Annotated in this window: 425 protein-coding genes, 9 tRNA genes and 4 pseudogenes (2 of these 438 cut by a window edge); 265 read left to right on the top strand and 173 right to left on the bottom strand. The window is 64.9% G+C overall.

Features of this window, described 5'->3' with window-relative positions:
• Positions 1 to 168, top strand: the 3' end of a protein-coding gene (gene gcvA, locus XH92_RS22115) for a transcriptional regulator GcvA (protein WP_210345469.1). The gene continues 735 nt to the left of window position 1, outside the view; the window shows 168 of its 903 coding nt (coding positions 736-903); the start codon falls outside the window, past its left edge; its stop codon occupies positions 166 to 168.
• Positions 169 to 186: 18 nt separating this feature from the next.
• Here the strand turns inward: gcvA and XH92_RS22120 are convergent, their stop codons facing one another.
• A complete protein-coding gene (locus XH92_RS22120) occupies positions 187 to 975 on the bottom strand; it encodes a helix-turn-helix domain-containing protein (RefSeq protein WP_194454005.1) in 789 nt (262 codons plus the stop codon).
• 96 nt (positions 976 to 1071) lie between these two features.
• Between XH92_RS22120 and XH92_RS22125 the strand changes: the two genes are divergently transcribed.
• Together XH92_RS22125 and XH92_RS22130 are read left to right on the top strand one after the other, a co-directional pair.
• Positions 1072 to 1980, top strand: a complete 909-nt coding sequence (locus tag XH92_RS22125) for a DMT family transporter (RefSeq protein WP_194454006.1) — start codon at positions 1072 to 1074, stop codon at positions 1978 to 1980.
• A 111-nt stretch (positions 1981 to 2091) separates the two neighbouring features.
• Positions 2092 to 2307, top strand: a complete 216-nt coding sequence (locus XH92_RS22130; RefSeq protein ID WP_246787571.1) for a hypothetical protein — start codon at positions 2092 to 2094, stop codon at positions 2305 to 2307.
• Between the two features lie 458 nt (positions 2308 to 2765).
• Here XH92_RS22130 and XH92_RS22135 read toward each other — a convergent pair whose 3' ends face one another.
• Complete coding sequence (locus XH92_RS22135; RefSeq protein ID WP_194454007.1) at positions 2766 to 3047, bottom strand: hypothetical protein; 282 nt, start codon at positions 3045 to 3047, stop codon at positions 2766 to 2768.
• A gap of 156 nt (positions 3048 to 3203) precedes the next feature.
• Positions 3204 to 3881, bottom strand: a complete 678-nt coding sequence (locus XH92_RS22140; protein WP_194454008.1) for a hypothetical protein — start codon at positions 3879 to 3881, stop codon at positions 3204 to 3206.
• Between the two features lie 391 nt (positions 3882 to 4272).
• Between XH92_RS22140 and XH92_RS22145 the strand changes: the two genes are divergently transcribed.
• A complete protein-coding gene (locus XH92_RS22145) occupies positions 4273 to 4710 on the top strand; it encodes a hypothetical protein (RefSeq protein ID WP_194454009.1) in 438 nt (145 codons plus the stop codon).
• Positions 4711 to 4757: 47 nt separating this feature from the next.
• Here XH92_RS22145 and XH92_RS22150 read toward each other — a convergent pair.
• Positions 4758 to 4850 (bottom strand) — tRNA-Ser (locus XH92_RS22150).
• Between the two features lie 216 nt (positions 4851 to 5066).
• Positions 5067 to 7526 carry a transglycosylase SLT domain-containing protein gene (locus tag XH92_RS22155; protein WP_371818089.1) on the bottom strand — a complete coding sequence of 820 codons (2460 nt, stop codon included), beginning with the start codon at positions 7524 to 7526 and terminating at the stop codon, positions 5067 to 5069.
• 309 nt (positions 7527 to 7835) lie between these two features.
• Here XH92_RS22155 and dapA point away from each other — a divergent pair, with 309 nt between their 5' ends.
• The 4 genes from dapA (at position 7836) to XH92_RS22175 (ending at position 10396) form a co-directional block, all read left to right on the top strand.
• Positions 7836 to 8726, top strand: a complete 891-nt coding sequence (dapA, locus tag XH92_RS22160) for a 4-hydroxy-tetrahydrodipicolinate synthase (protein ID WP_194454010.1) — start codon at positions 7836 to 7838, stop codon at positions 8724 to 8726.
• Between the two features lie 59 nt (positions 8727 to 8785).
• Positions 8786 to 9202 carry a large conductance mechanosensitive channel protein MscL gene (mscL, locus tag XH92_RS22165; RefSeq protein ID WP_194461381.1) on the top strand — a complete coding sequence of 139 codons (417 nt, stop codon included), beginning with the start codon at positions 8786 to 8788 and terminating at the stop codon, positions 9200 to 9202.
• 1 nt (position 9203) lies between these two features.
• Positions 9204 to 9677: an SsrA-binding protein SmpB gene (gene smpB, locus XH92_RS22170; protein ID WP_194454011.1), complete on the top strand. Its 474-nt coding sequence runs from the start codon at positions 9204 to 9206 to the stop codon at positions 9675 to 9677.
• 122 nt (positions 9678 to 9799) lie between these two features.
• Positions 9800 to 10396: a peroxiredoxin gene (locus XH92_RS22175; protein ID WP_194454012.1), complete on the top strand. Its 597-nt coding sequence runs from the start codon at positions 9800 to 9802 to the stop codon at positions 10394 to 10396.
• A gap of 55 nt (positions 10397 to 10451) precedes the next feature.
• Here the strand turns inward: XH92_RS22175 and XH92_RS22180 are convergent, their stop codons facing one another.
• Both XH92_RS22180 and XH92_RS22185 read right to left on the bottom strand, forming a co-directional pair.
• Entirely contained in the window at positions 10452 to 11111 is a 660-nt protein-coding gene (locus XH92_RS22180; RefSeq protein WP_194454013.1) for a uracil-DNA glycosylase, read from the bottom strand.
• Positions 11092 to 11724 (bottom strand): NYN domain-containing protein, encoded by a 633-nt coding sequence (locus XH92_RS22185; RefSeq protein WP_016844002.1) that lies wholly within the window; start codon positions 11722 to 11724, stop codon positions 11092 to 11094. The genes XH92_RS22180 and XH92_RS22185 overlap by 20 nt, the downstream gene beginning before the upstream one ends.
• A gap of 360 nt (positions 11725 to 12084) precedes the next feature.
• Here XH92_RS22185 and rpoZ point away from each other — a divergent pair, with 360 nt between their 5' ends.
• The 12 genes from rpoZ (at position 12085) to XH92_RS22245 (ending at position 24810) form a co-directional block, all read left to right on the top strand.
• Complete coding sequence (gene rpoZ, locus XH92_RS22190) at positions 12085 to 12477, top strand: DNA-directed RNA polymerase subunit omega (RefSeq protein ID WP_016844003.1); 393 nt, start codon at positions 12085 to 12087, stop codon at positions 12475 to 12477.
• 218 nt (positions 12478 to 12695) lie between these two features.
• Positions 12696 to 14987, top strand: a complete 2292-nt coding sequence (locus XH92_RS22195; RefSeq protein ID WP_194454014.1) for a bifunctional (p)ppGpp synthetase/guanosine-3',5'-bis(diphosphate) 3'-pyrophosphohydrolase — start codon at positions 12696 to 12698, stop codon at positions 14985 to 14987.
• A 123-nt stretch (positions 14988 to 15110) separates the two neighbouring features.
• Entirely contained in the window at positions 15111 to 15884 is a 774-nt protein-coding gene (locus tag XH92_RS22200; RefSeq protein WP_194454015.1) for a pyridoxine 5'-phosphate synthase, read from the top strand.
• Positions 15881 to 16297 (top strand): holo-ACP synthase, encoded by a 417-nt coding sequence (gene acpS, locus XH92_RS22205; protein WP_194454016.1) that lies wholly within the window; start codon positions 15881 to 15883, stop codon positions 16295 to 16297. The genes XH92_RS22200 and acpS overlap by 4 nt, the downstream gene beginning before the upstream one ends.
• A gap of 282 nt (positions 16298 to 16579) precedes the next feature.
• Positions 16580 to 17341 (top strand): signal peptidase I, encoded by a 762-nt coding sequence (gene lepB, locus XH92_RS22210; RefSeq protein WP_194454017.1) that lies wholly within the window; start codon positions 16580 to 16582, stop codon positions 17339 to 17341.
• Positions 17338 to 18159, top strand: coding sequence for a ribonuclease III (gene rnc, locus XH92_RS22215; RefSeq protein ID WP_194454018.1), 822 nt, complete (start codon positions 17338 to 17340; stop codon positions 18157 to 18159). Before lepB ends, rnc begins: the two co-directional genes overlap by 4 nt.
• Complete coding sequence (gene era, locus XH92_RS22220) at positions 18152 to 19075, top strand: GTPase Era (protein WP_194454019.1); 924 nt, start codon at positions 18152 to 18154, stop codon at positions 19073 to 19075. Before rnc ends, era begins: the two co-directional genes overlap by 8 nt.
• A gap of 14 nt (positions 19076 to 19089) precedes the next feature.
• Positions 19090 to 19470, top strand: a complete 381-nt coding sequence (locus XH92_RS22225; protein ID WP_194454020.1) for a hypothetical protein — start codon at positions 19090 to 19092, stop codon at positions 19468 to 19470.
• A gap of 211 nt (positions 19471 to 19681) precedes the next feature.
• Positions 19682 to 20431, top strand: coding sequence for a DNA repair protein RecO (recO, locus tag XH92_RS22230; protein WP_194454021.1), 750 nt, complete (start codon positions 19682 to 19684; stop codon positions 20429 to 20431).
• A 72-nt stretch (positions 20432 to 20503) separates the two neighbouring features.
• Positions 20504 to 22759, top strand: coding sequence for a DNA topoisomerase IV subunit A (gene parC / locus XH92_RS22235; protein ID WP_194454022.1), 2256 nt, complete (start codon positions 20504 to 20506; stop codon positions 22757 to 22759).
• A 115-nt stretch (positions 22760 to 22874) separates the two neighbouring features.
• A complete protein-coding gene (locus tag XH92_RS22240) occupies positions 22875 to 23855 on the top strand; it encodes a cation diffusion facilitator family transporter (protein ID WP_194454023.1) in 981 nt (326 codons plus the stop codon).
• Between the two features lie 151 nt (positions 23856 to 24006).
• Positions 24007 to 24810, top strand: a complete 804-nt coding sequence (locus XH92_RS22245) for an N-acyl homoserine lactonase family protein (protein WP_194461382.1) — start codon at positions 24007 to 24009, stop codon at positions 24808 to 24810.
• A 40-nt stretch (positions 24811 to 24850) separates the two neighbouring features.
• On the opposite strand, the gene XH92_RS22250 is transcribed toward XH92_RS22245, so the two are convergent.
• Positions 24851 to 25042: a hypothetical protein gene (locus tag XH92_RS22250; protein WP_194454024.1), complete on the bottom strand. Its 192-nt coding sequence runs from the start codon at positions 25040 to 25042 to the stop codon at positions 24851 to 24853.
• 175 nt (positions 25043 to 25217) lie between these two features.
• Between XH92_RS22250 and XH92_RS22255 the strand changes: the two genes are divergently transcribed.
• Positions 25218 to 26471: an adenylate/guanylate cyclase domain-containing protein gene (locus tag XH92_RS22255; RefSeq protein ID WP_194454025.1), complete on the top strand. Its 1254-nt coding sequence runs from the start codon at positions 25218 to 25220 to the stop codon at positions 26469 to 26471.
• A gap of 145 nt (positions 26472 to 26616) precedes the next feature.
• Here XH92_RS22255 and XH92_RS22260 read toward each other — a convergent pair whose 3' ends face one another.
• The 4 genes from XH92_RS22260 to XH92_RS22275 all read right to left on the bottom strand — a co-directional run bounded on the left by XH92_RS22260 (position 26617) and on the right by XH92_RS22275 (position 31541).
• A complete protein-coding gene (locus XH92_RS22260) occupies positions 26617 to 27858 on the bottom strand; it encodes an MFS transporter (protein ID WP_194454026.1) in 1242 nt (413 codons plus the stop codon).
• 138 nt (positions 27859 to 27996) lie between these two features.
• Positions 27997 to 29748, bottom strand: coding sequence for a flotillin family protein (locus XH92_RS22265; protein ID WP_194454027.1), 1752 nt, complete (start codon positions 29746 to 29748; stop codon positions 27997 to 27999).
• Positions 29749 to 29751: 3 nt separating this feature from the next.
• Entirely contained in the window at positions 29752 to 30414 is a 663-nt protein-coding gene (locus tag XH92_RS22270; RefSeq protein WP_194454028.1) for an OB-fold-containig protein, read from the bottom strand.
• Positions 30411 to 31541, bottom strand: coding sequence for a PspA/IM30 family protein (locus XH92_RS22275; protein WP_194454029.1), 1131 nt, complete (start codon positions 31539 to 31541; stop codon positions 30411 to 30413). Before XH92_RS22275 ends, XH92_RS22270 begins: the two co-directional genes overlap by 4 nt.
• 121 nt (positions 31542 to 31662) lie before the next feature.
• On the opposite strand from XH92_RS22275, the gene XH92_RS22280 reads away from it, so the two are divergent.
• Positions 31663 to 33036, top strand: a complete 1374-nt coding sequence (locus XH92_RS22280; RefSeq protein WP_194454030.1) for an Nramp family divalent metal transporter — start codon at positions 31663 to 31665, stop codon at positions 33034 to 33036.
• A 20-nt stretch (positions 33037 to 33056) separates the two neighbouring features.
• On the opposite strand, the gene XH92_RS22285 is transcribed toward XH92_RS22280, so the two are convergent.
• Both XH92_RS22285 and XH92_RS22290 read right to left on the bottom strand, forming a co-directional pair.
• Positions 33057 to 33833, bottom strand: coding sequence for an arginyltransferase (locus XH92_RS22285; RefSeq protein WP_050422600.1), 777 nt, complete (start codon positions 33831 to 33833; stop codon positions 33057 to 33059).
• Positions 33834 to 33919: 86 nt separating this feature from the next.
• Positions 33920 to 34477 carry an RDD family protein gene (locus XH92_RS22290; protein ID WP_194454031.1) on the bottom strand — a complete coding sequence of 186 codons (558 nt, stop codon included), beginning with the start codon at positions 34475 to 34477 and terminating at the stop codon, positions 33920 to 33922.
• Between the two features lie 158 nt (positions 34478 to 34635).
• Here XH92_RS22290 and XH92_RS22295 point away from each other — a divergent pair, with 158 nt between their 5' ends.
• Complete coding sequence (locus XH92_RS22295; RefSeq protein WP_194454032.1) at positions 34636 to 35295, top strand: DUF6151 family protein; 660 nt, start codon at positions 34636 to 34638, stop codon at positions 35293 to 35295.
• On the opposite strand, the gene hemB is transcribed toward XH92_RS22295, so the two are convergent.
• Complete coding sequence (gene hemB, locus XH92_RS22300; protein ID WP_194454033.1) at positions 35279 to 36343, bottom strand: porphobilinogen synthase; 1065 nt, start codon at positions 36341 to 36343, stop codon at positions 35279 to 35281. The two genes, XH92_RS22295 and hemB, sit on opposite strands and share 17 nt — an antisense overlap.
• Positions 36344 to 36556: 213 nt before the next feature.
• Here hemB and XH92_RS22305 point away from each other — a divergent pair, with 213 nt between their 5' ends.
• From XH92_RS22305 to XH92_RS22320, 4 genes are all read left to right on the top strand, one after another.
• Positions 36557 to 37018 (top strand): DUF6163 family protein, encoded by a 462-nt coding sequence (locus XH92_RS22305; protein WP_194454034.1) that lies wholly within the window; start codon positions 36557 to 36559, stop codon positions 37016 to 37018.
• Between the two features lie 665 nt (positions 37019 to 37683).
• A complete protein-coding gene (gene ldtR / locus XH92_RS22310; protein WP_018271925.1) occupies positions 37684 to 38202 on the top strand; it encodes a transcriptional regulator LdtR in 519 nt (172 codons plus the stop codon).
• Between the two features lie 197 nt (positions 38203 to 38399).
• Positions 38400 to 38630 carry a hypothetical protein gene (locus XH92_RS22315; RefSeq protein ID WP_194454035.1) on the top strand — a complete coding sequence of 77 codons (231 nt, stop codon included), beginning with the start codon at positions 38400 to 38402 and terminating at the stop codon, positions 38628 to 38630.
• Positions 38631 to 38650: 20 nt separating this feature from the next.
• Entirely contained in the window at positions 38651 to 38872 is a 222-nt protein-coding gene (locus XH92_RS22320) for a hypothetical protein (protein WP_050422593.1), read from the top strand.
• A 505-nt stretch (positions 38873 to 39377) separates the two neighbouring features.
• On the opposite strand, the gene XH92_RS43940 is transcribed toward XH92_RS22320, so the two are convergent.
• From XH92_RS43940 to XH92_RS22355, 7 genes are all read right to left on the bottom strand, one after another.
• Entirely contained in the window at positions 39378 to 39668 is a 291-nt protein-coding gene (locus XH92_RS43940) for a transposase (protein WP_194454036.1), read from the bottom strand.
• A gap of 146 nt (positions 39669 to 39814) precedes the next feature.
• A complete protein-coding gene (locus tag XH92_RS22330) occupies positions 39815 to 40261 on the bottom strand; it encodes a hypothetical protein (protein WP_194454037.1) in 447 nt (148 codons plus the stop codon).
• Positions 40227 to 40457, bottom strand: a complete 231-nt coding sequence (locus XH92_RS22335) for a hypothetical protein (protein WP_194454038.1) — start codon at positions 40455 to 40457, stop codon at positions 40227 to 40229. The genes XH92_RS22330 and XH92_RS22335 overlap by 35 nt, the downstream gene beginning before the upstream one ends.
• A gap of 55 nt (positions 40458 to 40512) precedes the next feature.
• A complete protein-coding gene (locus XH92_RS22340; RefSeq protein WP_194454039.1) occupies positions 40513 to 40713 on the bottom strand; it encodes a hypothetical protein in 201 nt (66 codons plus the stop codon).
• Between the two features lie 393 nt (positions 40714 to 41106).
• Entirely contained in the window at positions 41107 to 41499 is a 393-nt protein-coding gene (locus tag XH92_RS22345; RefSeq protein WP_194454040.1) for a PRC-barrel domain-containing protein, read from the bottom strand.
• Positions 41500 to 41606: 107 nt separating this feature from the next.
• Positions 41607 to 41840 carry a hypothetical protein gene (locus XH92_RS22350; RefSeq protein ID WP_194454041.1) on the bottom strand — a complete coding sequence of 78 codons (234 nt, stop codon included), beginning with the start codon at positions 41838 to 41840 and terminating at the stop codon, positions 41607 to 41609.
• A gap of 181 nt (positions 41841 to 42021) precedes the next feature.
• Entirely contained in the window at positions 42022 to 42264 is a 243-nt protein-coding gene (locus tag XH92_RS22355; protein ID WP_371817799.1) for a hypothetical protein, read from the bottom strand.
• 566 nt (positions 42265 to 42830) lie between these two features.
• Here XH92_RS22355 and XH92_RS22360 point away from each other — a divergent pair.
• Positions 42831 to 43025, top strand: a pseudogene (locus XH92_RS22360) (tripartite tricarboxylate transporter permease); the annotation flags it as partial.
• A gap of 13 nt (positions 43026 to 43038) precedes the next feature.
• Here the strand turns inward: XH92_RS22360 and copD are convergent.
• The 4 genes from copD to XH92_RS22380 are packed head-to-tail and all read right to left on the bottom strand — an operon-like array spanning position 43039 to position 45815.
• A complete protein-coding gene (copD, locus tag XH92_RS22365; RefSeq protein ID WP_246787573.1) occupies positions 43039 to 43986 on the bottom strand; it encodes a copper homeostasis membrane protein CopD in 948 nt (315 codons plus the stop codon).
• A 39-nt stretch (positions 43987 to 44025) separates the two neighbouring features.
• A complete protein-coding gene (locus tag XH92_RS22370; protein WP_194454043.1) occupies positions 44026 to 44376 on the bottom strand; it encodes a copper resistance CopC family protein in 351 nt (116 codons plus the stop codon).
• A gap of 2 nt (positions 44377 to 44378) precedes the next feature.
• Complete coding sequence (locus tag XH92_RS22375; protein WP_194454044.1) at positions 44379 to 45383, bottom strand: hypothetical protein; 1005 nt, start codon at positions 45381 to 45383, stop codon at positions 44379 to 44381.
• A gap of 57 nt (positions 45384 to 45440) precedes the next feature.
• Positions 45441 to 45815 carry a DUF2946 family protein gene (locus tag XH92_RS22380; protein WP_194454045.1) on the bottom strand — a complete coding sequence of 125 codons (375 nt, stop codon included), beginning with the start codon at positions 45813 to 45815 and terminating at the stop codon, positions 45441 to 45443.
• A gap of 324 nt (positions 45816 to 46139) precedes the next feature.
• Between XH92_RS22380 and XH92_RS22385 the strand changes: the two genes are divergently transcribed.
• The 3 genes from XH92_RS22385 (at position 46140) to XH92_RS22395 (ending at position 49199) form a co-directional block, all read left to right on the top strand.
• Positions 46140 to 46421: a hypothetical protein gene (locus XH92_RS22385; RefSeq protein WP_194454046.1), complete on the top strand. Its 282-nt coding sequence runs from the start codon at positions 46140 to 46142 to the stop codon at positions 46419 to 46421.
• 128 nt (positions 46422 to 46549) lie between these two features.
• Positions 46550 to 46933, top strand: a complete 384-nt coding sequence (locus XH92_RS22390; protein WP_194454047.1) for a DUF2946 domain-containing protein — start codon at positions 46550 to 46552, stop codon at positions 46931 to 46933.
• A 52-nt stretch (positions 46934 to 46985) separates the two neighbouring features.
• Complete coding sequence (locus tag XH92_RS22395) at positions 46986 to 49199, top strand: TonB-dependent receptor (RefSeq protein WP_194454048.1); 2214 nt, start codon at positions 46986 to 46988, stop codon at positions 49197 to 49199.
• 232 nt (positions 49200 to 49431) lie between these two features.
• Here XH92_RS22395 and XH92_RS22400 read toward each other — a convergent pair whose 3' ends face one another.
• Complete coding sequence (locus XH92_RS22400; RefSeq protein ID WP_194454049.1) at positions 49432 to 51711, bottom strand: TonB-dependent siderophore receptor; 2280 nt, start codon at positions 51709 to 51711, stop codon at positions 49432 to 49434.
• Positions 51712 to 52076: 365 nt separating this feature from the next.
• On the opposite strand from XH92_RS22400, the gene XH92_RS22405 reads away from it, so the two are divergent.
• The 10 genes from XH92_RS22405 to XH92_RS22450 all read left to right on the top strand — a co-directional run bounded on the left by XH92_RS22405 (position 52077) and on the right by XH92_RS22450 (position 61165).
• Positions 52077 to 52337 carry a hypothetical protein gene (locus XH92_RS22405; protein ID WP_194454050.1) on the top strand — a complete coding sequence of 87 codons (261 nt, stop codon included), beginning with the start codon at positions 52077 to 52079 and terminating at the stop codon, positions 52335 to 52337.
• Positions 52338 to 52649: 312 nt separating this feature from the next.
• On the top strand, positions 52650 to 53951 hold the full coding sequence (gene glyA / locus XH92_RS22410; protein WP_194454051.1) for a serine hydroxymethyltransferase: 1302 nt from the start codon (positions 52650 to 52652) through the stop codon (positions 53949 to 53951).
• 23 nt (positions 53952 to 53974) lie between these two features.
• The gene (nrdR, locus tag XH92_RS22415) at positions 53975 to 54457 is read left to right on the top strand and encodes a transcriptional regulator NrdR (RefSeq protein WP_016844999.1); all 483 of its coding nucleotides are present in this window, start codon (positions 53975 to 53977) and stop codon (positions 54455 to 54457) included.
• Positions 54454 to 55626, top strand: coding sequence for a bifunctional diaminohydroxyphosphoribosylaminopyrimidine deaminase/5-amino-6-(5-phosphoribosylamino)uracil reductase RibD (gene ribD, locus XH92_RS22420; RefSeq protein ID WP_194454052.1), 1173 nt, complete (start codon positions 54454 to 54456; stop codon positions 55624 to 55626). The genes nrdR and ribD overlap by 4 nt, the downstream gene beginning before the upstream one ends.
• The gene (locus XH92_RS22425; protein WP_194454053.1) at positions 55626 to 56234 is read left to right on the top strand and encodes a riboflavin synthase; all 609 of its coding nucleotides are present in this window, start codon (positions 55626 to 55628) and stop codon (positions 56232 to 56234) included. Before ribD ends, XH92_RS22425 begins: the two co-directional genes overlap by 1 nt.
• Before the next feature lie 214 nt (positions 56235 to 56448).
• Complete coding sequence (ribH, locus tag XH92_RS22430; RefSeq protein ID WP_194454054.1) at positions 56449 to 56940, top strand: 6,7-dimethyl-8-ribityllumazine synthase; 492 nt, start codon at positions 56449 to 56451, stop codon at positions 56938 to 56940.
• A gap of 2 nt (positions 56941 to 56942) precedes the next feature.
• Entirely contained in the window at positions 56943 to 57437 is a 495-nt protein-coding gene (gene nusB, locus XH92_RS22435; protein ID WP_194454055.1) for a transcription antitermination factor NusB, read from the top strand.
• A gap of 138 nt (positions 57438 to 57575) precedes the next feature.
• Positions 57576 to 58577: a thiamine-phosphate kinase gene (gene thiL / locus XH92_RS22440; RefSeq protein ID WP_194454056.1), complete on the top strand. Its 1002-nt coding sequence runs from the start codon at positions 57576 to 57578 to the stop codon at positions 58575 to 58577.
• A 223-nt stretch (positions 58578 to 58800) separates the two neighbouring features.
• Positions 58801 to 60921, top strand: a complete 2121-nt coding sequence (locus XH92_RS22445; RefSeq protein ID WP_194454057.1) for a sodium-translocating pyrophosphatase — start codon at positions 58801 to 58803, stop codon at positions 60919 to 60921.
• 88 nt (positions 60922 to 61009) lie between these two features.
• Positions 61010 to 61165: a hypothetical protein gene (locus XH92_RS22450; RefSeq protein WP_194454058.1), complete on the top strand. Its 156-nt coding sequence runs from the start codon at positions 61010 to 61012 to the stop codon at positions 61163 to 61165.
• A gap of 21 nt (positions 61166 to 61186) precedes the next feature.
• Here the strand turns inward: XH92_RS22450 and XH92_RS22455 are convergent, their stop codons facing one another.
• Entirely contained in the window at positions 61187 to 62194 is a 1008-nt protein-coding gene (locus XH92_RS22455; RefSeq protein WP_194454059.1) for a tripartite tricarboxylate transporter substrate binding protein, read from the bottom strand.
• Between the two features lie 93 nt (positions 62195 to 62287).
• Positions 62288 to 62767, bottom strand: coding sequence for an outer membrane protein assembly factor BamE (locus XH92_RS22460; RefSeq protein ID WP_246787574.1), 480 nt, complete (start codon positions 62765 to 62767; stop codon positions 62288 to 62290).
• Positions 62768 to 62904: 137 nt separating this feature from the next.
• On the opposite strand from XH92_RS22460, the gene XH92_RS22465 reads away from it, so the two are divergent.
• The 7 genes from XH92_RS22465 to XH92_RS22495 all read left to right on the top strand — a co-directional run bounded on the left by XH92_RS22465 (position 62905) and on the right by XH92_RS22495 (position 67774).
• Positions 62905 to 63456 carry a ubiquinol-cytochrome C chaperone family protein gene (locus tag XH92_RS22465; RefSeq protein ID WP_194454061.1) on the top strand — a complete coding sequence of 184 codons (552 nt, stop codon included), beginning with the start codon at positions 62905 to 62907 and terminating at the stop codon, positions 63454 to 63456.
• Positions 63453 to 64046, top strand: coding sequence for a DUF177 domain-containing protein (locus tag XH92_RS22470; protein WP_194454062.1), 594 nt, complete (start codon positions 63453 to 63455; stop codon positions 64044 to 64046). The genes XH92_RS22465 and XH92_RS22470 overlap by 4 nt, the downstream gene beginning before the upstream one ends.
• A gap of 331 nt (positions 64047 to 64377) precedes the next feature.
• Entirely contained in the window at positions 64378 to 65439 is a 1062-nt protein-coding gene (gene plsX / locus XH92_RS22475; protein WP_194454063.1) for a phosphate acyltransferase PlsX, read from the top strand.
• Positions 65436 to 66413 carry a beta-ketoacyl-ACP synthase III gene (locus tag XH92_RS22480; RefSeq protein WP_194454064.1) on the top strand — a complete coding sequence of 326 codons (978 nt, stop codon included), beginning with the start codon at positions 65436 to 65438 and terminating at the stop codon, positions 66411 to 66413. Before plsX ends, XH92_RS22480 begins: the two co-directional genes overlap by 4 nt.
• A gap of 130 nt (positions 66414 to 66543) precedes the next feature.
• Entirely contained in the window at positions 66544 to 66879 is a 336-nt protein-coding gene (locus tag XH92_RS22485; RefSeq protein ID WP_035631661.1) for an integration host factor subunit alpha, read from the top strand.
• Positions 66880 to 67000: 121 nt separating this feature from the next.
• A complete protein-coding gene (locus XH92_RS22490; RefSeq protein ID WP_194454065.1) occupies positions 67001 to 67597 on the top strand; it encodes a MerR family transcriptional regulator in 597 nt (198 codons plus the stop codon).
• 99 nt (positions 67598 to 67696) lie between these two features.
• Positions 67697 to 67774, top strand: a tRNA-Pro gene (locus tag XH92_RS22495).
• A gap of 63 nt (positions 67775 to 67837) precedes the next feature.
• On the opposite strand, the gene XH92_RS22500 is transcribed toward XH92_RS22495, so the two are convergent.
• Positions 67838 to 68350, bottom strand: a complete 513-nt coding sequence (locus XH92_RS22500) for a MarR family winged helix-turn-helix transcriptional regulator (protein ID WP_194454066.1) — start codon at positions 68348 to 68350, stop codon at positions 67838 to 67840.
• A 454-nt stretch (positions 68351 to 68804) separates the two neighbouring features.
• Here XH92_RS22500 and XH92_RS22505 point away from each other — a divergent pair, with 454 nt between their 5' ends.
• The 4 genes from XH92_RS22505 (at position 68805) to XH92_RS22520 (ending at position 72427) form a co-directional block, all read left to right on the top strand.
• Positions 68805 to 70340 (top strand): porin, encoded by a 1536-nt coding sequence (locus tag XH92_RS22505; protein WP_194454067.1) that lies wholly within the window; start codon positions 68805 to 68807, stop codon positions 70338 to 70340.
• 439 nt (positions 70341 to 70779) lie between these two features.
• Positions 70780 to 70959 (top strand): hypothetical protein, encoded by a 180-nt coding sequence (locus XH92_RS22510; protein WP_246788575.1) that lies wholly within the window; start codon positions 70780 to 70782, stop codon positions 70957 to 70959.
• Between the two features lie 24 nt (positions 70960 to 70983).
• Positions 70984 to 71277, top strand: coding sequence for a hypothetical protein (locus tag XH92_RS22515; RefSeq protein ID WP_194454068.1), 294 nt, complete (start codon positions 70984 to 70986; stop codon positions 71275 to 71277).
• Positions 71278 to 71464: 187 nt separating this feature from the next.
• Positions 71465 to 72427, top strand: coding sequence for an SDR family oxidoreductase (locus XH92_RS22520; protein WP_194454069.1), 963 nt, complete (start codon positions 71465 to 71467; stop codon positions 72425 to 72427).
• 80 nt (positions 72428 to 72507) lie between these two features.
• Here XH92_RS22520 and XH92_RS22525 read toward each other — a convergent pair whose 3' ends face one another.
• From XH92_RS22525 to XH92_RS22540, 4 genes are all read right to left on the bottom strand, one after another.
• Positions 72508 to 72975 carry a GcrA family cell cycle regulator gene (locus tag XH92_RS22525; RefSeq protein ID WP_194454070.1) on the bottom strand — a complete coding sequence of 156 codons (468 nt, stop codon included), beginning with the start codon at positions 72973 to 72975 and terminating at the stop codon, positions 72508 to 72510.
• Between the two features lie 51 nt (positions 72976 to 73026).
• Positions 73027 to 73227 (bottom strand): hypothetical protein, encoded by a 201-nt coding sequence (locus XH92_RS22530; RefSeq protein ID WP_016844973.1) that lies wholly within the window; start codon positions 73225 to 73227, stop codon positions 73027 to 73029.
• A gap of 173 nt (positions 73228 to 73400) precedes the next feature.
• Positions 73401 to 75227 carry an AMP-binding protein gene (locus XH92_RS22535; RefSeq protein ID WP_194454071.1) on the bottom strand — a complete coding sequence of 609 codons (1827 nt, stop codon included), beginning with the start codon at positions 75225 to 75227 and terminating at the stop codon, positions 73401 to 73403.
• Positions 75228 to 75313: 86 nt separating this feature from the next.
• The gene (locus XH92_RS22540; protein WP_194454072.1) at positions 75314 to 76255 is read right to left on the bottom strand and encodes an acetamidase/formamidase family protein; all 942 of its coding nucleotides are present in this window, start codon (positions 76253 to 76255) and stop codon (positions 75314 to 75316) included.
• A 66-nt stretch (positions 76256 to 76321) separates the two neighbouring features.
• On the opposite strand from XH92_RS22540, the gene XH92_RS22545 reads away from it, so the two are divergent.
• The 3 genes from XH92_RS22545 to XH92_RS22555 all read left to right on the top strand — a co-directional run bounded on the left by XH92_RS22545 (position 76322) and on the right by XH92_RS22555 (position 79240).
• The gene (locus XH92_RS22545; RefSeq protein ID WP_194454073.1) at positions 76322 to 77116 is read left to right on the top strand and encodes a YdcF family protein; all 795 of its coding nucleotides are present in this window, start codon (positions 76322 to 76324) and stop codon (positions 77114 to 77116) included.
• An 86-nt stretch (positions 77117 to 77202) separates the two neighbouring features.
• Positions 77203 to 77985 (top strand): DUF169 domain-containing protein, encoded by a 783-nt coding sequence (locus tag XH92_RS22550; RefSeq protein ID WP_194454074.1) that lies wholly within the window; start codon positions 77203 to 77205, stop codon positions 77983 to 77985.
• A 79-nt stretch (positions 77986 to 78064) separates the two neighbouring features.
• The gene (locus XH92_RS22555; RefSeq protein WP_194454075.1) at positions 78065 to 79240 is read left to right on the top strand and encodes a trans-acting enoyl reductase family protein; all 1176 of its coding nucleotides are present in this window, start codon (positions 78065 to 78067) and stop codon (positions 79238 to 79240) included.
• A gap of 131 nt (positions 79241 to 79371) precedes the next feature.
• On the opposite strand, the gene XH92_RS22560 is transcribed toward XH92_RS22555, so the two are convergent.
• Positions 79372 to 80571, bottom strand: coding sequence for an NAD(P)/FAD-dependent oxidoreductase (locus tag XH92_RS22560; RefSeq protein ID WP_194454076.1), 1200 nt, complete (start codon positions 80569 to 80571; stop codon positions 79372 to 79374).
• 144 nt (positions 80572 to 80715) lie between these two features.
• On the opposite strand from XH92_RS22560, the gene XH92_RS22565 reads away from it, so the two are divergent.
• Entirely contained in the window at positions 80716 to 81189 is a 474-nt protein-coding gene (locus XH92_RS22565; RefSeq protein ID WP_246788576.1) for a MarR family transcriptional regulator, read from the top strand.
• Here XH92_RS22565 and XH92_RS22570 read toward each other — a convergent pair.
• The 4 genes from XH92_RS22570 to XH92_RS22585 form a co-directional block, all read right to left on the bottom strand.
• A complete protein-coding gene (locus XH92_RS22570; RefSeq protein WP_194454077.1) occupies positions 81161 to 82423 on the bottom strand; it encodes an O-antigen ligase in 1263 nt (420 codons plus the stop codon). The two genes, XH92_RS22565 and XH92_RS22570, sit on opposite strands and share 29 nt — an antisense overlap.
• A gap of 145 nt (positions 82424 to 82568) precedes the next feature.
• Positions 82569 to 84110 carry an undecaprenyl-phosphate glucose phosphotransferase gene (locus XH92_RS22575; protein WP_194454078.1) on the bottom strand — a complete coding sequence of 514 codons (1542 nt, stop codon included), beginning with the start codon at positions 84108 to 84110 and terminating at the stop codon, positions 82569 to 82571.
• A 115-nt stretch (positions 84111 to 84225) separates the two neighbouring features.
• On the bottom strand, positions 84226 to 85365 hold the full coding sequence (locus XH92_RS22580) for a glycosyltransferase family 4 protein (RefSeq protein WP_194454079.1): 1140 nt from the start codon (positions 85363 to 85365) through the stop codon (positions 84226 to 84228).
• 3 nt (positions 85366 to 85368) lie between these two features.
• Complete coding sequence (locus XH92_RS22585) at positions 85369 to 86001, bottom strand: polysaccharide biosynthesis/export family protein (RefSeq protein WP_194454080.1); 633 nt, start codon at positions 85999 to 86001, stop codon at positions 85369 to 85371.
• A gap of 175 nt (positions 86002 to 86176) precedes the next feature.
• Here XH92_RS22585 and XH92_RS22590 point away from each other — a divergent pair, with 175 nt between their 5' ends.
• A complete protein-coding gene (locus XH92_RS22590) occupies positions 86177 to 88507 on the top strand; it encodes an exopolysaccharide transport family protein (protein ID WP_194454081.1) in 2331 nt (776 codons plus the stop codon).
• Positions 88508 to 88603: 96 nt separating this feature from the next.
• On the opposite strand, the gene XH92_RS22595 is transcribed toward XH92_RS22590, so the two are convergent.
• Positions 88604 to 89941: an MFS transporter gene (locus tag XH92_RS22595; protein WP_194454082.1), complete on the bottom strand. Its 1338-nt coding sequence runs from the start codon at positions 89939 to 89941 to the stop codon at positions 88604 to 88606.
• A 296-nt stretch (positions 89942 to 90237) separates the two neighbouring features.
• Between XH92_RS22595 and XH92_RS22600 the strand changes: the two genes are divergently transcribed.
• Entirely contained in the window at positions 90238 to 91176 is a 939-nt protein-coding gene (locus tag XH92_RS22600) for a LysR family transcriptional regulator (RefSeq protein ID WP_194454083.1), read from the top strand.
• A gap of 6 nt (positions 91177 to 91182) precedes the next feature.
• Here the strand turns inward: XH92_RS22600 and XH92_RS22605 are convergent, their stop codons facing one another.
• Complete coding sequence (locus XH92_RS22605; protein WP_194454084.1) at positions 91183 to 92376, bottom strand: GNAT family N-acetyltransferase; 1194 nt, start codon at positions 92374 to 92376, stop codon at positions 91183 to 91185.
• A gap of 189 nt (positions 92377 to 92565) precedes the next feature.
• Between XH92_RS22605 and XH92_RS22610 the strand changes: the two genes are divergently transcribed.
• Complete coding sequence (locus XH92_RS22610) at positions 92566 to 93594, top strand: polysaccharide deacetylase family protein (RefSeq protein ID WP_194454085.1); 1029 nt, start codon at positions 92566 to 92568, stop codon at positions 93592 to 93594.
• A 75-nt stretch (positions 93595 to 93669) separates the two neighbouring features.
• Here the strand turns inward: XH92_RS22610 and XH92_RS22615 are convergent, their stop codons facing one another.
• Positions 93670 to 93879 carry a DUF2842 domain-containing protein gene (locus XH92_RS22615; protein WP_076857838.1) on the bottom strand — a complete coding sequence of 70 codons (210 nt, stop codon included), beginning with the start codon at positions 93877 to 93879 and terminating at the stop codon, positions 93670 to 93672.
• Positions 93880 to 93982: 103 nt separating this feature from the next.
• On the opposite strand from XH92_RS22615, the gene XH92_RS22620 reads away from it, so the two are divergent.
• Positions 93983 to 95068, top strand: coding sequence for a COX15/CtaA family protein (locus tag XH92_RS22620; RefSeq protein WP_194454086.1), 1086 nt, complete (start codon positions 93983 to 93985; stop codon positions 95066 to 95068).
• A gap of 9 nt (positions 95069 to 95077) precedes the next feature.
• Here the strand turns inward: XH92_RS22620 and nadC are convergent, their stop codons facing one another.
• The 8 genes from nadC to XH92_RS22660 all read right to left on the bottom strand — a co-directional run bounded on the left by nadC (position 95078) and on the right by XH92_RS22660 (position 103025).
• On the bottom strand, positions 95078 to 95929 hold the full coding sequence (gene nadC / locus XH92_RS22625) for a carboxylating nicotinate-nucleotide diphosphorylase (RefSeq protein WP_194454087.1): 852 nt from the start codon (positions 95927 to 95929) through the stop codon (positions 95078 to 95080).
• Positions 95926 to 97476 carry an L-aspartate oxidase gene (locus XH92_RS22630; protein ID WP_194454088.1) on the bottom strand — a complete coding sequence of 517 codons (1551 nt, stop codon included), beginning with the start codon at positions 97474 to 97476 and terminating at the stop codon, positions 95926 to 95928. Before XH92_RS22630 ends, nadC begins: the two co-directional genes overlap by 4 nt.
• On the bottom strand, positions 97473 to 98459 hold the full coding sequence (gene nadA / locus XH92_RS22635; RefSeq protein WP_194454089.1) for a quinolinate synthase NadA: 987 nt from the start codon (positions 98457 to 98459) through the stop codon (positions 97473 to 97475). Before nadA ends, XH92_RS22630 begins: the two co-directional genes overlap by 4 nt.
• Before the next feature lie 54 nt (positions 98460 to 98513).
• Positions 98514 to 99473: a hypothetical protein gene (locus XH92_RS22640; protein WP_194454090.1), complete on the bottom strand. Its 960-nt coding sequence runs from the start codon at positions 99471 to 99473 to the stop codon at positions 98514 to 98516.
• Positions 99474 to 99487: 14 nt separating this feature from the next.
• Entirely contained in the window at positions 99488 to 99892 is a 405-nt protein-coding gene (locus XH92_RS22645) for a hypothetical protein (RefSeq protein ID WP_194454091.1), read from the bottom strand.
• A 151-nt stretch (positions 99893 to 100043) separates the two neighbouring features.
• A complete protein-coding gene (locus XH92_RS22650) occupies positions 100044 to 101324 on the bottom strand; it encodes an O-acetylhomoserine aminocarboxypropyltransferase (RefSeq protein WP_194454092.1) in 1281 nt (426 codons plus the stop codon).
• Between the two features lie 147 nt (positions 101325 to 101471).
• Positions 101472 to 102056, bottom strand: coding sequence for a CoA-binding protein (locus XH92_RS22655; RefSeq protein ID WP_194454093.1), 585 nt, complete (start codon positions 102054 to 102056; stop codon positions 101472 to 101474).
• A 141-nt stretch (positions 102057 to 102197) separates the two neighbouring features.
• Complete coding sequence (locus tag XH92_RS22660) at positions 102198 to 103025, bottom strand: enoyl-CoA hydratase (protein ID WP_194454094.1); 828 nt, start codon at positions 103023 to 103025, stop codon at positions 102198 to 102200.
• A gap of 70 nt (positions 103026 to 103095) precedes the next feature.
• Between XH92_RS22660 and XH92_RS22665 the strand changes: the two genes are divergently transcribed.
• The 6 genes from XH92_RS22665 (at position 103096) to XH92_RS22690 (ending at position 106776) form a co-directional block, all read left to right on the top strand.
• Entirely contained in the window at positions 103096 to 103524 is a 429-nt protein-coding gene (locus XH92_RS22665) for a PaaI family thioesterase (protein ID WP_097673498.1), read from the top strand.
• A gap of 153 nt (positions 103525 to 103677) precedes the next feature.
• Positions 103678 to 104142, top strand: a complete 465-nt coding sequence (gene rplM, locus XH92_RS22670; RefSeq protein ID WP_021079117.1) for a 50S ribosomal protein L13 — start codon at positions 103678 to 103680, stop codon at positions 104140 to 104142.
• Positions 104142 to 104618, top strand: a complete 477-nt coding sequence (gene rpsI / locus XH92_RS22675) for a 30S ribosomal protein S9 (protein WP_194454095.1) — start codon at positions 104142 to 104144, stop codon at positions 104616 to 104618. The genes rplM and rpsI overlap by 1 nt, the downstream gene beginning before the upstream one ends.
• 249 nt (positions 104619 to 104867) lie before the next feature.
• Positions 104868 to 106085: a GGDEF domain-containing protein gene (locus tag XH92_RS22680; protein ID WP_194454096.1), complete on the top strand. Its 1218-nt coding sequence runs from the start codon at positions 104868 to 104870 to the stop codon at positions 106083 to 106085.
• 44 nt (positions 106086 to 106129) lie between these two features.
• Positions 106130 to 106366 carry a hypothetical protein gene (locus XH92_RS22685; RefSeq protein ID WP_194461384.1) on the top strand — a complete coding sequence of 79 codons (237 nt, stop codon included), beginning with the start codon at positions 106130 to 106132 and terminating at the stop codon, positions 106364 to 106366.
• Positions 106367 to 106479: 113 nt separating this feature from the next.
• Positions 106480 to 106776, top strand: coding sequence for an antibiotic biosynthesis monooxygenase (locus tag XH92_RS22690; protein WP_076857811.1), 297 nt, complete (start codon positions 106480 to 106482; stop codon positions 106774 to 106776).
• Between the two features lie 7 nt (positions 106777 to 106783).
• Here the strand turns inward: XH92_RS22690 and XH92_RS22695 are convergent, their stop codons facing one another.
• Positions 106784 to 107929 carry an AI-2E family transporter gene (locus XH92_RS22695; protein WP_194454097.1) on the bottom strand — a complete coding sequence of 382 codons (1146 nt, stop codon included), beginning with the start codon at positions 107927 to 107929 and terminating at the stop codon, positions 106784 to 106786.
• A gap of 269 nt (positions 107930 to 108198) precedes the next feature.
• On the opposite strand from XH92_RS22695, the gene XH92_RS22700 reads away from it, so the two are divergent.
• Positions 108199 to 108969 (top strand): gamma-glutamyl-gamma-aminobutyrate hydrolase family protein, encoded by a 771-nt coding sequence (locus XH92_RS22700; protein WP_194454098.1) that lies wholly within the window; start codon positions 108199 to 108201, stop codon positions 108967 to 108969.
• A gap of 299 nt (positions 108970 to 109268) precedes the next feature.
• Here XH92_RS22700 and XH92_RS22705 read toward each other — a convergent pair whose 3' ends face one another.
• Positions 109269 to 109535 (bottom strand): hypothetical protein, encoded by a 267-nt coding sequence (locus tag XH92_RS22705; protein WP_194454099.1) that lies wholly within the window; start codon positions 109533 to 109535, stop codon positions 109269 to 109271.
• 431 nt (positions 109536 to 109966) lie between these two features.
• Between XH92_RS22705 and XH92_RS22710 the strand changes: the two genes are divergently transcribed.
• The 3 genes from XH92_RS22710 (at position 109967) to XH92_RS22720 (ending at position 114591) form a co-directional block, all read left to right on the top strand.
• Positions 109967 to 112240: a PAS domain-containing sensor histidine kinase gene (locus XH92_RS22710; RefSeq protein WP_194454100.1), complete on the top strand. Its 2274-nt coding sequence runs from the start codon at positions 109967 to 109969 to the stop codon at positions 112238 to 112240.
• 134 nt (positions 112241 to 112374) lie between these two features.
• The gene (locus XH92_RS22715) at positions 112375 to 113433 is read left to right on the top strand and encodes a dipeptidase (protein ID WP_246787576.1); all 1059 of its coding nucleotides are present in this window, start codon (positions 112375 to 112377) and stop codon (positions 113431 to 113433) included.
• A 90-nt stretch (positions 113434 to 113523) separates the two neighbouring features.
• Positions 113524 to 114591 (top strand): ABC transporter substrate-binding protein, encoded by a 1068-nt coding sequence (locus XH92_RS22720; protein ID WP_194454101.1) that lies wholly within the window; start codon positions 113524 to 113526, stop codon positions 114589 to 114591.
• A gap of 56 nt (positions 114592 to 114647) precedes the next feature.
• Here the strand turns inward: XH92_RS22720 and XH92_RS22725 are convergent.
• Positions 114648 to 115876 (bottom strand): annotated as a pseudogene (locus XH92_RS22725) (ABC transporter substrate-binding protein).
• Positions 115877 to 116059: 183 nt separating this feature from the next.
• On the bottom strand, positions 116060 to 117037 hold the full coding sequence (locus XH92_RS22730) for a GlxA family transcriptional regulator (protein ID WP_194454102.1): 978 nt from the start codon (positions 117035 to 117037) through the stop codon (positions 116060 to 116062).
• A 152-nt stretch (positions 117038 to 117189) separates the two neighbouring features.
• On the opposite strand from XH92_RS22730, the gene XH92_RS22735 reads away from it, so the two are divergent.
• Positions 117190 to 117453 carry a tautomerase family protein gene (locus XH92_RS22735; protein WP_194454103.1) on the top strand — a complete coding sequence of 88 codons (264 nt, stop codon included), beginning with the start codon at positions 117190 to 117192 and terminating at the stop codon, positions 117451 to 117453.
• Between the two features lie 180 nt (positions 117454 to 117633).
• On the opposite strand, the gene XH92_RS22740 is transcribed toward XH92_RS22735, so the two are convergent.
• From XH92_RS22740 to XH92_RS22750, 3 genes are all read right to left on the bottom strand, one after another.
• Positions 117634 to 118083: a GNAT family N-acetyltransferase gene (locus XH92_RS22740; RefSeq protein WP_194454104.1), complete on the bottom strand. Its 450-nt coding sequence runs from the start codon at positions 118081 to 118083 to the stop codon at positions 117634 to 117636.
• A gap of 160 nt (positions 118084 to 118243) precedes the next feature.
• Positions 118244 to 119653: a type I glutamate--ammonia ligase gene (gene glnA, locus XH92_RS22745; RefSeq protein WP_194454105.1), complete on the bottom strand. Its 1410-nt coding sequence runs from the start codon at positions 119651 to 119653 to the stop codon at positions 118244 to 118246.
• A 151-nt stretch (positions 119654 to 119804) separates the two neighbouring features.
• Entirely contained in the window at positions 119805 to 120143 is a 339-nt protein-coding gene (locus XH92_RS22750; RefSeq protein ID WP_011441447.1) for a P-II family nitrogen regulator, read from the bottom strand.
• 354 nt (positions 120144 to 120497) lie between these two features.
• Here XH92_RS22750 and XH92_RS22755 point away from each other — a divergent pair, with 354 nt between their 5' ends.
• The 4 genes from XH92_RS22755 (at position 120498) to XH92_RS22770 (ending at position 123677) form a co-directional block, all read left to right on the top strand.
• Positions 120498 to 121997, top strand: coding sequence for an NAD(P)H-hydrate dehydratase (locus XH92_RS22755; protein WP_194454106.1), 1500 nt, complete (start codon positions 120498 to 120500; stop codon positions 121995 to 121997).
• Positions 121972 to 122436, top strand: coding sequence for a GNAT family N-acetyltransferase (locus XH92_RS22760; protein ID WP_194454107.1), 465 nt, complete (start codon positions 121972 to 121974; stop codon positions 122434 to 122436). Before XH92_RS22755 ends, XH92_RS22760 begins: the two co-directional genes overlap by 26 nt.
• A 345-nt stretch (positions 122437 to 122781) precedes the next feature.
• Positions 122782 to 123381, top strand: coding sequence for a Crp/Fnr family transcriptional regulator (locus tag XH92_RS22765; RefSeq protein WP_246787577.1), 600 nt, complete (start codon positions 122782 to 122784; stop codon positions 123379 to 123381).
• Entirely contained in the window at positions 123378 to 123677 is a 300-nt protein-coding gene (locus XH92_RS22770) for a DUF1330 domain-containing protein (protein ID WP_194454109.1), read from the top strand. The genes XH92_RS22765 and XH92_RS22770 overlap by 4 nt, the downstream gene beginning before the upstream one ends.
• 43 nt (positions 123678 to 123720) lie before the next feature.
• Here the strand turns inward: XH92_RS22770 and XH92_RS22775 are convergent, their stop codons facing one another.
• On the bottom strand, positions 123721 to 124548 hold the full coding sequence (locus XH92_RS22775) for an oxidoreductase (protein ID WP_194454110.1): 828 nt from the start codon (positions 124546 to 124548) through the stop codon (positions 123721 to 123723).
• 101 nt (positions 124549 to 124649) lie between these two features.
• On the opposite strand from XH92_RS22775, the gene XH92_RS22780 reads away from it, so the two are divergent.
• Positions 124650 to 125615 (top strand): LysR family transcriptional regulator, encoded by a 966-nt coding sequence (locus XH92_RS22780; protein ID WP_194454111.1) that lies wholly within the window; start codon positions 124650 to 124652, stop codon positions 125613 to 125615.
• Positions 125616 to 126071: 456 nt separating this feature from the next.
• Complete coding sequence (locus XH92_RS22785) at positions 126072 to 126854, top strand: tetratricopeptide repeat protein (protein WP_194461386.1); 783 nt, start codon at positions 126072 to 126074, stop codon at positions 126852 to 126854.
• 27 nt (positions 126855 to 126881) lie between these two features.
• On the opposite strand, the gene XH92_RS22790 is transcribed toward XH92_RS22785, so the two are convergent.
• From XH92_RS22790 to XH92_RS22800, 3 genes are all read right to left on the bottom strand, one after another.
• The gene (locus tag XH92_RS22790) at positions 126882 to 127592 is read right to left on the bottom strand and encodes a hypothetical protein (RefSeq protein WP_194454112.1); all 711 of its coding nucleotides are present in this window, start codon (positions 127590 to 127592) and stop codon (positions 126882 to 126884) included.
• Positions 127593 to 127764: 172 nt separating this feature from the next.
• Complete coding sequence (locus tag XH92_RS22795; RefSeq protein WP_194454113.1) at positions 127765 to 128850, bottom strand: enolase C-terminal domain-like protein; 1086 nt, start codon at positions 128848 to 128850, stop codon at positions 127765 to 127767.
• A gap of 32 nt (positions 128851 to 128882) precedes the next feature.
• Positions 128883 to 129959: a multicopper oxidase domain-containing protein gene (locus XH92_RS22800; RefSeq protein ID WP_371817801.1), complete on the bottom strand. Its 1077-nt coding sequence runs from the start codon at positions 129957 to 129959 to the stop codon at positions 128883 to 128885.
• A 420-nt stretch (positions 129960 to 130379) separates the two neighbouring features.
• Here XH92_RS22800 and XH92_RS22805 point away from each other — a divergent pair.
• From XH92_RS22805 to lon, 5 genes are all read left to right on the top strand, one after another.
• Positions 130380 to 130464, top strand: a tRNA-Leu gene (locus tag XH92_RS22805).
• Positions 130465 to 130628: 164 nt separating this feature from the next.
• Positions 130629 to 131990 (top strand): trigger factor, encoded by a 1362-nt coding sequence (gene tig, locus XH92_RS22810; RefSeq protein ID WP_194454114.1) that lies wholly within the window; start codon positions 130629 to 130631, stop codon positions 131988 to 131990.
• A 254-nt stretch (positions 131991 to 132244) separates the two neighbouring features.
• Positions 132245 to 132880: an ATP-dependent Clp protease proteolytic subunit gene (locus XH92_RS22815; RefSeq protein ID WP_076857756.1), complete on the top strand. Its 636-nt coding sequence runs from the start codon at positions 132245 to 132247 to the stop codon at positions 132878 to 132880.
• A gap of 440 nt (positions 132881 to 133320) precedes the next feature.
• On the top strand, positions 133321 to 134595 hold the full coding sequence (gene clpX, locus XH92_RS22820; RefSeq protein ID WP_018271869.1) for an ATP-dependent Clp protease ATP-binding subunit ClpX: 1275 nt from the start codon (positions 133321 to 133323) through the stop codon (positions 134593 to 134595).
• A 321-nt stretch (positions 134596 to 134916) separates the two neighbouring features.
• Positions 134917 to 137346 carry an endopeptidase La gene (gene lon / locus XH92_RS22825; protein WP_194454115.1) on the top strand — a complete coding sequence of 810 codons (2430 nt, stop codon included), beginning with the start codon at positions 134917 to 134919 and terminating at the stop codon, positions 137344 to 137346.
• 78 nt (positions 137347 to 137424) lie between these two features.
• Here lon and XH92_RS22830 read toward each other — a convergent pair whose 3' ends face one another.
• Positions 137425 to 138636, bottom strand: a complete 1212-nt coding sequence (locus tag XH92_RS22830; protein WP_194454116.1) for an MFS transporter — start codon at positions 138634 to 138636, stop codon at positions 137425 to 137427.
• A 1-nt stretch (position 138637) separates the two neighbouring features.
• The gene (locus XH92_RS22835; protein WP_194454117.1) at positions 138638 to 139306 is read right to left on the bottom strand and encodes a GntR family transcriptional regulator; all 669 of its coding nucleotides are present in this window, start codon (positions 139304 to 139306) and stop codon (positions 138638 to 138640) included.
• A 180-nt stretch (positions 139307 to 139486) separates the two neighbouring features.
• Here XH92_RS22835 and XH92_RS22840 point away from each other — a divergent pair, with 180 nt between their 5' ends.
• Positions 139487 to 139897 carry a GFA family protein gene (locus tag XH92_RS22840; protein WP_194454118.1) on the top strand — a complete coding sequence of 137 codons (411 nt, stop codon included), beginning with the start codon at positions 139487 to 139489 and terminating at the stop codon, positions 139895 to 139897.
• Between the two features lie 72 nt (positions 139898 to 139969).
• Positions 139970 to 140046 (top strand) — tRNA-Val (locus XH92_RS22845).
• A gap of 184 nt (positions 140047 to 140230) precedes the next feature.
• On the opposite strand, the gene XH92_RS22850 is transcribed toward XH92_RS22845, so the two are convergent.
• Entirely contained in the window at positions 140231 to 140479 is a 249-nt protein-coding gene (locus tag XH92_RS22850; RefSeq protein ID WP_246787578.1) for a PRC-barrel domain containing protein, read from the bottom strand.
• 248 nt (positions 140480 to 140727) lie between these two features.
• On the opposite strand from XH92_RS22850, the gene XH92_RS22855 reads away from it, so the two are divergent.
• From XH92_RS22855 to XH92_RS22865, 3 genes are all read left to right on the top strand, one after another.
• Complete coding sequence (locus XH92_RS22855) at positions 140728 to 141024, top strand: hypothetical protein (protein ID WP_194454119.1); 297 nt, start codon at positions 140728 to 140730, stop codon at positions 141022 to 141024.
• 22 nt (positions 141025 to 141046) lie between these two features.
• Positions 141047 to 141352, top strand: a complete 306-nt coding sequence (locus XH92_RS22860; protein ID WP_194454120.1) for a YciI family protein — start codon at positions 141047 to 141049, stop codon at positions 141350 to 141352.
• A 116-nt stretch (positions 141353 to 141468) separates the two neighbouring features.
• Positions 141469 to 142320 carry a class I SAM-dependent methyltransferase gene (locus XH92_RS22865; RefSeq protein WP_194454121.1) on the top strand — a complete coding sequence of 284 codons (852 nt, stop codon included), beginning with the start codon at positions 141469 to 141471 and terminating at the stop codon, positions 142318 to 142320.
• Here XH92_RS22865 and pepT read toward each other — a convergent pair whose 3' ends face one another.
• Complete coding sequence (gene pepT, locus XH92_RS22870; RefSeq protein WP_194454122.1) at positions 142321 to 143577, bottom strand: peptidase T; 1257 nt, start codon at positions 143575 to 143577, stop codon at positions 142321 to 142323.
• A 159-nt stretch (positions 143578 to 143736) separates the two neighbouring features.
• Positions 143737 to 144036 (bottom strand): HU family DNA-binding protein, encoded by a 300-nt coding sequence (locus XH92_RS22875; protein WP_016847738.1) that lies wholly within the window; start codon positions 144034 to 144036, stop codon positions 143737 to 143739.
• 331 nt (positions 144037 to 144367) lie between these two features.
• Here XH92_RS22875 and XH92_RS22880 point away from each other — a divergent pair.
• Positions 144368 to 144444: transfer RNA gene (locus tag XH92_RS22880), tRNA-Asp, on the top strand.
• Positions 144445 to 144587: 143 nt separating this feature from the next.
• Here the strand turns inward: XH92_RS22880 and XH92_RS22885 are convergent.
• A complete protein-coding gene (locus XH92_RS22885; RefSeq protein ID WP_194454123.1) occupies positions 144588 to 144773 on the bottom strand; it encodes a hypothetical protein in 186 nt (61 codons plus the stop codon).
• A 447-nt stretch (positions 144774 to 145220) separates the two neighbouring features.
• Here XH92_RS22885 and XH92_RS22890 point away from each other — a divergent pair, with 447 nt between their 5' ends.
• Positions 145221 to 146111 (top strand): class I SAM-dependent methyltransferase, encoded by an 891-nt coding sequence (locus tag XH92_RS22890; protein WP_194454124.1) that lies wholly within the window; start codon positions 145221 to 145223, stop codon positions 146109 to 146111.
• Here the strand turns inward: XH92_RS22890 and XH92_RS22895 are convergent.
• The 4 genes from XH92_RS22895 to XH92_RS22910 all read right to left on the bottom strand — a co-directional run bounded on the left by XH92_RS22895 (position 146108) and on the right by XH92_RS22910 (position 148514).
• Entirely contained in the window at positions 146108 to 147406 is a 1299-nt protein-coding gene (locus XH92_RS22895; protein WP_194454125.1) for a hypothetical protein, read from the bottom strand. The genes XH92_RS22890 and XH92_RS22895 overlap by 4 nt on opposite strands.
• 165 nt (positions 147407 to 147571) lie before the next feature.
• Positions 147572 to 147739 carry a hypothetical protein gene (locus XH92_RS22900; RefSeq protein WP_223967230.1) on the bottom strand — a complete coding sequence of 56 codons (168 nt, stop codon included), beginning with the start codon at positions 147737 to 147739 and terminating at the stop codon, positions 147572 to 147574.
• A 37-nt stretch (positions 147740 to 147776) separates the two neighbouring features.
• A complete protein-coding gene (locus XH92_RS22905; RefSeq protein ID WP_194454127.1) occupies positions 147777 to 147977 on the bottom strand; it encodes a hypothetical protein in 201 nt (66 codons plus the stop codon).
• 333 nt (positions 147978 to 148310) lie between these two features.
• Entirely contained in the window at positions 148311 to 148514 is a 204-nt protein-coding gene (locus tag XH92_RS22910) for a hypothetical protein (RefSeq protein WP_173642773.1), read from the bottom strand.
• A gap of 199 nt (positions 148515 to 148713) precedes the next feature.
• Here XH92_RS22910 and XH92_RS22915 point away from each other — a divergent pair, with 199 nt between their 5' ends.
• The 3 genes from XH92_RS22915 (at position 148714) to XH92_RS22925 (ending at position 155274) form a co-directional block, all read left to right on the top strand.
• A complete protein-coding gene (locus XH92_RS22915; protein WP_246788577.1) occupies positions 148714 to 149727 on the top strand; it encodes a TRAP transporter substrate-binding protein in 1014 nt (337 codons plus the stop codon).
• Between the two features lie 203 nt (positions 149728 to 149930).
• The gene (locus tag XH92_RS22920; RefSeq protein WP_305824624.1) at positions 149931 to 154316 is read left to right on the top strand and encodes an autotransporter domain-containing protein; all 4386 of its coding nucleotides are present in this window, start codon (positions 149931 to 149933) and stop codon (positions 154314 to 154316) included.
• Between the two features lie 139 nt (positions 154317 to 154455).
• Positions 154456 to 155274, top strand: coding sequence for an alpha/beta fold hydrolase (locus XH92_RS22925; protein WP_194454128.1), 819 nt, complete (start codon positions 154456 to 154458; stop codon positions 155272 to 155274).
• Here the strand turns inward: XH92_RS22925 and XH92_RS22930 are convergent.
• A complete protein-coding gene (locus XH92_RS22930; RefSeq protein ID WP_194454129.1) occupies positions 155271 to 156563 on the bottom strand; it encodes an MFS transporter in 1293 nt (430 codons plus the stop codon). The two genes, XH92_RS22925 and XH92_RS22930, sit on opposite strands and share 4 nt — an antisense overlap.
• Before the next feature lie 53 nt (positions 156564 to 156616).
• Positions 156617 to 157807: an aromatic ring-hydroxylating dioxygenase subunit alpha gene (locus XH92_RS22935; protein ID WP_194454130.1), complete on the bottom strand. Its 1191-nt coding sequence runs from the start codon at positions 157805 to 157807 to the stop codon at positions 156617 to 156619.
• Between the two features lie 131 nt (positions 157808 to 157938).
• Here XH92_RS22935 and XH92_RS22940 point away from each other — a divergent pair, with 131 nt between their 5' ends.
• The 20 genes from XH92_RS22940 (at position 157939) to XH92_RS23035 (ending at position 176691) form a co-directional block, all read left to right on the top strand.
• Complete coding sequence (locus tag XH92_RS22940) at positions 157939 to 158454, top strand: MarR family winged helix-turn-helix transcriptional regulator (RefSeq protein WP_194454131.1); 516 nt, start codon at positions 157939 to 157941, stop codon at positions 158452 to 158454.
• 214 nt (positions 158455 to 158668) lie between these two features.
• A complete protein-coding gene (locus XH92_RS22945; protein WP_018271860.1) occupies positions 158669 to 159034 on the top strand; it encodes an NADH-quinone oxidoreductase subunit A in 366 nt (121 codons plus the stop codon).
• Positions 159025 to 159615 carry an NADH-quinone oxidoreductase subunit B family protein gene (locus tag XH92_RS22950; protein ID WP_139483903.1) on the top strand — a complete coding sequence of 197 codons (591 nt, stop codon included), beginning with the start codon at positions 159025 to 159027 and terminating at the stop codon, positions 159613 to 159615. The genes XH92_RS22945 and XH92_RS22950 overlap by 10 nt, the downstream gene beginning before the upstream one ends.
• Positions 159616 to 159625: 10 nt before the next feature.
• Positions 159626 to 160243: an NADH-quinone oxidoreductase subunit C gene (locus XH92_RS22955; protein ID WP_194454132.1), complete on the top strand. Its 618-nt coding sequence runs from the start codon at positions 159626 to 159628 to the stop codon at positions 160241 to 160243.
• A complete protein-coding gene (locus XH92_RS22960) occupies positions 160240 to 161436 on the top strand; it encodes an NADH-quinone oxidoreductase subunit D (RefSeq protein WP_194454133.1) in 1197 nt (398 codons plus the stop codon). The genes XH92_RS22955 and XH92_RS22960 overlap by 4 nt, the downstream gene beginning before the upstream one ends.
• 41 nt (positions 161437 to 161477) lie before the next feature.
• Positions 161478 to 162089, top strand: coding sequence for an NADH-quinone oxidoreductase subunit NuoE (nuoE, locus tag XH92_RS22965; RefSeq protein WP_016847752.1), 612 nt, complete (start codon positions 161478 to 161480; stop codon positions 162087 to 162089).
• A complete protein-coding gene (locus XH92_RS22970; protein ID WP_194454134.1) occupies positions 162089 to 162313 on the top strand; it encodes a hypothetical protein in 225 nt (74 codons plus the stop codon). Before nuoE ends, XH92_RS22970 begins: the two co-directional genes overlap by 1 nt.
• A 19-nt stretch (positions 162314 to 162332) precedes the next feature.
• Positions 162333 to 163658: an NADH-quinone oxidoreductase subunit NuoF gene (nuoF, locus tag XH92_RS22975; RefSeq protein WP_194454135.1), complete on the top strand. Its 1326-nt coding sequence runs from the start codon at positions 162333 to 162335 to the stop codon at positions 163656 to 163658.
• 9 nt (positions 163659 to 163667) lie between these two features.
• Positions 163668 to 165743 (top strand): NADH-quinone oxidoreductase subunit NuoG, encoded by a 2076-nt coding sequence (gene nuoG, locus XH92_RS22980; protein ID WP_194454136.1) that lies wholly within the window; start codon positions 163668 to 163670, stop codon positions 165741 to 165743.
• A 10-nt stretch (positions 165744 to 165753) separates the two neighbouring features.
• Entirely contained in the window at positions 165754 to 166824 is a 1071-nt protein-coding gene (gene nuoH, locus XH92_RS22985) for an NADH-quinone oxidoreductase subunit NuoH (protein ID WP_194454137.1), read from the top strand.
• Positions 166825 to 166831: 7 nt separating this feature from the next.
• Positions 166832 to 167326 carry an NADH-quinone oxidoreductase subunit NuoI gene (gene nuoI, locus XH92_RS22990; protein WP_018271854.1) on the top strand — a complete coding sequence of 165 codons (495 nt, stop codon included), beginning with the start codon at positions 166832 to 166834 and terminating at the stop codon, positions 167324 to 167326.
• Between the two features lie 9 nt (positions 167327 to 167335).
• Positions 167336 to 167974, top strand: coding sequence for an NADH-quinone oxidoreductase subunit J (locus XH92_RS22995; protein ID WP_021079176.1), 639 nt, complete (start codon positions 167336 to 167338; stop codon positions 167972 to 167974).
• On the top strand, positions 167971 to 168279 hold the full coding sequence (gene nuoK, locus XH92_RS23000) for an NADH-quinone oxidoreductase subunit NuoK (protein ID WP_016841823.1): 309 nt from the start codon (positions 167971 to 167973) through the stop codon (positions 168277 to 168279). The genes XH92_RS22995 and nuoK overlap by 4 nt, the downstream gene beginning before the upstream one ends.
• Before the next feature lie 65 nt (positions 168280 to 168344).
• A complete protein-coding gene (gene nuoL, locus XH92_RS23005) occupies positions 168345 to 170432 on the top strand; it encodes an NADH-quinone oxidoreductase subunit L (RefSeq protein WP_194454138.1) in 2088 nt (695 codons plus the stop codon).
• Positions 170433 to 171947: an NADH-quinone oxidoreductase subunit M gene (locus XH92_RS23010; RefSeq protein ID WP_194454139.1), complete on the top strand. Its 1515-nt coding sequence runs from the start codon at positions 170433 to 170435 to the stop codon at positions 171945 to 171947. It begins immediately after the preceding gene.
• A gap of 10 nt (positions 171948 to 171957) precedes the next feature.
• Positions 171958 to 173394 (top strand): NADH-quinone oxidoreductase subunit NuoN, encoded by a 1437-nt coding sequence (gene nuoN / locus XH92_RS23015; protein ID WP_194454140.1) that lies wholly within the window; start codon positions 171958 to 171960, stop codon positions 173392 to 173394.
• Between the two features lie 59 nt (positions 173395 to 173453).
• Positions 173454 to 174260 carry a biotin--[acetyl-CoA-carboxylase] ligase gene (locus XH92_RS23020; RefSeq protein WP_194454141.1) on the top strand — a complete coding sequence of 269 codons (807 nt, stop codon included), beginning with the start codon at positions 173454 to 173456 and terminating at the stop codon, positions 174258 to 174260.
• Positions 174260 to 175930: a ribonuclease J gene (locus XH92_RS23025; protein ID WP_194454142.1), complete on the top strand. Its 1671-nt coding sequence runs from the start codon at positions 174260 to 174262 to the stop codon at positions 175928 to 175930. The genes XH92_RS23020 and XH92_RS23025 overlap by 1 nt, the downstream gene beginning before the upstream one ends.
• 73 nt (positions 175931 to 176003) lie before the next feature.
• Positions 176004 to 176408, top strand: a complete 405-nt coding sequence (gene mce, locus XH92_RS23030) for a methylmalonyl-CoA epimerase (RefSeq protein ID WP_016841811.1) — start codon at positions 176004 to 176006, stop codon at positions 176406 to 176408.
• A 7-nt stretch (positions 176409 to 176415) separates the two neighbouring features.
• The gene (locus XH92_RS23035) at positions 176416 to 176691 is read left to right on the top strand and encodes a DUF1467 family protein (RefSeq protein WP_194454143.1); all 276 of its coding nucleotides are present in this window, start codon (positions 176416 to 176418) and stop codon (positions 176689 to 176691) included.
• A gap of 25 nt (positions 176692 to 176716) precedes the next feature.
• Here XH92_RS23035 and XH92_RS23040 read toward each other — a convergent pair whose 3' ends face one another.
• Entirely contained in the window at positions 176717 to 178009 is a 1293-nt protein-coding gene (locus XH92_RS23040) for a hypothetical protein (protein ID WP_194454144.1), read from the bottom strand.
• Positions 178010 to 178230: 221 nt separating this feature from the next.
• Between XH92_RS23040 and mtnK the strand changes: the two genes are divergently transcribed.
• Positions 178231 to 179535 (top strand): S-methyl-5-thioribose kinase, encoded by a 1305-nt coding sequence (mtnK, locus tag XH92_RS23045; RefSeq protein WP_194454145.1) that lies wholly within the window; start codon positions 178231 to 178233, stop codon positions 179533 to 179535.
• A 41-nt stretch (positions 179536 to 179576) separates the two neighbouring features.
• Entirely contained in the window at positions 179577 to 179711 is a 135-nt protein-coding gene (locus XH92_RS43655) for a hypothetical protein (protein WP_256437436.1), read from the top strand.
• 389 nt (positions 179712 to 180100) lie between these two features.
• Here the strand turns inward: XH92_RS43655 and XH92_RS23050 are convergent, their stop codons facing one another.
• The 4 genes from XH92_RS23050 to XH92_RS23065 form a co-directional block, all read right to left on the bottom strand.
• Complete coding sequence (locus XH92_RS23050; protein ID WP_194454146.1) at positions 180101 to 181135, bottom strand: ABC transporter permease; 1035 nt, start codon at positions 181133 to 181135, stop codon at positions 180101 to 180103.
• Positions 181136 to 181147: 12 nt separating this feature from the next.
• The gene (locus XH92_RS23055) at positions 181148 to 182650 is read right to left on the bottom strand and encodes a sugar ABC transporter ATP-binding protein (RefSeq protein WP_194454147.1); all 1503 of its coding nucleotides are present in this window, start codon (positions 182648 to 182650) and stop codon (positions 181148 to 181150) included.
• A gap of 9 nt (positions 182651 to 182659) precedes the next feature.
• Positions 182660 to 183697 (bottom strand): sugar ABC transporter substrate-binding protein, encoded by a 1038-nt coding sequence (locus XH92_RS23060; protein WP_194454148.1) that lies wholly within the window; start codon positions 183695 to 183697, stop codon positions 182660 to 182662.
• 89 nt (positions 183698 to 183786) lie between these two features.
• The gene (locus XH92_RS23065; RefSeq protein ID WP_194454149.1) at positions 183787 to 184212 is read right to left on the bottom strand and encodes a globin; all 426 of its coding nucleotides are present in this window, start codon (positions 184210 to 184212) and stop codon (positions 183787 to 183789) included.
• A gap of 458 nt (positions 184213 to 184670) precedes the next feature.
• Here XH92_RS23065 and XH92_RS23070 point away from each other — a divergent pair, with 458 nt between their 5' ends.
• The 8 genes from XH92_RS23070 to XH92_RS23105 all read left to right on the top strand — a co-directional run bounded on the left by XH92_RS23070 (position 184671) and on the right by XH92_RS23105 (position 192331).
• On the top strand, positions 184671 to 185042 hold the full coding sequence (locus XH92_RS23070) for a DUF2946 domain-containing protein (RefSeq protein WP_194454150.1): 372 nt from the start codon (positions 184671 to 184673) through the stop codon (positions 185040 to 185042).
• An 83-nt stretch (positions 185043 to 185125) separates the two neighbouring features.
• The gene (locus tag XH92_RS23075) at positions 185126 to 186154 is read left to right on the top strand and encodes a TonB-dependent receptor plug domain-containing protein (RefSeq protein WP_194454151.1); all 1029 of its coding nucleotides are present in this window, start codon (positions 185126 to 185128) and stop codon (positions 186152 to 186154) included.
• On the top strand, positions 186151 to 186672 hold the full coding sequence (locus XH92_RS23080; protein ID WP_194454152.1) for a copper chaperone PCu(A)C: 522 nt from the start codon (positions 186151 to 186153) through the stop codon (positions 186670 to 186672). The genes XH92_RS23075 and XH92_RS23080 overlap by 4 nt, the downstream gene beginning before the upstream one ends.
• Before the next feature lie 7 nt (positions 186673 to 186679).
• Entirely contained in the window at positions 186680 to 187207 is a 528-nt protein-coding gene (locus tag XH92_RS23085; RefSeq protein ID WP_194454153.1) for a YcnI family protein, read from the top strand.
• A 27-nt stretch (positions 187208 to 187234) separates the two neighbouring features.
• On the top strand, positions 187235 to 188788 hold the full coding sequence (locus XH92_RS23090) for a CopD family protein (RefSeq protein ID WP_246787580.1): 1554 nt from the start codon (positions 187235 to 187237) through the stop codon (positions 188786 to 188788).
• Positions 188789 to 188952: 164 nt separating this feature from the next.
• Entirely contained in the window at positions 188953 to 190272 is a 1320-nt protein-coding gene (proS, locus tag XH92_RS23095) for a proline--tRNA ligase (protein ID WP_194454155.1), read from the top strand.
• A 71-nt stretch (positions 190273 to 190343) separates the two neighbouring features.
• On the top strand, positions 190344 to 191624 hold the full coding sequence (locus tag XH92_RS23100; protein ID WP_194454156.1) for a lipoprotein-releasing ABC transporter permease subunit: 1281 nt from the start codon (positions 190344 to 190346) through the stop codon (positions 191622 to 191624).
• Positions 191625 to 191632: 8 nt separating this feature from the next.
• A complete protein-coding gene (locus XH92_RS23105; RefSeq protein ID WP_194454157.1) occupies positions 191633 to 192331 on the top strand; it encodes an ABC transporter ATP-binding protein in 699 nt (232 codons plus the stop codon).
• Positions 192332 to 192433: 102 nt separating this feature from the next.
• Here the strand turns inward: XH92_RS23105 and XH92_RS23110 are convergent, their stop codons facing one another.
• Together XH92_RS23110 and XH92_RS23115 are read right to left on the bottom strand one after the other, a co-directional pair.
• Positions 192434 to 192715: a DUF3551 domain-containing protein gene (locus XH92_RS23110; RefSeq protein ID WP_194454158.1), complete on the bottom strand. Its 282-nt coding sequence runs from the start codon at positions 192713 to 192715 to the stop codon at positions 192434 to 192436.
• Between the two features lie 107 nt (positions 192716 to 192822).
• A complete protein-coding gene (locus XH92_RS23115) occupies positions 192823 to 193119 on the bottom strand; it encodes a DUF3551 domain-containing protein (RefSeq protein ID WP_246787581.1) in 297 nt (98 codons plus the stop codon).
• 294 nt (positions 193120 to 193413) lie between these two features.
• Between XH92_RS23115 and XH92_RS23120 the strand changes: the two genes are divergently transcribed.
• Both XH92_RS23120 and XH92_RS23125 read left to right on the top strand, forming a co-directional pair.
• A complete protein-coding gene (locus XH92_RS23120; protein WP_194454160.1) occupies positions 193414 to 194148 on the top strand; it encodes an outer membrane protein in 735 nt (244 codons plus the stop codon).
• A gap of 179 nt (positions 194149 to 194327) precedes the next feature.
• Positions 194328 to 194537: a GDCCVxC domain-containing (seleno)protein gene (locus XH92_RS23125; RefSeq protein ID WP_194461391.1), complete on the top strand. Its 210-nt coding sequence runs from the start codon at positions 194328 to 194330 to the stop codon at positions 194535 to 194537.
• 15 nt (positions 194538 to 194552) lie between these two features.
• Here XH92_RS23125 and XH92_RS23130 read toward each other — a convergent pair whose 3' ends face one another.
• A complete protein-coding gene (locus XH92_RS23130; protein ID WP_194454161.1) occupies positions 194553 to 194723 on the bottom strand; it encodes a hypothetical protein in 171 nt (56 codons plus the stop codon).
• A 618-nt stretch (positions 194724 to 195341) separates the two neighbouring features.
• On the opposite strand from XH92_RS23130, the gene dnaE reads away from it, so the two are divergent.
• From dnaE to fabZ, 13 genes are all read left to right on the top strand, one after another.
• Positions 195342 to 198866, top strand: a complete 3525-nt coding sequence (gene dnaE, locus XH92_RS23135) for a DNA polymerase III subunit alpha (protein ID WP_194454162.1) — start codon at positions 195342 to 195344, stop codon at positions 198864 to 198866.
• Between the two features lie 110 nt (positions 198867 to 198976).
• Positions 198977 to 199504, top strand: a complete 528-nt coding sequence (locus XH92_RS23140; protein ID WP_194454163.1) for a DUF2846 domain-containing protein — start codon at positions 198977 to 198979, stop codon at positions 199502 to 199504.
• Between the two features lie 237 nt (positions 199505 to 199741).
• The gene (locus XH92_RS23145; RefSeq protein ID WP_194454164.1) at positions 199742 to 200734 is read left to right on the top strand and encodes a 30S ribosomal protein S2; all 993 of its coding nucleotides are present in this window, start codon (positions 199742 to 199744) and stop codon (positions 200732 to 200734) included.
• Between the two features lie 127 nt (positions 200735 to 200861).
• Positions 200862 to 201785: a translation elongation factor Ts gene (gene tsf, locus XH92_RS23150; RefSeq protein WP_194454165.1), complete on the top strand. Its 924-nt coding sequence runs from the start codon at positions 200862 to 200864 to the stop codon at positions 201783 to 201785.
• Between the two features lie 69 nt (positions 201786 to 201854).
• On the top strand, positions 201855 to 202571 hold the full coding sequence (gene pyrH, locus XH92_RS23155) for a UMP kinase (protein ID WP_194454166.1): 717 nt from the start codon (positions 201855 to 201857) through the stop codon (positions 202569 to 202571).
• Between the two features lie 73 nt (positions 202572 to 202644).
• Positions 202645 to 203208 (top strand): ribosome recycling factor, encoded by a 564-nt coding sequence (gene frr, locus XH92_RS23160; RefSeq protein ID WP_194454167.1) that lies wholly within the window; start codon positions 202645 to 202647, stop codon positions 203206 to 203208.
• 20 nt (positions 203209 to 203228) lie between these two features.
• Positions 203229 to 203987 carry an isoprenyl transferase gene (locus XH92_RS23165; protein WP_194454168.1) on the top strand — a complete coding sequence of 253 codons (759 nt, stop codon included), beginning with the start codon at positions 203229 to 203231 and terminating at the stop codon, positions 203985 to 203987.
• The gene (locus XH92_RS23170; protein WP_194454169.1) at positions 203984 to 204856 is read left to right on the top strand and encodes a phosphatidate cytidylyltransferase; all 873 of its coding nucleotides are present in this window, start codon (positions 203984 to 203986) and stop codon (positions 204854 to 204856) included. Before XH92_RS23165 ends, XH92_RS23170 begins: the two co-directional genes overlap by 4 nt.
• A gap of 4 nt (positions 204857 to 204860) precedes the next feature.
• Positions 204861 to 206087, top strand: coding sequence for a 1-deoxy-D-xylulose-5-phosphate reductoisomerase (gene dxr / locus XH92_RS23175; RefSeq protein WP_194454170.1), 1227 nt, complete (start codon positions 204861 to 204863; stop codon positions 206085 to 206087).
• 44 nt (positions 206088 to 206131) lie between these two features.
• Positions 206132 to 207283 carry an RIP metalloprotease RseP gene (rseP, locus tag XH92_RS23180; protein WP_194454171.1) on the top strand — a complete coding sequence of 384 codons (1152 nt, stop codon included), beginning with the start codon at positions 206132 to 206134 and terminating at the stop codon, positions 207281 to 207283.
• 176 nt (positions 207284 to 207459) lie between these two features.
• Complete coding sequence (gene bamA / locus XH92_RS23185) at positions 207460 to 210003, top strand: outer membrane protein assembly factor BamA (RefSeq protein WP_194454172.1); 2544 nt, start codon at positions 207460 to 207462, stop codon at positions 210001 to 210003.
• Positions 210004 to 210035: 32 nt separating this feature from the next.
• On the top strand, positions 210036 to 211097 hold the full coding sequence (gene lpxD / locus XH92_RS23190) for a UDP-3-O-(3-hydroxymyristoyl)glucosamine N-acyltransferase (protein ID WP_194454173.1): 1062 nt from the start codon (positions 210036 to 210038) through the stop codon (positions 211095 to 211097).
• On the top strand, positions 211097 to 211555 hold the full coding sequence (gene fabZ, locus XH92_RS23195; RefSeq protein ID WP_194454174.1) for a 3-hydroxyacyl-ACP dehydratase FabZ: 459 nt from the start codon (positions 211097 to 211099) through the stop codon (positions 211553 to 211555). Before lpxD ends, fabZ begins: the two co-directional genes overlap by 1 nt.
• Before the next feature lie 9 nt (positions 211556 to 211564).
• Here fabZ and XH92_RS23200 read toward each other — a convergent pair whose 3' ends face one another.
• Positions 211565 to 211888, bottom strand: a complete 324-nt coding sequence (locus XH92_RS23200) for a KTSC domain-containing protein (protein WP_194454175.1) — start codon at positions 211886 to 211888, stop codon at positions 211565 to 211567.
• 138 nt (positions 211889 to 212026) lie between these two features.
• Here XH92_RS23200 and lpxA point away from each other — a divergent pair, with 138 nt between their 5' ends.
• The 5 genes from lpxA to XH92_RS23225 all read left to right on the top strand — a co-directional run bounded on the left by lpxA (position 212027) and on the right by XH92_RS23225 (position 215984).
• Positions 212027 to 212821: an acyl-ACP--UDP-N-acetylglucosamine O-acyltransferase gene (gene lpxA, locus XH92_RS23205; RefSeq protein ID WP_194454176.1), complete on the top strand. Its 795-nt coding sequence runs from the start codon at positions 212027 to 212029 to the stop codon at positions 212819 to 212821.
• Positions 212822 to 212840: 19 nt separating this feature from the next.
• Positions 212841 to 213698: an LpxI family protein gene (locus tag XH92_RS23210; RefSeq protein ID WP_194454177.1), complete on the top strand. Its 858-nt coding sequence runs from the start codon at positions 212841 to 212843 to the stop codon at positions 213696 to 213698.
• Entirely contained in the window at positions 213698 to 214885 is a 1188-nt protein-coding gene (gene lpxB, locus XH92_RS23215) for a lipid-A-disaccharide synthase (RefSeq protein WP_194454178.1), read from the top strand. Before XH92_RS23210 ends, lpxB begins: the two co-directional genes overlap by 1 nt.
• Before the next feature lie 105 nt (positions 214886 to 214990).
• Complete coding sequence (locus XH92_RS23220; RefSeq protein WP_194454179.1) at positions 214991 to 215644, top strand: SRPBCC family protein; 654 nt, start codon at positions 214991 to 214993, stop codon at positions 215642 to 215644.
• Positions 215645 to 215648: 4 nt separating this feature from the next.
• The gene (locus XH92_RS23225; protein WP_194454180.1) at positions 215649 to 215984 is read left to right on the top strand and encodes a helix-turn-helix transcriptional regulator; all 336 of its coding nucleotides are present in this window, start codon (positions 215649 to 215651) and stop codon (positions 215982 to 215984) included.
• Between the two features lie 38 nt (positions 215985 to 216022).
• On the opposite strand, the gene gltA is transcribed toward XH92_RS23225, so the two are convergent.
• Positions 216023 to 217324: a citrate synthase gene (gene gltA, locus XH92_RS23230; RefSeq protein ID WP_194454181.1), complete on the bottom strand. Its 1302-nt coding sequence runs from the start codon at positions 217322 to 217324 to the stop codon at positions 216023 to 216025.
• 160 nt (positions 217325 to 217484) lie between these two features.
• A complete protein-coding gene (gene gltX, locus XH92_RS23235; RefSeq protein WP_194454182.1) occupies positions 217485 to 218906 on the bottom strand; it encodes a glutamate--tRNA ligase in 1422 nt (473 codons plus the stop codon).
• 180 nt (positions 218907 to 219086) lie between these two features.
• Between gltX and XH92_RS23240 the strand changes: the two genes are divergently transcribed.
• The 3 genes from XH92_RS23240 (at position 219087) to XH92_RS23250 (ending at position 221872) form a co-directional block, all read left to right on the top strand.
• Positions 219087 to 220766 carry a glutamine--tRNA ligase/YqeY domain fusion protein gene (locus XH92_RS23240; RefSeq protein WP_194454183.1) on the top strand — a complete coding sequence of 560 codons (1680 nt, stop codon included), beginning with the start codon at positions 219087 to 219089 and terminating at the stop codon, positions 220764 to 220766.
• 34 nt (positions 220767 to 220800) lie between these two features.
• Complete coding sequence (locus XH92_RS23245) at positions 220801 to 221187, top strand: nuclear transport factor 2 family protein (protein WP_194454184.1); 387 nt, start codon at positions 220801 to 220803, stop codon at positions 221185 to 221187.
• 322 nt (positions 221188 to 221509) lie between these two features.
• Positions 221510 to 221872, top strand: coding sequence for an SPW repeat protein (locus XH92_RS23250; protein ID WP_194454185.1), 363 nt, complete (start codon positions 221510 to 221512; stop codon positions 221870 to 221872).
• Positions 221873 to 222209: 337 nt separating this feature from the next.
• Here the strand turns inward: XH92_RS23250 and XH92_RS23255 are convergent, their stop codons facing one another.
• Entirely contained in the window at positions 222210 to 223538 is a 1329-nt protein-coding gene (locus tag XH92_RS23255; protein ID WP_194454186.1) for an MFS transporter, read from the bottom strand.
• 431 nt (positions 223539 to 223969) lie between these two features.
• Between XH92_RS23255 and XH92_RS23260 the strand changes: the two genes are divergently transcribed.
• Positions 223970 to 226255, top strand: coding sequence for a ComEC/Rec2 family competence protein (locus XH92_RS23260; protein WP_194454187.1), 2286 nt, complete (start codon positions 223970 to 223972; stop codon positions 226253 to 226255).
• Here the strand turns inward: XH92_RS23260 and XH92_RS23265 are convergent.
• From XH92_RS23265 to XH92_RS23295, 7 genes are all read right to left on the bottom strand, one after another.
• Positions 226252 to 226479 carry a hypothetical protein gene (locus tag XH92_RS23265; RefSeq protein ID WP_097676285.1) on the bottom strand — a complete coding sequence of 76 codons (228 nt, stop codon included), beginning with the start codon at positions 226477 to 226479 and terminating at the stop codon, positions 226252 to 226254. The genes XH92_RS23260 and XH92_RS23265 overlap by 4 nt on opposite strands.
• A gap of 177 nt (positions 226480 to 226656) precedes the next feature.
• A complete protein-coding gene (locus XH92_RS23270; protein WP_074130078.1) occupies positions 226657 to 227085 on the bottom strand; it encodes a hypothetical protein in 429 nt (142 codons plus the stop codon).
• A 256-nt stretch (positions 227086 to 227341) separates the two neighbouring features.
• Complete coding sequence (lexA, locus tag XH92_RS23275) at positions 227342 to 228046, bottom strand: transcriptional repressor LexA (protein WP_194454188.1); 705 nt, start codon at positions 228044 to 228046, stop codon at positions 227342 to 227344.
• Positions 228047 to 228289: 243 nt separating this feature from the next.
• Positions 228290 to 229501 (bottom strand): gephyrin-like molybdotransferase Glp, encoded by a 1212-nt coding sequence (gene glp / locus XH92_RS23280; protein WP_194454189.1) that lies wholly within the window; start codon positions 229499 to 229501, stop codon positions 228290 to 228292.
• Positions 229502 to 229520: 19 nt separating this feature from the next.
• On the bottom strand, positions 229521 to 230153 hold the full coding sequence (locus XH92_RS23285; protein ID WP_194454190.1) for an HAD family phosphatase: 633 nt from the start codon (positions 230151 to 230153) through the stop codon (positions 229521 to 229523).
• Between the two features lie 800 nt (positions 230154 to 230953).
• Positions 230954 to 231616, bottom strand: coding sequence for a response regulator transcription factor (locus XH92_RS23290; protein WP_194454191.1), 663 nt, complete (start codon positions 231614 to 231616; stop codon positions 230954 to 230956).
• Complete coding sequence (locus XH92_RS23295; RefSeq protein ID WP_194454192.1) at positions 231613 to 233022, bottom strand: sensor histidine kinase; 1410 nt, start codon at positions 233020 to 233022, stop codon at positions 231613 to 231615. The genes XH92_RS23290 and XH92_RS23295 overlap by 4 nt, the downstream gene beginning before the upstream one ends.
• 227 nt (positions 233023 to 233249) lie before the next feature.
• On the opposite strand from XH92_RS23295, the gene XH92_RS23300 reads away from it, so the two are divergent.
• The 5 genes and pseudogenes from XH92_RS23300 (at position 233250) to XH92_RS23320 (ending at position 237586) form a co-directional block, all read left to right on the top strand.
• On the top strand, positions 233250 to 234185 hold the full coding sequence (locus XH92_RS23300) for a DUF3280 domain-containing protein (RefSeq protein WP_194454193.1): 936 nt from the start codon (positions 233250 to 233252) through the stop codon (positions 234183 to 234185).
• 149 nt (positions 234186 to 234334) lie between these two features.
• The gene (locus XH92_RS23305) at positions 234335 to 235246 is read left to right on the top strand and encodes an amino acid ABC transporter substrate-binding protein (RefSeq protein ID WP_194454194.1); all 912 of its coding nucleotides are present in this window, start codon (positions 234335 to 234337) and stop codon (positions 235244 to 235246) included.
• A 162-nt stretch (positions 235247 to 235408) separates the two neighbouring features.
• On the top strand, positions 235409 to 236422 hold the full coding sequence (locus XH92_RS23310) for an ABC transporter substrate-binding protein (RefSeq protein WP_194454195.1): 1014 nt from the start codon (positions 235409 to 235411) through the stop codon (positions 236420 to 236422).
• A gap of 123 nt (positions 236423 to 236545) precedes the next feature.
• Positions 236546 to 237111: pseudogene (locus tag XH92_RS23315) on the top strand (TIGR00730 family Rossman fold protein).
• A gap of 325 nt (positions 237112 to 237436) precedes the next feature.
• On the top strand, positions 237437 to 237586 hold the full coding sequence (locus XH92_RS23320) for a hypothetical protein (protein ID WP_194454196.1): 150 nt from the start codon (positions 237437 to 237439) through the stop codon (positions 237584 to 237586).
• A gap of 83 nt (positions 237587 to 237669) precedes the next feature.
• On the opposite strand, the gene XH92_RS43945 is transcribed toward XH92_RS23320, so the two are convergent.
• Both XH92_RS43945 and XH92_RS23330 read right to left on the bottom strand, forming a co-directional pair.
• On the bottom strand, positions 237670 to 238077 hold the full coding sequence (locus XH92_RS43945) for a hypothetical protein (protein WP_194454197.1): 408 nt from the start codon (positions 238075 to 238077) through the stop codon (positions 237670 to 237672).
• Positions 238078 to 238218: 141 nt separating this feature from the next.
• Complete coding sequence (locus XH92_RS23330) at positions 238219 to 239316, bottom strand: rhomboid family intramembrane serine protease (protein ID WP_194454198.1); 1098 nt, start codon at positions 239314 to 239316, stop codon at positions 238219 to 238221.
• A gap of 168 nt (positions 239317 to 239484) precedes the next feature.
• Between XH92_RS23330 and XH92_RS23335 the strand changes: the two genes are divergently transcribed.
• Positions 239485 to 240666, top strand: a complete 1182-nt coding sequence (locus tag XH92_RS23335; RefSeq protein WP_246787582.1) for an NADH:flavin oxidoreductase/NADH oxidase — start codon at positions 239485 to 239487, stop codon at positions 240664 to 240666.
• A gap of 190 nt (positions 240667 to 240856) precedes the next feature.
• On the top strand, positions 240857 to 242206 hold the full coding sequence (locus XH92_RS23340) for a S41 family peptidase (protein WP_194454200.1): 1350 nt from the start codon (positions 240857 to 240859) through the stop codon (positions 242204 to 242206).
• 228 nt (positions 242207 to 242434) lie between these two features.
• Here XH92_RS23340 and XH92_RS23345 read toward each other — a convergent pair whose 3' ends face one another.
• The 5 genes from XH92_RS23345 to XH92_RS23365 form a co-directional block, all read right to left on the bottom strand.
• Positions 242435 to 245167, bottom strand: a complete 2733-nt coding sequence (locus XH92_RS23345; RefSeq protein ID WP_194454201.1) for an EAL domain-containing protein — start codon at positions 245165 to 245167, stop codon at positions 242435 to 242437.
• 160 nt (positions 245168 to 245327) lie between these two features.
• The gene (moaC, locus tag XH92_RS23350) at positions 245328 to 245867 is read right to left on the bottom strand and encodes a cyclic pyranopterin monophosphate synthase MoaC (RefSeq protein WP_194454202.1); all 540 of its coding nucleotides are present in this window, start codon (positions 245865 to 245867) and stop codon (positions 245328 to 245330) included.
• Between the two features lie 4 nt (positions 245868 to 245871).
• On the bottom strand, positions 245872 to 246693 hold the full coding sequence (trpC, locus tag XH92_RS23355; RefSeq protein WP_194454203.1) for an indole-3-glycerol phosphate synthase TrpC: 822 nt from the start codon (positions 246691 to 246693) through the stop codon (positions 245872 to 245874).
• 15 nt (positions 246694 to 246708) lie between these two features.
• Positions 246709 to 247722, bottom strand: a complete 1014-nt coding sequence (gene trpD / locus XH92_RS23360; RefSeq protein WP_194454204.1) for an anthranilate phosphoribosyltransferase — start codon at positions 247720 to 247722, stop codon at positions 246709 to 246711.
• A 69-nt stretch (positions 247723 to 247791) separates the two neighbouring features.
• Positions 247792 to 249693 carry a peptidylprolyl isomerase gene (locus XH92_RS23365; protein WP_194454205.1) on the bottom strand — a complete coding sequence of 634 codons (1902 nt, stop codon included), beginning with the start codon at positions 249691 to 249693 and terminating at the stop codon, positions 247792 to 247794.
• Positions 249694 to 249933: 240 nt separating this feature from the next.
• Here XH92_RS23365 and tpiA point away from each other — a divergent pair, with 240 nt between their 5' ends.
• Positions 249934 to 250686, top strand: coding sequence for a triose-phosphate isomerase (gene tpiA / locus XH92_RS23370; RefSeq protein ID WP_194454206.1), 753 nt, complete (start codon positions 249934 to 249936; stop codon positions 250684 to 250686).
• A 141-nt stretch (positions 250687 to 250827) separates the two neighbouring features.
• Here tpiA and XH92_RS23375 read toward each other — a convergent pair whose 3' ends face one another.
• Entirely contained in the window at positions 250828 to 251364 is a 537-nt protein-coding gene (locus XH92_RS23375; protein WP_194454207.1) for a GNAT family N-acetyltransferase, read from the bottom strand.
• A gap of 3 nt (positions 251365 to 251367) precedes the next feature.
• Positions 251368 to 251934, bottom strand: coding sequence for an XRE family transcriptional regulator (locus XH92_RS23380; protein WP_194454208.1), 567 nt, complete (start codon positions 251932 to 251934; stop codon positions 251368 to 251370).
• A 204-nt stretch (positions 251935 to 252138) separates the two neighbouring features.
• On the opposite strand from XH92_RS23380, the gene secG reads away from it, so the two are divergent.
• Both secG and XH92_RS23390 read left to right on the top strand, forming a co-directional pair.
• Positions 252139 to 252528, top strand: a complete 390-nt coding sequence (gene secG, locus XH92_RS23385; RefSeq protein ID WP_194454209.1) for a preprotein translocase subunit SecG — start codon at positions 252139 to 252141, stop codon at positions 252526 to 252528.
• Between the two features lie 167 nt (positions 252529 to 252695).
• A complete protein-coding gene (locus tag XH92_RS23390) occupies positions 252696 to 254327 on the top strand; it encodes a CTP synthase (RefSeq protein ID WP_092114569.1) in 1632 nt (543 codons plus the stop codon).
• Positions 254328 to 254336: 9 nt separating this feature from the next.
• Here the strand turns inward: XH92_RS23390 and XH92_RS23395 are convergent, their stop codons facing one another.
• The 4 genes from XH92_RS23395 to XH92_RS23410 all read right to left on the bottom strand — a co-directional run bounded on the left by XH92_RS23395 (position 254337) and on the right by XH92_RS23410 (position 260047).
• Positions 254337 to 255005: a class I SAM-dependent methyltransferase gene (locus XH92_RS23395; RefSeq protein ID WP_194454210.1), complete on the bottom strand. Its 669-nt coding sequence runs from the start codon at positions 255003 to 255005 to the stop codon at positions 254337 to 254339.
• Between the two features lie 103 nt (positions 255006 to 255108).
• Positions 255109 to 256488, bottom strand: coding sequence for a HAMP domain-containing sensor histidine kinase (locus XH92_RS23400; RefSeq protein WP_194454211.1), 1380 nt, complete (start codon positions 256486 to 256488; stop codon positions 255109 to 255111).
• Positions 256485 to 257159 carry a response regulator transcription factor gene (locus XH92_RS23405; protein WP_194454212.1) on the bottom strand — a complete coding sequence of 225 codons (675 nt, stop codon included), beginning with the start codon at positions 257157 to 257159 and terminating at the stop codon, positions 256485 to 256487. Before XH92_RS23405 ends, XH92_RS23400 begins: the two co-directional genes overlap by 4 nt.
• Before the next feature lie 128 nt (positions 257160 to 257287).
• Positions 257288 to 260047, bottom strand: a complete 2760-nt coding sequence (locus tag XH92_RS23410; protein ID WP_246787583.1) for a DUF3857 domain-containing protein — start codon at positions 260045 to 260047, stop codon at positions 257288 to 257290.
• Between the two features lie 343 nt (positions 260048 to 260390).
• Here XH92_RS23410 and XH92_RS23415 point away from each other — a divergent pair, with 343 nt between their 5' ends.
• Positions 260391 to 260717, top strand: coding sequence for an NIPSNAP family protein (locus XH92_RS23415; protein WP_194454214.1), 327 nt, complete (start codon positions 260391 to 260393; stop codon positions 260715 to 260717).
• 58 nt (positions 260718 to 260775) lie between these two features.
• Here XH92_RS23415 and XH92_RS23420 read toward each other — a convergent pair whose 3' ends face one another.
• Together XH92_RS23420 and XH92_RS23425 are read right to left on the bottom strand one after the other, a co-directional pair.
• Entirely contained in the window at positions 260776 to 261111 is a 336-nt protein-coding gene (locus tag XH92_RS23420) for a PAAR domain-containing protein (RefSeq protein WP_194454215.1), read from the bottom strand.
• Between the two features lie 45 nt (positions 261112 to 261156).
• Positions 261157 to 261366, bottom strand: a complete 210-nt coding sequence (locus XH92_RS23425) for a hypothetical protein (protein ID WP_194461701.1) — start codon at positions 261364 to 261366, stop codon at positions 261157 to 261159.
• On the opposite strand from XH92_RS23425, the gene kdsA reads away from it, so the two are divergent.
• The 3 genes and pseudogenes from kdsA to XH92_RS23440 all read left to right on the top strand — a co-directional run bounded on the left by kdsA (position 261278) and on the right by XH92_RS23440 (position 264926).
• Positions 261278 to 262135, top strand: coding sequence for a 3-deoxy-8-phosphooctulonate synthase (gene kdsA / locus XH92_RS23430; protein WP_194454216.1), 858 nt, complete (start codon positions 261278 to 261280; stop codon positions 262133 to 262135). The two genes, XH92_RS23425 and kdsA, sit on opposite strands and share 89 nt — an antisense overlap.
• 15 nt (positions 262136 to 262150) lie before the next feature.
• Positions 262151 to 263354: pseudogene (locus XH92_RS23435) on the top strand (MFS transporter).
• Between the two features lie 267 nt (positions 263355 to 263621).
• Positions 263622 to 264926, top strand: coding sequence for an adenylate/guanylate cyclase domain-containing protein (locus tag XH92_RS23440; RefSeq protein WP_194454217.1), 1305 nt, complete (start codon positions 263622 to 263624; stop codon positions 264924 to 264926).
• Between the two features lie 32 nt (positions 264927 to 264958).
• Here the strand turns inward: XH92_RS23440 and queF are convergent, their stop codons facing one another.
• Complete coding sequence (gene queF, locus XH92_RS23445) at positions 264959 to 265435, bottom strand: preQ(1) synthase (RefSeq protein ID WP_194454218.1); 477 nt, start codon at positions 265433 to 265435, stop codon at positions 264959 to 264961.
• Between the two features lie 122 nt (positions 265436 to 265557).
• On the opposite strand from queF, the gene eno reads away from it, so the two are divergent.
• Together eno and XH92_RS23455 are read left to right on the top strand one after the other, a co-directional pair.
• Complete coding sequence (gene eno / locus XH92_RS23450; RefSeq protein WP_194454219.1) at positions 265558 to 266841, top strand: phosphopyruvate hydratase; 1284 nt, start codon at positions 265558 to 265560, stop codon at positions 266839 to 266841.
• 50 nt (positions 266842 to 266891) lie between these two features.
• On the top strand, positions 266892 to 268031 hold the full coding sequence (locus XH92_RS23455; protein ID WP_194454220.1) for a zinc-binding dehydrogenase: 1140 nt from the start codon (positions 266892 to 266894) through the stop codon (positions 268029 to 268031).
• Between the two features lie 10 nt (positions 268032 to 268041).
• Here XH92_RS23455 and XH92_RS23460 read toward each other — a convergent pair whose 3' ends face one another.
• Positions 268042 to 269154, bottom strand: coding sequence for a D-alanine--D-alanine ligase family protein (locus XH92_RS23460; RefSeq protein ID WP_194454221.1), 1113 nt, complete (start codon positions 269152 to 269154; stop codon positions 268042 to 268044).
• Positions 269155 to 269436: 282 nt separating this feature from the next.
• Between XH92_RS23460 and XH92_RS23465 the strand changes: the two genes are divergently transcribed.
• From XH92_RS23465 to XH92_RS23520, 12 genes are all read left to right on the top strand, one after another.
• Positions 269437 to 269988, top strand: coding sequence for an NADPH-dependent FMN reductase (locus XH92_RS23465; RefSeq protein WP_194454222.1), 552 nt, complete (start codon positions 269437 to 269439; stop codon positions 269986 to 269988).
• Between the two features lie 102 nt (positions 269989 to 270090).
• The gene (locus XH92_RS23470) at positions 270091 to 270408 is read left to right on the top strand and encodes a septum formation initiator family protein (protein WP_194454223.1); all 318 of its coding nucleotides are present in this window, start codon (positions 270091 to 270093) and stop codon (positions 270406 to 270408) included.
• 207 nt (positions 270409 to 270615) lie between these two features.
• Positions 270616 to 271635 carry a pyruvate dehydrogenase (acetyl-transferring) E1 component subunit alpha gene (pdhA, locus tag XH92_RS23475; RefSeq protein ID WP_194454224.1) on the top strand — a complete coding sequence of 340 codons (1020 nt, stop codon included), beginning with the start codon at positions 270616 to 270618 and terminating at the stop codon, positions 271633 to 271635.
• A 45-nt stretch (positions 271636 to 271680) separates the two neighbouring features.
• On the top strand, positions 271681 to 273075 hold the full coding sequence (locus XH92_RS23480) for a pyruvate dehydrogenase complex E1 component subunit beta (protein ID WP_194454225.1): 1395 nt from the start codon (positions 271681 to 271683) through the stop codon (positions 273073 to 273075).
• A gap of 5 nt (positions 273076 to 273080) precedes the next feature.
• On the top strand, positions 273081 to 273386 hold the full coding sequence (locus tag XH92_RS23485) for a DUF5076 domain-containing protein (RefSeq protein WP_024583574.1): 306 nt from the start codon (positions 273081 to 273083) through the stop codon (positions 273384 to 273386).
• Positions 273387 to 273388: 2 nt separating this feature from the next.
• Complete coding sequence (locus XH92_RS23490) at positions 273389 to 274759, top strand: pyruvate dehydrogenase complex dihydrolipoamide acetyltransferase (RefSeq protein WP_194454226.1); 1371 nt, start codon at positions 273389 to 273391, stop codon at positions 274757 to 274759.
• Between the two features lie 12 nt (positions 274760 to 274771).
• Positions 274772 to 274948 (top strand): hypothetical protein, encoded by a 177-nt coding sequence (locus XH92_RS23495; protein ID WP_194454227.1) that lies wholly within the window; start codon positions 274772 to 274774, stop codon positions 274946 to 274948.
• Positions 274949 to 275191 (top strand): hypothetical protein, encoded by a 243-nt coding sequence (locus XH92_RS23500; protein WP_194454228.1) that lies wholly within the window; start codon positions 274949 to 274951, stop codon positions 275189 to 275191.
• A gap of 17 nt (positions 275192 to 275208) precedes the next feature.
• The gene (lpdA, locus tag XH92_RS23505; RefSeq protein ID WP_194454229.1) at positions 275209 to 276630 is read left to right on the top strand and encodes a dihydrolipoyl dehydrogenase; all 1422 of its coding nucleotides are present in this window, start codon (positions 275209 to 275211) and stop codon (positions 276628 to 276630) included.
• 164 nt (positions 276631 to 276794) lie between these two features.
• Positions 276795 to 278036: a threonine synthase gene (locus XH92_RS23510; RefSeq protein ID WP_194454230.1), complete on the top strand. Its 1242-nt coding sequence runs from the start codon at positions 276795 to 276797 to the stop codon at positions 278034 to 278036.
• 158 nt (positions 278037 to 278194) lie between these two features.
• On the top strand, positions 278195 to 279133 hold the full coding sequence (locus XH92_RS23515; protein ID WP_371818090.1) for a tripartite tricarboxylate transporter substrate binding protein BugD: 939 nt from the start codon (positions 278195 to 278197) through the stop codon (positions 279131 to 279133).
• Between the two features lie 36 nt (positions 279134 to 279169).
• Entirely contained in the window at positions 279170 to 279565 is a 396-nt protein-coding gene (locus XH92_RS23520; RefSeq protein ID WP_194454232.1) for a hypothetical protein, read from the top strand.
• Between the two features lie 162 nt (positions 279566 to 279727).
• Here the strand turns inward: XH92_RS23520 and XH92_RS23525 are convergent, their stop codons facing one another.
• Positions 279728 to 281947 carry a lytic transglycosylase domain-containing protein gene (locus XH92_RS23525; protein ID WP_194454233.1) on the bottom strand — a complete coding sequence of 740 codons (2220 nt, stop codon included), beginning with the start codon at positions 281945 to 281947 and terminating at the stop codon, positions 279728 to 279730.
• A 265-nt stretch (positions 281948 to 282212) separates the two neighbouring features.
• Here XH92_RS23525 and XH92_RS23530 point away from each other — a divergent pair, with 265 nt between their 5' ends.
• Positions 282213 to 283061, top strand: a complete 849-nt coding sequence (locus XH92_RS23530; RefSeq protein ID WP_194454234.1) for an SMP-30/gluconolactonase/LRE family protein — start codon at positions 282213 to 282215, stop codon at positions 283059 to 283061.
• Between the two features lie 97 nt (positions 283062 to 283158).
• Here XH92_RS23530 and XH92_RS23535 read toward each other — a convergent pair whose 3' ends face one another.
• The gene (locus tag XH92_RS23535) at positions 283159 to 283386 is read right to left on the bottom strand and encodes a hypothetical protein (protein WP_194461702.1); all 228 of its coding nucleotides are present in this window, start codon (positions 283384 to 283386) and stop codon (positions 283159 to 283161) included.
• Between the two features lie 62 nt (positions 283387 to 283448).
• Here XH92_RS23535 and XH92_RS23540 point away from each other — a divergent pair, with 62 nt between their 5' ends.
• Entirely contained in the window at positions 283449 to 283586 is a 138-nt protein-coding gene (locus tag XH92_RS23540) for a hypothetical protein (protein ID WP_155258394.1), read from the top strand.
• Between the two features lie 37 nt (positions 283587 to 283623).
• On the opposite strand, the gene XH92_RS23545 is transcribed toward XH92_RS23540, so the two are convergent.
• The 3 genes from XH92_RS23545 to dctP are packed head-to-tail and all read right to left on the bottom strand — an operon-like array spanning position 283624 to position 286552.
• A complete protein-coding gene (locus XH92_RS23545; RefSeq protein WP_194454235.1) occupies positions 283624 to 284982 on the bottom strand; it encodes a TRAP transporter large permease in 1359 nt (452 codons plus the stop codon).
• Complete coding sequence (locus XH92_RS23550) at positions 284979 to 285533, bottom strand: TRAP transporter small permease (protein WP_194454236.1); 555 nt, start codon at positions 285531 to 285533, stop codon at positions 284979 to 284981. Before XH92_RS23550 ends, XH92_RS23545 begins: the two co-directional genes overlap by 4 nt.
• Positions 285530 to 286552, bottom strand: coding sequence for a TRAP transporter substrate-binding protein DctP (dctP, locus tag XH92_RS23555; protein WP_194454237.1), 1023 nt, complete (start codon positions 286550 to 286552; stop codon positions 285530 to 285532). The genes XH92_RS23550 and dctP overlap by 4 nt, the downstream gene beginning before the upstream one ends.
• A gap of 333 nt (positions 286553 to 286885) precedes the next feature.
• Here dctP and XH92_RS23560 point away from each other — a divergent pair, with 333 nt between their 5' ends.
• The gene (locus XH92_RS23560; RefSeq protein ID WP_016842498.1) at positions 286886 to 287119 is read left to right on the top strand and encodes a pentapeptide MXKDX repeat protein; all 234 of its coding nucleotides are present in this window, start codon (positions 286886 to 286888) and stop codon (positions 287117 to 287119) included.
• A 56-nt stretch (positions 287120 to 287175) separates the two neighbouring features.
• Here the strand turns inward: XH92_RS23560 and XH92_RS23565 are convergent, their stop codons facing one another.
• A complete protein-coding gene (locus tag XH92_RS23565) occupies positions 287176 to 287532 on the bottom strand; it encodes a DUF6481 family protein (RefSeq protein ID WP_194461392.1) in 357 nt (118 codons plus the stop codon).
• Between the two features lie 208 nt (positions 287533 to 287740).
• Positions 287741 to 287977, bottom strand: a complete 237-nt coding sequence (locus tag XH92_RS23570) for a hypothetical protein (protein WP_194454238.1) — start codon at positions 287975 to 287977, stop codon at positions 287741 to 287743.
• Between the two features lie 187 nt (positions 287978 to 288164).
• Here XH92_RS23570 and XH92_RS23575 point away from each other — a divergent pair, with 187 nt between their 5' ends.
• Together XH92_RS23575 and XH92_RS23580 are read left to right on the top strand one after the other, a co-directional pair.
• Positions 288165 to 288341 (top strand): hypothetical protein, encoded by a 177-nt coding sequence (locus XH92_RS23575; protein WP_194454239.1) that lies wholly within the window; start codon positions 288165 to 288167, stop codon positions 288339 to 288341.
• A 140-nt stretch (positions 288342 to 288481) separates the two neighbouring features.
• Positions 288482 to 288769: a hypothetical protein gene (locus XH92_RS23580; RefSeq protein ID WP_194454240.1), complete on the top strand. Its 288-nt coding sequence runs from the start codon at positions 288482 to 288484 to the stop codon at positions 288767 to 288769.
• Positions 288770 to 288861: 92 nt separating this feature from the next.
• Here XH92_RS23580 and XH92_RS23585 read toward each other — a convergent pair whose 3' ends face one another.
• Together XH92_RS23585 and XH92_RS23590 are read right to left on the bottom strand one after the other, a co-directional pair.
• Positions 288862 to 289038 (bottom strand): hypothetical protein, encoded by a 177-nt coding sequence (locus tag XH92_RS23585; protein WP_171947593.1) that lies wholly within the window; start codon positions 289036 to 289038, stop codon positions 288862 to 288864.
• A gap of 338 nt (positions 289039 to 289376) precedes the next feature.
• Complete coding sequence (locus XH92_RS23590) at positions 289377 to 289550, bottom strand: hypothetical protein (RefSeq protein ID WP_194454241.1); 174 nt, start codon at positions 289548 to 289550, stop codon at positions 289377 to 289379.
• Positions 289551 to 289620: 70 nt separating this feature from the next.
• On the opposite strand from XH92_RS23590, the gene XH92_RS23595 reads away from it, so the two are divergent.
• Together XH92_RS23595 and XH92_RS23600 are read left to right on the top strand one after the other, a co-directional pair.
• A complete protein-coding gene (locus XH92_RS23595) occupies positions 289621 to 290535 on the top strand; it encodes a 2-dehydro-3-deoxygalactonokinase (protein WP_194454242.1) in 915 nt (304 codons plus the stop codon).
• Positions 290536 to 290546: 11 nt separating this feature from the next.
• On the top strand, positions 290547 to 291182 hold the full coding sequence (locus tag XH92_RS23600) for a 2-dehydro-3-deoxy-6-phosphogalactonate aldolase (protein WP_194454243.1): 636 nt from the start codon (positions 290547 to 290549) through the stop codon (positions 291180 to 291182).
• Positions 291183 to 291209: 27 nt separating this feature from the next.
• Here XH92_RS23600 and XH92_RS23605 read toward each other — a convergent pair whose 3' ends face one another.
• Positions 291210 to 291515: a hypothetical protein gene (locus tag XH92_RS23605; protein WP_194454244.1), complete on the bottom strand. Its 306-nt coding sequence runs from the start codon at positions 291513 to 291515 to the stop codon at positions 291210 to 291212.
• A 248-nt stretch (positions 291516 to 291763) separates the two neighbouring features.
• Between XH92_RS23605 and XH92_RS23610 the strand changes: the two genes are divergently transcribed.
• From XH92_RS23610 to XH92_RS23620, 3 genes are all read left to right on the top strand, one after another.
• Positions 291764 to 292177, top strand: coding sequence for an SRPBCC family protein (locus tag XH92_RS23610; protein WP_194454245.1), 414 nt, complete (start codon positions 291764 to 291766; stop codon positions 292175 to 292177).
• 19 nt (positions 292178 to 292196) lie between these two features.
• Entirely contained in the window at positions 292197 to 292577 is a 381-nt protein-coding gene (locus XH92_RS23615) for a cupin domain-containing protein (RefSeq protein ID WP_210345470.1), read from the top strand.
• A 73-nt stretch (positions 292578 to 292650) separates the two neighbouring features.
• A complete protein-coding gene (locus XH92_RS23620) occupies positions 292651 to 292812 on the top strand; it encodes a YdeI/OmpD-associated family protein (RefSeq protein ID WP_246787584.1) in 162 nt (53 codons plus the stop codon).
• Positions 292813 to 294410: 1598 nt separating this feature from the next.
• Here the strand turns inward: XH92_RS23620 and XH92_RS23625 are convergent.
• Both XH92_RS23625 and XH92_RS43660 read right to left on the bottom strand, forming a co-directional pair.
• Positions 294411 to 294878 (bottom strand): DUF992 domain-containing protein, encoded by a 468-nt coding sequence (locus tag XH92_RS23625; protein ID WP_194454246.1) that lies wholly within the window; start codon positions 294876 to 294878, stop codon positions 294411 to 294413.
• A gap of 278 nt (positions 294879 to 295156) precedes the next feature.
• Positions 295157 to 295291 carry a hypothetical protein gene (locus XH92_RS43660; RefSeq protein WP_256437477.1) on the bottom strand — a complete coding sequence of 45 codons (135 nt, stop codon included), beginning with the start codon at positions 295289 to 295291 and terminating at the stop codon, positions 295157 to 295159.
• Between the two features lie 405 nt (positions 295292 to 295696).
• Between XH92_RS43660 and XH92_RS23630 the strand changes: the two genes are divergently transcribed.
• Positions 295697 to 295876 carry a hypothetical protein gene (locus XH92_RS23630; protein ID WP_194454247.1) on the top strand — a complete coding sequence of 60 codons (180 nt, stop codon included), beginning with the start codon at positions 295697 to 295699 and terminating at the stop codon, positions 295874 to 295876.
• Positions 295877 to 296675: 799 nt separating this feature from the next.
• Here XH92_RS23630 and XH92_RS23635 read toward each other — a convergent pair.
• Positions 296676 to 296978, bottom strand: coding sequence for a hypothetical protein (locus XH92_RS23635; RefSeq protein WP_194454248.1), 303 nt, complete (start codon positions 296976 to 296978; stop codon positions 296676 to 296678).
• A 524-nt stretch (positions 296979 to 297502) separates the two neighbouring features.
• Positions 297503 to 297579 (bottom strand) — tRNA-Arg (locus XH92_RS23640).
• Positions 297580 to 297867: 288 nt separating this feature from the next.
• Here XH92_RS23640 and XH92_RS23645 point away from each other — a divergent pair.
• The 7 genes from XH92_RS23645 (at position 297868) to XH92_RS23675 (ending at position 311058) form a co-directional block, all read left to right on the top strand.
• The gene (locus XH92_RS23645) at positions 297868 to 303078 is read left to right on the top strand and encodes an alpha-2-macroglobulin (protein WP_194454249.1); all 5211 of its coding nucleotides are present in this window, start codon (positions 297868 to 297870) and stop codon (positions 303076 to 303078) included.
• Positions 303075 to 305189 (top strand): penicillin-binding protein 1C, encoded by a 2115-nt coding sequence (gene pbpC, locus XH92_RS23650; RefSeq protein ID WP_194454250.1) that lies wholly within the window; start codon positions 303075 to 303077, stop codon positions 305187 to 305189. Before XH92_RS23645 ends, pbpC begins: the two co-directional genes overlap by 4 nt.
• 163 nt (positions 305190 to 305352) lie before the next feature.
• A complete protein-coding gene (locus XH92_RS23655) occupies positions 305353 to 307017 on the top strand; it encodes a glycosyltransferase family 39 protein (protein WP_194454251.1) in 1665 nt (554 codons plus the stop codon).
• Position 307018: 1 nt separating this feature from the next.
• Positions 307019 to 307864: a phosphatase PAP2 family protein gene (locus tag XH92_RS23660; protein WP_194454252.1), complete on the top strand. Its 846-nt coding sequence runs from the start codon at positions 307019 to 307021 to the stop codon at positions 307862 to 307864.
• Positions 307865 to 307933: 69 nt separating this feature from the next.
• A complete protein-coding gene (locus tag XH92_RS23665; protein ID WP_194454253.1) occupies positions 307934 to 308713 on the top strand; it encodes a glycosyltransferase family 2 protein in 780 nt (259 codons plus the stop codon).
• Complete coding sequence (locus XH92_RS23670) at positions 308713 to 309051, top strand: lipid-A-disaccharide synthase N-terminal domain-containing protein (RefSeq protein WP_194454254.1); 339 nt, start codon at positions 308713 to 308715, stop codon at positions 309049 to 309051. Before XH92_RS23665 ends, XH92_RS23670 begins: the two co-directional genes overlap by 1 nt.
• Before the next feature lie 201 nt (positions 309052 to 309252).
• Positions 309253 to 311058, top strand: a complete 1806-nt coding sequence (locus tag XH92_RS23675) for a M23 family metallopeptidase (protein WP_194454255.1) — start codon at positions 309253 to 309255, stop codon at positions 311056 to 311058.
• 19 nt (positions 311059 to 311077) lie between these two features.
• On the opposite strand, the gene XH92_RS23680 is transcribed toward XH92_RS23675, so the two are convergent.
• Positions 311078 to 312760: a Na/Pi cotransporter family protein gene (locus XH92_RS23680; protein WP_194454256.1), complete on the bottom strand. Its 1683-nt coding sequence runs from the start codon at positions 312758 to 312760 to the stop codon at positions 311078 to 311080.
• 332 nt (positions 312761 to 313092) lie between these two features.
• Here XH92_RS23680 and XH92_RS23685 point away from each other — a divergent pair, with 332 nt between their 5' ends.
• Together XH92_RS23685 and XH92_RS23690 are read left to right on the top strand one after the other, a co-directional pair.
• Positions 313093 to 313338, top strand: coding sequence for a PilZ domain-containing protein (locus XH92_RS23685; protein ID WP_021079298.1), 246 nt, complete (start codon positions 313093 to 313095; stop codon positions 313336 to 313338).
• A 138-nt stretch (positions 313339 to 313476) separates the two neighbouring features.
• Entirely contained in the window at positions 313477 to 314301 is an 825-nt protein-coding gene (locus tag XH92_RS23690) for a tetratricopeptide repeat protein (RefSeq protein ID WP_246787586.1), read from the top strand.
• 15 nt (positions 314302 to 314316) lie between these two features.
• Here XH92_RS23690 and XH92_RS23695 read toward each other — a convergent pair whose 3' ends face one another.
• From XH92_RS23695 to metC, 5 genes are all read right to left on the bottom strand, one after another.
• Positions 314317 to 315585 (bottom strand): AAA family ATPase, encoded by a 1269-nt coding sequence (locus XH92_RS23695; protein WP_194454258.1) that lies wholly within the window; start codon positions 315583 to 315585, stop codon positions 314317 to 314319.
• A complete protein-coding gene (locus XH92_RS23700) occupies positions 315582 to 316325 on the bottom strand; it encodes a CpaD family pilus assembly protein (RefSeq protein ID WP_194454259.1) in 744 nt (247 codons plus the stop codon). The genes XH92_RS23695 and XH92_RS23700 overlap by 4 nt, the downstream gene beginning before the upstream one ends.
• Before the next feature lie 24 nt (positions 316326 to 316349).
• The gene (locus XH92_RS23705; protein WP_194454260.1) at positions 316350 to 317816 is read right to left on the bottom strand and encodes a type II and III secretion system protein family protein; all 1467 of its coding nucleotides are present in this window, start codon (positions 317814 to 317816) and stop codon (positions 316350 to 316352) included.
• A 13-nt stretch (positions 317817 to 317829) separates the two neighbouring features.
• Positions 317830 to 318633, bottom strand: coding sequence for a Flp pilus assembly protein CpaB (cpaB, locus tag XH92_RS23710; protein ID WP_194454261.1), 804 nt, complete (start codon positions 318631 to 318633; stop codon positions 317830 to 317832).
• Positions 318634 to 318921: 288 nt separating this feature from the next.
• Positions 318922 to 320118 (bottom strand): cystathionine beta-lyase, encoded by a 1197-nt coding sequence (metC, locus tag XH92_RS23715; RefSeq protein WP_194454262.1) that lies wholly within the window; start codon positions 320116 to 320118, stop codon positions 318922 to 318924.
• Positions 320119 to 320447: 329 nt separating this feature from the next.
• Between metC and XH92_RS23720 the strand changes: the two genes are divergently transcribed.
• The 4 genes from XH92_RS23720 to XH92_RS23735 are packed head-to-tail and all read left to right on the top strand — an operon-like array spanning position 320448 to position 324963.
• The gene (locus XH92_RS23720) at positions 320448 to 321464 is read left to right on the top strand and encodes an amino acid ABC transporter substrate-binding protein (RefSeq protein WP_194454263.1); all 1017 of its coding nucleotides are present in this window, start codon (positions 320448 to 320450) and stop codon (positions 321462 to 321464) included.
• A gap of 24 nt (positions 321465 to 321488) precedes the next feature.
• Complete coding sequence (locus XH92_RS23725; protein WP_194454264.1) at positions 321489 to 322694, top strand: amino acid ABC transporter permease; 1206 nt, start codon at positions 321489 to 321491, stop codon at positions 322692 to 322694.
• Positions 322691 to 324211, top strand: a complete 1521-nt coding sequence (locus XH92_RS23730) for an amino acid ABC transporter permease (protein ID WP_194454265.1) — start codon at positions 322691 to 322693, stop codon at positions 324209 to 324211. The genes XH92_RS23725 and XH92_RS23730 overlap by 4 nt, the downstream gene beginning before the upstream one ends.
• Before the next feature lie 11 nt (positions 324212 to 324222).
• A complete protein-coding gene (locus XH92_RS23735) occupies positions 324223 to 324963 on the top strand; it encodes an amino acid ABC transporter ATP-binding protein (protein WP_050419681.1) in 741 nt (246 codons plus the stop codon).
• 139 nt (positions 324964 to 325102) lie between these two features.
• On the opposite strand, the gene XH92_RS23740 is transcribed toward XH92_RS23735, so the two are convergent.
• A complete protein-coding gene (locus XH92_RS23740; protein WP_194454266.1) occupies positions 325103 to 326137 on the bottom strand; it encodes a cysteine synthase A in 1035 nt (344 codons plus the stop codon).
• 613 nt (positions 326138 to 326750) lie between these two features.
• Here XH92_RS23740 and XH92_RS23745 point away from each other — a divergent pair.
• The 6 genes from XH92_RS23745 (at position 326751) to XH92_RS23770 (ending at position 336951) form a co-directional block, all read left to right on the top strand.
• On the top strand, positions 326751 to 328217 hold the full coding sequence (locus XH92_RS23745; protein WP_371818091.1) for an efflux transporter outer membrane subunit: 1467 nt from the start codon (positions 326751 to 326753) through the stop codon (positions 328215 to 328217).
• A complete protein-coding gene (locus XH92_RS23750) occupies positions 328207 to 329664 on the top strand; it encodes an efflux RND transporter periplasmic adaptor subunit (protein ID WP_194454268.1) in 1458 nt (485 codons plus the stop codon). Before XH92_RS23745 ends, XH92_RS23750 begins: the two co-directional genes overlap by 11 nt.
• Before the next feature lie 48 nt (positions 329665 to 329712).
• Positions 329713 to 332841: an efflux RND transporter permease subunit gene (locus tag XH92_RS23755; RefSeq protein WP_194454269.1), complete on the top strand. Its 3129-nt coding sequence runs from the start codon at positions 329713 to 329715 to the stop codon at positions 332839 to 332841.
• A complete protein-coding gene (locus XH92_RS23760) occupies positions 332838 to 335993 on the top strand; it encodes an efflux RND transporter permease subunit (RefSeq protein ID WP_246787587.1) in 3156 nt (1051 codons plus the stop codon). Before XH92_RS23755 ends, XH92_RS23760 begins: the two co-directional genes overlap by 4 nt.
• A 38-nt stretch (positions 335994 to 336031) precedes the next feature.
• Complete coding sequence (locus XH92_RS23765; protein WP_194454270.1) at positions 336032 to 336745, top strand: tRNA-uridine aminocarboxypropyltransferase; 714 nt, start codon at positions 336032 to 336034, stop codon at positions 336743 to 336745.
• Between the two features lie 132 nt (positions 336746 to 336877).
• Positions 336878 to 336951 (top strand) — tRNA-Cys (locus tag XH92_RS23770).
• 43 nt (positions 336952 to 336994) lie between these two features.
• On the opposite strand, the gene XH92_RS23775 is transcribed toward XH92_RS23770, so the two are convergent.
• Positions 336995 to 337177: a hypothetical protein gene (locus tag XH92_RS23775; RefSeq protein ID WP_194454271.1), complete on the bottom strand. Its 183-nt coding sequence runs from the start codon at positions 337175 to 337177 to the stop codon at positions 336995 to 336997.
• Between the two features lie 744 nt (positions 337178 to 337921).
• Here XH92_RS23775 and XH92_RS23780 point away from each other — a divergent pair.
• The 6 genes from XH92_RS23780 to XH92_RS23805 all read left to right on the top strand — a co-directional run bounded on the left by XH92_RS23780 (position 337922) and on the right by XH92_RS23805 (position 344891).
• A tRNA-Asn gene (locus tag XH92_RS23780) sits at positions 337922 to 337996 on the top strand.
• 135 nt (positions 337997 to 338131) lie between these two features.
• Positions 338132 to 338311, top strand: coding sequence for a hypothetical protein (locus XH92_RS23785; RefSeq protein WP_194454272.1), 180 nt, complete (start codon positions 338132 to 338134; stop codon positions 338309 to 338311).
• A gap of 123 nt (positions 338312 to 338434) precedes the next feature.
• Positions 338435 to 339100, top strand: coding sequence for a protein-L-isoaspartate O-methyltransferase (locus tag XH92_RS23790; RefSeq protein ID WP_194454273.1), 666 nt, complete (start codon positions 338435 to 338437; stop codon positions 339098 to 339100).
• Positions 339101 to 339314: 214 nt separating this feature from the next.
• A complete protein-coding gene (locus XH92_RS23795; protein ID WP_194454274.1) occupies positions 339315 to 340697 on the top strand; it encodes a TolC family outer membrane protein in 1383 nt (460 codons plus the stop codon).
• Between the two features lie 335 nt (positions 340698 to 341032).
• A complete protein-coding gene (locus XH92_RS23800) occupies positions 341033 to 341773 on the top strand; it encodes a PopZ family protein (RefSeq protein ID WP_194454275.1) in 741 nt (246 codons plus the stop codon).
• 250 nt (positions 341774 to 342023) lie between these two features.
• Entirely contained in the window at positions 342024 to 344891 is a 2868-nt protein-coding gene (locus XH92_RS23805; protein ID WP_194454276.1) for a valine--tRNA ligase, read from the top strand.
• An 18-nt stretch (positions 344892 to 344909) separates the two neighbouring features.
• Here the strand turns inward: XH92_RS23805 and XH92_RS23810 are convergent, their stop codons facing one another.
• Complete coding sequence (locus XH92_RS23810; RefSeq protein WP_194454277.1) at positions 344910 to 345515, bottom strand: DNA-3-methyladenine glycosylase; 606 nt, start codon at positions 345513 to 345515, stop codon at positions 344910 to 344912.
• Between the two features lie 132 nt (positions 345516 to 345647).
• On the opposite strand from XH92_RS23810, the gene lipA reads away from it, so the two are divergent.
• The 3 genes from lipA to XH92_RS23825 all read left to right on the top strand — a co-directional run bounded on the left by lipA (position 345648) and on the right by XH92_RS23825 (position 347684).
• Positions 345648 to 346607 carry a lipoyl synthase gene (lipA, locus tag XH92_RS23815; protein ID WP_194454278.1) on the top strand — a complete coding sequence of 320 codons (960 nt, stop codon included), beginning with the start codon at positions 345648 to 345650 and terminating at the stop codon, positions 346605 to 346607.
• A 79-nt stretch (positions 346608 to 346686) separates the two neighbouring features.
• A complete protein-coding gene (locus XH92_RS23820) occupies positions 346687 to 347226 on the top strand; it encodes a DNA topology modulation protein (RefSeq protein WP_194454279.1) in 540 nt (179 codons plus the stop codon).
• Positions 347226 to 347684, top strand: a complete 459-nt coding sequence (locus tag XH92_RS23825; RefSeq protein WP_194454280.1) for a type II toxin-antitoxin system RatA family toxin — start codon at positions 347226 to 347228, stop codon at positions 347682 to 347684. The genes XH92_RS23820 and XH92_RS23825 overlap by 1 nt, the downstream gene beginning before the upstream one ends.
• A 139-nt stretch (positions 347685 to 347823) precedes the next feature.
• On the opposite strand, the gene XH92_RS23830 is transcribed toward XH92_RS23825, so the two are convergent.
• The 3 genes from XH92_RS23830 to XH92_RS23840 form a co-directional block, all read right to left on the bottom strand.
• Positions 347824 to 348213 (bottom strand): BA14K family protein, encoded by a 390-nt coding sequence (locus XH92_RS23830; protein WP_194454281.1) that lies wholly within the window; start codon positions 348211 to 348213, stop codon positions 347824 to 347826.
• A 171-nt stretch (positions 348214 to 348384) separates the two neighbouring features.
• A complete protein-coding gene (locus XH92_RS23835; RefSeq protein WP_194454282.1) occupies positions 348385 to 348984 on the bottom strand; it encodes a CinA family protein in 600 nt (199 codons plus the stop codon).
• 1 nt (position 348985) lies between these two features.
• Positions 348986 to 350182, bottom strand: a complete 1197-nt coding sequence (locus XH92_RS23840; RefSeq protein WP_194454283.1) for a bifunctional 2-C-methyl-D-erythritol 4-phosphate cytidylyltransferase/2-C-methyl-D-erythritol 2,4-cyclodiphosphate synthase — start codon at positions 350180 to 350182, stop codon at positions 348986 to 348988.
• Positions 350183 to 350468: 286 nt separating this feature from the next.
• Here XH92_RS23840 and dusB point away from each other — a divergent pair, with 286 nt between their 5' ends.
• The 10 genes from dusB to XH92_RS23890 all read left to right on the top strand — a co-directional run bounded on the left by dusB (position 350469) and on the right by XH92_RS23890 (position 363557).
• Complete coding sequence (gene dusB / locus XH92_RS23845; RefSeq protein WP_194454284.1) at positions 350469 to 351470, top strand: tRNA dihydrouridine synthase DusB; 1002 nt, start codon at positions 350469 to 350471, stop codon at positions 351468 to 351470.
• On the top strand, positions 351467 to 352642 hold the full coding sequence (locus tag XH92_RS23850; RefSeq protein WP_163151507.1) for a nitrogen regulation protein NR(II): 1176 nt from the start codon (positions 351467 to 351469) through the stop codon (positions 352640 to 352642). Before dusB ends, XH92_RS23850 begins: the two co-directional genes overlap by 4 nt.
• Positions 352643 to 352651: 9 nt before the next feature.
• Positions 352652 to 354094, top strand: coding sequence for a nitrogen regulation protein NR(I) (gene ntrC, locus XH92_RS23855; RefSeq protein ID WP_029084144.1), 1443 nt, complete (start codon positions 352652 to 352654; stop codon positions 354092 to 354094).
• A 184-nt stretch (positions 354095 to 354278) separates the two neighbouring features.
• Positions 354279 to 356726: a PAS domain-containing sensor histidine kinase gene (locus tag XH92_RS23860; protein WP_194454285.1), complete on the top strand. Its 2448-nt coding sequence runs from the start codon at positions 354279 to 354281 to the stop codon at positions 356724 to 356726.
• 17 nt (positions 356727 to 356743) lie between these two features.
• Positions 356744 to 358114, top strand: a complete 1371-nt coding sequence (locus XH92_RS23865; RefSeq protein ID WP_194454286.1) for a sigma-54 dependent transcriptional regulator — start codon at positions 356744 to 356746, stop codon at positions 358112 to 358114.
• 368 nt (positions 358115 to 358482) lie between these two features.
• The gene (gene hfq, locus XH92_RS23870; protein WP_006020546.1) at positions 358483 to 358731 is read left to right on the top strand and encodes an RNA chaperone Hfq; all 249 of its coding nucleotides are present in this window, start codon (positions 358483 to 358485) and stop codon (positions 358729 to 358731) included.
• An 11-nt stretch (positions 358732 to 358742) separates the two neighbouring features.
• The gene (gene hflX / locus XH92_RS23875) at positions 358743 to 360137 is read left to right on the top strand and encodes a GTPase HflX (protein WP_194454287.1); all 1395 of its coding nucleotides are present in this window, start codon (positions 358743 to 358745) and stop codon (positions 360135 to 360137) included.
• Between the two features lie 44 nt (positions 360138 to 360181).
• Positions 360182 to 361357: an FAD-dependent oxidoreductase gene (locus XH92_RS23880; protein ID WP_194454288.1), complete on the top strand. Its 1176-nt coding sequence runs from the start codon at positions 360182 to 360184 to the stop codon at positions 361355 to 361357.
• Positions 361358 to 361515: 158 nt separating this feature from the next.
• Entirely contained in the window at positions 361516 to 362886 is a 1371-nt protein-coding gene (mgtE, locus tag XH92_RS23885) for a magnesium transporter (protein ID WP_194454289.1), read from the top strand.
• A 161-nt stretch (positions 362887 to 363047) separates the two neighbouring features.
• Positions 363048 to 363557: a lipocalin-like domain-containing protein gene (locus XH92_RS23890; protein WP_194454290.1), complete on the top strand. Its 510-nt coding sequence runs from the start codon at positions 363048 to 363050 to the stop codon at positions 363555 to 363557.
• A gap of 55 nt (positions 363558 to 363612) precedes the next feature.
• Here the strand turns inward: XH92_RS23890 and mazG are convergent, their stop codons facing one another.
• Positions 363613 to 364434 carry a nucleoside triphosphate pyrophosphohydrolase gene (gene mazG / locus XH92_RS23895; RefSeq protein WP_194454291.1) on the bottom strand — a complete coding sequence of 274 codons (822 nt, stop codon included), beginning with the start codon at positions 364432 to 364434 and terminating at the stop codon, positions 363613 to 363615.
• 128 nt (positions 364435 to 364562) lie between these two features.
• Here mazG and queC point away from each other — a divergent pair, with 128 nt between their 5' ends.
• Positions 364563 to 365282 carry a 7-cyano-7-deazaguanine synthase QueC gene (gene queC / locus XH92_RS23900; protein ID WP_194454292.1) on the top strand — a complete coding sequence of 240 codons (720 nt, stop codon included), beginning with the start codon at positions 364563 to 364565 and terminating at the stop codon, positions 365280 to 365282.
• Positions 365283 to 365621: 339 nt separating this feature from the next.
• Here queC and XH92_RS23905 read toward each other — a convergent pair whose 3' ends face one another.
• The 4 genes from XH92_RS23905 to XH92_RS23920 all read right to left on the bottom strand — a co-directional run bounded on the left by XH92_RS23905 (position 365622) and on the right by XH92_RS23920 (position 368783).
• Positions 365622 to 365999, bottom strand: a complete 378-nt coding sequence (locus XH92_RS23905; protein ID WP_021079349.1) for a nitrile hydratase accessory protein — start codon at positions 365997 to 365999, stop codon at positions 365622 to 365624.
• Positions 365999 to 366658, bottom strand: a complete 660-nt coding sequence (gene nthB, locus XH92_RS23910) for a nitrile hydratase subunit beta (protein ID WP_194454293.1) — start codon at positions 366656 to 366658, stop codon at positions 365999 to 366001. Before nthB ends, XH92_RS23905 begins: the two co-directional genes overlap by 1 nt.
• Positions 366655 to 367284 (bottom strand): nitrile hydratase subunit alpha, encoded by a 630-nt coding sequence (nthA, locus tag XH92_RS23915; protein ID WP_194454294.1) that lies wholly within the window; start codon positions 367282 to 367284, stop codon positions 366655 to 366657. Before nthA ends, nthB begins: the two co-directional genes overlap by 4 nt.
• A 251-nt stretch (positions 367285 to 367535) precedes the next feature.
• Positions 367536 to 368783 carry a DUF763 domain-containing protein gene (locus XH92_RS23920; protein ID WP_194454295.1) on the bottom strand — a complete coding sequence of 416 codons (1248 nt, stop codon included), beginning with the start codon at positions 368781 to 368783 and terminating at the stop codon, positions 367536 to 367538.
• Positions 368784 to 369016: 233 nt separating this feature from the next.
• Between XH92_RS23920 and XH92_RS23925 the strand changes: the two genes are divergently transcribed.
• Complete coding sequence (locus XH92_RS23925) at positions 369017 to 369724, top strand: L,D-transpeptidase (protein ID WP_194461394.1); 708 nt, start codon at positions 369017 to 369019, stop codon at positions 369722 to 369724.
• An 87-nt stretch (positions 369725 to 369811) separates the two neighbouring features.
• On the opposite strand, the gene XH92_RS23930 is transcribed toward XH92_RS23925, so the two are convergent.
• Entirely contained in the window at positions 369812 to 370300 is a 489-nt protein-coding gene (locus XH92_RS23930; protein WP_050404515.1) for a ferritin-like domain-containing protein, read from the bottom strand.
• A gap of 174 nt (positions 370301 to 370474) precedes the next feature.
• Here XH92_RS23930 and XH92_RS23935 point away from each other — a divergent pair, with 174 nt between their 5' ends.
• The 6 genes from XH92_RS23935 to XH92_RS23960 all read left to right on the top strand — a co-directional run bounded on the left by XH92_RS23935 (position 370475) and on the right by XH92_RS23960 (position 376634).
• Entirely contained in the window at positions 370475 to 370678 is a 204-nt protein-coding gene (locus XH92_RS23935) for a CsbD family protein (protein WP_016845939.1), read from the top strand.
• A gap of 104 nt (positions 370679 to 370782) precedes the next feature.
• Complete coding sequence (locus XH92_RS23940) at positions 370783 to 371391, top strand: cysteine hydrolase (protein ID WP_194454296.1); 609 nt, start codon at positions 370783 to 370785, stop codon at positions 371389 to 371391.
• An 11-nt stretch (positions 371392 to 371402) separates the two neighbouring features.
• The gene (locus XH92_RS23945; RefSeq protein WP_194454297.1) at positions 371403 to 371558 is read left to right on the top strand and encodes a hypothetical protein; all 156 of its coding nucleotides are present in this window, start codon (positions 371403 to 371405) and stop codon (positions 371556 to 371558) included.
• Positions 371559 to 372030: 472 nt separating this feature from the next.
• The gene (locus XH92_RS23950) at positions 372031 to 373050 is read left to right on the top strand and encodes a TRAP transporter substrate-binding protein (RefSeq protein ID WP_194454298.1); all 1020 of its coding nucleotides are present in this window, start codon (positions 372031 to 372033) and stop codon (positions 373048 to 373050) included.
• 22 nt (positions 373051 to 373072) lie between these two features.
• Positions 373073 to 374959 (top strand): TRAP transporter large permease subunit, encoded by a 1887-nt coding sequence (locus XH92_RS23955; protein WP_194454299.1) that lies wholly within the window; start codon positions 373073 to 373075, stop codon positions 374957 to 374959.
• Between the two features lie 25 nt (positions 374960 to 374984).
• Positions 374985 to 376634 (top strand): acyl-CoA synthetase, encoded by a 1650-nt coding sequence (locus XH92_RS23960; protein WP_194454300.1) that lies wholly within the window; start codon positions 374985 to 374987, stop codon positions 376632 to 376634.
• A 4-nt stretch (positions 376635 to 376638) separates the two neighbouring features.
• On the opposite strand, the gene XH92_RS23965 is transcribed toward XH92_RS23960, so the two are convergent.
• The 6 genes from XH92_RS23965 to XH92_RS23990 all read right to left on the bottom strand — a co-directional run bounded on the left by XH92_RS23965 (position 376639) and on the right by XH92_RS23990 (position 383275).
• Positions 376639 to 377445 carry an MBL fold metallo-hydrolase gene (locus tag XH92_RS23965; protein WP_194454301.1) on the bottom strand — a complete coding sequence of 269 codons (807 nt, stop codon included), beginning with the start codon at positions 377443 to 377445 and terminating at the stop codon, positions 376639 to 376641.
• Positions 377442 to 378233: a TatD family hydrolase gene (locus XH92_RS23970; protein WP_194461395.1), complete on the bottom strand. Its 792-nt coding sequence runs from the start codon at positions 378231 to 378233 to the stop codon at positions 377442 to 377444. Before XH92_RS23970 ends, XH92_RS23965 begins: the two co-directional genes overlap by 4 nt.
• Positions 378234 to 378250: 17 nt before the next feature.
• The gene (metG, locus tag XH92_RS23975; protein ID WP_194454302.1) at positions 378251 to 380218 is read right to left on the bottom strand and encodes a methionine--tRNA ligase; all 1968 of its coding nucleotides are present in this window, start codon (positions 380216 to 380218) and stop codon (positions 378251 to 378253) included.
• A gap of 72 nt (positions 380219 to 380290) precedes the next feature.
• Positions 380291 to 381331, bottom strand: coding sequence for a DNA polymerase III subunit delta' (locus tag XH92_RS23980; protein WP_194454303.1), 1041 nt, complete (start codon positions 381329 to 381331; stop codon positions 380291 to 380293).
• On the bottom strand, positions 381328 to 382014 hold the full coding sequence (gene tmk / locus XH92_RS23985) for a dTMP kinase (RefSeq protein WP_194454304.1): 687 nt from the start codon (positions 382012 to 382014) through the stop codon (positions 381328 to 381330). The genes XH92_RS23980 and tmk overlap by 4 nt, the downstream gene beginning before the upstream one ends.
• A gap of 1 nt (position 382015) precedes the next feature.
• On the bottom strand, positions 382016 to 383275 hold the full coding sequence (locus XH92_RS23990; protein ID WP_246787588.1) for a D-alanyl-D-alanine carboxypeptidase family protein: 1260 nt from the start codon (positions 383273 to 383275) through the stop codon (positions 382016 to 382018).
• A 174-nt stretch (positions 383276 to 383449) separates the two neighbouring features.
• On the opposite strand from XH92_RS23990, the gene XH92_RS23995 reads away from it, so the two are divergent.
• Positions 383450 to 384385, top strand: coding sequence for an alpha/beta fold hydrolase (locus XH92_RS23995; RefSeq protein WP_194454305.1), 936 nt, complete (start codon positions 383450 to 383452; stop codon positions 384383 to 384385).
• Positions 384386 to 384418: 33 nt separating this feature from the next.
• On the opposite strand, the gene XH92_RS24000 is transcribed toward XH92_RS23995, so the two are convergent.
• On the bottom strand, positions 384419 to 385327 hold the full coding sequence (locus XH92_RS24000) for a septal ring lytic transglycosylase RlpA family protein (protein WP_246787589.1): 909 nt from the start codon (positions 385325 to 385327) through the stop codon (positions 384419 to 384421).
• 889 nt (positions 385328 to 386216) lie between these two features.
• On the opposite strand from XH92_RS24000, the gene XH92_RS24005 reads away from it, so the two are divergent.
• On the top strand, positions 386217 to 386660 hold the full coding sequence (locus XH92_RS24005; protein ID WP_194454307.1) for an NUDIX domain-containing protein: 444 nt from the start codon (positions 386217 to 386219) through the stop codon (positions 386658 to 386660).
• On the opposite strand, the gene XH92_RS24010 is transcribed toward XH92_RS24005, so the two are convergent.
• The gene (locus XH92_RS24010) at positions 386644 to 387123 is read right to left on the bottom strand and encodes a low molecular weight phosphatase family protein (protein WP_210345471.1); all 480 of its coding nucleotides are present in this window, start codon (positions 387121 to 387123) and stop codon (positions 386644 to 386646) included. The two genes, XH92_RS24005 and XH92_RS24010, sit on opposite strands and share 17 nt — an antisense overlap.
• 184 nt (positions 387124 to 387307) lie before the next feature.
• On the opposite strand from XH92_RS24010, the gene XH92_RS24015 reads away from it, so the two are divergent.
• Positions 387308 to 387397: transfer RNA gene (locus tag XH92_RS24015), tRNA-Ser, on the top strand.
• 162 nt (positions 387398 to 387559) lie between these two features.
• On the top strand, positions 387560 to 388588 hold the full coding sequence (locus XH92_RS24020) for an acyltransferase (protein WP_194454308.1): 1029 nt from the start codon (positions 387560 to 387562) through the stop codon (positions 388586 to 388588).
• 50 nt (positions 388589 to 388638) lie between these two features.
• Here the strand turns inward: XH92_RS24020 and XH92_RS24025 are convergent, their stop codons facing one another.
• Positions 388639 to 389559, bottom strand: coding sequence for an alpha/beta fold hydrolase (locus XH92_RS24025; RefSeq protein WP_194454309.1), 921 nt, complete (start codon positions 389557 to 389559; stop codon positions 388639 to 388641).
• A gap of 149 nt (positions 389560 to 389708) precedes the next feature.
• Between XH92_RS24025 and XH92_RS24030 the strand changes: the two genes are divergently transcribed.
• On the top strand, positions 389709 to 390152 hold the full coding sequence (locus XH92_RS24030) for a helix-turn-helix domain-containing protein (protein WP_194454310.1): 444 nt from the start codon (positions 389709 to 389711) through the stop codon (positions 390150 to 390152).
• Positions 390153 to 390359: 207 nt separating this feature from the next.
• Here XH92_RS24030 and XH92_RS24035 read toward each other — a convergent pair whose 3' ends face one another.
• The gene (locus tag XH92_RS24035) at positions 390360 to 390686 is read right to left on the bottom strand and encodes an aminoglycoside phosphotransferase family protein (RefSeq protein ID WP_246787590.1); all 327 of its coding nucleotides are present in this window, start codon (positions 390684 to 390686) and stop codon (positions 390360 to 390362) included.
• Positions 390687 to 390886: 200 nt separating this feature from the next.
• Here XH92_RS24035 and XH92_RS24040 point away from each other — a divergent pair, with 200 nt between their 5' ends.
• Positions 390887 to 391144, top strand: a complete 258-nt coding sequence (locus XH92_RS24040; RefSeq protein WP_194454311.1) for a hypothetical protein — start codon at positions 390887 to 390889, stop codon at positions 391142 to 391144.
• A gap of 22 nt (positions 391145 to 391166) precedes the next feature.
• On the opposite strand, the gene XH92_RS24045 is transcribed toward XH92_RS24040, so the two are convergent.
• The 5 genes from XH92_RS24045 to XH92_RS24065 form a co-directional block, all read right to left on the bottom strand.
• The gene (locus XH92_RS24045; RefSeq protein WP_194454312.1) at positions 391167 to 392510 is read right to left on the bottom strand and encodes a sorbosone dehydrogenase family protein; all 1344 of its coding nucleotides are present in this window, start codon (positions 392508 to 392510) and stop codon (positions 391167 to 391169) included.
• 92 nt (positions 392511 to 392602) lie between these two features.
• On the bottom strand, positions 392603 to 394216 hold the full coding sequence (locus XH92_RS24050) for a DHA2 family efflux MFS transporter permease subunit (RefSeq protein WP_194454313.1): 1614 nt from the start codon (positions 394214 to 394216) through the stop codon (positions 392603 to 392605).
• Positions 394213 to 395373 carry an HlyD family secretion protein gene (locus tag XH92_RS24055; protein ID WP_194454314.1) on the bottom strand — a complete coding sequence of 387 codons (1161 nt, stop codon included), beginning with the start codon at positions 395371 to 395373 and terminating at the stop codon, positions 394213 to 394215. The genes XH92_RS24050 and XH92_RS24055 overlap by 4 nt, the downstream gene beginning before the upstream one ends.
• 79 nt (positions 395374 to 395452) lie before the next feature.
• The gene (locus tag XH92_RS24060; protein ID WP_194461398.1) at positions 395453 to 396946 is read right to left on the bottom strand and encodes a sensor histidine kinase; all 1494 of its coding nucleotides are present in this window, start codon (positions 396944 to 396946) and stop codon (positions 395453 to 395455) included.
• A gap of 16 nt (positions 396947 to 396962) precedes the next feature.
• Positions 396963 to 403253 carry a HAMP domain-containing protein gene (locus XH92_RS24065; RefSeq protein WP_371817804.1) on the bottom strand — a complete coding sequence of 2097 codons (6291 nt, stop codon included), beginning with the start codon at positions 403251 to 403253 and terminating at the stop codon, positions 396963 to 396965.
• Between the two features lie 282 nt (positions 403254 to 403535).
• On the opposite strand from XH92_RS24065, the gene XH92_RS24070 reads away from it, so the two are divergent.
• Positions 403536 to 405488 carry a PAS domain-containing sensor histidine kinase gene (locus XH92_RS24070; RefSeq protein WP_194454315.1) on the top strand — a complete coding sequence of 651 codons (1953 nt, stop codon included), beginning with the start codon at positions 403536 to 403538 and terminating at the stop codon, positions 405486 to 405488.
• 361 nt (positions 405489 to 405849) lie between these two features.
• Here the strand turns inward: XH92_RS24070 and XH92_RS24075 are convergent, their stop codons facing one another.
• A complete protein-coding gene (locus XH92_RS24075; protein ID WP_194454316.1) occupies positions 405850 to 406170 on the bottom strand; it encodes a hypothetical protein in 321 nt (106 codons plus the stop codon).
• A 61-nt stretch (positions 406171 to 406231) separates the two neighbouring features.
• On the opposite strand from XH92_RS24075, the gene XH92_RS24080 reads away from it, so the two are divergent.
• Together XH92_RS24080 and XH92_RS24085 are read left to right on the top strand one after the other, a co-directional pair.
• Positions 406232 to 406432 carry a DUF3072 domain-containing protein gene (locus tag XH92_RS24080; protein WP_246787591.1) on the top strand — a complete coding sequence of 67 codons (201 nt, stop codon included), beginning with the start codon at positions 406232 to 406234 and terminating at the stop codon, positions 406430 to 406432.
• Between the two features lie 101 nt (positions 406433 to 406533).
• Positions 406534 to 406788 carry a hypothetical protein gene (locus XH92_RS24085; protein ID WP_194454317.1) on the top strand — a complete coding sequence of 85 codons (255 nt, stop codon included), beginning with the start codon at positions 406534 to 406536 and terminating at the stop codon, positions 406786 to 406788.
• Between the two features lie 161 nt (positions 406789 to 406949).
• On the opposite strand, the gene XH92_RS24090 is transcribed toward XH92_RS24085, so the two are convergent.
• Positions 406950 to 407207, bottom strand: coding sequence for a hypothetical protein (locus XH92_RS24090; protein WP_194454318.1), 258 nt, complete (start codon positions 407205 to 407207; stop codon positions 406950 to 406952).
• Positions 407208 to 407319: 112 nt separating this feature from the next.
• Here XH92_RS24090 and XH92_RS24095 point away from each other — a divergent pair, with 112 nt between their 5' ends.
• The gene (locus XH92_RS24095) at positions 407320 to 409389 is read left to right on the top strand and encodes an ATP-dependent helicase (protein ID WP_194454319.1); all 2070 of its coding nucleotides are present in this window, start codon (positions 407320 to 407322) and stop codon (positions 409387 to 409389) included.
• A gap of 145 nt (positions 409390 to 409534) precedes the next feature.
• Here XH92_RS24095 and XH92_RS24100 read toward each other — a convergent pair whose 3' ends face one another.
• On the bottom strand, positions 409535 to 410266 hold the full coding sequence (locus tag XH92_RS24100) for an adenylate/guanylate cyclase domain-containing protein (protein WP_194454320.1): 732 nt from the start codon (positions 410264 to 410266) through the stop codon (positions 409535 to 409537).
• An 82-nt stretch (positions 410267 to 410348) separates the two neighbouring features.
• Positions 410349 to 410600 carry a PilZ domain-containing protein gene (locus XH92_RS24105; RefSeq protein ID WP_194454321.1) on the bottom strand — a complete coding sequence of 84 codons (252 nt, stop codon included), beginning with the start codon at positions 410598 to 410600 and terminating at the stop codon, positions 410349 to 410351.
• 265 nt (positions 410601 to 410865) lie between these two features.
• Between XH92_RS24105 and XH92_RS24110 the strand changes: the two genes are divergently transcribed.
• The 3 genes from XH92_RS24110 to XH92_RS24120 are packed head-to-tail and all read left to right on the top strand — an operon-like array spanning position 410866 to position 413897.
• Positions 410866 to 412287, top strand: a complete 1422-nt coding sequence (locus XH92_RS24110) for an MFS transporter (protein ID WP_194454322.1) — start codon at positions 410866 to 410868, stop codon at positions 412285 to 412287.
• Complete coding sequence (locus tag XH92_RS24115) at positions 412284 to 413471, top strand: acyl-CoA dehydrogenase family protein (protein ID WP_194454323.1); 1188 nt, start codon at positions 412284 to 412286, stop codon at positions 413469 to 413471. The genes XH92_RS24110 and XH92_RS24115 overlap by 4 nt, the downstream gene beginning before the upstream one ends.
• 24 nt (positions 413472 to 413495) lie before the next feature.
• Positions 413496 to 413897, top strand: a complete 402-nt coding sequence (locus tag XH92_RS24120; protein WP_194454324.1) for a VOC family protein — start codon at positions 413496 to 413498, stop codon at positions 413895 to 413897.
• Positions 413898 to 414156: 259 nt separating this feature from the next.
• On the opposite strand, the gene XH92_RS24125 is transcribed toward XH92_RS24120, so the two are convergent.
• The gene (locus XH92_RS24125) at positions 414157 to 414909 is read right to left on the bottom strand and encodes a Spy/CpxP family protein refolding chaperone (RefSeq protein ID WP_371817805.1); all 753 of its coding nucleotides are present in this window, start codon (positions 414907 to 414909) and stop codon (positions 414157 to 414159) included.
• Between the two features lie 452 nt (positions 414910 to 415361).
• Between XH92_RS24125 and XH92_RS24130 the strand changes: the two genes are divergently transcribed.
• From XH92_RS24130 to XH92_RS24170, 9 genes are all read left to right on the top strand, one after another.
• A complete protein-coding gene (locus XH92_RS24130) occupies positions 415362 to 416702 on the top strand; it encodes an ABC transporter substrate-binding protein (protein ID WP_194454325.1) in 1341 nt (446 codons plus the stop codon).
• Between the two features lie 117 nt (positions 416703 to 416819).
• A complete protein-coding gene (locus tag XH92_RS24135; RefSeq protein WP_194454326.1) occupies positions 416820 to 417758 on the top strand; it encodes a carbohydrate ABC transporter permease in 939 nt (312 codons plus the stop codon).
• The gene (locus XH92_RS24140) at positions 417758 to 418669 is read left to right on the top strand and encodes a carbohydrate ABC transporter permease (RefSeq protein WP_194454327.1); all 912 of its coding nucleotides are present in this window, start codon (positions 417758 to 417760) and stop codon (positions 418667 to 418669) included. Before XH92_RS24135 ends, XH92_RS24140 begins: the two co-directional genes overlap by 1 nt.
• Positions 418670 to 418700: 31 nt before the next feature.
• Positions 418701 to 419801: an ABC transporter ATP-binding protein gene (locus XH92_RS24145; RefSeq protein ID WP_194454328.1), complete on the top strand. Its 1101-nt coding sequence runs from the start codon at positions 418701 to 418703 to the stop codon at positions 419799 to 419801.
• 29 nt (positions 419802 to 419830) lie between these two features.
• Complete coding sequence (locus tag XH92_RS24150) at positions 419831 to 420820, top strand: hydroxyacid dehydrogenase (protein ID WP_194454329.1); 990 nt, start codon at positions 419831 to 419833, stop codon at positions 420818 to 420820.
• Positions 420821 to 420889: 69 nt separating this feature from the next.
• Complete coding sequence (locus tag XH92_RS24155; RefSeq protein ID WP_194454330.1) at positions 420890 to 422314, top strand: amidase; 1425 nt, start codon at positions 420890 to 420892, stop codon at positions 422312 to 422314.
• Between the two features lie 80 nt (positions 422315 to 422394).
• Positions 422395 to 423057 carry a hypothetical protein gene (locus tag XH92_RS24160; protein ID WP_246787592.1) on the top strand — a complete coding sequence of 221 codons (663 nt, stop codon included), beginning with the start codon at positions 422395 to 422397 and terminating at the stop codon, positions 423055 to 423057.
• Positions 423058 to 423108: 51 nt separating this feature from the next.
• A complete protein-coding gene (locus XH92_RS24165) occupies positions 423109 to 423882 on the top strand; it encodes a transporter substrate-binding domain-containing protein (RefSeq protein WP_194454331.1) in 774 nt (257 codons plus the stop codon).
• Between the two features lie 185 nt (positions 423883 to 424067).
• A complete protein-coding gene (locus XH92_RS24170; RefSeq protein ID WP_194454332.1) occupies positions 424068 to 424877 on the top strand; it encodes a DUF2147 domain-containing protein in 810 nt (269 codons plus the stop codon).
• A 160-nt stretch (positions 424878 to 425037) separates the two neighbouring features.
• On the opposite strand, the gene XH92_RS24175 is transcribed toward XH92_RS24170, so the two are convergent.
• Both XH92_RS24175 and XH92_RS24180 read right to left on the bottom strand, forming a co-directional pair.
• Positions 425038 to 425442, bottom strand: a complete 405-nt coding sequence (locus XH92_RS24175) for a cupin domain-containing protein (protein ID WP_194454333.1) — start codon at positions 425440 to 425442, stop codon at positions 425038 to 425040.
• Positions 425443 to 425465: 23 nt separating this feature from the next.
• Entirely contained in the window at positions 425466 to 426164 is a 699-nt protein-coding gene (locus XH92_RS24180; protein WP_018271626.1) for a ribonuclease activity regulator RraA, read from the bottom strand.
• Positions 426165 to 426377: 213 nt separating this feature from the next.
• On the opposite strand from XH92_RS24180, the gene pxpB reads away from it, so the two are divergent.
• The 4 genes from pxpB (at position 426378) to XH92_RS24200 (ending at position 429520) form a co-directional block, all read left to right on the top strand.
• A complete protein-coding gene (gene pxpB, locus XH92_RS24185) occupies positions 426378 to 427109 on the top strand; it encodes a 5-oxoprolinase subunit PxpB (RefSeq protein WP_194454334.1) in 732 nt (243 codons plus the stop codon).
• Complete coding sequence (locus XH92_RS24190; protein ID WP_194454335.1) at positions 427106 to 428143, top strand: biotin-dependent carboxyltransferase family protein; 1038 nt, start codon at positions 427106 to 427108, stop codon at positions 428141 to 428143. Before pxpB ends, XH92_RS24190 begins: the two co-directional genes overlap by 4 nt.
• Positions 428144 to 428174: 31 nt before the next feature.
• Positions 428175 to 428948, top strand: coding sequence for a LamB/YcsF family protein (locus XH92_RS24195; RefSeq protein ID WP_092114433.1), 774 nt, complete (start codon positions 428175 to 428177; stop codon positions 428946 to 428948).
• 149 nt (positions 428949 to 429097) lie between these two features.
• Positions 429098 to 429520 (top strand): hypothetical protein, encoded by a 423-nt coding sequence (locus tag XH92_RS24200; protein ID WP_194454336.1) that lies wholly within the window; start codon positions 429098 to 429100, stop codon positions 429518 to 429520.
• A gap of 74 nt (positions 429521 to 429594) precedes the next feature.
• Here XH92_RS24200 and XH92_RS24205 read toward each other — a convergent pair whose 3' ends face one another.
• From XH92_RS24205 to XH92_RS24215, 3 genes are all read right to left on the bottom strand, one after another.
• Positions 429595 to 429747 (bottom strand): hypothetical protein, encoded by a 153-nt coding sequence (locus XH92_RS24205; RefSeq protein WP_194454337.1) that lies wholly within the window; start codon positions 429745 to 429747, stop codon positions 429595 to 429597.
• A gap of 265 nt (positions 429748 to 430012) precedes the next feature.
• Positions 430013 to 431170, bottom strand: coding sequence for a CmpA/NrtA family ABC transporter substrate-binding protein (locus XH92_RS24210; RefSeq protein WP_194454338.1), 1158 nt, complete (start codon positions 431168 to 431170; stop codon positions 430013 to 430015).
• The gene (locus XH92_RS24215; RefSeq protein WP_028332037.1) at positions 431167 to 431757 is read right to left on the bottom strand and encodes an ANTAR domain-containing response regulator; all 591 of its coding nucleotides are present in this window, start codon (positions 431755 to 431757) and stop codon (positions 431167 to 431169) included. The genes XH92_RS24210 and XH92_RS24215 overlap by 4 nt, the downstream gene beginning before the upstream one ends.
• A gap of 120 nt (positions 431758 to 431877) precedes the next feature.
• Here XH92_RS24215 and rimO point away from each other — a divergent pair, with 120 nt between their 5' ends.
• The 3 genes from rimO (at position 431878) to XH92_RS24230 (ending at position 436037) form a co-directional block, all read left to right on the top strand.
• On the top strand, positions 431878 to 433203 hold the full coding sequence (gene rimO, locus XH92_RS24220; protein ID WP_194454339.1) for a 30S ribosomal protein S12 methylthiotransferase RimO: 1326 nt from the start codon (positions 431878 to 431880) through the stop codon (positions 433201 to 433203).
• A gap of 112 nt (positions 433204 to 433315) precedes the next feature.
• Complete coding sequence (locus XH92_RS24225; protein WP_246787593.1) at positions 433316 to 434590, top strand: tetratricopeptide repeat protein; 1275 nt, start codon at positions 433316 to 433318, stop codon at positions 434588 to 434590.
• 250 nt (positions 434591 to 434840) lie between these two features.
• On the top strand, positions 434841 to 436037 hold the full coding sequence (locus XH92_RS24230) for an acetylornithine transaminase (protein WP_194454341.1): 1197 nt from the start codon (positions 434841 to 434843) through the stop codon (positions 436035 to 436037).
• 99 nt (positions 436038 to 436136) lie between these two features.
• Here the strand turns inward: XH92_RS24230 and XH92_RS24235 are convergent, their stop codons facing one another.
• From XH92_RS24235 to pcsA, 3 genes are all read right to left on the bottom strand, one after another.
• On the bottom strand, positions 436137 to 437111 hold the full coding sequence (locus XH92_RS24235; RefSeq protein WP_194454342.1) for a quinone oxidoreductase: 975 nt from the start codon (positions 437109 to 437111) through the stop codon (positions 436137 to 436139).
• 93 nt (positions 437112 to 437204) lie between these two features.
• Positions 437205 to 437924 (bottom strand): TerC family protein, encoded by a 720-nt coding sequence (locus XH92_RS24240; RefSeq protein WP_194454343.1) that lies wholly within the window; start codon positions 437922 to 437924, stop codon positions 437205 to 437207.
• Complete coding sequence (pcsA, locus tag XH92_RS24245; RefSeq protein WP_194454344.1) at positions 437921 to 438649, bottom strand: phosphatidylcholine synthase; 729 nt, start codon at positions 438647 to 438649, stop codon at positions 437921 to 437923. Before pcsA ends, XH92_RS24240 begins: the two co-directional genes overlap by 4 nt.
• A 133-nt stretch (positions 438650 to 438782) precedes the next feature.
• Here pcsA and XH92_RS24250 point away from each other — a divergent pair, with 133 nt between their 5' ends.
• Complete coding sequence (locus tag XH92_RS24250) at positions 438783 to 439967, top strand: UbiH/UbiF family hydroxylase (protein ID WP_194454345.1); 1185 nt, start codon at positions 438783 to 438785, stop codon at positions 439965 to 439967.
• A gap of 74 nt (positions 439968 to 440041) precedes the next feature.
• On the opposite strand, the gene XH92_RS24255 is transcribed toward XH92_RS24250, so the two are convergent.
• Complete coding sequence (locus tag XH92_RS24255; protein WP_194454346.1) at positions 440042 to 440995, bottom strand: AEC family transporter; 954 nt, start codon at positions 440993 to 440995, stop codon at positions 440042 to 440044.
• A 121-nt stretch (positions 440996 to 441116) separates the two neighbouring features.
• Between XH92_RS24255 and hspQ the strand changes: the two genes are divergently transcribed.
• On the top strand, positions 441117 to 441449 hold the full coding sequence (hspQ, locus tag XH92_RS24260; protein WP_024584048.1) for a heat shock protein HspQ: 333 nt from the start codon (positions 441117 to 441119) through the stop codon (positions 441447 to 441449).
• 28 nt (positions 441450 to 441477) lie between these two features.
• On the opposite strand, the gene XH92_RS24265 is transcribed toward hspQ, so the two are convergent.
• Both XH92_RS24265 and XH92_RS24270 read right to left on the bottom strand, forming a co-directional pair.
• The gene (locus tag XH92_RS24265) at positions 441478 to 442752 is read right to left on the bottom strand and encodes an MFS transporter (protein ID WP_210345472.1); all 1275 of its coding nucleotides are present in this window, start codon (positions 442750 to 442752) and stop codon (positions 441478 to 441480) included.
• Between the two features lie 411 nt (positions 442753 to 443163).
• A complete protein-coding gene (locus tag XH92_RS24270) occupies positions 443164 to 444000 on the bottom strand; it encodes an invasion associated locus B family protein (protein ID WP_194454347.1) in 837 nt (278 codons plus the stop codon).
• Between the two features lie 384 nt (positions 444001 to 444384).
• Here XH92_RS24270 and XH92_RS24275 point away from each other — a divergent pair, with 384 nt between their 5' ends.
• The 3 genes from XH92_RS24275 to XH92_RS24285 all read left to right on the top strand — a co-directional run bounded on the left by XH92_RS24275 (position 444385) and on the right by XH92_RS24285 (position 448994).
• Complete coding sequence (locus XH92_RS24275) at positions 444385 to 446121, top strand: extracellular solute-binding protein (RefSeq protein WP_194461403.1); 1737 nt, start codon at positions 444385 to 444387, stop codon at positions 446119 to 446121.
• 27 nt (positions 446122 to 446148) lie between these two features.
• Positions 446149 to 447660 (top strand): AMP-binding protein, encoded by a 1512-nt coding sequence (locus XH92_RS24280; RefSeq protein WP_194454348.1) that lies wholly within the window; start codon positions 446149 to 446151, stop codon positions 447658 to 447660.
• A gap of 107 nt (positions 447661 to 447767) precedes the next feature.
• Positions 447768 to 448994 carry a GGDEF domain-containing protein gene (locus XH92_RS24285; protein ID WP_194454349.1) on the top strand — a complete coding sequence of 409 codons (1227 nt, stop codon included), beginning with the start codon at positions 447768 to 447770 and terminating at the stop codon, positions 448992 to 448994.
• Between the two features lie 101 nt (positions 448995 to 449095).
• On the opposite strand, the gene XH92_RS24290 is transcribed toward XH92_RS24285, so the two are convergent.
• Positions 449096 to 451853, bottom strand: the 3' end of a protein-coding gene (locus XH92_RS24290; protein ID WP_194454350.1) for an AIDA repeat-containing protein. 3497 nt of this gene lie beyond the right edge of the window; 2758 of the gene's 6255 nt are visible here — the last part of the coding sequence; its start codon lies off the right edge, out of view — the gene reads right to left on this strand; its stop codon occupies positions 449096 to 449098.

A 451853-nucleotide genomic window follows, 5' to 3' on the forward strand; every position in this document is an offset into this window, starting at 1 on the left:
AATGAGATCGACAGCGGCGAGCTGATCCAGCTGCTCGAGACCGCGCACCTGGAGGAGTTCGCCTACTATCTCGTCTGCCCCGACAACCGGCAGGGGCTTCCGAAGATCGCGGCGTTCAGGGAATGGATATTGGGGCCCGTGGCGCAATCGGCGCTTGCGGACCGCTAGCTATTTCGCCGCCACGCTCTACCGATAGAACGCGTTCGGCGGCACGCCGAAATGCTTGCGGAACATCGCGGTGAAGGCGCTCTGGCTGGCATAGCCGGCATCGAGCGCGACATCGACCACCCGCGCGCCGCGCGCGAGGCGTTCGAGCGCGAACAGCAGACGTGCCTGCTGCCGCCATTCGCCGAACGTCATGCCGGTCTCCCTGGCGAACAGGCGGTGGATCGTCTTCGAGGTCAGCTTCAGGCGGCGCGCCCACTGCTCGGCGGTCGAGGCGTCATCCGGGCGGCTCACCAGTGCCGCGCAGACACGCGCGAGCCTTTCGTCGCGCGGCATCGGCAGATGCAGCGGCAGCACGTCGATTTCGCGCAGCTGGTCGAGCAGCACCCGCATCAGGCGCTCGTCGGAGGTCGCGGGCGCATAATCCAGCGGCACACCCATTGCGGCAACGAACAATTCGCGCAGCAGCGGCGAGACCGCGAACACGCAGCTGGTCTGCGGCAGGTTGGGGGCGGCACTGGCGTCGACGAACACGGTACGGATCTTGACCGCGCCGCACATCCGGACCTCGTGCGCGAGGTCGGCGACCAGCCACACCGCGCGATTGGGCGGCACCACCCAGGTGCCTTTGGCGCAGCGCACGATCATCACGCCTTCGATCGCATAGAGCAGCTGGCCGCGCGGATGCGCATGCAGGCCGGTCGACGCGCCGCTCGGATAGTCGATCTCCATCGCCGCCATCGGCCGAGCCGTGGCGTGGTAATCGAGGTGCCGTGTGATCAGCTCGTCCAACACGCCTTCATCTCGCATGTCCCAATCTCGCTAGGTGGGGTCATTCTAGCGTGAGACGGACTCCGGCGCGACAGGTAGTTGCTGGTGTGTCCTTCACCAACGCGCTGCCAGGTCATGCTCAGCAAGAATGCTGCACTTCTCTATCCCTTCGTTGCCATCGTGCTGTGGGCCGGCAACGTCATCGTCTCGCGCCTCTCGGCCCACACGATCGGTCCGCAGGCGATCACCTTCTATCGCCTGCTGGTCGCGGTACTCCTGATGTCGCCGTTCGTGGCGCGCGCCGCCTGGCGCAATCGCCGCGCGATCTGGCCGCATCTCGGGCCGCTCGCGATCCTCGGCTTCCTGGCGATGTGCCTGTTCCAGAGCCTGTCGTATCTCGCGGCCGAGACTACCACCGCGACCAACATGGCCGTGTTCACCGCGCTGACGCCGCTATTGACGGTCGCGCTCAGCGCCGCGCTGCTCGGCGAGCAGCCGGCGCTGGGCATGGTCTGCGGCGCGCCGCTGTCGTTCGCGGGCCTCGTCTATCTCGTCAGCGGCGGGGATCTGTCGTCGCTGCTGCAGAACGGCGTCCATGCGGGCGACGCCTTGATGCTGCTGGCCGCGATCGTCTACGCGCTGTACGGCGTCCTGCTGAAGCGCTGGAATTTGCCGGTCAGCGGGTGGCAATCGACCTACATGCAGGCGCTGTGCGCGCTGGCTGTGATGTTTCCCGCATTCCTCGCGACGCCGGTGCCGTTGCGGCAGGTCAACGCCGAGACCTGGCCGCTGATCGTCTATGCCGGCGCGCTGGCATCGGTGGTGCTGCCGTTCCTGTGGATCCGCGGTGTGGCGCTGCTCGGCCCGAACCGCTGCGCGATCTTCATGAACCTGCTGCCGGTGCTGACGGCGGCGGCCGCGATCGTGATGCTGGGCGAGCCGGTCAGGTCCTTCCACGTCATCGGCGGCGGCCTCGCGCTGCTCGGCGTCGCCTGCGCACAGGCGTTTCCGCGGCCGCTGAAGACCGCGTGCGATGTGCGGTGACTCGCAAGTCGCAGCTTGGCGATCTCGCGGTTTTGATCACACGTGAGAGGCCGGGCCAGAATAGAACGCCGCGGTCGGCGGTCACTTGCTCAGTGAAACGGAGTGATCGTGATGCGCATTGCCTTGGTCTTGACGTTGCCTCTTGTGATCCTGTGGAGCGCGGTTGCCGACGCGGCAACAACGCATCACCGGCGCGTGCGACAACACCTCATCATCCGTCCGAGCGAAGAGGTGGTCGTACCCAGCGGGTACAGATATCCCGGCTTCGGGCCGATCCCGCCAAGCGAGAACCGAAATCTCGATCCATCCACCCGCGGCAGCGGCTGACGCCGGTCAGCGCCGCGGCTTCATCACGCCAGCGCCAGTGTTTCGCTGCGAGGCGTGACCATCCCGGCGCCGCTGCCGCGCGCCTGAGTGACCCGCCTCACATCGCTCCCGGAGCCATTCTGGGAGTGTGTCGGCCAAGGCGATGCAATGGTGCGTCGGCCCAATTGCAGAGGAGGGTAAATCATGCGTTCAGTTTCTCTGAGCTTCGCCGTTGCAACCGCGATTGCTCTGTTCTCGTTAGGTCAGCCGGCCTCTGCCGCTCCCATCGGGGCAGTCGTGAAGGCGTGCGACCGAACCGCGGGATGCAATTACAACCTGAACAAGGCCGGAGACCTGTCGGGCTGCTCGTCGAAGGTCTGTTTCTACTGCCCGAACGACGGCAAGCGGCAGTGCTTCCCAGTGCAGTGAGCAGCCTGGGGCCTGCTTGCGGCGGGCCCCTTCGCTTGTCGGGGATCGAACTACGCTGCGCCGGTGACCAGCCTGTGCTGGGATCTCTCGGTGACACGCATTTCGAGCGTGGCGATGGTTCCCTTGAGGTTGTCGTGCCGCTCGTGGAGCGACCTTGCCAAGATCGGATACCTTGGGTTCGACCGGTCATAAATTCCGGCCCGCTGCTCTTCGGTCGCGATGTCGGCTTCGATCTGCTGGCAGGCGAGGACGAGATCCGACAACATCTTCCTGATCGTTGGCTCTCGTCCGACGCTCGCGCGAGCTGTCTCAAAACGATGATGCATGTTCATGTGCGTGCTCCGAATGTCTGAGTTCGGCACACCGAGAACAGCCGGCGCCGAACTATTCACGGATACATCGCAAGTTGCTTGCCAGTCGCAGGTCCGTAGGAATACGGCCGCCGCGGTCTTACGCGCGATATGCCGCGGTCTGACGGGTCTTGCAGGCTATTCCCGGCGCCAGGCCGGAATGCAGGCGCTGAGCGTGACGCGCTTGTAGTCCCGAGCCGTCGTCTCATCTCCGGCTTCCGCGGCAAACTTGACGGCTGCCTCCATGTCCTGAGAGGCAGACGCGTTGTCGCAGAACAGGCTGCGAATTTCAGCCCGGTATCGATATGCCCTGTAGTTCATCGGGTTGTACTGAAGCGCCAGATTGTAGTTGTCTTGCTCCTCAGCGGCGCATTGGCGTGCCTCGTCCGACTGACTGTTGAAGTTGTTGAGGCGATTGAGCGCCTGAAGTGTCCCGAGTTCCATGTAACGCAGAGACATCGCGCCGAAACTTGCAGGAAGCGGTTCGGCCGAAGAAGTTTGCTTCCCTGCGGTGTTCGCGCGTTCAATTTCGATCTTCTTGTATTTGATGGCGTTGCCGTAGTCCCGCAAACTTTGGAACGTGCTCGATATTTCGCTGTTGATCGGCGCGATGTAGGCAGTCGAGAGCCGTCGATCGCTCAGCAGGTTGAGGCATGCCCGTATCTTTGCCTGCGCAGGCGAGACGTCGCGGCATTCCTTGTCAACCACGCGCTGCTCGTCCCGCGAATGCACCGTTGGCGGCGTCTGAGCAGCAGGCAGGACAGCAGCCAGTGCGAGGTAGATCGCTAATCTGAGACCGCGACTGAGGCCATTCATCTTGTTTCTTTGCCTTCAGCCCGAACTCGACCAGCCGGCGGATACTTCGTGCGGGCTCCATGATGATTTGATGCCAAATAATCAAGCCGAGGGGAAGCTGCGACATCCACCTCGGCCCTGACCCTCATCAGTCTTCGCGGCGACACCAGCCGCTGCGATCACCTCAGGCCCTCAAGGCTCGTTCATCGATCATGCAGCCGCTGGCAAGCTCATCGATGAGCTCAAAAGTGAGGCCGTTCGTGACTGGGAAAGACCGAACGGCCTCAGCCGGCCCGCAGGACCAAAATGGAAGAACAGGGCCGGCTGTCTAGCTACGGTGTCGCCGGATCAATGGTTTCGCCAGCCGATCGACGTCGCCACCATCCGAAGCCTATGAGCGCGCAGGCTCGGTTTGACGACAGGTCGTCAAGACAAACGCTGCCTTGCTGCATTGCCACTCGCTGCCAAGCGCGGCGCTCGAGACCGGCCGTGGGGCGGCAACGATCGCGAGCACGACAACTATGCAGGCCAGCGAAGCTACGATGACAAGCCTGCCTGCTTTGGATGCGAAGCGGTGCCGGAACCGGGGACCCAGATCGGCGGTTCGGCGAAGCTGGGCGTTACGCAGAACCTGGTCGATATCCTTGAATTGAATGCCGCTGTCCTGCTGCATGGCTTTTCCCCAAAAGATTCACGTGATGAAAACAAGAGGAATGCTGGGCGCGGTTTGTTTCGCGCTCACTTCAACGCGGCGGGAATGATGTTTCGTTCACGCGGAGGTGACTACCGGTTTAGGCCAGGGGACTTCGACGGCTCGCGAACCATGGAATCGAGCTGGGGCGGCGCCTGATTGGCAGACGCTGCCCGGTCGTACTGCTCAAGATAGAAAAGGTTGGCTGGCGGAGAGGGAGGGATTCGAACCCTCGATACAGCTTGAGACCGTATGACGCTTTAGCAAAGCGTTGCCTTCAGCCACTCGGCCACCTCTCCGGCGCGAGCCTTATGTATCGATTTTGGTGGCTCGGTCAATTTGGAAGGGCATGTTTCCGCTCGATTATTCGCAATGCCCTCATTGTGATGGGGGCGATCGGATTGGCTCGACTTTGTCGCACGAATGGATCGCGCAAGAACGAACGCGGAACTTGCCACGCAAAGCATTGAAGCGATTTAGAAAAGTGCGCTGGAAATCAGCCGTGGCCGAGGCGGTTATTCCACGCTGGCGCCGCGGCGCAGGTCGGCGTCGATCTGCAATCTGGTGCCGCCGCCGAAGCGGGCGCGGTAGACCTGCAGATTCTCCATGATGCGCTGGACATAATTTCGCGTCTCCGAGAACGGAATCAGCTCGACCCAGTCGACCGCGTCGACCTTGGGATCGCGCGGGTCGCCGTAGCGCTCGATCCACTTCTTCACGCTGCCGCGGCCGGCATTGTAGGCGGCGAAGGTCAGGATGTAGGAGCCGCGATAGTCCTCGAGCAGGCCGCCGAGCTCGGCGGCGCCCAGCATCGCGTTGTAGACCGGGTCGGTCTTCATCCGGTTGAGGTCGAAGCCGATGCCGGCGCGCTTGCAGACATAGCGTCCGGCGTCCGGCGTCACCTGCATCAGGCCGTAGGCCTGGGCCGGCGACACCACGGCGGGATTGAACGCGCTCTCCTGGCGCGCGATCGCGTAGACGACGCTCTGCTCGACCTCCGGCCCGACCTGGCGGAACGATGGGATGCCGTTCACCGGGTAGGCGTAGTGGTCGAACGGCAGTCCGCGATTGAGCGCGGCCTTGCCCATCAGCAGCATGCCGCGGGCATCGCCATGGCGCGCGGTGAGCTCGCCGAGGCCGGCCAGCGCTTCCGGATCGCCATTGTCGCCCATGTCGCCGAAGATCGGGATCGCGAGCTCGCGTGCGTCGATCTCGTAGAGCAGGGCGACCGCGCGGACGATCTCCAGCCGGTCGGCGCCGCGGCCGCGCGGCGCGCTGTTCAATTCGATCTGCGGAAGGCCGAGCTTGGCGCGCGCGAGCTGGCCGTAATAGCTGGTCGACTGCTCGGCCGCGCGTGCGTAGGCGGCACGCGCCTCCTGGCCACGGCCGGCGGCTTCCGCAGCGCGGCCCTGCCAATAGCCGGCACGCGCCAGCGCGGTCGGGTTGGCGCTGCCGACGCCGATCCGGGCGAAATGCTGGGCGGCGAGGGAGGGGTCGTTGAGAAATCGCAGCGCGATCCAGCCCGAGGTGAATTCCTGCTCGGTCTTGTAGATGTCGCGGGCGGGCAGTGCCGCGTCGCGCGCGATCAGATAGGCGGTGCGAAACTCCTCGACGTCGATCATCTTGCGCGCCAGCAGGCGGCGCTCGACCCACCACTCGTCGACGTTGTAGAGGCGCGCGGGGTCCTTCGGCGCGCTCAGCATCAGCCGGGCAGCTTCGGCGAATTTCTCCTCGCGGCGGAGCAGCTGGATTTTTGCGAACAGGTAACCGGTGTCGCCGGAGAGCTCGCTCGGCACCGCCTCGAGCTGCGCGCGCAGGTTTGAGCCCTTGCGGTTGGCGGCGATGCGCGCCTTGGCGAGCGCCAGATAGCCGGAGCCGAGCCGCTTGGCCTCGCGAATTCCGGCAGCCTCGTTGTCGGTGCCGTAGAGCATCGTGTCCATGCGCGCCCTGTGGTCGGCGGCGGTCAGGAACGAGCCGAACATTTCGAGCGCGGTGGTTTCGGTGTCCTCGCTCATGCCGTCATTGCGCCAGGCCTCGCGCACCAGGCGCTCGGCATTGCCGCGATCGCCGCGCCCGAGCATCACCTTGGCGAGCGCGAGCCGGCCCTTGGCCGAGACCGGCGATTCATTCTGGAACCAGGCCCAGACCGCGGAGTCGTCGCGACGATCGTCCCACAGCGAAGCCTCGATGCGGCGGCGCAGGAAGGTCTGCGAGGGCCAGCTCGGATTGGCGTCGAGGAAAGCGCGGTAGCGCTCGACCGAGGCGCCATTGTCCTCGCTGCGCAGGATCAGCCATTCGGCAAGCTTGCGCGCGACCGGATCGGAGATCGAGGCCTCGGCCTCGGTGGCATCAGAGGGCCTGCGCTTGCGCAGCAGCTCGACGACGCTTGCGAGCGCTTCCTTGTCCGATTGCGACGTCGACGATGTCGCGGCCACGGCCGCAGGCAGCACCGGCTTGCGCGCGATCGGCGCGGCATGCTGGCGGGTCGCCGGAACCAGCGTGGGGGCGGCGGCACGGACGGGCGCCGGCTTGTTCGGCAGACTTCCTGTCGCAGCCGGAGCGGCGGGCTTGGACGCAGTGGCGGGCTTCGACGCGGTGCTCTTGGATTCGGTGGCCTTCGGAGCGGCTTCCTTGTGAGCCCCGGTCTTGGCAGGAGCGGCCTTGGCTGCGTCTGGCTTGGCCGCGCTGGACTTGGAGGCGGTTGGCTTGTGGGCTTCGGTCTTCGCGGCGTCGGTCTTGGTACTGGTGGGCTTGGCCGTCGTCGACTTGGAAGCCGCGGCCTTCGGGGCTGCAGACTTGGTCGTAGCAGTTTTAGGAGCGGCGCCTTTGGAGGCTGTGTCTTGGGCAGCCGGCTTGGCGGCCGGTGCATCCTCGGCGGCCCATGCCTTGGCCGTGATGGCGGCCAAGCCGACGACGAGCGCCAGGCTCGTCGCCAGCGCCGTCGATCGCAATGTGCCTGCGCGAGCGGAACGGATCACAGAAGTCCTCTGCGGCCCCGAATCACCTGGTCGTGTGGGCCATGGGTTCTTATTTGATTGAAAACGTAGACAAAATACTAAGAAGCCTGCCGGTGCGGCTGTTTGCGCCAGCACAACGGCAAAATCGCGGCTGGAACCGCTTGGGAATAGGTTCGGTCCGGCCCTTTCGCCTGTCAGCCAGACCCGATATGAATTGCCTTTCATGGCGTTTCGCATCAACCGGGTGCCGGTTGCACGGACGTGAAGCACGACAACAACAAGGGTCCGTCGACCTAGCCTTTAGCCTGAAGCGTTTGGAGGAAGTCCATGGCAGCCAAGACAAAATTCCGGGGATCATTCACTGCCTTGGTGACGCCCTTCAAAAACGGCGCAGTGGATGAGGCGGCGTTCCGCAGCCTCGTGAACTGGCAGATCTCCGAGGGCACGCACGGCCTGGTGCCGGTCGGCACCACGGGCGAGAGCCCGACGCTGAGCCATGACGAGCACAAGCGGGTGGTCGAGTGGTGCATCGAGGAGGCCAAGGGCCGGGTCCCGGTGATCGCTGGCGCCGGCTCGAATTCGACCAAGGAGGCGATCGAGCTCGCCGAGCACGCGGAAAAGGCCGGGGCCAATGCGGTGCTGGTCGTGACGCCGTACTACAACAAGCCGACCCAGGAAGGCATGTACCAGCACTTCAAGGCGATCAACGATGCGATCGGCATTCCGATCATCATCTACAACATCCCGCCGCGCTCGGTGATCGACATGTCGGTCGACACCATGAAGCGGCTGTTCGAGCTGAAGAACATCGCGGGGGTCAAGGACGCCACCGCTAGCATGGTGCGGGTGTCGCAGCAGCGCGCCGCGATGGGCGAGGATTTCAACCAGCTCTCCGGCGAGGACGCCACCATCATCGGCTACATGGCGCATGGCGGCCATGGCTGCATCTCGGTGACCTCGAACGTCGCGCCGCGGCTGTGCTCGGAATTCCAAACCGCCTGGCAGAAGGGCGACGTCACCACCGCGCTGAAGATACACGACAAGCTGATGCCCCTGCACACCAACCTGTTCATCGAGAGCAACCCGGCGCCGGTGAAGTATGCGATGTCGCTGCTCGGCAAGCTCGACGAGAAGCTGCGCCTGCCGATGGTGCCGGTCTCTGAATCGACCCGCCAGGCCGTCCGCAGCGCCATGGTGCATGCCGGCCTGATCAACTGAGCCGAAGCGGTACCGCCGTGAACAATGCCGTGCGCAATGTGGAAGAGAAGGGGATGGGCATGCTGAAGGAATTCCGCGAATTTGCCATGAAGGGCAATGTCGTCGACCTCGCCGTCGGCGTCATCATCGGTGCAGCCTTCGGCGCGATCGTCACCTCGCTGGTCGGCGATATCATCATGCCGATCATCGGCGCGATCACGGGTGGCCTCGATTTCTCCAACTATTTCACTGGACTTTCCAAGGCAGTCACTGCGACCAACCTCGCCGACGCCAAGAAGCAGGGCGCGGTGCTGGCCTGGGGCAACTTCCTGACGCTGACGCTGAACTTCCTGATCATCGCCTTCGTGCTGTTCATGGTCATTCGTGCCATGAACCAGTTCAAGCGCAAGGATGAGGCCAAGTCCGCCGAGCCGCCGAAGCCGTCCGACGAGGTCGTGCTGCTGACGGAAATCCGCGACCTCCTCAAGAAGAGCTAACGTGGCCGAGAAGAACGAACGCCCGATCAAGGTTGTCGCCGAAAACCGAAAGGCCCGCTTCAACTACGCCATCGAGGACACGATCGAAGCCGGCATTTCCCTGACCGGCACCGAGGTGAAATCAATCCGCAGCGGCAAGAGCACGATCGCGGAATCCTATGCGGATTCCAAGAACGGGGAGATTTGGCTGATCAACGCCAATATCCCGGAATATCTGCAAGCCAACCGCTTCAACCACGAGCCGAAGCGGCCGCGGAAACTGTTGCTGCATCGCAAGCAGATCAACAAGCTGCTCGGCGCGGTCGACCGCGAGGGCATGACGCTCATTCCGCTAAAACTGTACTTCAACGAGCGCGGGCGTGCCAAACTGCTGCTCGCCATTGCCAAGGGCAAGAAGCTGCACGACAAGCGCGAATCCGAGAAGAAGCGCGACTGGAGCCGCGAGAAGGGCCGCCTGATGCGGGCGCGGGGATAGGGCGGTTCATTGCCGTCATTGCGAGCGCAGCGAAGCAATCCATCTTGCCGCGATGAAAGATGAAAGATGGATCGCTTCGTCGCAGTCGCTCCTCGCGATGACGCTGGATGGAGATAGGTGCCATGAGCCAGAGCAGCCTGACCGATGTCGACTGGAGCAAGATCCCGGCGCCCACGGATGATGGCGGCGCGGCACATCTGGCCGGCATGACGATTCCGCCGGTCATGCTGCGCGCCACCGACGACACCTCGGTGGTACTGTCGGCGCTCGAGGGCCGTACCGTGGTGTTCGCCTATCCGCGGACCGGCGAGCCCGGCAAGATCGGGCTGGTCGACGATTGGGACAAGATCCCGGGGGCCCGCGGCTGTACCCCGCAGACCTGCGCTTTCCGCGACCTGTTCGCCGACCTGAAGGCGGCCGGTGCCGCGCAGGTGTTCGGGCTGTCGACGCAGAGCAATGCGTACCAGACCGAGATGGCGTCGCGCCTGCATCTGCCGTTTCCGGTGCTGTCCGACGAAGCGCTGGAACTGACGCGCACGCTGAGATTGCCGACGATGTCGGTCGCGGGCCTGACCCTGATCAAGCGGCTCGCACTCGTGATCGACGATGCGCGCATCACGCACGTGTTCTATCCGGTGTTCCCGCCCGACCGGAACGCCGGCGACGTGCTGGAATGGCTGCAGGCCAATCCGCGGAAGGATGAGAGCGGTTCCAAGTAGAGCGCTTCTCAGCAATGTGGATACCGGTGCGCGAAGTGGATACCGGGAGACGGCCCTAGCCGAGTTCCTTCCGCACGCTCGCGAACACCTTGCGGAACATGTCGGTCGTCAGCACGCCCGTGTTCGTGTTGTAGCGCGAGCAATGGTAGCTGTCGTAGAGCTTGAATGCGCCCACGTTATGCACGGTACCGTGCACAAAGGGTGCGGCAGCCAGGCGAACATCCAGCGCCTTCAACGTTGACTCGTGTGCGATTCGCCCGAGCAGCACGATCGCGCGCAGCTTCGGCATCGTGGCGATGGTGGCGCGGAGGAATTGCCGGCAGGTGTTGATCTCGGCCGGCAGCGGCTTGTTCTGCGGCGGCACGCAGCGCACCGCGTTGCTGATCCGGGCGTCGACCAGCTTCAGGCCATCGTCCGGCCGCGCCTGATAGACGCCGCTGGCGAAACCATATTCGAGCAAGGTCGCGTAGAGCAGATCGCCGGCGTAGTCGCCGGTGAACGGACGGCCGGTGCGGTTGGCGCCCTGCATGCCCGGCGCGAGCCCGACGATCAACAGCCGCGCATTCGGATCACCGAACGATTCCACCGGCGAGTTGAACCAATCCGGGTGGAGCGAGCGCGCCTGTGCGCGAAAGTCGGCCAGCCTGACGCAGAGCTGACAGTTGCCGTCGGGGCGCGTAGCTGCGGCGACGAGATTACTCGTCGAAATCGTCATCGGCTCCCCGGGGGGCCATCGTGGTCGCGCGCTGCAGGAATTGCGGGGAGTGGTGACGCGGTTCGCGCGGGGCCGGACGTTCGGACGGATCGCGGCCAAGCTTGGATTGCAGCTCGACGAGGTCGGTGAAGACGTCGGCCTGGCGGCGCAGCTCGTCGGCGATCATCGGCGGCTGGCTGGCAATAGTGGAGATGACGGTGACGCGGACACCGCGCCGCTGCACGGCCTCGACCAGCGAGCGGAAGTCACCGTCGCCGGAGAACAGGATCATCTGGTCGATGTGCTCGGCGAGTTCCATGGCATCGACCGCGAGCTCGATGTCCATGTTGCCCTTCACCTTGCGGCGGCCGCTGGCGTCGATGAATTCCTTGGTCGCCTTGGTGACGACGGTGTAGCCGTTGTAGTCGAGCCAGTCGATCAGCGGACGGATCGACGAGTACTCCTGATCCTCGATGATCGCCGTATAGTAGAAGGCACGAAGCAGCGTGCCGCGACTCTGGAATTCCTTCAGAAGGCGCTTGTAGTCGATGTCGAAGCCCAGGGTCTTTGCGGTGGCGTAAAGATTGGCTCCATCGATGAAGAGCGCGATCTTGTTGGAAACAGGTGACGACATCAAAGTGTTCTCGCGTGGTTGTTAGTGTTCTTAGCGCGGCGGTGATCAACCGCGCGCAATTTCCGGCGTTGCTGCCTAAAGTTCAGTGAATCTTTCCCCACCACAGTCACCACCGCAATTATGGTGAGGCGAGGGCAAAAAGCCTAGACCTTTGACATTGCAATGAAGAGATTTACTTGTCTGGGACAGCAACCTAGCCATGTCGTCAGACGCTCCGGCCCTTCTGGCCCCGGCAGACCGGGTTATCAGAGCCTGTTGGGAAGGCAAATCACAAATTTTGCCTTGCGAAACCGAGGCTAGCCCTATAACTAACCCTCATAACCTACATGTTCGGTCCCTTTTACCACGGAGCGCCTCGAGATGGCTCGCGTCACCGTCGAAGATTGCATTGATAAGGTCGACAATCGCTTCGACCTCGTCCTGTTGGCTGCGCATCGTGCCCGAATGATCTCGTCGGGATCGCAACTCACGGTTGATCGCGACAACGACAAGAACCCGGTGGTCTCGCTGCGGGAGATCGCCGATTCGACGATCTCGCCGGAGGATCTGAAAGAGGAACTCGTGCACTCCTTGCAGAAGTTCGTCGAGGTCGACGAGCCCGAGCCGGACACTGTGCCGCTGATCGGTTCCGCCGGTGCCAGCGTCGACGCCGACGACACCGAGGTCGCGGTCGAGCGGATGACCGAGGAAGAGCTGCTGAAGGGCCTCGAGGGCCTCGCGCCCCCGGAAGAGCAGCCCGAGGAAGACGAGTAAGCCCGTCGTTCCGCACTGCGTTGCGAATAGATTTGCCAAAGGCCCGGACATTGCTCCGGGCCTTTGCTTTTGTTGACAATTTTGCTGTTACGGTGCGTCCTATGCGGGCGCGGGAAATTGAATGGTTCCAGGGCCCGCGCGGGGTGCAGCTTCGTTCGAAAGCGCACTAGATTGAGGAAGAAGGGACGTTTCGGTCCCGCGCGAGAGGCAACGAGTTCATGGCGTATCGACGCCGCAGTTCCATCCAGATGCAGGCTGCAACCGAAACGGTCGCGGTGGCGCCGGCGTCGTCCGCGGCGGAGAGGCCGGCCAGGCCGCGGACCCGAATGATGCGACAATATGACCTTGTCGAGCGCGTCCGTTCGTACAACCCCGACACCAACGAAGACCTGCTCAACCGCGCGTACGTCTACGCCATGAAGGCGCACGGCACGCAGACCCGTGCCTCCGGCGACCCCTATTTCTCGCATCCGCTCGAGGTCGCCGCGATCCTCACCAACCTCAAGCTCGACGACGCCACGATCGTGGCGGCGCTGCTGCACGACACGATCGAGGACACCGAGGCGACGCGGGCCGAGATCGACAATGTGTTCGGCCATGAGATCGGCGCGCTGGTCGAGGGCCTGACCAAGCTGAAGCGGCTGGAACTGGTCTCGCGCGAGGCCAAGCAGGCCGAGAATTTGCGCAAGCTGCTGCTGGCGATCGCCGACGATGTTCGCGTGCTGCTGATCAAGCTCGCCGACCGGCTGCACAACATGCGCACGCTGGAGTTCGTGCCGCCGGCTTCGCGCCGGCGCATCGCCGAGGAGACGCTGGATATCTATGCGCCGCTGGCTGGCCGCATGGGCATGCACGAGATGCGCGAGGAGCTCGAGGACCTGTCGTTCTTCGTGCTCGATCCCGAGGCCTATGCGGTGGTCAAGCAGCGGCTCGACTCGCTGGCCGAGCGCAACCGCAACCTGATCGGCGAGATTGAAACCCAGCTCTCCAAGAATTTGCAGAAGAACGGCATCACCGCGCGGGTGTTCGGCCGCCGCAAGCAGCCGTTTTCGATCTGGACCAAGATGGAGCGCAAGTCTGTCGGCTTCGAGCAGCTGTCCGATATCTACGGCTTCCGTATCATCCTCGACGATGTCGGCGCCTGCTACCGCGCGCTCGGCATCGTCCACACCACCTGGCCGGTGGTGCCGGGCCGCTTCAAGGACTACATCTCGACCCCGAAGCAGAACGACTACCGCTCGATCCACACCACGGTGATCGGGCCCGGCAAGCAGCGCGTCGAGCTGCAGATCCGCACCGAGGACATGAACCAGATCGCCGAGTTCGGCATCGCCGCGCATGCCTTCTACAAGGAGGGGGCGGGCTCGCCGCATGAGCGGCTGAAGCACGAGTCCAACGCCTTCGCCTGGCTGCGCCACACCATCGGCATCCTCTCGGAGAGCTCCAATCCCGAGGAATTCCTCGAGCACACCAAGCTCGAGCTGTTCCACGACCAGGTGTTCTGCTTCACGCCGAAGGGCAAGCTGATCGCGCTGCCGCGCAACGCCAACGTGATCGATTTCGCCTATGCCGTGCATACCGGGGTCGGCAACAGCGCGGTCGGCTGCAAGATCAACGGCAAGTTCGCGCCGCTGTCCTCCGAGTTGCAGAACGGCGACGAGGTCGAGGTGCTGACCTCGAAGGCGCAGTCGGCGCCGCCTTCGGCCTGGGAAGCGCTCGCCCGCACCGGCAAGGCGCGCGCCGCGATCCGGCGCGCTACCCGCGATGCGGTGCGCGACCAGTATGCCGGCCTCGGCCGCCGCATCGTCGACCGCCTGTTCGCCCGCGCCAAGATCGAATATGCCGACGACAAGCTGAAGGGCGCATTGCCGCGGCTTGCGCGCACCTCGATCGAGGAGGTGATGGCCTCGGTCGGGCGCGGCGAGATCAAGGCGTCCGACGTCGCCCGCGCGATGTATCCCGACTACAAGGAAGAGCGGCTGGTGCGCTACGGCGCCAAGAAGGGGCTCGCCGCCAAGCTGAAGACGCAGACCCCGCCGCATCCGGCGCGCGCCACCTCGGTGATCCCGGTGCGTGGCATCAACTCCGATTTGCCGGTGAAGTTCGCGCCGAACGGCGGCGCGGTGCCGGGCGACCGCATCGTCGGCATCGTCACGCCGGGCGAGGGGATCACGATCTATCCGATCCAGTCGCCGGCGCTGAAGGATTTCGAGGAGGAGCCCGAGCGCTGGCTCGACGTGCGCTGGGACATCGACGAGACCATGCCGCAGCGCTTCCCCGCGCGCATCCTGGTTCACAATGTCAACGAGCCGGGCAGCCTCGCCCAGATCGCGACTGTGATCGCCGAGCACGACGGCAATATCGACAACATCCACATGTCGCGCCAGTCGCCCGATTTCACGGAGCTGACCATCGATCTCGAGGTCTATGACCTCAAGCATCTCCTCGCTATCATCGCGCAGTTGCGCGCCAAGGCCGTGGTCGCAAGGGTCGAGCGCGTCAATGGGTAAAGCTGGATGCGCAGACCATAGGCGAGCGGAAGCGACGCCGTCCTTCGAACGGCGAGCGGCAACGATGTCGTCCTTCGAACTGCTATGCCCACGCACGACAGGCTAGAACTGCAGGTTAGAGAAATGTCAAAGGCTGCTCCGCTCCGTCTCGGTATCAATGTCGATCACGTCGCGACCCTGCGCAATGCGCGGAGCGGGGCGAGGCCAGATCCGGTGCGGCTGGCGCTTGCCGCGATCGCGGCCGGCGCCGACGGCATCACCGCGCATTTGCGCGAGGATCGCCGTCATATCCGCGACGAGGACATGGCGCGGCTCAAGGCCGAGATCTCCAAGCCGCTGAATTTCGAGATGGCGGCGACCGACGACATGCTGCGGATTTCGCTCGCCACCAAGCCGCACGCGGTCTGCCTGGTGCCGGAACGGCGCCAGGAGCTCACCACCGAAGGCGGCCTCGATGTGGTCGGCCAGCACAATGCGCTGGCGCCCTTCATCGCACGGCTTGGCGACGCCGGCATCCGGGTCTCGCTGTTCATCGCCGCCGATCCGAGGCAGATCGAGATGGCCGCGCAGCTGAAGGCACCGGTGATCGAGATCCACACCGGCGGCTGGTGCGACGCCGTGGTCGACGGTCACAAGGACAAGGCGGAGGCCGAGTGGAAGCGCATCGTCGCCGGCGCCAGGCTCGCGCAGGCGGCCGGGCTCGAGGTCCATGCCGGCCATGGGCTCGACTATGAGGCCGCGGAGACGATCTCCGCGCTGCCCGAAATCCGCGAGCTCAACATCGGCTATTTCATGATGGGCGAGGCGCTGTTCGTCGGCATCGCCGAGACGGTGCGCGAGATGCGTGCGGCAATGGACCGCGGCCGTGCCAGGGCGCAAGGTGGCGTCAGCGCATGATCATCGGCATCGGCTCCGACCTGATCGACATCACCCGGATCGCGAAGGTGATCGAGCGGCACGGCGAGCGCTTCCTCGATCGCATCTTCACCGATGCCGAGCGCGCCAAGGCGATGCGCCGGGCCAACAGCGAGAAGATGGTGGTCGCAACCTACGCCAAACGCTTCGCCGCCAAGGAGGCCTGCTCCAAGGCGCTCGGCACCGGTATCCGGCGCGGGGTGTGGTGGAAGGACATGGGAGTGGTGAACCTGCCGGGAGGGCGGCCGTCGATGCAGCTGACCGGCGGCGCACTGGCCCGGCTCCAGGAGCTGACGCCCGAGGGCATGCAGGCGCAGATCGACCTTTCGATCACGGATGATTGGCCGCTGGCGCAGGCCTTCGTCATAATTTCGGCGGTTGCTCCCGCCAGATGAGCGGGCGGGGCCGGAATCTGCCGGAAAACTTCAGCAAACTAAAAAATCATTGACATTTCAATGAATTGCGAAGTTTTGAGGCGGCGATTGATTGCGCCCCTGCGAACAACCGTCTAAAACGCCGCAGGGTATCGAGCGAGACGCGGATTCCAGGTTCCGGCCGGAATTTGCCCTCAAGATCAGAATCAAGGCCATTTTCCTCACGCGGGGGTCGAACGCTTCGCGTGGAGAGAACGTTCTGCCACCGCGTGGGCGCCAGGGCCTGCGGGAATTGGGAAAGCAATGAGCGCGACCACCGGGACCAAATCTGAGAGCGGCTTGGGCGAGACCATCCGCGTCGTCATTCATGCCCTTCTTATCGCGCTCGTCATCCGCACCTTCCTGTTCCAGCCGTTCAACATCCCCTCGGGGTCGATGAAGGCGACGCTGCTGGTTGGCGACTATTTGTTCGTCTCGAAATATTCGTATGGCTACAGCCACTATTCGATCCCGTTCTCGCCGAACATTTTCTCGGGGCGCATCTTCGGCTCGGAGCCCAGCCGCGGTGATATCGTGGTGTTCCGGCTGCCGCGGGACGACTCCACCGACTACATCAAGCGCGTTATCGGCTTGCCGGGCGACCGCATCGAGGTGAAGGGCGGGCTGCTCTACATCAACGACGAGCCGATCAAGCGCGAGCGGCTGAGCGATTTCGTCGGCGAGGATCCCTGCGGCTCGGCGGATGCCACCGCCAAGGTCAAGCGCTGGAAGGAAACGCTGCCGAACGGCGTCAGCTACGAGTCGCTCGACTGCACCGACAACAGCTACATGGACAACACTATCGTCTACACCGTTCCGCCTGGGCATTTCTTCATGATGGGCGACAACCGCGACAACTCCACCGACAGCCGCTTCCTGTCGCAGGTCGGCTACGTGCCGTTCGAGAATATCATCGGGCGGGCCCAGATGATCTTCTTCTCGATCGCCGAGGGTGAGCAGGCCTGGATGATCTGGCGCTGGCCGTTCGCCGTGCGGTGGAACCGCCTATTCTCCATCGTGCGATGAACGACGATACCGCAGCCATCAACGATCAAGCGCCCGCCGGCGAGCCGAGCCAGACGCCAGCCGCCGAGAGCGCGGCCGCGCCGAAGAAGCGGCGCAGCAAGGCCGCCAAGGCGGCCGAGGAGAAGGCCGCGATCGCCGGTACCGAGGCGCGTATCGGTTACACGTTCTCAGATGCCGCGCTGCTGACCACCGCATTCACCCACGTGTCCGCGCTGAAGCCCGCCACCCGCAACCGCGCCGACAGCTATCAGCGGCTGGAATTCCTCGGCGACCACGTGCTCGGGCTGATCGTGTCCGACATGCTGTTCCGGGCGTTCCCGAAGGCCGACGAGGGCGAGTTGTCGAAGCGGCTCGCCGATCTCGTGCGCAAGGAGAGCTGCGCCGATGTCGCCAAGTCGCTCGGGCTGCTCGAGGACATCAAGCTCGGCATGGTGAAGGCGGTCGAAGGCGCACGGCTGCGCAAGTCCGTGCTCGGCGACATCTGCGAGGCGGTGATCGGGGCGATCTTCCTCGACGGCGGCTACGAGGCCGCGCGCCAGTTCGTCGAGCGCAACTGGACCGAGCGGATGCACAAGTTGCGCCGGCCGCTGCGCGATCCCAAGACCGTGTTGCAGGAATGGGCGCAGGGCAAGGGACTGCCGACGCCGGTCTATCGCGAGGTCGAACGCACCGGCCCGCACCACGATCCACAATTCCGCGTTGCCGTTGACCTGCCGGGCCTGGCCTCAGCCGAGGGCCTTGGCGGCAACAAGCGCGCGGCAGAGAAAGCAGCGGCATCCGCGATGATCGAGCGTGAAGGCGTCGGCACCAATGACTGACGAAGCCAAAGGGCAGGGGGACGCGACGCGCTGTGGCTTCGTCGCGCTGATCGGCGCGCCCAATGTCGGCAAGTCGACGCTGGTCAATGCGCTGGTGGGCTCCAAGGTCACCATCGTGTCGCGCAAGGTGCAGACCACGCGGGCGCTGATCCGCGGCATCGTGATCGAGGGCAACGCCCAGATCATCCTGGTCGACACGCCCGGCATCTTCGCGCCGCGGCGCCGGCTCGACCGTGCCATGGTGTCGACCGCCTGGAGCGGCGCCCACGACGCCGATCTTGTCTGCGTGCTGCTCGATGCGAAGTCGGGCATCGACGAGGAGGCCAATGCGATCCTGGCCAAGCTCGAAACCGTCGCGCATCCGAAGATCCTGGTGCTGAACAAGGTCGACCTCGTGCAGCGCGAGAAGCTGCTGGCGCTGGCGCAGGCCGCCAACGAGCGGATGCGCTTCGAGCACACCTTCATGATTTCGGCGCTGTCCGGCGACGGCGTTGCCGACCTGCGCCAAGCGCTGGCCAAGCTGGTGCCCGCCGGCCCGTTCCTCTATCCCGAGGACCAGATGTCGGATGCGCCGATGCGGCATCTGGCGGCCGAGATCACCCGCGAGAAGATCTACAGCCATCTGCATCAGGAATTGCCGTACCAGTCGACGGTCGAGACCGACAGCTGGACCGACCGCAAGGACAAGTCGATCCGCATCGAGCAGACGATCTTTGTCGAGCGCGAGAGCCAGCGCAAGATCGTGCTCGGCAAGGGCGGCGCCACCATCAAGTCGATCGGCGCGCAGGCACGGGCCGAGATCGCCGAGATCATGGGCGTGCCGGTGCACCTGTTCCTGTTCGTCAAGGTGCGCGAGAACTGGGGCGACGATCCCGACCGCTACAAGGAAATGGGACTGGATTTCCCCAAGGAATAAGAGCCGGCGTCGCAATGAACGTGCCCAGAAATGTGCTGTGGTTTGAGGTGCTGCTCTATCTGTCGCTGACGCTCGACGCGCTGTCGGTGGCGTTCCAGGACCGCACGCCGACCTTCGAGAAGACCGAGCAGATGATCACGGGCGAGACCCTGACGGCCGGCTGCATGATCCTGCTGCTGGTGTATTTCGTCCGGCTCGCCGCGCAGCACCGCAAGAACTGGCCGCGCTGGGCGCTGGCCGCGATGCTGGTGCTGTCGGTGATATCGCTGGTGCAGGTGATCGGCGACAAGGGTCTGGAGCTCGACAGCGCCATCGAGGTGGTGTCCTGCATCCTGACCACGGCCGGGCTGTATTATTCCTTCACTGGCGACGCGCAGGGCTGGTTCAACGCGTGAGGGGCGGCGCGCAGGGGCGCGGTGCCAAAATATCGAAAACAACCCCATGCAAAGTAGCCGGTGGCGGCGGGCGCTCGGCCAGGCAACTTGACACGTCGGGCAACTCAGCGTCATCATTCCAATATTCCGAAATTGTGCAAGCGCCACCGCCCGTCGGAATGACGGCGTATGATGACTGCGCGGTGCGCTGGAATCCTGTAGTCTCTCTTTCATGGAATGGACCGACGAAGGCATCGTGCTGGGCGTGCGGCGGCATGGCGAATCCTCCGCCATCGTCGAGCTCCTGACGCGCGAGCATGGCCGCCATCTCGGCCTCGTGCGCGGCGGTGCCAGCTCGCGGATGCGGCCGCTGCTGCAGCCCGGCAACAGCGTCACCGCGGTGTGGCGGGCGCGGCTCGACGAGCATCTCGGCATGTACGCGCTGGAAGGCACACGGCTGCGCGCGGCGACACTGCTCGCCTCGTCGCACGCCGTCTATGGCGTCACGCATCTGGCGGCGCTGGCCCGGCTGCTGCCGGAGCGCGATCCGCATCAAGACATCTACGAGATGCTGCAGGGGACGCTCGACGATTTCGACGATGCCGGCGTGGCCGCCGTGCACCTGATCCGGTTCGAGCTGGCGATGCTGACCGAGCTCGGCTTCGGGCTGGACCTGGACAATTGCGCGGCAAGCGGGGAGACCACCGACCTGATCTACGTGTCGCCGAAATCCGGCGGCGCCGTCTCCCGCGCCGCCGGGGAGCCGTGGCGCGACCGGCTGTTGCCGTTGCCGGCATTCCTGCGCGAAGGCGAGGGCGGTGCCAACAGCTGGTCGGAGCAGGACCTGCGCGACGGTTTCCAGATCACCGGTCTGTTCCTGCTGCGCCACGTGCTGGAGCCCCGCGGTCAGGGCCATTCCGATGCCCGCGACGGATTTATCAACGCCGTAACGAGGCCGCGGAGCCGAACGGCGGTTCCGTAAGGCCGATTCGGGCCCTAAATTCCCGGTGATTCGCGGCTTGCCCGATTCAGCGCCAAGGTTTAACGCCTCCCCATGGGAAAACGACAGGTACCGCCGGAAAAGCCGGCCGAAATTCACGAGGTGCCGCTGCGTGATGCGCTCGAGGAGCGCTATCTCGCCTATGCGCTCTCGACCATCATGCATCGCGCGCTGCCGGACGCCCGCGACGGGCTGAAGCCGGTGCACCGCCGCATCCTCTACGGCATGGACCTGCTCGGGCTCGACCCGCGCGCGGCCTTCAAGAAATCGGCCAAGATCGTCGGCGACGTGATGGGCTCGTTCCATCCGCACGGCGACCAGGCGATCTATGACGCCATGGTGCGCCTGGCGCAGGACTTCTCCTCGCGCTACCCGCTGGTCGACGGCCAGGGCAATTTCGGCAATATCGACGGCGATAATCCGGCCGCCTACCGCTACACCGAAGCGCGCATGACCGAGGTCGCGCGGCTCCTGCTCGACGGCATCGACGAGGACGGGGTCGAGTTCCGCCTCAACTACGACGGCCAGTCGAAAGAGCCGGTGGTGCTGCCCGGCGGCTTTCCGAACCTGCTCGCCAACGGTGCGCAGGGCATCGCGGTCGGCATGGCGACCTCGATCCCGCCGCACAACGCCGCCGAGCTTTGCGACGCTGCGCTGCATCTGATCGAGAAGCCCGACGCCAAGTCGAAGGCGCTGTTGAAGTGGGTCAAGGGGCCGGACTTCCCGACCGGCGGCATCGTCGTCGATTCCAAGGAAGCGATCATCGAGGCCTATACCACGGGGCGCGGCTCGTTCCGCACCCGCTCGCGCTGGACCCAGGAAGAGGGCGCGCGCGGCACCTGGGTGGTCGTCGTGACCGAGATCCCGTGGCTGGTGCAGAAGTCGCGGATCGTCGAGAAGATCGCCGAGCTCATCAACGAGAAGAAGCTGCCGCTGGTTGCCGACGTCCGCGACGAGTCGGCCGAGGACGTTCGCCTCGTGATCGAGCCGAAGTCCCGCACGGTCGATCCGGCGCTGATGATGGAATCGCTGTTCCGGCTCACCGAGCTGGAAAGCAAGATATCGCTGAACCTGAACGTCTTGATCAAGGGCCGCATCCCGAAGGTGGTCGGCCTTGCCGAGTGCCTGCGCGAATGGCTCGACCATCTGCGCGACGTGCTGGTCCGCCGGTCCAACTTCCGCAAGACCCAGATCGAGCACCGCCTGGAAGTGCTGGGCGGCCACCTCGTCGCCTATCTGAACCTCGACAAGGTGATCAAGATCATCCGAACCGAGGACGAGCCGAAGCCCGTCCTGATCAAGACCTTCAATCTCACCGAGATCCAGGCCGAAGCCATCCTCAACATGCGGCTGCGCAATTTGCGCCGCCTGGAGGAGATGGAGATCCGCACCGAGGATAAGGAGCTTCGCAAGGAGCTGAAGGGCATCGAGGGGCTGCTCAGATCCGAGACCGAGCAATGGGCCAAGGTCGGCGATCAGGTCCGCAAGGTCCGCGATATCTTCGGGCCCAAGACGCCGCTCGGCAAGCGCCGCACCACGTTCGCCGATGCGCCCGAGCACGACCTTGCGGCGATCGAGGAAGCGCTGGTCGAGCGCGAGCCATGCACCGTCGTGATCTCCGAGAAGGGCTGGGTGCGAACGCTGAAGGGCCATGTCGAGGATCTCTCGGGGCTCGCCTTCAAGACCGACGACAAGCTCGAGCACTCGTTCTTTGCCGAGACGACCTCGAAGCTGCTGCTGTTCGCGACCAACGGCAAGTTCTACTCGCTTGATGTCGCAAAACTGCCGGGCGGACGCGGCCATGGCGAGCCGATCCGCATGTTCATCGACCTCGAGCAGGACGCCGCGATCATCTCGCTGTTCGTCAACAAGGGCGAGCGCAAGTTCCTGATCGCGAGCAGCGAGGGCCAGGGCTTCGTCGTCAAGGAAGAGGACTGCGTCGGCAACACCCGCAAGGGCAAGCAGGTGCTCAATGTCGAGATGCCGAACGAGGCGCGTGCGATCACGACCGTGAACGGCGACACCGTCGCGGTGATCGGCACCAACCACAAGATGGTGCTGTTCGGTCTCGACCAGGTGCCGGAGATGGCGCGCGGCCGTGGCGTGCGGCTGCAGAAATACACCAGCTCGGAGCTGTCAGACGTTGCGGTGTTCGACTCCAAGACCGGCCTGACCTGGAAGGACTCCGCCGGTCGCGAGCACAGCATGACCATGAAGGAACTGGCCGACTGGCGCGGCAACCGCGCCGACGCCGGCCGGCTCGCCCATGGCCTGCCGAAGTCGAACAAGTTCAATCGCGGCGTGGAGTAGTTGCGCAGGGCGGGTTAGGCGCAAGCCGTAACCCGCCGTTCAACAGCCGCGGTGTGATAGTATCCACATTTCACCGCGCTATAACCGTCGCCGACGATATCGGGCGACGGTTGCCATGGCGCACAATCACGACCACAGCGGTCATTCTCACGGAACGTCCCAGATTGGACATTCCCACGCCGGCCACTCTCATGCCGGGCACTCGCACGCCGGGCACAGCCACGCGCCAGCGAGCTTCGGCACCGCCTTTGCGGTCGGCGCGTCACTGAACACCGCCTTCGTCATCGCCGAGCTGATCTTCGGCTACTCCGCCAACTCGCTGGCCCTGGTCTCCGACGCTGTTCACAATCTCTCCGACGTCATCGCGCTGCTCTTGGCCTGGGGCGGGGCGTGGCTCGCCGGCAGGCGCCCGACCGATACCCACACCTATGGCTACCGCCGCGCTTCGATCCTGGCGGCGCTGTTCAATGCCGGGCTGCTGCTGATCGCGGTCGGCGGCATCGCGGTCGAGGCGATCAACCGCTTCCGTGAGCCGGCCGAGGTCGCAAGCTGGACCGTGGTCTGGGTCGCCGCGCTCGGCATCCTGATCAATGGCGGCACCGCGCTGCTGTTCATGCGGGGCCGCGACAGCGACCTCAACGTCCGCGGCGCCTACCTGCACATGGCGGCGGATGCCGGCGTCTCGCTCGGCGTCGTGATCGCCGCGCTGTTGATCATGGCGACCGGCTGGCAGTGGCTCGATCCGGCGATCAGCCTCGCCATCGCGGTGGTCGTGCTGCTCAGCGGCTGGGAGCTTGCCCGCGACAGCGTCAACCTCGCGCTCGACGCGGTGCCGAAGGGCATCGATCTCAAACGGGTGAGGGACTATCTCGCCGCGCTCGAGGGCGTCACCGAGGTGCACGATTTGCACATCTGGGCGATGAGCACGAGCGAGACCGCGCTGACCGCGCATCTGGTGCGGCCCGGCGGGCATGACGACATCTTCCTGCATCGCGTCTGCGCCGAGCTGTCGGAGCGCTTCAGCATCCACCACGCAACGCTGCAGGTCGAGATCAGCAGCGAGACCTGCCGGCTGGCGCCGGCGGAAATGGTCTAGCCGGCGGCGATCTACTCGCGTTCAATTGATCGATGGACTCCGGGCCATGTCTTCCACGGCCGCCACTGAGGCGGCACATTGCGGCCGCGCGCGTTGAAGAAAGCGGGCTCGATCAACGGAGGGCAATGTGAAGAAGGCAATCGGTCTTGCGATGTTGCTCTGGGTCGCGGGCGCAGTGCCGCACGCAGATGCCCAGCCAGCGAAAACTGGCGTCGAGCGGCTCTACATCCTCAACTGCGGCGAAGGTGTTGCCGGCGACATTTCGCGCTGGTCGCCGGGCGTGAACGAAGGCAAGTCGATGGACTTCGTCGACAATTGCTACCTGATCAAGCACGCGCAGGGCTGGTTCCTGTGGGACACCGGCATTCCCGACGCGGTCGCGGCGATGCCTAACGGCCTTGCGCCAGCCGATCCCAAGGCCATCACCTGGCGACGGCCGAAGACGCTGGCCGCGCAGCTCGACCAGCTCGGGGTCAAGCCGTCGGACATCAAGGCGATCGCGGTCTCGCATACCCATCCCGATCACGTCGGCAACGTCGAGATGTTCCCTGTCGCGATGCTGTATGTGCAGAAAGCGGAGTATGAATGGCCCGGCGCCAACAACGCGCCGCGCTTCAAGCCGGAGCATCCGGTGACGAAGCTCGAGGGCGACCGCGACGTGTTCGGCGACGGCAGCGTCACCATCCTGTCGACACCGGGCCATACCCCTGGCCACCAATCGCTGCTGGTGAAGCTACCGAAGACCGGCGCGGTCCTGCTGACCGGCGATGCCGTTCACTTCAGGGACAATTGGGATAATCGACGCGTGCCGACCTTGAACGCCAGCAAGGAGCAGACGCTGGCCTCGATGCAGAAGATCGCCGACACGCTGACCAAGGAGAAGGCGCAGCTCTGGATCAACCACGACAAGGCCCAGCGCGACGGGCTGAAAATGTCGCCGGAGTTCTATGACTGAGCCGCGTTGGCGCCGCGCACCTTCGACCGGCTTGGCCTGATCAGCTGTGTGGGGCGGACGGCGCCGTCACCGGCGGGGCGGGCACGTGCTTCGGCTTCATCGTGCCGGCGTAGAACGACAGTGTGAACATCAGGGCGAGGGCGGCCAGGTAGACCCCATAGGACTGCGGCGGGGTGATCGCCCATTGCACGAGGCGTCGGATCGGGGTCGGCTGGCCGGGGTCGCTGTCCATGCGCCCTTTTGCGCGAAGGCCGGGGCAAAGGAAAGCGGAATCGCCGGCATTCGGTGGCTTCGTTCCGCCCGAAAATGGCGCGGCGGGCGGCCTTGCAATGTTGGACTGGCGTCCGCATCTGTCACGCGACGACCAGCCCTTCCTCCCGCACCAATTGCCCGGCATAATCCAGCGTATGGAACTGACGCCCCGTTTGCGCCTCATGAATTGGTTGGTCCGCCAGGGTCTCACGGGCCTGCCGGAAAACGATCTGCTGCGCGGCTTCTGCGAGCGCTGCCGGGCCGCCGGCATGCCGCTGTCGCGGGCGATCGTCTTCATCGACACCCTGCATCCGATCTTCGAGGGGCGCGGCTTCCGCTGGAACGACGGCGAAAGCAACGAGGCCGATATCTTCGAATACGGCTCGACCAGCAGCGGCGAGGCCAGCCAGAACTGGCGGCGGTCGGCGTTCCATCACATGCTCGAAAACGGCCATGACGAGATGGTGATCAATCTCGCCGAGACGCACGATTTCTCGATGATCGGCGACCTTGCCGAGAAGGGCCACAAGCACTTCGTGGCCTTCGTGCATCGCTTCGGCGAGGCCGGCACGATCGGCGAGATGGATTGCTTCTATTCCTACTATACCACCCGCCGTTCGGACGGGTTCGACGAGAACCATATGGAGGCGCTGCGCGACCTCGTGCCGGTGCTCGGGCTCGCGATCAAATCGGCCGCCCAGGTCGAGATCGCCCGCACGCTCGGACGGGTCTATCTCGGCCGCGATACGGCGGAGCAGGTGCTGCGCGGACGCATGCAGCGCGGCATCACCGAGAAGATCAAGGCCGTGTTGTGGTACTCCGACGTGCGCGGCTCGACCGCGATCAGCGAGCGCATCGGCCCGGACGAGATCATTCCGTTCCTCAACGACTACGCGCAGGCCTCGATCGACGCGATCCATGATGCCGGCGGCGAAGTCTTGAAGCTGATCGGCGACGGCGTGCTGGCGATGTTCACCAGCGAGAACATGGCAAGCGCCAAGCGCGCGGCGCTGCGCGCCGAACACAGATTCCGGCACAACATCCGCGTGCTGAACGATCGGCGCGAGAATGAGAACCGGCCGACCACCACGGCCTATGTCGGGCTCCATGTCGGCCAGGTCTTCTACGGCAATATCGGCAGCGAGGACCGGCTGGATTTCACCGTGGTCGGGCCCGCCGTCAACGAGGTCAGCCGGATCGCCTCGATGTGCGCCTCAGTCGACCGGGAGCTGCTGACCTCGACCGATTTCCGCACCGGCCTTGACGCCGCCGGCCGCAACTATCTGGTTTCCACCGGCCGCTTCGTCTTGCGCGGCATCGGCCATGCGCAGGATCTTTATACGCTGGATCCGGCCGTCACGGCCGACGAGGTCATCGGCGGCAAGTACGAGCGGTACCTGGCAAGCTGAGGTCTTTCCACCGTCATTGCGAGGAGCTCGCGACAAAATTGCAAAGCAATTTTGCGCTGAAGCGACGAAGCAATCCATCGTCCCGCATATGCGGACAGATGGATTGCTTCGCTCCGCTCGCAATGACGGCTGAGAGGACTCGGGATCAGCAGCGCGCGGGCTCGCCGACCATGTCGGGCTGACGCCTGAGCGACACCGCGGGCGACATCAGGATCACCAGCGCCTGCGCCGCAAAGATTGCGGCCGCGAGGTAGAGGCAGGCTTCGGCGCCGTAGAGGCCACCGACGACGGCGCCGAGTGCGGATCCGAGCGGGCGGGCGCCGTAGCTCATGATGTTGATCGCGGAGACGCGGCCGAGCAGCGAGGGCGGCGTCACCGACTGCCTGAGCGTAGTTGTCGAGATCACCCACAGGATCGGGCCGACGCCGAGGAGGAAGAAGCCGAGCCCGGCGAGCAGCGGCGTCGCAATCCAGGTGGTCAGCGCCATCACGATCGCGGCGACGAGGCCGGTGACCGGGCCGAGCCCGATCACGGTGCCGAATGCCAGCCGCTTCATGACGCGGGTTGCGAACAGCGCGCCGACCACCATGCCGACGCCGTACATCGCAAGCGTCGTGCCGACACCGGTTGCGCTGAGCCCGACATGGCGCACCGCATAGGGCACGAACACGGCGAGCAGCAGGAAGGACGCGGTGTTGAAGATGAACTGGGTGATGAACACCGGCCGCAGCAAGGCGTGATGCATGACGAAGGCCGCGCCTTCCTTGATGTCCTGCATCGGATGACGCCGCGGGGCAGGCTGGCGCGCCGGCTCATAGAGGCCGGCGAGCAGCACGACCGCGATCGCCGACAGCGCGGCGGCAAAGCCGAATGCGGGCGCGGCACCGACCCAGCCGACCAGCACGCCGCCAAGCGCGGGTCCGCTGGCGAAAGCGACGGTGCGCGCAAGTTCGATACGGGCATTCGCGGCCGGCAATTGCTGCGACGTCACCAGCGACGGGACCAGCGCAGGAGCTGCGACGCTGTAGGCGACCGTGCCGCAGACCGCGATGAAGCCGAGCAAGGCCAGCAGCGGCAGTGTCATCAGGCCGAACCCCAGCAACAGCAGAATCGCGGCCAATGCCGCCGCGCGCAGCGCCTCGGAGCCCGCCATCACCCAGCGCCGCGACACACGGTCGGCCAAGAGGCCGGCGGGAATCGCAAACAGGATGAAAGGCAGCGTCAGTGCGGTCTGCAACAGGCCGGTCTGGCCTTCGCCGACGCCGAGCACCAGCACCGCGACGATGGGCGCGGCCGCAAGCGCGATCTGCTCGGCCGATTGTGCGGCGAGGTTGGACCAGGCCAGGCGATTGAAGGTGCTTGGCAAGCGAGGCGTATCGGCGGACATGGCAGAATCCCTGGAAAATTCGACTGCCTTTAGTGTGTGTTTGGAAGACGTCCGATCCCACCCGTTTCCCGACAACACAAAAACAAAGGCCCGCCGGGAGAGGCGGGCCTTGTCGCTGATATCAGAAGCGCAGTCACGTCATTGCGGCGTGGGCGCGAGCTGGCCGGTGATGGTACCGACTAATGTGGCGGGCCGACTGTCCTCGCTGGTTGCAGGCGCCTCGGCCTTGCGCTGCGCCAGCGCGCTGGTCAGGCTGGTGAGCGCGTCGGATCCGGCCGGGAAGCCCGCCTCCGAGAGGATCTTGTCGATCATCGGCTTGAATGCCGAGACCGACAGCAATTGCGCGGCGAGGCCGTCGCCGAGCCCAAGACCGCCATTGCCCCCGCCATTGCCGTTGGCGTGGCCGTTGGCGCCGCCGCGGCCAAGCATGCTGCCGGTGTCGAAGATCCGGATGTCGGAGATCTTCTCGATCGGCTTCACTGCCTCGGCGAGCGCGCTCGGGATCACGTTGATCCGGGCGAGGTTGAGATCGTAGTCGATCATCTCGGCGCTCAGCTTGTTGCGCGCCTCCGCCTTCATCGTCGCGACTTCCGCTTCGGCCTGGCCGAGCGCCTTGACGCCGGCGGCGCGGGTGGTGGCGGCTGCCGCGTCGGCCTTGGCGAGTACGTTGGTGGCTTCCGCCTTGTTGGCGGCGGCCTGACGTTCCGCCTCGGCCATGACCGTGATCGGCATCGCGTCGGTTTCGGCTGCCTTGCGCGCCGCGATCACGTTGATGATCTTGTCACGCTCTGCGATCTCGGTGGCGCGGGCGGTGGTGACCTTTTCTTCCGCCGCGATCGCGACGGCACGCGCGGTCTCGGCGATGGTCTGGGCCTCCGACTGCTCCTTGCTCTTGGCCGCGACGGCGATCGCGCTTTCCTGCGCGACGATCTGAAGGTCGCGCTCCATCTCGGTATTGCGCCGCTTGACCGCGAGATCGGCCTCGATCTTGCGGGTGTCGCGGGCCTGGTTGGCCTCGGTCTGCTTGTTGGCGACCGCGAGCTCCTGCTGGATGCGGTATTCGGCCTCGTTCTGCAACGCGGTCTGCTCGACCTGCGCGGTCTGCGCGCGCATCGCGGCGGTCTTGTTGGCGATGTCGCGCTGCTGGGCGAGCTCGGCCTCGCGCTTGGTGCTTTCGATCGTCAGCGTGGTCTGCCGCGCCACCAGGTCCTGCTGGGCGATATTGACCTCGGTGGTGCGGACGATCTGGTTGCGCTCCTGCTCACGCTCCTTGGTGATCTTGGTCAGCGTCGTCAGACCGTGCGCGTCGAAGAAGTTGCTCGGGTTGAAATGCTTGATGTCGCTCTGGTCGAGCTTGGTCAGCGACACCGATTCGAGCTCGAGGCCGTTGTTCTGGATGTCGGCGCCGACCGCGTCCTGCACCGCCTTGACGAAGGTCGCACGCTGCTCCTGCAATTCCTCGAGGTTCATGGTGGCAGCGACCGAGCGCAGGCCGTCGACGAACTTGGCCTCGACCAGCTCGCGCAGCTCGGCGGCGTCGTTGGTGCGGTTGCCGAGCGTCTGTGCGGCGAGTGCGATCGACGAACTATCGGGTTTGACGCGCAGATAGAACTCGGCGCCAATGTCGACGCGCATACGATCCTTAGTGATCAGCGAGTCCGGGCCGCCGCGCGCGACCTCGAGCCGCAGTGTCTTCAGGTTCACCGCGGCGGTGGAGTGGAAGATCGGCAGCACCAGCGAGCCGCCGTCGAGCACCACCTTCTGGCCGCCGAGGCCGGTGCGGACATAGGCCTCATCGCGCGTCGAGCGCTTGTAGAGCTTTGCGAAGAGCAGACCGATGACGAGAATGGCAATGACGCCAATGACGACGGGTATAGCAAGTTCCCACATGTGTTATGCCCTGTTGGAAGATTGTCGTTGTTCGACGAGGTCGGAAGGAGCGGCGATCGCGATGAAGCCTTTGGCGTCGCGATCGACGAGCAGCACGCTGGCGCCGACCGGCAATGCCTCGGACTCGGCGCTGGCACGCGCCGGCACGGTGTGCCAGTTGCCGAAGACATCCTTGAGACGGACCCTGCCGGGCAGGCCCTGATCGAGCGGGCCGACCGACACCGTTGCGACCTTGCCGACGAAGTCGCTGTCGTTGACCGCATAGCTCTCGTCGCGCGGAATGATGCGGGCGATGCCGCGGCTCGCATTTCTGATCACGGGGATGCTGCCGGCGGCGGCAACCACCGCGGCAAGCGAGACCGGGATGGCGGTGCCTGCGGCATGCGCCAGTCCCTGAAGCAGGAAGCCTCCGATCGAGAATATGCCAAGTATCAGGATGATCAGGATCAGGAGGGGAAGCCGCCCGGCGTTGATCCAGAGAAACAGGCCACTGAGAGCATTGTGGCTCTCGGCCTCGACCGCGAAATCCTTGCCGATGAGTTCGCTGATCGAAAGTCCGATCATGGTGGACAGCAATTCGATCCCGCCAAGTGTCACCATGATCGCAGCCGCGACCGCAAAGGGCCGCACGTCCGGGGCGAGCAGGATGTCGCCAACTGCACTCATTTTTCTGACTTGATCCTTTCAAGCCGCGCCGCGATTTCCTTTTCGCGGTGCAGGCGATCGAGTTCGTCAAGCTCCTTGTCGCCGAGCACGCTTGCAGCGGGAACACCGGTAACCCGGGCGATCGCCGCCATGGCGCGTTCAGCACTCAATGTATTGGTCGTCGATGGGGCCCGGCTGGTTTCGTCGTTGGCCTCGCGGATCAGACTTTGTTCGAGATCGGCTAGCCGCGTCTCCGCCTCGCGGCGCGCGCCGAGCATGGCCTGCAGCGCCTTGGTCTGCTCGTCGATCTCAAGCTCGATGAAATCCATCGCGCGTTCCAGCGCGATCACCTGCGACTCCAGGTCGATTTGCCGTGCGACGCCGGCGCGCGCGAGATCCTCGCGATTTTCCGCAAGTGCGAGACGGATCTTCTCGTTCAGACCAGCCGTCTCGGTATCCAGTTCTTCGCGCCGCCTCTTCAAGCGGAATTCCTCGGCGCGCGACTTGCCGAGCGCATAGCGCGCCTCGTCGGCGCCGGCGTCGATCTCGCGGATCGCCTGTTTGACCAGCGCGACCTTGTTGTTGCTCTCGACGTTGTCGATGGTCTGGCTCGCGATGGCGGCAAGAAGCCGGCCCATGCGCGCAAGGATGCCTTCGTGAAGCATGGTCTTCTCCTCCGGTTGTGCTGATTTCGATTTGACGGCGATGTGGATTTCGTAGCCGCGTCCATCCGAGATCAAATGCGCCGGGAAGGGGCTTTCCCAGCCCGAGACATATCCCGGCACGTCGAACGGCACCAAGACGCGTCCGCTGACAGTGCTAATGGTCAGTGAAGTTGGGCCCTTGATCGCGAACAACTTGTCGTCGAGCGGTATCCGGCGGACGGCGGCGCCGGCGATGTAGTTGGCGCGGTCGCGCAGGCCGAGCGTCACCAGCCGCGCGGGCAGGCCGGTCTCCTTGCGGATCCTCTCATAGGCCTGGGCGTGCAGCGAGACGAGGTTGGCGCCGACGGGAGCGACCTCGGCGAGGATCTCCATCATCCGGACATAGGCCGCAAAGGTCGCCTCGATCGCCGCGATGCCCGATAGGTCGGGGGCGAGGGCGTAGCGCAGCGTTGCGGTTGGCGTCTCGACGGGCAGCTTGATCATGCTTCTAACGTAAAGCACTTCTTCAGTGCTTTACAAGATCGGCGGCTGGTATCATTTTCGTGAGGCCAGATGCAGTTGCAAATGAGTTGCAATAACGAGTCAGATCAGCCATCCTTGAGAGATGGATGCTCGGACCCCTGAAATGTCTCCCGTTTCCGTTGCCGACACCGTGCCGGGAGGCTGGCGCGATGACGCCGGGCATGCGCGCAGCCTTCCCGAGGTCAATGCGACCGTTCGCGTGCCGAGCACGGGCGTCTGGTGGCGGCGGCTGCTGGCCTTCGCCGGGCCCGGCTACCTGGTCTCGGTCGGCTATATGGACCCCGGCAACTGGGCGACCGATCTCGCGGGCGGGTCGAAGTTCGGCTATACGCTGCTGTCCGTCATCCTGCTTTCCAACCTGATGGCGATCCTGCTGCAGGCGCTCGCAGCACGGCTCGGCATCGCGACCGACCGCGACCTGGCGCAGGCTTGCCGCGCGACCTATTCGCGACCGGTCAACTTGCTGCTGTGGCTCGCCTGCGAGGCCGCGATCATCGCCTGCGACCTCGCCGAGGTGATCGGCACCGCGATCGCGCTGAAGCTCTTGTTCGGCATTCCCCTGATCGGCGGCGCGCTGCTCGCGGCGCTCGACGCGTTCCTGCTGCTGCTCCTGATGAACCGCGGCTTCCGCTTCCTCGAAGCCTTCGTGATCGCACTGCTGATCGTCATCGCGGTCTGCTTCGTGGTCCAGATCGCCGCCGCTGCGCCGCCGATTGCCGGCGTGATCGGCGGCTTCATGCCGTCGCGCGAGATCGTCACCAATCCCGAAATGCTCTACATTGCGATCGGCATCATCGGCGCCACCGTGATGCCGCATAATCTCTATCTGCACTCATCGATCGTGCAGACCCGCGCCTATCCGCGCACCGAGGCGGGCCGGCGCGACGCGATCAAATGGGCGACCACCGACTCCACCATCGCGCTGATGCTGGCGCTGTTCGTCAATGCCGCGATCCTGGTGCTGGCGGCCGCGACCTTCCACAAGAGCGGCCATTCCGACGTCGCCGAGATCGATCAGGCCTTCGAACTGCTGTCGCCGCTGCTCGGCCTCGGCATCGCCTCGACGCTGTTTGCCGTGGCGCTGCTGGCGTCTGGCCTCAACTCGACGGTGACGGCGACGCTGGCCGGCCAGATCGTGATGCAGGGCTTTCTCGACCTCAAGCTGCCCGACTGGCTGCAGCGGCTGGTGACCCGCGGCATCGCGATCATCCCCGTCATCGTGGTCGCCGCGCTCTATGGCGAGAGCGGCACCGCGCAGCTCTTGGTGTTCAGCCAGGTCGTGCTGTCGATGCAGCTGCCGTTCGCGGTGATCCCGCTGGTGCGCTTCGTGTCCGACAAGCGCAAGATGGGCGCATTCGCGATCTCGCGTCCGGTTGCGGTGGCGGCGTGGATCGTCGCCGGCCTGATCGTGATCCTGAACGTGAAGCTGCTGATCGATACGCTGTTCGGCAGCTAGAGCGTCCGATTGGAAGCGCGCTAGTCCTGCGGCTCGGCCAATCCCTCGCCCGATGCGTCGACGCGCAGCCAGCCCGACGGCGCGAGCCGCTGCTGCGGCAGGAAGCGGCCCTTGTAGTCCATCTTCTTGGAGCCCTCGATCCAGTAGCCGAGATAGACGTACGGCAGGCCCTGCCGGCGGGCACGGGCGATATGATCGAGGATCATGAAGGTGCCGAGCGAGCGGGCCTCAAGCCCCGGCTCGAAGAAGGAATAGACCATCGATAGCCCGTCGCTGAGCACGTCGGTCAGCGCCACCGCCATCAGCTCGTCGCCGCGGCCGGTGATGGCGCTGTCGGCATTGCGCTTGCGGTACTCGATGATCCGGGTCTCGACATGGCTGTCCTCGACCATCATCGCGTAGTCCAGCACGGTCATGTCGGCCATGCCCCCGTTGCGGTGGCGGCGGTCGAGATAGGCGCGGAAGACCGAATATTGCTCCGAGGTCGGGACCGCCGTGCGCTGCTCGCCGATGATGTCGGCGTTGCGGGCCAGCACCTTGCGGAAGTTGCGGGAGGGGCGGAATTCGTTGGCGATCACCCGGACCGAGACGCAGGCCCGGCACTGGTCGCAGGCCGGGCGGTAGGCGATCGACTGGCTGCGGCGGAAGCCGCCATGGGTCAGCAAGTCGTTGAGATCGCCCGCTTTGTCGCCGACCAGGTGCGTGAAAACCTTGCGCTCATGCCGGCCCGGCAGATAGGGGCAGGGTGAGGGCGCCGTCAGATAGAACTGGGGAGTATCACGCGAGTGCTGGGTCACGTCTGATCGTCGGGCTCCACATACAATACAGGCAGCCGAGTTAGCATCGCCCCCCGGAGGCTAACGGTCAATTGGTTTAGGTGGGCCTAATAAGTGGCCCGCGCGGCTGGGGATACCTGGGTCCGGACCGAACTGTTGATAATGACGGTTCCGAGGATGATGTCGTGCAGCAGCCGGCGGCGGCCGTTGAGGAGCCCGATCACGAGCACCAGCGGCGATACGAACGAGACCGTCACCCAGAACAGCACCGCGTGGGTGGCGCCGAGCACGAAATAGCCGCGGGCACCGTACCAGGTGCGCAGTTCCAGATCCATCATGCGCATGCCGATGGTCGCCGAGTGCTGGCCGCCGATCGAGGCGCCGTAATAGACGATGGCCCAGACGATCGAGGCCGGTGCAAGCAGGGCGAACAGGTGCCAACCCAGGAAGAAGGTGACCAATCCGAACAGGAAGATGAAGATCGCTGCGACGATCACCGGCACCGACAGCACGAAGAGGTCGATAAGGAACGCAAAGACGCGCCGCGTCAGCACGCCGCGGAACAGGTCCGGCTGCATCAACGGATCGAACGCATGCGGGGGAACGCCGCCGTCGTTGCGCCAGGCCTCGTTGCGCCAGGTGCCGCCGTCATTGCCGTAGGACATGACCAACCTCCGATGAAAGTCCCGCGCAGGACATGGGAACAGGAGGTTCGCCTGCCAAGGCCGCGCGAACATTAACTAGCCGAAATATTCCGGCGATTCGGCGGCCATCGGCGGTCGCGGAACGTGTATGTTACGTCCGGCAAAGCCGAGAGGAACCCATGAGCACTCGAATCGGGCTGCGCTGCAGGTGCGGAGAGGTCTTCGGTGTCGTCTCGAACCCGTCACCCAAATCGGCCAATCGTGTGACCTGTTACTGCGATGATTGCCAAGCGTTTCTCCATCAACTCGGCCGCGCCGATCTGCTCGATGCACACGGCGGCACCGATATCGTCCAGATCGCGCCGTCGTCGCTCAGCTTCTTGCAGGGGCAAGACAAGATCGCGGGTGTCCGGCTAACGCCCAAGGGGCTGTTCCGCTGGTACGCGACATGCTGCAACACCCCGGTCGGCAACACGCTGACGCCACAGGTCCCGTTCGTCGGAATTGTCGCGTCGGCGTTCGACGGCGGCGCGGACCGTGCCGATGAAGCATTCGGCAAACCGGTCGGCGCGATCCTCGGGAAATATGCGGTTGGCGAGGCGCCGAAGGGCTCGACCGGATTGCACCTGTCGCTGATCGCGCGCGCCATCGGCAAGGTGCTGGGCTGGCGCCTGCGCGGAAAGGCGTGGCCGCATCCGTTCTTCAGGCGCGAGACCGGCGAGCCGATCTATCCGCTGACCGTGCTGACGCAACAGCAACGCGACGCACTGCGTCCGCTGTGTGGCCCGCATCCGACGGCGCCGACCGCGGGCCAGACGGAGCTCAGCTCTCCGCCTTGATTTTCTCGGCGGCCTTCGGCGCGAAATAGGTCAGGATGCCGTCGGCGCCGGCGCGCTTGAAGCCGACCAGGCTCTCCATCATCGCCCGTTCGCCGTCGATCCAGCCATTGGCGGCGGCACCCGCGATCATCGCGTACTCGCCGGACACCTGATAGACGAAGGTCGGCATCGCGAAATGGTCCTTCACGCGGCGGACGATGTCGAGATACGGCATGCCCGGCTTCACCATCACCATGTCGGCGCCTTCGGCGATATCGAGCTCGACCTCGCGCAGCGCCTCGTCGGAATTGGCGCTGTCCATCTGATAGGTGCGCTTGTCGCCGGTCAGCGTCTTGGCCGAGCCGATCGCGTCGCGGAACGGGCCGTAGAACGCGGAGGCGTATTTCGCCGCGTAGGACATGATCTGCACGTCGCCGAAGCCGTTGTCGTCGAGCGCCTCTCGGATCGCGCCGATGCGGCCGTCCATCATGTCCGACGGCGCGATCACGTCGCAGCCGGCCTCGGCCTGGGTCAGCGCCTGCTTGACCAGCACCGCGACGGTCTCGTCGTTGAGGATCTTGCCACCCTCGATCAGCCCGTCGTGGCCGTGGCTGGTGAAGGGATCGAGCGCGACGTCGCAGAGCACGCCGATGTCGGGAAACTCCTTCTTGATCGCGCGCACCGCCTGGCAGACCAGATTGTCGGGATTGAGCGCCTCCGAGCCTTGCTCGTCGCGCAGCGCCGGCTCGGTGAAGGGAAACAGCGCGATGCAGGGGATGTTCAGTTTTGCGGCACGCTCGGCGTCGCGGACGATCTGGTCGACGGTGAGCCGGTCCACGCCAGGCATCGAGGCCACCGGCGTGCGGGTGTTGTGGCCATCGACCACGAACATCGGCCAGATCAGGTCGTCTGATGTCAGCACGTTCTCCCGCACCAGGCGGCGGGCCCATTCCGACTTGCGGTTGCGGCGCATCCGGATCGCAAGGTCGAGCGAGGGGGAGGCGAGGGCATCCGTCTGGCGCCGCGGCGTATCGCGCAGTTCGATCGGGCGCCCGAATTTGATCGCCATGTTGTCTTCTCCTCGAGGGACGGCAGTTCTGGACCTGATAAAGTCTGGACCTGATATAAGACCGGTTCTAGCACCTGTCAGGGGCGCCGTCATTGCGCCAACCGTTGCGCCTTGGGCGCCCTTGATTTGCCGCAACGGCAATTGATTTTGGGCCCCCGGCGGGCCAAGACTGCGCCATGAACCCCATTTTGCAGCCGCCATGCGGCGATTCGGATGTCTGACACCTCTGCACGCGATCAGGCGCGGGACAACGCCATCTCGGTGAGCGCGATCTCGTCCGACCGGATCGAGCCGGACGACAATGCGTGGACGCGGCGCCTCGTCATCTTCCTGCGCATCATGGCCGTCGTCTCGGTCGCCAAGGGCCTTTATCACTGGGCTCAGGTGACGGGCTTTGTCGGCGGCGAGGAGGAGGCCTTCGAGAACCAGTCGATGGCCTGGCAGACCGCGACGATCTATTTCGCCGTCATCGAGCTCGTCGCGGCCGTCGGGCTCTGGCTCGCGACGCCGTGGGGCGCCGTGGTCTGGCTGACCACCGTGGTGTCGATGGCCGTCATCGAGCTGATGTTTCCGGGCATCTATGGCGGCAGCCTCACCGTGGTCGCGCTCGAGGCCGTGATGCTCGCGGCCTATCTCGCGCTGGCCTGGATGTCGGCGCGCGAACGCCCGCCATAGGCCCGCTTGCCCGTTATGGCTCGAGCACTGTTGCCTGGCCGCGACAGCGCGGCGAAGAGCTGGCGGTGACGGCCAATATTTGGCGGTCGTGCGCTCAACGAGAAGACAGCATCGCTGGTTCTGCTAGGTGGATGCCACAGATCGCATCCCCTCTTAAGGCGTTCCCATCGCGGCCGCGCCTTTGCGGGACCTGCCGTCGGGACCCATTTCACCGGATCTCGGCGCGTGTGCCGGCCGGCTTTGCGCGGGCCGACGGCGGAACCGATCTGGCCGCGGCGACGAATGAGGGCTGCCTGCGCGCAACGCGCGCATCCCGCCGCGATGCACTCCAATAAAATTTTCGAAGAATTTTCCGGTAACCGATCGGTCACCGTAAAGGGTTCCCTCATACCCGTTACGTCACCGTTTCGAATTCAGACGATGCTGTTTCCGAATGTGACAGGGGAGGCAGACGAAGCGTGAACAAGGCTCTGCCACCGTCAATGAAAAGTTGCGAAAAGCCCTTGATCCATGGGCTTAATCCACGATTCACTGTCTTAAATTCATGATCTCTTTATTCTCTTATTTAAGCGGATATTCAAACGGCCCCCTTACGTTGGACCTATCAGGCGGGACACAAGTTTCGTCGAATAAAGTCGATAAAAACGACAAACAGGGGAAGTGTCATGATGAAAGCCGTTGCGACAACGGCGGCGGACGCCGCCGATCGCGCTACCGGTCAAGCTCCGGTGCAGCCGCTCTATCTCGAAGCCCTGACTTTGGTGGAGCGGCTGCATCGCCGGCTCCTCGATGTCATCAAGGACGAATTCGATCGTCGTGGCCGCGCCGACATCAACTCGGTGCAGGCGCTGCTCCTGTACAATATCGGTGACAAAGAGCTGACCGCCGGCGAGCTGCGCACCCGCGGCTACTATCTCGGCTCCAACGTCTCCTACAATCTGAAGAAGCTCGTCGAGCTCGGCTTCCTCGATCATCAGCGCTCGCGCGTCGACCGCCGCTCGGTCCGCATCCGCCTGACCCCGCAGGGCCAGGAAGTCCGCAAGATCGTCGACGCGCTCTATCAGAAGCACGTCAAGACGGTCGAGCAGGTCGGCGGCATCTCGAACGAGGAGTTCGCGAGCCTCAACAAGTCGCTGCACCGCCTCGAGCGGTTCTGGACCGACCAGATCCTGTATCGCCTTTGAGCCTTCCCGCTTTCGCCTGATGGCCAAGCCGGCCGAGCAAAAGACCGGCAGCCTTCCTCCAGTCCAGCCTTGCAGTCAACGCATCGGTCATGCCCGGCCGATGCGTTTTTCATGCTGCACCTGCGAAAATAAATGGGTCCCGGCCAGGAACCATGGCGTTCCCGGCGCTTTATCCCGTCTCCCAACGGAGACAGGACATGCTGGTGGAACGCGGGATTGAGGTGCTGAATGTCGAGGTCGTCGGTGACGCCTACGCGATCGCCTCGAATTACCTGCGTAAATCCGGCGCCATTCCCGACACTTTCGCCACCAATGAACGGCTGCTCGGCATCATCGTGAAGCTGTTCCAGCGCGGTGAGATGAATCGGCTCCGCCTCGCCAACAAGGCGATCGCGCAATTCGAGGCCGAGACGCTGGTGGTCGCCTGAGCGTCAACCCGGAGACATCAATGGAAGCCGCGATCGATCGGATCATGCAGACGTATGATCTGCTGCTCAACCGCACGTCCGCAGCAAGCGACGAAGCGCGGGCGAAGGTGACAGAGTATGTGCAGACGCTGTTCGACGCGGGCGAGCGTGATACGCATCGGTTGACCGTGTGCGGGCTGACCTATCTGCGCCAGCTCGATGGCAGCACCGACCATGTGAAAGCCGGGTACACCGGGCTGTAGCGGGCGGCCTGGATTCGCAGTCTGATTCAACTGTCAAACAGCTTGTTCAGTGTCATCACCCCGCGCATGCGGCGGCGCGCATGACATCGCGGCGCAAGCGTCGGCCGCGTGGGAGGCCGCCGTCTGCCGGGACGACGACTGATCAGTCAAGCGAAGTGCCGAAGTTCGAGCGGTATGAACGCCGCCAACTCGGTTCCGACGCCGGAACACCGTACTGATCCGGATTTCACAGCAAGCCAGGACGTTCATAATACAAATCGTACCGGCACTACCTTTATTTGCAGAGCATTTTAAAACGTCTGAGTTTTTACAGGTCTATTCCAACCGGCAGAAAAGGGCCGCCCACGGGACGGTCCTTTTCGATTCGATTGCTCACCGCAGCAGAAGCCACGCCACGCTGGCGATCAGGGCCACAAGCGACACCGCCGCAGCACAGACAAAGGCAACCTCCACGCCGTCGATATGGTGGTGGTTCGCCTGCATCGTCACTCCCCTCGATGGGCCGCTATCGACGCGCAGCTGCGACGAGTGCCAGCCCGGCAATCCGGTTCACCTGCTTCCCGTTCGGGACCCGACGCTTGTCCTCACGCCATAAGGGCTCCTGCGCATGTCGGAGGAGATGCGCGCCGGCGCCGTCGTGGTGAATTCCTGTCTCGGCACGTCGCAGGCGGGAAAGGTGCTCCGCAGCCATGTCAGTGCACGCGCCATCGAGGCTGTGTGCCTTCTGATGTTTGATTCCCTTGATCTCGAAACGCTCATGCTGGTTATCCCATGATGCCGCCTGGTCGGCATGCACTGCCGTCCCTTCGCGATGCGAGCGCGAATGAATGAAGCGGCCTAGCTTTCCGAACTGAAAATTGCCGGAACGGAATTCTCTCCGCGCTCCCGGACTGTGACGATAACTCTGTGCTTGTCGTTCTGGTTCCTGGCCGGGCGACGAGGTCAGAACTGAAATGGCGCAACCGACACGGTCAACTTTCCGTCAGCGGCTTTTTGCACGGTGAATTCCACCTCTTTCGAAGCCTTGACGTCGCCGACGGCAACCGAAATTCCGCCGCTGCATTGCAGCGTCCGCTTGTCCTTGCTCGTCGACGTCGTGACGATCTTCTCACCGAGAAGGTACTGTGGCTTCGAGTTTTCCGGATCGGGCTTCGCCGTCGACTCCTTGGCGGCGTAGTTGACCAGCGGATTGCGGTGGTCATCGGCGATGGTCTGGAGCACGGCCTTTCGGGTCTCGATTGAATCGCACTCGAGCTGATTGCCGCAACCGCTCAGCGCGACCAGAACCGGAAAACTCAGAACCGACAACAATCGTGATGGTATGCGAACATCTGACATCGGGAAGCCGGGCGCCTCATTGTTTGGGTCCATGGAGGATGAAGGCGGCATGAAATTGCAGTCCGTCGTCGGTGCGGACTTCAATCGCAACGTCATGGTTGCCGCCGGAATGGCCGGCGTCTCTGGCGATGCCGGCCAGCGTGTTCGCGGCTTCGATCTTGGCGGCTCTCAGATCAGTGAGATCCAGTCCCTCTTCATCGGGGTAGAGATCGCCGTCGTTCCTGATGTCAAAGAAATAGCGGGGCATTGCCATTGCTCCTCGAGCAACGGTGAAGGAAACGGCCGTCCGATGGATTTCGTTCCTATTCGGGTGGCATCAGCCCCGGCGACGACAGCCACCCGTCCATGTGAGCGGCCGTGTCGGCCTGCCGGGCTTTCTGCAAGAGCCGTTCTTTCTCGATTCCGATCGGAAGAGCCCTTGCATTCTCGCGTAGGCTTTTGGCCTCTGCCAAAAGGCGTTCGACGAGCGAGCGCTTTTGCCTGAAACGACGACGCTCGAACATGCGCTGTCCTTTCCTGCTGGAGAAGGCGGGAGCGCAGTTGGCGTTCTCATCACCGATAGATACCGAGGGCCGCGCGGTGATGCCGGGTTAACTTTTGAACGAGGGCAGGCGTTCCGTTGGAACGAACTGGAACCGCAGGAGTCGACTTTCAGCTCCCGGCCTTAGCCCCCAAGCCCTCCGGGAGTAGCGACCCCCGGTGCCGTGAAACCTCCGGTGCCGGGGGTCGTTGGTTGGCGGATGCCTGAGAGCTGTGCGCGCCGTGCTGGCCCGGTACATGGGAAATGAAGATGGCGCGAGATCGCGGGGCGCTCCCGCGCGGCCCAATGATCCGTGACTGAATGGTCCGTCACTGGGTCCCGTCTCCTCGTCCGCGAGCAAACGGGACCGTCAGCGCTACTTGTTCTCCGGTTTCCAGGTGGTGCTGGCTCGATCGTACTTGAAGCCTGGCGCAGCCTTCAGGCTGTCCTTGGTCTCATCGAGTGTGAGCCACCACTTGTCGTCCTTCTTTTGCGATTTAACGGCCGTGTACGGCACGATCACGTTCTTCTCGCCGGCGCCGAGAAAGCCGCCGACGCCGACGACGAGGCCGGTCACCTTGCCCGCCTTGTCGACGAGCACATCGTCGATCGTCCCGATCTTGGATTCCTTCGGATCATAGACATTCTGCTTGTAGTAGTTGGTGATGGTCCAGCTGTCCGTTGGGGCAGCCGGCATGGTGGTGGTCGCCGCGTGCGCGGCAGTCGCCAACGCCGCGGCCGTGATGCAGCCGATAGCAAAACTCTTCATATGAAAACTCCTTGTCGGTGAAGATGACCGATCGCATGGAGGTCATCGCCACCGATGACGATCGCCCGCTCGGTCCATGGAAACATGATTGGCTCGTTGAGCGCGGCTTACTCGGAGCTGCAGACCTTGACACTCTTCATGCCGGTCTCGGCTTCGGAGCGTGTCGTGTAGACGGTGCCTGACGGACTGACGACGGTGGTCGTCGTGTCGACCGGCTTCTTGTCGACGATCGTGCATTTCTTCGTCTTCACATCTTGCACGACGTAGAATTCGTCCGCTGCAAAGGCGGGCGTAACAAAGGCGGCAAGCAATGCTGCCGCGACAATCGCTCTCACGTTCATGGTTGTCTCCTCCAGTTGCCGTGTGACACGGCGGAGGTGAAACGGAAAAAAATCGTGAAGGTTCCTAGAGCTGAACCGGCCGCTAATGCTCGGCGTCGTCTGACGATCGTCAGGCAGCGGCCGCATTGGCTTCACGGTTGTGCGTTGTTCGGTCGGAGCTGCCTGAAACACCGCTTCGGTCTCAGTTGGAGCCTCTATCGCAATGTCGTTCTTGTCGGCAGTTTAGTGTGGCGCTGTCGGGCCGGGTGAGGAGAGCCATTCGCTCATCTGCGAGGCCGTGTCGGCCTGTCGCGCTTTTTTTCAGAGCGGCTTCGCGGACCGGTCCAGGCGGAAGCAGATCGGCCTGCGCACGCAGCCGCATCGCCTCGTCAGCGAGGCGCTCTTCCAGTGATTGCGTTTGCTTGAAACGACGCCGCGTCTTCATGGCGCTGCTCCTTGCTGATGTTGGGCGGGAGCGCCAGCCGGGCGATCTCATCACCGATGGGCGCCACGGGCAGTGCGGTGACGCACGGCAACGAAGCGAATGGGATTTGGTCGCTGTTGCCTAACTTAGGTTAATTCGGACACACGCCGGCAGGAACGAACCGTAATCCGGCGCGTCTGCTCTCAGCTTCCGGTCTTCGCCCCCAAGCCCACCGGGAGTAGCGATCCCCGGCGCCGCGAAACCTCCAGCGCCGGGGTCGCTGGTTGACGAGCGGGGCAGCCAAAACTGGAAGATTAGGCTGGCTTCTCGCGGACTTTGGGCGCATCATCAATCATCGCCGACCGGTCCTTGGCGTTTATCGGCGACAGAGAGACCAATCGCGCTCCCGCCCGGAGACAAAGGGAGTGCAGCATGATCGAACAGCCTCACCTTGATTCATATTCATTTCCGGCGCGCGTTTGCCTCGCCATTGCGATCTTTAGCGCAGCGCTATTGGTCGCAGCGGTGCTGACCAACGCTCTCATCGATTAAAGGCGCTCACGATTGCCGTCGCGGGCGTTCGTTTCGCGCCCGTCGTCATCGGATTGATCCTCGGGCCGATCGCGGAAAGCCAGCTGCGCCGGGCGCTCGCGATCAGTCTCGGCGATCCCATGGTGCTGCTGCAAAGCCCGATGTCGGCTACGCTGCTCGGCGTCGCGCTGATCGCGCTGCTGGCTCCGTTCGTGCTCAAGGGGCTGGGACGGTTCAAGGCGAATGAGGACCAGGTAAGTTGCTTCAACGTTGCCTCGTCAGCAAGAGGTCGGAAGCGTCTTGCAGGTGAATGGCGGGATGCAGGGTTCCGAGCAGGCCAACAATGACGATGATGCCCAGTCCGAGTGTTGTCTCGATCGCACTGTTACGGATCAGGTGACGAAGGGCGACAGACGATTGTTCGCCTCCGGTGGCGGCGAACTGCGGCGTCAAGCGAAAGCGGTTGATCGCCGCGAAGACGAGCATCGCGGCGAAGATCGCAATCTTGAGCATCAGTAGGCGCCCATATTCCGTGGCGACGAGCCCATGCAGCGAGCCGACTAGAAAGGTGGCGTTGACAACGCCACTGAGCAGGATGGTTGCCACGCTGACAATGCCGAGCGTCGAAAACCGTTCGGTGGCATTGCGGACCAGCGACATGCTCTCACGGACCTTGCGAGTGGCCAGGAAGGTGATCAGCGACACCAGGCCACCGATCCAGGCTGCCGCAGCAACGGTGTGCAACGCGTCCGCTGCGAGGTGCAGATAGCCGGTCGGACCAACGGTTGAGGCGGCGTGGCCGGTCCAGGCAAGGCTGCCGGCAAGCCCGATCGCGGCAGCGAGCCCCAGCCACTGTGCGGCCACTGCGCGGTCTGCGATGAGGCAGGCCGCCAGGCAGATCGCAAGGCCTGCGCGGATGATCGTCATCTCACCAAACTGGGTTTCGTTGACGACGGTTGACAGGATGTCCGCGGTCAAGGCGTCGACGAGCGGCATTCCGCTCATCGACGCTGTCTGCAGCAGAAGCCAAATCGCGCCCGAGATCACCGCGAGCGCAAGGCTGGCCCAGATATGCCGCCGCGTCCGGCTCCGAAACGCAATCGTCGCCGCGGCGTGGTCGTGCAAGACCGGCATGGCGATCAGGCGGCCAAAAATAACGCTTCCGACCACTATCGCTGTTGCCGCGAAGTGCACGGCGCGCGTCGCGATCAACGGCGCTCCTGCTGCGGACCAGTCCATTGCGACCGAGCCCTACTGGCCGACCTGGAAGGTGAAGTTTCCCTCGGTCGTGTGGGTGTCGACGGAAAGCACGTGCCAATTGACGTGATAGGTCCCGGCACCGCCACCCTTCAGGGAGACCGACATCTGGTTGCCGTTCACCCGCGCCTTTCCGGAATCGAGCCGCTGCCCGGACGGACCGGTGACTGTTACTGAGCTGAATGCGGCTTCCAGCTTCTGGGTGAAGGTGAGCGTCACCTCGCGCGGCGGGCTCGCCACCTGGTTGCCGACGCGTGGCTCGGCATGATCGAGAAAGGCGTGGGCGCGTGCCTCATCGGCTGCAAGCGACAGCAAAAGCGCGATGATCAGGGATGAGCGTCGCATGATCAATTCCTCGCAAACGGGCTGGCGGGCTGGACCGGGCCGCCGAAGATCGGCCTGCCGATGCCCCGGGGATCGATATCGTCGAGATAGAGATGGAGTTGCCCAATCACGCCGACACGAGTGCCGCTCTGCCGATTGATCGGGATCAGCGCTTCGACGCCGAGCTGATAGGTGTTTCCGACCCACAGAACGCCCGGGTTGATGGTCCCGGTCGTCATCGTGCCGGACGTCAGCGTGTTCGCGACCGGGGTCTGCAGCGTCGCCTCCACGAGCGGGATCATGCGATTGACGCAATCCGGCAGGCCGAGATCGACGACCGCGGATTTCAGATAGGGCATGCTGTACTGGATCGAGGCGCCCCAATTCAGCACCTTGGGATGAAACTCGGTATCGGCGGTCAAGTCACCGGTATCGGGATCGACCCCGAAGGTCGTGGTGGATGACCTTCCGGGGATGGCGTAGCCAACCTGTCCAGTGACCGCGACGGGCCGCAGCCACGACAGGGTGTCGGGCAGATCGCCGAAGCCTTTGCCGAAGTAGAGGGTCGGCGTGTAGGTGTTGAACGGGTCGGCTCCGACGCTGTCGGCGCCGGTGCCGCCCCACTCGACGTTCAACCCGATCGACATCACGAACTCATGCTCGGGGTCCTTCAAGACGCGATACTTGAAGGTCGTCTCGACATTCTGGAAGCCATGGGCGCCGGTTCCGGTCGGTCCTCCAGGCGGATGGAGAAAGCTATACGTTGAGCCGATCGAGATCGCGAAGGCTTCGGTGATCCGCTTGGAAAACTCGCCGGAGAAGTCGCGCTGCCGAAACGACGGATCGTCGCCGGTGTGGAAGCTGGATACCGTCGGCAGCGAGAGTTCGTCATTCACGCCGGGATCATCGATGCCGAGCGTGGCCGGAAAGAAGCGGTTGCCGACGATTTCGTGGGCGGTACTGACAGAAAATGGAATGAGCGCGACGGCGAGGCCAGGTAAGGCTGCGCGCGCATGACGGATGAACATGGGAATCTCCGCAGGCGTTGATCTGTAAAAGTCTCAGCGGCCGGTGGCCGCACGGCTTTACGACAGAAACGGCGGAGCGCGCGCCTGAGCCTCGGAAGCGGCTCGCGGACCGAACAGACGCGGTGCAAAATCCTGCCAGGCGACCTCGCTCGTCACGCGATCGATCGCGATCGCGGCTGCTATCTTCGGGGCAGCGATCGGCGCGCCGGTCTGCAGCACGCTGCAGGCGGCGCAGCAGCCTTCGTGCGCGCGGTGGCCGGTCTTGTCGTCCTGGTCGGTCGCTTGTGCCGCGCCGCCGTGGCACATGACCGCGCCGGCAAGCGGATCCGAGGCCGCAAGGCTCGCCGCCCAGCAGGCGCCGACAGGTGCAAAGATCTGCACCAGCAGGGCAACCAGAACTAGCGGTAGAAATCTCTTCAGCCGTCGGCGCATCGGTTCACCTGCGGCAATCTACCGCAAGGGGAGGCCCCCGTCGAGCCAAGTGACCATGGAGGGAGGAGGGTCGACGATTTAATGGAGGGTGTTGTGCGTCGGCAACGGCGCGCATACGCGCTGTGGCGGGGCCGCATTCATTGCGGTCCATGCGCTTATCCTCAATGTCGCGCTGTCGCCGTAGTTCTGCTCCGCGATGCCTGCCTTGCCGAGGCCGGTCGCGCCAACATTTGCGTGATCCGGAAATATCCGAATCCCGATCCAGGTCTTCCCTTCAGCAACGCACACCTCGTTTACACGAGGCTCAATCAAGGCGGCTGAACGATGAAGATCATCTATCTTCTAGCGGCGCTGATGCTGGCGCCGTCTCTCGCGACCCAGGCCAATGCGCATGCGCGAACCGGCAAGGGCAGCGATCGCACGCATGTCGGCGCAGGACCGGCACTTGGCGGCGGACCGCAAGGCTACCGGATCGTCGGTCGTCAGATCGCCGCTCCGCCGTGGAGTGCCGCCTGCATGAACGACGTCGGCCCACGGCAATGCGACGAGCCGATGTGGGTCTATGGCAGCCCCGACTATGTCGCGCAGTTCAGGAGTGCATTCTGACCTCGGTCCGCGGCTAGGACAATTCGTCATATGGCTCGTCTGCAACACTGCCGCGCGATCGGTTGAATCTGCGGCCGCCGCGTTTTGACTCGCATCTACGCTGTGATACGCGTGAGGCGGGGTATGAGATGAGGCGGTTCGTTCTCAGGCAGCGTGTGGGTAGGGTGGCGGCATTTGCCGCAGCCTATGCGCTTGTCCTCAATCTCATCCTGTCGAGCCTCCTCGTCGCCAGCATATCGCCTGCGGCCGCGGCAGCCGGCCAGATCCTCTGCATCAACAGCACCGATGCCGGTGCGGCACACGATGATGCGGGCAAGAGCGGGCGGGGCGGTCCGGTCCACTGCCCGCTCTGCATCGGTCACCACGTCACCGGCGCGCTGCCGCCGCCGGCGTTCGCGCTCGGCGCACGGCTGCCGGTCGCGATCACGACGATCCGTTCGTTCGAGGCGCGGTTCGTCGCACGTTTCCGATCCTACGATCATCAATCCCGCGGACCTCCGGCTCTGACCTGACCGCCGGCGCTTCGGCGCCCTTCGTTCGTCAGTTCAAATCCGGAGTCCTGTCATGTCATCCGCATCAGCGCGGCTGCGAGCCTGTGCGCTCGCCGGCGCCGCCGCAGCATTCATCTCGCCAGCAAGCGCTCAATTCACATCGCAATCGACACTGCCGTCCGTCACGGTCGACGCGCCCCAGCCGCGGCGGGACGCATCGGTCCGTCCGCAGCGGCGCGCCGCGCGCAGCGCCCCGGCGCGTGCCGCCCGCGTTCCTGCCGCGCCCGTGCAAGCGGCGACGGGTGACGGCGGCGGCGCCCGTGCCGCGCTCGCCGTGCTGTCGGCGCAGCAGGCGCTCAAGGAAATCAACAACACCCCGGGCGGCGTCGCGCTGGTGCCGGCCGCGGCCTACCGCAACTCGACCGTGGCGAGCACGATCAAGGACATCCTCGATTATGTCCCCGGCGTGTTCGCGCAGCCGAAATGGGGCGACGATACGCGGCTGTCGATCCGCGGCTCCGGTCTGTCGCGCAATTTCCATCTACGCGGCATCCAGCTCTATATGGACGGCATTCCGATCAACACCTCGGACGGCTACGGCGATTTCCAGGAGGTCGACCCGACCGCCTACAAATATGTCGAGGTCTACAAGGGCGGCAACGCGCTGCAGTTCGGCGCCAATTCACTCGGCGGCGCGATCAATTTCGTCACCCCGACCGGACGCGATCCGAACCCGAATGGCGCATCGTTCGACTTCGGTGCCTTCAACACACGGCGGTTGCAGGTCAATGCCGGCGGCGCGAACGGGCCGTGGGACGGCTTCGTCACGGCGGCGACGCAAGCTTCCGACGGGTTCCGCGATCACAGCTTCGGCTCGAGCAACAAGCTCAGCGCCAATGTCGGCTACCAGATCTCGCCCGATGTCGAGACCAGATTTTACCTGAATGCCAACGAGGTGCGCCAGCGCATCCCGGGCAGCGTCGACCGGACCACGGCGCTGACGTCGCCGACCACGGCCGCCGCAGTCAATGTCGCCAATGACTGGCAGCGCAACATCGACACGGTGCGGATCGCCAACAAGACGACGATTCGGCTGGATGACACCCAGCTCGAATTCGGCGCGTTCGGCGTCGACCGGCATCTGATGCACCCGATCTTCCAGTGGCTCGACTATCGCTACAAGGATTATGGCGGCTTCGCGAAGCTGACCGACGACCGCATCATCGGCGGTTTCCGCAACCGCTTCGTCGCCGGCGTCAATATCCTCAACGGCACGATCGATGCCCAGCAATTCGTCAATATCGGCGGCTTCAAGGGTGCGCAGACATCGTCGTTGCGGCAGACGCCGGAGAACTATTCGGCGTTTGCGGAGAATTCGTTCTACTTCCTGCCCAACGTCGCCTTCGTCGCCGGCACGCAATATCTGTTCGCGGTGCGCGACCAGCACGTCAACTTCTCGACCAATGGCGACCTCAACGGCCGCAGCAGCTTCAGCCTGTGGAGCCCCAAGACCGGGCTGCTGTGGCAGGTCGATCCGAGCTGGCAGGTGTACGGCAATGTCTCGCGCAGCGCCGAGGTGCCGAGCTTCGGCGAGAGCGTCAGCCCGAACTTCCTCAATCCGACGCTGCCGAACATCCCGTTCTTTTCGATCAAGCCGCAGACTGCGACGACCTACGAGATCGGCACCCGCATGAAGCGGCCGGACTATGCCTGGGAAGTCACGCTGTATCGTTCCGAGATCGACAACGAGCTGCTGTGCCTCTACAGCGCGTTCGGCAATTGCAACGTCACCAACGCCAACAAGACAGTCCACCAGGGGATCGAGGCCGGGGCGGGCGCCGCGATCCTTCGCGACCTCTTCGTGGGTGGGCCGACGCCGGACAAGCTCTGGCTCAATATCGCCTACACGCTGAACGATTTCCGCTTCGACAACGATCCGGTGTTCGGCAATAACCAGCTGCCGGGGGCGCCGCGCCACTTCGTGCGCGCCGAGTTGCTCTACAAGCATCCGACCGGGCTTTATTTCGGCCCGAATCTCGAATGGGTGCCGCAGGCCTATTTCGTCGACAGCGCCAATACGCTGATGACGTCGGCCTATGCGATCTGGGGCCTCAAGGCCGGGTTCGACAATGGCGGTCCGCTGTCCGGCTACATCGAGGCGCGCAACATCGCCAACAAGGCCTATATCGCGAGCGCCAGCATCATCGACCGCGCCAATGCGGCATCGCCGCTGTTCGAACCCGGTACGGGCAGGGCGATCTATGCGGGGCTGCGCTATCGATGGTGAGCGGGATGCGAACCGGCCGTCGCCTGAAACCCTGTCATGCACTCGGCATGTAAAAGGCCCGCTCCGGGGCTCGCAATTCGGAGCGGGCCAGTCTGGGCGCGGCAAGTGATGCCGCGGCGAGAACCTAGCGCGACATGCTGACACCACCCTGACGGCGGTCAAAAAAGAGAGGTGGCTCTACGCCGCCGCTCTCTTGATGATCGTTTTGTGAACGGAATGTCTCGCGGCATGCTCACCATTTGTAGGCAAGGCTTGCCGTGATGCGCCGCCGATCGCCGTAGTAACACGAACTGATCGTCGCGCAGCTCGCGACGTAGATCTTGTCTGTGACGTTGACCACGTTGAGCGCCGCGCGCCAGTTGTTGTCCCATTCGTAGTGCAAGGCGAGGTCGCCGAGCACGACGCCCGGGACGCGCGCGGTGTTCGCGGTGTCGGCAAAGGACGAGCCGACATAGCGCACGCCGCCGCCGAAGCCGAAGCCGTTCAGCGGGCCCTCGCGGAAGGTGTAGTCGGTCCAGACCGAGGCGAGCTCGCGCGGCGCGTTGGTCGGCACGGTGCCGATCAGCGCGGGATTGAGGTCCTTGCTGACGAACAGCTCGTAATTGGTGTAGCTCGCCACCAGCTTGAAATCCCGCGTGATGTTCGCCACCGCCTCGAGCTCGACGCCGCGCGAGGTGACCTCGCCGTTCTGGGTCTGGAACAGCGTGTTGTTCGGATCCGTGGTCAGCGCGTTCTTGCGCTTGAGATCGAAATACGCGACGCCGAACCGCGCGTTGAGCCCGGCCGGCTCGTACTTGACGCCGACCTCGGTCTGCTCGGAGGTCTCCGGCAGTAGCAGCTGGCCGGCGGCATTGGTGCCGATCACCGGATTGTAGCCGGTCATGTAGGAGACGTAGGGCGCGACGCCAAAGTCGAAATTGTAGATCGCGCCGACGCGGCCGGAGAACTTGCTGTCGTCGCGGCCCTGGGAAGCACCGATCCGGTTGTTGTTGGTAAGATCGACCCAGTCCTGGCGTCCTGACAGCACGACCGTCAGGCGGTCGAGTTTGACCTGGTCCTGCAGATAGAGCCCGGCCATGCCCTGGGTGAGATAGGCGTTCTGATACAGCGGGCCGTTATACGGCAGGTTGTTGCCGTAGACCGGATTGAGCACGTTGAGATTCGTGCCCATGCCAAAGCCCTGACGGTCGTCGATGCCGTAATATTTAAGATCGACGCCGACCAGTGCCGTGTGCTGCAGCGCGCCGGTTGCGAAGCGGTACTCGAGCTGATTGTCGAGGTTCAGCTGGATGGCAATGCCGCGGGTGTAGAAATTGCCTCGGGTGATATCGGCGGCCGCCGGCGTCGTCGCGTAGCCGAGCCCGTAGAGGCCGGCGTAATAGACGTCGGCATGCGCCATGCGTGCGTTCTGGCGGAAGTCGACGTTGTCGGTCACGCTCTTCTGGAACTGGTAGCCGACCATCTCCTGGTCGCGGCGGAACTGATCGACGCCGGGATCGCCGGCGAACAGGCTGGTCGGAATCCGGCCGAACGGCGCGTTGGTGACGGTGCCGACATAGGGCAGGAAGTTCAGCGCCCTCGTGTTGCTGTGCGAGGCCATGCCGAACACCGTGAGGCTGGTGTCGGCATCGGGCCGCCAGGTCACCGACGGAGCGAAGAAAAAATTGTTGTCGTAGACATAGTCGGTCTGGGTGCCGCCGCCCTGCGCCTGGCCGACCAGGCGATATTGCACCTGGCCGCCGGCCGGCTGCGCCGTCGCGCCGCCGATGTCGAACTGGGTGTAGGCGTTGCCGAAATTGTTGACGCCGGTCTCGATGTAGCGAATGGGCTCCGCGGACGGCAGCTTGCTCACCGCATTGACGAGGCCGCCCGGCGCCGAGCCGCCATAAAGGATGCCGGACGGACCGCGCAGCACCTCGACGCGCTCGAGATTGAAGGGCTGCAGCTTCCAGCTTGCATAGGAGGTGTAGAACAGCTGCAGGCCGTCGAGGAACAGCGACTCGTTCTGCGCGGGGAAGCCGCGGATCATGAACCAGTCGTTGCGGAAATCGGCGCCATAGGTGCCGCCGATGACGCCCGGCGTGTAGCGCAGCACCTCGTCGAACTTGCTGACGATCTTCTGGTCGCGGATCTGCTCGGCGCTGATCACCGTCACCGATTGCGGCGTCTGGATGATCGGCGTGCTGGTCTTGGTGCCGCTCGCGCTCTGCCGCGCCAGATAGCCGGTGACCGGGCCGTTGGCGCGCTCGTGTCCGCCGGCGGCGTCCGCGGCCTGCTGTGCAGACTGCGGCTGCGCGCCCACCGGGGCGACGGTTGCGCGGCGCGAGGCGCTGCGTGCGCGTGTTGTCCGCTGCGACGGTTGCTGCGATCGCGCCACTTGCCGCTGCTGCGGCGCATCGACCGTCACGGAGGGCAATTGCGTCTGCGCGAACGCCTCGTCCGCGCCAGCAACCGAAAGCACCACCAGAGCCGAAGCAGCAAACCGCTGCGGCCGAATCCATCCGTCCGTCATTCAACGCCCCCGAAAGAGAAGATTTCTTCGGCGTCGTTATCACGATGATTTCGGGGAAGAGCGTGCACGCAGTTAGAAGCTATCGAAGCTGTGCGCTAAGCGCGCGGGTGTGACTGAGAGACAACGGAGTACGACGCGCAGTTGCACGCATCACGTGAGAGCTTTGAATCGATCCAGTGTCGAACGATTCAAAATTCGAACGACTCAAAATCATCTCGTGACTCGATGCATCGCGATCGCGCGTGATGATCGAGAGAGGCGCAAGGGGCGCAAATCTGTCTTGGGTCAGCGATCGCGTTAGGCATTGCTAAATAGGGCTGCTAGTGTCCGGATCATTGCGAGAGCGTCCTCCTTCAGGTTTGGCGATGACTTACAGATCGAACGATGAATTCTTCGCGGAGTTGAAGGGCCTCATCGACGCCTGGTGCGAGCGACGGTTGCTCTCGCCTTTGTCGCGCATCCTTGGTCCATTTCTCAGCTTCAACGGCATGACGGATGGATGGGGGGAGGTGTCGGCTGCCCTCAAGAGCACCCGGGCTCACGACCGAAATGAGTTAACCTCATCTGAACAAGCGAAGGTCGACGACCTTATTCAGGCGGCCACCGCCGTGATTCATCGAAAGTAGACAGCCCATAGTGGAGGGAGCCGGTTGCCGTGAAAGCGCCAGTCGTGGGCCCTCGCGGGCGGGCATTGCCGCTTCGCCGGCTGCGGCAGCCGTGGCCCGCGGAGAGCGCCCGGAACCATACCCGGGCGGGTCGACCCCCGCCGGCTGGCAATCCCCGCCATCCCCACCATATCTGGCATAATTGACCGCCGGGGACCGCAACCGCTTGGCCATTCTGGGGTGATGTGATAACCCTCTGAAACCAGCTTCGACCGCCACTCGTGACCGTCCGCATCCTGCCTAAGGGCTTGCGGCGGTGGAGATATTTCGCCGATGACCTCATCCTCCAAGACCGCTTCCGCGCCCGATTCCTTCTTCACGGCTGGTCTCGCCGAGGCCGATCCCGAGATCGCCGCCGCGATCAAGGGCGAACTCGGCCGGCAACGCCATGAGATCGAGCTGATCGCCTCCGAGAACATCGTGAGCCGCGCCGTGCTGGAGGCGCAGGGCTCGGTGATGACCAACAAATACGCGGAAGGTTATCCGGGCGCGCGCTACTACGGTGGTTGCGAATGGGTCGACGTCGCCGAGAACCTGGCGATCGAGCGCGCCAAGAAGCTGTTCGGCGCCGGCTTTGCCAACGTCCAGCCGAACTCCGGCAGCCAGATGAACCAGGCGGTGTTTCTGGCGCTGCTCCAGCCCGGCGACACCTTCATGGGTCTCGACCTTGCGGCCGGCGGCCATCTCACCCACGGCTCGCCGGTCAACATGTCCGGCAAGTGGTTCAAGGCCGCGCACTACACCGTGCGTCGCGAGGACCAGATCATCGACATGGATGAAGTCCAGAAGCAGGCCGAGCAGGTCAAGCCGAAGCTGATCATCGCCGGCGGCTCGGCCTATTCGCGCGCCTGGGACTTCAAGCGCTTCCGCGAGATCGCCGACTCGGTCGGCGCGTATCTCTTGGTCGACATGGCGCATTTCGCGGGCCTCGTTGCCGGCGGCGTGCATGCCTCGCCGGTGCCGCACGCCCACGTCACCACCACGACGACGCACAAGTCGCTGCGCGGTCCGCGCGGCGGCCTGATCCTCACCAATGACGAGACGCTGGCCAAGAAGCTCAACTCGGCGATCTTCCCCGGTTTGCAGGGCGGCCCGCTGATGCACGTCATCGCCGCCAAGGCGGTGGCGTTCGCCGAAGCGTTGCGCCCGGACTTCAAGGTCTACGCCAAGAACGTGGTCGAGAACGCCAAGGCGCTGGCCGAGACGCTGCGCAGCCACGGCCTCGACATCGTCTCCGGCGGCACCGACAACCATCTGATGCTGGTCGACCTCAGGCCGAAGGGCCTGAAGGGCAACATCTCCGAGAAGGCGCTGGTGCGTGCTGCGATCACCTGCAACAAGAACGGCATTCCGTTCGATCCCGAGAAGCCGTTCGTCACTTCGGGCCTGCGGCTCGGTACGCCGGCGGCGACCACCCGCGGCTTCGGCGTCGCCGAGTTCAAGCAGGTCGGCGGCATGATCGCGGAAGTCTTGAACGCGCTGGCACAGTCGCCGGACGGCAAGGCGCCGCTGGTCGAGGCCGCGATCAAGGAGCGCGTCAAGGCGCTCACCGATCGCTTCCCGATCTACCAGTAAAAAGGTCCTAGAGGTCCCGTCGGATGCGTTGTCCGAGCTGCAATTCTCTCGATACGCAGGTCAAGGATTCGCGTCCGACCGAAGACTCCGCCGTCATCCGCAGGCGGCGCGTCTGCATGGCCTGCAATTTCCGCTTCACGACCTTCGAGCGGGTGCAGCTGCGCGAGCTCACCGTGATCAAGCGCAACGGCCGCCGCGTGCCGTTCGACCGTGACAAGCTGGTGCGCTCGCTGCAGATCTCGTTGCGCAAGCGCCCGGTGGAATCCGAGCGGGTCGAGAAGATGGTGTCGACCATCGTCCGCGAGCTCGAAAGCGGCGGCGAGGCGGAGGTCTCCTCGGAGGCGATCGGCGAGATCGTGATGGAGCATCTGCGCCAGCTCGACGACGTCGCCTATGTCCGCTTCGCCTCGGTCTATCGCAATTTCCGCGAGGCCAAGGACTTTGAGGCCGTGCTCGACGAATTGACCGGCGAAGAGGACCCGCGGCTCGCGACGCTACGCAAATGATCTTCCGCATTCTGGAAGAGCAGCTCGGGCAGAAGGCCAAAGAGGCCAAGGAAGCAGCCAGGGAAGCGGCAAAGGCCGCCGATCTGCGCTTCATGCAGCTCGCGCTCGCGCTCGGCCGCCGCGGCCTCGGGCGTACCTGGCCCAATCCGGCGGTCGGCGCCGTCATCGTCAAGGATGGCGTGATTGTCGGCCGCGGCTGGACCCAGCCCGGCGGCCGCCCGCATGCCGAAGTCGAAGCGCTGAGGCGGGCAGGTGGTGCCGCGCGCGGCGCCACGCTCTACGTCACGCTCGAACCCTGCTCACATTTCGGCCGCTCGCCGCCTTGCGCGGATGCCGTCGTCGCGGCCGGGCTTGCCCGCGTGGTTTCGGCGATCGAGGATCCCAATCCGGACGTCGGCGGCAAGGGGCACGCCAAGCTGCGTGCCGCCGGGATCGCGGTTGACGTCGGGCTGTGTGCGGCGGAAGCCGCGCGCGACCATGCCGGACATTTTCGCCGTATCACGGACAAGCGCCCGCATGTCATCCTCAAGCTCGCGGTGTCCGCCGACGACAAGATCGCAGCCGGTGGCCATAAGCCCGTTGCAATCACTGGCGAAGCCGCGCGGACCCGCGTGCATCTGTTGCGCGCGCAGAGCGATGCAATCCTGGTCGGCATCGGCACGGTGAAGGCCGACGATCCCATGCTGACCTGCCGGCTGCCTGGCATGGCTGATCGTTCGCCGGTGCGGATCGTGCTCGATCGCGCGCTGCGGATCTCGGGCGACAGTCGCCTGGTGCATTCGGCGCGCGAGACGCCGCTCTGGGTCATGACATCGGACCTTGCCGAGGCGCCGGCTGCGATGAAGCTCGGTGCCGCCGGGGCAGAGGTGATCCGCGTTGCCGCCAGCGCGCAGCCGGGGCTCGATCTGCCGGCCGTGTTGCATGCGCTGGCGGAGAGGGGCGTCACGCGGCTGATGGTCGAGGGCGGCGCGCGCGTGGCAAATTCTTTCGTGGCGGCCGGCCTTGTCGATGAAATCTGGCTGTTGCGCGGACCCGAACCGATCGGCGCCGATGGCGTTCCCGCGCTGGACGCAATGCGGCTGGACGCAATCACGCAGTCGCCCGTCTTCCGCCTTCGTGCTAGCGAAACCCTCGATAACGACAGTCTCACCATCTACGAGCGTGCGTAATGTTTACCGGAATTGTCACCGATATCGGCGAGATCACCAGCCTGAAGCCAGTGGCGCAGGGGCAGCTGCACCGGATGCGGATCGCCTGCGACTACGACCAGGCCACGATCGCCGACGGCGCTTCGATCGCCTGCAACGGCGTCTGCCTCACGGTGGTCGGCTCCGGCACGGCTGACGGCAAGACCTGGTTCGACGTCGATGCCGCGGCCGAGACGCTCGGCATGACCACCGCCAAGCACTGGGCGCAGGGTGGCCGGCTCAACCTCGAGCGCGCGCTCAAGATCGGCGACGAGCTCGGCGGTCACATCGTGGCCGGCCATGCCGACGGGATCGCGACCATCGTCAGGCGCGACGACCTGCCCGACATGGCGCGCTTCGAGCTCAAAACCAGCCGCGAGCTGGCGCGTTTCATCGCGGCGAAGGGGTCGATCACGCTGGACGGCGTGTCGCTGACCGTGAATACGGTCGATGACGTCACGTTTTCGGTGCTGATCATCCCGCACACGCTTAGCGTCACGACCCTGAGCGGCTGGAAGGCCGGCAGCGTGGTCAATATCGAGGTCGATCTGATGGCCCGCTACGCCGCGCGGCTGTCGGAGATGAAATAGCCTCGGCCCCGGCATTGCGGCCGGGCTAGACCTCCTTATCTGCCTATTCACCGCCGGTGGCTTGGGGCCGGATGGCCTATGCATTGCGGGCGAAGCCGACCTGAAAAATCAGGCTGATCGTGGTGACATCCGGGCCAGTATTGCCCTTGGCTTTACCGCCTGCTGCGCCTAAAACGCAGCACAACTTCTCCCCAAGTTCCGATTGGTTATTGCAATGGCTGACGCGCGGCGCGCACCCCTGAAGGACCAGACCGACATCACAGGCGCTCGCGTTCTGATCGTCGAGGCCCGGTTTTATGACGACATCCAGGATGCGCTGCTGGAAGGCGCGCTCGCCGAGCTGAAGACGGCCGGCGCCAGCCACGATGTGATCACGGTGCCGGGCGCGCTGGAGATTCCGGCCGCGATCGCGATCGCGATCGATGCCGCTGAAGCGAACGGCAAGCCCTATGATGCGGCGATCGCGCTCGGCTGCGTGGTGCGCGGCGACACCATTCATTTCGAGATCGTCTCGCAGGAGTCTTCGCGCGGCCTCATGGATCTGGCCGTGAGCCGGAAATTCCCGCTCGGCAACGGCATCCTCACCGTCAACACCGAGGCGCAGGCCTGGGCGCGGGCGCGCGCCAGCGAGCTGAACAAGGGCGGCGACGCCGCGCGCGCGGCGATCGCGATGCTGCGGATCAAACGCCGTCTGGCAAAGGCCTGACCATGGCTGACAGCAAGAAGCCCGCGAAAGCCCCCGACAGGAAGGCCAACCGGCGCGGCGCGGCGCGTCTCGCTGCCGTGCAGGCGCTGTACCAGATGGACATTGGCGGCGCAGGCATCAACGACATCTTCGCCGAATTCGAGAGCCACTGGCTCGGCAACGAGGTCGAGGGCGAGAAGTACCTGCCGGCGGAAGCCGCGTTCTTCCGCGATGTCGTCTCCGGCGTGGTGCGCGACCAGGCCAAGCTCGATCCCTTGATCGACGAGGCACTGTCGAAGGGCTGGCCGCTGAAGCGGATCGACGCGATCCTGCGCGCGGTGCTGCGGGCAGGATCCTACGAGCTCGAGCATCGCAGGGATGTACCGGGCCGCGTGGTGGTTTCCGAATATGTCGACGTCGCACATGCCTTTGTCGAGAAGGACGAGACCGGTATGGTCAACGCGGTGCTCGACCAGATCGCACGCCAGTTCCGCGGCGACGAGTTTGTGCGGAGTTGAACCACACATCCCGCCGTCATCACCCGCGCATGCGGGTGATCCAGTACGCCGCGGCGGTTATTGGCAACAACAGCTGCTGCGGCGTACTGGATCGCCCGGTCAAGCCGGGCGATGACAGCTGAGGGGAAGGCGCGCGACATGACAGAGCGTCACGGCAATCCCTCCGGCGAAGACTCTCTGATCGCGCGTTATTTCAAGCCGCTTGCGACCGACCCCGGCGCGTTCGGGCTCGACGACGACGCTGCCGCGCTGAGGGCGGCCGGCGAGGACATCGTGGTCACCACGGATGCCATCGTCGAGGGCGTGCACTTCCTCCCCGACGATCCGCCCGGCACGCTGGCGCGCAAGGCGCTGCGGGTGAACCTGTCCGACATCGCTGCCAAGGGGGCGGTTCCGGCCGGCTTCGTGCTGACGCTGGCGCTGCGCCACGCCGAGGAGACATGGCTCAAGCCGTTTGCCGCGGCGCTCGGTGAGGACGCCAGTCATTACGGCTGCCCGTTGCTTGGCGGCGACACGGTCTCGACGCCGGGGCCGCTGATGATCTCGATCACCGCGTTCGGGCGACTGCCTCAGGGCAAGATGGTGCACCGCGCGGGAGCACAGGCCGGCGACCGCGTGTTCGTGACCGGTACGATCGGGGATGCCGCGCTCGGCCTCGATGTGCTCCGGGGCGGTCCAGTCGCGGCGGCGCTGGCGGGCGATGCCGCCGGTCGGGATTTTCTTGCCGCTCGCTACCGTGTTCCGCAACCGCGCAACGCACTTGCCAACGCCGTCCGCAGCTACGCGAGCGCGGCGATGGACGTGTCCGATGGTCTCGCCGGCGATCTGGCCAAGCTTTGTGCAGCAAGCGGTGTGACGGCCGTGATCAACGCGCCGAGCATCCCGTTGTCTCCCGTTGCCACGGGGCTGATCGCGCGCAAGGCGATCGGTATCGAAACCCTGATCGCCGGCGGCGATGACTATGAGCTCTTGTGCGCGGTCCCGGGCGATCGCGCGGACGCCTTTCTGCGAGAGGCACGGCAGGCCAAGGTCGCCGTGACCGCCATCGGCGGCCTCATTGCAGGTTCGTCACCGCCGAGCTTCCTCGACGGGCAGGGCAGGGAACTGGCACTGAAGCGGTTGTCCTACAGCCATTTCTAGAATTCCCCCGCCTGATGGCGCCGATTTTCCTTCTAAATAGCTGCCGATATCGGCGTTTTCGGCCGTAGGTGGCGTTGCACAGCGGTAACGATTTTGGCAAGGTCGCGCCCGATTTGGGGCAATCCGTTTTTGGGGAGGGTTGTCCTCGCAAAATAAGCGCCTGCCGCCCCCTAGCGGCACAAGAAGGCGCGGGGGTTACATCAAGGATCTGAGGCAACATTCAATGACAGCTCTATGGTTGATTGTGCTCTGCGGGGCGCTTTCCATCGTCTACGCGATCTGGGCGACCCAGTCGGTCCTGAACGCGGATGCGGGCAATGCCCGCATGCAGGAAATCGCGGCCGCGGTGCGCGAGGGCGCACAGGCCTATCTGCGGCGGCAGTACACGACGATCGGCATGGTTGGTATCGTGATCTTCGTGGTGCTGGCCTACTTCCTGGGCCTGCCGGTGGCGATCGGCTTTGCGATCGGCGCGATTCTGTCGGGGGCGGCCGGCTTCATCGGCATGAACGTCTCTGTCCGCGCCAACGTCCGCACCGCGCAGGCAGCGACCACCTCGCTTGCCGGCGGCCTCGAGCTCGCCTTCAAGGCGGGCGCGATCACCGGCATGCTGGTCGCCGGTCTCGCGCTGCTCGGCGTCACCATCTACTTCATGATCCTGGTCAAGTTCATGGGTCTGGAAGCGGGTAGCCGCACCGTGGTCGACGCTATGGTGGCGCTCGGCTTCGGCGCCTCGCTGATCTCGATCTTCGCCCGTCTCGGCGGCGGCATCTTCACCAAGGGTGCTGATGTCGGCGGCGACCTCGTCGGCAAGGTCGAGGCCGGTATCCCGGAGGACGATCCGCGCAACCCGGCCACCATCGCCGACAACGTCGGCGACAATGTCGGCGACTGCGCAGGCATGGCGGCGGACCTGTTCGAGACCTATGCGGTGACCGCGGTCGCCACCATGGTGCTCGCCGCGATCTTCTTCGCCAAGACCCCGATCCTGGTGAACATGATGACGCTGCCGCTCGCGATCGGCGGCATCTGCATCATCACCTCGATCATCGGCACCTTCTTCGTCAAGCTCGGTGCCAGCCAGTCGATCATGGGCGCCCTCTACAAGGGCCTGATCGCCACCGGCGTGCTGTCGCTGGTCGGCGTCGCGCTGGTCATCAACTGGCTGATCGGCTTCGGCAAGCTCGACGGCGTCGACTACACCGGCATGTCGCTGTTCTGGTGCGGCGTGGTTGGTCTGGTCGTCACCGGCCTGATCATCTGGATCACCGAGTACTACACCGGCACCGACTATCGCCCGGTGAAGTCGATCGCCTCCGCCTCGGTCACCGGTCACGGCACCAACGTGATCCAGGGCCTCGCGGTCTCGATGGAGGCGACCGCGCTGCCCGCGCTCGTGATCATCGCCGGCATCCTGGTCACCTACAGCCTGGCCGGCCTGTTCGGCATCGCGATCGCGACCGCCACCATGCTGGCGCTGGCCGGCATGATCGTGGCGCTCGACGCGTTCGGCCCGGTCACCGACAACGCGGGCGGCATCGCCGAGATGGCGGGCTTGCCCAAGGAGGTGCGCAAGTCCACCGACGCGCTCGACGCGGTCGGCAACACCACCAAGGCGGTGACCAAGGGCTACGCGATCGGCTCTGCCGGTCTCGGCGCGCTGGTGCTGTTTGCGGCCTATAATCAGGACCTCAAATTCTTCATCAGCGACTCTGGTGCCCACGCCTATTTCAAGGGCGTCAACCCGGACTTCTCCCTGAACAACCCATACGTCGTGGTTGGCCTGCTGTTCGGCGGCCTGCTGCCGTATCTGTTCGGCGCGATGGGCATGACTGCCGTCGGTCGCGCAGCAGGTGCGATCGTCGAGGAGGTGCGCCGTCAGTTCCGCGAGAAGCCCGGCATCATGCAGGGTACCGACAAGCCGGACTACGGCAAAGCGGTCGACCTGCTGACCCGGGCCGCGATCAAGGAGATGATCATCCCCTCGCTGCTTCCGGTGCTGTCGCCGATCGTCGTCTACTTTCTGATCTATGCGATCGCGGGCGGTGGCGCGGCCGGCAAGTCGGCCGCGTTCTCCGCGGTCGGCGCCATGCTGCTCGGCGTCATCGTCACCGGCCTGTTCGTCGCGATCTCGATGACCTCGGGCGGCGGCGCGTGGGACAACGCCAAGAAGTACATCGAGGACGGCCACTACGGCGGCAAGGGCTCTGACGCCCACAAGTCCGCGGTGACCGGCGACACTGTCGGCGATCCCTACAAGGATACGGCGGGCCCGGCGGTCAACCCGATGATCAAGATCACCAACATCGTGGCGCTGCTGCTGCTGGCGATTTTGGCGCACTGAACGGCGGACACAACTGAAACGAAGCCCCGCGGTGAAAGCCGCGGGGTTTTATTTTTGAACCAGACGCGAACAATACGGAGATCAATCGATGTCGCTCTCATCCGCCCGGAACTACGCGCTCCGCGCCTCGAAGTCGCAGGATCAGAAGGAGGCGATCGAGCTGCTGTCGCAGGCGATCATGGAACTGGCGATGTCGATCGAGGCAACCGACGCCAAGCTCAAGAAGATCAACAAGTCTTCGTAGTGCTCATCGCGATGGAGGCCGTTACTTGACCTCCATCTGCAATCCTTCCTTCTCGATGATCGCCGCGAACTTCTTCGTCTCGGCGTCGACGAAATCGGAGAACTGCTGCGGCGTGCCGTAGTCGGCGCGCGCGCCCATGCCGGCGATGTTCTTCTTGACGTCGGCGCGTTCCAGCATCGCCTTGATCTGGCGGTTCAGCTCGTCGACGACGGGCGCCGGCGCGGTCTTCGGCAGGAACACGCCGAACCAGGACGCAACGTCGAACTTGGCGAGCTCCGGCGCACCTTCGCGCATCACCGGCAGATTGGGCGCGGACTCGCTGCGTTCGGTGGTGGTGACGCAGAGCCCGTTCAGCTTGCCGTCCAGCACCTGCGGCAGCGACGGATAGAGATTGTCGAACAGGATCTGGATGTCGCCGGCGAGCCCGGCCTGCAGCGCGGGGCCCGCGCCGCGGAACGGCACATGCGTCATCTTCAGCCCAGTGAGTTGCAGGAACCAGGCGCCGGTGAGGTGAGGGCTCTGCCCGGTGCCGGACGAGCCGTAGGTGAGCTTGTCGGGGTTCTTCTTCAGATAGGCGATCAGTTCGGGGATCGACTTGATGCCGGTCGACGGATGCGCCGAGACGATGTTCGGGATCCTGATCATGTTGGAGACCGCCTGCAACTGGTCGGCCTTGTAGGTCAGGTTGCGGAAGATGCTGAAGGCGATCGCGTTCGGGCCGGGATTGCCGATCAGGATGGTGTGGCCGTCGCCCTTGCTGCGGGCGACCTCCGATGTGCCGATGGTGCCGCCGGCGCCGGAGCGATTCTCCACCACGACCGATTGGCCCCAGAGCGGCTGCAGATGCGCCGCGAGCAACCGGCCCATCACGTCGGTCGAGCCGCCGGCCGCGGCGGGCACGATGATCCGAACTGTTTCGGTCGGCCGCCAGTCGCCGGCGCCGAGGCTGGCACGCGGCAGGATCGACGCGGCCGCCAACGCGGCCGTGCCCGACAATACCGTACGACGGGAAAATCTGTTCGCTCTCACGCGCTTACCCCCTGCTCAGGCTTCTTGTTTGGAGCAAGCGTAGGGGACCGCTTGCCCGTGAGACAAGCGACAAACTGGCGCAGTGCTTAAGCTCTAGTTGAAGCTCAGCAGCTTGAAGAGCGGTGTCAGGTAGGACATTTCCTGGCCCGACGTCGGCGTGGAGCGGCTGACGAAGTCGAAGATCTTGCCGTCCTTCAGGCCGTAATTGGCGAGCCGGCGCACCTGGCGGTTCTTGTCGAAATAGACCGCGATGACGCGCTGGTCGACTACGCGCTGGTTCATGAACGCGACCGGCCGCGAGGTCCGCTGCGAGATGTAATAGAACACCTCGCCGTCCAGCGTTGCGACCGTCGAGGGCGTGCCGAGCACGATCAGCACCTGATCCTGGCTCGCGCCGATCGGAATCTGCTCGAGCGCGCCGTCGGGCAGGATGTAGCCCTTCTGGAATTGCTCGCCGGCGCAGCCGCCGAGCGCGGCCGCGCAGAACAGGCCAACGACCGCGAGGGCGCGGAAGCGCGTGAAGAACCCGCGCGCGGGAGCCGCGCGAGACTGTCTGGGAAGAGTGTGGTTCATCGGCGGAACTGATCCGTCCCCTTGCATCGGCCGGAGCATTGACGTACCGGGCAGCTCAATGGATTGCAATCATGCCGAGCTCCAATGGATGAGCCCTCAACAGGCGTCCTTTGGGGGACCGGCAGCCGGAACCCGCTATGCTTTGGCCGTTCAATCACTTCAGAAGACCCCGGGTGCCCGCGCGCAGCACCATTGAGACCATCTATGGCATGATCGTGACGCAGGCGCGAGAACCGTTATTTTACCGTGACTTGGGCGTTCCGGACACGGTTAACGGCCGTTTTGACCTGCTTCTGATGCATCTGTGGCTGGTGCTGCGGCGGTTGAAATCCGTCGAGGGCGGGGTGGAGCTGTCGCAGGCCCTGTTCGATCATTTCTGCATCGATATGGACGACAATCTCCGGGAAATGGGCGTCGGCGACCTCACGGTGCCGAAGCGCATGCAGGCGTTCGGCGAGGCCTTCTACGGCCGCACCGCGGCCTATGATCTGGCGCTCACCGATAGCGAGGAGGCCTTGGCCCAGTCGTTCTGCAAGAACATCCTCAATGGTCAGAACATCGACAAGGCCCGCGAACTTGCCGCCTATGCCCGCGAGGCGATCGCCGAGCTGGCGCGTACCGACCTCGCGGCGCTGATGAAGGGGGCGTGGCGCTTCCCGGCGCCGCAGGCAGCGAGGACGACGGCATGAGCGGCAGCACCACTGGGCGAACAGATGCAACGCGCGACCGCGATCCCTGGCGGGTTCTGGTCAATGTGGCGCAGATTCCCGAGACCGGCCTGCATCGCGAGATCACAGCCGACGAGGCGACCCGCAAGGCGATGGCCGCGGTCGCGGAATTGCGCGAAGTCATCTCCGCGCATGCCGCGTTCGACCTGCAGCCCAAGAGCGACGGCAGCTACCACGTCACCGGCCGGGTTCAGGCCCGCATCGGTCAGACCTGCGTGGTGACGCTCGATCCGATCGAGAACGGGATCGACGAGCCGATCGACGTGGTGTTCGCACCGCCCGAGCAGATTCCGGAGATGGCCGACCTCGTCGACGACGCCGAGGAAAGCGACGAGGAGACCCCGGACCCGCCGGAGCCGATCACTGGCGGCTTCATCGATATCGGCCGGCTTGCCACCGATGCGCTGTTTCTCGGCATAGACCCATATCCGCGCAAGGCGGATGCGGTCTTTGAACAAGAGGTCGAAGCGCCTGATCCGGAAAATCATCCCTTTGCGGCGCTGAAAGCGCTGAAGGACAACGGCGACGGCAAGAAGCCCAAGGGCGGCTAAGGGCGGCTAAGGGCAGTTGAGCGCAGCCAGCCCCAACATTTGAGGGGATGGCTTGCCTGCAGGTCCGCGCGAGGGGTGTTCGCCGCTACTTCAAATGACCGTCGCAATGCATTGAAATACAATGTATTTCTGATATATCTGAGACTGTTGCGTGACGGTTCGGCGACCCCATCCTTTGTGGTCAAGAGGTTGTGTCGGACCGCGGACACGCTATTGTCGCGGCCCGGCCGGGACCCGAGTTGGTGTTTCGCCGGACGCCGTTGACGGCGGTGACTTCAAGCTCGCGGTCTTCGTCTGAAGGGCTGCGGGAGAGCAGGCTTCCGGGACGTTCATGCCTCATAAGGTTCGAATAGCGCTTGACGCCATGGGGGGCGACGTCGGCGCTTCCGTCGTCATTCCCGGCGCCGCAATCTCGTTGAGCCGTCATCCCGACAGCGAATTCCTGCTGGTCGGGGACCAGGCCCAGATCGAGCCGGAGCTCGCGAAACATCCTGCGCTGAAGGCGGTATCGAAGGTGATCCATACCGACGTCGCCGTGAAAAATGACGAGAAGCCGAGCCAGGCGCTGCGGCGGACCCGCCGGGCGTCCTCGATGTGGCTGGCGATCGACGCGGTGAAGCATGGCGAGGCCGATGTCGCGGTCTCCGCCGGCAATACCGGTGCGCTGATGGCGATGGGCGGGCTCAATCTGCGGACGCTGCCCGGCGTCGACCGCCCGGCGCTCGCCGCGGTGTGGCCGACGCTGCGCGGCGATTCGGTCGTGCTCGATCTCGGAGCCTCGATCGGCGGCGATGCCCGCCATCTGGCGACGCTGGCGGTGATGGGCAGCGCGATGGCGAGCGTGCTGTTCAATCTGGAACGGCCGACCGTCGGCCTGCTTAACATCGGGTCCGAGGAGATCAAGGGCCACGGCGAAATCCGCGAGGCGGCCGAGATGCTGCGTGCGATGAACTCGAGCCAGTTCGACTATATCGGCTTCGTCGAGGGCGATGCGATCGGCAAGGGGCTCGCCGACGTCATCGTGTCGGAAGGGTTCAGCGGCAATATCGCGCTCAAGGCCGCCGAGGGAACCGCGCGCCAGATGTTCACGCTGCTGCGCGAGGCGATGTCGTCGAGCTGGCTGGCGCGGATCGGCTACCTGTTTGCCCGCGGTGCGTTCCAGAAGCTGCGCGACAAGCTCGATCCGAACAAGTCGAATGGCGGGCTGCTGCTCGGCCTGAACGGCGTGGTGGTCAAGAGCCATGGCGGCATCAACGCGGAAGGCTTTGCCTATGCGGTGGATGTTGGCTATGAGATGGCCCACTACGATCTCCTCACCAAGATCAATCAGATGCTCAACCGCGACGGCGGCGCCCTGGTAAAGGCGCAGACCGCGCAGGAGGCTGTCTCGTGACTGCGATACGTTCGGTAGTGCTCGGCTGCGGCTCATATTTGCCGGAGCGGGTTTTGACCAATGCCGAACTGGCTCAGCGAATCGATACGTCGGACGACTGGATCGTGCAGCGGACCGGCATCAGCGAGCGCCACATCGCCGCCGATGACGAGTTCACCTCGCATCTGGCCATCAACGCCGCGCGTGCCGCGCTTGCCGATGCCAAGATCGACGCCCAGTCGATCGACCTGATCGTGCTGGCGACCTCGACGCCCGACAATACCTTTCCGGCGACGGCGGTCGCAGTCCAGCACGCGCTCGGCATCAATCACGGCGTCGCGTTCGATCTGCAGGCGGTGTGCTCCGGTTTCGTTTTTGCCCTGGCCACGGCCGACAATTTCCTGCGCGCCGGCCACCACAAGCGGGCGCTGGTGATCGGGGCCGAGACCTTTTCGCGCATCCTCGACTGGAACGACCGCGGCACCTGCGTGCTGTTCGGTGATGGCGCCGGCGCGGTGGTGCTGGAAGCGCAGCAGCATTCCGGCACGACGGACGATCCCGGCGTGCTGACGACGCATCTGCGCTCGGATGGACGGCACAAGTCGAAGCTGTTCGTCGATGGCGGTCCGGGCTCGACCAAGACGGTTGGCTACCTCCGGATGGAGGGCCGCGAGGTGTTCAAGCACGCGGTCGGCATGATTACCGACGTGATCGTCGATGCCTTCAACGCCACCGGCTTTACTGCCGACGACATCACCTGGTTCATTCCGCATCAGGCCAACAAGCGAATCATCGATGCGTCGGCCCATAAGCTCCATATTGCGCCGCAGAAGGTGGTCTTGACGGTCGACAAGCACGGCAACACCTCGGCGGCCTCGATTCCGCTCGCGCTGTCGGTCGCCGTGAAGGATGGACGCGTCAAGAAGGGCGATCTGGTGCTGTTCGAGGCGATGGGCGGCGGCTTCACCTGGGGTTCGGCGCTCGTGCGCTGGTAGCGCATCGTCAAAGAGTATCGGCAGGTTGCTGGCATCTTTCCGGCGGCCGGATGCTGGTCGCTGTTGACCATTGCGCGCTAAGCTTTTAATTTCAGTCAAGAAATTGTTCGCCGAGAGTGCGGGGCAGGCGATGACCACGGGAACCGGAAAAACAGTGACGCGCGTCGATTTGTGCGAGGCGGTCTACCAAAAGGTAGGTCTGTCGCGCACGGAATCGTCGGCGTTTGTCGAGTTGGTGCTGAAGGAGATCACCGATTGCCTGGAAAAGGGCGAGACGGTGAAGCTGTCCTCGTTCGGCTCCTTCATGGTGCGCAAGAAGGGCCAGCGTATCGGCCGCAATCCGAAGACCGGCACCGAGGTGCCGATCTCGCCGCGGCGTGTGATGGTGTTCAAGCCGTCGGCGATCCTGAAGCAGCGGATCAATGGCCACGTCGTCACCAATGGCGACGGCAGCAAGGCCGACTAGAGCGTTTTCAAGCGAAGTGGATACCCGGTTCGCGTGAAGAAAGCGCGCCAAAGCTAGAGCTCCCGTTCCGATTCAATCGGAGCGGAAAGGCTCTAGGCATTGAAGCCAGAGGAGCGGGCATTTGGACAAGGCGCCGGATGCGTTCCGTACCATCAGCGAAGTCGCAGACGAGCTCGATATTCCCCAGCATGTGCTGAGGTTCTGGGAAACGCGCTTCGCGCAGATCAAGCCGATGAAGCGCAGCGGCGGACGCCGCTATTACCGCCCCGACGACGTCGACCTGCTCAAGGGCATCCGCCGGCTGCTCTACGGCGAGGGCTACACCATCCGCGGCGTGCAGCGGATCCTGAAGGAGCACGGCATCAAGTCGGTGCAGGGCATCGCCGACCAGACCGCCGCCGTTTCGTTCGGCGCGGTCGAGGAGGCGGTCGGCAACAGCATGGCCGAACCCGACGACCTCGAGAGCAATGACGGCCTCGATTTCGACGGCGAGGAGGGCGATGGCGACGAGCAGGGCATCGACTACCGATTCGTCGATCCCGACGAGGACCCGATCCTGTCGACCTACAAGAAGGCGCACGCCCACCCGGGAAAAGCGTCCGCCGCGCCGCCGGTGCGCGCGTCCGTTCCGCCAGCGGATCGGGAGCGGCTCGAACGCGCGCTGCAGGAGCTGGTCGCCTGCCGGCAGCTGATCGACGCGGCGATGAAGGACGGCTGAGCCAAGGAAGCTGGCATGGGAACCGAGCCCCCGGATTGCTCCGTTTAAGGGCCCGCGCCGCCTTGCGCGAACGCCGGATCGCAGCTAATGGAACGGCATCGGAGCGTGGCGCAGCCCGGTTAGCGCACTAGTCTGGGAGACTAGGGGTCGGAGGTTCAAATCCTCTCGCTCCGACCATTTTTCAAAGCATGCGATTCTTGAAGGCAATCGGGCCCGGTCTGGGACCCGATGCGGCCGTCGTCAGGTCTCGAAATCCATCGCGGCAATCAGACACGCCTTTTCCAGACGGTTATTGAGCATCGCGAGCTTGGCGGTGAACTCGGCCAGTTCAGGCTCGCTGAATTCCTCGAACACGGTCTTCTTGAACGCCTTGTGCTGGTCGGCGAGGCCAGCCAGATGCTTGCGGGTCTTGTCGGTCAGCGACAGCCGCACCACACGCGCATCGGCCGGGGAGGGCGCGCGGCGCAGCAGCTCCTTCTGTTCGAGCAGCTTGGACTGCGTGGTCACGAACGACGGATCGACGTGCAGCAGCTTCGACACCACGTTGATCGGCACGCCGTCATCCTTGTCGAGATCCGAGATCGCGATCAGGATCATCCATTGCGGACCGCTGACGCCAAGCGCCTTGCCCCAGAGCTGGCGGACCCGTTCGAGATGCGAATTGATGGACGAGATCTCGAGCGTAAAGCGCTTGATAATGTCGAGATGCTCGATGGCGCGCTGGCGCGCCTGATCCTTCCTGGTCACTGACACAGCTTCCCCTTCCCTAGGTGCCGACTCAGCTTTGTGCTGATTTATTTCTTGTTTTCCCGCGCCGGCGGGACGTTTTTTCTAGTAAGTCGCTCAGGAAGGCAAGTGAACGTAAAGCAATTATGATGCGTGTGTGACGATTGGGCTATTTGGGGTGCGACAAATTTGCCCATACAGGTAAGTGGCTTAAGGCGAGCGTTGCTGGCGGGACACAGTGTGGCCGCATTCGCATTCCTGACTTTATAAACTATTTTGATCGGCGAACTTGCCAATGCATATTGAACCCGGCGGTAGGGGAATCTCGATCGTCCCGTTGCGGTGATCGTTCAAGTCCGTCGCACACCACAGATTGATCTGAGGGTGCGAGGTTTGGGGAAAACGGTCTTGGACAATGCGGGAGGATCACGGGGCGCTCGCGACCCGGACTCTACGCATATGAGCAACTTGGAGGTTTGATATGAAATTGGCGAAGAGCCTTATTCTGGGCTCGGCCGCCGCGCTGGTCGCGGTCGGCGGGGCACAGGCGGCCGATCTTCCCGTTAAGGCCAAAGCGGTCGAATACGTGAAGGTTTGCTCCCTCTATGGTCCGGGCTTCTATTACATCCCCGGCACCGACACATGCATCAAGCTGGGCGGCTACGTTCGTGCTGACGTTGTCGTCAACGGCAACAGCGTCTACGGCCCGAACACCAACGGTGCCAGCGGCGCCAACAACCGTTTCACCAACGGCTACACCTGGCGTTCGCGTGAAGACTTCAACATCGACACCCGCACCGCGACCGAGTACGGCGTGGTCCGCACCTACTTCGATGCGGTGTTCACCTGGACCTCGGACACCTACACCGGCCAGGGCAACGGCTCGTCCGTCTACTCGGCGATCGGTTCGTCTGCTGCGCCGAACAACGCTGGTTCAGGCAACGTGGCGGCCGGCACGGTCGGCGTCTACTACGCCTTCATCCAGTTCGCCGGTTTCACCATGGGTAAGGCGGTTTCGCAGTTCGCTGCTCCCTGGAACGGCTATCCGGGCAACAACTACGACGCTCTCGTCGGCGGCGTGAACACCACCAACGGCATCAACCAGTTCACCTACACCGCGCAGTTCGGCAACGGCGTGTCGCTGGCTCTGTCGGCGCAGGACCAGGTTGCCTACATGCAGGCTGGCGTGAACAACCTCGCCGTCGGCGGCGCTTACGGCTCCAGCGACTACGCCGGCACGATCGCGCCGGACTTCGTCGCTTCGCTCAAGGTCGATCAGGCTTGGGGTATCTTCCAGGCGTCGGTCGCGGCGCATGACAACCACGCTGCCTACTACGGTGGCACCGAGTTGACCGGTCATCCCGACGACAAGTGGGGTTGGGCTGGTGCACTGGCCCTGTCGATCAAGAACATCCCGACCGGACCCGGCGACACCATCAACATCCAGGGCGTCTACACCGACGGTGCGACCCGTTACAACATCCAGGAACTGGCCAGCGGCCTCAGCTCGATCGCCATCTACGGCGGCTCGAACCTGCCCGGCGTCTATCAGAGCGTTGGCTTCGGCACGGCACCCGACACGGTGTTCGGTCTGAACGGTCAGCAGCAGACCATCAAGACCTGGGGCTTCCGCGGCGCGTACACCCACAACTGGGATCCCTACTGGAACACCAGCTTGTACGGTGCCTTCGCTGCGGTCATGTACAACGACACGGCTAAGTCGCTCATCTGCGGCGTTGGCGGCGTCGGTGGCACGTTCCGTACCGCCTTCGGTGGCGGCGCCGGCGTGACCAGCTGCAACCCCGACTACAACATCGGTCAGATCGGCGTGATCACCCGTTGGACCCCGGTCAAGAACCTGACCTTCTCGGCCGACGTGACCTACGTCCATCTCGATCAGAAGTATGCCGGCACGATCACCACTTCGTCGGCTGGTATCGGCAAGCCGACCGCGACCTACGAGCTGAAGGATCAGGACACTGTCCAGATGCTCTTCCGCGCTCAGCGCAACTGGTAATACCGGTTGATCTGATCACGATCCTACAGAACCCCGGCAGGCAACTGCCGGGGTTTTCTTTTGAGCTGAAATCGGCAGCGGAAGGCTGGCTGCGTCATTTCTGTCCACGCGAACAACGAAGACGAGCCATGCGATTCATCGGCCGCAAACTTATTTACTTAGCTGATCTACTAAACTATATACGGCGTGGCCAACACATTGAATGTGGCTCTTAGCGCCATGCTAAGCCTCCCAAACGTCCGGCAATGCCCTGCCGGAGGTTTTTGATTCAAGGCTCAAGCCAGCGGGAGATCGTGACGGCCGCGGCCATCACGAGTTGCTTTCCGCAAGGCAAGCTCACGCCGTCTTGTCGATTCGACGCCGTCAAGATTTGACGGAATCGATCCGCAGTGCATTCTCGTCATTCATGGGACGCTTCAAGAACAGCCGCCTGGCTCGGATGAGCAGCGGCCATTACTGCCTGATCCGGGATCTCGGGCTGGTGAAGGGCGGCAAGGGATTGCGGCACCATGAGGTTGTCATCGACTTTTCCTGGCGCGGCCTGCTCAAGTTTGTCTTGAGCGTTGCCAGCGGCGTTCTGCGGCGGCGCGCGCCCGTGCGGATCGAGACAGCCGAGTAGTTCGAAGTAGTCCCACGCTCAGCAGTGGCGCTCACGAAGTTCGCAGAAGGATGTTGGCGTTTGCCCCGACATCATCTCGGCAATGCGCGAAGGCGCTGCGACGATGCCGCGTGGTGCCAAGCTGCTTTCGCGCTTGTCGGATCTGAACAGCATGAGCCGTCGGCGCAGGCGCCGTCGCGCGGGTTCGGTGGTGTGACCTCGGCGGCAGCGGAAATGCTGGCCGCGATCGTCATCAGTGCGGTCGCGACCAATCTGTTCAGGATCCGTACGGTGATCGTCTCCGCTCGTCGATACCGGATTGTTCGCAACGCGGAATGATTTCGTTACGCCGATGGCCGCAATCCGCTGCTAGCGGCGCACTTGCGTGTAATAGGCGCGTGCCGTTGCTGCGCGACAATTCGCTGATGTAGAGTGCCGCGGCCAAGCGGCCGGGAGTGCGATCCGCGTTGCGGCCGAAACCAAGAAAAAGCAGGGCAAGAAGAAGCAAGGAAGGAACGGATCTCACATGAAGGATTTTGCCGGAAAGATTGCCGTCATCACGGGTGGCGGCACGGGCATGGGGCGTGAGCTGGCGCGGCAGCTCGTGGCTGAAGGATGCAATGTCGCGATGTGCGACGTCTCGGCCGAAGCGATGGCCGAGACCAAGCGGCTCTGCGAGGTCGAGAAGCTGCCGCAGGGACTGCGCATCACCACCCACGTCGCCGACGTCTCGATCGAGGATCATTACAAGCGTTTTCGCGATGAGCTGATCGAGCAGCAGGCGACCGACAAGATCCATCTGCTGTTCAACAACGCCGGCATCGGCGGTGGCGGCAGCCTGTTCACCAACACGCGCGAGCAGTGGGAACGCACTTTCAACATCTGCTGGGGCGGCGTCTATCTCGGCGTCCGCACCTTCCTGCCGCTGCTGGTGAAGGCCGACGAGGCGCACATCGTCAACACCTCGAGCGTCAACGGCTTCTGGGCCTCGGTCGGCCTGGGCGTATCGCACACGGCTTACAGCGCAGCGAAGTTCGCGGTGAAGGGGTTCACCGAGGCGATGATCAACGATCTCCGGCTCAACGCACCGCATGTGAAATGCTCGGTGGTGATGCCCGGCCACATCGGCACCTCGATCGTATCGAACTCGCGCAAGGTGCAGAATGGCGCCGACCAGCTCAATCCCGACGAGCTCAAGCAGGTCCGGCAACGTCTGCAAGGGCAGGGCATCGACGTCGCCAAGATGTCGGATGCCGACATCCAGCAGCTCGCGCTCGACCGTGCCCGTATCTTCCACGACGAGGCACCGACCACGGCGGCCGCCGCCGCCAAGATCATCCTCGATGGCGTGAAGGCCGACCGCTGGCGCATCCTGGTGGGCGACGATGCGCATCTGCTCGACGAGCGCGTGCGCAAGACGCCGGAGCAGGCCTATACGCCGGAGTTTTATCAGGACCTCGTCGCGGCGACCGGCTGGAAGGTCGGGTGATTACAGAAGACCCATCCCCGCGCAAAGGCAAAGCCTTTGCGCGGGGATGACGGGATAAGCGCTTCCGTCTTGCGATCGAACTACCCGCGCATTGCGCGCTGGCGCGATCCCGCCTGATAGGCGAGGCGGTAATGCCCGGAGCAATAGGGCATGCCGCCGAGCGGCGTGTTGCCGCAGAAGCAGAAATCATCGGCGCCCGGCGTGTTGATCGGCCAGCGGCAGCGCTGCTCGCTCAGCTCGAACAGCGAGCAGTTGTTGGCGCTGACGATCGGCGCATCGTCGGTGGGCTGCTCATAGACGGCGTGAAGCAACCGGAGCTGCTGCTTCGCGGTTGCCCGTTGCGCGGCGTGCGCCACGGATTTCTTGCGCCGGGCCCGGCGTTCGTCCGGTGTCGTGCGTGTCAGGTTCAGCCGCGACAGCTTGCCGATCACCGCGTTGCGGCTGACGCCGATATTCACGGCGATGTCGCGGCAGGAGAGGCCGGCTTCAAAGTAGATCTTGAGTTGGTCGACGCGCTCCGGCGTCCAGGTCGGTTCGATGGTGATCATCTGACGGTCCCACGTTCTGTGTTGAACCGCCGCGCCGACGCGCGCGTGTGTTCAGGGCGTGCGGCCGTTGTCGCGGATTGCAAGCAACCCGTCCTTGATGGCGAGCCGAATGCCTTCCTCGATCAATGTCCGTGCGACGCCCGGGACGCTCGTGCCGTGGGTGCCCTGTCTCACCAGCTTCTCGAGGTAACCAATGGTCGAGAGCGCCAGCGTGACCGGGACGCGGTCGGTTTCGGCCTTTTCCGTAGCCATGAGGAAACGCTTAACCCTGAACGCCTGTACTGAAAAGTATCTATTTAGAGTCTATTTAGGAATGTGGCTGTTCGTCAAGCCATGAGCTGCGAAACCGGACGCACACGCCCGCTTGCGCCGGAAGCTGGTTCCGGCGCGGCGCTGCCGTCAGATTGGCTAGACAAATGAGCGTGTTAGGATCGTAACTCGACCTTGACTGGGAACGTCTTCAGAAGCCGCGCAGCGGTTTCGGCCTTGCCGGCCGGCGCGCTCACACTCAGGTACAGCCCGCGGGACGGGTCGGTCATCGCCTCGACACTGACCTCGCCGGACAGGCCTTCTCTTGCCAGCAGCTCGCGCGCGGCCTCGCCAGCGGCGATCTCACGCAGCTTCGGCTTGAAGATCTTGCCGACCGGCGTGACCGGCATCTCCGGAATCACCGACACAACGCGCGGCCGCGCCGGTGGCTCGAGGATGTTCTCCTGGACAAAGGCGGCGAGCGCGTTCGGATCGATATTGGCGCCGGGCTGCGCCGAGACGAACAGCATCGGCACTTCGCCGGCATAGCTGTCGGGACGCCCGACGGCCGCGGCCAGCGCCACGCCCGGAAACGCCAAGGCGGCATCCTCGATCGCGCGCGGGTCGATGTTGTGGCCGCCGCGGATGATGACGTCCTTGGCGCGGCCCAGGATGTAGACGAAGCCGTCGGCGTCGATCCGGCAGATGTCGCCGGTGCGCAGCCAGCCGTCGCGGAACGCCTCTTCGGTCTGCTTCTTGTCGACGTAACCGGCGAACACCTGCGGGCCCCTGGTCAGGAGCTCACCGACCGGCGAAGGCCACGGCCCGGTGTGGAGCTTGCCGCCGTCAAGGATCGCGAGCTCGACCAGCGGATTGCGGGTGCCGACGCTCTCGGCGCGCGGCTTGACGCCGTGCACGTCGTGGGTGATGGCGCCGGCGAGCTCGGTCATGCCGTACAGCTGCTGGATGCAGAGGCCGCCCCAGGTCGCAAGATAACGCCGTTCGATCTCCGGCGGGCAGATCGAGGCGCCGGTAGCGGTGACGCGCAGGGTCGAGATGTCGCTGTCCGCGACCGGGATGTCGGCCAGTGCCCCGAGCGTGGTCGGCACGTTGCCGGAGATGTTGACCCGGTATTTCTCGACGATCTTCCAGAAATGCGTGATCAGCGACGGATCGCGTGCGCCTGCCGGGCCGGGGATGAAAATCGTCGTGCCGGCGGCCAGGCAATTGGCCGTGGTGCAGAACAGGCCGCCGACATGGAATAGCGGCAGCGTGATCATCGCACGCTCGCCGCGATGGAAATCGAGCGCCATGCGCGAGGACACGGTGGAGGCGACCATCGCGCGGTTGGTCAGCCGCGCCACCTTGGGATGACCTGTGGTGCCGCCGGTCGGCAGCATCACGGCGACGCGGTCGGCCTCGCCCATGTCCGTCGACTTGCCGTAATCGTCGCGCCAGGCCGGATCTGGCCGCAGCACCTCGCCATCGAACGCAATGCTGCCGTCGAGCGGCACGATCACGATCTGCCGCAGCGACGGCACCTCGCGCTGCAACCCTTCGACCCGCTCATAGAGCCCGCCCGGCATGCCCGGCGGCGGCGTCAGCAACAGCTTTGCCTTGATGGCGTTGAGCTGGGCGACAATCGCCTCGCGCGTGAACAGCAGATTGAGCGGCTCGGCGACGCCGCAGGCGGCGGCGCCGAAGATCGCGACCACGGTTGCGGGGCACGCCGGCAGCAGGACAGCGACCGCATCGTCCTTGCCGATGCCGTGGTTACGGAAATAGTTTTCGGCGGCCTTGATGCAGCCCATCAGATGATCGTTCGAGATCACGACCGGGTTGGGATCGAGCGGCGAGCGCAGATAGATCGCGGCTTCGGCGTCGGGCGCGCCCTGCGGGCCGCGGGCAATGAGATCGAGGATGCGCGGGCAGGCGGCGAGCGTTTCCTGCATCTCCTTGTCGCGCGCAGCCTCGTCGGCCGGCGAAAGCCTGTCCTTCAGCATGTCCGTCCCCGTCCATTTTGTTCGTTGGGAGGGGGATTGTATCGAGCCGCGCTTGCGGAACACAAGTGCGGCCTATCGACCGGCCGTCAGCCGTGAACCACCGATTTGGCGATCATGCAGTGAATGCCCTTGGAGCCGTTGACCGTCTGCGTCACGCGCAGGTCGGCGGCCAGGCTGCACAGCGTATAGGCGTCCTCGCGCGACAGATTGCGCTTCTCGCCAAGCAGCACGATCATGTCGCGCAGCGCCCGCACCACGCATTGGTCGAGATCGGGATCCATCGCCATGGTCATGTAATGGTCCGCGGTCTCGGCGCGCGGATAGGCGAGTTTGAGATCCTTGCGCAGGGTCAGGCGGAAGCGGCCGGTGAGCGCGGTCTCGATCGCTGTGACGCAAACTTCGCCGTCGCCCTGCACGCCATGGCCGTCGCCGCAGGAGAACAGCGCGCCCGGCACGAACACCGGCAGATACAATTTGGCTCCGGCGCCGAGCTCCTTGTTGTCGAGATTGCCGCCCATCGCGCGCGGGATCAGCGAGGAGATGCGGCCCCAGGCCGGCGGCGGCGAGACGCCCATCACGCCGAAGAACGGCTTCAGCGGCAGGTCGAGCCCCCATGGCATGCGGCCGACCATGCGCGTGCGATCGAGCGGGATGTTGAGGACGCGGGTCTCGTGGAAATCGTCGGGCAGGGTGCCCGACAGCGGCTTGATCAGATTCCAGCCCCAGTCCTGGCGCAGCTGGACGTCGAGGATGTCGACCTCGAGCACGTCACCGGGTTCGGCGCCGTCAACCGCCACCGGGCCGGTCAGGATGTGCCCGGGCAGCAACGGCGCGCACCTGGAGTGGATCTGGTCGAGTTCTGGCGGGACATGGAATTTGCCGCGGTCGGGCACCGTTTCGGGGCCGCCATTCACTGTCTCGATCGTGACCTCGTCGCCGCTTGCGATCGTGAGGACCGGCTTCAGCTTTGCTTCGAAGAAGCCCCAATGGCAGGTTTCGGGACTGGACCTCAGATGATGATGGGTCATGTGACTTCTTTTTATTGCATTGCCGGCAGCGTATGACGCTGTAGCAGAACTTCGCAGAGGCTTCCCTTGTTTTTTGTACTCTCCAAGACGCTCGGCATCATGCTGCTGCCGGTCAATTTCCTGATCGGTATCGGCGTGATCGGCGCCGTCCTGCTGCTGACGCGGTTTGCGCGCCTCGGCCGCAGGTTGATGGTGGCTTCGCTGCTGCTGCTCGCGATCTGCGGCTTCTCGCCGCTCGGCAATGTCCTGCTCGCCACGCTGGAGCAGCGTTTTCCGCCGTGGGATGCCTCGCGCGGCGCGCCCGACGGCATCATCGTGCTCGGCGGCTCGATCGATGCCGACCTGTCGGTTGCGCACGGCACGCCGGTGGTGCGCAGCGCGGCCGATCGCGTCATCGCGGCGGCGGCGCTGGCGCGCAGATATCCGAACGCGCGCCTCGTGTTCACCGGCGGCAGCGCGAACCTGATCTCGAACGACGCGCGCGAAGCCGACTACGCCGCCGAGATGCTCGAGAGCCTCGGCATTGCCAGATCGCGATTGATCATCGAGCGCCGCTCGCGCAACACGGTGGAGAACGCCGAGTTCTCCAAGGTGCTGGTCGATCCCAAGCCGGGCGAGCGCTGGCTGCTCGTGACCTCGGCCTATCACATGCCGCGCTCGGTCGGGCTGTTCCGCAAGGCGGGATTCGATGTCGAGGCCTATCCGGTCGATTGGCGCGTCGGCGATGTCTTCAGTCCTGCGACACTTGCGATCGAGGGCCTGTCGCGCACCGATCTCGGTGCACGGGAGTGGATCGGGCTTCTGGCCTATCATCTGGCCGGCAGAACCGATGATTTGCTGCCGGGACCGGCCGCGCGCTGAGCCGCAGACACTTGTCGCCTCCGACGGCCAATTCTAACATCAACGCAACAGGCGGCGCCAAGCCGCCGATCACGGGAGTATTCGCCATGCAACAGCAGACACCGCCGGAACAGTTCGACCTCGCCGCAATCGTGGCCGACCTGAACAGCCTGCTGCGGCTGAAGACCACGGTGATCGGCATCAAGATGTTCGCGCGCGTCGAGGAGATGGAGGCGATCCCGAAGATCCGCCGTCCGTCGGCGGTTCACACCACGGACCAGATCGTCAGCATGGCCTCGCGGCTCGGCTGGACCGTCGGCATCACCGGCGACGATCTGGTCGGCGCGCAGTGCCGCGCGGTGATCGGGCTCGCGCCGCAGGACGAGAAGTGGCTTGCCGGCGAGAATTATGTCGGTGTCTGGCACGGCACGGCCGAAGACGCACGCAAGCGCCAGGAGGCGCTCGACGTGGTGCCTTATGGCCAGTATCAGGCGATGGCGGTGAGCCCGCTGACCAGCGGACGCCTCAATCCGCCCGACATCTGCCTCGTCTATGCGACGCCTGGACAGATGATCATCCTGATCAACGGGCTGCAATACACCGGCTACAAGAAGTTCGAGTGGGGCGTGGTCGGCGAAACCGCCTGCGCGGACTCGTGGGGGCGGGCGCTGAAGACCGGCGAGCCGAGCCTGTCGCTGCCGTGCTTCGCCGAGCGCCGCTACGGCGGCGTGCCCGACGAGGAGATGCTGATGGCGCTGCCGCCGGCCTATCTGGTGAAGGCGATCGCGGGGATGAAGCAACTCGCCAAGAACGGCCTGCGCTACCCGATCGCACCTTATGGCATCCAGGCCGACGTCCGCGCCGGCATGGGGGTGTCCTACAAGAAATAGCGGCAGGAAATACCGCATTGCGTCGCCGCGCCCGCGATGACAAAAGGGCGCCCAATTCGCTGCTCAGGGAGCCTGATCCATGTCCTCCTCGAAACTCGACATCGTCGTCTACGGCGCGACCGGCTTCACCGGCCAACTCGTCGCCGAATATCTCGCCGCGCATTATCGCGACGGCAGCCTGACATGGGCGATGGCCGGGCGCAGCAAGGACAAGCTCGCCGCGGTTCGCGATGCGATCGGCGCGCCCGCCGACACGCCGCTGATCGTGGCCGATGCCGGCGATGCCGCATCGCTGAAGGCGATGCTGGCGCAGACCAAGTCGGTGATTTCGACGGTCGGTCCGTATCAGCTCTACGGCGATGAGCTGATCGCCGCCTGCGTCGAAAGCGGCACCGACTATTTCGATCTGTGCGGCGAGCCGGTCTGGATGCGGCAGATGATCGACAAGCACGAGGCCGCCGCAAAGGCCAGCGGCGCGCGGATCGTGTTCTCCTGCGGCTTCGATTCGGTGCCGTTCGAGCTCGGCGCATTCTTTGTGCAGGAGGAAGCCAAGCGGGTGTTCGGCGCGCCGGCGCAGCGCGTCAAGGGCCGCGTGCGCGACATGCGCGGCACGCTGTCGGGTGGCACGGCTGCGAGCGCCAAGGCAACATTCGACGCGGTCGCCAAGGACCTCAGCCTGGTTGCGATCCTCAACAACCCGTTTGCATTGACGCCGGGCTTCGAGGGCCCGAAGCAGCCGCGCGGCAGCAAGCCGGCCTATGAAGAGGATCTGCACTCCTGGGCCGCACCGTTCATGATGGCGCTGATCAACACGCGCAACGTCCACCGCTCCAACATGCTGATGGGCTTTCCCTATGGACGAGACTTCGTCTACGACGAGATGGTCCTGACCGGTCCCGGCGAGAAGGGCGAGGCCAACGCCAAGAAGGTGATGGCGCTGAATGCCGAGAAGACTGGTCCGAGCGCGCCGAAGCCGGGCGAGGGGCCGTCAAAGGAAGAGCGCGAGAACGGCCGCTACGATCTGCTTTATCTCGCGGTCGCGCCCGACGGCCGCATGGTCCGCGCTGGCATCAAGGGCGACCGCGATCCCGGCTACGGCTCGACCTCGAAGATGATCTCGGAATGCGCGATCTGCCTGCTGCGCGACACGCCCGACGTCGCCGCCGGCTTCTGGACGCCGGGGGCTGCGATGCAAGGCAAACTGATCAAGCGCCTCGTCGATCACGCCGGGCTGACGTTTGAGGTCGAGAAGTAACCTTACGCCGTCCCTATCGGTGTGATCGCCCGGCTCGACCGGGCGATCTAATATTCCGCGGCCTCTCGGTTGAAGCACGAACATCTCTGGAATACTGGATGCCCCGCTTTCGCGGGGCATGACGGTAACGGCTACGCCGCCGCCCGCGGATTATACGCGTACATGAAGTCCATGCCCTTGGATGACACCGGCAGCAGCAGCTTCAGCATGTGATCGCGCAGCCAGGCGCCGGTCGGGCTGAACTCGCGCTTGCTGTTGCCGTTGCGGCGGGCGATCGCCACGATCTTCTCGGCGCGTGGGCGCCGCTCGTGCTCGAAGGCCTGGAACGTCATGCCAAGCTCCTGGCCGTCGCGCATCAGCATGCCGAGCCGCAGCGCGTCCTCCAGCGCGAGCGACGCGCCCTGACCGGCATGCGGACTGGTGGCATGCGCGGCGTCGCCGATCAGGAGCGTGCGTTTGCGCGACCAGGTCGGCAGCGTCGCGACGTCGAGCGTGTCGGTCACCACGATGTTCTCGGCGGCCTCGATGATCTCGGGGATCGGCGCGTGCCAGCCGGCGTGGAATTCGCGCAGATGCTGCCTGATCGCGTCCTGGCTCTGCAGCCGGAAGGCCGCGGCGGTCATGCCGTGCGATGGCTGCGTGCTCCACCACATCGCACCGGTGTCCGGATCAGGGCTGCACAGGCCGTAGCCGAAGAAGCCGCTCTGTCCAAACGTCGTCTCCACCTTCTGACCGATCGGCAGACGCTCGAACATGGCCCGCGGCACGAAGCCGCCGAAGCCGATCAGCCCGGTGTCGAACGGCGTCGGGCCATCCGGGATCACGTGCCGCCGCACCGCAGAATGCACGCCGTCGGCGCCGATCACGAAATCGCCCTCGGCGGTGGTGCCGTCGTTGAAATAGGCGATCACGGGCTGGTCGCCGCGATCCTCGATCTTCACCAGCTTCTTCTCGAAGAACACCGAGACGTTGGAGCCCCAGGCCTTGTCGATCAGCGTCTCGTTCAACGTCGCGCGGCACATGTTCACGGCAGGCTGGCCGAAGCGCTGCTGCATGTTCTGGTTGAGCGAACCGAGCTTCTTGCCGCCCTGCGAATAGAAATCGAACGACTCCGCGATCGAGCCGCTGCGGATCAGTTCGTCGGCGAGGCCAAGCTCCGCGAGCACATGCATGCCGTTCGGTGCGATCTGCAAGCCCCCGCCGATCCCGGTGGAGTAGGGCCAGGCTTCATAGAGCTCGGCCTCGATGCCGGCGCGGGTCAGGAACATCGCGGTCACGGGGCCTGCGATGCCGGCGCCGATGATCAGAGCTTTACGGGGACGTTTGGTCATGCCTTGCTCCATACATCCGTGTGGGGTACGAAAGGTCAGTTGCTAATTATCTTAGAAGATAAGATATTAGGCGAATAAGATACAGGAGCCGATTTGTCAAGCACGACGTCGCGTGAAGCGCTGATGCAGGAACTCGAGGAGGCGATGCGCCGGTCATCCGCGCAGGGCGTGATGTACGGCCAAGCCGTTGCAAACATGGCCGGAATTTCCAATTCCGACATGGAATGCATGGACATCCTGCATCTTGAAGGGCGCGTGACCGCTGGGCGTCTCGCCGAAGTCACCGGGCTAACTACCGGCGCGATCACCGGCGTGCTCGATCGTCTGGAGAAGGCGGGTTACGTGCGCCGCGAGCGGGACGAGAGCGACCGCCGCAAGGTCTTCATCTCGGTGGTGGAGGAGAAAGCGGCGGAGATCGGCAAGTTCTACGTGCCGATGCAGGAGGCGATGCTCAAGCTCTGGAGCAGCTACAGCGATGATGAGTTGCGCCTGCTCTTGCGCTTCGCCAATGACGGCTACAAGGGCGTGCTGGACGCGACCGAAGCATTGAAGGCGGTGATCGACACGCCGCCGGAGCAGCGCGCCAAGCTCAAGATGCCGCCGAAGTCTGGTCGATGATCTCCGTCGCGCGATAGCGCTCGGCCGCAGCGTACATCCCCCACATCGTGCCCAGCATCATCCAGAAATGCCGCCAATGGTCGGTATCGATGATGAAGCTCTCGCCGACGATGCCGAGGAACGCCGAGAAGATCGCGAGATAGTCGCGTTGCCACGGCACCCGCTTGTACACGTAACGGAAGCCGATGATCGCGCTGACGAACACCAGCGCCGGATAGCAGATTCCCGAAATCCAGCCGCCCGACATGAAGGCGTTGAGATAGGAGTTGTGGGTATCCTCGGGGAAGTAGGTGTGGAACTGCAGCGGCCCGATGCCGAACGGCAGCTCGAGCGCCATCTGGGCGCCGAGGATGTGGCGGCCGAACCGGCCGAAGCGGCCTTCGTCATAGCTCTGGTCGAAGCTCGCGCGCTGCTTGAACATGTCGGCGACCGAGCCGATCGACAGCAGCACTGCGATGAGCGCAACGGCCAGGATCGCGGCGATTACGGTCATCACGATGATGCGCGAGCGCTGTACCTGCGAGCGGCTGGTGAACACCATCAGCGCCAGCATGAAGGCCGCAGTGACGATCAGGCCACCCCAGGCGGCGCGGGAGAACGACAGCAGGATCGCGAGCGAGATGATGCCGAAGGCGATCGCGTTGCGGAACGCCTTGCCAAAACGGTCGGAGACCACGCTTTGCAGCGTGAACAGCGCCGGCAGGATCAGGAACGCGCCGAGCACGTTGGGATCCTTGAAGGTGCCGCGAGCGCGGTCATAAAGCGTCAGCAGGTCGTAGCCGCCGGGCACCAGATGAAAGTAGCCGGCGATGCCCGCGAGCGAGGCGATCATCGCGCCGACGATCAGGCCGCGACGCAGCATGTCGAGCCGCGCTTCGGTATCCTCCGACATCACCATCGCGAACAAGATGACGGTGACGGCCATGTACCAGGAGGTGAGGACCCAGTTCACCACCTCCGGCTTGTCGAGGAACGGCACCGCGCCGATGCTGTAGCCGACATTGAGCACGATCAACGCGAACAGCAGCGGCATGAACACGAGCTGCATGCGCAGGCCCGTGGCGAAGAACAGCACGCAGGCGGTCAGCGTGACGAGTTCATACGGGCTCGGCTCGATGAACACGATGGCGATCGACGCACCGGCCAGCCACACCAGCGCCCGCTGCAGCGCCAGCACGCCTGACGGCACGCTGGTCGGCGAATGGGACGTCCCGGCTGTCGCCGCATAGGCCATCGGATACTCACGCAACTCGATACAAGATACTCAATACATCGCTTCGTCATTGCGAGGAGCGAAGCGACGCGGCAATCCACCTATCCCCGAGCTGCGATATGGATTGCTTCGCTGCGCTCGCAATGACGGCAGTAAGGTTCAATTCTCAGTACGCGTTCTCGCTCTTGGTCAGCAGCGAGAACGGGGTTTTGAGCAGGATGTAGAGGTCAAACAGCACCGACCAGTTCTCGATGTAGTAGAGATCGTATTCGACGCGCTTCTGGATCTTCTCGTCGGTGTCGACCTCGCCGCGCCAGCCGTTGATCTGCGCCCAGCCGGTGATGCCGGGCTTGACGCGGTGGCGGGCGAAGTAGCCGTCGACGGCCTCGTCGAACAGACGGTTTTCCAGCTTGCTCTGCACCGCGTGTGGACGCGGGCCGACCAGCGAGAGATTGCCCTTCAGCACGACGTTGAACAGCTGCGGCAATTCGTCGAGCGAAGACTTGCGGATGAAACGGCCGACGCGGGTGACGCGCGGATCGTTCTTGGTCACGACCTTGGAGGCGGTCGGATCGGCCTGGTGATGGTAGAGCGAGCGGAACTTGTAGACGTCGATCCGCTCGTTGTTGAAGCCGAAGCGCTTCTGGCGGAACAGCACCGGGCCGGAGCTGTCGAGCTTGACCGCGAGCGCGACCAGTCCGAGCACCGGCAGCGCTGCAAGCAAGGCTAGGCCGCCGACCACGCGGTCGAACAGCCATTTCAGCACCAGATCCCAATCAGTGATCGGCGCCTCGAACACGTCCAGCGTCGGCACCTTGCCGAGATAGGAGTAGGAGCGGGGGCGGAAGCGCAGCTTGTTGGTATGGGCCGACAGGCGGATGTCGACCGGCAGCACCCACAGCTTCTTCAGCATCTCCAGGATGCGGGTCTCCGCCGAGATAGGCAGCGCGAACAGCACGAGGTCGACCCGGGTGCGGCGCGCGAACTCGACGATGTCGTCGACCTTGCCGAGCTTCGGCGAGCCGGCGCAGGTGTCCATGGCGCGGGCGTCATTGCGGTCGTCGAACACGCCGAGCACGTGGATATCCGTGTCATCGTCGGCGTTCAGCGTTTCGATCAGCTTCTCGCCGTTCTGGTCGGCGCCGACGATGATGGTGCGGCGGTCGAGCCGGCCGTCATGCGCCCAGGCCCGTACCATCGAGCGCAGCGCCAGCCGTTCAGCGATCAGCACCGCAAGGCCGACGCAGAAGAACGACGACAGCCAGACCCGCGAGACCTCGCCGCCGAGCTTGACCAGGAAGGAGACGCCGATGAACAGCAGGAACACGAAGGCCCATGACGAGATCATCCGCGTCATCTGGCGGAGCTGGCCGCGGAAGATCTGCACCTGGTAGATGTCGGCGGCCTGGAAGCAGACCACGGCCGCGGCCGACATGCCGAGGATCGAGGCGATGTATCCCCAATGGATGCCGCCGGCGATCGGCCTGACATAGGCAAGATAGAGCCCGACGCCGACCAGGCTGAGCAGCACGAAATCGGCGAGGCGGACCACGCCGGCGATCACGACCGGCGAATAGGCGCCGCGAACTTTTTGATTGGTTACGGCGAGCGCGGCCGGCGACAAGCGGCGGCGGCGTTCGACCTGCGGCCGAGCGGCCGTCGCAGACGCAGCGGCATCCAGCATCGAGCGTGCGTTAAACGGTTCCACGAGTCCACGTCCATTCCTGCGCATGCAGATGGGTGTCCGCGCGCAGCACCGAAATTCCCCCGCTCGTGACTTAAGGGAACAAATCGGAAGAAACGGTTACGTGTGCAAGAGGTGGTTAACGTTTGGCAAATGCATCACGGTAGCCGGCCAGCACGCCTTCGACCATCGCGCTCTGCGAGAAATGTTCGGAAATCCGTTCGCGGAGTTTCGTGGCGCGCGCAGCGGTCGCGGCGGGATCGTCGAGCGCGGCCTTGATGGCGTCGGCCATCGCGCCGGCATTGCTGGGTGCGAACAGGGCGTCGGTGTGGGTATCGAAGATTTCCGGGATGCCGCCGACATTTGCGGCAATCATCGGAATTCCCGCAGCGCCGGCCTCGATCACCACGTAAGGCATCGAATCGCCGCGCGAGGGAACCACCAGAACGCTGCCCTTCGAGAAGCCGAAGCGCGCCTTGACGTGGCCGATGAAGCGGACGGCGTCGCCGAGCGACAGCCGCTTCACCTGTTCCTTGAGCCGCTCGAACTCCTCGCCGTCGCCGCCCAGCGTCAGCGTCACCGACTTGCCGTCGGCGCGCAATTTCGCCACCGCGTCGATCAGGAGGTCCGCGCCCTTGATGCGCCGGAATTCGCCGACATAGGCCACGTCCGAGGCGTCGTCGGCCTTGGCGACCGGTTCGAATTCCTCTGACGTGACGCCGTTGAAGACGCAGCGGACGAGGCCGCTGGGCTTGCCCACGGTGCGCTGATAGGTGTCGCGGGCAAACGCGCTCTCGAACAGGAACAGGTCGGTGCTGTTCATCAGCGTGCGCTCGAGCTGGCTGTAGAAGCGGCCCTTCCAGGTATCGAGCGGATAGTGCAGCGAGCCGCCATGCGGCGTGTAGACCCGGATCACCTTGCTGGACCGTCGCCGCAGCCGGACATAGGCGCCGGCCTTGGCGCCATGGCCATGCACGACATCGGGCTTCAGCTTCCGGATCAGGCCGGCGATATGCGCCCAGACCATGAGGTCGGCGAAGCGCGGCTCGCGGCGGATCGCCACCCGGTGGACACCGAGCTTGAGGCGCGGCTCGATCTCGGCGAGCACCGCATCGGCCCGCGTGCCGCCGGTCAGGCTATCGGCGACAATACCGACATGGTGGCCGCGGTCGATCTGGCCGTTGGCGACATCGAGGATGTGGCGGATGATGCCGCCCACCGGAGCACGGACGACATGCAGGATACGGAGCGGTGGTTCCTGATTTTGATCCTGTGCCATCGATCAGAACCAACGCTCGCCGACGAACACGGTGTCACCGGGCCCGATCGGCGTGCCCAGCGGAACGACGAAGCGGCCGGCGCCCGATGCATCGGTATGGGTGAGCGTGACTTCGTCGCGCCTGGCGCGCGGCGAGAAACCACCGGCGATCGCCACCGCGCTCTCGATCGTCATGTTGGGCACATACGGATATTGGCCGGGGGCCTGGACTTCGCCGAGGATGAAGAACGGCCGGTAGGACTCGATCTCGACCGCCACCGACGGCTCGCGGATGAAGCCGTTGCGCAGCCTTCCGGTGATCTCGGCGGCAAGCCCGGCAGGCGTCCGGCCGCGTGCCGGCACCGAGCCGATCAGCGGCATGGTGATCGCGCCGGCGGCATCGATCGCATAGGAATTGGTCAGCCCTTCCTGGCCGTAGACCACGACGCGGAGCTTGTCGCCGGGGCCGAGATTGTAGCCCTCGCGAACGGGCGCGGGCTCGGCATAAGCCACGGCCGTCGGCGCGGCAATTGATGGCTGCCCATATGCCATCGAATCGAAGCCCGGGTCGCCGGCAACCGGCGACGTCCGGCCCATGCAGCCCGACAGCGCGAGCGCAGCAATCAGACAAACGAGGGGAGCGCGCAGATCGCGCATGTGAGGAATCCCACGGACAATATCGGCGTCGATTAACGGCACCCATGGTTAACAAAGGATGACGGTGCGGTGGTGGTCGCCGCATCGGCAACCGCGCCGATTAACCCAGCGGCAACCTTAATGGACTGTAATCGCCGCCATTGAGGTGGAATCGCGGCGTCCGCGGGAGTTCGTTATGCGTTTTGCATTCTGGCGTAGAGGCAAGGAAAAGGCCGTCGTGCAACGGGCGCTGCCGAAGTCTGCGCCCGTTGCCGACGAAGCCGTTGCGAAGCCGGCTTCGCCAAAGCCCGCTCCGGACAAGCCGGCGCGTCCAGTGGAGGCGACCGATCTCGATCTGCATGTGCTCGGCCGTGCGCTGGCGCGCAAGCGCGGCTGGATCATCGTGCCGACCGTGCTGGTATTTGCCTTGTCGCTTGCCGCCGTCAACGTCGTGACGCCGCGCTACAAGTCCGAAGCGCGCATCCTGATCGATAACCGCGAGAACGCCTTCCTGCGGCCGAACGGCGAGCGCGACCTGGAGCGCACCTCGCTCGACGCCGAGGCCGTGACGAGCCAGGTGCAACTGTTGCTGTCGCGCGATCTCGCCCGCGACATCATCAAGAAGAACAAGCTCGCCGAGCGCCCCGAGTTCGATCCGGTGCTGCGGGGCTTCTCGCCGCTGAAGTCGCTGCTGGCGTTGTTCGGCATCGGCCGTGACCCGTTCAGCCTGACACCGGAAGAGCGGGTGCTTGATTCCTACTACGAGCGCTTCCAGGCCTATGCGGTCGACAAGTCGCGCGTCATGGTGATCGAATTCCAGTCGGAGGATCCCGAGCTTGCGGCGCGCGTCGCCAACTCGATCGCCGACGGCTATCTGGTGCTGCAGCAGGGGGCGCGGCAGGACCAGGCCAAGTCCGCCAGCACCTGGCTGCTGGGTGAGATCGACAAGCTGCGCACCAAGGTTGCGGACGCGGATTCGCGGGTCGAGGAATTCCGCTCCAAGTCGAGCCTGTTCGTCGGCACCAACAACATCCCACTGTCGAACCAGCAGATGGGCGAACTGAACACGCAGCTCAACAATGCCCGAGCGCTGAAAGCGGATGCCGAGACCAAGGCGCGGCTGATCCGCGAGATGCTTCAGGGCGGCAAGCCGATCGAGGCTTCGGAAGTGCTCAATTCCGAGCTGATCCGCCGGCTTGCCGAACAGCGCGGCACGCTGCGCGCACAGCTCGCCGAGCAATCGTCGACGCTGCTCGACAACCATCCGCGCATCAAGGAATTGAAGGCGCAGATCGCCGACCTCGACCGCCAATTGCGCGAGGAGGCCGGCAAGATTTCGCGCTCGCTCGACAACGACGCACGCGTCGCCGATGGTCGCGTCCAGGCGCTGCAGGCGAGCCTCGATCAGTCGAAGAGGCAGGCCTCTTCGAGCAACAGCCAGGACGTGCAGCTGCGCGGGCTGGAGCGCGAAGCCAAGGCGCAGCGCGATCTGCTGGAAGCCTATCTCGCCAAGTATCGCGAGGCGACGGCACGCGAGAACATCGAAGCAGCACCGACCGACGGCCGGATCATCTCGCGCGCCACGGTCTCGAACACGCCGGCCTATCCGAAGAAGCTGCCGATCGTGCTGATCGCGACCCTGGCGACGCTGTTGCTGTCGTCAGGCATCATCATCACCGGCGAGCTGCTGCGCATCTCCGCGCCCGGCGCGGTTGGTCGTGCCTTCGCGCCGGCGGCTGCCGTGATCCGGCGCCGCGAGCCGGTCATGGATGCTTCGGCCACCGAGCCGGAGCCGAGGCTGTCGCCTGAACCCGAGTTCACGTCGCCGCTCGCACCGACCCTGTCGCCGGAGCCTGCACCGTCGCCCGAACCCGCTGTCGCCTATGAGCCGGTCATCGAGCCGCCGGCTGCGCCCGCCCAGACGGTCGACGAGATCGATGTGCTGGCCGAGCGTCTCGTCGCGGCCGGTCCGGCCGCCCACAAGGTCACGGTGCTCGGCCCGGCCCCTGGCGAGAGCGTCACGCTGACCGCGCTGACACTGGCCCGTCTGATGGCGCGCCAGGCCAAGGTCGTGGTGGTCGATCTCGTCGCGTCTTCACCGGTGCTGACGGCGGCGACCGTCGATCCCGCTGCGCCGGGCCTTGCCGAACTGATGCAGGGCGAGGCGACGTTCGCGCAGATCATCACCAAGGATCGGCAGTCGCGGGTTCAAATCGTCAGCGCGGGGCGTCCGGGCTTCGATCGTTCGCATCTGCAATCGCCGCGGCTCGGGCTTGCGATCGATGCGCTGCTCCGGGTCTACGACCACGTGCTGCTCGACGCCGGCTCGGCCGTCGACCTGCCGGCCGAGCTGCTGACCGCAAAGGCGCAGGCCGTCGTGGTGCCCGATGCTGGAATGGCGCAGGATGCCCGCCGATCGATGGTCGATCAGCTCAGGGCGGTCGGCTTCTCCGAGGTGACGATGCTGAGCAAGCCCTGCGCGCCGTCAGAGGCGGTCGTGACGGGACCGCGCGTCGTGGCGGCCTGAACCTCGTCTCAGGAGTGCGATGAATTCATCGCGCTCCGCCCTCTATTTTCGCATGATCTTTTCGGAAAACCGCTTCGCACTTTTCCGGATCATACGCTAGTGCGCCAGCACCGGCTCGCGTGCGGCTTGCTCCAGCACCGGATCGATCCGCAGCCTGATCGTGACAAGGGCGCCGATCAAGCCGACGACCGCGAGCAGCAGCAGGCCTGCGGTGAATCCACCGGTCAGGTCCTTCAGATAGCCCATCGCGAACGGGCCGGCGAAGCCCGACAGATTGCCGAGCGAGTTGATCGCGGCAATGCCGGCCGCGGCCGAGGCGCCGTTCAGGATGCTGGCCGGCATCGGCCAGAACATCGGCGGCACAGCCGACACGCCGATCTGTGCGAGGCAGAGCAGGCCGACGATCAGTACGGGACTTGAGACCAGCCCGGCGAGGCCGATGCCGACGGCGGCCAGCGTCAAGGCTCCGGCGACATGATAGCGCCGCTCGCCGGTCTTGTCGGAATGACGGCCGAGCAGCACCATGCCGACCGCGCCGAACACGAAGGGCAGCGCGGCGATGAAGCCGGTCTGGGTGTCGGTAACGCCAAACGCCTTGATGATCGTGGGCAGGAAGAATGCGACGCCGTAGCTTGCGGCATTGAGACAGAAATACACCAGCGCGCAGGCGAGCACCCGCGAGTCGGTGAGCGATTGCATGACCGAGATGTGCTCCACGGCTTCCTTCTTCTGCCGCTCGATCTCAAGCGTGTTTTGCACCCATTTGATCTCGTCCGGCTGCAGCCAGCTCGCCTGACGCGGGAAGTCCGGCAGCATCGCCAGCACGGCGAAACCGACCAGGACCGACGGCAGTGCTTCGCAGATGAACAGCCACTGCCACCCGGTCAGGCCGGCTCCGGACAGGTTGAGCAGCAGGCCGGAGATCGGCGCCCCGATGATGCTGGAAATCGGGATCGCGAGCATGAACAGGCTGATGACGCGGGCCCGATAGATCGTCGGGAACCAGAGCGTCAGATAGAAGATGATGCCGGGGAAGAAGCCGGCCTCGCAGGCGCCGAGCAGCAGGCGAAGGAAGTAGAAGATCCATTCGTTCGAGAGGCCGCTCGCCGCCGACATCTGCGGGATGAAGGCGAATGCCGCCGAGACGATGCCCCAGCTGATCATGATGCGGGCAATCCAGCGCCGTGCGCCGAACCGTTCCAGAAGGATGTTGGAGGGCACTTCGAAGAAGAAGTAGCCGACGAAGAACAGGCCCGCGCCGAGCCCGTAGGCGGCTTCGCTGAGGCCGAGCGCCGTGTTCATGTGCAGCTTGGCGAAGCCGACATTTACGCGATCGAGATAGGCCACGAAGTAACACAGGATGAGGAACGGGATCAGCCGTCGCATCATCTTTCCGATCGCGCGCTTCTCGACATCGTCGCTCATCGTTCCCATCCCTTCCGGCTTTTCGATTCTGTATACGGATGACCGCGCTGTCGGGGTCGCATCCGGTACACCCGCAGCGGTCCATCGGCTTGTTCTTGCAAGTCTCCTTGCAATCGTTGCATTCATTGTTGTGTAATCGACGGCCGCAAGACTAATGGCATTTGGGAATGGAGCCACGGCGAAACTGTCATGATGCACCGCGGTATAAACGCGGGAACCCTGGAGCGTTTTCCAGCGAAGTGGACGCCGATTGGCGGCAGGAAAGCGCGTCAAACTAGAGTCAAGAGCCAGGATGGTGGCGGGCCGTGATCAATAATCTGAAATTGCGCCAGTTGCGCCTGCTGGTCGCGCTTGACAGCGAGCGCAAGCTGCAGTTGGCCGCCGAGCGCCTTAACATCACCCAGTCGGCGGCATCCAAGATGCTGGCCGAGATCGAGGCGGTGGCGCGGGTTCCGCTGTTCGAGCGGACGGCGCGCGGCGTCGAGCCGACGGACTATGGCTCGATCCTGATCCGGGGCGGCCGGAGCGTGCTGGCCGACCTTGACCGGGTCACCAATGAATTCGCCGGATACCGGTCCGGCGAACTCGGCACCGTATCGGTTGGAACGGTTGCCAAGCCCAGCATCGACCTGGTCGTCGATGTCATGCAGTATCTCGGCGAGAAGCTGCACCGGGTGAACATTTCGCTCGATGTCAGCACCAGCCCGCCGCTGGTTGCGCGGCTGCTCGCGCTCGAGCTCGATTTCGTCGTTGCGCGCATCCCCGCCGGCGTCGATCCCGGGCAGTTCGACTATCACGAGATCGGCGCCGAGCAGGCCGGCCTGCTGGTTCGCGCCGAGCATCCGCTGGCCGCGCTCGACAGCGTCAACCTGGAAGACACGGTCAATCTGCAATGGATCTCCCAGCCGCGGGAATCCTTCATGCGCCAGGCGCTCGAGCGGCTGTTCTACAGTCGCGGCATTGCGCCGCCCCAGCGCATGATCAACACCGAATCGTTCTCGGCGTCGATCGGAATTGCCGCGGGGATCGATGCGATCGTGCCGGTGCCGCTGCTGATCTTCGATCTGCTCGATCCGCAGCGCTTCAAGATGCTGCGCATCCGCGACCAGCTGATGCTGGAGAGCTACGGGCTGATCAAGCTGCGCAGACGCGCGCTGTCGCCGGCCGCGACGCTGGTGTTCGATGCGATGATGCGGCTTGGCGTCGCGAGCGGACGGCAGGGGTCCGAGGGCTCTTCTGCCTAAGGTCTCTCAGCGGAACATGCTGCGCAGGTTCTGCGCGATTTCGAACAGCGCCGGATTGTGCTTCACCGCGCGCTTGGCGCGGCTGATGGCCGACAGCGCGCTCGCCGCCGGCTTGCCGCGCAGGCTGAGCGGAATGAAGCTGTCGACGATCGCTTCGTCGTCCTTGCAGAACAGCCGCTTGTACTCGTCCGAGCCGATGCCGAGGTCGAAGGCGCGGTAGTTCAGGCCGGCATGGCGATCGATGATGTCGCGCATCAGGATCAGGCCGGGGCTGAATTTGGAATTGGCCGACATCGTGTAGGTGTTGAACATCATCGAGAAGCGATGTCCGTCGGAGACGCCGGCGAAGATCGCGATCACTTCCTCGTCGCACTCCAGCGCGTGGATGTCGATTGCATAGCCCTGGCCGTCGGCGCGCGGCGCAAGACAGGCGCTGCGAATGAACTGCTCGACGCCGGGCTCGGCGAACACATCAGGCAATTTCTGCTCGGCCATGCGCTGCGGCTTGACGCGGAAGAACCAATCCAGGAGGCGGCAGACGTCGGCGCTGTTGCTCGCGACGTGATAGCGGTAGCCGGGCAGCGGTTGCAGCTTGCGCTCCTTGCCCTTGAGGCGGCGGCGGAACGAATTGCTGATCAGCGCCGCCGGCGCGGCGCCTGGCTCGATCGCCAGCAGCGGGCAGTCATTCACCGAAGCCTGGTGCGGCAGCAGCGCCAGCGGATTGGGCAGGTCCTGCCAGCGCAGCGGCTGCTGGCAGAGCACCAGCGCATCGACGCGGGAGCGCTCGGCAATCGATCCGGTCAGGGCCGTGATGTCGGCCTCGGTCGCATTGGCGGCGAAATCCTTGTCGCACAGCGCCATGTTGAAGGTCGCATGCTTGCCGCCCATGAAGCTCGCGCAGCTCGCGCCCAGGCGGGACTCGACGGCGAGCGGCAGCAGCAACAGCGGACGGCGTTCGCTGTCATGGGCAACGACGATGAAGGGCCGCAGACCTTCGCGCTCGCCGACCTGGCGCTGCCAGTTGGCGAGGAAGTCGAAGCGCTGATAAGGCGTGTAGCTGTGCTGCGGTGTCTCGAGACTGCGCCAGGTCGCCTCGGCGGCTGCGAGATCATGAAAGATGTCGACGCCGGCAACGCGGATTGCGTTCGGCCATGTTCGCGTGCCGGCCGTCTGGCCTTCAACTGCCGCCGCCATGATCATCTCGGAACCTAAATTTTTTAAGGTATTAATTTACAGGTCTCGGCTACGGCCGACCTTCGCAGGGAAATGTCAACAAAGAGTAATAAGAATACGCCGACGCGGGCTTGGCGGTTGGTGGGAACTGCAAGCAGAGGCGGGGACGGGCGGGAGATTTTGGCGCCGGACAACGGGATTTTGCGGCGGGCCCGGATGGAGCTCGCCTATATCAGCGGCGCCTTCAGGTTGCGGGAACGCGAGGCCGGGGGCGCCGGGGTGATCCTGCGCTTCGCGCGTGTCCGCCCGGCCCAGCGGGCGCGGTTTCAGCCGCTGAGGTCGCAGGAGATCACGCCTGGCTTCCTCGATCGCACCATTCGCGCGCTGAAGCGTTGGAAGTACGACATCGTCGGAATCGACGAGGCCTGCCGCCGCGCGGTGACGATGCCGGAGCGCCGCCGCTTTGTCTGCCTGAGCTTCGACGGAGCCACCAAGGACTTCATCACGCATGGCTATCCCGTGCTCGCCAGGCACGGCGTTCCCTTCACTCTCTATCTGCCGACGGCCTTTCCGGATGGCGTAGGCGTCGCGTGGTGGCTGGTGCTCGAGGACATCATCGCGCGCGAAAACCGCATCAGCATGATGATCGATGGCAGGGAGCGGCACTTCGTGGTCTCAAGCCGGTCGGACAAATACGAGCTGTTCGATTTCCTGTCGGGCTGGCTGCGCAAGCTGTCGCCGCCCGATCTATCCTACGCGGTGAACGATCTCGGCCGGCGCTATTCGGTCGATGCTGTGCAATTGTCGCGCGGTGCCTCGCTCGATTGGCAGGATCTGGCGAAGCTGGCGGCCGATCCGAACGTGACGTTCGGCAGCGCAACCGTGAACTATCCAGCGCTGTCGAGCCTGAAGGATGCGGCCGCGCAGCGCGAGATGGCGATGGGACAGGCGGTGGCCGAAAGTGCGCTGCGGCGGCAGGTCAGGCATTTCGCGTATCCCTTCGGGGACCGCGACGCTTTCGCCCGTCCGCATGTCGTGATGGCGGAAGAGGCCGGCTTCGCCAGCGCGGTGTCGACCATATCGGGGATCGTCGAGGCGCAGGGGCGCACCAATCTCCACGCGCTGCCGCGCATCGCATGGGATGGCCGCGTACGCTCGCTGCGGATGATGCGCGTGCTGTTGTCAGGCGTGATGTTCGCGCCGGTTCGGCCGACGCGGAGCGCGCGTGACCAGGGCGGAACCTAAGTTGAGCATGATCTCCGCGCAAACGCTCCGCGTTTGTCGCGAGGGAAACCGCTTCGCACTTTTCCGGATCATGCCTTAGGCGCGATCGGGCCGCGACATCCAGGACACGATCGGCATCGCCGGCAGCACCCAGCCAAGGCCGGCGACGACGTAGAAGATCGCCTGCAGCAGCCCTGAATTGGCGAGCCACGGGGTCTGGGCGACCGTCATGCCAAGCAGCGACCACACCACGACCAGGATCAGCAGGAAGATGGTTCCGAGCAGTTTGCGGGTGCGTATGGCCATGGCGGATATGTGCAACTCGTGATCAAGAGCGTTTTCAGCGGCGCTTGCGCCGCGGGCGGGCCGGACTATAAGGGGCCGGAAAATCCAATCAAGTCAGGGCGAAATGGCCGGTATTTCCGCAAATCCATCGCAGCTCCGCGCCGTCAGGGTCTGGCTGATCGCGGTCGCCGCCCTGATCGCGCTGATGGTCCTGGTCGGCGGCGCCACGCGGCTCACCGAGTCCGGCCTGTCGATCGTCGAATGGAAGCCGGTGACCGGCGCGCTGCCGCCTTTGACCGAGGTGCAGTGGACCAAGGCCTTCGAGGGCTACAAGGCCATCCCGCAATATCGCGAGCTCAACGCCGGGATGACGCTCGAGCAGTTCAAGACGATCTTCTGGTGGGAGTGGAGCCACCGGCTGCTCGGGCGGGTGATCGGCGCCGCCTATCTGCTGCCGTTTCTCTACTTCCTATGGCGTGGCGCGGTGAGTGGCGAACTCGGTCGGCGGCTGTGGCTGATCTTCGGCCTCGGCGCGCTGCAGGGTGGCGTCGGCTGGTGGATGGTGGCGTCTGGCCTCTCGGAGCGCGTCGAGGTGTCGCAGTATCGTTTGGCGACACATCTGGTGCTGGCGCTTCTGATCTTCGCGGCGATCGTCTGGACGCTGCGGCGGTTGACGGACCGCCCAAGCGTGATCGCGCCGCTCCGGCTGAAGATCACGAGCGCGGTGCTGCTCGTGCTCACCTTTGTGCAGCTCTATTTCGGCGCGCTGGTCGCGGGCCTGCGCGCGGGCAGGGTCTACAACACTTGGCCCGACATTGACGGCGGTTTCATTCCATCGGCCGACCGGCTGTGGTTCGAGACGCCGTGGTGGCGCAACCTGTTCGACAACACGCTGACGGTGCAGTTCGAGCATCGCATGACCGCCTACCTGCTGTTCGCGCTGGCGTTGGCACATGCGATCGATGCCGTGCGCTCGCGCGCCGGAGGTGCCGTCATCGCGGGCGCCTGGTGGCTGGTTGCCGCGATCACGCTGCAGGCGACGCTCGGCATCCTGACACTGCTGCATCAGGTGCCGATCGATCTGGCGCTGACGCACCAGGCGGTCGCGATCGTCGTGCTGACGCTCGCGGTCCTGCAGGCCGAGCGCTTCGCGGCACGCCGGACCGAGCGCGACCAGCCGACCCTCGTTCCGGTCGGCCAGTCCCTCTGATTTGATCCATCAGGACAGATAGTCGAGCCCGATATCGAGTGCGGCCGAGCTGTGGGTCACCCAGCCGACCGAGATCAGGTCGACGCCGGTCGCGGCAATTACTGCTGCGGTCGCAGCCGTAATGCGGCCGGAGGCCTCGGTGAGCGCCTTGCCGCGCGCCATGCCCACCGCCTGGCTGAGCTGCTCGGTCGTCATGTTGTCGAGCAGCACCACGTCGACACCGAGCGCCAGCGCCTCCTCGAGCTGCGACAGCGTGTCGACCTCGACCTCGATCTTGACGAGATGACCGGCATTGGCCTTGGCACGCTCGATTGCGGTACGGATGCCGCCGGCGAGCGCGATGTGGTTGTCCTTGATCAGCACGGCATCGTCGAGGCCGAAACGGTGATTGCCGCCGCCGCCGGCGCGCACCGCGTATTTCTCCAGCGCACGCAGTCCGGGCGTGGTCTTGCGGGTGCAGACGATCTGCGCGCGTGTGCCGGCGACGGCCTTGACCAGCGTGGCGGTTGCGGTCGCGACGCCGCTCAGATGGCAGAGGAAGTTGAGCGCGGTGCGCTCGGCCGTGAGCAGGCTGCGGGCCGGGCCGTCGATGATCGCGATGACCTGGTCGGGTTCGACAAAGCTGCCGTCGGGCCGCTCGGCGCGCAGCTCGATGGCCGGCGACACCGTCTGGAAGGCTGACCGCGCGACGTCGAGACCGGCGATTACGCCGGGCTGTCGCGCCCGCATCACCAGGCGGGCTTGCTGGCTGGCCGGTACGATGGCGTCCGCCGTGATATCGCCGGCGCGGCCGAGGTCCTCGCGCAAGGCGGTTTGCACGATCGGCTCATACAGCAGCGGCAACAGGGGATAGAGGGTCATGAGCGGGCACTCCTGGCTGGTAGCTCGGATTCAAAGATGTCGCCCGCGGCGGCGAGCGCCTCGGCGCGGGTGAGGGAGGACGGGGATGCCGACAAGGCGGTGTGCGGGAAGTCGGTGCGGAAATGGCCGCCACGGCTTTCCTCGCGCCTGATCGCGGCGACCGCGATCATCAAGCCGACCAACGCCGCATCAGATGCCGCGCTGGGACTGCGCGCGAGCGGATACAGGCTCCGGATCGCACGTGCGATGCTGTCGCGGTCGCGCAGCACGCCGAGCCCCTGGGTGAGGATCGGTCGCACGGCGGAGGGATCGGAGGCTGGCGGCATCGTGTGGTCGCCCAGCATCGCGCGCGGACCTGCGCTCACGCCTTCGATGCTCTCGGCGACCCAGCCCGCGCAGACGATCGCTTCCATCAGCGAGTTGCTGGCGAGCCGGTTGGCGCCGTGCAGTCCGGTGCGCGCGGCTTCGCCGCAAGCCCACAGGCCCTGCACCGTGCTGCGTCCATAGCCGTCAACCGCGATGCCGCCCATGTGGTAGTGGACCGCCGGCCGGATCGGGATCGGATCCGAGGCCGGATCGATGCCCGCCATCTTGCAGAATGCGCTGATCACGGGATAGCGCTGCGCAAACTCCGCGCCTGGATGCCGGCGCGCATCGAGGAAAGTGCGGTGTCCCGCGGCGCGGTGGCGCCAGACCGCGCGCGCGACGATGTCGCGTGGCGCGAGCTCGGCGCCGGGTTGATCGGCCATGAAGCGCTGGCCGGTCTCGTCGATCAGGATCGCGCCGTCGCCGCGGATCGCCTCGGTGAGCAGCGGCATCGGCCGTGACGGCCCATCGAAGGCGGTCGGATGAAACTGGACGAATTCGATGTCCGACAGTTTTGCGCCGGCATGGGCCGCGAGCGCGAGCCCCTGGCCGAAACATCCGCCCGGATTGGTGCTGTCTGAAAACAGCCCGCCGATGCCCCCGGTCGCGATCACGACACGGTTGGTCGCGATCGTCAGCGGTCCGCGATCATTGGCTGCAAGCACGCCCCTGACCGCATTATCCTCGACCAGCAGCCGCCGCGCCTCGACGCCTTCCAGCAGCGTGATCGACGGCGTCTTACGGACCGCTGCGATCAGCGCGCGCATGATCTCGCGGCCGGTGCCATCACCGGTGGCGTGCACAATGCGGTTGCGGCCGTGCGCGGCCTCGAGCCCGAGACGCCAGCTGCCGTCGGCGCGGCGATCGAAGGCGACGCCGAGCTCGGCCAGATGCTCCACGGCGGCCGGTGCGGCGTGAACGATCCGGCTCGCGGCCGCCGCGTCGCAAAGGCCGACGCCCGCCGCGAGCGTATCGGCGAGATGCAGGGCAGGGGTGTCATCTGCGCCGACCGGCGCGGCGAGGCCGCCCTGTGCCCACATGCTGGAGGCTTCGGCGCCGAGCGGCGATTTCGACAGCAGCACGACCGGCTCGGGCGCGAGTTGCAGGGCGGTCATCAGTCCCGCCGCGCCACCGCCGATAATGACCGGGCGGCCGTTCAGATCGGAGATATCGGTACTCATATTGCCAGCATCCTTTCGACGCTCTTGCGCGCGCGGTCGGCGATCTCTGGATCGATCGTGACCTCGTGCTGGTTGGTCTCCAGGGCGTGGCGGATGTTCTTCAGCGTGATCCGCTTCATGTGCGGACAGAGATTGCAGGGGCGGACGAAGTCGACGTCGGGATTGCGGGCCGCGATGTTGTCGCTCATCGAGCACTCCGTCAGCAGCACGACGCGCGGCGGACGCTTGGTCTCGACGAACGACTGCATCGCGGCCGTCGACCCTGCAAAGTCCGCTTCGGCGACCACCTCGGGCGGGCATTCCGGATGGGCCAGGACGGTGACATCGGGATAGTTTTCGCGCAGCTGGCGCACGTCGTCGGCGGTGAACAGCTCGTGCACCTCGCAATGGCCCTTCCAGGCAATGATCTTCTTGCTGGTCTGCTTGGCGATGTTCTGCGCCAGGTATTCATCCGGCAGCATGATGACGCGCTCTGCATCGAGCGATTCCACCACCTTGAGGGCATTGCCCGACGTGCAGCAGATGTCGGACTCCGCCTTCACCGCGGTCGATGTGTTGACATAGGCAACCACCGGCGCGTCCGGATAGCGCGCGCGCATCAGCCGCACGTCCTGAGCCGTGATCGAATCCGCCAGCGAGCAGCCGGCCTTCAAATCGGGGATCAGCACGGTCTTGGCCGGATTGAGCAGCTTCGCCGTCTCGGCCATGAAGTGCACGCCGGCGAGGACGATGACATCGGCGTCGACCTTGGTCGCTTCGCGCGCGAGCAGGAGGCTGTCGCCGACGATATCGGCGACGCCGTGGAATATCTCCGGCGTCTGGTAGTTGTGCGCCAGCACCACCGCATTGCGGCGGCGCTTCAGCGCGAGGATCGCATCGACGTCCTCGGCGAAAGTGGCCCATTCGAACGGCGGGATGACGCGCTTGACGCGCTCATAGAGCGGCGCGGTGCGGGTGAGCAGATCGGTATCGAGTGCAACCATTTATACTCTCCTTGAGCATAAGATGGCTTATACTTATCCTGAGCATAAGGTGTGTCAAGTGCGCGAGAGCGGGAGCTTGGTGCCGGCGACGGCCCGTTCGGCCAATACGGCATGGCGGAAGCGGAACAGCTTGGCCGGCCGTCCGACGGTATCGGCGGCCATTGCGCCAGTTTCTTCAACGAGTTCCTGCTGCTCGATGAGCCGGCGGAAGTTCTGCTTGTGGACCAGCCGGCCTGCGAGCGCCTCAACACTGCGTTGCAGTTGCAGCAGGGTGAACTCGGCCGGCATCAGCTCGAATACCACCGGGCGGTATTTGATCTTGGCGCGCAGCCGCGCGATGCCGGTCGCGAGAATGCGGCGATGATCGGCCGTCATCGGTTTGCCCGGCACGACCGGCGCCTCGCGGCCGCGCGCGTGGCCCGCTTCCGGGATCAGCGACGCCTCCCAGAGCAGCTCATAGCGCTGCAGCACCAGTTCTTCATTCCAGTCGCGATCATCGAGACCAAACGTGATGGTACAGCGCTGCCAGCGCTCGCGCTGCAGCGTCGGTGACGGCGCCGTCTTCGCCCAAGCTTTCAGCTTCGGCGCGATGGTCTTGGCGAGGCAGGCCGGCGCGCCGGCGCGGTGGTCCTCCCAAGGGAAGTAGTCGTACCAGCCGGACCAATGCGCCTCGAAGCCTTCACCGACCCGGTCCTCGCGGGTCAGGCCGAGATAGCTGATCGAGACGCTGTGCGGCGACTTGGCGTCGCCGGAGCGGCCACGGTCGGCAAAGGTGTAGAGCTGCTCGACATAGCCGAGCGGATGGCCGGTCTGCGCCTCGACCCAGGCCCGCAGCGCGGTCTGTAGCGAGCGGTGGGTGAACTCGAACGGGCCGCTCGGCAGCGCCGAGCCGCCAGCGATGGTCATGATCTTCGGCGTGCCGTCGGTGACGGCGACAAGCACCGCGACGAGGTCGGCGGTGACCGCGTTCCCCGAAGCCGGTGCGCTGGTTTTCTTCTGCGGCGATCTGGCCACCCGATCGTTCCGCGCTAGCAGTAGCCGTAGACGCCACAGGCGTAGGGCAGGCGGTCCCAATAGGTCACATAGGCGCCGCCGTAATAGGGGCCGAAATAGTTGTACGAATGCCAGTTGCCGTAGTAGCCGGGCAGCGACGACGATCCCGGCAGCAGCGGTTCACCCACCACGTACGGGATGTACGGCTCGGTGTTCAGCGGGATCACCGCGGGCTCGACGACCACGAGCTGGCGTCCGCGCCGCACATAGGTCGGCTGCGTGATAGTGGTGCGATAGGCGTAGTGCCGGCGCGGCAGGCCCGCCGGCAGCTGGCGCGCGGCCTTGACGGTTGGGCTTTTGGCGACGACAGGACCGTCGGCGGCGTCAGCAGGCGCAATCGCAAACAGCGCGATCGCGAGCGGCAATATCCAGCGCAGCATCCATGGTCTCCCGAATCATCCGGAGCCTATCACTGCCACTTTATGCCGGATTGAGCGTTAACGAGAGACCCGTCGATATTAAGCGTTAACGAGACCCGTCGGGGAAGATTGCCGGAGCGATGCGGCGCACCGCTCCGGCAAATCTGCGGGATCAGGCGCGCAGGGCCTGGTCGAGGTCCGCGATCAGGTCTTCCTTGTCCTCGATGCCGATCGACAGCCGGACCACCTCGGGCGCCGCGCCGGACTTCACCTTGGCGGCGTCGTCGAGTTGGCTGTGGGTGGTGGAGGCCGGGTGGATCACCAGCGAGCGGGTGTCGCCGACATTGGCGAGATGCGAGAACAGCCTCAGGTTCGACACCAGGTTGACGCCGGCGTCGTAGCCGCCCTTGAGGCTGAAGGTGAACACCGCGCCGGCGCCCTTCGGCGCATATTTGCGTTGCAGGGCGTTGTATTTGTCGCCGGGCAGGCCGGCATAGTTCACCGCAGACACGGCGGGGTGGGTGGAGAGGAATTCCGCCACCGCCTTGGCGTTGTCGCAGTGCTTCTGCATGCGCAGCGGCAGCGTCTCGATGCCGGTCAGGATCATGAAGGCGTTGAACGGCGACAGCGCGGGGCCGAGGTCACGCAGGCCGAGCACGCGGCAGGCGATCGCGAAGGCGAAGTTGCCGAAGGTCTCCTGGATCCGGATGCCGTGATATTCCGGGCGTGGTTCGCTCAGCATCGGATATTTGTTGTCCTTCGACCAGTCGAAGGTGCCGGCGTCAACGATGATGCCGCCGAGCGAGTTGCCGTGGCCGCCGAGGAACTTGGTCAGGGAGTGCACGACGATGTCGGCGCCGTGGTCGATCGGCTTGATCAGGTACGGCGAGGCCAGCGTGTTGTCGACGATCAGCGGCACGCCGGCCTTGCGCGCGACGGCCGCGATTGCCTCGATATCGGTGATGCTGCCGGCGGGGTTGGCGATCGACTCGATGAAGATCGCCTTGGTGTGCGGCGTCACCGCGCGCTCGAAGCTTTCGATCTCGTCGGGATCGGCCCAGGCCACGTTCCAGCCGAACGCCTTGAAGGCGTGGGTGAACTGGTTGATCGAGCCGCCATAGAGTTTTCGCGCGGCGATGATTTCGTCGCCGGGCCGGAGCAGTTGCTGCAACACCACCAGTTGCGCGGCGTGGCCGGAGGCGACCGCAAGCGCCGCGGTGCCGCCCTCGAGCGCTGCGACGCGTTCCTCGAGCACGGCATTGGTCGGGTTGCCGATGCGGGTATAGATGTTGCCGAAGGCCTGCAGGCCGAACAGCGAAGCCGCATGGTCGGCGTCGTTGAAGACGAATGACGTGGTCTGGTAGATCGGCGTCGCCCGCGCGCCGGTGGTGGGATCAGGCTGTGCGCCGGCGTGCACGGCGAGGGTGGAAAACCCCGGAAGGCGATCGGTCATTCTTTGTGTCCTGTGGTGGCCTGGTCGAAACGCGCGGCATGCTGATGGCGGCGGCGCCCGCCGTCAAGCGAGTTGGGCACGCCGCCGGTTTTGGGAGGGGCATTCCGGGCTATACCGAACGATCGGAGCGAATATTCCGCCGCGATGTCAGGTCGTCTCGGTCTTGTTCTTTGCCGCGCGGTCGGATGCCGCAGTCTGGCCGCCGCCAAAGCTGGTGCGGTTGAGCGACAGCCGCATGCCCTGGGTCGGGATCGGCGCGCGTTTGGAACTGAGCGTGCGCGAGTTGACACCCATCCAGGAGATCTCCGACGACAGCCGGCCATACTCGATCTTCGGACAGCGGTTCATCACCACCTTGAGTCCCGCGGCTTCCGCCTTCTCGGCGGCGGCATCGTCGCGTGCGCCAAGCTGCATCCAGATCACCTTCGGCAGCGGCGATAATTTCAGCGCCTCCTCGACGACCGGCATGATGTGGCTCGAATTGCGGAAGATGTCGATCATATCGATCGGGCGGTCGATGTCCGCGAGCGATGCCACGAACGGTTTGCCCATCAGCGTCTTGCCGACATGGCCCGGGTTGACCGGGATCATGTCGTAGCCGCGCTGCGCCAGATATTTGAACGCGAAATAGCTCGGCCGCACGTTGACTGGCGAGGCGCCGACCATCGCGATCGATTTGACGTTGTTCAGAATGCTGCGGATGTAGTTGTCGTCGTAGGCGTCGTGATTCATCACTCGTCTTTTTCGATTGCGTCATTGCGAGGAGCGAAGCGACGAAGCAATCCAGACTTTCTTGCGGTCCGATGGATTGCTTCGCGGAGCTTGTCATCGGGCCGGCCAGAGGCCGGACCCGTTGGCTCGCAGTGACGAAGGTTATCTATCCTGCCACTTCGGATCGCGCTTCTCGATGAAGGCGCCGATGCCTTCCTCGGCGTCGCGCGCCATCATGTTCTCGGTCATCACCTCGGCCGCGAAGCGATAGGCGTCGGCGAGGCTCATCTCGGCCTGGCGATAGAACGCCTCCTTGCCGAGCTTGACGGTGTAGGCCGATTTCAGTGCGACCTTTTGCGCCAGCGCGATCGCGGCATCGCGTTCGGTGCCGGCTGATACCACGCGGTTGACGAGGCCGATGCCCTGCGCCGTTGCCGCGGAAACCGGTTCGCCGGTCAGCAGCATCTCCATCGCCTGCTTGCGCGGCACGTTGCGCGACAGCGCCACCATCGGCGTCGAGCAGAACAGCCCGATGTCGACGCCCGGCGTCGCAAACGCCGCGGCCTCTGAGGCGACTGCGAGGTCGCAGCTTGCGACGAGCTGGCAGCCTGCCGCGGTCGCGATGCTCTGGACCGATGCTACCACCGGCTTTGGCAGATGCACGATCGCCTGCATCATCGCGCTGCAGGCGTTCATGATCTGCGCGAAATAGGCGCGGCCGCGGTCGGCGTCGGTGCGGCGCGCGGTGAGCTCCTTGAGGTCATGGCCGGCGCAGAAGGCCGGGCCGTTGGCGGCGAGCACGACGGCACGGATGCTCTTGTCAGCGCCGATATCGTTCAGCGCTGCGTGCAACTCGCCGATCAGGCCCTCGGAGAGGCTGTTGCGCGCCGCGGGGCGATTGAGCGTCAGTAGCGCGATACTGCCGACGGTCTCGCGCAGCAGGATCGGCTGGTGTTGCGGCGCTTCCGCGCGGGCGGCTTGGGCGGACATGGCGAAATTCCACGTTGGTCTCTATGACAACTTAATGTAACAGGCAGGCTGAAGCGAGGGCAGGGACCGCATGGCGATTGCGAAAATGAGCGTGGCTGATCTGGAGGAGTTCCTGCGTAAGGAGTTTCCGCAGGCATTCACCCATGACGACATCAGGATCGAAAGCGCCGACGGCGAAACGGCCCTGCTGCGCCAGCGCTTCAGCGAGCGCATGCTGCGGCCGGGCGGCACGGTTTCCGGACCGACCCTGATGGGGCTGGCGGATTTCGCGATGTATGTGGTGCTGCTGTCGGCGATCGGGCCGATCGGCCTTGCCGTCACCACGAACCTCAACATCAACTTCCTTCGCAAGGGCCAGCCGGGCCAGGACGTGCTCGCGGTGGCCAAGCTGCTCAAGCTCGGCAAGCGGCTTGCGGTCGGCGAGGTCAACCTGCTGTCCGGCACCTCTCCGGACCCGATCGCCCATGTGACGGCGACCTATTCCATTCCAAATCAATAGCCTTTCTTACGGTATTATTGCACCATATTTACAAGCTATTGTTTTTGCTGATGTAAATCGTGTGTGTCGACATTGACGCGCGCCCGCGGCTTCTCTAGAAACCCACGCAGTTCGGCGCATACGGCGCCGATTTCTTTTTCACGGATTTCACACATGAGCACGTTCTCGGCCAAGCCCGCCGAAGTGACGAAGAAGTGGGTCGTGATCGACGCCAAGGGTCTGGTCGTCGGTCGCCTCGCCACGCTCGTCGCGATGCGCCTGCGCGGCAAACACCTGCCCACCTACACCCCGCATGTCGATTGCGGCGACAACGTCATCATCGTCAACGCCGCGCATGTGGTGCTGACCGGCCGCAAGCGCGACCAGAAGACCTATTACAAGCACACCGGCTTCATCGGTGGCATCAAGGAGCGCACCGCGAAGCAGATCCTCGAGGGTCGCTTCCCCGAGCGCGTCGTCGAGAAGGCGATCGAGCGCATGATCCCGCGCGGTCCGCTCGGCCGCATGCAGATGGGCAATCTGCGCGTCTATCCGGGTGCCGAGCATCCGCATGAGGCCCAGAGCCCCGAGAAGGTCGATATCGCTTCCCTGAATCGCAAGAACACGAGGGCCGCATAATGTCCGATACGTTGCAGTCCCTCGACCAGCTTTCGCAGGTCAAGCCGGCCGCTCCCGACGCGCCGAAGTACGTCAAGAAGGTCGACAAGTACAATCGCGCCTACGCCACCGGCAAGCGCAAGGACGCGGTCGCCCGCGTCTGGGTCAAGCCCGGCTCGGGCAAGATCTCGGTCAACACCCGCGAGTTCGAAGTCTACTTCGCCCGCCCGGTGCTGCGCATGATGATCCAGCAGCCGCTGGTCGCTGCCGCCCGCAACGGCCAGTACGACGTGATCTGCACCGTCGCCGGCGGCGGCCTGTCCGGCCAGGCTGGTGCGGTTCGTCATGGCATCTCGAAGGCGCTGACCAACTTCGAGCCCGAGCTCCGCAGCGTCCTCAAGAAGGGCGGCTTCCTGACCCGCGACTCGCGTTCGGTCGAGCGCAAGAAGTACGGCAAGGCCAAGGCCCGCAAGTCCTTCCAGTTCTCGAAGCGCTAATTCGAGTTGTAAAATTCGCGGCAATTGCCGCGTGCATCGAGTTGCAAAGGGCGCCGCGAGGCGCCCTTTTTGCTTGCGCCCAACCGCGCCCGCTTCGACGCGAATTAGCGCAGTTTTTCAAGAAAACTTGCGTGTGCGTGCAAACGAAATTGGAACTCGGGCCTTCTAGCGTGCGATCTCGCACTGGCGCTGCATCACCGTATTAATTGCGCCTGCGAACGTTGCATCACACCGGGCTGGGGTGACTTTATGTCGTTCGATCCATCGACGCTTTATCTGTTCGCCACCATGGTCGCGGGCATGCTCGGCGCCATGCTCTGGTTGTTCGGCAGGCAGGAGAACATTGCCGCGCTGAAATGGTGGGGCACCGCCTATCTGCTCGGCGCGGCCTCGGTCGCACTCTGGACGGTCGGCAGTTCGACGCTCGATCCAATGGTTCTGCTGGGCCTTAATGCGATCGGCTTCGGCGCCTGCGGCATGGTCTGGAATGCCGCGCGCATCTTCCACGGCCGCAAGGCCAACCTGCCGGGCCTCGTGCTCGGCCCGATCGCGTGGATCGGCGCGGTGACGACGGTCGCGGACCCGGCGATGCGCCTGACCGTCGGCGCCGGGATCGTTGCGATCTATGCCGCGCTGACCGCCTCCGAGCTCTGGAGCGAGCGCCGGCGTGCGATGCAGAGGCGCTGGATCGCGATCGTGATTCCGGTCGCGCATGGCTGCGTCCTGATGCTGCCGATCCTGGTCGGCGACGTGCTGCGGTTGAACGGCCAGAATTTCGTTAGCAATTTCTGGGTCACGCTGTTCTCGATCGAGCTCGTGCTGTACGCGATCGGCACCGTGTTCGTGATCTTCATGATGGTGTCGGACCGCGCGGTGGCTGTGCACAAGACGGCTGCGTCGATCGATCCGTTGAGCGGCATGCTCAACCGCCGCGGATTCACCGAAGCCTGCACGCGGGTGATCGAGCGGGAAGCCGTTGCCGGCCGGCCGGTCACCGTGATGATCTTCGACATCGATCACTTCAAGTCGATCAACGACCGCTTCGGCCATCCCGCCGGTGACGAGATCCTGAAGCTGTTCTCCGCCGTGGTGGTCAACAGTCTCAGGATCAGTGATCTGTCGGGCCGGATCGGCGGCGAGGAATTCGCGGCACTGTTGCCGTGCTCGCTGGAGGAGGGCGTGCTGGTCGCCGAGCGCGTCCGCGAGGCGTTCGAGAACAGCAACATCAGCTGTGAGGAAGGCGCGGTCGACACCACGGTCAGCATCGGCGTGGCCGGCGGCCCCGCCGGGACCGAGCTCGAGGTGCTGCTGGCTTCGGCCGACACTGCGCTCTACCAGGCCAAGCGCGGCGGCCGCAACCGTGTCGAGGCGGCGGAGGAACTGCCGCTCTCGCTCGAGAATTGGCGGCGCAAGACTGCGGGCCTGCCGGCATCGGCGCGGCAAAAGCCGGCGCCAGCGCGCGCATGAGTGCGGTAACGACTGGTTAACCATTCGATCCCATGCTTTCGGGCATGGAGTCGATCCGCACCCGCAATCCGCAGTCAGCCCTGATGTCGCTCGAAGCCGACGCCGTTTCGGCGCGCGGCGGCTTCGCCTGCATGTTCTCGGACTCCGATGAATACGAGACCGCGCTGATCGCCGAACGCCGCGCGCAGGGGCGATATGAAGCGCCGAGACGCCGCTGGCCGGTCGCGATGCTGCTCGGCGTGCTGCTCATGGTTGTCGGCACGGTCCTGCTGTTCAAGTGAACGGCGGCGAGTTCGGCATACGGGGCGCCCGTGGGGGCGCCTTTTGCTTTTGTGCCGGCTGGGCTAGAGACCGGGCCTTTCCCGGGGAAAACCGATAAAGGGAGGCCAAGCCCATGATCACGGAAATCGCACAGATCGACGTCAAGCCCGGTAGCGAGAAGGACTTCGAGGCTGCGGTGGCCAAGGCGCGCCCGCTGTTCCTGCGCGCCAAGGGCGGCAAGGGGTTTGAACTGCACCGCTCGATCGAGAAGCCGTCGCGCTACCGGCTCGTGGCCAAGTGGGAGACGCTGGAGAACCACACGGTCGATTTCCGCGGTTCAGAGGATTTCACCGCCTGGCGCGCGCTGGTTGGTCCTTACTTCGCGGCGGCGCCCGAGGTCGAGCACACCGAGACCGTGCTGACGACCTGAGCAGGATTTACGTTGCTGGCACAGGCGCTTGATCCTCCGCCTTGAAGTGATCGATCATCACCTTGGCGATCGCCATCAGCGGCAGCGCCAGCGCCAGTCCCCAGATGCCGAACACGACGCCGAGCAGGATCTGGAACGCGAACAGCGTGGCCGGCGGGATGTCGAGTGCCTGGCGCTGAATGATCGGGGTCAGTACGTAGCTTTCCAGCGCGTGCACGCCGAGGAACAGGACGAAGGCCGACAGCGCCGCGATCCACCCGCTCGCCAGACTCGCCAGCACCACGATCAGCCCGCCGAGGATCGCGCCGACCGTCGGGATGAAGGCGAGCAGGCCGGCCTGGATGCCGAGGATGAACGAACTCGGAATGCCGATGATGGCGAGCCCGATCCAGGTGACGAGGAACACCGCGGTCATGGTGATGATCTGCGCGATCAGCCAGCGTTCCAGCGTCTCGCCGATGCGGTCGACGATGACGGTCGCCTGGGCGCGGTATTTGGCCGGCGCGATGAACAGCAGTCCGGCGCGGTAGATGCTCGGCTGGGCCGCGAAGGCGAGCCCGAGGAACAGCACGATGAAGAAATTGCCGACGACGCTGACGGTGCCGAGCAGCACCTTCAGCGTCTGACTGATGATCGCGCCGCCGCTGGAGGCCAGCGCGCCGGCGCCGGGGATGCCATGCGACTGCGACGACGCTGTGGGCGTCGTTGTCGTCGTCGTCACGGCGGTGCCTTCGCCCTTCGCCTCGCCGGCGGCATTGGTGAAATCGAGATAGCTGGTGTCGACGCCGTGCTGCTCGAGGAACTCCTTGACGCTGCCGAGCTGCGATTTGATCGTGTTGCTCAGCACCGTGGCCTGCTGCGCGATCGTGGTGCCGCCGAGGAACACGATGCCGGACAATAATCCCGCCATCGCCAGGCAGACGACCGCAAGCCGCAACGCATGCGGCAGCCCGGTCAGCCGGCCGAGCAGGGTGGTCATGGCATTGAGGGCGACCCCGAGCAGCATGCCGGCGAACACCAGGAACAGGGTCGCGGCGAACTGCCAGGCGAAGGTCAACAGGGCTGCGAACAGCACAACACCGATGCCGCCGACGGCGATCGCCCATGCCATGTCGTTACGGGCCTGCAGGCGATTGTCAGCCGGGTCTGTCACGGGTGATTCCCCCCTTCGCGACGGTGTCCGGAGCAGTCATTGGCGAAAATCCTGCCGGGATCAAGCCGCCGGGCCGTGCCGGTTTGCCGCTGACGTGCGGTGGTGGTCCGGGCGCGACCGGCCGATCTGGCCCCCGGGGGCCAGCGAATCTGTGCAGGACTGCAAGCCCTCCTGTGCAGATATAGACAGTTGATCCGGCGGGAACTCGAAGGCATGATCGTCTCCGCAACGTCGCAAACTTAGAAGATTCATTGCGCGAGACTTCGATAATGAGACGGCCCGTGGTCGGCGTGATCGGAAACGCCCATCGCATCGAAAATCGTTTCACAGTCCAGATGGTCGGGGAGCGCAACCTGCGTGCGGTTGCCGAGGTATCGGGTGCGGTACCCTTGATGTTCGCGGGCAGCCCGGAAATCACCGAGGTCGGCGCCTTGCTAGACGTGGTTGACGGCGTGGTGCTGACCGGAGCCCGCGCCAACGTTCATCCGACGCGCTTCAACACCGAACCTTGCGCCGCTCACGAGCCCTACGACATCCACCGCGACGACGTCGCGCTGGCGCTGTCGGAGGCCTGCGTCGCGCGTGGCGTGCCGATCTTCGGTATCTGCCGCGGTCTACAGGAGATGAACGTCGCGTTCGGCGGCTCGCTGCATCCGGAGATCCGCGAGATTCCGGGCCGCATGAATCACCGGATGCCGCGGCTCGAGAATGGCGAGATCCATCCTGATCCGACCGTTGTGTTCGCCGACCGGCACGACGTAGCGCTGATACCGGGCGGCGCCTTCGCCAAGATCCTCGGCCGCGAGACCATTCGGGTCAATTCGCTGCACGGTCAGGGCATCCTCAAGCCCGGCGAACGCGTCGTGATCGAGGGCATCGCCGAAGACGGCACCATCGAGGCGATCCGCATCGCCGATGCTCCCGGCTTTGCGCTCGGCGTGCAATGGCACGCCGAATACGATCCGCAGCGCAACCCGATCAACCGCGCGCTGTTCGAGGCCTTCGGCGACGCGCTGCGCGAGCGGCGGCGGGCGGCGTAGGGACTGCAGGGACTGGCTGCGTGTCTCAAATTCCGCCGTCGTCCCGGCGCAGGCCGTAACCCATACCCCGCAGCGGCTGTGGTGGACGGACTCGTCGTTCCAGCGGTGCATAACGATTGGCAAATGTGGTTATGGGTCCCGGCCTGCGCCCGGACGACACTGAGTTTGTTGTGCTACTTGTGGGTCAGACTTCCGCATTCTCGCGACATGTCTTGTTCGAGTTTAGCGAGAACCGAAGTACCTTAAGGTGGCTTGACGGGCTTACTGGGTTGGCCGTTGGGTTGTCCCGTCGCGACCGTTCATCGAGCGGGATGCGTCTCAATAGTAGATTTGGCCCTTGCGATCGCCTCTTGAGTGCTCGGATAGGTTTGCGTCCTGATCAACGGCCCTCCGGCAAGAGGCACGATCTCAACCAAATAGCCGCCGCCTCGCTGCTCGACGATGGTTAGCTGATGACCCTGATACTCGATCCGATCGGCTGACATCTGCACCCGGCCTTGCGTTTCTCGGTCCAGCACCTGGTGGACCACCCGCCGCCTGCCTGTCTTCCAATGACGATCGGGCATCTCCGTTCCTAACGGACGTAGTCGTCTGTTGGCGTGCGTGTTCAGCGGGAACCGGGCTCGTCCCCCCGCACCGGGAAAATCAGGACACCGGTTCTGACTGACATCGCCAGCGCGAGACACGCCCGCCAGATGAAACCCGCTGCTGGTCTAGGGCACCGGCGGGAAGCGCGCGTCGGCGGTCGCACGAAGATACCACGACCGGGACCGGTCGCTTGGGTTCGGCGTGTGTCGGTCATCAGTCTCCGTACTTATACGGATACGAAAGTGGCGGATTGCAGGGCCGGACTCGGCTAAGCAAGAAGGTGCAAGCCACCCGATATTGCCCCGGCGCCGACGACCCTTTCCGATATTGTTTTCCTTTTCCATTTTCCGGTGCAACTGCTCACGATGAGTTGGTCGGGATGAATTTGTCGGGCCGACTGGCGGCCGGGATGATGCTTCCCGTCGTCACACTTCTGCTCGCGCTGGGCTTCATCCATGGCGTCACCTGGCCGGGCATTCTGCTCGCTTGTGGCGTGGTTTCGGTGGTGTTGATGACGGCTGAGATGATTGCGAGGTCGCTGTCCAGAACGCCTGCCCAGTTGGTGCGGGCGGCGGAGGCGCTGTCGCGCGGCGAGCCGGTCTCGATACGCCCGGGCGGCGACGACGAGGCCACCCAGCTCGCAGCGACACTCGCCGAGCTGTCGGCGCAGTTGGGCAGCCGGCAGCACTTGCTCGAGAAGACCGTCGAGAGCATCCGCGATCCGGTGGTGGTCGCCGACGAGCACGCCATGATCGTGATCGTCAACGCCGCGGCGCGGCGGCTGTACCGTGTCGAACCCGGTTTTGACACCCTGACCGGTGTTCGCACCTTCCAGAACTACTATGCCGACGGCACGACGGTGATGCCGATCGCGGAGACGCCGATGGCGCGTGCGCTGCGCGGCGAGGACATCGACGATTGCGAGCTGATCGTCAAACCGCTGCGGCCGGAACCGGCTGTCTGTCTCGTCGCCAATGCCAGGCCACTGCGCGACGATGCTGGTAATCTGCGCGGCGCGGTCATCGTGCTGCGCGATGTCACCGCGGAGCGTCAGGCGCATCAGGCGCTGGTGGAGAGCGAGCAGATGGCACAGGCCATCGTCAAGACCGCGCTCGATGCCTTCGTGCAGACCGACCAGGACGGCATCATTCTCGACTGGAGCCCGCAGTCCGAGGCGCTGACCGGCTGGACGCGCTCCGAGGCGGTCGGCCAGCGCGTGGTCGAATTGGTGTTCCCGGAAGAGCTGCGGGTTGCGCACCGGCAGCGCATCACCCGCTTCCTGCAGGAGACCGCGACCGGCGGCATGGGCATGCGCTATGAAACCGCGTCCGTGCACCGCGACGGCCACCGATTCTATGTGGAAGTGTCACTCAATGCGCTGCGCCGCGGCGACGGCTGGATCATCAACTCCTTTGTCAGGGACGTCACCCAGCGGCGGCTCGCCGAAGAGCAGTTGATCCAGGCCCAGAAGACGGAATCGCTCGGGCGGTTGACCGGCGGCATCGCTCATGACTTCAACAACATGCTGACGGTGATCACCGGCACGATCGAGATCCTCGCCGACGGGGTGAAGGACAATCCGCAGCTCGCCGCAATCGCCAAGCTGATCAGCGATGCCGCCGATCGCGGCGCTCAGCTCACCTCGAGCCTGCTGGCATTCGCGCGCAAGCAGCCGTTGCAGCCCGCCGAGACCGACGTCAACGACCTGATCGGCGAAGTGGTCCGGCTGCTGTCGCAGACGCTGGGCTCGCAGACCGAGATCAGGACTGAGCTCGGCCGCGACGCCTGGCTCGCCTTTGTCGACCGCAGCCAGCTTGGCGCTGCGCTGGTCAATCTCGCCATCAACGCGCGCGATGCGATGCCCGAGGGCGGCACGCTGACCTTTGCGACCCGCAACATGCAGCTCGGGATTCCCGATGCCGTGGCGCACGGCGTCGAGCGCGCCGGCGACCATCTCGTGATCGAGGTGACCGATACCGGTACCGGCATTTCGCCGTCGCATCTGGAGAAGATCTTCGATCCGTTCTTCTCCACCAAGGGGGTCGGGCAGGGCACCGGGCTCGGGCTCAGCATGGTGTTCGGCTTCGTCAAACAGAGCGGCGGTGGGATCGAGGTCAAAAGCGAGCAGGGCCGCGGCACGATCTTCAGGATCTATCTGCCCAAGGCGGACGGCACCGCGCAGCGCGCGGTCGAGGAGGAAGAGCTGCCGGTCAGGGGCGGCAACGAAATCATCCTGTGCGTCGAGGACGACCCCACGATCCGCGACTACGTCACAGGCCAGCTCGAAAGCCTCGGCTACAAGGTGCTGGTCGCGGCAAACGCCGATGCCGCGCTCGCGATCGTTGGCCGCGGCACCGCGTTCGATCTGCTGTTCACCGACATCGTGATGCCCGGCAGCATGAACGGCCGGCAACTGGCCGAGACGCTGATGGCCGGGCGCCCGGCGCTGCGGGTGCTGTTCACCTCGGGCTACAGCGATGGCGCGCTGCCGACGCAACAAGGACGCAGCGGCCACGGCATTCCGCTGCTGACCAAGCCCTATCGGCGCAGCGAGCTGGCGCGGATGCTGCGGCGCTGCCTCGATCTGCAGGTCGACTTCCAGGGCGACCCGGTTCCGCAGCCTTACTCCGTGCAACCCGATCTCGAACGCTTCCTGCGCGAGAACCCGCCTGAGAAGACATAGCGCGCCCGAGATGTGGTCCATAGGATGGGTAGAGCGAAGCGAAACCCATCATCTCTCCTGCGACCCGCTATTTGATGGGTATCGGTTCGCTCCACCCATTCTACTTGATGCATGTCGGGCGAGAGGAATGCGCAGTGCAGGACCACAGCAGGATTGCGATCTTCGACGGTCATAACGACGCGGCTCAGCACCTGGCCGAGTACCGGGAAGACGGGCGGGATTTTCTGGTGCGCTCCGAGGAGGGCCACCTCGATCTGCCGCGAGCCCGGGAAGGCGGCATGGTTGGCGGCCTGTTCGCGATGTACGCCAAGGCCGAACATCCGCGGCAGGGCGATTTCACCCGAACCGCTGGCGGCTACGAGGTGCGCCTCGCGGAGCCGCTCGATCCGGTCTACGCGCGCCGTACGATCGATGCTCAATTGAGCGGACTGGAGGCCATGGTGGCCCGCGGCGGCGGAGAAGTCCGCTGGGCGACGACCGTGGATGAGATCGAGGGAGCGCGCGAAGACTCCGCATTCTCAATTGTGCTGCACCTCGAGGGCGCCGAGGCGATCGACGCCGATCTGGACGGGCTGGCGAGGCTCTACGCGCGCGGCCTGCGCTCGCTCGGCCTGGTCTGGAGCCGGCCGAACATTTTCGGCCACGGCGTGCCGTTCGCCTATCCGCTCTCCCCGGATACCGGCCCCGGTCTGACCGACGCGGGGAAGGCACTGGTGAAGGCCTGCAACGAGCTCGGAATCATGCTTGATGCAGCCCATCTCAACGAGCGCGGGTTCTGGGATCTCGTGGCGGTCAGCACCGCGCCGATCGTGGCCACCCACGCCTGTGCGCATGCGGTCTGCCCCGCGACCCGCAACCTCACCGACAAGCAACTCGACGCCATCAGAGCGACTGGTGGCGTGGTCGGCTTCAATTTCAGTGTGTCAGAGGTGCGCGCGGACGGGCACCGTGATCCCGACATTCTGATCGAGGCGGTTGCCGACCACCTCAGCTACCTGGTCGAGCGGATGGGCGACGATCACGTGGCGCTGGGGTCCGACTTCGACGGCGCGCTCATGCCGCGTCCACTCCGGGACGCAAGCCATCTGCCGAACCTGATCCAGGCGTTGCGTGCGCACGGCTATGACGACGCCACCTTGCGCAAGATCGCGTTCGACAACTGGATGCGTGTGTTCCGTCAAAGCTGGCGGTGAAAACTGCTGCACACCGTCGATCGATCGTGATCTATTGTCGGCGCACAACAACGGCGCGGCCGGTCAACGGCCCGATTGAGGGAGCAAGGAATGCAGGACCGCAAATGGTCGAGACGCGACTGGCTCAAGGTGACGGCGGCAACCGCCGCCGGCATGGTGTTTGCCGAGCCCATAAGGGCGGCGGCGCCGCCAGCCGAAGCCCTGACGCCGGAGCTGATCGCGGCGGCGAAGAAGGAAGGCAAGATCTCGTTCTACAGCGCGCTGGAATTGAACACGGCCGAGCGCCTCGCGCGCGACTTCGAGCAGAAATACCCCGGCATCAGCGTCCGCGTCGAACGCTCCGGCGCCGAACGCATCTTCCAGCGCATCTCGCAGGAGCAGGGCAGCGGTATCCATGCCGTCGACGTCGCCAACTCGACCGATCCTGCGCATTACCTCGACTGGAAGAAGAACGACTGGCTCGCGGCCTATCTGCCGGAAGAGGTGGCCCGGCATTTTCCGGCCGATCAGATCGATCCCGATGGCACGTCGGCGACATCCTGCGCCTGGTTCGAGGTCATCGGCTACAACACCGAGCAGGTGAAGCGCGAGGAGGCGCCGAAGAGTTACGCCGACCTGCTCGATCCGAAATGGCGCGGCAAGATCGTCAAGGGGCATCCGAGCTATTCCGGCGCGATCATGACCGCGACTTTCGTGCTGGCGCGCGATCTCGGCTGGCCGTATCTGGAGAAGCTTTCGCAGCAGCGGGTGATGCAGGTGCAGTCCGCGGCCGATCCGCCGAAGAAGATCCTGCTCGGCGAGCGCGCGGTCATGGCCGACGGCAACGACTACAACCTGGTGCTGGCCAAGGATCAGGGCAAGCCGGTCGAGGTGGTCTATCCGACCGAGGGCGCGCCGCTGATCATCGTGCCGAGCGGCATCTTCAAGAGCGCGCCGAATCCGAACGCGGCGCGGCTGTTCCAGAGCTATTTCTTCAGCGCCGAAACCCAGCAGATGCTGGCCGACGAATTCGCGCACCGCTCGTTCCATGCCAAGGTCAAGGAAAAGGCCGGCCACGTGCCGCTCGACAAATTGAAAATGCTCAAGGCCGATCCGGCCCAGGTGCAGGCGCAGAGCGAGGAGATCAAGGCGAGGTACGCGAAGCTGTTCCGCGTTTGACGTCAGGAGCCGCATCATTGTTCCGGCGGATGCCGGGACAATGATGCGGATTTCGACTAGCCGCCGATTTCTGCACTGAGCATGGGCCCGAACAGCTCCCATCGTTGGCCCGTCAGCCGTCGGAGCTGCATCTGCTTGATCGGCGCGAAATCGATCGGACTGGTGTTCATTGTGATGCCGGGCAGCAGGTTGGAGGTCCTGAAATCCTTCAGGTTGGCGGCCTGCTTCATCACGTTCGCGCGCGTGAGATCGTCGCCGCACTGCTTCAGCACGTGAACCAGCGTCTGAGCCGCATTGTACCCTGTCATAATCAGGCCGTCGGCCCGATTGCCCTCGGGGAAATATCTGGAGAGATATTCGTCGAACGCCTTCATGCCGGGATCGTCCTTCCATTGCGGATCGAGCGGATCCATCAGGTAGGCCACCGAAATGATACCTTGTGCGTTCTCGAAGCCGGCAGGCTGGATCACGGCGCCGAGCGAGGAGCCGACCGAGTTGAGGATGTGCAACGGCCTCCAGCCGATCTCGGCCGCCTTCTTGATGGCCTGGGCTGCGAATTTCGGTGTGGCAATGTTGACGAAGACGTCGGCGTTCATCGATTTCATCTTGACGATGTGCGTGTCGATTGTCGGCTCGGCCACCTCATACGCATCCTCGATAACGATCATCGATGCCGCCTTGTCGCCAAGGCCGTCCTTCAGGCCCTTGAGATAGTCCTTTCCGTAATCGTCGTTCTGGTAGAGGACGGCGATCCTGCCGCCCGGCTTTTCTTTGAGAATATGCTTGGCGTAGATGCGTCCCTCGCTCTGGTAGCTGGGTTGCCAGCCCATGGTCCACGGAAAGTTCTGTGGATCGTTCCACTTGGTCGCACCGGTCTGGATGAACAGCTGCGGTACCTTCTTCGTGTTCATGTATTTCTGAATCGTCCATTGGAGGCGGTGCCGAGAGCGGCGAAGATCAGCAAGACCTCGTCGCCCTCGACCAGCTTGCGCGCCTGCTCAACCGTCTTCGGCGGACTGTAGCCGTCATCATAGGAGATGAAGGTGATCTTTCGTCCATTGATGCCGCCCTCGGCGTTGATCTTGCGGAAATAGGCCGCCTGGGCCCGTCCGCTGGTGCCATAGGCGGATGCCGGTCCGCTATAGGGCATGATGTTGCCGATCTTGATTTCCGTATCGGTCGCGCCGGTGTCGTATTTCTTCTGGGCCAATGCGCTGCCTGCACCGGCAGCAAGGATGATGATGGCGGTCGAAAGCGCCGCCATTCGTCGTGCGACGAAAGACATCTCGTTTCTCCCCATACGAAATTGAATATGTCTCTTTAATCGAGGCTGCTTTCGGGTCCTTGCCGCGAGTGAACACCCGGTCCCGAACATTGTCGATTCCGAACATCGCAGTTTGCGTGCGGCGTCGCGCCGCTTCGCGCGGTTTGTCAGGGTTGCTGACCGTAGTCTTCCGGGAAACCGCGCCTACGCCACGCGCATCGCGCGCTGTGCACGGTAGGCCTGGGGCGACAGCAGCGTCAGCTTGCGAAAGGCCTTGCGGAAGCTGCTCTCATCCTCATAGCCGGTGGCGCGGGCGATCGTCTTGATCGGTTGCGCCGTCGTCTCCAGCAGCGTGCGGGCGTGCTCGACGCGGCGCCGCATGATGAAGGCCTGCGGCGGCTCGTGGGTCAATTCACGGAAGCGGCGGTTCAGCGTGCGCTCGCTGAGGCCCAGCGCCTGCGCAAGGCCGCGCACCGTGATCGGCGCCTTGCCGGTGCGGCGCACCAGCATGTCCGCCTTCATCAGCAGCGGGTCTTGTCCGAGCATGTAGCCGAGCGGCATGAAGATCGCCTGTGTGCGCTGCGCGGTGTCGATCACCGCATAGTCGGCACAGACCTTTGCGACCTCAGGGCCTTCGACGAGCTCGATCAGCCGCAGCAGCAGATCGACCCAGGACATCGGGCCGGCAGCGCAGACCAAGCGGTCGGCCTGCGTGAGGACGGCATCGCTCGCGAGGTCGATCCTGGGATGGCGGCGGCGGAGCTCGCTCTGCAGCCACCAGGTAATGGTGGCGCGGCGGCCGTCGAGCAGGCCGGCATTGGCGAGCAGCAGCACACCGCTGCAGAAGGCGCCAATCAGGCGTCCACCGGCATATTGCTGGCGCAGCCAGGCGCCGGCGCGGTCATATTGCGGTTGCAGGCGTTCGGCGGTCAGATGGTCAACCAGGCTGCCCGGCACGATGATCGCGTCAAAGGCTGTCCGCTTGCTGACGGCGCCGTCGACCGCGAGCAGCTTGCCGCCGCCGGCGCGCACCGCCTTGCCGTCGAGCGAGAGCGTTTGCCAGCTGAAGCGCGCCTTGCCGCCGCGCAGCTGCATCACATGGTTGCCGAGCGTGAGGATGTCGGCGATGCCGGCGACTGCCGATTGCATGCAGCCTTCCAGCGCGAGGATCGCAAGCTTCATGGGACCTCCGGAACCTACCGTCATCATACCCGATTAGGGTCGTCGAGCCGTGGCAGATATTGCCCGATCTCTGTCCGATCGGCCACTGCCTCGTCGCGGTATGACGGTGCATCTTCGTAGTGTTGTCACAACCTCAGCAATGGAGAGAGACCATGCCTTACGTCACCATTTCCACCGTCCGGGGCATCTTCGATGTCGCGCAGAAACAGGAGCTGCTGCAGCGGGTCACCGATCTCATGGTCGAGGTCGAGGGGCAGGGAAACCCCGACTTCCGCCGCAACGTCTGGGTCAAGATCGAGGAGGGCGAGCCGGCGAGCTGGTCGCTCGGCGGCATGATCCCGACGCCGGACATGATCGCGGGCAATTTCGGAGCGCTGGATGCCAGCGGAAGGCGGGTCGCGAAGGCGAAGGCGTAAGCGAAGAACGAGCGCCTCAGCGCATCGTCATTGCGAGCGAAGCAATCCATTTCTCCGTATGCGCGGTTGCGTGGATTGCTTCGTCGCTTCGCTCCTCGCAATGACGGAGATGCGGCACCAAAGGCAAAAGGCGCTTCGGTGGAGGCGCCCTTTGCTCGCATGATCTGTTGGCGACGATAGCTATGGCCGGCGTACTTCGAAGTAGGTCTTGCCGCCACGCTGAAATCCCGCTTCCTCGTAGAAGCGCAGCGTGCTCTCCCGCTTCGAACCCGCCGCCAGCGAGACCTTGTAGCAGTCGGCCTGCCAGGCAATGTCGAGCGCGTGAGTGAGAACCCGCCGGCCGAGTCCCAGCCGGCGGTAGTCAGCGTGAGTGACCACATTCTCGATCACGCCATATGATCTGCCGCCTCGCGACAGGTTGGGCACGATCGCAAGCGTGCACGAGGAGACAAGGCGCGCTGCTGCTTGCGCCACGATCACAGTCATGAAGCTGGATGCAAGCAATGTCGACCAGACGCGCTCAGCGGCGGCCGTCTCCAGCTCGGGATCATGCGGATGAAGGTGTCGGTAGAGCTCCAACAGCTCGGGCAGTTCATGTTCTGCCGCAGCTCGGACGATGGCTTCGGTCATGGGTTGATACTGCGGATCATGGCCTTGCAATCCATCGCGCCGGTGCAAGCGTTGAGATGATGGGTTTCGCTTCGCCCTACCCATCCTACGCACCGTTCACCCAAAAACAAAAGGCGCTTCCGGTGGAAGCGCCTTTCGCATTCGTGAGGTGCCGCAAGGCTTACAGCGAATAGTACATCTCGAACTCGACCGGGTGCGGGGTCATTTCGAAACGGGCGACCTCGGTCATCTTCAGCTCGATATAGGCGTCGATGAAGTCGTCGTCGAACACGCCGCCGTTCTTGAGGAACGCGCGGTCCTTGTCGAGGCTCTCGAGCGCCTCGCGCAGCGAGCCGCACACGGTCGGGATCTGCTTCAGCTCTTCCTTCGGCAGGTCGTAGAGGTCCTTGTCCATCGCCGGCCCCGGATCGATCTTGTTCTTGATGCCGTCGAGGCCGGCCATCAGCATCGCGGCGAAGCCGAGATAGGGATTGGCCATCGGATCGGGGAAGCGCACCTCGACGCGCTTGGCCTTCGGGTTCGCCGTATACGGGATACGGCAGGAGGCCGAGCGGTTGCGCGCGGAGTAGGCGAGCAGCACCGGAGCCTCATAGCCCGGGACCAGACGCTTGTAGGAGTTGGTCGACGGGTTGGTGAAGGCGTTGATCGCCTTGGCGTGCTTGATGATGCCGCCGATGTAGTGCAGGCAGGTCTCCGACAGGTCGGCATACTTGTTGCCGGCGAACACCGGCTTGCCGTCCTTCCAGATCGACTGGTGCACGTGCATGCCCGAGCCGTTGTCGCCATAGACCGGCTTCGGCATGAAGGTGGCGGTCTTGCCGTAGATGTGGGCGACCTGATGGATGCAGTATTTGTAGACCTGCATCTGGTCGGCCATCAGCGTCAGCGTGTCGAACTTCATGCCGAGCTCGTGCTGGGCAGAGGCGACTTCGTGGTGGTGCTTCTCGACCTTGACGCCCATCTTGGCCATCGCGCCGAGCATCTCGGAGCGCATGTCCTGCACCGAGTCCTGCGGCGGCACCGGGAAGTAGCCGGCCTTGGTGCGGATACGGTGGCCGAGATTGCCGCCCTCATATTCGGTGGCGGAGTTGATCGGCAGCTCGGAGGAGTCGAGGCGGAAGCCGGTGTTGTAGGGGTCCGCCGAATAGCGCACGTCGTCGAACACGAAGAACTCGGCCTCGGGGCCGACGAACACGGTGTCGCCGACGCCCTGCGATTTGACCATGGCCTCGGCCTTCTTGGCGATGCCACGGGGGTCGCGGTTGTAGGGCTCGCCGGTGGTCGGCTCGAGCACGTCGCAAACGATGACCATGGTGGTCTCGGCGAAGAACGGATCGATCGTCGCGGTGAGCGGGTCGGGCATCAGGCACATGTCGGACTCATTGATCGCCTTCCAGCCGGCGATTGAGGAGCCGTCGAACATCTGGCCTTCGGCAAAGGTGTCCTCTTCGATCATGCCGACGTCGAAGGTCACGTGCTGCCATTTGCCGCGCGGATCGGTGAAGCGCAGGTCGACGTATTTGACGTCGTTGTCCTTGATCGATTTCAGGACGTCTTTGGCGGTCTTCATGAATACCCCTTATGGATGTGCGGGTCGGTTTCCGGCGGAGAGCGACGTTATTCCCGCTTTTGGCGAGTTCGTGTGACTGCTGAAACGAAATCAGGCTGCCGAAGCAGCCTTTTTTCTCTTTTGCCGTCAGAAAATCCGGATAGCACCGCCCTTAAATAGCGTCCAGCCCGGATTCGCCGGTCCGGATGCGGATGGCTTCCTCGATGTTGGAGACGAAGATCTTGCCGTCGCCGATCCGTCCGGTCTGGGCCGCGCGGCGGATTGCATCGATCGCCTTCTCGACCAGGTCGTCGCCGATCACGATCTCGATCTTCACCTTGGGCAGGAAGTCGACGATGTATTCCGCACCGCGATACAGTTCGGCGTGGCCCTTCTGGCGGCCAAATCCCTTGGCCTCGGTCACGGTGATGCCTTGCAGTCCGACTTCCTGGAGCGCTTCCTTCACCTCGTCGAGCTTGAAGGGCTTGATGATGGCTTCAATCTTCTTCACTGAGCGCCTCCCGGGCATTGCAGATTGCAGGGTCGAGTTCGATGCGCGTGGGGCGCAGTCTGGTTGGTCTTAAGGCTTCCGGCCGGTGGCCGGAAACACGCGCAATGGTCGCATGGAGCGGCCTTGCGCGCGGCTTCCTCAAAAGCAGGGTCTATGCCAAGTTGTTAAGGTCCCCGATTTCGGAATGTTATCAGCCTTTTAACAGGCAATCGGCTGATATCGAACCACATGGGCTATGATATCCAAGCCTAACAAATAGGCAAATAGATCAATCCGTATGCATTCGGCCAGTAGAAACTCCGCGAACGTCACAGGAATTGCCTCTCGAAAAGGCGAAGCGATTGAGGATTCGGCATGGACGTTCTGACCACCACCGAGATGGAGCGCGCCGACCGGCTGACCATCGCAGCCGGGACGCCGGGCTTTGCGCTGATGATGAGCGCCGGCCAGGCCGTCGCTGAAGCCGCGATGGAGCTGGTCGAGGAGGGGCCGATCGTCGTGGTCGCCGGCCGCGGCAACAATGGCGGCGACGGCTTTGTCGCCGCCGCCGAACTCGCCGCGCGCGGTCGCGAGGTATCGGTGATCCTGCTCTGCGAGCGCGACAGCCTGCAGGGCGACGCCGCGCTGGCGGCGAAGGGCTGGAAATATCCGGTGCTGCCGTTCAACCCGCAGGCGCTCGGCAAGCCGGCGCTGATCATCGACGCGCTGTTCGGTGCCGGGCTCAATCGCCCGGTGAAGGGCGACCCGCTTGAGATGATCGCGGCCATCAACGCCAACGGTACGCCGGTGCTGGCGGTCGACCTGCCGAGCGGCATCAACGGCACATCAGGCGCGGTGATGGGCGCGGCCGTGCAGGCGATCGAGACCGTCACCTTCTTCCGCAAGAAGCCGGCGCATCTGCTGCTGCCGGGGCGGATGTATTGCGGCCGGGTGCGCGTCGCCGATATCGGCATCGCGGCGCAGGTGCTCGACGAGATCAAGCCGCTGACCGCGGAGAATGTGCCGCAGGCCTGGCGCTGGTCGTTTCCGGTGCCGCGGATCGACGGCCACAAATACGCAAGGGGCCACGCCGTCGTGGTTTCGGGCGATCTCGCCTCGACCGGGGCGGCGCGGCTTGCCGCGCGCGCGGCGCTGCGCGCTGGCGCCGGCCTCGTGACGCTGGCCTCGCCGCGCGATGCGCTCGCCGTCAACGCGGCGGCGTTGACCGCGGTGATGGTGCGCGCGGTCGACAACCCGATCCAGTTCGCCGAACTGCTCGACGACAAGCGTCTCAATGCCTGTGTGATTGGTCCCGGTGCCGGCGTCAGCGCGCGCACCCGCGACTTCGTTCACACCGCACTGTCGGCGCAGCGGCATCTGGTGCTCGACGCCGACGCGCTGACCAGCTTTGCAGGTTCGCCGGACCGGCTATTCGAAGCAATCAAGTCCTCCGACGGCCAGCAGGTGGTGCTGACTCCGCATGAGGGCGAGTTCCCGCGGCTGTTCAGCGATATCTCCAATAAGCATCCCGGCCGCTCCAAGCTCGAGCGCGTCCGCGCGGCGGCCGAGCGTTCCGGCGCGGTGGTGCTGTTGAAGGGCGCCGATACGGTGATCGCTTCTCCGGACGGCCGCGCCACCATCGCTGCCAACGCGCCGCCGTGGCTCGCGACCGCCGGTGCTGGCGACGTGCTGTCAGGCATCATCGCGGGCTTCCTGGCGCAGGGCGTCGCGGCATTTGAGGCTGCCAGTATCGGCGTGTGGATGCACGGCGAGGGCGCCAGCGAGGCGGGACCCGGCCTGATTGCCGAGGATCTCACGGAAGTGCTGCCGGCCGTGTTCCGCCGGCTCTATGACGAGTTCGGGATTGAATATTAAGCCGCTCACGCTTTCCGACATGGACGCCGCCGCGCGCGTGCATCGTGCGGCGTTCGACGATGCGCTGCCCTGGCTCGCCGGCCTGCATACGCCTGACGAAGACCGCTGGTTCTACCGCGAGCGGATGTTTGCGGCCTGCACGCTGTGGGGCGCGTTCGACGGCGAGGCGATGAGCGGCTTGATCGCATTCCATGACGACTGGATCGAGCAGCTCTACGTGCTGCCGGCCGCGCAGGGCCGCGGCATCGGCGGTGCGCTGCTCGAGATCGCAAGGCAAGACGCAGACCGGCTGCAACTCTGGACCTTCCAGCGCAACGCGCAAGCGCGCCGCTTCTACGAAACGCGGAGCTTCGTGCTGGTCGAGGAGACCGACGGCAGTCGCAACGAGGAGAGGGAGCCCGACCTCCGTTATCGCTGGACCCGACGGCCCGCCGGCTGACCGCATTCGGCGAATGTCGACTTGTCGACATTCAAATCCGCTTGTCGCGGGCTATACCGGAGCATCCCCTGCGAGAGGAGCACGCATGTCCCGCCAGCCATCGACCCTTGGAAAGGCGGGCCTCGATTGCCTGGGCGTCTCCGCGGCAGGGGGGCATCGTCAGTGAGCCGTGCAGCGAGCATGAAGCCGCCGGCCGCGTCGGCGGAGGACGGCCTGTCGCCGAAGTGGAGCCTCGCGCTTGCGGGGCTGTCAGCGGCACAGCGCAAGGACATCCGCAGCCGTATGCGGACCATGACCCTTCCGCCACGCTCCATCCTGTTCCGGCAAGGCGCGCCGAGCGATACCATGGTCGTCCTCGAGGACGGCCGCGTCAGTCTGTTGCAATCCCAGCCCAGCGGCGAGCAATTTACCTTCGGTGTATTCGTTGGAGGCACGATCCTCGGCCTCGCCGCGCTGGTGCTCGACCGGCCGCGGATACTCACCGCGGAGGCCATCGACCAGGTCGTGGTCTCGGTGATGCCGCGCCGGGACTTCATCGCCTGCACGCGCAACGTGCCCGGTTTTCTCGACAACATCACGCGGCTGTTGGCGCTGCTCTCGGTCGAGAGCATCGAGCGCACCGGTCCGCAGGCTTTGGATGACGCCTGGGTACGTCTCGGCAGCATCCTGACCTCGCTCGCCGGCAACGACAGCCGCAAGTCATGCCCGACGATTGCGGGGCTTACCCAGGAAGATCTGGCCAGCATGGTCGGAGTCAGCCGCTCCTGGATCGGTGCCGCCCTCGCCGAGTTCGAGCGGATGTCGCTGATCTCCAAGCGGCGCAGCAGGATCACGATCGAACAGCCTACGCGTCTGGCCGGTTTCATAGCATCGGCGCGCCGGCGCCGTCCGGACGGTATCGACTGCGCCAATCCACGCCATTTCAGAGATAAGGACCGGGAATGACCGTCTATGTGATCGCACTGGTGAAGTTCACGCAGGAGGAATACTACCGCCGCTACCAGTCCCGGTTTGCCGGTGTCTTCAAGGCGTTCAACGGCCGCCTGCTGGCGGCCGATGAGAGGCCAAAGGTCCTCGACGGCGAGTGGACGCGCGACAAGGTCGTGATCATGGAATTTCCTGACGAGGCGGAGGCGACCCGCTTTCTCGACTCGCCGGCCTATCAAGACATATCCAGGGATCGGATCGCCGGTGCGACCGTGCTGTCACTGCTGGTGAAGGGGCTGCCGTCGCCGCCGTGAGCAAGCACGCGTAGCCGCACCGGTACCGTGGCGGCGATGAGACTCAGGCAACGTCGGTGGAAAGCGAGACGCTCTTCCACGCATCGAACTCGGCCTGCAGCAGTTTCATCTTTTCCTCGACCAGCCGCACGGCATCGCTGCCGAGCAGCAGATGCGCCGGTGGATCGGCCGACAGTGCGAGCTTCAGCATGGTCTGTGCAGCCTTTTGGGGATCGCCAACCTGGCGGCCACTCATTTCCATGCGGCGTTTGCGGATCGGGTCGATGAGAGCGTCATAGTCCGCGATCGACCGTTCCGCCCGGACCATCGATCGTCCGGCCCAATCGGTGCGGAAACTGCCCGGCTCGACCGCAGTGACCTTGATGCCGAGGTCCTTGACTTCCTTGCCAAGGGTTTCGGATATCCCTTCCAGCGCGAACTTGCTGCCGTGGTAGCAGCCGAGACCGGGCATCGTGATGATCCCGCCCATCGACGTGATGTTGAGGATGTGCCCGGCGCGCCGCTTGCGCATGAAGGGCAGCACCGCCTGGATCATCGCCACCGCGCCGAAGACGTTGACCTCGAACTGGCGCCGCAGATCGTCGATCGATGATTCCTCCAGAATGCCCTCGTGGCCGTAGCCGGCATTGTTCACGAGAATGTCGACTGCGCCGATCCTGCGCTCGACGTCGGCGACGGCTGGCGCGATGGCTTCGGTGTTGGTGACGTCGAGGATCACGCCGTGCGCACCGTTGCCGAGCGCTTCGAATTTCTGCTTGTCGTTCTCATTGCGCACGGTGCCGGCGACGGTATGGCCGTCGCTCAATGCCGCCTCGGCCAGCGCGCGGCCGAAGCCCGACGAAACGCCCGTGATCAGGAAAGTCTTTGGCATAGGAGATGTCCTTTGGATCCAGATTGCGGGCTCGATATAGGTGACTTGATTAGTGCAATAATCGGCATAAAGTGGCATGACCTGATGCAGATAATCGTACAATGCAGCATGCTGGCCTTTTCGAGCTGAACGCGGTCGTCGCGATTGCGACGCATCGCAGTTTTCGCGCGGCGGCGACCGAACTCGGTATTTCGCCCTCGGCGCTCAGTCATGCCATCGCCGCGCTGGAAAAGCGGCTTGGCGTGCGTCTGATCAATCGGACGACGCGCAGCGTCGCGCTGTCGGAAGCGGGCGAGCGTTTCCTCGCCAGGGTCAGTCCCGCGCTGCGCGAGATTGCCGGCGCGATGGAGGATGTGAACGAGTTTCGCGACACGCCCGCAGGAACGCTGCGCATCAATCTGAAGGAGCGCGCGGCGCACCAGATCCTTCGCCCCGTCGTCGCAAGGTTTCTGCGGCGCTATCCCGACATGAATGTCGAACTGACCCTGGAGGGACGTCCCATCGATATCGTCGCGGAAGGTTTCGATGCCGGCATCCGGCTGGCCGAAGCCGTGCCGCAGGACATGGTCGTGATTCCCTGCGGCCCGGACACGCGCTTCATCGTCGTCGGCGCGCCGGATTATTTCGCGCGCGCTTCGGTGCCGCGGTCGCCGCTTGATCTGCTCGCCCATGAATGCATTCGCAGGCGGATGCCGAGCGGCAAGCTCTATCGCTGGGAGTTCGAAAAGCGCGGCGGCGAGCAGATGGTGGTCGATGTCCCGGGCAGGCTGACCCTCGACAGTGACAGCCTGATGGTCGAAGCCGCGCTCGAAGGCCTCGGACTGGCGTTCGTCAGCGATTTCTGGGTAACCGGGCATCTCGCCGCCGGAAGCCTGCGCGCCGTGCTGGACGACTGGACGCCGCCATTCCCCGGCTTGCGTCTCTACTATCCGAGACACCGGCACATGACGGCCGGGCTTCGTGCGTTCGTCGATATGGTGCGCGAGGAGACGAAGTTGGCCGCCAGGGGCCGGGATGTCCGGTCACCCCCGGCCAAGCAATCGGACGGTCATCGCAAGCGTGCTTGAGCTACAGATGCCGCGCTTCGGCCATGCCGGTCGCCGACAGGATGAGCAGCACAACGCAGAAGATGAAGATTGAGATTCGAGATAAAGGGTTCTTCCTCGCAAAGGATCTGCCTTGACGCGTCTTCACAAGGCTGCGCGATACTGGAACAGTTCCCGGCGAGCGGCACGTTACGTTTTATTGCCAAGATTGTTGCGCGAGACAAAAGCGTGGTTGAGGCCAACCGGCATCGACCGGATGGAAACAAGATGAAACACGATGCCCGCCTCACGTCGAAGCGGGCATCTTGCCGGCGCTCCGCGCTTGCTCAGTCTTGCCGTTTTTTCACGAGACTGTTGATGGACGCACGGAGCGACGCGGGTTAGGCCCAACGACATTCTCTCGCACGTACCCTCCAGAAGCTTCCCGTGAGTGGCAGGCAAAACAATTTCCTCGCTCAGGCGCTGCAACAGGGCGCAATGGCGCTCCGAACGCAGCAGTTCGCTCAGGCCCAGCAGATTGCGGCCAACATCCTGAAATCCAACCGCACGGACAAGAACGCAGCGCTTCTGCTCGCGCATGCCTTGAGGGGGCAGAACCGCGGAGGCGAGGCGATCGCATCGCTCGAGAGGATTGCACGCCGCGGCGCTGACGGAGAGATCGAGACCTTGCTTGGCGCATTGCTGTGCGGTGCAGGACGCGCCACGGACGGGATCGCGCAGCTCCGGCGCACGGCGGCACGCCGCCCGCCCCATTTCCCTTCCTTTCAGGAGCTGGCCGGGCAGCTTGCCAAGGCCGGTCAATACGACGAGGCAATCAGCACGATCGAGGCCGGCCTCGCGCTGGCCCCTGACAGCGTCGATCTGCAACTCGATCTCGGACGCCTGTTGCATGACACCGGTGACTTCGCGCGGGCTGCGCGTGCCCTGACAGCCGCGCGCGATGCTGCACCGGCACGTTCCGACGTTCTCAACCAGCTCGGGCGGGTCCTGATCCTTCATGGCGACTACGCCGCGGCCGCGGACGCTTTCCGCCGCGTGCTCGCGCAGTACCCCGAGGATCGTTCGACCCGCGCCTATCTCGCCACGTCGCTGTTCGAGCAGGGTGAGCGCGACGCTGCCGAAGCGGCGTTGCGCTCCGTCATCCGCGGTCAGCCGCAGCTGTTGGGACGCGCGGCGTTCGTCATGGCTGCGGGATCGCATGGCCGCTTCTTCTTCGCGCAAAGCGACGCTGCGAGATTCCTCGGCGGGCAAGCGGGCTGAGCGGATCGGGCGAAATCTCGTCGCGCCTCAGGTCCTGAAGTTTCTCCGGTACAGGCTGGCTTCTCGCTTGAGCTCGTTCCGGAACGCGCCAACGCGCTTGGCTTCATCCGCGGTGAACGAGGATGCCTGCGCGGTCCAGTCGCCGCGCTTGACCGGAATGCATTGCGCTATGGGAGTGCCCTTGGGGAGGACGCCTTTGAAATTCCTGTCGTGCCAGTACGCCGGGAAGTGCACCCAATTGTCGGCATAGCGGTCCGAATTGACCAGGCCGCTGAGCGTCGTGAACGGCAGGTCGAAGCGATTGACGGGATGCGTGAAGTAGACCGCGTAGCCTTCGGGCGCTTCGACGGTCCACAGATTGTGGAATTTGAGAAAGAAGCGGCCCGCTTCGAACAGCGGCGTGCCGGAGACCTGACCCGGGTCGTGGAATCCGATCGGCGAGCGCGGAAATTCGGGGGTGCCTCCCGGCGGCAGGTCGTGGTCCCAGGTGATTTCGCCGTCCGCGACCGTGAGATCGCAGACCAGCGGCAGCAGGAACCCGCAAGTCATCGCGTCCACGAATGGCGGACAGCGCTTGATGGTGCTCTCGTCGTGCAGGTTGATCGAAGAGAAGGCGGTCGCCGGCATGGCCTTGAGCCAGTCGGGAACGCCTTGTGCCGCCGGGACGGGGCGCGGGATCAGTCCTTCGAGCTGTTCGGGACAGCGAAATTTGAGCGTCAGCTTGTTGTTGTTCGTCATTGGGCGCTCCAGTGCGCCCAACCGGCCTACATGATGATGTCGCGAATTCTCGCTCACGATCGATTGATGGCAGCCCCAGCCATGCGTCAGACAAACGGCAATCCGCTGTCGCCCCGCATCAGAAGCAGGGGCAGACACAATCCGAAGCAGACGGGAAACGCTGCGCTGGGCGCTAGCCCGCGAGATACTTCGCCACCGCCGCCTCGTTCCATTCGATGCCGAGCCCGGGACCGCGAGCGGTCACCGCGCCATCGATGATCTCGGCGGGCCTTGCGAGGATCGCGCTAGCGAAGTCGAGGAACTCGAGCCAGTGCGCCGTCGGTGTCACCGCGAGCAGATGCGCGCTGACTTCCGCGAACAGATGGCTCGACATCGGGATCGACGCTGCATCGGCCTGTCCCGCGACCTGCATCCAGCCGGTCACGCCGCCGACCTTCATCACGTCGGGCATGATGAAGTCGGACGCGCCGGCCGCGATCGCCTCGGCAAAGCCGCGCGGAAACCACCAGTTCTCGCCGGCCTGGATCGGGGTCGGCGAGGTCTCCCGGACCTTGGCATGGCCGGACAAGCTCTCCTGCGGCACCGGCTCCTCGATCCAGTGCAGGTCATAGGGCGCAAGCCGAGCGATGCGGCGGATGGCCTCCGCCGGATCGAGCGACTGGTTGAAGTCGAACATCAGCGCGATGTCGGGGCCGAGCAGGGCGCGGACGCTTTTCACGACGCGCTCGTCATTGGCGGCGTCGCCATCGCCGCCCTTGATCTTGATGCCCTTGAAGCCTTGGTCGAGCGAGCGGCGCAGCGCACGCTCGTCGGCAACGGGATCGACCGCGCCGTAGCTGTCATAGGCCCTGATCGGCCTCACGGAGCCGCCGAGCAGCTCGGCCAGCGGCCGGCCGGCGAGTTGGCCCAGCACATCCCAATAGGCCATATCGAGGCCCGACACGGCCATCCCGACCAGACCATGTGCGCCGAGCAGCCGGAACTTGGCGTCCATCGCCTTCATCAGATCGAACGGGGCGACTGGCCTGCCGATCAGCTCGCGGCCGATCTCCTCGATCAGATAGACGAGAGGGTTAAGTGTGAGCTTGCTGTAAGCGAAGATGTAGGTGCGGCCGGTAACACCCTGATCGGTCTCGACATCGATGAGCACCAGCGGGCCGGAATCGATCAAGCCAAACGCTGTCTTCACAGGACGCTTGAGCGGCACCACGACGCTTCGTGCCTTCACTCCGCGAATCGCTGCAACTGTCTGGCTCATTGGCGTTTCCTTCAGGCGGTTTCCACTTCTTGTTATTGGACACTGTACCACCGCAGCAGCCGCGGCGCGGCCCAGTCGGTTGCGACCTGCTCGATCAAATAGCGGCCAGGATATTCGGCGAGGAAGGCGATGCGCTGGGTCTGGCCCGGTTCGACCGCGAGCGTGTCGAGCCAGAACGGCTTCCAGCCGTCGTCGAGCCGGTCGAGCAGACGGAAGTGATGGCCGTGCAGATGAAAGACACTGGCGATCGCGCCGCTGTTGTTCAGGGCCAGCACGACCGCGCGGCCTGTTTTGGCCTGAAATGCCGGAGCCGCTGTCGGCTTGAACTCCGCCGGACGGAGCCACTCGGTCGGTGTGCCGAGCGCCAGATCGAATCGCGCAGCGCCCTTGAGATCGAGCTGCGCGGGCATGTCATTGCCCGGCAGCGGCGGGGCCGGCGGGAACGGCGCGGCTCGGACCGGCGGTTCGTTCGAGATGGCGAGCTTGCCGACCGGGCGGGCCTGCTTGCCGTCATGCAGCAGGATCGGGAAGCTCGTTCCGGCTGGCCCGACCGCGTCGACAAAGACATCCGTGCGGCTGCCTGGAGCGAGCACCAGCGCACCGTTGCGAGCCGGGAAAGGTTCGGCCGGCTGGCCGTCGATCGCCATCACCCGGACATCGAGGTTCTCTAGCTTGACCGCCAGCACACTGCGTTGGCTGCCATTGATGAAGCGGAGTCTGAGGCGGGTATTGGCCAGTGCCGAGATGTCGTATGAGGTTTTGCCGTTAACCGTATGAATTGACGTCGAATCTTTCGGATCTCTCCCGGGCGGGATCGCGGTTCCATCCAGCTCCAGGCGCCACTCTTCGATCAGCAGGGTCTCGTCGCGATCGACGGCGACCGGCGAGGCGCCGGTTACGATCAACGGGCGCGGCCGTACAGGCGCGGCGCCATCGCCGATCAGCGGCTCGCACAGGAAGGTGCCGGCATGTCGAAGTGGGAGCTGAAAGGTATCCTTTGCCCCCGTGGCGACCGGCGCCCGGGAGGCCAGCGGCTCCGCGGCCGCGATGCCATCGAGCCCGCGGCAATCGAGCGCGGCGGCAACCGGCAGCTCGTTGCCGAACGTCACGTCGAGGACTTCGCCGCGCTTGAAGCGGAGGTCGCCGCTGCCGAGCGACCAGACCTGGGTCCCCGGTCCGCCAGCACCTGATCCGCCGGGACCCGTTCCGTCGGGACGAAGCGAGATGCGGTCGATCTTGGCCTGGAGCGCGACTGCCGTCCGGCCCTGCGCCGAGCCGGTTGCCGGCCAAACGGGGCAAAGCGCCGCGGCGCCGAGGCCGGCGATCAGGTCGCGTCGGGTGAGGGAAAATTCGGAGCTTGTTACAGGACTTGCCATTCGGCCGATGCGGACCATTTTCCAGGGTAGCTGTCCAGTCGCGATCGGTCGCAGGCCGGGCTCTCTAGCGGCCATTTTTTTGCTGCGAACCGGTGGGCGCATGTTATAAGCCCGGCCGCCCGCGGCATCGCGGCCGGACTGGATGCTTTTCGCGCGGGCGTGGCGGAACTGGTAGACGCGCTGGATTTAGGTTCCAGTGACGAAAGTTGTGGGGGTTCGAGTCCCTCCGCCCGCACCAAGCGCTTACAGCGTTTGCATGACGAATTCTTGGAGAACCTTGGGCCCGCAGGGGACGAGGGTTCGCCGAACCCACAGACGTTAGGCCGCAAGGCTCACCGTCGAACCGATTGAACACTGCCACGGCCGCTCGGGCCGCGGCAAAAGCGGAAGAAGATTGATACCATGCAGGTCACCGAGACCCTCAACGAGGGACTGAAGCACGAATTCAAGATCAGCGTTCCGGCATCCGATCTCGATGCCAAGGCGGACGCCAAGCTGGTCGACCTCAAGGACAAGGTCCGTCTCAACGGCTTCCGTCCCGGCAAGGTGCCGGTGGCGCACCTGAAGAAGATCTACGGCCGCTCTGTGATGGCCGAGACCATCGACCAGACCATCAGCGACACCAACCGGCAAATTTTCGAAGATCGCGGCTTCCGCCTCGCCGGTGAGCCGAAGATCACGATGCCGACTGAGAAGGACCAGGTCGACGAATTGCTGTCGGGCAAGACCGACCTGACCTACACCGTCGCGATCGAGGTCGTGCCGCCGATCCAGCTCGCCGATTTCAAGTCGTTCTCGGTCGAGAAGCCGGTGGTCGAAGTCTCCGACACCGACGTCGACGATGCCATCAAGCGCATCGCCGAAGGGAGCCGCCCGTACAACGCCAAGACTGAAGGCACGGCGGAGAAGGGTGACCGCGTCACCATCAGCTTCAAGGGCACCATCAACGGTGAGGCCTTCGAGGGCGGCACCGGTGAGGGTATCCAGGTCGTGATCGGCGCCGGCCAGTTCATTCCGGGGTTCGAGGAGCAGCTGATCGGCATCGGCACCGGCGAGACCCGCACGCTCAAGGTCTCGTTCCCGAAGAACTACCTGAACGACAAGCTCGCCGGCCAGCCGGCTGAGTTCGAGACCACCGCGACGCTGATCGAGGCGCCCGGCGAGGCCACGATCGATGACGAGTTCGCCAAGACGCTCGGCCTCGAGTCCCTCGACAAGTTGAAGGAAGCCGCGCGCGAGCGCCTGACCGCCGAATTCGCCGGCGCGACCCGTCAGAAGGTCAAGCGCGCGCTGCTCGACCGGCTCGACGAGAGCCACAAATTCGAGGCGCCGCCGTCGCTTGTGGCCGAAGAGTTCAACCTGATGTGGAACTCGATCAAGGCCGAGATGGACTCGACCGGCAAGACCTTCGCCGACGAGAACACCACCGAGGAAGCTGCCAAGGAAGAGTACCAGAAGATCGCCGACCGCCGCGTCCGCCTCGGCCTCGTGCTGTCGGAGATCGGCGAGAAGAACAAGATCACCGTGACCGACGACGAGGTCTCGCGCGCCGTGATCGAGCGTGCGCGCCAGATGCCGGGCCGCGAGAAGGAAGTCTGGGACTACTACCGCAGCAACGCTCAGGCGCTGGCCCAGCTTCGTGCCCCGATCTACGAGGACAAGGTCGTCGACTTCGTCCTCGAGCTCGCCAACGTGACCGAGAAGAAGGTCACCAAGGATGAGCTGTTCAAGGATGAAGACGACGCTGAGAAAACTGCCGCTTAATTCCGGCACCTCGCGTTAATGATGAACCGCGAAAGCACGCCTCGCGACGGGTCCCGTCGCTAGGCGGGCCGACGCGAATCGGCTTGAAGTTCTGCGACCTGCCCAGGTGGCTAGTGCGGCGAGTGCCGGTCTTGTCGGCCGGAAATTGGCCCTTATCTGGGTTAAGCCTTGAGCCAAGAGCCTTAAGTCACGTAGCCTTAAGGGACGTTGGCTTAAGCCAAGTTCTGCATCACCCCTAACCCTTGGGTTCTTTCATGCGCGATCCCGTTGAAACCTACATGAACCTTGTGCCGATGGTCGTCGAACAGACCAATCGCGGCGAACGCGCCTACGACATCTTCTCGCGCCTGCTGAAAGAGCGCATCATCTTCGTCACCGGTCCGGTGGAGGACGGCATGTCGACGCTGATCGTCGCGCAGCTGCTGTTCCTCGAGGCCGAGAATCCGAAGAAGGAAATCTCGATGTACATCAACTCGCCGGGCGGCGTGGTGACGTCGGGCCTTGCGATCTACGACACCATGCAGTTCATCCGTCCGCCGGTCTCGACGCTGTGCACGGGGCAGGCGGCCTCGATGGGCTCGCTGCTGCTGGCGGCTGGCGAGAAGGACATGCGCTTCACGCTGCCGAACTCCCGCATCATGGTTCACCAGCCGTCCGGCGGTTTCCAGGGCCAGGCCACCGACATCATGCTGCACGCGCAGGAGATCCTGAATCTCAAGAAGCGCCTCAACGAGATCTACGTGAAGCACACCGGCCAGACCTACAAGGCGATCGAGGACGCGCTTGAGCGTGACAAGTTCCTCACCGCCGAGGACGCCAAGGCGTTCGGCCTCGTCGACAAGGTCATCGACAAGCGGCCCGAGGATCCGGCCTCTGCGAAGGCGGCCTGATCTGGGCGGCATCTCGGGGCGTCCTGTGATCTCCACATTGACGCCTCACATAACCGGCAAAAGCGGGGCGGCGGGGTACTCCGCAAGCGCCTGAGCATGGGCGAAAGGTTCCTCTTTCGTGCTCACTGCCCGGCGTGGTAATCCCGCAACGTTCCGTGGATTTCGACGCGTATTCCACGTGCGATCGTTGAAAATCACGGTATTGTCACGGTCTTGAGCCGGCCTCCCGATTAGCGAATTCTTGATAGTCGGGTGCCAGCATGGTTGGCTGTAATGCATCGGCTATGATCGCGGAGATTCGAATAAACCGTGATCCATACGGTCAGTATTGCGTAGGGTCTTTTTTGGTACGGAATTTGCTCTATCTACCCAATACTCCGGTTTTGTGCCGGATTGGGTCGATCTGGCAAACGAGATCGAACGGCGGACGGAGATAATGAATGAGTAAGGTCGGCACGAGCGACGCCAAGAACACGCTATACTGCTCGTTCTGCGGCAAGAGCCAGCATGAAGTTCGCAAGCTGATTGCCGGACCGACTGTCTTCATTTGCGACGAGTGTGTCGAACTGTGCATGGACATCATTCGCGAGGAGAACAAGTCCTCGCTGGTGAAGTCGCGCGACGGCATTCCGACGCCGAAGGAAATCTGCAAGGTCCTGGACGACTACGTGATCGGCCAGAGCCATGCCAAGAAGGTGCTGTCGGTCGCCGTCCACAATCACTACAAGCGGCTTAACCATCAGACCAAGCACAACGACGTCGAGCTCGCGAAGTCGAACATCCTGCTGATCGGTCCGACCGGCTCGGGCAAGACGCTGCTCGCGCAGACGCTGGCCCGCATCCTCGACGTGCCGTTTACCATGGCTGACGCGACGACGCTGACCGAAGCCGGCTATGTCGGTGAGGACGTCGAGAACATCATCCTCAAGCTGCTGCAGGCCGCCGACTACAACGTCGAGCGCGCGCAGCGCGGCATCGTCTATATCGACGAAATCGACAAGATCAGCCGCAAGTCGGACAATCCCTCGATCACCCGCGATGTGTCGGGCGAGGGCGTCCAGCAGGCGCTGCTGAAGATCATGGAAGGCACGGTGGCGTCGGTTCCGCCGCAGGGCGGCCGCAAGCATCCGCAGCAGGAGTTCCTGCAGGTGGATACCACCAACATCCTGTTCATCTGCGGCGGTGCGTTCTCGGGCCTCGAGAAGATCATATCCGCGCGCGGCCGTTCGACCTCGATCGGCTTCGCGGCGCAGGTGCTTGCGCCGGAGGACCGCCGTACCGGCGAGATCTTCCGTCACGTCGAGCCGGAGGATCTGCTGAAGTACGGCCTGATCCCGGAATTCGTCGGCCGTCTGCCCGTCGTGGCGACGCTGGAGGACCTCGACGAGACCTCGCTGAAGAAGATCCTGACCGATCCGAAGAACGCGCTAGTGAAGCAGTACCAGCGGCTGTTCGAGATGGAGAATATCGAACTGACCTTCGCCGACGAGGCGCTCGGCGCGGTCGCCCGCAAGGCGATCGAGCGCAAGACCGGTGCGCGCGGCCTGCGGTCGATCTTGGAGAGCATCCTGCTCGAGACCATGTTCGACCTCCCGGGCCTCGAAGGCGTTGAGGAAGTTGTGATCTCGCGTGAGGTGGTCGAGGGCACGGCGCGTCCGCTCTACATCTACGCGGATCGTTCCGACCGCGCCGTCGAGAGCAGCGCGAGCGCCTGAGAGCGCAACTTTCTGTCGTCGCAAATGACGCGGCTGCCGGGCGATCCGGCGGCCGTTGCGGCGCAGCAGCAGCGCCGCTGCGGCATTGCAGTAAATGCCTGTTTAGCCTGAATTTCCGGGCACTTCTCAGACTTGACACCCCCCGGCCTGATAGCCACCTAATGCTATCGGCGAGGGATCTCATGCGCTGAGATTCGTCGCTTTTCGATGCGGAATAAGCGGCTGCTAACGGCAATCTTTTTCCGGATCACCAAGGCACCTTGTGGCGGTTGCGCAAGCAGGCGGGCTGCGTGCAAGGGGGCAAAACAAAAGGATAAGGCCATGACGACCTCAAAACCCCGGCCAACGATCGTCCACGGCGAAAGCCATTCCTATCCGGTGCTGCCGCTCCGCGACATCGTCGTCTTCCCACACATGATCGTGCCTCTCTTCGTCGGCCGCGAGAAATCGATCCGCGCGCTCGAAGAGGTGATGAAGAACGACGCGCTGATCATGCTCGCGACGCAGAAGAACGCGTCCGATGATGATCCGGCTCCCGATTCAATTTACGAGACCGGTACGCTCGCCAGCGTGCTGCAGCTCCTGAAGCTGCCCGACGGCACCGTGAAGGTGCTGGTCGAGGGCCTCGAGCGCGCGCGAGTCGAGAAGTATTCCGACCGCAGCGAATATTACGAGGCGACTGCGGTTGCGCTCGCCGACACTGACGCCAACTCGGTCGAAGCCGAAGCCTTGGCGCGTTCGGTCGTGTCCGACTTCGAAAGCTATGTGAAGCTGAACAAGAAGATCTCCGCCGAGGTCGTCGGCGTGGTTCAGGCGATCACCGATTTCGCCAAGCTCGGCGACACCGTTGCTTCGCATCTCGCGGTCAAGATTGCCGATCGGCAAGCGATCCTGGAGACGTTGTCCGTCACCCAGCGCCTGGAGAAGGTGCTCGGCCTGATGGAGAGCGAGATCTCGGTGCTGCAGGTCGAGAAGCGCATCCGCTCGCGCGTCAAGCGCCAGATGGAGAAGACCCAGCGCGAGTATTACCTGAACGAGCAGATGAAGGCGATCCAGAAGGAGCTCGGCGACGACGAAGGTCGCGACGAGCTGGCCGATCTGGAGGAGAAGATCTCCAAGACCAAGCTCTCCAAGGAAGCGCGCGAGAAGGCCCAGCACGAGCTGAAGAAGCTGCGTCAGATGTCGCCGATGTCCGCGGAAGCGACCGTCGTGCGCAACTATCTGGATTGGCTGCTGTCGATCCCGTGGGGCAAGAAGTCCAAGGTCAAGAAGGACCTCGAGGCCGCACAAGCGGTGCTGGACTCCGATCACTACGGGCTCGAGAAGGTCAAGGACCGTATCGTCGAGTATCTCGCGGTGCAGTCGCGCGCCAACAAGCTGACCGGACCGATCCTGTGCCTCGTCGGGCCTCCCGGCGTCGGCAAGACCTCGCTCGGCAAGTCGATCGCGAAGGCGACCGGCCGCGAGTTCGTGCGCGTGTCGCTCGGCGGCGTGCGTGACGAGGCCGAGATCCGCGGCCACCGCCGCACCTATATCGGCTCGATGCCCGGCAAGATCATCCAGTCGATGCGGAAGGCGAAGACCTCGAACCCGCTGTTCCTGCTGGACGAGATCGACAAGATGGGCGCCGATTTCCGCGGCGATCCGTCGTCGGCGCTGCTTGAGGTCCTCGACCCCGAGCAGAACTCGACCTTCAACGACCACTACCTGGAGGTCGATTACGACCTGTCCAACGTGATGTTCATCACGACCGCGAATACGCTGAATATTCCGGGCCCGCTGATGGACCGCATGGAGATCATCCGGATCGCCGGCTACACCGAGAACGAGAAGGTCGAGATCGCGCGCAAGCATCTGATCCCGAGCGCGCTCTCCAAGCACGGCCTGGACTCCAAGGAATGGTCGATCGACGACGCGGCCTTGCTTCTGATGATCCGCCGCTACACCCGCGAAGCGGGCGTGCGCAACCTGGAGCGTGAGCTCTCCACACTCGCCCGCAAGGCGGTGAAGGAGCTGATGATCTCCAAGAAGAAGTCGGTGAAGGTCACCGAGGCGAATATCGAAGAGTTCCTCGGCGTTCCGAAGTATCGCTTCGGCGAGATCGACGATGAGGATCAGGTCGGTATCGTCACGGGTCTGGCCTGGACCGATGTCGGCGGCGAGCTGCTCACCATCGAAGGCGTCATGATGCCCGGCAAGGGCAAGATGACCGTCACGGGCAATCTGCGCGACGTGATGAAGGAGTCGATCTCGGCGGCGGCGTCTTACGTCCGCTCGCGCGCGATCACCTACGGCATCGAACCGCCGATGTTCGACAGACGCGATATCCACGTTCACGTGCCGGAGGGCGCAACCCCGAAGGACGGTCCGTCCGCCGGTGTTGCGATGGCCACCGCGATCATCTCGGTCATGACCGGCATTCCGGTCCGCCACGATGTCGCGATGACCGGCGAGATCACGCTGCGTGGTCGCGTGCTGCCGATCGGCGGTCTGAAGGAGAAGCTGCTGGCTGCCGCGCGCGGTGGCATCAAGACGGTGCTGATCCCCGAGGACAACGCCAAGGATCTCACGGAGATTTCCGATGCGATCAAGGGCGGCATGGAGATCATTCCGGTCTCTCGGCTGGATGAGGTCGTCGCCAAGGCGCTGACCCGCGTGCCCGCGCCGATAGTCTGGGAAGAGGAGACCAGCAAGGTCGACGTCAAGCCCGATGCTTCGGATGAAGCGTCCGGCGGCCTGACGGCGCACTGAGCGAGCTCCAATCGAAATACTGAAACGGCGCCTTCGGGCGCCGTTTTTGTTTGGTCATCGCGGGAGCCGCGAAGGCGGCTACTCTTTCTTCTCGACGAAGAAGTTGCCGATTGCGCCGAGTGCCATCAACACGCTGGTACCGAGGAACACCGCGCCCATGCCGATATGGCCGCCGATGAAGCCGCCGGCGAGCGGGCCGATCACCTGGCCGGCATATTGCGCGGAGATCGAATAGCCCAGCATGCTGCCGGTGACCGTATCAGGCACGTTGTGCCGGATCACGCTTGCGATGCAGGGCAACAGGCCGCCGAGCGCGAGCCCCATCAGGAAGCGCAGCAGGATCAGCTGCCAGCCGCTGACCACGAAGGCCTGCGGGATCAGCAGTAGCGCCGAGGCGGCGAGGCAGATGGTGATGATCCGCCAATGGCCGACGCGATCGGCGAGCTTGCCGAGATGCGACGACGACAGCAGGCTGCCGAAGGCTGCCGCCGACATCACGAGACCGGCGACGAACGTCACCTGCGGCGCCTCGACCAGTTGCGCGACATAGACCGTGATGATCGGCTCGATCGACATGTTGGCGATCATCAACAGCAGACCGGTCCCCCACATCGCGATCACAGGTCGCTTGTCCGGAACGAGCGACCAGCCGCCGCGCGACTTGTTGCCCTTCGCCGTCTTCGGTCGCGCCTCCTCGCGGATCAGGAAGGTGGTGCTGAGGAAGGTGATGAAGATGACGCCGCCGATCAGGAAGAAGGTCGAGCGGATCCCGATCAGGCCCGGCAGCACGCCGCCGATCAAGGGACCGACCAAGCTGCCGGCCATGATGCCGGCCGACAGCACCCCGATCGCCCAGCCGGACCGCGCCTTCGGCGTCTGCGCCGCGACCAGCACCGTCGAACCCGAGGCGTAGCCGCCGAGCAGGCCGGTCAGCAGCCGCAAGCCGACCAGCTCATAGACGTTGTGCGCCATGCCGATCAGCGACATGGCGACCGCCATGCCGAGGCTGGCGCGGATCAGCATCAGCTTGCGGCCATAGCGATCCGCGAGCCGTCCCCACACGGGCGCCGTCAGCGCCGCGCTGAAGAAGGTGGCGCCGTAGGCGACGCCCGACCATTGCACGATGGCGGCATGGTCGGCCACGCCGAGTTGCTCGACATAGAGCGGCAGGAACGGCAGCAGCAGCGTCATTCCCACGATGGTGGTGAAGGAGCCGAACACGCAGACGATGAGGTTGCGCTTCCACGGCCCGGCGTCGAGGACCGCTTCGCGATCGATTTCCATGTTCATGTCAGCGCAGCCCGATCACGGCGAAGCCACGCGCCCGCAGGCCGCGGCGATCCGCGTTGAGCGAACGCAGCAGGCGATCTCGGGTGTCGGTAATGTGATCGGCGGCCTCGCGCGCGGCGGCATCCGGATCGTTGGCCTTGATGAAGCCGAGAATGCGCCGGTGCTCGCGCCAGGCCTGCTCCCGCGAGGGTTCGGTCCACACTTCGAGCCAGCGCGCCCGCGACAGCCGGGTCATCGCGCCGGCGATCGCCTTGACGATGAAGGGATTGCCGGAGAGGCGTGCGATCTCGACATGGAAATCGGTGCCGACCCGGTGCCATTCCTCGCGCGGCGCGCCGGACTGACAGGCATCCAGCATCTCTTCGATAGCGGCGATGTCGGCCGCGCTTGCCCGCGCGCAGGCGAGGCGGACGGCGGTCGTCTCCAGAGGGATCCTGAACTCCGCCAGCGCCGCCAGCTCACCGAGGTCGATCGGTGCGACAATCCAATTGCGGCCGTCGCGACGGACCAGCTCTTCGCCTTCGAGCCGCACCAGCGCGGCGCGGATCGGCGTGCGCGATCCCTCGAACTGGCCCTCGAGCCAGCGCTCCGTCAGCCGTTCGCCCGGGCCAAGGTCGAGAGACAGGATCATCTGCCGGAGCTGGTCGTGGATCTGAAGCATCTGCGACATGGCGTTGTCCTTGGGGTTATCTCGAGGAGTACGTATCCCAAATTGGTATCCCAAACAATCCAGATTTGGGATACCAGCCTTGCCTCGGCGGCACCGGACCGCATCGGAGACGCCTTGCGGACGGCATCCCTGGGGCCGACCTTTTGGCGACTGCACAACGTTGGATTTGGGAGAATGCAGATGCGGATCGATGGGCAATGCCATTGCGGGGTCGTGACCTACCAGGCCGAGATCGATCCCGAACGGGTGTCGATCTGCCATTGCACGGACTGCCAGGCGCTGACCGGCTCGCCCTATCGCGTCACGGTGATCTGCGCCGCCGAGCAGGTTCGGCTGACCGGAGCTGTGCCGAAAGTCTACGGCAAGCGGGGCGATAACGGCCGGATCCGCTTCCAGCATTTTTGCGGCGATTGCGGTTCCCCGCTGTTCACGAGCGGCGAGGACGGCGGTCCCGATGATTGGGGCATCCGCTGGGGCAGCATTCGCCAGCGCGGCGAATTGTCCCCGCGGCGCCAGGTCTGGTGCCGGTCCGCCGCGCCATGGATCAACGATCTCGAGGGATTGCCGGCGCGGCCGAAGGACTGGAGCTGACGGATTGAGGCGTTGCGACCTTGGCGGCCTTGCGCCTCGGGGGCAGGCGAGGCTAAAGAGGCGCGCAGGTAAGGGCGGCTAGCTCAGCTGGTTAGAGCATCTCGTTTACACCGAGAGGGTCGGGAGTTCGAATCTCTCGCCGCCTACCAGGCTTCGCTCCTCACGGGCTACGGCTCGGCAAGCCAGCCTTCGCGGATCAACCCAACCGCTTGTTCGGTCCGCAGGGCGAAGGCTGTCGCGCCGAAGCTCGAAGAGCGTAGGCGGACCGGCTCATCACCGATTGCTACTGTCCGTCGGCGCTTGCCCGATGAGGTGGGATCACCGGATCCAGCCCTATGGCTGAAGCATCCTGATGGTCGAGATTGGCCACTTCCCGATGTGCCCTTTGATCGAGATGCGCAGCCCATGCGACTCGTCCAGCGACACGGCTTCGACGGTCCCTGCGGTCCCGTCGGTGAGGACCGCAGCCCGTCCGACAAGTTCGGCCTCCACTTGCACATGCTCGCGCAGGATCACGGTGGCACGGTGTTTCACGAGCTGCAAAGCGGCCGCTGGTTGGTGGGCCCGACGTAGTGAGGCCATGGCTCGGCTCTCCGTGAACGCGCGGAAAGGGCGCGATCCCGGCCGTGGGGTAGTCTGTGGGGTGGCCGGGACCGCGCTTGCTCCGCGCTGGTCTGCCAAATGTCATTCGGTCGCCGACGATGCGAAAGGTGCCGAAAGTCACGCGCGCGTCGCGGGCCGGGCTCGGTTCCTGTTGGCGCAATGTCACTCGGGTTTGGCGCCGACGCTGCTGCAATGCTATTCTCTCCGCCTAACCGGGAACTTGATACATGCGCAAACTCGCCGCGATTTTTCTTCTCACCATGATTGCCGGACCGGCATGGGCGCAGCAGGACCACGTTCAGCGCTATCGCGAAGAGATCGAGAAGTCGCCGTCGGATGTGGCCAACGAGGCGCGGCAGCAGCGCGCCTACCAGCGTGCGCTCAGCGGCGTGCCGGACCAGAAGCCGGCCGACCCGTGGGGCATTGCGCGCAGCAATGACGGGCAGGCTGCTCCGAAGGCGAATGCCGCCAAGACAACCCCTGGGCCAAAGCCGACCAAGCCCACCAGCGCGGCCGCCAAGTAATCCGAGAGCGCGGACCAGGTCGATGAAGTATTACGTCTGCAAGCTGACCGGACCGCGCCCGACCTTTCCGCAGGACATGACGCCGCAGGAAGCCGCCATCATGCAGGCGCACGTCGCCTATTGCGGCGAATTGCTGCAAGCCGGCAAGGCGCTGATCTTTGGGCCGGTGGCCGATCCCGCCGGCGTCTGGGGACTGGGCGTGCTGCAACTGGCTGACGATGCCGATCCGCAGGAGATCGTCGCCAACGATCCCGTCACCAGGGCCAATGCCGGATTCACCTATCAGGTCACGCCAATGCTGCGCGCCGCGACGCGCGAGACTTGCTAAAGCATGATCCGGAAAAGTGCGAAGCGGTTTTCCCTCGCGACAAACGCGAACGCGCTTGCGCGGAGATCATGCTCAAACATGAAACCACGCACGCTTCTCAACGAGGTTTGAATCTCATGGACGCAGGTCACCCGCAAAACGCCGATCAAATTGCCTATTGGAACGGGCCGGGGGGCCAGCGCTGGGCCGCCCGGCAGGCCGCGCAGGACATCGTGCTCAAGCCGGTGCTCGACCTCTTGATCGATCGCGCCGCGCCGAAGGCCGGTGAGCGTATCGTCGATGTCGGCTGCGGCAGCGGCGCATCGAGCTTCGCGCTGGCGGCAAAGGTCGCGCCTGATGGTCATGTGCTTGGGGTCGACGTCTCGGAGCCGATGCTGACGCGGGCGCGTCAGAGCACGCCGCAGGGATTGCCGGTCGAGTTCGCGCTTGCGGATGCCACCGTCCATCCGTTCGCCGGCGAGAGCTTTGATCTGTTGGCTTCGCGCTTCGGCGTGATGTTCTTTGCCGATCCGGTGGCGTCGTTCACCAATTTGCACAAGGCGATGAAGCCGACGGGCCGGCTCGCTTTCGCGTGCTGGCAGGAGCCGCGAGAAAACCCGTTCTTCATGGCGCCGTTGCAGGCCGTCTACAAGCACGTGCCGAAGCTGCCGCAACTCGGCCCTGAGGATCCCGGTCCATTCTCGTTTGCCTCCGAAGCCCGGGTGAAGCGGATCCTGAGCGAACCCGGCTTCTCCGGCATCGCCATGGAGCCGTGCAAGATTGAGCTCGATGTCGCGATCGGGCGCGGAATTGAAACCGCGGTCCAGAGCGCACTCGAGATCGGGCCGGCCAGCCGTGCGCTGGAGGGGCATCCGGATGAGGTTCGCTCGGCCGCCGTCGCGTCGATCCGCGAGGCGCTGGCGCCGTTCGCCAAGGGCGATAGCGTGCCGCTGCCGGGCGCGATCTGGATCGTGACGGCGCGGGCCTGATCAGGCTTTCTCTTCCCAGATCATCGCCAGGTGGACGATGGTTTGCACGGCCTTCTCCATGTCCTGGCGGCTCACCCATTCGAGCCGCGAATGGAAGGCGTGCTCGCCGGCGAAGATGTTGGGGCAGGGCAGCCCCATGAACGAAAGCCGCGAGCCATCGGTGCCGCCGCGGATCGAGGTCTTCACCGGCGTCAGCCCGGCGCGCTCGATCGCCTCGATCGCATAGGCGACGATCTGCGGGTGGCGATCGATCACATCTTTCATGTTGCGGTATTGCTGCTTGACCTCCAAGCGGTAGGTCGAGCGCGGATATTCCTTCAAGACGTCCTGCGCGATCTGCTCGAGCAGCGCTTCCTTCTGCTTCAGTCCGGCTTCAGTGAAATCGCGCACGATGAAGTCGATCCGCGCGTTCTCCAGCGCGCCCGAGATCGCGACCGGATGCAGAAAGCCTTCCTTGCCCTCGGTGGTCTCGGGCGAGCAGGTGTCCTTCGGCAGCCGATCGACGATGGCGGCAGCGATCTTGATCGCGTGTTCCATTTTGCCCTTGGCGAAGCCCGGATGGGTCGCGACGCCTTCGACGATGACGCTGGCGCCGTCGGCGGAGAAGGTCTCGTCCTCGATATGGCCTGCGGTCTCGCCGTCCATGGTGTAGCCGAAGTCGGCCCCGAGCTTCTTGATGTCGACCTTGTCGACACCGCGGCCGATCTCCTCGTCCGGCGTGAACAGGATCTTGATGGTGCCGTGCTTGACCTGCGGATTGGTCACTAGGAAATGCGCGGCATCCATGATCTCGGCGAGGCCGGCCTTGTTGTCGGCGCCGAGCAGGGTGGTGCCGTCGGTCGTGATGATGTCATTGCCGATCTGGTCGGCCAGCGCTTCATGCTCGGCAGCGCGGATCACCTGCGATGCGTCGGCCGGCAGCACGATGTCGCCGCCGCGATAATTCTTTACGATTTGCGGCTTGACGTTCTTGCCGGTGCAGTCGGGCGAGGTGTCCATGTGCGAGCAGAAGCAGATCACCGGCACCGTCTTGTTGGTGTTGGCCGGGATCGTCGCATAGACGTATCCGTGTGGATCAAGATGCGCATCGGAGACGCCCATCGCCTGCAGCTCGGCGACCAGCAGGCGGCCGAGGTTCTTCTGCTTCTCAGTGGAGGGCGTGGTCGGTGAATCCGGATCGGACTGGGTGTCGATCACGACGTAGCGCAGGAAGCGCTCGGTGACGGTGTGCTTGAAGTCGAGAGCCGGTGCCAGCATGAAGACCGCGCAGGGATGGAGAACGGGAATAAAGCGCTTGGGCGAGGTTGGTTCGCGCAAGCAAAAGGCAGCAAGACAACTCTATAACAGAAAAGCGCCACTCCGGGGCCGCGTCGCGAGCCGGAATGGCGCTTGGTTGTTAACCTCGAGAGTGAAGCTTTAGACGGCTTCCTTGAGCTCCTTGGCGGCGCGGAAGGCGACCTTCTTGCTCGCCTTGATGTGGATCTGCTCGCCGGTTGCCGGGTTGCGGCCCATGCGGGCGGCGCGCTTGCGGACCTGGAGGATGCCGAGGCCGACGATGCGGATCCGCTCGCCCTTCTTGAGGTGCTTGGTGATCCGGGTAACCATGTCGGTCAGGATCGCCTCGGCCTGCTTCTTGGACAGCTCCTGCTCTTCGGCGATGGCCGCCGCCAGGTGCTTCAGCGTGATCGTCGCCGGGGTCGCTGCTTTCTTCGCCATGTGTGGCCCTCCTCGTTGCTGAATGGCTGGATTGCTGCTTCGACGCGAATGGCGCACCGTTCGCGTCGGGAAAATTCGTCCGGATAAGTCCTGAAACCGCCGGTTCTGGGAACGGGCAGCGCCGGGCCCGGCCACAGGAAACCCAGACGTATCAGGCCTTATTTGATTCGGGGCTTTACTGACTACGCCGTTTCCCCTGAAAACAGCCGGCAATTCGCGTCCACAGCGCAAATGTGGCTGCATGGTGCAGGGATCCGCAACGTGCTTGACTATCGGGATGCGGGCCTTTATGCCCTCGGTCCTGCGCGGATCAATCCGATGATCGGCATCCGCGGGAGTAGCTCAGTTGGTTAGAGCGCCGCCCTGTCACGGCGGAGGCCGCGGGTTCGAGTCCCGTCTCTCGCGCCAGTCTTATCAAGCACTTAGCCGCCAAGTTCCAGATTTGAGACGCGTCGTGCGGAGTGCCGTGGTGACACTCTGAACGCGCTTGGCTTAGGCTTCCGGCAGGCATTGTGGGACGCAAAAGCAGCTGCGCTCCGGCGCGCGATCTATCAGACGATCTCGATCGCTGGTTCGCTCCCGACGATCGCATGATCATCACTCACGCGCGCAATCCGACATTCCGCGACACCAGACACGATCAGCCAGGTTTCCGGCTTCTCGCCTTCTCCAATCACGACCGTTGCGTCCTGATCCGGGAATGTCTGGAGCACCTGGATTAGCTCGCGGACTTTCATCGACATGCATCCTGGAGGTCGACCGGTTGGTTCGCCTCTCACGCGATCACCACATCGGCTGATGCGGTAGTGACTATCGCCACCCGGACTTGCGAGAAATCGAAGTACGGCAGGTCTCGGTTCAAACACGCAGCGTAACGCGCGAGCCTGACGTCAACCTTACTCTCATGGCGGCCGAAGTCGCGGGAAGGTCGCCCACCGGCGTGATGCATCCGAACGGAACGGACCCAGGTCCTGCGGTTGTCGTCCGTCGACTTCACACGTGGCGGCGAGATCGCGAATGCTTGGCGCAGCGACGACGTTGGCGGTTCCATCGCCATGCGGAACTCACGCGCTTTCCGTGTGTCTTAAAGTTGCCGGAGAAACCAGAGACACTCTCAACGGAGTTCAAATGACGCTGATGCGGGCGAGGGGCTGATGCAGCGAGCATAACACGGAGGCGTGCTGATGAATTGGAGTTCGTGGCTGACCGAGTACTACAACGACGAACTGGAGAGAGCGGACGCCGCCTGCCGAAGGGGAGAGTCCGTCTACGACGCACTGAAATGGATCGACGATCCGTATCTGTGGAATGTGCTGCTCTGGAAGGAGTATGATGGCTTCAAGGCCATCAAGGCCGCCATTCCCGATCCGCCGGACGCCGGTACCCAGAAGAACTGGAGCGGTCGTTCCGGGATGGAGCTCGGCGCCGCCGTCATCGAAACCTATCGCCTGTTGCACGACAAGCTCAGGCGTCACCTGGACAAGCCATTCGATCAATGCGCGGTGCTGGACTATGGCTGCGGCTGGGGCAGCGTGCTCCGATACTTCATGAAGGATGTGCCACTCCGCAATCTGCATGGATGCGATCCGCACAAGGGCATCATCCAGGTCGCGCAACGCTCCAACCCGCACGCCGATATCGTGCTGTCGGACAGCCTGCCGAGGCGTCTGCCGTTCAACCAGAAATTCGATGTCGCTTATGCGCTCTCGATCTGGACGCACCTGTCGCCTGTCGCAAGCGACACATGTCTGGCCGCGGTTCACGATTCCCTGGCGGATCGTGGTCTCTTTCTTCTGACCATTCGACCGCCGGCATACGCCTCCTATGAGCCGATTTCCAAATTACCCGGCTGGGATCAGCAAGAGATCACGGAGACCTTGGCGCGGAAGGGGTTCTATTTCTATCCGCAAAGCTATCCGGTCGATGGCGAAATGACCTACGGCGAGACGATCATCACCAAGCAGTACATCGAGAGGCACTGGACCGACCGGTTTGATCTCGTCGACGTCGGTATGAACGGGACCTCGCCGTATCAGAGCATTGTCGTGCTCCGAAAGAAGGCGAGGCTGCATTAGGCCGTGACACCGATGGCATTGGAGCGTTGCGCTGACTGTTGCTGATGCGAAGCTTCCGCCTGCCGTTCGGGCGTCAGCCACCACAGCAGAAACAGCAGCGCGACCCCGTTCGAGACCAGGCTTGTCGTGAGCGGCACGTTCATGATCGCCTGAACCGCGATCCCCGACGACACCGCGATGAAGCGCGGCGACAAGTGCCGCGAGACCATCGATCCCACCGAGAGGATCAGGCCGCACACCAGTGCCGAAACCGGCGCAAGCGCAAGCCCGACCGACGCGATGCCTTCGGTCGCGAGGAAGGAGGCGTTGAAATTGCCGTCCCGATAGATCGCCCCGAGCGCCGGGCCGAGCTCGTCATAGGGGCAGGCGGTCACCTGCCGCAGGATCGAGATTTGGCAGAAGCGGGTCAGCTCGCGGTGCGCAAAGAAGTCGGCGTATTGATCGAGCGCGAGCGAGGGGATGGCGAGGAAGCGCAGATTGATGGCGCTGAACACGACATAATCCTTGTCTGCGCCGAGCACGGCGAACGCCGCCAAGCCGATGATCATCGGAATGAGAAATGCGAGCACCGTGGCCAGCCGCGGGTTGAACCGGCCGAACAGCCAGAACAGAAACGGCAGCCAGATCGGCAACAGCAGGACGGTCTTGTTGTTGACCACCGGATAGAAGCAGAGCGCGAACAGCAGCACGCAAGCGGCCTGCATCCATTGACTGCGCGATGCGAAATGCGTGAACAGATAAGGCAGGACCGCGCCGATCATGATCCCGGTGAGATAATTCAACAGCGCCGGCCGCGTGACGGCGTTGCGGACCGCGCTATAGGGACTGCCAAGATTGGCGCCGTACGAGATGTCGGCGACCAGCACCGCGAAGGATGACGCCAACAGCAGCAGCGCAATGCGCTTGATCGCCGCTTCCGACAGGCCCGGCCGCCAAACCGGCATGGTCTGGAACATCAGGGGGACGATCGCGGCGGCCAGCGCGGCGATCATCGCCCAGCGCGCGATGGCATGCGGATAATCGAAGCCGCTGAAGAAGCTGAGCCAGACGAAGCCGAATACGGCCGACAGCAGCGAGAAGCTCACCAAATAACCGAAGCTGAAACGGCCCGCGACAAACGCCGGGAGGAAGACGGCCATAACCGCGGTGCCGAGGATGGCTTCGGACGTGACGCCGGAGCGCCAGACGTGCATCGCCGGGAACGCGTGCCCGCAGGCGATCAACGATGCAATGCTGAGGACGAAGAACCCAGCGATCGTGACCCCGATAGTCAGGTCGTCGCGCGTCAATTGCATCGGCCGGTCCGAATCCAAAGCTGTGCGACAGCTAGCAAGTCGGCCGCGGGCGAATCAAGTCAAGCAAGGTTAGGCGCGGTCTCGGTCTGTATTGTTATGTTTCCATCGGGCGATCTGTCACCGCGGCGCCGCATTGAATTCACAAACGGCAACCCGCTGCCTTGATCAGGCAAAGAATGCGGCGACCGCGTTCAGGTCGGATTGTCCGGGGGCGTCGCCGCGCAGGTTCGCGTCGATGATGCGGCGGCAGGCGTCAACCGTGTGGGTATCGCCCAGTTCGTTGGCGGCCTCGAGGATCGACCAGACCGTGTCCAGGGGAATGTCGCTCTGCATGATCGCGTTCCGGTCTGACAGCATCGGCGGCGCCGGGTTAGAATTCGAACAGGTCGCGGCCGCGCCGCGCCAGGGTGTGCAGGTCCGCCATCGTACCCCGCACGGCGTTGCAGCGGCGGCATTCGATGATGGTGTCGCCGGACGCTTGCGCCGCATCGGCGACCTTGATCGCCAGGCTGCCGCAATCCGTGCAGATGATCTTGAAGCCGGTCGAAATTACTTGCTGCTGCAAATTCATTGTGGGCCTGCGCCTCTGTTGACGCCACCTTACGGAACAATTTTTAAGACTGGGATCGCGGAGCGGATTGCAATCGAACGACCGCGTTAGGAGGCGGTTAAGGTCTTTGCCGCGGCTGCGCGGTCAGGAAGGTGCAGCGTCGATCTGCTGAACTGGGCCGCGGCGGTGGCTCGCTGGTTCGCGAGCAGCGCGTCGGCGCAGCACGATCCGGAGGTCGGCCGCGTTCTCGCGCTCGGGCAAAGGCCGCGCCGTCCTGAGCGGAGCCCGAGACGATCAGGCCAACAAAAAAGCCGCCCGAAGGCGGCCGTTCTGTCTGCCGAGGCCTGAAACTTTTCAACGGACCGTCGAGGTGCCGGAGGAGGTGATCGCGACAGGCTTGCCGGCCTTGATGACCTGGTTGGTCTGGGCAGTCTGGGTGAATTCCGCGTTGTTCCGAGCCGAGATACCGAAAGCCGCAATCCCGATCGCCGCAACGAGGGCAACCACCACAATCTTCAGGTGGGTCGCGCGATCGGCCGAATGGATCGAGTGGTTCATGGTCGCCTCCGGGCGTCTATGCGCCGTCTATGGCAGTTACTGGTAAGCCCCATCTGTTTCCGGATCGTTTCGTGAGTTCCCGGAAATGGTTTCGTGCCACGGGCGGATTGGCTTCGCCGTGCCTTGCGTCACAGAGGCAGAGGGCTGAAACTGGCCGCGGGCGCGGAGCGCGCCTGGGAGAAAAACAATAATGAAAACAATGAATATGACCCGCCGGCAGGTGCTGGGAACCGGCTCCGTGGCGCTTGCCGTCACGATGTTTGGTAAGCCGTCTCTTGCCGCTGCCGAGTTCGATTACAAGCTCGGTGTCAACACTCCGGAAACCCATCCTCTAACAATCCGTCTGGCCGAGGCGGCGAAGGCGATCAGCGCGCAGTCGTCCGGCCGGCTCAACATCACGGTGTTCGCCAACAGCCAGCTCGGCGGCGATCCGGAAATGCTGTCCCAGGTTCGGGCCGGCGGTATCGAGCTTTTGGCCGCACCCAGCATGACGTTGTCGACGCTGGTGCCATTGTCGGGGCTGCCCAGCATTGGTTTTGCGTTCCAGTCCTACGACCATGTCTGGGTGGCGATGGACGGCGGCGTCGGCGATATCGTCCGCGATGCGATCGCCAGGACCGGCGTCGTGCCGCTGAAGAAGGTCTGGGACAACGGCTTCCGCCAAATCACCTCATCGTCGAGCCGGCAGCTCAACAGCGTCGACGATCTCAAGGGTTTCAAGATCCGCGTGCCGGTGACCGCACTACTGACCTCGCTGTTCTCAGGACTTGGCGCGCTGCCGTCGAGCATTTCCTACAGCGAGCTCTATTCGGCGCTGCAGACCCATATCGTCGAGGGACAGGAGAATCCGCTGGCCCAGGTCTCGACCGGAAAGCTGTACGAGGTGCAGAAATACTGCGCGCTGTCGAACCATTGCTGGAGCGGCTACTGGATCCTCGGCAACCGCCGCGCGATGGCCGGCCTGCCGCCCGATCTCGTCGAGCTCATCAATACCGCGTTCGACGCTGCCGCGGTCAAGGAGCGTGCCGATCTGGTCGAGATGGATCGCTCGTTGCAGGCCGAGCTGACCGGGAAAGGCATGACCTTCAACAAGCCCGATCCTGTGCAGTTCAGGGCCGCGCTGGTGAAGGCCGGCTTCTACACGCAATGGCAGAAGACCTATGGCGCGGACGCCTGGGCGGCGCTGGAGAAATACACCGGCAAGCTGACGTAACGGCGCGCAGATCGCGAGCAGCAGTCGCTTTGTGGCAAAGAAGGCACATCGCCGCACTTTCGGTTCCAGTTTGGCTTTTTGTCATGCGGCAGGATGTCTCAGCGGATACAACCTCACGCTGAGACTTTCAGTGGCCGCGCAGTGCGTGCCCGAGTTGGAATGCCATGCGCGTGCACGTGGTGGAACGCTTTCGATCGCCCCGCTTGAGGCGGGTTGCCGTAACGCTTGCCCTGCTCATCGCGTCCGGGACCGGCGCACACGCCCAGACGGTGCTGAACGTCGGCGATGGAGCGAGCCTCGTCACTGCGCTGACGACGATCGATAGCAATCCCGGCACCAACTACACGCTCAACATCACGAACAACATCACGCTCACCGCCGGAACAACGCTGCCGGTCATCAATTTGAACGGCACCGTAACCATCAACGGCGGCAACTTCACGCTCGATGGCGGCGGCGTGCAGCGCGGATTCTTCGTCTACGCCGGCACCGTCGCGATCAACAATCTCACCATCCAGAACGCCGTCGCCAAGGGCGGCAATGGCGGAAACGGGTTCGACGGCGGCGGCGGCGGCGGCATGGGCGCCGGCGGCGCGTTGTTCGTCGCCAGCGGTGCCAATGTGACCGTCAGCAATGTTTCGCTCGCGAGCAATCAGGCCAATGGCGGAAGCGGCGGCAATTACGGCTCGACTGCCGGTGGTGGCGGTGGCGGCGGGCTCGGTGGCAATGGCGGAAACGGTGGCAACGTAGGTGGCGGTGGCGGTGGCGGGATTGGCCTCGGCGCCAACGGCGGGGCCGGCCAGACTGGCGCGACGGGTGGCAACGGTGCTGCCGGCATCGTTATCGGCGCCGCCGGCGGTGGCGCTGGCGCCGCCGACGCGGGAGGTGGTGGCTCACCAGGCATAGGGGGCGCCAATGGAGGCGGCGGGGGCGGCGGGGCCGTGGGATCTGGTCTCCCCGGTGCCGGCGGCGGCGGCGGGGTTGGCGGCGGCGCTGCTACGGCTACCGGGGGCTTGAGCGCCGGCGGCGGTACTGGCGGCTTCGGTGGTGGCGGTGGCGGTAGCTTCAACAGCGCGGGCGGAAGTGGCGGTTTTGGCGGCGGCGGCGGCAGCGTGCGCTGCTACGCCAGTCCGGGAACGGGCGGCTTCGGTGGCGGCGGTGGCGGCGCCAGCGGCAATGACGGTAACTCTTGTGGGAACACTGGCGGCTTCGGCGCCGGCAACGGCGGCAACGATTCCCAAGGCGGTGGGGGCGGCGGCCTCGGCGCGGGCGGCGCGGTGTTTGTCCAAGGTGGCGGAACGCTCAATGTTTCCGGTGCCTTTACCGTCAACGGCAACAGCGTCACCGGCGGAGCAGGTGGTGTCGGTGCCGGCAATGGCTCAGCTCTCGGCACGGGGATGTTCCTGCAGGGCAATGGCACGCTGACCTTCAGTCCTGCGGCCGGTCAGAACCAAACCGTCTCCGATGTCATCTCCGACCAGACCGGCAGCGGCGGCACAGGCGTCAATGCCGGCAGCTGGAGCCTCGCCAAGACCGGGCTCGGCACGCTGACGCTTACCGCCGCAAACACCTATTCGGGCGGCACGACCGTGAGCGGCGGTCTGATCAACTTCAATGCGGCGAACAATTTCGGCTCGGGCAACGTCACGCTCAACGGCGGCGGGCTGCAATGGGCGAGCGGCAACACGGCCGACATCTCGGGTCGGCTGAACGCGATCGGCTCCGCCGGCGCGACGCTCGACTATAACGGCAATGCCGTGACGCTCGCGACGGCATTGACCGGCTCAGGCGGCGTGACCGTCGCGAACTCCGGCAGCGGCGGTGCACTGACCTTCACGGCGGCGGAAAGCTATTACGGCGCGACGACCGTCAACTCCGGTGCAAAGCTGGCGCTGTCGGCTTTCGGCAGCATCTCGAATTCGAGCGTCGTCTCCGTCAACGGCACATTCGATATTTCGGGATCATCGTCCTTCCTCAACCGGATCACGACGCTCGCGGGCGGTGGATCGGTTGCGCTCGGCAACAACGCATTGGTGATTACCGCCGGTTCGACCGAATTTTCCGGCGCGATCAACGGCCCGGGCGGCACGGCCGGCCTCGAGATCGCGGGCGGAACGCAGACCCTGTCCGGTGTCAACGGCTACGTTGGCGCCACCCAGATCGATGCCGGCGCGACGCTGGCGCTCAAGGGGAACGGCTCTATCGCCAATTCGCTCGTGGTCACATTCTTCGCTCCGGGCGCGGGAGGCGGCACATTCGACATTTCGCAGACCAACAGCGGTGCCAGCGTCGCCGGCCTGTTTGATCTAAGCGGCCACAGCGCCGTGTCCCTCGGCGGCAAGACGCTGACCATCACCGGCGGTGTGGGTGTCTACACCGGCGTCATCCAGGATGGCGGCATTGGTGGCGGCACCGGCGGCAATGTGACGATCGCCTCTGGCGGTCTGGCGAGATTCGGCGGCGCCAACACCTATACCGGGCTGACCACGATTAACGCTGGCGGCCAACTAGACCTGATGGGCGGCGGTAGCATTGCGTCTTCGAAGACCATCATCAACAACGGCACCTTCGATATATCGAGCGCGGGTGGCGGCGTCTCGATCAACGGCCTTTCCGGGACCAGCACCGGCGTCGTGAACCTCGGCGCCAACACGCTGACCTTCACCAATGCCAACGGCACGTTCGCCGGCGCCATCCGGGACGGCGGTGCAGGCGGCGGCGTGGCGATCGCCGGCGGTAAGGAAGTCCTGACCGGCATCAACGGCTACACCGGCGCGACCACGGTCAATGGCGGCACATTGGAGGTCGACGGCTCGATCGCCAGTTCATCGAAAGTGACGGTCAATTCCGGTGGCACCTTGAGCGGCACCGGCGTCGTCGGTCCTGCGCCTGTCGTCCTTGTGAGCGATGGCGGCGTCACGCTCACGTTGCTGCTAAGCAATGGCGTCGGCGGGGTGATCACCTCTGGCGGCACGGTTGTCGTGACCAACAAGTTCGCAGCCCCCTCAAGCGGCATCGCTGATCCGGCGCCTACAACCATCATGAGCGGCGGCACGCTCGCGCCGGGCAGTGCGGCAAACCCGACCGGCACGCTCACTGTCAATGGCAATCTCGCCTTCCAGTCCGGCGCGATCTATCTGGTGCAGGTGACACCGACCGCTGCGTCGTCGACCAATGTCGGCGGGACTGCGACACTCGGCGGCGCCACGGTCAATGCAACGTTTGCCAACGGCAGCTACATCTCGAAGCAATATACGATCCTCAGCGCCGGCAGCGTCAGCGGGACCTTCGGCTCCCTGGTCAATACTAACCTGCCGACGAATTTCACCGACACGCTGAGCTACGACGCCACCCACGCCTATCTCAATCTGACGCTGGGCTTTGCGCCGCCTCCCAACTTCGGCGGCGGCCTTTCCATCAACCAGCAGAACGTCGCGAACACGCTGGTCAACTACTTCAACACGACCGGTGGCATTCCGACGGTGTTCGGCACGCTCTCGCCGGCGGGGTTGACGCAGGCTTCTGGTGAGCTTGCGACCGGCTCGCAGCAGACGACGTTCGATGCGATGAACCTGTTCATGGGGCTGCTGACCGATCCCTTCATGAACCGTACCGGCGCGACAGGTTCGATGCCGGGAGCATCCGGCTATGCGGAGGAGGGCGAAGTGACCGCCTATGCCGCAACCCGAAAGACCGATGTGTTCGCGATGTTCACCAAGGCGCCGCCGGTGCCGTTCGTGCCGCGCTGGAACGTGTGGGCCGCGGGCTTCGGCGGTTCGCAATCGACCAGCGGCAACGCCGTTGTCGGGTCGAACGACACCACCAGCAGCGTCTATGGCACGGCGGTCGGCGCCGACTATCTGTTTTCGCCGGAAACCATCGCGGGCTTTGCGATTGCGGGCGGCGGCACCAGCTTCTCCGTCGCGGGCGGTGGCAGCGGCCGCTCCGACCTGTTCCAGGCCGGCGTCTATGTCCGCCACACCGAAGGTCCGGCCTACGTCTCGGCCGCACTCGCCTATGGCTGGCAGGACATCACGACCAATCGCACCGTGACAGCGGCAGGCATCGACCAGCTCCGCGCCGAGTTCAATGCCAACGCCTATTCGGGGCGGCTCGAGGGCGGCTATCGTTTCGTCGCGCCTTGGATCGGCGGCGTCGGCATCACGCCTTACGCCGCAGGCCAGTTCACGACTTTCGAACTGCCTGGTTACGCCGAGCGGGTGATCTCGGGCCTGTCAACGTTTGCGCTGACCTATGCCGGCAAGAGCGTGACCGATACTCGCAGCGAGCTAGGCCTTCGCACCGACAAGTCCTTCGCGGTGCAGGACGGCATCCTGACGCTGCGCACGCGCTTGGCTTGGGCGCACGACTATGACCCCAGCCGCTCGGCCGCCGCGACCTTCCAGGCGCTGCCCGGCGCGAGCTTTGTCGTCAACGGCGCCGCACAGGCCAGCGACTCCGCGCTGACCACGGCCTCGCTCGAGATGAATTGGCGGAATGGTTGGTCGGCTTCGGCGACCTTCGAGGGCGAGTTCTCCAACGTCACCTCGAGCTACGCCGGCAAGGGCGTGGTGCGCTATCAGTGGTGAGACGCGAGCCTTGTCCGCTTCGGCGAGCCTGACATCACGCGCATGATTACCTGACGCGTAATCGCGCGTGCGATTTCCCTTTGCAATGGTTGGTGTATCGGCGGCGATGTTGCCGATCGATCTGCAAAGGGAATCTATCATGGCCAGCCACCCGCTCTATGCGATCGCCGGCGACGGCACAAAACTGTTCGTGCAGGATTGGGGCTCGGGCAAGCCGGTGCTGCTGCTTGCTGCCTGGACGTTCAATTCCAGCGTCTGGGGCAGCCAGATCGTGGCGTTGAATGCCAAGGGTTTTCGCTGCATCGCGCCCGACCGGCGCGGCCACGGCCGGTCCGACCTGCCGATGACGGGATACGATCTCGACGTGCTGACCGATGATGTCGCCGCCGTGATCGAGCAGCGTGATCTCCGCGACGTCACGATCGTCGCGCACTCGATGGGATCGATCGAGGCGGTGAACTATCTGGCCCGTCACGGCGCGGAGCGCATCGCGCGGCTGGTCCTGGTGGCGCCGACCACGCCGTTCATCGTGCAGACCGAGGACAATCCCGACGCGGTGCCGAGGGCGATGGTCGAGGCGCAGAATGCCGCTATCGCGCAGGACTTCCCAAAATGGATGAGCGAGAACGAGGCGCCGTTCTTCATGCCCGACACATCAGAGGCCACGCGGGCCTGGATCAGGGAGATGATGCTGAGCGTACCGCTGCCGGTGGCGCTGGCCTGCCGCAGGACCATCTCGTCTGCCGATCTGCGCGCCGCGGCCAAGAGTATCGATCGCCCGACCCTGGTCGTGCACGGCGACAAGGATGCCAGCGCGCCGGTCGAATTGACCGGCGCGAGGACTGCGGCGCTGATCGAGGGAAGCAAGTTCGCCGTCTATGAAGGTGCGCCGCACGCGTTGCCGCTGACGCACGGCGCACGCTTGATGTCGGACCTGCTGGCGTTCATGGGCGGTTAGCTCGCCCGCACGATATCGGCGCGGATCCAGCGCGCCGCCCAGACGAACAGCACGGCGCCGAGCGTCGTCGTCACCGCCGCCGACAACAGCGAGTAGCGGACCGCGTCGACGCCGTAGGTGCCTTTCAGCGCGTCGTTGATTATGCCGACGGCGAGGGGACCAATGCCCTGGCCGAAGCAGGTCGCGGTCAGCAGCACGATCGCCGAGGCCAGCGCCCGCATGCTGGTCTTTGCCACCGTCTGGGCGATTGCGAAGATCGGGCCGAGATGGAATCCGACCATGAACGAGGTCAGCGCCAGCGTCGCGACCATCAGCGTGAAGCTTGGCGTCAGCATGCACAATGCGAAGACGGGACCGGCGAGGCCGGACATGATCGCCGGCGCCCACAGCTTCCAGCGGTCGTCGCGGCGGCTAATCTGCGCCACCACGAGGCCGCCGATCAGCGTGCCCGCCATGCCGGCGAGCCCCTTGAAGGTGCCGGCATAGGTGCCAATCTCAGCGCTGGTCAGATGATGGATGCGCGCCAGGAAGGGCGGGATCCACACTGCGGTGGCGTAGTTGGTGTAGGTCGTAAGGCAAAAGCCGATCAGCACGATGACGAAACTCGGCTGCGATACCAGGAAGCCCAGCGTCGGCCCGATCGGCTCCGCCTTGAAGGTCTCGGCCATCGCACCGCGCTTCGGCTCGGAGATCGTCAGCCACAGCACCGCGGCGAGCGCGATGCCGGGCAGGCCCGCGGTGAAGAAGGCCATCCGCCAGCCATAGTGCTGGTTGACATAACCGCCGATGAAATAGCCGACGAAGACGCCGAGATAGGTGCCGATCGCATAGATCCCGAGCGCGCGCGGACGCTCGTTCTTATCGAACAGATCGGCGATCATCGATTGCGAGGCCGGCGTGCCCGCGGATTCCCCGATGCCGACGCCGACCCTCGCCAGTGTCAGCGTCCCAACGCTTGATGCCATGCCGCAGAGATAGGTCATCGCGCTCCAGAACGCGAAGGCGAATGCTACGATGTTGCGGCGGTTGAGGCGATCGGCCATCCGCGCAATGGGAATGCCGAGCAGCGAGTAGAACAGCACGAAGCCGAACCCCGCGAGCAGTCCCATCGTGGTGTCGCTGAGCGTGAACTCCTTCTTGATGGGCTCGATCAGCACGTTGAAGATGGTGCGGTCGAGGAAGTTGAGGGCGTAGATGATGGTGAGCAAGGCGAGCACGTAGTAGCGGCGGGCGGCAGGCCTCGTGCTGGCTTGCGCTGGCGCGGCCGCCTGCGGTGCGACATCCAGCATGACTTACTCCCCCTCGACGATCTCTGATCTTTTCTTATTTGCCTGGGCAGGCCTTACGCTTCGCGGATGTAATTTCCCGCCTCGAATTCGACTGGCCTCGTGTTGGCGTCGAACGACACGCCGATCGGGTCGCGGCCGGCGGCCATGGCCTCGAGCTGGTCAGAGAGCATCCGGCGGATCATCAGGATGCCGCGGTCGCTCTGGCCAAAGTGCTCTTCCGAATGGATGGTCACCGGCCCTTGGCCGACCTGAGCCTCATAGTCGCCGGGGAATTGCTGGTGCTCGGCCTCGGTCATGTCCCACCAGAACTTGCCGTTGAACTTCGAGCGCATCCGTCCGATATCGCCCGCGTTCTTGACCCGGCCGGCGACATAGATGCGGAACGAGGTGTCGTCGATCGGCAAGGTCCAGCCGATCGATTCGACGCGGGCGAATTGCGCGACCCGCGGATTGGGCACGACGCGGAGCGTGGGCAGGGCGGCCTCGGTGACGCGATAGAACACACGGCCGTCGTCCTGCCTGCGGATCGAGCGCACCGCGACGCCGCGCGGCGACATCTCGAACTTCACCTCGGGCATCGAGGCCATCATGGTGGTGAATTGCGGCCCCGAGAACGAGCCGTGCAGCACCGGCACGTGATAGGGGTCGGCGACGTTCTCGAAATGCTGTAGCCAGTTGCAGGGGATCACGGCAGGGCCGCCGCCGCCGATCGAGGAATCGTCGGCCTCGACGAATTCGCCGTCGTCCATATTCTCAAGGCACTCGTAGCGCGGCAGCACCGGCTGCTTATCGGCCGGGCCCATATAGGCGAAGATCAGGCCGTAGCGCTCCTGCACCGGATACCAGGGCTGGCGCACCTTGTCCTTGAACAGGCCGCCTTCGGGCTCGCAGGGTTGTTCGAGGCAGCGGCCCTCAGTGTCGAACTTCCAGCCGTGATAGCAGCAGCGGATGCCGTCCTCCTCGACCTTGCCATAATAAAGCGTCGTGCCGCGATGGCAGCAGCGCGCATGCAGCAGGCCCACGCGGCCATGCCGGCCGCGGAACAGGATCAGGTCTTCGCCGAGCGCGCGGACTTTTCTGGGGATATCGGCGGCGTCGCAGGCGAGGCCGATCGGGTGCCAGTAGCGCCGCAGCAGCTCGCCCATCGGCGTGCCGCGGACCACCGAGGTGAGCTCGGTCCGGGTGGTCGACGGCTTCATCGCATAGGCCGTGCCGAGGTCGCGGTCCCGCTGGATGATCGTCACGCTGGTCTCCTCCCGCCGCCGGACGTCCTGCCGGCGGTCGCTGTCGTTGACCAAGTCAACGATATATCGATGACAATGTCAACGGTCTCGTCTAGCTTGGCAGCGACAGGCTTTGTTGGCAGAGGTTGGCAATGACCGAGAAGCTCAGGAACGAGAAGGCGTTGCCGCCGAAGGCGGTGGTCGACGCCGAGCTGGCGCCGATCACCGCGATGATGTCGTCGCGGCTGATGGTGCTGGCGAACCTGCTCAGACGGGGGGCGCTGCTGCGCTACAAGCGCCTGACCGGCCTGTCTTCCGTCGAGTTCGGGCTGGTTGCCTCGCTCGGCCGGCGGCCGCCGATGAGCGTGGTGCGGCTTGCCGAGGCCGTCGGCATGGACAAGGGGCAGATCAGCCGGGCGCTCGCCGAACTCGTCGCGCGCAAGCTGGTCGCCAAGGCCGCCAACCCGCGTGACAACCGGGAAACACTTGTCTCCCTCACCAAGGCCGGGCTCGTCGCCCATGACGCCATCGTGGCCGGTGCGCAGGAGCGAAACCAGCGCCTGCTGGAACAGCTGGGTCCACAGGATCTTGAGCTGCTGCTTGGACATATTGACCGGCTCACGCTGACCGCGGCCGAGATGCTCGCTGCCGAACGGGAGCTGGGCTGATATGGCCAGAGCGCAGGGCACCGGATGGCCGCCGCAGCGTTGCCCGCTCAGGCACGCGCATCCGCTCGATGAGGCCATCAGTCCGCGGGATGGGCGGTAAAAGCGTCAAAATAGCTTGTCTTGCGCCCCCTGTTGCGCTGCGCTAAAGCCTCAAGAACAATTCCAATCAACGAATCTGCGGCACGTCCGAAACCGCAGCAAGAAGGCCCCGCCGATGACCGGCATCCTGCAGAATTATCTCCCACTTGTGGTCTTTATCGGAGTTGCGAGCCTGATCGGTCTCGCGCTCCTGATCGCGCCGTTCCTGGTCGCGTTCCAGTCGCCGGACCCGGAAAAGCTGTCCGCCTATGAATGCGGATTCAACGCTTTTGACGACGCCCGCATGAAGTTCGACGTCCGCTTCTATCTGGTGGCGATCCTCTTCATCATCTTCGATCTCGAAGTGGCGTTCCTGTTCCCCTGGGCCGTGGCGTTCGGAAAGCTCGGTGCAACCGGGTTCTGGTCGATGATGGTGTTCCTGGCCGTGCTCACGGTCGGGTTCGCGTATGAATGGAAGAAAGGCGCGCTCGAATGGGATTGAGCCCCACCGCCGCAACCTCGCAGCCGGCGATAGCGCAGGCCCCGAAGGGAATTCTCGATCCATCGACCGGCAAGCCGGTCGGGGCCAATGATCCGTTTTTCCTCGAGGTCAATCACGAGCTGTCCGACAAGGGCTTCTTCGTCGCGGCCGCCGATGATCTCATCACCTGGGCGCGCACCGGCTCGTTGATGTGGATGACCTTCGGTCTCGCGTGCTGCGCGGTCGAGATGATGCAGGTCTCGATGCCGCGCTACGACGTCGAGCGCTTCGGCTTTGCGCCGCGCGCCTCGCCGCGGCAGTCCGACGTGATGATCGTCGCGGGTACCCTGACCAACAAGATGGCGCCGGCGCTGCGCAAGGTCTACGACCAGATGCCGGAGCCGCGCTACGTCATCTCGATGGGCTCCTGCGCCAATGGTGGCGGCTACTACCACTACTCGTACTCGGTGGTGCGCGGTTGCGACCGCATCGTGCCGATCGACATCTACGTGCCGGGCTGCCCGCCCACGGCGGAGGCACTGCTCTACGGCGTGCTGCTGCTGCAGAAGAAGATCCGCCGTATCGGCACCATCGAACGCTAAGGTTTCAGGTATGGACGACGGCAAGCTCGACGCCCTTGGGCAGACGATCGTGAGCGCGCTTCCGGGCGCCGCCACGGCGCACTCGGTCGCGTTCAATCAACTCACTATCGACGTCGAGATTGGCAGAATCGTGGACGTCGCGACTTTTCTGCGTGACGATCCGAACTGCCGCTTCGTCAACGTCACCGACGTGACCGCGGTCGACTATCCGAGCCGCGAGAAGCGCTTCGACGTCGTCTATCATCTGCTGTCGCCGACGCTGAACACGCGCATCCGGCTCCGCGGCCAGGCCGACGAGACCACGCAGGTGCCGTCGATCATCGGCGTCTTCCCGGGCGCCGACTGGTTCGAGCGCGAGACCTACGATCTCTATGGCGTGATCTTCACCGGGCATCCGGACATGCGCCGCCTGCTGACGGATTACGGCTTCGACGGCCATCCGCTGCGCAAGGATTTCCCGCTCACCGGCTTCGTCGAGGTTCGCTATGACGACCAGGAGAAGCGGGTGCTGTACGAGCCGGTCCGGCTCAACCAGGAATTCCGCAAGTTCGATTTCCTTTCGCCCTGGGAAGGCGCGGACTATCCGCTTCCCGGTGACGAGAAGGCCAAGGCGGAGCCGAAGCCATGAACGAGCAGCCGCAAAATCTTCGTAACTTCACCATCAATTTCGGCCCGCAGCATCCGGCGGCGCACGGCGTGCTTCGCCTCGTGCTGGAGCTCGACGGCGAAGTCGTCGAGCGTGTCGATCCGCATATCGGCCTGCTTCACCGCGGCACCGAGAAGCTGATCGAGCACAAGACCTATCTGCAGGCGATTCCGTATTTCGATCGCCTCGACTACGTCGCGCCGATGAACCAGGAGCATGCGTTCTGCCTCGCGGCGGAGAAGCTGCTCGGCATCACGGTGCCGCGCCGCGGCCAGCTGATCCGCGTGCTCTATTGCGAGATCGGCCGCATCCTGTCGCATCTGCTCAACGTCACCACGCAGGCGATGGACGTCGGCGCGCTGACCCCGCCGTTGTGGGGTTTTGAAGAGCGCGAAAAGCTGATGGTGTTCTACGAGCGCGCTTCGGGCTCGCGCATGCACGCGGCGTTCTTCCGCGTCGGCGGCGTGCACCAGGACCTGCCGCCGAAGCTGATCGACGATATCGATGCGTGGTGCGATCCGTTCCTCAAGGTGGTCGACGACCTCGATCGGCTGCTGACCGGCAACCGCATCTTCAAGCAGCGCAACGTCGACATCGGCGTGGTGCCGCTGAAGGAGGCCTGGGAGTGGGGCTTCTCCGGCGTGATGGTGCGCGGCTCGGGCGCGGCATGGGACCTGCGCAAGTCGCAGCCCTATGAGTGCTACGCCGAGATGGATTTCGACATTCCGATCGGCAAGAACGGCGACTGCTTCGACCGCTACCTGATCCGCATGGAAGAGATGCGCCAGTCGGTGCGCATCATGAAGCAGTGCGTCCAGAAGCTGAAGGCGCCCGACGGGCAGGGCCCGGTCGTGGTCGAGGACAACAAGATCGCGCCGCCGCGCCGCGGCGAGATGAAGCGCTCGATGGAAGCGCTGATACATCACTTCAAGCTCTACACCGAAGGTGTGCACGTGCCGGCCGGCGAGATTTACGCCGCGGTCGAGGCCCCGAAGGGCGAGTTCGGCGTCTATCTCGTCGCCGACGGCACCAACAAGCCTTACAAGTGCAAGATCCGCGCGCCGGGCTTCGCCCATCTGCAGGCGATGGATCACATCTGCAAGGGCCATCTGCTGGCCGACGTTTCCGCCATCCTTGGCTCGCTGGACATCGTGTTCGGCGAGGTCGACCGGTGACGATGTCCGCATCCGAACCGCGCGCAATGAGAGTTTGATCGATGTCCGTCCGCCGCCTTGCCCCGAAGGAATTGCAGCCCGCGAGCTTCACGTTCACGGACGAGAATCTCGCCTGGGCCAAGAAGCAGATCGAGAAATATCCGCCGGGCCGTCAGGCCTCGGCTGCGATCGCGATTCTGTGGCGCGTGCAGGAGCAGCATGACGGCTGGGTTTCGGAAGCGGCGATCCGTGCCGTCGCCGACCTGCTCGAGATGCCGCATATCCGCATGCTGGAGATCGCGACCTTCTACACCATGTTCCAGCTCTCGCCAGTCGGCAAGAAGGCGCATGTCCAGGTCTGCGGCACCACGCCGTGCCGGCTGCGCGGCGCCGCCGATCTGATCGAGGTCTGCCAGCATCGCATCCATCACGATCCCTTCCAGCTGTCGAAGGACGGCAACTTCTCCTGGGAAGAGGTCGAGTGCCTGGGGGCCTGCGTGAACGCGCCGATGGTGCTGATCTGGAAGGACACCTATGAGGACCTGACCAAGGAAAGCTTCGGCAAGGTGCTCGATGGCTTCGCCGCCGGCAATCCGCCGAAGCCGGGTCCGCAGATCGACCGTCAGTTCTCGGCGCCCGCAGGCGGCCCGACGACACTGAAGGAAACCACCTGATGCGAGGCTTTCAGGTGCAGGCAATCGGGCAGGAAAATAAGGCGGGAAGGGGCGCTGCGATGAAGGCCTGGCGCACGATCGCGCTGCACACCGCTGTCGCGGCCGGCTTCATGTTCCTGCTGCAACGTTATGGCCTGAGCGCCACGCTGGAATCCAGCCTGTTGTGGGCCATCGTGTTCGGCGGCTGCGCTGCCGGGCTCGCATATTCGCAAGCCAATCGGTGATGTTCGGAAAGTTTTGAGCATGCTCGACGACAAGGACCGCATCTTCAAGAACCTCTACGGCCTCCATGATTGGGGCCTCGAGGGCGCGCGCCGCAGAGGCGCCTGGGATGGCACCAAGGGGATCATCGACAAGGGCCGCGACTGGATCATCAACGAGATGAAGGCCTCGGGCCTGCGCGGCCGCGGCGGCGCAGGTTTCCCGACCGGCATGAAGTGGTCCTTCATGCCCAAGGAATCCAAGGACGGCCGTCCGAGCTACCTCGTCGTCAACGCGGACGAGTCCGAGCCCGGCACCTGCAAGGACCGCGAGATCATGCGGCACGATCCGCATCTGCTGGTCGAGGGCTGCCTGCTCGCGAGCTTCGCGATGGGCGCGCATGCCTGCTACGTCTACATCCGCGGCGAGTTCATTCGTGAGCGCGAGCGGCTGCAGGCGGCGATCGATCAGGCCTATGACGCCAAACTGGTCGGCAAGGACAACATCAACGGCTGGCCGTTCGACATCTATGTCGCGCATGGCGCCGGCGCCTATATCTGCGGCGAGGAGACCGCGCTGCTCGAGAGCCTCGAGGGCAAGAAGGGCCAGCCGCGGCTGAAGCCGCCGTTCCCGGCCAATGTCGGCCTCTATGGCTGCCCGACCACCGTCAACAACGTCGAGTCGATTGCGGTTGCGCCCGACATCCTGCGCCGCGGCGCCGCCTGGTTCGCCGGCATCGGCCGCCCGAACAATGTCGGCACCAAGCTGTTCTGCATCTCCGGTCATGTCGAGCGGCCCTGCAATGTCGAAGAGGCGATGGGGATTCCGTTCCGCGAGTTGATCGAGAAGCATTGCGGCGGCATCCGCGGCGGCTGGGACAATCTGAAGGCCGTCATCCCCGGCGGCTCGTCGGTGCGCATGGTGCCGGCCGAGCAGATCATCGACACGCCGATGGATTTCGACAGCCTGAGCAAGCTGCGCTCGGGCCTCGGCACCGCAGCCGTGATCGTGATGGACAAGTCGACCGACCTGATCCGGGCGATCGCGCGTATCTCCTACTTCTACAAGCATGAGAGCTGCGGCCAGTGCACGCCGTGCCGCGAGGGCACCGGCTGGATGTGGCGTGTGCTGACCCGCATGGCCGAGGGCCGCGCCCACAAGCGCGAGATCGACATGCTGCTGGAGGTCACCAAGCAGGTCGAGGGTCATACCATCTGCGCGCTCGGCGATGCCGCGGCGTGGCCGATCCAGGGTCTGATTGCGCACTTCCGTCACGAGATCGAAGAGCGCATCGATCAGTATTCGCACAAGGCCGATCTCGACGATCAGGGCGTTCGTGATCCCGTCCATATGGTCGCGGCGGAGTAGAGAAGAGACATGAGCAAGATCATCGTCGATGGCAAAGAGATCGATGTGCCGCCGGAGTACACGCTTCTGCAGGCGTGCGAGGCGGCCGGCGCCGAGATTCCGCGATTCTGCTATCACGAGCGGCTGTCGATCGCCGGCAATTGCCGGATGTGCCTGGTCGAGGTGAAGGGCGGCCCGAAGCCGGTCGCGAGCTGCGCCTGGGCCGTGCGCGACTGCCGTCCAGGCCCGAAGGGCGAGCCGCCGGAGATCTCGACCCGTTCGCCGATGGTCAAGAAGGCGCGCGAAGGCGTGATGGAATTCCTGCTGATCAACCATCCGCTGGACTGCCCGATCTGCGACCAGGGCGGCGAGTGCGACCTGCAGGACCAGGCGATGGGCTACGGCGTCGACACCAGCCGTTTCGCCGAGAACAAGCGCGCGGTCGAGGACAAGTATCTCGGCGCGCTGGTCAAGACCTCGATGAACCGCTGCATCCAGTGCACGCGCTGCGTCCGCTTCTCCGCCGAAGTCTGCGGTGCGCCGGAAATGGGCGCGACCGGCCGCGGCGAAGACATGGAGATCACGACCTATCTGGAGCAGGCGCTGAGCTCGGAGCTGCAGGGTAATCTCGTCGACATCTGCCCGGTCGGCGCGCTGACCTCGAAGCCCTATGCCTTCGCGGCGCGCCCCTGGGAGCTCGGCAAGACCCAGTCGGTCGACGTCATGGACGGCGTCGGCTCGGCGATCCGGGTCGACACCCGCGGCCGCGAGGTGATGCGCATCCTGCCGCGCATCAACGAGGCTGTTAACGAGGAGTGGATCTCCGACAAGACCCGGCACGTCGTCGACGGCCTGCGCACGCAGCGCCTCGACCGGCCCTATGTGCGCGAGAACGGTCAGCTCAGGCCGGCGACCTGGCAGGAAGCCTTTGCCGCCATCGCCGCCAAGGCCGGCCGCACCGACGGCAAGCGGATCGGCGCGATCGCCGGCGATCTCGCCGCGGTCGACGAAATGTATGCGCTGAAGGAGCTGCTCGCGAAGTTCGGGTCGGTCAACCTGGCAGTGCAGGGCGGCGACGCGTTCGACGCCAAGGCGGGCCGCGGCTCCTACATCTTCAATCCGACCATTGCCGGCATCGACCAGGCCGACGCGATCCTGATCATCGGCTCGCATCCGCGCAAGGAAGCTGCCGTGCTGAACGCGCGGATCCGCAAGCGCTGGCGCACCGGCGGCCTCAAGGTCGGCATGATCGGCGCCAAGGCCGATTTCACCTATGAGCACGAGTACCTCGGCGCGGGCACTGACACGCTGGCCGATCTTGCGGCCGGCAAGCACTCCTTTGCCGATGTGCTGAAGAACGCCAAGAACCCGATCATCCTGGTCGGCGCCGGCGCCTACACCAGGCATGACGGCGCGGCGGTGCTGGCACAGGCGGCCAAGCTCGCCGTCGACGTCGGTGCGCTGAAGGACGGCTGGAACGGCTTTGCCGTGCTGCAAGACACCGCCTCGCGCGCCGGCGCGCTCGATATCGGCTTCTCGCCGGCGGCCGGCGGCCTGACCACGGCGCAGATGACGACCTTCGGCACGCTCGACGTGCTGTTCCTGCTCGGCGCCGACGAGATCAAGGTGCCGGATGGTACCTTCGTCGTCTATATCGGCACCCATGGCGACAAGGGCGCGCATCGCGCCGACGTGATCCTGCCGGGCGCGGCCTATACTGAGAAGTCCGGCATCTACGTCAACACCGAGGGCCGGGCCCAGATCGCCAACCGTGCGGCATTCCCGCCCGGTGAAGCCCGCGAGGACTGGGCGATCATCCGCGCGCTGTCCGACGTGCTCGGCAAGAAGCTGCCGTTCGACTCGCTGCAGGCGCTGCGCCAGGCGATGTTCAAGACCTATCCGCACCTGATGCGGCTCGACCAGATCGAGGCCGGCAAGGCCGATGACGTCAAGGCGCTGGCCGGCAAGGGCGGCAGCGTCGACAAGGCGGCATTCAAGCCGACCGTCGAGGATTTCTATCTGACCAACCCGATCGCGCGGGCCTCTGCCGTGATGGCGGAATGCTCGCGCCTGGCGTCGGGCCGAATGCTGACGGCAGCGGAGTGAGCGTGACCTGATGGCTGAATCCTTCGCAAGCTCGTTCTGGACCGGCTTCCTCTGGCCGCTGATCATCATGGTCGCGGAGAGCCTGTTGCTGCTCGTCGTGCTGCTGATCGCGATCGCCTACATCCTGCTCGCCGACCGCAAGATATGGGCGGCGGTGCAGATCCGCCGCGGCCCCAACGTGGTCGGCCCGTTCGGCTTGCTGCAATCCTTCGCCGACCTGCTGAAGTTCGTGCTGAAGGAGCCGGTGATTCCGTCCGGCTCCAACAAGGGCGTGTTCCTGCTGGCGCCCTTGGTCTCGTGCATCCTGGCGCTGGCCGCCTGGGCCGTGATCCCGTTTGATATCGGCTGGGTGATCTCCGACATCAATGTCGGCATTCTCTACATCTTCGCGATCTCATCGCTGTCGATCTACGGCATCATCATGGCCGGCTGGTCGTCGAACTCGAAGTACCCGTTCCTGGCCGCGCTGCGCTCGGCGGCGCAGATGGTGTCCTACGAAGTCTCGATCGGCTTCGTGATCATCACCGTGCTGCTCTGCGTCGGCTCGCTGAACCTGTCGGCGGTGGTCGAGGCCCAGAACACCCGCGGGCTCGCGCACCTGATCGGCCTGCCGCAGCTCACCATCCTGAACTGGTATGTGTGGCCGCTGTTCCCGATGTTCGTGGTGTTCTACGTCTCGGCGCTGGCGGAAACCAACCGTCCGCCGTTCGACCTGGTCGAAGCTGAATCCGAACTGGTCGCCGGCTTCATGACCGAATACGGCTCGACCCCGTATCTGCTGTTCATGCTCGGCGAGTACGTCGCGATCACCACGATGTGCGCGCTGGCGTCGATCCTGTTCCTGGGCGGCTGGCTGCCGCCGGTCAATTTGCCGCCGTTCACCTGGATTCCGGGCATCGTCTGGTTCGCCCTCAAGGTGTTCTTCATGTTCTTCATGTTCGCGATGGCGAAGGCGATCGTGCCGCGCTACCGCTACGATCAACTGATGCGGCTCGGCTGGAAGGTGTTCCTGCCGCTGTCGCTGGCGATGGTGGTGATCGTGGCCGGGGTGCTGCAGTTCGCCGGCATCGCGCCGAAGTGAGGCCGTCATGAGTGTCAATGTCAACGCAACAGCCCGCTCGCTTCTGCTCTCGGAATTCGTCTCGGCGTTCTTCCTGGCGATGCGCTATTTCTTCCAGCCGAAGCCGACGCTGAATTATCCGTTCGAGAAGGGCCCGATCTCGCCGCGCTTCCGCGGCGAGCACGCGCTGCGCCGCTATCCGAACGGCGAGGAGCGCTGCATCGCCTGCAAGCTGTGCGAGGCGATCTGCCCGGCGCAGGCGATCACGATCGAGGCCGGCCCGCGCCGCAACGACGGCACCCGCCGCACGGTGCGTTACGACATCGACATGGTGAAGTGCATTTATTGCGGGCTGTGCCAGGAGGCATGCCCGGTCGACGCCATCGTCGAGGGACCGAATTTCGAATTCGCGACCGAGACCCGCGAGGAACTCTATTATGACAAGGCCAAGCTGCTCGCCAACGGCGACCGCTGGGAGCGCGAGATTGCGAAGTCGATCGCGCTCGACGCGCCGTACCGGTGAGGTGAGGGCATGATCCTTCCGGCGCTGTTCTTCTATCTGTTCGCCGCGGTCTGCGTGGCCTCGGCGGTCATGGTGATTGTCTCGCGCAATCCCGTGCACTCCGTGCTGTTCCTGATTCTGGCCTTCGTCAACGCGGCCGGGCTGTTCATCCTGATGGGTGCCGAGTTCCTCGGGATGATGCTGATCGTGGTCTATGTCGGCGCCGTCGCGGTGCTGTTCCTGTTCGTGATCATGATGCTCGACGTCGACTTCGTCGAACTGCGCGAGGGCTTCATCCAGTACCTGCCGATCGGTATCGTGATCGGCGGCATCTTCCTGTTCGAGCTGCTGCTGGTGGTCGGCGCCTGGGTGATCAACCCGCAGGTCACCAAGACGATCACGGCGGCGATCCCGACCAATGTCAGCAACACCGAGGCGCTCGGCCTCGTGCTCTACACGAAGTACATCCATTACTTCCAGCTCGCCGGCATGGTGCTGCTGGTCGCGATGATCGGCGCCATCGTGCTGACGCTGCGCCACAAGGCAAACGTCAAGCGGCAGAACATCAACGTGCAGAACGCGCGCACGCCGGAAATGGCGATGGCGATGCGCAAGGTGGCGTCGGGGCAGGGCCTGCAGGATGCCGATGCGGCGGAGTGGGTGAAATGACCATCGGGCTAGGGCACTATCTGGCAGTCGCTGCGATCCTGTTCACCCTCGGGATCCTCGGCATCTTCCTCAACCGCAAGAATATCATCGTCATCCTGATGTCGATCGAGCTGATCCTGCTCTCGGTCAACATCAACCTTGTGGCGTTCTCGACCTTCCTCGGCGACATCGTCGGCCAGGTGTTCGCGCTGCTGGTGTTGACGGTGGCGGCAGCCGAGGCCGCGATCGGCCTCGCCGTGCTGGTGGTGTATTTCCGCAACCGCGGTTCGATCGCGGTTGAAGACGTCAATCTGATGAAGGGCTAGGCGCGCATGATCCGGAAAAGTGGGTGCCGGTTTTCCGGCAAGATCATGCGCAGTGAGAGAGTCCAATGATACAGGCAATCGTATTCCTGCCTCTGCTGGGCGCGATCCTCGCAGGCATCATCTCGCTGGTCGGCGCGCATGCGCGCTGTCCGAGCGGTGACACCGTCGATCACCACGACGACGCGCATGGCGACGCCCATGCTTCTGACGCTCATGCCTCGGCAGCCCACGACGATCACGGCCACGATGACCATGGCCATGACGACCACCATGTCTCCGAGCCGCCGGCGGCCGGATCGCGGCTGGCCGAACTGATCACCACGGGTCTCCTGTTCGTTTCGGCGGCGCTGTCCTGGTTCGCGCTGGTCGATGTCGGCTTCATGCACCATGACGCGCGCGTCGTGCTGCTGCCCTGGATCACCTCGGGCGACCTGCAGGTGGCCTGGACGCTGCGGGTCGACACCCTGACCGCCGTGATGCTGGTCGTGGTCAACACCGTGTCCGCGCTCGTCCACCTCTATTCCATCGGCTACATGGACGAGGACCCGAACCGACCGCGCTTCTTCGGTTATCTCTCGCTGTTCACCTTCGCGATGCTGATGCTGGTGACCTCGGACAACCTCGTGCAGCTGTTCTTCGGCTGGGAGGGCGTCGGTCTCGCGAGCTACCTCCTGATCGGGTTCTGGTACCAGAAGCCGTCGGCCAACGCCGCGGCGATCAAAGCCTTCGTGGTCAACCGCGTCGGCGACTTCGGCTTCGCGCTCGGCATCTTCGCGATCTTCGCGCTGGTCGGCTCGACCGACTTCGAGACCATCTTCCATGCCGCGCCCGGGCTGACCGGCAAGACCATCGATTTCTTCGGCTGGCACCCTGACGCGCTGACCCTGACCTGCCTGTTCCTGTTCATGGGCGCGATGGGCAAGTCGGCCCAGTTCCTGCTGCACACCTGGCTGCCGGACGCGATGGAAGGCCCGACCCCGGTGTCGGCGCTGATCCACGCCGCGACCATGGTCACCGCCGGCGTCTTCATGGTGGCGCGGCTGTCGCCGCTGTTCGAGCTGTCACCGACCGCGCAGGCGGTGGTGATGTTCTTCGGCGCGACCACGGCGTTCTTCGCCGCCACGATCGGCCTGGTGCAGAACGACATCAAGCGCATCGTCGCGTATTCGACCTGTTCGCAGCTCGGCTACATGTTCGTGGCGATGGGAGCAGGGGCCTATTCGGTCGGCATGTTCCACCTGTTCACGCACGCCTTCTTCAAGGCGCTGCTGTTCCTAGGCTCCGGCTCGGTGATCTACGCGATGCACCACGAGCAGGACATCCGCAACATGGGTGGCCTGTGGCGCAAGATCCCGTACACCTTCGCGGTGATGTGCATCGGCACGCTGGCGCTGACCGGCTTCCCGCTGTTCGCCGGCTACTTCTCCAAGGATGCGATCATCGAATCCGCCTATGCCGCGCATAATCCGTTCGCGACCTACGCCTACCTGCTGACGATCGTGGCCGCCGGCCTGACCTCGTTCTACTCCTGGCGTCTGATCTTCAAGACGTTCTTCGGCGAGCCGCACGACCAGAAGCACTACGAGGCCGCGCATGAGAGCCCGGTCTGGATGCTGGTGCCGATCGGCGTGCTTGCAGCCGGCTCGATCCTGGCCGGCCTGCCGTTCAAGGAAGTGTTCGCCAGTCCGCATGGCGTCGAGGAGTTCTTCCGCGAGTCCGTCAAGATGAACCCGCACATCCTCGAGGACATGGAGCACATGCCGAGCTGGCTCGCGCCGCTGCCCACCGTGATGATGGCGCTCGGCCTCTTCGTATCGTACCTGTTCTACATCCGCAGGCCGTACCTGCCGGTCGAGCTCGCGAACCAGCAGCCGATGCTGTACCAGTTCCTGCTCAACAAATGGTACTTCGACGAGCTGTACGACTGGATCTTCGTGCGCCCGGCGAAGTGGCTCGGCTACACGCTGTGGAAGAAGGGCGATGGCTTCGTCATCGACGGCTTCGGTCCGGACGGCGTCTCCGCCCGCGTGCTCGACGTCACCCGCAACGTCGTGAAATTGCAGACCGGCTACCTCTATCACTACGCGTTCGCGATGCTGATCGGGGCGGCCGGATTGATCACCTGGTTCATGTTCGGCTTGGGAGGCCAGTAAATGACAACCTGGCCCATCCTTTCCGTCACGACCTTCCTGCCGGCGGTCGGCGCGATCCTAGTCTACCTCCTGGCGCGAGGCGGCGACGAGACCGCGAGCCGCACGGCGCGCTGGATCGCGCTGTGGACCACGCTGATCACCTTTGCGGTGTCGCTGATCCTGGTCGCGCGCTTCGACCCTGCACAGACCGACTTCCAGTTCGTCGAGAAGACGTCCTGGCTCACCACCGGCATCACCTACCACATGGGCGTCGACGGCATCTCGCTGCCGCTGCTCATCCTGACCACCGCGATCATGCCGCTCTGCATCGTCGCGAGCTGGAGATCGGTGACGCAGCGCGTCGGCGAATACATGATGGCGTTTCTGATCCTGGAAACGCTGATGATCGGCACCTTCTCGGCGCTCGACCTCGTGCTGTTCTACCTGTTCTTCGAGGGCGGCCTGATCCCGATGTTCCTGATCATCGGCGTCTGGGGCGGCCCGCGCCGGGTCTACGCGTCGTTCAAGTTCTTCCTCTACACGTTCCTCGGCTCGGTGCTGATGCTGCTCGCCATCATGGCGCTGTACTGGAACGCCGGCACCACCGACATCCCGACCCTGATGCACACCGCGGTGCCGCGCTCGATGCAGACCTGGGCGTGGCTGGCCTTCTTCGCCTCGTTCGCGGTGAAGATGCCGATGTGGCCGGTGCACACCTGGTTGCCTGACGCCCACGTCGAGGCGCCGACGGCGGGCTCGGTGATCCTGGCCGCGATCCTCTTGAAGATGGGTGGCTACGGCTTCCTGCGCTTCTCGCTGCCGATGTTCCCGCTGGCCTCGCACGACTTCGCGCCGTTCGTGTTCACGCTGTCCGTCATCGCCATCATCTACACCTCGCTGGTAGCGATGATGCAGGAGGACATGAAGAAGCTGATCGCATACTCCTCGGTCGCGCATATGGGCTTCGTCACCATGGGCATCTTCGCGGTGACCACGCAGGGCGTCGCCGGCGGCATGTTCCAGATGGTCTCGCACGGCATCGTCTCCGGCGCACTGTTCCTCTGCGTCGGCATCGTCTACGACCGCATGCATACCCGCGAGATCGCGGCCTATGGCGGCCTCGTCAACCGGATGCCGCTCTATGCGATGACCTTCATGGTCTTCACCATGGCCAATGTCGGTCTGCCCGGTACCTCGGGCTTCGTCGGCGAGTTCATGACCTTGCTCGGCACCTTCAAGATCTCGCTCCCGACGGCGTTCTTCGCCACCACGGGCGTGATCCTGTCGGCCTGCTACGCGCTCTGGCTTTACCGCAAGGTGGTGTTCGGCGCGTTGGTCAAGCCGTCGCTGATGTCGATCAAGGATCTGACCTTCCGCGAATGCGTGACGCTGTTCCCGCTGATCGCGCTGACCATCCTGTTCGGCGTCTATCCGAAGCCGGTGCTCGACATGTCGGCGGCCTCGGTGCAGCAGCTCGTCAACAATTACCAAACCGCCGTGACTGCCGTGAAGGCAGCCGCGCTGACCGTCCAGTAAGGCCCTCGTCATGAGCTTTTCCAGTGCAGGTTATCAGTTGCAGCCGGTGCTGCCGGAGCTGGTGCTCGCGGTCGGCGCCATGGTGCTGTTGATGATCGGAGCCTATCGCGGGCAAGGGACCACACGGCTGATCACCGCGCTCGCGGTACTGCTGCTGGTCGTGACCGGCGTGCTGGAGCTCTGGCTGCCGGCCGGCAAGCTCGTCACCTTCGGCGGCAGCTTCATCGTCGACGACTTCGCCCGCTTCCTGAAGGTCCTCGCCTTGATCGCCTCGGCGGCGACGCTGATCCTGTCGACCGAGTACCTGTCGCAGCCGTCGAGCCGCAACTTCGAGTTCTCGATCCTGGTGCTGCTGTCGACGCTCGGCATGATGGTGCTGATCTCGGCCGGCGATCTGATCTCGCTCTATCTCGGCCTCGAGCTGATGAGCCTTGCGCTCTACGTCGTCGCCGCGAGCCAGCGCGACAATGCCAAGTCGAGCGAAGCCGGCCTGAAGTACTTCGTGCTCGGCGCGCTGTCGTCGGGCATGCTGCTCTACGGCGCCTCGCTGATCTACGGCTTTACCGGCACCGTCAGCTTCGCCGGCATTGCGGCGGCGGCCACCACCGGTAGTATCGGCATCGTGTTCGGCCTGGTCTTCCTGCTCGCCGGCCTCTGCTTCAAAGTCTCGGCGGTGCCGTTCCACATGTGGACACCCGACGTCTACGAGGGCGCACCGACGCCGGTGACGGCGTTCTTCGCCTCAGCTCCGAAGGTCGCGGCGCTCGCCGTGTTCACCCGCGCGACGCTGACCGCGTTCCCGGGCATCGTCACCCAGTGGCAGCAGATCCTGGTGTTCGTGGCGATCGCTTCGATGGCGCTCGGCTCGTTCGCCGCGATCGGCCAGACCAACATCAAGCGCCTGATGGCCTATTCCTCGATTGGCCACATGGGCTTCGCGCTGGTCGGACTCGCCTCCGGCACCGTCGAGGGCGCGCAGGGCGTCCTGATCTACATCGCGATCTATGTCGCGATGACGCTTGGTTCCTTCAGCATCATCCTGGCCATGAAACGCAACGGTGTGGCGCTGGAGCAGATCAGCGATTTCGCCGGCCTTTCCCGCACCAACCCGCTGATCGCCTTCATCTTCGCGATGCTGCTGTTCTCGCTCGCCGGCGTGCCGCCGCTCGCCGGCTTCTTCGGCAAGTGGTACGTGTTCGTCGCCGCGATCAAGGCCAACCTGTTCACGCTCGCGGTGATCGGCGTGCTGACCAGCGTGGTGGGCGCGTTCTACTATCTGTCGATCGTCAAGGTGATGTATTTCGACCAGCCGCTCGGCAAGCTCGACCCGGTCCGCGTCGAGCTGCGCACCGTGCTGGCGGTCGCCGGCATCATCAACATCTTCTACTTCGCCTATCCGGGCCCGCTCGTCAGCGTGGCAACGGCGGCGGCGAAGTCGTTGTTCTAGCGCATGGTTCCGAAAACACGACGCTGGCTTTCGGAACCAATCATGCGCATAAGTTCGACATGACATTCACGCTCGGACCCCGGGCCATCGCGGCGGGCTACAGGCTCGCCGCTTTCGATCAGATCGGCTCGACCAATGCCGAGGCGATGCTGCGCGCCCGCGACGGCGAGCAGGGGCCGATGTGGTTCGTGACGCCGGAGCAGACCGCGGGCCGCGGCCGGCGGCAGCGGGTCTGGGTCGCGCCGCGCGGCAACCTCGCCAGCAGCATCCTCGAAGTGACGGACGTTCAGCCGGCAGTGGCGGCAACGCTCGGCTTTGCCGCCGGGCTGTCGCTCGAGGCCGCGCTGCAGACGGTCGCCGTCGAGGCGGCGCTGCGGCTCGGGCCGGACAGTCCGAAATTCACCCTGAAATGGCCGAACGACGTGCTCGCCAATGGCAAGAAGCTCTCGGGCATCCTGCTGGAGGCCGAGGCGGTCGGGAGCCGCCTGGCGGTCGTCGTCGGCATCGGCACCAACGTCATCGCCGCGCCCGAGGGGACGCCGACGCCGGCAGTATCGCTCGCCGGGCTCGGCATCCAGATCAGCGCGGAAGAGCTGTTCGCCGCATTGTCGGACGCCTGGGTTGAGTTTCGCGGCATCTGGGATGACGGCCGCGGCTTCCCAGAGATCCGCAGGCTGTGGCTGGAGCGTGCCGCCGGGCTCGGCGACAAGGTCGCGGTCCAGACCGGCACCGCGACCCTCGAAGGCACCTTCGATACCATCGACGACACCGGCTGCCTGATTGTCCGTACCGCTGATGGAGAGCGGATGCCCGTGACGGCCGGTGAGGTCTATTTCGGTACCGCAGCCTCAGTGAGGGCGAACTGATGGCGCGACCTGACGAGCTCACCTTTGCACCGCTCGGCGGCGTCGGCGAGATCGGCATGAATTTGTCGATCTATGGCCTCGGCAACCGCCACCAGCGCTCCTTCCTCGCGGTCGATCTCGGCGTCTCCTTTGGCGACGAGGAGCATCTGCCGGGCATCGACCTGATCATGCCGGACGTCCGCTTCCTCGAGAAGGAACGCAACAATCTGATGGGCCTCGTGCTGACGCACGCCCATGAGGACCATTTCGGCGCCATCATCGATCTCTGGCCGAAGCTCGGCTGCAAGATCTACGCGACCCAGTTCAGCGCTGCGCTGTTCGAGGCCAAATGCGCTGCAGAGCGCAATCCGCCGAAGATCCCGGTCACGGTGATCCCGTCGGGCGGGCGGGTCGATATCGGCCCGTTCAATGTCGAGTTCATCCCGGTCGCGCATTCGATTCCGGAATCGCACGCGCTGGCGATCAAGACCGATGTCGGCACCGTGCTGCACACCGGCGACTGGAAGATCGATCCGACCCCGATCATCGGCCAGCCGACCGACGAGCGGCGGCTGCGCGAGCTCGGAGACGAAGGCGTGCTGGCGCTGGTCGGGGACTCCACCAATGCGGTGCGCGACGGGCGTTCTCCCTCGGAGACCGAGGTCGCCGCTACCATCAAGAAGCTGGTCAAGGCGGCCAAGGGCCGGGTCGCGGTCACGACCTTCGCCTCCAACGTCGCCCGCGTGAGGGCGGTGGCGGACGCCGCTAACGCCGCCGATCGCGAGGTGGTCGTGGTCGGCCGCGCCATGGAGCGGGTGGTGCAGGTCGCGCGCGAATGCGGCTATCTCGACGGCTCGCACAAGTTCCGTAGCACCGACTATTACGGCCATTTCCCGCCCGACAAGGTGCTCGCGCTGTGCACCGGCAGCCAGGGCGAACCCCGCGCCGCGCTGGCGCGGATCGCCAACAACGATCACCCGCAGGTGACCCTCAACAGGGGCGACACCGTGATCTTCTCCTCCCGCACCATTCCCGGCAACGAGAAGGCGGTCGGCGGCATCATCAACGGGCTGGTGACGCAGGGCGTCGAAATCATCACCGATCGCGAGCATCTGGTGCACGTCTCCGGCCATCCGCGCCGCGACGAGCTGCGCGACATGATCTCCTGGGTGCGGCCGCAGCTCCTGATCCCCGTGCATGGCGAGGCGTTGCACCTCGCCGAGCACGCCAAGCTGGCGCGTGCCGCGGGTGTCCCAAAAGTCCTGACCTGCCGCAACGGCGACCTCGTCAAGCTCGGTCCCGGCGAGCCCGGCGTCGTCGGCGAAGTGCCGTCGGGCCGGCTCTACAAGGACGGAACCATCCTGGAGGACTCCAAGTCGCGCGCCGTGGTGGAGCGGCGCCGGATGGGTTTTGCCGGCTGCGCCTTCGTCGCGATCGCCATGACCGCGCAGGGCGAGATGGTCGACGATCCGGAGGTTGATCTGGTCGGCATGCCGGAGAACAATGCGGCGGGCGAACTGCTCGACGACATCGTGTTCGATGTGGTGGTCTCGACCATCGAGGGCCTGCCGAAGCCGCGGCGGCGCGATCCGGATGCGCTGGGTGAATCGGTGCGGCGGGCGGTGCGTGCGGCGCTGAATGAGCAATGGGGCAAGAAGCCGATCTGCGTCGTGCACGTTCTGACGGTCTGACGCGAAGCATGATCCGGAAAAGCGCCGAAGCGGTTTTCCGAAAAGATCATGCTCAATTAAAAGGGAGAGACACATGCTGGGCCGGCTCAATCACGTCGCCATCGCGGTCAAGGACGCCAAGCAGGCCGCGAAGATCTACGGCACCGCCTTCAACGCCGAGATTTCAGACGCGGTGCCGCTGCCGGAGCATGGCGTCATCACCGTGTTCGTGACGCTGCCGAACACCAAGATCGAGTTCATCGAGCCGCTCGGCGAAGCCTCGCCGATCGCAAAATTCGTCGAGCGCAATGCCGACGGCGGCATCCACCATGTCTGCTACGACGTGCCCGACATCATCGCGGCCCGCGACCGCATGATCGCCGAGGGCGCGCGGGTGCTCGGCGACGGCCAGCCGAAGATTGGCGCGCACGGCAAGCCGGTGCTGTTCTTCCACCCGAAAGATTTTTCGGGCGCGTTGGTCGAGATCGAACAGGCCTGAGGCCAGTATGGCGTATCAGATCTCCACCGGGCTTGCGATCTACTTCGTCCTTTGGTGGCTCGTACTGTTCCTGACGCTGCCGTTCGGCATACGCAGCCAGCACGAGGACGGCGTTGGCGCGCCCGGCACCGACCCCGGCGCGCCGATCCTGGCGCGGATGGGCCGCAAGCTGCTGTTGACCACGCTTATCTCGGCCGTGATCTTCGCGATCGCGATGTGGGCCTATTATTCCGGCTATCTCTCGATCGAGCGGCTGTCGAAGCTGATGGGGATGCCGTTCTAGAGCATCGGGCTCGTGAGCGGCATGCTTAGGTTTGCTCCGGCCGAAACCACAGGGGTGACGGGCCGGCGATCGCCTCGACCTCGGGCACGAAGCTGTGATCGAGCGCGGCGACGAGCGTTGCCAGATTGTTGACGATCTGCGTCCACCGCTCGGCGTTGCCGATCGGAAACTGGCTCGGCAACTCGACCCCTCTGACTTCGCCGCGGACTGCGTGGCGCGAGGCATGGAGCGGCACCGTCGCCTTGAAGCCGTGCCCGTTCACCATGCCGATCACCTGCATGAAGGCCGCAACCGAGCTGCTCCAGCTGCCGACATCGACCTGGAGCCTGACGGTGAGATTGCCCGGTGTGCGCCGCTGCAGCCTGAACGATCCGCTCTCGCCGCGGCAATCGTAGCCGAGCGGCGCAAAGGCGCGAACGAGGTCAGGCTTCTTGGGGCCGGTGCCCGGGCTTTCGCCGGTAGGCGTCGCTGCGACGTTCTCGACCTGATGCGGCAGATCGTGCGGAAGGCTGTCGAGCAGCGCGGTCATCCTGGCCCGATGGGCGCGCACCACCGTGCGGATGGCCTCGTCCATCTCCGGAGCCAAGCCGCCCGACGGCGCGGCAGCCGCTGCCGGGGCCGCGGGCGCTGTGACCATCGGGACCTGCACGGTCTTTCGAACCTTGCCGCAGGCCGAGAGCAGGGCTGCGATATCGGCCGGAGGTGCCGGCAATTTCTTCGCCTGCGGATCGGCCTCGACAATCCGCAGCGCCGCGAGCGACCGCTGCCGCCCGTTCACCCACCACTTGTCGTGCACGCTGATGCCGGGCGAGGTCGGATGGCCGGCGCCGATGTCGACGCCGGCGCGCATCAGGCCCCTGAGAGTCTGAAGGTCGGGCTGGGCGGGCAGCTGCGGACCGTCCGAAAAGCCGGGCACCGAGAAATGCAGATCGATGGCGTGGCATGGAAATGACTTCGGGACGCCCTGGGCGATCTCCTTCAGGATCGCGAAGTCGATCGCCTCGACGGTGCCGCTCTCGGTCACGTTCGACATCACCCGCGCTTCCGCCCTGCCGGGGCCAGCCGAGCCGGTCGTCCGCACGAAGCGCTCCAGCTCCGGCCAGCGCTTCATCACCCTGGCGATGCTGGAAATGCGCTTCGTCCCTGCGATCGCCTGCACGGCGGCGATCTCCGTGGTGAGCGGGGGATCGGACAGCCTGAGGCGTACCGTCGGTTCGCCCAGGCCGGCAGCAAGGAAGCCTGCGTGCACCTGCTCGACCATGTCGACGAGCGCGTCCTTGCGGCTGGCGGCAAATATCGAGAACACGGCGACGAACATCGGAACGTCCTCCACTCGAAAATCTATCGTCTGAAATAACGCCGGCGGAATAAGCTCTGATCGATCCGTGGCTTCGGGGACTTCGTCGGGGGCATTGCGGCGCGTCCCGTCGCCTGCGATTGTGGGCGTCGAACCGGACCGTGAGCAGCTGCTGCAACGTGCCCGGAATAGCACAACGCGCGGCCAATGGCTCCGTTTGAGTCTTGGGGGAGGCGACCACGATGAACCTGCAGGCACAGCCGGGCTCCGCCCAGAGCACCTATCGAATCCTGCGCGAAGCCGATCTGCGGGACTATCTCGCGAGCCTTCCGGCCGTCGTCACGCAACTCGGCGGCGCGCCTGCGGACTGGTCGATCAGCGAGGTCGGCGACGGTAATCTCAACCTCGTCTTCATCGTCAAGGGCAGTCGCGGCGGCATCGCGGTCAAGCAGGCGCTGCCATATGTGCGGCTGGTCGGCGAGAGCTGGCCGCTGCCGCTGTCGCGGGCGCACTATGAACATCTGGCGCTGGTACATCAGGCAAGGCTGGCACCGAGGCTGGTGCCGGCGGTGCTGCACCATGATGCGCCGCTCGCGCTCACCGCGATGGAGCTACTCGAGCCGCACATCATCATGCGCAAGGGCCTGATCGGCGCCACGAGGTATCCGCGCTTTGTCGAGGATATCTCGACCTTCCTGGCGCGGACGCTGTTCTTCACGTCCGATCTTGCGCTCTCGGCCGCGGAGAAGAAGCAGGGGATCGCCGATTTCGCCGGCAACCACGCGCTGTGCAAGATCACCGAGGACCTGATCTTCACCGATCCCTATCGCATCGCCGAGCAGAACCGCTGGACCGAGCCGCATCTCGACGCGACGGCCGCCGCCTTCCGCGAAGACCTCGACCTGCATGTCGCGATTAGCAGGCTCAAGCTGAAATTCATGGCGAGCCCGGAAGCGCTGCTGCACGGCGATCTGCACACCGGCTCGATCATGGTCACCGACAGCGAGACTAAGGTGATCGATCCCGAATTCGCGTTCTACGGTCCGATGGGCTTCGACATAGGCGCCGTGATCGGCAATCTGCTGATGGCCTATCTGGCCTCAGCCGGCCATGAGCGCACGCCCGGCGAGCGGGCTTCGTTCGAGGCGTGGCTCTTGGAAACGATCGAGGGCGTCTGGGGCGAGTTCTCGCGCAAGTTTCTCGCGCTGTGGCGCAGCGAGGCGAAGGGCGACGGCTATCCGGTGTCGTTGTTCGCTGGCGAGGCGGGTGCCGCGCGGCTGGAGGCGGAACGGCAGGCTTACATGGCGCGGTTGTTCCAGGACACCGTCGGCTTCGCCGCGGCCAAGACCATCCGGCGTATCCTCGGCCTCGCGCACAACATCGATTTCGAATGGATCGCCGACGAGAAGCAGCGCGCGATCTGCGAGGCGCGCAGCCTCAAGCTCGCGCGCAACATGATGCTGGAGGCGGCGTCCTACACGACGATGGGCGCAGTCACCTACGCCGCCCGCGAATTGCGTCACTGGCAGCCGGATTTTGCCAGGTGATCGTGGAGGATTAACTTTCGGCCGGACGCACGAAGCAGAGAATGCCGGCCTCGGGCGTGAAACAGACCACGGCGCGGTTCGTCGGGTTGTCGGTTCTGTTGATGATCCTGTTCGGCGGGACCCGCAGCCAGAAGGGCGCCGACAATTTCCAGCGACCATCGATCAATACCTCGTAGCCGTCCCGGTCCTGTCGGAACTCTACCGTTCTGCAATCCGCAATCGAGCAGCACGACGCACCGGTGCCTGGTTGCTTCAGGCTCTCGAACCATGGTGCGAGCGCTGGATTTGGGCTATCGGGCGGCGCTGCTACCGCGGCCTGGCTCAGAGCAAGTCCGATGGCAACGGCGATCGTCCAGCCAATCCTCCCAGCTACCTCGCGATATGCCGTCGATGCTGACAAAAGGGTAACCCTCCGCTGTCGGCCGGAGATTAGCGCCCACTCGGCTGTTCGGAAAGTTTGACGCAATTGGCGCAGCGCAGGTGTGGAAGTGTGACACCGGAACCGCGCAACGCATTCGATGTCGTTCCTGCTTTCGCAGGAACGACAAATGGAGAGGGCTCCCCGCTAATCTGCCGCCTGCTCGCGCAGCCGCTGTGCGTAGACGTTAATGATCAAGGCCGCGAGCAGGATCAGGCCGCGGATCAGGATCTTCAGGAAGCTGTCGATATTGACGTGGTCGAGGCCGTTGTTGAGCACGCCGAGCACGAACAGGCCGACGATGGTATTGCCGATGCCGCCGCGGCCGCCGAACAGGCTGGTACCGCCGACCACCACGGCCGCGATCGAATCCAGGAGGTAAGTATCGAACTCGTTCTGCTGCGCGCTGCCGAAATGCGCGACGCCGAGCATGCCGCCGATCCCCGAGCACACCGCCGAGATCACCATCACGCTGCCGAGAATGAGCTTGACGTTGAGGCCGGCAAATTCCGCGGCCTCGCGGTTGCCGCCGACCATGTAGACGTAGCGGCCGAACCGCGTGTAGGTCAGCACCAGGTGGCCGCCGAGCAGCATCACCGCGGCGACGATCACGATCCAGGGGATGCCGCCGATCGAGCCCGAGCCGAGCGTCGTGATCAGGTCCGGCACCTTGTAGGCGATCTGGCCGCGCACCAGGAGCGCGGAGACGCCGGCCGCGATCTGCATCATGGCCAGCGTCATGATGAAGGAGGGGATGCCGATCAGGGTCAGCCCCAGCGCGTTGACGAGGCCGAGCAGCGCGCACAGCGCCAGCGCCAGCGGGATCGCGGCAAAACCCGGCATCGGGACGTTGGCGATGTTGACGTAGGATTCCTGCAAAGTGAAATACGCCACCGCGATGCCGGTGACGTTGGCGGTGCTGGCGATCGACAGGTCGATCTCGGCGCACAGGATCACGAAGGTGAGGCCGACCGCGATGATGCCGGTGACCGATACCTGGGTCAGGATGTTGCCGACATTGTCGATGGTCGCAAACGACGGGCTGGCGATCGCGAAGAAGGCGCTGAGGAAGATCAGCGTCAGGAACGGCGCGATGTTGCGCATCTGCGAGCGCAGGAAGGGCGCCAGCCCGCGCGGCCGCTTGTGATCCGCTGGCGCTGTCGCGCTGTCACTGCTTGCCATGATGACTCTCCATTACGCGGCTTCGAGCAGCCGATCCTTGCTGACCGCTTCGCCCGCGAATTCGCGCACCACCGCGCCGCGCTTCAGCACCAGGATCCGGTCGGCTAGCGACAGCACCGTCTCCGGCTCGGTCGACAGCACGATGATCGCCAGTCCCTTGGCGCGGAGGTCGCGCACGATGTTGATCACGTCGTTCTTGGCGCCGACATCCATGCCGCGGGTCGGCTCGCACAGTACCAGGAGGCGCGGCGGGTAGGTCAGCCATTTCGCCAGCGCCACCTTCTGCTGATTGCCGCCGGAGAGCATGCCGAGATCGAGGCCCACCACCGGCGGCCTGATCTGCAACTGCTCGACCTGGCGCTGCGCAATGGCACGCTCGCGCACCGGCTTGAGCAGCAGCGCCGAGATCCGCTCGAGGATGCTGATCGAGATGTTCTTGTAGACCGGCTCCTGGTGGAACAGCATGGCACGGCGGCTCTCAGGCACAAGCGCGATGCCGGCGCGCCGGGCGGCCGCCGTGCTGCGGAAGGTCTTCGCGGAGCCATCGACAATAAGCGTGCCGCCGTCCGGCCTGAGCTTGCCGAACAGGATGCGCGACAGCTCCAATTGGCCGCAGCCCATGAAGCCATAGATGCCGAGCACCTCGCCGGAGCGGGCCTCGAACGAGACGTCCTGCAGGGTGCGGCCGAGCGACAGTTGGTTCACCTTCAGGACGGTCGAGCCGCCGCTCGATTGCGGGAGCATGAGGTCATCCGTGTAGCTGTGCTCAAGCGCCTCACCGCCGCGGCCGATCATGGCCTCGATCAGCGCGCCCTTGGTGGTATCAGCGGATGCGGTCTCGGCGATCTTCCGCCCGTTGCGGAACACGGTGACGACGTCGGAAACCCGCAGGATGTCCTCGATGAAATGCGAGATGAAGACGATGCTGGTGCCTTCGTCACGGAGCTTGTGCAGCGTCGCGAACAGACGCTCGACCTCGGGCGGGGAGAGGGCAGAGGTCGGCTCGTCGAGGATGATGATGCGCGCGCCGGAGAACAGCACGCGGGCGATCTCGATCAGTTGCTGCAGGCCGATCGGCAGGTCGCCGAGCCGCGTCATCGGATCGACGTCGATGCCGAAGCGGGCGAGCTGCTCGCCGGCCTCGCGCGCCATCCGCCGCCAATGCACGAAGCCGAGGCGGTTGGTCGGCTGGTTGCCGAGGAAGACGTTCTCGGCGACGGTCAGATCCGGCGCGACGCTGAGCTCCTGATGCACCATGCCGATGCCGGCGGCGTGCGCGTCGCGGGTGGAGCGGAAGCGGGTTTCCTTGCCGTCGAGCATGAAGCGGCCGGAGAACTCCGGATGCACGCCGGCGATGATTTTCATCAGCGTGCTTTTTCCGGCGCCGTTCTCGCCGACGAGACCATGGATCTCGCCGGCGTTCAGCGAAAAGTCGACCCCACGAAGGGCTTCGACACCGCCGAAGGCCTTCGTGATCTGGTTCAACTCGAGGATCGGGGAGCGTCCCTGCGACATGAGGACCGCTCAGATCAGGAAGTGATCCTCCATCCATTGCATGCCGGCGGCGTTGGCCTTGGTCACGACGGGACCATCGGTCACGACGTTCTTCGGAATGCCCTGGCCACTCTTCTCGCCGCCGACCACGGCGGCGACGCCCGCCACGATCGCACCGCCATGGATGCGGCAGGACGGATTGCGGACGGTGGCGAACATGCGGCCTTCGCTGACCGCCTGGATCGCCGGCGGCATGGCGTCGACACCGCCGATCAGGATGTTGGTGCGGTTGCGCGCCTTCATGATGTTGTAGGCGGCGAGCGCCATGTCGTCATTGTGGAAGAACGCGGCGTCGATCTGCGAATATTTCGTCAGATAGGTTTCCCAGAGCCGGGCGGTCTTGGAGACGTCCCAGTCGGCGGGCTGGGTATCCAGCACCTCGATGTTCGGGAACTGCTTCACGACGGAGTTGAAGCCCTTGGCGCGGCCTTGCGCGCCGGTGTGGCCGAGCGCGCCCTGGGTCATGATGACCTTGCCCTTGCCACCGATCGCGTTGCACAGCGCCTGCGTCACCGAGGCGCCCATGAACTCGTTGTCGGGTGCCAGGAACGAATGGACGTTGATCTGGTCGAGCGGTGCAATCAGCGTGTCCATGTCGATCACGGGGGTGCCGGCGTCGATCATCTTCTGCACCGGCTGGGTCAACGTGCCGATCCCGAATGCCTGGATCGCGACGAAGTCCCATTTCTGCGAGGCCATGTTATCGATCGCGGCGCGCTGCTTGACGGCATCGAGCTGGCCGTCGAACCAGGTGACCTCGACGTTGAACAGCTTGCCCCAGAACTCGGCGGCCTGCTTTCCCTGCGCACACCATGTCGCTTGCAGGCCGGCGTTGGAGAATGCGGCCTTCAGCGGCTTTTCCGAACGTCCCATTTCGGCTGCGAGCGCGGACGTCGTCACGCCCATTCCGCCGAACAGGCCGGCCGCAGCGCCACCTGCCGCCGCCATCTGTAGAAGGTCGCGCCGCGTCGTCGACGCCTTGTCCATCCCCTTGTCGGTCTCTGGCATTGCTTGCTCCCTCTTCATTTTTTCTCTCCGTCGGCGTCAGTTGCACGCGCCGCGGATAAAGCGAGTGTGTCACAATCGGGACGGTGGCGCTACGCCCTGTCGTCCACGAGATGTTTCTGTTGCAGCACGATTGCCTCGATGTCGCGAAGCAGCTTGTGCCACGCAGCATCGATCTCCGTGGACCATTGCTCGCCGAGAATGTCGCGCAAACAGTCCGCGATCACCGCGAAGAACGCCACGAACAGTTCGCGCGGCGTGCCATAGGCGTCGTGGGAGAACACTTCGGATTCGATCAGGCGAAAATGTCCACGACGCTCGCCTGCGAAATCGAGGATGGCCTCGATGGTCAGTGCCAGCATCGAGCCTTTCACCGGCTCGCTGCCTTCGGTGCGAAACATCGCCTGCGCTTCGGGACGTTCGCGAAACAGGCGCTGGTACACGCGTGGTGCCAGATCATCGCAAGCCGCTGCTGCGAGTTCGAAACTACGTTCGATTGGATTCGATGATGAGGTCATTGCACGATGCGATCATCACACAAAAAAAGAGCAGGGCTCCAAGCCCTGCTCCAAAAATTGTGTCGACCCTATTTGCCCCAAAAATTCGATTTGATCTTGATTGATGGGGTGACGCTGCTTGTGCGCGTCGGGCTCCTCCCGAGACTTGGACCACCAGGACACACCTCGCGGCTGGCCTGAGCCCGAATTGGTAGACTATCTTTCCAGCCTTGTCATCATTTTCGGCAACGATTGTTCAAATTTCGAGCAATTTGCGAAATGATTGGGATGGCGCCACCGGCGGTTGCGAAAGTGAGCTGAAAACACGTGACGGGTTAAGGGGATACGAAGGGCTGGTGGTGTGGCTATGACGCAAGTGTCACGCCCGGCTATTTCCGTCAGCCGGAAGAAAGGAGCGAGGCCGATGATCTCGACTTCCAACGCCTGTGGTGGTTAGTTCCGATCCGGATGGTTTTGCGATGCGTCGGCGGCTGAAGAATTTTCTGCCCATAGTCCTGGTTGCCCTGCTGGTGCAGATTTTTGCACCGATCGGGGCCTGCTGGGTGGCGAGCCTTGCCGCGTCCGACCCACGCGCGGCCGCCACCATCTGCCACGGCAATGCCGGCTCCGGCTCCGGGAAGGGTGACCAGACCGGGCATGATGCCCATGACGGTTGTTGCTCCGCATGCAGCGTGCTGCAAACCGGTGCGCCCGTTGATAACCCGGAGATCGCGGCTCACGCCGTCGAGCGACCTTCAACGCGCATCGCCTGGCTCGATTTCGCCTCCGAACTTGGTTGTTCGCCGGCTGGCCTGTCGGCACAAGCGCGCGCACCGCCGCTGTTTTCCTGACGAGATTGCCGCTGCTGGTGCGTTTGCGCGCCGGCGAGTGCTCATGAGCAAGCCGGCCGGAGCGCCGGTGTCGGGATTCACCCATGTTCCGGTTTCATGCCACCCGTGGCGTGAGCATTGCAGCCATCCAGGCCGCGTTACTGGCGTCGGCCGACATGGCGTACGCGCAGAGTGGCGGCCAGGCGGTGCTGCCACCCGTCACCGTCGAGGTGCCGCAGCCGGCGAGGCCGGCCGCGCCCAAGCCGGTCAATCGTGCTGCCGTCGCTGTCCGGCGGCGGGCCGTGCCGTCGGCCGCGGCGAACCGGCCGGTCGTGGTCGTCACCACGCCGGGGGAGGGCGCCAACGCATCGCTCGGGACGCCGCCGGCCGTGGCCCGGTTCCAGCTGCCGGAGAAGGCCTTCAGCATCACCGCCCGGCAGGTCGACGAGACCGTCAACCTCAAAGACCCCGAGGACGCGGTCAAATACATGCCGAGCCTGTTCGTGCGGAAGCGCAACGACGGAGACACTCAGGCCGTGCTGGCGACCCGCAGCTGGGGCGTCAATTCGAGCGCGCGCTCACTGATCTACTACGACGATCTGCTGGTGTCGGCGCTGATCGGCAACAACAACACCAGCGCCTCGCCGAAGTGGAACCTGATCTCGCCGGAGGCGATCGGCCGGATCGATTACCTGAACGGCCCGTTCGCCGCGGCGTACCCCGGCAACTCGATCGGCGGCGTGCTGCTGATCTCCTCGAAGATGCCCGACAAGCCGTTTGCCGTGGCCAATGAGACGGTCTCGGTGATGCCGTGGAGCCAGTACGGCACCAAGGACACCTATGCGACCAGCCAGACCAGCGCGGCCGCCGGCAAGCGCGATGGCAAGCTGTATTCGACCCTCAACAACGTGGATGTGATCTCCCACGTCTATGGCGCGTTCGACAATTTCTTCGTCGTCGACATGAAGATCCACTACAACGCGACGGCAAATTTCGCGTTCGACTTCGGCATCTCTTCAACGTGCAATGTTTCCTATTCCACCCCTTCCCGGGCAGAACCTTTGTTCTGGCCGGGAAATACACCTTCTGAGCCTGCCGCCTGCCGGCAACAACACAAAGGAGCTTCAACATGAGAAAAACACTGGCTGGGCTTGCTGCAATCGTCACGCTCGCGCTGATCGCGCCCGCCGCGGCCGAAGACATCAAGGCCGGCGACCTCGTGATCACGCAAGCGTGGACGCGCGCGACGCCGAACGGTGCCAAGATCGGCGGCGGCTATCTGACGATCGAGAACAAGGGGACGACGCCCGACCGGTTGGTGTCAGGCTCCGCCGACGTCGCCGGCAAGGTCGAGGTCCACGAGATGTCGATGGACAACGGCGTGATGAAGATGCGCGCGCTCGATAAAGGTCTGACCATCGATCCGGGCAAGACCGTGAAGCTCGCGCCCGGCGGCTATCATTTGATGATGTTCGACCTGAAGAACCCGCTGAAGCAGGGCGACAAGGTGCCGGTCACGCTCGAGTTCGAGAAGGCCGGCAAGGTCGCGGTCTCGCTGGATGTGCAGGCCGTCGGCGCGCAAGCCCCCGGCAGCGGTGATCACTCCGGCCATGGCGACCATTCCGGTCACATGGACATGAAGAAGATGTGAGGAAGCCATGCGATCGAACACGCTCCTCATTGCCGCAGCGGCGCTGCTTGCGGCGTCGCCCGCGGTCGCCCATGTCACGCTCGAAGGAAAGCAGGCGCCGGTCGGTTCGTACTACAAGGCGGTCTTCGCCGTGCCGCATGGCTGCGCGGGATCGGCGACGATCAAGATCCGCGTGCAGATTCCGGAAGGTGTGATCGGGGTCAAGCCGATGCCGAAGCCCGGCTGGTCTCTCGATACGGTCACCGGCAAATACGCCACCCAATACGACTTTCACGGCGCCAAGCTGTCCGAGGGCGTGAAGGAAGTCGCCTGGAGCGGTGGCAAGCTCTCCGACCAGAACTACGACGAGTTCGTGATGCAGACATTCCTGACCGATACGCTGAAGCCGAACACCACGTTGTATTTTCCCGTCGTCCAGGAATGCGAACAGGGCGTCAGCCGCTGGATCGACGTTCCGGCCGAGGGGCAGGGCGGCGGGCACGACCGCGGCAGCAAGACGCCGGCGCCCGGCGTCAAGCTGCTGCCGAAGTCGTAAGCCGTGCGGCCGGTCGCAAGTCATGTTGTGGCGAGTCTCGTGGCGCTGCTGCTGGCGCTGTGTCTTGCGACCTCGGCCCATGCGCATGCCGTCCTGATTGCCGCTGAGCCTGCCGATGGCAGCGTGGTCACGGAGGCACCGAAGACGGTGGTGCTCCGCTTCAACGAAGCGGTGGCGCCGACCGCGGTCAGCCTGCTTGACGCTGCGGGCAAGCCGCGCGACGTCGCGATCCGCGCCGTCGATCAATCGGTGATGGTGACCCTGCCTGCGGACCTGCCCCAGGGCACGCAGGTGGTCAGCTATCGTGTGGTGTCGCAGGACGGCCATCCGGTTGCGGGTTCGCTGCTGTTCTCGATTGGCGTCGTCACGGGCTCGGCGGCGCCGTCCGGCGAGGGGCTGCTGCACACGCTGATCTGGCTGGCGCGGCTCGGGCTCTATCTCGGGCTGTTTGCCGGCGTCGGAGGCGTGTTCTTTGCTGCGTGGATCGGGCAGGGCCCGGCCGGCGAGCGGCTGATCATGTGGTCGCTCAAGATCGGCCTCATCGGCGCGATCGCCTCGCTTGGCCTGCAGGGCGTCGACCTGCTGAACTTGCCGATCACCGGCGTCCTGACATGGGCGGCGTGGGCAAGTGCCGCCGGCACCAGCCTGTTTCCTGCGCTGCTGCTGGCGATTGTTGCAATGCTGATCGCGGCGATTGCCTGGCGCAGTCCGTCATTCAGCGCGGCGTTCATACGCACCGCGATCGCCATGATCTGCGTCGGGCTGTCGTTCGCGGTGAGCGGCCATGCCGCCACGGCCTCTCCGCAATGGCTGACGCGGAGCGCGCTGTTCATCCACGGCGCTGGTCTGGCGTTCTGGATGGGCGCGCTCGCGCCGCTGGCCGTGCTCGCCTGGCAACGCAAGGATTCGCTGCTGCGGGTGCTCCGGCGCTTTTCGATGCTCGCGGTGCCGGTCGTCGCGCTGATCGCTCTGTCGGGCCTCGCACTTGCCGTTGTTCAGCTCGAAAGCTTTGGCGCGCTGATCGACACCGGCTATGGCAACATCCTCCTCGCGAAACTCGTGCTGGTGTCGCTGTTGCTCACATTCGCTGCGCTGAACCGCTTGGTGTTCACGCCGGCCATCGCGCGCGAATTTCACCGCACGCGGCCGCTGCAGCGCTCGATCGCGCTCGAGTTCGTGCTCATGATCGCCATCCTCGGTCTCGTCGCGCTATGGCGCTTCACGCCGCCGCCGCGCGTGCTGGCAATGTCTGACGATGTCCCGCTCGCGGTCCACATCCACACCGATGCCGCGATGTTCCAGGTGCTGATCGCGCCGGGCAAGGTCGGGCAGAACGATTTCGTGCTGCAGCTGATGAACGGCGATGCCAGCCCGTTCGCGGCCAAGGAGGCGACGCTGACGCTGAGCCTGCCGGATCGCGGCATCGAGCCGCTGGAACGCAGTGCCGCGCTGGGTCCCGACGGCTATTGGCACGTGAAGAAGGTGCCATTGCCGATCCCGGGCCGCTGGCACATGCAGATCGATGCCCTGGTGACCGATTTCAAGAAAGTGACGCTGGAAGACGATTTCGAGGTCAGGTAAACGCACGATCAGCGCGCCGGGCAGGTTGTCAGGACGCAATTCGTTCAAATGGCCGAAAATCGCCTGATTTGAAGGGTTTTTGTCATCTGGCGGCCTTGTGTTTTCACAGCCGATCCGGTTTCACTGCAGCTCTTCCCACGCTTTCCTGATTCCCGAGTAACGCCATGCGATTGTCGCGGTTTTTCCTGCCCATCCTGAAAGAAAACCCGAAAGAGGCGGAGATCGTCTCGCATCGGCTGATGCTGCGCGCGGGCATGATGCGGCAGGAGGCGGCCGGCATCTATGCTTGGCTGCCGCTCGGCTTCCGGGTGCTGAAGAAGATCGAGCAGATCGTTCGCGAGGAGCAGGATCGCGCGGGTGCGCTCGAGCTCTTGATGCCGACGCTGCAGCTTGCCGATCTCTGGCGCGAAAGCGGCCGCTACGACGCCTATGGCCCGGAGATGCTGCGCATCCTCGATCGTCACAAGCGCGAGCTCCTGTACGGGCCGACCAACGAGGAAATGATCACCGAGATCTTCCGCTCCTACATCAAGTCCTACAAGAACCTGCCGCTGAACCTCTACCACATCCAGTGGAAGTTCCGTGACGAGCAGCGTCCGCGTTTCGGCGTGATGCGCGGCCGCGAATTCCTGATGAAGGATGCCTATTCGTTCGACCTCGACGAGGCCGGCGCGCGGCGCTCTTACAACAAGATGTTTGTGGCCTATTTGCGCACCTTTGCGCGGATGGGCCTGAAGGCGATCCCGATGCGGGCCGAGACCGGCCCGATCGGCGGCGACCTCAGCCACGAATTCATCGTGCTCGCCGACACCGGCGAGTCCGGCGTCTTCATCAATCGTGATGTGCTGGACCTGCCGGTGCCGGGCGAGGACGTCGATTATGACGGTGACTTGACGCCGATCATCAAACAGTGGACCTCGGTCTATGCTGCGACCGAGGACGTGCATGAGGCTGCGCGCTTCGAGCAGGAAGTGCCCGAAGCGAAGCGGCTGAACACCCGCGGCATCGAGGTCGGCCAGATCTTCTATTTCGGCACCAAATATTCCGACACCATGAAGGCGATGGTGGCGGGTCCCGATGGCGTCGACGTGCCGATCCATGGCGGCTCCTACGGTGTCGGCGTATCGCGTCTGGTCGGCGCGATCATCGAGGCCTGTCATGATGACGCGGGCATCAAGTGGCCCGAGGCGGTCGCGCCGTTCCGTGCCGCGATCCTCAACCTCAAGCAGGGCGATGCCGCGGTCGACGGCGCCTGCGAGCAGCTTTATCGCGAGCTCTCGGCGAAGGGCGTCGACGTGCTTTACGACGACACCGATCAGCGCGCCGGCGCCAAGTTCGCGGCGGCCGATCTGATCGGAATCCCCTGGCAGATTCTGGTCGGACCGAAGGGGCTTGCGGAAGGCAAGGTCGAGGTGAAGCGCCGCAGCGACGGTTCGCGCGAGAACATGAGCCCCGCCGACGTGGTCGCGAAGCTCGCGGGTTAAAGTTTATTCACGCCGTGCGATCGGCGGGGTAATCCGGCCACATTTGGCCCGAATCATGGGATTATCGAGAGATGGATGAGACCATGAACGAGCCAGTCCGTACCCCGCCTTTTGCGCCATTCGAATGGCTGCTGTCCGGACGCTATCTGCGCGCGCGCCGCAAGGAAGGATTCATCTCGGTCATCGCCGGTTTCTCGTTCCTCGGCATCATGCTTGGCGTTGCCACGCTGATCGTGGTGATGGCCGTCATGAACGGTTTCCGCAAGGAATTGCTCGACAAGATCCTCGGCCTCAATGGACATATTCTCGTGCAGCCGCTGGAATCGCCGCTGACCGACTGGAAGGATGTCGCCGATCGCATCAGCCAGGTGCAGGGCATTCGTCTCGCCGCGCCTGTCGTGGACGGGCAGGGGCTGGGATCATCGCCGTTCAACGCCGCCGGCGTCTTCATCCGCGGTATTCGCGCCGACGACCTCAACAACCTCACCTCGATCGCCAAGAACATCAAGCAGGGCACGCTCGAGGGCTTCGATGAGGGGCAGGGCGTTGCGATCGGCCGCCGCCTCGCCGACCAGCTTTCGCTGCATGCCGGCGACATGATCACGCTGGTCTCGCCGAAGGGGGCGGTGACGCCGATGGGCACCACGCCGCGCATCAAGCCCTACAAGATCACCGCGGTGTTCGAGATCGGCATGTCGGAGTACGATTCGACCTTCGTGTTCATGCCGCTGACCGAGGCGCAGGCGTATTTCAACCGCAACAACGACGTGTCCTCGATCGAGGTGTTCACCACCAATCCGGACAAGATCGAAACCTTTCGCAAGCTGGTGACGGAGGCGGCCGGCCGGCCGGTCTTCCTGGTCGACTGGCGGCAGCGCAATTCGACCTTTTTCAACGCGCTTCAGGTCGAACGCAACGTGATGTTCCTGATCCTGACCATGATCGTGCTGGTCGCGGCGCTCAACATCGTCTCCGGACTGATCATGCTGGTGAAGGACAAGGGCCAGGACATCGCGATCCTGCGTACCATGGGCGCCTCGCAGGGCTCGATCATGCGGATATTCCTGATCACCGGTGCATCGATCGGCGTGGTCGGGACCTTGGTCGGTCTGCTGGTCGGCCTGCTGATCTGCTTCAACATCGAGACCATCAGGCAATTCCTGTCGTGGCTCACCAACACGGAATTGTTCGATCCCACGCTCTATTTCCTGTCGAAGCTGCCTGCTGAAATCGATTTCGGCGAGACGCTCGCTGTCGTGATCATGGCGCTGACATTGTCCTTCCTCGCGACGCTCTACCCGTCGTGGCGCGCGGCGCGCCTCGATCCGGTCGAAGCGCTCCGGTACGAATAGGAGCGCACATGGCTGAGGGGGCGGAAGACGTACCGGTCGTCTATCTTCATGATATCAAGCGGGAATACAGGCAGGGTGAGGCGACGCTGACGGTCCTGAACGGCGCCAAGCTCGCGCTGTGGCCCGGTCAATCGGTGGCGCTGGTGGCACCGTCCGGATCCGGCAAGTCGACGCTGTTGCACATCGCGGGCCTGCTGGAGAGCCCCGACGACGGCGAGGTCTATGTGGCGGGCACGCCGACCTCGCAGATGTCGGACGTTGACCGCACCCAGATTCGTCGCTCCGATATCGGCTTCGTCTATCAATCCCACCGGCTGCTGCCGGAGTTCTCGGCACTCGAGAACGTCATGCTGCCGCAGATGATTCGGGGTCTCAAGCGATCCGAGACCGTGAAACGGGCGACCGAGATCCTGGCCTATCTCGGGCTTGGTGATCGCATCACCCATCGTCCCGCCGAGCTCTCGGGCGGCGAACAGCAGCGGGTGGCGATCGCGCGCGCAGTCGCCAACGCACCGCGGGTGCTGTTTGCGGACGAGCCGACCGGGAATCTGGATCCGGGAACGGCCGATCATGTTTTCAACGCGCTGATGCAGCTCGTGAAGGCGACCCGGGTCGCGATGCTGATCGCAACCCACAACATGGACCTCGCCGCGCGGATGGATCGCCGGGTGTCGTTGTCGAACGGGCAGGTCGTCGAGCTCGAATAGCGGGCGAAACGGGTCGTGGTTCACGTGAAGAACGCGCGCTAAGCGAAAGAATCTGGTGGCTTTTCCGCCCTGCTTCAATCGGAGCTGAAAGGGCTTGTACCCTCAATAGAGCGGGCGAGACCGTCTGCCAGGCTGGCTCGGCCGACGGTCGGTCGGCGGCCCGGCATAATAGGGATTGTTGATGCACATCGCCGCCAAGCCGGACGCCGAGGCGCGGCACTGCTCCAGTGACGTGTAGCCGCAGTCGGTATCCTCACCACCCCATCGGTAGTTGGTCTTGCAGACCGGCGAGGTCGAATAGTACTTCTGGGCGTTTGCTGGCGCAGTCGCGATGGTACTGAGCGCCAAGATCGCCGGAACCAGTGCCAGAATCAGGTTGCGCATCAGAAGCTCCAGTCGGTCTGGCGCCGGCAACGCTCGCGCAGAACGTGCCGCCGAATAGGCGCCTGCGTGGGGAAGTGATCAACTCACGTTTCCGCGCCGGGCGGGCGTCAGTGAATGAACAGATCGAAGAAATTGCCCTCGCGGCGGTCCCGCGGGGGGATATGCAGATACGAGCGCGGGTCGTTGTCGCCGGCATAATAGGGGTTGGCGATGCAGTTCTGGCCGATGCCCGAGGCGGTGGCCAGGCACGCCTCGTAGGACGGATATGAGCAGTTGCTGAGACCGGGATAGCGGTCGCCCTGGATGCAGAACGGGTAGCGTACGCCGACGGCATGCGACGGCGCCGTACCAAGCGCAGCGAGCGCGACTACAGACGCCGCGGCAGCAAGAATCATCGTCCGCATGTGCATTCCTTATCGCTGCGAGGATTCGATCTCGGTGACGATCCAAATCGGACAAGCCGGTTCCGGTCAACACGATCTTACACGCAGTTGCGCGGGCAGTTCCGAATTGTGAAAATTGTGCGGCGGCTATGTGGCAAAAGTTCCAGGAAGCGCTTGTAACGCAGTATTAACTTCAAATTTGAGCGAAGTCGTTTGGGCCTGCCTGTTGCAGCGAAGTTACAGCAATTCCGATGAGGGCTGCTATGACGGTGTCTCGCGGCCTTGGGGGCCTGTAGAAAAAGTTGGAACGGGAAAATGAAAAAGATTTTGCTTGTCACCGCCAGCATGCTCGCGCTCAGCGCGACCGCTGCCTCTGCGGCTGACCTCGCGGCTCGCCCTTACACCAAGGCTCCGCCGCCCATGGTTGCCGCTGTGTATGATTGGACCGGCTTCTACATCGGTATCAACGGTGGTTGGGGCCAGAGCCACGACAACCGTTCGGTCGACGGTATCGGCCAGGCTGGCAGCTACGATGCCAACGGCGGCACCGTCGGCGGCCAGATCGGCTACCGCTGGCAGACCGGCGGCTGGGTCTGGGGTCTGGAAGCTCAGGGCAACTGGGCTGACTTCACCGGCAGCACCGGCAACCTGCTCGTCCCGGGCGGCACCGTTCGCTCGAAGACCGATGCCTTCGGCCTGTTCACCGGTCAGATCGGCTACGCCTGGAACAACGTCCTGCTGTACGCCAAGGGCGGTGCTGCGGTCACCGATCGCAACTACCAGTTCCTGGCACCCGGCGGCGCGCTGGCGTCCCAGACCGGCTTCGACACCCGTTGGAGCCCGACGGTCGGCGTTGGCCTCGAATTCGCCTTCGCTCAGGGCTGGTCGCTCGGCGTCGAATACAACCACATCTTCGAAGACACCCACGGTGCGACCTTCGTCACCCCCGCCGGTGTTGCGGTGGCTGGCTTCCACACCGGTGGCGACACCGACATGGTCCTCGGCCGTCTGAACTACAAGTTCGGTGGCCCGATCATCGCGCGTTACTGATCGCTCGCTTGATCCAAGCAGCATCGAAAACCCCGGGCTTCGGCCCGGGGTTTTTTGTTGGTCTGGCCGATTTCATCGTAGGCGGTGAAGGCGGCCGCGGGCTTTCTGTGGCTCACCGGGTTAGCAGTTCGGTCGGGCAGGGGTTTCCCGGCGACGAGCAATGGCGCATGATCGGCGGCATGACGGAACCACGGCTGATCTCCGAACTGACGTGCCCAAGCTGCGGCCATGTGTCTGCCGAGACGATGCCGACCGACGCCTGCCAGTTCTTCTATGATTGCAAGGGATGCGGCATCCGGCTGAAGCCGAAAGCAGGAGATTGCTGCGTCTATTGCTCGTATGGAACCGTGCCATGCCCGCCGATGCAGGTCGGGAATTGTTGCCGGTGACGAGCCACGCGCGCTCTAATCGAAATCAGCGAAGTCGAGCCCGGCGTTGGTCTTGGATGCATCGTTGATGCAGTCCGAATATGCGCGCCACCTTTCGACGGAGCCGTAGCCCTTGGCCTGTTGAGCCGCCTTCGCCTTGCATTCGGCCTTGATGTGCCTGACGACAGCCTGCTGTCGCTTGGACATCTTTTCTGCGCTGGCGGGCGTCAGGGGCGCCTCGCTTGAATGGATCAGAGGGAAATCGCAGGGCTGGCTGCTGAAGAAATGGTCTCCGGCCGGAACAACGCCCGGCAGCCGCTAGGCCGCCGGGCGGTAACTGTCTCGTCCATGTTGCCCACGTATCTAAACATTTCCAGCTGACATCAGCCTTACGGCTGATCCGATCGGCCGCGCAGTTAACCAAGCTCGTTGTTTCGGGGCTCGGGGTTCAAACTGACTCACCAGCGCTGCTTGACTCATAGAACAAAAAAGGAACAATGTTCTGCATACGTTCCAGTTCAGGGAGAGCGGCCATGTTGAAGATTTTCGTGCAGGAAGCTGCAGCGCTGGCATCGATCACGCTGTTCGTCGGGATGATCGCGGTTTGGGCCCAGCTGATCACCCAGTTCTGAGAATCTGCCCATGGGGCGCAGGGGCATCGGTTGCTGCTGGGGATAAGCAGGAGGAGCTGCCGCCGCGCCGCCTTCGGCGTGGACTTGGTAGGGCCGAGGCCCCACGATGGGAGTGCGAGTCGGGTCCGATGCTTTCGAGCTGCGGCCTTGGCACTCGCTCCATCCCTGACTTCGAAAGACCCCGTAAGCAGCCATGCCGAATGCCGGATTCGTTCATCTTCACGTTCATTCCGCCTATTCGCTGCTGAAGGGCTCGATCAAGATCGCCAAGCTCGGCGAGCTCGCCAAGGCCGACCGCCAGCCGGCGCTGGCGCTCACCGATACCGATAACATGTTCGGGGCGCTGGAATTCTCCGACAAGATGGCGGGCTACGGCATCCAGCCGATCGTCGGCTGCGAGCTGGCGGTGGATTTCGGCGACGTCGACCCCAATACGCGGAGCATTCTTGCGACGACGGGGCCGGCGCGAATCGTGCTGCTGGCGGCGCGCGACCGCGGCTACCAGAACCTGATGCGGCTGAACTCGCGGGCGTTCCTGGAGACACCGGTCAACCAGACCCCGCACATCAAGCTCGACTGGCTAACCGATAATGCTGAGGACCTGATCGCGCTGACCGGGGGTCCCGACGGGCCGATCGCGCTGGCGCTGCGCGCCGAGCAGGCCGCGCTGGCGGCGACCCGCTGCGACCGGTTGGCGAGCCTGTTCGGCGATCGTCTCTACATCGAATTGCAACGGCACGGCATCGACAAGGAGCGCCGCACCGAAGGCGGCCTGATCGATCTCGCCTATAGCAAGGGCCTGCCGCTGGTTGCGACCAACGAGCCGTATTTCGCCAGCAGCGACGACTACGAATCGCATGATGCGCTGCTGTGCATCGCCGGCGGCCATTTGATCGCCGAGACCAACCGCGAACAACTGACCCCGGATCACCGCTTCAAGACCCGCGCGGAAATGGCGGTGCTGTTCGCCGACATTCCGGAGGCGCTGGCATCGACGGTCGAGATCGCCGAGCGTTGCTCGTTCCGCCCGAAGACTCGCAAGCCGATCCTGCCGTTCTTCACGGTTGGTGGCGCCGCCAGTGCCGATGCCGCCGCGGACGAAGCCGCCGAGCTGAAGCGCCAGGCCGAGGAGGGGCTCGCCAATCGCCTGCGGGTGCACGGTCTGTCGCCGGGCATGACCGAGGAGGATTACGCCAAGCGGCTCGCCTTCGAGCTCGACGTCATCACCCGCATGAAATATGCGGGCTACTTCCTGATCGTCTCGGACTTCATCAAATGGGCCAAGGCGCAGGGCATTCCGGTCGGACCGGGCCGCGGCTCGGGCGCCGGCTCGCTGGTCGCCTGGGTGCTCACCATCACCGACCTCGATCCGATGCGCTTCGCGCTGCTGTTCGAACGCTTCCTCAATCCGGAACGCGTCTCGATGCCGGACTTCGACATCGACTTCTGCCAGGACCGCCGCGGCGAGGTGATCCAGTATGTGCAGGAGCGCTACGGCCGCGACCAGGTCGCGCAGATCATCACTTTCGGTACGCTGCAGGCGCGCGGCGTGCTGCGTGACGTCGGGCGCGTGCTGCAGATGCCGTACGGCCAGGTCGACAAGCTGACCAAGCTGGTGCCGCAGAATCCTGCGGCGCCCGTGACGCTGGCGCAGGCGATCGAGGGTGAGCCCAAGCTGCAGGCGTTCCGCGACGAGGATCCTGTGGTCGCGCGTGCGTTCGACATCGCGCAGCGCCTCGAGGGGTTGACGCGCCACGCCTCGACCCACGCGGCAGGCATCGTGATCGGTGACCGGCCGCTGAGCGAGCTGGTGCCGATGTACCGCGATCCGAAATCCGACATGCCGGTCACCCAGTTCAACATGAAATGGGTCGAGCCCGCCGGCCTCGTGAAGTTCGACTTCCTCGGATTGAAGACGCTGACGGTGCTCGACGTCGCGGTGAAGCTGCTCAAGCAGCGCGACGTCCATGTCGACCTCGCGACGCTGCCGATCGATGATGCGCCGAGCTACCAGATGCTGGCGAGGGGCGACGTCGTCGGCGTGTTCCAGGTGGAAAGCCAGGGCATGCGGCGCGCGCTGATCGACATGCGGCCGGACCGCTTCGAGGACATCATCGCGCTGGTAGCGCTGTATCGACCGGGCCCGATGGCCAACATCCCGACCTATTGCGCGCGCAAGCACGGCGACGAGGAGTCGGAATATCTGCATCCGATCCTGGAGCCGATCCTGAAGGAGACGTTCGGCGTCATCATCTACCAGGAACAGGTGATGCAGATCGCGCAGCAGATGGCGGGTTACTCGCTCGGCCAGGCCGACCTGCTGCGCCGCGCGATGGGCAAGAAGATCCGCGCCGAGATGGACAAGCAGCGCGACATCTTCGTCGCCGGCGCGATGAAGAACGGCGTGTCGAAGGGGCAGGCGGAAACGATCTTCGAGCTGCTCGCCAAGTTCGCCGACTACGGCTTCAACAAGAGCCACGCGGCGGCCTATGCGCTGGTGTCGTACCACACCGCCTATATGAAGGCGCACTACCCGGTCGAGTTCCTCGCGGCGTCGATGACGCTCGAACTCAACAACACCGACAAGCTCTCTGAATTCCGCTCCGAGGCGCAGCGGCTCGGCATCAAGGTCGAGGCGCCCAACATCAATCGCTCCGGGCCGACCTTCGAGGTCAGCGGCAACACGATCTACTACGCGCTCGCCGCGCTGAAGGGTGTCGGCATCCAGGCGGTGGAGCAGATCATCGAGGAGCGCAACAAGAAGGGCGCCTTCACCTCGCTGGCCGATTTCGCCGCAAGGGTGAGCCCGCGCGCGGTCAACAAGCGGATCATCGAGAGCCTGGCTGCGGCCGGCGCCTTCGACACGCTGGACCCGAACCGGGCCCGCGTCTTCGCTGGCGCCGACGCGATCCTCGCCGCATGTCAGCGCAGCCACGAGGCGGCGACCTCGGGCCAGAACGACATGTTCGGCAGTGCGCCGGATGCGCCCAGCATCACGCTGCCGCAGGTCGAACCATGGCTGCCCGCGGACCGGCTGCGGCGCGAATATGATGCGATCGGCTTCTTCCTGTCGGGGCATCCGCTCGACGACTACGCGACCGCGCTGAAGCGGCTGCGCGTGCAATCCTGGGCGGAATTCTCGCGCGCGGTGAAGACCGGCGCCACGGCGGGCAAGGTCGCGGCAACCGTGGTGTCGCGCATGGAGAGGCGCACCAAGACCGGCAACAAGATGGGCATCATGGGCCTGTCGGATCCGACCGGCCATTTCGAGGCGGTCTTGTTCTCCGAGGGCCTCGCGCAATACCGCGACGTGCTGGAGCCCGGGGCGGCGGTGCTGTTGCAGCTCGGCGCCGAGCTGCAGGGCGAGGACGTGCGGGCGAGGGTGCTGCACGCCGAGCCGCTGGATCACGCTGCGGCCAAGACGCAGAAGGGCCTGCGGATCTTCGTGCGCGACACCAAGCCGCTAGAGTCGATTGCGCGCCGGCTCAACATGCCGGAAGCCGCGCCGGCGCCGGGCGCGCCCGCAAAGGCGCCGGTCGTGAAGCAAGCCGCCGCGCCGCCGCCCGCGGCCGGCGCCGATGGCGACGTCTCGCTGGTGATGATGCTGGACCTCGAGACCGAGGTCGAGATGAAGCTGCCCGGCCGCTACAAGGTCTCGCCGCAGATTGCCGGCGCGATCAAGGCGGTCGCGGGCGTGGTCGACGTGCAGACGCTGTAAACGACGATCGCGCCGACGCAGCGGAAAGCGGGTGGCTTCGGCTTAAGCACTATTGCAACCACACCGTGCTTCTTTCTATGGTCACCCCTGCTGGGAATTTCGGGGGCGGGATGTTTGGACGTTACGCGGCCTTGCTGGCCGGTGTGTTGATGGTGTCGGGTTGCGTGAGCGATGGTGTCGGCACCGACTATGCGGCGATCTCACAGAAGGTCGGGCCGCCGAAGCCGGGACAGTCCCGCATCGTCGTGTTGCAGGAGAAACGCAAGGGTCTGAGCATGGCGATTTGCGCCTGCGACATGAAGCTCGACGGCGAGCCCATCGGCAAGGTTTCGTTCGGGACCTACGCGTTCGCCGATCGCCCCGCCGGCCGGCATCAACTGGTCGCGAGCGAGGTGATGTTTCCCGGCGACACCACCCACAACTTCGCAACCGAGCCGGGCCGCACTTATTTCTTTCTGGTGAGATCGAGCGAGCGGCATGATTCCGTCACGGGGGTGACGATGGTGGGAGGTTTGGTCGGTGCAGTCGTCGCCTCGGCCGCAACCGCGAACGCCGGCAATCCCGGACCTGCCGATCTCGTTGCCCTGGACGAGCCGACCGCCCGCGCCACGCTCGCGGACCTGCAATTGGTGCAGTAGGGCGCCCTGCCGGGCCAGATCGGGCCAATCCGGGCCGAAACGAGCTGGTTTTGGGGGACGAAGGCCCGGAAGCGCCGGCAAAACCGGCCGTATTTCCTTGCTTCTGGCGTAAATCGCGCTATATAGCGCGCCATCTCACACGGAAACATGGCTCTCAAAGGCCGTCCGGTGGCAACCGGGCCATTCAGGCGCGTTTGCTCACACGTTTCCGGAGGAACCAACCGGAGAATTAGATCTATGTCGCTGCCCGAATTCAACATGCGTCAGCTTTTGGAAGCTGGCGTTCACTTTGGCCACCAGGCCCACCGCTGGAACCCGAAGATGCAGGATTACATCTTCGGCGCCCGCAACAACATCCACATCATCGACCTCGCGCAGACCGTGCCGATGCTGCACCGTGCCCTGCAGGCGGTCAGCGATACCGTCGCCAAGGGCGGCCGCATCCTGTTCGTCGGCACCAAGCGCTCGGCCCAGGACGGTGTTGCCGATGCGGCCAAGCGTTCGGCCCAGTATTTCGTCAACTCGCGCTGGCTCGGCGGCACGCTGACCAACTGGAAGACGATCTCGGCCTCGATCAAGCGCCTGCGCCATCTCGACGACGTGCTGTCGTCGGGCGAAGCCAGCTCCTACACCAAGAAGGAGCGGCTGACGCTGCAGCGCGAGCGCGACAAGCTCGACCGTTCGCTCGGCGGCATCAAGGACATGGGCGGTCTTCCCGACATGATCTTCGTGATCGACACCAACAAGGAAGACATCGCGATCCAGGAAGCCCAGCGGCTCAACATCCCGGTCGCCGCGATCGTCGACACCAATTCGGACCCCAAGGGCATCACCTATGTGGTGCCGGGCAATGACGACGCCGGTCGCGCGATCTCGCTGTATTGCGATCTCGTGGCGCGCGCCGCCATCGACGGCATCTCGCGTGCTCAGGGCGATTCCGGGATCGACATCGGTGCGTCGGCTGCGCCCGTGCAGGAAGACCTCCCGGCGGCTGCGCCGTCCGGCTTCCAGGGCCTCGCTGGTCCGCGCGGCACCGCCGACAACCTCAAGAAGCTCACCGGCGTGTCCGGTGCGATCGAGAAGAAGCTCAACGACCTCGGCATCTTCCACTACTGGCAGCTCGCCGAGCTCGACCACGACACCGCGCACAAGATCGGCGAAGAAGTCGGTCTGCCGAGCCGTGCCGACGCCTGGGTCGCCCAGGCCAAGACGCTCGCCGAAGCGGAATAAAAGTTACGCGGCGTGGCCGGGCCTCGCCCGGCCGCCGCTTCTATTCCACGAACAACGATTTCCCTGTCGCTGACAGCGGCGCCATCGGGCGCCGCGGTTTCTGTACAGGCAAGAAGGACATTGAACGATGGCAACGATCACAGCAGCGATGGTCAAGGATCTCCGCGAATCGACCGGCGCGGGCATGATGGATTGCAAGGCGGCGCTGACCGAGAACAACGGCGACATGCAGGCCGCGCAGGATTGGCTGCGCAAGAAGGGTCTGTCGAAGGCCGCCAAGAAGGCCGGCCGCGTGGCGGCCGAGGGCCTGATCGGCGCGCTGACCTCCGGCACCAAGGGCGTGCTGGTCGAGGTCAATTCCGAGACCGACTTCGTTGCGCGCAACGAGCAGTTCCAGGGCCTGGTCAAGATGATCGCGCAGGTCGCGCTGCATAACGGCGCCAACGTCGAGACGATCAAGGCGGCCAAGGTCGGCGACGTCACCGTCGAGACCGCAATTTCCGACGCCATCGCGACCATCGGCGAGAACATGACGCTGCGCCGCGCCGCTTCGCTCGAGGTGAGCAAGGGCGTGGTGTCGAGCTACGTCCACAACGCCGTCGTCGAGGGCGCCGGCAAGATCGGCGTGATCGTGGCGCTGGAGTCCGCCGGCAAGACCGACGAGCTCGCGGTGCTCGGCCGCCAGCTCGCCATGCACGTCGCGGCGGCAAAGCCCCTGGCGCTCGATCCGGCCGGGCTCGACCCGGAAACCGTCAAGCGCGAGAAGGACGTGCTGGCCGACAAGTACCGCCAGCAGGGCAAGCCGGAGAACGTCATCGAGAAGATCGTCGATTCCGGCCTGAAGACCTATTACAAGGAAGTCTGCCTGCTCGATCAGGCCTTTATCCACGACAGCGGCAAGTCGGTTGCCCAGGCGGTGAAGGAAGCTGAGGGTAAGGTCGGCGGGCCGATCAAAATCGCTGGCTTTGTGAACTATGCTCTCGGTGAGGGAATCGAGAAGCAGGAAAGCGACTTCGCCGCCGAAGTCGCGGCCGCCAGCGGCAAGAAGTAACCGCTGACACCAGGCGTCCGGCGTACGCGCCGGAGGCCTGCCTGCGCGGGATAAGAAAGCGATCGCATCATGGCCGAGCCGATCTATCGTCGCGTGGTGATCAAGCTGTCCGGCGAATATCTGGCCGGCTCCCACGGGTTCGGTATCGATCAACCGACGGTGGATCGCATCGCCGACGACCTGATCGCGGCCCGCAAGCTCGGCATCGAGGTCGCCGTCGTGATCGGCGGCGGCAACATCGTCCGCGGCGTCGAGGTGTCCTCGCGCGGCGTGTCCCGGCCGACCGGCGACACCATGGGCATGCTTGCCACCATGATGAACTGCCTCGCGCTCGAAGCGGCGATCGAGCGCAAGGGAAGCCCGGCGCGGACCCTGTCGGCCTTCGTGATGCCGGAGATTTCCGAGCTGTTCACCCGTAGTGCGGCGCACAAATATCTTGCCGAGGGACGCATCGTCCTGCTCGGCGGCGGAACCGGCAACCCGTTCTTCACCACCGACACCACCGCCGTGCTGCGCGCGGCGGAGATCGGTGCGCAGGCGGTGCTGAAAGCCACCAATGTCGACGGCGTCTACAGCGCCGATCCGAAGAAGGACCCCAAGGCCAAGCGCTTCGACCGCCTGACGCATTCGCAGGCCATCGAGGGCGGCTACAAGGTCATGGACGCGACCGCTTTCGCACTTGCCCGCGAGACGTCGCTGCCTATCATCGTGTTCTCGATCGCGGAGCCCGGTTCGATCGGTGCGATTCTGCGCGGGTCCGGACACGGCACGGTCGTCGCCGGCTGATTGCCGCGCCTGCGGGTCCAGACCTTGGACCCGAGGGCGTCGACAGCCGGTTTCTAGTGAAGGGAGAAGCGTCATGGCCGCAGCTGGTTTTGACATCAACGACGTGAAGCGCCGCATGCAGGGCGCCACACAATCGCTCAAGCACGAGCTCGGCGGTCTGCGTACCGGCCGTGCCGCGGCCTCCATGCTGGAGCCGCTCCAGGTCGAGGCTTACGGCTCGCATATGCCGCTCAACCAGGTTGCGACCATCAGCGTGCCCGAGCCGCGCCTGCTGTCAGTGCAGGTCTGGGACAAGACGATGGTGAAGGCCGTGGAGAAGGCGATCGTCGACTCCAACCTCGGCCTTTCGCCGGCAACCGAAGGTCAGGTGCTGCGCTTGCGGATTCCCGAACTCAACGAGGAGCGCCGCAAGGAGCTCGTCAAGGTCGCGCACAAATACGCCGAAGCGGCCAAGGTCGCGGTACGCCACGTGCGCCGCGACGGCCTCGACGTGATCAAGAAGCTCGAGAAGAATCACGAGATCTCCGAGGACGATCAGGAGCGCCTGTCGAACGAGGTGCAGAAGGCGACGGACGGCGTGATCGCCGAAGTCGACCAGCTGCTTGCCGCCAAGGAAAAGGAAATCCTGACGGTCTGAAGGCCCACGGGAACGAGCCGATGTCGAATGCCGCCGCCCCAGCAACTGACGGACCGGATCGCTCCGGCAGTCCGTTGCATGTGGCTGTTATCATGGACGGCAACGGGCGCTGGGCCGCTTCGCGCGGCCTGCCGCGCGTCGAGGGCCATCGCCGCGGCGTCGAGGCGCTGCGCCGCGTGGTGCGTGCGGCCCATGAACTCGGCATCGTCTACCTCACGATCTTTTCGTTCAGCTCGGAAAACTGGTCGCGGCCGGCCAGCGAGATCGGCGATCTGTTCGGCCTGCTGCGCCGCTTCATTCGTAACGATCTGGCGACGCTGCACCGCGACGGCGTGCGGGTGCGCGTGATCGGCGAGCGCGCCGGGCTCGACCCCGATATCTGCGCGCTGCTCAACGAGGCCGAGGAGCTGACGAGGAACAACGTCAAGCTCAACCTCGTTGTTGCCTTCAACTACGGTTCGCGGGCGGAGATCGCTGCCGCCGCGCGGCGCCTTGCGCGCGAGGTCGCCGACGGCAAACGCGACGCCAGCTCCATCGATGCCGACACGCTCGGGCAATATCTCGATGCGCCCGACATTCCGGACCCGGATCTGATCATCCGCACCAGCGGCGAACAGCGGCTGTCGAACTTCCTGATGTGGCAGGCCGCCTATAGCGAGCTGGTGTTCGTGCCGATTCACTGGCCGGATTTCGACAAGGCGGCGCTCGAGGGCGCGATTGCGGAATACGGCAAGCGTGAGCGCCGGTTCGGCGGCCTCGCCGCGAAAACCGGCTCGTGAGCGAGGGCGAAGCCGCACCGGCGGCAGCAAGCGAGCAGTCGCCGACGGCAGCAGGCGAGCAGGGGTCGCGCAACCTCGCGATGCGCGTGGTTGCGGCGCTGGTGCTGGCGCCGGTCGCGATCGCTCTGGCTTATCTCGGCGGCATCGCCTGGTCGCTGCTGGTGACGCTGGCGGCTATTGGATTGTTCGCGGAATGGCTGATGGTCACCGGACTCGGACGCGAGTTCCGCGTCATGGTGCCCGGTATCGTCGCGCTGTTGCTCGCCGGATTTGGCCTGATGGCGGGCCGCATCGATGCGGCGCTGGTGGTTCTCGGCGTCGGTGCGGTTGTTGTGGCGCTGACCTCGGGCGTGCGGCGCAACTGGGCAATCGCAGGACTGCTCTATGCCGCAGCCGCGGAGATCGCGTCGGTGCTGCTGCGGCTCGATCCGGCGAAGGGCTTTGCCGCGCTGATGTTCGTGTTGCTGGTCGTGTGGGTCACCGATATCGGCGGCTATTTCGCGGGCCGCAGCATCGGCGGACCAAAGCTTTGGGTGCGGATCAGCCCGAAGAAGACATGGGCCGGCGCGGCCGGCGGTTTCGTTGCGAGCCTGCTCGTCGCGGCCTGCTTTGCCGCCTTCGAGATCGGCACGGCCGGGCCGCTGCTCATGCTCGGAGCCGTGTTGTCGGTGGTCTCGCAACTCGGCGATCTCTTCGAATCCGCGGTGAAGCGGCGGTTCGGGGTGAAGGATTCGAGCCACATAATTCCCGGCCATGGCGGCCTCTTGGATCGCCTGGACGGCTTCGTCGCGGCCGTCATTGTGGCGGCGATTTTCGGCTTTCTCCGTGGTGGCGCCGATGGCGTCGGACGCGGTCTTATGGTTTGGTGATGAGATGAGCGCAGTTCCGTTGCGTAACAACAAGGCCGTGGCGGCATCGGCCGCGCGGACCGTGACCGTCCTCGGTGCCACCGGCTCGATCGGCGACAGCACGATGGATCTGCTGCGTGGCGCGCGCGACCGCTACCAGGTCGAGGCGCTCACCGCGAACAGCAATGTCGAGGGCCTGGCCAATCTCGCCAAGGAGTTCGGTGCGCGGTTTGCCGCCATCGCCGATCCGGCGAAGCTTTCCGAATTGAAGGACGCGCTGGCTGGAACCAGGGTCGAGTGCGGGGCCGGGGAGAGCGCCATCATCGAGGCGGCCGCGCGGCCGGCCGATTGGGTGATGGCGGCGGTCAGCGGCGCCGCCGGATTGAAGCCGGCGCTTGCCGCGGTCGATCGCGGTGCAACCGTCGCGCTCGCCAACAAGGAATGTTTGGTCTGTGCCGGCGATATCTTCATGGAGCGGGCCAAGAAGGCCGGCGCCTGCATTCTGCCAGCGGACTCCGAGCACAATGCGCTGTTCCAGGCGCTGGCCTCCGGCAACCGCGAGGAACTGACGCGGGTCATTATCACTGCATCCGGCGGGCCGTTCCGTACCTGGGCTCCCGCCGACATCGAGCAGGCGACGCTGGAACAGGCGCTGAAGCATCCCAACTGGAGCATGGGGCAGAAAATCACAATCGATTCCGCCTCGATGATGAACAAGGGCCTTGAGGTGATCGAGGCGTCCTATCTGTTCGCCCTGGCGCCCGACGAGATCGACGTGCTGGTGCACCCGCAGTCGATCATCCACGGCATGGTCGAGTTCTCCGACCGCTCGGTGGTCGCCCAGCTCGGCACGCCCGACATGCGGATCCCGATCGCGCATTGCCTCGGCTGGCCCGACCGCGTCGTCGGCCCGTCCGCCAAGCTCGATCTCGCCAAGATCGGACAGCTCACCTTCGAGGCGCCGGACTTCCAGCGTTTCCCGGGATTGCGGCTGGCTTACGAGGCGTTGCGGCGCGGGCATGGCGCGACGACGGTCTACAACGCCGCGAACGAGATCGCGGTCGCCGCGTTTATCGCCGGCAAGATCAAGTTCGGTGCGATCGCCCGGCTGGTCGAGGCGACGATGAACGATTGGATCAGGTCCGGGAATCAGCCACCACTGCACTCGGCGGATGATGCGATTTCCGTTGACCATATCGCGCGAAATAAAGCTGCCGCCCTATTGCCTCAAATTGCCTTAAAGGCAACCTAGAGGGTTGGGGACGGAGCCTATGGCTCTTGTCGAGGGGAATTCGGATGCCCGAGTATTTTCTTCATAGTATCAATGCGTTGAGCCATGGGCTCCTCGGCTACATCGTTCCCTTTCTCTTCGTCCTGACCATCGTCGTTTTCTTTCACGAGCTTGGCCATTTCCTGGTCGCGCGCTGGGCCGGCGTGAAGGTGTTGACGTTCTCGCTCGGGTTCGGGCCGGAGCTTGCCGGCTTCAACGACCGGCATGGCACGCGCTGGAAGATCTCCGCGATTCCGCTCGGCGGTTACGTCAAGTTCTTCGGCGACGACAGCGAGGCATCGACGCCGTCGACGGAGACGCTCGCCGCCATGACGGCGGAGGAGCGCGAAGGCAGCTTCCATCACAAGACGGTTGGCAAGCGCACCGCGATCGTCGCGGCCGGTCCGGTGGCGAACTTCATCCTCGGCGCCCTGATTTTCGCGGGCATGGCGCTCTATTACGGCAAACCCAGCACGATCGCCCGGGTTGACGGCCTGGTCGCCGAAAGCGTCGCGGCGAATGCCGGCTTCAAGATCGGTGATGTCGTCGTTGATATCGACGGCAGCGCGATCCAGAGCTTTGCCGACATGCAGCGGATCGTAGCTTCGAATGCTGGTTCAGAACTTGGCTTCAAAGTGAAGCGGGATGGCGCGATTGTTGCGCTGAAGGCGACGCCTGCGCTGAAGGAGGTCAAAGACCCCTTCGGCAATGCCCACCGAATCGGCGTGCTCGGAATCGAGCACAAGGCTCAGGTCGGCGAAGCATCCAGCGCTCCGGTCGGCGTGCTGGAAGCCATGAAGATCGGCGTCGAGCAGGTCTGGTACATTATCTCCAGCACATTCAAGTTCCTCGGGTCGCTGTTCGTCGGGACCGGCAATCCGGCGGAGGTGAGCGGGGTCATTGGAATCGCGAAGCTTTCGGGCCAGGCCGCGAGCGCCGGGTTCCAGTTCGTTATCAATCTTTGCGCCATCCTCTCGGTTTCGATCGGGCTGTTGAACCTGTTTCCGATCCCGCTTTTGGATGGCGGACACCTCTTGTTCTACAGCGCGGAAGCGCTCCGTGGACGCCCGCTGTCGGAGCGGACGCAGGAGATGGGTTTCCGAATCGGGCTGGGTTTGGTTCTGATGCTGATGGTGTTTGCGACGTATAACGACATCCTCAGAATCGCCGGGTCTTGAAACCGGGCTTTTCTGTGGCGTTGCCGATGGGCAACGTCTTGGTATGAAAATGGAAATGTTCGGCTGTAGTAAGTTTGCCCCCTTGGCAAATTTGGCTACAAGCTGAGCGGCAGGTTGGGAATCTGTCGGGTCGTTGGGGAACGGTCCGGCATTGCTAAGATAAGGGCGCGTTGCGCATGATGTTTGGAATGCGAGTGAGGGGGGGGCTGTTCGCCGCCTTGGTCATGTTCGCCGCGCCGGTGGCGGCCACTTTGGCGGCCGTTGCGGTCTCTGCGCCTGCGCAAGCGCAGACCGTTGATTCGATTACGGTGGAGGGGAACCGCCGCGTCGAGCTCGAAACCATCCGCTCCTATTTCCATCCCGGACCGGGCGGTCGGCTGGGCCAGGCCCAGATCGATGACGGCCTGAAGGCGCTGATCGAGACCGGCCTGTTCCAGGACGTCCATATCGATCAGCGGGGCGGGCGCCTCGTCGTGGTCGTGGTCGAGAACCCGGTGATTGGCCGCGTTGCCTTCGAAGGCAACAAGAAGGTCAAGGACGAGCAGCTCACCGCCGAAGTCCAGTCCAAGCCGCGCGGCACCTTCTCGCGTCCGATGGTGCAGTCGGATGCCCTGCGCATCGCCGAAATCTACCGCCGCTCCGGCCGTTACGATGTGCGGGTCAATCCGCAGATCATCGAGCAGCCGAACAACCGCGTCGACCTGATCTTCGAGGTCAATGAAGGCGTGAAGACCGGTGTGCGGTCGATCGAGTTCGTCGGCAACAATGCCTATTCGGCGTCCCGTCTGCGCGACGTCATCAAGACCCGCGAATCGAATCTCCTGAGCTTCCTCGGCGGCAACGACGTCTACGACCCCGACCGGGTCGAGGCCGACCGTGACCTGCTGCGCCGTTTCTACCTCAAGAACGGATATGCCGACGTTCAGGTCGTCGCCGCGCTGACCGAATACGATCCCGACAAGAAGGGCTTCATGGTCACCTTCAAGATCGAAGAGGGCCAGCAGTACCGCGTCGCCGCCGTCAACTATACCTCGTCGATCGCAACGCTCGATCCGAACGCGCTGCGCTCGTTCTCGCGCGTCAACGTCGGCTCGCTCTACAACGCCGAGGCGCTGGAGAAGTCGGTCGAGGAGATGCAGATCGAGGCGTCGCGCCGGGGCTATGCGTTCGCGGTGGTCCGTCCGCGCGGCGATCGCAATTTCGACAATCACACGGTGTCGATCACCTTCGCGATCGATGAAGGTCCGCGCACCTATATCGAGCGCATCAACATCCGCGGCAACAGCCGCACCCGCGACTACGTGATCCGCCGCGAATTTGATATCTCGGAAGGCGATGCCTACAACCGTGCGCTGGTCGACCGTGCCGAGCGCCGGCTGAAGAACCTCGACTTCTTCAAGACGGTGAAGATCACCACCGAGCCCGGGTCCTCCAGCGATCGCGTCATTCTGATCGTCGATCTCGAGGAGAAGTCGACCGGCGACTTCTCGGTGTCGGGTGGCTATTCGACCACCGACGGCGCGCTGGCTGAAGTCAGCGTCTCCGAGCGCAACCTGCTCGGCCGGGGCCTGTTCGCGAAGGCGTCGGTGACCTACGGCCAGTATGCCCGCGGCTATTCGCTGTCGTTCGTCGAGCCCTATCTGCTCGACTACCGCGTCGCGCTCGGCCTCGATTTCTACCAGCGCCAGCAACTGTCCAACAGTTACATCGCCTACGGCACCAAGACGCTCGGCTTCAGCCCGCGCCTCGGCTTCAGCCTGCGGGAAGACCTGTCGCTGCAGCTGCGCTACTCGATCTATCAGCAGGAAATCACGCTGCCGTCGACGCTCAACAACTGTAACAACAATCCCTTCCTGGCTGACGGTGTAACGCCCAATCCTGCGTTCAATCCGAGCCCGGCCTATGCGAATCTGAACGGCATCAGCCTGGTGTCGACCAACGGTCTGGGTTGCTTCTATGACGGTGAAGCCTCGCTGCCGGTTCGCAAGGAACTGGCGGGCGGAAAGACCCTGACCTCGGCGCTGGGCTACACGCTCAACTACAACACGCTCGACAATAACAAGAACCCGACCGACGGTCTGATCATCGACTTCAAGCAGGACTTTGCCGGCGTCGGTGGTGACGTCAGCTACATCAAGTCTGCGATCGATGCGAAGTACTACACCCCGCTGGTCTCCGACATCGTCGGCGTGATCCACGCTCAGGGCGGCATCCTGAACAAGCTGGGCAGCCAGGACCTGCGCATGCTGGACCACTTCCAGATGGGCCCGAACCTGGTTCGCGGCTTCGCGCCGAACGGCATCGGTCCGCGTGACATCAATCCCTACGGCACCCAGGACGCCATCGGCGGCACCAAGTATTGGGGCGTGTCGGCGGAGCTGCAGATGCCGTTCTGGTTCCTGCCGAAGGAAGTCGGACTCAAGGGCGCCGTCTATGCCGACGCCGGCGGCCTGTACGACTACCAGGGCCCGACCTCGTGGGCGGCGACGGGCGAAGTCAACCAGCCTGGCTGTATCAAGCCGACGAACAATCCGCCGTCTCCGGGTACCTGCCTTGGCCTGAGCTTTGACGACAGCAAGGTTGTCCGTACCTCGGTCGGTGTTGGCCTGATCTGGCAGTCGCCGTTTGGTCCGCTGCGCTTCGATTATGCCGTACCGCTGACCAAGGGTGCGTATGACCGCGTGCAAGAATTCCGGTTTGGCGGCGGTACGACTTTCTAAGTCAGCTGCTCGACCGGACTGCGACGGATGGAATGGCGCAGCCGATCTTCTTCAAAAGTCCTCCTTCGTCATCGCTGGCTGAAATCGCCGCGCTGACGAAGGCGCAACTGGTCGACCCCGAAAGGGGGGCGCTTCAGATCAGGGGGCTGGCCTCGCTCGACGAGGCCGGTCCGATGCATCTCGCCTTTTTCGACAATCTCAAATACGCCGACCAGCTTGCCGCGACCAAGGCCGGCGCCTGCCTGGTCAGCCCGCGCTTCGAGGCGCAGGTGCCGAAGGGCACCGCCGTGCTGCGGGCCGCGAAGCCGTTCCAGGTGTTCGTCGAGCTCGCCCGCGAATGGCACGCCGATGCGCTGCGGCCGCAATCCTGGTTCGATACCGAGGGCATCGCCCCGTCCGCCATCATCGATCCGACCGCGCGCCTCGAGGACGGCGTCATCGTCGATCCGCTGGTGGTGATCGGCCCGCGGGTCGAGATCGGCTCGGGCACCATTATCGGCGCCGGCGCGGTGATCGGCGCCGACGTCAAGATCGGCCGCGACTGCAATGTCGGCGCCAAGACCACCATCCAGTTCGCGCTGATCGGCAACAACGTGCTGATCCACCCGGGCTGCAATATTGGCCAGGACGGCTACGGCTTCATCTTCTTCGGGCCGAAGGGCCACGTGAAAGTGCCGCAGACCGGCCGGGTGGTGATCCAGAACAATGTCGAGGTCGGTGCCGCCTCCACCATCGACCGCGGTTCCCTGCGCGACACCGTGATTGGCGAGGGCACCAAAATCGACAACCAGGTCCAGATCGGCCACAATGTGACCATCGGCCGGCACTGCCTGCTGGCAGCCCAGATCGGGCTCGCCGGCAGTCTGACGATCGGCGACAACGTCGCGCTCGGTGCCAAGGTGGGCATCAACAACCACCTCAAGATCGGCGACGGCGCCCAGGTGACGGCGATGAGCGCGGTCAAGGACGACATTCCGGCCAATGGTCGCTGGGGCGGGCATTTCGCCAAGCCGACCAAGCAGTGGTTCAGGGAAATTATCGCGGTGGAGCGCCTGGTGCGCGAGAACGAAGCCAAAGGCAAGGAACAGGAGTGATGGAGGAGTCACCGGTCAAATTCGAGCTCGTGGATATCAACGATATCCTGAAGACGCTCCCGCATCGTTTTCCGATGTTGCTGATCGACCGCGTGATCAAGATCCGCACCGACTACAGCGGTATCGGCATCAAGAACGTCACCTTCAACGAGCCGCCGTTCCAGGGGCATTTCCCGGATCGCCCGGTCTACCCCGGCGTCATGATGATCGAGGCGATGGCGCAGACCGCCGGCGTGATCGGCATCAAGTCGGTGGAGGGCACCGAGAAGCCGCGCGCGGTGTATTTCCTCACCATCGACAAGTGCAAGTTCAGGAAGCCGGTGATGCCCGGCGACACCATCGAGTACCACATGCGCTCGCTTGGCCGCCGCAAGACGATGTGGTGGTTTCACGGCGACGCCAAGGTCAACGGCCAGGTCGTTGCCGAGGCCGACGTCGGCGCGATGCTGACGGACTAATGATTCAAGTCACGACGTCCTGCAGGCATACCGGCCGTCCGCGCCGGCGATCCGCAGCACGCGATTGAGAAAGACGCCCATCGATGGCGCGATCATCAGCGCGTCGTAGGTCTCCGTGGGCACGCCGCAATAATGCTGGTAGCTGCCCCTGACCGCGACCAGCAGCGTGCGCTCGCTTGCGCTATAGCAGACCCGCTGCACGACCGTGCTGCGGTTGATGTCGCGGCAGTCGAAGGTCGAGAGATCGACGCTCGTGCTGTTGCCGAGATCGATGGTCTCCGGGCCGACCGGCGCGGAGAACAGGCTGAGGATCAGCGCGGCGGCCCGGACCATGGATCAGGTTGCGACCTTCTCGTTTGCAACAGGCGGTCATGATACGTCACTGGACAGGGCGGGCAAAGTCGCGCTAACGACCGCCCAAATCGACTGATAGCACCTTGGCGCCATTAACGAATTCCGGACCGTAACGACATGAGCATGATCGACCCCACTGCGCGGATTGCGGATGGCGCTGTGATCGGGGCCGGCACCGAGATCGGTCCGTACTGCATCATCGGCCCCAACGTTGTGCTCGGCGAGAACTGCAAGCTGATCGCGCATGTCACGATCAGCGGGCACACCAAGATCGGCGCCGGCTGCGTCATCTCGCCGTTTGCCGCGCTCGGCGGGCCGCCGCAGGATCTCAGCTATCGCGGCGAGCCGACCCGTCTCGAAGTCGGCGAAGCCTGCACGATCCGCGAGGGCGTGACGATGAACGTCGGCACCGTCAAGGGCGGCGGGCTCACCCGCGTCGGCGATCGCGGCTTCTTCATGAACAACAGCCATGTCGGCCATGACTGCATGGTCGGCAATGGCGTGATCTTCGCGACCTCGGCGACGCTCGGCGGCCACTGCGAGATCGGCGACTTCGTCTATATCGGCGGCCTGTCGGCGGTGCACCAGTTCACCCGTGTCGGCTCGCAGGTGATGATCGGCGGCGTCTGCGGCGTGCGCGGCGACATCATCCCGTTCGGCCTCGCCAACGGTCAGTACGCGGTGCTCGAAGGGCTCAACATCATCGGCATGCGACGGCGCCAGTTCACCAAGGCGCGGCTGGCTGTGGTGCGCGCGTTCTATCAAAAGCTGTTCCACGGCCCCGGCATCTTCGCCGAGCGGCTGGCTTCGGTGCAGACGCTGGCGGGTGAGGATCCGGCGATCGCGGAAATCCTCGCCTTCATCGAGGGCGGCAAGCTGCGGCCGCTCTGTCTTCCCGCCGACGCCAATTGAGCAGGGGATGGCCGCCAGGATGACGTCAGCGGCTTCCTCGCTTTCTTCCCCGGTCGGCGTGATCGCCGGCGGCGGCGCCATGCCGTTCGCGGTTGCCGATCAGCTCACCGCGCGCGGCATCACGCCGGTGCTGTTCGCGCTGCGCGGCGCCTGCGATCCCGCACGCGCGCAGCGGTTTCGTCATCGCTGGATCTCGGTCGGCCAGCTCGGGCGGGCGACCCGGCTGTTCCGCGACGAAGGCTGCCGGGACCTGATCTTCATCGGCACCCTGGTGCGCCCCGCGCTGTCGGAAATCCGGCTCGACTGGGGCACGCTGCGCCTGCTCGGCCATGTGGTGCGCGCTTTCCGCGGCGGCGACGATCATCTGCTGTCGAGCGTCGGCCGCATCCTCGAGCAGCAGGGATTCCGCATGGTCGGGATCAAGGATGTCGCGCCCGATCTGCTGATGCCCGAGGGCGCCGTGACGCGCACGGTGCCGGACAGCGCTGCACTCGCCGACATCGCACGCGGACGCGGCGTGCTCGACGCGCTCGGCCCGTTCGACATCGGCCAGGCGGCGGTGGTGATCGACGGCCACGTGGTCGCGGTCGAGGACATCGAAGGCACCGATGGGCTGCTGGCGCGGGTGGCGCGGCTGCGCGCCGAGGGCCGGATCCGCGCCAAGGCCGGCCGCGGCGTGCTGGTGAAGGCGCCGAAGAGCAAGCAGGATCTGCGCTTCGATCTGCCGACCATCGGTCCACGCACTGTCGAGGGCGCGGCAGCGGCGGGCATCGCCGGGATCGCCGTGATCGCCGGCAACACACTTGCCGCGGAGCCGCAGGCTCTGATCGAGGCCGCCGACGCCAAGGGGCTGTTCGTCATCGGATTGGCGGGCTGATGCAGGTGGATCGTCCCACGAGCGGCCGCAAGATATTCCTCATCGCGACCGAGGAGTCCGGTGACCGCCTCGGCGCGGCGCTGATGAAGGTGCTGCGCCAGCGCCTCGGCGATGCCGTGCAATTTGCCGGCGTCGGCGGCCGGCAGATGACGGGCGAGGGCATCGATCCCCTGTTTCCGATCGAGGAGCTCTCGATCATGGGCTTTGCCGCCGTCGTGAAGCAATTGCCCAAGATATTGCAATTGATCCGCCGCACGGCCGACGCCGTGCTCGACGCCGCGCCCGACATGCTCGTCATCATCGACAGCCCCGACTTCACCCATCGCGTCGCCCGACGTGTCCGCGCGCGCAACCCGCACATTCCGATCGTCGACTACGTGTCGCCATCGGTCTGGGCGTGGCGGCCGGGCCGGGCGCGCGCGATGCGGCGCTACGTCGATCACGTGCTCGCGCTGCTGCCGTTCGAGCCGGAGGAATATCGCAAGCTGCAGGGGCCACCCTGCAGCTATGTCGGCCATCCCCTGACCGAGCAGCTCACTTCGCTGCGGCCGCACGAGGAGGAGCAGAGGCGGCGCGATGCGCAGCCGCCGGTCCTACTCGTTCTGCCCGGAAGTCGGCGCAGCGAGATCAGGCATCATCTGGGGCTGTTCGGCACGGCGCTCGGCCAGCTCAGCAAGCAGACGCCATTCGACCTCGTGCTTCCCACCATGCCGCATCTCGAGGCCATGGTGCGCGAAGGCGTGGCCTCGTGGCCCGTGGTGCCGCGGCTCGCCGTCGGCGAAGCCGAGAAGCGCGCGGCATTTCGGGTGGCCCGCGCGGCGCTGGCAAAGTCGGGCACGGTGACGCTGGAGCTCGCGCTGTCAGGGATTCCGATGGTGACGGCCTATCGCGTCGGCGCCGCAGAGGCATTCATCCTGCGCCGTGCGATCCGGGTGTCGTCGGTGATCCTCGCCAATCTCGTGATCGGCAGCGATATTATCCCTGAGTTTCTGCAGGAGAACTGCACGCCGGACAAGCTCGCGCACGCGCTAAGCGATGTCCTCGCGGATTCACCCGACCGTCTGCGCCAGCTCGTGGCGTTCGCGACGATGGACGGTAAGATGTCGACCGGCGACCAGCCGCCGAGCGTCCGCGCCGCCGACATTGTGCTCGCGGAGATGGACCGGCGTTCGAGCCAGGTCAATTGATCATCGTGCTGTCGCAGCGACATGCGGCCGCAACGGTTCCGCTTGCCCTGGAGATTTAGTCTGTACTAATATTAGTAATAACTAATATTGATGCGGAGAGCCCTCATGAAGATCGATCCCGTCGCCTACGCCGGCGCTGTTGTCCGCGAAGTCGCCGTCCGGGAACGCGATGGTAAGCCGGCGCGGGCGGTGATCGCGACGCGCAGCTACGACACCGACATCGCCGATCTCTGGGACGCGCTGACCAATCCAGAGCGCATTCCGCGCTGGTTCCTGCCGATCGCCGGCGATCTCAGGCTTGGCGGCCGCTACCAGTTCAAGGGGCAGGCGGGCGGGGAAATCACGACGTGTGAGCCGCCGCGCCGGCTCGCCGTGACCTGGGAGGCAATGGGTTCCGTCAGCTGGGTCACCGTGACCCTGGCAGACGATGGCGCCGGCGGCACGCGGCTCGAGCTGGAGCATCTTTCGCTGATCGAGGGCGACTTCTGGGATCGCTACGGACCTGGCGCGGTCGGCGTCGGCTGGGACCTCGCTCTTATCGGGATCGCGCTTTACGTCGCCGCGGGCCCCGGTGGGCAGTTCGACCGGGCGGCGGCCGAGGCGTGGCCCGGCTCCAAGGACGGCAGGGACTTCATCCGCCGCAGCAGCGCGGACTGGTGCCGGGCCTCGATCACGGCGGGAACCGACGAGGCGGCGGCACGCCGTGCTGGGGCCAATACGACGGCGTTCTATTGCGGCGAGCCTGAGCCGGGAGGCTAGTGCGATGCACGCCTTCGACATCCTCGGCGATCCCGTCCGCCGGCGCATCCTGGAACTGCTCGCGACCGGCGAGCACAGTTCGGGCGATGTCGTCGCGGTCGTGCAGCGCGAGTTCGGCATCACCCAATCGGCGGTCTCGCAGCAGCTGCGGATCCTGCGGGACGCCGGCTTCGCGTCGGTGCGCGCCGATGGCACGCGGCGCATCTATGCCGTGGAGCCGCAGCGGCTCCGCGAGGTCGATGACTGGCTCGACCGGTTCAGGGCGTTCTGGCTGCCGCGTCTCGATGCGCTCGCGACCGAGGTCGCGCGCGGCAAACGAAAACGGCGCCATCAGGAATGATGGCGCCGTCTCGGCTCGGATTCTCTTAGAGAAGAAGCTTACTTGCGCTTGTCGATCGCCACATAGTCGCGGCGCGCGACGCCGGTGTAGAGCTGGCGCGGACGGCCGATCTTCTGCTGCGGATCCTCGATCATCTCGCTCCACTGGCTGATCCAGCCGACGGTGCGGGCGACCGCGAACAGCACGGTGAACATCGAGACCGGGAAGCCCATCGCCTTCAGCGTGATGCCCGAATAGAAGTCGACGTTCGGGTAGAGCTTGCGATCGATGAAGTAGGGATCGCTGAGCGCGATCTTCTCCAGCTCCATCGCGACCTTGAGCATCGGATCGTCGCCGTGGCCGGTCTCCTTCAGCACCGCGTGACACATCTTCTGCATGATCTTGGCGCGCGGATCGTAGTTCTTGTAGACCCGGTGGCCGAAGCCCATCAGGCGAACTTCGCTGTTCTTGTCCTTCACCTTGGCGATGAAGTCCGGGATGTTTTCGACCTTGCCGATGCCGTAGAGCATGTTGAGCGCGGCCTCGTTGGCGCCGCCATGCGCCGGGCCCCACAGGCAGGCGATGCCGGCCGCGATGCAGGCGAACGGATTGGCGCCCGAGGAGCCGGCGATGCGGACCGTCGAGGTCGAGGCGTTCTGCTCGTGGTCGGCGTGCAGGATAAAGATCTTGTCGAGCGCGTCGGCGAGCACCGGATTGATCTTGTACTCCTCGCAGGGCACCGCGAAGCACATGTTGAGGAAGTTCTCGGCGAACGAGAGCGAGTTCTTCGGATAGATGAACGGCTGGCCGATCGTGTACTTGTAGGCCATCGCCGCCAGCGTCGGCACCTTAGCGATCATCCGCATCGAGGCGATCATGCGCTGCCGCGGATCGTTGATGTCGGTGGAGTCATGGTAGAACGCGGCAAGCGCGCCGACGGCGGCAACCATGATCGCCATCGGATGGGCGTCGCGGCGGAAGCCCTGGAAGAAGCGCGCCATCTGCTCGTGCACCATCGTGTGATGGATCACGCGATGGTCGAAGTCCTTCTTCTGCGCCGGGGTCGGAAGCTCCCCGTAGAGCAGCAGGTAGCAGGTCTCGAGGAAATCGCCGTTCTCGGCGAGCTGCTCGATCGGGTAGCCGCGGTATTCGAGAACGCCGGCGTCGCCGTCGATATAGGTGATCTTCGACTGGCAGCTGCCGGTCGAGGTGAAGCCGGGGTCGTAGGTGAACACCCCGGCCTGGCCGTAGAGCTTGCCGATGTCGATGACATCAGGCCCAACCGTGCCGCTCAGGATCGGGAAATCGTAGTTCTTGTTGCCGATGGTGAGTGTGGCTGTCTTGCTGGATTTTGCGTCCATCGTGATATCCCCGATGAATTCGTTGCGAAAACCGACCTTGCCCAGTCGCTAATTTGCGGCCCATGGCGGGGCGGAACGGCTTATTGAGAAGGCGTCCGGGGATGGGTAGCTCATTGCAATGTGCGCTGCAAGATGGACCCTGGAGGGGGTCCATGCAGGATCACGCCGCCTGATCGGCGAGACGGGCGAGACACTCCTGGCGTCCCAGCACGGCCAGCACGTCGAATATGCCCGGCGACGTTGTCCGTCCGGTCAGCGCCACCCGCAGCGGCTGGGCGATGGCGCCGAGTTTCAGATTGTTCTGCTCGGCGAAATTCCGCATGGCGGTCTCGGTGGTTTCCGCCGTCCAGTCGTTCACGGCTTCCAGCGCGGTGCGCAGCCGGCCGATCAGCGCGCGCGTTTCCGGCGTAAGGAGCGCCGCCGCTTTCGGATCGAGCTCGAGCGGCCGATCGGCGAAAATGAAGTAGGCGCCCGCGATCAGCTCGATCAGCGTCTTGGCGCGCTCCTTCAGGCTCGGCATCGCCCGCAGTAACTGCGCGCGGGTGACGTCATTGAGCTTGGCCTTCAGCGCAGCGCCTTCAGGAACATAATCCAGCACGCTCTCGAACTGGGTCACGAGGGATTGATCATCGCTCTGCCGGATATAGTGACCGTTGAGGTTCTCCAGCTTGGCGAAATCGAACCGCGCCGCCGAACGGCCGATGCCCGGGAGGTCGAACGCGTCGATCATCTCTCGGGTCGAGAAGATCTCCTGGTCGCCGTGGCTCCAGCCGAGCCGGACGAGGTAGTTGCGCAAGGCGGCCGGCAGGTAGCCGAGCGCGCGGTAGGCATCGACGCCGAGCGCGCCGTGGCGCTTCGACAGTTTCGAGCCGTCGGGACCATGGATCAGCGGAATGTGGGACATGCTCGGCAGCTCCCATTCCAGCGCGTCGTAGATCTGCTTCTGGCGCGCGGCGTTGATCAGGTGGTCGTCGCCGCGGATGACGTGGGTGACGCCCATATCGTGGTCGTCGACCACGACCGCGAGCATGTAGGTCGGGGTGCCGTCGCCGCGCAGCAGGACGAGGTCGTCGAGGTTCTCGTTCTGCCAGACCACGCGGCCCTGGACCTGGTCCTCGATCACGGTCTCGCCGGTCTGCGGCGCCTTGAGGCGGATGGTCGGCTTGACGTCCGAAGGGGCGGTGGCCGGATCGCGGTCACGCCACATGCCGTCATAGAGGCGGGTGCGGCCCTCGGCGCGCGCCTTCTCGCGCATCGCGGCCAGCTCCTCCGGCGTGGCGTAGCAGTAATAGGCGCGGCCGGCGGCGAGCAGGCCCTCGGCGACCTCGCGATGCCGGGCGGCGCGGCTGAACTGGTAGATCACGTCGCCGTCCCAATCGAGCTCGAGCCATTTCAGGCCGTCCAGGATGGCGTCGATCGCCTCCTTGGTCGAGCGTTCGCGGTCGGTGTCCTCGATCCGGAGCAGCATCTTGCCGCCGAGCTTCCTGGCATAGAGCCAGTTGAACAGCGCGGTGCGGGCACCCCCGATGTGGAGGAAGCCGGTCGGCGAGGGGGCGAAGCGGGTAACGACGGAATTGGTCATGATCGAGTGCGACGTATGCTGGAATGGGCGGTGGTGTATATCAGGAACCGGACATAACTAAAGCCCCGGCTGACCTTTTGCAGGCCAAACCAGGCTCTGAAACCGGACTCTGAAACCAGGCTTGGCCGGGCGGCGCGAATTTGGCAGAAGGTTAAGCTTAATCCTTCAGGGAACCCTTTGATGACGACTGACACGACGGCAGAGGCAGGGCGCGACTTCATCCGCGACATCGTCCAGGCCGATCTCTCCTCCCACAAGCACAACCGGATCGTGACCCGCTTTCCGCCGGAGCCGAACGGCTACCTGCATATCGGCCACGCCAAGTCGATCGCCCTGAATTTCGGCATCGCGCAGGAATTCGGCGGCCAGTGCAATCTGCGCTTCGACGACACCAATCCGACCAAGGAGGAGCAGGAGTACATCGACTCGATCCAGGCCGACGTGCATTGGCTCGGCTACGATTGGGGCAAAAACCTCTTCTATGCGTCGGACTATTTCGAGCGCCTGTACGATTGGGCCGAGGGCCTGATCAAGGCCGGCTACGCCTATGTCGACGACCAGTCGCAGGAGGAGATCCGCACTTCCCGTGGCACGTTGACTGAGCCCGGCAAGAACTCGCCGTTCCGCGACCGCTCGGTCGACGAGAACCTCGATCTGTTCCGCCGCATGAAGGCCGGGGAATTTCCGAACGGCGCGCGGGTGCTGCGCGCCAAAATCGACATGTCCGCCGGCAACATCAACCTGCGCGACCCCGTGCTGTACCGCATCCTGCACGCCCACCATCCGCGCACCGGCGACAAATGGTCGATCTATCCGAGCTACGACTACGCGCATGGCCAGTCGGATGCCATTGAAGGCATCACCCATTCGATCTGCACGTTGGAGTTCGAGGATCATCGTCCGCTCTATGAGTGGCTGCTCGACAAGCTGCCGGTGCCGTCGAAGCCGCACCAGTACGAGATGGCGCGCCTCAATCTGACCTACACGCTGCTGTCTAAGCGCGTGCTGACCCAGCTCGTCCGCGACGGCCATGTCGCAGGCTGGGACGATCCGCGGATGCCGACGGTCGCGGGCCTCAAGCGCCGCGGCGTGCCGCCGGCCGCGGTGCGCGAGTTCATCAAGCGCATCGGCGTTGCCAAGGCCAACAGCGTGGTCGATGTCGGCATGCTCGAGTTCTGCATCCGCGAGGAGCTGAACCGCACGGCGCTGCGCCGCATGGCGGTGCTGCGACCGCTCAAGGTCGTGATCGAGAACTATCCGGAAGGCCAGGTCGAGGAGATCGAGGCGATCAACCATCCCGACAATCCGGAAGCCGGCACCCGCAGGATCGCCTTCGGCCGCGAGCTCTATATCGAGCGCGACGACTTCATGGAGAACCCGCCGAAGAAGTTCTTCCGCCTCTCGCCCGGCAATGAGGTGCGGCTGCGCTATGCCTACTTCATCAAGTGCACCGGTGTGGTGAAGAATGACGCCGGCGAGGTCGTCGAGCTGCGCGCGACCTACGATCCCTTGACCAAGGGCGGCAACGCCCCTGACGGCCGCAAGGTGAAGGCGACGATGCACTGGCTACCGGCGACGCAGTCGAAGCCGGCGGAAATCCGCATCTACAATCAGCTGTTCGCCAATCCGAGCCCGAACGCCGCCGATTTCGCCGCCGATCTGAACCCACAGTCGCTGGAAGTGCTCAGTGATGCGCGGGTCGAGCCTGCGATCGCCGAGAGCAACTCGCTGGACGCGATGCAGTTCGAGCGGCAGGGCTATTTCGTGCGCGATGCGGATTCGACGCCGGACAGGCTGGTGTTCAACCGCACCATCGGTCTGCGCGACACCTTCGCCAAGGAAGTCGGCGGCAAGGGCTAGCGCAATCCGCGCGGACAAAAGACGGAGGCGATCGATGCCTGACGAAGCCGACGAGATCGTCTCCGCCATCATCGCACGATGGTCCGCAGGTTTCGGCGAGCTCAATGCCGATGCGCTTGCCGCGCTTTATTCGCAGCACGCGTTCTTCTTCGGCTCGAACCCGACGCTGTATCGCGGCCGCGATGGCGTCAAAGCCTACTTTGACGGCCTGCCGCGCTGGCAGGGGCCGCGCGTTCGGTTCAGCGATGTCAGGGCCGCGCGGGTGAATGCCGATCTCGTCAACATGGCTGCTATCGCGTCGTTCTTCCTCGACGGCGAGGCGCCGTCGCTCGCCGTCAAGATCACCTGGGTGATTACGCGCGAGGACGGTGACTGGAAGATCGCCTGCCATCATGTCTCATCGCAGACGCCGTTGATCTAGGCTTAGCCCTGGAGCTGACACAAAAAGTCGAGGGCCGGCGGGCCCTCGTAGTCAGGGAGAGTGCATGGGCAGTGCTCGGGGCCGAGCGTCATGCGCCTCGCGGCTGCCGCTCATCCACGCGCTCTTGCACCCAACTTGGAAGCTATCCGGATCTCGCTGCATCGCGAGGAGGGACCAAGGTCGTAGGCCGTGGAGAGCGGCTTCCGGGCGGACGGACGGCAGCACGGTCGTCGGCTTGCGGATCATCAGCGGCAATCGCAGGTCGGACCGATGCATTTTTGTCCCCGCCACACCATGTCTTCGAAAGAAGGAGGTGAGGATCATGCGGATTCAACACTGGCAGGATGCTGCCAGCCTGTTGGTGGGCGTCTGGCTGGTCGCGTCGCCGTTTGCACTGGGCTTCTCCGGGGCAGCTCTCTGGATCTCCATCGCGCTCGGATTGGGCGTCGTGCTGTTTGCCGTGGAGGCATTCATCATTCCGTCCTATCTGGAGGAATGGGGTGAGATGCTGATGGGGGTGGCTCTGGTGTTGGCACCCTGGACGTTTGGCTACCAACAGGGATCGGCCACGACGAGCAGCGCTCTCGCCGGCATCGTGGTGATCGTGCTCGCTTGCTGGGAGCTGACGGTGGATCGTGATTTCGCCACTTGGTGGCACGATCGCTGGCATCACCGAGCTGGCTGAGAGGAAGCCGACTGAAACGTTGGTCTGACCGCCGACCACCGGCGGCGGGAGAGCTTGCAATTGCGCGAAGCTGCGTCCCCTCCAGGCCGCGTTGATGGAACACGCACGCAGCCTTTGCAGAGAAATCACGCCGGCGACCGCGAGCGGGACGATAGAGAAGCGTCGTCCCGCACTTGCGGGAAAGCGGCTATCGCCGTCGCTGCAGGGGTAGAGCGCTTTCGAGCGAAGTGGAAACCGGTTCGCGTAAAGAAAACGCGTCAAAACGAGATTCTAGAGCCCCGTTCCGATTCCATCGGAACGGAAACGGCTCTAGTCGCCCCTCGGCCACGTCACTCCGTCACGATGCAACTCTTGCCTCGATCTGCTCCCAAATTCTGGTCTTGCGTGTCTCCGGCATGACAAGGAGGGCGATCACGAAGCACACCGCGGGGACGACAATCGGGTAGATTAGCGCGTAGCCGATGCTGCCGGTCGCTGCGAAGCCGGCTGATGTGATGAACGGCACCAATCCGCCGCCCCAACCATTGCCGATATGATACGGCACCGAGACCGAGGTGTACCTGATCCTGGCCGGGAAGAATTCCGCCAGGAACGCTCCGACCGGCCCGTACACCATCCCGACGTAGCAGACGAGGATGAAGATGATGAAGACGGCGACCGGATAGTTGATGTGTCCCGGCTGCGTGACCGTGCCGAGCCACAGATACAGGGGATAGTAGGTGATCGCGGCAAGCAGCATCCCGCCGAGGATCACGGATTTGCGGCCGATCTGATCCGACAGCCAGCCAAAGAAGATCAGGCTCGGCGTTGCGATCAGCAGTGCGGTTCCCACGATGTAGGCCGAGGTCACCGGATCGACCTTGGAGACCTGTTGCAGGAAGTATAGTGCCCAGAATTGACCGCTGTACCAGACCACGCCCTGTCCGATCAGGACGACGATGGCGATCAGGATGTACTTGATGTTGGGGCTGAGGAAAGCTTCGCGCCAGGGATTCCTGGTCATTTGTCCGCGGGCCTTGATCTCCTGGAAAATCGGCGTCTCCTGGAGCTGGAGCCGGATGTAGATGGCGATGGCCACCAACAGGAACGAGACCAGGAACGGAACGCGCCACGCCCATTCGTCGAAGGCCTGATTGCCGGCCCAGGTCCGGGTCAGGACGATCACGGCCAGCGACACCACGATCCCGAGCGTCGGCGAGGTTTGTAGCCAGCCTGTGTAGTAGCCCCGGCTGTCGTCCGGAACATGCTCGGCGACATAGGTGATGGCGCCGCCATATTCGCCGCCCAGGCATAGACCCTGGATCATCCGCAGGCCGAACAGGACGAATGCGGCCGTCACGCCGATCGACTGATAAGTTGGGATCAGTCCGATCGCGCCGGTTCCGAGGCCCATTCCGCTCAGCGTAATGAGGAACGTATATTTGCGGCCGACCCGATCGCCCATCCATCCGAACAGGAAGGCCCCCAATGGACGGATCAGGAATCCCGCAGTGAACAGCGCGATCGTGCTCAGCAGGGCCGCGATGGGGTGGGACTGTTCAAAGAACTTGACCGACAGAACTGCGGCCAGGCTGCCAAAGATATAGAAGTCATACCACTCAATGATGTTTCCCACTGACGCAGCGACAATCACGCGACGAAAATCGCTCGGTACTTGAATTGCCATGTGCGGCTCCTCTCAAATGCAAACGCTACGCCTCGCGTTTTTCAGCGATCGATCCGCTCGCGGCGTGCGCGTGGTGCGCGGCGTTGCAGGCGAGATTTGCGAGTTCGTCCGCAACGCCTGGTCTCAGGGGGAGTTGTGGGCCACCTGAGAAGAGCTCCAGCGGCTGTCAGGTGCCGCGAGCCGTCACTGCCTCGTCCCGTCTGTCCGGGGGTGGAGGCATCGGGTTAGTCTAGTCCCAATGGGATCGGTACCTAATGAGACTTTCGGCTTGATCGGTTTGACGCAGGCTACATCTGGGCCTGGCGCGGGGAGCCGCGACAAAGGTCGGTCCTGGTATCCCGGCCTTGCCCGGCGGTATTCTGCATCCGTTCTGCTAGCAGTGAGGTCACAACTTCCGGTAGCTTCGCAGCCCGGCAGGGATCGCGAGCGGAATGGCGGAGCAGGGCACAACGCCGGGCGGCAGACGCGGCTACGCGGGGACGTGGCCGCCGCGCGCGGCTATGCCAGCCGGCGGCTATGTTCCGGCGCGCGCCAGCATCTGGCGGCCTCTCGTCGAGACGCTGCGGCAATGGGCGCGTGCGGAGGCGGGCGCCGGGCGGCTGTTGCCCTGGGTGCCGGTGGCGTTCGGGACGGGCATTGCGTTCTATTTTGGGGCCGAGCACGAGCCGGTGCTGTCGGTCGCCGCCAGCGTCGCCGTCGCGCTCTGCCTGCTGGCGCTGCTGCTGCAGCGGCGCAGCGTGTTTCCCGCCATCGTGATGCTGGCTGCGGTCGCTGCGGGCTTTGCGACGGCGACCTGGAAGACCGCGCGGATCGCCCATGGCGTGCTGGCGCGGCCGCTATTTTCCGTGGCGCTGACCGGCTTTGTCGAGACGCGCGACATCAGGGAGAAAACCGACCGCTTCGTACTGCGCGTCGTGTCGATGGAAAGCCAGCGCGAGGTACCAAAACTCGAGCGCGTCAGGCTCTCAGTGAAGAAGGGCACCGCGCCCGATGTCGGCAGCTTCGTCGAATTGAAGGCGCGGCTGATGCCGCCGCTCGGGCCGCAGCGTCCGGGCTCCTATGATTTCGGCCGCGACCTCTATTTCCAGGGCATCGGCGCCTCCGGCTTCGTGATGGGCGCGGTCAGGACAAAGGAGCCGCCTGCGACCGGCGGCCTTGCGCTGCGTTATGCCGCCTTCATGCAGTGGCTGCGCGACGCCATCGACGCGCGCATCCGCACCACGCTGGACGGCGATCAGCGCGCGATCGCGACGGCGCTGCTCACCGGGCGGCGCGATGCGATCACGACGCCGGTCAACGACGCGATGTTCATCTCGGGGCTCGGCCATGTGCTGTCGATCTCCGGCTACCACATGGCCGTGGTCGCCGGCGTCGTGTTCTTCACGATCCGCGCGCTGCTTGCGCTGTTTCCGGCGCTGACGGCCGGACACCCGATCAAGAAATGGGCGGCGGCGGCCGCGCTGGTCGCGGCGGCGTTCTATCTGCTGCTGTCGGGGGCGGAGGTTGCGACCCAGCGATCGTTCTTCATGACGGCCGTGGTGCTGATCGCCGTGATCGTCGATCGCCGCGCGATCACCTTCCGCACGCTGGCGGTGGCGGCGCTGATCGTGCTCGCGATCGCGCCGGAATCGCTGGTGCATCCGAGCTTCCAAATGTCGTTTGCCGCGACGCTCGGGCTGGTGGCACTGGTGCAGATCGGGCTGCCGAACCTGCTGGCGTCGCCCGACCATTCCGCCACCGCGCGGGTCGCTCTGTGGGGCGGGCGCGAGCTCACCATGCTGATGCTGGCCTCGCTGGTGGCTGGGCTCGCGACCACGCCCTACGCCGCGTTCCATTTCCATCGCGTGACGCCCTACGGGCTGCTGGCCAACCTCGCAGCGATGCCGGTGGTCTCGGCGGTCGTGATGCCGGCCGGCCTGCTCGGGCTGCTTGCGATGCCGTTCGGCTTCGACGGCGTGTTCTGGGCGATCATGGGGTTTGGCATCGACTGGATGATCCTGGTGACGCAATGGGTCGCCGCGCTCCCCGGCGCGGTCGGCCGGATGGCGGCGTTTGGGGCCGGGCCGATGATCATGGCCAGCGCCGGCCTGATCCTGCTCGGGCTGTTGCGCACGCCGCTGCGTTGGTCGGGGGCGGTGCTGCTGGTGGCGGCTTCGGTCTGGGCGGTGCGGGTGCCACAGCCGGACGTGCTGGTCTCCGCCGACGGCCGCAATGTCGCGGTGCGGGGCGGCGACGGCCGGCTGCATCTGATGCACAGCGCCAAGGACGCCTTCCTCATCAAGGAGTGGCTGGCGGCGGACGCCGATGCGAGGACCGCTATGGACGCCTCGCTCGCCGAGGGTGTTTCCTGCGATCCGGGCGGCTGCGTGACGCAGGGGCCCGGCGGCGCCTTCGTCGCGCTGGTGAGCCGGCCCGAGGCGCTGGCTGATGATTGCGAGCGCGCGGCGCTGATCGTGACGGCGCGGCCGGCGCCGAAGGATTGCGCGGCCTCGGTGATCGACGCCGAGCGGTTGCGGCGCCACGGCGCGCTGGTGCTCCGGCGTATCAGGGACGGCTACGCCGTCGATGCGGTCAAGCCCGGCGGGATCGACCGGCCGTGGTCGCCGGCGGTGCCCGGTGATGGCGAGAGCGAGACCACGCTGCGCGCGCCGGCTGCCGCGCCACGGCCCGCCGTGGATGCGACGCCGGCCGAGACCGATCTGCAGGGCGAGGATTAGCCGTTGTCGGGTGAGGGTCCGGTCGGCAGCTCGAACAGGCCGAGATGGAACTCGTCGGAGTCGGGGCCGGCATCGGGCTTCTTGACGAGGGTGAAGGAAGCCTCCGGGAATTGCTCCCAGACCTTCAGGTCATCAGCCGTCACGGTCAGCCAGCCGAACCGGAACATGTAGCGGCCCGGCTCCGTGACGCGTCCAGCCTTTTGCCATGTGACCTTGTCGACCACTGAGCAGGTTTCCGTTGAGCAGGTTTCCGTGAGTGCACGTCCTCCGTGCCCAATGATGCGCCAAGCCGGCCGCCGACGCAAATCTCCTGCCGCGCCCCGGAACCCGGCGTCCGGGGTCGCTCGAAATCGCTCAAGGTCACCCGCCGCCGGATCGCTCATTCCGCGGCGACGATGCGCTCAACCCAAAAACAGCGACGCAAATGCGGAGGGCCGCCGCTCCACAACCTTCGGCTTCTGCTCGACCGGCGGATGCAGTGCCGGCAGTTGCAGCACGCTGACGCGTTGTCCCTCGACCAATTGGGTCACCAGCACATGGCTGCCGTCGGGGAATTCGACCGCGTCGTGATGGCGATCGGGAACGTCGGGCTCGACTTCGTTGAACACGCCGACGCGGAAGTTCATCGTCTTGGTCCAGATCCAGCGGCTGTCGTAGCGAACGTTCTCGGCGAAAGCGAGCTCGGTGCCCGGCAGCATGCAGACCGCGACCGTGGGATCATTCTCCGAAGCAAAGCCGCGGGTCGACGTGCCGCGGAAAGTCGTGGTGATCAGCGTCTCTCCAACAATGGCGGGGCGCGACGCCACGGCGTGCAGACTATAGTCACACATCGGATGGCTCCTCTGTTCGAGGGTAGCGACCCGTGCCTCTCCTTGAGGCATAGGGCCTCTACCAGAGTGGACGATAACGAACGAGTGTCTCCTCGTTTCTGGGCGATTGTACGACTGCTCGACGAACGCCCCGATCACAAACACGCGACGCTGCGTGGGAGGTATCGGAGCGCATCGGGCAGGCGGCACGTTACGCCATCTATCAAGGAACGATTCCGATGTGTTGCTCGTTCCTCGCCGCCGCAAGTATTTGAAATCAGTATTTGCGATAGAGGCCGATCAGCTTGCCCTGGATGCGGACCCGGTTCGGCGGCAGGATGCGCACCTCATAGGCGGTGTTGGCCGGCTCCAGCGCGATCGATGCACCGCGGCGGCGAAAGCGCTTCAGGGTGGCTTCCTCCTCGTCGATCAGCGCCACCACGATGTCGCCGGTGTTGGCGACGTCGTTGCGCTGGATCAGCGCCATGTCGCCGTCGAGGATGCCGGCATCGACCATCGAGTCGCCGCGCACTTCCAGCGCATAATGCTCGCCGGCGCCGAGCATGTCGGGTGGTACGCTGATGGTGTGGCTGCGGGTCTGCAGCGCCTCGATCGGCGTACCGGCGGCGATCCGGCCCATCACGGGGACCGCGACCGGACGGTTGCCGTCGTCCTCGGCAATCGGCGGCGTGCTGGTGCGCTTGCCGAGGGTGCCTTCGATGACGCTCGGCGTGAAGCCGCGGCGGCCGTTGCTGCCGCCGGCCGACAGCTCGGGCAGCTTGATGACTTCGATAGCGCGGGCGCGGTTGGGCAGGCGGCGGATGAAGCCGCGCTCTTCCAGCGCAGTGATCAGGCGGTGGATACCGGACTTCGAGCGCAGGTCGAGCGCATCCTTCATCTCGTCGAAGGAGGGCGGCACGCCGGCCTCTTTCAGACGTTCGTTGATGAAACGCAGAAGTTCGTACTGTTTGCGCGTGAGCATCTCGAGTATTCCCCCGGTTGATAGCGTCGTTCGATTCCGAGACTCTTCAGGTGGGACCCGCAGGCGGGGCTGACCTCAGGAGCGCGGTGCTCGTTGCAAGCGCTCCCTGGTGGTCTCCCGTTTGTAGACACCAGTACTCGAAACAAATCATGAACGGACACTATATGTTCGATATGTGTTCCGCAACCACTTAATTTCAGGTGAACGCGTTCTGCAACGCGCAATCGGCGAGCCGCGAAAGTCTCATTCGGGCAGCGTCAGGATCTCGCATTCGCTGCCTTGAACAGCGGCCGGCGCAAACGGCGGACGCACGAGAAGTGCCCGTGCCGCAGCGAGATTCCCGAGCAGCGACGAGTCCTGCTGCATCACAGGCGTTGCGATCAGCGTGCCGTCCTCGCGCGTCTCGAGACGCGCGCGCAGATAGTCCTCGCGCTGGTCGTTGGCAGCGAGGTCGCGGCCGAGCAGGGCGCTCGCGCGGCGATGATGAATCATTTTTCGGCCGCTCAGCGCCCGAATCAACGGCACCAGAAACAGGAAGGCGCAGACATAGGACGACACCGGATTGCCGGGCAGGCCGATCACCCGCAGCGCCCCTAACCGGCCATGCATCATCGGCTTGCCGGGCCGCATCGCGATCCGCCAGAACGCCATATCGACGCCTTCGGCCTCCAGCGACTGCTTGACCAGGTCGTGGTCGCCGACCGAGGCGCCGCCGGTCGTGATCAGGATGTCGGCGCCGGTTTCCCGCGCCCGGCGGATGCCTGCGGTGGTGGCGTCCACCGTGTCGGCGGCAATCCCGAGATCGACGGTCTCGGCGCCCTCGGCGCGGGCCAGCGCCCGCAGCGCGTAGCCGTTGGAATAGACGATCTGGCCGGGGCCGGGCTGCGAGCCCGGCATCACCAGCTCGTCGCCGGTCGCCAGCACCGCGACCTTCGGGCGGCGGCGCACCGCGAGCTCCGCATAGTTCATGGCGGCCGCAAGCGACAGCGCGCGGTCGGAGAGGCGGCTGCCGGCGGCGAGCAGCACGTCGCCCTCACGGAAGTCGACACCGGCCGGGCGGATGTGCCGTCCGGCGGCAGCTAGCTCGGTGATCGTGATGTGGTCGCCCTCGACGGCGGTGTCTTCCTGGATGATGACGGCGTCGGCCCCGTCAGGGATCACGCCGCCGGTGAAGATCCGCACCGCTTCGCCGGCGCCGACCGTGCGCTCGAATGGCCGTCCGGCCGCGACTTCGCCGATCACCCGGAGGCGGGCCTTCAGGTCAGCCGCGTCGGTCGCGCGCACGGCATAGCCGTCCATCGCCGACATCGGCTGCGGCGGCTGGGTGCGGCGCGCGGCGAGGTCGCGCGCCAGGGTGCGATGGTAGGCGGCATCGAGCGCGACCATCTCCTCCGGCAGCGGTTCGGCGCCGGCGAGGACGGCGGACAGGGCATCGGCAACCGGCATCAGGGCCACGCTCGGAGCTCCTCAATTCCTAATGTTCAATACCAAGTGCAGTCAGAGCCCTCGCCACGTCATCCGTCGATGTCACGTGGATGGCATGAAGGCCGCGCGCCCGCGCGCCTTCGATGTTGGCGGCCAGGTCGTCGAAGAACAGCATCCGCGACGCCGGCACGCCGATGGCTTTTACCACATGATCGTAGGCCTCGGCGTCGGGTTTGCGAAAGCCGATCGTCGAGGACAGGAAGACGGTGCGGAAATGGCTGAGCAGCTCGGCATGGAGCACCGAGAAATGCGCGACGTGGGCCGGATTGGTGTTGGAGAAGGCATCGAGCGGCATCCGCTCCGAGGCCGCCGCGAGCAGGCGCGCAATCCCCGGCATCTCGCCGGTGAAGATCGCATTCCAGCCTTCCAGGAACTGCGCGTCGGTGATCTCGATGCCGAGCGTCCGGCGCAGGTTTGCGAAGAACGCCGCGTCGTCGATCCGGCCGATCTCGTGATGCTTGAAGCTGTCGTCGACCACAAAGCGCGTGGCGAGGTCGGCCGGCGCGCAGCCGGCTTGCTGCGCCCAGTGCGCCATCGCCTTCTCGAAGTTGATGTCGAGCACGACGCGGCCGATATCGAACAGCAGCACGTCGACGGAATCGGGAGAGAGTTGCGAGGTCATTGCGTGGAACCGTGTACGAAAATTGCAGGCGGCCGGCAATGTCCTCGATTTGTGCGGCAGGCATGCGACGGAGCGAGATGCTGTCGTCCCGGCGAGAGCAGGGACCCATGACCTCAGGAGTGTATTGTCAAAGAGGGCTGTGGCCCCAGCGTCGCACAACAATCGGCATTTGTGATTGTGGGTCCCAGCCTGCGCCGGAACGACACGCAATGCGTTGCACCGGTTGGGACCTTACGGGCTTTTGGTGCGCAGCGACTTGCCGGCTGCCGGGCGCACCTCTCACATCCTGGAAAGCGCCAGGCCGAGGTAGGCGATCAGCGCGCCGGTGCTGAGGATGATGACGACAAGCGCCTGCTCCGAACGTGCTTGCAGGGTTTTTCGGGTCACGGCGATGACGCTCCATCCTTCAACATCATGCTGTCCAACTCACGTCGGTTGGCATCCGTTCCGGTTCCTGCCCGGGAACTTTCGTCAGTGTGTCTGCGCCGCGGTCGTGTCTCGTTGCAGGCCAGAAACGATCAACGCCGCCCGCATTGAAATACGACGGACGGAGTTGGTTCTAGCCCCAGGAGGAATGGCAAAATCCTGACGTGATGGATACGGGCGAGAGAGCAATGAGGTTCAGTCTTCGGCTCCGTACGATTCCGGTACTCCCAACGAGCAAGGGAAAGTGTCGGGGCAAGGTCTAGGATTGCGTGACCAAGTTGCTCTGGCCTCAGCGTGTACCCCCTCGCTGGGGCCTTTCTTTGAGCGCCTGCGATGAGTGCGGCTGGCAATGCGAGCCGGCTCCCGCCGCGGGCCTACCGTTCGCCGAGATCGATCTGCGTCAGGATGCCCTGCCGCAGCGCGAGGCGGACCAGCTCGATATCCGTGCCGACGCCAAGCTTGTCCTTGATCAGGGAATGCAGGTTCGCGACCGTCTTGGGGCTGAGGTGCAGCGCCTCGGCGATCTCGTCGGTGGTCTTCTCCGCGAGCAGCATGCGCAGCACCTCGAATTCCCGCGCGGTCAGCAGATCCGCTGCCGCGGTCTCGCCGGCGAGGCGGCTGAGCGCGAGCTCGTGGTCGATGTCCGGACTGATCGCGATCCTGCCCGCCAGCGCATCCATCACCGCGTGCACCAGCGTCTCCGGCGGGCTGGTCTTGGTGACATAGCCGCTGGCGCCGGCGCGGATCGCCTGCACGGCAAAGGCCGCGTTCTGGTGCATGGTGAACACCAGGATCCTTGCCCGCTTGTCCCACTGCCTGAGGCGCCGGATCGCCTCGATGCCGCCGATGCCGGGCATCGACAGATCCATGATGACGAGGTCGGGTCCGGTCTCCTTGTAGAGGCGGTAGGCCTCGACCCCGTCGGAGGCCTCGGCGACGACCGAGAGGCCGGGCTGCTTCTGCAGCATCGCCCGGTAGCCCTCCCGAACGACGGCGTGATCGTCGACCAGCATGATGGTTCGCGCCGTCGTGCTCATGCCGCGCGTTCCACGGGGGCGGTGTCCGGACCGGTGACGACGGGAACGGTGACGCGGAGCGACGAGCCATTGGGCTGACCGGCCGCGAAGCTCAGCCGCCCGCCCAGCGCCGCGACCCGCTCGCGCATGCCGAGCAGGCCCATGCCGGACTTGAACTGGGGGTCACTCGGCCCGCCATCATCGTCGATCGCGAGCACGATCTCGCTATCGCCGCCGTCCGAAGTCGCCTCGCGCATCTGCAGCCGCAGCAACACGCGCGTGGCGCCGGCGTGCTTGGCTGCGTTGGTGAGCGCCTCCTGCACGATGCGGTAGAGGTTAGCGCCGGCAGAGGCGGGGATGCGTTCGAACGATCCCGACATGGCGATCTCGAACCGCGGCTGTCCGCGGCTACGGCCGTTCCAGCCGGCGATCAGGCCCTCCAGGCTGGCCGCCAGTCCAAGTTCGTCGACATCGGGCGGGCGCAACCTGAACAGGGCGCCGCGCAACGTCTCCATCATGTCGGTCGCGGTCCGCGCGATGCCGTCGCATTCGGCGAGCAGCGGCGGGCAATCCTGCGCCGCGGTCAGGCGCGCCGATGCGGCGAGCGCGCGGATCGCCGCCAGCGACTGCCCGAACTCGTCGTGCAGCTCGCGCGCAAGATGCCGCCGTTCCTCGTCCTGCACCACGATCAGTTTCTGCGTCAGCGCATTGCGGTCGGAGAGCGCGGCAGCGAGGCGCTCGGCGAGCTGGTTGAAGACGTCGCCGATCGCCGACAATTCCGCGAGGTCGAACGGCGGCAGGCGCGCGGCGAGGTCGCCGGCGGCGATCCGCTCGAGCCCGTCGCGGATCAGCCGCGTCGGACGCAGCGCGCGCGACAGCGCCGCATAGACCAGCGCGCAGAGCAGCGGCAGCGCGATCATGAGCACCGCCATCAGGCGGCCGGCATCGTGCCAGGCTTGCGCGGTCAGCACGGCCGGATCGACCCAGACCACGGCTTCGCCGATCGCCTGACCGCGCGACAGCACCGGGCGCACGGCCTCGCGGCCGGGATCGAACAGGCGGCGATAGAGCGCTGCGAAGGCCTGCGGCGGCGCAGCCGTATCGGTCTGCGTGCCGCCGCAGAAGCGCTGGCTGATCTCGCCGCTGTTGCTGCGAAAGGCGAGGCACAGGCCCGGCGCCATGACCGAGCCGGCAACGCTGTCGAGATCGGGGAATTCGGAGCGCGGATTGTTCAGCCATTGGATCTTGCTCTGCTGCAACTCCAGCGTCCTGGCGGCGACATCGGCAACGGCAGCGATCCTGGCGCGCACCGAGCGGTCGGCATCGATCAGGAAGTAGCCGGAGATGGCTGCAAAGCAGAGCAGCGCCACCGCCGCGACGCGCAACGTCAGCCGCAGCTTCAGATCGCTTCCGGACCAGTTCCACATCGGCGTATCCTCAGAGGTCGCAGACGAGCCTCGGCGCCCAGTTCGCGGGCAAGGCCGTCACGCCCATTAAACGGCAGAACACAAGCGTCGAGAAGCGTCGCCTTGAGTGCGGACCACGGTCGTGAGATTTTCCCGGCTCCGGCCGGGAGGCGCTCCGCTGCGGCGCGGATGCCGGCCAGCCTAGGCTGCGATCGAACCGACCGCGCCAGCAGCCAAAGGTCCAGATCATGCGCCAGTCCCGCCTCGTTTTGCACGCCCTCGCGTTGATCGGCCTTCTGGCCGGACCTTGTCCGCTGCGCGCTGAAACCGGCGCCGCGGCGGCATCCCCGCTGGGCGTCAGCATCGATGATTTCAGCTATGTCGACACCTCGGGCGAGGTGATCGACCAGACCGCCGCGCATCAGAAGCGGCTCGATGCGTTCATGGCTGCGCTGCGTGCCGATGTCGCCGCGGAGCCGCGCTATCGCCTGGTCGCGCCCACGGCGCCCGCAGGTGAGGCCCGGATCAAGGTGGTCGGCGGCGTGCAGAAGATGAGCACGCTGATCCAGTGGGCCAAGGTCGCGGTCATCGATGCCGAAGCGAGCCGTGTGCTGTACGAAAAGCTCTATACGTTCCGCGGCGACAATGACGAAGCATGGGACCACGCGCGGATGTTCGTGTCGCGCGAGGTGCGCGCCGTGCTCGCCGCCGCGCTGCCGGCGGCACAGACCGCCGCCGTGGCGCCGATCGGGCTCGCGGTGTTCGAATTCGAGCTCGAGGACAATTCCGCGGCACCGTCGTCCGGCCTTGCCGGCTCGGACGCCGCCACTCTGGCCGACGTTACAAGGGGCGTCCGCGACCGGCTTGCGCAGTCGGGCCGCTACCGCCTGGTCGACACCGGTGGCGCAACCGCCGGGCCCGTCAAGGCGCGGGCGCTGCGCGACTGCGACGGCTGCGAGGCGGCGATCGCACAAAAGCTCGGCGCCGACCAATCGCTGATCGGCGTGATCAGGCGGGTCAGCCGGACCGAATACACGGTCGGCTTCCAGGTGCGCGACGCCCGCAGCGGCGCGGTCGTCTCACGCGGCGACAGCGGCTTGCGGATGGGCGCCGATTATTCCTGGACCCGCGGCGCGGTCCACCTCGTCGGAGACCGCCTGCTCGAGGGCGGGACGCAACATTAGCGATCCGGGTGCGGAGGCCGCGTGGTTGCGGTCACAAGCTCGGCAAGCGGACCATAGCAAACCGCGATAGCTGATAGACCCATCGTCTTCTATCGCCGGGCCTGTGTGTGGGCTATCACCGCCATCCGATCACCGCACAGGAGCCGCCGATGCGTTTGCCCGCCGTCCTTTTCGCTCTCGCGCTCGCCGCAAGCCCCGTGGCAGCCGAGGAGCCGTCGGGCACGCTGCAGAAGATCAAGGAGACGAAGAAGGTCACGCTGGGCTTTCAGGAGGCCTCCGTTCCCTTCAGCTATCTCGATGACAATCAGCGCCCGATCGGCTTCGCGCTCGATATCTGCCTCAGGATCGTCGATGCCGTGAAGAAGGAGCTCGGCATGCCCGACATTGCCGTCGACTATCTCCCGGTGACCTCGTCGAACCGCATCCCGCTGATGGTCAACGGCACGATCGACCTGCACTGCTCGGCGACCACCAACAGCGCCGAGCGCCAGAAGCAGGTGACCTTCACCAACTCGCACTTCCTGAGCGCGACGCGCTTCGCCGCCAAGAAATCATCCGGCATCAACACCATCGACGACCTCAAGGGCAAATCGGTGACCGCCGTTGCCGGCTCGGTGAACCTCACGCAACTCATCAAGGTCAACACCGAACGCAAGCTCGGCATCAACGTCCTGCCGGCCAAGGACCAGGCCGAGGCGTTCCTGATGCTGGAGACCGATCGCGCCCAGGCCTACGCGCTCGACGACGTCCAGCTTGCCGTGGCGATCGCGCGGTCCAAGCAACCTGCGCTCTACATGATCAGCGAGGAGGCCTTCTCGAAGGCCGAGCCGTTCGGAATCATGCTGCGCCGGGAGGACGCGCCGTTCAAGGCGCTCGCCGATCGTGCCACGGCCGAGCTCTACAAGAGCCCGGAGATCGAGGTCATGTACAGGAAGTGGCTGGAGCAGCCGACCCCGCCGAACGGCATCAACTACAACGTGGCGATGTCGCCCGCGCTGCGCAACGCGTTCGCCCATCCGAGCTCGAGCTTCGATCCTGATGTGTACGAGGTTGCGAAGTAACGCGGCTGTCGTCGTCCGATATGGATTTCCGTGCCGAACGGCCAATCCTTGGAACGGCTTTTCGCGCGCGCGGCGAAAAACGAAATAGCGTCTCATATACATCGGCGATTTTTCTCCTAAGCTTGCGGCAGTTTGTGACTGCTGATCAGGAGCCTAACGCCGGTGACTACGCCCCCTCTCTCTCGACGTTCCGCGCTCGGCGTTCTCGCCGGAAGTCTGGTTGCTGGCAATGCGCGCGCGCAAACCGGGGCGGGCGCAGGTCCCGACCTCGGCGGCGTCACCTTGCGGGTGGCGTACTACAAGGGCGGCTGGCGTCCGCTGCTGCAGGCGGCCGGCGAGGACAAGACGCCCTACCGGATCGAATGGAAGGAGCTCAACAACGGCGTGCTCCACATCGAGGCGCTGAACGGCGACGCGCTCGATGTCGGCTCGGGCAGCGAGATTCCGGCGATGTTCGCCGCGCGCCAGAACGCCAAGGTGCGCTTCATCGCCGTTACCCATGAGGATCTCAACATCCAGGTCACGGTGGCGGCGAAGGACGCGCCGATCCATTCGATCGCTGACCTCAAGGGCAAGCGCGTCGGCTATGTGCGCGCGACCACGGCGCATTACTTCCTTGCCAAGCAACTCGAGGAGGCAGGCCTTGCGTTCAGCGATATCGAGGCGATCAATCTGACGCCGTCGGACGGCTACTCGGCGTTCGCCTCCGGCAAGCTCGATGCCTGGGCGATCTACGGCTACAACGGGCAGCTCGCTATCGCGAAGCAGGGCGCGCGGCTGCTCAAGACCGGCGTCGGCTATCTCTCGGGTAATTTCCCGATCTACGCCAATCCGAAGGCGGTCGACGATCCGCTGCGCCACGCGGCCGTCAGCGATTTCCTGCTGCGGATCCAGCGCGCCTATGCGTTCGCCAACAAGAACTTTCCGCTCTATGCGGCGGCGCAGGTGGCCGAAACCCATCTGCCGCTGCAGGACATTCTCGACCAGTTCGCGCGTCGCAGCGACGACTTCTCGCTCGCCGGCGTCAGCCCCGACGTGCCGGAGACCCACCAGAAGGTCGCCGACACCTTCCTCAAGCTCGGTGTGCTCGACGCGCGCGCCGAGGTCGGAAAATTCTGGGATACGAGCTTCAACGACGCGATCGCCGCGGGCGCTGCGAGGCTTGCGCGGAGTTGACGGCGGCCGGCGGGTTACGCTTCGCGAACCCGCTCCCCGTGCTGTATGGTCGTCCTCGCTGACGGCGAGGCGCAGCCCCCTGCGCGCGAAGCGCGTCAGCCGAGCGCCAGGGGAGCCTTGTCCATGCCACGGTCGATCGCCAGCGTCGCGGTTTTTTGCGGCTCGAATTTCGGCGACTCCGACGCCTATGCCGACGGTGCGCGGCGGCTCGGCCGCGCGTTGGCGGAAGCCGGCATCACCATGGTGTATGGCGGCACGACCAAGGGGCTGATGGGCGTCGTCGCCGATGCCCTGATCGAGGCGGGCCGCACGGCCCATGGCGTGATCACCGAAGCGCTGCGCCTGAAGGGCCACACGCACCCCGATCTTCACCGCAGCGAGATCGTCGCCACCTTGCGCAAACGCAAGGAGCGGATGGCCGAACTTGCGGATGCCTTCATCGCGATGCCGGGCGGCAAGAGATGATGGAAGTCTGGACCATGAACCAGCTCGCGGAGATCGACAAGCCGGTCGGTCTGCTGAACGTCGCGGATTTCTACCGGCCGTTCCTGGCCTTCATCGACCACATGGTGACCTGCAAATTCGTGCCGCCCGCGCACCGGCATTCGATCTGCGTCGATCCCGATCCTGCCGCGCTGATCGGCCAATTGCGCAACTTTGTCCGCAGCGACGTGCCAAAATGGCTGTGAGCGCGATCGCTCATTGTGCGTGCCATGTGAAGGATTTACGGCCCCAGCGTGACGGCTGGGGCCGCAGGAGGTGTTGTGCCTCTGGGGCAATGATCAGAGCACAGCCACCGAACGGCACACAGATGAGAAAGTTCCAACGTGGCCGGCTGTGCCGTGCTGCTATGCAGACCGGAAAGCTTGCAGGCTGCTACAGGGCCGTACCATGATGCTGGTGACCGGATCGAATGCGAGTCTCGGCCCGGGCACGAGCCCCCAAAGGGGGCCGGCCCACTTTTATTTGTAGCTGATTGTCTTGCCTTATGCTGATTGCCGTTCGGAGCTGAAATTGAATCACGACACGCTGGCCAAGCTCACCGTCACCATCATCGTCCTGGCCGCGCTGCTGGTGTGGCGTGTCGCCGACCAGAAGAAAGCGATCGCGTGCGGGACAAGCTGCCCGACCGACCTGTCGGCGAACCGCAAGCCTGCTGAGTAGGATCGGAACGGCTCGGCAGCGCAATTCAAGAGAGGCCGATCAGGCTGGTCGGTCGACGTCTCTCCCATTCAGCACGCAAGGCATTAGCGCTTCGCGGGTTCGCCGCTCTTGTTGCCAGGCAATCCCTTGATGTTGGAAGGGTCCTGTTGCCGGACGTGCTGGTTCTGCGAGCTTGAGCCCACCGTGCTTTCTCCTTTGGCGGGCGGCCCGCTCTTGTTGCCCGGAGCTCCGCTGATTCCGGTCCCGGAATTCTGGGCGCTCGGAGACGTCGCGGCATCCGTGGAACCGGTGCTTGCATCGGGGCGTCCCGGAGGCGTCGCGGCGGCGCCGGGGCGGTCCTGATCTCCGACATAGCCGGATTCGCCGGAGTTCCGTGTCTTGGCGCCCTTATCGGCCTCATTTTGCAGGTTCTGGGCGGCCGCGTGTTGAACCAGCACTGGCCCGACGGCCATGACACCGGCGATGAGCAGTGCGAGTGTACGGGTCCTCATGAGTGTCCTCCTCAAGATAGTCTCAGGACACACAACACGCGCGGCGACCAGCATTTCCTAGCCGCATCGAAAAAACGTTGCGACGGAACTGATGTGGCTGGCGAGGGGTACCTTCGTCTGCGATACCCGGCTGCTTGCGGCTCACAGCCCGTGACGGCGGTTGCGCTCGGCACGCAGCGAGCTGCCGACGAAGCCGACGTCCTCGATCCCACGGTAGATTTCCTTCGAGCAAAGCAGCAGCGTCACCGCGACGGCGCCGACCGCGACCAGTGTGGTCACCAGCAGGGGATTGTCGCAGAACGCATTGAGCAGGTTCTCGAGCGGGCCAGGCCCGCCTGGTCGGCGTGCGACACAGACCGAGGTCGTTGCCAGCGTCCAGCCGCCGAGTGTCACGCAGGCCGCGTTGACGCTGGCGAGTGCGATGATGACGACGGCGAGGCCCTTCCTGATCGACAGCGCGAGATCGACCAGCTTGATCACGGCGCAACATGCGACGACAAATCCCGTGGCCAGGATCCATCCCGGCATGCCTGCCGCCGGAGGCTGCACCCGAAGGCCCCACAAGCCGAGCGCGGCCACGCCAGTGAGCAGCGCGAGATTGAGCTTCACGGCCTCCGGAAACCGGCAGCGAAGCACGTAGGCGTTGAACTTCTCGATGAGGTCGAGCAGCGCGCAGCCGATCAGGCCCGCTGCGAAGCCGCCGAGATGCACGCCCCAGTCGATCCGCGAATTGCTGATCGCGAGCGCGATGTTCAGCCCGATGTTGATGGCGAAGAAGTCGAAGCGGACATCGAGCTTGCCGAGGATCCACAGGCAGAGCAAAGCGCCGAGAATGCCCGAGGTGGCGCCGGAAGCGCCGACCGTCAGGTAGGGCGTCGTGTGGGTCGCATTGCCGACGATGGCGCCGAACACCATCGCGCAAAGATAGATGATAACGAAGTAGGTCGGCCCGACCCGCCGCTCGAGATGCCCGCCCCACAGCACGAGACACAGCATGTTGGTGGCGAGATGAATGAAGTTGACGTGCAGGAAGCCGTAGGCGAACAGCCGCCAGTATTCGTGCCGTGCCAGTGCGGCCGTGTACATGGCGCCATCGCGGAACAGCAGCTCGGCCGGCGCCGATGCGCCGCCGGCCTGGATGAAGCAGAACCCCGAGGCCAGAACGGTCACCGTCATCAGCGCGTAGACCGCTGCGTGCGGGGTTTCGAAGAAGCCGGGGCTTGTGCGGTAAGCGGCCATGATGACAGCCAAACGAGGTGGGTTCCACAGCGTAGCGAAGCAGTCTGAAAATTGCTACTTCCGCGTGCTTCGCCGTGCCTCTATCGGCCATCGCGTGGTGCGTATATCGTCGCTGCCAAATCGAAGATCGGCCCGGCGTGCCGGGTCGTGACGTTATGTGGGGATGCGATGTCCGACATGCTGCTGTTTTCGCCGCTGACCATCCGCGGCGTCACGTTGAGGAACCGCATCGTGGTGCCGCCGATGCATCAATATTCGGCCGAGAAGGGCTTTCCGACCGACTGGCATCTGATGAATGCCGGCAAGTTCGCCGCCGGCGGCGCCGGTCTCGTGATCGTCGAATCGACCAAGGTCGAGCGGCGCGGTTGCGGAACGGTCGGCGATCTCGGCATCTGGGACGACAAGTTCGTCGCGCCGCTCGGCCGGCTCGTCAGCTTCATCAAGCAGCAGAACGCGACAGCCGGCATCCAGCTCGGCCATTCCGGCCGCAAGGCGCGCGCGAGCCGCCCGTGGGAGGGCGACCGGCCGCTCGAACGCAGCGCCGAGATCGAGGATTGGGATGCCTGGACGCCGGTGGCGCCGAGCGCGATCGCCCATAGCGAGCGCTGGCCGGTGCCGCGCGCGCTGGAGGCCCATGAGGTGAAGGACCTCGTCGCAGCCTGGGGGCAGGCGGCGCGGCGCGCGCACGACGCCGGATTCGATGTGCTGGAGCTGCACGGCGCCCATGGCTATCTCGTGCACGAATTCCTCTCCGCGCGCTCGAACCAGCGCAGCGACGAATATGGCGGCTCGGAAGCCAACCGGATGCGCTTCCTGATCGAGGTGACCGAGGCGGTGCGCGCCCACTGGCCGGATCACAAGCCGCTGTTCGTGCGGCTGTCAGTCGAGGACAATGCCGGCTGGGGTCCGGAACAGAGCGCGCGGCTAGCGGCGATCCTGAAGGCGAAGGGCGTCGACGTGATCGACTGCTCGTCGGGGGGAATCAGCGAGATGGCGCCGATCCTGGGCAAGGAGATCAAATACAACTATCAGGTGCCGCTGGCGGAATATGTCCGCCGCAATGCCGATATCATGACCATGGCGGTCGGCTTGATCATCCACGGTGACCAGGCCGAGCAAATCCTGCGTGACAAACAAGCAGATTTGATCGCGGTCGGCCGGGAAATCCTCAATAACCCCAATTGGCCGATGGATGCCGCGCTAAAACTCGGGGTTGAAGGGCCATTTCGCAATGTTCCTCCGCAGTTTGGCTATTGGTTGGGCACCCGGGCCAAGCGCGGATTCGGGACCCGGCCGTCGACCTGGCAGAACGGGTTGCAGGAGGATGGCCAGCGGCCGACCGGGATCTGACTTGAGGCTGACCTGGCGCTGATTAAATGCTGGTTTTGGGCTGACCAGGGCATCCTGACGGGACCGTAATGGTCCGGTGACAGGGCGGCCTTGATCCGACCAAAAAGCCGTTGTGTGGTGCCCCGCGTCGGGGTGAGGCGGGGCATATGTTGCGAAACGTTGCCGGCCGCTAGCGAAGGGATCACGGATAATGCGCAAACATGTTGGCTTCTTCCTCGGGACGGTTGCGGGTGCGTGTCTCACCCTGCTCGTGGCCTCGCCGCAGGGGGCGCATCTGTTCGCCGTCGCCAATGCCGCCGCGCATTCCGACAACACCTATTCGCAGCTCAATCTGTTCGGCGAGGTGTTCGAGAAAATCAAGACCGACTACGTCGAGAAGCCCGAGGACTCCAAGCTCGTCGAGGGTGCGATCAACGGCATGATCTCCTCGCTCGATCCGCACTCCCGCTACATGAACGAGAAGGGCTGGGCGGAGATGCAGGAGACCACGCATGGCGAGTTCGGCGGGCTCGGCATCGAGGTCACGATGGAGGACGGTTTCGTCAAGGTGGTAGCGCCGATCGACGACACGCCGGCCTCGCGCGCCGGCATCATGTCGGGCGACGTGATCACCTCGATCGACGACGAGCAGATCCAGGGCCTGACGCTCGACCAGGCCGTCAACAAGATGAAGGGCGCGCCCAACAGCTCGATCCGGCTGAAGATCATCCGCAAGGACGCCGACAAGCCGATCGAGATCTCGATCGTCAGAGAAATCATCCGCGTCCGCCCGGTGAAGTATCACGTCGAAGGCGGCGACATCGGCTATATCAGGATCACCTCGTTCAACGAGCAGACCACCGAGGGCCTGCGCAAGGCGATCGCGGAGGTCCAGAAGCAGGTCCCGCAGGACAAGCTCGCCGGCTATGTCGTCGACCTCCGCAACAATCCCGGTGGCCTGCTCGACCAGGCGGTCTCGGTGACCTCGACCTTGATGCAGCGCGGCGAGGTGGTCTCGACCCGCGGCCGCAATCCGGAAGAGACCCAGCGCTTCACCGCCCATGGCGGCGACATGACCAAGGGCAAGCCGCTCGTGGTGCTGATCAATGGCGGCTCGGCCTCGGCCTCCGAGATCGTCGCCGGCGCGCTGCACGACCACAAGCGCGCGACCCTGATCGGCACCCGCTCGTTCGGCAAGGGCTCGGTGCAAACAATCATTCCGCTCGGCGCCGGCAACGGCGCGCTGGCGCTGACCACGGCGCGCTATTTCACCCCATCGGGCCATTCGATCCAGGCGCTCGGCATCAAGCCCGACATCGAGGTGCTGCAGGACGTGCCTGACGAGTTCAAGACCCGTTCCGAGATCAAGGGCGAGGCCTCGATGCGCGGCCATCTCTCCGCCGAGGGCGCCGAGCAGACCGGCTCGCAATCCTACGTGCCGCCGGACGAGAAGAACGACAAGGCGCTGGCCGCGGCGTTCAACCAGCTGCGCGGCGTCACCGTGAACGCCGACGCCAAGAACGCGGACAAGGCCGCGCAGAAGCGGCCGGTGCCGAACTAGAACCTGATCCATGTAGCCTGGATGAAGCCATCGGGCGCGTTCGCGCGACCCGTTGGTTCCATCCGGGCGACGCAGCCGCCAAAATATCGAAAACAACCCCATGCAAAGTAGCCGGCGGCGGCTGGCGCTCGACCTGGCGATTTGACATGTCGGGCCTTTTCAGGGTATATTTCTAATATTCCGAAATCGTGAGGACGCCCCCCTCGAACTCCCGGCGTCCGAGAAGCCTTACGCCGCCCCGGCGACAGGCTTGCGCCGGCGCGCGGTGCCCGGGCCCGCGGCGGGGCCACGGCGATGTCCGGCCAGGAGCTCGCGGATCTGCGTGGCCGGCTTCGGCGGGCTGAACAGATAGCCCTGCATTTCCGAGCAGCCGAGCTCGCGCAGCAATTGCTGCTGCTGCGCGGTCTCGACGCCTTCCGCGGTCGTGGTCATGCTGCGCTCGGCGGCGATGTTGACGACGGCCTCGACGATGCCGGCCGAGCCTTCCGGGTCGGCGATGTCGGTGACGAAGCAGCGGTCGATCTTGATCTTGTCGAACGGGAAGCGCTTCAGATAGCTCAGCGACGAATAGCCGGTGCCGAAATCGTCGAGCGCGATCCTGATGCCGATGGCGCGGAGCTGGTGCAGCGCGGCCAGCGCCGTCTCGTCGTCGCGGATCAGCACCGCCTCGGTGATCTCGAGCTCCAGCCGGCCCGCCGACAGGCCCGATGCCGCCAGCGCCGCGATCACCTTGAGCGCCAGCGTGCCGGTCCGGAACTGGACCGGCGAGACGTTGACCGCGAGCCTGATGTGATCGGGCCAGTTCACGGCTTCCTTGCATGCCGTCATCAGCACCCATTCGCCAAGCTGGTTGATCAGGCCGGTCTCCTCGGCGATCGGCACGAACTCGGCCGGCGAGATCATGCCGCGCACCGGGTGGCGCCAGCGCACCAGCGCCTCGCAGCCGGTGATCTCGTTGCTGCGCAGGTCGACGCAGGGCTGGTAGTACACTTCGAGCCCGCTGCCCGCGGCGATGGTCTGCCGCAGCTCCATCTCGAGCTCGCGGCGGGCGCGGGCATCGGCGTCCATCGCCGGCTCGAAGAAGCGCGAGACGCGCCGGCCGGCCGACTTCGCCGCATACATCGCAAGGTCGGCGTTCTTCATGATCTGGTCGAGATCGGTACCGTCCTTCGGCGCCAGCGCGATTCCGATGCTGGCATCGGTCGTGACCTGGTGGCCGAGGCATTGATAGGGCGAGCGGATCACCTCATAGATGCGGGCGACGAGGTCGGTGACCTCGACCTCGCTCTTCACGCCGGTCTGCACGATCGCGAATTCGTCGCCGCCGAGCCGCGCGACGAAATCGCCGTCGCCGATCACGCCGCTTAGCGTCCGCGCAACCGACTTGAGCAGTTCATCGCCGACCATGTGGCCGAGCGAGTCATTGACGCCCTTGAACTCGTCGATGTCGATATAGAGCACCGCGAGCTGGCTGTCTGATGTGACATGCGGCAGCTCGCGCTTGATCTCCTCGTGGAACAGTGCGCGGTTCGGCAGGTCGGTGAGGGCATCGTAGTGGGCAAGATGCGTGATGCGTTCCTCGGCGCGGCGGCGCTCGGTGACGTCCTCGTGGGTCGCAAGCCAGCCGCCATCGGCCAGCGGCTCGTTGACGACCTGGATCGAGCGCCCGTCGGGCGTCGCGATCACCATGGTGTTGCGGATCCCGACGTCGCGCAGCACGAGGTTGACGTAGCGCTCGACGTCGCCCTGGAACGAGCCGGTCAGGTGGCGATGCACGATGACGTCGCGGAAGCTGCAACCCGGCTGGATGACGTCGGCGGACAATCCGTACATCTCGATATAGCGCTTGTTGCAGATCACCAGCCGCTGCGCGGCATCGAACAGCAGCAGCCCCTGCGTCATGTTATTGACGGCGGTGTCGAGCCTGAGCTTCTCCAATGTCAGGCGCTGCTGCTGTGTACGGTGCTGCTGCAACAGCTTGCGCACCACCAGCGTCAGCAGGATCGCGATCGCGAGCACGGATGCCGCGGTGATCGCGATCAGGATGCCGATCTGCTCGCGCCAGTTGGCGAGCGCCGCCTCCGTGGTGGTCGTGGCCACGACGACGATCGGGAATTTGGTCAACGCCCGGGACGACACCAGGCGATCCTTGCCGTCCACCGGGCTGGTCATCCGCGAGGTGCTCTCGGGCAGCTCGAACACCTGCTGCTGGTTGGCCGGGCCGGTGCGGAAGTTCTTCCCGATCAGCTCCTCGACATGGGGATAGCGCGCCAGCAGCGTGCCGTCGCGATGGTGCATCGAGATCGCAGCACCTTCGCCGAGCGCAACGGTCGAGAAGAATTTCTCGAAAGTCGCCGGCTCAATGCCGCGCCCGACCACGCCCAGGAACTCGCCATGCGGGCCCATAACCTTGCGGACGATCGCGGTGGTCCAGTTTCCGCTGACGCGGCTGACCACCGGCGCGACCATCATGTCGGGCGAGTAGGGGCTGGACCTGAAGATATTGAAGTAGTCGCGGTCGGCGATCGAGGCCTGCGGCAGCGGCCAGGCGCCCGAGCTGTTGATCAGGAGACCGTCGGCGTCGAACACGTTGAGGCTGCCGACATTGGACAGCGCGTCCATCTTGGACTTGAGCATCGCATGGATGTCGACGGAGGACATCCGGCGCTTGTAGTTCTCCGGCGTCGCGATCCCGTTGTCGCGCATGAACGCGATCAGGTCACGCTGGACGACTTCGAGGTCGTCGAGCTGCTGGTCGAAATGCCGCGCCAGCAGCAGCACGGTGTTCTCGAGCTCGCGCTCGCTGTTGTGCAGGGCGCGCTCGCGGAAATTCTCCGCCATCAGGGTGGCGCCGATCGCGATCGCGGCCATCAACACGGCGCCGCCAAGGATCAGCCAGCGGATCGGACCGCTGCCGATCACCGAGGCGACGTTGAACGAGGCACTGCCGTTTTGATTCATCTGACGCTATCGCTTCCAGGCGTTTCGCCCGGAAGTAGCTTTCGCGCACCTCCGGCCCGCGAAAGTCGTATCCAAACGAAATGGAGCGCCGGTTAGCGAGATTGGTTAACGAATGGTTGCGGATTTGCGCGAAAGGCGCCCCGCTGAGCATCAGTCGCGATCACTCGCCGGTGCGATAGTGTCCCGACTTGCCGCCGATCTTCTCGACGAGATGAATGCCCTCGATCCGCACGCCGCGCTCGACCGCCTTGATCATGTCGTAGATCGTCAGGCAGGCGACCGAGACCGCGGTCAGCGCCTCCATCTCAACGCCGGTCGGGCCCGTTACCTTGACGCTGGCGCGGACGATGCAGCCGGGCAGCTTGCGGTCGGTTGCGATATCGATCGTGACCTTGGTCAGCGCCAGCGGATGGCAGAGCGGGATCAGTTCCGAGGTTCGCTTGGCCGCCATGATGCCTGCGATCCGCGCGGTCGCCAGCACGTCGCCCTTCTTGGCCTGGCCGGTTTCGATCAGCGCCAGCGTTGCCTTGCTCATCAGGACGCGGCCTTCGGCGACCGCGGTCCGTTCGGTCGCCGGCTTGGCCGAGACGTCGACCATGCGCGCGTCGCCCTTGGCGTCGATATGGGTGAGGGTGGTGCCCGAGCCCGACGGCTCGGCTTTGGTGATAGCCTTGCTCTTGGCTTTGGTCTTCCGCGCCATCGGGTCAGCGCGTGCCGGTGGCGCGCGGCGCGGCCTGCCGCGTCAGTAAGGCGCGGGTGGCCGCGGTAACGTCCTGCTGGCGCATCAGGCTCTCGCCGACCAGGAAGGTCGACATCCCGACGCGCTCGAGCCGGGCGAGATCCTCGGGCGTGAAGATGCCGCTCTCGCCGACCATCAGGCGGTCGCGCGGGATCAGCGGCGCCAGCGCCTCGCTGGTCGCGAGCGTGGTCTCGAAGGTGCGCAGATTGCGGTTGTTGACGCCGATCATCGGCGAGCGAAGCTTCAAGGCACGATCGAGCTCGGCGCGGTCGTGGATCTCGACCAGCACGTCCATGCCGTGGCCGAGCGCTGCGTCCTCGATCTCGCTTGCCGCCGTATCGTCGAGCGCGGCCATGATGATCAGGATGCAGTCGGCACCATGGGCGCGTGCCTCCGCCACCTGGTAGGTGTCGAACATGAAATCCTTGCGCAGCACGGGTAGGTTGGTCGCCGCGCGGGCCGCGACCATGAAGTCGAGATGGCCCTGGAACGAGGGCGCGTCGGTCAGCACCGACAGGCACGCCGCGCCGCCGGCCTCATAAGCCTTCGCGAGATCAGGCGGATCGAAGTCGGCGCGGATCAGCCCCTTCGAGGGCGAGGCCTTCTTCACTTCCGCGATCAGCGCGTAGTCGCCGCGTGCATGCTTGTCCTTCAGCGCACGGACGAAGCCGCGCGGGGCCGAGGCCGATTTCGCCTGCGCCTCGACCTCGGCGAGCGGACGCGCGCGCTTCGCGGCGGCGATCTCCTCGCGCTTGTAGGCCTCGATCTTGGTCAGGATGTCGGACATCGCTTAACGCCTTGCTTAACCATTCGAAACCGCGACCAGATGCTTCAGTCGCGCAGCGGCAGCACCGCTGTCGAGCGATTGCACTCCGATCGCTACGCCCTCTTTGAGGTCCTTGGCGCGGCCGGCCACGATCAGCGCGGCGGCCGCGTTGAGCAGGGCGACGTCGCGATAGGCGCTCGGCTTGCCCTGGAGCACGCTCGACAGCGCGATCGCATTGGCATCGGCGTCGCCGCCCTTCAGCGCTTCGCCGCCGACGCGGCCGAGGCCGGCATCTTCCGGCGTCACTTCCGACGTCCTGATCTCGCCGTTCTCGAGCGTTGCAACGAAGGTCGGGCCGGTGAGGGTGATCTCGTCGAGGCCATCGGAGCCGTGCACGACCCAGACCTTGTCCGAGCCGAGGTTCTTCAGCACCTGGGCCAGCGGCTGCACCCATTGCCGCGAGAACACGCCGACCATCTGCCGCTTGACGCCGGCCGGGTTCGATAGCGGCCCGAGCAGATTGAAGATGGTACGGGTGGCGAGTTCGACCCGGGTCGGGCCGACATTCTTCATCGCCGGGTGATGCGCGGGCGCGAACATGAAGCCGATGCCGGCTTCCTTGACGCAGCGGCCGACCTGCGAAGGCGTCAGGTCGAGCTTGACCCCGAGCGAGGCCAGCACGTCGGCGGCGCCCGAACGCGACGACAGCGCGCGATTGCCATGCTTGGCGACCGGCACGCCGGCGCCGGCCACGATGAAGGCCGCGCAGGTCGAGACGTTGACCGAACCGGAGCCGTCGCCGCCGGTGCCGACGATGTCGACGGCCTCCGCAGGTGCGGTGACCGGCAGCATCTTGCTGCGCATCGCGCTCACCGCGCCGGTGATCTCCTCGACGGTCTCGCCGCGCACCCGCAGCGCCATCAACAGCCCGCCCATCTGCGAGGGGGTGGCCTCGCCGGACATCATGCTGTCGAAGGCGGACGCCGCCTCTTCACGCGTCAGCGTGGCGCCGGTGGCGACTTTTCCGATGATCGATTTCAGGTCGTCCATTCGCTGGCTCAGGGTCTGTTGTTGGAGCTTGATCCCGCACGGCGCGTCGCCGCGCCGTCCCGATCATGCTCAATTATTTGCGCCTGTCACCTGTGCGAAGGCTGCCTGGTTGACGCTCACGCCGATGTCGGTCTCGATCTTCGCGACATATTGCGCGACCTGCTCGTCGCTGAGCGAGCGCCGCAGCGCCTCGGTGAGCTGCTTGACCTCGTTGGAGGCGAAGTCGACCGGAGGCACCGTCACGTCGGTGACGCGGAACACCACCCACTGGCTGCCGCCGGCCGCCGAGGTCTGCCCGTCGCCGTCCTTGGCGGTGCGGAATGCGGCCGCGATCACGCCGGCCGGTACGTTGGGCAACGTGGCCTCGCGGCGGAAGTTCGCGGCGGTCTCGACCTTGACGCCGGCCGCCGTGGCTTCGTCGGCGAGCTTGGCGCCGCTGTCGAGCTTCTGGACGATCTCGGTCGCCTTGGCGCGCAGCTTGGCGGAAATCTGGTCCTCGCGCCACTTGGCCTCGACCTGGTCGCGGACCTCGTCGAGGGTGCGCTCGCGCGACGGCGTGATGCCTGTTACGTCGTACCAGACATAGCCGTTGTTGAACTGGATCGGATCGTTGTCGACGCCGACGTCGCTGTTGAAGGCCTGCGACACCACGTCGAGGCCGCGCGGGATGTTCGACGCGACCTGGCCGTTCGGCAGACGCCCCGAGCGATCGATGGCGTCGATGGTGACGGCGGTCAGCTTCAGCTTCTGCGCCGCGTCGAGGACGCTGGAGCCGCCGCCGCGCTCGTCTTCCATCTTGTCGCGGAGCTCGGCGACCTTGGCGCGGGCGCGCTCGGTCGCGATCTCGCTCTTCACCTGCTGCGCAAGGCTCTCATAGCTCGGGGTCGTGCCGGGCTCGATCTTGCCGACCTTGACCAGCGCGACGCCGAAGCGGCCCTGCACCGGCTGGCTGACTTCACCTGCGGGCAGGGAGAAGGCGGCGTCGCCGACGGCCGGATCGAGGATCGCAGACTTCGCGACCAGGCCGAGATTGACGTCGGCGGGATTGAGCTTGCGCTCCTTGGCGATGTCGTCGAACGAGGTGCCCGAGGTGATGCGGGCGCGGGCCGCCTGCGCCTCTCCGGCGTCCGGAAACACGATCTGCGAGACCTCGCGCTTCTCCGGCTTGCTGAGCCGGTCCTTGCGCTCCTCGAAGATCTTTCTGGCATCGTCGTCGGACACGGTCTCCCACTTGCCGATTTCTTCCGGCGTGATCGCGACGAAGGCGATCTTGCGGTACTCGGGCGCCCGGAACTGGACCTTGTGATCCTCGAAATAGGCGGCGAGCGCCTCGGGCGAGGGCGGATCGATGGTGCCCGCCTGCGCGGCGCCGAGCGTGACGAAGTCGATCGAGCGCTGCTCGTTCTGGAAACGGGTCAGCGCCTCGACGATTGCCTTGGTCGGCTCGATCCCGGACGAGATGGTGCCGGCGATCTGCCGCCGCAGGCCGACGCGGCGCTGCTCGGCGATGTAGCGGCCCTCGGTGTAGCCGAAGTTGCGGATCACGGACTGGAAGCGCTGCGGATCGAACTGGCCGTTGAGGCCCTTGAAGTTCGGATCGTTGTAGATGGTGCGCAGCACCTCGGCATCGGACTGGTTGAGGCCCATGCGGCGCGCTTCCTCGTCCAGCGCGGCCTCAGCCAGCGTCTGCTGCAGCACCTGGCGGTCAATCCCGAAGGCGCGCGCCTGCTCCGGGGTCAGCGGACGGCCGAACTGGCGGCCGAGCTGCTGCAGGCGGTCGGTATAGATCTGGCGGAACTGCTCGGCCGAAATCTCGGTCCCGCCCACCTTGGCGAAGGTCGACTGGCCAAATCCCCTGAAAATGTCGGCAATGCCCCAAATTCCGAAACTGACGATCAAAACGCCCATCACGACGGCCATAATCGTCTTGCCGAGCCAGTTTGATGAGGCTTTCCGCATTCCTCGAAGCATGGGTCCAACTTGTTTTGCAGGTGGGGAACCGGTTCGTGCCCAAGAGGGAGCAAAGGTCGAGACCTTTTGTCCAGCAACAGGGCGTCACCGAATTGAAAACGCTTATAAAGTGGCTCGTGTCCCCCGGCAACCTCGGGCGCGCGGGCGGAAGCGTCGCACGGTGGACGCGAAGGCGTGCTCTGGAAGTCGCCGCCCGGCTCTGGTAGCGCAAGACGACGCTTGAATGATGGGAAATCCGACATGACCGACGCCATCCGGCCGCTGATCGCCGGCAACTGGAAAATGAACGGCCTGAAATCCTCTTTTGCCGAGTTCGACGCGATGCTGGCCGGCGCCGGCGACGTCGCCGGAAAGGCCGATCTCCTGGTCTGTCCGCCGGCGACATTGGTCGGGGCCTTTGCCGACAAGGCGCGCGGCTCGAAGGTCGCCGTCGGCGCCCAGGATTGCCATCCGAAGGCCTCGGGTGCCCACACCGGCGACCTCTCGGCCGAAATGTTCAAAGACCTCGGCGCGGTCGCCATCATCGTCGGCCATTCCGAACGGCGCGCCGACCATGGCGAGACCGACGCCCTGATTCGGCAGAAGGCGGAGGCCGTCTGGCGCGCCGGCCTGACCGCGATCGTCTGCATCGGCGAGACGCGTGAGCAGCGCGACGCCGGCAAGACGCTCGATGTCTGCGGCACCCAGCTTGCGGGCTCGCTGCCCGATGGCGCGACCGCGGCCAACCTGGTGGTGGCCTATGAGCCGGTCTGGGCGATCGGCACCGGCCTGACCCCGACCGCCGGGGATGTCGAGGAAGTTCACAGGTTTATCCGAGGTCAGCTCACCGATCGCTTCAAGGGCGAGGGAAACCGGATCAGGATCCTCTATGGCGGCTCGGTGAAGCCGTCGAACGCGGCCGAGCTGATGGCCGTCGCCAACGTCAACGGCGCGCTGGTCGGTGGCGCCAGCCTGAAGGCCGCGGACTTTTTGGCGATCGCCGCGGGCTGCTAGGCGGGGCGCCGAGCTCTCACACCGTCACCCTGAGGAGCGCGCAACGCGCGCGTCTCGAAGGGTCGACGGCCCGGCCAGTGGCCGATTCATCCTTCGAGGCTCGCTCCGCTCGCACCTCAGGATGACGGGGGTGCTGCTGCTTCACGCGGTCGTCGCCGTCGCCCCAATCCGCTTCCAATAGATCATCGTCCCGGTGAGGCCGCCATGCGGCTTCAGCGCGTAGTCCGGAATGATGCCGCTGAGCTGAAAGCCTTGCTTTTCGTAGAGCGGTGCGGCGCCGTCGTCGACGGCGGTGTCGAGCACCAGCAGGGTGCGTCCGTGCTCGACGGCGAGCTGCTCGGCGGCGCGCAGCAATGCGGTGGCGACGCCGCGATGGCGGTGAGCGAGACGCGTCATCATCTTGGCGATCTCGGCGCGGTGCGGCTGGTTCGGCGGCAGCTTCAGCAGCAGCGTCACGGTGGCGATCAGGTCAGTGCCGTCGAACGCGCCGAGAACGATTCGCTCGCCGCATGCGGCGGCAGCAAGCGAGTCCTGCCAGAATGCGTCGGCTTCCTCAGGCGACAGCGGATGCATGAAGCTGACGGAGCCGCCGCTGGCGACGGTCTCGATCAGGAGCTCGCCGAGCGCACCGCGGATCTCGGGTCCATCGGTGAGCGGCTTAATGGCAAAATGCGACATGCATCAGCTCCGGGCCAGGGCGACCACGTAGCTGCACCCGGCATTGGTTTCATTGGCGAAGGTCGTTTCCGCCGGCGGGCCGAAGCCGAGGCAATCGCCGCCCGCGAGCACGTGGCGCGCACCGCCTTCGGTGATGACGAGGCTGCCGCTCAAGACCCAGACCAGCTGGCGGATATGCGCGTAGGACGAAGCGGGCAGGGTCACGGATTGCTTCGGCGGCAGCTCGACCCGCACCAGCTCAACCGGATGATCGGGACGGCTGAACACCTGGCGGCGCAGATAGCCGGTTTCGGGATCGCGCCAGACCGGCTGTGTGGTGGCGCGCGACAGCCGCTCGCCCTGGCCCTCGGCGCGCAGCATCAACCCGGCCAGCGTCAGATCGAAGGCCGAGGCGAGCCGTACCAGCACCACCGCGGTCGGGCTGACCTCGGCGCGCTCGATCTTGCTGATGGTTGCCTTCGAGACGCCGGAGCGTTCGGCAAGCTCGGCCAGCGACCAGCCCCGGCCGTCGCGCTCCAGCCTGATTCGCCGTGCCAGGCGTTGGCTCAGATCGTCTACTAAAATATCCATATGTCTATTATAGTGGAATTTTCCGATTCCGATCAAGGCTCGGGCTGGTGCAATCGGCGCCGCTTGTGATGTCGGCCATTGCGACTATCTCGGGGGTGACAATGCCCGGTCCAATCGTGTAACAGGGCGCGACTTCACGAAAACCCGTAAAGCCGATAGCGCCGTTTGTCTGGCCGCTTGGCGGCTTGTGACGGAAGGCTTGCGATGCAGACTGTCGTTATCATTGTTCATCTCATGATCGTCGCCGTCATGATCGGCGCCGTGCTGTTGCAGAAATCAGAAGGTGGTGGCCTTGGCATGGGCGGCGGCGCCGGCTTCATGTCGAGCCGCGGCACCGCGAATCTGCTGACCCGGACCACCGCGATCCTCGCGGTCGGCTTCTTCCTGACCAGCCTGTTCCTTTCCTGGTACGCGGGCTACGACCGCAAGCCGAGCTCGATCATCGGCACCGGGGCACCGGCGCAGACCCAGCCGGCCGGCGGCGCGCCGCTGACGCCTCCGACCTCCGGCGGCATCCTCGATTCGCTGAAGAAGACCGACGAGCAGCAAGGGCAGCAGGCCCCGAGCGGCCCGCAGGCACCACGGTCGCAATAAAGCAGGGTGGCCATGCAGGATGCACCGCTGGCATCCTGCATCCAAAACCCCCATTAATGCTCTGAAATCGCTCTCAGTTTAACGAAACCCACAGCCCGGTGATTTGTTTGCCGGGAACGGCCGATTCGTTTTGCGAATCGCAGGAAGCGGATTAAAGGTAAAGTCCCATGGCGCGGTACATATTCATCACCGGCGGCGTGGTCTCCTCGCTCGGCAAGGGTCTGGCTTCGGCGGCGCTCGGCGCTTTGCTGCAGGCCAGAGGCTACAAAGTCCGCCTTCGCAAGCTCGATCCCTATCTCAACCTCGATCCCGGAACGATGTCGCCGTATCAGCACGGCGAAGTGTTCGTGACCGACGACGGCGCCGAGACCGATCTCGATCTCGGCCATTACGAGCGTTTCACCGGTCGTCCGGCCACCAAGGCCGACAACATCACGACCGGGCGAATCTATCAGGACATCATCACCAAGGAACGTCGCGGCGATTATCTCGGCGCCACCATCCAGGTGGTCCCGCACGTCACCAACGCGATCAAGGAATTCGTACTGTCGGGCAACGATGACTACGATTTCGTGCTGGTCGAGATCGGCGGCACCGTCGGCGACATCGAGGGCCTGCCGTTCTTCGAGGCGATCCGCCAGCTCAAGAACGAGCTGCCGCGCGATCACGCCGTCTACATTCACCTGACGCTTTTGCCGTACATTCCAAGTGCCGGCGAACTCAAGACAAAGCCGACGCAGCATTCGGTGAAGGAGCTGCGCTCGATCGGCATCCAGCCGGACATCCTGCTGTGCCGCACCGACCGCGAGATCCCGAAGGAGGAGCGGCGCAAGCTCGGCCTGTTCTGTAACGTGCGCGAGAGCGCCGTGATCGAGGCGCGCGACGTCGACAACATCTACGCCGTGCCCGAGGCCTATCACGCCGCCGGCCTCGATGACGAGGTGCTGGCCGCGTTCGGCATCACCGCGAAGATTCCGCCGGCGCTGCAGAGCTGGAACGTGATCAACGAGCGCGTCCGCAATCCGGAAGGCGCGGTGACGATCGCGATCGTCGGCAAGTACACCGGCATGAAGGACGCCTACAAATCGCTGATCGAGGCGCTCTCGCACGGCGGCATCGCCAACAAGGTCAAGGTCAATCTCGACTGGATCGAGAGCGAGGTGTTCGAGAACGAGGACCCGGCGCCGTTCCTCGAGCATGTCAACGGCATCCTGGTGCCCGGCGGCTTCGGCCAGCGCGGCGCCGAGGGCAAGATCCGCGCGGCGCAGTTCGCGCGCGAGCGCGACGTGCCGTATTTCGGCATCTGCTTCGGCATGCAGATGGCCGTGATCGAGGCGGCGCGCAACCTGGTCGGCATCGAGGAGGCCAACTCGACCGAGTTCGGCCCGACCAAGGAGCCGCTGGTCGGCCTGATGACGGAATGGCTGCGCGGCAACGAGCTCGAGAAGCGCTCGCAGAGCGGCGATCTCGGCGGCACGATGCGGCTCGGGGCCTATCCCGCGGCGCTGAACCGCGGCAGCCGCGTCTCGCAGGTTTATGGCGGCGCGACCGAGATCTCCGAGCGGCACCGCCATCGCTACGAGGTCAACACCGCCTACAAGGATCGCCTCGAGCAGCACGGCCTGCGCTTCTCCGGCATGTCGCCTGACGGCGTGCTGCCCGAGATCGTCGAATACGAGGACCATCCCTGGTTCATCGGCGTCCAGTTCCACCCCGAGCTGAAGTCGCGGCCCTTTGAACCGCATCCTCTCTTTGCGTCCTTCATTGAGGCCGCGGCGAAGCAGAGCCGGCTGATGTAAGCTGCGCCGTCACACGGCGGCGCAGTCCTCGCGAGCTTTACGTTCTTCTTTCTTGACTGGCGAGACGCCTGCATCGGCCGCGGGCGTGACGTCGCGCGTGATCAGTTTGTACTGCGGGCGCCGCGTCAGCCGGTAGACCGCGGCGGGCGGCACGTTGAGGATGGCGCGATCGACCAGCGTGGCGCGCAGGCCGAGCCGGTCGAGGATCGGCCGCGGCACCGGGCAGCGCATCCCATAAGTGAATTGATAGAACGCGCCGCCGGGACGCATGTAGCTGAAGGCGCCGCTGACGATCGAGATCACCTTGCGCGGCGACATGTTGAGCAGCGGCAGTCCGCTGACGACGGCGCCGACCGGCGCGCCCTCATACAGCCGTTCGGAGGCCAGCCGCGCCGCGTCCATCCACAGCACGCGCGTACCGGGAAAGCGCAGCTGCAACAGCCGCATGAAATCCGAGCCGTATTCGATCAGCGTGAGATCCTGCTGGCGCACGCCGCGCTTCAGCAGCTGATAGGTGAAGGCGCCCGTGCCCGGGCCGAGCTCCAGCACCGGACCGGTATTGGCGCTGATGTCGCGTGTGATCAGTTCGGCGAGCGCTGTGCCCGACGGCGCGATGGCGCCGACGCGGCCGGGGGCTGCCATCCACGCCGTGAAGAAAGACAGGAGATCATGTGCCATTGGAATTCCCAGCAAGGTGTCGTCGCGCCTCGACTCGATTGCGCGGCGCGATCTCTTCTTTGCGGGAGCTGCATTGCGACAACATTGCGCGATGTTGCGCGCATCATGGTACGAACGGTGCCGGCGGTAACGTGAGACGGAAGCACGCGCCGCCTTTCGGTCCGTCAAGCACGGAGACGTGACCGCCGTGCAGCCTTGCGATCTCGCGCACCATGTTGAGTCCGAGGCCGGCGCCGCGGTCGAGTGGCGCGAGCCGATAGAACGGATCGAAGATCCGCGCGCGCTCATGCTTCGGAATCCCGTCGCCTTCGTCGGTGACGTCGATGGTGGCGGCATGGCCGACATGGATCGTGATGGTGCCGCGGCGGCCGCCATGCTGGATGGCGTTCTGCACAAGATTGGTCAGCGCGCGCTCCAGCGCGGCGCGGTCGCCCAGCGTCTCGACCCGATCGGTCGCGGTATCGAGCGACAGTTCGTAGCCGGCCGCGATCGCGAGCGGGGCGAGATCGGCGGCGACATTGCGCGCGACCGCGACGAGATCGACGCGGCCGAACGGATTGCGGCACTGGTCGAAGCGCTGGATGTCGAGCAACTGCTCGGCGAGCGTTGCAAGCCGCGCCGAATCCTCGAGCAGCCGGGTTTTCTCCGGCCCCGGTGGCAGCGACTCCAGCCGCGTGTTGAGGATCGCGATCGGCGTGCGCAACTCGTGCGCCGCGTCAGCGACGAAGCGCTGATGGCGCGAATAGCCGTCGTCGAGCCGCTTCAGCGCATCGTTGACGGCGCTCACCAGCGGCGCGACTTCGAGCGGCAGATGGTCGGCCGACAGCCGGCTGCCGCGCTGGCGGAAATCGATCCGGCGCGCCTCGTCGGCCGCGGAATCGATGCCCGCAAACGCGCGCCGCACCACCATCGGCGTCGCCACGAAGGTCGCCGCCGCCATCAGCATGAGGCCGGGCAGGGCGACCGCGAGAAATGCCAGCGAGGTGGCGAACACCGTCTTGGCGCGCGACATCGGCCCTTGCGTCGCCGTCATCACCTGCACCGGGCCTGCATCGGTGCTGACGCGCTTCATGCGCGCCGGCGGTTTGCGCGGATCGTCCTCGAACATCTGCCAGCCGAGCCGCGCCTGGCTGATCTGGTCGAGCGCGTCGCCGATCCTGGCAAACTCGCCCGGCACCGCGCCTTCCGACAGCGAGTGGCCCTCCCGGTCGCGCACCACGAACCACAGGTCGCGCGTGGTCTCGCGCAGCTCCTTCAGATCCGCCGTCGGGCGCAGCATCAGGCCGCCCTGCGCATCGCGTGCGAGTGCACCCTGCAGGATGTCGATGACATGGTCCTCGTCGCGCGGGACGAGCAGGATGCCGGAGGCGCATAGCCCTGCGATCAGCAGGACGACCAGCATGGCCAGCAGCGCAGCCTGCAACGTCACCAGCCACCAGCTCAATTTCGAGCGCAGGCAGTAGTGATCGGCGGTTTCGCTCATGACACCTGCTTCAGCAGGTAGCCCACGCCCCGGATGCTGTGAATCTCGACGCCGGCGCCGGAGTCGGTCAGCTTGCGCCGCAGCCTGGAGACGTGAGCGTCGAGCGCGTTGGACTGGATCTCGTCCTCGAAATTGTAGACGGCTTCCTCCAGCGTCGCGCGCAGCACGGTGCGGCCCATGCGGCGCAGCAGCGTCTCCAGCACCAGCAGTTCGCGCCGCGGCAGGTCGAGCGGGCGGCCATTGACGCTGGCCTCGCGATGGCTGCAATCGAACGCCATGCGGCCCGCCTTGATGATGTCGAGCTGCAAGCCCGCCGGACGGCGCAGCACGGCGCGCAGCCGCGCCAGGAGCTCCTCGACCGCGAACGGCTTGGCCAGATAATCGTCGGCGCCGCTGTCGAGGCCGGTGATGCGGTCGGCGAGGTCGCCGCGCGCAGTCAGCACGATGATCGGAACGCCGTCGGCCTTGGCGCGCAGCTTCGGGATCAGCGCGAGGCCGTCGCCGTCGGGAAGCTGGCGGTCGAGCAGGACGGCGCCGTGCACGTCGGCGGAAATCGCTTCCTCGGCCTCGGCAAGGGTCGGCACATGGTCGACGACCATGTCGTAGCCCTTCAGCGCCTGTGACAGCGCCGCCGCCATCTCGGCCTCGTCTTCGACCAGCAGTATCCGCATGCCGCAAAATCCGGTTTCAAGCTGCAGGTTCTAGGGGCAGCAACATTGCAGCAACATTGCGGGTGCCGGACTCACGGCTAGCAGTATCGGGGTATGGTGCGGCTTGGAGACGCTGCGCGGCCCTTAAATCAGTGGGCGACCGCGCCCGGCTTGGCCGAGGTCGTCGCGCCCAGCTTCTTCAGACGGTCGAGCTCGAATGCGGCGCAGTCGTTCTCGACATAGTCGATCACGCCGATATCGCGCGTCTTCTGGAAATACGCCTGCGCCTGCTTGGTATCGCCGAGCGCGAGGTTGCGCAGGCCGATATAGAAATAGGCCTCGGCCAGTGCCATCTGGCGCTCGTCGCCGGCCTTTTTCTCGAGCGATTTGAGCATGTCGTCCGGCGACATCAGGCCCGCCAGCATGGCGAGGCCGGCACGCGGCCAGTCACCTTGTGCTTCGGCCCCGGCGCGCTTGACCATATCGGCAGGGACCGGCTTGCCGAGGCGACCGTAGGTCGCAATCAACCACATGTCGCTGTAGAGCCGGGCTTCGCGGTCGCCGAGCTCGCTCGCCTTGGCGAAATCCTCGATGGCCTCCTGCATCCGCCCGGCATAGACCCGCGAGACGCCGCGCCAGCGGAAAGCGATGCCGTCGGCGCCGCCGCCCAGCGCGATCGCGTTGGAGTAGTCGGTCACGCTCTTGTCGAACTGCCCGGACCGGAAATAGACGCTGGCGCGGCACGTCAGGATGTTCGGGGCGGTCGGCGCAAGGCGCACGGCGGTGTTGGTGTCCTGCAAGGCCTCGTCAACGCGGTCGAGGTCGGCCCTGGCATGGCCGCGCAGGCAATAGCTGTTGGCCAGATCGCTGCCGGTGAGCTTGCCGCCATCGATGCTCTCGGTCGTCTTCTTGATGACCTCCTCGTGCTGATCGTGCAGACGGTGCGCGATATCCGCCTTGGTGGCGTTGTTGTTGAGCATCGCCTTGTTGACCGCAAAGGCGCCGCCGATCGCCTTGTTTAGCGAACGCAGGTCCTCGGCATAGCCGGGGTAATCCGCCGGCTCGACCGACGGCTGCAGGGTCTTCAGCTCGACGGTCTTCCTGGCATTGCTGCCGCGAAAATATTCGGTGACAGTGGCGTTGAAATACTTGTTGGAGATGGTGTGCTCGCGCGGGTCGATGCTGGCGCTGACCTGCTCGGGAAAGCTCATCTCGAAACTGTATTTGCCGTGGAACGGGAAGCCTGGAATCCGCAGCGGCGTAGTGCGGTTCGCCGACTGCGAGGCGATCAGGACGTTCTGCATGTTGTCCAGCGCGTAACTGACGACCCAGTTCGCTTCCACCTCCGTCGCGAGCTTCGGGACCCGGTAATGCGCCGAGATCGAGAGCTCGTTCTTCACGGTGTCGTTCTGCACCACCGGCTCGCCGACCAGCGTCGCGCCTGGATAGCGGCGTTCCAGGGCATCCCTGACGAACCTGGAGGTCTGCTCGCGCGATGCCCGTTCAAGCACGACACGGAGTTGCTCGGCGCCCAGCCCACGCCAGACGCGCCGGACATCGAGCTGGCCCTCTTCGCCGAACTTGGCCAGCGTTGCGCGCTCGGTGATTTCGTTGCCGACGACATCGCCGGTGTCGGCGGGAACGCGCGAGATGGCATCGGTCTCGCGTGCCGCGACGAGGACCTGGACCCCGCTATGCGCCTGGCCCGCCCGGTCGAGCTCGCCATGCTGTCCGAGCCGCGTCGGGTCGAGGAAGTAGGGCTTGCCGTCGACCATGGCCTCGACGATGGCATGATCGAAGAACTGCGGGCTGGGCAGGATTTTCTCCAGTCCGCCATGGCGTCCGATCTGCAGCAGCACGGGCCGGCTCTTGATGCCGAGCTCGTGCAGCATGGTGACCAGCAACAGCGACTTGTCCTTGCAGTCGCCGTAGCGGCGCCGCAGCACCTCGTCGGGTTGGGTTGGCCGGTGCGAGCTTTCGCCGAGCGCCACCGAGAAATACCGGATCTGGGATTGCACGAACTCGAGCGCGGCCATGGCGCGGGCCGGCTCGGACGGCAACGCCTTGATCCGCTTCACGACGTCCTGAAACTCGCCGTCCTTTGGCGCGGTCGCCTCGAACAGGTTGCTTGCCCAGCCGGCGACATCGCTCCAGCTCGCAAACTCGGTGAATTGCACGAAGCGGAGCCCGAAGAAATCGGGCGGAGCCATCGTCTCTCCGGGAAATCCGGGCAATGGCTGCTGGTCGAAGCTGACGCGCCGAAATCCGTTGCGCGCGGACTCGGCCGGAAGGAGCGGCGGCAGCGGCCGGTCGCCGACCACGCGCCAGGCGATCGATCGGTCAGTTGGATAATTCAGAACGACCCGCCGCCGTAGGGTCGGTGCGTTCTGGTCCCACGGCGCCGCGCCGAAGGCCTTGCCGCCGAACACCGGATTCTGACCTGAGCTCGTATAGGCGATCTCGAGCGTATCGCCGACGCGCAGATCGTCGATCAGGATCGAGGCGGTCACCCGGCCGCTGTAGACGTTGCGCTCGAGATCCTGTTCGCGCTGGAGGAAGCGGATGTTGGACGTCTGCGTCCGATCGAATTGTTCCTGTCCTCGATAGATGCGGATCGTGTGAAGCTGGACGTGCTCATATTCAGGGGCGAATGCGATCGAAAGGCGTCCGGCCGCCGTCAGCGCCGCGGCATCGTTGATTTGCATCGCGCGCCGGAAGTAGAGCTCGGGAGTCTTTCCAAGCCGGTACTGACTGTCGGCGAGACGGATGACCACCGGCAATGACGCGGTCTTGGGGACCTCGGGGATCGGCAATTGCTCGACCCAGTCCGGCACCGGATCGCCCAGGGTAAACGCATCCTTGCCGAGCTGGACTTCCTTGAGCCCGTTATCGGTCACCTGTTGGGCCACGGCGCCATGACATCCCAAAAGACATCCGAGTGCAGCCACCAGCAACAAGCCAGCGCGCAACCATCTCATGAGATACATTCGCCACCTCGTTCACTTAGGAGTTGTATAGAGGATGGCGGCCGGGCCGGCAATTATTGCAAGCGGCCAAGTTTGTCGGCGAGGTGAAGCTGGTGTGAAGGTGTGCGGCGCCTGCGGATGGGCCATGCCGGCGGCGAGGGGCTGAACCACGTCAATTTGACTTGGCGCTTTCGATTTGGCGATTTCGATTTGGCGATTTTGACTTCACGCGGGTTTGTTGTCAGAACTTGCGCCCTTTCGCGAACAATATCTGGGAGTATCGCCGATGATCTACGAGACCCGCGTCTATCGTTGCCTGCCGGGCCGCCTGCCGGCGCTGCTCAAGCGCTTCGAGACCATCACGCTGAAGCTCTGGGACAAGCATGGCATCAAGCAGGCCGGCTTCTTCACGACGCTGGTCGGCGAATCCAACCAGGACTTGACCTATCTGCTGGCCTGGGAATCGCTCGCCGAGCGCGAGAAGAAGTGGACCGCGTTCACGACCGATCCGGAATGGATCAGCGCGCGCGCCAAGTCCGAGGAGGACGGCCAGATCGTTCTCACCATCGAAAACCAGCTTCTGGTGCCGACCGCGTTCTCGTCGGTGAAGTGACGCGGGTGCCGCTCAGGGGCGTGACGACGAGGCCTCGTCGCGCCCGACCACCGGACAGTTATTGCGGGCAGCCCGAGGTCTGATCGCCTTGGGTCACCATCGGCTTGCCGTTGATGAAGACGCCGTGGCTGCCCGAGGTGGTCTTGCCGCCGCAATGCGTGCGATCGCCCATCACCACCGCTGGCTTGCCGTTGATCAGGACATTGGGCACGCCTTCGACCAGCGCGCCACCATTGCTGGTGGTGTCGCCGCTGCGCGCCGCCGGCTTGCCATTGACGGTGACGCCCGCGGCGCCGCCGGTGACGACCCCGGGCTGGCTGCTGGCCTGGCCATGGGCAAGACCCGACATCGCCGTCAAGGCGGCGACGGTTCCGATCAGCAGCGAGATGCGCATGTCGTCCTCATTGGGAATCTGTTCCGCGCAAGTGTATAGGGGCGGTTAGGGCAGGATTGTGATAGCACGGCGCACCCACGGCGTCAGCGCAACCCCCTCATCGTGCGGCATGGCTTGATCCATCCCGCGCGGGATTGCATGGTCGCCCGCAAAAGGATGCAGCATTTTGACCAACCAGGTTTCCGCGCCAGCCGCCGCGCCGATCGTTGCCGTCGGATCGGCCAAATTCGGCAACGCCTTGCCGATCTCGATCATCGCCGGTCCCTGCCAGCTCGAGAGCCGCGCGCATGCGCTTGAAGTGGCCTCCGCACTGAAGGAGATCGCGGCCAGGCTCAAGATCGGCCTAGTGTACAAGACCTCGTTCGACAAGGCGAACCGCACCAGCGCGTCGGCCGCGCGCGGCATCGGGCTGAAGCAGGCGCTGCCGATCTTCGCCGAGATCCGGTCGTCGCTCGGGCTGCCGGTGCTGACCGACGTGCATGAACCCGACCAGTGCACTGAAGCGGCGCAGGCGGTCGACGTGCTGCAGATCCCTGCCTTCCTGTGCCGGCAGACCGATCTCTTGCTGGCCGCGGCCGCGACCGGCAAGGCCGTCAACGTCAAGAAGGGCCAGTTCCTGGCACCGTGGGACATGACCAACGTGGTCAGCAAGATCACCGGCGCCGGCAACGCCAATGTGCTGGTCACCGAGCGCGGTGCCTCGTTCGGCTACAACACGCTGGTGTCGGACATGCGCGCGCTGCCGATCCTGTCGCGCACGACAGGCGCGCCCGTGATCTTCGACGCCACCCATTCGGTGCAGCAGCCGGGCGGCAAGGGCACCTCCTCGGGCGGCGAGCGTGAATTCGTGTCGGTGCTGGCGCGCGCCGCGGTCGCAGTCGGCGTCGCCGGCGTGTTCATCGAGACCCATCCCGATCCGGATCACGCGCCCTCCGACGGTCCCAACATGGTGCCGCTCCGCGATTTCGAATCCCTCGTCAAGCGGCTGATGCAGTTCGACACGCTGGCCAAGACGGCAGCCTGACCGGCGGATAATGACATGACCGCAAGCAGCGGCATGCCGCCGGCCCTCAACGTCATCACGCTGGCGACCTTCGCGGCGAGCCTGTCGGTGCGGGCGCTCGATCCGGTGCTGCCGCATGTCGCCGATGATTTCGGTGTCAGCATCGCCACCGCGGCGAGCTTTGCCGCGGTGTTCGCCTTCACCTTTGCCGCGGTGCAGCCGGCGATCGGCGCCGCCGCCGACCTGTTCGGCAAGGCGCGGCTGATGACGATCTGCCTCGGACTGCTCGGCGTCGCCAACATCCTCGGCGCGCTCTCGACCTCGTTTCCGATGCTGTTCGTGACCCGCATCCTTGCCGGCATCGGCTCGGGCGGGGTGTTTCCGGTGGCGCTGTCGCTGACCAGCGATCTCGTCGGTCCCGACAAGCGGCAGCTCGCGATCGGGCGAACGCTGGCGGGCTCGATGACCGGCAATCTGCTCGGCGCCACGGCGTCCGGGCTGATCGGCGATCTGCTCGGCTGGCGCGGCGTGCTCGCGGTGCTCGGCGGCCTCGTGATCCTCGTCGCGCTTGCGGTTGCGGCCGGCTTCCGCCGATCTGAACCGTCCGCCGCGCACCAGCCTGAAGGCGCTGCGCCACGGCTATCGCACCATCTTCACCAATCCGAATGCGCGGATCTGCTACTCGGCGGTCTTCGTCGAAGGCTGCTGCGTGCTGGGGCTGTTTCCGTTCGTCGCCTCGTTCCTGTTCGAGCTCGGCGAGACCTCGCTGTCGATCGCCGGGATCGTGATCGCGGGCTTTGCGATCGGCGGATTGCTCTACACGCTGACGGTCGGTCGCCTGCTGCCGTGGATCGGGGTGAGGGGCATGATGATCGTCGGCGCGACACTGGTCGCTATCCAGCTGGTCGGCGTCGCCTTCGGGCCGCACTGGAAGTGGCAGATGGCGGGCCTTCTGGTGATGGGCCTCGGCTTCTACATGATCCACGGCTGCCTGCAGGTGTTCGCCAGCGAGCTGTCGGTCGAGGCCCGCGCCACCGCGCTGTCGCTGCACTCGTTCTTCTTCTTCATGGGCCAGACCGTCGGCCCGATCGCCTATGGCTTCGGCCTGCAACACGCCGGCAAGACCGGGACGCTGGTCTCGGCCGCCGCCGTGATGGTCGTACTCGGATTTATCTGCGCGAGATTCCTCAAGCAGACGCGGCCGGCGGATGCCGCCGCCCGGCCGGATGTCGAGGCGTAGCGATCCTTTTAGGTACTCATAAATCGTCGGCTTCTGGAGCAAAACAGAAGATCGCGAGCCTGCCATTATCGTCGGCCTTTGACCCGACGGGTGACCTGACCCCAGACTTGTTGCGCTGGGCAGCTTGCGTCATAGTCAAAGGCTATTGAACGTTGTTGGCTAGAACATTAGCCGGAATATGGTTCGATTGACGTTCGCCGCTGGGGCGGATTTTGGAAGATTTTGGAGAAGCGACCTAATTAGCTTTCATTGATTTTGCGAGGGAATATGGCGAGTTTTGTCGCTGGTCGTTTTGCCCAAGCAGCCGTATGGCTCGATTTGCGGTTCGATGATGCTGCGTTTGAGCTCGAATATCAGCGTGACCGTCAGGCGCGAACCGCTCGTTTCACCGCAAATGCAATAGCTTTCAGTGCACTGCTCTGGGGCGCATTCGGGGTCTGGGATTCGGCTACGAATACCAACTCGGTTGAACTGACTCGCTTCCGATTCATGGTAGCCATCCCAATCCTGCTAGGCTTTTTTGCTCTAACATTCACGCCTGCCTTTCGCCGCTGGCCAAACCTTTGCCTGCTTTTGTTCGTCACCGCGGCAAGCTTGCTTGCGATCAAACAGCTTCTCGAGTACGGCGAGGGAAATCCCTATTATTTGTCCTCAGGTTCGAGTGCACTCAATTTCGCGTTGATTCTTGTCTTTTGCATTGGATTATTTCCGATAAGTGTCGGTTGGTCTTGTGCCGTTGGTGCGATAATCATTCTGGTCTACGGAGCAGGTGTGTCCGTATTCACGAAAATCGAGTTCGCCGAAGTTTCCTCTTACCTTTTCAACCTGACCCTTATCTTTCTGATCCTCATCTTTACGAGTTATGGGCGCGAGCGCTTTTCGCGCGAGGAGTTTGCCCGGCAGATTCTTCAGGAAAAGGAGCGCAATAAGCTCTCGAGTTTCTTATCCTCTTACATTCCCCTCAATTTGGTAGCTGATCACGCCGATAGGAGTGCTGAGGCGTTCGGCGAAGTTACACTCCTCTTCTCGGATCTAGTTGGCTTCACGACTCTAACGGAGCATCTTGCCCCCAAGCACGTGCTCGAAATTCTGGACATGATTTTTACGGAATTCGACGAAGCTGCCGATAAATATGGAGTCGAAAAGGTCAAGACAATCGGTGACGCCTACATGGCAATTGCCGGGAAATCGGCCAGCTCAGTTAACCACGCGAAGGCGATGGTCGAATTCGCCTTGCATACTATTGATATCGTGAGACGCGTGGCAGAGAAGACCGGCTATCCGTTGCAGATCCGAGTTGGGATCCATACGGGATCGACGATCGGTGGCGTTATCGGGCGCCATAAGATGACCTACGACTACTGGGGACGTACTGTAAATCTAGCGAGTCGGCTTGAGTCGCTTAGCGAGCCGAATCGCGTCCACATATCTGAAGCTACGTATTGGCGGGTGAGAGATTTCTTTAAGTTCGAGGAGCGTCAGGCGGTTGAGGTTCGAGGCTTTGGATTGATGCGCAGCTTCTTCGTTTCTCCAAGTGATGCATCTGGGAAAGGCGACGTTCGGTCCGGCTAGTTCAATGTGAGCGTGGGTGGCTAACGCCCGCTCTAGCCCCTTCCGCGATACGTCGCGACGCCCTGATCGGGAACCCAGAGGCCCTTTGGCAGCCGGCCAGTCTGGAAGAACACGTCGATCGGAATGCCGCCGCGCGGGTACCAGTAGCCACCGATACGCAGCCATTTCGGCTTGATCTCGTCTGAGATTCGCCGGCCGATCATGACTGTGCAATCCTCATGGAAGGCGCCGTGGTTGCGGAAGCTCGCGGCGAACAGTTTCAGCGACTTGGATTCCAGGAGCCAGCGGCCCGGCACATAGTCGATCACCAGATGGGCGAAGTCCGGTTGGCCCGTTACCGGGCAGATCGAGGTGAACTCCGGGACCGTGAAGCGTACCAGATAATCGGTACCAGCTTGCGGATTGGGCACGCGGTCGAGCTGCGCCTTTTCCGGCGCGTCGGGCCACTCCACCGCACGGCCGAGTTGCAGGCCGGGGGAGGTCGTTGATTTGCTGGATTTCTTCGCCATGAGGGGTCTCCGTGGCGCTCTCTTAGCCAATGCCGAGGGGCCCGTCACCCGGCCTTTTCCCCCTCGATGCATTGCGCTAGAAGCACCGCCATCCGACCCCCTCACTGCCATAAGAGGCTCTCATGACTGACATCGTCGACATCATCGGCCGCGAAATCCTGGACAGCCGCGGCAACCCCACCGTCGAGGTCGATGTGGTGCTGGAGGATGGGTCAATCGGTCGCGCGGCGGTGCCGTCGGGCGCCTCCACCGGCGCCCATGAGGCGGTGGAACTGCGCGACGGCGACAAGTCGCGCTATCTCGGCAAGGGCGTCCAGAAGGCGGTTGCCGCCATCAACGGCGAGATCTTCGAGGCGCTCAGCGACCAGGCGGTCGAGGAACAGGTCGCGATCGACCAGATCATGGTCGATCTCGACGGCACGCCGAACAAGAGCCGGCTCGGCGCCAACGCCATCCTCGGCGTCTCGCTGGCCTGTGCCAAGGCCGCCGCCGAATCCTTCGACATGCCGCTGTATCGTTATGTCGGCGGCACCTCGGCGCGGACGCTGCCGGTGCCGATGATGAACATCATCAATGGCGGCGTGCATGCCGACAACCCGATCGACTTCCAGGAATTCATGATCCTGCCGGTCGGCGCCACGTCGTTCGCCGAGGCGCTGCGTTGCGGTTCGGAAATCTTCCACACGCTGCGCGGCGAGTTGAAGAAGGCCGGCCACAACACCAATGTCGGCGACGAGGGCGGCTTTGCGCCGAACCTGCCGTCGGCCGACGCCGCGCTCGAGTTCGTCATGAACGCGATCGGCAAGGCCGGCTACAAGGCGGGCGACGACGTCGTGCTCGGCCTCGACTGCGCCTCCACCGAATTCTTCAAGGAAGGCGCCTACGTCTATGGCGGCGAGAACAAGACCCGTTCGCGCTCGGAGCAGGTGAAGTATCTCGCCGATCTCGTCGGCCGCTATCCGATCGTCACCATCGAGGACGGCATGTCGGAAGACGACATGGACGGCTGGAAGGAGCTGACGGATGCGATCGGCAACAAGTGCCAGCTGGTCGGCGACGATCTGTTCGTCACCAACGTCACGCGGCTTGCCGACGGCATCAAGAACGGCCGCGGCAATTCGATCCTGGTCAAGGTCAACCAGATCGGCACGCTGACCGAAACGCTCGCGGCGATCGAGATGGCGTACAAGGCCGGCTACACGGCCGTGATGTCGCATCGCTCCGGCGAGACCGAGGATTCCACGATCGCCGACCTCGCGGTCGCCACCAATTGCGGGCAGATCAAGACCGGCTCGCTGGCGCGCTCCGACCGCACCGCCAAGTACAACCAGCTGCTGCGCATCGAGCAGCAGCTCGGCACGCAAGCGAAATATGCGGGCAGGGCGGCCTTGAAGGCGCTGGGCTAGCGCCCCAACTGATCGGAACTCAACGTATGTAACAAAAAAGGGAGGTCGGGATGAGTGACGGCAAGAGCGGTCTGCAGTTGCGTTCGCTGCTCAAGAAGGACGGCGAACTGGAGATATCGCTGGTCAATGTCCCGACCCCCGAGCCCGGTCCCGACGAGGTCGTGGTCCGGGTCGAGGCGACCCCGATCAACCCGTCCGACCTCGGGCTCCTGATCGGCCCGGCCAACATGGCGGCGGCCAAGGTCTCCGGCAGCAAGGAATTGCCCGTGGTGACCGCACGCGTGCCGGAAGCGGCCTTGCCGGGCCTCGCCGCGCGGCTCGACGAGTCGATGCCGGTCGGCAACGAAGGCGCCGGCGTCGTGATCCGGACCGGATCGTCGGACGCGGCGAAAGCGCTGATGGGCCGCACCGTCGCGATGATCGGCGGCGCGATGTATGCACAATACCGCACGCTGCGGGTCGGCGAGTGCCTGCCGCTGCCCGACGGCATCACGCCGGCGGAAGGCGCATCCTGCTTCGTCAATCCGCTGACCTCGCTCGGCATGACGGAGACGATGCGGCGCGAGGGACACAAGGCGCTGGTGCACACCGCGGCGGCGTCGAACCTCGGCCAGATGCTGAACAAGATCTGCCTCAAGGACGGCATCGGCCTCGTCAACATCGTGCGCAACAAGGAGCAGGCCGACATCCTGCACAAGATCGGCGCCAAGCATGTCGTCGATTCCAGCGCGCCCGATTTCATGGACAAGCTCACCAATGCGCTGGTCGAGACCGGCGCCACCATCGCCTTCGATGCGATCGGCGGCGGCAAGCTCGCCGGCCAGATTCTGGTCGCGATGGAGATCGCGATCAACAAGTCCGCCAAGGTGTACAGCCGCTACGGCTCGAACACGCACAAGCAGGTCTATGTCTATGGCAGCCTCGACACCCGCGAGATCGAGCTGCCACGCGGCTTCGGCATGGCCTGGGGCATCGGCGGCTGGCTGCTGTTCCCGTTCCTGATGAAGATCGGTCCGGAGGCCGGCAACAAGCTGCGCCAGCGCGTGGTGGCCGAGCTGAAGACGACCTTCGCCAGCCACTACACCAAGGTGGTCTCGCTGCAGGAGGCGCTGCAGCTCGACAACATCGCCGTCTACAACAAGCGCGCGACTGGCGAGAAATTCCTGATCAACCCGAACAAGGGCGCGTAACGCGCCCTCGTTACTCGCGCTCGAATGCCAGCTTCCTGGAGCGCTTGTGACGCTCCAGGGCGTGGCCGATCAGGACATCCATCAGCTCGGATTGCGGCAGGCCGCTGGCCTCCCAAAGCCGCGGATACATGCTGATGTTGGTGAAGCCGGGCAGGGTGTTCGCCTCGTTCACGAACGCCTGCTCGCCGTGCAGGAAGAAGTCGATCCGCGCCATGCCCTCGCAGCCGAGCACGCCGAACGTCTTGATCGCGAGCTCCCTGATGGTGTCGGCGACGGCAGGCGGGACGTCGGCGGGCACCTGAAGCAGCGCGCCGTCCGCATCGAGATACTTCGCGTCGTACGAGTAGAAGCCGTGCTTGTCGGAGGGAACGATCTCGCCGAGCTGGGAGGCGCGGACGCGGCCTACGGCATCCTCGAGCACGGAGCATTCGACCTCCCGGATCGGCGCGACGCAGCGCTCGATCAGGATCTTGCTGTCGAAGCGGAACGCCAGTCTGCAGCCGGCCTCGAACTCCGCGGCGGTGCGCGCCTTCGAGACGCCGACCGATGATCCCATGTTGGCGGGCTTGACGAAGACCTCCTGCGAGCCGAGTGCGCTCACCGCATCGTCATAGCCGATGGGAGCCGCGGCCGACATCGCGACAAACGGGACGATCGGTAATCCCGCCTCGCGCATGAGGCGCTTGGCGATGTCCTTGTCCATTCCGGCCGCCGAGCCCATCACGCGCGACCCGACATAGGCGACATCGGACAATTCCAGCGCACCCTGTACAGTGCCATCCTCGCCGTTCGGGCCATGCAGGACCGGGAAGACGACGTCGAACGCCGGCAATTCCGCCGGCCCCGCCGCTCCCTGCAGCACCACGACGCGGCCCTGTCCGCCCGGCAGCAGAGCGAGCTGCGGCGCCTGGTCCGGAATGGTCAGCGCGCCGCTCCCGGTGCCGGCGCCGTTTCCCGCATCGGTGACCATCCAGCGGCCATCGCGGGTGATGCCGATCGCGGTGGCGTCATAGCGATCCGGATCGAGCGAGCGAAGCACATTGGCGGCCGACGCCCGCGAGACGTCGTGCTCGGCCGATCGCCCGCCAAACAGGATCGCGACCCGGATCTTGCGCTCTGCCATAGGCTGCTCTTCGGTTGGCCCGGTGCTGCGTTGAATGCGACAGTATGTTTCGAGGAACGTGTCGACAATTTGCCGCCGGTTGCGCCGCCCGCAGCTTTCGGGCGGAATCGCGTTCTCTGGCGGCGAACGGACGGCACTTGAGCGGCGCAGTTTATGGCCGTTGGTACAAAATTCGCGAACGCTGCGTTTCCGGAATTGGACGATCCATGCACTTGCATCTTTCTCGGTGTGCCGGTAGGTGAAGTGCAGCAGTCAAACGCGCAACCCGAGGGGAATTCTGCAATGGCCTATAACATCGTCACCATCGTCGGCAGCATCCGCAAGCAGAGCTTTTCGCTCAAGATCGCCAATGCGCTGGCCAAGCTCGCGCCGGCCTCTCTGAAGCTCGATGTGACGACCCTTGAGGGCATTTCCTTCTTCAACCAGGATCTGGAGGCCGCGCCTCCGGCGGACTGGCTGGCGTTCCGCGAGAAGCTGCAGAAGTCGAACGGCGTGCTGTTCGTGACCCCCGAATACAACCGTTCGATCCCGGGTGTGCTGAAGAACGCGATCGACGTCGCCTCGCGGCCTTACGGCAAGAGCTCGTTCATCGGCAAGCCGGTCGGCATCATCTCCAACTCGCCGGGCCCGCTCGGCGGCGTCAGCGCGGCGAAGCACCTGCAGAACATCCTGCCGGGCATTTCCGGCCCGATCCTCGGTCAGCCGGAAACCTATCTCAACGGCATCGGCGACGCCTTCAACGACAACGGCGAACTGACCAAGGAGTCGCTCAAGACGGTGTTGCAGCAGTACCTCGACGCCTTCGCGGCTTTCGTCGCGAAGCAGAACGGCTGACAACATGATCCGGAAGAGTGCGCAGCGGTTTTCCGAACAAGATCACGATCAAATAAGAGCGTTTTAGCTTTCCATTAACCCCATGGCCGCATCTTCGCGGCCATGGTTTCCCGCACGCGCCTCAAATCGATTCTGACCGGGCTCGCCCTCTACACGCTGGCGGCGCTGATGGTCGGCTATTTCGGCGTCAACGCCTATACCGGCAAATACGGTCTGAACGCGCGGCAGGAACTCGACCAGGAAATCATCGCGCTGACCTCGGAGCTGGCGCGGCTGAAGAAGGAGCGGGCCGAGGGCGAGCAGCGGGTGTCGCTGCTGCGGTCGGATCGGGTCGATCCCGACATGCTGGACGAGCGTGCGCGCTTCCAGCTCGACTACGTCAACCCGCGCGATCTCGTTCGGATCAACAAGGCGAACTGACGTCGGCAGTTATTTTAGGACAGCTGCATGTCCGAAAATAACTGGTGCCTGTTCTTCAAATTTCAAAATTGATTGATCCGTATCACAAAAATGTCGCGCCGCGTTGCAGTGCGGCATAGCAAAATTCCATCGGGCGAACGCAATCCTTCCAAGGCGATTTGAGTTGGGTTAGAGAGGGTTCTCCGACTTCTCTCACCCGGAATTGCCATGGCCACACCCAAGAAAACCGCCGCAAAGGAATCAGGGCAGGAGAAGGCTGGCTCTCCACCCGAATTCTCCAGGGAGCAGGAGCTCAAGGCGCTGCGCGACATGCTCCTGATCCGGCGCTTCGAGGAGAAGGCCGGTCAGCTCTACGGCATGGGTGCGATCGGCGGCTTCTGCCATCTCTATATCGGCCAGGAAGCTGTCGTGGTCGGCATGCAGATGGCGTTGAAGCCGGGCGACGAGGTCATAACGGGCTACCGCGACCACGGCCACATGCTGGCGTGCGACATGGAAGCCAGGGGTGTGATGGCGGAGTTGACCGGACGTCGCGGCGGCTATTCCCGCGGCAAGGGCGGCTCCATGCACATGTTCAGCAAGGAGAAGCATTTCTACGGCGGTCACGGAATCGTGGGCGCGCAGGTGTCGCTCGGCACCGGCCTTGCGTTCGCCAACCGCTATCGCGGCAATGATAACGTCAGCGTGACCTATTTCGGCGACGGCGCGGCCAACCAGGGCCAGGTCTACGAAAGCTTCAACATGGCGGAGTTGTGGAAGCTGCCGGTGATCTACGTGATCGAGAACAATCGCTATGCGATGGGCACCGCGGTGTCGCGCGCCTCGGCGCAGCAGGACTTCTCCAAGCGCGGCGACTCCTTCAACATTCCCGGCAAGCAGGTCGACGGCATGGACGTGCGCGCGGTCAAGGCCGCGGCCGATGAGGCCACCGCATGGTGCCGGGGCGGCAACGGTCCGATCATCCTGGAGATGCAGACCTACCGTTACCGCGGCCATTCGATGTCCGATCCGGCGAAGTACCGCACGCGCGAGGAGGTCGAGAAGGTTCGTCACGACCAGGACCCGATCGAGCAGGTGCGCAACCGCTTGCTGGCATCAGGCGTGAGCGAGCAGGACTTGAAGGCGATCGACGCCGAGGTGCGCGAGATCGTCAACGAAGCCGCCGATTTCGCGCAGCACGATCCGGAGCCGGATCCGTCCGAGCTCTACACCGACATCTACCGCTGACCCCACCCGCGCAGAAGAATCTCAAGACCGATTTCGGGAGCTGATATGCCCATTCAAGTGCTGATGCCTGCGCTGTCGCCCACCATGGAGAAGGGCAACCTCGCCAAATGGCTGAAAAAGGAAGGCGAGACCATCAAGTCCGGTGACGTCATCGCCGAGATCGAGACCGACAAGGCGACGATGGAGGTCGAGGCGACCGACGAGGGCACGCTCGGCAAGATCCTGATTCCGGAAGGCACCGCCGACGTCGCGGTGAACACGCCGATTGCCACCATCCTGGCCGACGGCGAAAGCGCCGCCGACCTCGCCAAGGCGCCTGCCGCTCCCGCGCCGCAGCCGAAGGCCGCGGAGGCTCCCGCTGCGGAAGCCAAAGCGGAAGCGCCGCAGCCCGCGGCGAAGGCGCCGGCCGCGCCGGTCAGCGAAGCGTTGCCCGACCCGGAAATTCCGGCGGGCACCGAAATGGTCACCCAGACCATTCGCGAGGCGTTGCGCGATGCGATGGCCGAGGAGATGCGGCGCGACGGCGACGTCTTCATCATGGGCGAGGAGGTTGCCGAGTATCAGGGCGCCTACAAGGTGACGCAGGGCCTGTTGCAGGAGTTCGGCGCCCGGCGCGTGATCGACACGCCGATCACCGAGCACGGTTTTGCGGGCGTCGGCGTCGGCGCGGCGATGGCGGGGTTGAAGCCGATCGTCGAGTTCATGACCTGGAATTTCGCGATGCAGGCGATCGACCAGATCATCAACTCCGCGGCCAAGACGCTGTACATGTCCGGCGGCCAGATGGGATGCTCGATCGTGTTCCGCGGCCCGAACGGCGCTGCCGCGCGCGTCGCCGCCCAGCACAGCCAGGACTACGCGGCGTGGTACTCGCAGATCCCCGGCCTCAAGGTGATCGCGCCGTACTCGGCCGCCGACTACAAGGGCCTGCTCAAGTCTGCGATCCGCGATCCCAATCCGGTGGTCTTCCTCGAGAACGAGATGCTGTACGGCCACACCGGCGAGGTGCCGAAGCTGCCCGATTTCGTGATCCCGATCGGCAAGGCGCGGATTGCCCGCGCCGGCAAGGACGTCACTATCGTCTCCTGGGCGATGGGCATGTCCTATGCGCTGAAGGCCGCCGATGAACTCGCCAAGGAAGGCATCGAGGCGGAGGTGATCGATCTGCGCACCATCCGTCCGATGGACACCGAGACGATCATCAATTCGGTGAAGAAGACCGGCCGCGCGGTCACGGTGGAGGAGGGCTGGCAGCAGAGCGGCGTCGGCTCCGAGGTCGCCGCGCGCATCATGGAGCACGGCTTCGACTATCTCGATGCGCCGGTCGCGCGCGTGTCGGGCAAGGACGTGCCGATGCCCTATGCCGCGAACCTGGAAAAGCTCGCTCTGCCCTCCGTCGCCGAGGTGGTCGCGGCCGCCAAGGCCGTGTCTTACCGGTAACGCCGATGGCCGGTCCCAAGGAGCAGCCGCTGCCGCCTGACGTGATGGGCCGCGACGACGCCATCGAGGTGCTGCGTGCCTTCGTCGTCGACGGCGGCCTGTCGATCGCGTTCCAGCGCGCCTTCGAGGAGCCGGACATGTGGGGGCTGATGCTCGTCGACATCGCCCGCCACGCTGCGCGCGCCTATTCGCGCGAGAGCGAATACACCGAAGACGAGGCGCTCGCGCGCATCGTCGAGATGTTCGAAGCCGAAATCGCCCGGCCGACCGACATGGGCCAAACCAAACCGCGGTCGCAACAAGGTCACTGACAATGCCGATCAATATTCTCATGCCCGCGCTGTCGCCGACGATGGAAAAGGGCAATCTCGCCAAGTGGCTCAAGAAAGAGGGCGACAAGGTCAAATCCGGCGACGTGATCGCGGAGATCGAAACCGACAAGGCGACGATGGAAGTCGAGGCGGTCGATGAAGGCACGATCGCCAAGATCCTGGTGCCCGAAGGCACCCAGGACGTGCCGGTCAACGACGTCATCGCGGTCATGGCCGGCGACGGCGAGGATGTGAAGGCGGCAGCGAGCGCCGGAGCCGGCGCTGCGCCGGCCGCCAAGCCCGCCGAGGCCCCGAAGCCCGCCCCCCAGGCCGCGCCTGCCGCGGCGCCAGCACCGGCCGCTGCTCCCGCAGCGCAGCCGGCCGCAGCAGCGCCCGCCGCCGCGCCGCAGGCTGCTGCACCGGCCGCACAGGCCAATGGCCACGCCCGCGTGTTCTCCTCGCCGCTGGCGCGCCGGCTGGCAAAGGAAGCCGGCATCGATCTCGCCCGCATCACCGGCACCGGTCCGCATGGCCGGGTCATCGCGCGCGACGTCGACGACGCCAAGTCCGGCAAGGGCCTGAAGGCGCCTGCTGCCGCGCCCGCCGCCGCGGGTCCCAGCGTCGCGCCGTCGATGTCCGACAAGCAGATCCTGGCGCTGTTCGAGCCGGGCTCCTACGAGGTCGTGCCGCATGACGGCATGCGCCGCACCATCGCGCAGCGTCTCACCGCCTCGGTGCAGAACGTCCCGCATTTCTACCTCACGATCGACTGCGATATCGGCAAGCTGCTCGCCGCGCGCGAGGAGATCAACGCGGCTGCGCCGAAGGACAAGGAGAAGAAGCCGCTCTACAAGATCTCGGTCAACGACTTCGTCATCAAGGCGATGGCGGTCGCGCTGCAGAAGATCCCGAACTGCAACGTCAGCTGGACCGAAGGCGGCATGCTCAAGCACAAGCATTCCGACGTCGGCGTCGCGGTGGCGATGCCGGGCGGACTGATCACGCCGATCATCCGCAAGGCCGAGACCAAGACGCTGTCGACCATCTCCAACGAGATGAAGGATTTTGCCGCCCGCGCCCGCGCCCGCAAGCTGAAGCCGGAAGAATACCAGGGTGGCACCACGGCGGTCTCCAACCTCGGCATGTACGGCATCAATCACTTCACCGCCGTGATCAACCCGCCGCATGCCTCGATCCTCGCGGTCGGCACCTCGGAAGAGCGTCCGGTGGTGCGTGGCGGCAAGATCGAGATCGCGCACATGATGAGCGTGACCCTGTCGTGTGATCATCGGGCGATCGACGGTGCGCTCGGTGCCGAGCTGATCGGCGCCTTCAAGCAGCTGATCGAAAACCCCGTGATGATGATGGTGTGACGGGCATCCGCCATGTACGCGATCTACGGTCCGTACGTCCTGCTCGTCGCCCTCGTCGTCGCGTTGCTGGTCGCGGTCAACCGCGACCTGATTTCAACGATCCAGTTCAGGATCATGATGATCGGCGCCGCCGTGCTGGCGCTGGCCTGGTCCATCTTCCTCGGTGCGGTATGGCAGGAGTACCGATAGATGGCCGGCACGGTTCGCACGCGCTGGCCCTGGATTTCGTTGCTGATATCGGCCGCTCTGGTGTGCAATCCGGTCGGGTTCGATTTTCTGCATTCCGCGTTCTTCGCCGGCGAACAGCTGGCGCGGAATATCGCCCAGCCGATCGTGCTGACGGCCCTGGCCATCATGGCCCTGGTGATCGGGCTCGAATGGCTGGTCAGGTCCTTGATCGCAAGAAGCCGCGCCCGCGGCGTCACACGTTGAGTTGAACGGGAGCCGCTATGGCCGACACATCCTTTGACGTCATCATCATCGGCTCCGGCCCCGGCGGCTACGTGACCGCGATCCGCGCCGCGCAGCTCGGCTTCAAGACCGCGATCGTCGAGAAATCCTACCTCGGCGGCATCTGCCTGAACTGGGGTTGCATCCCGACCAAGGCGCTGCTGCGTTCCGCCGAGATCTACCACTACATGCAGCACGCCAAGGATTACGGGCTGTCGGCCGACAACGTCTCGTTCGATCCGAAGGCGGTGGTGCAGCGCTCGCGCGGGGTCTCGAAGCGGCTCAACGATGGCGTCGGCTTCCTGATGAAGAAGAACAAGGTCACGGTGATCTGGGGCGATGCCACGATCGACGCGCCCGGCAAGATCACGGTGAAGAAGTCGGCGGTCGAGGCGCCGAAGGGCGCGAGCGGCGAGGGCACCTACCAGGCCAAGCACATCATCGTCGCGACCGGCGCGCGGCCGCGCGTGCTGCCCGGGCTCGAGCCCGACAAGAAGCTGATCTGGACCTATTTCGAGGCGATGGTGCCGGAGCGGATGCCGAAATCGCTGCTGGTGGTCGGCTCGGGCGCGATCGGCATCGAGTTCGCCTCGTTCTTCCACACCATGGGCTCGGACGTCACCGTGGTCGAGGTGCTGCCGCAGATCTTGCCGGTCGAGGACGCCGAGATCGCCGGCCTTGCGCGCAAGCGGTTCGAGAAGATGGGCATCAAGATCATGTCCTCGACCAAGGTGACAAAACTCGAAAAGAAGGCCGACAGCGTGGTCGCGACCATCGACGACGGCAAGGGCCAGCCGCAGGCGAAGGAGTTCGAGCGGGTGATCTCGGCGGTCGGCGTGGTCGGCAACATCGAGAATCTCGGGCTGGAGAAGCTCGGGGTCAAGACCGACCGCGGCTGCATCGTGATCGACGGTCTCGGCAAGACCAATGTCCCCGGCATCTACGCGATCGGCGACGTCGCGGGCCCGCCGATGCTCGCGCACAAGGCCGAGCATGAGGGCGTGATTTGCATCGAGGCGATCAAGGGCCTGCATCCGCACCCGATGGACAAGCTGATGATCCCGGGCTGCACCTATTGCAACCCGCAGGTCGCCTCCGTCGGCCTCACCGAAGCCAAGGCCAAGGAAGGCGGCCGCGAGATCCGCGTCGGCCGCTTCCCGTTCGTCGGCAACGGCAAGGCGATCGCGCTCGGCGAAGACCAGGGCCTCGTCAAGGTGGTGTTCGACAAGAAGACCGGGCAACTGCTCGGCGCCCACATGATCGGCGCCGAGGTCACCGAGCTGATCCAGGGCTATGTCGTGGCGATGAATCTGGAGACCACGGAAGAGGAACTGATGCACACCGTGTTCCCGCATCCGACCTTGTCGGAGATGATGAAGGAAGCGGTGCTCGACGCCTACGGGCGCGTGCTGAATATCTAGTCTCAGCTCCGTCATCCTGAGGAGCGCGGAGCGCGTCTCGAAGGATGCACGGCCCGGATCGTGCAGCGGGGCTCGTCGCCCTTCGAGGCGGCCGCTTCGCAGCCTCCTCAGGGCGACGGGTTAGACAGCGAAGAATTCACAAAGAACAAGAAAGATCAGAGCCAGTGAAAGACAACGACAACCTCACCATCGAACGTCCGACCTTCGTCACCCATCTCGAATGCGCGATGGAGGGCGATCATTATGCGGCCGACCAGGTGCACAACCTGTCGAAGGCCGGCAAGCCGCTCCTGGTGCGCTACGATCTCGCCGGGGTGAAGAAGGCGCTGACCAAGGCCGCACTGGCCGAGCGCCCCGCCGATTTGTGGCGCTACCGCGAGCTGCTGCCGGTACGCAAATGCAAGGACATCGTCAGCCTCGGCGAAGTCACGACGCCGCTGATCCGGCTGCCGAAGCTTTCCACAAGGCTCGGTGGCGGCGAGATCATCGTCAAGGATGAGGGGCGGCTGCCGACCGGCTCGTTCAAGGCGCGCGGCCTCGTGATGGCGGTGTCGATGGGCAAGGCGCTCGGCATCAAGCACATGGCGATGCCGACCAACGGCAATGCCGGCGCGGCGCTGGCGGCCTACGCGACCTCCTGCGGGATCAAGACCACGATCTTCTGTCCCGCGGATACGCCGGAGGTGAATGTCAGCGAGATCGAACTACAGGGCGCGACCGTCTATCGCGTCAACGGCTACATCGACGACTGCGGCAAGATCGTCGGCGAGGGCAAGGCCAAGGTCGGCTGGTTCGATACCTCGACTCTCAAGGAGCCGTACCGGATCGAGGGCAAGAAGACGATGGGCCTCGAGCTTGCCGAGCAGCTCGGCTGGGACGTGCCCGACGTGATCTTCTATCCGACCGGCGGCGGCACCGGCCTGATCGGCATGTGGAAGGCGTTCGACGAGCTCGAGAAGATCGGCTTCATCGGTTCCAAGCGCCCGCGGATGGTCGCGGTGCAGGCCTCCGGCTGCGCGCCGATGGTGCGCGCCTATGAGGCCGGCACCGAGCATGCGGCGCGCTGGGAGGACGCTCACACCATCGCCTCGGGCATCCGCGTGCCGCAGGCGATCGGCGACTTCCTCATCCTGCGCGCGGTGCGCGAGAGCAAGGGATTTGCGATCGCGGTCGAAGACGACAAGATCACCGCCGCGCTCAACGAGGTCGCGCGCGAGGAGGGACTGTTGCTGTGTCCCGAGGGCGCTGCGACCTATGCCGCCTACAAACAGAGCCTTGCCGACGGCCGCGTCACCAAGACCGACCGCGTGATGCTGTTCAACTGCGCCAGCGGGCTGAAATATCCGCTGCCGCCGGTGACCCGCACGCTCGACCGGCACAAGCCGATCGACTTCTCGCAGTTCTGACGCTTCTACTGCGTCGTCATTGCGAGCGTAGCGAAGCAATCCATCGGACCGCCTGCGCTGAAGCATGGATTGCTTCGTCGCTTCGCTCCTCGCAATGACGGCCAGAAATCTTTGGAGAGGTGGGAATGATACGTAGTGCAATTGTGACTGTGTTGGCGATGCTGGCACTTACAGGTATTGCGCCTGCGGAAACCTGGCCCGCGCACCCGATCACCATCGTCGTCCCGTTCGCCGCCGGCGGGCCGTCGGATGCGATGGCGCGCATCCTCGCCGAGCGCATGAAGCAGTCGCTCGGCGAGGTGGTTCTGATCGAGAACGTGACCGGCGCGGGCGGCTCGATCGGCGTCGGCCGCGCGGTGCGCGCGGCGCCCGACGGCTACACCGTCTCGTTCGGCCATCTCGGCACCCATGTCGCGAACGGCGCGATCTACAAGCTCGGCTACGACCTCGTCGATGACCTCGAGCCGGTGGTGCTGCTGCCGAGCAATCCGATGATCATCGTCAGCAAGAACGCCGTGCCGGCGAAGTCGCTGAAGGAGCTGCTGGACTGGCTGAAGTCGCGGCCGGCGCCGCCGACCGCGGGCACCGCCGGTGCCGGCAGCGGCAGCCACATCGCCGGGCTCTATTTCGAGAAAGTCTCCGGCATCAAGCTGCAATACGTGCCCTATCGCGGCACCGGGCCGGCGCTGAACGACCTCGTCGCCGGCCAGATCGACATCATCGTCGACCAGACCTCGAACTCGATCAACCAGGTCCGCGCCGGTACCATCCGCGCCTATGCGGTCACCGATTCCAAGCGGGTCGCGAACGCGCCTGAGGTCCCGACGGTCGACGAGGCCGGCCTGCCGGGCTTCCACATGACGCTGTGGTCGGGACTCTGGGTGCCGAAGGGCACGCCGAAGGAGATCGTGGACAGGCTCAACGTCGCGGCGATCCAGGCGATGAACGATCCCGCCGTGAAGAAGCAGCTTGAAAATCTCGGCTTGCAGATGCCGCCAAAGGACCAGCTCAAGCCGGAAGCACTCGGTGCGTGGCAGAAGGCGGAGATCGCAAAATGGTGGCCGGTGATCAAGGCCGCCAATGTGAAGGTGGATTGAGGTAAGGTCCTCGTTCTCGCCCGGCGAGGGAGGCCTATGAAGAATCTTGCTCTCGCGTGGCTGGTGCCCAGCGCCGCCTTCGCAGTCGTCTTTGTCGGCTGGATGGTGCCTTGGACCACGACACCCGGCGTGCATACTTTGTACTGGAGCGACGATCTTCGCCTGTTCCTGATCGTGCTGGCGGCTGCTCTGACGTTCCAGCTGATCTACGGCGGGCTGGTTTATTTCATTCTCACCCGGCTTGGGCTCTGGAGCATCTGGACTGTCGGGTTCGCGTATCTGTTACCGGTCTTTGTCGCCGACCGCTTCGGAATCGACCCTTCCGGGGAGGCTCACGCGATGATGGCCTGGATCGCATTCGCATGCCTCGTCGCCGGCGTGTTTTGGTTTTTCGCGCGTGCAGAGGTGCGGCGCGACGCCAATTCGCCTTAGGTCAGCACGTCGAAGGAAGACATCGCCGCTTATCGCAACAGCAAGGCCGCGTTCGTCGAAGCGACGACAGCCCGGGCGCTGGCCGGCCTGGAAGACGGCGTGAGGCCAATGATCCCGCGGTCGCGCGCATTCGCGCGACCGGGCCTGCAATGACGCCGGCGTTTACTGCGCCGGCGCAGCATTGCTCTCCTGTGTCACGACGCGCTCGCCGCTCCCGGCTATCGCCGTGCCGGCATCCTCGAAGCGCGCCTGATAGACCGCGAAGTTCTCCATCACGCGCTGGACGTAGTTACGCGTCTCCGAGATCGGAATCCGCTCGACCCAGTCGACCGGATCGACCTTGGGATCGCGCGGGTCGCCATAGGCCTTGATCCAGTCGCGGACGCGGCCGCGGCCGGCGTTGTAACCGGCAAACGTCATGATGTGGCAGTTGCGGTATTCGGACAGCAGCGCACTCAGTTCGGCGGCGCCCATCTGGGTGTTGTAGACCGGATCGGACACCATCCTGCTCCAGTCATAGCTGACGCCGAAGCGCTTGGCGGTGTCGCGTCCGGCTTCGGGCGTCACCTGCATCAGGCCGACGGCGTTGGCCGCCGACTTGTCGCGCTGGTCGAACGCGCTTTCGGTGCGCGCGATCGAATAGGTCATGCTGCGCCCGATATCGGGGGCGATCGGGGTATGCTTGGGAATACCGATGACCGGGAAGGCGTAATGGTCGAAGGCAAAGCCGCGCGCGAGCGCGATCTTGCCGATCTGCAGCATGGCGCGGGCATCGCCATGGCGGCCGGTGAGCTCGCCGAGCGCCTCGAGCATCCCGACGTCGGTGCTTTCCTCGGCGAGGTCGGCGGCGAAATAGAGCACGATGTCGGGCTCGCCGATCGCATAGAGCATGTCGGCGGCACGCACGCGCTCGTCGGCCGCCATGCTGCCGGCGCTGGCCGCCGGCGTGGGCGCGCGCAGCTCGATCCCGTCGCGGCCGAGCTTGGCGAGCGCGAGCTGCCCGTAATAGGCGGTCGGGTAGCGCGCCGCGGCCTGGTAGTCGGCCCGCATCGCCGCGGAATTACCGAGCGCCTCGGCGGCGCGGCCACGCCAATAGGCGGCGCGCGCCAGCACGGTCGGGTTGGTCTGGCCCTCGTCGATGTGGGCGAAATGCGCCGCAGCGGTCCCGGCATCGTCGAGATAGCGCAGCGCGATCCAGCCGCGCATGAAGTGCATATCGGAGCGATAGTAGGGATTGTCCGGCGCCGCCGCGGCGCGGATTACGTCATAGGCTGCCTGGTATTCCCCCTGGTCGAGCAGCTTGCGGGAGAGGATGCGACGCTCGCGCCACCACTGGTCGGTGTCCTGCTGCGCCATCGTCTCGGGCGCCGCCGCAATCGTCACGCGCGCCGCATCGTCGATCCTGTTCTTCGCGAGCAGCCACTGGATGCGGCAGAGCGTGTAGCCGAGGTCGCTGCGGGCATCCGACGGCACGTCGTTGAGCGTATCCTCTGCCTTGCTGGATTGGCCGCGCACCGCGCCGCAAGCCTTCACGATGGCGAGCTCGTCGCTGCCGAGATGCTGTGCCGCGCGCCTGGCGCCGGCGAGGTCCTTGGCGCCGATCCGCTTGTCCATGCGCGCGCGATGGTCGTCGCGCGTGAGCAGGTCCTTGAATGCATCGTAGGCGTCGCTCTCGGTACGGTCCAGCAATTCTTCCGAGCGCCATGCTTCGCGTACCAGCCGCGTGGCGCCGTCGCGATCGCCTTCGGCGAGCAGCGTGCGGGCGAGGGCGAACTTGCCCTTGGCGCTGATCGGCTGATCGAGCGTGAAGCCGTGCACCGTGGCGGGATCGCTACGCTCCTGCCACATCCGCGCTTCAGCCCGCTTGCGCAGCAGCGTGACGCTCGGCCAGTCCGGGTTGGCCGTGACGAATGCCGCATAGCGGCTGAACGGCGCATTCGACTCGGAGTGGCGCAGCAGATACCACTCGACGAGCTTGCGCCCGACCGGGTCGGTGATCTTTGCCTGGATATCGGTCGCGTCGTTGGTCTTGCCCCGGCGCGCGGCGGCGATCGCGTCCCTGACCGTGGCGAGGTCGCCCGACAATTGCGGCCCGGCGGGTTTCTCCGGCTCGGGCGCCTTCGCGGCCTCAGTGGATTTGGACGGAACGGATTTGGCTTTCGCGGATCTGTGTTTGTCGGCGCCGTGCCTGGCATGCCGGCGCTTGCCGGAGGCGCCGTCGCGTGCAGCCTTTGTACCAGCTCTGGCACCATGCGCCTTCTTGTCGCCGTGGCCACTCTTGGCCTGATGCTGGTGATGCGGCTTGGCGGTCGCCTGGACCGGAAGCAGCGCGAGCGCGGCGGCGGTGGCGAAACACGCCAGCGGACGTAGGCACCGGTTCATTCCCTGGTCCCCCCTGAGAAACCACGAGGCACAAACAGAACGCGTCATACGGCGGCACAACCGCCGCAGGCTATCACTACCCTCGATTCTCGAGTGTTAATGCTGCCGCAACTCAACAGGGAAAACGCGGCAAAATATGGCATGTGGCGTGTGGAACCCGGGGGAACCGGGGTTTTGCGGGCATTTTGTGGGGGGCATAGCCTCCAATTTGACCGGCCCCGGCGGCGATATATCCTCGCTGCAACGTGCGGCGGGGGACGCTCTCATGTCGGATCAACTCAAGACCATCCTGGATGGCGGCCGCTATTTCGAGGGCCCGCGCTGGCACCGCGGGCGGCTCTGGTTCGTCGACTGCATGGCGAGGACGCTGCTCAGCATCAGCCCGTCAGGCGAACGTCAGGAGCATGCTGTCGTGACCGACGACACGCCGTGCGGTCTCGGCGTCCTGCCTGATGGCGACATCATCGTGCTGACGATGTTCAGGAAGCGGCTGCTGCGGTTTTCCGGCGGCGCGCTGTCGCTGTATGCCGATCTCTCAGCGGTCGCGACCGGCACGATCGATGACATGATCGTCGACGGGCAGGGGCGGGCCTATGTCGGCGATCTCGGTTTCAATCTGCCGCCGCCGGAAGGCCGCGGCGCCGTCGGCCGCATCATCCTCGTGATGCCCGATGGCAGCGCCCGCGTCGTCGCCGACGGCTTGCGCTTCCCCAACGGCATTGCCGTCTCCTCCGACCATCGCCGGCTCGTGGTCGCGGAAATGGATGGCGCGGGTCTTGCCGATTACGACATCGCGCCGGACGGCGGCCTGAGCCTTCGCGGGCGGTTCGGTCGCGTCAATGATCCCGACGGCATCTGCCTCGACGGCGATGGCGCGGTCTGGCTCGCATCCTTCACCGAAGACGCGTTCGTCCGGATCGGTCGCGATGGTGTGGAGTGTGCGCGCATCGCGGTCCCCGGCCGCCGCGCACTCGCCTGTGCACTCGGCGGCGCGGACCGCAGGACGCTGTTCTGCCTGAGCGCGGAGACGTCCTACGAGGAGCTGCGGAAGGGCAAATCGGTGTCGCGGATCGACGTGATCGAGGTCGATACGCCGGGTGACGGCTATCCCTAGAGCGTTTTCGAGCGAAGTGGATACGGTTCGCGTGAAGAAAACGCGTCAAAACAAAAATCCAGAGCCCGGTTCCGATTCAATCGGAGCGGGATAGGCTCTAACCGGAGCGGGACTGCTTCTTCTTTTTCTTCTCTTTCTTCTTCAGGATCTCGGCCTGGCTCCTGAAGGCGTGGGCGAGGGAGCGCATCTGGTTGGCGACAAATGCGTCGGCCGTCGTCGATGCGACCCGCTCCGCGGTCTGCGCCTGCTTGCGAATTGCCTTGGCCATTTTCATGAAAGAGCCAATCGCGCTGCGCCGTTCTGGTTCCCGCGGCAGCGACCGCATCTTTGGAGGCCTTGAGTTTTGTTCTTGTTTCGTTCATAGTCGCGCTCCCGGAGAATGCCGCCATGGACGCCGAGCGAGACCGCGAAATCATCAGGCTCTGGAACGAACTCCGCCGGCTGCAGCGCGAGGGACGTCCGACGGCGTTGCTGGTCCGCCGGATCGAGAAGGCGCTGGCGGAACGAGAGCAGGAGGCCGCCTGAGGCTCCGTTTGACGTGTTTGCTTCAGGCGAACCGGCTCTAGCGCCCGCCGTCCGGGCCCATCACCAGGTTCGGCAGCGAGGTCGAGATCTCCGGGAAGAAGCACAGCATCAGCACGGCGAACATCATCAGCAGCACGAAGGGCAGCGTGCCCCAGATCACCTCGCTCAAGGGGATGTCGGGCGCGACGTTGCGGATGACGAAGATGTTGAGGCCGACCGGCGGGTGGATCAGGCCCATCTCCATCACGATGGTCATCACGACGCCGAACCAGATGATGTCGAACTCGGCCGCGCGCAGCGGCGGCAGGATGATCGGCGCGGTCATCAGGATGATCGAGACCGGCGGCAGGAAGAAGCCGAGCACGATCACCATCACGAGGATCGCGAACAGCAGCTCCCAGCGCGGCAGGTGCATCGCGACGATCGCTTCAGCTGCCGACTGCGAGATGTGCAGATAGCTCATCACGTAGGAATAGAGCAGCGACATGCCGATGATCAGCATCAGCATGGTCGACTCGCGGATGGTCGATTTCAGGATCGGCGACAGGTCGCTCGGCTTCCACACGCTATAGATCACGGCGATCAGCCCGAGCGCCAAAAGGCCGCCGAGGCCGGCGGTTTCCGACGGCGTGGCGTAGCCACCATAGAGCGCGATCATCACGCCGGTCAAGAGCAGCACGAACGGGATCACGCGCGGCAACGCGCTGAAGCGCTCGGCCATGGTGAATTCGTCGCGCTGCAGGATCGCGGCATCCTTGCCGGTCGCATCATAGGCGGCCTTGGCCATCGCGTATTCCTTGCGGAAGCGGAACACGGCGTAGAGGCCGAACAACGACACCAGCAGCAGTCCGGGACCGATGCCGGCGAGGAACAGCCGGCCGAGCGACTTCTCGGCCGCGACGGCGAACAGGATCATCGTGATCGAGGGCGGCAGCAGGATGCCGAGCGTGCCGCCGGCGGCGATGATTCCGGCGGCAAAGCCGCCGGAATAGCCGCGCTTGCGCATCTCGGGGATGCCGGCCGAGCCGATCGCCGAGCAGGTCGCGGGCGAGGAGCCGGCCATCGCCGCGAACAGCGCGCAGGCGAACACGTTGGCGACGCCGAGGCCGCCGGGCACGCGGTGCAGCCAGGCATGCAGCGCCGAGTAGAGATCCTGGCCGGCGCGCGATTTGCCGATCGCCGCGCCCTTCAGGATGAACAGCGGGATCGACAGCAGCGTGATCGAGGCCATCTCCTCGTAGACGTTCTGGGTCACCGTATCGAGCGAGGCCGCCGGCATGTAGATCGCCATGAACACGACCGCCACGGCGCCGAGCGCGAATGCGATCGGCATGCCGGAGAACATCGCAAACAGGGTGGCAAGCCCGTAGGAGATGCCAATACCAAACACGGTCATCGGCGCGCGCCACCGGTCAACGGAATCAGGATCTGCAAAAGCAGCTGGACGCAGAGCAGCGTCATGCCCAGCGCCATCAGCCCATAAGGGATGGCAAGCGGCGGCGACCACATCGAGTTGGACACCTGGCCATCGACATAGGCCTCGTGCGCCAGGGTCCAGGACTTCCAGGCGAAGAAGGTGCAGAACGCGAAGCTCGCGACGTCGACCAGCCACAGCCTGATGCTGTTGGCGCGGGCCGAGAGCAGGCCGACGAACGCCTCGATGCTGACATGGCCGCGCTGGCTCTGGACATAGGCCGAGGTCATGAAGGTGGCGCCGACCAGCAGGAACACGGCCGCCTCGTCCTGCCAGTAATTCGGGCTGTGGAACAGGGCGCGGCCGAGCACGCTGTAGCTCAGGATCACGCAGGCCGCGATCAAGGCGAGCGCGGCGAACACCACGATGACGTTGTTACAGACGGACAGCGCGCGCCCGAGCAGCGCCACGGGTGTGTTGCCCGTGGCCATGCTTGGGGTTTCGGCTTGATCCGCGACCGGACCATGCATCATGCGGCGACGTCGCTTGCGAGCTTCAGCAGGTTGGCGGCGGTTGCGGTCTTGGCACCGTAGTCCTTCCACGCGGTGTCGCGCGCGATATCGCGCCACTTGCCGACAATGGCGGCGTCGAGCGCGCTGACCTTGGCGCCGGCCTTCTCATAGACCTTGGCGACTTCGGCATCGTCGTCCTGCGCACCCTTGCGGCCGAACGCCTCGAGCTCGGCGCCGACGGCGAGGATGATGTCCTGCTGGTTCTTCGGCAGCTTGTCGAAGATCGCCTTCGACATCATCAGCGGCTCCAGCATGAACCAGTAGGACGCGCCGGCGCCCGAAGTGAGCGACTTCGCGACTTCCTCGAGGCGGAACGAGATCAGGCTGGTGGAAGAGGTGATGCCGGCATCGCAGGCGCCGGTCTGCATCGCGGCGTAGATCTCGTTGGAGGGCACCGACAGCACGGCGGCGCCGGCGGTCTGCAACACCATGTCCATCTCGCGCGAGCCGCCGCGCACCTTGAGGCCCTTGGCATCTTCGGGCGCCACGATCGCCTTGGAGCGGCTGGCGACGCCGCCGGCCTGCCAGACCCAGGAGATCAGCAGAATGCCCTTGTCGGCGAGGAAGTCGCTCAGCGCCTTGCCGACGGGCTCCTTCTTCCAGCGCAGACCCTGGTCGTAGGTCGTCACCAGGCCCGGCATCAGGCCGATATTGGTCTCCGGCAATTCGCCGCCGGCATAGGGCATCGGATAGAGGCTGAGGTCGAGCGCGCCCTTGCGCATCGCCGAGAACTGCGCGTTGGTCTTGATCAGCGAGGAGTTCGGATAGACCTCGGCGGTGAGGTCGCCGCCCGAGCGCTTGGCGACCTCGGCTGCGAACATCCGGCACAGCCGGTCGCGGAAGTCGCCCTTGTCGATGGTGCCGCCTGGAAACTGGTGCGAGACCTTCAGCGTGGTCGCGGCATGCGCGGTCCCGACACCCATCCGCAGGACGGCTGGTGCGGCGAGGGCGGAAGCGAGGACGTGGCGGCGTGTGAGCATGGTTGTTCCCCTGGAGAGCTTCTTGAGTGGCTGTTAGGCCGGCGCGGAGCTTCAGCTTAGCCGGTCTTCGCGTGAATATTCTCTAGTCTGATAGTTCGAGGCGCCCTGATAGTGCTGGCCGACAGGCGGTCGCAAGTCTCGTCGTTCAAGTCTTGCCGTTGCTGCGGCGCACACACTTCGCCGACACTCGCTCCTCGCGCGATGTGCGAGGGGCGTCCGCGCCGGCATGCTTCAAGAATTTGTTATTGGAGGTAACAACCGGCGGCGCAAGTGCGTCGAGGAGAGAGCGGCAAGTCGTCGCGCTCACATTTGACCACACAAGGGATCATCGTCATGACCACCAAGACCCGCCTCGGCCTTTCCGCCGCGCTGCTCTCGTTCAGCCTCGCGCTGGCGCCCGCCGCCTTCGCTCAGGACAAGATGGGCAAGGACGACGCGATGAAGAAGGAGGACACGATGTCCAAGGATGCCATGAAGAAGGATGGTGGCATGATGAAGAAGGACGACGCCATGAAGAAGGACGGCGGCGCGATGATGAAGAAAGACGACGGCATGAAGAAGAACTGACCGCCGCCACGGCTCATCCTGCGCAGGCCCGCCGTCGTGGCGGGCCTGGTTAGGCCTCAGCGTTTCTTCTTGCCGCGCTCCTTGCGCGCCGCGTAGCGCGCGTCGCGCTTGGCCTTCTGCTCGGCCTCAAGCGCGGCCAGTCTCGCCGCTTCTTCTTCCTGCTCGCGCACGATGCGGGCCGCTTCGGCTGCGGCGGCTTCTTCCTCACGCCGCTTCTGCTCGGCCTTCTCGATTTCACGGGCTTCCTTGGCCTTGGCGCGGCGCTCGGCGATCGCCGCGCGCTCTTCGGCACGTGCCTTTACACTGGGATCGTCAGCTCCCGGCTGGGCGCGAAACTTGTTGAGGAGGTTTTGCCGCGCCTGCAGGGCCGCCTTTTGGCGGTCGGCAAAACCCGGTTCCTTGAAGCCACTCATAGAGGAAGCCTTGCTGCTTTCTGTTCGGGTGATGGATGGGGTTGGGTTCGGCGCTTCAATAAGTGAACGGCGCGGAAATTGCCAGTGGCGAACGGTGGGTTGTGGAGCAAGGGAGATATGAGCGCACAGCAAACGGCGGACGGCAGTGATCGCGCCCGCCTGGCCGCCGGCCTGGTGAGTGGTTGGTCACCGGACCTGTGGATAAGGTCTAGCCGCGCTGGGATTGCTCGCGCCGGCCGTTGCCCGAGATCTTTGTGCCGAGCACCTTGGCGACGGTCTCGGCGGTCATCGCGCTCCGGTCCGAGGCGCGCTGGGCTTCAAGCCTGTCGCGCGCCTTTTCGGTGATCAGGAGGCTGATCAGGCGCAGCCGGCTGGTCTCGTCGACAGCCTCCGAGAGCAGCTGCCTGTAACGCTGATAATCGTAGGTCGCTTCTTGTTCACTCATCGGCACGCCCCGCACACGCGCTGCTCGTCAGCGCGCAGTTTTTCGCGAGTCGCGGGAGCCCGCAATGGATTTGCAGGACCGATCGCCGCCGGCGCGCATTTCATTGTGCGACTGTTGCAGAATTGATCGCACGCAACCGTGCAAACGGTCATGATGCGGGCGACGGCAAGAGGGAACCGAAGCGACCATGAGCGAATCCGAAGACGGAGGCAGCCGCCGAGGGGCGCTGATCGGACTGCTGGTCGCGGTGGTCATGCTCGCGGTCGGGCTCTGGCTTGCGCATGACCTGACGGCGGCGAGCAAGATGCAGGACTGCCTGATGTCGGGCCGGACCAACTGTAATGTGATCGAGCCGGCACGCTGACCCAGCCTTGCGGCAGTGCAATATCGCTCCCACATCGAGCCCAAAGACTCGGGCTGAACTGTTTGGTCCCGGTTGTGATTCCGGTCACACGCGGACGGACGGGCTGCCTCGACTCCCAGAAATCGGCGGGAACCAAGGCCATGATGTCCAAGCTGTGGTCCGGAACGGGCGCGGCACTGGCTGCCGCAGGCGCGGCGGGTGCCGTTTTGGTAGCGTATCTGTCCCTGACGCTGGCGTCGCCAGAACCGGTGTCGAGCGCGGCGCTCGGGCCGGAGTGGCAATGCAGCAGGGTGGCTTTCGTGCTGACCACCTGCATGCGGGCGGGCGAGGACGAGCGCGAGGCCAAAGTTGAGCGCGAGGTCAAGACCGAGGGCGAGGTCAAGACAATCCCGGTGCGGGCGAAGGACGATTGTCCGCCGGAACCCTAGTTTCCGGTTTCCGAGGTCACGTCTTCACGCGGACCGGCACCCACTTCGCGCGAAAGCGCTACTAGCCGGCCGGGCTGCGGCCGCATTTCAGACTATTTCTTGGTGGCGCCACGGGGCTTGATGGAGAGGCCAAGGCGCATCGCCATCTTCTTGATTCGCTCCGGCGAACGGCCGGTCGCCTTCACGACCTCCTCCAGCGACTTGGAGGAGCGCGCCAATTCCATCAGTCGTCGGTCCTCCTTGAACGACCACCGCGGCTTTCGGGCCATCTTGTTGGTATCCTTGTGCATTGCTGGCAACAAAGCCGCCAGGCGGGGTCGCCTGGCGGCCTTGCCGGTGTGGGCCCGGACCTTGGGGAAATGTCCGGTGGATAAGCAATACTGCTTCCGGATAAGGTCGCAATTGAAACCGGAATTTAACCTAACCCATCAAGGTTACTTGCAAGGTTAGTTGGATCGAGCGTGGCAGGAGGCCTTATGTGCAAGGTCGCCATTTTGAGTGCCGCAGCATTTTTACTGTCCGGTTGCTGGTCCGACCCGGAGGTCACGGGATCAACCAACAGCTGCGCGGCCAATCTTTACAGTCAGTACAATCCCAAGGTCATGGATCAGTGCGTCAACGCCTGCATCAAGTGTGACCACGGCAACGTCACGACCTGCACGACCTCCTGCACGCTGAAGGGCGCGCGGTAACCGATCCGCGTATTCACCGATGCGAACAGGGCATGGCGACGGCAAGCACGCGCGATTGCGCGTTGATGGCTTGCCTTGCGCGGCGTCATGATCGCCGCTATCGCCTCTGGTCAGCGGCGCCACTGGCAGCCGGAAACCAGGAGTGTGGAACAGAGCGCGATGAGCGGGCCTTCCTATGTCGCGGTCGATTGGGGCACCAGCAGCTTCCGGCTCTGGCTGATGCGCGCTGGCGGCCAGGTATTCGGCGAACGCCGCAGCGACGAAGGCATGACGGTGGCGGCCGGCACCGGCTTTGCGTCCGTGCTGCAATCGCATCTCGACGCGCTGGGCGTGGCGGCCGATCTGCCGGTCGTGATCTGCGGCATGGCCGGCGCGCGGCAGGGCTGGGTCGAGGCCGGCTATGTCGACACGCCGGCGCATCTCTCCGAGATCCTCAAGGGCGCCGTCGTGGTCAACGGACAGCCGCGCGATATTCGTATCCTGCCCGGGATTGCGCAGCGCGATGCTGCGGCCCCCGATGTGATGCGTGGCGAGGAAACCCAGTTGCTCGGCGCGCTCGGCCTGGATGCGCCGGGTGACGCCCTCGTTTGCATGCCGGGAACCCATTCCAAATGGGTGCGCCTGCGCGGCGGGACGGTCGAGCGCTTTGCGACCTTCATGACCGGCGAGTTGTTCAGCGTGGTCGCGCGCGACACCATCCTGTCGCATGCCGTCGCCGGTGCGGAAGCGGCAGTCGATGCCGATGCGTTCCGCTCGGCCGTCGCCGAGGCGTTCGCAGCGCCGGCGCTATCAGCCAACCTGCTGTTTCGGGTGCGATCCCGGCAGTTGCTGTTCGGCGGCAGCGCGCAAGCGGGGCGTGAGGCGATCTCGGGCACATTGATCGGTGCCGAGCTGGCGGCCGGCCTTGCGGAGCGGGAGCGAGCAACGCCGGTGACGCTGATTGCATCGGGCCGCCTGCAGCTTCTCTATCAGATCGCGCTTGAAAGCCTTTCGATTCCGCTCAACGTCATGGATGCGGAGGAGGCGGTTCGCCGTGGCCTCGCGGGCGCCGCGGCGGCGATCTGGAACGACTGAGGGATCAACCCATGAGCATTCCGTTTCCTCCGATGAAGCGTCCGCTGGTCGCGATCCTGCGCGGCGTCAAGCCGGACGAGGCCCTGGGCATCGTGAGCGCGCTGCTCGAGGCTGAGATGACCGCGATCGAGATTCCGCTGAACTCGCCCGATCCGTTCCGCTCGATCGAGATCGCGGCGGAGCGGGCGCCGGCCGATGTCCTGATCGGCGCCGGCACGGTGCTGACTGCAGGAGACGTCGACCGTCTCCATGATGTCGGCGGACGCCTCATGGTGTCGCCGAACGTCGACGTCGACGTGCTGGCGCGCGCCCGGCACCACGCGATGGTCACGATGCCCGGCGTGTTCTCGCCGACCGAAGCGCTGCTCGCCGCACGCGCGGGCGCCTCGAGCCTGAAATTTTTCCCGGCGAGCGTGCTCGGCGCTTCCGGCATCTCGGCGATCCGCGCCGTGCTGCCGCCGGATGTGATGCTCGCCGCCGTTGGTGGCGTCTCGGACCAGAATTTCGCGGAGTATGTGAAGGTGGGCATTCGCGCCTTCGGTCTCGGCAGCAGTCTCTACAAGCCGGGCATGACGGCCACGGATGTCGCGGCCAGGGCGAAAGTCACGATCGCGGCATATGACAGGGCCGTGCAGGGCGCGAGCTAGAGGCGGTTTGTAATCCCTGTCGGCGGGCTAATCGTCGCGCTTGCCGCCGTCGATCACCCTGAACAGCGGCGCGGCCTCGCGAGGATTTTCGAGCAGCTCGTCGACCATGGCGATCGCGGCCGCGACGTATTTCCCGGTCGCGGCGTCCAGCGGCCGTTCGGCTTCGTCTGCGAGCGCGAGCTTGGCGCCTTCGAGCAGCTTGCGGGTACGGATGGCGGACTCGTCACCTGCGGTGAGGGCAGCACGGGCGATCGATCGCAACACGAACAGCTCGCCCTCCAGCCGCAGCAGGCGGTCGTTCAGCTTGCTCAGCACAGTATTCAGGTTCCGCATGTCGTGCTCTCCGGGCTTGGCCCGTCTTCCATACACGGTCATTCCTGACGAAATTCTTGTGCCGGCCGCACTCCATTTGGTTCGTTGAACGGCGTCGCCGGCCTCCTCATGGTTGCGGCGGGCCGTCGCAGGCACGGCCACCCGGCGGAGCGATTTGTGGATCACGGCGAATAGCCCTAGTAGACTGACGGCAGGGCTGGGCGCCATGCGCCCAGCCGCTTCAATCAAGGAACGACGAAGGAACGCATATGAGGATTGCCGTCGAAACGATCGTTGCCGCGCCGATCGCGGATGTCTGGCGCGCCTACACCACGCCGGACGACATCAAGCGGTGGAATGCGGCTTCCGACGATTGGCACACCACCGCTGCGACCGTGGACCTGCGCGCCGGTGGTGCATTCTCGTCGCGGATGGAAGCCAAGGACGGCAGCATGGGGTTCGATTTCGCCGGCACCTACACCAAGGTCGAGGCGCCGCGCCTGCTCGAATATGCGTTCGGCGACCGCACCGCGCAGGTTGCGTTCACGCCTGAAGCCGGCGGCATCAAGGTGCAGGTCAGCTTCGACGGCGAGGATACTCATTCGGTCGAGCAGCAGCGCGGCGGCTGGCAGGCGATCCTGGATAATTTCAAGCGCTACGTCGAGGCAAGGCCGCGGTCCTGATCCAGCCACTGGAGGCGATGTGATCGATGCAGCAAGGGTCTGGCAGCTTGGTGCTGCCAGCGAGATCGAGGGACGGACCACCGGATCGGAGACCTCGGTGATCGTCGTCGACATGCCGCCGGGGCCGGGACCGGCCTTGCACCGCCATCCCTATGCCGAAACTTTCATCGTGCTCGAGGGGCGCGTCCGATTCACGATCGAGGGCAGGGACGTCGAGGCTGGCGCCGGCTCGGTCGTGGTGGCGCCGGCGCATGCGGCCCACACCTTCAGCAATCCCGGGCCGGGTCGCCTCCTGCAGGTCGACATCCACGCCTCCGATCGCTTCGTCACCGAATGGCTGGTACCGGAGGCGGAGCGCCCGCAGGGCCAGGTCGCAGCTCCGCGCGAGACGAAGGCGTGATGCTGAAACGACCGCGCGCAACAATGCCGGCGGGTATCCGTCGTGAGCTCGATGCGATCGGCCTGATGGCGGCGTGGAACGCCCGGCGTATCAACGCAACGACTATCTGCATTGGATCGGCCGCAGCATACGGGATGCAACAAGACGCAAGCGGATCGACCAGATGCTGGAAGAATTGAAAGCCGGCGGGGTCTATATGGGAATGGCGCACCGGCCGAATAAACAGGCGAGGTGATCGTTGTCTCGGCGCGGTCGCGGTGGCCGTCGGGAGCAGATGCGATGCGTTGTGTCTTGGCACTGGGTCTGTTGGTCATGCTGTGCGCGTCGGCGAGCGCTGCACCGCGCCGTCACTCCCACACACGCCAACCCGCAACTGTTCGTGCGCCTGCGGATGTGACGCCGTCGGTGCGCTTCGCCGTTCCAGGCTGGAGCGACGAATCGACGCGCCAATGGCTCGACCGCGCGTCGGAGAATGTCGGCCGAGGCGGATAGTGCGGTAGCCCCTGGCGCCAAACTCAATCGGTGCCGTCGTCTTCGCTTCCCCGATATCTCGATGCCGAGCGCCCGCCGTATTGCCGAGGAGCGGCTGCAGCCCTTCTCGGGCTCGCGCCTTCACTCTCGCGCAGTTCCTTCCGTGCGCGCCGCGCAGTTCGCATCGCGCGCTTGATGTTTGAATCGTGCGAGTCCTCGTCGAAGAAAAGGACGGTCTCGCAGCTTGGACACTGCCGCGAGTAACCGTTCTGCAGCCGCTTGGCGCGATCGCGAAAGACGTTCTTGCAGCGTGTGCAGCGGATCTGGACGGAATCTTCCATGATGGTCCTGAAAATCGACGAACGGCGCGAACGCTCACAATCCCCGTGAGCAAGCAGTTCCGGATTAAGAAATCGCGAAGTGCGCGCTTTGCAATTACGGCAACTTGCAACCTCGCGAACGGGGCGCGTCCGCCAGCGCAGGCGTCATCGGAACTTTGTTCACGCACGGAGAACTACGGAAGCGTTTCGTGCGCTGAATGATAAAAAACAAGACGCGATCTCGGAGCGGAGCGTGAGCATCAAAAAGAAAAGGCCTCAGCGCGTGGGCCACGCCGAGGCCAAGTTGACACTTTGGTCGTGAGGCACCGTCACCGGTGCCTCGGTTGTTAGCCTACCTTCGTTTCTCTCCAGCCAAATGGCCCATATGGGCCATGAACGTTGGCACAAGACGTGCAAGCTTGGAGCTGTCAGGATTTTGCATCACCTTCCTGGGGCTAGGAGCAGCGCCGTCCGCGTATATTTCAAGCGGGCGGCGTTGTGCATTTTGTGCCAACGCTGATCGCTACCGTCGCCCGGTGCCGTTACCAATTGCTGCTCTCGACGTCATCGAACGGCGTGCTCTATCTGCGACTCCTGGGCCGCGGCACGACGAACCTCATTGCATCGCGTACAAGGCCGGCGCGTTGACGGTGCTGGTCGCGCCATTGCTCCATCTCGTGGAGCGCCCAGACGAGACAAGCGCCGAGGCAGCTACACAACAGCATCAGCGCGAATGCTGGTCCGGCGCTGTCCATGACGTCAGGGAACGAGAACGCCAGGCATCGGCTTCGTCGGCAACGGAACAAACGTGTTCGGCTGGCCGCGCAGCATTGCCAGAACAGCAAACACCGCTACGGTGACTGCCAAAAGTTTCGTCATGAAATTCGTCAGCAAAAATGATCGCAAGAATTCCCGTAGCGTAGCACCCGAATTGCGATGCGACTGTGAACCCTCTCACATCGACGAAGTGCGCGTGAATTCAGACGGCCCGCCGGATGTTGATCATGCCGCAATTCTCGGCAATCTGACGCTTGATTGTGCTTCAGGGATCCATCGGCCGGATTTCGAGGCTCTCGACTTTGACCGGTGCAGTCGAGGGATCATCCTGTTTCAGTGGATGCAGCGTGATCGAAGTATTCGTGCCGCCGGTGAGGACATTGTCGCCGGCGCCGCCGGCATGGCCGTAGCTGCCGACGAATTCGTCGCGCGAGAGCCAGGGCACGGGCGCCATCACCTTCCAGGTCAGTGCGACTTCCTGCTCGCCGATGAAAACGCCGAGGTTGGGAATGGCTGCGACGTAGCGAGTATCCGGCGCGCTGTCGGCGTGCAGTACGCAATCGAGGTTGGTCACAGGGCCGAGGATGAAACCGGTATCCGGGCCGCCAAGACACGCGAGCGTTCCCGCTTGCACCTGTTGTGCTTCGGCGGTTGCGATGGGCGTGGCGACAACAGCCGCGCCAGACACCGCAAGCACGACCCAATGACCGGTTATACGCATGGCGCTGTACAACGCGGATGAAGGCGCGATCGGTCCACGATCCCGCGCGGGCCTGCGCTTGTGGTTAAGGGATTGTTGGAAAGATTCTTGGAATTGAGGGCGCCAACTCTTGGGCAGCGACGTCTGGCGGTGTCCGGATCAGTGACAGTTTGGCTGTCTCGAAACTACGCCGCCGGGCTCGAAATGGGTTGTCCCGGCGGCGCCCTGTTCCAATCTGGGCCCGCAATCCCAGTGATGTTCTGTCTGCAAGACCGGCGCCAAGGTTCGAGCACCCCGTATTCATACGGGCACTACCGTCTTGCGACCGTCTGGTGCTGGCTGTTGACCTTCTTGTGCCCCGGCGCGGGTCCGATGGTCGCCCAAACCATCGCCGCGATCACCACCGCCGTCAGTATGACGCCGGTCAGGGGCTGATCGCTGTCCATGCTCCGCGCCCGTTCAGATATGATGCTCGAGCTTCCGCATCTCCTGCAGACGGGCCAGGCAAAAATCCCGATACAATTCGTTGATGAAATCCCACATGACCGAATCCCCTTTGGTCCAATGCTGGGACGCTACCCGCGCTCTGTTTCCGGCCGGCTTCGCGGCGCGCGGAAAATGGTTTCATTGCAGGGAGCGGCTTGGCGATCCCGGCAGGACATCTCGCAGCGAACAAAATCAATCCTAGCGCTCGGTCATGTTGCTAGCCATGACGCGATAGACCCACCAGTCGTGACCTGGGTCAAATGCGATCTGATGCGGAAGCGCTGGATTGAGGTGTGTTGGAAACGCTTCCTCAACCCGTGGATGTTGTAAATTTCTCAACCACATCCAAGGAGCGGAACGTCCAGATGGGAGCCTCGATTGGCGACACCGCCTCCACAATCCTGTCGATCACGCTCTTTGTTCTGGGGTTCGTCGCAACGGTCCTGTGGCCCGGCGACGACGTTGAGGCCCCGTATATCTTCAAGCTGGTCGGCATCGGGCTGATCGTGTTCTTCTTGATCGCGATCACCTTCAGGCTCATCTGAACAAAACCCCTGGCGTGCGGCTCCGGCGGGCTCGCTGGGTGCTGCCGCGACACGGCCGGGATCGCGCCGCGCGATGGGCGGCCCGCGCTGCAAGGTGACGGCATGTCCAAAAGCAAACGGCCCGCCGAGTGACGGGCCGTTGATCGGTCGGGCACGTCCTAGAACGACGGCCGAGGATCGCCGCCGCTGCAAACTTCTACCTGTCCAACATTCTTGTGCGACTCGATTCGACAGCCCGGTTTGACCGGCCTGCACCCTCCCGCCGTGCATAACATTTGCCCTGCCGCCTGAGGTTTTGGCTTTGCTTTTGCGCTCTGAGCATGCGCGGCCCCTTCAACCAAGCTGCCAAACGCCGCCGAAAATCCGATCACTCCAACAAGCAACAAAGTGCGCATAATGCCTCCCTTGAATATTGATTGGACCAAGGGTTCCATTGTTAGCACGGCCGGTCCGTGCGGCACCAGAATCTGCCACCGATTCAAGCGGTGGCGGGAAGCTGAGGAGGTCTGGGACAGGCCGGGCGATCAGAGGCTTGGTCGACGGGACGAAAGGCAAGGTGACGAATGGCACTGTCGGGGCAGGGGATTACGTCGCCAATATCGACGACCGTTGAGTCCTCCTGCTGGAGACCGATCAGATGCTTGACGCCGCTATAATGCTGAGCGCAACGGCCTCGGTGCTACTTGTTGCGATCGTGATCTACCGGGACAAAGATGCCGTGAAACGTCACGTCGGCGATCACGAATAGTGAGGCCGCGCAATCGGCGCGGCCCTTCGTCGAGATCGAGCAGGCGAGGGATCAGGCGGCGATCATGCGCGAGATCGCGGTGGCCGTGTAGCGCTTGCCATCTTTCGCGACGTGACCTGCCGCCTCCAGCTCGGCCGCGATGTCTCGCAGCGAGCGGTCGCCGTGCCGGCGCGTACGGCAGAGGGCAGGCGGGCCAAGGTCGAAGTCCTGTTGGCTTGCGCCATGCCCGCCGACTGGCGAGATCACGATGACGCGGACCGGGATGTAAAGATGGCACGCGATCTTGTGTTCGAGTTTGTCGGACGAGAGCAGGGACTGCGACGCCGGGACCAGTTCAGCGTCTGATCGTCCCAAGAAAAGACGCCGCCGGTCTCACAAATACACGCCCGGCGGCGTTTTCTTCCTGAACTGGGACGCTGAAATCCCCAGCCTCAAACGTACTGCACCGTCTGTGCCATGGGGCTTCATGACCGGCGACGCCGAAGGCCTTTGAGGGTCTGAGGGAGATCGGCGACGATCCGGGTGAGCAGCCACGCAAGGCCGGCGCCGATCATTGCCGCAAGGTAGCCGTTCGGCGTCCAATGGTAGGCAATGTTCGAGGCGATCACCGCGAAGATCACGAGCGTAGAGCCAGCCCTGCCACGACCAGCACTACCGCCAGCACGAGCACTATTCCGATGATGGTGAGCGCAATCATATGCTCGCCCCCATGAACAGACTGCGAATCTCCGTGTTGCACTCGTGTTGCGCGGACCCGTTTGTAATGGCTGGTAAGGTATTGAAATTTCTGTCAGCCGCTCGCAACGGCGCGCAACACGGATTGGCTTCAAGAACGAAGCCACAACGCGTCCAAGGTTTTGATTTGCGAGGGGAAAAGCTGGCGATCCCGGCAGGATTCGAACCTGCAACCCGCGGAGTAGAAATCCGCTACTCTATCCAGTTGAGCTACGGGACCGTGGCCGCCTTGTAGCACCCGCAATATGAAAAATCCGCCTTTCCGCCAAGTCCGTCCGAACCGATTTTTGTGGTCGGACGACAAAGGCGAGCAGGGGTCCCGTCCTGCGTTGGCCTGACCAGCCCGCCGAGCCGGCATTATGCTGCCGTCGGGGCTGGTCGAAGGAATGTCGGCAATGCGATCTGCGACGTTTTCGTCCGTTCATGTCAGCGCCTTCACTCCGTCACCTTTCGCGCATTTTTTAGCCCCAACGCGGCGATCGACCGCGGGGCGTTCAGGAGCTCCATCATGATCGGATTGGTTCGTGCGGCCGCAATTTGCGCCACGCTGGCGCTCGGTCTGGTGAGCGCCCAGGCTGCCGACAAGGCCTTCAGGCGCGACGATCTCGCCGATTCCGCGATCAAGCTGGAGGCGCAGATCAAAAGCGAGGCGGGCGCCGTCAACAAGTCGGCGGCGACCTTGCGCACCGATGCGGACGCGGCATTCAAGCGCAATGATTTCCGCGGCGGGCTCACGATCCTCGGCCAGATCGCGGCAACCGCGCCCGAGGACGGCGCCAACTGGCTGCGGCTTGCCAAGACCGTGTTCCAGATCCGCTCGGCAAGCTCCAGCGAGCAGACCTTCCTGATGGAGCGCGCCTCCACCGCCGCCTACATCGCCTATCAGCGCGCCGGCAATGCCGGCGAGGAGGCCGACGCGCTGGCCGTGCTCGGCAGGGCGTTCGCCGAGCGCAAGCTGTGGCGGCCGGCGCTGGATTCGCTGCGGCTGTCGCTCGACCTGCGCGAGGTCGCCGATGTGCGGGGCCAGTACGAGAAGATGCGCGACGAGCACGGCTTCCGGCTGCTCGATTATACCGTCGATTCCGACGCGGCCTCGCCGCGCGCCTGTTTCCAGTTCTCCGAGGAGCTCGCCAAGCGCGTCGACTTCGCGCCGTATCTCGCACTGGCCGGCACCGACAAGCCGGCTTTGTCGGCGGAAGGCCAGCAGCTCTGCGTCGACGGGCTGAAGCACGGCGAGCGCTACAACATCAATTTGCGTGCCGGCCTGCCTTCGACCGTCAAGGAGACCCTGCCGAAATCGGCCGAGTTCAACATCTATGTCCGTGACCGCAAGCCGTTCGTGCGGTTCACCGGGCGCGCCTATGTGCTGCCGCGGACCGGGCAACGCGGTATCCCGGTGGTCAGCGTCAACACGCCGGCGGTCACGGTCGACGTGTTCCGGATCGGCGATCGCAATCTGATCAACACCGTGATCGATTCTGACTTCCAGAGCACGTTGAGCCGCTACCAGCTCTCCGATCTCGGCGGCCAGCGCGGCGTCAAGGTGTGGTCCGGCGAGCTCACCACCGCCACCACGCTGAACCAGGACGTCGTGACGGCATTTCCGGTCGACCAGGCGCTCGGCGATCTGCAACCGGGCGTCTACGTCATGACCGCCGCGGCCAAGGGGCCGGGCAGCGGCGACGATGATGGCACGCTGGCGACGCAATGGTTCATCGTGTCCGACATGGGCCTGTCGGCGTTCTCCGGTAACGACGGTATCCACGTCTTCGTCAACTCGCTGGCCTCGACCGAAGCGGTCGCCAATGCCGAAGTGAAGCTGGTCGCGCGCAACAACGAGATCCTGGCTACCCGCAAGACCGATGCGGCGGGCCATGTGCTGTTTGAGCAGGGGCTGGCGCGCGGCGAGGGCGGGCTGTCGCCGGCGCTGCTGACGGTGACGGGCGAGAAGGCCGACTATGCCTTTCTGAGCCTGAAGACCAATGCCTTCGACCTCACCGACCGTGGCGTCGCGGGCCGTACGATCCCGGCCGGCGCGGACGCCTTCGTCTATGCCGAGCGCGGCGTCTACCGCTCCAACGAGACCGTCTATCTGACGGCGTTGTTGCGTGACGGACAGGGCAACGCCCTGACCGGAACGCCGCTGACCATGGTGATCGAGCGGCCCGACGGCGTCGAATTCCGCCGCACCGTGCTGCCCGACCAGGGCGCCGGCGGCCGGACGCTGGCGGTGGCGCTGAACTCCGCGGTGCCGACCGGCACCTGGCGGGCGCGAGTCTTCACCGATCCAAAGGGCTCGTCGGTCGGCGAGACCACCTTCATGGTCGAGGATTACATCCCCGAACGAATCGAATTCGACCTGACTAGCAAGGAGAAGGTGATCAAAGCTGAAGTTCCAGTGGAACTTCAGGTCTCCGGCCACTTCCTCTATGGCGCGCCGGCCTCGGGCCTGCAGCTCGAAGGCGACATGCTGGTCGCCCCCGCTGCGAACGGCCGGCCCGGCTATGCCGGCTACCAGTTCGGCGTCGACGACGAGCAGACCGCGAGCAACGAGCGCACCCCGATCGAGGACCTGCCGGAGGCCGATGCCAACGGCGCGGCGACCTTCCCGGTGAAGCTCGACAAGGTCCCGGCCTCGACCCGGCCGCAGGAGGCGCAGATCTTCATCCGTATGGCGGAGAGCGGCGGCCGCTCGGTCGAGCGCAAGATCGTGCTGCCGGTGGCTCCGGCCGCCTCGCTGATCGGCATCAAGCCGCTGTTCGGCGACAAGAGCGTGGCCGAGGGCGATAAGGCCGAGTTCGACGTCGTGTTCGTCGCACCCGACGGCAAGCAGCTGCCGCGGAGCGCGCTGCGCTACGAGCTGTTGAAGCTGGAGTCGCGTTACCAATGGTACCGGCAGAATTCGTCCTGGCAGTATGAGCCGGTCAAATCGACCCGCCGCGTTGCCGACGGCGACGTCAACCTCGCCGCCGACAAGCCGATGCGGTTGAGCCTCCAGCCGCAACCCGGCCGCTACCGGCTCGACGTGAAATCGACCGACGCCGACGGCCCGGTGACCTCGGTGCAGTTCGATGTCGGCTGGTATTCCGACGGCAGCGCCGACACACCCGATCTGTTGGAAACCTCGATCGACAAGCCGGAATATTCCTCGGGTGACACCATGACGGTGTCGGTCAATGCGCGCACCGCGGGCAAGCTCACGGTCTATGTGCTCGGCGACCGCCTGCTGACGACCCAAAGCGTCGACGTCAAGGAGGGCACCCAGCAGGTCAAGCTCCCGGTCGGCAAGGACTGGGGCACCGGCGCCTATGTCATGACGACGCTGCGCCGCCCGCTCGATGCCGCCGCCGGGCGTATGCCGGGCCGCGCGATCGGGCTGAAATGGTTCGGCATCGACAAGAAGACCCGCACGCTCGCCGTCGAGCTGTCGCCGCCCGCATTGGTGCGGCCCGGCACCACGCTGAAGATTCCGGTCAAACTCGGCGGGCTCAATCCCGGCGAGGACGCCAAGGTGGTGCTGGCCGCGGTCGATGTCGGCATTCTCAATCTGACCAACTACAAGCCGCCGGCGCCGGACGACTACTATCTCGGCCAGCGCCGTCTGACCGCCGAGATCCGCGACCTCTACGGCCAACTGATCGACGGCATGCAGGGCACGCGTGGCCAGATCCGCAGCGGCGGCGATGCCGCCGGTGCCGAGCTGCAGGGCTCGCCGCCGACACAGAAGCCGCTGGCGCTTTATTCCGGCATCGTCACGGTCGGTCCCGACGGCACGGCGGAAGTCAGCTTCGACATCCCCGAATTCGCCGGCACCGCGCGGGTGATGGCGGTGGCGTGGAGCGCCACCAAGCTCGGCCGCGCCAATGTTGACGTGACGGTGCGCGATCCCGTGGTGGTGACCGCCACCTTGCCGCGCTTCCTGCTGACCGGTGACAAGGGCACCATCAGCATGGATATCGACAATGTCGAAGGCGCCGCTGGCGACTACAAAGTCAGCGTCAAGGCGAGCGGCCCGATCAAGGCCTCGGGCAATCCGACGACAACGGTGAAGCTCGCCGCCAAGCAACGCAGTTCGCTGTCGCTCGGCCTCGAGGCCGGCGGCGCAGGTCGCGCCGAGTTCGACGTCGACATATCAGGGCCGAACGGGCTGACGCTGGCGCGGCACTATGCGCTCGACGTCAAGCCGGCCACGCAAGTGCTGGCGCGCCGCTCGATCCGCACGCTGGCGAAGGGCGAGAGCCTGACGCTGACCTCGGACATGTTCTCCGATCTGGTGCCGGGTACCGGCAGCGTCTCGGTCTCCGCGAGCCTGTCGACCGCGCTCGATGCGGCGAGCATCCTGAAGGCGCTCGATCGCTATCCCTATGGCTGCTCCGAGCAGATCACGAGCCGCGCGCTGCCGCTGCTCTACGTCAACGATCTCGCCGCCGGCGCCCATCTGGCGATGGACACCGCGGTCGACCAGCGCATCCGTGACGCGATCGAGCGTTTGCTGGCGCGACAAGGCTCCAACGGTTCGTTCGGGCTGTGGTCGGCGGGCGGCGATGACGCCTGGCTTGACGCCTACGTCACCGATTTCCTGACCCGCGCCCGCGAAAAGGGCTTTGCGGTGCCGGACGTGCTGTTCAAGAACGCGCTCGACCGCGTCAGGAACTCGGTGGTCAATGCCAACGAGCCCGAGAAGGACGGCGGCCGCGATCTGGCCTACGGCCTCTATGTGCTCGCGCGCAACGGCGCAGCTCCGATCGGCGATCTGCGCTATCTCGCCGACACCAAGTTGAACAATCTGGCGACGCCGATCTCCAAGGCGCAGCTTGCCGCCGCGCTGGCGCTGGTCGGCGACAAGGCGAGGGCGGAGCGGGTCTACGGTGCCGCGCTCGATGCGCTGAACCCGAAACCGGTGATCGAGTTCGGCCGGGTCGATTACGGCTCGGCGCTGCGCGATGCGGCGGCGCTGGTCTCGCTTGCCGGCGAGGGCAACGCACCGCGCACCACGCTGACGCAAGCCGTGCTCCGCGTCGAAGCGGCGCGGGGCCTTTCGTCCTACACCTCGACGCAGGAGAATGCGTGGATGGTGCTGGCGGCGCGCGCGCTCGCCAAGGAGACGCTGGCGCTCGACATCAACGGCCAGCCGGTCAAGACCGCGGTCTATCGCAGCTACAAGGCCGAGGAGATGACGGGCCAGCCGCTCAAGATCACCAACACCGGCGATGCACCGGTGCAGGCGGTGATCTCGGTGTCGGGCTCGCCGGTGACCCCGGAGCCCGCGGCCTCCAACGGCTTCAAGATCGAGCGCAGCTATTTCACGCTCGACGGCAAGCCGGCCGACGTCACCAAGGCGAAACAGAACGACCGCTTCGCGGTTGTCCTGAAGGTGACGGAAGCCAAGCCGGAGTTCGGTCACATCATGGTCGCCGACTATCTGCCGGCCGGGCTTGAGATCGACAATCCGAACCTGGTGTCGTCAGGTGATTCCGGCACGCTCGATTGGATCGAGGATGGCGTCGAACCGAAGAACACCGAGTTCCGCGACGACCGCTTCACCGCGGCGATCGACCGCGGCGCCAACGACAAGTCGGTGTTCACGGTCGCCTATGTCGTGCGCGCGGTGTCGCCGGGCAAATACGTGCTGCCGCAGGCCTATGTAGAGGACATGTACAACCCCTCGCGCTACGGCCGCAGCGGCACCGGTGCTGTCGAGGTGAAGCCGGCGAAATGAGTGGAATGTTGAGGACAGCACCGTTACGCGGGTCGCGCTGGCGACGGATCAGGCCAATCCTGGCGATCTGTGCCGTCGCGACGCTGGTTGCAGCCGGCGCCTTCGCCGCCTGGGTCGTGTCGCTCGGGCCGCTGCCGCTCGCCGGGGCGCAGCAGGTCTCGACCACGGTGGTCGACCGCAACGGCAAGCTGTTGCGCGCCTATGCGATGGCGGATGGACGCTGGCGGCTTCCGGTTGACGCCAGGGCATCGGTCGATCCCACCTATCTGAAGCTGTTGTTCGCCTATGAGGACAAGCGCTTCTACGAGCATCACGGTATCGATCCGCTGGCGCTGTCGCGCGCGGGCTTCCAGCTGCTCACAAGCGGCCATATCGTCTCGGGCGGCTCGACGATCACGATGCAGCTGGCGCGGCTGATCGAGCCGCGGCACCAGCGCTCGGTCTACGCCAAGCTGCGCCAGATGGTGCGCGCGGTCGAATTGGAGCGGCAGCTCTCGAAGGACCAGATCCTCGATCTCTATCTCGCGCTGGCGCCGTTCGGCGGCAATCTCGAGGGCGTCCGCGCCGCCTCGATCGCCTATTTCGGCAAGGAGCCGAAGCGGCTCTCGCTCGCCGAGGCTGCACTGCTGGTGGCGTTGCCGCAATCGCCGGAGCGGCGGCGGCTCGATCGTTATCCGGAAGCCGCCCATGCCGCGCGTGACCGCGTGCTCGACCGCATGGTCGAGGACGGCGTGGTGTCGAAGGACGATGCCGCGCAGGCAAGGGCTGCGGCGGTGCCGAAGCTGCGCAAGCAGATCCCGATCCTGGCGCCGCATTCCTCCGATCAGGCGATCGCGACGGTGAAGGATACCCCCGTCATCAAGCTGACGCTGGACGCGACGCTGCAACGGAACCTGGAGGCGCTGGCGCGCGATCGCGCCATCGCGCAGGGGCCTGACGTCTCGGTTGCGATCGTCGTGGTCGACAATGAGACCGGCGACGTGCTCGCGCGCGTTGGCTCCGCGGATTATTTCGACGAGCGGCGGGCCGGGCAGGTCGACATGACCCGCGCGGTGCGCTCGCCGGGCTCGACCTTGAAGCCATTCATCTATGGCCTCGCCTTCGAGGACGGCTTTGTCCATCCCGACAGTCTGATCGAGGATCGGCCGATCCGGTTCGGTACCTATGCGCCGGAAAATTTCGACATGACGTTCCAGGGCACGGTGCCGATCCGCAAGGCGCTGCAATTGTCGCTGAACGTGCCGGCGATCGCGCTGCTCGACCGGGTCGGCGCCAGCCGGCTGTCGTCGCGGCTGAAGCAGGCCGGCACCAATCTCGTGCTGCCGAAGGACGAGGCACCGGGACTTGCGATGGGGCTCGGCGGCGTCGGCGTCACGCTGCAGGATCTCGCCCAGCTCTATTCGGGCCTGGCGCGGCTCGGTGCGACCAAGCCGCTGCGTGAGATCATGCAGGACAATGACAGCCGCGACACGATGCGGCTGATGGATCAGGCGGCGGCCTGGCAGGTCGGCAATGTCCTGCTCGGCACGCCGCCGCCGGAGAACGGCGTGCACAACCGGATCGCGTTCAAGACCGGCACCAGCTACGGCTATCGCGATGCCTGGTCGGTCGGCTTCGACGGTCGCATCACCATCGGCGTCTGGGTCGGCCGTCCGGACGGCGCGCCGGTGCCGGGCCTGGTCGGCCGCACGGCGGCGGCGCCGATCCTGTTCGATGCCTTTGCGCGCACCGGGAAAATCCCGGCGGCGTTGCCGAAGCCGCCGCGGGGCGTGCTGGTCGCCTCCAATGCGAAACTGCCGCCGCCGCTGCGCCGGTTCCGGCCGCTCGGTGAACTGGTCCGCAGCGGCAACGACCAGGCGCCACACATCCAGTTTCCGCTGAACGGCTCACGCATCGACGTCGATCAGTCCGAGGGCGGCCGTCTGGCGGCGATGCCGGTCAAGGTCGCCGGCGGCGTGTTGCCGCTGACGGTACTCGTGAACGGTGTTTCAGCCGGGGACATCGACAGCCGGCGCCAGCGCCTGATCGACCCGCCCGGGCCGGGCTTCGCGCGGCTCACCGTGATCGACGCCACGGGGGCAGCGGATACCGTTGTGATCCGCGTGCAATGATCGCGCGGGAAAGCGGAGCGGCAGGGTTGGAAAGCGGAACAGCACGGTTGTTTGCGCTGCGGTTTCATCGTATGCGAAACCCATGGTGGATGGCCTCCAACCCCGGCGCTTTGGAGCAGGGCAACAGTCTGTAAAACCTGCGCATTCGAGCCGCAGGCTGTTCATGGCGTTCGAGTTCGCAACGGCCAGCCAATGGCGTTCGATCCTGTTCCTGACGCTGGCTTGTCTTGTCCTGTTCCTGCCGGGCTTCTTCACCATCCCGCCGGTTGACCGCGACGAGGTGCGCTTCGCCCAGGCGACCAAGCAGATGGTCGAGAGCGGCGATTTCGTCGACATCCGCTTCCAGGACGACGTCCGCTACAAGAAACCGGTCGGCATCTACTGGATGCAGGCGGCGGCGCTGAAGACGATCTCCGCGCTCGGGGTGCCGCGCGCCCAGGTCCGCATCTGGGTCTACCGCCTGCCGTCCCTGATCGGCGCCATCGGCGCCGTTTTGCTGACCTATTGGACGGCGCTTGCCTTCGTGACGCGACAGGGGGCGGCGCTGGCCGCCTTGATGATGGCAAGCTGCGTGCTGCTTGGGGTCGAGGCACGGCTCGCCAAGACCGACGCCATGCTGCTGCTGACGGTCACCGCGGCGATGGGCGCGATGGCGCGCGTGTACCTGTCCTGGCAGCGCGGCGAGGATCCGGCGCATCCATCATGGGCCCCGCCTGCGATCTTCTGGACGGCGCTGGCGGTCGGCATCCTGCTCAAGGGTCCGCTGATCCTGATGTTCGTCGGCCTTGCCATGGCCGGGCTTGCGATACTCGATCGATCGGCGGCCTGGTTCTGGCGCATGCGCCCGGTCTGGGGCCTGATGTGGACCCTGGTGCTGGTGCTACCGTGGTTCGTGCTGATCTTCCTGCGCGCCGGCGAAACCTTCTTTGCCGACTCGGTCGGCGGCGACATGCTGAGCAAGCTTGGTGCGCAGGAATCCCACGGCGCGCCGCCCGGAATCTATCTGCTGCTGTTCTGGGTCACGTTCTGGCCTAGTGCACCGCTCGCAGGCCTGGCGGCACCGGCGGTCTGGCGCGCGCGACGCGAGCCCGGCGCCCAGTTCCTGCTGGCCTGGCTGATCCCGTCCTGGATCGTGTTTGAGGCGGTGCTGACCAAGCTGCCGCACTACGTGCTGCCGCTCTATCCGGCGATCGCGATCCTGACCGTCGGCGCGCTGGAGCGGCGCGTGCTGTCGCGCTCCCCCTGGCTGCTGCGCGGCGCCGCGTGGTGGTTCGCGATCCCCGCGTTCGGTGCGGTGCTGGTGATCGTCGGCGCCATCAAGGCGATCCATCAGCCGGTGTTTCCGGCCTGGCCGCTGTTCGCCGGCGCAATGATATTCGGCCTGATCGCGTGGTGGATGTTCGAGGACAGCCGTGCCGAGCGCTCGCTGCTCAATGCGGTGATCGCCGCGGCGCTGATGGCGGGCGCGACCTATGGCGTGGTGCTGCCGCGGCTCACCACCGTGTTTCCGAGCCAGGAGGTCGCGCGCGCGCTGCGCAACGTGACCTGTGTCGGCCCGAAAGCGGCGGCCGCCGGCTTCCACGAGCCGAGCCTGGTATTCATGACCGATACGTCGACGCTGCTCACCGACGGATCGGGTGCCGCGGATTTCCTCGGGCAGGGCTCCTGCCGTTTCGCACTGGTCGAGCAGCGCTCGGAGCGCGCCTTCGTGCAGCGCGCCGAGGCGATTGGCCTGCGCTACAACGCGCCGGTGCGCGTCGAGGGCTACAACATCTCGCAGGGCAAGGCGGTCTCGATCGCGATCTTCCGTTCCGAGGGGACGGAGTGACATGCCGGCGCCGCCTGTCCCCGCGGAATCCGCCAACTATTTCGGACGATTGCTGACGCTGGTCTGGCTGTCGTTTGCCCAGCTCGCGCGGTCGCCGTCGCATTCGCGCCGGGCCGAGGCGGCGCGCCGCTCCGCGCGCCACGTACTCCTGCTCGTCGTCGTCGTTGGCGCCGTGATCATCACGCTGATGTATGCGGTCGATGTCGCCGAGATCAGCCTGATGCCGCCACGCGGCACGCCTGGTCTCTGGTGGGTGAAGATCCTCACCGATTTCGGCAAGGACGAGTATGTGCTGTGCGCGCTTGGCCTGCTGCTGATTGCGGTCGCGTTGGCGGCACCTGCGCTGCGCAGCGTGCCGCGCGCGACCTTGCTCGGCTTTGGGACGAGGCTGCAGTACCTGTTCCTGTCGGTCGCGCTGTCGGTGGCGGTGGGCGAACTGATCAAGTGGATCGTCGGCCGCGGGCGGCCGTTCGTCGGCGGCAAGGCCAATGCGTTCAACTTCCAGCACTTCGCCGGCACCGAGGCCTATTCGAGCTTTCCGTCGGGACATTCGATCACCGCGTTTGCATTGGCTTTCGCCGTAGCGGCGGTGTGGCCACGCGCACGGGGCGCGATGCTGGTCTATGCGCTGATCATCGTCGCGACGCGGCTTGTGCTGCTCGCCCATCATCCGAGCGACGTGGTGGCCGGCGCGCTGGTCGGCGTGATCGGCGCAATGGCCGTGCGCTACTGGTTCGCCGCCCGCCGCCTTGGTTTCGCCATTGATCGCGACGGCACGGTCGTGGCCCTTCCCGGCCCCTCGGAAGGACGTCTCAAAAGGGTTGCGGGGAGCGCTTTCGCCCCATAAAAGCGGTCGCCCGGCGGCCGGATCGGGCGGGTTCCAGCCGCGAACCCCACATCAACCACGAGTGCCGAATTGCCTGTTTCCGACCAGACGCCGGTCGCCGTTTCCATCGTCGTGCCCGTGCGCAACGAGGCGGATAATATCGCGCCGCTGATCGCCGAGATCGCGGCCGCGCTCGACGGACGCTGGGCCTACGAGATCGTCTACGTCAATGACGGCTCGACGGACTCAACCGGCGAACGGCTGAGCGCGATCATGGCGCATCGGCCCAACCTCCGGCAGCTCCGCCACGCGGTCTCGTCGGGCCAGTCGGCCGCCGTGCGCAGCGGCGTGCGCGCCGCACGCGGGGCGATCGTGGCGACGCTCGACGGTGACGGCCAGAACAATCCGGCGTTCCTGCCAAACCTGATCGCGGCGATCGAGAGCGGCAACGGCCGGGTCGGCCTCGCTGCCGGCCAGCGCGTCGGACGCAAGGACACCGGCTTCAAGAAGCTGCAATCGCGAATCGCCAACGCCGTGCGCGGCATCATCCTGCGCGACGGCACCCGCGACACCGGCTGCGGCCTGAAGGCGTTTCCGCGCGAGGTGTTTCTGGCGATGCCCTATTTCGACGGGCTGCATCGTTTTCTTCCGGCGCTGGTCCGCCGCGAGGGGCTGGCGATCGCCTATGTCGATGTCGTGGACCGCCCGCGCCATTCCGGCGCGTCGAACTATGGATTCTTCGACCGGCTCTGGATCGGGATCATGGATCTCGCGGGCGTGTGGTGGCTGATCCGCCGCAAGAAGCCGACGCCGGTGGTCACTGAAGTGGCCGATGTCGCCGAAGTGCCAAATGTCACCGAGGTGAAGTGATGTTGATTCAATACGGCCAGGCGCTGAGCGCCTATCTCTACGACGTGTTCATCGCCAAATTCGACTTCTGGCTGGCGTTCGGCCTGATCGCGCAATTGTTCTTCACCGCGCGCTTCCTGGTGCAGTGGATTTCCAGCGAACGCGCCGGGCAGAGCGTGGTGCCAATGGCGTTCTGGTTCTTCTCGATGGGCGGCGGCCTGATGACGCTGGTCTACGGTCTCGCCAAGCGCGAGCCCGTCATCATCATCGGGCAGGGCCTCGCGACGCTGATCTACATCCGCAACATCATGCTGATCGTGAAGAATCGCGGCAGGGCGTCGAAGACGCTCGAGAACTGATCCGCGTCATCGTTAGTGCGACGAGCGGTATGCTGGGCTTCCCCGGCAGTCTCGACTGATTCCAGCATCAGGTCCGCTCGGCATCAATTGTGACCGAAGCTGAACGACGGTCAAACAATCGCCCCAAGGCGCATGGCATCTACGCTTCGTCGTGGGCGTGGCCGAATCCCGAGATCATGCGCCATGGGATGAGGGACGTTGATGACCGGCCGTGGCGAACCGACCAGAGCGGGTGGTCATCCATCGAGCGTCCACGATGTCCCGCTGCTTGACGCGCCGCCGCTGGCCGGCGAGCGCGGCCCGCCGGACCGGCGCGCTGTCAGTATCCGCTGGATGGCGGGGACGGTTCTGATCGGGGCTGCGGCCGTCGCGCTGCTGGGTGGCGCGCTTCGCGGCACATTTGGCTATCGCACGCGATTCGCGGCATCGCCGGTCGTTTCACTTCCGCCCGCCACGGGGCAGGTGGTCGACGAGGCGCGGCGCGGCGATCGTCTCGATCGGAGGCAAGGCACCCAAGGCAGTCCCGCGGCGCTCAAGATCGAGCAGCTCAGCGATGCGGGCTCGGTCCGCCGGTTTACCCGCGTCTCGGCGCGGCTCGCGGAGATCGATCCCGAACCACAGCAGGACCATCGTCGCGAAGCACCGGCAGACGGCAAGGACGAGCAGCGCGCGAATTCGCAACTGCTGCCGGAGCTGCCAGCGATCATACGGGCAGGTCCATCGCGGCGCGGGCTGCCGGTCGGCACCAGCGCCTATGCTGCCAGTGAAGATGCGCCGCAGCCGCCTGCGCCAATCGGCGAGGCTGTCAACGTCACCAACCTTCCGAAGTCGCCTTCCTCATCCGGTCACCATCGACATGTGATCATCGCGCGGGCCGGTGACACGCTATCCGCCATTCTGCGGGCGTTGGCCGCGGCTGCGGAGGACGCTCCGGCGATCCTTGCCGCTTTCCCGTCGCCTGGCGGTCACGAGATGCTGGCTGGTGGCGAGAAGATCACGATCATCGAACAGGACGGAGACACCGGTTCGCTCCGCGGCCATGTCGCGAAAGTGTCGATCGAGCGGCCGGGCTCCAGAGTGTCCGCGGTCGGTCGCACCGATAGCGGACGGTATCAGGCGATCGTGCCGGAACAGCCAGATGTCGCGGCGTCGAACGGCAAATTGTTGCGCCAGTCGATCGATACCCACGCCGTCCCCGGCGAGACGCTGCGTGACGGCCTTGGCGCGCTTGCACGCTCCAATCACGTCGACGAGGGGATCGTTGCCGAGTTGATGCGGCTTTGCGGCCGCGATTTCGACCTCGACGAGCCGCTCGGCGACGCCGACGTCGCCAACATCATCTATGCTCCCAACGACATCGGCCAGCCGGAGCTGGTCTTCATCGATCTGGCGGCCGGCGGGCAGGCACGCCGCTACTATCGCTTCACGGCGCCGGACGACGGCAGCTCCGATTTCTACGATGAGGATGGTCAGTCCATCACCAAATTCCTGCTGCGCAAGCCGGTGGTCAGCGGGCGCCTCGGCGACGGCTTTGGCTGGCGCATCCATCCGATCCTCGGCGACCGCCGCTTCCATGAGGGCGTCGATTTTGCGGCACCCTATGGCTCGCCGATCGCGGCCGCGGGCGCCGGCGTCGTCGAGACCGAAGGGTATGAGCGCGGCTACGGGAAATATATCCGCGTGTTGCACGATCGCGGCTACGAGACCACCTATGCCCACATCGCGAGCGTCCCACCGGGGCTCAAGATCGGAGACCGGGTTCGTCAGGGCGAGACGATTGCCTATGTCGGATCGACCGGGCTCTCGACCGGACCGCATCTCTATTATGAGGTGCGGATCAACGGCCGCAACGTCGATCCGCTGCGGATGAAATTGTCAGGCGGCCGGCTGCTGCAAGGCGATCTCCTTGCAGCGTTCGATCGCCAGCGCGACAGCATCGACCAGCTCGCGGCTGCCTCGGCGCCTCCACGGCGAAACGTCGGCACCGAACATCGGCCGCCGACGTAGCCTGGAAGGGCACCTTTGATCAAGGCCGCCCGTGCGCCGGAAGTTCGGCCGTATCAACTGCATTCTCGCGATCGGCGGCGGTCTCGCCTGTGGCATCGAGCACGGGATAGGCGACCGAGCAGATGTGCGAATGGATGCGGCGAAGGTCGCGCAGCACGTCGAGATGCAGCGAGGTGGTCTCGATGGTCTCGGGCCGGCCTTCGCGCAGGCGCACGAGATGCCGCTCGACGGCGGCAAGCTCGGCTGCGCGCAGCGCGGCCTTCTCGGTGAGCAGCTTGCGCGCCTCATTGGCGTCGCCCGACATGAACACGCCGAACGCGATCCGCAGCGAGTCGATGGTGCGCTTGTGGAACGCCGACAATTCCTCGGCGCCTTCGGCCGAGAATTGCAGGCGATGCTTGATCTTCTTGGTCGCGAGCTCGCTCAGATTCTTGTCGACGATGTCGCCGATATGCTCGAGATTGATCGCGAATGCGACGATCTCCATGGCGCGCTGACCCTCGCGCTCGTCGAGGCTGCCGCGGGTGAGCTTCGTGACGTAAAGCTTGATCGCCTCGTTCAGCCGGTCGACGGTGTTGTCCATCTTCGACACCTGGTCGACCAGCGCGCGATCGTTGGTCATCATCGCCGCCATCACCTTGCGCAGCATCGCCTCGGTGTGGTCGCCCATATGCAGCACTTCGCGGGCGGCATCGGCCAGCGCGAGCGACGGCGTCTCCAGCGCGCTCTCGTCGAGATAGCGCGGCCGTGACGGATCGGTCTCCTGCGCCCGCTTGGGCAACAGCCGCTCGAGCAGGCGCGCCATGTGGTCGAGCACGCCGATGAACAGCAGCGCCGTCGCGACGTTGAAGGCGATGTGGAACAGGGCGGTCGCCTTGGCGAGATCGGGCTGCCAGGCAAAAATATGCTCGGTGATCGGGCGCAGGAACGGCAGCACCAGCAGGATGCCGACGACCCTGTTGACGAGGTTGCCGACCGGCAGCCGGTAGCTCGCCGGATTGTCGCGCCGCGCGCCTTCCAGCAATGGATTGATGGCGCTGCCGAGATTGGCGCCGAGCACGAGCGCGAACGCGGCATAGGGCGAGATGAACTGCGAATAGGCCAGCGACATCACCAGCAGCACGCTGGCGACGCTGGAATGGACCAGCCAGGTCACGACGGCGCCGATCAGGATGCAGAGCACGGGATCGCCGGTGATCGCGTTCAGGAACACGCGCACGCCCGGGGCATTCTCGGCCGGCGCCATCGTGTCGAGCAGGATATGCAGCGCGAGCAGCATCAGGCCGAGGCCGATCGAGACGCGGCCGAGATCCTTGATCCGTGAGCGCGGCCCGCTGCGGAATGCGACGAGGCCGGTGATGAACAGCACCGGCGCCACGGCTGCGACGTTGAACGACAGCACCTGCACGATCAGCGTGGTGCCGATATTGGCGCCGAGCATGATCGCAAGCGCCGGCACCAGGCTGACGATCTCCTCGGCGGCGAAGGAACTGGTGATCAGGGCGGTCGCGGTCGAGCTCTGGAGCAGGGCGGTCAGGCCGAGGCCGGCGCCAAGGGCGGTGAAGCGGTTGTTCAGCGCCCTCGCCAGCAACAGCCGCAAATCGGGTCCGAAGGCCCGCAGAATTCCGCTGTGGACCATGTGCAGGCCCCACAGCAGGAGCGCGACGCCCCCCATCAGATCAAGCAGAACAAGACTTCCCATACTTCCTGGATATCCCGGCAAATTCGAGTCGAAGGGTTCACGCTATCGACAAATGACCTTGGATCAACCCCTTTTTGTTCCCGTTGGAACCGACCGGCGGCGAGGGCCGGTAATGAAAGAGGCCGCCAATAGAGGCACCGGGGTCAGTGGCAACCTGGGGCCGGCATCATGGTTCAACGGTGACGAGACGCGCCCGGTAAATGAATCTCCAACGTGACCATTCAATTGCGATTGGTTCCGCTAGGCAGTTTCCAATCTTTCCCCGTTATGACGGTACGAACGAGAGAGCTGTCCAGCCGAGAAGCTATCCAGAAAAGGGCTTGGGGATCAGGATGTTTGTCAATCGCCGCAAGAGCGAACGCCGTGAGTGCCGGAGCGTCGCCAAAATTCAGCTGGGCACAGGGTCGTTGCCGCGCGACTGCATGATCACCGATATCTCGGCCGGCGGCGTCAAGGTGATCGCTGAATATCTGGAGATTCCGCCGGAGTTCACCATTATCCTGTCGAGCGGCAGTCCGCGCCAGTGCCGCCTGGCCTGGCGGATCGGGCACGAGTTCGGCGCCCAGTTCGTCGACTGATCCGGCCACACGCTGGCCGTGCGCGCGTCATCCGGCACCGCTTCTGGGCCGGATGACGGCGAGATGATGGCATCCTTAACCGGAACTTAGGGTTAAGCTGTGAGCATCCCGGAACCTTCGCTGTTCCGAGTCTCGTTGATGTCTGAGAAACTACCCCGACCTCCAGGCCGCATGCACCGTCTCGCCGGCTCGGTATCTGCCGTGATCCTGCTGATCGGGCTGTCCGCCTGTCAGACTGCAGGTCCGTCCGACATCACTGGGTCGATTGGCGACACGGCGGAGGCCACGCCGGCCCCCGCCGATCCGCGGCGCGACATCGCGACCTACCACGAGCGCGTCCGCGCCAACCCCAAGGACACCGACGCCGCGCTGAAATACGCCCGGGCGCTGCGGGCCACCGGCCAGCGGGCGCAGGCGGTTGCCGTCATGGAGCAGGCGGTGCTGGCGCAGCCCAGCAACAAGGCGCTGCTCGCCGGCTACGGGCGGGCGCTCGCCGACAACGGCAATTTCCAGCAGGCATTCGACGTGCTCGGGCGCGCCCACACTCCCGAGGACCCGGACTGGCGCATCCTGTCGGCGCAGGGCGCCGTGCTCGATCAGCTCGATCGCCACGACGAGGCGCGCCAGTATTACGCGAGCGCCCTGAAGATCGTGCCCGACGATCCGTCGGTGCTGTCCAATCTCGGCCTGTCCTATCTGCTGTCGAAAGACCTGCCGAAGGCCGAGGAGACGCTGCGCCGGGCCCGCGAGCGTGCACCCGACGACATGCGGGTGCGCACCAATCTCGCCGTCGTGGTCGGCCTGCAGGGCCGCCAGGCCGAGGCTGAAACCATCATGAAGGCCGATCTGTCGCCGGACCAGGGTTCAGCCAATGTCGCGGCGCTGAAGCGGCTGTTGGCGCGCAGGGACGCGAGCCGCAGCGATACCGACAAGATCCCGGTCGCGGCCAGCCGCCGCGACTAGATCAAATAAGGGCTGCTAGCCGATAGCGCGGCGTCCGTCGTTCCGCCGCGACTGCAGCTTCCTGAGCAGCGGCGACAGGAACGACTCGCGCGTCTCGGCGAGATCGGGGCGGCCGGTCAGGCGTTGCGCGATCTGCAGGAAGGTCTTGGTAGTGCGGTGACGTGCGGAGACTTCCGCGATCATCTGGCCGTTGTTGGCGGCTTCACCGAACAGCCTGCAATCGAACGGGATGGTCGCGATCGGCTGGCTCTCGATCGTTTTGGCGAAGTCCTTGACCTCGATCTCGGGACGCTTCGACATGCCGACCTGGTTCAGGCAGTAGAGCGGCGGGCGGTCGTTCGGACGCGCGGCCTTCAACAGGTTCATCATGTTCTTGGTGTTGCGCATGTTGGCGAGGTCGGGCTCGGCGACGATCAGGATATCGTCGGCGCCGACCAGCACGCGCTTGGTCCATGCGGTCCATTGATGCGGAACGTCGAGCACGATGCAGGACATGGTCATGCGCATCGTATCGAAGATGGCGTCGAAGGCTTCGGCGCCGAAATCGTAGACCTGATCGAGCGTGGCCGGTGCCGCCAGCAGGCTCAGGTGATCGCCGCATTTCGCCAGCAGGCGTTCCATGAAGGCGCTGTCCGGGCGCTCGGGCGAGAACACGGCGTTGGCGATGCCCTGCACCGGATCCTGGTTGTAGTCGAGCCCGGCGGTGCCGAAGGCGAGGTCGAGATCGACCACGACCGAATCCAGCCCGAGGTCGCGCGCGATGGTCCAGGCGACATTGTGGGCAACGGTCGAGGCGCCGACACCGCCCTTGGCGCCCGCGACCGCGATCAGGCGGCCGACCGAGACCGCTTCCGAGGACGAGAACAGGCCGCAGATCGAGCGCACGACATCGAGCACCTTGACCGGCCCGATGACGTAGTCGTTGACGCCGCGCCGGACCAATTCGCGATACGGCGCAGTCTCGCCGGACGAGCCGAGCACGACGACGCGGGTGCCGGGATCGCAGACCGTGGCGAGTTCGTCGAGACCGGCGAGCAAATCAATGTCCGGCTCGCTCTCCAGCATGATGACGTTGGGCGTCGGCGCCTTGTGATAGGCGTCGATGGCGGCGGCGATGCCGCCCATATGGACGGAGAGGTGAGCCTTGGCGAGCCGGCGGTCGTCGGCCGCGGCGCGCGCCGTTGCGGCAGTCGCGACGCTGGCGCAGAACGCCTGCACGGAAATCCGTGGCGCCGGCGCGATGTGGTCGTTGGCGTGCTGCGGATCGTCTTGTTGTTGGGTCATTTCCCGGCGTCGCTCAGCTTGGCTCGATCGGCTTCAGGGTAGGTGGTCGCGGTCGTCTCACCCTTGCCGTACTTCTGGAACGCGATCGACCGGCGCGGCGTATAGGACGCGGTTTCGGTCCGCGGCTGTACCAGGTCGGACGGATTGGCGACCATCGCGGCAAGGTTGTGCTGCGTGGAGCAGCCGAAATTGTCGTACTGCTTGTTCTCGTTGTAGCTCGGGTTGTAGATCGAGGGACCAAGATCGCTCGGCCACACGCCGCACGGCCCGGCGACCGCCGCCATCTTCGGATAGCTGAGGCGAATGGTCGGCAGCGCGCGCGGATCATCGGCGCGATAGGAACGCTTGTTGATGGCGTGGCCGGGCACGCCCATCGAGGCCAGCACGCCGCGGATCTCCTGATACACCGCCTGCGCTGAGCGCGCATTCGAGGTGTCGGCCGGCACGTCTATCGCGATCGCGCCGGTGCCTTCGCGGCGCCAGCTGCGGGCCAGCCCCATGACGTCGTCGCGCTGCGTTTCCGTGAGGTTGCCGCGGGCGTGGCCCACGAACACCACGATCGACTGCTCGCCCTCGGTGACGGCGATCGGATGCCGTAGCCGATAGTCGTCGGGCACCGTGCCGGTGACGACGTTATCGCCGGTCAGATTGCAGCCGCCGAGCGCAATCGCTGACGTGACGAGGGCGCCGCACAGCGACAGCATCCTCGCATGACCGGCTCGTGTGTTGCGTTTCATCATAGCATCCCCCAACCCCTCAGCGCCTCAGTCGATGATGAAGCCGAAATTGACCGGCGTGGCGCCGATCGGCTCGGCACGGGCGGCAACGCCGTAGATGCGATTGACGCGCGCCAGCAGCGCCGACTGCGCGTCGGAGGCCGGGGCGAACCCGTCATCAGGACGCGACAATTCCTTTTGCGCAACCGCGCGCACCACATAGGGCGTCACGATGACCATGAGCTCGGTCTCGTTGTTGACGAAGTCCTGGCTCCTGAACAGCTGTCCGAGAACCGGGATCTGATCGACGCCAGGCATGCCGTTGATGGCCTGCTTGGTCTGCTCCTGGATCAATCCAGCCATCGCGATCGAGCCGCCGGAGGGCACCTCCAGTGTGGTGTCGGCGCGGCGGGTCTTGATCGAGGGAATGGTGGTGCCGCCCTGGCCGCCGGTCAGCGCGTTGTCCATCGAGACTTCGGAAACCTCGGTCATCACCTTCAGGCTGATGCGCCCCTCGGACAGCACCACCGGGGTGAAGTTGAGCGAGATGCCGAACTTCTTGAAGCTGACGGTCTGGACGCAATTGCCGATCGTGCCCGTCGACGAGGTCTGACAGGTGACGCCGGTCGGGATCGGAAACTCGCCGCCCGATACGAAGGTCGCGGACTCGCCGGAGATCGCGGTGAGGTTGGGCTCGGCCAGCGTCTTCACCACGCCCGCGCTTTCCATCGCGCGCAGCGTCGCGGTGACGGTCGGCACGCCGAGCTTGTTCAGGGCCGCGCCGGTCAGCACGTTGTTGGCGAGCGGTCCGTTGTTGGCGGTGAAGGCGTTGGCGTTGTTGAAGACAACGGCTGCGGTCCCGTAATTCATGTTGGCGGTGAGATCGACGCCGAGCTGCTTGACGACGTCCCGCCGCACTTCGGCGACGGTGACCTTCAGCATCACCTGGTCGCGGCCGCGCACCACGATGGAGTTGACGACCTTGTCGGGACTGCCGACCAGCTTGGCGGCGATATCGCCGGCCTGCTGGGCCTCGACCGGGCTTGCCACCGTGCCGGTCAGCACCACGCTCTCGCCGACGCCCTCGATCTGGACGCCCGGCAGCATCTGCTTCAGCGCGGCACGCATGCCGTTGAGATCGCGCTTGATCGCGATGTCGTAGGACGCGACCTGGTTGCCCTCGGCGTCGAAGAACACCACGTTGGTCTGGCCGACCGCCGCGCCGATGATATAGGCGCGCTGCGCCGAGCGGATCACGGCGTTGGCGATCTTGGGGTCGGCGACCAGGACGTCCTTGGCCTCGCGGGGCAGGTCGACCACCACCGACTTGCCGACGCCGAGCGAGACGAAACGCGTCTTGGCGGCGATGCTGCTCGTTACCGCGACGTCCGCATTCTTGTCGGGATCCGTCGCGCTGGCGAGGGCAGGGATCAGCATCAGGGCGGTGACCGCCGAGAATGACAGCGAGCGGACCAGCGTGGTCCGCCTCGCCAGTTGTTTTGCAGCAATTGTCATATCGAAGCCCCCATCACTTCTGTGTCGTCTGAGAGCTCGGGATGCCGAAGCGCACCACCTTGATGCTCTCGCCCCGCTTCGGGGCCTGGTCTCTGGTCTCGTCGGTTTTCTCGTTGACGTCGGCGATGCTGCGCAGTGCCAGCGCCAGCGTGCCGCTCTGCCGGGCACGCGCCAGCGTCTCGGCCTGTTCGGGCTTGAGCTCGAGGGTCACGGTCTTGCCGATGAGGGAGTTGTTGCCGTCCTTCTCCTTCGGCGCCTGATCGATCGCCAGCACGCGGACGTTGGACAGCAGGATCTCGGTCGTGATGATGTCGCGGCTGCCCTGTTGCTGATCGGGATTCTTGTCGCGTCGCGACAGGATCACGTCGACGCGGTCGTTCGGCAGGATGAAGCCGCCGGCGCCGGTCTCCGGCGAGATTTCCGTGGAGATCGCGCGCATGCCGGAGGGCAGGATCGCGGCCATGAAGCCGCTGCCATTGGCCTTGACCAGCTTTTGCTCGCGGATCGGCTCGCCGACGATGAAGGGAGCGCGCGCAATCGAGCCGATGACGTCGTTCATGGCGTCGGCATTGGTGTCGTGGCGGATGAACGCGCTGCTCGCGGTCTCGGCCGGCCAGCGCTGCCATTGCACGTCTTCAGGTTTGACCGACTGACCGAGCCCGATGTCGGACTTCGCCACCAGCACCTCGACGGTCGGCAGTTGTACCACTGGCGGCGCGACCGGCGCCGGTTTGCGATCGCCAACGCTCGCCAGATACATGGCCGCGAGGCCTGCGACGCCGGCGATGCCGAGGACCACGATGCGTGCCGTTTTCATGCGATTGTCTGAATGCCCTTAACGCAGGGCAGTCACGTCCTTACGGCACTGACAGCCCTTCCCGGGAGCATCACTACGGCCGCAAAAGTATAAGGGAACTTGATGGAAGGTCCGGACAATTAAGGGATTGGTGGGGATGGTGAACGGCGAGTTATCGATGCCGTCCCATCTCCGCAGAATCCCGGAGATCGCGCGCGTGCAACGTGTGCGACGTGGAGGTCGCAACGTGGCGTCACGGCCGGTTGGTCGTGGTTAATGTCGCCTAATGAGCAAGCCTGCGCGGACGGATCAGAGCGCGGCCTTCAACGCGGCAAAGCCGCGATCGAGATCGGCCTTGAGGTCGTCGAGATTCTCGAGCCCGATATGCAGCCGCAGCGTCGGCCCGCCCGGCGACCATTTGGTCGCGCTGCGATAGTCGCTGCAGTCGAACGGGATGGCGAGGCTTTCGAAGCCGCCCCAGGAAAACCCCATGCCAAACAGCGTGAGCGCGTTGAGCATCGCATCGACCGCGGCCTGCGGCACCGGTTTCAGCACGACGCTGAACAGGCCAGAGGCGCCGGTGAAGTCGCGCTTCCAGATCGCATGCCCCGGATCGGTCTCCAGGGCAGGGTGCAGCACGCGATCGACCTCGGGCCGCGCGCCAAGCCAGCGTGCGATCTCGAGCCCGGAGCGGTGGTGCTGCGCCAGCCGCACCGACAGCGTCCGCACACCACGCAGCGCGAGATAGACGTCATCCGGGCCGGCGCAAACGCCGAGCAGGCGGATCGCCTCCTGTACCAGCGGCCAGGCCTTGGCATTGGCCGCGATGGTGCCGAACATGATGTCGGAGTGGCCGCCGATATATTTCGTGCCGGCCTGCATGCTGATGTCGACGCCCTGTTCGAGCGAGCGGTGATAGAGCGCCGTCGCCCAGGTGTTGTCGTCGATCACCAGCGCGCCGCGGGCATGGGCCACGGCCGAGATCGCGCGGATGTCGGGCATCTCGAAGGATTGCGAACCGGGCGCCTCGACCAGCACCGCGCGGGTGTTCGGCTTGAACAGCGTCTCGATGCCGGCGCCGATCAACGGATCGAAATAGCTGGTCTCGATGCCGTAGCGCTTCAGCATGTTGTCGCAGAAATTGCGGGTCGGCCGATAGGCGTTGTCGCACACCAGCACGTGATCGCCGGCCTTCAGCACGGCGAGCAGCGTGGTGCTGATCGCGGCCAGCCCCGACGGGGCGAGGCCGACGCCGGCGCATTGCGGGCCTTCCAGCGCCATCAGCACGTCCTGCAGCGCCCGCGTGGTCGGGCTGCCGTGGCGGCCATAGGTAAATTCGGCGCGGTGGGCGTGGAGGTCCTCGGCGGTCGGATAGAGCACGGTCGAGCCGTGGAAGACCGGCGGATTGACGAAGCCCTTCTGGGCCTTGGTGTCGCGGCCGGCCGTGACCAGGCGGGTTGCGGCATCTTGCGGGCGGGAGGACGAGGAGCCGTCGGAGGAGGTCATGGTTTGCTGCCGTTGGACTTTAGACTTTTTGCCGCAGCCGTAGCGCGTCGGGAAGACGGGGCTACGCCGGGAGGTGCTACTAACAAGAGGTAGAAGACATGCGTCAACCCCTTGACCCGGCTCGTCAGTCGCTATGTGATGCGCCGCAACTACCAGTCGCCGCACGTTGAGGGGCCTGCCGCGACCTAAGATCCGTTGCCTGGCCGGTTTGCACGTCGAACTGACGGTCAGATCAGCTTTTTTTGCTGCAGGGGATCATTGGGATGGCCCGTGAACGCGAGGCGATCACAAAGCAAACGTCCAACGGACGACCCTGAAAGGCCTGCCCCATGAAACGCGTATCCCTGGCTGTCATCCTTGCCGCTGCCGCTGCCTTGTCGGCCCAGTCCGCCTCGGCGCAGACCCTCAAGACGGTCAAGGACCGGGGCCAGCTGTCCTGCGGCGTCAGCCAGGGCCTGCCTGGTTTTTCATCGCCGGACGACAAGGGGAACTGGACCGGGATCGACGTCGACGTTTGCCGGGCTATTGCCGCGGTGGTGCTCGACGACCCGACCAAGGTCAAGTTCGTGCCGCTGTCGGCCAAGGATCGCTTCACGGCGCTGCAGTCCGGTGAGATCGACGTGCTGTCGCGCAACACCACCTGGACGGTGTCGCGTGACACCTCGCTCGGCGCCAATTTCACCGGCGTGACCTATTATGACGGGCAGGGCTTCATGGTGAAGAAGTCGCTCAAGGTCAATTCGGCGCTCGAATTGAACAGCGCGTCGGTCTGCGTGCAGACCGGCACCACGACGGAGCAGAACCTCGCCGACTTCTTCAAGGGCAACAACATGAAGTACGAGGTGATCGCATTCGGCAGCATCGACGAAGCGGTCAAGGCCTATGAATCCGGGCGCTGCGACGTCTTCACCGACGATGCCTCCGGCCTCTATGCCAGCCGTCTGAAGCTCGCCACCCCCGCCGATCACATCGTGCTTCCGGAAATCATTTCGAAGGAGCCGCTGGGACCGATGGTCCGCCACGGCGACGACCAGTGGTTCGACATCGTGAAGTGGACGCTGTTTGCGATGATCAATGCCGAAGAACTCGGCATCACCCAGAAGAACGTCGACACGATGCTCAAATCGGACAAGCCCGAGATGAAGCGGGTGCTCGGCACCGACGGCAATCTGGGCGAACAGCTCGGCCTGACCAAGGACTGGGTCGTTCGCATCGTGAAGGCGGTCGGCAATTACGGCGAGACCTTCGAGCGCAATGTCGGCACCGGCTCGCCGCTCGGCATCGCCCGCGGCGTCAACAATCTCTGGAATAAGGGCGGAATCCAGTACGCGCCGCCGATCCGCTGATCGATCCGGCCAACGGCTGCCGCGATGAGCATCGCGCCCCGCAAACCACCGCTGCAATTTGCCCTCAGGCTGAAGCGTGCGCTTGGCGGCAAGACCGGCTGGAACGGATTGGCCGCCCAGATTGCCTTCGCCGCGATCCTGGCCTGGATCGCCTACGAGATCGTGGCGAATGCGCGGACCAACCTGGAGACCCAGCACATTGCGTCGGGCTTTGGATTCCTCAACTACAATGCAGGCTTTGACGTCAATCTGAGCCTGATCGCCTACAACAATTCCGACACCTATTGGCGGGTGTTCTTCGTCGGCTTGTTGAATACGATCCTGGTCTCGGCGATCGGCATTGTGTTCGCCACCGTGATCGGCTTCACCGTGGCGCTGTGCCGGTTGTCGCCGAACTGGCTGCTGTCGCGGATCGGCGGCATCTATGTCGAGATCATCAGGAACCTGCCGGTCCTGTTCCAGATTCTGTTCTGGTACCTCGCCGTGCTCGCGGCGCTGCCGGCGCCGCGGCAGAGCATCTCGATCTTCGGTACGTTCTTCCTCAACAATCGCGGCTTGATCGTGCCGCAGCCGGTCAGCGAGCCGGGGCTCTATCCGTTCCTGGCCGCGCTCGCGGTCGGCATCGTTGCGGCGTTGGGTCTGCGGCACCATGCGCGTCGTGCCTTGTTCCAGCGCGGGCAGATGATCCGGATCTGGCCTTATGTGCTGGGTTGCCTGGTCGGACTGCCGCTGGTCTCGATGCTGATCTTCGGCTGGCCGTTGAAGTTCGAGCTGCCGCAGCTGAAAGGCTTCAACTTCGCCGGCGGGGCGCGGATCATCCCCGAATTCGTTGCGCTGACCGTCGCATTGTCGACCTACACGGGCGCCTTCATTGCCGAGATCGTCCGCGCCGGCGTCACGTCGGTTCACAAGGGACAGATGGAGGCGGGCTCCTCGCTCGGCCTCAGCCGCGCCGCGACGCTGCGGCTGATCGTTGTACCACAGGCGATGCGCGTCATCGTGCCGCCGCTGACCAGCCAGTACCTCAATCTCACCAAGAATTCGTCGCTGGCGGTGGCGATCGGCTATCCGGACCTGGTTTCGGTGTTCGCCGGCACCGCGGTGAGCCAGACCGGACAGGCGATCGAGATCATCGCCATGACGATGGGGGTCTATTTGCTGCTCTCGCTGACGACCAGCGCGCTGATGAGCGTCTATGGCTGGCGCATCAACCGGAGCATGGCGGCATGACGGATATGTCCGCCTCGTCCTTTGTCCGTCAGGATCTGGTCGCCGAGCGTGCGGCGCCGGCCAAGACGACCGGCTTTATCGGCTTCCTGCGGACGCGGCTGCTGAATTCGCCGGGCAACATCCTGCTCACGGTCCTTGGGCTCTTGCTCGCCTGGTGCCTCGTTGTCCCGACGTTCAAGTTCCTGCTGGTCGACGCGGTCTGGTCCGGCAAGGACCGCACCGCCTGCCTCGCCGAAAAAGCGGGGCATGAGGTCGGCGCCTGCTGGCCCTATATCGAGGCCAAACTGACGCAGTTGATCTATGGCTTCTATCCGGAAGCCCAGCGCTGGCGCGTCAATCTCACCTATGGGCTCGGCGCCGCGCTGTTGCTGCCGCTGCTGATGCCGCGGCTGCCGGCCAAGGGCCTGAACTCCGGCCTGTTCTTCTTCGCGTTTCCGGTGGTCGCGTTCTTCCTGCTGCATGGCGGCGGCATCGCGGGCTTCGGCGTGAGCTGGACCGCCGGCCTGTTGCAGCTGTTCGAGCAGAGCATCGGCGGCGCCGGCGATCTCTTGGTCAATCTCGGCAAGAGTTCGGCGATCGCCCCGCTGCTGTGGGTCCTGGGCAAGGTGCTCGTCCTGGTCGGCTTGCTGATCCATTGGCTGATCTTTCCGCTGACCTGGCTGCGCGACCAGTTGCAGCTCTCGTCGCTGCCGGTCTGGAGCGATTTCCTGGTCACTGCCGTGATCGTCTCCGCCGTGCTGTTCGTGCTCGGCGGCGGCATGCGGACCGGGCGCAGCGCGCTGATCGGCAGCCTGCTGAGCTTTGCCGGGATCGCTGTTGGCATCAAGCTGATGGGGCTCGATCGCGGCGGCTTTCCGATCGTCGACACGCGACTTTGGGGTGGCCTGCTGGTGACGCTGGTGATCGCGATCACCGGCATCGTCGCCTCGATGCCGATCGGGATTGCGCTCGCGCTCGGCCGCCGCTCAAGCATCCCGCTGATCCGGATCTTCTCGATCGCCTTCATCGAATTCTGGCGCGGCGTGCCGCTGATTACGGTGCTATTCTTCGCGACCTACATGCTGCCGCTGTTCGTGCCGGGCAATTTCGCCGTCGACGGCCTGTTGCGTGCCCTGATCGGCGTCGCGATCTTTACCGGCGCCTATATGGCCGAGGTGATCAGGGGCGGGCTGGCCGCGGTGGCGCGCGGACAGGCGGAAGCCGCGTCGGCGCTCGGCCTGTCCTGGTGGAAGACGACGTCGCTGATCGTGCTGCCGCAGGCGCTGCGCTACGTCATTCCCGGCATCGTCAACAGCTTCATCTCGCTGTTCAAGGATACCTCGCTGGTGTCGATCGTGGCGCTGTTCGATCTGTTGGGTTCCCTGCGGGCATCGTTCTCCGACCCGAACTGGTCGACGCCGACGACGGCCTTTACCGGCTTCGCCTTTGCGGGAATGATCTATTTCGTGTTCTGCTTTGGAATGTCGCGCTACTCGCTGTTCGTCGAAAATCGGCTCAACGCTCACCGCCGCCACTGAACAAGGTCACCATGTCCACAACCCCGATCGTCAACATTTCCACGCTCAACAAATGGTACGGCGACTTCCACGTGTTGCGAGACATCAACCTTGAGGTCGGCAAGGGCGAGCGCATCGTGATCTGCGGCCCGTCCGGCTCGGGCAAGTCGACGTTGATCCGCTGCATCAACGCGCTGGAGGAATTCCAGGAAGGCGAGATCGTGGTCGACGGCATCGAGCTCGGCCCGAACCTGCGCCGGGTCGACGAGGTGCGGCGCGAGGTCGGCATGGTGTTCCAGAGCTTCAACCTGTTCCCGCATCTCACCGTGCTCGACAATTGCACGCTGGCGCCGATCTGGGTGCGCAACATCCCGAAGAAGGACGCCGAGGCGACCGCGATGAAGTTCCTCGAGCGGGTCAAGATCCCGCATCAGGCCAACAAGTTCCCCGGCCAGATGTCGGGCGGTCAGCAGCAACGCGTTGCGATCGCCCGCGCGCTGACCATGAACCCGAAGGTGATGTTGTTCGACGAGCCGACTTCGGCGCTCGACCCGGAGATGGTCAAGGAGGTGCTCGACACCATGGTCGATCTCGCGAGGGAAGGTATGACCATGCTGGTCGTGACCCACGAAATGGGCTTTGCCCGCGAGGTCGCCAATCGCGTCGTGTTCATGGATGCCGGCCAGATCATCGAGTCCAACACGCCGCAGGAATTCTTCGCCAACCCGCAGCATGCGCGGTCGAAGCTGTTCCTGAGCCAGATCTTGCGGTGACTTCCGCTGTCATTGCGAGCGGAGCGAAGCAATCCAACATCCGCATCGGAAGCATGGATTGCTTCGTCGCTTCAGCGCAAAATTGCTCCGCAATTTTGTCGCGAGCTCCTCGCAATGACGTCTGCGGGGACGCCGTTCGTCAGACGAACGGCAGCTCGATCTTGCTTCGCTTTTCAAGCCATTCGGGGACCGGCAGGTTCTTCGAACGCATGAAGGCCGGGTTGAACAGCTTGGACTGATAGCGGTTACCGGAGTCGCAGAGAATGGTGACGATGGTCTTGCCGGGGCCGAGCTGCTTGGCGAGCTGGATCGCGCCGGCGATGTTGACGCCGGTCGAGCCGCCGAGGCACAGGCCTTCGTGCTCCAGCAGCTCGTAGATGATGGTCACGGCTTCCTCGTCCGAGACCAGGAACGCATCGTCGACGTTCGCGGTCTCGATCACCGGCGTCTTGCGCCCGAGCCCGATGCCTTCGGTGATCGAGTCGCCCGGCGTCGACTTGACCTGGCCGTTCTTGAACAGTTCGTACATCGCAAAGCCGTGCGGATCGGCGCAGGCTGTGACGATGTCCTTGTTCTTTTCCTTCAAATAGCGGCTGACGCCGGCGAGCGTGCCGCCGGTGCCGACCGAGCAGATGAAGCCATCCACCTTGCCGTTGGTCTGCTGGAAGATCTCCGGCCCGGTCGAGTCGTAATGCGCCTTGGGATTGTCGAGGTTGTTCCACTGGTCGGCGAACAGCACGCCGTTCGGCTCGGTCTTGCGCAACTGCTCGGCGAGACGCCTGCCGAGATGCTGATAGTTGTTCGGATTGGAGTAGGGCAGCGCCGGCGCCTCGACGAGCTCGGCCCCGCACAGCCTCAGCATGTCCTTCTTTTCCTGGCTCTGCGTCTCCGGAATGACGATCAGGGTGCGGTAGCCCCGCGCACTCGCCACGACCGCAAGTCCGATGCCGGTATTGCCCGCGGTCGATTCGACCACAAGGCCGCCGGGCTTCAGGTCACCGCGCTTTTCGGCCTCCAGGATCATCCCCTTGCCGGCGCGATCCTTGACCGATTGGCCGGGATTCATGAATTCGGCCTTGCCGAGGATGGTGCATCCGGTCAGTTCGGATGCGCGTTTCAGCTTGATGAGGGGGGTGTTGCCGATCGCTTCAATGACGTCTTTGTTGAATGCCATGTCGGGGAATTTCTTTGCCAGTCTGTGTCTTGCTTGCGGCGAACCTAGTGTGCTGATCGAAAAAGGGAAGGGCTTTTGCACTGCGGCAAATGGTAGGCTCAGCGCACCGGACCGGCTGATGCACACCACATGACAACGCGGAGAACCGGGTTTTGCCGCGGTCGGCCCGCTTGGCAGAATCGTTCTGTAGCCAGCCGTTTTGCGTCAGTTGCGCGTGATCGACCAATTCAGGGCCCGACGAGGCGGAGCGCGGCGCTGAGATCGTTGTCGCACCGGAGCATCTTGCGGATTCGGAGCAACAGGGCTGAGAAATCCCCATGAAATCTTCGTAAGAAAGATGACTTCCGGCGCCGGTCTGAAACGCGTGGAAATGCTGTAAAAATAGGGAAAAGTCGGCATTCCAGGTCGCCACGAATCGCTTGTGATGCGACGTCGCGCAATCGTGACAGGGCTGTCCGCCCTATCGTCCCAAGGGTAGGATGGGACAGTCAGTTCCATTGGAAGCATTACCCGTGCACGTCACCCAGACCATTGCTGATTGCGTCGTTTGCGCGCCAAGGCCGAAGTCTGGTTTCGGCGGAGAACGGGTGTGACCCAGCCCGCGTCCGTGGTGGTGCCTGGAGGCCGGTCCGGCCTCGCCGTCCGCGCGCGGCGGCTCGCGGGACGCTCGCTGGTGGCGTTCGGCCTGGCCGCGGGCTCCGTCGGCTGCATCCTGACCCAGGACATCCCCGATCCCGCGCTCGACATGCCGCAGGGCTACAAGGCCGCGCGCCTGGGCCGGCCGGGCGACGCGCTGCCGACGCTCGATTGGTGGCGGGGCTTCCGCTCCAAGGAGCTGACGCAGCTGATGGAGGAGGCGCAGACCGTCAACCTGGACATTGCCGCGGCCGTGGCGCGGTTCCGGCAGGCCGATGCGCTGGCGCGGCAGGCCGGCGCGGCACTGCTGCCGACGCTCAATCTCAACGGCTCCGAAACCTATTCACGCACTTCAGGCTCCAGCGCCAGCGGCCTGACTAATGGCGGGCGCGAGGTGGTGAACTACAACGCCTCGCTGAGCGCCAGCTACCAGCTCGATTTCTGGGGCCAGAATCGCGACGCCGCGCAGGCGGCGGAGGAGACCGCCGTCGCCAACCGGTTCGACCGCGAGGTGGTGGCCCTGACCACGCTGACGAGCCTCGCCAACGCCTATTTCACCGTGCTTGCCACCCAGGACCGGCTACGCACCGCACAGCGCAACATCGCCAGTGCCGAGCGCATCCTCAACGCGATCAGGGACCGCTTCAAGGCCGGCACCGGCTCCGATCTCGACGTCGCGCAGCAGGAAAGCGTGCTGGCGAACCAGCGCGCGCTAGTACCGCCGCTGCGCCAGACGCTCGATCAGAACATCAACGCGCTCGCGGTGCTGGTGTCGCGTCCACCCGAGAGCGTGCGCGTCGCCGGCGGCTCGCTGAATTCGGTCGCGATCCCGCGAGTCACACCGGGCCTGCCGTCCGAATTGCTCACCCAGCGTCCCGATATCCGCAGGCAGGAGGCGCAGCTCGCATCCGCCACCGCCAATGTCGGCAGCGCGCGGGCGCAGTTCTTCCCGAGCATCCAGCTGACCGGAACGGGCGGCTACCAGAGCCAGGCGCTGGTCTCGCTGTTCCAGCCGCATGCCGCCTTCTTCAACCTGGTCGGCAGCATGACCCAGCCGATCTTCGACGGCGGACGGATCCTCGGCAATTTCGAGAACGCGAAGGCGCGGCAGGACGAGTTGCTGCAGACCTATCGCAAGACGGTGGTGCAGTCGTTCACCGATGTCGACAACGCGCTGGTCGCGATCCGCGAGACCACACGGCGGCTGCAGCTGCAGCGTGATGTGCTGTCGTCGTCGCGGCGCGCCTTCGACCTGGCCGAGCAGCAGCTCAAGGCCGGCACCGCCGACATCGTAACTGTGCTAAACACGCAGCTGACCCTGTTCCAGGCGGAAGACGCGTATTCGCAGGCCCAGTTGGCCCGGTTATTGGCGATCGTGAGCCTGTATCAGGCCTTGGGGGGCGGCTGGGAACCGAAGATGGAAAGACCGGTCGATGCTCTTTAAGCCTGACTCGACGGACGATGAGAAAAGCACTGCGCCGCGCAAGCGGAGCCTCCTCTCGCGCCTGCTTGGGCGCATGGTTTCACTGCTCATCACGCTCGTGATCCTCGGCGGGCTCGGCTATCTCGGCTGGCTCGCGTTCCAGCCCAAGCAAAATGGTGCCGGCGGGCGCGGCGCGGGTGCGCGGCCCGATCTGCCGGTGCCGGTGCTTGCTGCCACCCCGCAAGTGCACGACATGCCGGTCTATCTCGACGGCGTCGGCTCGGTGAAGGCGCTCAATACCGTCACCGTGCGCTCGCAAGTCGACGGCAAGCTGCTCAAGGTGAATTTCGTCGAGGGTCAGGACGTCAAGAAGGACGACGTGCTGGGCCAGATCGATCCCGCGATCTACCAGGCGCAATACGACCAGGCGGTGGCCACGAAAGCCAAGGACGAAGCGCTGCTCGCCAATCAGAAGATCGACCTCGCCCGCTATGAGCAGCTCGCTGCCACCAACGCGGGCTCCAAGCAGCAGGCCGACACGCAGCGCGCGCTGGTCGCGCAGCAGGAAGCGATCATCAAGGCCGACCAGGCCCAGATCGACAATGCGCGCACCACGCTCGGCTATACCAAGATCGTCGCGCCGATCGCGGGGCGCGCCGGCCTGCGCCAGGTCGACCAGGGCAACATCATCCACGCTTCCGACACCACCGGGCTCGTGATCCTGACGCAGCTGCAGCCGATCGCGGTGTGGTTCAGCCTGCCGCAGCAGCAGATCATGCGGGTCAACGCCGCGGCCGCAAAGGGCCAGCTCGCGGTCGACGTGTTCGGCAATGACGGCGTCACCGTGATCGACAGCGGCAAGCTGACCGGCATCGACAACCAGGTCGATCCGACCACCGGCACGCTGAAGCTGAAGGCCGAACTGCCGAATGCCAGTTACCAGCTCTGGCCCGGCCAGTTCGTCAATGTCCGGCTCAAGGTGGAGACCTTGCCGCAGGCCATCGTGGTGCCGACCTCGGCCGTTCAGCGCGGTCCGGCCGGGACCTTCAGCTATGTGATCGGCGCGGACAACGTCGTGACCGCCAAGCCGGTCACGGTCACACAGCAGAACGAGCACGAGGCCGTCATCGCCAGCGGCCTCACTACGTCGGATCGCGTCGTGACGACGGGCTTTGCCAATCTCGCCGACGGCTCGAAGGTCGTGGTCGGCAAGGACGACGGGCCGCCGGCAGCCGATCTCGCGCCGCGCAAGCGCAGCCGCAATCCGGACGGCAAGCGCGGCGCGCAAGGCGACGGCCAAAGCAAGGACCAGAGCAAGGACGGCAAGCAGGACGGGCAGGGCGGGAACGGCGAGCATCGCGGCCGGCACGAGCACAGCGAAGGCGACCAGAAGGGGCAGACCGGCCCGGCGCCCGCGCCGGCCACAGGGGGCGAACAGTCGGGCGGCGCGCCGAAGGCGCAGCCATGACCGGCATCCTGACCTCGTAATGTCCGACCCAACAGCGAGCACGCAACCATGAGCGTCTCCGAACCGTTCATCCGCCGGCCGATCGCCACCTCGCTGCTCGGCATCGCCCTGATGATCGGCGGCGCGCTGGGCTATTGGGCGTTACCGGTCTCGGCGCTGCCGCAGGTCGATTTCCCGACAGTGCAGGTGACGACGCAACTGCCGGGCGCGAGCCCCGACGTGGTGGCCTCGCTGATCACGGCGCCGCTGGAGCGGCAGCTCGGGCAGATCCCGTCGCTGTCGTCGATGAACTCGACCAGTTCGTTCGGCGTGAGCCAGATCTCGCTGCAGTTCGACCTCAACCGCGACATCGACGGCGCCACCCAGGACGTCCAGGCCGCGATCAACGCCGCGGCCGGCATTCTGCCGAAGACGCTGCCGTACCCGCCTGTCTACGCCAAGGTGAACCCGGCGGACGCGCCGGTCATGACCCTGGCGCTGACTTCGGACACGATCTCGCTGCGGGCGATGAGCGACCTCGCCGATACCATCCTCGGCCAACGCTTAAGCCAGATTTCCGGTGTCGGCCGGGTCTCGATCCTCGGCGGATTGAAGCCCGCGGTGCGGGTGCAGGCCGACCTGGCACGGCTCGCGGCCTATGGCATCGCGATGGAGGACCTGCGCAACGCCATCGCCGGCGCCAACGTGTCGGGGCCGAAGGGATCACTCGACGGCGCCCAGCAATCCTACACCATCGCCGCCAACGACCAGATCGCCGCCGCCGACGCCTACCGGCCGATCATCATCGCCTATCGCAACGGCTCGCCGGTCACGATCGGCGACGTCGCCCAGATCGTCGATGGGCTGGAGAACGACCGCACCGGCGGCTGGTACCAGGGCACGCCGGCCGTCATCATCGATATCCAGCGCCAGCCCGGCGCCAACGTCATCGACGTCGTCAAGCAGATCCGCGGCGAAATCCCGCGGCTGCAGCGGGCGGTGCCGGCCGGCGTCAAGCTGACCGTCGTCTCCGACCGCACGGTGACGATCCGCGCCTCGGTCCACGACGTGCAATTCACGCTGATCCTGAGCGTCGTACTGGTGACGCTGGTGGTGCTGCTGTTCCTGCGGTCGCTGCGCGCGACCCTGATCGCCGGCGTGGCGCTGCCGCTGTCGCTGATCACGAGCTTCGGCATCATGTATTTCGCCGGTTTCAGCCTCGACAATTTGTCGCTGATGGCGCTGACCATCGGAACCGGCTTCGTGGTCGACGACGCCATCGTGATGATCGAGAACATCGTCCGCCACATGGAAGACGGCGAGACTGTCATGGAGGCCTCGCTGAAGGGCGCCAGCGAGATCGGCTTCACCGTGATCTCGCTGACGGTGTCGCTGATCGCGGTGTTCATCCCGCTACTGTTCATGTCCGGCTTGGTCGGCCGCATGTTCCGCGAATTCGCGCTGACCTTGACGATCGCGGTCGTGACCTCGGCGATCGTCTCGCTGACGCTGACGCCGATGATGTGCTCGCGGCTGCTCAAGAACATCCATGAGGAAATGGCGGTCCCGGGCCTCGCCGCGGTCAGCCGCTTCATCGACCGCATGGTGGAATTCTATCATCGCACGCTCCTCTGGGTGCTGCAGCGCCAGCGCGCGACGCTGCTGGTGACGTTCGCGACGATCGCGCTGACGCTGATCATGTATGTGCTGGCGCCGAAGGGATTCCTGCCGCTGCAGGACACCTCCTCGATCACGGCGGTGACCGAGGCCGGCCCCGACGTCTCGTTTGCCGAGATGCAGCGGCGGCAGGGCGCCGTCTCCGACCTCATCAAGGCCGATCCTGACGTCGTCGGCGTCGTCTCCGTGATCGGCTCAGGCTCGGTCAATCCGACCACCAATGTCGGCCGCCTGGTGATGACGCTGAAGCCGCTCGACCAGCGGCGCGACGGCGTCGTCAAGGTGATCGAGCGGCTGAAGCAGAAGATCGCGACGGTGCCTGGGATGACTGTCTACTTCCAGCCGGTGCAGGACGTGCAGATCTCGACCCAGTCGAGCCGCTCGCAATACCAGTACACGCTGACCGCGACAGATGCCGCCGAAGTCTCGCAATGGGCGCAGAAGCTGGTCGCCGAGATGCGGCGCGACCCGATCTTCCGCGACGTCTCCTCGGAGGCGCAGGAGGGCGGCCTGCGCGCGGCGCTCGACGTCAACCGCCAGCGCGCCGGCCAGCTCGGCGTCAGTCTGCAGGGCGTCACCGACACGCTGAACGATGCCTTCGCGCAGCGGCAGATCTCGACGATCTATGGCCAAGCCAACCAGTACCGCGTGGTGCTCGAGGCGCTGCCGATGTATCAGCGCGATCCGTCGATCCTCGACAAGCTGTATCTGCCCGGTGCCGCCGGCGCGCAGGTGCCGCTGTCGGCGGTGGCGACGCTGGTCCGCACCACGGCGCCGCTCGCGATCTCGCACCAGGCGCAATTCCCGTCGGTCTCGCTCAGCTTCAACCTGGCGCCGGGCGAGGCGCTGGGCGATGCGGTCGAGGCGGTGAAGGCGATCGAGAGCAGGATCGGGATGCCCGGCAGCATCGTCGGCATCTATTCCGGTGACGCCGCCGAATTCGCGCGCTCGCTGGCCGGACAGCCCTGGCTGATCCTGGCGGCGATCATCACGATCTACATCGTGCTCGGCGTGCTTTACGAAAGCTACATCCACCCGATCACCATCCTGTCGACGCTGCCGTCGGCCGGCGTCGGCGCCATCCTGGCCTTGATGCTGTGCGGGCAGGACCTCTCGGTGATCGGCCTGATCGGCATCATCCTCTTGATGGGCATCGTCAAGAAGAACGCGATCATGATGATCGATTTCGCGCTGGAGGCCGAGCGGCATCAGGGCATGTCGTCCTATGACGCCATCGTGCAGGCCTGCCTGTTGCGGTTCCGGCCGATCATGATGACGACGCTGGCGGCGCTGTTCGGCGCGCTGCCGCTCGCGATCGAAAGCGGCACCGGCGCGGAGCTGCGCTTCCCGCTCGGCATCTCGATCATCGGCGGCCTGCTGCTGAGCCAGCTGCTGACGCTCTACACCACGCCGGTGATCTATCTCGCGCTCGACCGGCTCAACCGCCGGATCGAGCGGGCCGTGCCGGAAGCAGGTCGCAGCGGCCCGCCGATCGCGGGCGCCACCGAGGGCATGCAGTGATCTCGATCTCGGAGCCGTTCATCCGCCGGCCGGTGGGCACCACACTGCTGGCGATCGGGCTGTTCCTGGTCGGGATCGTCGCCTACGAGTTCCTGCCGGTGTCGTCGGTGCCGAATGTCGACTTCCCGACCATCCGGGTGTCGGCGTCGCGGCCCGGCGCCGATCCCTCTGTCATGGCTGCAACGGTCGCGGCGCCGCTGGAGCGCAAGCTCGGCACCATTTCGGGGGTCGATCAGATCACCTCGACGAGCTCGCTCGGCACCACCAGCATCCAGGTGCAGTTCTCGATCGGCCGCAACATCGACCGCGCCGCACGCGACGTGCAGGCCGCGATCAACGCCTCGCTCGCCGACCTGCCGAGCGACCTGCCGTCGCTGCCCAAGTTCCGCAAGGCGAATCCGGCCGCCGCGCCCGTGTTCGTGCTGGCGCTGACCTCGAAGACGATCTCGACCAGCGCGATGTACGACGTCGCCGACACCGTGCTGGCGCAGCGCATTTCGCAGGTGCCGGGGGTCGGCGAGGTGACCGTCAGCGGCGCCGACCAGCCGGCGGTGCGCATTGCGCTCAATCCGGTGTCGCTGGCCAATGCCGGGATCGCGACCGACGACGTCCGGCTTGCGATCATCAATGCCAATCCGCTGGGCCCGGTCGGCATCTTCAATGGCGACCGGCTGAGCGAGACGCTCTCGATCAACAAGCAGATGCGCACCGCGGCCGAGTTCCGCGACATCGTCATCAAAAGCTCGAACGGCAATTTCGTCCGCCTGTCGGATGTTGCCGAGGTCGAGGATTCCGTCCGCAACTCGCGCTCGATCGCCTGGTTCAACAAGCAGCCGGCGGTGCTGATCCAGATCACCAAGCAGGGTGATGCCAACGTCATCGACACTGTCGACGGCGTTCGCAGGATGCTGCCGGAACTGAAGCAGTGGATCCCGGCCGGGGTGGAGATCTCGACCCTGGTCGATCGTACCGGAACGATCCGCGCCAGCGTCGAGGACATGCAGTTCACGCTGCTGGCGACCGCCATGTTGGTCATGGTCGTGGTGTTCGTGTTCCTGCGCAGGATCGTGCCGACGATCGCCGCGGGTGTCTCGGTGCCGCTGGCGCTCGCCGGCACCTGCGCCGGGATGTGGCTCGCCGGCTTCTCGATCGACAATCTGTCCCTGATGGCGCTTGCGATCTCCGTCGGCTTCGTGGTCGACGACGCCATCGTGATGATCGAGAACATGTACCGCAATCTCGAGCAGGGCATGGCGCCGTATCCGGCGGCCGTCGAGGGCGCCAAGCAGATCGGCTTCACCGTGCTGTCGATCTCGCTGTCGCTGATCGCGGCCTTCACGCCGCTGATCTTCATGGACGGCATCGTCGGCCGGCTGCTGCGGGAATTCTCGCTGACCCTGACGTTTGCCATCATCGTGTCGACCCTGGTGTCGTTGACGATCACCCCGATGATCTGCGCGCACTACATCAAGGAGGCGACCTCGGATCACGCCACCTGGTACGATCGCGTCATCGAGGGCACGCTGTCGCGGGTGGTGGCGTTCTACGCCTGGACGCTTCGGAGTGTGCTCGGGTACCCCGGGCTGACGATGGCGGTGTTCACCGCCACGGTCTCGCTGACGGTGGTGCTCTACGTCAAAACGCCGAAGGCCTATTTCCCGACCGACGACAGCGGCTTTGTGATCGGCGCGACCCGGGCCTCGGCGGATATCTCGTTCCAGTCGATGCTCCAGCTGCAGCAGCGGCTCGCCGACATCGTGATGGCCGACCCAGCGGTTGCCGGCATCGGCTCGTCGGTCGGCTCAGGTGGCGGCCCGGGCGGCGCCACCTCCAATCGCGGCACCATGTTCATCAGCCTGAAGCCGCCGGAGGAGCGGGGAGGCTTGTCGACCGCGCAGGTGATCGACCGGCTGCGCCGCAACCTGTTCATGGTGCCGGGCATCCGCTTGTTCATGTTCGCCGCCCAGGACATCCGCACCGGCGGCCGGCAGAGCGATTCCGACTACCAGTACACGCTCGCCTCGACCGATCTCGACCTGTTGCAGAAATGGGCGCCGCTGGTCGCCAAACGCATGGAGACGGTGGAGGGCATCACCGACGTCTCCTCCGACCGCGATCCCGGCGGCCTGCAACTCAACCTCGTGATCGACCGCAAGATGGCTTCCAGCCTCGGCGTCCGGGTGCAGGACATCGACAACGCGCTCAACAACGCGTTCTCGCAGCGACAGATCTCGTACATCTACACGCAGCGCAACCAGTACGTGGTTGTGCTCGAGATCGATCCGAAATTCCAGAGCGACCCGTCGAACCTCGAGCGCATCTACGTCGCCGGCGCCAATGACGTGCAGGTGCCGCTGTCGGCGCTCGTGCACTACCAGCGCGGACTGTCGGCACTCGCGGTGTTTCACTCCGGCGGCTTCCCCTCGACCACGGTGTCGTTCAACCTGTTGCCGGACGTGCCGCTGGAGGTCGCCACCACGAACATCCAGCAGGCGGTGGACGGGCTGCACATGCCCGAGGGCATCCGCGGCAGCTTCGACGGCAATGCCGGCGACTTCAACAAGACCAGCGGGCGGCAGCCGCTGCTGATCCTCGGCGCACTGATCGCGATGTATATCGTGCTCGGCGTGCTTTATGAGAGCCTGGCGCATCCGATCACGATCATCTCGACCTTGCCGTCGGCCGGCCTCGGCGCCTTGCTCGCATTGCAGGTGACCAACACGCCGCTGACCGTGATCGCCTTTGTCGGCATCATCCTGTTGATCGGCATCGTCAAGAAGAACGGCATCATGATGGTCGATTTCGCCCTCGAGGCCGAGCGGCATCAGGGCCTGTCGTCGCAGGATGCGATCTTCGAGGCCTGCCGGGCGCGCTTCCGCCCCATCCTGATGACGACCATGGCCGCGCTGTTTGCCGGCATTCCGCTGGTCATCGCAACCGGCCCCGGCACCGAGCTGCGGCGGCCGCTCGGCATCACCATCATCGGCGGCCTGTTCGTGTCGCAGATCCTGACGCTCTACACGACGCCGGTGATCTATCTGTTGATCGACCGCTTCAAGGATTTGCCTGGGCGCCAGAAGCTGAGGTGGCTTAGTGCTGCGGTTGCCCTGATCGGCCTCGCCTCCGGTGTTGTCAGGCTGGTCCTGCATTGATGTTGCGGACGAGGCTATCCACGACGTATAGCCGTTGAATGTCAGACCCCGTTGACGAGACCGACCTGGTGGAGGATTGCGCGCATTGCGGCAAGCCCTTGCCGCTCTGCATTTGCGACACCGTCACCCCGATCGAGAGCCGCATCCAGCTCCTGATCCTGATCCATCCGCAGGAACAGGACAGGGCGCTCGGCACGGCACGACTGTTGGCGCGGCATTTCGAGAAAGCCGTGGTGCGGATCGGACTGTCCTGGCCGAGCCTTGCCAAGGCGCTCGGCCGGCCGGTGCCCGATCCCTCGCGCTGGGCGGTGCTCTATCTCGGCTCGGCCAAGGTCGAGGACCTCGATACCGATGCCGAGATCGTCGCGATCAACCGCAAGGGCGAGCTCGAGCCGCATCAGCGCGCCATCTTGTCAGACATCGAGGGCATCGTGCTGCTCGACGGCACCTGGAGCCAGGCCAAGGCGCTGTGGTGGCGCAATGCCTGGATGCTGAAGTGCCAGCGGGTGATTCTCGGGCCGAAACGGTCTTCGCTATACGGCAAGCTGCGGCGGGAACCGCGGCGCGACGGCCTGTCCACCATCGAGGCGGCCGCGATCCTGCTCGCTGGGCTGGAAAAGCGGCCGGAAATTGCCGCAACGTTGTCGGATAGTTTCGAGCGGATGCTGGCGAGATTCCGCGAAGTGCAGGCCAAAATGCCGGAATTGGCGCCAAAACCGAAGAAGCGGGATTTTCGGAGGCGACGACGTTAGAGCATGATCGGGAAAAGTGCGAAGCGGTTTTCCGGCAAGATCATGCTCAAATTAGGGGGCTAAAGCTTCTCGCTTTAGCTTCCGGCTTGGTTGCCTATCGGAGAGAGGGCGTATATGAAGTGCGCCGCAAGGGGCCACGTGGCGGAGTGGTTACGCAACGGTCTGCAAAACCGTGTACACCAGTTCAATTCTGGTCGTGGCCTCCACTCATCTCATCAATGGCTTGCAGCCAGTACATGAGAAGCCGCATTAGCTCGCGGCGTACCAACCTTCAGGAAACGGAATCAGCGGCCACGGCGCCTGGTTGTCATTGGCAGCGCGCGGCGGCGGCTGCATGCGGGGCGAGGGTTGAGCCACGAAATCCTCCTGAGCAATGGGCGCGACCGCCGTCCGCACGGCGTCCAGCAGCAGATCAAATTCGACTTCGCTCATCGCGCTCTCCGAGGTTCGAGAGCGCCATGGTCGCAAAACTGTCTTTGGTCCGGATTGAGCTAATCGTTCGAATTTTATGAAAAGAACGATGGCGCCCGCTTTGGTTAATAGATTCCTGATGACCCCGCTGGGAACCTAGGTCGGCATGGCCGCACCTCGTATGAGACAAATCACATCGTGCGAAAAACTCTTCGCGGATTTCCCGGCAGTATTCATACCCGTCAAATATCGCAGGAATTTTAGGAAGACGTGACAATGCAGGCAAGCGGGCCGGAGTGTCGCCAATCGCGCGTCGCATCGATCCTCGGCTTTTCCTGCCTTCGTTCGCCAGCGTCGGGACAGCGCCGCTTAGCGCCCGATGTTGATCTCCACTACGCTGGAGAAATTCCCGAAGCTGGCGCGATCGTGGTCATGCAAGCCCGGCGAGGTCACCCGGCAGCATGGTCTTGAACTGCGTCAGCACCTGCCGCGCCTTCCGCGGCGGCAGCGTGATCGCGTGGCGGGGGTGTGCGGAAGAATCGGCGATGCGGCGGAATGGCCGCGCCGGCGGTGTTTCCGGGTGCCCGCGACGCCGAAAGCGGGACAGCCGGGACAGGCCTGCACCGCCCTGGAACGCCGGCAAAGCCTTGCAACGCAGAGGTTTACCGTGTCCCGCTAAAGTTTCGCCGGAGGCCCATTTGGTTCTTTGCAAGGCCGAAAGGCTTTGTTATACGCTGCCCGCTCGCGAACGTTTTGTTCGCCTATTCCTCGGTAGCTCAGCGGTAGAGCATTCGACTGTTAATCGAATGGTCGCTGGTTCGAATCCAGCCCGGGGAGCCAGTTTTGCTGGCCCCGCCAACATCCTTCGTCGCCCATCACAAGCCTGTGGTCCGTTACGGGCAGACAACAACCGTCGTCAAATCGACTCAATAGCCGTCGACACTTCGCCATGCCGGGTCTTGAGAGGTGATTTTGATGGCCATTAACCTGATCGACCTGTCGATGCCGCAGCCGACGCTTGTTCCGAACGATGCTCCCGGCATCAGCGACGACGAGTGTGTCCGCCGGCTCGCGAGGGCCGTCGAGGAGCATGATTCCGAGCATCTCGATGAAGTGGCCCGCCTGATCGGCCGGCTTGCCGTCACGATCGAATAGACCGCACCGCCGCGCGCGTCTTGCCCGCCAACGGCGTGTTGCGTTTTGGCGGAGCTTGTTCCAAAAGATGGCCCTGTTCTAGCTTCTCCAGCGGCAATGCCGCGACTTGCAGGGTCTCCGCCAATGACCGGTTTTTCGACCGCGCGCCAGTACATGGTCGATGGTCAGGTGCGTCCGAGCGACGTGACCGATGATCGAATTCTCGAAGCCATGTTGAGCGTTCCGCGCGAGGTGTTCGTGCCGGCCAGCAAGCAGGCGCTGGCCTATCTGGACCTCGATCTGGACGTGACCGAGGGCGGCGCGGCGAGGCGCTGCCTGATCACGCCGGCGTTGCTCGCCAGGATGCTGCAGGCGGCCGAGATCAAGGCGACCGACCGCGTCCTGGTCGTCGGCTGCGCGACCGGCTACGCCGCCGCCATCGTGGCGCGCTTCGCCGCCGAGGTCAGCGCAACCGAGAGCGATCCGGCGCTGGCCGCGAAGGCCATCGCGGCGTTCGGCCAGCTCGGCATCCAGAATGTGACGGTCAAGACCGCAGCAGCTGGCGACGGCGATCCCGCCGGCGGGCCGTATGACGTCATCGTTCTCAACGGTACGACCGAGATTATCCCGACCGGGCTGTTGGGCCAGCTCAAGGAGGGGGGTAGGCTGGTCGGGGTGTTCGGCCTGAAGCCGCCGCCGCGCGCCACTGTCGTCACCCACTCCCACGGGGATTTCGGACATCGCGAGCTGTTCGACGCCACGGCCCCCGTGCTGGCTGGATTGGAACGGGTTCCGGCCTTCGTCTTCTGACCGCTACCGCGGCGCACTGGCTGATAAAATCCCATTCCGAATCAGAAGTGTGGCCCGTTTGCCCCATGTGAAGAGTTTCGACCGCGTTCCGTTGCGGGGTAGTTCCGTTGCCCTTAGCTGCGGACTAAGGTGAGGCGGGACTCACTTCGTCTGAAGCGACCGCCGGACTGACTTGCGTGTGGAGACGGCGACTACCATGATTGGATTACCGGGGATGCGAGGGGTGAAGCTTATCACCGCGGCTGCGACTGCCGTCCTTCTGTTGGCGGAGATGGGCCCTGTGCCCGCACTCGCCGACACTATCGAGGCCGCGCTGGTGCGGTCCTACCAGAACAATCCCCAGCTCAATGCGCAGCGCGCGCTGGTCAGGGCGACAGACGAAAACGTTCCCCAGGCGCTGTCCGGCTATCGTCCGAGAGCCGCGCTGACCGTGAGCGGCGGATATCAGTACTCCGACCAGCAGCCGACGGGCGTCAAGGACTCGATCCACGGCACCCAAAATCCGGCGAGTGCGGGCCTTACGGTCAACCAGTCACTGTTCAATGCGCAGACCCCGCAGAAGGTGCGCGCGGCCGAGAGCCAGGTGTCGTCGGCGCGCGAAGGTCTGCGCGTGCTCGAGCAGACGGTGATCCTGAACGCGGCCACGATCTACATGGACTATCTGCGCGACTCGGCGATCGTCGAGGTCCAGCGCAGCAACACGCGCGTGCTGGAGCAGACGCTGAAGCAGACCCAGGACCGCTTCAACGTCGGTGAGGTGACGCGGACGGACGTCGCGCAATCCGAGGCGCAGCTTGCGGCCGGCAAGACCCAGCAGCTCACAGCGGAATCGAACCTGACGACGACGCGGTCGAACTTCCGCCGTATCATCGGCAACGAGCCGCAGAATCTCGCGCCCGGTTCGCCGGTCGATCGCTTCTTGCCGACGACGCTTGCGGCCGCCGTCGAGCTCAGCCTGACCCAGAATCCGAACGTCACGTCCGCGATGTACGGCGTCGATGTCAACTTCCTGCAGACCAAGGTTGCCGAAGGCGCGCTGCTGCCGACGGTCGGGTTGCAGGCGTCGGTGACCGAAGGCTACCAGCAACAATTGTCGGTGAACCGCCTCTTCAATGCGTCGGCGCAGGTTCAGGTGTCGGTGCCGATCTACCAGGGCGGTGCCGAATACTCGCTGATCCGGCAGTCCAAGGAATCGCTGGCGCAGCAGCGTCTGGTCCTGGAACAGACCAGGGATCAGGCGCGCGCCAACGTCGTCACCGCATGGGGCCAGCTGGTCGCCGGCAAGTCGCAGGTCGCATCGGCACAGGCGCAGGTGACCGCGTCCGAGATCGCGCTGAATGGCGTGCGCGAAGAGGCCAAGGCCGGCCAGCGCACCACGCTCGACGTGCTCAACGCGCAGCAGGCGCTGGTCAATGCGCGCAATGCGCTCGTCACCGCACAGCACGACCGGGTTGTCGCGTCGTATAACGTGCTGAGCGCGGTTGGCCGGCTGTCACCGCAGGTGATGGGCCTTTCGACCAACGTCTATGATCCCAGCGTGCATTACCAGCAGGTGCGCGACAACTGGGCCGGCGTGCGTACGCCGGACGGCCGCTAAACATCTTCACATCATCGTCGCCTGTCGCGCCATGTTTGTGGTTCTGAGTTAATCAGGACCACAGACTGGCGCGTTTGCTTGCAATCGATAATTGGCCTGACATACCGTTTTGTCGGGCAGCAAGGCGATTCGCGGCGAGCCGGCATTGCGTGATGACAGGTGCGACGCCACCTGTGATCGCGCTGCATTGGGCGACACGAAGCTTGCACAAAGCCTCGGGCGGGCATGATCTGGGGACAAGTTGGGCGGGAGCAGTGAAAATCTCCGCCCGCTTCATCGGAACCGGCGAATCCTCTCGAGCTTGATGTAAAATAAGTTTCGATGTGGAGTCGGAGATGACGCAACCTGCGAAGGTCCAAGAGCCCTCGATGGAGGAGATCCTGGCGTCGATCCGTCGCATCATTGCCGACGACGAGGCGAAGCCAGCCGCGGCCGAGAAACCTGCTTCTGCCGCAGCGCTGCCGCCGAAGGTCGAGGCGCCACCACCACCAGCAGCCAAGCCTGCGATGAAGAGCCCGCCGCCCGCAGCATCCCCGGCCGCGAAGGCCGCCGCGCCAGCGCCGAAATCCCCGCCGCCAGCGCCGGCCAGCAACAGTCAGGACGACATCGATTCGCTGCTCGCCAGCCTCGACGAGGCGACGCCCGCGGCCGAGATCAGGCCGTCGCCGCAGCCCGAGGCCCAACCCGAAGCCGATGTGTTCGAGCTCACCGATGACATGGCGCTGCCGGAGGCGGCGGCCGCGCCGTCGTTCCGGAAGGTCGAGCCGCAGGACGATGTCGAGTTCACGGAAGCCCGCACAAGGGCGCCAGAGCCGATGCGAGAACCGGTGCGAGAACCGCCGGCAGTCGAAGCCGCGCCGATGCAGCAGATCATCTCGGGAACCACGATGCGGGCGGTCGAATCCGCTTTCAACTCGCTGGCCAACACCGTGCTGAGCAACAATGCTCGGACGCTGGAGGATCTGGTCAAGGAGATGCTGCGGCCGATGCTGAAGTCCTGGCTGGACGACAATCTGCCGGGACTGGTCGAGCGGATCGTCAAGGCCGAGATCGAGCGGGTATCCCGCGGGCGTTAGGTCCGTCGCGGGCGGTAGCTCCTGCCGCAGGGGCTTGGCAGCCCCCATTCAGCCCCCAAATGCCCCAGAGTTCGGTTCTGATAGGACAGGGCCGAAACGCCAGTTCGCTGTTTTGACGCGTTTTCTTCACGCGAACCGGTGTCCGCTTCGCCCGAAAACGCGATCAAAGCCATTTTGACCTGCCGGTCCGGTTGACTTGGTGCGTTCTGGCGGCTTTCTACCCTTTCCCCATGGTCCACAGCGCATTGTCATGATCGAGAAAAACTACCAGCCCGCCGATATCGAGCACCGGATGGCCCAGATCTGGGAGGAGAGCGGTGCGTTCAAGGCCGGCCGGCCAGAGCGCAAGGACGCCGCGCCCTTCACCATCGTGATCCCGCCGCCGAATGTTACCGGCTCGCTGCACATGGGCCACGCGCTCAACAACACGCTGCAGGACATCCTGTGCCGCTTCGAGCGGATGCGCGGCCGCGACGTGCTGTGGCAGCCCGGCACCGACCATGCCGGCATCGCCACCCAGATGGTGGTCGAGCGCCAGCTGATGGAACGGCAGGAACCGGGCCGGCGCGACATGGGCCGCGCCAGGTTCCTCGAACGGGTCTGGCAGTGGAAGGCCGAAAGCGGCGGCACCATCGTCAACCAGCTCAAGCGCCTCGGTGCGTCGTGCGACTGGTCGCGCGAGCGCTTCACCATGGACGAGGGCCTGTCGCGCGCCGTCGTCAAGGTGTTCGTGGAGCTGCATCGCCAGGGCCTGATCTACAAGGACAAGCGCCTGGTCAACTGGGACCCGAAGCTGCTCACCGCGATCTCCGATCTCGAAGTGGTGCAAAAGGAGATCAAGGGGCGTCTCTGGTACCTGCGCTATCCGATCGAAGGCCGCAGCTTCAGCCCCGACGATCCGAAGTCGTTCATCGTGGTCGCGACCACGCGTCCCGAGACGATGCTCGGCGACACCGCGGTCGCGGTGCATCCGGACGACGAGCGTTACACCGATCTGGTCGGCAAGCACGTCATCCTGCCCCTGGTCGGTCGCAAGATTCCGATCGTCGCCGACGACTACTCCGATCCCGAGAAGGGATCGGGCGCGGTCAAGGTGACGCCGGCGCATGACTTCAACGACTTCGAGATCGGCAAGCGCCATGGCCTGCCGCAGGTCAGCGTGCTGGATCAGGAAGGCTGCCTCAGCCTCACCGGCAACGAGGACTATCTGCGCGGCTTGCCGATGGGGGCCGACGAGTTCGCGGCGGAGTTTCATGGCATCGAGCGCTTTGCGGCGCGCAAGAAGATCGTGGCGCGGCTGGAGGAGTTCGGCTTCCTCGAGCGGATCGAGCCGAACACCCACATGGTGCCGCATGGCGACCGCTCCGATGTCGTGATCGAGCCCTATTTGACCGACCAATGGTACGTCGATGCCCACACGCTGGCGCAGCCGGCGATCGCGGCGGTGCGCTCGGGCGAAACCACCTTCGTGCCGAAGAACTGGGAAAAGACCTATTTCGAGTGGATGGAGAACATCCAGCCCTGGTGCATCTCGCGCCAGCTCTGGTGGGGCCATCAGATCCCGGCCTGGTATGGACCCGACGGCAAGGTGTTCGTCGCCGAGACCGAGGAAGAAGCGGTCGGCAACGCGCTCGGCTATTACGTCGAGCAGGAAGTCATCACGCCGGAGCAGGGCCACGACATGGCCACCGATCCCGCCAAGCGCGAGGGCTTCATCACGCGCGACGAAGACGTGCTCGACACCTGGTTCTCGTCGGCGCTGTGGCCGTTCTCGACGCTGGGCTGGCCGGACGATACGCCCGAAGTCGCGCGCTACTATCCGACCAACACGCTCGTCACCGGCTTCGACATCATCTTCTTCTGGGTCGCCCGCATGATGATGATGGGCCTCCACTTCATGAAGGAGGCACCGTTCTCGACCGTCTACATCCACCGTCTCGTCCGTGACGAGAAGGGCGCGAAGATGTCGAAGTCGAAGGGCAACGTCATCGATCCGCTCGGCGTGATCGACGAATACGGCGCCGATGCGCTGCGCTTCGCATTGACCCGCGAGGCGGCGCAAGGCCACGACATCCGCCTATCGCCGCATCTGGTCGAGACCAATCGCAACTTCGCGACCAAGTTCTGGAATGCTTGCCGCTTCGCCGAGATGAACGAGTGCGTCAAGCCGGACGGTTTCGATCCGAAGGGCGCCAAGGAGACGTTGAACCGCTGGATCGCGCACGAAACCTCGCGTGTCACCCGCGAGGTGACCGAGACCATCGAGGACCATCGCTTCAACGACGCGGCCGGCGCGATCTACCGCTTCGTCTGGAACGTGTTCTGTGACTGGTATCTCGAGCTCGCAAAGCCGGTGCTGATGGGCGAGGAGGGCGCCGCCAAGGCCGAGACCCGCGCCATGATCGCCTGGACCCGCGACGAGATCCTCAAGCTGCTGCATCCGTTCATGCCCTTCATCACCGAAGAGCTGTGGGCGGTGACGGCAAAGCGCGACGGCCTCCTGGTGCTGGCGTCCTGGCCGCGCAAATCGGGCGTGACCGGCGAGCAGCTGGCGGCGATCGCGACCGCTGGTCCCGTCGTCGATCCGATCATTCCACCGGTCATTGCCGCGCTCGACGCCGACGAGTTCAGCGATCCCGCGGCGGAAGCCGAGATCGGCTGGGTGGTCGATCTCGTCACCGCGATGCGGTCGGTGAAGGCGGAAATGAACATCCCGCCGTCGACGCTGACGCCGCTGGTGATCGTGACCACCTCCGACGAGACGCGGGACCGTGCCCAGCGCTGGAACGACACCATCAAGCGCCTGGCGCGACTATCGGATATTTCCTTCGCGGCCTCCGCGCCGGAAGGCGCCATGCAGCTCTTGGTGCGCGGCGAAGTCGTCGCGCTGCCGCTGAAGGGCGTGATCGATCTTGCGGCGGAACGGGCCCGGCTGGAGAAGGAGCTCGGCAAGGCCGACGCCGACATCAAGCGGGTCGACGCCAAACTGTCCAACGAGAAGTTCGTCGCCAACGCGCCGGAAGAGCTCGTCGAGGAAGAGAAGGAAAAGCGCGCGGCGGCACAAGAGCGGCGGGCCAAGATTCTCGAGGCGATCGAACTGCTGAAGAAGGCGTCATAGCTGATAACGCTGTGACGCTCAGAACCGCTTGCTGAGGAATTTCGACCCCTTCAGCCCGTAGCGCCAGGGCAGCTCGACGGCCTTGGTGATGCCGATCCGAATCCCGGTGACGATGTCGGGCGTCTCGGTGCGCGCGTGGAGCGCGATCGGCGGCCGGTCCAGCGGCAACTCGCTGTGCGCGATGGTGATGCCCATCGCCTCGCACAGCTTGCCCGGCCCCGAGCACAGCGCGCGCTCATCCTCCAGCCCGCGCCGCCGGCGCATCGCGGCGAGCCCATGGGTCGGCTCAATCGCGCGGATCAGCACGGCACTGGCCGAGCCCGCTTCCTCGCAGACGAAATTGACGCACCAATGGATGCCGTAGGAGCGGTAGACATAGGAGAAGCCGGGCGGGCCGAACATCACCTGGTTGCGCGGGGTCGGTCCGTTGAACGAATGGGCGGCGGGTTCGGTGTGATGGTAGGCCTCGACTTCGGTGATGATGCCGCCGACGCCGCCGACCAGGAAGGTCGCGCCGATCAGCTCGGGCGCGACCTCATGGACGCTGCGGTCGAAGAACGAGCGTTTCAGCGCCTTGCCGAGGCGCGGCGCGGTCGCGCGGGTCGATCGGGGTTTTTGAGCCATTTTGAGGTAGGAATCGGCGTGGAACGGACCGCAAGACTGCCAATATCTGGGCTGATCTGCTAGGGTCGCAGGGCGGGTTGCGAGCCGCATCAACACCGATTAGCTAAGGTCTCTCGCGACTTGCAGGCACCTATGGTCACCATCGTCGACACCATCTCCACCACTCAGCTCCGCCCACGTCACCCCGAAAAGGTGAACCGGCCGGATGCCGTGTCGCCGCCGAAGCCGGACTGGATCCGGGTTCGCGCGCCGAACACGCGCGGCTATGCAGATACGCGGCGGATCGTGAAGGAGAACGGCCTCGTCACGGTGTGCGAGGAGGCGGGCTGCCCCAATATCGGTGAGTGCTGGGACAAGAAGCACGCCACCTTCATGATCATGGGCGACACCTGCACCCGCGCCTGCGCGTTCTGCAACGTGAAGACCGGCATGCCGAGCGCGCTCGAGGCGAGCGAGCCGGAATACGTCGCGGAGGCGACCGCCAAGCTCGGGCTCACCCATGTCGTGGTGACCTCGGTCGATCGCGACGATCTCGCCGACGGCGGCGGCGAGCATTTTGCGGCGACCATCCGCGCCATCCGCGCGCGCTGCCCGACCACCACGATCGAGATCCTGACGCCGGACTTCCTGCGCAAGGACGGCGCGCTCGAGCGCGTGGTCGCGGCCAAGCCCGATGTCTTCAACCACAATCTGGAAACCGTGCCGTCGCGCTATCTGACGGTCCGTCCCGGCGCGCGCTATTTCCATTCGATCCGGCTGCTGCAGCGGGTCAAGGAGATGGACCCGACCATCTTCACCAAATCGGGCATCATGGTCGGTCTCGGCGAGGAGCGGCACGAGGTGCTGCAGGTGATGGACGATCTGCGCTCGGCCGACGTCGATTTCCTGACCATCGGCCAGTACCTGCAGCCGACCCGCAAGCATCACGCCGTGATGCGCTACGTGACGCCGGACGAATTCGCCGGCTACGAGCGTGTCGCCTATACCAAGGGATTTCTGATGGTGTCGGCGAGCCCGCTGACGCGCTCGTCGCACCATGCCGGCGAGGATTTTGCCAAACTGCAGGCGGCTCGCACGGCCCGCGGCCGCTAGATTTTTTTTGACGGCAGGAGGCCGGCGCCGTCACGCGCCGTTGCCTGATCGAGCCTTGACCGAATCTTGGACGGGACCAATGCAACGCGTGCTGGTGATGGGATCGTCGGGATCCGGCAAGTCGACCTTTGCGCGACGGCTGTCCGAGATCACGGGCATTCCGACGGTGTCGATCGATGCGCTGTTCTGGAAGCCGGGCTGGGTCGGGTCCGACAAGGAGGAATTCCAGCGCCGCATGATCGAAGCGGCGCAGGCGCCGCGCTGGATCATGGATGGGAACTACACGGCGAGCGGTGCAGGTGAACTGCGTCGCGAGCTCTCGGATACGATCATCTGGTTCGACTTGCCGCGCTCGGCCTGCATGCTCGGAATCATCAGGCGCATTGCCGGCAGCTACGGCCAGGTCCGCCCCGAGATGGCGGAAGGCTGCCCGGAGAAGATCGACCTGGAATTCTTCCGTTATGTCTGGACCTATCGCCAGCAGCAGCGGCCGAAGCTGATGGAATATTTTTCAGGACTGCGCGCCGATCAATCGCTGGTCTGCTTCACTGATCGGGCCCAGGCGGACGATTACCTGAAGCGCCTCGCACTCCAGCGAAACCGTGCGAGTATCCACTGATGCCACGATTCTCAAGCAAGCGGCGGGTCCGCCACACCGCACCTCAAATGTTCGATCTGGTCGCCGACGTCGAGCGCTATCCCGAATTCGTGCCGTTGTGCCAGGCGCTCAAGGTCCGCCAGCGGACGCCCAAGGACGACGGCACCGAGGTCGTGGTCGCCGACATGACGGTCTCCTTCAAGCTGGTGCGCGAGACCTTCACCAGCAGGGTGACGCTCGACCGGCCCAACCTGAAGATCCTGGTCGAATATCTGCGCGGCCCGTTCAGTAATCTGGAGAATCGCTGGAGCTTCGAGCCGAAGTCGGACATCGAATGCGACGTCGGCTTCTTCCTGAACTACGAATTCAAGAGCCGGATGCTGGCGATGCTGATGGGCTCGATGTTCGACGCCGCATTCTCGCGCTTTGCCGCCGCGTTCGAGAAGCGCGCCGATCAGGTCTACGGCAAGCCGGCCTAGCCAACGTCTCCGTCATTGCGAGGAGCCCGCGACAAAATTGCAGGGCAATTTTGCGCTGGAGCGACGAAGCAATCCGTACCTCCGCACGCGGTGCGATGGATTGCTTCGCTTCGCTCGCAACGACGAGAAGAAATGTGACTTACGGACAGGAACGACGTACGCCGCCGGAGGCGATGTAGGTGCCCGAAGCAGGGTCGTAGGTGCGGAAACGCTGGGAGCAATAGGCGTCGTTGTTGGCCTTGGCCTGGCTCGCCGCGATGGCGCCGCCGATGATCGCGCCCGCTGCTAGCCCGCCGATGACTGCACCGGCGTTGCCACCGTCGTGATAATGACGATGACCGTAGTAGCCGCCGCGATAGCCGTAACGCGGGCCGCCATGCCAGTGACGATACTGCACGTGCTCGACGGAGGTCGGCTGGTCCCGCAGCCGTGCGGGCGCGAGCGGTGCGGCAAACGAGGGGGCAACAGTCGACAGCGTCATGGCGCCTGAGGTGATTGCCGCCACGACCAAAGTTCCCAACTTCATCATTTTCTCCTTGTTGTGGGATTTTGCTGTTTGGAAGAACAATTCAAACAGCAGAGTTGGAACAATAGAAAACGGCGAAGCGACGTCGCAGTTCCACCTGCGATAGGCGGCACTGGGTCGCAGTTGACTCAGGGTGGTGCAGCGTTGGCCGCGCGCGATTCGACTTGCGCAAGCCTATCCGCGCGGCGGTCGCCGGCGTTTCGCGGCGTGGCTTCGCGGCGACCGCGCCACACGCGGCCGCAACCGGCTGGCGGCCTCGCGGCGCGGCTTGGCGGCCTGCGGCGGGCGCGCGAGCTCCATCAACATGCGGAGCGCCTCGACCACCGAGCGCTGCCGCACCGTGCTGCGACCGATCGCGCCGAAACGTTGTTCACGATGCAGGATGCGGCCGTCGCGCGCGGCGACGGCGAAATGCACCAGGCCGACCGGCTTGCCCGGCGTCGCGCCGCCCGGGCCCGCGATCCCGGTGATCGAGACCGCCAGGTCGACGCCGGCCTTTTCCAGCGCGCCGATTGCCATCGCGGTCGCGGTCTCCTTGCTCACCGCGCCGAACGTCTCCAGCGTTGCCGCCTTGACGCCGAGCATCACCCGCTTGGCCTCGTTCGAATAGGTGACGAAGCCGCGGTCGATCACGTCGGACGAGCCGGGGATGTCGGTGAGCGCGCCTGCGACCAGTCCGCCGGTGCAGGACTCGGCGGTCGCGATGGTCAGCTTGCGCATCCGGCACAGGTCTAGCAGCGAGCGGGAGAGGGCACGAGCGTCGCTGCCGCCCATGTCAGGCACTCCAGCCTTTATCATCCCAGGGCAATCGCACCGTGGCGCTCGCGGTCGCCGCGATGCCTTCCTCACGGCCGGTGAAGCCGAGCCGCTCGCTGGTGGTGGCCTTGACCGCGACGCGCGAGATATGGACGCCGGAGATCTCCGCGATCTTCGCCCGCATGGTGTCGCGCAGCGGGCCGATCTTCGGCCGCTCGCAGATCAGCGTCACCTCGAGATTGGCGATCCGGCCGCCGCGCGCGGTGACGCGCTCGACGGCGTATTTCAGGAACTGATCGGAGGAGGCGCCCTTCCACTTGGCGTCGCTCGGCGGGAAGTGCGAGCCGATGTCGCCGTCGGCCAGCGCGCCGAGGATCGCGTCGACCAGCGCATGCAGCCCGACATCGCCGTCGGAATGCGCCAGGAAGCCGCGCGTGTGCGGCACGCGCACGCCGCAGATCATGACATGGTCGCCGTCGCCAAAGGCATGCACGTCGTAGCCGGTGCCGGTCCTGATGTCGCCGAGCTGGCTTGCGAGCCGCGCTTCCTCGCGCACGAAGTCTTCGGGTGTGGTGAGTTTCATGTTGGCAGCTTCGCCTTCAAACGTCGCAACGGTCAATCCCGCCCATTCAGCAAGTGCGGCATCGTCGGTGAAATCGCTGCGGCCCTCGCGCACGGCGCGACGATGCGCCTCCAATATTACGTCGAAACGAAATGCCTGTGGCGTCTGCGCGATCCGCAGCCGCGCGCGCTCCGGCGTCGCCTCGACATCGCCGGTATCGCCGGTGAGCTTGATCGTGTCGGTGACGGGAATGACGGGGATCGCAGCGCCGGTCCGGCCGGCCGCAGCGATCGCGCGCGAGATCACGGCTGCAGTGACGAAGGGGCGTGCGGCATCGTGGATCAGCACGATGTCGGGCTTCTCGCTGGCGAGCGCCTCGAGCCCGGCATGGACCGAGGCCTGCCGGGTCGCGCCGCCAGGCGTCGGCGGCTGATGGCGGAGGCCTGCGACCGCTTCATCGAACAGCGCGGCATCGTCAGGATTGACCACCGGCTGCACCGCAAACACGTCGGGATGTCCGGAGAACGCCTCCATGGCGCGGTAGATCACCGTCTGTCCGCCGATCGTCCGGTATTGCTTCGGTCCGCCTGCGCCGGCGCGCAGTCCACGGCCGGCTGCGACAAGGATGGCTGCGGTACGCTCAGGCTTCGGCATTTTGAACCAGTGACAGACGAATCGGGGATGAGGGGAGCGGCGGGGGACCGCCGCGCACAGCCCTTAGCATGACCGCTGCGCAAAAACAGAGCGTTTGCCGATGACTGTGGGAAAAGCAGATTTTGTTGCAGTGCACTTGCACTGGTGGTAGGAATGTCTAAACCGTAGGCATGAGCCTTGACTGCACAAGAATTGTGCGCAGAATAGACGACGTCAGCTGCAATGGCGTGGCTGACAGAACGACGAGACGGTTGTGACCGGCGTGCAAAGTACTCCTCGTAACCCATTGAAGATAGGCGATATTGCTGTCGCCAACCGGGTTCTCCTCGCGCCCATGTCCGGCATTACCGACGCGCCTTTCCGGCGACTCGCTGCCACGTTGGGCGCCGGACTCGTCGTCTCCGAGATGACCGCCAGCGACGATCTGGTGAACGGCAAGCCGATGTCGAAGCTGCGTTGTGAGGCAGCGGGAATCGGGCCGCATGTGGTCCAGCTCGCCGGCTGCGAAACCCATTGGATGGCGGAGGGTGCGCGGATCGCCGAGGGCGCCGGCGCCGACATCATCGATATCAACATGGGCTGCCCAGCGCGCCACGTGACCGGTGGTCAGTCCGGCTCGGCCCTGATGCGCGACCTCGACCACGCGGTGAGGCTGATCGAGGCGACGCTGTCGGCGGTCAAGGTGCCGGTGACGCTGAAGATGCGGCTCGGCTGGGACGATCGCTCGCTCAATGCGCCCGAACTGGCGCGCCGCGCCGAGGCGGCAGGCGTGCAGATGATCACCGTCCATGGCCGCACCCGCTGCCAGTTCTACAAGGGCGAAGCGAACTGGAATGCGGTGCGCGCGGTCAAGGATGCCGTCACGATCCCGGTCGTGGTCAACGGCGACATCACCTCGTTCGACCGGGCGGTCGATGCGCTGGAGATGTCGGGCGCCGACGCCGTCATGATCGGCCGCGGCGCGCAGGGCCAGCCCTGGCTGCCCGGCCAGATCGGCCGCCGGCTCGAGACCGGGGTTGCCGAGGCTGCGCCGTCGCTCGCCGAGCAGCTCAAGCATGTTCGCGCGCTCTATGATGAGGTCTGCAGCCATTATGGCCTGCGCGTCGGGCTCAGGCATGCGCGCAAGCATCTCGGCTGGGCGCTGGAGACCGCTGCCGCCTATAGCTGCGCACCGGCGGCAACATTGAAGAGCTGGCGGCAGGCGATCCTGACCTCCGAGCAGCCGTCCAGCGTGCATCGCGCGCTCGAGGACGCCTACGACGATTTTGCCTGGAGTGCTGCCGCATGACGTCAGCCATGGAATTCCGCCGGCCCGTGCCGACCGACGGCGAGGCTATCCTCAACGCGCTGCCCAATCCGGTGCTGCTGGTCGCGCCCGACGGGCGGATCGTCGACGCCAACATCGCCGCCGAATCCTTCTTCGAGATCTCGACGCAGTTTTTGCGCCGGCAGTCGCTGAAGGAGCTGGTGCCGTTCGGCAGCCCGCTGCTGGCGCTGATCGAGCAGGTGCGGGCGAGCGGCTCCCCGGTCAACGAATACAAGGTCGATCTCGGCACGCCGCGGATCGGAGGCGACCGTCAGGTCGACCTGCATGTCGCGCCGCTGACCGAGAGGCCCGGGCATATCGTGGTGATGCTGCAGGAGCGGACCATCGCCGACAAGATGGACCGCCAGCTCACCCATCGCAGCGCAGCGCGCTCGGTGATCGCGCTGGCCGCGATGCTCGCCCACGAGATCAAGAACCCGCTGTCCGGCATCCGCGGCGCCGCGCAACTGTTGGAGCAGCAGGCCTCCTCCGAGGACCGGCTGCTGACGCGGCTGATCTGCGACGAGGCGGACCGCATCGTGACGCTGGTTGATCGCATGGAAGTGTTCGGCGACGACCGCCCGGTGGCGCGCGGGCCGGTCAACATCCATTCCGTGCTCGACCATGTGAAGCGGCTGGCGCAGTCGGGCTTTGCCCGCAACGTCCGTTTCATCGAGGACTACGATCCGTCGCTGCCGCCGGTGCTCGCCAATCAGGACCAGCTGATCCAGGTGTTCCTCAACCTGGTGAAGAACGCGGCCGAAGCGGTCGCCGATCTCGGCACCGATGCGGAGATCCACCTCACCACGGCATTCCGGCCGGGGGTGCGGCTGTCGGTGCCGGGCAAGAAATCGCGGGTCTCGCTGCCGCTGGAGTTCTGCGTCAAGGACAACGGCTCAGGCGTGCCGGAAGATCTGCTGCCGAACCTGTTCGATCCCTTCGTCACCACCAAGCAGACCGGCAGCGGGCTCGGCCTCGCGCTGGTCGCCAAGATCGTCGGCGATCACGGCGGCATCATCGAATGCGAGTCGCAGCCGCGCAAAACCACCTTCCGCGTGCTGATGCCGATGTACAGCGCCGCCAAGCAACACGACCATAGCAACCGCGATGACGTTCCGGGTACGTCCTCGCCTGCCTCTCAGGACGCACGATGAGGAACAACAATGCCCGCAGGTAGCATACTTGTCGCCGATGACGACACCGCCATACGGACCGTCCTGAACCAGGCGCTGTCGCGCGCGGGCTACGAGGTCCGCCTGACCGGCAACGCCGCCACGCTATGGCGCTGGGTCAGCCAGGGCGAGGGCGATCTCGTCATCACCGACGTGGTGATGCCCGACGAGAACGCGTTCGATCTCTTGCCGCGCATCAAGAAGATGCGGCCCAATCTGCCGGTCATCGTGATGAGCGCGCAGAACACTTTCATGACCGCGATCCGCGCCTCCGAGCGCGGCGCCTACGAATATCTGCCGAAGCCGTTCGACCTGAAGGAGCTGATCACCATCGTCGGCCGCGCGCTGGCCGAGCCGAAGGAGCGGGTATCCAGTCCCGCCGACGACGGTGAGTTCGACTCGATCCCGCTGGTCGGCCGCTCGCCGGCAATGCAGGAGATCTACCGCGTGCTGGCGCGGCTGATGCAGACCGACCTCACCGTGATGATCTCCGGCGAGTCGGGCACCGGCAAGGAGCTGGTCGCCCGCGCGCTGCACGACTATGGCCGGCGCCGCAACGGCCCATTCGTCGCGGTCAACATGGCGGCGATCCCGCGCGACCTCATCGAGTCCGAATTGTTCGGCCATGAGCGCGGCGCGTTCACCGGCGCCAACACCCGCGCCTCCGGCCGCTTCGAGCAGGCCGAGGGCGGCACGCTGTTCCTCGACGAGATCGGCGACATGCCGATGGAGGCGCAGACCCGGCTGCTCCGCGTGCTGCAGCAAGGCGAATACACCACCGTCGGCGGCCGCACCCCGATCAAGACCGACGTGCGCATCGTCGCGGCCTCCAACAAGGACCTGCGCATCCTGATCCAGCAGGGTCTGTTCCGCGAAGATCTGTTCTTCCGCCTCAACGTGGTGCCGCTGCGGCTGCCGCCGCTGCGCGAGCGCATCGAGGATCTGCCCGACCTGATCCGGCACTTCTTCTCGCTCGCCGAGAAGGACGGTCTGCCGCCGAAGAAGCTCGACACCCAGGCGCTGGAGCGGCTCAAGCAGCACCGCTGGCCGGGCAACGTCCGCGAGCTGGAGAACCTCGCCCGGCGGCTCGCCGCGCTCTATCCGCAGGACGTCATCACGGCCTCGGTCATCGACGGCGAGCTGGCCCCGCCGGCGGTCACCTCCGGGAGCACCGCGACTGTCGGCGTCGACAATCTCGGCGGTGCCGTGGAGGCCTATCTGTCCTCGCACTTCTCCGGCTTCCCGAACGGCGTGCCGCCCCCGGGCCTCTATCACCGCATCCTCAAGGAGATCGAGATCCCGCTGCTCACCGCCGCGCTGGCGGCGACCCGCGGCAACCAGATCCGGGCCGCCGACCTGCTCGGATTGAACCGCAATACGCTGCGCAAGAAGATCCGTGACCTCGATATCCAGGTCTACCGGAGCGGCGGGTAAGGGCGCCGGGGCGGGCTCCTCGCTTCAAGCCTAGCTGCCGTTATTGAGTAGTCACAAATGGTTTTGAGGACACGGCGCCGCACCAGCGTTTGCGCCGCGGAAATGTCGCAATTCGGCAACATTGTGATATGATTGCATCAATTCGCAATTCCCGCGGGCGATCGCACTCAGCTCAATTGCCGGTATGACCAGCGCAGAGACAACCGCTTCAACGTTACACGCGCCCCCGGCCGAGCCTAATGCAGAGGCACGGGGCTTCCCGCTGCGGCGCTGGCTGGCGCCGTTCGCCGTGGCCATCGCGCTGCTGTCGGCCTTCCTGACCTTCGTGGTGCTGACCGGGCTGACCCCGATCGAGCCGACCTCGGAGGTCGTCCGCTCCTTCCTGATGATCAACGCCGCCACGATCCTGCTGCTGGTCGGCATCATCGTCCGGGAAGTCTGGCAGATGGTGCAGGCGAGGCGGCGGGGCCGGGCGGCAGCGCGGCTGCACGTCCAGATCGTCGGCCTGTTCTCGGTGATCGCCGTGCTGCCCGCCGTGCTGGTGTCGATCGTCGCCAACGTCACCATCGAGCGCGGCCTCGACCGGCTGTTCTCGGGCCCCACCAAGCAGGTGATCCAGAACTCGCTGACGATCGCCAGCGCCTACATGCAGGAGCACGCCCAGCTCATCAACGGCGACACGCTGGCGATGGCCAACGATCTCGCCCATGCGCGGCCGCTCTACGACCAGGATCGCATGACGTTCCTGCAGCTGATGACGGCCGGCGCCGAGTCGCGAAACCTGCCGGTCGCGGTGCTGATGGACAAGGACGGCAAGATCGTCGCCAGCGCGGAGACCGGCGTCCGCCTGAACTACGAGGCGCCGCCGCCGGATATCCTGAAGGACATCAACGAGACCGAGCCGAAGATCTCGGTGTTTCCGGAAAACTACGTCGCCTCCGTGGTCCGGCTGCGGGCCTATGACGACATGTTCCTGTATGTGGCGCGGCTGCTCGATCCGGCGGTCGTCGCCCAGCTCAAGCAGACCCAGACCAGCGCCGCCGAATATGCCCAGCTCGAGACCCGAAGGCTCGGCATCCAGGTGGCATTCGCGCTGATGTTCGCGGTGATCGCGCTGACCATCCTGATGGCCTCGGTGCTGATCGGCCTCAACTTCGCCAACGGACTGGTGTCGCCGATCCGGCAGCTGATGGGCGCCGCGAGCGAGGTCTCGACCGGCAACCTCAATGTCCAGGTGCCGGTGCACAAATCGGCGAGCGACCTCGCGCTGCTCGGCGAAATCTTCAACAAGATGACCCAGGAGCTGCGCACCCAGCGCAACGAGCTGGTCGACGCCAGCGAGACCATCGACAGCCGCCGCCGCTTCATCGAAGCGGTGCTTTCGTCGGCGAGCGCAGGGATCATCGGGGTCGATGCGTCGGGCACCATCGGCGTGCTCAATCGCTCGGCCGAAAAGCTGATCGGGCACGCCGAGTCGGAGACGCTCGGCCATCCGCTGTCGGACGTGCTGCCCGAGCTCGACGAGATGATGAAGACCGCGCGCGAGGGCACGCAACGCCTGGTGCAGGGCCAGGTGACGATCCTGCGCGACGGCAATGAGCGCAATCTGTCGGTTCGCGTCTCCGCCGAGCAGACCAGCCAGTCCCGCGACAGCTACATCATCACGCTCGACGACATCACCGAATTGGTCTCCGCGCAGCGCACCTCGGCGTGGGGCGACGTCGCCCGCCGCATCGCCCACGAGATCAAGAACCCGCTGACCCCGATCCAGCTCTCGGCCGAACGGATCCGCCGCAAGTTCGGCAAGACCATCACCGAGGCGAAGGACAAGTCGATCTTCGAGCAGTGCACCGACACCATCGTGCGCCAGGTCGACGACATCAGGCGGATGGTCGACGAGTTCTCGCGCTTTGCGCGGATGCCGAAGCCCGTGATCGAGGGCGAGGACGTCGCCGACGTGGTTAAGCAGGCAGTGTTCCTGATGAAGGTCGCGCATCCCGATCTCGACATCGAGGCCGACATCAAGCAGTCGCCGCTGCCCGCGAAGTTCGACCGCCGGCTGATCTCGCAGGCGCTGACCAATATCATCAAGAACGCGACCGAAGCGATCGAGCAGGTTCCGCCGGAGGAGCTCGGCAAGGGTCGCATCGACGTCGTGGCGCAGCGCGAGGGCGACGACATCCTGATCGACGTCGTCGACAACGGCATCGGCCTGCCCAAGGTCGCCCGCGCGCGCCTGCTCGAGCCCTATGTCACGACGCGGGCCAAGGGCACGGGGCTTGGCCTTGCGATCGTCGGCCGCGTTCTGGAGGACCATGGCGGCCGCATCGAGCTCAAGGACGCATCCGATTTCCGCGAGGGCCAGCGCGGTGCCTGGATGCGGCTGCGCTTTTCCGTCACGGGCCAGGCGGCCAAACCGGAGAACAAGCCTGAGAGCAAGGACCAAAAGCCGGACGTGAAACCGGAATCAACCGACCCCGACAGTGAAAAAAATCCGCCGGAAGAGCCGACCAACGGCCCGGCACAGGCGACCAACCATGAACCAAAAATCCAAGAAGCAAATAACCAAGAGCCAAATGCGCAAGAGCCAAGAAGCCAAGAGCCAAAAATCAAAGCCGCGACGGGCGACTGACAACGCAGGTGTAACCCATGGCAAGTGACATTCTGATTGTCGACGACGAAGCTGACATTCGTGACCTCGTTGCGGGTATCCTGGACGATGAGGGGTTCTCCACGCGCACCGCGCGCGACAGCGATTCGGCGCTTGCCGAGATCGCCAACCGCCGCCCGAACCTGGTCTTCCTCGACATCTGGCTGCAGGGCTCCAAGCTCGACGGCCTGCAACTGCTCGAGCAGATCAAGAAGGACAATGCCGATCTGCCGGTGGTGATGATCTCCGGCCATGGCAACATCGAAACCGCCGTCGCCGCGATCAAGCGCGGCGCCTATGACTTCATCGAGAAGCCGTTCAAGTCGGATCGGCTGATTCTGGTCGCGACGCGGGCGCTGGAGACCTCGCGGCTCAAGCGCGAGGTGAAGGAGCTCAAGCAGCTGGCCCCGGCGGCCAGCGTCCTGACCGGTCGCTCGGCCTGCATGAACCAGCTGCGCCAGACCATCGACCGCGCCGCCAAGGCCAACAGCCGCATCCTGATCGTCGGTCCGTCCGGCGCCGGCAAGGAACTCGCCGCGCGCACGCTGCATCATGCATCGGGACGCGCCGAGGGGCCGTTCGTGGTGATCAATGCGGCCGCGATCACGCCGGAGCGCATGGAGCTCGAGCTGTTCGGCATCGAGGGATCGAACGGCGAGCAGCAGCGCAAGGCCGGGGCGCTCGAGGAAGCGCATGGCGGCACGCTGTTCATCGACGAGATCGCGGACATGCCGCGCGAGACCCAGAACAAGATCCTGCGCGTGCTGGTCGATCAGACCTTCCAGCGCCAGGGCGGCACCGCCAAGGTCCATGTCGACGTCCGCATCATCTCCTCGACGGCGCGCAACCTCGAGGAGGAGATCGCGGCGGGCCGTTTCCGCGAGGATCTCTATCATCGCCTCTCGGTGGTTCCGATCCGGGTGCCGCCGCTGTCGGAGCGCCGCGAGGACATCCCCGAACTGATCGACTATTTCATGGACCAGATTTCGGCGGCCACCGGCCTGCCGAAGCGGCAGATCGGGCAGGACGCGATGGCCGTGCTGCAGTCGCATGTCTGGCCGGGCAACGTCCGTCAGCTCCGCAACAACGTGGAGCGCGTGATGATCCTGGCCGGCGGCGGCCCCGAGGCGATCATCACCGCCGACATGCTGCCGCAGGACGTCGGCTCCATGGTGCCGGCGATGCCGACCTCCAACAATGGCGAGCACATCATGGGCCTGCCGCTGCGCGAGGCCCGCGAGGTGTTCGAGCGCGACTACCTGATCGCCCAGATCAGCCGCTTCTCCGGCAATATCTCACGCACCGCGGAGTTCGTCGGCATGGAGCGCTCGGCGCTGCACCGCAAGCTGAAGGCGCTCGGAGTCGGCTGACCCCGATACGCCTGGGCCGGCGAACACAGGCGGCCCGGCGCGATGCCTCGGCGGGGCACCCGCCGGGGGAAGCAGACAGGGATCGGGTGGGCTGCCGAGCAAGGCGAGGGCAGGGCCGGCACAACCGGGGGATTTATCCACTCTCCACGAGAATATTCGTCTCTTTCCTTGCACGTTCTTAGAATTGCCACCGTGTTCCTACGGACTGCACCGCGAACCGGCTTGCCTAAAAACCGCGCGTGGCCTCTAATCCTACCGCTACGCCTGCCAGAGGGGGATCTCAGGGCAGGTGGGCAGCCGGAGGAGGCTCCGTCAGAGAGCCGCAACCGGTTCAATAAAAAGAAGCACAAGCTTGCGGGACAAAAACAATGGCGGCAGACCGCGCACAAAATCTACAAGACACCTTCCTTAATCACGTTCGTAAAACAAAAACGCCACTGACGATATTTCTGGTGAACGGGGTAAAGCTGCAGGGCATTGTCACATGGTTCGACAATTTCTGCTTGCTGCTGCGGCGCGACGGTCACTCGCAGCTTGTCTACAAGCACGCGATCTCGACCATCATGCCCGGAGCTCCGATTCAGCTGTTCGAAGGTGGTGAGGACGCACCGGCTTGAGAGTGAACTGATTGGAACCCTTCAATCGTGAAGGGGGCGCCGACCGGGCCAAGTCTAGGCCCGGGTCGGCGGGGGACTTGAGCACCGGGCGGGTGATCGTCATCGGCCCGTACCTGCGCACGCGCCGTGGCGACGGCGATGCGCAAACGGATTCCTCTGTCCGCGACTATGAAGCGCGGATCGAGGAAGCCGCCGGCCTCGCCGGTGCGATCGACCTTACCGTAGTGGAATCCGTCGTCGCACCGATCAGCCAAATCCGGCCGGCGACCTATCTCGGCAAGGGCAAGGTCGAGGAGATCAACGGCCTCGTCGCCGGCGACAAGGTCGAGCTCGTGGTGATGGACTGCGCGTTGTCGCCGATCCAGCAGCGCAATCTCGAGAAGGCCTGGAGCACCAAGGTGCTCGACCGCACCGGCCTGATCCTGGAAATCTTCGGCCGCCGCGCCAAGACCAAGGAGGGCGCGCTGCAGGTCGAGCTCGCCCATCTCAACTACCAGCGCAGCCGACTGGTGCGGTCGTGGACCCATCTCGAGCGGCAGCGCGGCGGCTTCGGCTTCATGGGGGGCCCCGGCGAGACTCAGATCGAGGCCGACCGCCGCCTGATCAGCGAACGCATCACCAAGCTAGAGAACGAGCTGAAGAAGGTGCAGGCGACGCGGCGGCTGCATCGCGCCGGCCGCCAGCGCGTGCCGTATCGTGTGGTGGCGCTGGTGGGCTACACGAATGCCGGCAAATCGACCCTGTTCAACCGCCTGACGCGGGCCGACGTGCAGGCCGCCGACATGCTGTTTGCGACGCTCGATCCGACCCTGCGCGCGCTCAACCTGCCGCATGGCGGCAAGGCGATGCTGTCGGACACCGTCGGCTTCATCTCCAACCTGCCGACCCAGCTGGTGGCCGCGTTCCGCGCCACGCTCGAGGAGGTGCTGGAAGCCGACATCATCCTGCATGTCCGCGACATCTCCCACGAGGATGCGGAAGCGCAGGAGCGCGACGTCGAGGGCGTGCTGCATCAGCTCGGGATCGATCCCGACGCCGACGGCGGCCAGCGCATCATCGAGGTCTGGAACAAGATCGACCGTTTCGACCCCGAGGAGCGGGACAATCTGCGCAACATCGCCGCGCGCCGGCCGCCCGAGCGGCCGTGCTTCCTGGTTTCGGCCGCAACAGGCGAGGGGATCGACGTACTCTTGACCGCGATCGAGGATCGCCTCGCGGCCAAGCGCATCACGCTCAATCTTTCGATCGACGCCGCCGACGGCGCCGGCATCAGCTGGCTGCATCGCAATGCCGAGGTGCTGAACAAGCAGCTCAACGGCGAGCGCTTCGACATGACCGTGCGCGTCGACGAGACCAAGCGCGACATCGTCATGTCACGATTCGATGCTCTGCCGCACGGGACGTAGCGTCCCGGAAGTCCGCGGCGGCAAGGGGGATCGAAGGGGGATCGATGTTCAACCGGCGAGCATTTCTCGGCGGCGGCCTGGCGAGCGCTGCGGTCGCGGGCATCTCAGCGCGTGCGGTCGCCGACAACGCTGCTTTCGTCGACGCCCCCGCGCTCCGCCCGGTCCTTGCGCGTCCGGACCGCATGTTTCGCGTCACCGTATGCCTGCGGCCGTTCCGCGCCTCAGGTCCACGCATCGAGGCGGAATGGATCGACACGAAATATGTCGTCCACAATTACGGACACGGCGGCAGCGGCTGGTCGCTGTCCTGGGGCGCCGCGCAGGAAGCCGTGCCGCTCGCCTTGCAATTGAGCGCGCGCAACATCGCCGTCCTCGGCGCCGGCGCGATCGGTCTGACGACCGCCATCACGGCCCAGAGGATGGGCGCGACCGTCACGATCTACGCCAAGGAGCGCTTCCCACAGGTGCGCTCGGCACGTGCGACCGGGGACTGGTCACCGGATTCGCGGATCGCGATGGAAGCGGACGTCGCGCCCGATTTTGCCGGCCGCTGGGAGCGGATGGCGCGCGCGACCTTTACCACCCATCAAAGCTATCTCGGCGTCGCCGGCAATCCGATCGAATGGACGGATCGCTATCTGCTTTCCGACGATGCGCCCGACGCCGATGGCCGTCCTCACCGACGTCAGCATGACGCGGGCGAGGGGCAGAAGAAATTCCTCGAACTGCGCGGCCGGATCAGGTCGCTCACGCCGCGATGGGACTTGCTGGCCGCCGGATCAAATCCGTTTCCCGCGCCATACGCCTGGAAGAGCGCCTCGCTCACCTACAACGTCACGGATCTCTACCGTCAGCTCGAGACGGAGTTTCAGGGGGCCGGAGGGCGCTTCGTGCCGATCGAGCTGCACGCGCCGTCCGATCTTTCGAAGCTCCGCGAAACCGTGATTATCAATTGCACCGGCTATGGTGCCCGTGCGTTGTTCCGTGACGAGAGTATCGTTCCGGTGCGCGGCCAGATCGCCTGGCTCATTCCCCAGCCGGACGTCAATTACGGCGTCTTCTATCGCAACCTCAGCGTCCTCGGCCGGCGCGACGGCATCGTCGTTCAGCCGGTCGGCGAAAACGACTATTTCGGCTTCAACGACGACAACGAAACACCGGACCTCGCCGCCGCGCGCCAGGCGGTGGAAGACGCCGCCAGATTGTTCAGCCGGGCTTGACCGGCCATCCGGCACGGCACCTCGCAATCTCCCGAAATATGACGGCGCCGTGACGCAGCCTCACTCGACCGCGCCTGCGACGTGCCGCCGCACTTTCCGTTTGAAATCTGCGCCGCCTTGGTTCATTGCGCTGCTGGACGCAATGCCGAGGCCGATCGATGCAGGACACCAGCGACACCATCACCCACGACACGCTCGCCGGCCAGCACGGGGATCTTGCCCATGTGCGGGCGCCCGAGATCGTCGATGCCCTCAATGCCCGGGAGCCGGCGGATGCCGCAAAGCTGCTGCAATCGCTGCCGGCCGAGAAGGCCATCGAGGTGCTCGACCTGCCCGGGCTCGACAACACCTGCGAGATCCTGGCCGAGCTGCCGAAGGACACCGCGGTCTCGCTGCTGTCAGGCGTCTCCGACGACCGTGCCGCCGACATCTTCAAGGAGCTGGTCGAGCCGCTGCGCACCACGCTGCTGAACGGCCTCAATCCGGATACCCGCAACGTCATCTCGGGACTGCTGGCCTATCCCGAGCGCAGCGCCGGCAGCATCATGACGACCGAATTCGTCAGCGTGCCCTCGAACTGGACCATCGCCGAGGTCCTGCATCACATCCGGATGGTCGAGCGTACCCGCGAGACGGTCTACTCGATCTTCGTGATCGACCCGGTCAAGAAGACGCTGATCCAGGCCGTGCCGCTGCGCCGGCTGATCTCGGCCGATCCGCATGCCAACGTGCTCACCGCGGCGCCGGCGCGGAAACCGCTGATGATCGCACCTGAAGCGGACCGCATGGAGGCGGCGCGGCTGATCTCGCGCTACGATCTGCTCGCGGTCGCCGTCGTCGACGGCCCCGGCCATATCCTCGGCATCGTCACGGTGGACGACGTCATCGACGCGATCGTCGAGGAATCGACCGAGGACGCCCAGAAGTTCGGCGGCATGGAAGCGATCGACGAGCCTTACTTGCGGATCGGCTTCGGCGAGATGATCAAGAAGCGCGCCGGCTGGCTGTGCGCGCTGTTCCTGTCGGAAATGCTGACCGCAACGGCGATGCAGTCGTACCAGAGCGAGCTCGAGAAGGCGATCGTGCTGACGCTGTTCATTCCGCTGATCATGAGCTCCGGCGGCAACTCCGGCTCGCAGGCCACCTCGCTCCTGATCCGCTCGCTGGCGCTGCATGAGGTGCGGCTGCGCGACTGGTGGCGCGTAGCCGTGCGCGAACTGCCGACCGGCATCGTACTCGGCTCCATCCTCGGCCTGATCGGCATCATCAGGATCACGCTCTGGCAGACGCTCGGCCTGTTCGACTACGGCCCGCATTGGGTGCTGGTGGCCACCACCGTCGGCGCCGCGCTGGTCGGCATCGTCACCTTCGGTTCGCTGTGCGGCTCGATGCTACCGTTCATCCTCAAGCGCATCGGTTTCGACCCGGCGAGCGCCTCCGCCCCATTCGTCGCAACGCTGGTCGACGTCACCGGCCTCGTGATCTATTTCGGGGTGGCAGCGGTTATTTTGCGCGGCACGTTGTTGTGAGCCACGGCTGACGAGGCTCACGAGCTTCGACTCACCGCCGCGCGGCATGTAGTATCCACCTCTCGTGCAGTCTTGCGCGCGATCCGATCTGCCTCTGTGCGGGCTGCCGGAGTTGTCTCGACTTGATTCATTTCAAGCACGCAAATCGAATGGAGGTGGAAATGCAGTTCAGCCGCAGCTACGCCGCCGCGATGCGCATCGTCGCGTTGACGGTGATCATTCTTCTCCAAACCGGCGTCGCAAACGCACAAGAGTCCGTTGTCGGGGTATGGAAAGCCGTCAGCATCGAAACCAAAGACGTTGCAACGGGGCAGACCACGCAGCCCTTCGGCGCGCTACCGAATGCAATGTTCATATTCACCAAGGGAGGCCATTTCGCTAATATTCTCACGGGGGCAAACAGGAAGCCGCCGGAAGGTCGCAATCCCACTGACGCCGAGCGCGCCGAGCTTCACCGATCGATGTCGGCCTATAGCGGGACGTTTCGCGTAGAGGGCAACAAGCTCATCATGACCATAACTACGTCAAGCATGCAGTCCTGGAACGGAATGGTCAGGACGCTGGATCTCGAATTCCAGGGCAATCGAGTGCAGGGGACATCCGAGCCCTTCAAGAGTGCCATCGGCAGCGGGAACATCGTTGCGGTCAACGTCTGGGAGCGTGTCGAATAGGCTGCGCGCGAGGCGCCTGGTCCTGATGCGTGGTCCCGATGATCGCTATTGTGCACTAGGCCGGGCCACCGGTCTTCGCCTCATTCCACAACGCGTCCATCTCCTCTAGCGACGCACCATCGAGCGAGCGTCCCTTCGCGGCCAGCGCCTTCTCGATATAGGCGAACCGCCGCTCGAACTTGGCGTTGGTCGCGCGCAGCGCGGTTTCCGGATCGGCGTCGACGTGACGGGCAAGGTTGACCAGCGCGAACATCAGGTCGCCGGTCTCTTCCGCGATCTCGGCCTTGTCGTTGCGGTCGAGCGCGGCCTCGATCTCGTCGGCTTCCTCGCGGATCTTGGCGAGCACCGCGCGCGGGTCGTTCCAGTCGAAGCCGACGGTGGATGCCTTGCGCTGCAATTCTATCGCGCGCGTCAGGGCAGGCAGGCCCGCCTTCACGCTGGCCAGCAAGGATTTGTGCGCGGTGTCCTCGGGCGGCCGCCGCGCGGCGCGCTCGGCCTTCTCCTCGGCCTTGATGCGCTCCCAGGCGCTCTTGACGCCGGCGGGCTGGATATTGCCGTCCTTGTCGGCAAACACGTGCGGATGACGGCGGATCATCTTCCGCGTGATCGCCTCGACCACGTCGCCGAACGCGAAGGCGTTCCGCTCCTCCGCCATCTGCGCGTGATAGACCACCTGCAGCAGCAGGTCGCCGAGCTCCTCGCGCAGATCGTCGAGATCGCCGCGCGTGATCGCGTCCGCGACCTCATAGGCCTCCTCGATCGTGTAGGGCGCGATGGTCTCGAAATTCTGCTCGAGATCCCATGGGCAGCCGGTCACCGGCGTTCGCAGCGCGGCCATGATCTCGATCAGGCGGGAAATGTCGCGGGAAGGGGTCATGGGGCACCGGCACGAGTGGGGTCTTGGGTTTATGCCAAAACGTCCCCGCTGATCCCAGCAAAACACGCCGGAAACACGGCACTGTCCACGGATTGGCCGCGGCATCATCAGGTGCTAAATCGCGTTCCATGACCGATCAGAACAATTCCGACACCGCGCTGGTGCTGTTTTCCGGCGGCCAGGATTCCACCACCTGCCTGGCCTGGGCGCTGGACCGCTTCGCGCGCGTCGAGATGCTCGGCTTCACCTACGGCCAGCGCCATGCGATTGAGCTCGACTGCCGCGACCAGCTGCTGGCCGGCATCAAGGCTCTGCGGCCGGACTGGGCGGCAAAGCTCGGTGACAGCCACACGCTGGCGATCCCAACGCTGTCGGAGATATCGGACACCGCGCTGACCCGCGACGTCGCCATCGAAATGGGCGCGGACGGGTTGCCGAACACCTTCGTGCCCGGCCGCAACCTCGTGTTCCTCACCTTCGCCGGGGCGCTGGCCTACCGGCGCGGCATCCGCCACATCATCGGCGGCATGTGCGAGACCGACTATTCCGGCTATCCGGATTGCCGCGACGAGACCATCAAGGCGCTGCAGTCCGCGCTCGGCCTCGGCATGGCGAGGGACTTCGAGCTGCACACGCCGCTGATGTGGCTCGACAAGGCCGCGACCTGGCGGCTCGCGCACCAGCTCGGCGGGGCAGGGCTGGTCGACCTGATCCGTGAGCACTCGCACACCTGCTATCTCGGCGAGCGCGGCGCGCAGCACGATTGGGGCTACGGCTGCGGCGAATGCCCGGCCTGCAGCCTGCGCGCCAAGGGCTGGCGCGAATATGTCGCGCAGGGCGCCCCGTAACCGCGGGCTGATAGCCGTCTGCAGGGGCGCATAGCCAAAATATCGAAAACAACCCCATGCAAAGTAGCCGGCGGCTGCCGGCGTTCGACACGACGACTTGACACGTCGGGCAACTCAGCGGTACTCTTCTATTATTCCGAAATCGTGTAAGGCGCGGCTCGCCAAGACGACGGCGTGTGAGGCACCCACACCGTCATCGCCCGGCTCGACCGGGCGATCCAGTACGCCGCGGCTTTTCGGCTCAAGCATCGATGTCTCTGGAATACTGGATCGCCCGGTCGAGCCGGGCGATGACACCGAACAAGCTGTTGAGCGAACGTCGATGTGAAGAGGGAGCCGCTACCCGAAATCCGCCGCCGTCAGCACGATCGGCTGACCGTGCGGGGTGCGGTCGGCGGCGTGGTCCCAGGCGTCGCGGTAGCGATGCAGCGTCTCATGCGTCGTGACGCCCTTGGCGGCGACGAGGTGCTCGAGCGTTGCGAGCCAATGCTGGTAATAGGTCTCGCCGGTGTCGGGATCGCCGGCGGCCTGCGCGCGCTTGATCTGGTCGGCAAGCGCCGCCGCCCATTCGGGCCAGGTGAACACGCCGCGGTCATGCAGCGTCAAGGCCATGGCGAACGCCTGCGCTTCCCACGGCGCGCGGAACACCGGACCATCCTGATCGCGGGGAATGCTGGACACGGCGCTGGTCGCGCGCGCGGCGGCGCCGGCATCCATCAGATCGCCTCCAGATACGGCTCGAACGCGTCGATTGAGACCTTGATGGTCGGATCGGAGTCCGGTCCCCACAGTTCGCGTCCATCGAACACGACGGTGTACAGCCATTGCGGATGCTCGCCGGCATCGTTCGCTGCCGTATCGGGAAACACGTGACAGCCATGATCGCGCTCGACCACTCCGACGTGACCGCGCACATAGCGCGGCAGCCGGGTGTGGGTGGCGGGATGGATGTTCTTCGCCCGCACCCGATCGCCGGCCTTGAATTTCGCGGGCGCCTGTGCGGCGCGGCCGAACTTGCCGCGCACCATGATGCGCTCGACATCCGGGATCGAGAACTTGCCGTGCTTGAGCGATTTTGCCGGCGCGACGGCGTGTCCGGCCGCAACGTCGTCCTTGGAGATAAAGCCCTTGTCGAGCAGCAGGGCCTCCAGGCCGAGCAGCCATTTCCTGTAGTAGGAGCTCGACAGATAGACCTGCGGGGGCAGGGACTCGCGATAGAAGCGCGACGCGTCGATGTTGAAGGCGCCTGCCGCGCCCATCGCACGGACCATGGCGAGCACGCGCGATTCCCATTCCTCATGGAACATCGGCTCGTTCGGCTCAGGCTCGACCTTGCCGAACCCGTCCATGCCGCCCATGTCGTGGACGCCGTTCACGACGGGGCTCCCGGCGTTTTCGGGAAGCCGGTGCCGATCATAGAATCGCGCGTCACAAGCTCGGCGAGCTGTTCTTCGCTCCATCCCTCGGTGCCCGCGGGGCGCATCGGCAGCACCAGGAAGCGTGTTTCAGCGGTCGAGTCCCAGACCCGGATTTCCGTCTCCTTCGGCAGGCTGACGCCGAAATCGGCGAGCACGCCGCGCGGATCCTTGACCGCGCGCGAGCGGTACGGCGAGGCCTTGTACCAGACCGGCGGCAGGCCGAGCATTTCCCAGGGGTAACAGGAGCACAATGTGCAGACGACCATGTTGTGACGGCCGGGCGTGTTCTCGATCGCGACCAGATGGTCGCCGACCCGGCTGACATGGCCGAGGGTGCCGACCGCCTTGCTGGCATCCTCGAGCAGCGCCTTCTTGAAGGCGGGATCGCTCCAGGCCTTGGCAACGACCCTGGCGCCGTTATGCGGGCCGATCTTGGTCTCATAGGCCTGCACGATGGCGTCGAGCGCGGCGGCCTCGACATAGCCCTTTTCGGTCAGGATCGATTCCAGCGCGCGGACGCGCAGCTCGGTCTCCGACAGTTCGGAATGGTCGTGATCGTGGTGGTGGTGATCATGTTCGCTCATGCCCAGAGAATAGGCGAAACCGCCGTGCTATGTCGAGGCAAGCCGTACACAACAATGCGAGCTGGGAGGTATGCGTGGTCGACGATGTGACGATCGCGCGACGGCCTCACCGCGCCTTCCACGCTCTCCCCGTCGCCCTTCGAGACGCCGCTTCGCGGCTCCTCAGGGTGACGGGATAGCAGGTCACGATCGGCGGTGGAGCAGGTGGCTGACCCCCGGCAAATCCTGTGAGGCCGCGATGGCAGGTGCGCCTAGCGCTTTGTGATGCGGTCGCGCCCGGCGAAGTCGGCCTCCCAGCCGAACACCGAGCGGCCGTCGAGGGCCGGCGACCGCGCACGCTCGCTGGCGACGTAAGCATCGAAGGACGGGCCGGTAGCGGTCAATTCGAGCCTGCTGGCCTGGTCGTCCAGACGCTTTAATGCCTGCAGCTCCTCGTCGCGGCCGAGCTTGGCCTGCACCACCGCCGATTTCAGCACGCCGATGGTCTCGTCATAGACCTTGATCGGTACCGGAAACGGATGACGGTCCTTGCCGCCATGCGCCAGCGAGAAGCGCGCCGGATCACGGAAGCGGTACGGCGTACCGTGGACCACTTCGGCGACCATGGCGAGGGACTCCACGGTGCGGGCGCCGACGCCGGGCGTCAGCAGCAGCTCGGGGAAGTCCAGCGGCCCGCGCTCCGCTGCGGCGGCGAGGGTGCCGTGCAGGCGGCGGATGAAGACATCGCTCGAGCGCACATCGTGATGTGCGGGCATGATCAGGTGCAAAAGATCGCCCTGCGCCTCCACCTGCTCGGTCAACTCGGCATATTCACGGGCGATGCCGTCAGGACCGAGCGCAGCGAGCAGATCGAGTTGCGCCTGGCGCGAGGCGTCTGCGCGGTGGTCGGTGAGGTTGACGATCTCGCCCTGCGATGGACCGTCGATCGCGCTATGCGGCTCATCGACGAAGCTGCGGAGCCCCTCGGAATGCCAATGGTAGCGCCGCGCCTGCCGCTTGTGGTCGTTCATGCCTTGCTGGACCACGGTCCATTTGCCGTCCTGGGTGACGAAGAAGCCGTGCAGATAGAGCTCGAAACCGTCCTGCACCGCGGCGCTGTCGACCTTGGCGACCAGACGGCTGGCGCGGGTGAGGGCAACGCCATCGAAGCCGGTCCGCTCGCCGAGCGCCGTCAGCTCGTCCGGGGTGCGCCGCGAATGCCTGCCGCGGCCACCGCAGACATAGATGCCAAGCTCGTCCTGCAACGGCGCCAGCCCGCGCTTGAGCGCGCCGATGACGCTCGTGGTGATGCCCGACGAATGCCAGTCCATGCCCATCACGGCGCCGAACGACTGAAACCAGAACGGATGCGAGAGCCGCTGCAGGAATGCGTCGCGGCCGTAATGATGGACCACCGCCTGGGTGATGATCGCGCCCAGCGTCGCCATGCGCTCCGCCAGCCACGGCGGCACGCGGCCACCATGCAGGGGCAGATCGGCGCTGCCGGTACGTCGGACCATCGGTCTCCAAGCCTCGAACTGGTGTCGTTGAGTCGGGGGCAGACTACCAGGCAAAGCCTTCGGGCGTTGTGAATCCCCGCATCAGACCGACCCACAGAGCGGAATTCCTTAGCTTTTTCTTGAAAGTTTCCCTTCATAAAAAAGCGCGAAATCCTCCATAAGGGTGTCGTAACGGGTGTTTCCCCGACATAAGTTTGTCGCGCCTTCTGGATAATCTCGGAAAACCCGAAATCATGATCATGGACCGTGGAATTGCCGACGCCGATGCGATGGGCAAGGGCGCTCTGTCTGGGCCTCGGTCGCCGCGTCTCAACCGCCGGACGTTTCTGTTCGGCTCCGCTGCCGGTCTTGCCGCACTGGGCCTGGCCGGTTGTGCATCGGACTACATGAGCCTGGCCGAGGCGGAGAAAGTCTACGGGCCCGTGCCTGACGAGAAATTCCCGATCCCTGGGGTCGATGTTAGCAAGGTCAAACCGCAATATTTTCGCAAGACGGTGCGCTACGACAGCGACGAGGCGCCCGGTACGATCATCATCGATCCCGGCAAGTACTATGTTTACCGCATCGAAGGCGAGGGCAACGCGACCCGCTATGGCGCCAATGTCGGCCGCGATGGATTCCGGTGGAGTGGGGAGGCTTATGTCGGACGCAAAGCCGAATGGCCTACCTGGACGCCACCCAAGGAGATGATCGCGCGCCAGCCGGAAGCGGGCAAATATGCTCGCGGCATGCCCGGAGGTCTCGACAATCCACTCGGCGCTCGCGTGCTCTACCTCTATCAAAACGGGGCGTACACGCTCTACACGATCTATAGCACCAGCGACCCCGAAACGATCGGGAACGGCATTACGAGCGGCTGTACCGGCCTCCTCTGTCAGGACATGATCGACCTCTATTCGCGGACGCCTCTCAAGACGAAGGTGATCGTACTGCCGGCATAGGCCAACGCCGTCGGCGGCCCAGCGCTGGCTCGGCCAGCGCACAGTCGGGGGCAGCTGCCAGAATGGTTCGCTTCATCGCGAATCTCCTCAGGCCGCTTCGGCGTTGATGGCGCTGACGGCGAGCTTGGTGAGCGCTTCATCCGTCTTCTTTTCTTCGGCCAACGTCTGGTCGATGAGCTTGACGGCATCCTTCATGCTGAGCTTGGTGGCCCATGCCTTCAGTGTACCGTAACGTGCGATCTCGTAATGCTCGACCGCCTGCGCCGCGGAGACCAGGCCCGGATCGAGCGCCGGAGTGTCGGCGTACTCCTCCATAATCTCCTTGCCTTCGTCGAGGATACCCTCGATGGCGTCGCACTTCTTGCCACGCGCCGGCTTGCCCATCAGATCGAAGATCTGCTCCAGCCGATCGATCTGTCCTTCGGTCTCGTCATGATGCTTCTCGAAGGCGGCACGCAGCTGGTCCGACCCGGCGGCTTTGGCCATGCGTGGCAGCGCCTTGAGGATCTGCTTTTCGGCGTAGTAGATGTCCTTGAGGGTATCGAGGAAGAGGGCGCTGAGGTCTTTCTCCGACATTGGTAGCTCCGTGAGTTTGGGTGATCCGTACCCACAACAGGCACTCTGCAACCTCGTTCCTATCTGCGACGGTTTATCCGCGGATCGCGATTGCGTAGCTTTGCCGCAAGCCTTTTAAGGAACGAAGCGTCGGCGCGGCTGTTGGACGGTCTCATCTTTCAATGGAGAACCGCGATGGATTGGAATCGTGTCGAAGGCAACTGGAAGCAGGTCAAGGGCAAGGTCAAGGAGCAGTGGGGCAAGCTGACCGACGACGACCTCGATGTCATTGCCGGCAAGCAGGATCAACTCGAAGGCCGTCTGCAGCAGCGCTACGGCTATGCCAAGGATCAAGCCGCCAAGGAAGTGAATGACTGGTATGGCCGCCAGAAATGGTAAACGCGACCACGTCAGGGGCCTCGCTTCGGCGGGGCCTTTCGCGGCCTGGGCGGCTGACCCTGCGTGTGACGACGGCATGCGGTCGGCGCGCGCGGGAGTGAGCGATGGGACAGCTTCTCAGCCCGCCGGGTCCCCGCGCGGCTCACCTTTGCATCGACATGCAGCGACTGTTCGAGCCGGGAGCGCCTTGGGCGACGCCCTGGATGGACCGCGTGCTGCCACGCATCATCGAGCTGGCGCAGCATGCGCCTGAACGTACCGTGTTCACCCGCTTTATTCCGCCGCGCTCGAAGCACGACGCGCGAGGGATTTGGCGGGCTTATTACGAGAAATGGGAATGCGTGACCCGTGAGCGGCTCGATCCAGAGTTGATCGAGCTCGTGCCGGCGCTCGCCGCCTGTGTGCCGCCGGCCGCCATCGTCGACCGGCCGATTTACAACGCGTTCGGCAACGGACGCCTGCAAGCTCATCTGGACGCGCATGGGATCGATACGGCCATCGTGTCGGGCGGCGAGACCGACGTGTGCGTGCTCGCCACCGTGTTGGCCGCGATCGATATCGGCTATCGGGTGATCGTGGCCGAGGACGCGCTGTGCAGCTCTTCAGACCAAAGCCATGACGCGCTGCTGCGGCTTTATGCCGAACGCTTCAGCATCCAGATCGAGGCAGCATCCACGGCTGATATCCTCCGGATGTGGGCCCTCGACGATTGAAGCGGCGCCTCATGATCTGGGTATCAGGGCGATCGGAGCAGGGATGGCAATACCTGCTTGCTGGGGTTGAGCTCGGACAGTTCGTGCGGCCGTTCTTCGCGCTGTCGAGCATGAAGGGCGCGATCCAACCCGCGCGCGCCTATGGTGCGCGCGGGTTGATCTGCTGATGGGTGGCCAACGCCGAGCAAGCCAAAACGAACGTCGTCGAGCGATGAGCCGCTGGGACGCGGGTCCGGCTGTCGAGCCGCGACCGGCGCCGATGATTCCTGGGATGGCTGCCGGCCGTGAGGCGAAGGTGAACGGACGGTGGGCGCGGCATCAGCGATCCCATATCCAGAATTCGCATAAGGTATATTATGGAATATTTATATCTACAATTAGATCAGATATTTAGTGGGAAATCTTCGCACCGGCCCGCAGCTTGGCGTCTGTCGCGGCTTGTCCCGATCGTCGCTCCGAGCCGTCCGGACAGCACGGCGATCCGCGTCCACACGTCTCGTCAGAAAGCCGATATTGCCGCGGCGTACGGACGCTGCAATAAGCCCCAGCTGTGCAGAGATCGCTGGTGACCCCGCGGCATCAGGTCCGTATAGGATGGCATCTCAGAACAACAACAAGCCTCTCGAGGGAGCAACACCAATGAGCTTTTCACGACGCACGCTGCTGAAGGTTTCCGCCGCTTCCGCCGTCCTGGGCGGAATTGGCGCGCCGTACGTCGCGCGCGCCCAGTCGGCCGAGTTCTCCTACAAGTTCGCCAACAATCTGCCGGAGTCGCATCCGCTCGTGGCGCGCGCCCGGGAGATGTCCGCGGCGATCAAGACCGAGACCAACGGCCGGTTTGATCTGCAGGTGTTCCCGAACAACCAGCTCGGCTCTGATACCGACGTGCTGAGCCAGGTGCGCTCCGGCGGCGTCGAGTTCTTCACGCTGTCCGGCCTGATCCTGGCGACGCTGGTGCCGGCCGCCTCGATCAACGGCATCGGCTTCGCATTCCCGGACTATCCCACCGTCTGGAAGGCCATGGACGGCGAGCTCGGCGCCTATGTCCGCGGTGAGATCAAAAAGGCCGGCCTCGAGGTGATGGACAAGATCTGGGACAACGGCTTCCGCCAGACCACGTCGTCGACCAAGCCGATCAACGGCCCCGACGACCTCAAGGGCTTCAAGATCCGCGTGCCGGTGTCGCCGCTGTGGACCTCGATGTTCAAGGCGTTTGACGCCTCGCCCGCCTCGATCAATTTCAGCGAGGTCTATTCGGCGCTGCAGACCAAGATCGTCGAAGGCCAGGAAAACCCGCTGGCGCTGATCTCGACGGCGAAGCTGTATGAAGTCCAGAAGTATTGCTCGCTCACCAACCACATGTGGGACGGCTTCTGGTTCCTGATGAACCGCAGAGCGTGGACGGCCTTGCCGGACGATATCAAGACCATCGTCGCCAAGCACGTCAACGCGGCGGCGGTCAAGGAGCGCGAGGACACCGAGAAGCTCAATGCCACCGTGAAGCAGGAGCTCACAGGCAAGGGCCTCGTGTTCAACCAGCCCGAGGTCGGGCCGTTCCGCGACAAGCTCCGTGCCGCGGGCTTCTACGCCGAGTGGAAGGGCAAGTACGGCGACAAGGCCTGGGAGCTGCTCGAGAAGTCCGTCGGCAAACTGTCCTGAGCAGTCAAGCAGGAGGCTCGCCATGGCTCATGTCGAGATGACGCCGGCCGTGGCCGGCGAGGCGGCATCACAGCCCCCTCGCCGCCGCTCCGTTCTCGGTTCCATCGACGCGGCGCTCGGATGGCTGGTCGAAATCCCGGCGGCGATCCTTGTCGTCGCCGAGGTCGTCATCCTGTTCGCGGGCGTGGTGGCGCGTTACGTGCTGCACACGCCGCTGATCTGGTCCGACGAATTGGCGTCGATCCTGTTCCTGTGGCTTGCCATGCTGGGATCGGTGGTCGCGCTCCGCCGTGGCGAGCACATGCGGATGACGGCGCTGGTCGCAAGCGCCGGACCGCGGCTGTGGGCCTATCTCGACGTGGTCGCGACCTGCGCCGCGCTGGCGTTCCTGATCCTGATCGTCCGGCCGGCGTATGAATACGCCTACGAGGAAAGCTTCATCACCACGCCGGCGCTGCAGATCTCCAATACCTGGCGCGCCGCGGCGCTGCCGGTCGGGATCTGCCTGATGGGACTGTTCGCGCTGCTGCGGCTGGCGCGCGTCGGCGATTTCAAGACCTTCCTGCTGGCCGCACTGACCGTGGCCGCGCTGATCGGCGTATTCTGGCTGGCGCAGCCGATGCTGCGGCCGCTCGGCAATCTCAATCTGATCATCTTCTTCGTCGGCGTGGTCGGCTTCTGCGTGTTCGCCGGCGTGCCGATCGGCTTTGCCTTCGGGATGGCGATCTTCGGCTATCTGGCGCTGACCACGCGGACGCCGCTGATGGTGCTGGTCGGCCGGATGGACGAGGGCATGAGCCACCTGATCCTGCTGTCGGTGCCGCTGTTCGTCTTCCTAGGCCTCTTGATCGAGATGACCGGCATGGCGCGCGCGATGGTCGCGTTCCTGGCGAGCCTTCTCGGCCATGTCCGCGGCGGCCTGCATTACGTGCTGGTCGGTGCCATGTACCTGGTGTCCGGCATCTCCGGATCGAAGGCCGCCGACATGGCCGCCGTCGCGCCCGTGCTGTTCCCGGAGATGAAGGAGCGTGGCGCGAGGCCGGGCGATCTGGTCGCCCTGCTCGCCGCCACCGGCGCACAGACCGAAACCATTCCGCCGAGCCTCGTGCTGATCACCATCGGCTCGGTCACCGGCGTCTCGATCTCGGCACTGTTCACCGGCGGCCTCTTGCCCGGCGTCGTGCTGGCGATCACGCTGTCGGGGCTGGTGTGGTGGCGCTACCGCGGCGAGAACTTGAGCCATGTCCATCGCGCCACGGGCAGCGAGATCGGCAAGGCCTTCGTGTTCGCCCTGCCCGCATTGGCGCTGCCCTTCGTGATCCGCTACGCGGTGGTCGAAGGCATCGCCACCGCCACCGAAGTCTCCACCATCGGCATCGTCTATGCCTTCGTCATCGGCCTGCTGATCTACCGCAAGTTCACCTGGCGGCGGCTGGTGCCGATGCTGATCGACACCGCGTGCCTGTCGGGGGCGATCCTGTTCATCATCGGCACCGCGACCGGCATGGCCTGGGGCCTGACCCAGTCCGGCTTCTCGCGGGCGCTGGCGGCGGCGATGACCGGGCTGCCGGGCGGTTCGGCGACCTTCATCGCGGTCTCGATCCTGGCCTTCGTGATCCTCGGCAGCGTGCTCGAGGGCATTCCGGCGATCGTGCTGTTCGGACCGCTGCTGTTTCCGATCGCGCGCCAGGTCGGCGTCCACGAGGTGCACTACGCCATGATCATCATCCTGGCGATGGGCATCGGACTGTTCGCGCCGCCGTTCGGCGTCGGCTATTATGCCGCCTGCGCCATCGGGCGCGTCGATCCGGCCGAGGGTATCCGGCCGATCTGGGGGTACATGCTGGCGCTGTTGATCGGCCTGATCATCGTCGCCATCTTCCCCTGGATCTCGATCGGTTTCCTCTAAAGCACCTTGCGGATGGGATAGAGCCATGAGTGCAGCTCAAAACCAGTACTTGATCGGGCTCGACAAGACGCCCGCCAACTACGTGCCGCTGTCGCCGCTGAGCTTCCTGGCGCGCTCGGCCGCTGTCTATCCCGACCATGTCAGCGCAGTCTATGAGGGTCGCAGCTTCACCTGGAAACAGACCTACGAACGCTGCAAGCGCTTCGCGTCCTGGCTCGCGGGCCATGGCATCGGCCATGGCGACACGGTCGCGGCGATGCTGCCGAACATCCCGGCGATGAACGAGCTGCACTTCGCGGTGCCGATGACCGGCGCAGTGCTCAACGCGCTGAACATCCGCCTCGATGCGGCGTCGATCGCGTTCCAGCTCGATCATGGCGGAGCGAGGATCATCCTGGTCGATCCCGAATTCTCCGGCGTGATCGCGGAAGCCCTGACCCTGATGCAGGGCGCAAAGCCGCTCGTGATCGACGTCGACGATGCCGCCTTCGCCGGCGGCAAGCGGATCGGCGAGATCGAGTATGAGGCCGCGGTTGCGGCCGGCGATCCGGCTTTCGCCGAGCGGCCGCCGGCCGACGAATGGGACGCGATTGCGCTGAGCTACACGTCCGGCACGACGGGCAATCCGAAAGGCGTCGTGACCCATCACCGCGGCGCCTATCTCAACGCCGTCAGCAACATCCTCGCGGGCAATCTCGGCCAGCATCCAGTCTATCTCTGGACGCTGCCGATGTTCCACTGCAACGGCTGGTGCTTCCCCTGGACCATCGCGGCGACCGCCGGCGTCAATGTCTGTCTGCGCAAGGTCGATCCGGCCAAGATCTTCGAGCTGATCCCGCAGCACGGCGTCACCCACATGTGCGGCGCGCCGATCGTCTACAACACGCTGATCAACGCGCCCGATGCGCCGAAGGCCGGCAAGGCGAAGCCCGTCGTCGGGCTTATCGCGGGCGCGGCGCCGCCGGTTGCGGTACTCGAAGGCGCCGAGCGCATCGGCATCAAGCTGACCCATGTCTATGGGCTGACCGAAGTCTATGGCCCCGCCTCCGTCTGCGCCGAGCAGCCGGGCTGGGATGAACTGTCGGCCGATGCGCGCGCGCAGCTGAAGCGGCGCCAGGGCGTGGCCTATCCGCTGCAGGAAGGCGTCACGGTGCTCGATCCCGAGACCATGCGCGAGGTGCCGCGCGACGGCGAGACCATCGGCGAGGTCATGTTCCGCGGCAATATCGTGATGAAGGGCTATCTGAAGAACGAGAAGGCGACGCAGGAAGCCTTCGCCGGCGGCTGGTTTCACACCGGCGATCTCGGCGTGCTCGACGAGCACGGCTACGTCATCATCAAGGACCGCTCCAAGGACATCATCATCTCCGGCGGCGAGAACGTGTCGTCCGTCGAGGTCGAAGACATCCTCTACAAGCACCCGGCCGTGCTGTTCGCAGCGGTGGTGGCCAAGCCCGACCCGAAATGGGGCGAAGTGCCCTGCGCCTTCATCGAGCTGAAGGACGGCGCCAAGGCGACCGAGGCCGAGATCATCGCCTATTGCCGCGAGCACATGCCGGGCTTCAAGACGCCGAAGTCCGTGGTGTTCGGCGTGATCCCGAAAACATCTACCGGCAAGATCCAGAAATACCTGCTGCGCAACGCGGTCGGATCGGCCAAGGCGATTTCGGCCTGAGGTTTCAGCCTACCCGATCGAGTGTCAGCCGCATGCCGTCATAGGCCGGGATCACGCCGGCCGGCAGGCTCTGCCGCAGCACCTCGTAGTCGAGGTCGGAATGCATGTTGGTGATGACCGAGCGCTTCGGCTTGAAGCGCTCGATCCACGACAGTGCGTCGGCGACGCTGAAATGGCTGGGATGCTGCGCATAACGCAGGCCATCGACGATCCAGAGATCGAGCCCCTCAAGCGCCGGCCAGCTCTCCTTGGGAATGTCGTGCAGGTCGGGCGTGTAGGCGGCATCTCCGATGCGGTAGCCGAGCGCAGGAATCTGGCCATGCTGCACCAGGAAGGCCTCGAGCTTCAGCGGACCGCCCTTCCCCTGCACCGTATGGCTTTCGCCGGCCTCGATCGAATGCCGCGTCAGGATCGGCGGATAATCGCTGCCTTCCGGCGAGATGAAGCAATAGGAGAACCGCGCCATGATGTCCTTGGCGGTCGACTGGTTGAAGTAGACCGGGATGCGGCGGCGCTGATGCAGCACCACCGAGCGCAGATCGTCGATGCCGTGGGTCTGGTCGGCATGCTCATGGGTCAGGAACACCGCGTCGATATGCTCAACGTCGCCGTCGATCAGCTGCTCGCGCAGATCGGGCGAGGTATCGATCACCACCCGCGTGGTGCCGTGCTCCATGGTGCGCTCGGCCATGATCGAGCAGCGCCGGCGGCGGTTTTTGGGATTGTTGGGATCGCAGGCCCCCCAGCCGAGCGCCGGACGTGGCACGCCGGCGGATGAGCCGCAGCCCAGAATGGTCAGTGTCAGCGTCATGCAGCAACCTTCGGCGCCGGCACCTTGGAGAACAGCCGGAAGAAGTTTTCGGTGGTCTGCCGCGAGATCTCCTCGAGGGAGACGCCGCGGGTTTCGGCGAGCACCTTGGCGACCTCGACGACGTAGGACGGCTCGTTGCGCTTGCCGCGGAATTTTCCGGGCGCAAGATACGGCGCGTCGGTCTCGACCATGATGCGGTCGGCCGGCAGCTCGGCTGCCAGCGCGCGCAGGGCCTCCGACTTCTTGAAGGTCAGGATGCCCGTGAACGAGATCGACAGGCCAAGCGCGATCGCCTTCATGGCGAGCTCGCGGCCGCCGGTGTAGCAGTGCAGCACGGCCTTGAAGGTGCCTTTCGCGATTTCGTCTTCCAGGATGCGGCCGCAATCCTCGTCGGCCTCCCTGGTGTGAATGACGAGCGGCAGCCCGGTTTCGCGGGCAGCCGCGATATGCGCGCGAAAGCCGCGCTCCTGCGCCTCGCGCGAACCATGCTCATAGAAATAGTCGAGCCCGGCCTCGCCGAGCGCCACGACCTTCGGGTGCCTGGTGAGCTCGATCAGTTCGCTGGCCGGGATGCCGTCCTCTTCATCGGCGTGATGCGGATGGGTGCCGACCGAACAATAGACGTTCGGAAAGCGCTCCGTGATCGCCAGCAGGCCGCCGAGCCGCTTCACCCGGGTCGAGATCGTGACCATGCGGCCGATGCCGGCCGCTTCGGCGCGTCCGACGATCCCGTCGAGATCGTCGGCGAAATCGGGGAAATCGAGATGGCAGTGACTATCGACCAGCATGAATTTCGAACCGCTCATTAGGTCTTCGGTTCCACGTAGCGCGGGAACACGCCAACGGGCGCCGGCAGAACCGTGCCCGGCTTGATCCGTTCGGCGATCGCCGCGAAGCCGCGCGCATCGGCTGATATGCCGAGGCTATCGAGCATCTTGCCGCAGGACTCCGGCATCACGGCCTGCGCCATGATCGCGATCTGGCGTACGACTTCGGCGGTGACATAGAGCACCGTCTTCTGGCGCGCCGGATCGGTTTTCGCCAGCGCCCACGGCGCCTCGCCTGCGAAGTAGCGGTTGGCTTCGGCGACCACGGCCCAGACGGTGTTGAGCCATTGATGGATCTGCTGTGTGGCCATCGCGGTCCGCGACGTCTCCAGCATGGCGTCGGCCTGCGCCAGGATCGCCTTGTCGTTGTCGCTGAACTCGCCGGGCTCCGGCAGCACGCCGCCGAGTTGCTTGGCGATCATCGACAGCGAGCGCTGCGCCAGATTGCCGAAATCATTGGCGAGGTCAGCATTGATGCGCGCGACGATGGCCTCGTGGTTGTAGTTGCCGTCCTGGCCGAACGGCACCTCGCGCAGGAAGAAGTAGCGCACTTGGTCGACGCCGTACTGGTTGGCCAGGTTGAAAGGATCGACCACGTTGCCGACCGACTTCGACATCTTCTCGCCCCTGTTGAACAGGAAGCCGTGCGCATAGACCCGCTTCTGCAACGGGATGCCGGCCGACATCAGGAACGCCGGCCAGTACACCGCGTGGAAGCGGATGATGTCCTTGCCGATGATGTGCACGTCGGCCGGCCAGTAGCGCCAGTGCTTGTCGTTCTCGTCGGGATAGCCGACGCCGGTGATGTAGTTGGTCAGTGCGTCGACCCAGACATACATCACGTGCTCGGGGTCGTTGGGCACCTTGACGCCCCAATCGAAGGTGGTGCGCGAGATCGAGAGATCCTTCAACCCGCCGCGCACGAAGCTCATCACCTCGTTGCGGCGCGAATCCGGGCCGATGAAATCGGGCTGGGTCTCATAGAGCTGCAACAGCTTGTCCTGGTAGGCCGAGAGTTTGAAGAAATAGCTCTTCTCCTCGACCCATTCGACCGGCGTGCCCTGCGGGCCGCGGCGGACGTTGTCCTCGCCGACTGTGGTCTCATCCTCGGCGTAATAGGCCTCGTCGCGCACCGAGTACCAGCCGGCATAGGCGTCGATATAGATGTCGCCGTTGTCCTGCATGCGGCGCCAGATCTCCTGCACCGATTTGTGGTGAGCAGGCTCCGAGGTGCGGATGAAGCGGTCGAACGAGACGTTGAGCCGCTCGTCCATCTCCTTGAAGCGGGCGGCGTTGCGGGTCGCGAGATCGTGCGGCGTCATCCCCTCGCCGGCCGCGGTCTGGATCATCTTCTGTCCGTGCTCGTCGGTGCCGGTCAGGAAGAACACATCCTTGCCGTCGAGCCGCTGGAAGCGCGCCAGCGCGTCGGTCGCGATCGCCTCATAGGCGTGGCCGATATGCGGCTGTCCGTTCGGATAAGCGATCGCGGTGGTGATGTAGTAGACGTTGCCGCGATCTGCGGCAGGGACCGATGCAGCCGCGGACGCGGAAGCCGCCGCCGCGGGTTTCGGCGGCCTGGGCGCGTGGACCGTTGCTGCCTTCGGAGCCTTCTCGGCAGCCGGAGGCTTCGGCGCAGCAGGCTTCTTTGCAACGGGAGCGACGGCCGCCGCGGCCGCCTTCTTCGGCGGCGCCTTGCTGGCCTTCGCTGCAGCCTTCTTGGCCACCTTCTTCGCAACCTTCTTGACGGCCCTTTTTGCGACCTTCTTGGCCGCCGATTTCTTGGCGCCCTTGGTGCCCGTCTTGGACTTGGCGGCCTTCTTCGCCTTCTTGGTCACGGCCTTCTTGGCCGCACGCGACCTCGCCGTGGCTTTCTTCTTCGCGCGAGCGGGCGATGCCTTCTTCGTCTTGTTGGCTTTCTTCGACGATTTCTTCTTAGCGGTCGCCACCACGGAATCCTTTGCCGATCGAAACGAGATTGTCGGGAGGGTTGTCAGACGAATTGTTTTCAGATTTGGCGTCTATCGGGTCGCGTCCGCGAGCATCGAAAACACCGAGAAAACCAGCGGCTTGCGCTCCAGATTGTAGGCTTCGGTATCGCGCGCGGCGCGGACGATCTTTTCCCATACCTCCGCCAGCCGTGCAAGGCGCGGCAGATTGGCGTTGGCATCACCGGTGCGCATGCGCTCGCTCATCCAGCGATCGATGCCGTCGATGAAAGCGGCGAGCGCGACGCGATCGCTGGTGCCGAGCGCGTCGCCCAGTGCATGCAGCTCGCGCGGATCGACGTTCGGCAGCGTCGCGAGCAGCGAGGCCGTGCGCTGTTGCAGCTTGAGCGCGTCGCCGCCGAGCAGCGACAATGCCCGCCCGACGCTGCCCTCGGAGGCTGCCGCGGCCTCGAGCAGTGCCGGATCCTCAGCATCGATATCGGTTGCGGCCGCGGCAGCGCGCACCACGTCGCCCGCCTCCAGCGGCCGCAGCAGCAGTTTGCGGCAGCGTGAGAGGATGGTCGGCAGCACCCGCGACGGCGCGTGGCTGACCAGCAGGAACAGCGACTGCTGCGGCGGCTCCTCGAGGATTTTCAGCAGCGCGTTCGCGGCATTGGGATTGAGCTCATCGACCGTGTCGACGATGCAGACGCGCCAGCCATCGACCGCGGCCGTCGAGCCGAAGAACGAGATCGTCTCGCGCGTCTCGTCGACGGTGATCACGGTGCGCATCACGCCGCGGTCGTTGAGACCTCGCTCCAGCAGTAGGAGCCCGCCATGGGCGCCCGCCGTGACCTGCCGCGCCACCGGATCGGACGGATCGACCCGCAGCGTCGGCGCTGCCTGGACCTGCGATGACTTCGGATTGCGGAATGCCAGCACGAACCGCGCCATGCGGTAGGCCAACGTCGCCTTGCCGATGCCCTGCGCGCCGCCGATCAGCCAGGCATGCGGAATCCGCCCGCTGCGATAGGCATCGAGCAAGGCGGTCTCCGCCTCGCGATGCCCGAACAGATCGGAGGTTTCGCGCGGGTGGCGAGCCGGGCTCTCCTGTTCGACCTTGCGTGCGCTCATGCGGGACTGTCCGCGGTGAGCGTTGCGCGCAGATGCTCGCGCAGCGCGGCCCAGATACTTGCCGCGACCGTATCCTGATCGGCCGTGGCGTCGATCAGCACGCAGCGCTCCGGGTCTTCGGCCGCGATCTGGCGGTAGGCGTCGCGCAAATCCTGATGGAACTTGATACCCTCGGCTTCGAAACGATCCGCCGTGGCATTGCCGCGGCGCACGGCGGCGCGTTGCAAGCCAACCTCGACCGGCACATCGAGGATGAAGGTCAAATCGGGCTTGAGATCGCCGATGGTCACGCGCTGCATGGCGTTGACGAGTTCGGGCGATACCTGTCCGAGCTGGCCTTGATAGGCGCGCGTCGAATCGAAGAAGCGATCGCACAGCACCCAGATGCCCTGGTTGAGCGACGGCAGGATCACGGTACGGACATGGTCGTCACGTGCGGCGGCAAACAGCAGCGTCTCGGCCTCCGGCCCGAGCAGCTTGCCCATTCCCGACAGCACGAGATGACGGATGATCTCCGCGCCGGGCGAGCCGCCGGGCTCGCGGGTCACGATCACGCGCAGCTTGGCGACATCGAGCCGCTCGGCGAGCTTGCGGATCTGGGTGGATTTCCCCGATCCCTCGCCGCCCTCAAAGGTGATGAAGCGACCGCGCAAGCTCGGCCGTTGGACTGCTGCTTCCGCCATGTCAGAGCTTCTCGACCCCTGCGCGGAACATTCCGATCACGAGCTCCTGGGCGCCGTCGAGCGCGCGGCGCATCGTCGATCCGGTGCCGACGGCATCCGCCGCGAACACCGGAGTTTCCATCGCGACATTGGCACCGCGCCAGACCCGGACGACGCCGATCTGCTGGCCGGCGGTGATCGGCGCCTTGACCGGACCGTTATAGATGACGCGCGCGAGCAGCTTGTCGTTGCCGTTCTTCGACACCATCACCTTGATCGGATCGGGGCTGACCAGCTTGACCGAACGGCTCTCGCCACCGAACACCCGGGCGTAGCCGACCGGCTGGTTGGCCGCGATCAGGACCCGGGTCTCGAAGCTGCGGAACCCCCATTCCAGCATCTTCTTGGCTTCGGTGGCGCGGTCCTCGGAATCCTCGAGGCCATTGACCACGACAATCAGGCGCGTGTCGTTCTGCACGGCCGAGCCGACCATGCCATAGCCGCCTTCCTTGGTGTAGCCGGTCTTCAACCCATCGGCGCCGGGCAAGGCGTTCAGCAGCGGATTGCGGTTCTGCTGGCGGATCTTGTTCCAGGTGAATTCCTTCTCGCCGAACAGCTTGTACCTGTCCGGGTAGGTCAGGATGATGTGGCGCGCCAGCACGGCGAGTTCCCGCACCGTCATCTTGTTGGTCGGGTCCGGCAGCCCGTTGGAATTGCCGAAGGTCGACTTGGTCATGCCGAGCTCGCGGGCGCGCTTGGTCATGAAGTCGGTCGCGAACGTATGCTCGTTGCCGGCGATGCCTTCGGCCAGCGCGATGCAAGCGTCGTTGCCGCTCGGGATGATCGCGCCGTGCAGGAGGTCGTCGACCGAAACCTTGCTGTTGATCGCCGCGAACATCGTCGAGGTTCCAGACGGCGCCCCACCCCGCCGCCAGGCGTTCTCGCTGATCCGGTACTCGTCGGTCAGCTTGATGTCGCCCTTCTTGATGGCGTCGAACACCACTTCGGCGGTCATCAGCTTCATCATGCTGGAGGGCGCGCGCAGCTCGTCGGCGTTCTTCTCGAACAGCACGCTGCCCGAGGAGGCCTCGACCAGGATCGCGGTCGGCGCGTCGCCGTCGAACCCGCCCTCTTCCTTCTTGGCGCCCTGGACGCTTTGGTTGGCGGCATAGACCACCCCGCCGCAGCCGATCGCAAGCGCAACCGCGGCCGCGACCACGCCACGCCAGCACCGCCCGGCGCGAGCTGACAACGTGCGGGGAATTGCGGTCTGGGCTGCCATCGGCGATGTCCTGAAAGACTGCGTTCTAACAGCTGGAAGTATCGCAAACAACTGAGGTTTCGCCGCTTGTGCACGGCCGGCTGATTGCCGGCTGCGCTGAACGCCCGTATCCTTGTCAGTATTTCTTGGAACCAGCTAGCGACAGCAGAACCGGCAAACAAGGCGGAAACGCGAATGTCATCCTCCCGCATCATTTCCGCCAACGGCATCGACATGTTCGTGCGCGAGGCCGGGCAAGGCCCGCTGGTCGTGCTCTGCCACGGCTGGCCGGAACTGTCCTACTCGTGGCGGCACCAGATTACAGCGCTCGCCGCCGCAGGCTTCCGGGTCGTCGCCCCCGACATGCGCGGCTTCGGGCGGACTAGCGCACCGGCCGATGTCGGCGCCTACACCATCTTCGATACCGTGGGCGACATGGTCGCGCTGGTGGCCGCGCTCGGCGAGAAGCAAGCGATGGTCGTCGGTCACGATTGGGGTGCGCCGGTTGCCTGGCACGCGGCCCTGTTCCGCCCTGATGTCTTCACCAAGGTCGCCGGCCTCAGTGTGCCGCCGCCATTCCGCGGCCGCGGCCGTCCGCTGGAAACCCTGCGGGGGAGCGGCATCACCAACTTCTATTGGCAATACTTCCAGCCGCCCGGCTTGGCTGAGGCGGAGTTTGAGCGCGACATCGCCCACACCATGCGGCTGGTGCTGGGACGCGGCGTCTCGGATCCGAGCTCGATGTTCGTCGACGAGGCCAAGGGCTTCCTCGGCAAGCTGCCGGCTGGAATGCCGTTGCCGGCCTGGCTGACCGAGGCCGACATCGCCGAATTCGCCGAAGGCTACCGGCAGTCCGGCTTCCGCGGCGGCCTGAACTGGTACCGCAATCTCGACCGCAACTGGGAGCTGACCGCGCCCTGGCAGGATGCCCAGATCCATCAGCCGTCGCTGTTCATCGCCGGCTCGAACGATTCGGTGATCACCGGGCTGATCGGCGCCAAGCGGGTTGCGGATATGGAACGGGTGCTGCCGAACCTGCGGCAGAAGCTCATCATCGATGGCGCCGGCCATTGGATCCAGCAGGAACGCCCTGACGAGGTCAACGCGGCGCTGATCGGATTTCTCAGATGATCAGGCCAAGAGCCTGATTCGCAACGGCTCGTTTCAGTAGAGCCCGCGCCCGCTCAGCACCTCGGCCGGCCCGCGCGCGTCGATCGGTACATAGGCAGCGGCCGGGCTGGGGGTTGCCGCATAGCGCGGATCGCTCTCGTAGGAGACTTCGCGCGGATTGTTCAAGGCGCGGCCCCGCGACCGGCTCGAGGCCGACATTTCCGAAGTGGCGCTGACCGAGGCGTAATCGGCCTGGGTATTGCCGAGGCTATAGGGCCGTCCCTCAGGCAGCGGGACATCGCCCCGGATCCGGCCGGACGAGGACGACATCTCAGGCACGAACGGCCGCGCCGAGGCGACCCGCACCATCGACGGTGACGGCGCCGGCGTACCGGTCCGCAGGGTCGCTATCAGCTGGCGGTCGTCGGAGCCTTCGAGCGGCGCCCGGCCGACATATTCCACGCGGACGCGCGCCACACCATTTCCTTTGAAATCAAGAAGTTCGGCCGCTTTGTTCGAGACGTCTATGAGGCGGTTGCCGTGGTACGGACCGCGGTCGTTGACGCGGACGATGAGCGATCGGCCGTTGCTCAGGTTGGTGACCCGCGCGTAGCTCGGCATCGGCAAGGTCGGATGGGCGGCCGTGAGCGAGCCCATGTCGAACACCTCGCCATTGGCGGTCAGCCGGCCGTGGAAATCATCGCCATACCAGGACGCCATGCCCTCGGCGCGGTAGTTCTCGTTCTCCTCCGGCACATAGGTGCGGCCGGCGACGACGTAGGGCTTGCCGATGCGGTAAGTGCCGCCGCCCTTCGGCACGGGGTCACCGAGCGCCACGACCCGCGGGCTCGACGACACGCCGTATTTGGGATCGACCCGGCTGGCAAACTTGTTCGAGGAGGCACAATTGGCGAGCACGAGGCACGTGGCCACCGCAACGGCACCGCGCGCCGTCCGGATCATCGAATCTGGCCGTCTAATCCCCATCTGCCCCAAGTACCATTCTGCCGGACCCGCGCCTACTGCGAGGCGTCGGGGTCATGTTCGTCACTGTGCGGCCCACCTCCGCACCAGAGCTTGACGATATCGCAACCGGAACACGGCGGAAATGGGGACAGTCTTAACGCTATGGCACCTTGGTAAATTGCCTGTTGCGCCTCCTCAGTTGTTCTACGGAGATCGAACCGCGCAAAATGCCCCCGCCTGTCCCGCTATCAGACACACTGTTGCAGCAAATCATCAGTCGGGGGGCATCTGCAATTCCAACAATTGAATCTTTTTGACTGTGCAAGGCTGCAATCGTTTTCTCTTCCGCGTGGGGCGCAAAGGAAGTTTGCGATGATCGAGACGGTTACAGCGGTGATGGGCCTGGTGAGTGCGGCGATCTTCTTGGCGCACGCCGTGGAAGGCTATCGGTACCGGGCCTGACAGCCCGTTGACGACGGAAAGACGCGTCACCTCTTTCCAAGAGTGAAGTCCAGGAGTGAAGTTCGGAAAGCTTTAATCAATTCGGATGAGCATCGGTTGAAGGCAGGTGTATCATGCGTAATCACGATTTGGTCTCCGACGGTTTCCTGACCCTGACCGCAGCAAGCCTCGTGCTGCTGTGCTCGAGCCTGCTAGCGTTCGCTTTCGGCTAAACAACTGATGCCCTGGGCGCCATCTGCGCCCATGCGACCGGCTTCGGCCACCCTCGCCTCATCTCTCGCCGATCGAACCTCGGCTTCGGTCTAGCTTGCCGGCGATACCGGCCCAGCCGTCGTTGGCGATCCGATCTGAACAGCGCCGATCCGCCGTCTTCTCTCGGCCCCGATCCTGACGCACCCCACCTTCCCAGCGCGAGGATTCACGAATGACAGGCGGAGTCAGAGAGGGAACGTCCGCGCTGCTCGTCAGCACGGATGGCCGGTTGCTGATGCAACTGCGCGACGACCTTCCTCACGTGTCCGATCCCGGCAAGATCAGCCTGTTCGGTGGGCGGCGCGAGGGCGACGAGACCTTCCTGGAATGCGTGGTGCGCGAAATCCATGAGGAGATTGGCTACTACCTGCCGCCCGAGCGCTTCGAGTCGATCGGTCGTTACTTCGGAGCGGATCATGCGACGCCAGGCGGCACCCTCCACGGCGAGGTGTTTCTTGCGCGGGGCGTACCGATCACCCAGTTGACGGTCACCGAAGGCCGCCTCGAGATCGTCGCCATGGACGACCTCGAACGGGTCAGCGGCCGGCTGGCACGCCCGGCAGAGTATGCGCTGGCGATCTTCCTGAAGCGCGAACCGATTACCCGAGCGATGTAACCAGCTCGCGGACGAGATCGTCGATCATTGGCAACGCGACCGCGGGATGGGCAACGTCGATATCGTGCACATGCCAATAGGTCACCCGCTCGGCGACCTCGGGGAACCGGCGCTCGATGAGCGGACGATGCTCGGCCTCCTTGAGCGCGATCACGAGGTCGACGCCATCGAAGTCCGCCAATGAACATGGCTGCGGATAGCGCGTTGCGCCCTCCGGAACGATGCCATTGGCGCGAAGGCGGTCATCGGCAAACACCGACATCGCCCCGACATTGTCGGGCGAGCCCCGTTCGGCGGCGCCTCTGGAGGATGCGCGCCACGGCAGGTTCTGGCCGCGTGCAAGATGATTGAACAGCTCCTCTGCGTATCGACTGCGATAGTAGTTGCCGGTGCAAAGGAAGAGGACGCGCTTCATGCGCTCATGATGGCCGGCGCCGGTGGCCGCGGTCAACCGTGTGACCATGATCCGCGACCAATCGCTGCGGCCTCGGCTCCGCTGGAATCGGCTGGAGGCCCGGCGTGTTCGCGCTGAAATTCCGTCGGTCCGCTGCTGGTGGACCGAGCAAACCGCGATTTCGCCCGCTGTTCTCGCCAAGTTCGCGTTGCGTTCGGCGCTGCCCTACGCTAAGGGCCTGACCGATTGATCCGGAAGGGTGGCCGAGCGGTTTAAGGCACCGGTCTTGAAAACCGGCGTGCCCGCAAGGGTACCGTGGGTTCGAATCCCACCCCTTCCGCCAGATCATATCCGACGGGCGCGATCGCACCGATCCACGCACCGGCGCTCCGCAAGACGGGGAAGCTCCGTAAAGTCCCGGGTTGCCCTCCCTCGTCGGTTGCGGGAATTTTTCCTCCTCCTCTTGAGGGCGAGGCAAGATGGAAACCGCGGCCAACTTCTATCAATGAGCACGGAACGCAAAGGTCAGTCCGACCGTTCCGAACCGCTTGACGCGCTCAGGGGGCTGGCGATTTCGCTGGTCATCGCCCGCCACTATGTCGGGTTTGGTTTCGGCGTGTTCGGCGTCGATCTGTTCTTCGTTCTCAGCGGCTTTCTGATCGGCGGCATCCTGCTCGATACGCGCGGGCAGCCGGGCTATTTCACGTCGTTCTACGGCCGGCGCGCGTTCCGGATCCTGCCATTGTACTGGCTTCTCCTGTTGGCCGTCCCGCCGTCACACGCCGGCTACTATCTGTTCTTCGCGCAGGGCATCCCGTGGTTGCAGTTCGGCCGCCCGCTGGACGAGCCGGCATCCATCACCTGGTCGCTGGCTATCGAGGAGCAATTTTACCTGATCCTGCCGGTGCTCATTTTCTGGTCGCCGCGTCGATGGCTGCTCCGGGTGCTTTGGAGTGGCGTGCTGCTCGCTCCGGTCTTCCGGTGGCTGCTCGATGGATATCTGCCGGCAAACTCCTGGGAGTATCTGCTGCCGGGACGCCTGGACGCGCTGTTCGGCGGTGTGCTGCTCGCGTGCCTTTTGCGTGGATATTGCCGCTCACCCATTCTGTGGGCTGCCCTCGCCTGCCTTCCGCCTCTCTTCGACGCTGCATACGCCTGCTTCGTCGGGTTTGCTCCGTTCAACCTCCTATCGCCCGTCGCACTGATCTGCTGTGCCGCCGTGTGGTCCGGCGCCACCACGCAGCAAAGAGTGGCTGCTCGTCCGCTGATCTGGATGGGCCGCCGATGCTATGCGCTCTACCTGTTTCACATTCCCGTCTCCGATGTCTTTTTCGGTTTTGGCTTTGGCTCCTATTCGAGCTTCATTGCGCTTCCGGCTGTCTGCGTGCTGGCGGAGGTCAGCTGGCGCGCGATCGAGTCCCCGCTGATCGGTTATGCAAGGAAACGATTCGCGAGAGCAAAGTCTGGGATGATCAGGGTCGGTAGTGCTGTCTCACCATCGCGGGCGCGAGCTGAACGGCCCACGCGCCGCTAGGGACATCACGATGTGCCCGTCCTGCCCGTCGCTTGCGATCGGGAATGCAGTCAGGTTTGCCGGATGAACTCCCCGATCAGGCCGCCGATCTCCTGCGGGGCATCCTCAAAGCAGTAATGCCCGACGCCGGCAAGACGCCTGACCGGCGCCGCCGGGAAGATTGCGGAAAACAGCGGCAGGAAATGCTCCGCGTGCAGCGTGCGGTCCGCTTCGCCCCAGATGGCCAGCGCAGGCTTGCCGCGGATCGCACGTTCGGCGGCGGGATCCGGCGCGTCGAACCTGTGCGCACCGGTCGCAAAGCCCCTGGCCCATCCGATCGCACCGAGGCAGTCGGCCGGGCGCGCGAACGGGGCGCCGTAGGCCGCGAGCCAGACATCGGTGATGACGGCGTTGTTCTCGAAGCCGTTGAGCTTGAGCGTGCTCAGGATGTTGAAGCCGAGTTGGCCGAGAACCAGCTCGAGCTCGCCGTTCGCCTCCGCCTTTGCGATCCATTGAAACCAGGGCGAGACTTGCGCATTTGCCGTGACGCGCTCGAACAGATCGCTCTGCCCGAACGGTGTCGGCCCGTTGGCCGAGATGATGCGGCGGATGCGATCCGGATGGCGGGCCGCGAACCCCATGCCGACGGGACCGCCGAAATCGTGCATCACCAGCGTGATGTCAGCGAGATCGAGCGCGAGCACCAGCGCTTCGAGATTGTCGACATGGTCTTGCAGCCAGTAGCTGCGCTGCGCCGGCGTCGCGCTCTTGCCGAACCCCATGTGATCCGGAACGACCACGCGGTGCGTCGCGCTGAGCGCCGGCACCAGATGGCGGAACAGGTAGCCCCAGGTCGGCTCGCCGTGCAGGCAGAGCACCACCCCGCCATCCCGCGGGCCTTCGTCGACATAGTGCATCGGGAAGCCTGGCGCCGCGCTGAACTGCGGCGTGAATGGAAAGGTGCCGTCAAAGGTGGCGTCGGACTGGATCATGGCTGGCTCTGCATGGTTTTAATTTGCAACCAAGGTGTATCGCTTGAGGTTTTACTTTGCAACCGATATATCGAGCCAGTGACCGGGTGGTCTTTCGGGCCGCCCACCGTACGATCAGCGCATGGAATGAGGAGCGTCAGGCGACCGCGATGGCCAAGAGAGTGAGCCACAGGGACTCGATGTGCGGCGTGGCCCGCCCGCTGGATGCGATCGGCGATTGGTGGTCGCTGTTGATCGTCCGCGATGCATTCGACGGAAAGCGCCGGTTCGGCGAATTTCAGAAGAGCCTCGGGCTTGCCAAGAACATCCTCTCCGCACGGCTCCGCAATCTGTTGGCGCATGGAATCATGGAGGCCGTGCCGGCAGCGGACGGCAGCCCGTATCAGGATTATGTGCTGACCGAAAAGGGACGCGGGCTCTTCCCGCTTCTCGTCGCGCTCCGGCAGTGGGGCGAGGATTTCTTCTTCGCGCCCGACGAGTCGCATGTGCTGCTGGTCGATCGAAAGAATGGACTGCCGGTGCGCCGGCTCGAGCTGAGAGCGCAGGACGGACGCGTCGTTGGTGCAGAGGACACGATGGTGCGACTGCCGTAGGCTTTGCGTGAGAGCGGCAGCGCGTGAAACGCGCGTGCGCCGCGCCGGACCTCTGCCAGCAACCGGATGTTAACCGCCCTTGCCGCAGCATCCGCGCGTGGAGGTTCGAGCAATGCAGACATTCCGGATTTCGTTGAGCGATGGGGAGCGGAAATTCCACACGGCGATTCAGGCGCCGGATCCCGCGTCCGCGCGCATCAAAGCCGCCTACTTCTTCGATATATCGAAGTGGCGAATCCTGAGTGTGTCGTTGAGCGGAGCCAGCGCCGCGGCGGCGTAGTCGCTGCGCGCCCTACGCCATCCGGTCGAGCTCTCGAGCAGGAGCGCCACGCCGCCACGGGCAAGGACCCGCGCCGCACCGTGGCCATCCCACCATTCCATCACGATGGCGCTGAGGCGTTCGTCTGGCTCGTGCGAGAGCTTGAGCATGGCAGGCTCGCCGTGCCGCCGCACCGGCAGCAACCGTGCGGCGTGCGTCACGATCGGATCGCCGTCGGGGACAAGGCTCCAGGCCGAGAGATAGGGTTCGAACATCTGGCGGGCTGATGGGGTGATGAAGGGAAGTCCCCATCGTTCTAAGCATTGCCTGCGCGCGCTGCCACGCTGGTTCCCTGCGGCGCATCGAGGCAGGGCCGCGTCAACCGGTTCCCGGCCGCCCTGCCCATGTTGACTAATGACAGCCCCCACCCATCTCGCGCTAGAATGCCGCAGCCGGTGTGACGGAGGATGTGGCGATGCCGCGGAAGGGAATTACCGGACACGACGATTGGGTGGTCACGGAAGCTCTGGCCACCGCGCTGGTCGCGCTCGAACAATTGCCGTCGAAGCATCAGCCGCGCGCGCATATGGAGGATGTCCGTAAAATCCTGACCGCGAGATGTGAGGCCGGCGCCGTCACGCTGCATCTGGCGCAGGCCAAGTGCCGGTTGTTTCCGGATACCGATCCCCTGACCATCTACGAGGAATACGGCCTCAAGGATGGACTCGGCTAGCGCGGACGGGTACCCCGCAACGCTACTCGTGGCTGACGCGCCAGATTGTGCCGTTGCCGTCTTCCGAGACCAGCAGTGCGCCGTCGCGCGCCATGGTGACCCCCACCGGACGACCCCAGACCTCATTGTCGGCGATGACGAAGCCGGTGACGAAATCCTCATATTCGCCGGTCGGCGCGCCACCCTTCAGCCGGATGCGGATGATCTTGTAGCCGGTGCGCTTCGACCGATTCCACGAACCGTGTTCGGCCGCAAACGCATCGCCGCGATATTCGGGCGGAAAACTGCTGCCGGTGTAGAAGGTGAGGCCGAGTGAAGCCGAGTGCGCCTGCAACAGCACGTCGGGAATCGTCACCTTGTCCTTGAGGTCGGGCCGCGCGCCGGCATGCGCGGGGTCTTCGTTGGCGCCGATATAGTACCAGGGCCAGCCGTAGAACGCGCCCTCGCGGATGCGCGTCACATAGTCGGGCACCAAATTGTCGCCGCGGCCATCGCGCTCGTTGGTCGAACACCAAGGTTCGCCGCTGCCAGGCTGGATCGCAAGTCCGACGCAGTTGCGGATACCCGTCGCGAACAGTTTCTGGTTCTTGCCGTCGGGATCGAAGGCGAGCACGGCGGCGCGGTCGGTTTCCGATCCCCAGGCGGCGCCAAGTGCGTGGTCGCGACTCCAGGCCTCGATGCCCTCGGGAGGCCTACCCAGCCCCTCGCCCGCGTTGCCGGCGGAGCCGACCGACACCAGCATGCGTTTGTCGTCCGATGTGAACACGATGTCACGCGTCGAATGGCCGTAGCCGTGCGGAAGATTTGCGACAATGGTCTCAGGCTTTCCCGACGCCTTGAGGTCGCCGCTGCGATAGGCGAAGCGCACGATGCTGTCGGTGTTGGCGACGTAGAGCCATTGCGGATTGTCGCCGTTCGGGAAGAACGCGATGCCGAACGGCCGGTTCAGTCCGGATGCATAGACCTCATTGGTCGCCGGCTTGGTGGCGCCGTCGGCGCTGCGGAGGACACGGATACGGCCGGGGCCGGTCTCCGCGACGAAGATGTCGCCATTGGGCGCGGTCCGGATGATCCGCGGCCCGCTCAGCCCGCTTGCAAACAGCTCGATCTTGAATCCCGCCGGCACCTGCGGCACCACGGAGGCAGGTCGTTGCACGACGCGCGACGAATTGCTGCTCGAGGCCGTTGCGCCAGGCTTGGGCAAATCCTGCGGCCTGATCAGACGCACCATGCCCGGCCTGTCGCGCTGCCAGTCGCCGAAGGCTTCCGCGCCTTTCAGCACGGGTTCAGCGCCCGCCCGCGCGATGCTGATCGCTGCGAGGGTGACGACCGACACACTCAAGCCGATAAGTCTTGACCTTCGCATCTGCTCCTCGCCTGACCTGCGTTCGATCACGCGATTCATAGCGTGGTTCGACCGCGACCTGCATTCACAATGTCGTCTCGTCTAATATCCCCCTAATGCCCCTTCGGTGGCGCCGTCAGATCGACCGGCTTGATGATCAGCGCGAGCGGGATCATCACGAGGCCGACGAGCGAGAGCAACCAGAACACGTCGATATAGGCGAGAAGATCGACCTGTTGCTGCAGGGTCTGGCCAACCCAGGCGATCGCCTGCGCCGCGGCATCCGATGCATTCGACCCCTGCGACTGGAAGTAGCGCGTCATCGTATCGATAGTCTGCTGATACCCGAGATCGGAAGGCGCTGCGTGTTCGATGAGCCGGCTCTGGTGGAATTGCTGGCGTTGCGCCAGCGCGGTCTGGGCCAGCGCGACGCCCATCGACCCGCCGAGGTTGCGCGCCACGTTGATCAGTGCCGAGGCCTGGTTGGTCTTGTCCGGCGGTACGCCATCGTAGGACGCCGTCGTGACCGGCAGAAACAGGAACGGAAGCCCCGCGGAGAGGAAGATGCGCGCCAGCGCGGCGTAGCCATAGGTGATGTCGCCGTTCAGTCCCGTCAGATGCCACATCGAAAACGCAACGATGCAGCCGCCGAGCGCAATCAGGTATTTCGGCTGGACGCGACTGACGAGGTTGCCGACCACCGGCATCAAGATCAGCGTGACGATGCCGCCCGGCGACAGCGCGAGGCCGGCCAGCAGCGCGGTATAGTTCAGCTCGGTCTGCAGCAGCTGGGGCAGGATCTGCGTCGACGAGATCAGGACCGCGCCGGTGCACAGCATGACCAGGAAGCACGATCCGAACTGGCGCCGTCCCAGCAGGCGAAGGTCGACGATCGGGTCCTCACGCGTCAGCTCCCAGGGGATCAGTGCGATCAGGCAGACCGCCGAAGCCAGCGCGAAGCCGACGATCAGGTCGGACCCGAACCAGTCCTTGCGCTGGCCTTCGTCGAGCACGAATTCGAGCGAGCCGAGCCCGATCGCGACCAGCACAAAGCCGATATAGTCGACGCGCAGCCCCTTCTTGAGCAGCTCCTTGCGCTCTTCCTCGGCGCCGGACGGCTCCTTGACCAACGTCCCGACCAGGAACAGCGAGATCAGCCCCATCGGCACGTTGATCAGGAAGATCCAGTGCCAGGTATAGGTGTCGGTGATCCAGCCGCCGAGCGTCGGCCCGATCACGGGGGCAACCACCACGGCGACGCCGTAGATCGCGAAAGCCTGGCCACGCTTGGCCGGCGGAAAGGAGTCGGCGAGGATCGCCTGCTCGCTGGTCGCCATCCCGCCGCCGCCAAGGCCCTGAATGATCCGGAACAGGACCAGCGCCTCCAGGCTCCAGGCAAAGCCGCACAACAGCGAGGCGAATGCGAACGTAGCGACGCAGATCATGTAGAAGCGTTTGCGGCCGATCACGGTCGACAGCCAGCCCGAGATCGCCAGCACGATGGCATTGGCGACGAGATAGCTGGTGATGATCCAAGTGCTCTCGTCGATACCGACGGCCAGCCCGCCCGCGATATGGCGTAGCGCCACGTTGGCGATCGTGGTGTCGAGCACTTCCATGAACGTCGCGATCGAGACGACGAAGGCAATCAGATAGGGATTGTGCCCGCCGGCGGCCGACCGCTCCGGCGACCACGATGCGCCGCCGCCGGCCGCGACGTCGCTCATCGCACTTTGGTCCAGGGCACGACCGACATGCCCGGCCCTACCGGCACATCCGCCGGCCAGTTGTCGACCACGATCTTCACGGGAACACGCTGCACGACCTTGACGAAATTGCCGGTCGCGTTCTCCGCCGGCAGCAGGCTGAACGCGGTGCCTGAGCCTGGCTGAACCGAAGCCACGTGGCCGGCGAGCTTGCGCCCCGGATAGGCATCGATCCTGATGTCAACTGGCTGGCCCGGACGCATGTCGGTCAGCTGCGTTTCCTTGTAATTGGCGTTGATCCAGATCTCGTCGGGAACAAACATCATGACGCTCTGCGCCGGCGCCACAAAGGTGCCGACCGCGCCGCTCAGTTTGACGACGCGTCCGGACTGCGCCGCGACGATGCGGGTATATTGCAGGTTCAGATTGGCCTGATCGAGCTGCGTCTGCGCCTGCTCCAGCGATGCCTTGCTGCTCTTGAGCTGAGCCTCGAGCGTCTTGACGCCGAGTTCGGCTGCGGTGACCGCCGTTCTGGTCCGACTGACGTTGGCCTGCTGGGCGTCGAGATCCGAGCGCGTCTGCTGCTGCCGCTGCACCGTGCCAGCGCCCTTCTCGACGAGGTCCTGGGCTCGCGCGGCCTCCTCCTGCGCGAACTTCAACTGCGCTTCGGCCTGCTGCTGCTGCGCCTTGGCTTGCTTGATCTGCTCCTGCTGACTGTCGATCTGCGCCTGGACATTGGCGATATTGGCCTCGGCGATCGCGACCTGCGCGCCGGCCTGATCGACCGCGATCTTGTAGTCGCGCTCGTCGATCCTCGCGAGGAGATCGCCGGCATTGACGTGCTGGTTGTCGGTGACGGGGACCTCGACGACATAGCCGCCGACCTTCGACGCCACGGCGAAGCTGCGCGCCGCGATGAACGCATCGTCGGTCGATTCATAGTGGCGGACATTGAGCCAGTAGGCCACGCCGCCGACGAGCGCGATCAGGAGCAGACAGGCGCCGGCCGCCGCAAGCATCCAGTGCTCGCGCAGCCGGTCGCGCATCGACGGCTTGCGGTGGTCGGTGTCCTGCTGCGGCGAGGACGCATGGTCCGGCCGCGACTTTTGCTCGGGGGCTTGCCCAGGCTGCCGCGGTTCCTCCACGGACGGCCCGCGCTCTCGGGTTTGGGCATCCACGGCAGCACCTCAGGCTACGAACGGGAGCGATTGTCCCTCGACAACCGCAGCGTCCGCGGCTTGGTTCCTGGAGGACGTGCTACACGGCCCTGGAACTGACCATGGGCTTGCGCCCGGCTGCCGACAGATCGCGGTAAGCCGCTGTTTCGCCAACCAGCGCCTTGAGCGGAACCGTGAGCCGGCAGATCAGGCCCTCGGCGCGCCAATCGAAGTCGGCCCGTCCGCCGAGCTGGGTCTCGATGCTGGCGATGACGCTTCGTGTGCCGAAGCCTTTCTGCTTCGGTTTGGTCACCGGCGGCCCGCCGGTTTCCACGCAGGCCAGGATCAGCGCATCGTCGTGCACCTCCCAGGTGATCGCGAGCCGGCCTGACAGCACCGACAGGCTGCCGTATTTGGCGGAGTTGGTGACGAGCTCGTGCAGCGCCAGCGCCAGCGTCTGCGCCGTCGCGGGCTGCAACTGCACCTCTGCGCCGTCGATCTGGATCTGCCCGGCGTCGGAGTATGGCGCGATCTCCTCGGTGACCAGCCGCCGGATTTCGGCGCCCTGCCAGCTCGACAGCGACAGCACGGTGTGAACCCGCGCCAGCGCCGTGATGCGGCCCTCGACCGCCCGCACATAGGCGGTCACGTTCTGTGCGCGCGTCAGGCGCACGATCGACTGCGCCAGCGCGAGCGCGTTCTTGGCCCGATGGTCGACCTCGCGGGTCAAGAGGCTTTGTCGTTCCTCGGCCTTCTTGCGATCGGTGATGTCGACGGTGACGCCGCTCACCCGCACCACCCTGCCGTTCCTGTCACTGGTCGCAGCAGCCGTGCCGACGCACCAGCGTATCTCGCCGTCCGGCCGCACGACGCGGAATTCGGCCTCATAGGAGGTGTGGCCATTGCCGAAGCCGGTCCAGCCCTGCCGGAGCTGTTCGACGTCGTCGGGATGAAACAGCGCCTGGATATTGTCTGATGTCAGCGCGAAGGATTTCGGATCGACGCCGAAGATCTTGTATTGCCCCTCGTCCCACATCCAGTCGCCGTTGACCCAGTCCCAGTCCCACGAGCCCATCTTTCCCGCGGCAATCGCCATGCTGCGGCGCGCCTCGCTCTCGACCAGCCGGGTGGTCGATTGCTCGAGCTCGGCGGTGCGCGCACGCACCCGGTCTTCGAGCTCGGCATTGAGGCGCTCGAGTTCCCGTGTCTTGCGGTAGAGCTCGGCGAACACGCGGATTTTTGCGCGCAGCACTTCCGGCACAACCGGCACCGGTACGTAATCGACCGCGCCCATCTCGTAGCCGCGCAGCCGGTCGATGTCGCTGACCTGGATCGCCGAGATGAAGATCATCGCGGTCTTCTGGAAGCGCGGATGCTCGCGGATCATCGCCGCGAGTTCGAAGCCGTCGAGCTCGGGCATGCAGACGTCGACCAGGATGACCGCGACTTCGTTCTTGAGCAGGAACTCGAGCGCCTCGCGGCCCGACGACGCGGCGACCAGCGTCTCGCCGAGCTCCTTCAGGATGACCTCATAGGCCAGCAGCTTGGCCGGCTGATCGTCGACCAGAAGGATGTTTACCTTTTCATGGTCCATCATGTTCGATCGCCGATCAGCGGTGCAGCCACATGCGGATCGCCAGCAGCAGTTGCTCTGTGTTCACGGGTTTCGCCAGATAGTCGGACGCGCCTGCTTCCAGGCATTTCTCGCGGTCGCCTTTCATCGCCTTCGCGGTCAGCGCGATGATCGGCAGCCGCGCAAAGGCGGGATTTTGCCGGATAGCGCCGATGGTCTGGTAACCGTCCATCTGCGGCATCATGATGTCCATCAGCACGATCGCGATCTTCGGATTGGACTCCACCAACGAGATCGCCTCGTGACCGGTTGTCGCAGTCAACACCTTCATACCTCGCCGCTCCAGCACGCTCGACAGCGCGAAGATGTTGCGGGCGTCGTCGTCGACCAGGAGCGCGGTCTTGCCAATAAGATCCTCATCGGAACTATTGAGCTTCTCCAGCATCCTCTGTTTTTCGACGGGCAATTCCGTGATCACACGGTGCAGGAACAGTGACGTTTCGTCGAGCAGGCGTTCCGGCGACTCTACACCCTTGACGACGATGCTGCGCGCCATCGTGTGCAGTTCCGCGTCCTCTTCGGCCGAAAGTTCCCGCCCGGTAAACACGACCACGGGAATATTGGAGAGCGTCTCGTCCTTGCGGATCTGATCCAGCACCTCGAAGCCGCTCATGTCGGGCAGACGCAGGTCGAGCACGACGCAGTCGCACGGATTTTCGCGCAGCGTCGAGAGCGCCCCTGCCCCGGTTCCGCTGGTCACGATCTCGATATCCTCGTGGCCGAGCAACTCGGTGATGCTGAGCTGCTCCGCCGCATTGTCCTCCACGATCAGCAGGCGCTTGCGACGCGGCCTGGCGTATTCCTTGATCTGCGACAGCGCCGCGCTGACGCCCTCGGTCGTGGTCGGCTTGTTGACGAAGGAGAAGGCGCCGCGCGCCAGCGCGTGTTGCCGGTCCTCGTCCAGCGTAATGATCTGGACCGGAATGTGACGGGTCAGCGGATTGTGCTTGAGCTGGCTCAGCACCGTCCAGCCCAGCATGTCGGGCAGGAAGACGTCGAGCGAAACCGCGCTCGGCTGGAACTGCTTGGCGAGATCCAGCGCCTCGGCACCGCGGCTTGCGACCAGCACCTTGAAGCCCTTGTCACGCGCCAGATCGATCAGCACCCGCGCGTAATGCGGGTCGTCCTCGACGATCAAGAGGATCGTGTCGCCGGGTTCGAGATCGAGCCGGTCGTCCGGCAGCTGCTCGATCACACGCTCCTGTGAACCTGGCGATTGCAGCGACGGCGCCGCCGTGTGGGGCATCGCGAGCGGCTGCGCCTGCGGGCGCAACGCCGCCGACGGTCCGGCATATTTCAGCGGCAGAAAGAGCGTGAAGGTCGATCCCTTGCCCGGAGTACTGCGCAGATGGATCTCGCCGCCGAGCAGGCCCGCCAGCTCGCGGCTGATGGCAAGGCCAAGGCCGGTGCCGCCATATTTGCGGCTGGTGCCGGCGTCGGCCTGCTGGAACGCCTCGAAGATCAGCTTCTGCTTGTCCTGGGGAATGCCGATGCCGGTATCCGACACTTCGAAGGCGACGACGGCCGGTGCGGCATTCAGGATCGGATGCTCGGCGCTCCAGCCGCCGAGCGCGGCCGACACGGTCAGGCTGACGCCGCCGTCGGCGGTGAACTTGAACGCATTCGACAACAGGTTCTTCAGCACCTGCTGCAACCGCTTGGAGTCGGTCACCATGCTGCGCGCAAGGTTGCCGTCGACATCGATGCTGAAGGAAAGATGGCGGTTCTCCGCCTCGTGCCGGAACGGCCGCCCGACGGTCTCGAGCAGGCTCGAGGTGAGAATTTCCTCGGCATCGACCGTCACCGTGCCGGACTCGATCTTGGACAGATCGAGGATGTCGCTGATCAGGTTCAGCAGGTCGGTGCCGGCGCCGTGAATGGTGCGGGCGAACTCGACCTGCTTGCCGGTCAGGTTGCCGTCCGGATTCTCGGTCAGCTGCTGGCCCAGGATCAGGATCGAGTTCAGCGGCGTGCGCAGCTCGTGCGACATGTTGGCGAGGAATTCGGACTTGTACTTCGAGGTCAGCGACAGCTCGGTCGCCTTCTCCTCCAGCGCACGGCGGGCCTGCTCGATTTCCTGGTTCTTGCGCTCGACGTCGACGTTGCGTTCGGCGAGCTGCTGGGCCTTCTGCTCGAGCTGGTCGTTGGTCTGCTGCAATTCCCTCTGCTGGGTCTGAAGCTCGCCGGCGAGCGTCTGCGACTGCTTGAGGAAGGCCTCGGTTTGCATCGTCGCCTCGATGCTGTTGAGCACGATGCCGATGCTGTCGGTCAGCTGCTCGAGGAAGGTGATCTGCGAGGTCGTGAACGACGAGATCGAGGACAGCTCGATCACCGCCTTGACCTGGTTCTCGAACAGCACCGGGAACACGACCAGGTTCTTCGGCATGATGCGCATCAGCGCCGAATTGATCGGCACCGCATCGCCGGGAATATCCGAGACGAGGCGCTGGCGCTTGTCGAGTGCACACTGGCCGATCAGCCCCTCGCCGAACTGGACGATTTGCGGATGCGGATTGCTGCTGTCGCCGGCATAGGCCGACAGCAAGCGCAGCTGCGCATTCTCGGGATTGTCGACCTGGTAGATCACGCCCATATGCGCGTTGATCAGCGGTGCGAGCTCGGTCAGCAACAGGCGGCCGACGGTCGCGAGATCGCGCTGGCCCTGCAGCATGTTGGTGAAGCGCGCCAGATTGGTCTTCAGCCAGTCCTGCTCGGTGTTGCGCTCCGTGGTGAGACGGAGGTTGCCGATCATGGTGTTGATGTTGTCCTTGAGCTCGGCGACCTCGCCGCGCACGTCGACCTGGATCGAGCGCGTCAGGTCGCCCTTGGTCACCGCGGTCGCCACCTCCGCGATCGCGCGCACCTGGGAGGTCAGGTTGGCGGCGAGCAGGTTGACGTTGCCGGTGAGGTCCTTCCAGGTGCCGGCGGTGCCGGGCACGTTGGCCTGACCGCCGAGCCGTCCCTCGACGCCGACCTCGCGCGCCACGCTGGTGACCTGTTCGGCGAAGGTCGCGAGCGTTTCCGTCATGTTGTTGATGGTGTCGGCGAGCGCCGCCACCTCGCCCTTCGACTTCACTGTGAGATTTTGCTTCAAGTCGCCGTTGGCGACCGCGGTCACCACCTTGACGATGCCGCGCACCTGCTCGGTCAGGTTCGCCGCCATGACGTTGACGGTATCGGTGAGGTCCTTCCAGGTGCCGGCGACGCCGCGCACCTCGGCCTGGCCGCCGAGCTTGCCCTCGGTGCCGACCTCGCGCGCCACGCGCGTCACCTCGCCGGCGAAGGCGTTGAGCTGGTCGACCATCGTGTTGATGGTGTTCTTCAGCTCGAGGATTTCGCCTTTCACGTCGACCGTGATCTTGCGCGACAGGTCGCCGCGCGCCACGGCCGTCGTCACTTCCGCGATGTTGCGGACCTGGGTGGTCAGGTTCGCGGCCAAGAGGTTGACGTTGTCGGTGAGGTCCTTCCAGGTGCCGCCGACGCCGGGCACCACGGCCTGGCCGCCCAGCCGCCCCTCGGTGCCGACTTCGCGCGCCACGCGCGTCACTTCGGCGGCGAACGAGCGAAGCTGCTCGACCATCGTGTTCAGGGTGTCCTTGAGCAGCAGGATCTCGCCGCGGACGTCCACCGTGATCTTCTTCGACAGGTCGCCGCCGGCGATCGCGCTGGCGACCTCGGCGATGTTACGGACCTGAGCGGTCAGGTTCGACGCCATGAAGTTGACGTTGTCGGTGAGATCCTTCCAGGTGCCGGCGACGCCGGGCACTTCGGCCTGGCCGCCGAGCTTGCCTTCGGTGCCAACCTCGCGTGCCACGCGCGTCACTTCGCCGGCGAAGCCGTTGAGCTGGTCCACCATCGTGTTGATGGTGTTCTTCAGCTCGAGGATTTCGCCCTTCACGTCGACCGTGATCTTGCGCGACAGGTCGCCGCGCGCCACCGCCGTCGTCACCTCGGCGATGTTGCGGACCTGAGCGGTGAGGTTGCCGGCCATCGAGTTGACGTTGTCGGTCAGGTCCTTCCAGGTGCCGGCGACGCCGGGCACGTTGGCCTGGCCGCCGAGGCTGCCGTCGGTGCCGACCTCGCGCGCGACGCGCGTCACCTCGCCCGCGAAGCGGTTGAGCTGGTCGACCATCGTGTTCAGCGTTTCCTTCAGCTGCAGGATCTCGCCGCGCACGTCGACCGTGATCTTGCGCGACAGGTCACCGCCGGCGATCGCGGTCGCGACCTCGGCGATGTTGCGGACCTGTGCCGTGAGGTTGCCGGCCATCGAGTTGACGCTGTCGGTGAGGTCTTTCCAGGTGCCGGCGACGCCGGGCACCTCGGCCTGACCGCCGAGCTTGCCGTCGGTACCGACCTCGCGCGCCACGCGCGTCACTTCGCCGGCGAAGGCGTTGAGCTGGTCGACCATCGTGTTGAGCGTTTCCTTCAGCTGAAGGATTTCGCCCGACACGTTCACCGTGATCTTCTTCGACAGGTCGCCCTTCGCCACCGCGGTCGCGACCTCGGCGATGTTGCGTACCTGTGCGGTCAGGTTCGAGGCCATCGAGTTGACGCTGTCGGTCAGATCCTTCCAGGTGCCGGCGACGCCGCGCACCTCGGCCTGGCCGCCGAGCTTGCCTTCGGTACCGACCTCGCGCGCCACGCGCGTCACTTCGCCGGCGAAGGCGTTGAGCTGGTCCACCATCGTGTTGATGGTGTCCTTCAGCTCGAGGATTTCGCCGCGCACGTCGACCGTGATCTTCTTCGACAGGTCGCCATTGGCGACCGCGGTGGTGACACCGGCGATATTGCGGACCTGCGCGGTCAGGTTCGACGCCATGAAGTTGACGTTGTCGGTCAGGTCCTTCCAGGTGCCGGCAACGCCGAGCACGTTGGCCTGGCCGCCGAGCTTGCCTTCGGTGCCGACCTCGCGCGCCACGCGCGTCACTTCCGAGGCGAACGCGTTGAGCTGGTCGACCATCGTGTTGAGCGTTTCCTTCAGCTGAAGGATCTCGCCAGACACGTTCACCGTGATCTTCTTTGACAAATCGCCGCCGGCGATCGCGGTCGCGACGTCGGCGATGTTGCGGACCTGCGCCGTCAGGTTCGATGCCATGAAGTTGACGTTGTCGGTGAGATCCTTCCAGGTGCCGGCGACGCCGGGCACCTGGGCCTGGCCGCCGAGCTTGCCTTCGGTACCGACCTCGCGCGCCACGCGCGTCACTTCCGAGGCAAACGAGTTGAGCTGGTCCACCATCGTGTTGATGGTGTCCTTCAGCTCGAGGATCTCGCCGCTGACGTCGACCGTGATCTTGCGCGACAGGTCGCCGCGCGCCACCGCCGTGGTCACGTTGGCGATGTTGCGGACCTGGGCGGTCAGGTTGCCGCACATCGCGTTCACCGAGTCGGTGAGATCCTTCCAGGTGCCGGCGACGCCGGGCACGATCGCCTGGCCGCCGAGCTTGCCGTCGGTGCCGACCTCGCGCGCCACGCGCGTCACTTCCGAGGCGAAGGAGCGCAGCTGATCGACCATCGTGTTGATGGCCTCCTTCAGCTGCAGGATCTCGCCGCGCACGTCGACCGTGATCTTCTTGGACAGGTCGCCGTTGGCGACCGCGATCGTCACCTCGGCGATGTTGCGGACCTGGCCGGTCAAATTGTTGGCCATCGAGTTGACGCTCTCGGTCAGGTCCTTCCAGACGCCGGTCACTTCGGGCACCTGGGCCTGGCCGCCGAGCTTGCCCTCGGTACCGACTTCGCGGGCGACGCGCGTAACCTCCGAGGTGAACACCGAGAGCTGCTTGATCATCGTGTTGACGATGTTCGCCGACTGCAGGAATTCGCCGCGCAGCGGCCTGCCCTCGACGTCGAGTTGCACGGTCTGCAGCAGGTCGCCCTGCGCCACCGCGGCGACAGCGCGGGTGACTTCGCGGGTCGGCCACAGCAAATCATCGATCAGCGTGTTGACCGAACTTTCCATATCGGCCCAGGCGCCGCTGGCGAGACCGAAATTGACGCGTTGGCGGGTCTGTCCCTCACGGCCGACGACCTGTCCGACGCGCGCCAATTGCTGCGCCATGCGCTCGTTGGCGGCAGCGATTTCGTTGAAGGCGTCCGCGATCTTGCCGTCGATACCGAGATAATCGCCGCGCATCCGAACCGAGAAGTCGCCACCGCGCATCGCCTGCAGCGACTGCAGCAGATCGTGCGAGGAATCGAGGCTTCCGTTCGATGATTGGGCGCGGCGGGTATCAGCACGGGGACGAGGCGGCGAACCGAGATCGGTCATGGAATTTCCCCTACGCGCTGGCCACGAATCCAGGACTCGGAAAAGCCAGTGTGACCATAAGAAGGACTGCCCTTGATCTATTCAAGCGGGAAAACGCCAAAACCACGATTTGTGACGCAAACCGAGGAGCTTAATCGCCACTGGAACCAAAAGTTCCAATGCGCATTGGAACTTTTTCCCGACTGACGTAAGCCGTTCGTATTGCTTGGTCGTCTCAGGCGTCCGTGACCCCTATTGGAACATTGGCCTCCGCGGAGCGTTCCGGCGTTGGCAGGATTTGCGATGGTTAAAAAATCAGACCAACTCAAGCGCGGCATTTTCGAGAGCGAGCGCAGGTTCCGGCTGTTGGCCGGAGGCGCAATTGACTATGCGATTTGCACCCTCGCCGCCGACGGGCGGGTGATCCATTGGAACAAGGGTGCCGAGCGCATCACCGGCTATCCGGCCAACGCAATCCTTGGCAAGCACTTCTCGGTCTTCTATCCTGAAGAGGATCGCGCATCGGGCATTCCCGCGAAGGCACTGCAGCTGGCGCGGAAGGAGAAGCACGCCGCGGCCGAGGGCTGGTGCGTCCGCAGGGACGGATCGCAATTCTTCGCCTCAGTCGTGATCGATCCGATCTACGAGAAGCGCAAGCTGGTCGGCTACGCGATGGTCACCCGCGACATGACCGAGCGGCGGCGGGCGCGCGCCGATCTCGAGGCCAGCGAAAGCCAGTTCCGCCTGCTGGTGAGCAACGTCACCGATTACGCGCTGTACATGCTGACGCCGGCCGGCATCGTCGCCAACTGGAATACGGGCGGCGAGCGCATCAAGGGCTATTCGCCCGGCGAAATCATCGGCCAGAGCTTCGCGCGGTTCTATACGGCGGCCGATCAGGCCGCGGGCAAACCGGCCCGCGCGCTCAAGATCGCGGAAGAGACCGGGCATTACGAGGAGGATGGCTGGCGGGTCCGCAAGGACGGCTCGTTCTTCTGGGCCAGCGTCGTGATCGATCCGATCCGCGACAGCGACGGCAACCTGGTCGGTTTTGCCAAGATCACGCGTGACATTTCCGAGCGGCGCGAGGCGCAGCAGAAGCTGGAACAGGTGCAGCGACAGCTGGCGGAATCGCAGAAGATGGATGCGCTCGGCCAATTGACCGGCGGCGTCGCACACGACTTCAACAATCTCCTGATGATCATTTCCGGCAATCTGCACCGGATCAGGCGCGAGGTAACGAGCGAACGCGGCCGGCTTGCCCTCAGCGCGATCGAAACCGCATCCGAGCGCGCCGCGTCACTGACCAGCCAGCTGCTCACCTTCGCGCGCCGCCAGAGCGTCAATCCGCAGACCATCGATATCGCTGAGCGGATCACGGCGGTGCGCGAGGTGCTGAGCAGCGCGCTCGGCGGCGCGATCAGGTTGAACATGGAGCTTGAGCCGGACCTCTGGCCGGTCTTCGTCGACCCGAACGAATTTGAGACCGCGCTGATCAACCTTGTCGTCAATGCGCGGGACGCGATGCCCAACGGCGGTACGCTGACTGTCTCGGCCCGCAACATGCCCGAAACCACTGAGGTCGCCGTCAGCGTCGCCGATACCGGTGAAGGCATTGCCCAGGATGTGCTGAGCAAGGTGTTCGACCCGTTCTTCACCACCAAGCCGGTCGGCAAAGGCACCGGCCTTGGACTGTCCCAGGTGCACGGCTTTGCGCACCAGGCCGACGGCCGGATCGAGATCGCAAGCGCGCTCGGCAAGGGCACCACGATCAGCATCTATCTCCCGCGCGGGACCGCAGCCGCGACGGGTACGATCGCGGGCCGCGCCGTGCGCGGCTCCGCTACGGTCCTGCTGATCGAGGATAATCCGGCGGTCGCCGATGCAAGCAGGGGCCTGCTCGAACAGCTCGGCTACACCGTGCGCTGGGCGCCGAACGCAGAGGCTGCCCTCGCGGAAATCGAGGCCAACGGGATCGACGTGGTGTTCAGCGACATCGTCATGCCCGGCAGGATGGATGGGCTGAAGCTGGCGCGCAGGATCCGGGACAGGAATCCGGAGCTGCCGATCCTGCTGACGACCGGCTACAGCGAGGGTGCGCGCGACGTGCGGTCCGACTTTCCGGTCCTGCGCAAGCCGTACCAGATTCACGACCTCAGCCGCGAACTCTCGAAGCTGACGGGGCAACAATCTGAAACCGGGATCGACCTCCCGGCAGACGAACAGCCGGCGAGAAAAGCGAGGGCGCGCTCGTAGATTCAAGTTGAGGGCGAACGCTCCGCTGGCCAGGTTCGGCGTACCAATTGCACCCGTTCGATGCGGCTACACTGTTCGCAGCGATATTGAAGGATGTCCCTGCCCTCGCTGCCCGGAGAGCTGCTCTCAAGCCGCATCGTCCTGATGCAGCTGATGCAGCTGATCAGCGTCAGCAACGGGCTGCGATCGTCATTCATCGATGCCCGCGGTGGCGCGGTCGGATCGGCGATCATGGCGCTGGGCGATGCTAAGGTGTTGGTTCTCACCACAAGAAAATGCCCATCCGTGGCCCGGGTTCCCGTCTCGAAACCAGATTTGGGCGCGAGCCGATGCGACGCGCCCGCCTGTTCGTGCGGGCCGATCAAGCCCTCGCGTTGCTGTGGCCCGGCCTCGGCCTGCCCTTGTCCGATTTGACGGGGGCCGGCTTGGCGGCTGCGGCCGGACGATCCCCGTAGCTTCGGCTCAGCCGCTCCCGAACCGTGGGGAGGCGCTCGCCGCCGCCGGCGGCCTTCCAGCGGGCGACGAGCTCGGCCACTTCGGCGCGCATCGCCATCAGCCGATACGACGCTTCGCTGCAATCCAGATCGCGGTTGACCTGATCCCGGATCGACGCCTCGACCAAGGTCATCTCAGCACGCAAAGTGCTGATCCTGCGACGAATTTCATTGATCTTGTTGTCCATGGCTTGTTAGAACAAAAATAGAACATATTGTCAAGTCACGATCCGGCAAGCGAGGTGAGCGATGAGCATGGCAGCGGTGAGATTTGGCGGGGTTGCGGAGCGGCTTGGCGGGCTGATGTCGCGCGCCCAGGCGCTGCGGTTGAGGAGCTTGGCCGAGGAGGCCTATCAGCCGAACCAGTACGCGCGCGACCTGACGTCCGAGGAAGCCGAACGGCGGATCGATGCCCTCAGGGCGGAGATCGCGCTGGCGGATTCTTTCTGAACCGTCCACCCCGGCCGAGCCGGACACTCCCTTAAGGCTTTGATATAGCGGCGCAGCCAGGTCTGTTCTGGTATTGCTGCTTGGCCTTTGGGGGAGCTTTCGTGCTGGAGTTGGAGAAGCGGTCGCCGCTTGCGTTCCCGATCACGCTGAAAGACGGGCGAACGCTCGCGACCGTTGGCGATGCGGCGGACTATTTGTCAGCATTGAACGCGGATCAACGCGAGCGCGGGTATTGGAAGATTGCGATCATGATGTTCAACAACGCCATGCGCGAGCCCAGCTACCTGAGGATCGCGACGATCAACCTGCGCTCCGCGCTTGTGTATGACCGCGTCGTCGATGACGTCGGCCACTGATTGTGGTGTTGCAGCTACAGCCGAATCGACGCGCCTTTCGTAAGGCCCGTTCGTTATGGCCGCAAACAAGGTAACGGCGGTACACGCGACGGCCGGGTGCGCAATGCGCTTTCGGCCGCACTCTCGGGCCGCCTCGGAGGGCCAAGGCGGCCCATTTCTTTTCAAAGCAATTTGGCGCGGACGAACAGCATCCGGAGCGCGTTGGTTGCCTGCACCGTCAGCATGGCATTACCGGCCGCGCGCTCCAGCGCGACCAGCGCGTCATCATGCAGCGAGCGGAACTCCATCCATTCGACGGCGCTGAGATTGCTGATGAAGCGGTAGGCCTGGCCAACGGTCGCGAGCGTCACCGTTTCGCCGTTCAGCCGCACCTTGAATGTCGCCTTCAGCGGCGTGTCGGATTTGGAAGCGTCACCCATGGCGCGGTTGTGCTCCGCGGCGCGTTAATGTCAATCTAATTTCTCTGCTCCGGCGCAGGTGCGCCGGCCCCACTGAATCGCAATGTCTGTTAGCGTTTGGTGGGGGTGATTCGTGCCTGATCTTGCCAACACAGCCTATCTCGATGCGCTCAATTCCGAGCAGCGCCGCGCCGTCGAGCACGGGGTCGGCAAGGATGGCGTCGTCGGCGGCCCGTTGCTGGTGATCGCGGGCGCCGGCTCCGGCAAGACCAATACGCTCGCCCATCGCGTCGCGCATCTGATCGTCGCAGGCGCCGATCCGCGGCGCATCCTGTTGATGACCTTCTCGCGCCGCGCCGCCGGCGAGATGGCCGGCCGCGTCGAGCGCATCGCACGGCGCGTGCTGGGCGATCGCGCCTCGATCATGACCGATGCGCTGAGCTGGGCCGGCACCTTTCACGGCATCGGCGCGCGGCTGCTGCGGGAATTCGCCGAGCGCATCGCGCTCGACCCGGCCTTCACGATCCATGACCGCGAGGACTCCGCCGACCTGATGAACCTCGTCCGCCACGACCTCGGCCTCTCCCGCACCGAAAGCCGGTTCCCGACCAAGGGCACCTGCCTTGCGATCTATTCGCGCTGCGTGAACGCGGAAATGCCGATCGAGGCGGTGCTCGGCCAGTTCTTCCCGTGGTGCTCCGGCTGGGCCAGCGAGTTGAAGCAATTGTTCGCGGCCTATGTCGAAGCCAAGCAGCGCCAGAACGTGCTCGATTACGACGACCTGCTGCTCTACTGGGCGCAGATGGTGACGGATACCGCCCTGGCCGAGGAGATCGGCGGCCGCTTCGATCATGTCATGGTCGACGAATATCAGGACACCAACCGCCTGCAGTCCTCCATCCTGCTCGCACTCAAGCCCGCCGGACGCGGGCTCACCGTGGTCGGCGACGACGCACAGTCGATCTACTCGTTCCGCGCCGCCACCGTGCGCAACATCCTCGACTTTCCGGCGCAGTTCAGCCCGGCTGCCGAGATCATCACGCTCGACCGCAACTACCGCTCGACGCAGCCGATCCTGTCGGCCGCCAATGGCGTGATCTCGCTCGCCAAGGAACGTTTCACCAAGAACCTGTGGACCGACCGGACCTCGACCCGCAGGCCGCTGCTCGTCACGATCCGCGACGAGGCCGATCAGGCCCGCTATATCGTCGAGCAGGTGTTGGCCAATCGTGAGGAAGGCGCGCTGCTGAAGCATCAGGCGGTGCTGTTTCGCACCTCCTCGCACAGCGGACCGCTGGAGGTCGAGCTGACCCGCCGCAACATTCCCTTCGTGAAGTTCGGCGGCCTCAAATTCCTCGACGCCGCGCACGTCAAGGACATGCTGGCGCTGTTGCGCTTCACCGCCAATCCGCGCGACCGGGTCGCGGGCTTTCGCATCCTGCATCTGTTGCCCGGCGTCGGGCCGGCCTCGGCGCAGCGCGTGCTCGACCGCATGGCGGAGGCCGCCGATCCGATCGCCGCGCTGGTGGCGCTGCCCGCCCCGCCCCGCGCCGGCGCCGACTGGCGGCTGTTCCTCGAGGCCATCGAGAACCTCCGCTACTCGGAATGGCCCGTCGACATCGAGCGCGCACGGCTCTGGTACGAGCCGCATCTCGATCGCATCCACGAGGACAGCGAGGTCCGCCGCGCCGATCTCATTCAGCTCGAGCAGATCGCCGCCGGCTATCCGTCACGCGAACGCTTCCTCACCGAGCTGACGCTCGACCCGCCCGACGCGACCAGCGACCAGGCCGGCGTGCCGCTGCTCGACGAGGATTATCTGATCCTGTCGACCATCCACTCCGCCAAGGGGCAGGAATGGAAATCCGTCTACGTGCTCAATGTCGTCGATGGCTGCATGCCGTCCGATCTCGGCGCCGGCACCTCGGCCGAGCTCGAGGAGGAGCGCCGCCTGCTCTATGTCGCGATGACCCGCGCCAAGGACGATTTGCACCTGATGGTACCGCAGCGTTTTTTCGTCCACGGCCAGGCCGCCAAGGGCGACCGCCACATGTACGCATCGCGCACCCGGTTCATCCCGGAACGGCTGCTGCCGATGTTCGAGCGGACCAGCTGGCCGCGGGCTGCGGCCGCGCCAGCCTCGACCGCCAGCCGCGCGCCGCCGATCGACATCGGCGCCCGGATGCGCGGCATGTGGCGCTGACACGGGTCGAAAGAATTTCGTTTGGGCGGGAACGAACCTGTCGGCCCAACGTTGAGGCGGCGTTCGTAATCGGCAAACGACCATCCCCGACGGCTTCGGCGTGCAGTTGCACTGCTGGAGCCGTCTTTTTTGCGCCCGCGTCAATTCACGCAGGAAACAGCGTGACCGGCTGGTCGAAGCCCTTCAGCGTATAATCGGAACCGGCTGCCGTGATCATGTCGCGCGTTCGATCCCGCACCGCTGTCGTGACAAGGATTTCGCCGGACTTCGCGGCGGCCTGGGCGCGTGCCGCGCGATTGACCACCGTGCCGACCGCGGTCAGGTCGCGATGGGTCTTGCCGAACTCACCAAAATTGGTGTCGCCGCTGTCCATCCCGATCCCAATGCCGATCTCGATGTCGCCGGCGCCGATCGCCTGCACCAGCGCATCGTGTCTCTCGCGGAAACGGCGCTGGATGTCGCGGGCCGCCAGCAAGGCCTGCACGGCATGATCCTTCCGCCGCACCGGAAAATTGAAGATCGCGAACACGGCGTCGCCGATCGTCTTGTTGAGAATGCCGTCATAGCGCCAGATCGCGGCGGCGCAGTCGTCGTAGAACGCATCGAGCAGCGACGTCAGCCCGGCCGGCGCGATGGTCTGCGTCAGTGTCGTGTAGCCGCGCAAATCGGCGAACAGGAGGGTGGCATCGATCGTCACGGCGCGCGCCTTCATGATCTTCGAGAAGGCCATCTCGCAGATCGTGCAGGTGTTCGGGTTCATGCGGCTCGGCCGGACGCCGAACAGGCGGAACGGCGCCGACAACGGGCCGCGCAGCGGGATCGGCATGTGCAGGTTTTGCCAACAGCCGAGGCAGATCGTTGCGGGTTCCGGAGTCATCGGCGTGTCACCTGTTGTTCCAGCAACGAAATCCGCTCAACCTAACACTGTCGGTCATGGTGTCCCTGCGAGATTGCCGCGCTCAGGCGGTCGTCACGAAACTCACTCCAATCCGTGTCTTCTTGCTCCAGATCACCTGGCACTCATGAACGACCGAGGGGTCCCGCGCCATCACCAGGCGGAATCTATGCGGGACGAAGGCCGGATTCTCGACCTCGATGGCGGCCCCTTCCGGCGATATGTTCACGATCGTGCAATGCATGACCGAACCGCCCGACGAGACATAGCCGGGTTCATTGACCTCGGTTCGTGGATGCTTGCGCTTTTCGTCCAACCGGCCTTCCCCCAGCTTTCTTGACGCAAACGTGGGCGATCGGCATTGCAGGAGTCAACGGCTCCCGGGGCTGCCAGCTAGCTTTCGCACCACGATTTGTGCGCAGCAGTAGGCCGAATTACTTATCGCGCCCGTGCAGATGAGCCCCGCGTCGGTGCGGGCTTGCCGTTCGCGGCAGCGCGAGGATAGCCTCACCCTATGGGCGATGCGCTGGCGCGACGCACGTTTCCAACAACAACGAACAGGCGCCATGGGGAGACGCGCCATGTTCGAGATTCTCGATCGCCGGACGACTCTGACCGGCAACCAGATCAAGATCCTTGCGGCGGCAATCATCGGCGATGCGCTGGAGTTCTTCGACTACTTCCTGATCGGCTTTGTGCTCGCGTTCCTGATCGGGCCGTGGAAGCTCACCTTTGGCCAGTCGGCCACGGTGCTGATGAGTTCCGGCATCGGCGCCATCCTCGGCGCCTATCTCTGGGGCTGGCTCGCCGACCGGATCGGGCGCCGCATTGTGTTCATCGGCACCGTGCTGAACTTCTCGATCGCGACCGGCCTGCTCTATTTCACCCCCGACAATGGCTGGGTTTACCTGGCGATCCTGCGCTTCTTCGTCGGCACCGGCGTCGGCGGGCTTTATTGTGTCGACCTGCCGCTGGTGCAGGAATTCATGCCGTCGCACAAGCGCGGCTGGGTCGGCGGCCTCGTCACCTGCGTGATCCCGCTCGGCGTCGGGCTCGGCGCGGTGCTGGGCGCGATCATGGGCACCGATCAGTGGCGGCTGCTGTTTGCGATCGGCGTATTGCCATCGGTCCTGGTGCTGCTGATCCGGCTCTGGGTCCCGGAGTCGCCGCGCTGGCTGTGCCGCCAGGGACGCTATGACGAAGCCCGCAAGTCGCTGGCCTGGGCCCTCCAGATGCCGCCATCGGAGCTGCCCTTGCCGAGTGCCGCCGACGCCGGGCCGATCGTCAAGACCAGTTGGTTCGACCTGTTCAAATATCCGCGCAGCCTGATCGTCTCCTGGCTCGGCAATGCCGGTGCGCAGACCGGGGTCTACGGCATCACGCTGTGGGCGCCCGCGCTGTTCGTGCTGCTGCTGAAGGTCACGCCGCAGGAGGCCGCCAAGATGATGATCCTGCTCAGCATCACCGGCTTCCTTGGCCGTATCTCGTTCTCCTGGTTCTCGGAACTGCTGGGACGGCGGATCGCCGGCGGCCTGCTCGGCTTCGGCGCCGGCGCGCTGACCATCATTGCCGGCTATCATTACGACGCGACACTGTTCGGCATGTCGGCGTTCTGGCTGCTGCTCGGCGCCGCCTTCTTCTTCGCCGACGGCGGCTTTGCGATCGTCGGGCCCTATGCCGCGGAGGTCTGGCCGTCGCATCTGCGCACCACGGGCATGGGATCGGCTTACGGCTTCGGCGGCATCGGCAAGATCATCGGGCCGGTCGGGCTTGCCTTGATCGTCGGCTCGAACAACTATCTCAAGCCGGATGTGCCGTTGACCCAGATCCCGACCGCTTTCGTCTATCTCGGCTGCTGGTTCCTGATGGCGGGTGCCGTCTACCTGTTCTTTGGGCTTGAGACCCGGGGCAAGTCGATCGAGCAGATCGACAAGGAGCTCAATGCGACGGCTGACGTCGCGGCGTCCGCAACCATCCGGCGCGCCGGAGGGAGGCCGACATGAGCATGACTTCAGCCGATCTTGCCGGCGATCGCGAGGTGATTGCACGCGCCGAGGCGATCAGGGACGCGGTTGCGGCCGCCTCCGACGCAATCGAGACGACCCGCCGCCTGCCGCCCGACCTGCTCGACCGGCTGCATGAGGCGCGGCTGTTCCGCCTGCTGCTGCCGCGCTCGACCGACGGCATCGAGACCGATCCCGTCACCTTCTTCCACGTCATCGAGACCATCGCCAAGGCCGACGCCTCGACGGCGTGGTGCCTGAGCCAGGCCGGCGGCTGCGCGATGTCGGCGGCCTATCTCGATCTGCCGGTCGCGCAGGAGATGTTCGCCGACCCGCGCGCCGTGCTGGCTTGGGGACCCGGCCCGAAGGTCAAGGCCGTCGAGTGCGCGGGCGGCTACCGCGTCACAGGGGTCTGGTCGTTTGCGTCAGGCGGCCGGCACGCCACCTGGCTCGGCGCCCACTGCCCGATCTATGCCGCGGACGGCTCGCCGCGCCGCGACGCCAATGGCGAGCAGGCCGAGCGCACCATGCTGGTGCGGACCGAAGACGTCGAATGGACCGACATCTGGAACACGGTCGGGCTGCGCGGCACCGCCAGCGACCAGTTCGCGCTGAACGATTTCTTCGTCCGCTCTGACCATTCGATCACCCGCGAATTCGATCGCGAATGCCGCGAAGGCGGCCCGCTGTACCGGATGAGCAACCACACCTGCTACCAGGTCGGCTTCGCCGGCGTTGCCTGCGGCATCGCCCGCAGCGCACTGGACAATTTCGTCGACGTCGCCCGCAACAAGGTGCCGCGCGGCACGAAGAAGACGCTGCGCGACAATGCCGTGGTGCAATCCGGCCTCGCCCAGGCCGAGGTCAATCTGCGCGCCGCCCGCGGCTTCCTGCTGCAATCGATGGCCGATATCTGGCAGGACCTGGTTGCCGGCCACAGCATCACGGTGGCGCAACGCATGACGATCCGGATGGCGGCAACCCACGCCATCCACAAGGCGCGGGAGGCCGTCGACTTCGCCTACAACACCGCCGGCGCCACCGCGATCTTCGACGGCCATCCACTGGAACGGCGCTTCCGCGACATGCACACCGTGACCCAGCAGTTGCAGGGCCGCTTCAGCCATTTCGAGACCGTCGGCGCGTGGATGCTCGGCGTCGAGGCCGACCTCAGCTTCGTCTAACCCTAATTCTCAAGGAGAAGAACCATGCCATTGGGCGGACTACAGCATTACACCATAGAGCCGCAGGATCTGGAGAAGACCAAGGCGTTCTATTGCGACGTGCTCGGCCTCGAGAACGGCGATCGTCCGCCGCTCGATTTCCCCGGCTACTGGCTCTATTCCGGCGGCCAGGCCACTGTCCATTTGATGGGCACCCGCAAGCCGCGCGACGGCATCGTGGTGCGCGGCACCGAGAAGAAATATGAAGACACCGGCCGGCTCGATCATATCGCCTTCGCCGCCACCGACGTCGACGCCGTGCGCAAGCGTCTGCAATCGAAGAACGTCAGCTTCCGCGAGCAGATCGTGCCGCGCACCGGCGACACCCAGATATTCCTCTACGATCCCGACGGCGTCGGCGTGGAGCTGAACTTCCCGAAAAGCTGAACCGGGCCTCGCCGGATGGTGCCCAGCTCAACAATTGGCCGGTGCATGTGCCGGCCATTTTTCATGTCACCGGAGCGGTTCCCGACAAGGCCCCGACTCGGCCATCACTCGGGCCTGATCCGGTCCGTTTTTCTTCAACATTGAATGACGAATTAACCCGGCCGCGCCGCTGCGGCAGAATAGCCGGGTGCTGCGCCTTTAACCTACCCCAGGGCATGGTGGCCCGGCTATTCGTCCCCACTTCGCCGTCGATCATGCTCTAATCGAGCCCGCGTTCGTGGCTGAGGCGGACCATTTCGTTGATGAAGATTTGTTTCTGCTTGTCGTCGAGACTCGCAAATAGCGGCTCTGCGGCATCGGCGACGCCGCGCTGATCGACTGCGCGGTCATTGAGGAACTGGGCTTCGTTGCGCATCTGCTCGATGATGTCGTCGGGCGGATCGCGCTGCGCGCGCGCAATCCGCAGGTTGAGACGGTCGGCGCCATTGTGCCCGAGATAGTGCATCGCACTGTTGAAGCCGGCCCAATTCTTCTCCTGCTCCGGCGTCAGGTTGAGCTCCGTCTTGATCCGCTCGATGTTGGCGTCGCTGTTGGCGACGATCTGTTCGGCCGTGAGCTGCGGCGCGCCCGCTTGGGTCAGCACGGTCGGCGCTTGCTTTCCGCCCTTGTCCTTGGTGGCGACCTTGGCCGATTTGGCGGCCTTGGCGCCCTGTTTGTCACCGGACGCCGGAGCCTGTGCATTCCTGCCGTTGCCGGCATTGGGGGTGGCGTTGTTGTTGCCGGTGAGCACCCCGGTCACGCCGGTCACCACGCCGACGACGCCGCCGATTGCTCCGCCTAGAACGCCGCCGACCGGTCCGGCGGCCTTGTTGCCTTCGCGCGCGCCGTTTTCGACGCCCTGCACGATCTGCGCATCGACCATATGAGGCACGGCAAGCAGCGTGACGGCGGCGGCCCCAACCGCGACGCACAATTTCCATTGCGCTCGCAGCTTCGCTACCGGGATGAGCATGATCGGGTCTCCGTGATCGATGGTGGATTGCAGGACTGACGCGGCGGGCAAGTTCGACGAATCCGGACTTTATCGTTTCCGGCTTCGGCAAGTCTATTGGTCGCGCTGGCCATCAACATGACGGAACACGGCTCGATCAGGCTCGTTTGGAAACCTGCGGCTCAACCGCGCACCGTCTGCGAGCGTTGCGCCAACCCAAGCGTGCGTCGCAGCATGATTACCGGAAGCGCGGCAAATCACCGGCAACGGCAGCGATGCCAACGACACTGCCTGCGATTTGACCACAACGTTAGTACTACGTGGCACAGGCATCTCGTTTCTCGACAGCAGCCGGCAATTCTGTTCTGATCGGTGTGAACGAAATCCCGCGACGTCGCGCGAACGCGACGCACAAAAACAACAACGGGATTCAAAAAAGTCTTTTGTCCGTCGGCTACCAGGGAGGGAATGCCATGTCACGGAAGAAGCTTTCGCGCCGAGAATTCGTTGCGGCGACAGCGCTGTCATCGGCGGCGCTCATTACAGCCCCCTACGTGCGTGGCGCCTACGCGGCTGGAAAGCTCTCGATGGGCTTCTGGGATCACTGGGTGCCGGGTGCGAACAGCGCCTCCACCGAGCTCGTCAATGAATGGGCGGCCAAGGAAAAGGTCGAGGTCCAGATCGACTACATCACCAGCCAGGGCAACAAGAACATCGTCACCATCGCTGCCGAAGCGCAGGCGAAATCCGGTCACGATATCTTCCAGATGCCGACATGGTGGCCACAGGCCAATGCCGAGCTGCTCGAGCCGGTCAACGACATCATGGAGCCGCTGATCAAGCTGAACGGCGAGGTCAACGGCACGGTCAAGTATCTCGGCCAGGCCGACGGCAAATGGCTCGGCGTTCCCGCCAGCGTCGGCAGCCAGATCAAGGGTCCCTGCTCGCGCATCGACCTGATGAAGAAGTACGCCAACATCGACGTCCAGGAGATGTATCCCGCCGGAAGCCCGCCGAAGGCCGACAACTGGACTCTCGACACGTTCCTCAAGGCAGCTGAAGCGTGCCACAAGGCCGGCTTCCCGTTCGGCATCGGTCTCGGCGAGACCAGCGACAATGTCGACACCGCCGGCGCGATCTTCCAGTCGTTCGGAGCGCAGCTGGTCGACGCCAAGGGCAACCTCACCGTCAAGACCGACGCGGTGCGCCAGTCGCTCGAATTCTACAAGAAGCTGCTGGCCTTCCTGCCGCCCGACGTTGCCGCATGGGACGATGCCTCGAACAACAAGTGGCTGGTCGCCGGCAAGGGCGCGATGATCATGAACCCGCCGAGCGCCTGGGCGGTCGCCAAGCGCGATGCCCCGCAAGTCGCCGAGCAATGCTGGACCCACGGGTTCCCGGCCGGACCGAAGGGACGTTTCGCGCCCTATCTGCCGTTCTTCTGGTCGATCTGGTCGTTCTCGAAGAACAAGGAAGCGGCCAAGAGCCTGCTGTCGTTCCTGTCGCAGCCCGCATCGATCGAGAAGATGGTGGTCGCGAGCGGCGGCTACGACCTGCCGGCCTACGAGAAGCTCACGACGTTGAAGGTCTGGGAGGAGCAAGGGCCGCCGAAGGGCACGCTCTATCACTACCCGAACCCCTACAAGCACCAGACGCTGTCGATCGCGGCATCGCCCGCGCCGCCCAAGGTCGCGCAGCAGATCTACTTCCAGGCCACCCTGACCAAGATGTGCCTGCGCTACTACCAAGGTGAAAGCATGGAGAAGACCCTCGCCTGGGCCGAGGGCGAATGCGAAGGCTTCATGCGAAGCTGACGAAAGGACGGGCTCGCGTGCGGCCGCCGATCGTGCTGGCCGCGCGGAGCCTCGTCTTGATAACCCAGCGGCCGAACCGACGAGCCGTGCAACCAACCCGCGCGAGGGACCAGCGTCATGGTTGATGTCGCATTCCAACCCAACCGCACAGCCGTGGCCCAGACGGGGCGAAGGCGCGTCGGCCTGCGCAACGCGCTGCGGCGCAAGTCGATGTCGGCGTTCCTGATGACGCTGCCGCTGATCCTCCTGATCGGCATCCTGGTGATCTATCCGGCAATCTACTCGCTGCACCTTGCGACGCTGAACAAGGCGATGACGAAGTTCGTCGGCTTCGGCAACTTCGAGTTCCTGTTCAAGCGCGACACCTTCTGGCTGGTGGTCAAGCAATCCTGCATTTTCGCGATCTCGGCGGTGATCTTCAAGGCGCTGATCGGCTTCATCGTCGCGCATTTCGTCCACAACGTGCCGGCCAACAAGCAGCGCAAGTGGCGCGGCATGCTGCTGGTGCCATGGGTGATCCCGCCGGCGATGAGCACGCTGGCCTGGCTGTGGCTGTTCGACCCGTCCTACAGCGCCTTCAACTACACGCTGTCCTTCTTCGGCCTCGGGCCGATCCCATGGACGGGCGACGCGATGTGGGCGCGCTTCTCGGTGATCCTGGTCAACGTCTGGTACGGCGCGCCGTTCTTCATGATCATGTATCTGGCAGCGTTGAAATCGGTGCCCGAGCAGCTCTATGAGGCAGCCGCGATCGACGGCGCCAATTGGTGGCAGCGCATCTGGTACGTGACCTTACCGATGATGCGCAACATCATCGCGATCACGACGCTGTTCTCGCTGATCGTGACCTTCGCCAATTTCGACATCGTGCGCATCCTGACCGCGGGCGGGCCGCTCGACCACACCCATATCTTCGCGACCTGGGCGTTCCGCGTCGGCATCGAGGGCAGCGACATCCCGCTCGGCGCCAGCGTCTCGCTGTTCATGGTGCCGATCCTCGCGGTCGCTGCGATCTTCATCCTGCGCGACATCACCAAACGCGGGAACGAATCCTGATGAGCACGGTGACGATCGACAAGTCCGGACCGACCCGCAAGGTCAAATACGGCAGCATGAGCCGCGACCGGACCTGGGCGCTACGCTGGTCCTACTTCTTCCTGACGCTGTTCGCGGTCTTCTCGCTGACGCCGCCATTCTACATGCTGATCACCTCGCTGAAGGGCAGCGCGGAAATCTCGGCGGCGACCAATCCGTGGTGGGTCTACCACCCGACCTTCGAGAACTACGTGCAGCTCCTGACCTCGAACCAGTTCCTGCGCTTCTTCTGGAATTCGGCCTGGGTCTCGATCATCGTGGTCACCATCACGATGCTGATCAGCGTGCCGGCGGCCTTTGCGCTGGCGCGGATGAAGTTCTGGGGCTCGGCGACGCTCGCGACCGGGGTGTTCCTCACCTATCTCATTCCGGACAGCCTGCTGTTCATCCCGCTGTTCAAGATGTTCGCGGTGTTCGGCGACTGGACCGGCGTCCAGCTCGTCAACCGCTGGTACGTGCTGCTGTTCATCTACCCGACGCTGACGGTGCCGTTCTGTACCTGGATCATGATCGGCTATTTCGCCTCGATCCCGAAGGAGCTCGACGAAGCCGCGATCATCGACGGCGCGAGCTGGTTCCAGACGCTGACACGGATCTTCATTCCGGTCGCCCTGCCCGGCCTGATCGCAGCGACGATCTTCGCCTTCACCGTCTCCTGGGCCCAGTTCCTCTATCCGCTGGTGTTTACCACCTCGACCGACCAGCTCGTGCTGCCGGTCGGCATCATCACGACCCTGATCAAGGGTGACGTCTTCAACTGGGGACAGATCATGACCGGCGCCCTGCTCGGGGCCGCGCCGCCGCTGATCATCTACGCCTTCCTGATGGACTACTACATTGCCGGCCTCACCGCCGGTGCGACAAAGGGTTGAACGCGACAGAGGCAGGATAAGGGTAGGATTCATGGCCGACGTGAGTTTGCGCAAGGTGGTGAAGCGTTACGACGAGGTCGAGGCGGTGCGCGGCATCGACCTCGATATCGCCGACCATGAGTTCGTGGTGCTGGTTGGGCCGAGCGGCTGCGGCAAGTCGACCACGCTGCGGATGATCGCCGGCCTCGAGGACATTTCCGACGGAGATATCATGATCGGCGGCGACGTCGTCAACGACGTGCCACCGAAGGACCGCGACATCGCGATGGTGTTCCAGAACTACGCGCTGTATCCGCACATGACCGTCGCCGAGAACATGTCGTTCGGGCTGCGGCTGAAGCACTACCCCAAGGCCGAGATCAAGAGCCGGGTGACGGAAGCCGCGCGCATGCTCGACATCACTGATCTGATCGACCGCAAGCCGAAGCAGCTCTCGGGCGGCCAGCGGCAGCGTGTCGCGATGGGGCGCGCGATCGTGCGCAACCCGAAGGTGTTCCTGTTCGACGAGCCGCTGTCCAACCTCGATGCCAAGCTGCGCGTGCAGATGCGGATCGAGATCAAGAAAGTGCACCAGAAGGTCCGCACCACCACCGTCTATGTCACCCATGACCAGGTCGAGGCGATGACGCTGGCCGACCGCGTGGTGGTGATGAACCACGGCAGGATCGAGCAGATCGGTACGCCCAACGAGCTCTATCACAAGCCGGCGACCCGGTTCGTCGCCAGCTTCATCGGCTCGCCCGCGATGAACTTCGTGCCGTGCCGGCTCGAGGATGTCGGCGGCAGGCTCAACGTGCGGCTGACCGATCGCCTCTCCTTCCCGCTGCCGCCGGCGCGCGCCGCCCGCTACCAGGCCATTTCGCGCACCGACAAGCTGCTGCTGGGCATCCGGCCCGAGCACGTTATGGAGGCGCGGCCGCATGCCGAGCCGGGCGTCGAGCCGTTCGATGCGGTGCTCGACGTCACCGAACCGATGGGCATGGAGACGCTGGTCTATTTCACGCTCGAGGGCAGTCAGGTCTGCGGCCGAGTCAGTCCCAATGCAGGCGCACGGGATGGCAGCCCGCTCCGATTGGCTGTGGACCTCAACAATATGCATTTGCTAAACGAGGTGACCGGCGCCGTCCTTTGACGGCGTACAAGAAACCTCAAGGGCAGGAAATGGCCACCAACAAGAAGAAGATTTTCATCACCCAGACTCTGTCTCCGGGGGCGCGGGTGCTCCTCAACGAGCGGGACGATGTAGAACTCGTCGAATTTCCCAACCTGATCTCGGCCAATGACTTCCAGGCGATGCTGGAGCGGCATGCGCCGGTCCATGGCGTGGCGCTCGGCGCGACCCGCTTCGGCGAGGCGGAGCTGGAGGCGTCCAAGGGCATGCTGGTGGTGACCCGGATCGGCGTCGGCTATGACGCGGTCGACGTGCCCGCGCTGTCCCGCCGCAAGGTGCCGCTGATGGTCGCAGGCACCGCGAACTCGCCGTCGGTCGCCGAGCACGCCGTGTTCATGATGCTGACGCTGGCCAAGCGCGCGCAGGAAATGCACGCGATGGTCAAGGAAGGCACCTGGGCGAGCCGGCTCGGCGTGCTGCCGTTCGACCTTTACGGCAAGACGGTCCTGATCGTCGGCTTCGGCCGCATCGGCACCCGCACCGCCAAACGCTGCCTCGCAATGGAAATGAACGTGCTGGTCTACGACCCCTACAAGCCCGCCGCCGAGATCACCGCGGCCGGCTGCGAGGCCGTGCCGAGCCTTGAGGCGGCGCTGCCGCGGGCGGATTTCGTCACCATCCATTGCCCGAAGTCGCCCGAGACGGTCGGTCTGTTCAACGCCGCGCGGATCAGGCTGATGAAGCCGACCGCCTATCTCATCAACACCGCCCGCGGCGGCATCGTGGACGAAAAGGCGCTGCACGACGCGCTGGTGTCGGGCAAGCTTGCCGGCGCCGGCCTCGACGTGTTCGAGGTCGAGCCTCCGCCGGTCGGCCAGCCCCTGCACGCTTTGCCGAATGTGATCATGGCACCGCATGTCGCGGGCGTGACCGTCGAGGCCGTCGATCGCATGAGCGAGCAGACCGCGCGCAATATCCTGAGCGTGCTGGACGGCAATCCGCTGCGCCAGAACGTGATCAATCAGGACGTCCTCGGCTGAGCTTTCAGCCTTCCTCGTTTGCGCCGCGGCCGATCCCGCGAGGTCGGCCCGGCGATGCGGAGCATGCACATGGCTTTCAAGGAATTCGGCAACTACGATGCGGTCGGTCTCGCCGAGCTCGTCCGTAAGAAGGACGTCACGGCGAAGGAGCTGCTCGACGAGGCGATTGCGCGCACGGCCGCCGTCGATCCGAAGATTAACGCGGTCGTCGTCAAGCACTACGACTACGCCGAGCGCCAGATCGCCAAGGGATTGCCCGACGGCCCCTTCACCGGCGTACCGTTCCTGCTGAAGGATCTCGACCTGCTCGAGGGCACCCGCACCACGTCGGGCGCCAGCCTGCTGAAGGACTTCGTCGCGGACCACAACGGCACGCTGACCCAGCGCTTCCTCGATGCCGGTCTGGCGATCTTCGGCAAGAGCGCGAGCCCGGAGTTCGGCCTGATGCCGACGACGGAATCCCGCCTGTTCGGCCCGACCCGCAATCCCTGGAATCTCGAGCATTCCTCCGGCGGCTCCTCCGGCGGCGCGGGGGCTGCGGTCGCGGCGCGCATTCTGCCGGTTGCGCATGCCAGCGACGGCGGCGGCTCGATCCGGATCCCCGCCTCCGCCTCGGGCGTGTTCGGCATGAAGCCGACGCGCGCCCGCAACCCCTGCGGTCCCGATCGCGGCGAAGGCTGGGGCGGCTTCTCCGTCGGCCATGTGCTGAGCATCAGCGTGCGCGACAGCGCGGTCATGATGGATGCGATCCATGGTCCGGAGCCGTCGAGTCTCTACGTCGCGCCGCCGCCGCAGCGACCGTATTCCCAGGAGGTCGGCCGCGACCCCGGCCATCTGCGCATCAGCTTCACCGACAAGTCGCCCTATGGCGATGCTGTTGATCCCGAGATCGCCGCGGCGGTCCGCGACATCGCCAAGCAGCTCGCGGGCCTCGGCCACCATGTCGAGGAGCGTGCACCGCCGCTTGCCGCCGATCCCGCCGCGGTCATGACGACCATCGTCGGCGGCAACACCGCGCTGACCATCCGCCTGCTCGAACAGCGCGTCGGGCGCACGCTGACGTCGGACGACGTCGAGCGGCTGACGCTCGCCAGCGGCCAGAACTCGATCAAGATGACCCCGGCGGACTATGTCGCCGCGCAGCTTGCGGCGTTCCAGATCTCGCGCGGGCTCGCGACCTTCTTCGAGGGCTGCGACATCTTCCTCAGCCCGACATTGTGTGCGCCGCCGCTTCGCCTTGGCGAGCTGAACACGATGTCCGAGGACCTCACCCACATCGCGCCGGTGTTGCGCCGCTACATGCCGGGCACCGCGATGTTCAACATGTCCGGCCAACCGGCGATGTCGGTGCCGCTGGCCTGGAACAAGGCCGGTCTGCCGCTCGGCATGATGTTCGCGGCCAAGCTCGGCGAGGAAGGATTGCTGTTCCGCCTGGCCGGCCAGCTCGAGCAGGTTCGGCCCTGGAAGGACCGGCGGCCGCCGGTTTGTGCCTAGCTGACAAAGGGCAGTCAGATCAGGTAGATAGGAATGACGCTGGCACGATTCCGCCGGCGCCGTGCCCGGGAGACCGAACCGTGAATGACCCGACCGACAATGCGCTCGCCGCAATCGCGAGCATTCTCGATCAGACGACGACGCCTCCCGAGAAGTCCAAATCGCCCGACGCCAAGTCGTCCGACAAGACGGCGGACGATACGTCTGTGCCTGGCGAGGAGCCGCCGGTTTCGATAGCGATGCCGCCGCCGCTGCCGTCGTCCGTCGAGATCGTTACCGTCGAGACCGTTTCCATCAAGACCGTGTCCGTCGAGGTCACGCCCGCCGACCCGGCGGTCGTCGAGCCGGCACCGACCGAGGAGCCCGAGCCAGTCGAACAGTCTGAGACGAATGAGTCCGAGCTCAGTGAACCCGAGACGAGTGCGCCGGAGCCTGAGCCAGCGCCGATCCAGCCGCCCCAACCGATCGAGGCCAATGGCTATTCGAAGTCCGGCCCGGGCCCGATGGCCGCGCTGCGCTTCCGCTGGACGGTGCGCGAGGACGGCGGCCAATACTATGTCGACGAGACCGTCGGCGAAGGGTCGAGGCCAATGGTCAACGGCCCCATGGACAGGGACGCCGCCATCAAATTCGTCGACGATCGCGAGGCCGAAGCGCGGCGGCGCTTCGAGCATTTCAAGCACGAGATCGCCAGCCGCACAGCGGCCGCCCTTCAGGCGCGCCGGGACCGCAACGAGGCCTGAAACGCGATACGCGCCCGCGGGCGTCGCAAGAAAGCGGATGGAGAAAACTTGATGTTTCGCGCGCTGGCCGGCCTCGCTCTCGCCTTGCTCTTTTCTGCCGCGCAAGCGCAGCAGGCGCCATCCCGGCTCGATGAGATCGTCAAGCGCGGTACGCTGCGCGTCGGGATGACAGGCGACTACCTGCCCTTCACTGCGCTCGACAAGGAGACCAAGGTGTTTCGCGGCTTCGACGTCGACATGGCGCAATCGCTCGGCAAGGCGCTCGGCGTCAAGGTCGAGTTCGTGCCGACATCATGGCCGCAGATGACCAGGGATTTCGAGGCCGACAATTTCGACATCGCGATGGGCGGCGTCTCCATCACCTTCGACCGGCAGAAGAAGGGCCTGTTCTCGACGCCGATCATGCGCGAGGGCAAGACGCCGATCGCACGCTGCGCCGACAAGGGCAAGTTCGAGACGATCGCCGAGATCGACAAGCCCGGCACCCGCGTCATCGTCAACCCCGGCGGCACCAATGAACGCTTCGCGCGCGCCAATGTGAAGGCCGCCGACATCCGCGTCTTCAACGACAACACCAAGATCTTCGACGAGATCGCCAAGGGTGACGCCGACCTGATGATGACCGACGCGTCGGAGACGCGCTATCAGCAGAAGCTGCATCCCGGCGTGCTCTGTGCCGTGCATCCCGACAAGCCGTTCGACTTCGCGGAAAAGGCCTATTGGATGCAGCGCGACGTCGCCTTGAAGGCGTTCGTCGACCAGTGGCTGCATATCGCGCGCGAAGACGGCAGTTACGCGAAGATCTATGCCGCGTGGTTTGAATAGCCTGCCTCAGTTCACCGCTCGCGTGCCGCAAATTGATGCGCACGGCCTGAAACCAGATCGCAATCCAGTGATTTGAACCTGGGGCGCGAGGACACGACTCATGTTCTGACCGTGATTTGGGGCACGTTCAGTGAGGCCGCCACCAAATAGCCTCGCGAACGGGATTCCCTGCACTGGAGGTCGAGATGAGAAAGCTTCTGGCGATCGCCACGCTGGTGCTGGCGAGCACGGCGACAGCGCAGGCACAATACACGTTCGATTACGGCGGCCGCACCATTCGCATCGATCCCGATCGTGGAACGGTTTCGATCCCGGGCGTCTATGACAATACCGGCCGCAGTTCCAAGCGCGCCAGGCACAAGGACGCCGAGCAGAAGCGCGAGACGGCTCCAAAAGACGCCAGGACGGATTCCCCGTCGACACCTGCCCCGCCACCCGCGGCCGCTGCATCACCCGCTCCGGCTGCCGTCGATCAGGCCGCGGCCCCGGCGGCGCCAGCGCCGACTGCAGCAACGACAGAGCCCGCGAACCCGGGCGTTGCGCCACCTCCGGCTACGGCAGCGACTACACCGCCGCCACCGCCCGCGCCGCCGCTTGTGCAGCAGAGCGCCGCGCCGGCGGCAAGGCCAGCCCCCGCGCCAACGGTCGGCACCGCATCGCCTGCACCCAAGCCGGCAGCGAACCCCGTGCAAGCAGCCAACTCGCCGCTCGGCGTCTGGTTGACGGAGGAAAAGGAAGGCAAGGTCCGCATCGAGCAATGCGGCCCCAATCTCTGCGGCTACTCGGTCGACAAGAAGTCGAACGCCAACGGCGAGCAGGTTCTGATCAACATGAAGCCGGGCAAGGACAAATGGAGCGGCCGGATCTTCGATCCGAACAGCGGCAGCAGTTACGATTCCACTATCGCGCTGAAGAGCCCCGATACGCTGCGTGTCCAGGGCTGCGCGTTCGGCGGCATGTTCTGTGGCGGCCAGACCTGGACGCGGGTGAACTGATCAACGGGGAATCGTAGCCCGGGTGGAGCGCAGCGAAATCCGGAATTGTCGCCGCGGGAGAGAGCTTCCCGGATTGCGCTTCGCTCCATCCGGGCTACGGTTGCGAGCAACAAAAAAGCCCCGCAATGCGGGGCTTTCTCATTCGGTTCGCAGCCGCGCCTCAGCCGACCTTGCCGTTGTATTCTTCGTCGGTGACGTGCTCCATCCAGGTCGAGAACACGCCGTCGAGCGCCTCCTGCATGGCGATGTGCGTCATGCTGTTGTCGGGCGAAGCGCCGTGCCAGTGCTTCTCGTTCGGCGGAATCCAGACGACATCGCCGGGGCGGATCTCCCGGATCGGGCCGCCCTTGGCCTGCACGCGGCCGATGCCCGAGATCACGTACAGCGTCTGCCCGAGCGGATGGGTGTGCCAGGCGGTGCGCGCACCGGGCTCGAACGACACGCGCGAGGCGTTCAGCCGCGCCGGTGCCGGCGCCATGTTGATCGGGTCCTGCAGCACGCTGCCGGTGAAGTGCTCGCTCGGCGCGCGGCGGGTCGGCCGCGAGCCGGAAACGTGGATATCCATGGGGTTACCTCCCTTTCTTGACGTTATTTCTTTGATGCGGCGTAGCGCGCCTTGGTCTCGGCGTTCATCGGATAGAGGCCGGGCAGCTGGGCGCCATTGTTCACCTCGTTGACGATCCAGGCTTCCATCCGCTCCTGTTCCGGCCCTTCGGCCAGCACATGATCGAGGAATGCCTGCGGGATCAGCACCGCGCCGTCCTGGTCGGCCACGACCACGTCGTTCGGAAACACGGCAACGCCGCCGCAGCCGATCGGTTCGCCCCAGCCAACGAAGGTCAGCCCCGCAACCGACGGCGGCGCGGCGTAGCCGTCGCACCACACCGGCAGGCCGGTGCCGAGCACGCCCTCGACGTCACGCACCACGCCATCGGTGATCAGCGCCGTCACCCCGCGCTTGACCATGCGGGCGCAGAGGATGTCGCCGAAAATGCCGGCGTCGGTGATGCCCATGGCATCGACCACGGCAATGCAGCCTGCCGGCATCGCCTCGATCGCGGTGCGGGTCGAGATCGGCGACGACCAGGATTCCGGCGTCGCCAGATCCTCGCGAGCCGGCACGAAGCGCAGCGTGAAGGCCGGTCCGACCAACCGCTTCTGCCCGGGCTTCAAGGGCTTGGTGCCGCGCATCCAGATGTTGCGCAGGCCCTTCTTGAGCAGGACCGTGGTGATGGTGGCGGTGGACACGTGCGACAGCGTCGCGATCGCTTCGGCGGACAGTGACATCTCGAAAGCTTGCTCCGATGGGAGGAAAAGACCGGCGCATGTTGCCGGGCGAAGGCCCTGCGTCAAGGGCTGTGCGAAAAACCTGCGATCATCCAAATTTATCGCCGGCATGCCGATTAATTTATTGAAGTTGCTGCATCATTTTGCACGAAGCGAATTCCGTTTTTAATCGAAACACGCTAGCTTGATGGCTACCAAAGTCTGCTTGATCCGATGGCCGAACCCTTAAGTCCTCCCCGCCTTTTGCCGAGTGGCGACAGCGCCATCACGGTGGAATTCAGCCGCACCATCGACGACGCCGCCAACCGGCGGGTGCTCGCGCTCGACCGCGTGATCGCTGGCGAGCCGATCGCCGGCATCACGGAGACCGTGCCGACCTACCGCTCGCTGCTGGTGCATTACGATCCCGTGCAGATCACCTTCGATGCGCTCGGCGAGCAGCTGCTGGCGCGCGCCGCCAAGGCACTGCCGTCTGAGGCCGGAACGCGGCGCTGGCGGATCCCCATTACCTATGGCGGCGAGCACGGCATCGATCTCGAGGATGTGGCGAAGGCGCTCCAGACCACACCCGATGACATCGTCGCACGGCATGCTGGCGGCGACTACCGCGTCGCCATGATCGGCTTCACGCCCGGCTGGTCCTATCTCAGCGGGCTGGACAAGTCGCTCCATCTGCCGAGGCGCAAGGAGCCGCGGCTGGTGACCCCGGCCGGCACCATCTCGATCGGCGGCATCCAGACCGGCGTGCAGTGCCTGGCCGGTCCGAGCGGCTGGCATCTGCTCGGCCGCACCCCAGTGCGCACCTACCAACTGCATCGCGATCCGACCTTCCTGCTGGAGCCGGGCGATGCCGTCAGCTTCACGGCGGTGGATGCCAAGACCTTTGCCGATCAGGACCGCGCCGCCGAGGCCGGCGAATTCGTCGCAGAACTGGTGACGCCATGAGCAAGCTGATCGTCACCTCGATCGGCCCGGCCAGCTCGGTGCAGGACGGCGGGCGTCCGGGCTCGCAGCGCTACGGCCTGACGCCGAGCGGCGCGATGGACCGGCTGTCGCTGGCGGCCGCCAACACGCTGGTCGGCAATCCGCCGTTCGCCGCCGCGGTCGAGATCGGCCCGTTCGGCGCCACTTTCACCGCACGCGGCGGCGCGGTCCGCGTCGGGCTCGCCGGCGCATCACGCAACGCTGATATCGGTGGCCGGCCGCTCGCGTTCGACAGTTCGGCAACGCTCGCCGAGGGCGAGACGCTCAATCTCGGTTTTGCGCGCGGCGGCTCGTTCAGCTATCTCGCGATCGAGCACGGCATCGAGGGCGAGCCGATGTTCGGCAGCCTCGCGGTCAACGCCCGGGCTGGGCTCGGTAGCCCCTACCCGCGGCCGCTGCAAAGCGGCGACGAGTTGCAGACGAAAGCTGCAAGCACCACCGCCGAGCGCCGCATCGAATTGCCGGCCGCCACCGATGCGCCGATCCGCATCCTGTTCGGCCCGCAGGACGACGAGTTCAGCGAGGAAAACAAGCAGCTATTCCTCGACAGCGAATGGACAATCTCGGCCACCAGCGACCGCATGGGCTACCGGCTCGAAGGCGCCGCCGTCATCAAGCACCGTGACGGCCACAACATCGTCTCCGACGGTACCGTCAACGGCAGCATCCAGGTGCCCGGCAACGGAAAGCCGATCGTGCTGATGCCGGACCGCGGCACCAGCGGCGGCTATCCGAAGATCGCGACCGTGATCACGGCCGATCTCGGCCGCTTCGCGCAGATCTCCGCCGGCCGGCCGTTCCGCTTCAAGGCCGTGACGATGGCGGAAGCGCAGGCCGAGGCGGTCAAGTTCCACGCGCTGCTGCATTCCCTGCCCGATCGCCTCCGCGGCATCGAGGATTTCGGCCTCAACATCGAAGCGCTGCGGGATGCGAATGTCGCGGGTCAGGCCGTCAGTGCCGTCGATGTGTCGACCTGGCAAGCTGCGCTACCCTGAATCACTACGAACAACAGACGGATCGATCGCCATGACTGCAACCATCGACCTCAATTGCGACCTCGGCGAAAGCTTTGGCCCCTGGGAAATGGGCAATGATGCCGCGATGATCGAGCTTGCGACCTCGGTCAACGTCGCCTGCGGCTTCCATGCCGGCGACGCCGATATCATGCGCAAGACCGTCGAGCTCGCGAAGGCGCGCGGCGTCAGCGTCGGCGCCCATCCCGGGTATCGCGACCTGCATGGTTTTGGCCGGCGCCCGATGCCGGGGCTGACATCCTCCGAGATCGAGAACCTGATCGCCTACCAGATCGGCGCCTTGCAGGCGATCGCAACCGCGGCCGGCCACAAGGTCACCCATGTGAAGGCACACGGCGCGATTTCCAACGTCGCCTGCGAGGACGACATGACCGCACGCGCGATCGCCAACGCGATCAAGGCGGTCGACCGCAATCTCATCTTCGTGGTGCTCGCCAATTCGAAGCTGGTGCGCGCGGGCGAAGCCGCCAATCTGCGGATGGCGCACGAAGTGTTCGCCGACCGCGCCTATGAGGACGACGGCAATCTGGTGTCGCGCAAGAAGCCCGGCGCGGTGCTGCACGATCCCAAGGCGATCGCCGAGCGCGTGGTGCGGATGGTGCAGGATGGCGCGGTCGTGTCGGTCACCGGCAAGGTGATCAAGATGCAGACCGATACCGTCTGCATCCATGGCGACACGCACGGCGCCGTCGAGATCGCGCGCGGCCTGCGCGAGGCGCTGAGCAAGGCCGGCATCACGGTCGCGCCGTTCAAGACCGCGCACTGAGCCGTGAGCGCATCGACTGAAAAGGGCCGGCCATAGCGCCGGCCCTTCAGATTCCGTTAAGAGTCTTCTTAAACCCAAACTTGCCGTTTGATTGCTAGGTGCAGCTTCCGAGCCTTTGATTGTCCTCACAGGAAATTAGGTACGAAAGCATGTTCCGCACCAGCCTCTCCCTCGCCATTGCCGCGGTTGCCACCGCCGCCTTCAGCAGCGCGGCGTCCGCCGGCTGCTACAGCTGCTATACGCCGCCGCCCCAGCCCTGCACGACCTGCTATCAGGTGCAGACCGTGCCGCCGCAGTACCGCACCGTGCAGGAAACCGTGATGGTGTCGCCGGGCCGCGTCATCGCGCATCGCACGCCGGCGCAGTATCGTACCGTGATGGTGCCGAAGACCGTGATGGTCGCGCCCGAAGGCGTCGCCTATGAGCGCATCGCGCCGCAATACGCGACGCAAGAGCGCACGCAGATGGTCTCGCCGGGCTATTCCTATTACGCGCCGGTCCAGCCGACCTGCAACACCTGCGGCGGCGGATATGGCTACGGCTACGGATATGGTCAGGGCTACGGCTACTGAGCCGTCAGCATCCAGCCAACACAAAGCCGCCGCCTGAGGCTATCAGACGGCGGCTTTTCAATTCTCTGGTTAGCTCAGAACGGGTGGACGGACAGCGTGCCGAACACGATCGCAGCGATCACCGCAAAGGCGCTGTACAGCGCTGCAGTGTGAATTCCGGTCCCGGACTTCCTTGAAATGTTTCGCGCGTAAAAGTGCAGGCGGGCTTCCGCCGATAGCTCGCGCATGGTCGATCTCCAACGCCCCATTCTCGGGCATATGGAATAGCGTTCGCGCGCGGATTCAAGCGGGCGGCAGAAATAGCGATGCCGCCACCTTCGGGAACACGGTTCCGAGAGGAATATTCCTTCCTGCGCGCGGGCCCGAGAATCTTATTCGTTGCAATTCGAGGCGCCGGGAACCGCGCCAGCCCGCAATAACCGAAAATCGCGAAAACAACCCCATGCAAAGTAGCCGGAGGTGGATCGCTGAGGCGCGGCCGCTGCGCCGCGCTCAGGGCTTCCAGCGCCCGATCTTGAACGCCGCCAGATGGCCGGGAATGTCGTTCGGATCGAAAGGCGGGCCGGCGAACGCGCCGATGGCGTTGGAGGTATCAGCCGGAAGCCCGGACGCCGCGTCGTAGAGGTCCGGCCTGAACACCGCCATGGCCGCCTTCAGCGCCTCCGGCCGGTACGGCGTCTGGCCCCAGCGGACCATCTGGGCGTAGAGCCAGGCTGCCTGCCCCGGATCGGGCCGCGCGGCGCCCTCGCGCCCGACCAACAAATAGCGACTGCTCTCGCGCATGGTGCCGTCGGGCGAGACCTTCAGCCGGCCGTCGAGCGTGCGCTGGATGACGCTGGCGTCGACGCCGAGCCGCTCCGGCTGCGCCAGGATGCGCGCGACCTCGCCCCGGTTTTCCGGCTGCTCGATGAATTCGGCGGCGCGCAGATGCGCGCGCAGCAGCGCGGCCACGACGTCGGGGTGCTTCTCCGACCAGCTCTGGCGCACCGCCAGCACCTTCTCCACCGCGCTGAGCAGGATGTCCGAGACGAAATGCAGGATATGGCCGACGCCGAGATCGACAGCGATCGAATTCCAGGGCGCACCGACGCAGAACGCGTCGACATGCCCGTTGGCGAGGCTGTCCACCATGTAGGGCGGCGGCAGCACCACGAGCTGCACGTCCTCGTCGGGATCGACTCCGCCGGCGGCCATCCAGAACCGCAATTGATAATTGTGGGTCGAGAACGGAAACGTCATGCCGAAGGTCAGCGGCTCTGCCCCGCTCTTCCGCCGTTTCGCCACCACGCGCGCGAGTGCCCGCGCGGTCGCCATCGGATCGAGCCGGTCGCCGTCGAGCTCCTCCATCAACGCGGCGTACAGCGCCGGCGAGACCGTGATGGCGTTGCCGTTGAGCCCGAGATTGAAGGGCGCCGCGATCGGCACCTTGACGTGGCCGAGCCCGAGGTGTGATGCGATCGCCACCGGCGCCAGCAAATGAGCCGCATCGAACAGGCCGATATTGAGCTTGTCGCGGACATTCGACCACGACACTTCACGCACCAGCGTGACGTCGAGACCCTCAGCCGCCGCAAAGCCCTTGTCGGCCGCAACGATCAGGGCGGCGGCGTCCACCAGCGGAATGAATCCGATGCGCAGGGATGTGGTCATTTCAACAGCTCCGACGCCGTCAGGATCGATTGCGCTATCTCGCCGATCTTCTTCTTCTCGCGCATCGCGGTCGAACGCATCAGCACGTAGGCCTCCTCCTCGGTCAGCCCCTTCACCTTCATCAGGATGCCCTTGGCGCGGTCGATCACCTTGCGCTCTTCCAGCGCATGCTTGGTGCGGTCGAGCTCGTCCTGCAGCTTGGCGAAGGCGTTGAAGCGGGAGACGCAGAGATCGAGGATCGGCTTCATCCGCTCCTTCTTGAGGCCGTCGACGATGTAGGCCGAGACGCCCGCCTCCACCGAGGCCTGGATCGAGGCGGCATCGCTCTGGTCGACGAACATCGCGATCGGCCGGCGGACCGCGCGGCTGACCTGGAACATTTGTTCCAGCACATCGCGGCTCGGGTTTTCGAGGTCGATGACGATGATCTCGGGATCGAGCGCATAGATCCGCGAGAGCAGGCTCTGCATCTCGCTGATATGGACGACGTCCGTGTAGCCGGCCTCCCGAAGTCCCTCCTCCAGGATGGCCGCTCGGATCGGGCTCTCGTCGACTATGACGATCTTGGGAGACGACTCAGCGCTCATCGACCACTCTTAAAGCCCGGTAACAACCATCCATATCACGCCGGAAGGCCCGGGAAAGGGTTGTAATTCTCGGCAATTGGGACTAGCTCCTGCCCATCAATCAGGCAGATTTGGGAAGATATGCAAGAGGCCGCCGCGCCGAAAGTGAGCTTTGTGTCCTTGGGGTGCCCCAAGGCGCTGGTCGATTCCGAGCGCATCATCACCCGGCTGCGCGCGGAGGGCTATGAGCTCGCGCGCAAGCATGACGGCGCCGACATCGTCATCGTCAACACCTGCGGCTTCCTCGACAGCGCCAAGCAGGAATCGCTGGCTGCGATCGGCGAGGCGATGGCCGAGAACGGCAAGGTCATCGTCACCGGCTGCATGGGCGCCGAGCCCGAGCAGATCGAGAGCGCCTATCCCGGCGTGCTGTCGATCACGGGACCGCAGCAATATGAGAGCGTGCTGGACGCCGTGCACCGCGCGCTGCCGCCGGCGCACAATCCGCATATCGACCTGGTGCCGCCGCAGGGCGTCAAGCTGACGCCGCGGCACTACGCTTACCTGAAGATTTCCGAGGGCTGCAACAACCGCTGCAGCTTCTGCATCATCCCGAAGCTGCGCGGCGATCTGGTGTCGCGGCCGGCCAATGACGTGCTGCGCGAGGCCGAGAGACTCGTGAAGGCCGGCGTCAAGGAATTGCTCGTCATCTCGCAGGACACCTCGGCCTATGGCGTCGACCTGAAATATGCCGAGAGCCCGTGGCAGGATCGCAGCGTGCGCGCGAAATTCTTCGACCTCGCCAAGGAGCTCGGTGAGCTCGGCGCCTGGGTGCGGCTGCAATATGTCTACCCCTACCCGCATGTCGACGAGGTCATCGGCCTGATGACCGAGGGCAAGGTGCTGCCCTATCTCGACATCCCGTTCCAGCATGCGAGCCCGGACGTGCTGCGCGCGATGAAGCGCCCGGCTGCGCAGGAGAAGACGCTGGCACGCATCCAGAAATGGCGCGAGCAATGCCCGGAGCTGACGCTGCGCTCGACCTTCATCGTCGGCTTCCCCGGCGAGAGCGATTCCGATTTCGCCTATCTGCTCGACTGGCTGGATGAAGCCGGGATCGACCGCCTCGGCTGCTTCAAATACGAGCCGGTCGCCGGCGCCGCGTCGAACACGATCGGAAATGCCGTGCCCGACGAGGTCAAGCAGGAGCGCTGGAATGCCCTGATGGCGCGGCAGCAGAAGATTTCGGCCAAGCGCCTCAAGCGCAAGGTGGGCACCCGCCAGCAGGTGATCATCGACGAGGTCGGCCCGACGGTCGCCAAGGGTCGGTCAAAGGCCGACGCGCCGGAGATCGACGGCGCCGTCTATCTCACCAGCCGCCGCCCACTCAAGGTCGGCGAGATCGTCACGGCGAAGATCGAGCGCTCCGACCAATACGACCTGCACGGCAGCGTCGCCGGATTCTAGCTCCGGCCCACCAAGACCCCCGCGGATGCCGAACGGCATCCGTCGTTGTGAACCCGGCCGCGGTCTGGGCTCACAAAGCTTAGGCGGCCATCCGGTCGCACGGAGCCTGGTCTTGCGGCAATCATGGAAGCGACTGCTGGTACGCTGCCGGTTGGCGGCGGTCGTCCTCATCCAACTCGCGCCGGCGTTCGCCGCCACGGCAGCGCTGGCGGCGCCTCAGCCATCCTCCGAAGCGACTGCAAACGCCTGGTGCTACAGCAAGAAGGATGCGCCGCAGCGCATCGCCGGCTGCAGCTTTCTGCTTGCCCTGCGCAAATTCAAGGAGAAGCAACGCGCCGGCGCCTTCCTCAACCGTGGCGGCGGCTATCTCGAAAGCAACGATCTCGATCGCGCGATTGCCGACTTCACGGAAGTGATCAAATACGCGCCGATGCGTGGCAAGGGACTGGCCAACCGCGGCGAGGCCCATCGCCGCAAGGGCGAAGTCGATGCCGCCATCGCCGACCTTGATCAGGCCATCGCGCTCGATCCGAGGGATGAGATCGCGCGCTACAACCGCGGTATCGCCCACAGCGATCGTGGCGAACCCAAGCTCGCCATCGCCGACTACGACGAAGCCATCCGCCTCCGCCCGAACGATGCCTGGTACTACAACAACCGCGGCAACTCCTACATCGATGCCAAGGAGCCGGATCGCGCAATGGCCGACTATGATCACGCCATCCGCCTCGATCCGAAATTCGCGCTCGCCTATTACAATCGCGGCAATGCCTATCGTGGCCGCAACGACCTCGAACGCGCACTGGCCGACTACAATGCGTCGCTCCGGCTCGATGCTCGTTATGCGGCCGCCTACGGCAACCGCGCCCGGGTGTTTCGCGATCTCGGCGATGTCGATCGGGCGCTGGCCGATTTCGATCAATCGCTGCGGCTCGATCCAGCCGGCTACCGCGACTATTACGCACGAGGCAACCTCTATCTTGGACGGCAGGACTACCCGCGGGCATTCGACGATTTCAGCAACGCCATCAAGTTCAACGCGAAATACGCGGCTGCACTCAATGCGCGTTGCCTGACGCGCGTGATCATGGGCCAGGCGCAGCAGGCCCTCGCGGATTGCGAGCAGTCGCTGCAATGGAATCCGGGCGATCCCTACACGCTCGACAGCCGCGGCATCTGTCGCCTCAAGCTCGGCGAAGTTGATGCTGCGATCGCGGATTTTGACGCGGCGCTAAAGATCAACCCGAAACTCGCCAGCTCGCTTTATGGCCGCGGCGTCGCGCGACGCAAGACAGGCGGCGCCGACGCGGCGCAAGCCGACATCGCTGCCGCCCAGGCGATTCAGTCCGATATCGCTACCGAATTCGCGCGCTATGGCGTCGAATGACGGCGCACCAGCGCTTGACACCACCGCCCCTTCGGCTGTATGGCCCTGCGCCATGAAGCTGAACCGGACCCACCGCCGCGCCATCAACCGTCGTCGCACCCGCGACGATGCTGGGCTGCGCCGTGTCCGACGCCATCGCTGATTAGCTGACATCAGCCAAGGTTTTCGAGAAGGCCGCGCCCGCAAAGCGCGGCCTTCTTGCTTTTCGGCCTGCCCCACTAATCCCCACACCGCCCCAGAGGAGATCGATATGACCAACGCCGCCCATCCGTTCGACGCGCTGATGGACATCACCGCCCGCCCCGAGGTCGTGTTCGTGCGCGGCGCGGGTTCGTATCTGTGGGACGCCAACCGCAACCGCTATCTCGATTTCGTGCAAGGCTGGGCCGTCAATCCGCTCGGCCATTCGCCGGTCATCGTGGCCGACGCGCTGGCCGCGCAGGCCAGGCGGCTGCTCACGCCGAGCCCGGCGTTCTACAACGAGCAGAGCCTGAAACTGGCCAAGGCACTGGTCGACAACAGCAGCTTCGACCAGGTGTTCTTCGCCAACTCCGGCGCGGAGGCCAACGAAGGCGCAATCAAGCTCGCGCGCAAATTTGGCGCCAAATACAAGGGTGGCGCGCACGAGATCATCACCTTCGAGGGCGGCTTCCACGGCCGCACGCTCGCGACCATGTCGGCCTCTGGCAAGAAGGCGTTCGAGCCGTTGTTCGAGCCGAAGGTCTCGGGCTTCCGAAAGGCCAAATTGAACGACATCGAGTCGGTGCGGAAGTTGATCTCGCCGTCGACGGTCGCGGTGATGCTGGAGCCGATCCAGGGCGAAGCCGGCGTGTGGCCTGCGACCGATCAGTTCCTACAGGAGTTGCGGGCGCTGACCCAGCAGCGTGGCCTGCTCTTGATCGTCGACGAAATCCAGACCGGCATGGGCCGGACCGGAAAGCTGTTCGGCTATCAGCACGCCGGGATCGAGCCCGACATCATGACGCTCGGCAAGGGCATCGGCGGCGGCGTGCCGCTCGCGGCGCTGCTCGCGACCGAACATGCCTCGTGCTTCGATCACGGCGATCAGGGCGGCACTTTCAACGGCAATCCCCTGATGTGCGCCGCTGGACGTGTCGTACTCGATACGATCGGTCAGCCCGATTTCCTTAAATCGGTCGTCGATTCCGGCCTGCTGCTCGAGCGCGAATTGCAGCGGCTGTCGTCGCGGCACGGGCTCGGCGAGATCAGGGGCCGTGGCCTGCTGCTTGCGCTCGATCTCAAGATGCCGATCGGTGCCGCCGTCGTCGCCGAGGCGTTTGCCGCCGGCGTGCTGGTCAACTCGCCGCAGCCGGACACGCTGCGCTTCATGCCGGCGCTCAACGTCACGCGGGAAGAGATATCCGCGATGATTGATTGTCTGGATGGGGTGCTGACGAAGGTCGGTGCGGCAAGGCGGGTGGCGTAGCCATCTCAACTGTCGTTCCGGGGCATCGCGTTAGCGATGAACCCGGAACCTCGAGATTCTGGGTTCGATGCTCGCGCATCGCCCCGGAACGACGTGGACCTACGGCCTTAAAATCGCCGCGCCCGTGGTCGCCCGGCTCTCCAGGTCGATATGCGCCTTGGCGGCGTCCTTCAGCGCATAGGCGTGGTTGATCGGCACGTGCAGCTTGCCGTTGATCACGGCGGCGAACAGCGTGTCGGCGCCCTCGAGCAGCTCCTTGCGGGTGCCGACATAGTCGTTGAGCTTCGGCCGCGTCGCGAACAGCGAGCCGTGGTTGTTGAGCTCGGCGAGCGGAAACGGCGGCACCGGACCCGAGGCGTTGCCGAACGAGACGAACAGGCCGCGTGGCCGCAGGCACGACAGCGATCCCGGGAAGGTAGTCTTGCCGACGCCGTCATAGACGACGTCGCAGAGCTCGCCACGGCTGATCTGCTTGACGCGTTCGACGAAGTTTTCTTCGTTGTAGAGGATGACGTGGTCGCAGCCATTGGCGAGCGCGAGATCGGCCTTCGCCTTCGAGCCGACGGTGCCGATGACATGCGCGCCGAGTGCGTGGGCCCACTGGCAGGCCAGCAGCCCGATGCCGCCGGCCGCAGCATGGATCAGCACCCGATGGCCCTGCTCGACCTTGAACGTCTTGTGCAGGAGGTACCAGACGGTGAGCCCCTTGAGCATCAGCACGGCGCCCTGCTCGTAGGTGATGTGGTCGGGCAGTTTGACGAGTTTGTCCGCCGGGATGACGCGCTCGGAGGCGTATCCGCCGAGGTTGTGGTAGTAGGCGACGCGATCGCCGGGGTGGAAATTGGTCACCCCGGGGCCGACCGCCAAAACCTCGCCGGCGGCCTCGTTGCCGGCGATGAACGGCAGACCGGGCGCCTTGTAGAGGCCGGTGCGGAAATAGACGTCGATGAAGTTCAGCCCGACCGCATGCTGGCGGATGCGGACCTCGCCGGTCCCCGGCGCCCCCACCTCGACATCCTCATAGGTCAGGACCTCAGGGCCCCCCACCTTGTGCACCCGCACAGCCTTGGTCATGTCGTCGCTCCCCTCGAATATCAGCTTCAGACGAGCGAATGCCATCGGCGCCGGCTTGTCAACCAAGCCGCCTGGAACCAGCCATATCGCCCGCTAGGCATTCTTGCGGTTGCGTTTGGCTAGCACGTTGAACATCTCGACCGCCGCCGAGAACGCGATCGCGAAATAGATGTAGCCGCGCGGAATGTGGAATTTGAATCCGTCGGCCACCAGCGCGACGCCAATCAGCACCAGGAACGCCAGCGCCAGCATCTTGGTGGTCGGATGCTCCGCGACAAACCGCGCCACCGGGCCTGACGAGACGTACATGATGATGCACGCGATCACGACCGCTGCGATCATGATCTCGAGGTCCTGCGCCATGCCGATCGCGGTGATGATCGAATCCAGCGAGAACACCAGATCGATGATGATGATCTGCACGATCACCCAGAAAAACGCGTTGGGGCTCGGCTTGTCGTTCTCCTCGGCGTCACGCGCCTCGACCTCGGCGTGGATTTCATGAGTTGCCTTGGCGATCAGGAACAGGCCGCCACCGATCAGAATGATGTCGCGCCACGACAGCGCGACACTGGCGATAGTGAACACGGGCTGCGTCAGCCCGATCAACCAGACCAGGACGCTGAGCAGGATGATGCGGAACACCAGCGCCAGCAACAGGCCGATCTGCCGCGCGCGGTTGGCCTGCGGTTGCGGGATCCGCGAAACCAGCACCGACAGGAAGATGACGTTGTCGATACCGAGCACGATCTCCAGTGCCGTCAGGGTCAGCAGCGCCGCCCAGGCTTCCGGGCTGGTGATCAATTGCATCATGCTCTGAAGGCTTTCATCCGGCGGATCAAGGTGTCGCTGCCGACGATGTAGACGGCGATGGCGCACAGACCGAACGTGATCGGCGCGCCGACCATGAAGTCATTGGCGAGCGTGTACATGCCGAGCAGCGCCCAGGCGCCGAGCAGCCAGAGCGTCAGCCAGCGCAGCCGCACCACGCGGAGCGGGTGCAGCACATGGAACGGAGCGAAGGTCAGCGCGATCAGTGCCGCGACCACGATCGTCGACAGCACCGGCGGCAGATGCAGCAGGAACAGATAGAACGCCGCCGCATTCCACAGCGCCGGGAAGCCGCGGAAATGGTTGTCGTCGGCCTTCATGCGGCGGTCGGCGAAATACAGCGCGCTGGAGACCACGATGCCGATGCCGAGGACCGGCGCGGCCAGCGGCAGCAGCATGCCGCTCGCGGTGATCGCGTAGGCCGGCACGAACACATAGGTGACGAAATCAACCACCAGGTCGAGCACCTCGCCCGACCAGTTCGGTTGCAACCGCACCACGTCGAGCCGGCGCGCCAGCGGGCCGTCGATCCCGTCGATGATCAGTGCGACCCCGAGCCAGGCGAACATGTTGGCCCAGTGCTCGCGCACCGCTTCCAGCATCGCCAGCAGCGCGACCCCGGCGCCGAGCGCCGTGAAAATATGAACGGAGAATGCGGCGGTCCGCATCCGTTCTGGCAACGCATCCGGCTGGCTCGAGTGCTCCATCGGCCGAAGTGCTATCAGGAATCGGCCCCCTTTGCATATGCGGTCTTGCGGCGTTCCGCCGCGTAGAGCGTTGGAAACCCTTGTTGGTTAGCGATGGCTTGAAAATTGGGCCGGGCATGTCAAATGTCCTGATATGACCGACAGCTCGCAGGATTATGACGTTATCGTAATAGGCGGCGGCCCGGCCGGATTGACGGCTGCGATTGCCCTCACTGATGCCGGCGCGCGCACCGCGCTGCTGGCGCGCCGCGCACCCTATGCCGACAACCGGACCACCGCGCTGCTCGGCGCCTCGACCGAGATACTGGAACGGCTCGACGTCTGGCGGCGCTGCAGCGACAACGCGGCGGCGCTCAAGACCATGCGCCTCGTCGACGACACCGGCCGCCTGATCCGCGCGCCGGAGGTGCGGTTCTCCTCCGACGAGATCGGCCGCGAGCAGTTCGGCTTCAACATCGACAATCGCGAGCTGGTGGCGGCGCTCGAAGATCGCGCCGGCGAGATGGCCGCGCTGACGCGGTTCGACGACGAGGCCGCCTCGGTGCAACCGGATGATGCAGGGGTCACGGTGGTGACGCGGCAGGGCCAGTCGCTGTCGGCCCGGCTCGTGGTCGGCGCCGACGGACGCAATTCGCTGTCCCGCGAGGCCGCCGGCATCGAGGTGGTCAGCCGCGAGCTCGGGCAGTCCGCCCTCACCTTCAACATCACCCACAGCCGCCCGCACCACAACATCTCGACCGAGTTTCACACCGAGCACGGCCCTTGCGTGTTCGTGCCGCTGAGCGGCAACCGGAGCAGCGTGGTCTGGGTCTCGGCGCCCAAGGAGGCCGAACGGCTGAAGGCGCTCGGTGATGACGAATTGTCCGTCGCGGCCGAACGCCAGTCGCATTCGATTCTTGGCCGCGTCGAGGTCCAGGGCGGCCGTCACGTGTTTCCGCTCGCGATCGAGCGGCCCCGGCAATTCGCCAAGAACCGGATCGCGCTGGTCGGAGAATCCGCCCATGTGCTGCCGCCGATCGGCGCGCAGGGGCTCAACATGGGGCTGCGCGATGCCGCCGATATCGCCGAGATCACCGGCCAGGCGATCGGTCGCGGCGAGGATCCCGGCGCGCCCAATGTGCTGTCGCGCTACCAGGCGGCGCGGCGGCCCGATGTCGCCAGCCGGACCTGGGCGATCGACATCGCCAACCGGTCGCTGCTGAGCGATTTCCTCGGCGTGCAGACCGCGCGTGCCGCCGGCCTGCATCTGCTTGGCGCGTTCGGCCCGCTGCGGCGGCTGGCGATGCGCGAGGGCCTCGCGCCGTCATGGCGGCGGTGAACTTCACCTCTCCCCAATGGGGAGAGGTAAACCGAATCCACGGTCCGACCACTTCAATCCAAGTTCACCGCGCCTTAAGGAAACACCAGCCGGCCGCTCTGGATGAACCACATCACGCTGGTCAGCGTGACCACCGAGGCGAAGGTGCCGATCAGCACCGCAACCGACGCCGGCTCGATCCAGGTGTCGTTCTGCCGTGCAATCACGAACACGTTGAGCGCCGGCGGCAGCGAGGCCATCAGCACCGCGGTCGCAGCCCAGGGCTGCGCGAACGGACCGAACAGCAGCATCAGCCCGAACGCCAGCAGCGGATGGATCAGGAGCTTGATCGCCACCACGCCCGGCACCTCCCACGGCACCCGCTCGAACGGCCGCAGCGCCACGGTGATGCCGAGCACGAACAGCGCCGTCGGTGCGGCGGCGTTCTGCAGGAACTGGATGGTGCGGTCGAGCGCGACCGGGATCGGGATGTGAAACGCGGCGACCAGCGCGCCGAACACCGCCGACATGATCAGCGGGTTCTGCACGATCTGCTTCAGCACCACGCCGAACGCGTGCAGCAGCGAGGGATGGTCGCGGTCGGTGAGCTCGATCAAGAGCGGCACGATCGAGAACAGGAAGATGCTGTCGCAGCAGAAGATCAGCGCGGTCGGCGCCGCCGCTTTGGTGCCGAGCACGGCGAGCGCCAACCCAGGGCCCATATAGCCGATATTGCCATAGGCGCCTGACAGGCCTGCGAGCGTCGCCTGGCGCAACGACAGCCCGCCGATCAGCTTGCCCGCAACCATCGCCAGGAAGAACGCGATCACGGTTCCGAGCGTTGTGGCGATCAGGAATGGCGGGTTGTTCAGCTCGGCGAACGGCGTCTTGGACATGATCCCGAACAGCAGCGCCGGCAACGAAACGTAAAGCAGGAAGAAATTCATCCAGGCGAGCCCATTCTCGGGCAAACCTTTGGCTTTTCCGCACGCGTAACCGATGAAGATCAAGCCGAAATACGGCAACGCCAGATTGAGGATATCGATCATTCTGAAAGTAGTTTCTCGGCCGGATTTCGGGTCGTTTTGGTCCGGCTAGAATCGGTAAACCGGGGGTTAATTCACCGTCATGCCCCTAGCATCGGCCACAATGTTGGTCTATCGACGAACCATGATCAAAGCGCGCACCGCCAAATTCCAGATCGGGCAGATCGTCCGTCACCGGGTGTTCTCCTTCCGGGGCGTGATTTTTGATATCGACCCCGAGTTCAACAACACCGAGGAATGGTGGCTGTCGATCCCCGAGGACATGCGGCCCCACAAGGACCAGCCCTTCTATCACCTGCTCGCGGAGAACTCGGAGACCGAGTACGTCGCCTATGTGTCCGAGCAGAACCTGCTGCCCGATGACTCCGGCGAACCGATCCGGCATTCGCAAGTGGCGGAGATCTTCGTGAAGGACAAGTCGGGCGGCTACCGTCCGCGCAATCCGTCGCTGAACTGACGCGCGGCGCCCCTCGGCGCTGCCACGCTCACACGCCCTCGCGCCTGGCCAGCGCCACCGCGATCGCCCAGACCACAAAGCCCGCCAGCGCCAGTCCCGCGCCGACCAGGCCGGTCGACGTCCAGCCATAGCCGGCTGCGACGGCCATTCCGCCGAGCCACGGCCCCAGCGCGTTGGCGACGTTGAAGGCGGAATGGTTGAGCGCGGCGGCGAGGCTCTGCGCCTCGCCCGCGACATCCATCAGCCGGGTCTGCAACACGGTGGCAAGCGCACCGCCGAGCCCGATCAGGAACACGTCGGCGCTCAGCGTCCAAAAATTCATCGCCGCCAGTGGATACAGCGCCAGCGTCGCCGCCGACCACAGCAAGAGGCCGCCCGCTGTCGCCATCAGCGCGCGGTCGGCAAAGCGCGGCACGATGATGTTACCGGCGGTGAGGCCGGCTCCGAACACGCACAGCGTGACCGGCACCAAAGCGGGCGATGTGTGCGTCACCGCCAGCATGGTCGAGGCGAGATAGGTGTAGACCGAGAACAGCCCGCCGAAGCCGATGGCGCCGATCGCCAGCGTCAGCCAGACATGCTTGCGACCGAGCGCCGACAGTTCGCGCAGCGGGCTGGCGTTGCTGTTGGCGACGTCGCGCGGCGCGAAGATCAGCACCAGGATGGCGGTCAAGAGCGCGAGGCCGGCAACGATCGCGAAGACCCAGCGCCAGCCGATCGCCTGCCCCACGCCGTTGGCGAGCGGCACGCCGATCGTCGTCGCGATGGTGAGGCCGAGCAGCACGCGGCCGACCGCCGCCGTGCGCTTGTCGGTCGGGACCAGCGAGGCCGCGACCAGCATGGCGATGCCGAAATAGGCGCCGTGCGGCAGTCCGGCGAGAAAGCGCAGCACCAGCATGGTGTGATAATCCGGCGCGAGCCCGGAGAGGCCGTTCATCAGCGCGAAGAAGCCCATCAGCGCGATCAGCAGCGTGCGGCGGCTCATCCGTGCCGACAGCACGGCGATCACCGGTGCGCCCACCACGACGCCGAGCGCGTAGGCGCTGATCGCATGGCCGGCCTGGGGCTCGCTGACGTTGAGGTCGTGGGCGAAGAACGGCAGCAGGCTCATGGTGGCGAATTCGGCGATGCCGATCGCGAACCCGCCCATTGCCAGCGCAAGATGCACGATGCCCGGATGGAAGCTGCCGGGCACATTGTCCTGGTTGAGGCGCCCACCAGCATCGACTGACGGACGGACGGTCGGCTGCTCCGAAGGTCGGGAGAGCGGTTCCCGCCGCTGCGTGTTGACTCGCTGGGACATCGGGGAGACTTCCATGATAGCGAACGACGGGCTAGCGACCGAGGCAAGGTCCGGTCGCATCGCGCCATCAGACTTCCGCACAAGCGGCCAGGGTTCGCGCAGAACCGCGCGCGCATTTGCGCATCGAAGGCGCGTTCCGCGCTTTCGTCTGGCCTCCCGTGACGGATTTATGATTGTGCTTCGACGCCGGACTTGTCCGGACAAGGCAATCACGATGCGGCGTGGCCCGATCGATTTGCCTTGAGCAACCATCGCATACGATGCGCGCGATCACCAGCGCGGCAGGCTGCCATCAGCCAGTCGGTTTCGCATGACAAAAAAGGCGCCCTTGCGGGCGCCTTTTGATTTGCGATGATCTCGCGTTCTCGCGAACGCTTGATCGAAAGTTTGCTTGAAAGCCTACTTGAAGGTTTACTTGGCTGCCGGGTTGGCCGGAGCCGCGGGAGCTGCACCACCGCCGGCGCCTTCCAGCTTCTTGCGCTGCTCTTCGGCGCGCTTCTGCAACTCTTCCTGCAGCTTTTTCGAGTTTTCCTCGAACACCTTCGGATCGGTCGGCGGGCCGTCATAGGCCTTGGCGAATTCGGTGTTGAGCGGCAGCGGCAAGGTCAGCGGCGCGCCGTTCGAGTTGATCGCCTGGACCACGAGGTTCTGGCCCTTCTTCATGTTGGCGATCAGCTCGGGGGTTGCTTCATAGTCGGACATGCAGCCGTTCTGGAAGCAGATCACATAGGGCGCCTGCTGCGGCGGGTTGTTGTCGACGATGATGCGGGTGCCGTGGACGAGCTGCATGCCGAGCGGCAGCGTGACGCGCAGGATCTTCTTCGGCTCGCCTTCCGGCTCGATAATCACGGCGGCGATCACCGGCTGGCCGGACTCGATGCGGCCGTCCTTGCCGGTGAAGCAAACCTGCTTGGCGTTGGCTTCCTGGCCCTTCAGGCAGAACTTGGTCCAGGGGGCGTAGATGAGCTGGATCTGCTGATCCTGGGGCGGCTGCTGGGCGGCCGCGGCGGGCGCCTGACCTGCGGCCGGTGCTTGAGCGGCTGGCGCCTGGGCTGCCGGAGCCGGCGCCTTCGGAGCTGCCTTCGGTGCCGCCTTGGGCGCAGCCTTCGGTGCCGCAGGCGCCGGCGCTGCCGGCTGCTGGGCCCGAGCGGCAGGAACCAGGAGCGCTGCAGAGAATGCCGTCGCCGCCATCAGGGCAACAATTCGCCCATGCGGCCGGACCGGGGCGGCCAAGATACGGAAATTCATTGCGGAAAACCCTTTCTGAACGGCAGCGCCCGAAACCGCTGCAGGCGCCGACACATAGCCGTTTGGGCGGCTGTCTCCTAGTCAATTGAGGCGGATACGTGACAGGCGTTCCCGCCTTCGAATTGCACGCCTTCAATACAGCGGCGCGCGGAAAGATCAATGCCGACAAGCGCATTTGCGCCCATGTGACGGCGAGTTTCGGCGCCCTGTGATAAACCTCCCGACGTGACGTTTCGCGAATCAAATCCGGCGCCGTACGCACGTGTTCCCGGGCACGTTCGGCGCGCCGCATTGCCCGCCATCTGGCTCGTCCTGGCATCTATCCTGGGATTCCTGACGAGCGCGCTTGCCCCTGTAGCCGCCGCCGAGAGCCACGCCATCGCGATGCACGGCGCGCCGGCGCTGCCCGCCGACTTTACCCACCTTGCCTACGCCAACCCTGACGCTCCCAAGGGCGGCCGTCTGGTCCTGAGCCCGCGGGAGGGCACCTTCGACAGCCTCAATCCGCTGATCGTCAGAGGTCTCGCCGTACAGCAGCTGCGGGGCTACGCCTATGAGCGCGGCTATGTCTACGAAAGCCTCATGGTGCGGAACAATGACGAGCCGTTCACGCTCTACGGCCTGCTGGCCCGCAGCGTCGAGACCGACGACGCCAGAAGCTATGTGACATTTCATATCGATCCCCGCGCGCGTTTCTCCGACGGGCACGAGGTCACGGCCGACGACGTGGTGTTCTCGCTCGAACTGCTCCGCGATCACGGCCGTCCGCTGCATCACCAGTATTATTCGAAAGTCGCAAAGGCCGAGGTGCTCGACCCGCTCACGGTGCGATTCGATTTTGGCGGCGTTGCCGACCGTGAATTGCCGCTGATCCTCGGGCTGATGCCGATCCTGCCGCGCCATGCCACCGACGTCGCCAAGTTCGAGGAGACCACATTGGCGCCGCCGATCGGCTCCGGCCCGTACCGCGTGACGGCGGTCAAGCCCGGCACCAGCGTGACCTTCACCCGCAATCCGGATTACTGGGGGCGCGACCTGCCGGTAAACCGCGGCTTCTGGAATTTCGACGAGATCAGGCTCGATTACTATCGCGACGCTAACGGCCAGTTCGAGGCGTTCAAGCGCGGCCTTTATGACTTCAGGACCGAGCCAGAACCGCTCCGCTGGCATGACGGCTACGACTTCCCCGCCGCGAAGAGCGGCGACGTGCTTCGCGAAACCATCAAGATCGGCACGCCCGATCCGTCCGAATTCCTGGTGTTCAACACCCGGCGGCCGAAATTCGCTGACGCCAGGGTGCGCCAGGCGCTGCTGCTGCTGTTCGACTTCGAATGGATCAACCGCAATTACTATTTCGGACTCTACGCACGCGCCGGCGGCTATTTCGCGGGCTCGGAATTGTCCGCCTATGGGCGCGCGGCCGATGAGCGCGAGCGCGATCTGCTCAAGCCGTATCTGTCGCATATTGCGCCCGACATTCTCGATGGCCGCTATCGCCTTCCCGTCACCGACGGCTCAGGCCGCGACCGCACCATCCTTCGCGGCGCGTTCGCGCTGCTGTCGGAGGCGGGCTACGCGCTCGACGGCACGGAGTTGAAGCAGCGCACGACCGGCACGCCGCTGCGGATCGAGATCCTGGTGACGACCCGCGAACATGAGCGGATCGCCCTCGCCTACCAGCGCGACCTGAAGCGGGCCGGCATCGACGCTGTGGTCCGGGTGGTCGATGCGGTACAGTTCGAGCAGCGCCGGGTCGCCTATGACTTCGACATGATTCCAATTCGCTGGGACCAATCGCTGTCGCCGGGCAACGAGCAGTGGTTCTACTGGGGCAGCCAGGCCGCCGACGTGCCGGGCACCCGCAACTACATGGGCGCCAAGGATCCGGCCATCGACGCCACGATCGGCGCGTTGCTCGCCGCGCGGGAGCGGACGGACTTCGTCTCGGCGGTGCGCGCGCTGGACCGCGCGCTGATGTCCGGCTTCTACGCTATCCCCCTATTTAACTTGGGAGAGCAATGGATCGCGCGCTGGAATCGGATAGAACGGCCTTCGGCCACGGCGTTGACGGGCTACCTGCCGGAGACCTGGTGGCAGAAGCCCGGCGCGCAATCCAAGTGACGTGCCAAGTGAACCGACGTTGAACCTGTGAACCAGTCGATCACCTCGCCCACGCTCGATACCCTGTTCAAGCGCACCTTGGCTCGGCAGCCCGAGGCGCTGGCGCTGGTCGACCCGGCCAACAAGCAACGCGTCACCGGCCAGACCCGCAAGCGCCTGACCTATGCCCAGGCCGACCGCGCGATCTCGGCGATCGCCGCCCATTTCGTCGAGAGCGGGTTGCCGACCAATACGGTGATCGCGGTTCAATTGCCCTCGACGGTCGAGTTCGCCCTGACGGTGCTCGCCGCCCATCGGGTCGGCCTGGTCGTGGCGCCGTTGCCGCTGCTGTGGCGGCAGGCCGAGCTGACATCTGTCCTCAACCGCACTGCGGCGCGGGCGATCGTCACCTGCGGCAAGATCGACGGTGTCTCCTACGCCGACTTCGCCATGAACGCCGCGGCGGAAGCCTTCTCGATCCGCCATGTCTGCGGGTTCGGGGCCGATCTGCCCGAAGGCATGGCGTCGCTCGATGACGCGATTATGCAGGACTCCCGGACCTCGCGCCCGATGATCCAGGATGGCCGCAAGCCGGCGCTGATCTCCTTCGACGTCACCAGCGAGGGTTTCCGTCCGGTGCCGCGCGCACATTTCGGCCTGATCGCCGGCGGGCTCGCGATGTCGCTGGAGAGCGACCTGGCTCAGGGCGCGACCATCATGTCAGCATTCGCGCCGATGTCGTTCGCCGGCATCTGCTCGTCGCTGGTGACTTGGCTGCTGTCTGGCGGAACGCTCGTCATGCATCATCCGTTCGACGAGGAAGCGTTCGAAACCCAGTTCAACGACCATGCCTGCGACACGCTGATCGCGCCGGCGCAGTTCGCGCTGCGGCTCGACGAGTGCGGCCTGTCGGAGCGCCTGCCGACCCTGCGCAACGCGATCGGCCTCTGGCGGACCCCGGAACAGGTCGCCTCCAGTCCGCACTGGACGTCGCGGCGGGTGACCCTGACTGACATCTATCTATTCGGCGAGGCCGGGCTGTTCGGCGCCCGCCGCAGCGCCGAGGATGGATCGCCGGCGCCGATCAAGCCCGGTCCGCACAGCGCGCCGCGTGAAGCGCCAGGTGCGTCGATCGCCGGCGAGATCCTGCTTACCCCGAAGGGCACGCTGGGCCTGCGCGGCCCCATGGTGCCGGTCGCGGCCTATGCGCCGCCGCCGCCCCCGAGCGACGGCCTGATTGCGCCGCCGCCGCGCGATTACGTCGACACCGAATATGCCGCGCGGGTCGACCGCACGACCGGCGCCATCAACATCACGGCGCCGCCGTCGGGGGTCATGACGGTCGGCGGCTACCGCTTCCTTGCCGGGGAGCTGCAGGAGTGGTCGCGCCGCCTCGGCCAGGGCGCCATGCTGACGGCGCTGCCCGACCGCCTGAGCGGCCACCGGCTGGCCGGACGGGCGCAGGACAATGCGCGGGCCCGCGACGCCCTCACAGAACTTGGGCTTAACCCGTTGATGGTCGAAGCATTTCGCGACCGTAACGGTACCGGGGCGCCGTAAAATCTTATCAATGCGTTAGTCTTAGCATTGTGTTGACGCCGCATTAAGCCATGCCGACTAGCATCGCAGCCGTTTGCTGATCTTAAGCATTGGTTTCGAGCGTTCGAATGTCTCAACAAGGTCCGGTCCTCATCGTATCGGCGTCGGCAAAGCCGCCGTTCGCCGCGGTCCTCGATGAGACGAAGCTGTTTCCGGTCGTGGTCACCGACTGGAACGAGGTCGGACGGGCGATCGAGCAGGTCAAGCCGGCAGCGATCATCGCAGCCGCCGAGGGCGTCGACTTCGTCACCCTGTCGGGCCTCGCCAAGCGCGCCGCCGCCCGCGCGCCCTATCTGCCGCTGATCGCGGTCGATCCCGCGACCACCCTGCCCGACACCGCCATCGCGTTCTTCCAGCACAAGGGCATGCCGGATCGCCTGGTCGCCCGGCTCAACGCCTCCTTACGCGTTCGCGCCCTGCACGCGACCGTGATGCGCCGCCTGGTGCCGCCGGCGCCGATCGCAATGTCCGATATCGATCCGGTCGGAGAAGCCACCGCGCTGCTGATCGGCCGCGGCGGCGCCTACCCGGCCTTGTCGGTCGCGCTCGGCGAACGCGCCGGCGTGGTTGGGGCGCTGAGCATCGAGGCCGCCGCAAAGCATCTCTCCAATCGTGACATCGACGGCATCGTGCTGGCGGAGGGATTCACGCCGCGTGTGATGGATGCGTTCCTGACCGTGCTGACCGAGGATGTTCGCTTCCGTCCGTTGCCCGTGATCGTCGCTTCCGGCGAACTGGCGCCGCGTTACGAGCTGCCCAATCTCGAGATCGTCACGGCCGGGCCGACGCGCGTCTCCGACATGATGCTGCCGATGATCCGCCAGCACGCCTTCGAGGCACGGCTCGGCCGCATGCTCAAGGCAATCGATGCCAAGGGCCTGATCGATCCCCGCACCGGCCTGCTCACCAAGGCCGCGTTCGAGCGCGACTTCGCGACCGCCGTCTATCACACCGCCGAGCGCGGCGGCGCGCTCTCGGTGGCGCGATTCACCTTCGACAACGCGCAGCCGCGCGCGCAATTCGACGGCGCGCGGATCATCAGCCGGCTGATGCGCCAGGCCGATTTCGGCGCCGTGCACGATGACCGGTCGCTCGTCGTGGCGTTCGCCGGAACCGACCTGCGCAACGCGCAGGCGATCACGCGGCGATTGGCCAGCGTGATGCGCCACACCCAGAACGGCCGCCGCGACACCAGGGCCGAGCCCGCCGTCAGCGTCGCAACGCTGCTGCCGGGCGATTCCGCGATGTCGCTGCTGGGGCGCCTGTTCGGCACGGCGGAACGCGCGGCGTCGTAAGCGGCTCGATGAGGCTTGTTAGCTGCTGCGATCGCCGCACGGGCATGCCGGCAGGCGAAGTCACCTTATCTCGGCGGCTCCGCATGCCGCATCGTCAGGCCTCACGCATGCTGCGGCTGCGCGAGCTGGCTGATCTGGGTCGCCGGCGGATCGACGACCAGGGTACCGCCATGGCCGTCGCTCGAGGTCGTGAATGTCGAGGCCATGTAGTTGCCGAGCAGCGCGATGCTCGCCGTGACGGTGCCGTCCGTCACCGTGAGCGTTCCGCCCGATGCGTTGCCGCTGAAGCTCGGGGTCTGAACGTTCGCGAAGCTGATGTTGGCGAAATCGATCGCGTCCGAGCCGGTCATCCCGGCGACGGTGCCGGCAAAGCTCGCGGAATTGTCGAGCTTCAGCGTCCCCGTCGAGCCCTGGAACGTCACGGCGGCATTCGAGGCCCCGGTCAGTTCGAGGGTGCCGCCCGGGACGATGGTGGCGCCGCTCGGGCTCTGTCCGGTGACATTGAACGACTGCCAGGCGCCCCACGCAGTGCCGTCATAGGCCCGGATCCAGAGCTGGTCGGTGCCCGAGCCGGCCTGATAGGTCGCCTGGGAGAGCTGCGCCGCGGTGATGTCGATCTCGGTATTGGCCGGCTCGTTGATGCCGCCGACGTTCCAGCGCCCGTTGGTGTTGGAATCCCACAGCGCATACTTCGTGATGGCATCGCCGTCGGCGTCCGTCGCCGTGACGAGGTTCGCAGCAGCAAAGCTCTGCCCCGACACCGTCACGACGTTGGCGACCGCGACCGTCGGCGCCTGGTTGGTTGCGGTGGCCGTGAAGGCCTTCCAGCTGCTCCACTCGCTGCCGTCGTTGGCCCGCACGTAGAGCGTGTCCGACGGCGAGCCGCCGGGCCCGAACACGTAGCTGACCTGCGAGAGGTTCGCCGCCGCGACGTCGATCTCGGTGTTGGCGGCCTGGACGACGCCGTTGACCACGAAGTGGCCGTTGCCGCCGGTGTCCCAGAACGCATACTGGGTGATCGCATCGTTGTCGGCGTCCGACACCGAGAACAGGCTCGAGGCCGCGACCGAATGGTCGTGGATTGCGGAGACGTTCTGCGCCGTCACGACCGGAGCCGTATCGGGGCCTGGCGTTGCCGTGAATGCGGCCCAGGCGCCCCACTTCGATCCGTCGTTGGCCCGCACGTAGAGCGTGTCGGCCGGCGAGCCGCCGGGACCGAACACGTAGCTGACCTGCGACAGGTTCGCCGCCGAGACATCGATCTCGACGTTGGCCGCCTGGACGACGCCGTTGACCACGAAGTGGCCGTTGCCGCCGGTGTCCCAGAACGCATACTGGGTGATCGCATCGTTCTCGGCATCGGAGACCGAGAACAGGCTCGAGGCGAGCGTCGAGAACTGGCCGTGAACCGCTGCCACGTTCTGCGCCGTCACCACCGGAGCCTGATCGGGTCCCGGGGTCGCCGTGAACGCGGCCCAGGTGCTCCACTTCGATCCGTCGTTGGCCCGCACGTAGAGCGTATCCGGTGTCGAGCCGCCCGGCCCGTATACGTAGCTGACCTGCGACAGGTTCGCCGCCGAGACATCGATCTCGACGTTGGCTGCCTGGGCGACGCCGTTGACCACAAAGTGACCGTTGCCGCCGGTGTCCCAGAACGCGTACTGGGTGATCGCATCATTGTCGGCGTCGGAGACCGAGAACAGGCTCGAGGCGAGCGCCGAGAACTGGCCGTGATTGGCGGTCACGTTCTGCGCCGTCACCACCGGAGCGGTGTCGGGACCCGGGGTTGCCGTGAATGCGGTCCAGGTGCTCCACTTCGATCCGTCGTTGGCCCGCACGTAGAGCGTATCCGGCGTCGAGCCGCCGGGACCGAACACGTAGCTGACCTGCGACAGGTTCGCCGCCGCAACATCGATCTCGACATTGGCGGCCTGAGCGACGCCATTGACCACCCAGTGACCGTTGCCGCCGGTGTCCCAGAACGCGTACTGGGTGATCGCATCGTTCTCGGCATCGCTGACCGAGAACAGACTCGAGGCGAGCGCCGAGAACTGGCCGTGAACCGCTGCCACGTTCTGCGCCGTCACCACCGGAGCCTGATCGGGTCCCGGTGTTGCCGTGAACGCGGCCCAGGTGCTCCACTTCGATCCGTCATTGGCCCGCACGTAGAGCGTATCCGGTGTCGAGCCGCCCGGCCCGTACACGTAGCTCACCTGCGACAGGTTCGCCGCCGCAACATCGATCTCGGTGCTGGCCGCCTGGGCGACGCCGTTGACCACCCAGTGGCCGCTGCCGCCGGTGTCCCAGAATGCGTATTGGGTGATCGCATCGTTGTCGGCGTCGCTGACCGAGAACAGGCTCGAGGCGAGCGCCGAGAACTGGCCGTGATTGGCGGTCACGTTCTGCGCCGTCACCACCGGAGCCGTATCGATCCCTGGCGTTGCCGTGAACGCGGTCCAGCCTCCCCACAGCATCCCGTCATTGGCCCGCACGTAGAGCGTATCCGACGGCGAGCCGCCCGGGCCGAACACGTAGCTGACCTGCGACAGGTTCGCCGCCGCAACGTCGATCTCGACATTGGCGGCCTGGGCGACGCCGTTCACCACCCAGTGACCGTTGCCGCCGGTGTCCCAGAACGCGTATTGGGTGATCGCATCGTTGTCGGCGTCGGAGACCGAGAACAGGCTGGAGGCGAGCGCCGAGAACTGGCCGTGATTGGCGGTCACGTTCTGCGCCGTCACCACCGGAGCCGTATCGGGGCCCGGCGATGCCGTGAACGCGGTCCAGCTTCCCCACAGCATGCCGTCATTGGCCCGCACGTAGAGCGTGTCGGCCGGAGAACCGCCGGGGCCGAACACG

The sequence above is a fragment of the Bradyrhizobium sp. CCBAU 53421 genome, assembly GCF_015291625.1.
In the GTDB taxonomy this organism is placed as follows: Bacteria; Pseudomonadota; Alphaproteobacteria; order Rhizobiales; family Xanthobacteraceae; genus Bradyrhizobium.

Excerpts from the sequence above, each read along its gene's own strand:
- XH92_RS22120 (WP_194454005.1), bottom strand. The coding sequence starts at position 975 with ATGCGAGATGAAGGCGTGTTGGACGAGCTGATCACACGGCACCTCGAT.
- XH92_RS22125 (WP_194454006.1), top strand. The coding sequence starts at position 1,072 with ATGCTCAGCAAGAATGCTGCACTTCTCTATCCCTTCGTTGCCATCGTG.
- XH92_RS22130 (WP_246787571.1), top strand. The coding sequence starts at position 2,092 with ATGCGCATTGCCTTGGTCTTGACGTTGCCTCTTGTGATCCTGTGGAGC.
- XH92_RS22135 (WP_194454007.1), bottom strand. The coding sequence starts at position 3,047 with ATGAACATGCATCATCGTTTTGAGACAGCTCGCGCGAGCGTCGGACGA.
- XH92_RS22140 (WP_194454008.1), bottom strand. The coding sequence starts at position 3,881 with ATGAATGGCCTCAGTCGCGGTCTCAGATTAGCGATCTACCTCGCACTG.
- dapA (WP_194454010.1), top strand. The coding sequence starts at position 7,836 with ATGGCAGCCAAGACAAAATTCCGGGGATCATTCACTGCCTTGGTGACG.
- mscL (WP_194461381.1), top strand. The coding sequence starts at position 8,786 with ATGCTGAAGGAATTCCGCGAATTTGCCATGAAGGGCAATGTCGTCGAC.
- XH92_RS22175 (WP_194454012.1), top strand. The coding sequence starts at position 9,800 with ATGAGCCAGAGCAGCCTGACCGATGTCGACTGGAGCAAGATCCCGGCG.
- XH92_RS22180 (WP_194454013.1), bottom strand. The coding sequence starts at position 11,111 with ATGACGATTTCGACGAGTAATCTCGTCGCCGCAGCTACGCGCCCCGAC.
- XH92_RS22185 (WP_016844002.1), bottom strand. The coding sequence starts at position 11,724 with ATGTCGTCACCTGTTTCCAACAAGATCGCGCTCTTCATCGATGGAGCC.
- rpoZ (WP_016844003.1), top strand. The coding sequence starts at position 12,085 with ATGGCTCGCGTCACCGTCGAAGATTGCATTGATAAGGTCGACAATCGC.
- XH92_RS22195 (WP_194454014.1), top strand. The coding sequence starts at position 12,696 with ATGGCGTATCGACGCCGCAGTTCCATCCAGATGCAGGCTGCAACCGAA.
- XH92_RS22200 (WP_194454015.1), top strand. The coding sequence starts at position 15,111 with ATGTCAAAGGCTGCTCCGCTCCGTCTCGGTATCAATGTCGATCACGTC.
- acpS (WP_194454016.1), top strand. The coding sequence starts at position 15,881 with ATGATCATCGGCATCGGCTCCGACCTGATCGACATCACCCGGATCGCG.
- lepB (WP_194454017.1), top strand. The coding sequence starts at position 16,580 with ATGAGCGCGACCACCGGGACCAAATCTGAGAGCGGCTTGGGCGAGACC.
- rnc (WP_194454018.1), top strand. The coding sequence starts at position 17,338 with ATGAACGACGATACCGCAGCCATCAACGATCAAGCGCCCGCCGGCGAG.
- era (WP_194454019.1), top strand. The coding sequence starts at position 18,152 with ATGACTGACGAAGCCAAAGGGCAGGGGGACGCGACGCGCTGTGGCTTC.
- XH92_RS22225 (WP_194454020.1), top strand. The coding sequence starts at position 19,090 with ATGAACGTGCCCAGAAATGTGCTGTGGTTTGAGGTGCTGCTCTATCTG.
- recO (WP_194454021.1), top strand. The coding sequence starts at position 19,682 with ATGGAATGGACCGACGAAGGCATCGTGCTGGGCGTGCGGCGGCATGGC.
- parC (WP_194454022.1), top strand. The coding sequence starts at position 20,504 with ATGGGAAAACGACAGGTACCGCCGGAAAAGCCGGCCGAAATTCACGAG.
- XH92_RS22240 (WP_194454023.1), top strand. The coding sequence starts at position 22,875 with ATGGCGCACAATCACGACCACAGCGGTCATTCTCACGGAACGTCCCAG.
- XH92_RS22245 (WP_194461382.1), top strand. The coding sequence starts at position 24,007 with ATGTTGCTCTGGGTCGCGGGCGCAGTGCCGCACGCAGATGCCCAGCCA.
- XH92_RS22250 (WP_194454024.1), bottom strand. The coding sequence starts at position 25,042 with ATGGACAGCGACCCCGGCCAGCCGACCCCGATCCGACGCCTCGTGCAA.
- XH92_RS22255 (WP_194454025.1), top strand. The coding sequence starts at position 25,218 with ATGGAACTGACGCCCCGTTTGCGCCTCATGAATTGGTTGGTCCGCCAG.
- XH92_RS22260 (WP_194454026.1), bottom strand. The coding sequence starts at position 27,858 with ATGTCCGCCGATACGCCTCGCTTGCCAAGCACCTTCAATCGCCTGGCC.
- XH92_RS22265 (WP_194454027.1), bottom strand. The coding sequence starts at position 29,748 with ATGTGGGAACTTGCTATACCCGTCGTCATTGGCGTCATTGCCATTCTC.
- XH92_RS22270 (WP_194454028.1), bottom strand. The coding sequence starts at position 30,414 with ATGAGTGCAGTTGGCGACATCCTGCTCGCCCCGGACGTGCGGCCCTTT.
- XH92_RS22275 (WP_194454029.1), bottom strand. The coding sequence starts at position 31,541 with ATGATCAAGCTGCCCGTCGAGACGCCAACCGCAACGCTGCGCTACGCC.
- XH92_RS22280 (WP_194454030.1), top strand. The coding sequence starts at position 31,663 with ATGGATGCTCGGACCCCTGAAATGTCTCCCGTTTCCGTTGCCGACACC.
- XH92_RS22290 (WP_194454031.1), bottom strand. The coding sequence starts at position 34,477 with ATGTCCTACGGCAATGACGGCGGCACCTGGCGCAACGAGGCCTGGCGC.
- XH92_RS22295 (WP_194454032.1), top strand. The coding sequence starts at position 34,636 with ATGAGCACTCGAATCGGGCTGCGCTGCAGGTGCGGAGAGGTCTTCGGT.
- hemB (WP_194454033.1), bottom strand. The coding sequence starts at position 36,343 with ATGGCGATCAAATTCGGGCGCCCGATCGAACTGCGCGATACGCCGCGG.
- XH92_RS22305 (WP_194454034.1), top strand. The coding sequence starts at position 36,557 with ATGTCTGACACCTCTGCACGCGATCAGGCGCGGGACAACGCCATCTCG.
- ldtR (WP_018271925.1), top strand. The coding sequence starts at position 37,684 with ATGATGAAAGCCGTTGCGACAACGGCGGCGGACGCCGCCGATCGCGCT.
- XH92_RS22315 (WP_194454035.1), top strand. The coding sequence starts at position 38,400 with ATGCTGGTGGAACGCGGGATTGAGGTGCTGAATGTCGAGGTCGTCGGT.
- XH92_RS22320 (WP_050422593.1), top strand. The coding sequence starts at position 38,651 with ATGGAAGCCGCGATCGATCGGATCATGCAGACGTATGATCTGCTGCTC.
- XH92_RS22330 (WP_194454037.1), bottom strand. The coding sequence starts at position 40,261 with ATGCCGCCTTCATCCTCCATGGACCCAAACAATGAGGCGCCCGGCTTC.
- XH92_RS22335 (WP_194454038.1), bottom strand. The coding sequence starts at position 40,457 with ATGCCCCGCTATTTCTTTGACATCAGGAACGACGGCGATCTCTACCCC.
- XH92_RS22340 (WP_194454039.1), bottom strand. The coding sequence starts at position 40,713 with ATGTTCGAGCGTCGTCGTTTCAGGCAAAAGCGCTCGCTCGTCGAACGC.
- XH92_RS22345 (WP_194454040.1), bottom strand. The coding sequence starts at position 41,499 with ATGAAGAGTTTTGCTATCGGCTGCATCACGGCCGCGGCGTTGGCGACT.
- XH92_RS22350 (WP_194454041.1), bottom strand. The coding sequence starts at position 41,840 with ATGAACGTGAGAGCGATTGTCGCGGCAGCATTGCTTGCCGCCTTTGTT.
- XH92_RS22355 (WP_371817799.1), bottom strand. The coding sequence starts at position 42,264 with ATGAAGACGCGGCGTCGTTTCAAGCAAACGCAATCACTGGAAGAGCGC.
- XH92_RS22370 (WP_194454043.1), bottom strand. The coding sequence starts at position 44,376 with ATGCGACGCTCATCCCTGATCATCGCGCTTTTGCTGTCGCTTGCAGCC.
- XH92_RS22375 (WP_194454044.1), bottom strand. The coding sequence starts at position 45,383 with ATGTTCATCCGTCATGCGCGCGCAGCCTTACCTGGCCTCGCCGTCGCG.
- XH92_RS22380 (WP_194454045.1), bottom strand. The coding sequence starts at position 45,815 with ATGCGCCGACGGCTGAAGAGATTTCTACCGCTAGTTCTGGTTGCCCTG.
- XH92_RS22385 (WP_194454046.1), top strand. The coding sequence starts at position 46,140 with ATGAAGATCATCTATCTTCTAGCGGCGCTGATGCTGGCGCCGTCTCTC.
- XH92_RS22390 (WP_194454047.1), top strand. The coding sequence starts at position 46,550 with ATGAGGCGGTTCGTTCTCAGGCAGCGTGTGGGTAGGGTGGCGGCATTT.
- XH92_RS22395 (WP_194454048.1), top strand. The coding sequence starts at position 46,986 with ATGTCATCCGCATCAGCGCGGCTGCGAGCCTGTGCGCTCGCCGGCGCC.
- XH92_RS22400 (WP_194454049.1), bottom strand. The coding sequence starts at position 51,711 with ATGACGGACGGATGGATTCGGCCGCAGCGGTTTGCTGCTTCGGCTCTG.
- XH92_RS22405 (WP_194454050.1), top strand. The coding sequence starts at position 52,077 with ATGACTTACAGATCGAACGATGAATTCTTCGCGGAGTTGAAGGGCCTC.
- glyA (WP_194454051.1), top strand. The coding sequence starts at position 52,650 with ATGACCTCATCCTCCAAGACCGCTTCCGCGCCCGATTCCTTCTTCACG.
- nrdR (WP_016844999.1), top strand. The coding sequence starts at position 53,975 with ATGCGTTGTCCGAGCTGCAATTCTCTCGATACGCAGGTCAAGGATTCG.
- ribD (WP_194454052.1), top strand. The coding sequence starts at position 54,454 with ATGATCTTCCGCATTCTGGAAGAGCAGCTCGGGCAGAAGGCCAAAGAG.
- XH92_RS22425 (WP_194454053.1), top strand. The coding sequence starts at position 55,626 with ATGTTTACCGGAATTGTCACCGATATCGGCGAGATCACCAGCCTGAAG.
- ribH (WP_194454054.1), top strand. The coding sequence starts at position 56,449 with ATGGCTGACGCGCGGCGCGCACCCCTGAAGGACCAGACCGACATCACA.
- nusB (WP_194454055.1), top strand. The coding sequence starts at position 56,943 with ATGGCTGACAGCAAGAAGCCCGCGAAAGCCCCCGACAGGAAGGCCAAC.
- thiL (WP_194454056.1), top strand. The coding sequence starts at position 57,576 with ATGACAGAGCGTCACGGCAATCCCTCCGGCGAAGACTCTCTGATCGCG.
- XH92_RS22445 (WP_194454057.1), top strand. The coding sequence starts at position 58,801 with ATGACAGCTCTATGGTTGATTGTGCTCTGCGGGGCGCTTTCCATCGTC.
- XH92_RS22450 (WP_194454058.1), top strand. The coding sequence starts at position 61,010 with ATGTCGCTCTCATCCGCCCGGAACTACGCGCTCCGCGCCTCGAAGTCG.
- XH92_RS22460 (WP_246787574.1), bottom strand. The coding sequence starts at position 62,767 with ATGAACCACACTCTTCCCAGACAGTCTCGCGCGGCTCCCGCGCGCGGG.
- XH92_RS22465 (WP_194454061.1), top strand. The coding sequence starts at position 62,905 with ATGCTTTGGCCGTTCAATCACTTCAGAAGACCCCGGGTGCCCGCGCGC.
- XH92_RS22470 (WP_194454062.1), top strand. The coding sequence starts at position 63,453 with ATGAGCGGCAGCACCACTGGGCGAACAGATGCAACGCGCGACCGCGAT.
- plsX (WP_194454063.1), top strand. The coding sequence starts at position 64,378 with ATGCCTCATAAGGTTCGAATAGCGCTTGACGCCATGGGGGGCGACGTC.
- XH92_RS22485 (WP_035631661.1), top strand. The coding sequence starts at position 66,544 with ATGACCACGGGAACCGGAAAAACAGTGACGCGCGTCGATTTGTGCGAG.
- XH92_RS22505 (WP_194454067.1), top strand. The coding sequence starts at position 68,805 with ATGAAATTGGCGAAGAGCCTTATTCTGGGCTCGGCCGCCGCGCTGGTC.
- XH92_RS22510 (WP_246788575.1), top strand. The coding sequence starts at position 70,780 with ATGAGCAGCGGCCATTACTGCCTGATCCGGGATCTCGGGCTGGTGAAG.
- XH92_RS22520 (WP_194454069.1), top strand. The coding sequence starts at position 71,465 with ATGAAGGATTTTGCCGGAAAGATTGCCGTCATCACGGGTGGCGGCACG.
- XH92_RS22525 (WP_194454070.1), bottom strand. The coding sequence starts at position 72,975 with ATGATCACCATCGAACCGACCTGGACGCCGGAGCGCGTCGACCAACTC.
- XH92_RS22530 (WP_016844973.1), bottom strand. The coding sequence starts at position 73,227 with ATGGCTACGGAAAAGGCCGAAACCGACCGCGTCCCGGTCACGCTGGCG.
- XH92_RS22535 (WP_194454071.1), bottom strand. The coding sequence starts at position 75,227 with ATGCTGAAGGACAGGCTTTCGCCGGCCGACGAGGCTGCGCGCGACAAG.
- XH92_RS22540 (WP_194454072.1), bottom strand. The coding sequence starts at position 76,255 with ATGACCCATCATCATCTGAGGTCCAGTCCCGAAACCTGCCATTGGGGC.
- XH92_RS22550 (WP_194454074.1), top strand. The coding sequence starts at position 77,203 with ATGCAACAGCAGACACCGCCGGAACAGTTCGACCTCGCCGCAATCGTG.
- XH92_RS22555 (WP_194454075.1), top strand. The coding sequence starts at position 78,065 with ATGTCCTCCTCGAAACTCGACATCGTCGTCTACGGCGCGACCGGCTTC.
- XH92_RS22560 (WP_194454076.1), bottom strand. The coding sequence starts at position 80,571 with ATGACCAAACGTCCCCGTAAAGCTCTGATCATCGGCGCCGGCATCGCA.
- XH92_RS22565 (WP_246788576.1), top strand. The coding sequence starts at position 80,716 with ATGCGCCGGTCATCCGCGCAGGGCGTGATGTACGGCCAAGCCGTTGCA.
- XH92_RS22570 (WP_194454077.1), bottom strand. The coding sequence starts at position 82,423 with ATGGCCTATGCGGCGACAGCCGGGACGTCCCATTCGCCGACCAGCGTG.
- XH92_RS22580 (WP_194454079.1), bottom strand. The coding sequence starts at position 85,365 with ATGGCACAGGATCAAAATCAGGAACCACCGCTCCGTATCCTGCATGTC.
- XH92_RS22585 (WP_194454080.1), bottom strand. The coding sequence starts at position 86,001 with ATGCGCGATCTGCGCGCTCCCCTCGTTTGTCTGATTGCTGCGCTCGCG.
- XH92_RS22590 (WP_194454081.1), top strand. The coding sequence starts at position 86,177 with ATGCGTTTTGCATTCTGGCGTAGAGGCAAGGAAAAGGCCGTCGTGCAA.
- XH92_RS22595 (WP_194454082.1), bottom strand. The coding sequence starts at position 89,941 with ATGGGAACGATGAGCGACGATGTCGAGAAGCGCGCGATCGGAAAGATG.
- XH92_RS22605 (WP_194454084.1), bottom strand. The coding sequence starts at position 92,376 with ATGATCATGGCGGCGGCAGTTGAAGGCCAGACGGCCGGCACGCGAACA.
- XH92_RS22610 (WP_194454085.1), top strand. The coding sequence starts at position 92,566 with ATGGAGCTCGCCTATATCAGCGGCGCCTTCAGGTTGCGGGAACGCGAG.
- XH92_RS22615 (WP_076857838.1), bottom strand. The coding sequence starts at position 93,879 with ATGGCCATACGCACCCGCAAACTGCTCGGAACCATCTTCCTGCTGATC.
- XH92_RS22620 (WP_194454086.1), top strand. The coding sequence starts at position 93,983 with ATGGCCGGTATTTCCGCAAATCCATCGCAGCTCCGCGCCGTCAGGGTC.
- nadC (WP_194454087.1), bottom strand. The coding sequence starts at position 95,929 with ATGACCCTCTATCCCCTGTTGCCGCTGCTGTATGAGCCGATCGTGCAA.
- XH92_RS22630 (WP_194454088.1), bottom strand. The coding sequence starts at position 97,476 with ATGAGTACCGATATCTCCGATCTGAACGGCCGCCCGGTCATTATCGGC.
- nadA (WP_194454089.1), bottom strand. The coding sequence starts at position 98,459 with ATGGTTGCACTCGATACCGATCTGCTCACCCGCACCGCGCCGCTCTAT.
- XH92_RS22645 (WP_194454091.1), bottom strand. The coding sequence starts at position 99,892 with ATGCTGCGCTGGATATTGCCGCTCGCGATCGCGCTGTTTGCGATTGCG.
- XH92_RS22650 (WP_194454092.1), bottom strand. The coding sequence starts at position 101,324 with ATGACCGATCGCCTTCCGGGGTTTTCCACCCTCGCCGTGCACGCCGGC.
- XH92_RS22655 (WP_194454093.1), bottom strand. The coding sequence starts at position 102,056 with ATGAATCACGACGCCTACGACGACAACTACATCCGCAGCATTCTGAAC.
- XH92_RS22660 (WP_194454094.1), bottom strand. The coding sequence starts at position 103,025 with ATGTCCGCCCAAGCCGCCCGCGCGGAAGCGCCGCAACACCAGCCGATC.
- XH92_RS22665 (WP_097673498.1), top strand. The coding sequence starts at position 103,096 with ATGGCGATTGCGAAAATGAGCGTGGCTGATCTGGAGGAGTTCCTGCGT.
- rplM (WP_021079117.1), top strand. The coding sequence starts at position 103,678 with ATGAGCACGTTCTCGGCCAAGCCCGCCGAAGTGACGAAGAAGTGGGTC.
- rpsI (WP_194454095.1), top strand. The coding sequence starts at position 104,142 with ATGTCCGATACGTTGCAGTCCCTCGACCAGCTTTCGCAGGTCAAGCCG.
- XH92_RS22680 (WP_194454096.1), top strand. The coding sequence starts at position 104,868 with ATGTCGTTCGATCCATCGACGCTTTATCTGTTCGCCACCATGGTCGCG.
- XH92_RS22685 (WP_194461384.1), top strand. The coding sequence starts at position 106,130 with ATGGAGTCGATCCGCACCCGCAATCCGCAGTCAGCCCTGATGTCGCTC.
- XH92_RS22690 (WP_076857811.1), top strand. The coding sequence starts at position 106,480 with ATGATCACGGAAATCGCACAGATCGACGTCAAGCCCGGTAGCGAGAAG.
- XH92_RS22700 (WP_194454098.1), top strand. The coding sequence starts at position 108,199 with ATGAGACGGCCCGTGGTCGGCGTGATCGGAAACGCCCATCGCATCGAA.
- XH92_RS22705 (WP_194454099.1), bottom strand. The coding sequence starts at position 109,535 with ATGCCCGATCGTCATTGGAAGACAGGCAGGCGGCGGGTGGTCCACCAG.
- XH92_RS22710 (WP_194454100.1), top strand. The coding sequence starts at position 109,967 with ATGATGCTTCCCGTCGTCACACTTCTGCTCGCGCTGGGCTTCATCCAT.
- XH92_RS22720 (WP_194454101.1), top strand. The coding sequence starts at position 113,524 with ATGCAGGACCGCAAATGGTCGAGACGCGACTGGCTCAAGGTGACGGCG.
- XH92_RS22730 (WP_194454102.1), bottom strand. The coding sequence starts at position 117,037 with ATGAAGCTTGCGATCCTCGCGCTGGAAGGCTGCATGCAATCGGCAGTC.
- XH92_RS22735 (WP_194454103.1), top strand. The coding sequence starts at position 117,190 with ATGCCTTACGTCACCATTTCCACCGTCCGGGGCATCTTCGATGTCGCG.
- XH92_RS22740 (WP_194454104.1), bottom strand. The coding sequence starts at position 118,083 with ATGACCGAAGCCATCGTCCGAGCTGCGGCAGAACATGAACTGCCCGAG.
- glnA (WP_194454105.1), bottom strand. The coding sequence starts at position 119,653 with ATGAAGACCGCCAAAGACGTCCTGAAATCGATCAAGGACAACGACGTC.
- XH92_RS22755 (WP_194454106.1), top strand. The coding sequence starts at position 120,498 with ATGGACGTTCTGACCACCACCGAGATGGAGCGCGCCGACCGGCTGACC.
- XH92_RS22760 (WP_194454107.1), top strand. The coding sequence starts at position 121,972 with ATGACGAGTTCGGGATTGAATATTAAGCCGCTCACGCTTTCCGACATG.
- XH92_RS22765 (WP_246787577.1), top strand. The coding sequence starts at position 122,782 with ATGGTCGTCCTCGAGGACGGCCGCGTCAGTCTGTTGCAATCCCAGCCC.
- XH92_RS22770 (WP_194454109.1), top strand. The coding sequence starts at position 123,378 with ATGACCGTCTATGTGATCGCACTGGTGAAGTTCACGCAGGAGGAATAC.
- XH92_RS22775 (WP_194454110.1), bottom strand. The coding sequence starts at position 124,548 with ATGCCAAAGACTTTCCTGATCACGGGCGTTTCGTCGGGCTTCGGCCGC.
- XH92_RS22780 (WP_194454111.1), top strand. The coding sequence starts at position 124,650 with ATGCAGCATGCTGGCCTTTTCGAGCTGAACGCGGTCGTCGCGATTGCG.
- XH92_RS22785 (WP_194461386.1), top strand. The coding sequence starts at position 126,072 with ATGGCGCTCCGAACGCAGCAGTTCGCTCAGGCCCAGCAGATTGCGGCC.
- XH92_RS22790 (WP_194454112.1), bottom strand. The coding sequence starts at position 127,592 with ATGACGAACAACAACAAGCTGACGCTCAAATTTCGCTGTCCCGAACAG.
- XH92_RS22795 (WP_194454113.1), bottom strand. The coding sequence starts at position 128,850 with ATGAGCCAGACAGTTGCAGCGATTCGCGGAGTGAAGGCACGAAGCGTC.
- tig (WP_194454114.1), top strand. The coding sequence starts at position 130,629 with ATGCAGGTCACCGAGACCCTCAACGAGGGACTGAAGCACGAATTCAAG.
- XH92_RS22815 (WP_076857756.1), top strand. The coding sequence starts at position 132,245 with ATGCGCGATCCCGTTGAAACCTACATGAACCTTGTGCCGATGGTCGTC.
- clpX (WP_018271869.1), top strand. The coding sequence starts at position 133,321 with ATGAGTAAGGTCGGCACGAGCGACGCCAAGAACACGCTATACTGCTCG.
- lon (WP_194454115.1), top strand. The coding sequence starts at position 134,917 with ATGACGACCTCAAAACCCCGGCCAACGATCGTCCACGGCGAAAGCCAT.
- XH92_RS22830 (WP_194454116.1), bottom strand. The coding sequence starts at position 138,636 with ATGAACATGGAAATCGATCGCGAAGCGGTCCTCGACGCCGGGCCGTGG.
- XH92_RS22835 (WP_194454117.1), bottom strand. The coding sequence starts at position 139,306 with ATGTCGCAGATGCTTCAGATCCACGACCAGCTCCGGCAGATGATCCTG.
- XH92_RS22840 (WP_194454118.1), top strand. The coding sequence starts at position 139,487 with ATGCGGATCGATGGGCAATGCCATTGCGGGGTCGTGACCTACCAGGCC.
- XH92_RS22850 (WP_246787578.1), bottom strand. The coding sequence starts at position 140,479 with ATGGCCTCACTACGTCGGGCCCACCAACCAGCGGCCGCTTTGCAGCTC.
- XH92_RS22855 (WP_194454119.1), top strand. The coding sequence starts at position 140,728 with ATGCGCAAACTCGCCGCGATTTTTCTTCTCACCATGATTGCCGGACCG.
- XH92_RS22860 (WP_194454120.1), top strand. The coding sequence starts at position 141,047 with ATGAAGTATTACGTCTGCAAGCTGACCGGACCGCGCCCGACCTTTCCG.
- XH92_RS22865 (WP_194454121.1), top strand. The coding sequence starts at position 141,469 with ATGGACGCAGGTCACCCGCAAAACGCCGATCAAATTGCCTATTGGAAC.
- pepT (WP_194454122.1), bottom strand. The coding sequence starts at position 143,577 with ATGCTGGCACCGGCTCTCGACTTCAAGCACACCGTCACCGAGCGCTTC.
- XH92_RS22875 (WP_016847738.1), bottom strand. The coding sequence starts at position 144,036 with ATGGCGAAGAAAGCAGCGACCCCGGCGACGATCACGCTGAAGCACCTG.
- XH92_RS22885 (WP_194454123.1), bottom strand. The coding sequence starts at position 144,773 with ATGAAAGTCCGCGAGCTAATCCAGGTGCTCCAGACATTCCCGGATCAG.
- XH92_RS22890 (WP_194454124.1), top strand. The coding sequence starts at position 145,221 with ATGAATTGGAGTTCGTGGCTGACCGAGTACTACAACGACGAACTGGAG.
- XH92_RS22895 (WP_194454125.1), bottom strand. The coding sequence starts at position 147,406 with ATGCAATTGACGCGCGACGACCTGACTATCGGGGTCACGATCGCTGGG.
- XH92_RS22900 (WP_223967230.1), bottom strand. The coding sequence starts at position 147,739 with ATGCAGAGCGACATTCCCCTGGACACGGTCTGGTCGATCCTCGAGGCC.
- XH92_RS22905 (WP_194454127.1), bottom strand. The coding sequence starts at position 147,977 with ATGAATTTGCAGCAGCAAGTAATTTCGACCGGCTTCAAGATCATCTGC.
- XH92_RS22910 (WP_173642773.1), bottom strand. The coding sequence starts at position 148,514 with ATGAACCACTCGATCCATTCGGCCGATCGCGCGACCCACCTGAAGATT.
- XH92_RS22915 (WP_246788577.1), top strand. The coding sequence starts at position 148,714 with ATGAATATGACCCGCCGGCAGGTGCTGGGAACCGGCTCCGTGGCGCTT.
- XH92_RS22925 (WP_194454128.1), top strand. The coding sequence starts at position 154,456 with ATGGCCAGCCACCCGCTCTATGCGATCGCCGGCGACGGCACAAAACTG.
- XH92_RS22930 (WP_194454129.1), bottom strand. The coding sequence starts at position 156,563 with ATGCTGGATGTCGCACCGCAGGCGGCCGCGCCAGCGCAAGCCAGCACG.
- XH92_RS22940 (WP_194454131.1), top strand. The coding sequence starts at position 157,939 with ATGACCGAGAAGCTCAGGAACGAGAAGGCGTTGCCGCCGAAGGCGGTG.
- XH92_RS22945 (WP_018271860.1), top strand. The coding sequence starts at position 158,669 with ATGACCGGCATCCTGCAGAATTATCTCCCACTTGTGGTCTTTATCGGA.
- XH92_RS22950 (WP_139483903.1), top strand. The coding sequence starts at position 159,025 with ATGGGATTGAGCCCCACCGCCGCAACCTCGCAGCCGGCGATAGCGCAG.
- XH92_RS22955 (WP_194454132.1), top strand. The coding sequence starts at position 159,626 with ATGGACGACGGCAAGCTCGACGCCCTTGGGCAGACGATCGTGAGCGCG.
- XH92_RS22960 (WP_194454133.1), top strand. The coding sequence starts at position 160,240 with ATGAACGAGCAGCCGCAAAATCTTCGTAACTTCACCATCAATTTCGGC.
- nuoE (WP_016847752.1), top strand. The coding sequence starts at position 161,478 with ATGTCCGTCCGCCGCCTTGCCCCGAAGGAATTGCAGCCCGCGAGCTTC.
- XH92_RS22970 (WP_194454134.1), top strand. The coding sequence starts at position 162,089 with ATGCGAGGCTTTCAGGTGCAGGCAATCGGGCAGGAAAATAAGGCGGGA.
- nuoF (WP_194454135.1), top strand. The coding sequence starts at position 162,333 with ATGCTCGACGACAAGGACCGCATCTTCAAGAACCTCTACGGCCTCCAT.
- nuoG (WP_194454136.1), top strand. The coding sequence starts at position 163,668 with ATGAGCAAGATCATCGTCGATGGCAAAGAGATCGATGTGCCGCCGGAG.
- nuoH (WP_194454137.1), top strand. The coding sequence starts at position 165,754 with ATGGCTGAATCCTTCGCAAGCTCGTTCTGGACCGGCTTCCTCTGGCCG.
- nuoI (WP_018271854.1), top strand. The coding sequence starts at position 166,832 with ATGAGTGTCAATGTCAACGCAACAGCCCGCTCGCTTCTGCTCTCGGAA.
- XH92_RS22995 (WP_021079176.1), top strand. The coding sequence starts at position 167,336 with ATGATCCTTCCGGCGCTGTTCTTCTATCTGTTCGCCGCGGTCTGCGTG.
- nuoK (WP_016841823.1), top strand. The coding sequence starts at position 167,971 with ATGACCATCGGGCTAGGGCACTATCTGGCAGTCGCTGCGATCCTGTTC.
- nuoL (WP_194454138.1), top strand. The coding sequence starts at position 168,345 with ATGATACAGGCAATCGTATTCCTGCCTCTGCTGGGCGCGATCCTCGCA.
- XH92_RS23010 (WP_194454139.1), top strand. The coding sequence starts at position 170,433 with ATGACAACCTGGCCCATCCTTTCCGTCACGACCTTCCTGCCGGCGGTC.
- nuoN (WP_194454140.1), top strand. The coding sequence starts at position 171,958 with ATGAGCTTTTCCAGTGCAGGTTATCAGTTGCAGCCGGTGCTGCCGGAG.
- XH92_RS23020 (WP_194454141.1), top strand. The coding sequence starts at position 173,454 with ATGACATTCACGCTCGGACCCCGGGCCATCGCGGCGGGCTACAGGCTC.
- XH92_RS23025 (WP_194454142.1), top strand. The coding sequence starts at position 174,260 with ATGGCGCGACCTGACGAGCTCACCTTTGCACCGCTCGGCGGCGTCGGC.
- mce (WP_016841811.1), top strand. The coding sequence starts at position 176,004 with ATGCTGGGCCGGCTCAATCACGTCGCCATCGCGGTCAAGGACGCCAAG.
- XH92_RS23035 (WP_194454143.1), top strand. The coding sequence starts at position 176,416 with ATGGCGTATCAGATCTCCACCGGGCTTGCGATCTACTTCGTCCTTTGG.
- XH92_RS23040 (WP_194454144.1), bottom strand. The coding sequence starts at position 178,009 with ATGTTCGTCGCCGTGTTCTCGATATTTGCCGCCAGCCGCAAGGACGCG.
- mtnK (WP_194454145.1), top strand. The coding sequence starts at position 178,231 with ATGAACCTGCAGGCACAGCCGGGCTCCGCCCAGAGCACCTATCGAATC.
- XH92_RS43655 (WP_256437436.1), top strand. The coding sequence starts at position 179,577 with ATGCCGGCCTCGGGCGTGAAACAGACCACGGCGCGGTTCGTCGGGTTG.
- XH92_RS23050 (WP_194454146.1), bottom strand. The coding sequence starts at position 181,135 with ATGGCAAGCAGTGACAGCGCGACAGCGCCAGCGGATCACAAGCGGCCG.
- XH92_RS23055 (WP_194454147.1), bottom strand. The coding sequence starts at position 182,650 with ATGTCGCAGGGACGCTCCCCGATCCTCGAGTTGAACCAGATCACGAAG.
- XH92_RS23060 (WP_194454148.1), bottom strand. The coding sequence starts at position 183,697 with ATGCCAGAGACCGACAAGGGGATGGACAAGGCGTCGACGACGCGGCGC.
- XH92_RS23065 (WP_194454149.1), bottom strand. The coding sequence starts at position 184,212 with ATGACCTCATCATCGAATCCAATCGAACGTAGTTTCGAACTCGCAGCA.
- XH92_RS23070 (WP_194454150.1), top strand. The coding sequence starts at position 184,671 with ATGCGTCGGCGGCTGAAGAATTTTCTGCCCATAGTCCTGGTTGCCCTG.
- XH92_RS23075 (WP_194454151.1), top strand. The coding sequence starts at position 185,126 with ATGTTCCGGTTTCATGCCACCCGTGGCGTGAGCATTGCAGCCATCCAG.
- XH92_RS23080 (WP_194454152.1), top strand. The coding sequence starts at position 186,151 with ATGAGAAAAACACTGGCTGGGCTTGCTGCAATCGTCACGCTCGCGCTG.
- XH92_RS23085 (WP_194454153.1), top strand. The coding sequence starts at position 186,680 with ATGCGATCGAACACGCTCCTCATTGCCGCAGCGGCGCTGCTTGCGGCG.
- proS (WP_194454155.1), top strand. The coding sequence starts at position 188,953 with ATGCGATTGTCGCGGTTTTTCCTGCCCATCCTGAAAGAAAACCCGAAA.
- XH92_RS23100 (WP_194454156.1), top strand. The coding sequence starts at position 190,344 with ATGGATGAGACCATGAACGAGCCAGTCCGTACCCCGCCTTTTGCGCCA.
- XH92_RS23105 (WP_194454157.1), top strand. The coding sequence starts at position 191,633 with ATGGCTGAGGGGGCGGAAGACGTACCGGTCGTCTATCTTCATGATATC.
- XH92_RS23110 (WP_194454158.1), bottom strand. The coding sequence starts at position 192,715 with ATGCGCAACCTGATTCTGGCACTGGTTCCGGCGATCTTGGCGCTCAGT.
- XH92_RS23115 (WP_246787581.1), bottom strand. The coding sequence starts at position 193,119 with ATGCGGACGATGATTCTTGCTGCCGCGGCGTCTGTAGTCGCGCTCGCT.
- XH92_RS23120 (WP_194454160.1), top strand. The coding sequence starts at position 193,414 with ATGAAAAAGATTTTGCTTGTCACCGCCAGCATGCTCGCGCTCAGCGCG.
- XH92_RS23125 (WP_194461391.1), top strand. The coding sequence starts at position 194,328 with ATGACGGAACCACGGCTGATCTCCGAACTGACGTGCCCAAGCTGCGGC.
- XH92_RS23130 (WP_194454161.1), bottom strand. The coding sequence starts at position 194,723 with ATGTCCAAGCGACAGCAGGCTGTCGTCAGGCACATCAAGGCCGAATGC.
- dnaE (WP_194454162.1), top strand. The coding sequence starts at position 195,342 with ATGCCGAATGCCGGATTCGTTCATCTTCACGTTCATTCCGCCTATTCG.
- XH92_RS23140 (WP_194454163.1), top strand. The coding sequence starts at position 198,977 with ATGTTTGGACGTTACGCGGCCTTGCTGGCCGGTGTGTTGATGGTGTCG.
- XH92_RS23145 (WP_194454164.1), top strand. The coding sequence starts at position 199,742 with ATGTCGCTGCCCGAATTCAACATGCGTCAGCTTTTGGAAGCTGGCGTT.
- tsf (WP_194454165.1), top strand. The coding sequence starts at position 200,862 with ATGGCAACGATCACAGCAGCGATGGTCAAGGATCTCCGCGAATCGACC.
- pyrH (WP_194454166.1), top strand. The coding sequence starts at position 201,855 with ATGGCCGAGCCGATCTATCGTCGCGTGGTGATCAAGCTGTCCGGCGAA.
- frr (WP_194454167.1), top strand. The coding sequence starts at position 202,645 with ATGGCCGCAGCTGGTTTTGACATCAACGACGTGAAGCGCCGCATGCAG.
- XH92_RS23165 (WP_194454168.1), top strand. The coding sequence starts at position 203,229 with ATGTCGAATGCCGCCGCCCCAGCAACTGACGGACCGGATCGCTCCGGC.
- dxr (WP_194454170.1), top strand. The coding sequence starts at position 204,861 with ATGAGCGCAGTTCCGTTGCGTAACAACAAGGCCGTGGCGGCATCGGCC.
- rseP (WP_194454171.1), top strand. The coding sequence starts at position 206,132 with ATGCCCGAGTATTTTCTTCATAGTATCAATGCGTTGAGCCATGGGCTC.
- bamA (WP_194454172.1), top strand. The coding sequence starts at position 207,460 with ATGATGTTTGGAATGCGAGTGAGGGGGGGGCTGTTCGCCGCCTTGGTC.
- lpxD (WP_194454173.1), top strand. The coding sequence starts at position 210,036 with ATGGCGCAGCCGATCTTCTTCAAAAGTCCTCCTTCGTCATCGCTGGCT.
- fabZ (WP_194454174.1), top strand. The coding sequence starts at position 211,097 with ATGGAGGAGTCACCGGTCAAATTCGAGCTCGTGGATATCAACGATATC.
- XH92_RS23200 (WP_194454175.1), bottom strand. The coding sequence starts at position 211,888 with ATGGTCCGGGCCGCCGCGCTGATCCTCAGCCTGTTCTCCGCGCCGGTC.
- lpxA (WP_194454176.1), top strand. The coding sequence starts at position 212,027 with ATGAGCATGATCGACCCCACTGCGCGGATTGCGGATGGCGCTGTGATC.
- XH92_RS23210 (WP_194454177.1), top strand. The coding sequence starts at position 212,841 with ATGACGTCAGCGGCTTCCTCGCTTTCTTCCCCGGTCGGCGTGATCGCC.
- lpxB (WP_194454178.1), top strand. The coding sequence starts at position 213,698 with ATGCAGGTGGATCGTCCCACGAGCGGCCGCAAGATATTCCTCATCGCG.
- XH92_RS23220 (WP_194454179.1), top strand. The coding sequence starts at position 214,991 with ATGAAGATCGATCCCGTCGCCTACGCCGGCGCTGTTGTCCGCGAAGTC.
- XH92_RS23225 (WP_194454180.1), top strand. The coding sequence starts at position 215,649 with ATGCACGCCTTCGACATCCTCGGCGATCCCGTCCGCCGGCGCATCCTG.
- gltA (WP_194454181.1), bottom strand. The coding sequence starts at position 217,324 with ATGGACGCAAAATCCAGCAAGACAGCCACACTCACCATCGGCAACAAG.
- gltX (WP_194454182.1), bottom strand. The coding sequence starts at position 218,906 with ATGACCAATTCCGTCGTTACCCGCTTCGCCCCCTCGCCGACCGGCTTC.
- XH92_RS23240 (WP_194454183.1), top strand. The coding sequence starts at position 219,087 with ATGACGACTGACACGACGGCAGAGGCAGGGCGCGACTTCATCCGCGAC.
- XH92_RS23245 (WP_194454184.1), top strand. The coding sequence starts at position 220,801 with ATGCCTGACGAAGCCGACGAGATCGTCTCCGCCATCATCGCACGATGG.
- XH92_RS23250 (WP_194454185.1), top strand. The coding sequence starts at position 221,510 with ATGCGGATTCAACACTGGCAGGATGCTGCCAGCCTGTTGGTGGGCGTC.
- XH92_RS23255 (WP_194454186.1), bottom strand. The coding sequence starts at position 223,538 with ATGGCAATTCAAGTACCGAGCGATTTTCGTCGCGTGATTGTCGCTGCG.
- XH92_RS23260 (WP_194454187.1), top strand. The coding sequence starts at position 223,970 with ATGGCGGAGCAGGGCACAACGCCGGGCGGCAGACGCGGCTACGCGGGG.
- XH92_RS23270 (WP_074130078.1), bottom strand. The coding sequence starts at position 227,085 with ATGTGTGACTATAGTCTGCACGCCGTGGCGTCGCGCCCCGCCATTGTT.
- lexA (WP_194454188.1), bottom strand. The coding sequence starts at position 228,046 with ATGCTCACGCGCAAACAGTACGAACTTCTGCGTTTCATCAACGAACGT.
- XH92_RS23285 (WP_194454190.1), bottom strand. The coding sequence starts at position 230,153 with ATGACCTCGCAACTCTCTCCCGATTCCGTCGACGTGCTGCTGTTCGAT.
- XH92_RS23290 (WP_194454191.1), bottom strand. The coding sequence starts at position 231,616 with ATGAGCACGACGGCGCGAACCATCATGCTGGTCGACGATCACGCCGTC.
- XH92_RS23295 (WP_194454192.1), bottom strand. The coding sequence starts at position 233,022 with ATGTGGAACTGGTCCGGAAGCGATCTGAAGCTGCGGCTGACGTTGCGC.
- XH92_RS23300 (WP_194454193.1), top strand. The coding sequence starts at position 233,250 with ATGCGCCAGTCCCGCCTCGTTTTGCACGCCCTCGCGTTGATCGGCCTT.
- XH92_RS23305 (WP_194454194.1), top strand. The coding sequence starts at position 234,335 with ATGCGTTTGCCCGCCGTCCTTTTCGCTCTCGCGCTCGCCGCAAGCCCC.
- XH92_RS43945 (WP_194454197.1), bottom strand. The coding sequence starts at position 238,077 with ATGAGGACCCGTACACTCGCACTGCTCATCGCCGGTGTCATGGCCGTC.
- XH92_RS23330 (WP_194454198.1), bottom strand. The coding sequence starts at position 239,316 with ATGGCCGCTTACCGCACAAGCCCCGGCTTCTTCGAAACCCCGCACGCA.
- XH92_RS23335 (WP_246787582.1), top strand. The coding sequence starts at position 239,485 with ATGTCCGACATGCTGCTGTTTTCGCCGCTGACCATCCGCGGCGTCACG.
- XH92_RS23340 (WP_194454200.1), top strand. The coding sequence starts at position 240,857 with ATGCGCAAACATGTTGGCTTCTTCCTCGGGACGGTTGCGGGTGCGTGT.
- XH92_RS23345 (WP_194454201.1), bottom strand. The coding sequence starts at position 245,167 with ATGAATCAAAACGGCAGTGCCTCGTTCAACGTCGCCTCGGTGATCGGC.
- moaC (WP_194454202.1), bottom strand. The coding sequence starts at position 245,867 with ATGGCGCGGAAGACCAAAGCCAAGAGCAAGGCTATCACCAAAGCCGAG.
- trpC (WP_194454203.1), bottom strand. The coding sequence starts at position 246,693 with ATGTCCGACATCCTGACCAAGATCGAGGCCTACAAGCGCGAGGAGATC.
- trpD (WP_194454204.1), bottom strand. The coding sequence starts at position 247,722 with ATGGACGACCTGAAATCGATCATCGGAAAAGTCGCCACCGGCGCCACG.
- XH92_RS23365 (WP_194454205.1), bottom strand. The coding sequence starts at position 249,693 with ATGCTTCGAGGAATGCGGAAAGCCTCATCAAACTGGCTCGGCAAGACG.
- tpiA (WP_194454206.1), top strand. The coding sequence starts at position 249,934 with ATGACCGACGCCATCCGGCCGCTGATCGCCGGCAACTGGAAAATGAAC.
- XH92_RS23375 (WP_194454207.1), bottom strand. The coding sequence starts at position 251,364 with ATGTCGCATTTTGCCATTAAGCCGCTCACCGATGGACCCGAGATCCGC.
- XH92_RS23380 (WP_194454208.1), bottom strand. The coding sequence starts at position 251,934 with ATGGATATTTTAGTAGACGATCTGAGCCAACGCCTGGCACGGCGAATC.
- secG (WP_194454209.1), top strand. The coding sequence starts at position 252,139 with ATGCAGACTGTCGTTATCATTGTTCATCTCATGATCGTCGCCGTCATG.
- XH92_RS23390 (WP_092114569.1), top strand. The coding sequence starts at position 252,696 with ATGGCGCGGTACATATTCATCACCGGCGGCGTGGTCTCCTCGCTCGGC.
- XH92_RS23395 (WP_194454210.1), bottom strand. The coding sequence starts at position 255,005 with ATGGCACATGATCTCCTGTCTTTCTTCACGGCGTGGATGGCAGCCCCC.
- XH92_RS23400 (WP_194454211.1), bottom strand. The coding sequence starts at position 256,488 with ATGAGCGAAACCGCCGATCACTACTGCCTGCGCTCGAAATTGAGCTGG.
- XH92_RS23405 (WP_194454212.1), bottom strand. The coding sequence starts at position 257,159 with ATGCGGATACTGCTGGTCGAAGACGAGGCCGAGATGGCGGCGGCGCTG.
- XH92_RS23415 (WP_194454214.1), top strand. The coding sequence starts at position 260,391 with ATGATCTACGAGACCCGCGTCTATCGTTGCCTGCCGGGCCGCCTGCCG.
- XH92_RS23420 (WP_194454215.1), bottom strand. The coding sequence starts at position 261,111 with ATGCGCATCTCGCTGCTGATCGGAACCGTCGCCGCCTTGACGGCGATG.
- XH92_RS23425 (WP_194461701.1), bottom strand. The coding sequence starts at position 261,366 with ATGATCGAGATCGGCAAGGCGTTGCCGAATTTGGCCGATCCGACGGCA.
- XH92_RS23440 (WP_194454217.1), top strand. The coding sequence starts at position 263,622 with ATGGCGAGTTTTGTCGCTGGTCGTTTTGCCCAAGCAGCCGTATGGCTC.
- queF (WP_194454218.1), bottom strand. The coding sequence starts at position 265,435 with ATGGCGAAGAAATCCAGCAAATCAACGACCTCCCCCGGCCTGCAACTC.
- eno (WP_194454219.1), top strand. The coding sequence starts at position 265,558 with ATGACTGACATCGTCGACATCATCGGCCGCGAAATCCTGGACAGCCGC.
- XH92_RS23455 (WP_194454220.1), top strand. The coding sequence starts at position 266,892 with ATGAGTGACGGCAAGAGCGGTCTGCAGTTGCGTTCGCTGCTCAAGAAG.
- XH92_RS23460 (WP_194454221.1), bottom strand. The coding sequence starts at position 269,154 with ATGGCAGAGCGCAAGATCCGGGTCGCGATCCTGTTTGGCGGGCGATCG.
- XH92_RS23465 (WP_194454222.1), top strand. The coding sequence starts at position 269,437 with ATGGCCTATAACATCGTCACCATCGTCGGCAGCATCCGCAAGCAGAGC.
- XH92_RS23470 (WP_194454223.1), top strand. The coding sequence starts at position 270,091 with ATGGTTTCCCGCACGCGCCTCAAATCGATTCTGACCGGGCTCGCCCTC.
- pdhA (WP_194454224.1), top strand. The coding sequence starts at position 270,616 with ATGGCCACACCCAAGAAAACCGCCGCAAAGGAATCAGGGCAGGAGAAG.
- XH92_RS23480 (WP_194454225.1), top strand. The coding sequence starts at position 271,681 with ATGCCCATTCAAGTGCTGATGCCTGCGCTGTCGCCCACCATGGAGAAG.
- XH92_RS23485 (WP_024583574.1), top strand. The coding sequence starts at position 273,081 with ATGGCCGGTCCCAAGGAGCAGCCGCTGCCGCCTGACGTGATGGGCCGC.
- XH92_RS23490 (WP_194454226.1), top strand. The coding sequence starts at position 273,389 with ATGCCGATCAATATTCTCATGCCCGCGCTGTCGCCGACGATGGAAAAG.
- XH92_RS23495 (WP_194454227.1), top strand. The coding sequence starts at position 274,772 with ATGTACGCGATCTACGGTCCGTACGTCCTGCTCGTCGCCCTCGTCGTC.
- XH92_RS23500 (WP_194454228.1), top strand. The coding sequence starts at position 274,949 with ATGGCCGGCACGGTTCGCACGCGCTGGCCCTGGATTTCGTTGCTGATA.
- lpdA (WP_194454229.1), top strand. The coding sequence starts at position 275,209 with ATGGCCGACACATCCTTTGACGTCATCATCATCGGCTCCGGCCCCGGC.
- XH92_RS23515 (WP_371818090.1), top strand. The coding sequence starts at position 278,195 with ATGCTGGCACTTACAGGTATTGCGCCTGCGGAAACCTGGCCCGCGCAC.
- XH92_RS23520 (WP_194454232.1), top strand. The coding sequence starts at position 279,170 with ATGAAGAATCTTGCTCTCGCGTGGCTGGTGCCCAGCGCCGCCTTCGCA.
- XH92_RS23525 (WP_194454233.1), bottom strand. The coding sequence starts at position 281,947 with ATGAACCGGTGCCTACGTCCGCTGGCGTGTTTCGCCACCGCCGCCGCG.
- XH92_RS23530 (WP_194454234.1), top strand. The coding sequence starts at position 282,213 with ATGTCGGATCAACTCAAGACCATCCTGGATGGCGGCCGCTATTTCGAG.
- XH92_RS23535 (WP_194461702.1), bottom strand. The coding sequence starts at position 283,386 with ATGCGGTCGCTGCCGCGGGAACCAGAACGGCGCAGCGCGATTGGCTCT.
- XH92_RS23540 (WP_155258394.1), top strand. The coding sequence starts at position 283,449 with ATGGACGCCGAGCGAGACCGCGAAATCATCAGGCTCTGGAACGAACTC.
- XH92_RS23545 (WP_194454235.1), bottom strand. The coding sequence starts at position 284,982 with ATGACCGTGTTTGGTATTGGCATCTCCTACGGGCTTGCCACCCTGTTT.
- XH92_RS23550 (WP_194454236.1), bottom strand. The coding sequence starts at position 285,533 with ATGATGCATGGTCCGGTCGCGGATCAAGCCGAAACCCCAAGCATGGCC.
- dctP (WP_194454237.1), bottom strand. The coding sequence starts at position 286,552 with ATGCTCACACGCCGCCACGTCCTCGCTTCCGCCCTCGCCGCACCAGCC.
- XH92_RS23560 (WP_016842498.1), top strand. The coding sequence starts at position 286,886 with ATGACCACCAAGACCCGCCTCGGCCTTTCCGCCGCGCTGCTCTCGTTC.
- XH92_RS23565 (WP_194461392.1), bottom strand. The coding sequence starts at position 287,532 with ATGAGTGGCTTCAAGGAACCGGGTTTTGCCGACCGCCAAAAGGCGGCC.
- XH92_RS23570 (WP_194454238.1), bottom strand. The coding sequence starts at position 287,977 with ATGAGTGAACAAGAAGCGACCTACGATTATCAGCGTTACAGGCAGCTG.
- XH92_RS23575 (WP_194454239.1), top strand. The coding sequence starts at position 288,165 with ATGAGCGAATCCGAAGACGGAGGCAGCCGCCGAGGGGCGCTGATCGGA.
- XH92_RS23580 (WP_194454240.1), top strand. The coding sequence starts at position 288,482 with ATGATGTCCAAGCTGTGGTCCGGAACGGGCGCGGCACTGGCTGCCGCA.
- XH92_RS23585 (WP_171947593.1), bottom strand. The coding sequence starts at position 289,038 with ATGGCCCGAAAGCCGCGGTGGTCGTTCAAGGAGGACCGACGACTGATG.
- XH92_RS23590 (WP_194454241.1), bottom strand. The coding sequence starts at position 289,550 with ATGACGCCGCGCAAGGCAAGCCATCAACGCGCAATCGCGCGTGCTTGC.
- XH92_RS23595 (WP_194454242.1), top strand. The coding sequence starts at position 289,621 with ATGAGCGGGCCTTCCTATGTCGCGGTCGATTGGGGCACCAGCAGCTTC.
- XH92_RS23600 (WP_194454243.1), top strand. The coding sequence starts at position 290,547 with ATGAGCATTCCGTTTCCTCCGATGAAGCGTCCGCTGGTCGCGATCCTG.
- XH92_RS23605 (WP_194454244.1), bottom strand. The coding sequence starts at position 291,515 with ATGCGGAACCTGAATACTGTGCTGAGCAAGCTGAACGACCGCCTGCTG.
- XH92_RS23610 (WP_194454245.1), top strand. The coding sequence starts at position 291,764 with ATGAGGATTGCCGTCGAAACGATCGTTGCCGCGCCGATCGCGGATGTC.
- XH92_RS43660 (WP_256437477.1), bottom strand. The coding sequence starts at position 295,291 with ATGGACAGCGATCAGCCCCTGACCGGCGTCATACTGACGGCGGTGGTG.
- XH92_RS23630 (WP_194454247.1), top strand. The coding sequence starts at position 295,697 with ATGGGAGCCTCGATTGGCGACACCGCCTCCACAATCCTGTCGATCACG.
- XH92_RS23645 (WP_194454249.1), top strand. The coding sequence starts at position 297,868 with ATGATCGGATTGGTTCGTGCGGCCGCAATTTGCGCCACGCTGGCGCTC.
- pbpC (WP_194454250.1), top strand. The coding sequence starts at position 303,075 with ATGAGTGGAATGTTGAGGACAGCACCGTTACGCGGGTCGCGCTGGCGA.
- XH92_RS23655 (WP_194454251.1), top strand. The coding sequence starts at position 305,353 with ATGGCGTTCGAGTTCGCAACGGCCAGCCAATGGCGTTCGATCCTGTTC.
- XH92_RS23660 (WP_194454252.1), top strand. The coding sequence starts at position 307,019 with ATGCCGGCGCCGCCTGTCCCCGCGGAATCCGCCAACTATTTCGGACGA.
- XH92_RS23670 (WP_194454254.1), top strand. The coding sequence starts at position 308,713 with ATGTTGATTCAATACGGCCAGGCGCTGAGCGCCTATCTCTACGACGTG.
- XH92_RS23675 (WP_194454255.1), top strand. The coding sequence starts at position 309,253 with ATGACCGGCCGTGGCGAACCGACCAGAGCGGGTGGTCATCCATCGAGC.
- XH92_RS23680 (WP_194454256.1), bottom strand. The coding sequence starts at position 312,760 with ATGGGAAGTCTTGTTCTGCTTGATCTGATGGGGGGCGTCGCGCTCCTG.
- XH92_RS23685 (WP_021079298.1), top strand. The coding sequence starts at position 313,093 with ATGTTTGTCAATCGCCGCAAGAGCGAACGCCGTGAGTGCCGGAGCGTC.
- XH92_RS23690 (WP_246787586.1), top strand. The coding sequence starts at position 313,477 with ATGTCTGAGAAACTACCCCGACCTCCAGGCCGCATGCACCGTCTCGCC.
- XH92_RS23695 (WP_194454258.1), bottom strand. The coding sequence starts at position 315,585 with ATGACCCAACAACAAGACGATCCGCAGCACGCCAACGACCACATCGCG.
- XH92_RS23700 (WP_194454259.1), bottom strand. The coding sequence starts at position 316,325 with ATGATGAAACGCAACACACGAGCCGGTCATGCGAGGATGCTGTCGCTG.
- XH92_RS23705 (WP_194454260.1), bottom strand. The coding sequence starts at position 317,816 with ATGACAATTGCTGCAAAACAACTGGCGAGGCGGACCACGCTGGTCCGC.
- cpaB (WP_194454261.1), bottom strand. The coding sequence starts at position 318,633 with ATGAAAACGGCACGCATCGTGGTCCTCGGCATCGCCGGCGTCGCAGGC.
- metC (WP_194454262.1), bottom strand. The coding sequence starts at position 320,118 with ATGACCTCCTCCGACGGCTCCTCGTCCTCCCGCCCGCAAGATGCCGCA.
- XH92_RS23720 (WP_194454263.1), top strand. The coding sequence starts at position 320,448 with ATGAAACGCGTATCCCTGGCTGTCATCCTTGCCGCTGCCGCTGCCTTG.
- XH92_RS23725 (WP_194454264.1), top strand. The coding sequence starts at position 321,489 with ATGAGCATCGCGCCCCGCAAACCACCGCTGCAATTTGCCCTCAGGCTG.
- XH92_RS23730 (WP_194454265.1), top strand. The coding sequence starts at position 322,691 with ATGACGGATATGTCCGCCTCGTCCTTTGTCCGTCAGGATCTGGTCGCC.
- XH92_RS23735 (WP_050419681.1), top strand. The coding sequence starts at position 324,223 with ATGTCCACAACCCCGATCGTCAACATTTCCACGCTCAACAAATGGTAC.
- XH92_RS23740 (WP_194454266.1), bottom strand. The coding sequence starts at position 326,137 with ATGGCATTCAACAAAGACGTCATTGAAGCGATCGGCAACACCCCCCTC.
- XH92_RS23750 (WP_194454268.1), top strand. The coding sequence starts at position 328,207 with ATGCTCTTTAAGCCTGACTCGACGGACGATGAGAAAAGCACTGCGCCG.
- XH92_RS23755 (WP_194454269.1), top strand. The coding sequence starts at position 329,713 with ATGAGCGTCTCCGAACCGTTCATCCGCCGGCCGATCGCCACCTCGCTG.
- XH92_RS23765 (WP_194454270.1), top strand. The coding sequence starts at position 336,032 with ATGTCAGACCCCGTTGACGAGACCGACCTGGTGGAGGATTGCGCGCAT.
- XH92_RS23775 (WP_194454271.1), bottom strand. The coding sequence starts at position 337,177 with ATGAGCGAAGTCGAATTTGATCTGCTGCTGGACGCCGTGCGGACGGCG.
- XH92_RS23785 (WP_194454272.1), top strand. The coding sequence starts at position 338,132 with ATGGCCATTAACCTGATCGACCTGTCGATGCCGCAGCCGACGCTTGTT.
- XH92_RS23790 (WP_194454273.1), top strand. The coding sequence starts at position 338,435 with ATGACCGGTTTTTCGACCGCGCGCCAGTACATGGTCGATGGTCAGGTG.
- XH92_RS23795 (WP_194454274.1), top strand. The coding sequence starts at position 339,315 with ATGCGAGGGGTGAAGCTTATCACCGCGGCTGCGACTGCCGTCCTTCTG.
- XH92_RS23800 (WP_194454275.1), top strand. The coding sequence starts at position 341,033 with ATGACGCAACCTGCGAAGGTCCAAGAGCCCTCGATGGAGGAGATCCTG.
- XH92_RS23805 (WP_194454276.1), top strand. The coding sequence starts at position 342,024 with ATGATCGAGAAAAACTACCAGCCCGCCGATATCGAGCACCGGATGGCC.
- XH92_RS23810 (WP_194454277.1), bottom strand. The coding sequence starts at position 345,515 with ATGGCTCAAAAACCCCGATCGACCCGCGCGACCGCGCCGCGCCTCGGC.
- lipA (WP_194454278.1), top strand. The coding sequence starts at position 345,648 with ATGGTCACCATCGTCGACACCATCTCCACCACTCAGCTCCGCCCACGT.
- XH92_RS23820 (WP_194454279.1), top strand. The coding sequence starts at position 346,687 with ATGCAACGCGTGCTGGTGATGGGATCGTCGGGATCCGGCAAGTCGACC.
- XH92_RS23825 (WP_194454280.1), top strand. The coding sequence starts at position 347,226 with ATGCCACGATTCTCAAGCAAGCGGCGGGTCCGCCACACCGCACCTCAA.
- XH92_RS23830 (WP_194454281.1), bottom strand. The coding sequence starts at position 348,213 with ATGATGAAGTTGGGAACTTTGGTCGTGGCGGCAATCACCTCAGGCGCC.
- XH92_RS23835 (WP_194454282.1), bottom strand. The coding sequence starts at position 348,984 with ATGGGCGGCAGCGACGCTCGTGCCCTCTCCCGCTCGCTGCTAGACCTG.
- XH92_RS23840 (WP_194454283.1), bottom strand. The coding sequence starts at position 350,182 with ATGCCGAAGCCTGAGCGTACCGCAGCCATCCTTGTCGCAGCCGGCCGT.
- XH92_RS23850 (WP_163151507.1), top strand. The coding sequence starts at position 351,467 with ATGACGTCAGCCATGGAATTCCGCCGGCCCGTGCCGACCGACGGCGAG.
- ntrC (WP_029084144.1), top strand. The coding sequence starts at position 352,652 with ATGCCCGCAGGTAGCATACTTGTCGCCGATGACGACACCGCCATACGG.
- XH92_RS23860 (WP_194454285.1), top strand. The coding sequence starts at position 354,279 with ATGACCAGCGCAGAGACAACCGCTTCAACGTTACACGCGCCCCCGGCC.
- XH92_RS23865 (WP_194454286.1), top strand. The coding sequence starts at position 356,744 with ATGGCAAGTGACATTCTGATTGTCGACGACGAAGCTGACATTCGTGAC.
- hfq (WP_006020546.1), top strand. The coding sequence starts at position 358,483 with ATGGCGGCAGACCGCGCACAAAATCTACAAGACACCTTCCTTAATCAC.
- XH92_RS23880 (WP_194454288.1), top strand. The coding sequence starts at position 360,182 with ATGTTCAACCGGCGAGCATTTCTCGGCGGCGGCCTGGCGAGCGCTGCG.
- mgtE (WP_194454289.1), top strand. The coding sequence starts at position 361,516 with ATGCAGGACACCAGCGACACCATCACCCACGACACGCTCGCCGGCCAG.
- XH92_RS23890 (WP_194454290.1), top strand. The coding sequence starts at position 363,048 with ATGCAGTTCAGCCGCAGCTACGCCGCCGCGATGCGCATCGTCGCGTTG.
- mazG (WP_194454291.1), bottom strand. The coding sequence starts at position 364,434 with ATGACCCCTTCCCGCGACATTTCCCGCCTGATCGAGATCATGGCCGCG.
- queC (WP_194454292.1), top strand. The coding sequence starts at position 364,563 with ATGACCGATCAGAACAATTCCGACACCGCGCTGGTGCTGTTTTCCGGC.
- XH92_RS23905 (WP_021079349.1), bottom strand. The coding sequence starts at position 365,999 with ATGGATGCCGGCGCCGCCGCGCGCGCGACCAGCGCCGTGTCCAGCATT.
- nthA (WP_194454294.1), bottom strand. The coding sequence starts at position 367,284 with ATGAGCGAACATGATCACCACCACCACGATCACGACCATTCCGAACTG.
- XH92_RS23920 (WP_194454295.1), bottom strand. The coding sequence starts at position 368,783 with ATGGTCCGACGTACCGGCAGCGCCGATCTGCCCCTGCATGGTGGCCGC.
- XH92_RS23925 (WP_194461394.1), top strand. The coding sequence starts at position 369,017 with ATGATCATGGACCGTGGAATTGCCGACGCCGATGCGATGGGCAAGGGC.
- XH92_RS23930 (WP_050404515.1), bottom strand. The coding sequence starts at position 370,300 with ATGTCGGAGAAAGACCTCAGCGCCCTCTTCCTCGATACCCTCAAGGAC.
- XH92_RS23935 (WP_016845939.1), top strand. The coding sequence starts at position 370,475 with ATGGATTGGAATCGTGTCGAAGGCAACTGGAAGCAGGTCAAGGGCAAG.
- XH92_RS23940 (WP_194454296.1), top strand. The coding sequence starts at position 370,783 with ATGGGACAGCTTCTCAGCCCGCCGGGTCCCCGCGCGGCTCACCTTTGC.
- XH92_RS23945 (WP_194454297.1), top strand. The coding sequence starts at position 371,403 with ATGATCTGGGTATCAGGGCGATCGGAGCAGGGATGGCAATACCTGCTT.
- XH92_RS23950 (WP_194454298.1), top strand. The coding sequence starts at position 372,031 with ATGAGCTTTTCACGACGCACGCTGCTGAAGGTTTCCGCCGCTTCCGCC.
- XH92_RS23955 (WP_194454299.1), top strand. The coding sequence starts at position 373,073 with ATGGCTCATGTCGAGATGACGCCGGCCGTGGCCGGCGAGGCGGCATCA.
- XH92_RS23960 (WP_194454300.1), top strand. The coding sequence starts at position 374,985 with ATGAGTGCAGCTCAAAACCAGTACTTGATCGGGCTCGACAAGACGCCC.
- XH92_RS23965 (WP_194454301.1), bottom strand. The coding sequence starts at position 377,445 with ATGACGCTGACACTGACCATTCTGGGCTGCGGCTCATCCGCCGGCGTG.
- XH92_RS23970 (WP_194461395.1), bottom strand. The coding sequence starts at position 378,233 with ATGCTGGTCGATAGTCACTGCCATCTCGATTTCCCCGATTTCGCCGAC.
- XH92_RS23980 (WP_194454303.1), bottom strand. The coding sequence starts at position 381,331 with ATGAGCGCACGCAAGGTCGAACAGGAGAGCCCGGCTCGCCACCCGCGC.
- tmk (WP_194454304.1), bottom strand. The coding sequence starts at position 382,014 with ATGGCGGAAGCAGCAGTCCAACGGCCGAGCTTGCGCGGTCGCTTCATC.
- XH92_RS23990 (WP_246787588.1), bottom strand. The coding sequence starts at position 383,275 with ATGGCAGCCCAGACCGCAATTCCCCGCACGTTGTCAGCTCGCGCCGGG.
- XH92_RS23995 (WP_194454305.1), top strand. The coding sequence starts at position 383,450 with ATGTCATCCTCCCGCATCATTTCCGCCAACGGCATCGACATGTTCGTG.
- XH92_RS24000 (WP_246787589.1), bottom strand. The coding sequence starts at position 385,327 with ATGATCCGGACGGCGCGCGGTGCCGTTGCGGTGGCCACGTGCCTCGTG.
- XH92_RS24005 (WP_194454307.1), top strand. The coding sequence starts at position 386,217 with ATGACAGGCGGAGTCAGAGAGGGAACGTCCGCGCTGCTCGTCAGCACG.
- XH92_RS24010 (WP_210345471.1), bottom strand. The coding sequence starts at position 387,123 with ATGGTCACACGGTTGACCGCGGCCACCGGCGCCGGCCATCATGAGCGC.
- XH92_RS24020 (WP_194454308.1), top strand. The coding sequence starts at position 387,560 with ATGAGCACGGAACGCAAAGGTCAGTCCGACCGTTCCGAACCGCTTGAC.
- XH92_RS24025 (WP_194454309.1), bottom strand. The coding sequence starts at position 389,559 with ATGATCCAGTCCGACGCCACCTTTGACGGCACCTTTCCATTCACGCCG.
- XH92_RS24030 (WP_194454310.1), top strand. The coding sequence starts at position 389,709 with ATGGCCAAGAGAGTGAGCCACAGGGACTCGATGTGCGGCGTGGCCCGC.
- XH92_RS24035 (WP_246787590.1), bottom strand. The coding sequence starts at position 390,686 with ATGTTCGAACCCTATCTCTCGGCCTGGAGCCTTGTCCCCGACGGCGAT.
- XH92_RS24040 (WP_194454311.1), top strand. The coding sequence starts at position 390,887 with ATGCCGCGGAAGGGAATTACCGGACACGACGATTGGGTGGTCACGGAA.
- XH92_RS24045 (WP_194454312.1), bottom strand. The coding sequence starts at position 392,510 with ATGCGAAGGTCAAGACTTATCGGCTTGAGTGTGTCGGTCGTCACCCTC.
- XH92_RS24050 (WP_194454313.1), bottom strand. The coding sequence starts at position 394,216 with ATGAGCGACGTCGCGGCCGGCGGCGGCGCATCGTGGTCGCCGGAGCGG.
- XH92_RS24060 (WP_194461398.1), bottom strand. The coding sequence starts at position 396,946 with ATGGACCATGAAAAGGTAAACATCCTTCTGGTCGACGATCAGCCGGCC.
- XH92_RS24065 (WP_371817804.1), bottom strand. The coding sequence starts at position 403,253 with ATGACCGATCTCGGTTCGCCGCCTCGTCCCCGTGCTGATACCCGCCGC.
- XH92_RS24070 (WP_194454315.1), top strand. The coding sequence starts at position 403,536 with ATGGTTAAAAAATCAGACCAACTCAAGCGCGGCATTTTCGAGAGCGAG.
- XH92_RS24075 (WP_194454316.1), bottom strand. The coding sequence starts at position 406,170 with ATGGACAACAAGATCAATGAAATTCGTCGCAGGATCAGCACTTTGCGT.
- XH92_RS24080 (WP_246787591.1), top strand. The coding sequence starts at position 406,232 with ATGAGCATGGCAGCGGTGAGATTTGGCGGGGTTGCGGAGCGGCTTGGC.
- XH92_RS24090 (WP_194454318.1), bottom strand. The coding sequence starts at position 407,207 with ATGGGTGACGCTTCCAAATCCGACACGCCGCTGAAGGCGACATTCAAG.
- XH92_RS24100 (WP_194454320.1), bottom strand. The coding sequence starts at position 410,266 with ATGACTCCGGAACCCGCAACGATCTGCCTCGGCTGTTGGCAAAACCTG.
- XH92_RS24110 (WP_194454322.1), top strand. The coding sequence starts at position 410,866 with ATGTTCGAGATTCTCGATCGCCGGACGACTCTGACCGGCAACCAGATC.
- XH92_RS24115 (WP_194454323.1), top strand. The coding sequence starts at position 412,284 with ATGAGCATGACTTCAGCCGATCTTGCCGGCGATCGCGAGGTGATTGCA.
- XH92_RS24120 (WP_194454324.1), top strand. The coding sequence starts at position 413,496 with ATGCCATTGGGCGGACTACAGCATTACACCATAGAGCCGCAGGATCTG.
- XH92_RS24125 (WP_371817805.1), bottom strand. The coding sequence starts at position 414,909 with ATGCTCATCCCGGTAGCGAAGCTGCGAGCGCAATGGAAATTGTGCGTC.
- XH92_RS24130 (WP_194454325.1), top strand. The coding sequence starts at position 415,362 with ATGTCACGGAAGAAGCTTTCGCGCCGAGAATTCGTTGCGGCGACAGCG.
- XH92_RS24135 (WP_194454326.1), top strand. The coding sequence starts at position 416,820 with ATGGTTGATGTCGCATTCCAACCCAACCGCACAGCCGTGGCCCAGACG.
- XH92_RS24140 (WP_194454327.1), top strand. The coding sequence starts at position 417,758 with ATGAGCACGGTGACGATCGACAAGTCCGGACCGACCCGCAAGGTCAAA.
- XH92_RS24145 (WP_194454328.1), top strand. The coding sequence starts at position 418,701 with ATGGCCGACGTGAGTTTGCGCAAGGTGGTGAAGCGTTACGACGAGGTC.
- XH92_RS24150 (WP_194454329.1), top strand. The coding sequence starts at position 419,831 with ATGGCCACCAACAAGAAGAAGATTTTCATCACCCAGACTCTGTCTCCG.
- XH92_RS24155 (WP_194454330.1), top strand. The coding sequence starts at position 420,890 with ATGGCTTTCAAGGAATTCGGCAACTACGATGCGGTCGGTCTCGCCGAG.
- XH92_RS24165 (WP_194454331.1), top strand. The coding sequence starts at position 423,109 with ATGTTTCGCGCGCTGGCCGGCCTCGCTCTCGCCTTGCTCTTTTCTGCC.
- XH92_RS24170 (WP_194454332.1), top strand. The coding sequence starts at position 424,068 with ATGAGAAAGCTTCTGGCGATCGCCACGCTGGTGCTGGCGAGCACGGCG.
- XH92_RS24175 (WP_194454333.1), bottom strand. The coding sequence starts at position 425,442 with ATGGATATCCACGTTTCCGGCTCGCGGCCGACCCGCCGCGCGCCGAGC.
- XH92_RS24180 (WP_018271626.1), bottom strand. The coding sequence starts at position 426,164 with ATGTCACTGTCCGCCGAAGCGATCGCGACGCTGTCGCACGTGTCCACC.
- pxpB (WP_194454334.1), top strand. The coding sequence starts at position 426,378 with ATGGCCGAACCCTTAAGTCCTCCCCGCCTTTTGCCGAGTGGCGACAGC.
- XH92_RS24190 (WP_194454335.1), top strand. The coding sequence starts at position 427,106 with ATGAGCAAGCTGATCGTCACCTCGATCGGCCCGGCCAGCTCGGTGCAG.
- XH92_RS24195 (WP_092114433.1), top strand. The coding sequence starts at position 428,175 with ATGACTGCAACCATCGACCTCAATTGCGACCTCGGCGAAAGCTTTGGC.
- XH92_RS24200 (WP_194454336.1), top strand. The coding sequence starts at position 429,098 with ATGTTCCGCACCAGCCTCTCCCTCGCCATTGCCGCGGTTGCCACCGCC.
- XH92_RS24205 (WP_194454337.1), bottom strand. The coding sequence starts at position 429,747 with ATGCGCGAGCTATCGGCGGAAGCCCGCCTGCACTTTTACGCGCGAAAC.
- XH92_RS24210 (WP_194454338.1), bottom strand. The coding sequence starts at position 431,170 with ATGACCACATCCCTGCGCATCGGATTCATTCCGCTGGTGGACGCCGCC.
- XH92_RS24215 (WP_028332037.1), bottom strand. The coding sequence starts at position 431,757 with ATGAGCGCTGAGTCGTCTCCCAAGATCGTCATAGTCGACGAGAGCCCG.
- rimO (WP_194454339.1), top strand. The coding sequence starts at position 431,878 with ATGCAAGAGGCCGCCGCGCCGAAAGTGAGCTTTGTGTCCTTGGGGTGC.
- XH92_RS24230 (WP_194454341.1), top strand. The coding sequence starts at position 434,841 with ATGACCAACGCCGCCCATCCGTTCGACGCGCTGATGGACATCACCGCC.
- XH92_RS24235 (WP_194454342.1), bottom strand. The coding sequence starts at position 437,111 with ATGACCAAGGCTGTGCGGGTGCACAAGGTGGGGGGCCCTGAGGTCCTG.
- XH92_RS24240 (WP_194454343.1), bottom strand. The coding sequence starts at position 437,924 with ATGATGCAATTGATCACCAGCCCGGAAGCCTGGGCGGCGCTGCTGACC.
- pcsA (WP_194454344.1), bottom strand. The coding sequence starts at position 438,649 with ATGGAGCACTCGAGCCAGCCGGATGCGTTGCCAGAACGGATGCGGACC.
- XH92_RS24250 (WP_194454345.1), top strand. The coding sequence starts at position 438,783 with ATGACCGACAGCTCGCAGGATTATGACGTTATCGTAATAGGCGGCGGC.
- XH92_RS24255 (WP_194454346.1), bottom strand. The coding sequence starts at position 440,995 with ATGATCGATATCCTCAATCTGGCGTTGCCGTATTTCGGCTTGATCTTC.
- hspQ (WP_024584048.1), top strand. The coding sequence starts at position 441,117 with ATGATCAAAGCGCGCACCGCCAAATTCCAGATCGGGCAGATCGTCCGT.
- XH92_RS24265 (WP_210345472.1), bottom strand. The coding sequence starts at position 442,752 with ATGTCCCAGCGAGTCAACACGCAGCGGCGGGAACCGCTCTCCCGACCT.
- XH92_RS24270 (WP_194454347.1), bottom strand. The coding sequence starts at position 444,000 with ATGAATTTCCGTATCTTGGCCGCCCCGGTCCGGCCGCATGGGCGAATT.
- XH92_RS24275 (WP_194461403.1), top strand. The coding sequence starts at position 444,385 with ATGCACGGCGCGCCGGCGCTGCCCGCCGACTTTACCCACCTTGCCTAC.
- XH92_RS24285 (WP_194454349.1), top strand. The coding sequence starts at position 447,768 with ATGTCTCAACAAGGTCCGGTCCTCATCGTATCGGCGTCGGCAAAGCCG.